The sequence below is a fragment of the Curtobacterium sp. TXMA1 genome (assembly GCF_020162095.1).
In the GTDB taxonomy this organism is placed as follows: Bacteria; Actinomycetota; Actinomycetes; order Actinomycetales; family Microbacteriaceae; genus Curtobacterium.
The window spans coordinates 448,601-909,973 of sequence record NZ_CP083910.1 but is presented as its reverse complement, the minus strand read 5'-3'; the positions used below and the strand labels follow the sequence as shown (position 1 = coordinate 909,973).

408 protein-coding genes, 3 tRNA genes, 4 pseudogenes and 1 riboswitch (2 of these 416 only partly in view) are annotated in these 461,373 nt (G+C 72.0%); of the genes and pseudogenes, 164 read left to right on the top strand and 251 right to left on the bottom strand.

Annotated elements, in window-relative coordinates:
* On the bottom strand, positions 1-928 hold the 5' end (the start) of the coding sequence (locus tag LCG91_RS04365) for a S1C family serine protease (protein ID WP_224442621.1). It extends 1,145 nt beyond the left edge of the window; only the first 928 of its 2,073 coding nucleotides appear in the window; its start codon is at positions 926-928; the stop codon falls past the left edge of the window.
* Between the two features lie 223 nt (positions 929-1,151).
* Between LCG91_RS04365 and LCG91_RS04360 the strand changes: the two genes are divergently transcribed.
* On the top strand, positions 1,152-2,354 hold the full coding sequence (locus LCG91_RS04360) for an aminotransferase class I/II-fold pyridoxal phosphate-dependent enzyme (protein ID WP_224442620.1): 1,203 nt from the start codon (positions 1,152-1,154) through the stop codon (positions 2,352-2,354).
* Positions 2,355-3,204: 850 nt separating this feature from the next.
* On the opposite strand, the gene LCG91_RS04355 is transcribed toward LCG91_RS04360, so the two are convergent.
* From LCG91_RS04355 to LCG91_RS04340, 4 genes are all read right to left on the bottom strand, one after another.
* Positions 3,205-4,017, bottom strand: a complete 813-nt coding sequence (locus LCG91_RS04355) for a carbon-nitrogen hydrolase family protein (RefSeq protein WP_224442619.1) — start codon at positions 4,015-4,017, stop codon at positions 3,205-3,207.
* 96 nt (positions 4,018-4,113) lie between these two features.
* Positions 4,114-4,190: transfer RNA gene (locus LCG91_RS04350), tRNA-Met, on the bottom strand.
* Positions 4,191-4,253: 63 nt separating this feature from the next.
* Positions 4,254-7,265 (bottom strand): UPF0182 family protein, encoded by a 3,012-nt coding sequence (locus tag LCG91_RS04345; protein ID WP_224442618.1) that lies wholly within the window; start codon positions 7,263-7,265, stop codon positions 4,254-4,256.
* A 248-nt stretch (positions 7,266-7,513) separates the two neighbouring features.
* Positions 7,514-8,623 carry a PDZ domain-containing protein gene (locus tag LCG91_RS04340; protein ID WP_058728245.1) on the bottom strand — a complete coding sequence of 370 codons (1,110 nt, stop codon included), beginning with the start codon at positions 8,621-8,623 and terminating at the stop codon, positions 7,514-7,516.
* Positions 8,624-8,749: 126 nt separating this feature from the next.
* Between LCG91_RS04340 and LCG91_RS04335 the strand changes: the two genes are divergently transcribed.
* Positions 8,750-10,186 carry a zinc-dependent metalloprotease gene (locus LCG91_RS04335; protein ID WP_224442617.1) on the top strand — a complete coding sequence of 479 codons (1,437 nt, stop codon included), beginning with the start codon at positions 8,750-8,752 and terminating at the stop codon, positions 10,184-10,186.
* A gap of 60 nt (positions 10,187-10,246) precedes the next feature.
* Positions 10,247-11,104: a TOMM precursor leader peptide-binding protein gene (locus LCG91_RS04330; protein WP_224442616.1), complete on the top strand. Its 858-nt coding sequence runs from the start codon at positions 10,247-10,249 to the stop codon at positions 11,102-11,104.
* Here LCG91_RS04330 and LCG91_RS04325 read toward each other — a convergent pair.
* Together LCG91_RS04325 and nudC are read right to left on the bottom strand one after the other, a co-directional pair.
* The gene (locus LCG91_RS04325; RefSeq protein ID WP_224442615.1) at positions 10,995-12,785 is read right to left on the bottom strand and encodes an ATP-dependent helicase; all 1,791 of its coding nucleotides are present in this window, start codon (positions 12,783-12,785) and stop codon (positions 10,995-10,997) included. The genes LCG91_RS04330 and LCG91_RS04325 overlap by 110 nt on opposite strands.
* 14 nt (positions 12,786-12,799) lie before the next feature.
* Positions 12,800-13,735 (bottom strand): NAD(+) diphosphatase, encoded by a 936-nt coding sequence (gene nudC, locus LCG91_RS04320; protein WP_058728243.1) that lies wholly within the window; start codon positions 13,733-13,735, stop codon positions 12,800-12,802.
* Between the two features lie 119 nt (positions 13,736-13,854).
* Between nudC and LCG91_RS04315 the strand changes: the two genes are divergently transcribed.
* A complete protein-coding gene (locus LCG91_RS04315) occupies positions 13,855-14,853 on the top strand; it encodes a phosphotransferase (RefSeq protein ID WP_058728242.1) in 999 nt (332 codons plus the stop codon).
* A gap of 269 nt (positions 14,854-15,122) precedes the next feature.
* Here LCG91_RS04315 and LCG91_RS04310 read toward each other — a convergent pair whose 3' ends face one another.
* A complete protein-coding gene (locus LCG91_RS04310; protein ID WP_318010450.1) occupies positions 15,123-18,434 on the bottom strand; it encodes an ATP-dependent DNA helicase in 3,312 nt (1,103 codons plus the stop codon).
* Positions 18,431-21,586 carry a UrvD/REP family ATP-dependent DNA helicase gene (locus LCG91_RS04305; protein ID WP_224442614.1) on the bottom strand — a complete coding sequence of 1,052 codons (3,156 nt, stop codon included), beginning with the start codon at positions 21,584-21,586 and terminating at the stop codon, positions 18,431-18,433. The genes LCG91_RS04310 and LCG91_RS04305 overlap by 4 nt, the downstream gene beginning before the upstream one ends.
* A 162-nt stretch (positions 21,587-21,748) precedes the next feature.
* Between LCG91_RS04305 and LCG91_RS04300 the strand changes: the two genes are divergently transcribed.
* Both LCG91_RS04300 and LCG91_RS04295 read left to right on the top strand, forming a co-directional pair.
* Positions 21,749-21,973 (top strand): DUF3107 domain-containing protein, encoded by a 225-nt coding sequence (locus LCG91_RS04300; RefSeq protein ID WP_058749325.1) that lies wholly within the window; start codon positions 21,749-21,751, stop codon positions 21,971-21,973.
* Position 21,974: 1 nt separating this feature from the next.
* Positions 21,975-22,271: a hypothetical protein gene (locus LCG91_RS04295; RefSeq protein WP_224442613.1), complete on the top strand. Its 297-nt coding sequence runs from the start codon at positions 21,975-21,977 to the stop codon at positions 22,269-22,271.
* Between the two features lie 100 nt (positions 22,272-22,371).
* Here the strand turns inward: LCG91_RS04295 and LCG91_RS04290 are convergent, their stop codons facing one another.
* On the bottom strand, positions 22,372-23,088 hold the full coding sequence (locus LCG91_RS04290) for a ferritin-like fold-containing protein (protein WP_224442612.1): 717 nt from the start codon (positions 23,086-23,088) through the stop codon (positions 22,372-22,374).
* Between the two features lie 104 nt (positions 23,089-23,192).
* Here LCG91_RS04290 and LCG91_RS04285 point away from each other — a divergent pair.
* Positions 23,193-24,699 (top strand): annotated as a pseudogene (locus LCG91_RS04285) (DEAD/DEAH box helicase).
* A gap of 171 nt (positions 24,700-24,870) precedes the next feature.
* On the opposite strand, the gene LCG91_RS04280 reads toward LCG91_RS04285, so the two are convergent.
* Complete coding sequence (locus LCG91_RS04280) at positions 24,871-25,752, bottom strand: PHP domain-containing protein (protein WP_224442611.1); 882 nt, start codon at positions 25,750-25,752, stop codon at positions 24,871-24,873.
* Between the two features lie 61 nt (positions 25,753-25,813).
* On the opposite strand from LCG91_RS04280, the gene LCG91_RS04275 reads away from it, so the two are divergent.
* Both LCG91_RS04275 and LCG91_RS04270 read left to right on the top strand, forming a co-directional pair.
* Positions 25,814-27,298 (top strand): aminopeptidase P family protein, encoded by a 1,485-nt coding sequence (locus tag LCG91_RS04275; protein ID WP_224442610.1) that lies wholly within the window; start codon positions 25,814-25,816, stop codon positions 27,296-27,298.
* A gap of 223 nt (positions 27,299-27,521) precedes the next feature.
* Positions 27,522-27,836, top strand: a complete 315-nt coding sequence (locus LCG91_RS04270; protein ID WP_263480174.1) for a GNAT family N-acetyltransferase — start codon at positions 27,522-27,524, stop codon at positions 27,834-27,836.
* Between the two features lie 94 nt (positions 27,837-27,930).
* On the opposite strand, the gene LCG91_RS04265 is transcribed toward LCG91_RS04270, so the two are convergent.
* Positions 27,931-28,872 carry a general stress protein gene (locus tag LCG91_RS04265; RefSeq protein ID WP_224442609.1) on the bottom strand — a complete coding sequence of 314 codons (942 nt, stop codon included), beginning with the start codon at positions 28,870-28,872 and terminating at the stop codon, positions 27,931-27,933.
* A gap of 181 nt (positions 28,873-29,053) precedes the next feature.
* On the opposite strand from LCG91_RS04265, the gene LCG91_RS04260 reads away from it, so the two are divergent.
* The 4 genes from LCG91_RS04260 to LCG91_RS04245 are packed head-to-tail and all read left to right on the top strand — an operon-like array spanning position 29,054 to position 32,977.
* Positions 29,054-30,373 (top strand): magnesium transporter MgtE N-terminal domain-containing protein, encoded by a 1,320-nt coding sequence (locus tag LCG91_RS04260; RefSeq protein WP_137766723.1) that lies wholly within the window; start codon positions 29,054-29,056, stop codon positions 30,371-30,373.
* Positions 30,357-30,923, top strand: coding sequence for a DUF1003 domain-containing protein (locus LCG91_RS04255; protein WP_058728233.1), 567 nt, complete (start codon positions 30,357-30,359; stop codon positions 30,921-30,923). Before LCG91_RS04260 ends, LCG91_RS04255 begins: the two co-directional genes overlap by 17 nt.
* The gene (locus tag LCG91_RS04250) at positions 30,916-32,082 is read left to right on the top strand and encodes a P-loop NTPase (RefSeq protein WP_224442608.1); all 1,167 of its coding nucleotides are present in this window, start codon (positions 30,916-30,918) and stop codon (positions 32,080-32,082) included. The genes LCG91_RS04255 and LCG91_RS04250 overlap by 8 nt, the downstream gene beginning before the upstream one ends.
* Positions 32,083-32,125: 43 nt before the next feature.
* Positions 32,126-32,977: a class I SAM-dependent methyltransferase gene (locus LCG91_RS04245; RefSeq protein WP_224442607.1), complete on the top strand. Its 852-nt coding sequence runs from the start codon at positions 32,126-32,128 to the stop codon at positions 32,975-32,977.
* Between the two features lie 123 nt (positions 32,978-33,100).
* On the opposite strand, the gene LCG91_RS04240 is transcribed toward LCG91_RS04245, so the two are convergent.
* Complete coding sequence (locus LCG91_RS04240; RefSeq protein WP_058728230.1) at positions 33,101-33,481, bottom strand: twin-arginine translocase TatA/TatE family subunit; 381 nt, start codon at positions 33,479-33,481, stop codon at positions 33,101-33,103.
* A 64-nt stretch (positions 33,482-33,545) separates the two neighbouring features.
* Between LCG91_RS04240 and LCG91_RS04235 the strand changes: the two genes are divergently transcribed.
* Complete coding sequence (locus LCG91_RS04235; RefSeq protein ID WP_058728229.1) at positions 33,546-34,178, top strand: O-methyltransferase; 633 nt, start codon at positions 33,546-33,548, stop codon at positions 34,176-34,178.
* A 109-nt stretch (positions 34,179-34,287) separates the two neighbouring features.
* Here LCG91_RS04235 and LCG91_RS04230 read toward each other — a convergent pair whose 3' ends face one another.
* Positions 34,288-34,458 (bottom strand): DUF3117 domain-containing protein, encoded by a 171-nt coding sequence (locus LCG91_RS04230; RefSeq protein WP_017887054.1) that lies wholly within the window; start codon positions 34,456-34,458, stop codon positions 34,288-34,290.
* A gap of 145 nt (positions 34,459-34,603) precedes the next feature.
* Here LCG91_RS04230 and LCG91_RS04225 point away from each other — a divergent pair, with 145 nt between their 5' ends.
* Positions 34,604-35,776, top strand: coding sequence for an AI-2E family transporter (locus tag LCG91_RS04225; protein ID WP_224442606.1), 1,173 nt, complete (start codon positions 34,604-34,606; stop codon positions 35,774-35,776).
* Here LCG91_RS04225 and LCG91_RS04220 read toward each other — a convergent pair.
* Together LCG91_RS04220 and dapE are read right to left on the bottom strand one after the other, a co-directional pair.
* On the bottom strand, positions 35,755-36,990 hold the full coding sequence (locus tag LCG91_RS04220; protein WP_224442605.1) for a hypothetical protein: 1,236 nt from the start codon (positions 36,988-36,990) through the stop codon (positions 35,755-35,757). The genes LCG91_RS04225 and LCG91_RS04220 overlap by 22 nt on opposite strands.
* Positions 36,987-38,069, bottom strand: a complete 1,083-nt coding sequence (gene dapE, locus LCG91_RS04215) for a succinyl-diaminopimelate desuccinylase (RefSeq protein ID WP_224442604.1) — start codon at positions 38,067-38,069, stop codon at positions 36,987-36,989. Before dapE ends, LCG91_RS04220 begins: the two co-directional genes overlap by 4 nt.
* 176 nt (positions 38,070-38,245) lie before the next feature.
* On the opposite strand from dapE, the gene dapD reads away from it, so the two are divergent.
* Entirely contained in the window at positions 38,246-39,214 is a 969-nt protein-coding gene (gene dapD, locus LCG91_RS04210; protein WP_058749306.1) for a 2,3,4,5-tetrahydropyridine-2,6-dicarboxylate N-succinyltransferase, read from the top strand.
* Positions 39,215-39,810: 596 nt separating this feature from the next.
* Here the strand turns inward: dapD and LCG91_RS04205 are convergent.
* The 8 genes from LCG91_RS04205 to typA form a co-directional block, all read right to left on the bottom strand.
* A complete protein-coding gene (locus tag LCG91_RS04205; protein ID WP_224443093.1) occupies positions 39,811-41,073 on the bottom strand; it encodes a citrate synthase in 1,263 nt (420 codons plus the stop codon).
* A 240-nt stretch (positions 41,074-41,313) separates the two neighbouring features.
* Entirely contained in the window at positions 41,314-41,718 is a 405-nt protein-coding gene (locus LCG91_RS04200) for a hypothetical protein (RefSeq protein WP_058749305.1), read from the bottom strand.
* 102 nt (positions 41,719-41,820) lie between these two features.
* Complete coding sequence (dapC, locus tag LCG91_RS04195) at positions 41,821-42,939, bottom strand: succinyldiaminopimelate transaminase (RefSeq protein ID WP_058728224.1); 1,119 nt, start codon at positions 42,937-42,939, stop codon at positions 41,821-41,823.
* Between the two features lie 13 nt (positions 42,940-42,952).
* Positions 42,953-43,270: a ferredoxin gene (fdxA, locus tag LCG91_RS04190; protein ID WP_058728223.1), complete on the bottom strand. Its 318-nt coding sequence runs from the start codon at positions 43,268-43,270 to the stop codon at positions 42,953-42,955.
* A gap of 37 nt (positions 43,271-43,307) precedes the next feature.
* A complete protein-coding gene (locus LCG91_RS04185) occupies positions 43,308-44,585 on the bottom strand; it encodes a PIG-L family deacetylase (protein ID WP_224442603.1) in 1,278 nt (425 codons plus the stop codon).
* 19 nt (positions 44,586-44,604) lie between these two features.
* Positions 44,605-45,144, bottom strand: a complete 540-nt coding sequence (locus tag LCG91_RS04180; RefSeq protein ID WP_058728221.1) for a hypothetical protein — start codon at positions 45,142-45,144, stop codon at positions 44,605-44,607.
* Positions 45,145-45,299: 155 nt separating this feature from the next.
* Positions 45,300-46,493, bottom strand: coding sequence for an amidohydrolase (locus tag LCG91_RS04175; protein WP_224442602.1), 1,194 nt, complete (start codon positions 46,491-46,493; stop codon positions 45,300-45,302).
* A 94-nt stretch (positions 46,494-46,587) separates the two neighbouring features.
* On the bottom strand, positions 46,588-48,510 hold the full coding sequence (gene typA / locus LCG91_RS04170; RefSeq protein WP_058749301.1) for a translational GTPase TypA: 1,923 nt from the start codon (positions 48,508-48,510) through the stop codon (positions 46,588-46,590).
* 125 nt (positions 48,511-48,635) lie between these two features.
* On the opposite strand from typA, the gene LCG91_RS04165 reads away from it, so the two are divergent.
* Positions 48,636-49,385, top strand: coding sequence for a CPBP family intramembrane glutamic endopeptidase (locus LCG91_RS04165; protein ID WP_224442601.1), 750 nt, complete (start codon positions 48,636-48,638; stop codon positions 49,383-49,385).
* Positions 49,382-49,921: a GNAT family N-acetyltransferase gene (locus LCG91_RS04160; RefSeq protein ID WP_224442600.1), complete on the top strand. Its 540-nt coding sequence runs from the start codon at positions 49,382-49,384 to the stop codon at positions 49,919-49,921. The genes LCG91_RS04165 and LCG91_RS04160 overlap by 4 nt, the downstream gene beginning before the upstream one ends.
* A gap of 52 nt (positions 49,922-49,973) precedes the next feature.
* On the opposite strand, the gene LCG91_RS04155 is transcribed toward LCG91_RS04160, so the two are convergent.
* The 3 genes from LCG91_RS04155 to LCG91_RS04145 are packed head-to-tail and all read right to left on the bottom strand — an operon-like array spanning position 49,974 to position 54,122.
* The gene (locus LCG91_RS04155; RefSeq protein ID WP_224442599.1) at positions 49,974-52,112 is read right to left on the bottom strand and encodes an ABC transporter ATP-binding protein; all 2,139 of its coding nucleotides are present in this window, start codon (positions 52,110-52,112) and stop codon (positions 49,974-49,976) included.
* On the bottom strand, positions 52,109-53,137 hold the full coding sequence (locus tag LCG91_RS04150) for an ABC transporter permease (RefSeq protein WP_224442598.1): 1,029 nt from the start codon (positions 53,135-53,137) through the stop codon (positions 52,109-52,111). Before LCG91_RS04150 ends, LCG91_RS04155 begins: the two co-directional genes overlap by 4 nt.
* A gap of 1 nt (position 53,138) precedes the next feature.
* Positions 53,139-54,122 carry an ABC transporter permease gene (locus tag LCG91_RS04145; RefSeq protein ID WP_224442597.1) on the bottom strand — a complete coding sequence of 328 codons (984 nt, stop codon included), beginning with the start codon at positions 54,120-54,122 and terminating at the stop codon, positions 53,139-53,141.
* Between the two features lie 144 nt (positions 54,123-54,266).
* On the opposite strand from LCG91_RS04145, the gene LCG91_RS04140 reads away from it, so the two are divergent.
* Both LCG91_RS04140 and LCG91_RS04135 read left to right on the top strand, forming a co-directional pair.
* Positions 54,267-55,949, top strand: coding sequence for an ABC transporter family substrate-binding protein (locus LCG91_RS04140; protein WP_224442596.1), 1,683 nt, complete (start codon positions 54,267-54,269; stop codon positions 55,947-55,949).
* Positions 55,950-56,230: 281 nt separating this feature from the next.
* Positions 56,231-56,776 carry a PH domain-containing protein gene (locus LCG91_RS04135; RefSeq protein WP_224442595.1) on the top strand — a complete coding sequence of 182 codons (546 nt, stop codon included), beginning with the start codon at positions 56,231-56,233 and terminating at the stop codon, positions 56,774-56,776.
* A 190-nt stretch (positions 56,777-56,966) separates the two neighbouring features.
* Here LCG91_RS04135 and LCG91_RS04130 read toward each other — a convergent pair whose 3' ends face one another.
* From LCG91_RS04130 to gcvT, 8 genes are all read right to left on the bottom strand, one after another.
* Positions 56,967-57,470 carry a PH domain-containing protein gene (locus LCG91_RS04130; protein ID WP_224442594.1) on the bottom strand — a complete coding sequence of 168 codons (504 nt, stop codon included), beginning with the start codon at positions 57,468-57,470 and terminating at the stop codon, positions 56,967-56,969.
* A gap of 62 nt (positions 57,471-57,532) precedes the next feature.
* Positions 57,533-59,275: a dipeptide ABC transporter ATP-binding protein gene (locus tag LCG91_RS04125; protein WP_224442593.1), complete on the bottom strand. Its 1,743-nt coding sequence runs from the start codon at positions 59,273-59,275 to the stop codon at positions 57,533-57,535.
* Complete coding sequence (locus LCG91_RS04120; protein WP_058749296.1) at positions 59,272-60,222, bottom strand: ABC transporter permease; 951 nt, start codon at positions 60,220-60,222, stop codon at positions 59,272-59,274. The genes LCG91_RS04125 and LCG91_RS04120 overlap by 4 nt, the downstream gene beginning before the upstream one ends.
* Complete coding sequence (locus LCG91_RS04115; RefSeq protein WP_137766701.1) at positions 60,212-61,141, bottom strand: ABC transporter permease; 930 nt, start codon at positions 61,139-61,141, stop codon at positions 60,212-60,214. The genes LCG91_RS04120 and LCG91_RS04115 overlap by 11 nt, the downstream gene beginning before the upstream one ends.
* Positions 61,142-61,387: 246 nt before the next feature.
* Positions 61,388-63,016 (bottom strand): ABC transporter substrate-binding protein, encoded by a 1,629-nt coding sequence (locus LCG91_RS04110; protein WP_137766700.1) that lies wholly within the window; start codon positions 63,014-63,016, stop codon positions 61,388-61,390.
* Positions 63,017-63,416: 400 nt separating this feature from the next.
* Positions 63,417-66,350, bottom strand: a complete 2,934-nt coding sequence (gcvP, locus tag LCG91_RS04105) for an aminomethyl-transferring glycine dehydrogenase (protein ID WP_224442592.1) — start codon at positions 66,348-66,350, stop codon at positions 63,417-63,419.
* Positions 66,347-66,724, bottom strand: coding sequence for a glycine cleavage system protein GcvH (gene gcvH, locus LCG91_RS04100; protein WP_224442591.1), 378 nt, complete (start codon positions 66,722-66,724; stop codon positions 66,347-66,349). Before gcvH ends, gcvP begins: the two co-directional genes overlap by 4 nt.
* Before the next feature lie 4 nt (positions 66,725-66,728).
* Positions 66,729-67,844, bottom strand: a complete 1,116-nt coding sequence (gene gcvT / locus LCG91_RS04095) for a glycine cleavage system aminomethyltransferase GcvT (protein ID WP_224442590.1) — start codon at positions 67,842-67,844, stop codon at positions 66,729-66,731.
* Between the two features lie 170 nt (positions 67,845-68,014).
* A riboswitch (glycine riboswitch) is annotated at positions 68,015-68,105 on the bottom strand.
* A gap of 95 nt (positions 68,106-68,200) precedes the next feature.
* Between gcvT and LCG91_RS04090 the strand changes: the two genes are divergently transcribed.
* Genes LCG91_RS04090 through LCG91_RS04075 form a run of 4 tightly spaced genes read left to right on the top strand, consistent with a single transcriptional unit; the run spans position 68,201 to position 70,123 of the window.
* Positions 68,201-68,590 carry a BlaI/MecI/CopY family transcriptional regulator gene (locus LCG91_RS04090; RefSeq protein WP_224442589.1) on the top strand — a complete coding sequence of 130 codons (390 nt, stop codon included), beginning with the start codon at positions 68,201-68,203 and terminating at the stop codon, positions 68,588-68,590.
* 13 nt (positions 68,591-68,603) lie between these two features.
* On the top strand, positions 68,604-69,341 hold the full coding sequence (locus LCG91_RS04085; protein ID WP_058728206.1) for a M56 family metallopeptidase: 738 nt from the start codon (positions 68,604-68,606) through the stop codon (positions 69,339-69,341).
* Positions 69,342-69,389: 48 nt separating this feature from the next.
* Positions 69,390-69,872: an FBP domain-containing protein gene (locus LCG91_RS04080; protein WP_058728205.1), complete on the top strand. Its 483-nt coding sequence runs from the start codon at positions 69,390-69,392 to the stop codon at positions 69,870-69,872.
* Positions 69,869-70,123 (top strand): hypothetical protein, encoded by a 255-nt coding sequence (locus LCG91_RS04075; protein WP_209677668.1) that lies wholly within the window; start codon positions 69,869-69,871, stop codon positions 70,121-70,123. The genes LCG91_RS04080 and LCG91_RS04075 overlap by 4 nt, the downstream gene beginning before the upstream one ends.
* 16 nt (positions 70,124-70,139) lie before the next feature.
* Here the strand turns inward: LCG91_RS04075 and LCG91_RS04070 are convergent, their stop codons facing one another.
* A complete protein-coding gene (locus LCG91_RS04070; protein WP_224442588.1) occupies positions 70,140-71,018 on the bottom strand; it encodes a LysR substrate-binding domain-containing protein in 879 nt (292 codons plus the stop codon).
* A gap of 68 nt (positions 71,019-71,086) precedes the next feature.
* Between LCG91_RS04070 and LCG91_RS04065 the strand changes: the two genes are divergently transcribed.
* The 3 genes from LCG91_RS04065 to LCG91_RS04055 are packed head-to-tail and all read left to right on the top strand — an operon-like array spanning position 71,087 to position 72,318.
* Positions 71,087-71,575, top strand: a complete 489-nt coding sequence (locus tag LCG91_RS04065) for a GNAT family N-acetyltransferase (protein ID WP_224442587.1) — start codon at positions 71,087-71,089, stop codon at positions 71,573-71,575.
* 24 nt (positions 71,576-71,599) lie between these two features.
* Positions 71,600-72,097, top strand: a complete 498-nt coding sequence (locus LCG91_RS04060; protein ID WP_224442586.1) for a GNAT family N-acetyltransferase — start codon at positions 71,600-71,602, stop codon at positions 72,095-72,097.
* A 23-nt stretch (positions 72,098-72,120) separates the two neighbouring features.
* A complete protein-coding gene (locus LCG91_RS04055; RefSeq protein ID WP_153001716.1) occupies positions 72,121-72,318 on the top strand; it encodes a hypothetical protein in 198 nt (65 codons plus the stop codon).
* 154 nt (positions 72,319-72,472) lie between these two features.
* Here LCG91_RS04055 and LCG91_RS04050 read toward each other — a convergent pair whose 3' ends face one another.
* Positions 72,473-73,660 (bottom strand): MalY/PatB family protein, encoded by a 1,188-nt coding sequence (locus tag LCG91_RS04050; protein WP_224442585.1) that lies wholly within the window; start codon positions 73,658-73,660, stop codon positions 72,473-72,475.
* Positions 73,661-73,772: 112 nt separating this feature from the next.
* Here LCG91_RS04050 and LCG91_RS04045 point away from each other — a divergent pair, with 112 nt between their 5' ends.
* The gene (locus LCG91_RS04045) at positions 73,773-74,549 is read left to right on the top strand and encodes an isocitrate lyase/phosphoenolpyruvate mutase family protein (protein ID WP_224442584.1); all 777 of its coding nucleotides are present in this window, start codon (positions 73,773-73,775) and stop codon (positions 74,547-74,549) included.
* Between the two features lie 80 nt (positions 74,550-74,629).
* Here the strand turns inward: LCG91_RS04045 and LCG91_RS04040 are convergent, their stop codons facing one another.
* Both LCG91_RS04040 and LCG91_RS04035 read right to left on the bottom strand, forming a co-directional pair.
* On the bottom strand, positions 74,630-76,519 hold the full coding sequence (locus LCG91_RS04040) for an amidase family protein (RefSeq protein ID WP_224442583.1): 1,890 nt from the start codon (positions 76,517-76,519) through the stop codon (positions 74,630-74,632).
* Positions 76,516-77,298 (bottom strand): cohesin domain-containing protein, encoded by a 783-nt coding sequence (locus tag LCG91_RS04035; RefSeq protein ID WP_224442582.1) that lies wholly within the window; start codon positions 77,296-77,298, stop codon positions 76,516-76,518. The genes LCG91_RS04040 and LCG91_RS04035 overlap by 4 nt, the downstream gene beginning before the upstream one ends.
* 385 nt (positions 77,299-77,683) lie before the next feature.
* Between LCG91_RS04035 and LCG91_RS04030 the strand changes: the two genes are divergently transcribed.
* The gene (locus LCG91_RS04030; RefSeq protein WP_224442581.1) at positions 77,684-77,971 is read left to right on the top strand and encodes a hypothetical protein; all 288 of its coding nucleotides are present in this window, start codon (positions 77,684-77,686) and stop codon (positions 77,969-77,971) included.
* A 125-nt stretch (positions 77,972-78,096) separates the two neighbouring features.
* Here the strand turns inward: LCG91_RS04030 and LCG91_RS04025 are convergent, their stop codons facing one another.
* Positions 78,097-78,444: a hypothetical protein gene (locus LCG91_RS04025; RefSeq protein WP_224442580.1), complete on the bottom strand. Its 348-nt coding sequence runs from the start codon at positions 78,442-78,444 to the stop codon at positions 78,097-78,099.
* Between the two features lie 97 nt (positions 78,445-78,541).
* Positions 78,542-78,895, bottom strand: a complete 354-nt coding sequence (locus tag LCG91_RS04020; RefSeq protein WP_058728120.1) for a hypothetical protein — start codon at positions 78,893-78,895, stop codon at positions 78,542-78,544.
* Between the two features lie 161 nt (positions 78,896-79,056).
* Here LCG91_RS04020 and LCG91_RS04015 point away from each other — a divergent pair, with 161 nt between their 5' ends.
* Positions 79,057-79,692, top strand: a complete 636-nt coding sequence (locus LCG91_RS04015; RefSeq protein WP_224442579.1) for a TetR family transcriptional regulator C-terminal domain-containing protein — start codon at positions 79,057-79,059, stop codon at positions 79,690-79,692.
* Between the two features lie 55 nt (positions 79,693-79,747).
* Here the strand turns inward: LCG91_RS04015 and ychF are convergent, their stop codons facing one another.
* From ychF to LCG91_RS04000, 3 genes are all read right to left on the bottom strand, one after another.
* Positions 79,748-80,821, bottom strand: a complete 1,074-nt coding sequence (gene ychF, locus LCG91_RS04010) for a redox-regulated ATPase YchF (protein ID WP_224442578.1) — start codon at positions 80,819-80,821, stop codon at positions 79,748-79,750.
* A gap of 61 nt (positions 80,822-80,882) precedes the next feature.
* Positions 80,883-81,083 carry a hypothetical protein gene (locus LCG91_RS04005; protein WP_224442577.1) on the bottom strand — a complete coding sequence of 67 codons (201 nt, stop codon included), beginning with the start codon at positions 81,081-81,083 and terminating at the stop codon, positions 80,883-80,885.
* A 24-nt stretch (positions 81,084-81,107) separates the two neighbouring features.
* On the bottom strand, positions 81,108-81,647 hold the full coding sequence (locus tag LCG91_RS04000) for a hypothetical protein (RefSeq protein WP_224442576.1): 540 nt from the start codon (positions 81,645-81,647) through the stop codon (positions 81,108-81,110).
* A gap of 80 nt (positions 81,648-81,727) precedes the next feature.
* Between LCG91_RS04000 and LCG91_RS03995 the strand changes: the two genes are divergently transcribed.
* Both LCG91_RS03995 and LCG91_RS03990 read left to right on the top strand, forming a co-directional pair.
* Entirely contained in the window at positions 81,728-82,363 is a 636-nt protein-coding gene (locus LCG91_RS03995) for an exonuclease domain-containing protein (protein WP_224442575.1), read from the top strand.
* Between the two features lie 99 nt (positions 82,364-82,462).
* Positions 82,463-83,221, top strand: a complete 759-nt coding sequence (locus LCG91_RS03990) for a GntR family transcriptional regulator (protein WP_058748637.1) — start codon at positions 82,463-82,465, stop codon at positions 83,219-83,221.
* A 7-nt stretch (positions 83,222-83,228) separates the two neighbouring features.
* Here the strand turns inward: LCG91_RS03990 and LCG91_RS03985 are convergent, their stop codons facing one another.
* The 11 genes from LCG91_RS03985 to iolC form a co-directional block, all read right to left on the bottom strand.
* Positions 83,229-83,636, bottom strand: coding sequence for a tautomerase family protein (locus tag LCG91_RS03985; protein ID WP_224442574.1), 408 nt, complete (start codon positions 83,634-83,636; stop codon positions 83,229-83,231).
* Positions 83,637-83,760: 124 nt separating this feature from the next.
* Positions 83,761-84,960 carry a Gfo/Idh/MocA family protein gene (locus tag LCG91_RS03980; protein ID WP_224442573.1) on the bottom strand — a complete coding sequence of 400 codons (1,200 nt, stop codon included), beginning with the start codon at positions 84,958-84,960 and terminating at the stop codon, positions 83,761-83,763.
* Positions 84,957-86,084, bottom strand: coding sequence for a transaldolase family protein (locus tag LCG91_RS03975; protein ID WP_224442572.1), 1,128 nt, complete (start codon positions 86,082-86,084; stop codon positions 84,957-84,959). Before LCG91_RS03975 ends, LCG91_RS03980 begins: the two co-directional genes overlap by 4 nt.
* A complete protein-coding gene (locus tag LCG91_RS03970) occupies positions 86,081-86,950 on the bottom strand; it encodes a sugar phosphate isomerase/epimerase family protein (RefSeq protein WP_058748634.1) in 870 nt (289 codons plus the stop codon). Before LCG91_RS03970 ends, LCG91_RS03975 begins: the two co-directional genes overlap by 4 nt.
* Positions 86,951-86,953: 3 nt before the next feature.
* A complete protein-coding gene (locus LCG91_RS03965; RefSeq protein WP_224442571.1) occupies positions 86,954-88,018 on the bottom strand; it encodes a Gfo/Idh/MocA family protein in 1,065 nt (354 codons plus the stop codon).
* A gap of 22 nt (positions 88,019-88,040) precedes the next feature.
* Positions 88,041-88,997: a sugar phosphate isomerase/epimerase family protein gene (locus tag LCG91_RS03960; RefSeq protein WP_224442570.1), complete on the bottom strand. Its 957-nt coding sequence runs from the start codon at positions 88,995-88,997 to the stop codon at positions 88,041-88,043.
* A gap of 31 nt (positions 88,998-89,028) precedes the next feature.
* A complete protein-coding gene (gene iolD, locus LCG91_RS03955; RefSeq protein ID WP_224442569.1) occupies positions 89,029-90,954 on the bottom strand; it encodes a 3D-(3,5/4)-trihydroxycyclohexane-1,2-dione acylhydrolase (decyclizing) in 1,926 nt (641 codons plus the stop codon).
* The gene (iolB, locus tag LCG91_RS03950) at positions 90,951-91,859 is read right to left on the bottom strand and encodes a 5-deoxy-glucuronate isomerase (RefSeq protein ID WP_224442568.1); all 909 of its coding nucleotides are present in this window, start codon (positions 91,857-91,859) and stop codon (positions 90,951-90,953) included. The genes iolD and iolB overlap by 4 nt, the downstream gene beginning before the upstream one ends.
* Before the next feature lie 8 nt (positions 91,860-91,867).
* Positions 91,868-93,421 carry a CoA-acylating methylmalonate-semialdehyde dehydrogenase gene (locus tag LCG91_RS03945; RefSeq protein ID WP_224442567.1) on the bottom strand — a complete coding sequence of 518 codons (1,554 nt, stop codon included), beginning with the start codon at positions 93,419-93,421 and terminating at the stop codon, positions 91,868-91,870.
* On the bottom strand, positions 93,418-94,407 hold the full coding sequence (locus tag LCG91_RS03940; RefSeq protein ID WP_224442566.1) for a class I fructose-bisphosphate aldolase: 990 nt from the start codon (positions 94,405-94,407) through the stop codon (positions 93,418-93,420). Before LCG91_RS03940 ends, LCG91_RS03945 begins: the two co-directional genes overlap by 4 nt.
* On the bottom strand, positions 94,400-95,404 hold the full coding sequence (iolC, locus tag LCG91_RS03935) for a 5-dehydro-2-deoxygluconokinase (RefSeq protein ID WP_224442565.1): 1,005 nt from the start codon (positions 95,402-95,404) through the stop codon (positions 94,400-94,402). Before iolC ends, LCG91_RS03940 begins: the two co-directional genes overlap by 8 nt.
* A 144-nt stretch (positions 95,405-95,548) precedes the next feature.
* Here iolC and LCG91_RS03930 point away from each other — a divergent pair, with 144 nt between their 5' ends.
* Positions 95,549-96,811, top strand: a complete 1,263-nt coding sequence (locus LCG91_RS03930; RefSeq protein ID WP_224442564.1) for a DNA recombination protein RmuC — start codon at positions 95,549-95,551, stop codon at positions 96,809-96,811.
* A gap of 144 nt (positions 96,812-96,955) precedes the next feature.
* Here LCG91_RS03930 and glpX read toward each other — a convergent pair whose 3' ends face one another.
* Complete coding sequence (gene glpX, locus LCG91_RS03925) at positions 96,956-97,945, bottom strand: class II fructose-bisphosphatase (RefSeq protein WP_224442563.1); 990 nt, start codon at positions 97,943-97,945, stop codon at positions 96,956-96,958.
* A 120-nt stretch (positions 97,946-98,065) separates the two neighbouring features.
* Here glpX and fbaA point away from each other — a divergent pair, with 120 nt between their 5' ends.
* Both fbaA and LCG91_RS03915 read left to right on the top strand, forming a co-directional pair.
* Positions 98,066-99,094 carry a class II fructose-bisphosphate aldolase gene (fbaA, locus tag LCG91_RS03920; RefSeq protein WP_058728103.1) on the top strand — a complete coding sequence of 343 codons (1,029 nt, stop codon included), beginning with the start codon at positions 98,066-98,068 and terminating at the stop codon, positions 99,092-99,094.
* A 94-nt stretch (positions 99,095-99,188) separates the two neighbouring features.
* Positions 99,189-100,448, top strand: a complete 1,260-nt coding sequence (locus tag LCG91_RS03915; RefSeq protein WP_224442562.1) for a M18 family aminopeptidase — start codon at positions 99,189-99,191, stop codon at positions 100,446-100,448.
* A 45-nt stretch (positions 100,449-100,493) separates the two neighbouring features.
* Here LCG91_RS03915 and LCG91_RS03910 read toward each other — a convergent pair whose 3' ends face one another.
* Both LCG91_RS03910 and LCG91_RS03905 read right to left on the bottom strand, forming a co-directional pair.
* Complete coding sequence (locus tag LCG91_RS03910; protein ID WP_224442561.1) at positions 100,494-101,192, bottom strand: DUF6264 family protein; 699 nt, start codon at positions 101,190-101,192, stop codon at positions 100,494-100,496.
* A 41-nt stretch (positions 101,193-101,233) separates the two neighbouring features.
* Positions 101,234-102,298, bottom strand: coding sequence for a 4-hydroxy-3-methylbut-2-enyl diphosphate reductase (locus LCG91_RS03905; RefSeq protein WP_082687360.1), 1,065 nt, complete (start codon positions 102,296-102,298; stop codon positions 101,234-101,236).
* 247 nt (positions 102,299-102,545) lie between these two features.
* Between LCG91_RS03905 and xseA the strand changes: the two genes are divergently transcribed.
* The 5 genes from xseA to LCG91_RS03880 all read left to right on the top strand — a co-directional run bounded on the left by xseA (position 102,546) and on the right by LCG91_RS03880 (position 106,994).
* A complete protein-coding gene (xseA, locus tag LCG91_RS03900) occupies positions 102,546-103,787 on the top strand; it encodes an exodeoxyribonuclease VII large subunit (protein ID WP_263480173.1) in 1,242 nt (413 codons plus the stop codon).
* 128 nt (positions 103,788-103,915) lie between these two features.
* Entirely contained in the window at positions 103,916-104,188 is a 273-nt protein-coding gene (locus LCG91_RS03895; RefSeq protein WP_058728099.1) for an exodeoxyribonuclease VII small subunit, read from the top strand.
* Entirely contained in the window at positions 104,185-104,820 is a 636-nt protein-coding gene (locus LCG91_RS03890; RefSeq protein WP_224442560.1) for a DUF4245 domain-containing protein, read from the top strand. Before LCG91_RS03895 ends, LCG91_RS03890 begins: the two co-directional genes overlap by 4 nt.
* 35 nt (positions 104,821-104,855) lie before the next feature.
* Positions 104,856-105,470: a carbonic anhydrase gene (locus tag LCG91_RS03885; protein ID WP_058748621.1), complete on the top strand. Its 615-nt coding sequence runs from the start codon at positions 104,856-104,858 to the stop codon at positions 105,468-105,470.
* Positions 105,471-105,563: 93 nt separating this feature from the next.
* Positions 105,564-106,994: a class II fumarate hydratase gene (locus LCG91_RS03880; RefSeq protein WP_082687359.1), complete on the top strand. Its 1,431-nt coding sequence runs from the start codon at positions 105,564-105,566 to the stop codon at positions 106,992-106,994.
* A 183-nt stretch (positions 106,995-107,177) separates the two neighbouring features.
* On the opposite strand, the gene LCG91_RS03875 is transcribed toward LCG91_RS03880, so the two are convergent.
* The 3 genes from LCG91_RS03875 to LCG91_RS03865 all read right to left on the bottom strand — a co-directional run bounded on the left by LCG91_RS03875 (position 107,178) and on the right by LCG91_RS03865 (position 110,981).
* The gene (locus LCG91_RS03875) at positions 107,178-108,539 is read right to left on the bottom strand and encodes a PhoH family protein (protein ID WP_224442559.1); all 1,362 of its coding nucleotides are present in this window, start codon (positions 108,537-108,539) and stop codon (positions 107,178-107,180) included.
* 403 nt (positions 108,540-108,942) lie between these two features.
* Positions 108,943-110,052, bottom strand: a complete 1,110-nt coding sequence (locus LCG91_RS03870; protein ID WP_224442558.1) for an aminotransferase class V-fold PLP-dependent enzyme — start codon at positions 110,050-110,052, stop codon at positions 108,943-108,945.
* Between the two features lie 143 nt (positions 110,053-110,195).
* Positions 110,196-110,981: an isoprenyl transferase gene (locus LCG91_RS03865; protein WP_224442557.1), complete on the bottom strand. Its 786-nt coding sequence runs from the start codon at positions 110,979-110,981 to the stop codon at positions 110,196-110,198.
* An 86-nt stretch (positions 110,982-111,067) separates the two neighbouring features.
* On the opposite strand from LCG91_RS03865, the gene trhA reads away from it, so the two are divergent.
* Entirely contained in the window at positions 111,068-111,766 is a 699-nt protein-coding gene (gene trhA, locus LCG91_RS03860; RefSeq protein WP_058748619.1) for a PAQR family membrane homeostasis protein TrhA, read from the top strand.
* A 133-nt stretch (positions 111,767-111,899) separates the two neighbouring features.
* Here the strand turns inward: trhA and LCG91_RS03855 are convergent, their stop codons facing one another.
* Both LCG91_RS03855 and mca read right to left on the bottom strand, forming a co-directional pair.
* Positions 111,900-112,193, bottom strand: coding sequence for a hypothetical protein (locus tag LCG91_RS03855; protein ID WP_224442556.1), 294 nt, complete (start codon positions 112,191-112,193; stop codon positions 111,900-111,902).
* Entirely contained in the window at positions 112,190-113,080 is an 891-nt protein-coding gene (gene mca / locus LCG91_RS03850) for a mycothiol conjugate amidase Mca (RefSeq protein WP_224442555.1), read from the bottom strand. Before mca ends, LCG91_RS03855 begins: the two co-directional genes overlap by 4 nt.
* Between mca and LCG91_RS03845 the strand changes: the two genes are divergently transcribed.
* Both LCG91_RS03845 and greA read left to right on the top strand, forming a co-directional pair.
* Positions 112,988-113,647: a DUF4307 domain-containing protein gene (locus LCG91_RS03845; RefSeq protein ID WP_318010449.1), complete on the top strand. Its 660-nt coding sequence runs from the start codon at positions 112,988-112,990 to the stop codon at positions 113,645-113,647. The two genes, mca and LCG91_RS03845, sit on opposite strands and share 93 nt — an antisense overlap.
* A gap of 67 nt (positions 113,648-113,714) precedes the next feature.
* Positions 113,715-114,203 carry a transcription elongation factor GreA gene (greA, locus tag LCG91_RS03840; protein WP_058728093.1) on the top strand — a complete coding sequence of 163 codons (489 nt, stop codon included), beginning with the start codon at positions 113,715-113,717 and terminating at the stop codon, positions 114,201-114,203.
* Positions 114,204-114,359: 156 nt separating this feature from the next.
* On the opposite strand, the gene LCG91_RS03835 is transcribed toward greA, so the two are convergent.
* The 3 genes and pseudogenes from LCG91_RS03835 to LCG91_RS03825 form a co-directional block, all read right to left on the bottom strand.
* On the bottom strand, positions 114,360-114,851 hold the full coding sequence (locus LCG91_RS03835; protein ID WP_224442553.1) for a hypothetical protein: 492 nt from the start codon (positions 114,849-114,851) through the stop codon (positions 114,360-114,362).
* A gap of 165 nt (positions 114,852-115,016) precedes the next feature.
* Positions 115,017-116,260, bottom strand: a pseudogene (ilvA, locus tag LCG91_RS03830) (threonine ammonia-lyase).
* An 80-nt stretch (positions 116,261-116,340) separates the two neighbouring features.
* Positions 116,341-117,579 (bottom strand): AI-2E family transporter, encoded by a 1,239-nt coding sequence (locus LCG91_RS03825; protein ID WP_058728091.1) that lies wholly within the window; start codon positions 117,577-117,579, stop codon positions 116,341-116,343.
* A 93-nt stretch (positions 117,580-117,672) separates the two neighbouring features.
* Here LCG91_RS03825 and LCG91_RS03820 point away from each other — a divergent pair, with 93 nt between their 5' ends.
* The gene (locus LCG91_RS03820) at positions 117,673-118,932 is read left to right on the top strand and encodes a winged helix-turn-helix domain-containing protein (RefSeq protein WP_224442552.1); all 1,260 of its coding nucleotides are present in this window, start codon (positions 117,673-117,675) and stop codon (positions 118,930-118,932) included.
* A gap of 281 nt (positions 118,933-119,213) precedes the next feature.
* Here LCG91_RS03820 and LCG91_RS03815 read toward each other — a convergent pair whose 3' ends face one another.
* Both LCG91_RS03815 and LCG91_RS03810 read right to left on the bottom strand, forming a co-directional pair.
* Positions 119,214-120,113 carry a M48 family metalloprotease gene (locus tag LCG91_RS03815; protein WP_224442551.1) on the bottom strand — a complete coding sequence of 300 codons (900 nt, stop codon included), beginning with the start codon at positions 120,111-120,113 and terminating at the stop codon, positions 119,214-119,216.
* 23 nt (positions 120,114-120,136) lie between these two features.
* Positions 120,137-120,718, bottom strand: a complete 582-nt coding sequence (locus tag LCG91_RS03810; protein WP_058748612.1) for a LemA family protein — start codon at positions 120,716-120,718, stop codon at positions 120,137-120,139.
* Positions 120,719-120,967: 249 nt separating this feature from the next.
* On the opposite strand from LCG91_RS03810, the gene LCG91_RS03805 reads away from it, so the two are divergent.
* Positions 120,968-123,400 carry an Ig-like domain-containing protein gene (locus tag LCG91_RS03805; protein WP_224442550.1) on the top strand — a complete coding sequence of 811 codons (2,433 nt, stop codon included), beginning with the start codon at positions 120,968-120,970 and terminating at the stop codon, positions 123,398-123,400.
* Between the two features lie 268 nt (positions 123,401-123,668).
* On the opposite strand, the gene LCG91_RS03800 is transcribed toward LCG91_RS03805, so the two are convergent.
* From LCG91_RS03800 to LCG91_RS03765, 8 genes are all read right to left on the bottom strand, one after another.
* Complete coding sequence (locus tag LCG91_RS03800) at positions 123,669-124,997, bottom strand: threonine/serine exporter family protein (protein ID WP_224442549.1); 1,329 nt, start codon at positions 124,995-124,997, stop codon at positions 123,669-123,671.
* Positions 124,998-125,101: 104 nt separating this feature from the next.
* Positions 125,102-125,175: transfer RNA gene (locus LCG91_RS03795), tRNA-Leu, on the bottom strand.
* A gap of 79 nt (positions 125,176-125,254) precedes the next feature.
* Positions 125,255-126,730, bottom strand: coding sequence for an NAD(P)/FAD-dependent oxidoreductase (locus tag LCG91_RS03790; protein ID WP_058728086.1), 1,476 nt, complete (start codon positions 126,728-126,730; stop codon positions 125,255-125,257).
* Between the two features lie 47 nt (positions 126,731-126,777).
* Complete coding sequence (locus tag LCG91_RS03785) at positions 126,778-127,326, bottom strand: DUF501 domain-containing protein (protein WP_224442548.1); 549 nt, start codon at positions 127,324-127,326, stop codon at positions 126,778-126,780.
* A 35-nt stretch (positions 127,327-127,361) separates the two neighbouring features.
* A complete protein-coding gene (locus LCG91_RS03780) occupies positions 127,362-127,919 on the bottom strand; it encodes an FtsB family cell division protein (RefSeq protein ID WP_058728085.1) in 558 nt (185 codons plus the stop codon).
* A 386-nt stretch (positions 127,920-128,305) separates the two neighbouring features.
* A complete protein-coding gene (gene eno / locus LCG91_RS03775) occupies positions 128,306-129,589 on the bottom strand; it encodes a phosphopyruvate hydratase (RefSeq protein ID WP_058728084.1) in 1,284 nt (427 codons plus the stop codon).
* Between the two features lie 98 nt (positions 129,590-129,687).
* A complete protein-coding gene (gene hisS / locus LCG91_RS03770; RefSeq protein WP_224442547.1) occupies positions 129,688-130,932 on the bottom strand; it encodes a histidine--tRNA ligase in 1,245 nt (414 codons plus the stop codon).
* Between the two features lie 278 nt (positions 130,933-131,210).
* Entirely contained in the window at positions 131,211-131,897 is a 687-nt protein-coding gene (locus tag LCG91_RS03765) for a MazG family protein (protein WP_224442546.1), read from the bottom strand.
* Between the two features lie 103 nt (positions 131,898-132,000).
* On the opposite strand from LCG91_RS03765, the gene nhaA reads away from it, so the two are divergent.
* Positions 132,001-133,179: a Na+/H+ antiporter NhaA gene (gene nhaA / locus LCG91_RS03760; protein ID WP_224442545.1), complete on the top strand. Its 1,179-nt coding sequence runs from the start codon at positions 132,001-132,003 to the stop codon at positions 133,177-133,179.
* A 256-nt stretch (positions 133,180-133,435) separates the two neighbouring features.
* Here nhaA and mfd read toward each other — a convergent pair whose 3' ends face one another.
* The 16 genes from mfd to LCG91_RS03680 all read right to left on the bottom strand — a co-directional run bounded on the left by mfd (position 133,436) and on the right by LCG91_RS03680 (position 153,388).
* The gene (gene mfd / locus LCG91_RS03755) at positions 133,436-137,047 is read right to left on the bottom strand and encodes a transcription-repair coupling factor (RefSeq protein WP_224442544.1); all 3,612 of its coding nucleotides are present in this window, start codon (positions 137,045-137,047) and stop codon (positions 133,436-133,438) included.
* 62 nt (positions 137,048-137,109) lie between these two features.
* On the bottom strand, positions 137,110-138,693 hold the full coding sequence (locus LCG91_RS03750; protein ID WP_224442543.1) for a PT domain-containing protein: 1,584 nt from the start codon (positions 138,691-138,693) through the stop codon (positions 137,110-137,112).
* Between the two features lie 178 nt (positions 138,694-138,871).
* Positions 138,872-139,456 (bottom strand): aminoacyl-tRNA hydrolase, encoded by a 585-nt coding sequence (pth, locus tag LCG91_RS03745; protein WP_058730119.1) that lies wholly within the window; start codon positions 139,454-139,456, stop codon positions 138,872-138,874.
* A 32-nt stretch (positions 139,457-139,488) separates the two neighbouring features.
* A complete protein-coding gene (locus LCG91_RS03740; RefSeq protein ID WP_058730120.1) occupies positions 139,489-140,121 on the bottom strand; it encodes a 50S ribosomal protein L25/general stress protein Ctc in 633 nt (210 codons plus the stop codon).
* Between the two features lie 337 nt (positions 140,122-140,458).
* Positions 140,459-141,418 (bottom strand): hypothetical protein, encoded by a 960-nt coding sequence (locus tag LCG91_RS03735; protein WP_224442542.1) that lies wholly within the window; start codon positions 141,416-141,418, stop codon positions 140,459-140,461.
* A 10-nt stretch (positions 141,419-141,428) separates the two neighbouring features.
* A complete protein-coding gene (locus tag LCG91_RS03730; RefSeq protein ID WP_224442541.1) occupies positions 141,429-142,085 on the bottom strand; it encodes a response regulator transcription factor in 657 nt (218 codons plus the stop codon).
* Positions 142,082-143,284, bottom strand: a complete 1,203-nt coding sequence (locus LCG91_RS03725) for a sensor histidine kinase (RefSeq protein ID WP_224442540.1) — start codon at positions 143,282-143,284, stop codon at positions 142,082-142,084. Before LCG91_RS03725 ends, LCG91_RS03730 begins: the two co-directional genes overlap by 4 nt.
* A gap of 81 nt (positions 143,285-143,365) precedes the next feature.
* On the bottom strand, positions 143,366-144,268 hold the full coding sequence (locus tag LCG91_RS03720; RefSeq protein WP_224442539.1) for a hypothetical protein: 903 nt from the start codon (positions 144,266-144,268) through the stop codon (positions 143,366-143,368).
* Positions 144,269-144,464: 196 nt separating this feature from the next.
* A complete protein-coding gene (manD, locus tag LCG91_RS03715; protein ID WP_224442538.1) occupies positions 144,465-145,820 on the bottom strand; it encodes a D-mannonate dehydratase ManD in 1,356 nt (451 codons plus the stop codon).
* Positions 145,817-147,097 carry a mannitol dehydrogenase family protein gene (locus tag LCG91_RS03710; protein ID WP_224442537.1) on the bottom strand — a complete coding sequence of 427 codons (1,281 nt, stop codon included), beginning with the start codon at positions 147,095-147,097 and terminating at the stop codon, positions 145,817-145,819. Before LCG91_RS03710 ends, manD begins: the two co-directional genes overlap by 4 nt.
* Positions 147,094-147,966 (bottom strand): sugar phosphate isomerase/epimerase family protein, encoded by an 873-nt coding sequence (locus LCG91_RS03705; RefSeq protein ID WP_224442536.1) that lies wholly within the window; start codon positions 147,964-147,966, stop codon positions 147,094-147,096. The genes LCG91_RS03710 and LCG91_RS03705 overlap by 4 nt, the downstream gene beginning before the upstream one ends.
* Positions 147,963-149,165: a Gfo/Idh/MocA family protein gene (locus LCG91_RS03700; RefSeq protein WP_224442535.1), complete on the bottom strand. Its 1,203-nt coding sequence runs from the start codon at positions 149,163-149,165 to the stop codon at positions 147,963-147,965. Before LCG91_RS03700 ends, LCG91_RS03705 begins: the two co-directional genes overlap by 4 nt.
* Positions 149,162-149,998 carry a sugar phosphate isomerase/epimerase family protein gene (locus tag LCG91_RS03695; RefSeq protein WP_224442534.1) on the bottom strand — a complete coding sequence of 279 codons (837 nt, stop codon included), beginning with the start codon at positions 149,996-149,998 and terminating at the stop codon, positions 149,162-149,164. The genes LCG91_RS03700 and LCG91_RS03695 overlap by 4 nt, the downstream gene beginning before the upstream one ends.
* Before the next feature lie 80 nt (positions 149,999-150,078).
* On the bottom strand, positions 150,079-151,026 hold the full coding sequence (locus LCG91_RS03690; RefSeq protein WP_058728941.1) for a carbohydrate ABC transporter permease: 948 nt from the start codon (positions 151,024-151,026) through the stop codon (positions 150,079-150,081).
* On the bottom strand, positions 151,023-152,036 hold the full coding sequence (locus tag LCG91_RS03685) for a carbohydrate ABC transporter permease (RefSeq protein ID WP_224442533.1): 1,014 nt from the start codon (positions 152,034-152,036) through the stop codon (positions 151,023-151,025). The genes LCG91_RS03690 and LCG91_RS03685 overlap by 4 nt, the downstream gene beginning before the upstream one ends.
* A complete protein-coding gene (locus tag LCG91_RS03680) occupies positions 152,036-153,388 on the bottom strand; it encodes an ABC transporter substrate-binding protein (protein WP_224442532.1) in 1,353 nt (450 codons plus the stop codon). Before LCG91_RS03680 ends, LCG91_RS03685 begins: the two co-directional genes overlap by 1 nt.
* 143 nt (positions 153,389-153,531) lie before the next feature.
* Here LCG91_RS03680 and LCG91_RS03675 point away from each other — a divergent pair, with 143 nt between their 5' ends.
* The 4 genes from LCG91_RS03675 (at position 153,532) to LCG91_RS03660 (ending at position 160,557) form a co-directional block, all read left to right on the top strand.
* Positions 153,532-154,572: a LacI family DNA-binding transcriptional regulator gene (locus LCG91_RS03675; protein ID WP_224442531.1), complete on the top strand. Its 1,041-nt coding sequence runs from the start codon at positions 153,532-153,534 to the stop codon at positions 154,570-154,572.
* Positions 154,573-154,655: 83 nt separating this feature from the next.
* Complete coding sequence (gene uxaC, locus LCG91_RS03670) at positions 154,656-156,095, top strand: glucuronate isomerase (protein WP_224443198.1); 1,440 nt, start codon at positions 154,656-154,658, stop codon at positions 156,093-156,095.
* 277 nt (positions 156,096-156,372) lie between these two features.
* Entirely contained in the window at positions 156,373-159,705 is a 3,333-nt protein-coding gene (locus LCG91_RS03665) for an SdrD B-like domain-containing protein (RefSeq protein WP_224442530.1), read from the top strand.
* A 195-nt stretch (positions 159,706-159,900) separates the two neighbouring features.
* A complete protein-coding gene (locus LCG91_RS03660) occupies positions 159,901-160,557 on the top strand; it encodes a class I SAM-dependent methyltransferase (protein ID WP_224442529.1) in 657 nt (218 codons plus the stop codon).
* On the opposite strand, the gene LCG91_RS03655 is transcribed toward LCG91_RS03660, so the two are convergent.
* Together LCG91_RS03655 and LCG91_RS03650 are read right to left on the bottom strand one after the other, a co-directional pair.
* The gene (locus LCG91_RS03655) at positions 160,558-161,241 is read right to left on the bottom strand and encodes a response regulator (RefSeq protein ID WP_224442528.1); all 684 of its coding nucleotides are present in this window, start codon (positions 161,239-161,241) and stop codon (positions 160,558-160,560) included. It abuts the gene before it with no gap.
* Positions 161,238-162,695 carry a sensor histidine kinase gene (locus tag LCG91_RS03650; RefSeq protein WP_224442527.1) on the bottom strand — a complete coding sequence of 486 codons (1,458 nt, stop codon included), beginning with the start codon at positions 162,693-162,695 and terminating at the stop codon, positions 161,238-161,240. The genes LCG91_RS03655 and LCG91_RS03650 overlap by 4 nt, the downstream gene beginning before the upstream one ends.
* A gap of 215 nt (positions 162,696-162,910) precedes the next feature.
* Between LCG91_RS03650 and LCG91_RS03645 the strand changes: the two genes are divergently transcribed.
* The gene (locus LCG91_RS03645; RefSeq protein WP_058728948.1) at positions 162,911-163,156 is read left to right on the top strand and encodes a hypothetical protein; all 246 of its coding nucleotides are present in this window, start codon (positions 162,911-162,913) and stop codon (positions 163,154-163,156) included.
* Here LCG91_RS03645 and LCG91_RS03640 read toward each other — a convergent pair.
* On the bottom strand, positions 163,143-163,682 hold the full coding sequence (locus LCG91_RS03640; protein WP_224442526.1) for a gluconokinase: 540 nt from the start codon (positions 163,680-163,682) through the stop codon (positions 163,143-163,145). The two genes, LCG91_RS03645 and LCG91_RS03640, sit on opposite strands and share 14 nt — an antisense overlap.
* 113 nt (positions 163,683-163,795) lie before the next feature.
* On the opposite strand from LCG91_RS03640, the gene gndA reads away from it, so the two are divergent.
* Entirely contained in the window at positions 163,796-165,265 is a 1,470-nt protein-coding gene (gene gndA / locus LCG91_RS03635) for an NADP-dependent phosphogluconate dehydrogenase (protein WP_082687415.1), read from the top strand.
* A 115-nt stretch (positions 165,266-165,380) separates the two neighbouring features.
* Here the strand turns inward: gndA and LCG91_RS03630 are convergent, their stop codons facing one another.
* Complete coding sequence (locus LCG91_RS03630) at positions 165,381-166,067, bottom strand: hypothetical protein (protein WP_224442525.1); 687 nt, start codon at positions 166,065-166,067, stop codon at positions 165,381-165,383.
* Positions 166,068-166,234: 167 nt separating this feature from the next.
* Here LCG91_RS03630 and LCG91_RS03625 point away from each other — a divergent pair, with 167 nt between their 5' ends.
* Positions 166,235-167,836 carry a molybdopterin-dependent oxidoreductase gene (locus tag LCG91_RS03625; RefSeq protein ID WP_224442524.1) on the top strand — a complete coding sequence of 534 codons (1,602 nt, stop codon included), beginning with the start codon at positions 166,235-166,237 and terminating at the stop codon, positions 167,834-167,836.
* Here LCG91_RS03625 and LCG91_RS03620 read toward each other — a convergent pair.
* The 11 genes from LCG91_RS03620 to LCG91_RS03570 form a co-directional block, all read right to left on the bottom strand.
* Positions 167,823-168,329, bottom strand: coding sequence for a GNAT family N-acetyltransferase (locus LCG91_RS03620; RefSeq protein ID WP_224442523.1), 507 nt, complete (start codon positions 168,327-168,329; stop codon positions 167,823-167,825). The two genes, LCG91_RS03625 and LCG91_RS03620, sit on opposite strands and share 14 nt — an antisense overlap.
* Positions 168,330-168,355: 26 nt before the next feature.
* On the bottom strand, positions 168,356-169,141 hold the full coding sequence (locus LCG91_RS03615) for a putative protein N(5)-glutamine methyltransferase (protein WP_224442522.1): 786 nt from the start codon (positions 169,139-169,141) through the stop codon (positions 168,356-168,358).
* A 46-nt stretch (positions 169,142-169,187) separates the two neighbouring features.
* Positions 169,188-170,165: a ribose-phosphate diphosphokinase gene (locus LCG91_RS03610; protein ID WP_058728951.1), complete on the bottom strand. Its 978-nt coding sequence runs from the start codon at positions 170,163-170,165 to the stop codon at positions 169,188-169,190.
* Positions 170,166-170,220: 55 nt separating this feature from the next.
* Complete coding sequence (gene glmU / locus LCG91_RS03605; protein WP_224442521.1) at positions 170,221-171,648, bottom strand: bifunctional UDP-N-acetylglucosamine diphosphorylase/glucosamine-1-phosphate N-acetyltransferase GlmU; 1,428 nt, start codon at positions 171,646-171,648, stop codon at positions 170,221-170,223.
* Positions 171,649-171,738: 90 nt separating this feature from the next.
* Complete coding sequence (locus tag LCG91_RS03600) at positions 171,739-173,118, bottom strand: MFS transporter (RefSeq protein WP_224442520.1); 1,380 nt, start codon at positions 173,116-173,118, stop codon at positions 171,739-171,741.
* Between the two features lie 224 nt (positions 173,119-173,342).
* A complete protein-coding gene (locus LCG91_RS03595; RefSeq protein ID WP_224442519.1) occupies positions 173,343-174,389 on the bottom strand; it encodes an NAD(P)-dependent alcohol dehydrogenase in 1,047 nt (348 codons plus the stop codon).
* Positions 174,386-175,624, bottom strand: coding sequence for an ROK family transcriptional regulator (locus LCG91_RS03590; protein WP_224442518.1), 1,239 nt, complete (start codon positions 175,622-175,624; stop codon positions 174,386-174,388). The genes LCG91_RS03595 and LCG91_RS03590 overlap by 4 nt, the downstream gene beginning before the upstream one ends.
* 175 nt (positions 175,625-175,799) lie before the next feature.
* Positions 175,800-176,876 (bottom strand): sugar phosphate isomerase/epimerase family protein, encoded by a 1,077-nt coding sequence (locus tag LCG91_RS03585; RefSeq protein ID WP_224442517.1) that lies wholly within the window; start codon positions 176,874-176,876, stop codon positions 175,800-175,802.
* A 93-nt stretch (positions 176,877-176,969) separates the two neighbouring features.
* Complete coding sequence (locus tag LCG91_RS03580) at positions 176,970-178,082, bottom strand: Gfo/Idh/MocA family protein (protein ID WP_058728955.1); 1,113 nt, start codon at positions 178,080-178,082, stop codon at positions 176,970-176,972.
* Positions 178,067-178,765, bottom strand: a complete 699-nt coding sequence (locus tag LCG91_RS03575; protein ID WP_224442516.1) for a ThuA domain-containing protein — start codon at positions 178,763-178,765, stop codon at positions 178,067-178,069. The genes LCG91_RS03580 and LCG91_RS03575 overlap by 16 nt, the downstream gene beginning before the upstream one ends.
* Positions 178,765-179,958, bottom strand: a complete 1,194-nt coding sequence (locus LCG91_RS03570) for a Gfo/Idh/MocA family protein (RefSeq protein ID WP_224442515.1) — start codon at positions 179,956-179,958, stop codon at positions 178,765-178,767. Before LCG91_RS03570 ends, LCG91_RS03575 begins: the two co-directional genes overlap by 1 nt.
* A 97-nt stretch (positions 179,959-180,055) precedes the next feature.
* Between LCG91_RS03570 and xylA the strand changes: the two genes are divergently transcribed.
* The 5 genes from xylA to LCG91_RS03545 all read left to right on the top strand — a co-directional run bounded on the left by xylA (position 180,056) and on the right by LCG91_RS03545 (position 186,234).
* Positions 180,056-181,249, top strand: a complete 1,194-nt coding sequence (gene xylA / locus LCG91_RS03565) for a xylose isomerase (RefSeq protein WP_224442514.1) — start codon at positions 180,056-180,058, stop codon at positions 181,247-181,249.
* Positions 181,242-182,744, top strand: a complete 1,503-nt coding sequence (locus tag LCG91_RS03560; RefSeq protein ID WP_224442513.1) for a xylulokinase — start codon at positions 181,242-181,244, stop codon at positions 182,742-182,744. Before xylA ends, LCG91_RS03560 begins: the two co-directional genes overlap by 8 nt.
* Before the next feature lie 122 nt (positions 182,745-182,866).
* On the top strand, positions 182,867-183,856 hold the full coding sequence (locus LCG91_RS03555; protein WP_224442512.1) for an acetylxylan esterase: 990 nt from the start codon (positions 182,867-182,869) through the stop codon (positions 183,854-183,856).
* A 54-nt stretch (positions 183,857-183,910) separates the two neighbouring features.
* Positions 183,911-185,143, top strand: coding sequence for an ATP-binding protein (locus tag LCG91_RS03550; RefSeq protein ID WP_058748961.1), 1,233 nt, complete (start codon positions 183,911-183,913; stop codon positions 185,141-185,143).
* 77 nt (positions 185,144-185,220) lie between these two features.
* Positions 185,221-186,234, top strand: coding sequence for a helix-turn-helix domain-containing protein (locus LCG91_RS03545; RefSeq protein ID WP_224442511.1), 1,014 nt, complete (start codon positions 185,221-185,223; stop codon positions 186,232-186,234).
* Here the strand turns inward: LCG91_RS03545 and LCG91_RS03540 are convergent.
* Positions 186,192-186,764 (bottom strand): TetR family transcriptional regulator, encoded by a 573-nt coding sequence (locus LCG91_RS03540; protein WP_224442510.1) that lies wholly within the window; start codon positions 186,762-186,764, stop codon positions 186,192-186,194. The genes LCG91_RS03545 and LCG91_RS03540 overlap by 43 nt on opposite strands.
* Before the next feature lie 117 nt (positions 186,765-186,881).
* A complete protein-coding gene (locus tag LCG91_RS03535; protein ID WP_224442509.1) occupies positions 186,882-187,055 on the bottom strand; it encodes a hypothetical protein in 174 nt (57 codons plus the stop codon).
* Positions 187,056-187,194: 139 nt separating this feature from the next.
* Between LCG91_RS03535 and LCG91_RS03530 the strand changes: the two genes are divergently transcribed.
* From LCG91_RS03530 to katG, 3 genes are all read left to right on the top strand, one after another.
* The gene (locus LCG91_RS03530; protein ID WP_224442508.1) at positions 187,195-187,389 is read left to right on the top strand and encodes a hypothetical protein; all 195 of its coding nucleotides are present in this window, start codon (positions 187,195-187,197) and stop codon (positions 187,387-187,389) included.
* A 30-nt stretch (positions 187,390-187,419) separates the two neighbouring features.
* Entirely contained in the window at positions 187,420-188,091 is a 672-nt protein-coding gene (locus tag LCG91_RS03525; protein ID WP_224442507.1) for a haloacid dehalogenase type II, read from the top strand.
* Between the two features lie 106 nt (positions 188,092-188,197).
* Complete coding sequence (gene katG, locus LCG91_RS03520; protein WP_224442506.1) at positions 188,198-190,609, top strand: catalase/peroxidase HPI; 2,412 nt, start codon at positions 188,198-188,200, stop codon at positions 190,607-190,609.
* Positions 190,610-190,630: 21 nt separating this feature from the next.
* Here the strand turns inward: katG and LCG91_RS03515 are convergent, their stop codons facing one another.
* The 5 genes from LCG91_RS03515 to LCG91_RS03495 all read right to left on the bottom strand — a co-directional run bounded on the left by LCG91_RS03515 (position 190,631) and on the right by LCG91_RS03495 (position 197,747).
* Positions 190,631-191,788, bottom strand: coding sequence for a PP2C family protein-serine/threonine phosphatase (locus tag LCG91_RS03515; RefSeq protein ID WP_224442505.1), 1,158 nt, complete (start codon positions 191,786-191,788; stop codon positions 190,631-190,633).
* Between the two features lie 167 nt (positions 191,789-191,955).
* On the bottom strand, positions 191,956-194,349 hold the full coding sequence (locus LCG91_RS03510) for a glycoside hydrolase family 3 N-terminal domain-containing protein (RefSeq protein WP_224443197.1): 2,394 nt from the start codon (positions 194,347-194,349) through the stop codon (positions 191,956-191,958).
* A 185-nt stretch (positions 194,350-194,534) separates the two neighbouring features.
* Positions 194,535-195,413, bottom strand: coding sequence for a carbohydrate ABC transporter permease (locus LCG91_RS03505; protein ID WP_058748956.1), 879 nt, complete (start codon positions 195,411-195,413; stop codon positions 194,535-194,537).
* The gene (locus tag LCG91_RS03500; protein WP_224442504.1) at positions 195,410-196,438 is read right to left on the bottom strand and encodes a carbohydrate ABC transporter permease; all 1,029 of its coding nucleotides are present in this window, start codon (positions 196,436-196,438) and stop codon (positions 195,410-195,412) included. The genes LCG91_RS03505 and LCG91_RS03500 overlap by 4 nt, the downstream gene beginning before the upstream one ends.
* A gap of 7 nt (positions 196,439-196,445) precedes the next feature.
* The gene (locus LCG91_RS03495; RefSeq protein ID WP_224442503.1) at positions 196,446-197,747 is read right to left on the bottom strand and encodes an ABC transporter substrate-binding protein; all 1,302 of its coding nucleotides are present in this window, start codon (positions 197,745-197,747) and stop codon (positions 196,446-196,448) included.
* Positions 197,748-197,905: 158 nt separating this feature from the next.
* Here LCG91_RS03495 and LCG91_RS03490 point away from each other — a divergent pair, with 158 nt between their 5' ends.
* Positions 197,906-198,934 (top strand): LacI family DNA-binding transcriptional regulator, encoded by a 1,029-nt coding sequence (locus LCG91_RS03490; RefSeq protein ID WP_224442502.1) that lies wholly within the window; start codon positions 197,906-197,908, stop codon positions 198,932-198,934.
* Between the two features lie 461 nt (positions 198,935-199,395).
* Here the strand turns inward: LCG91_RS03490 and LCG91_RS03485 are convergent, their stop codons facing one another.
* Positions 199,396-200,382 (bottom strand): AraC family transcriptional regulator, encoded by a 987-nt coding sequence (locus tag LCG91_RS03485; RefSeq protein ID WP_224442501.1) that lies wholly within the window; start codon positions 200,380-200,382, stop codon positions 199,396-199,398.
* Positions 200,383-200,503: 121 nt separating this feature from the next.
* Here LCG91_RS03485 and LCG91_RS03480 point away from each other — a divergent pair, with 121 nt between their 5' ends.
* A complete protein-coding gene (locus LCG91_RS03480) occupies positions 200,504-200,950 on the top strand; it encodes a MarR family winged helix-turn-helix transcriptional regulator (RefSeq protein ID WP_161968385.1) in 447 nt (148 codons plus the stop codon).
* Between the two features lie 160 nt (positions 200,951-201,110).
* On the top strand, positions 201,111-201,263 hold the full coding sequence (locus LCG91_RS03475; protein ID WP_161968384.1) for a hypothetical protein: 153 nt from the start codon (positions 201,111-201,113) through the stop codon (positions 201,261-201,263).
* 137 nt (positions 201,264-201,400) lie between these two features.
* Here the strand turns inward: LCG91_RS03475 and LCG91_RS03470 are convergent, their stop codons facing one another.
* The 4 genes from LCG91_RS03470 to LCG91_RS03455 form a co-directional block, all read right to left on the bottom strand.
* The gene (locus LCG91_RS03470) at positions 201,401-202,249 is read right to left on the bottom strand and encodes a carbohydrate ABC transporter permease (protein WP_224442500.1); all 849 of its coding nucleotides are present in this window, start codon (positions 202,247-202,249) and stop codon (positions 201,401-201,403) included.
* A complete protein-coding gene (locus tag LCG91_RS03465) occupies positions 202,249-203,220 on the bottom strand; it encodes a carbohydrate ABC transporter permease (protein WP_202596794.1) in 972 nt (323 codons plus the stop codon). Before LCG91_RS03465 ends, LCG91_RS03470 begins: the two co-directional genes overlap by 1 nt.
* A complete protein-coding gene (locus LCG91_RS03460; RefSeq protein WP_224442499.1) occupies positions 203,217-204,536 on the bottom strand; it encodes an ABC transporter substrate-binding protein in 1,320 nt (439 codons plus the stop codon). Before LCG91_RS03460 ends, LCG91_RS03465 begins: the two co-directional genes overlap by 4 nt.
* Positions 204,537-204,788: 252 nt before the next feature.
* Positions 204,789-205,808 carry a LacI family DNA-binding transcriptional regulator gene (locus LCG91_RS03455; RefSeq protein WP_224442498.1) on the bottom strand — a complete coding sequence of 340 codons (1,020 nt, stop codon included), beginning with the start codon at positions 205,806-205,808 and terminating at the stop codon, positions 204,789-204,791.
* A gap of 178 nt (positions 205,809-205,986) precedes the next feature.
* Here LCG91_RS03455 and LCG91_RS03450 point away from each other — a divergent pair, with 178 nt between their 5' ends.
* From LCG91_RS03450 to LCG91_RS03430, 5 genes and pseudogenes are all read left to right on the top strand, one after another.
* Positions 205,987-207,225 carry an ABC transporter substrate-binding protein gene (locus LCG91_RS03450; RefSeq protein ID WP_058748949.1) on the top strand — a complete coding sequence of 413 codons (1,239 nt, stop codon included), beginning with the start codon at positions 205,987-205,989 and terminating at the stop codon, positions 207,223-207,225.
* A 57-nt stretch (positions 207,226-207,282) separates the two neighbouring features.
* Positions 207,283-208,234: pseudogene (locus LCG91_RS16500) on the top strand (carbohydrate ABC transporter permease).
* Complete coding sequence (locus LCG91_RS03440; protein WP_058730050.1) at positions 208,231-209,121, top strand: carbohydrate ABC transporter permease; 891 nt, start codon at positions 208,231-208,233, stop codon at positions 209,119-209,121. Before LCG91_RS16500 ends, LCG91_RS03440 begins: the two are co-directional and overlap by 4 nt.
* A 49-nt stretch (positions 209,122-209,170) precedes the next feature.
* Positions 209,171-210,010, top strand: coding sequence for a ThuA domain-containing protein (locus LCG91_RS03435; RefSeq protein WP_224442496.1), 840 nt, complete (start codon positions 209,171-209,173; stop codon positions 210,008-210,010).
* Entirely contained in the window at positions 210,007-211,128 is a 1,122-nt protein-coding gene (locus LCG91_RS03430; protein WP_224442495.1) for a Gfo/Idh/MocA family protein, read from the top strand. The genes LCG91_RS03435 and LCG91_RS03430 overlap by 4 nt, the downstream gene beginning before the upstream one ends.
* 401 nt (positions 211,129-211,529) lie before the next feature.
* Here LCG91_RS03430 and opgC read toward each other — a convergent pair whose 3' ends face one another.
* The 4 genes from opgC to LCG91_RS03410 form a co-directional block, all read right to left on the bottom strand.
* On the bottom strand, positions 211,530-214,046 hold the full coding sequence (gene opgC / locus LCG91_RS03425; protein WP_224442494.1) for an OpgC domain-containing protein: 2,517 nt from the start codon (positions 214,044-214,046) through the stop codon (positions 211,530-211,532).
* Positions 214,034-214,447, bottom strand: coding sequence for an ATP-binding protein (locus tag LCG91_RS03420; RefSeq protein WP_224442493.1), 414 nt, complete (start codon positions 214,445-214,447; stop codon positions 214,034-214,036). The genes opgC and LCG91_RS03420 overlap by 13 nt, the downstream gene beginning before the upstream one ends.
* Positions 214,444-216,471, bottom strand: a complete 2,028-nt coding sequence (locus LCG91_RS03415; protein WP_224442492.1) for a glycosyltransferase — start codon at positions 216,469-216,471, stop codon at positions 214,444-214,446. The genes LCG91_RS03420 and LCG91_RS03415 overlap by 4 nt, the downstream gene beginning before the upstream one ends.
* A 114-nt stretch (positions 216,472-216,585) precedes the next feature.
* Positions 216,586-217,335 carry a TetR/AcrR family transcriptional regulator gene (locus tag LCG91_RS03410; RefSeq protein WP_224442491.1) on the bottom strand — a complete coding sequence of 250 codons (750 nt, stop codon included), beginning with the start codon at positions 217,333-217,335 and terminating at the stop codon, positions 216,586-216,588.
* Positions 217,336-217,454: 119 nt separating this feature from the next.
* Here LCG91_RS03410 and LCG91_RS03405 point away from each other — a divergent pair, with 119 nt between their 5' ends.
* Complete coding sequence (locus LCG91_RS03405) at positions 217,455-218,384, top strand: NAD-dependent epimerase/dehydratase family protein (RefSeq protein WP_058748942.1); 930 nt, start codon at positions 217,455-217,457, stop codon at positions 218,382-218,384.
* A 218-nt stretch (positions 218,385-218,602) separates the two neighbouring features.
* Here LCG91_RS03405 and LCG91_RS03400 read toward each other — a convergent pair whose 3' ends face one another.
* The gene (locus tag LCG91_RS03400) at positions 218,603-220,465 is read right to left on the bottom strand and encodes a DEAD/DEAH box helicase (protein ID WP_224442490.1); all 1,863 of its coding nucleotides are present in this window, start codon (positions 220,463-220,465) and stop codon (positions 218,603-218,605) included.
* Positions 220,466-220,648: 183 nt separating this feature from the next.
* Here LCG91_RS03400 and LCG91_RS03395 point away from each other — a divergent pair, with 183 nt between their 5' ends.
* The 3 genes from LCG91_RS03395 (at position 220,649) to LCG91_RS03385 (ending at position 224,135) form a co-directional block, all read left to right on the top strand.
* The gene (locus tag LCG91_RS03395) at positions 220,649-222,856 is read left to right on the top strand and encodes an MDR family MFS transporter (protein WP_224442489.1); all 2,208 of its coding nucleotides are present in this window, start codon (positions 220,649-220,651) and stop codon (positions 222,854-222,856) included.
* A gap of 118 nt (positions 222,857-222,974) precedes the next feature.
* Positions 222,975-223,565, top strand: coding sequence for a TetR/AcrR family transcriptional regulator (locus tag LCG91_RS03390; RefSeq protein WP_058730040.1), 591 nt, complete (start codon positions 222,975-222,977; stop codon positions 223,563-223,565).
* A gap of 147 nt (positions 223,566-223,712) precedes the next feature.
* Positions 223,713-224,135 carry a VOC family protein gene (locus LCG91_RS03385; RefSeq protein ID WP_224442488.1) on the top strand — a complete coding sequence of 141 codons (423 nt, stop codon included), beginning with the start codon at positions 223,713-223,715 and terminating at the stop codon, positions 224,133-224,135.
* Between the two features lie 6 nt (positions 224,136-224,141).
* On the opposite strand, the gene LCG91_RS03380 is transcribed toward LCG91_RS03385, so the two are convergent.
* On the bottom strand, positions 224,142-224,426 hold the full coding sequence (locus LCG91_RS03380; RefSeq protein ID WP_058748937.1) for a hypothetical protein: 285 nt from the start codon (positions 224,424-224,426) through the stop codon (positions 224,142-224,144).
* A 65-nt stretch (positions 224,427-224,491) separates the two neighbouring features.
* Between LCG91_RS03380 and LCG91_RS03375 the strand changes: the two genes are divergently transcribed.
* Positions 224,492-224,800 carry a hypothetical protein gene (locus tag LCG91_RS03375; protein WP_224442487.1) on the top strand — a complete coding sequence of 103 codons (309 nt, stop codon included), beginning with the start codon at positions 224,492-224,494 and terminating at the stop codon, positions 224,798-224,800.
* Between the two features lie 54 nt (positions 224,801-224,854).
* Here LCG91_RS03375 and LCG91_RS03370 read toward each other — a convergent pair whose 3' ends face one another.
* Positions 224,855-225,667: a glycoside hydrolase family 16 protein gene (locus LCG91_RS03370; protein ID WP_224442486.1), complete on the bottom strand. Its 813-nt coding sequence runs from the start codon at positions 225,665-225,667 to the stop codon at positions 224,855-224,857.
* 218 nt (positions 225,668-225,885) lie between these two features.
* Between LCG91_RS03370 and LCG91_RS03365 the strand changes: the two genes are divergently transcribed.
* Positions 225,886-226,764: a DUF808 domain-containing protein gene (locus LCG91_RS03365; protein ID WP_058730052.1), complete on the top strand. Its 879-nt coding sequence runs from the start codon at positions 225,886-225,888 to the stop codon at positions 226,762-226,764.
* 41 nt (positions 226,765-226,805) lie between these two features.
* On the opposite strand, the gene LCG91_RS03360 is transcribed toward LCG91_RS03365, so the two are convergent.
* The 4 genes from LCG91_RS03360 to LCG91_RS03345 all read right to left on the bottom strand — a co-directional run bounded on the left by LCG91_RS03360 (position 226,806) and on the right by LCG91_RS03345 (position 235,767).
* Positions 226,806-227,024, bottom strand: coding sequence for a hypothetical protein (locus LCG91_RS03360; protein ID WP_058730035.1), 219 nt, complete (start codon positions 227,022-227,024; stop codon positions 226,806-226,808).
* Positions 227,025-227,124: 100 nt separating this feature from the next.
* Complete coding sequence (locus LCG91_RS03355) at positions 227,125-229,074, bottom strand: potassium transporter Kup (protein WP_058730034.1); 1,950 nt, start codon at positions 229,072-229,074, stop codon at positions 227,125-227,127.
* A gap of 523 nt (positions 229,075-229,597) precedes the next feature.
* Complete coding sequence (gene mtnN, locus LCG91_RS03350) at positions 229,598-230,302, bottom strand: 5'-methylthioadenosine/S-adenosylhomocysteine nucleosidase (protein ID WP_137766575.1); 705 nt, start codon at positions 230,300-230,302, stop codon at positions 229,598-229,600.
* A gap of 35 nt (positions 230,303-230,337) precedes the next feature.
* The gene (locus tag LCG91_RS03345) at positions 230,338-235,767 is read right to left on the bottom strand and encodes a discoidin domain-containing protein (protein ID WP_224442485.1); all 5,430 of its coding nucleotides are present in this window, start codon (positions 235,765-235,767) and stop codon (positions 230,338-230,340) included.
* 205 nt (positions 235,768-235,972) lie between these two features.
* On the opposite strand from LCG91_RS03345, the gene LCG91_RS03340 reads away from it, so the two are divergent.
* Entirely contained in the window at positions 235,973-236,830 is an 858-nt protein-coding gene (locus tag LCG91_RS03340) for a formate/nitrite transporter family protein (protein ID WP_224442484.1), read from the top strand.
* Between the two features lie 70 nt (positions 236,831-236,900).
* Here LCG91_RS03340 and LCG91_RS03335 read toward each other — a convergent pair whose 3' ends face one another.
* The 6 genes from LCG91_RS03335 to LCG91_RS03310 all read right to left on the bottom strand — a co-directional run bounded on the left by LCG91_RS03335 (position 236,901) and on the right by LCG91_RS03310 (position 243,359).
* Positions 236,901-238,436 carry a glycoside hydrolase family 32 protein gene (locus LCG91_RS03335; protein ID WP_224442483.1) on the bottom strand — a complete coding sequence of 512 codons (1,536 nt, stop codon included), beginning with the start codon at positions 238,434-238,436 and terminating at the stop codon, positions 236,901-236,903.
* Positions 238,433-239,377: a carbohydrate ABC transporter permease gene (locus LCG91_RS03330; protein ID WP_082687410.1), complete on the bottom strand. Its 945-nt coding sequence runs from the start codon at positions 239,375-239,377 to the stop codon at positions 238,433-238,435. Before LCG91_RS03330 ends, LCG91_RS03335 begins: the two co-directional genes overlap by 4 nt.
* Positions 239,374-240,366: a carbohydrate ABC transporter permease gene (locus LCG91_RS03325; RefSeq protein ID WP_058748928.1), complete on the bottom strand. Its 993-nt coding sequence runs from the start codon at positions 240,364-240,366 to the stop codon at positions 239,374-239,376. The genes LCG91_RS03330 and LCG91_RS03325 overlap by 4 nt, the downstream gene beginning before the upstream one ends.
* Positions 240,367-240,468: 102 nt before the next feature.
* On the bottom strand, positions 240,469-241,791 hold the full coding sequence (locus LCG91_RS03320) for an ABC transporter substrate-binding protein (RefSeq protein ID WP_224442482.1): 1,323 nt from the start codon (positions 241,789-241,791) through the stop codon (positions 240,469-240,471).
* A gap of 89 nt (positions 241,792-241,880) precedes the next feature.
* Complete coding sequence (locus LCG91_RS03315; protein ID WP_058748926.1) at positions 241,881-242,945, bottom strand: LacI family DNA-binding transcriptional regulator; 1,065 nt, start codon at positions 242,943-242,945, stop codon at positions 241,881-241,883.
* Between the two features lie 111 nt (positions 242,946-243,056).
* Positions 243,057-243,359, bottom strand: coding sequence for a hypothetical protein (locus LCG91_RS03310; protein ID WP_058728480.1), 303 nt, complete (start codon positions 243,357-243,359; stop codon positions 243,057-243,059).
* A gap of 103 nt (positions 243,360-243,462) precedes the next feature.
* Between LCG91_RS03310 and LCG91_RS03305 the strand changes: the two genes are divergently transcribed.
* Positions 243,463-243,972, top strand: a complete 510-nt coding sequence (locus LCG91_RS03305; protein WP_058748924.1) for a BLUF domain-containing protein — start codon at positions 243,463-243,465, stop codon at positions 243,970-243,972.
* Positions 243,973-244,119: 147 nt separating this feature from the next.
* Here LCG91_RS03305 and LCG91_RS03300 read toward each other — a convergent pair whose 3' ends face one another.
* Entirely contained in the window at positions 244,120-244,800 is a 681-nt protein-coding gene (locus LCG91_RS03300) for a response regulator (RefSeq protein WP_224442481.1), read from the bottom strand.
* Entirely contained in the window at positions 244,797-246,497 is a 1,701-nt protein-coding gene (locus tag LCG91_RS03295; protein ID WP_224442480.1) for an ATP-binding protein, read from the bottom strand. The genes LCG91_RS03300 and LCG91_RS03295 overlap by 4 nt, the downstream gene beginning before the upstream one ends.
* Positions 246,498-246,685: 188 nt before the next feature.
* On the opposite strand from LCG91_RS03295, the gene LCG91_RS03290 reads away from it, so the two are divergent.
* The 3 genes from LCG91_RS03290 to LCG91_RS03280 are packed head-to-tail and all read left to right on the top strand — an operon-like array spanning position 246,686 to position 251,565.
* Positions 246,686-248,098 carry a cation:dicarboxylate symporter family transporter gene (locus LCG91_RS03290; RefSeq protein WP_224442479.1) on the top strand — a complete coding sequence of 471 codons (1,413 nt, stop codon included), beginning with the start codon at positions 246,686-246,688 and terminating at the stop codon, positions 248,096-248,098.
* 24 nt (positions 248,099-248,122) lie between these two features.
* Positions 248,123-250,024: a phosphoenolpyruvate carboxykinase (GTP) gene (locus LCG91_RS03285; RefSeq protein WP_224442478.1), complete on the top strand. Its 1,902-nt coding sequence runs from the start codon at positions 248,123-248,125 to the stop codon at positions 250,022-250,024.
* The gene (locus LCG91_RS03280) at positions 250,024-251,565 is read left to right on the top strand and encodes a glyceraldehyde-3-phosphate dehydrogenase (RefSeq protein ID WP_224442477.1); all 1,542 of its coding nucleotides are present in this window, start codon (positions 250,024-250,026) and stop codon (positions 251,563-251,565) included. The genes LCG91_RS03285 and LCG91_RS03280 overlap by 1 nt, the downstream gene beginning before the upstream one ends.
* On the opposite strand, the gene LCG91_RS03275 is transcribed toward LCG91_RS03280, so the two are convergent.
* Positions 251,507-251,890 (bottom strand): hypothetical protein, encoded by a 384-nt coding sequence (locus LCG91_RS03275; protein ID WP_153001678.1) that lies wholly within the window; start codon positions 251,888-251,890, stop codon positions 251,507-251,509. The genes LCG91_RS03280 and LCG91_RS03275 overlap by 59 nt on opposite strands.
* 103 nt (positions 251,891-251,993) lie before the next feature.
* Here LCG91_RS03275 and LCG91_RS03270 point away from each other — a divergent pair, with 103 nt between their 5' ends.
* Positions 251,994-253,022 carry a zinc-binding alcohol dehydrogenase family protein gene (locus LCG91_RS03270; protein WP_224442476.1) on the top strand — a complete coding sequence of 343 codons (1,029 nt, stop codon included), beginning with the start codon at positions 251,994-251,996 and terminating at the stop codon, positions 253,020-253,022.
* Between the two features lie 158 nt (positions 253,023-253,180).
* Here LCG91_RS03270 and LCG91_RS03265 read toward each other — a convergent pair whose 3' ends face one another.
* Entirely contained in the window at positions 253,181-254,044 is an 864-nt protein-coding gene (locus LCG91_RS03265; protein ID WP_224442475.1) for a helix-turn-helix transcriptional regulator, read from the bottom strand.
* Between the two features lie 133 nt (positions 254,045-254,177).
* On the opposite strand from LCG91_RS03265, the gene LCG91_RS03260 reads away from it, so the two are divergent.
* Complete coding sequence (locus tag LCG91_RS03260; RefSeq protein WP_224442474.1) at positions 254,178-254,918, top strand: SDR family oxidoreductase; 741 nt, start codon at positions 254,178-254,180, stop codon at positions 254,916-254,918.
* Positions 254,919-255,033: 115 nt separating this feature from the next.
* Here the strand turns inward: LCG91_RS03260 and LCG91_RS03255 are convergent, their stop codons facing one another.
* A complete protein-coding gene (locus LCG91_RS03255) occupies positions 255,034-255,543 on the bottom strand; it encodes a hypothetical protein (protein ID WP_224442473.1) in 510 nt (169 codons plus the stop codon).
* 162 nt (positions 255,544-255,705) lie between these two features.
* Between LCG91_RS03255 and LCG91_RS03250 the strand changes: the two genes are divergently transcribed.
* Positions 255,706-257,715: an acyl-CoA dehydrogenase family protein gene (locus tag LCG91_RS03250; RefSeq protein ID WP_224442472.1), complete on the top strand. Its 2,010-nt coding sequence runs from the start codon at positions 255,706-255,708 to the stop codon at positions 257,713-257,715.
* Positions 257,715-258,884, top strand: a complete 1,170-nt coding sequence (locus tag LCG91_RS03245; RefSeq protein WP_224442471.1) for an LLM class flavin-dependent oxidoreductase — start codon at positions 257,715-257,717, stop codon at positions 258,882-258,884. Before LCG91_RS03250 ends, LCG91_RS03245 begins: the two co-directional genes overlap by 1 nt.
* A gap of 111 nt (positions 258,885-258,995) precedes the next feature.
* On the opposite strand, the gene LCG91_RS03240 is transcribed toward LCG91_RS03245, so the two are convergent.
* A tRNA-Gln gene (locus LCG91_RS03240) sits at positions 258,996-259,067 on the bottom strand.
* A 94-nt stretch (positions 259,068-259,161) separates the two neighbouring features.
* Here LCG91_RS03240 and LCG91_RS03235 point away from each other — a divergent pair.
* Entirely contained in the window at positions 259,162-259,656 is a 495-nt protein-coding gene (locus LCG91_RS03235) for a MarR family winged helix-turn-helix transcriptional regulator (RefSeq protein WP_058728509.1), read from the top strand.
* Positions 259,657-259,738: 82 nt separating this feature from the next.
* Here the strand turns inward: LCG91_RS03235 and LCG91_RS03230 are convergent, their stop codons facing one another.
* The 6 genes from LCG91_RS03230 to LCG91_RS03205 all read right to left on the bottom strand — a co-directional run bounded on the left by LCG91_RS03230 (position 259,739) and on the right by LCG91_RS03205 (position 265,107).
* Positions 259,739-261,586: an ABC-F family ATP-binding cassette domain-containing protein gene (locus LCG91_RS03230; RefSeq protein WP_224442470.1), complete on the bottom strand. Its 1,848-nt coding sequence runs from the start codon at positions 261,584-261,586 to the stop codon at positions 259,739-259,741.
* Between the two features lie 227 nt (positions 261,587-261,813).
* On the bottom strand, positions 261,814-262,275 hold the full coding sequence (locus tag LCG91_RS03225) for a PLD nuclease N-terminal domain-containing protein (protein ID WP_224442469.1): 462 nt from the start codon (positions 262,273-262,275) through the stop codon (positions 261,814-261,816).
* Positions 262,276-262,398: 123 nt separating this feature from the next.
* The gene (locus tag LCG91_RS03220) at positions 262,399-262,842 is read right to left on the bottom strand and encodes a molybdenum cofactor biosynthesis protein MoaE (RefSeq protein ID WP_058728512.1); all 444 of its coding nucleotides are present in this window, start codon (positions 262,840-262,842) and stop codon (positions 262,399-262,401) included.
* On the bottom strand, positions 262,839-263,351 hold the full coding sequence (locus tag LCG91_RS03215; protein ID WP_058748660.1) for a molybdenum cofactor biosynthesis protein B: 513 nt from the start codon (positions 263,349-263,351) through the stop codon (positions 262,839-262,841). The genes LCG91_RS03220 and LCG91_RS03215 overlap by 4 nt, the downstream gene beginning before the upstream one ends.
* Entirely contained in the window at positions 263,348-263,848 is a 501-nt protein-coding gene (moaC, locus tag LCG91_RS03210; protein ID WP_224442468.1) for a cyclic pyranopterin monophosphate synthase MoaC, read from the bottom strand. The genes LCG91_RS03215 and moaC overlap by 4 nt, the downstream gene beginning before the upstream one ends.
* Positions 263,845-265,107 carry a molybdopterin molybdotransferase MoeA gene (locus LCG91_RS03205; RefSeq protein ID WP_224442467.1) on the bottom strand — a complete coding sequence of 421 codons (1,263 nt, stop codon included), beginning with the start codon at positions 265,105-265,107 and terminating at the stop codon, positions 263,845-263,847. Before LCG91_RS03205 ends, moaC begins: the two co-directional genes overlap by 4 nt.
* A gap of 117 nt (positions 265,108-265,224) precedes the next feature.
* On the opposite strand from LCG91_RS03205, the gene LCG91_RS03200 reads away from it, so the two are divergent.
* The 8 genes from LCG91_RS03200 (at position 265,225) to LCG91_RS03165 (ending at position 274,474) form a co-directional block, all read left to right on the top strand.
* A complete protein-coding gene (locus tag LCG91_RS03200; RefSeq protein ID WP_224442466.1) occupies positions 265,225-266,100 on the top strand; it encodes an MTAP family purine nucleoside phosphorylase in 876 nt (291 codons plus the stop codon).
* Entirely contained in the window at positions 266,097-267,170 is a 1,074-nt protein-coding gene (locus LCG91_RS03195) for an NAD-dependent epimerase/dehydratase family protein (RefSeq protein ID WP_224442465.1), read from the top strand. The genes LCG91_RS03200 and LCG91_RS03195 overlap by 4 nt, the downstream gene beginning before the upstream one ends.
* Before the next feature lie 406 nt (positions 267,171-267,576).
* Complete coding sequence (locus tag LCG91_RS03190) at positions 267,577-268,320, top strand: glycosyltransferase family 2 protein (protein WP_224443196.1); 744 nt, start codon at positions 267,577-267,579, stop codon at positions 268,318-268,320.
* Positions 268,317-268,967 carry a DUF2064 domain-containing protein gene (locus LCG91_RS03185; RefSeq protein WP_058748664.1) on the top strand — a complete coding sequence of 217 codons (651 nt, stop codon included), beginning with the start codon at positions 268,317-268,319 and terminating at the stop codon, positions 268,965-268,967. The genes LCG91_RS03190 and LCG91_RS03185 overlap by 4 nt, the downstream gene beginning before the upstream one ends.
* Positions 268,964-269,626, top strand: a complete 663-nt coding sequence (locus LCG91_RS03180) for a methyltransferase domain-containing protein (protein ID WP_058748665.1) — start codon at positions 268,964-268,966, stop codon at positions 269,624-269,626. The genes LCG91_RS03185 and LCG91_RS03180 overlap by 4 nt, the downstream gene beginning before the upstream one ends.
* A gap of 118 nt (positions 269,627-269,744) precedes the next feature.
* A complete protein-coding gene (locus LCG91_RS03175) occupies positions 269,745-269,990 on the top strand; it encodes a hypothetical protein (RefSeq protein WP_058728519.1) in 246 nt (81 codons plus the stop codon).
* A 194-nt stretch (positions 269,991-270,184) separates the two neighbouring features.
* Entirely contained in the window at positions 270,185-271,804 is a 1,620-nt protein-coding gene (gene pgm, locus LCG91_RS03170; RefSeq protein ID WP_058748666.1) for a phosphoglucomutase (alpha-D-glucose-1,6-bisphosphate-dependent), read from the top strand.
* Positions 271,805-272,059: 255 nt separating this feature from the next.
* Entirely contained in the window at positions 272,060-274,474 is a 2,415-nt protein-coding gene (locus LCG91_RS03165) for an MDR family MFS transporter (protein WP_224442464.1), read from the top strand.
* A 103-nt stretch (positions 274,475-274,577) separates the two neighbouring features.
* On the opposite strand, the gene LCG91_RS03160 is transcribed toward LCG91_RS03165, so the two are convergent.
* On the bottom strand, positions 274,578-275,450 hold the full coding sequence (locus LCG91_RS03160; protein ID WP_224442463.1) for a DNA-methyltransferase: 873 nt from the start codon (positions 275,448-275,450) through the stop codon (positions 274,578-274,580).
* A 62-nt stretch (positions 275,451-275,512) separates the two neighbouring features.
* The gene (locus LCG91_RS03155) at positions 275,513-276,847 is read right to left on the bottom strand and encodes a hypothetical protein (RefSeq protein ID WP_224442462.1); all 1,335 of its coding nucleotides are present in this window, start codon (positions 276,845-276,847) and stop codon (positions 275,513-275,515) included.
* 92 nt (positions 276,848-276,939) lie between these two features.
* Between LCG91_RS03155 and LCG91_RS03150 the strand changes: the two genes are divergently transcribed.
* Complete coding sequence (locus tag LCG91_RS03150) at positions 276,940-277,224, top strand: GNAT family N-acetyltransferase (protein ID WP_058728523.1); 285 nt, start codon at positions 276,940-276,942, stop codon at positions 277,222-277,224.
* An 18-nt stretch (positions 277,225-277,242) separates the two neighbouring features.
* On the opposite strand, the gene LCG91_RS03145 is transcribed toward LCG91_RS03150, so the two are convergent.
* From LCG91_RS03145 to LCG91_RS03135, 3 genes are all read right to left on the bottom strand, one after another.
* Positions 277,243-277,572, bottom strand: coding sequence for a hypothetical protein (locus tag LCG91_RS03145; protein WP_058728524.1), 330 nt, complete (start codon positions 277,570-277,572; stop codon positions 277,243-277,245).
* Between the two features lie 72 nt (positions 277,573-277,644).
* The gene (locus LCG91_RS03140) at positions 277,645-278,694 is read right to left on the bottom strand and encodes a biotin/lipoate A/B protein ligase family protein (protein WP_058728525.1); all 1,050 of its coding nucleotides are present in this window, start codon (positions 278,692-278,694) and stop codon (positions 277,645-277,647) included.
* Positions 278,695-278,777: 83 nt separating this feature from the next.
* Positions 278,778-279,647: an alpha/beta hydrolase gene (locus LCG91_RS03135; RefSeq protein WP_224442461.1), complete on the bottom strand. Its 870-nt coding sequence runs from the start codon at positions 279,645-279,647 to the stop codon at positions 278,778-278,780.
* Between the two features lie 87 nt (positions 279,648-279,734).
* Between LCG91_RS03135 and LCG91_RS03130 the strand changes: the two genes are divergently transcribed.
* The 3 genes from LCG91_RS03130 to LCG91_RS03120 are packed head-to-tail and all read left to right on the top strand — an operon-like array spanning position 279,735 to position 282,117.
* A complete protein-coding gene (locus tag LCG91_RS03130) occupies positions 279,735-280,883 on the top strand; it encodes an inorganic phosphate transporter (RefSeq protein ID WP_224442460.1) in 1,149 nt (382 codons plus the stop codon).
* Positions 280,880-281,149: a hypothetical protein gene (locus tag LCG91_RS03125; protein ID WP_224442459.1), complete on the top strand. Its 270-nt coding sequence runs from the start codon at positions 280,880-280,882 to the stop codon at positions 281,147-281,149. Before LCG91_RS03130 ends, LCG91_RS03125 begins: the two co-directional genes overlap by 4 nt.
* Before the next feature lie 26 nt (positions 281,150-281,175).
* Positions 281,176-282,117 (top strand): acetamidase/formamidase family protein, encoded by a 942-nt coding sequence (locus LCG91_RS03120; protein ID WP_224442458.1) that lies wholly within the window; start codon positions 281,176-281,178, stop codon positions 282,115-282,117.
* Positions 282,118-282,274: 157 nt separating this feature from the next.
* Here LCG91_RS03120 and LCG91_RS03115 read toward each other — a convergent pair whose 3' ends face one another.
* Positions 282,275-283,027, bottom strand: a complete 753-nt coding sequence (locus LCG91_RS03115) for an SDR family NAD(P)-dependent oxidoreductase (protein ID WP_058728530.1) — start codon at positions 283,025-283,027, stop codon at positions 282,275-282,277.
* A gap of 118 nt (positions 283,028-283,145) precedes the next feature.
* Here LCG91_RS03115 and LCG91_RS03110 point away from each other — a divergent pair, with 118 nt between their 5' ends.
* Together LCG91_RS03110 and LCG91_RS03105 are read left to right on the top strand one after the other, a co-directional pair.
* On the top strand, positions 283,146-283,565 hold the full coding sequence (locus LCG91_RS03110; RefSeq protein WP_224442457.1) for a MarR family winged helix-turn-helix transcriptional regulator: 420 nt from the start codon (positions 283,146-283,148) through the stop codon (positions 283,563-283,565).
* Positions 283,562-284,908, top strand: a complete 1,347-nt coding sequence (locus LCG91_RS03105; protein WP_224442456.1) for an MFS transporter — start codon at positions 283,562-283,564, stop codon at positions 284,906-284,908. Before LCG91_RS03110 ends, LCG91_RS03105 begins: the two co-directional genes overlap by 4 nt.
* A gap of 167 nt (positions 284,909-285,075) precedes the next feature.
* On the opposite strand, the gene LCG91_RS03100 is transcribed toward LCG91_RS03105, so the two are convergent.
* On the bottom strand, positions 285,076-285,969 hold the full coding sequence (locus LCG91_RS03100; RefSeq protein ID WP_224442455.1) for an alpha-E domain-containing protein: 894 nt from the start codon (positions 285,967-285,969) through the stop codon (positions 285,076-285,078).
* Between the two features lie 147 nt (positions 285,970-286,116).
* On the opposite strand from LCG91_RS03100, the gene LCG91_RS03095 reads away from it, so the two are divergent.
* The gene (locus tag LCG91_RS03095) at positions 286,117-286,638 is read left to right on the top strand and encodes a MarR family winged helix-turn-helix transcriptional regulator (protein ID WP_058728534.1); all 522 of its coding nucleotides are present in this window, start codon (positions 286,117-286,119) and stop codon (positions 286,636-286,638) included.
* A 9-nt stretch (positions 286,639-286,647) separates the two neighbouring features.
* Positions 286,648-286,920 (top strand): hypothetical protein, encoded by a 273-nt coding sequence (locus tag LCG91_RS03090; RefSeq protein WP_152998998.1) that lies wholly within the window; start codon positions 286,648-286,650, stop codon positions 286,918-286,920.
* 27 nt (positions 286,921-286,947) lie between these two features.
* Here the strand turns inward: LCG91_RS03090 and LCG91_RS03085 are convergent, their stop codons facing one another.
* From LCG91_RS03085 to LCG91_RS03060, 6 genes are all read right to left on the bottom strand, one after another.
* The gene (locus tag LCG91_RS03085; protein WP_202596772.1) at positions 286,948-287,814 is read right to left on the bottom strand and encodes an NAD(P)-dependent oxidoreductase; all 867 of its coding nucleotides are present in this window, start codon (positions 287,812-287,814) and stop codon (positions 286,948-286,950) included.
* A 117-nt stretch (positions 287,815-287,931) separates the two neighbouring features.
* A complete protein-coding gene (locus LCG91_RS03080; protein WP_224442454.1) occupies positions 287,932-288,597 on the bottom strand; it encodes a M23 family metallopeptidase in 666 nt (221 codons plus the stop codon).
* Positions 288,598-289,241: 644 nt separating this feature from the next.
* The gene (locus LCG91_RS03075) at positions 289,242-289,697 is read right to left on the bottom strand and encodes a hypothetical protein (protein ID WP_058728537.1); all 456 of its coding nucleotides are present in this window, start codon (positions 289,695-289,697) and stop codon (positions 289,242-289,244) included.
* 122 nt (positions 289,698-289,819) lie between these two features.
* The gene (locus LCG91_RS03070) at positions 289,820-290,533 is read right to left on the bottom strand and encodes a lysophospholipid acyltransferase family protein (protein WP_224443195.1); all 714 of its coding nucleotides are present in this window, start codon (positions 290,531-290,533) and stop codon (positions 289,820-289,822) included.
* A gap of 140 nt (positions 290,534-290,673) precedes the next feature.
* The gene (gene recQ, locus LCG91_RS03065) at positions 290,674-292,512 is read right to left on the bottom strand and encodes a DNA helicase RecQ (RefSeq protein WP_224442453.1); all 1,839 of its coding nucleotides are present in this window, start codon (positions 292,510-292,512) and stop codon (positions 290,674-290,676) included.
* A 9-nt stretch (positions 292,513-292,521) separates the two neighbouring features.
* Positions 292,522-293,652, bottom strand: a complete 1,131-nt coding sequence (locus tag LCG91_RS03060) for a CPBP family intramembrane glutamic endopeptidase (protein WP_224442452.1) — start codon at positions 293,650-293,652, stop codon at positions 292,522-292,524.
* A 72-nt stretch (positions 293,653-293,724) separates the two neighbouring features.
* On the opposite strand from LCG91_RS03060, the gene LCG91_RS03055 reads away from it, so the two are divergent.
* Positions 293,725-294,753 (top strand): EamA family transporter, encoded by a 1,029-nt coding sequence (locus LCG91_RS03055; protein WP_224442451.1) that lies wholly within the window; start codon positions 293,725-293,727, stop codon positions 294,751-294,753.
* Between the two features lie 58 nt (positions 294,754-294,811).
* On the opposite strand, the gene LCG91_RS03050 is transcribed toward LCG91_RS03055, so the two are convergent.
* Entirely contained in the window at positions 294,812-295,252 is a 441-nt protein-coding gene (locus tag LCG91_RS03050; RefSeq protein WP_224442450.1) for a GNAT family acetyltransferase, read from the bottom strand.
* A 111-nt stretch (positions 295,253-295,363) separates the two neighbouring features.
* Here LCG91_RS03050 and LCG91_RS03045 point away from each other — a divergent pair, with 111 nt between their 5' ends.
* Both LCG91_RS03045 and LCG91_RS03040 read left to right on the top strand, forming a co-directional pair.
* Positions 295,364-296,170 (top strand): class E sortase, encoded by an 807-nt coding sequence (locus tag LCG91_RS03045; protein WP_224442449.1) that lies wholly within the window; start codon positions 295,364-295,366, stop codon positions 296,168-296,170.
* Complete coding sequence (locus tag LCG91_RS03040; RefSeq protein ID WP_158407726.1) at positions 296,167-296,343, top strand: hypothetical protein; 177 nt, start codon at positions 296,167-296,169, stop codon at positions 296,341-296,343. The genes LCG91_RS03045 and LCG91_RS03040 overlap by 4 nt, the downstream gene beginning before the upstream one ends.
* A gap of 67 nt (positions 296,344-296,410) precedes the next feature.
* On the opposite strand, the gene LCG91_RS03035 is transcribed toward LCG91_RS03040, so the two are convergent.
* The 4 genes from LCG91_RS03035 to LCG91_RS03020 form a co-directional block, all read right to left on the bottom strand.
* A complete protein-coding gene (locus LCG91_RS03035; protein WP_224442448.1) occupies positions 296,411-299,428 on the bottom strand; it encodes an AAA family ATPase in 3,018 nt (1,005 codons plus the stop codon).
* A complete protein-coding gene (locus tag LCG91_RS03030; RefSeq protein ID WP_224442447.1) occupies positions 299,428-300,591 on the bottom strand; it encodes an exonuclease SbcCD subunit D in 1,164 nt (387 codons plus the stop codon). The genes LCG91_RS03035 and LCG91_RS03030 overlap by 1 nt, the downstream gene beginning before the upstream one ends.
* A 91-nt stretch (positions 300,592-300,682) precedes the next feature.
* Positions 300,683-301,912, bottom strand: a complete 1,230-nt coding sequence (locus LCG91_RS03025) for a S24/S26 family peptidase (protein WP_224442446.1) — start codon at positions 301,910-301,912, stop codon at positions 300,683-300,685.
* Between the two features lie 43 nt (positions 301,913-301,955).
* Positions 301,956-302,555, bottom strand: a complete 600-nt coding sequence (locus LCG91_RS03020; protein WP_224442445.1) for a CalY family protein — start codon at positions 302,553-302,555, stop codon at positions 301,956-301,958.
* A gap of 259 nt (positions 302,556-302,814) precedes the next feature.
* Here LCG91_RS03020 and LCG91_RS03015 point away from each other — a divergent pair, with 259 nt between their 5' ends.
* Both LCG91_RS03015 and LCG91_RS03010 read left to right on the top strand, forming a co-directional pair.
* On the top strand, positions 302,815-303,369 hold the full coding sequence (locus LCG91_RS03015; protein ID WP_224442444.1) for a MarR family winged helix-turn-helix transcriptional regulator: 555 nt from the start codon (positions 302,815-302,817) through the stop codon (positions 303,367-303,369).
* Between the two features lie 20 nt (positions 303,370-303,389).
* The gene (locus tag LCG91_RS03010) at positions 303,390-303,899 is read left to right on the top strand and encodes a mycothiol transferase (RefSeq protein ID WP_224442443.1); all 510 of its coding nucleotides are present in this window, start codon (positions 303,390-303,392) and stop codon (positions 303,897-303,899) included.
* Positions 303,900-303,978: 79 nt separating this feature from the next.
* On the opposite strand, the gene LCG91_RS03005 is transcribed toward LCG91_RS03010, so the two are convergent.
* Positions 303,979-306,102 carry a DEAD/DEAH box helicase gene (locus LCG91_RS03005; RefSeq protein ID WP_224442442.1) on the bottom strand — a complete coding sequence of 708 codons (2,124 nt, stop codon included), beginning with the start codon at positions 306,100-306,102 and terminating at the stop codon, positions 303,979-303,981.
* Between the two features lie 265 nt (positions 306,103-306,367).
* The gene (locus tag LCG91_RS03000) at positions 306,368-307,249 is read right to left on the bottom strand and encodes a polyphosphate kinase 2 family protein (protein ID WP_411955825.1); all 882 of its coding nucleotides are present in this window, start codon (positions 307,247-307,249) and stop codon (positions 306,368-306,370) included.
* 91 nt (positions 307,250-307,340) lie between these two features.
* On the opposite strand from LCG91_RS03000, the gene LCG91_RS02995 reads away from it, so the two are divergent.
* Both LCG91_RS02995 and LCG91_RS02990 read left to right on the top strand, forming a co-directional pair.
* A complete protein-coding gene (locus tag LCG91_RS02995) occupies positions 307,341-308,414 on the top strand; it encodes an alpha/beta hydrolase (RefSeq protein ID WP_224442440.1) in 1,074 nt (357 codons plus the stop codon).
* 91 nt (positions 308,415-308,505) lie between these two features.
* Positions 308,506-308,760: a hypothetical protein gene (locus LCG91_RS02990; protein ID WP_224442439.1), complete on the top strand. Its 255-nt coding sequence runs from the start codon at positions 308,506-308,508 to the stop codon at positions 308,758-308,760.
* A gap of 109 nt (positions 308,761-308,869) precedes the next feature.
* On the opposite strand, the gene LCG91_RS02985 is transcribed toward LCG91_RS02990, so the two are convergent.
* The gene (locus LCG91_RS02985) at positions 308,870-312,277 is read right to left on the bottom strand and encodes an efflux RND transporter permease subunit (RefSeq protein WP_224442438.1); all 3,408 of its coding nucleotides are present in this window, start codon (positions 312,275-312,277) and stop codon (positions 308,870-308,872) included.
* Positions 312,278-312,349: 72 nt separating this feature from the next.
* Positions 312,350-313,801 (bottom strand): PLP-dependent aminotransferase family protein, encoded by a 1,452-nt coding sequence (locus LCG91_RS02980; protein ID WP_224442437.1) that lies wholly within the window; start codon positions 313,799-313,801, stop codon positions 312,350-312,352.
* 61 nt (positions 313,802-313,862) lie between these two features.
* Here LCG91_RS02980 and LCG91_RS02975 point away from each other — a divergent pair, with 61 nt between their 5' ends.
* Positions 313,863-314,609, top strand: coding sequence for a YczE/YyaS/YitT family protein (locus tag LCG91_RS02975; protein ID WP_224442436.1), 747 nt, complete (start codon positions 313,863-313,865; stop codon positions 314,607-314,609).
* A complete protein-coding gene (locus tag LCG91_RS02970; protein ID WP_224442435.1) occupies positions 314,552-315,421 on the top strand; it encodes a sugar phosphate isomerase/epimerase family protein in 870 nt (289 codons plus the stop codon). Before LCG91_RS02975 ends, LCG91_RS02970 begins: the two co-directional genes overlap by 58 nt.
* Positions 315,422-315,490: 69 nt before the next feature.
* Here the strand turns inward: LCG91_RS02970 and LCG91_RS02965 are convergent, their stop codons facing one another.
* Genes LCG91_RS02965 through LCG91_RS02950 form a run of 4 tightly spaced genes read right to left on the bottom strand, consistent with a single transcriptional unit; the run spans position 315,491 to position 319,879 of the window.
* Positions 315,491-316,522 (bottom strand): Gfo/Idh/MocA family protein, encoded by a 1,032-nt coding sequence (locus LCG91_RS02965; RefSeq protein WP_224442434.1) that lies wholly within the window; start codon positions 316,520-316,522, stop codon positions 315,491-315,493.
* A complete protein-coding gene (locus tag LCG91_RS02960; RefSeq protein WP_058750482.1) occupies positions 316,519-317,535 on the bottom strand; it encodes a Gfo/Idh/MocA family protein in 1,017 nt (338 codons plus the stop codon). The genes LCG91_RS02965 and LCG91_RS02960 overlap by 4 nt, the downstream gene beginning before the upstream one ends.
* Positions 317,536-317,573: 38 nt before the next feature.
* A complete protein-coding gene (locus tag LCG91_RS02955) occupies positions 317,574-318,662 on the bottom strand; it encodes an ROK family protein (RefSeq protein WP_224442433.1) in 1,089 nt (362 codons plus the stop codon).
* Positions 318,659-319,879 (bottom strand): ROK family transcriptional regulator, encoded by a 1,221-nt coding sequence (locus LCG91_RS02950; RefSeq protein WP_224442432.1) that lies wholly within the window; start codon positions 319,877-319,879, stop codon positions 318,659-318,661. Before LCG91_RS02950 ends, LCG91_RS02955 begins: the two co-directional genes overlap by 4 nt.
* 139 nt (positions 319,880-320,018) lie before the next feature.
* Here LCG91_RS02950 and LCG91_RS02945 point away from each other — a divergent pair, with 139 nt between their 5' ends.
* The 10 genes from LCG91_RS02945 (at position 320,019) to LCG91_RS02900 (ending at position 329,506) form a co-directional block, all read left to right on the top strand.
* Positions 320,019-320,975 (top strand): carbohydrate ABC transporter permease, encoded by a 957-nt coding sequence (locus tag LCG91_RS02945; RefSeq protein ID WP_082688224.1) that lies wholly within the window; start codon positions 320,019-320,021, stop codon positions 320,973-320,975.
* Between the two features lie 10 nt (positions 320,976-320,985).
* Positions 320,986-321,888 (top strand): carbohydrate ABC transporter permease, encoded by a 903-nt coding sequence (locus tag LCG91_RS02940; protein ID WP_058727436.1) that lies wholly within the window; start codon positions 320,986-320,988, stop codon positions 321,886-321,888.
* An 85-nt stretch (positions 321,889-321,973) separates the two neighbouring features.
* The gene (locus LCG91_RS02935) at positions 321,974-323,281 is read left to right on the top strand and encodes an ABC transporter substrate-binding protein (protein ID WP_224442431.1); all 1,308 of its coding nucleotides are present in this window, start codon (positions 321,974-321,976) and stop codon (positions 323,279-323,281) included.
* Positions 323,282-323,444: 163 nt separating this feature from the next.
* Entirely contained in the window at positions 323,445-324,314 is an 870-nt protein-coding gene (locus LCG91_RS02930) for a DUF4097 family beta strand repeat-containing protein (protein ID WP_224442430.1), read from the top strand.
* Positions 324,311-324,892 (top strand): PadR family transcriptional regulator, encoded by a 582-nt coding sequence (locus LCG91_RS02925; RefSeq protein WP_224442429.1) that lies wholly within the window; start codon positions 324,311-324,313, stop codon positions 324,890-324,892. Before LCG91_RS02930 ends, LCG91_RS02925 begins: the two co-directional genes overlap by 4 nt.
* A 140-nt stretch (positions 324,893-325,032) precedes the next feature.
* Positions 325,033-327,264, top strand: coding sequence for an APC family permease (locus LCG91_RS02920; protein ID WP_224442428.1), 2,232 nt, complete (start codon positions 325,033-325,035; stop codon positions 327,262-327,264).
* A 13-nt stretch (positions 327,265-327,277) separates the two neighbouring features.
* The gene (locus LCG91_RS02915) at positions 327,278-328,033 is read left to right on the top strand and encodes a hypothetical protein (protein ID WP_152998911.1); all 756 of its coding nucleotides are present in this window, start codon (positions 327,278-327,280) and stop codon (positions 328,031-328,033) included.
* A gap of 200 nt (positions 328,034-328,233) precedes the next feature.
* Positions 328,234-328,500 (top strand): DUF3072 domain-containing protein, encoded by a 267-nt coding sequence (locus LCG91_RS02910; RefSeq protein ID WP_058727430.1) that lies wholly within the window; start codon positions 328,234-328,236, stop codon positions 328,498-328,500.
* 174 nt (positions 328,501-328,674) lie between these two features.
* Positions 328,675-329,115: a DoxX family protein gene (locus tag LCG91_RS02905; protein WP_058727429.1), complete on the top strand. Its 441-nt coding sequence runs from the start codon at positions 328,675-328,677 to the stop codon at positions 329,113-329,115.
* A gap of 169 nt (positions 329,116-329,284) precedes the next feature.
* A complete protein-coding gene (locus tag LCG91_RS02900) occupies positions 329,285-329,506 on the top strand; it encodes a DUF3073 domain-containing protein (RefSeq protein WP_058727428.1) in 222 nt (73 codons plus the stop codon).
* A gap of 418 nt (positions 329,507-329,924) precedes the next feature.
* Here the strand turns inward: LCG91_RS02900 and purM are convergent, their stop codons facing one another.
* Positions 329,925-331,025 (bottom strand): phosphoribosylformylglycinamidine cyclo-ligase, encoded by a 1,101-nt coding sequence (purM, locus tag LCG91_RS02895; RefSeq protein WP_082688223.1) that lies wholly within the window; start codon positions 331,023-331,025, stop codon positions 329,925-329,927.
* A 71-nt stretch (positions 331,026-331,096) separates the two neighbouring features.
* Between purM and purF the strand changes: the two genes are divergently transcribed.
* Entirely contained in the window at positions 331,097-332,554 is a 1,458-nt protein-coding gene (gene purF / locus LCG91_RS02890) for an amidophosphoribosyltransferase (protein WP_058727426.1), read from the top strand.
* 84 nt (positions 332,555-332,638) lie between these two features.
* Here purF and LCG91_RS02885 read toward each other — a convergent pair whose 3' ends face one another.
* Positions 332,639-333,067, bottom strand: coding sequence for a hypothetical protein (locus LCG91_RS02885; RefSeq protein WP_058729164.1), 429 nt, complete (start codon positions 333,065-333,067; stop codon positions 332,639-332,641).
* A gap of 202 nt (positions 333,068-333,269) precedes the next feature.
* On the opposite strand from LCG91_RS02885, the gene LCG91_RS02880 reads away from it, so the two are divergent.
* Positions 333,270-335,861, top strand: coding sequence for a helix-turn-helix transcriptional regulator (locus LCG91_RS02880; RefSeq protein ID WP_224442427.1), 2,592 nt, complete (start codon positions 333,270-333,272; stop codon positions 335,859-335,861).
* Between the two features lie 329 nt (positions 335,862-336,190).
* Here LCG91_RS02880 and LCG91_RS02875 read toward each other — a convergent pair whose 3' ends face one another.
* The gene (locus LCG91_RS02875) at positions 336,191-336,553 is read right to left on the bottom strand and encodes a sterol carrier family protein (RefSeq protein ID WP_058729165.1); all 363 of its coding nucleotides are present in this window, start codon (positions 336,551-336,553) and stop codon (positions 336,191-336,193) included.
* 57 nt (positions 336,554-336,610) lie between these two features.
* Here LCG91_RS02875 and purD point away from each other — a divergent pair, with 57 nt between their 5' ends.
* Complete coding sequence (gene purD / locus LCG91_RS02870) at positions 336,611-337,879, top strand: phosphoribosylamine--glycine ligase (protein ID WP_224442426.1); 1,269 nt, start codon at positions 336,611-336,613, stop codon at positions 337,877-337,879.
* Positions 337,876-338,745: a phosphoribosylaminoimidazolesuccinocarboxamide synthase gene (locus LCG91_RS02865; protein WP_224442425.1), complete on the top strand. Its 870-nt coding sequence runs from the start codon at positions 337,876-337,878 to the stop codon at positions 338,743-338,745. Before purD ends, LCG91_RS02865 begins: the two co-directional genes overlap by 4 nt.
* Positions 338,746-338,873: 128 nt before the next feature.
* Here the strand turns inward: LCG91_RS02865 and LCG91_RS02860 are convergent, their stop codons facing one another.
* The gene (locus LCG91_RS02860) at positions 338,874-340,070 is read right to left on the bottom strand and encodes a SpoIIE family protein phosphatase (protein ID WP_224442424.1); all 1,197 of its coding nucleotides are present in this window, start codon (positions 340,068-340,070) and stop codon (positions 338,874-338,876) included.
* Between the two features lie 91 nt (positions 340,071-340,161).
* Here LCG91_RS02860 and LCG91_RS02855 point away from each other — a divergent pair, with 91 nt between their 5' ends.
* Positions 340,162-340,482, top strand: coding sequence for a hypothetical protein (locus LCG91_RS02855; RefSeq protein WP_224442423.1), 321 nt, complete (start codon positions 340,162-340,164; stop codon positions 340,480-340,482).
* Positions 340,483-340,559: 77 nt separating this feature from the next.
* Here the strand turns inward: LCG91_RS02855 and lepB are convergent, their stop codons facing one another.
* Together lepB and LCG91_RS02845 are read right to left on the bottom strand one after the other, a co-directional pair.
* Positions 340,560-341,189, bottom strand: a complete 630-nt coding sequence (gene lepB, locus LCG91_RS02850; protein ID WP_224442422.1) for a signal peptidase I — start codon at positions 341,187-341,189, stop codon at positions 340,560-340,562.
* Complete coding sequence (locus tag LCG91_RS02845) at positions 341,186-341,710, bottom strand: hypothetical protein (RefSeq protein WP_058729157.1); 525 nt, start codon at positions 341,708-341,710, stop codon at positions 341,186-341,188. Before LCG91_RS02845 ends, lepB begins: the two co-directional genes overlap by 4 nt.
* A 109-nt stretch (positions 341,711-341,819) precedes the next feature.
* Here LCG91_RS02845 and LCG91_RS02840 point away from each other — a divergent pair, with 109 nt between their 5' ends.
* The 3 genes from LCG91_RS02840 to LCG91_RS02830 all read left to right on the top strand — a co-directional run bounded on the left by LCG91_RS02840 (position 341,820) and on the right by LCG91_RS02830 (position 344,291).
* Positions 341,820-342,626 carry an SDR family oxidoreductase gene (locus LCG91_RS02840; RefSeq protein WP_224442421.1) on the top strand — a complete coding sequence of 269 codons (807 nt, stop codon included), beginning with the start codon at positions 341,820-341,822 and terminating at the stop codon, positions 342,624-342,626.
* Between the two features lie 63 nt (positions 342,627-342,689).
* Entirely contained in the window at positions 342,690-343,562 is an 873-nt protein-coding gene (locus LCG91_RS02835) for a VOC family protein (protein ID WP_224442420.1), read from the top strand.
* A gap of 162 nt (positions 343,563-343,724) precedes the next feature.
* Entirely contained in the window at positions 343,725-344,291 is a 567-nt protein-coding gene (locus LCG91_RS02830) for a GNAT family N-acetyltransferase (protein WP_224442419.1), read from the top strand.
* 194 nt (positions 344,292-344,485) lie between these two features.
* On the opposite strand, the gene LCG91_RS02825 is transcribed toward LCG91_RS02830, so the two are convergent.
* Entirely contained in the window at positions 344,486-346,012 is a 1,527-nt protein-coding gene (locus LCG91_RS02825; RefSeq protein ID WP_224442418.1) for a catalase, read from the bottom strand.
* A gap of 115 nt (positions 346,013-346,127) precedes the next feature.
* Positions 346,128-346,571 carry a Fur family transcriptional regulator gene (locus LCG91_RS02820; protein ID WP_058730150.1) on the bottom strand — a complete coding sequence of 148 codons (444 nt, stop codon included), beginning with the start codon at positions 346,569-346,571 and terminating at the stop codon, positions 346,128-346,130.
* A 206-nt stretch (positions 346,572-346,777) separates the two neighbouring features.
* Between LCG91_RS02820 and LCG91_RS02815 the strand changes: the two genes are divergently transcribed.
* Together LCG91_RS02815 and LCG91_RS02810 are read left to right on the top strand one after the other, a co-directional pair.
* A complete protein-coding gene (locus tag LCG91_RS02815) occupies positions 346,778-348,394 on the top strand; it encodes an acyltransferase family protein (RefSeq protein ID WP_224442417.1) in 1,617 nt (538 codons plus the stop codon).
* Positions 348,395-348,586: 192 nt separating this feature from the next.
* Positions 348,587-349,408 carry a cytochrome c oxidase assembly protein gene (locus tag LCG91_RS02810; protein ID WP_224442416.1) on the top strand — a complete coding sequence of 274 codons (822 nt, stop codon included), beginning with the start codon at positions 348,587-348,589 and terminating at the stop codon, positions 349,406-349,408.
* 249 nt (positions 349,409-349,657) lie between these two features.
* Here LCG91_RS02810 and LCG91_RS02805 read toward each other — a convergent pair whose 3' ends face one another.
* The gene (locus LCG91_RS02805; RefSeq protein WP_058750409.1) at positions 349,658-351,205 is read right to left on the bottom strand and encodes a DHA2 family efflux MFS transporter permease subunit; all 1,548 of its coding nucleotides are present in this window, start codon (positions 351,203-351,205) and stop codon (positions 349,658-349,660) included.
* Positions 351,202-351,810 (bottom strand): PadR family transcriptional regulator, encoded by a 609-nt coding sequence (locus LCG91_RS02800; protein WP_224442415.1) that lies wholly within the window; start codon positions 351,808-351,810, stop codon positions 351,202-351,204. The genes LCG91_RS02805 and LCG91_RS02800 overlap by 4 nt, the downstream gene beginning before the upstream one ends.
* 146 nt (positions 351,811-351,956) lie before the next feature.
* On the opposite strand from LCG91_RS02800, the gene purS reads away from it, so the two are divergent.
* The 4 genes from purS to LCG91_RS02780 all read left to right on the top strand — a co-directional run bounded on the left by purS (position 351,957) and on the right by LCG91_RS02780 (position 356,348).
* Positions 351,957-352,208, top strand: a complete 252-nt coding sequence (gene purS, locus LCG91_RS02795; protein ID WP_066652126.1) for a phosphoribosylformylglycinamidine synthase subunit PurS — start codon at positions 351,957-351,959, stop codon at positions 352,206-352,208.
* 5 nt (positions 352,209-352,213) lie between these two features.
* Positions 352,214-352,909, top strand: a complete 696-nt coding sequence (gene purQ / locus LCG91_RS02790) for a phosphoribosylformylglycinamidine synthase subunit PurQ (protein ID WP_137768625.1) — start codon at positions 352,214-352,216, stop codon at positions 352,907-352,909.
* A gap of 38 nt (positions 352,910-352,947) precedes the next feature.
* On the top strand, positions 352,948-355,329 hold the full coding sequence (gene purL / locus LCG91_RS02785) for a phosphoribosylformylglycinamidine synthase subunit PurL (protein WP_224442414.1): 2,382 nt from the start codon (positions 352,948-352,950) through the stop codon (positions 355,327-355,329).
* Between the two features lie 98 nt (positions 355,330-355,427).
* A complete protein-coding gene (locus tag LCG91_RS02780; protein WP_224442413.1) occupies positions 355,428-356,348 on the top strand; it encodes a 2-hydroxyacid dehydrogenase in 921 nt (306 codons plus the stop codon).
* Positions 356,349-356,360: 12 nt separating this feature from the next.
* Here the strand turns inward: LCG91_RS02780 and LCG91_RS02775 are convergent, their stop codons facing one another.
* From LCG91_RS02775 to LCG91_RS02765, 3 genes are read right to left on the bottom strand one after another with little or no spacing between them, the layout of a single operon-like run.
* A complete protein-coding gene (locus tag LCG91_RS02775; RefSeq protein ID WP_318010448.1) occupies positions 356,361-356,861 on the bottom strand; it encodes a GNAT family N-acetyltransferase in 501 nt (166 codons plus the stop codon).
* Positions 356,858-358,054, bottom strand: coding sequence for a lactonase family protein (locus LCG91_RS02770; protein ID WP_224442412.1), 1,197 nt, complete (start codon positions 358,052-358,054; stop codon positions 356,858-356,860). Before LCG91_RS02770 ends, LCG91_RS02775 begins: the two co-directional genes overlap by 4 nt.
* Positions 358,051-358,371 carry a chorismate mutase gene (locus LCG91_RS02765; protein ID WP_058729807.1) on the bottom strand — a complete coding sequence of 107 codons (321 nt, stop codon included), beginning with the start codon at positions 358,369-358,371 and terminating at the stop codon, positions 358,051-358,053. The genes LCG91_RS02770 and LCG91_RS02765 overlap by 4 nt, the downstream gene beginning before the upstream one ends.
* An 87-nt stretch (positions 358,372-358,458) precedes the next feature.
* Between LCG91_RS02765 and LCG91_RS02760 the strand changes: the two genes are divergently transcribed.
* Positions 358,459-358,866, top strand: coding sequence for a DUF1304 domain-containing protein (locus tag LCG91_RS02760; RefSeq protein WP_202596829.1), 408 nt, complete (start codon positions 358,459-358,461; stop codon positions 358,864-358,866).
* 215 nt (positions 358,867-359,081) lie between these two features.
* Here LCG91_RS02760 and LCG91_RS02755 read toward each other — a convergent pair whose 3' ends face one another.
* Positions 359,082-360,098 (bottom strand): iron-siderophore ABC transporter substrate-binding protein, encoded by a 1,017-nt coding sequence (locus tag LCG91_RS02755; RefSeq protein ID WP_224442411.1) that lies wholly within the window; start codon positions 360,096-360,098, stop codon positions 359,082-359,084.
* A 58-nt stretch (positions 360,099-360,156) separates the two neighbouring features.
* Here LCG91_RS02755 and LCG91_RS02750 point away from each other — a divergent pair, with 58 nt between their 5' ends.
* Both LCG91_RS02750 and LCG91_RS02745 read left to right on the top strand, forming a co-directional pair.
* Entirely contained in the window at positions 360,157-361,023 is an 867-nt protein-coding gene (locus tag LCG91_RS02750) for a shikimate dehydrogenase family protein (protein ID WP_224442410.1), read from the top strand.
* A gap of 157 nt (positions 361,024-361,180) precedes the next feature.
* Complete coding sequence (locus LCG91_RS02745; protein ID WP_224442409.1) at positions 361,181-362,560, top strand: LCP family protein; 1,380 nt, start codon at positions 361,181-361,183, stop codon at positions 362,558-362,560.
* A gap of 48 nt (positions 362,561-362,608) precedes the next feature.
* Here the strand turns inward: LCG91_RS02745 and LCG91_RS02740 are convergent, their stop codons facing one another.
* The 5 genes from LCG91_RS02740 to LCG91_RS02720 all read right to left on the bottom strand — a co-directional run bounded on the left by LCG91_RS02740 (position 362,609) and on the right by LCG91_RS02720 (position 367,038).
* A complete protein-coding gene (locus tag LCG91_RS02740) occupies positions 362,609-362,992 on the bottom strand; it encodes a YchJ family protein (protein ID WP_224442408.1) in 384 nt (127 codons plus the stop codon).
* A gap of 92 nt (positions 362,993-363,084) precedes the next feature.
* Positions 363,085-363,525: a hypothetical protein gene (locus tag LCG91_RS02735; RefSeq protein ID WP_224442407.1), complete on the bottom strand. Its 441-nt coding sequence runs from the start codon at positions 363,523-363,525 to the stop codon at positions 363,085-363,087.
* 1,220 nt (positions 363,526-364,745) lie between these two features.
* Positions 364,746-366,026, bottom strand: coding sequence for a hypothetical protein (locus tag LCG91_RS02730; protein WP_224442406.1), 1,281 nt, complete (start codon positions 366,024-366,026; stop codon positions 364,746-364,748).
* Complete coding sequence (locus LCG91_RS02725; protein ID WP_224442405.1) at positions 366,023-366,529, bottom strand: hypothetical protein; 507 nt, start codon at positions 366,527-366,529, stop codon at positions 366,023-366,025. The genes LCG91_RS02730 and LCG91_RS02725 overlap by 4 nt, the downstream gene beginning before the upstream one ends.
* 74 nt (positions 366,530-366,603) lie before the next feature.
* Complete coding sequence (locus LCG91_RS02720; protein ID WP_224442404.1) at positions 366,604-367,038, bottom strand: hypothetical protein; 435 nt, start codon at positions 367,036-367,038, stop codon at positions 366,604-366,606.
* A 300-nt stretch (positions 367,039-367,338) separates the two neighbouring features.
* On the opposite strand from LCG91_RS02720, the gene LCG91_RS02715 reads away from it, so the two are divergent.
* Positions 367,339-368,007, top strand: a complete 669-nt coding sequence (locus tag LCG91_RS02715) for a hypothetical protein (protein WP_224442403.1) — start codon at positions 367,339-367,341, stop codon at positions 368,005-368,007.
* Positions 368,008-368,069: 62 nt separating this feature from the next.
* On the top strand, positions 368,070-368,801 hold the full coding sequence (locus LCG91_RS02710; RefSeq protein WP_058749769.1) for an SOS response-associated peptidase: 732 nt from the start codon (positions 368,070-368,072) through the stop codon (positions 368,799-368,801).
* A 133-nt stretch (positions 368,802-368,934) separates the two neighbouring features.
* On the opposite strand, the gene LCG91_RS02705 is transcribed toward LCG91_RS02710, so the two are convergent.
* Together LCG91_RS02705 and LCG91_RS02700 are read right to left on the bottom strand one after the other, a co-directional pair.
* Positions 368,935-374,283, bottom strand: coding sequence for a beta strand repeat-containing protein (locus LCG91_RS02705; RefSeq protein ID WP_224442402.1), 5,349 nt, complete (start codon positions 374,281-374,283; stop codon positions 368,935-368,937).
* 350 nt (positions 374,284-374,633) lie between these two features.
* Positions 374,634-374,960 carry a hypothetical protein gene (locus LCG91_RS02700; RefSeq protein WP_137766469.1) on the bottom strand — a complete coding sequence of 109 codons (327 nt, stop codon included), beginning with the start codon at positions 374,958-374,960 and terminating at the stop codon, positions 374,634-374,636.
* On the opposite strand from LCG91_RS02700, the gene LCG91_RS02695 reads away from it, so the two are divergent.
* Positions 374,959-375,114: a hypothetical protein gene (locus LCG91_RS02695; RefSeq protein ID WP_224442401.1), complete on the top strand. Its 156-nt coding sequence runs from the start codon at positions 374,959-374,961 to the stop codon at positions 375,112-375,114. The genes LCG91_RS02700 and LCG91_RS02695 overlap by 2 nt on opposite strands.
* Here LCG91_RS02695 and LCG91_RS02690 read toward each other — a convergent pair.
* Positions 375,095-375,421 carry a hypothetical protein gene (locus tag LCG91_RS02690; protein ID WP_137766468.1) on the bottom strand — a complete coding sequence of 109 codons (327 nt, stop codon included), beginning with the start codon at positions 375,419-375,421 and terminating at the stop codon, positions 375,095-375,097. The two genes, LCG91_RS02695 and LCG91_RS02690, sit on opposite strands and share 20 nt — an antisense overlap.
* 271 nt (positions 375,422-375,692) lie before the next feature.
* Here LCG91_RS02690 and LCG91_RS02685 point away from each other — a divergent pair, with 271 nt between their 5' ends.
* The gene (locus tag LCG91_RS02685) at positions 375,693-376,583 is read left to right on the top strand and encodes a VanZ family protein (RefSeq protein WP_224442400.1); all 891 of its coding nucleotides are present in this window, start codon (positions 375,693-375,695) and stop codon (positions 376,581-376,583) included.
* 52 nt (positions 376,584-376,635) lie between these two features.
* Entirely contained in the window at positions 376,636-376,764 is a 129-nt protein-coding gene (locus LCG91_RS16400; protein WP_263480172.1) for a hypothetical protein, read from the top strand.
* A 90-nt stretch (positions 376,765-376,854) separates the two neighbouring features.
* Here the strand turns inward: LCG91_RS16400 and LCG91_RS02680 are convergent, their stop codons facing one another.
* The 12 genes from LCG91_RS02680 to LCG91_RS02625 all read right to left on the bottom strand — a co-directional run bounded on the left by LCG91_RS02680 (position 376,855) and on the right by LCG91_RS02625 (position 390,080).
* Positions 376,855-377,409 (bottom strand): sortase, encoded by a 555-nt coding sequence (locus LCG91_RS02680; RefSeq protein ID WP_224442399.1) that lies wholly within the window; start codon positions 377,407-377,409, stop codon positions 376,855-376,857.
* 431 nt (positions 377,410-377,840) lie between these two features.
* A complete protein-coding gene (locus tag LCG91_RS02675) occupies positions 377,841-379,601 on the bottom strand; it encodes a DUF4012 domain-containing protein (RefSeq protein WP_224442398.1) in 1,761 nt (586 codons plus the stop codon).
* Positions 379,602-379,756: 155 nt separating this feature from the next.
* On the bottom strand, positions 379,757-381,187 hold the full coding sequence (locus tag LCG91_RS02670) for a lipopolysaccharide biosynthesis protein (RefSeq protein ID WP_224442397.1): 1,431 nt from the start codon (positions 381,185-381,187) through the stop codon (positions 379,757-379,759).
* Entirely contained in the window at positions 381,172-382,038 is an 867-nt protein-coding gene (locus tag LCG91_RS02665; RefSeq protein WP_224442396.1) for an O-antigen ligase family protein, read from the bottom strand. The genes LCG91_RS02670 and LCG91_RS02665 overlap by 16 nt, the downstream gene beginning before the upstream one ends.
* Before the next feature lie 62 nt (positions 382,039-382,100).
* Complete coding sequence (locus LCG91_RS02660; RefSeq protein WP_224442395.1) at positions 382,101-382,478, bottom strand: hypothetical protein; 378 nt, start codon at positions 382,476-382,478, stop codon at positions 382,101-382,103.
* Positions 382,475-383,086 carry a glycosyltransferase gene (locus LCG91_RS02655; RefSeq protein WP_224442394.1) on the bottom strand — a complete coding sequence of 204 codons (612 nt, stop codon included), beginning with the start codon at positions 383,084-383,086 and terminating at the stop codon, positions 382,475-382,477. Before LCG91_RS02655 ends, LCG91_RS02660 begins: the two co-directional genes overlap by 4 nt.
* Positions 383,087-383,430: 344 nt before the next feature.
* Entirely contained in the window at positions 383,431-384,354 is a 924-nt protein-coding gene (locus LCG91_RS02650; protein ID WP_224442393.1) for a glycosyltransferase family A protein, read from the bottom strand.
* Positions 384,351-385,085: a WecB/TagA/CpsF family glycosyltransferase gene (locus LCG91_RS02645; protein WP_224442392.1), complete on the bottom strand. Its 735-nt coding sequence runs from the start codon at positions 385,083-385,085 to the stop codon at positions 384,351-384,353. The genes LCG91_RS02650 and LCG91_RS02645 overlap by 4 nt, the downstream gene beginning before the upstream one ends.
* A gap of 4 nt (positions 385,086-385,089) precedes the next feature.
* Positions 385,090-385,740 carry a glycosyltransferase family 4 protein gene (locus tag LCG91_RS02640; RefSeq protein WP_224442391.1) on the bottom strand — a complete coding sequence of 217 codons (651 nt, stop codon included), beginning with the start codon at positions 385,738-385,740 and terminating at the stop codon, positions 385,090-385,092.
* 461 nt (positions 385,741-386,201) lie between these two features.
* Positions 386,202-387,668 carry a sugar transferase gene (locus LCG91_RS02635; RefSeq protein ID WP_224442390.1) on the bottom strand — a complete coding sequence of 489 codons (1,467 nt, stop codon included), beginning with the start codon at positions 387,666-387,668 and terminating at the stop codon, positions 386,202-386,204.
* 13 nt (positions 387,669-387,681) lie between these two features.
* A complete protein-coding gene (locus LCG91_RS02630; protein ID WP_224442389.1) occupies positions 387,682-388,641 on the bottom strand; it encodes a hypothetical protein in 960 nt (319 codons plus the stop codon).
* 14 nt (positions 388,642-388,655) lie between these two features.
* Positions 388,656-390,080 carry a polysaccharide biosynthesis tyrosine autokinase gene (locus LCG91_RS02625; RefSeq protein ID WP_224442388.1) on the bottom strand — a complete coding sequence of 475 codons (1,425 nt, stop codon included), beginning with the start codon at positions 390,078-390,080 and terminating at the stop codon, positions 388,656-388,658.
* Positions 390,081-390,258: 178 nt separating this feature from the next.
* Between LCG91_RS02625 and LCG91_RS02620 the strand changes: the two genes are divergently transcribed.
* Together LCG91_RS02620 and LCG91_RS02615 are read left to right on the top strand one after the other, a co-directional pair.
* A complete protein-coding gene (locus LCG91_RS02620) occupies positions 390,259-390,978 on the top strand; it encodes a CPBP family intramembrane glutamic endopeptidase (protein WP_224442387.1) in 720 nt (239 codons plus the stop codon).
* A gap of 106 nt (positions 390,979-391,084) precedes the next feature.
* Positions 391,085-392,083 (top strand): nuclease-related domain-containing protein, encoded by a 999-nt coding sequence (locus tag LCG91_RS02615; protein ID WP_224442386.1) that lies wholly within the window; start codon positions 391,085-391,087, stop codon positions 392,081-392,083.
* Positions 392,084-392,139: 56 nt separating this feature from the next.
* Here LCG91_RS02615 and LCG91_RS02610 read toward each other — a convergent pair whose 3' ends face one another.
* Together LCG91_RS02610 and LCG91_RS02605 are read right to left on the bottom strand one after the other, a co-directional pair.
* On the bottom strand, positions 392,140-392,697 hold the full coding sequence (locus tag LCG91_RS02610; RefSeq protein ID WP_224442385.1) for a low molecular weight phosphatase family protein: 558 nt from the start codon (positions 392,695-392,697) through the stop codon (positions 392,140-392,142).
* 2 nt (positions 392,698-392,699) lie between these two features.
* A complete protein-coding gene (locus tag LCG91_RS02605) occupies positions 392,700-393,995 on the bottom strand; it encodes an adenylosuccinate synthase (protein ID WP_058729829.1) in 1,296 nt (431 codons plus the stop codon).
* A 184-nt stretch (positions 393,996-394,179) separates the two neighbouring features.
* On the opposite strand from LCG91_RS02605, the gene LCG91_RS02600 reads away from it, so the two are divergent.
* Entirely contained in the window at positions 394,180-394,353 is a 174-nt protein-coding gene (locus LCG91_RS02600) for an Rv0909 family putative TA system antitoxin (RefSeq protein ID WP_058729830.1), read from the top strand.
* Between the two features lie 79 nt (positions 394,354-394,432).
* On the opposite strand, the gene LCG91_RS02595 is transcribed toward LCG91_RS02600, so the two are convergent.
* Positions 394,433-394,603 (bottom strand): hypothetical protein, encoded by a 171-nt coding sequence (locus LCG91_RS02595; protein ID WP_153257418.1) that lies wholly within the window; start codon positions 394,601-394,603, stop codon positions 394,433-394,435.
* Between the two features lie 143 nt (positions 394,604-394,746).
* Positions 394,747-398,409: a S8 family peptidase gene (locus LCG91_RS02590; protein WP_224442384.1), complete on the bottom strand. Its 3,663-nt coding sequence runs from the start codon at positions 398,407-398,409 to the stop codon at positions 394,747-394,749.
* A gap of 159 nt (positions 398,410-398,568) precedes the next feature.
* Between LCG91_RS02590 and LCG91_RS02585 the strand changes: the two genes are divergently transcribed.
* The 4 genes from LCG91_RS02585 (at position 398,569) to LCG91_RS02570 (ending at position 403,323) form a co-directional block, all read left to right on the top strand.
* Positions 398,569-399,255: a TetR/AcrR family transcriptional regulator gene (locus tag LCG91_RS02585; RefSeq protein ID WP_224442383.1), complete on the top strand. Its 687-nt coding sequence runs from the start codon at positions 398,569-398,571 to the stop codon at positions 399,253-399,255.
* On the top strand, positions 399,252-399,968 hold the full coding sequence (locus LCG91_RS02580; protein ID WP_058749758.1) for a hypothetical protein: 717 nt from the start codon (positions 399,252-399,254) through the stop codon (positions 399,966-399,968). The genes LCG91_RS02585 and LCG91_RS02580 overlap by 4 nt, the downstream gene beginning before the upstream one ends.
* Positions 399,965-402,034, top strand: a complete 2,070-nt coding sequence (locus LCG91_RS02575) for a YhgE/Pip family protein (protein ID WP_224442382.1) — start codon at positions 399,965-399,967, stop codon at positions 402,032-402,034. The genes LCG91_RS02580 and LCG91_RS02575 overlap by 4 nt, the downstream gene beginning before the upstream one ends.
* A 269-nt stretch (positions 402,035-402,303) precedes the next feature.
* Complete coding sequence (locus LCG91_RS02570) at positions 402,304-403,323, top strand: LacI family DNA-binding transcriptional regulator (RefSeq protein ID WP_224442381.1); 1,020 nt, start codon at positions 402,304-402,306, stop codon at positions 403,321-403,323.
* 23 nt (positions 403,324-403,346) lie between these two features.
* On the opposite strand, the gene LCG91_RS02565 is transcribed toward LCG91_RS02570, so the two are convergent.
* From LCG91_RS02565 to LCG91_RS02550, 4 genes are read right to left on the bottom strand one after another with little or no spacing between them, the layout of a single operon-like run.
* A complete protein-coding gene (locus LCG91_RS02565) occupies positions 403,347-403,988 on the bottom strand; it encodes a TrmH family RNA methyltransferase (RefSeq protein ID WP_224442380.1) in 642 nt (213 codons plus the stop codon).
* The gene (locus tag LCG91_RS02560; RefSeq protein ID WP_224442379.1) at positions 403,985-404,677 is read right to left on the bottom strand and encodes a hypothetical protein; all 693 of its coding nucleotides are present in this window, start codon (positions 404,675-404,677) and stop codon (positions 403,985-403,987) included. Before LCG91_RS02560 ends, LCG91_RS02565 begins: the two co-directional genes overlap by 4 nt.
* Positions 404,678-404,726: 49 nt before the next feature.
* A complete protein-coding gene (locus tag LCG91_RS02555; RefSeq protein ID WP_224442378.1) occupies positions 404,727-405,593 on the bottom strand; it encodes a DUF3592 domain-containing protein in 867 nt (288 codons plus the stop codon).
* Complete coding sequence (locus LCG91_RS02550; RefSeq protein WP_224442377.1) at positions 405,590-406,351, bottom strand: TetR/AcrR family transcriptional regulator; 762 nt, start codon at positions 406,349-406,351, stop codon at positions 405,590-405,592. Before LCG91_RS02550 ends, LCG91_RS02555 begins: the two co-directional genes overlap by 4 nt.
* Positions 406,352-406,489: 138 nt before the next feature.
* Between LCG91_RS02550 and LCG91_RS02545 the strand changes: the two are divergent.
* Positions 406,490-407,288, top strand: a pseudogene (locus tag LCG91_RS02545) (HAD-IIA family hydrolase).
* A 25-nt stretch (positions 407,289-407,313) separates the two neighbouring features.
* Here the strand turns inward: LCG91_RS02545 and LCG91_RS02540 are convergent.
* From LCG91_RS02540 to LCG91_RS02520, 5 genes are all read right to left on the bottom strand, one after another.
* Positions 407,314-408,771: a phytoene desaturase family protein gene (locus LCG91_RS02540; protein ID WP_224442376.1), complete on the bottom strand. Its 1,458-nt coding sequence runs from the start codon at positions 408,769-408,771 to the stop codon at positions 407,314-407,316.
* A complete protein-coding gene (locus LCG91_RS02535) occupies positions 408,768-409,664 on the bottom strand; it encodes a UbiA family prenyltransferase (protein WP_411955824.1) in 897 nt (298 codons plus the stop codon). Before LCG91_RS02535 ends, LCG91_RS02540 begins: the two co-directional genes overlap by 4 nt.
* A gap of 212 nt (positions 409,665-409,876) precedes the next feature.
* Positions 409,877-410,746: a L,D-transpeptidase gene (locus LCG91_RS02530; RefSeq protein ID WP_224442375.1), complete on the bottom strand. Its 870-nt coding sequence runs from the start codon at positions 410,744-410,746 to the stop codon at positions 409,877-409,879.
* A gap of 250 nt (positions 410,747-410,996) precedes the next feature.
* Positions 410,997-412,799 (bottom strand): phosphatase PAP2 family protein, encoded by a 1,803-nt coding sequence (locus LCG91_RS02525; RefSeq protein WP_224442374.1) that lies wholly within the window; start codon positions 412,797-412,799, stop codon positions 410,997-410,999.
* Positions 412,800-412,970: 171 nt separating this feature from the next.
* A complete protein-coding gene (locus LCG91_RS02520) occupies positions 412,971-413,852 on the bottom strand; it encodes a CPBP family intramembrane glutamic endopeptidase (protein ID WP_224442373.1) in 882 nt (293 codons plus the stop codon).
* Between the two features lie 22 nt (positions 413,853-413,874).
* On the opposite strand from LCG91_RS02520, the gene LCG91_RS02515 reads away from it, so the two are divergent.
* Positions 413,875-414,564 (top strand): metal-dependent transcriptional regulator, encoded by a 690-nt coding sequence (locus LCG91_RS02515; RefSeq protein ID WP_224442372.1) that lies wholly within the window; start codon positions 413,875-413,877, stop codon positions 414,562-414,564.
* 378 nt (positions 414,565-414,942) lie between these two features.
* Here the strand turns inward: LCG91_RS02515 and LCG91_RS02510 are convergent, their stop codons facing one another.
* Positions 414,943-416,229 (bottom strand): sodium:proton exchanger, encoded by a 1,287-nt coding sequence (locus LCG91_RS02510; RefSeq protein ID WP_224442371.1) that lies wholly within the window; start codon positions 416,227-416,229, stop codon positions 414,943-414,945.
* Between the two features lie 348 nt (positions 416,230-416,577).
* Entirely contained in the window at positions 416,578-417,222 is a 645-nt protein-coding gene (locus tag LCG91_RS02505) for a HEAT repeat domain-containing protein (RefSeq protein WP_224442370.1), read from the bottom strand.
* Positions 417,223-417,313: 91 nt separating this feature from the next.
* On the opposite strand from LCG91_RS02505, the gene LCG91_RS02500 reads away from it, so the two are divergent.
* Positions 417,314-418,267 (top strand): aldo/keto reductase, encoded by a 954-nt coding sequence (locus LCG91_RS02500; protein WP_224442369.1) that lies wholly within the window; start codon positions 417,314-417,316, stop codon positions 418,265-418,267.
* A 21-nt stretch (positions 418,268-418,288) separates the two neighbouring features.
* Here LCG91_RS02500 and LCG91_RS02495 read toward each other — a convergent pair whose 3' ends face one another.
* Both LCG91_RS02495 and pyrE read right to left on the bottom strand, forming a co-directional pair.
* On the bottom strand, positions 418,289-420,730 hold the full coding sequence (locus LCG91_RS02495) for a hypothetical protein (protein WP_224442368.1): 2,442 nt from the start codon (positions 420,728-420,730) through the stop codon (positions 418,289-418,291).
* Complete coding sequence (gene pyrE / locus LCG91_RS02490) at positions 420,727-421,278, bottom strand: orotate phosphoribosyltransferase (protein WP_058729844.1); 552 nt, start codon at positions 421,276-421,278, stop codon at positions 420,727-420,729. Before pyrE ends, LCG91_RS02495 begins: the two co-directional genes overlap by 4 nt.
* 76 nt (positions 421,279-421,354) lie before the next feature.
* Here pyrE and LCG91_RS02485 point away from each other — a divergent pair, with 76 nt between their 5' ends.
* From LCG91_RS02485 to LCG91_RS02475, 3 genes are all read left to right on the top strand, one after another.
* On the top strand, positions 421,355-423,043 hold the full coding sequence (locus LCG91_RS02485) for a hypothetical protein (RefSeq protein WP_224442367.1): 1,689 nt from the start codon (positions 421,355-421,357) through the stop codon (positions 423,041-423,043).
* Positions 423,044-423,257: 214 nt separating this feature from the next.
* Positions 423,258-424,607, top strand: a complete 1,350-nt coding sequence (locus LCG91_RS02480; protein ID WP_224442366.1) for a M23 family metallopeptidase — start codon at positions 423,258-423,260, stop codon at positions 424,605-424,607.
* Between the two features lie 280 nt (positions 424,608-424,887).
* Positions 424,888-425,724: an exodeoxyribonuclease III gene (locus LCG91_RS02475; RefSeq protein ID WP_058729612.1), complete on the top strand. Its 837-nt coding sequence runs from the start codon at positions 424,888-424,890 to the stop codon at positions 425,722-425,724.
* Between the two features lie 159 nt (positions 425,725-425,883).
* Here LCG91_RS02475 and LCG91_RS02470 read toward each other — a convergent pair whose 3' ends face one another.
* Positions 425,884-426,807 (bottom strand): AEC family transporter, encoded by a 924-nt coding sequence (locus tag LCG91_RS02470; protein ID WP_058749962.1) that lies wholly within the window; start codon positions 426,805-426,807, stop codon positions 425,884-425,886.
* On the opposite strand from LCG91_RS02470, the gene LCG91_RS02465 reads away from it, so the two are divergent.
* The 4 genes from LCG91_RS02465 (at position 426,776) to LCG91_RS02450 (ending at position 428,929) form a co-directional block, all read left to right on the top strand.
* Positions 426,776-426,940 (top strand): hypothetical protein, encoded by a 165-nt coding sequence (locus tag LCG91_RS02465; protein WP_224442365.1) that lies wholly within the window; start codon positions 426,776-426,778, stop codon positions 426,938-426,940. The genes LCG91_RS02470 and LCG91_RS02465 overlap by 32 nt on opposite strands.
* Before the next feature lie 49 nt (positions 426,941-426,989).
* Positions 426,990-427,583 carry a nitroreductase family protein gene (locus LCG91_RS02460; RefSeq protein WP_058749961.1) on the top strand — a complete coding sequence of 198 codons (594 nt, stop codon included), beginning with the start codon at positions 426,990-426,992 and terminating at the stop codon, positions 427,581-427,583.
* Between the two features lie 156 nt (positions 427,584-427,739).
* Positions 427,740-428,141, top strand: a complete 402-nt coding sequence (locus LCG91_RS02455; RefSeq protein WP_058729640.1) for an acyl-CoA thioesterase — start codon at positions 427,740-427,742, stop codon at positions 428,139-428,141.
* Between the two features lie 29 nt (positions 428,142-428,170).
* A complete protein-coding gene (locus LCG91_RS02450; RefSeq protein WP_058749960.1) occupies positions 428,171-428,929 on the top strand; it encodes an HAD-IIB family hydrolase in 759 nt (252 codons plus the stop codon).
* A 92-nt stretch (positions 428,930-429,021) separates the two neighbouring features.
* On the opposite strand, the gene LCG91_RS02445 is transcribed toward LCG91_RS02450, so the two are convergent.
* A complete protein-coding gene (locus tag LCG91_RS02445) occupies positions 429,022-429,645 on the bottom strand; it encodes a phosphoribosylanthranilate isomerase (protein WP_058729615.1) in 624 nt (207 codons plus the stop codon).
* Positions 429,646-429,727: 82 nt separating this feature from the next.
* Entirely contained in the window at positions 429,728-430,780 is a 1,053-nt protein-coding gene (locus LCG91_RS02440; RefSeq protein WP_224442364.1) for a serine/threonine-protein kinase, read from the bottom strand.
* A gap of 201 nt (positions 430,781-430,981) precedes the next feature.
* Between LCG91_RS02440 and LCG91_RS02435 the strand changes: the two genes are divergently transcribed.
* Positions 430,982-431,185 (top strand): DUF2945 domain-containing protein, encoded by a 204-nt coding sequence (locus tag LCG91_RS02435; RefSeq protein WP_058729617.1) that lies wholly within the window; start codon positions 430,982-430,984, stop codon positions 431,183-431,185.
* A gap of 4 nt (positions 431,186-431,189) precedes the next feature.
* Here LCG91_RS02435 and LCG91_RS02430 read toward each other — a convergent pair whose 3' ends face one another.
* The 17 genes from LCG91_RS02430 to LCG91_RS02355 form a co-directional block, all read right to left on the bottom strand.
* A complete protein-coding gene (locus tag LCG91_RS02430; protein ID WP_224442363.1) occupies positions 431,190-431,975 on the bottom strand; it encodes a DedA family protein in 786 nt (261 codons plus the stop codon).
* Between the two features lie 305 nt (positions 431,976-432,280).
* Positions 432,281-434,425, bottom strand: a complete 2,145-nt coding sequence (locus LCG91_RS02425) for a fructose-specific PTS transporter subunit EIIC (RefSeq protein WP_224442362.1) — start codon at positions 434,423-434,425, stop codon at positions 432,281-432,283.
* A 109-nt stretch (positions 434,426-434,534) separates the two neighbouring features.
* A complete protein-coding gene (locus tag LCG91_RS02420) occupies positions 434,535-435,536 on the bottom strand; it encodes a 1-phosphofructokinase family hexose kinase (protein ID WP_224442361.1) in 1,002 nt (333 codons plus the stop codon).
* Positions 435,533-436,321, bottom strand: a complete 789-nt coding sequence (locus LCG91_RS02415; RefSeq protein WP_224442360.1) for a DeoR/GlpR family DNA-binding transcription regulator — start codon at positions 436,319-436,321, stop codon at positions 435,533-435,535. The genes LCG91_RS02420 and LCG91_RS02415 overlap by 4 nt, the downstream gene beginning before the upstream one ends.
* A 110-nt stretch (positions 436,322-436,431) precedes the next feature.
* A complete protein-coding gene (locus LCG91_RS02410; RefSeq protein WP_058749954.1) occupies positions 436,432-436,986 on the bottom strand; it encodes a DUF2231 domain-containing protein in 555 nt (184 codons plus the stop codon).
* A 121-nt stretch (positions 436,987-437,107) separates the two neighbouring features.
* Positions 437,108-438,295 carry an ABC transporter permease gene (locus LCG91_RS02405; protein ID WP_224442359.1) on the bottom strand — a complete coding sequence of 396 codons (1,188 nt, stop codon included), beginning with the start codon at positions 438,293-438,295 and terminating at the stop codon, positions 437,108-437,110.
* A complete protein-coding gene (locus LCG91_RS02400; RefSeq protein WP_082687604.1) occupies positions 438,292-439,137 on the bottom strand; it encodes an ABC transporter ATP-binding protein in 846 nt (281 codons plus the stop codon). The genes LCG91_RS02405 and LCG91_RS02400 overlap by 4 nt, the downstream gene beginning before the upstream one ends.
* Before the next feature lie 2 nt (positions 439,138-439,139).
* On the bottom strand, positions 439,140-440,216 hold the full coding sequence (locus tag LCG91_RS02395; RefSeq protein WP_224442358.1) for a peptidoglycan-binding protein: 1,077 nt from the start codon (positions 440,214-440,216) through the stop codon (positions 439,140-439,142).
* Between the two features lie 35 nt (positions 440,217-440,251).
* A complete protein-coding gene (locus LCG91_RS02390; RefSeq protein ID WP_224442357.1) occupies positions 440,252-440,755 on the bottom strand; it encodes a hypothetical protein in 504 nt (167 codons plus the stop codon).
* Between the two features lie 179 nt (positions 440,756-440,934).
* On the bottom strand, positions 440,935-441,441 hold the full coding sequence (locus tag LCG91_RS02385; RefSeq protein ID WP_058749951.1) for a hypothetical protein: 507 nt from the start codon (positions 441,439-441,441) through the stop codon (positions 440,935-440,937).
* Positions 441,442-441,517: 76 nt separating this feature from the next.
* A complete protein-coding gene (locus LCG91_RS02380; protein ID WP_224442356.1) occupies positions 441,518-442,681 on the bottom strand; it encodes a sensor histidine kinase in 1,164 nt (387 codons plus the stop codon).
* Positions 442,678-443,331: a response regulator transcription factor gene (locus tag LCG91_RS02375; RefSeq protein WP_224442355.1), complete on the bottom strand. Its 654-nt coding sequence runs from the start codon at positions 443,329-443,331 to the stop codon at positions 442,678-442,680. Before LCG91_RS02375 ends, LCG91_RS02380 begins: the two co-directional genes overlap by 4 nt.
* Positions 443,332-443,353: 22 nt before the next feature.
* Positions 443,354-443,476: a hypothetical protein gene (locus LCG91_RS16395; RefSeq protein WP_263480171.1), complete on the bottom strand. Its 123-nt coding sequence runs from the start codon at positions 443,474-443,476 to the stop codon at positions 443,354-443,356.
* A gap of 169 nt (positions 443,477-443,645) precedes the next feature.
* The gene (locus LCG91_RS02370; RefSeq protein ID WP_224442354.1) at positions 443,646-445,814 is read right to left on the bottom strand and encodes an ATP-dependent Clp protease ATP-binding subunit; all 2,169 of its coding nucleotides are present in this window, start codon (positions 445,812-445,814) and stop codon (positions 443,646-443,648) included.
* Between the two features lie 97 nt (positions 445,815-445,911).
* Positions 445,912-447,306 (bottom strand): MFS transporter, encoded by a 1,395-nt coding sequence (locus LCG91_RS02365; RefSeq protein WP_224442353.1) that lies wholly within the window; start codon positions 447,304-447,306, stop codon positions 445,912-445,914.
* 123 nt (positions 447,307-447,429) lie between these two features.
* Positions 447,430-447,723 (bottom strand): twin-arginine translocase TatA/TatE family subunit, encoded by a 294-nt coding sequence (gene tatA / locus LCG91_RS02360; protein WP_411955823.1) that lies wholly within the window; start codon positions 447,721-447,723, stop codon positions 447,430-447,432.
* Positions 447,724-447,953: 230 nt separating this feature from the next.
* A complete protein-coding gene (locus tag LCG91_RS02355; RefSeq protein ID WP_224442352.1) occupies positions 447,954-450,629 on the bottom strand; it encodes a glycoside hydrolase family 2 protein in 2,676 nt (891 codons plus the stop codon).
* A 271-nt stretch (positions 450,630-450,900) separates the two neighbouring features.
* On the opposite strand from LCG91_RS02355, the gene LCG91_RS02350 reads away from it, so the two are divergent.
* Together LCG91_RS02350 and LCG91_RS02345 are read left to right on the top strand one after the other, a co-directional pair.
* Entirely contained in the window at positions 450,901-451,299 is a 399-nt protein-coding gene (locus LCG91_RS02350; protein WP_058729630.1) for a hypothetical protein, read from the top strand.
* 115 nt (positions 451,300-451,414) lie between these two features.
* Positions 451,415-452,245 carry an aldo/keto reductase gene (locus LCG91_RS02345; RefSeq protein WP_224442351.1) on the top strand — a complete coding sequence of 277 codons (831 nt, stop codon included), beginning with the start codon at positions 451,415-451,417 and terminating at the stop codon, positions 452,243-452,245.
* 92 nt (positions 452,246-452,337) lie between these two features.
* Here LCG91_RS02345 and LCG91_RS02340 read toward each other — a convergent pair whose 3' ends face one another.
* Entirely contained in the window at positions 452,338-453,486 is a 1,149-nt protein-coding gene (locus tag LCG91_RS02340) for a class I SAM-dependent methyltransferase (RefSeq protein WP_224442350.1), read from the bottom strand.
* A 141-nt stretch (positions 453,487-453,627) separates the two neighbouring features.
* Here LCG91_RS02340 and LCG91_RS02335 point away from each other — a divergent pair, with 141 nt between their 5' ends.
* Positions 453,628-454,284, top strand: a complete 657-nt coding sequence (locus tag LCG91_RS02335) for a GntR family transcriptional regulator (protein WP_224442349.1) — start codon at positions 453,628-453,630, stop codon at positions 454,282-454,284.
* 259 nt (positions 454,285-454,543) lie between these two features.
* Here LCG91_RS02335 and LCG91_RS02330 read toward each other — a convergent pair whose 3' ends face one another.
* The 5 genes from LCG91_RS02330 to dnaK all read right to left on the bottom strand — a co-directional run bounded on the left by LCG91_RS02330 (position 454,544) and on the right by dnaK (position 460,678).
* Entirely contained in the window at positions 454,544-456,496 is a 1,953-nt protein-coding gene (locus tag LCG91_RS02330) for a hypothetical protein (protein ID WP_058749942.1), read from the bottom strand.
* Between the two features lie 83 nt (positions 456,497-456,579).
* Positions 456,580-456,990 (bottom strand): heat shock protein transcriptional repressor HspR, encoded by a 411-nt coding sequence (locus LCG91_RS02325; protein WP_224443193.1) that lies wholly within the window; start codon positions 456,988-456,990, stop codon positions 456,580-456,582.
* Positions 456,991-457,112: 122 nt separating this feature from the next.
* Entirely contained in the window at positions 457,113-458,114 is a 1,002-nt protein-coding gene (locus LCG91_RS02320) for a DnaJ C-terminal domain-containing protein (RefSeq protein ID WP_058729635.1), read from the bottom strand.
* Between the two features lie 24 nt (positions 458,115-458,138).
* Entirely contained in the window at positions 458,139-458,810 is a 672-nt protein-coding gene (locus LCG91_RS02315) for a nucleotide exchange factor GrpE (protein WP_224442348.1), read from the bottom strand.
* A gap of 2 nt (positions 458,811-458,812) precedes the next feature.
* Positions 458,813-460,678, bottom strand: a complete 1,866-nt coding sequence (gene dnaK / locus LCG91_RS02310) for a molecular chaperone DnaK (RefSeq protein WP_058729637.1) — start codon at positions 460,676-460,678, stop codon at positions 458,813-458,815.
* A gap of 457 nt (positions 460,679-461,135) precedes the next feature.
* Between dnaK and LCG91_RS02305 the strand changes: the two genes are divergently transcribed.
* Positions 461,136-461,373, top strand: partial view of a hypothetical protein gene (locus LCG91_RS02305; RefSeq protein ID WP_224442347.1) — the 5' end (the start) only. Its footprint extends 2,234 nt past the window's final position; only the first 238 of its 2,472 coding nucleotides appear in the window; the start codon lies at positions 461,136-461,138; its stop codon lies beyond the right edge, outside the window.

The following is a 461,373-nucleotide window of genomic DNA, read 5'->3' as shown; positions in this document are numbered from 1 at the left end:
GGCCCGCGACGATCGGCAGGACGAGCTTGTTGCGGCCGTTCCTGCCGTCGGTGCTCGTGGCGGCGGCTCTGCCGGTCGCTGCGCCGGCGGCAGCGCCGCCGAAGTAGTGGCCGTTGCGCTGGTTCGAGCCGTCGACGTCACCGAAGGCGCTGGCGGACGAGGGCGCCTGAGCGGAGCCGGGGTACGACGCGCTCTGCGGGGCGGCGTACTGCGACGTTCCCTGTGCGTACTCGCCGTAGCGGGGACGGTCGTACTGGCCCTGGCCGTACTGGTTCTGGCTCTGGCCGTACTGGCCCTGTCCGTACTGGTCCTGGCCGTGCTGGCTCTGGCCGTACTGGCTCTGGCCGTACTGGCCCTGTTCCTGGCCGTACTGGCCCTGTTCCGGGCCGTACGGGCTCTGGCCCTGGCCGTACGGGCTCTGGCCCTGGCCGTACGGGCCCTGGCCCTGGCCGTACTGGCCCTGGCCCTGGCCCTGGCCGTACTGGCTCTGCCCGTAGTGGCTCTGGCTCTGGCCGTACTGGCCCTGGCCGTACTCGCCGTGGCTCTGGCCGTACTGGCTCTGGCTGTACTGGCCCTGACCGGAGGCGCTCGTCGCCGCCTGCCCGTGGTGCGCGTTGTCGGAGCCGTAGGGGCTGGACTGATGGTCGGACCCACTGCTGTCACCGTCGATGGTCGGATACGGGGCGGTGTAGCGGTCCGTCGCGGTGTCGGTCCCCGTGGGGATGACGTCGGTCTCGCCGGCGTGAGTGTGGTCGATCACGTCGGTGTGGTCGTGGTCCGCTCGGCGGTCGGCGGGCTGTCCGGAGACGTCCTGCGTCGACGTGCCCTCACCGGAGGTGTCGCGCGAGGCGTCCTCGGCTGCGGCCCGGTGGTCGGTGTCCTGGGGGCGGTTCTCGTCGCCCTGGCCGTGTGGCGTGGTGTCGGTCATGCTGGACGTGCTCCTTTCAAGCTCCTGCAGTCTTCCGCGTCCACCTGTGCGGTGCTCCTGCTGGGGCTGCAAGCGACCTATGGCGATCTTATGCGTGGGCTGTGGGCGTTCTCCCGGTCCCGCGACGGATCGTGACGTGCCGGGGGCGGGCCGCTGCTCCGTCCTACTAGGTTGGGGTCCTCCAGGGCGTCGATCTGCGCCCAGCGCACCGGAGGGACCCACCATGCACCGCACCGGACCCTGGCTCCGCGCAGCCGAGGGGGCGATGCTGCTCGGCTCCGACGGCGTCCCCGCCCCGACGGTCTTCGCCGAGATGAGCGCACTCGCTGCGGCGACCGGAGCGATCAACCTCGGACAGGGGTTCCCCGACCAGGACGGCCCGGTCGAGGTGCTCGACGCCGCGGTCGAGGCCATCCGCCGCGGGGTGAACCAGTACCCGCCCGGCCGTGGGGCGCCCGAGCTCCGGGAGGCGATCGCGGACCACCAGGCCCACTGGTACGGCCTGTCGGTCGACCCGGGCCGCGAGGTCCTCGTCACCGCGGGCGCGACCGAGGCCCTCGCCGCGACGCTGCTCGCGTTCGTCGAACCCGGCGACGAGGTGATCACCTTCGAACCCTTCTACGACGCCTACGGCGCGCTGATCCGCCTCGCCGGGGGCACGCACGTGACGGTCCCCCTCACTGCTCCGGACTTCCTGCCGGACGAGGACACCCTCCGTGCCGCCTTCTCCGACCGCACCCGGATCGTGCTCGTGAACACGCCCCACAACCCCACCGGCCGGGTGCTCCCCCGCGAGGTCCTGGCGGCCGTGCTCGAGCTCGCCGAGCGCCACGACGCCCTCGTCGTCACGGACGAGGTCTACGAACACCTGACCTTCGGCACTCCGCACGTCCCCGTCGCGACCCTGCCCGGCGCCGGGGACCGGACGATCACGATCTCGAGTGCTGGCAAGACCTTCAGCACCACCGGCTGGAAGGTCGGTTGGCTCACGGCTGCCCCCGCGCTCGTCGAGGCCGTGGTCTCGGTCAAGCAGTACCTGACGTTCGTGAACGGTGCCCCCTTCCAGCCCGCGGTCGCGACCGGACTCCGACTGCCCGACGAGGTCTTCCACGGCATCGCCCGCGAGCTCTCCGAGAAGCACGACCTGCTCGCGGCCGGCCTCCGTTCCGCTGGCTTCGACGTGATGCGTCCCGACGGTGGCTACTTCGTCCTGGCGGACACCGCACCGCTCGGGTACGACGACGCCCGCGCCTTCTGCCTCCGCCTCCCCGAGCTCGCCGGCGTGGTGGGCGTCCCGGTGTCGGCGTTCGTCCGGCCCGAGCGAGCGGCGGGCTACCGGTCGCTCGTGCGCTTCGCCTTCTGCAAGCGTCGGGACGTGCTCTCCGAGGCCGCGGCCCGGCTCGCGGCGCTCTCCCTCGCACGCTGACCCCGGCTGCCTCGAGCGGACACGGGTCCGACGCCCCGGGAGCCCGTCCGAGCGCCTGCGACGCTGCGAGGCTGCGAGGCTGCGAGACTGCGACCCATCCGAGCCGCAGCTCCTGCCGTCCCCGCGAGCGGGCCTTTCCCGTGCTGATCAGACGGTCGCCCTGCCCGCTTCCGCCCGCTCCTGCCCGCTCGTCGCTCTTTCGAGGTCCCGCCCTCCTGCCCGGCCCCCGAGCGGGCACGACCTGCTCCCCGCGCCTCCCTCGAGCACCGATTCCACCCGCCCGACGACCGAACGACCAGCCGGACCGAGCAGCACCACCACGAACGGGCGGAACCGACTCGAGAAGGACGATCCACCTGCGCCTTCCGCCCGCCCGACCACACCCCGACCAGCCGGACCGACCAGCACCACCACGAACGGGCGGAACCGACTCGAAAAGGACGATCCACCTGCGCCTTCCGCCCGCCCGACCACACCCCGACCAGCCGGACCGACCAGCACCACCACGAACGGGCGGAACCGACTCGAAAAGGACGATCCACCTGCGCCTTCCGCCCGCCCGACCACACCCCGACCAGCCGGACCGACCAGCACCACCACGAACGGGCGAAACCGGCTCGGGACGGACGAACCCTGCGCCTTCCGCCCGCCCGGCGACACCCCGACCAGCCGGACGGACCAGCACCACCACGAACGGGCGGAACCGGCTCGGGTCGGACGGCCGGCCTGCGTCTTCCGCCCGCTCGCGACAGGGACGGGGACGGGAACGGGGAACGGGGGACGGGAACGGGGACGGTTCCGCGCACGGGGACCGCAGCGCGGGCGGGAACGGCGGCGAGCGCGCGGCGGTTCAGCGCGGGTGGACGTCGAACCGACGGAGCGCGAGCGAGGGGTTGACCGCTCGCACCGCCTCGGTGGTCCCGGTGTCGATCGTCGCGACGACGGTCCCCGCACTCGCCCCGGCAGCGGCGACCGCGACGCCCGACGGGTCGATCACGACGGACCCGCCGATGCCGATCGGTCCGGTCTGTCCGACCCCGACGACCCAGACGGTGTTCTCGATCGCACGGGCCGTCAGCAGCGTGCGCCAGTGGTGTTCCTTCCCGGGACCGCGCACCCACTCCGCCGGCAGCACGACGACGTCCGCTGCGCCGGCCTCCGGTGCGGCGAGTCGCCGGGTGACCTCGGGGAACCGCAGGTCGTAGCAGGTCTCGAGTCCGATGCGCAGCCCGCCGAGCTCGAAGACCGGCAGCTGGTCGGCGTCACCGGACTCGATGCGGTCGGACTCCCTCGAGCCGAACGCGTCGTACAGGTGCACCTTTCGGTAGGTCGCGGCGATCGAGCCGTCGGGCAGCACCGCGACCAGGGTGTTCCGGAACCGCCCGCTCGTCTCCGCGGTCTCGGCGACGCCGACCACGAGTCCGATCGCGTGCTGCCGCGCGATCTCTCGCAGACCGCTGACGAAGGGCCCGTCGAGCGGCTCCGCTGCGGCGACGAAGTCGTCGTCGAGTTCCGCGCTGAAGTACGAGGTGTACTCGGGCGTCACGAGCAGGTCGGCACCGCGCTCAGCGGCGTCCTCGGCAGCCGACTGCACGGTCCGGAGGTTGGCCGCGGTGTCGTCCACGGGTGCGAACTGGGCGGCGGCGACGGTGAGGGTTGCCATGCTCCGAGCGTAGCCACGCATCGACACGGCACGACTCGGCGCACACGAACGACGAAGGCCCCGGTCCGACTGGACCGGGGCCTTCGTTGTGACGCTTGGTTGCGGGGGCAGGATTTGAACCTACGACCTCTGGGTTATGAGCCCAGCGAGCTACCGAACTGCTCCACCCCGCGGCACATCCAATAGCCTACACACCCCCGTGGCGGGGCACAAATCGAGTGCCCCGCCACGGCGTGTCAGTTGCCGTTCTCGGCTTCGGTCGCAGCCTGGATCGCATCCTGCAGGCGCTTGTCCGCCTCGGCCGCGGCGACCAGGTCGTTCTCGGCGTAGGCCTGCTGGCGGTCCTGCAGCGCACTGCGCGCCTCGGCCAGCGCCTGCTCGAGCGCCTGGTTCCCCGACCCGCTCGACGAGCCGGCCGACCCACCGGACGCAGAGCCCGAGTCGCCCGACGACGCCGAACCCGACGAGCCCGAGTCGGACGAGCCCGAGCCCGAGTCGGACGAGCCCGAACCGGAGTCGGACGAACCGGTCGAACCCGACCCGTCCGCGGCACCCTGGTCACCGGCGGCGGCACCGGAGTTGCCGTCGAACAGCTCGTTGAGCGCCTGGTCGAGGGTGTCCTCGAACGCGATCTTGTCGCCGAAGGCCACGAGCACCTTCTGCAGCAGCGGGTACGAACCACTCGAGGTCGACTGGACGTAGACCGGCTGCACGTAGAGGAACCCGCCACCGACCGGCAGCGTGAGCAGGTTGCCCTGCTTCACGGTCGAGTTGCCGCGCTTCAGGATGTTCAGCTCCTGCGACACGGTGGTGTCACCGTTGAAGAGGCTCTGCACCTGCGCCGGGCCGGGGATGTTGTCGGTCTTCGGCATCGTCAGCAGCGTGAGCTTGCCGTAGTTCGCCGCCTTCTCGCCCTTGCCGGCACCGCCCGCGTCGGAGTCGACCGCCAGGTAGCCGGTCAGCACGTTGCGGTTGTTCGCTCCCGCCGACTGCTGCGGGATGTACGTCGTGTACAGCGAGTACGCGGTGTCCTGCCCCGGCACCTTCATCGTCAGGTAGTACGGGTCCTGCAGGTTGCCCTGTGACGGCGTGGTCCTCGTACCGAGCGCGTTCGTCGTCGTCTGCGAGACCGTGTCGGAGTTCGCCTCGGAGTCGGTCGTGCCCGTGGTCGTCTCCTGCGGCGTGTTCCACGCGTCGTCACCCGAGTAGAACGAGTTCGCGTTGGTCACGTGGTACGTACCGAGGATCGCACGCTGCACCTTGAACAGGTCGGTCGGGTAGCGCACGTGGTCGAGCAGCTCGGCACTCATCTGCGACACCGGCTCGGTCGTCGACGGGAAGATCTTCTGCCACGTCTTGAGCACCGGGTCCTGCGTGTCCCACGCGTAGAGCGTCACCTTGCCCGTGTACGCGTCGACGGTCGCCTTGACCGAGTTGCGCATGTAGTTCACCTGGTCGGTGCTGAACGCCGACGAGTCGGTGCCCGCGACCGTGTCCGACAGGCTCTGGCTCTGCGAGTACGGGTACGCGTCGCTGGTCGTGTAGCCGTCGACGATCCACTGGATGCGGTGGTCGACGATCGCCGGGTACGCGTCACTGTCGAGCTTCAGGTACGGGGCGACCTTCTGCACGCGCTGGATCGGGTCGCGGTCGTAGAGGATCTGCGAGTCGCGGTTCACGGCGTCCGACAGGAGGATCTGCTCGGACTGGAACTTCGCGGCGTAGACGAGGCGGTTGAAGAACCCGCCGAGGCTCGGTCCGCCGTTGCCCTGGTACGTCGTCGTGGCGTTGCCGCCGTCGCTGTCGTCCGAGCCGGCGGGGTAGTCGAGCTCGATGTTCTTCGAGCCCTCGGGCGCACCGACGATCGAGTAGGGCGGCGAGGTCTCGCCGAAGTACACGCGCTCCTGGTAGTTGCCGAGCTTCCCGTTGGAGGGGATGCCCGACTCGAGGAACACCGGCTTGCCGTCGCTCGCCCGCTGGTTGCCGTACGCCGCGGTGACGCCGAAGCCGTGGGTGTAGACGAAGGTCCGGTTGTACTGGGTGTTCGCCTGTGAGCTGAGGCCGGCGAGGTCGATGTCGCGGACCGCGATCACCGTGTCCTCGGTCTGGCCGTCGATGTCGTAGCGGTCGACGTCCAGCTGGTCCGGGAACTGGTAGTACTGCCGGTACTGCTGCAGCTGGCTGAAGGTGTCCGAGACGATCTTCGGGTCGATCAGACGGATGTTCGCCGTGGTCTGGGCGTCCTGTGCCAGGGCACCCGAGCTCGCCTCGGTCGTCGCGTCGTAGTTCTGCTCCTCGACCCCGCTCACGCCGTAGGCGTCGCGGGTTGCCTTGATGTTCCGCTCGATGTACGCGGACTCGTACGTGCGCTCGGAGGGCTTCACCTGGATGCGCTGGATGATCCACGGGTAGACGCCACCGATGACGATCGCCGCGACGAGCAGCAGCCCGGTGCCGACGATCGAGATGCGCCAGCGGCCGATGACCGCGGTGACGATGAACAGGACCGCGACGATCGCCGCGATGCCGGCCATGATCTCGCGCCCGGGGATGACGGCGTTGACGTCGGTGTACTGCGCACCCGTGATGAGCGGGTTGTCCTTCGTCAGCGCGGCGTACTGGTCGAGCCACAGGCTCACGGCCTGCAGCGCCACGTAGACGGCCGCGGTGACGGCGAGCTGGATGCGCGCGGCCTTGGAGATGCGGACCTCGCGCCCGCCGAAGCGCAGGGCCCCGTAGAGGTAGGTCGCGGCGAGCGCGGCGATCCCGGCGATGAGCACGACCGCCGACGAGTACGCCACGATCGAGCGCCAGAACGGCAGCTCGAACACGTAGAACCCGATGTCGAGGCCGAACTGCGGGTCCTTCTTGCCGAACGACGTCCGGTTGAAGTACTCGAGCACCATGCTCCAACGGCCCGCGGTCGCGAGCCCGGCGAACAGGCCGAGGACGACCGGGATGCCGATCATCACCGCGCGGCGCAGCGGCTCGATGACCTGCTGGTAGCGGTCGAGCTGCGAGTTGAGCTTCGCGTAGACGGGCCGGAACCGGAAGGCGAGCGCGATGCTCACGTACACCGGGACGGCCATGCCGAGGAACCCGGCCACGAACATGAGCGTGCCCGCGATCCAGCGCGTGGTGAGGACCTGCTGGAAGCCGAGCTGCGCGAACCACGCGTAGTCGGTGTACAGGCTGGCGAAGATGAAGAAGCCGATCACCAGTGCGGCCAGCACGATGATCGTGACCACGATCGGGACCCGCGGCGAACGCCGCCCAGCAGGGCCCGAGGTGGACGAGGTTGTCGTCACTTGATGTGCTCCAGACGTGTCGGACCGGCGGGCCCGGCACGGCGGGCCGTCAGTGCACCGATCCTATTGGTCCGGACCGACAGCGAAACTGTGCGGGGACTCAGGAAGGCGGGCCCTGCCTCCAGACAGCTCAGCCTGGAGGAAGGACCCGCGACGTGCGCGCACGTCGCGACACCGGGTCGGCCGGCTCAGGAGCCGCAGCGCGCCAGTCCGGCGGTGCTCTTCCCCGAAGCGATCGTCTGCAGGTCGGTGACGGCCTGGTCGAGCGTGGCGACCTTGTAGACGTCGAGTCCGTCCGGGACGTGCCCGACGACCTCGTCGCAGTTGTCGGCCGGTGCGAGGAAGACGGTCGCGCCGGCGTCCTTCGCGCCGTAGAGCTTCTGCCGGATCCCACCGATCGGACCGACCTCGCCGTCGGCGGTGATCGTGCCGGTCCCCGCCACGTGCTTCCCACCGTTGAGCTTCCCCGGTGTCAGCTCGTCGATGATCCCGAGTGCGAACATCATGCCGGCCGAGGGGCCGCCGACGTCCTGCAGCGCGATCTTCACCTCGAAGGGGAAGTCGTACCGCTCGGTGACGCCGACGCCGAGGAGCGGGGTGCCCTGCTCCTCGCGCGGGGTGACCTCGACCTGGCGGCTCGTGCCGTCCCGCTCGATCGTCACGGTCGCGGGCGACGAGGTGCCGTGCTTCGCGACGGCAGCGCGCAGGGTGCCGGCATCGACGTTCGTCGTGAGCTGCTCACCGTCGAACGCCGTGATGACGTCGCCCTTCCGGATGGTGCCGTCCGCTGCGGACCCGGGCTGCACGGAGCCGACCTCGAGCCGGGTCGGGAGCTCCTCGCCCTGGTGGATGAGCGCCGCGGCGACCGCCGACTGCTGCGAGGACTGCATGTCCGCGGCGTCCTGCTGGTTCACCTGCTCGGTGGTGGTGCCCTCGGGGTAGATCGCACTCGCCGGGATCACCGCTTCCGAGCGCGAGAACAGCGCACGGATCACGCTCCCCCACGACGGTCGGTTCGTCGCGTCCCCCTGGATGCCGACGGTCAGCATGTCGAGGGCACCGGAGGTCGGGTACGTCTCGGCTCCGTCGATCTGGATGAGTTCGACGTCCTTCGCGTCCTTCCCCTGGCCCTGCCGCTGCGTGCCGATCGTGTTGTAGACCGGTCCCGGTACCTCGATCAGGTACGGGCTGGGCAGGAAGCTGGCCAGGAGCGCGAGCACCACGGCCCCGGTGACGAACGCCCAGCCCACCGTGCGTGAACGGGAGCGGCGGCGGGGCGCGGGGGCGAAGAGGGTCACGGACGTCCTTCCACGGGGCGGTTCGCCCGCGTGTTCGCGGGCTGTTCGCCCTCGGCGCAGCGGTCCTGGTGTCCCCTCGGGAGCATCCCAGGCGCGGCCCCGTGAGCAGCGGTTAGCGTAGTCGTCATGCCTGATCAACCGCAGCCGGGGCCGGACGACGACTTCCAGGAGATGCTGCGCAAGCTGCTCTCCGGAGAGGGACAGATCGACCCGTCGCAGCTCGCGGGCGCCGCCGGACTGCCGAACGACCCGGCGTTCGTGGCGAACCTGATGAGCCAGCTGCAGCGGGCGGCGCAGTCGGGCGGGGACGGCATCGACTTCTCGGTCGCGTCCGAGCGGGCCACTGCGATCGCCCGCGACGGCGGCCACCCGGTGGACCCCGCGACCGCCCAGGCCTCCGACCAGGCCTTCCAGGTCGCCGCGCTGTGGCTGGACGAGGCCACCAGCGTCCCCGAGCTGACGGCGACACCGAGCCTCTACACGCGCGAGCAGTGGGCGAAGGCAACGACCCCGGTGTGGGCGCAGATCGCCGAGCCGGTGGCACTGAGCATCTCGAACGCCCTCACCGAGGCGATCGAGCAGCGCGCACCGGAGCAGCTCAAGGCGATGCTCGGCGACGTCTCGAAGGCGATGCGCGGCGTCGGCGGCGCCCTCTTCGCCATCCAGCTCGGGCAGGTGGTCGGACAACTGTCGAAGGAGGTCGTCTCCGGCGGCGACGTCGGCGTGCCGCTCCTCGACGAGCAGGTCGCGGCGCTGCTGCCGCAGAACGTGGCGGAGTTCGCCGAGGGCCTCGACGTCCCCGAGGACGAGGTCCGCATCTACCTGGCCGTCCGCGAGCTCGCGCACGCCCGGCTGTTCCGCTCCGCGCGGTGGCTGCGACTGCACATCATCTCGTCGATCACCGACTACGCACGGGGCATCCACATCCCGTTCGACCGGGTCGAGGAGCTCGCGTCGGAGATCGACCCGACGAACCAGGAGCAGCTCCGCGACGCGCTCGCGTCCGGCGCGCTCATCCCGCCGCGGACCCCCGAGCAGGAGGCCGCGCTCGGTCGGCTCGAGACCGTGCTCGCGCTCGTCGAGGGCTGGGTCGACACGGTCACCGCAGCCGCGACCGCGCGGTTGCCGAAGTCCGACGCGATCGCCGAGATGGTGCGCCGTCGCCGTGCGGCGGGTGGTCCGGCGGAGTCCGCCTTCGCCACCCTCGTCGGCCTCGAGCTCCGTCCCCGCCGGCTGCGTGAGGCCGCGGCGCTCTGGCAGCGGGTCACCGAGGAGCTCGGCGCCGAGGAGCGCGACGCTCTCTGGTCGCACTTCGACGCCGTACCGACCTCCGAGGACGTCGACGACCCGGACGCCTTCGTGCTGCGGCTGCGCAACCCCGGTCGCTCGGCCGACGACGACGCGTTCGACAAGGCCCTCGAGGACCTGCTCAACGACGCCTCCGGTGACCGTCCGCGCGAGGACGAGCACGGCGGGATCGAGGACGAGGGCGACGGCCCCACGGGCGACGGCCCCGCGGACGACGGCGCGGGTGACGGCTCCCCCGGTGCCGGGCCCCGCTAGTTCTCCACAGATCGCGGTGACCGGTCCCACGCGGCCGGTCGCCTGCGACACGGTGGGTGCATGGGCATCCGCATCGACCCCACGCTCGAGTTCGTCTGGCGTGACCCGGGGACCGTCCAGCTCGGCGTCGACCCTCCACGTGCAGTCGTCCCGGTGCCGACCGTGGCCGAGGAACGCTTCCTCTGCGCGCTGCGGCGGGAGACCAGCCGCGACGCGCTGACCGCCCTCGCCGCGACGACCGGGTGCCGGCCCGAGGTCGCGGCCCGCGTGCTCGGGGATGCCTCCCCAGCGGTCGTCGACGTCCTGCCCGAGCCGCTCGCCCGGGTCGAGGTCCACGGGGACGGGACCCTCGCCGACGTGGTCGCCGACATGCTCTCGGGCGAGGGCGTCACCGTCGCCCGGACCGCCGCACCCCGCGGTGGGCCGATCGTCCTGCCCGATCCGCCGCCGTCGATCGCTGTGGTCGTCGCCGACCACGTCGTCGACCCGGCGCTCCGGTCGGCGTGGGCGCGGCGGGGGACCCCGCACCTGTCGCTCGTCGTCGGCGACGGACGGGTCCGGCTCGGACCCGTGGTCGTCCCGGGCGACGGCCCGTGCCTGCAGTGCATCGAGTACGCCCGCGTGGACGAGGACCCGGCGTGGCCGACGCTCGCCGCGCAGGTCTGGGGCCGCCCCGCCGCGCCGCTGTCGCCGTGGCGTCTCGCCGCGATCGCGTCCGCCGCGGTGCGGGTGCTCGTACAGCGCCTGCCCCTGCGGACGCAGCAGCCCGGGACCGACCAGGTCGTGTTCGACCGGGACGACCTCGCGGTCAGCCTGCGACCGGTGGCACCGCACCCGAGGTGTGCGTGTCGAGCGCTGCCAGGAACCGACTCGGCGCCCGGGCACCCCCGCGCGTGGAACCCTGCCGTGACCACGTGACGGTGACCGAGCGGCGCGCGCGGGTCAGTCCGACGTAGAACAGCCGGCGTTCCTCGTCGACCTCGGCATCGGTCGTGGCGTGCGAGATGGGCAGGAGCCCCTCGGCAGCGCCGACGACGACGACGTGCGGCCACTCGAGGCCCTTCGACGAGTGCAGCGTGGCCAGGGTGACGGCGTCGAGCTCCGGCTCGTGGTGGGTCGCCGCACGGTCGACCAGGTCCTGCGTGAACTGCTGCATGGTCGTCCCGGCGGGCGATGCCTCGGCCAGGCCCATGATCGCCTGCAGCGCCTCCCACTGGTCGCGGACCGCGCCGGTGCCGTCCGGTGGCGTCGGGGTCCAGCCGCTCAGCTGGAGCACGAGCCCGACGCGACGGGTGAGTTCGTCGTCGGTCTGCCGCACGGCCTCGCCGCGCATGTGGTGCACCGCGAGCTTCACCTCGGGCCGGTCGAAGAACCGCGTGCCGCCCTGCACCCGGTACGGGATGGAGGCGCGGCCGAGCGCGGACTCCAGCGCGGCGGACTGCGCTCCGACGCGGTACAGCACCGCGCAGTCGCCGAACGTCGCTCCCGCCGCCACGAGTCCGCCGATGTGCCGGGCCACGGTCTGGGCCTCGTCGCCGTCGTGCACGCAGGCCAGCACCTCCGGCTCGGGGCCCCGGTCGGCGGACTGCGCCACGAGGTCGAGCGCGCCGGGCTGCCCGCGCATCAGGGTGTTCGCGGCGTGCACGACCTCGGGTGTCGAGCGGTAGTTGCGCTCGAGTCGCAGCACGGATCCGCGCGGGAACTCCGAACCGAAGCCCAGCAGGTACCGGCTCGACGCGCCCGCGAACGAGTAGATCGTCTGGCTGGCGTCGCCGACCACGCAGACGTCGTCGCGGCCGCCGAGCCACGCGCGGAGCAGGTCGTGCTGCACCGGTGAGACGTCCTGGTACTCGTCCACGACGAAGAACCGGTACTGCTGCCGGACGTACGAGGCGACCCGCGGTTCGGACTCGACCATGCCGAGCGTCGCGAGCAGGACGTCCTCGAAGTCGAGCTGCCGGCGGTCGTCCTTGAGCTGCTCGTACGCCTTCATCAGGTCGACCACGCGCCGGGGCGGGGTGTCGCGCGGCATCACCCGGTCGGACGCGGCGGCCTCGTACTCGTCGTAGGTGAGCATCTGCACCTTGCGCCACTCGACCTCGGCGGCGAGGTCGCGGAGCACCGGGGTGTCGACGTGGATCCCGACCGTGTCGGCGGCGTGCGCGATGACCCGGCCCTTCGACTCGACGATCCGGGGCGCGTGTCCGCCGACGGTGTCCGGCCAGAAGTAGCTGAGCTGCGCCATGGCCGCGGCGTGGAAGGTGCGCGCCTGGACCGTCCCGGCACCGAGGGCGCGCAGTCGTGACCGGAGCTCGCCGGCTGCACGGGTCGTGAAGGTCAGCGCGAGGACGTGGCTGGGCGAGTACGTGCCCGTCGCGACCCCGTACGCGATCCGGTGGGTGATCGCCCGGGTCTTGCCGGTCCCCGCGCCCGCGAGCACCGCGACGGGGCCGAGCAGCGTCCGGGCGACGGTCTGCTGCTCGGCGTCGAGCGCCGCCAGCAGCTCATCCGGCGACGGCGGCCGCACGGGCGGGGCCCCCGTCCCCGCACCGGGGCCTGTCCCGGCACCGGGGCCCGTCCCGGCGCGCGGGTCGGTCACGGCACGCGGATCGCTCACGGCACGTCCAGCGGCCCGCCGTACCACTCCTCGATGATCGCGCGGGCGATCGACGTGCGGCCGGGCAGCAGCAGGGTGTCACCCGCGCGCTCACGGACCTCGTCGCGCGAGAACCACCGGACGTCGAGGATCTCCACGCCGTCGGGCCGGGCGGTCGAGGGGTCCCCGTCCACCGCTCGGGCACGGAAGCCGAGCATGAGCGAGGCGGGGAACGGCCAGGGCTGCGACCCGAGGTACTCGGGCTCCTCGACCCGGACGCCGGACTCCTCCCAGACCTCACGGCGGACGGCGTCCTCCAGCGACTCCCCCGGCTCGACGAAGCCGGCGAGCAGGGAGTAGCGGTCGGCGTCCCAGGCCGCGTTGGACCCGAGCAGGATGCGGTCGTCGGCGTCCGTGACCCCGACGATGATCGCCGCGTCGGTGCGCGGGAAGAGCTCGTGGCCCTCGGGGTCGCGGCGGACCCACCCACCGCTGACGACCTCGGCCGGGGATCCGGTGCGCGGGGAGAACCCGTGCACGGCGTGCCAGTTCGCCATCGCGACGGCCTCGACCGCGAGGCCCTGGTCGCGGGCGGACAGCTCCGTGCCGAACATGCGGAGGCTGACCCAGGCGTCGTCGTCCGGCTCGATCCCGGCTGCGGCGGAGGCGTCGAGCAGCGCCGCGACGAAGCGGGTGCCCGCCGGGGCGTCCGGCGCGTCCGCGACCGCGCGGCCCAGGTACAGCGTCACCGCGTCCTCCGGCACCGCCGCTGCATCGACGAAGCGCAGCGCGCCGCCGTCCTCGCGCAGGAGCTCGGCACCGCGCACTGGCAACCACCGCACCGACGGGTCGGCGCGCAGGACACGGTCGAGGTCGGGCGTCGTCCGGAACTCCGCGTCGCGGTCGAGTTCGTTGCGGGACAGCGGGAGTCTGGCGGCGAACTCGACGGTCACGGCGGGGTGCTCCTCGATCGGGACGGGCTTCTCGGCGGGACCCTGTGGACGGTGCCCGGGCTTGCACAGGCCAGCGTGGCGTGCGCTCCGGCACCGGACCCGGACCTACCCTGAAGGGCATGGCGGGATCCCAGTTCACTCTAGCCGCGTTGGCGACCACGGCCGTTCCCGGTCTGGTCCTGACCGGCACGCGCACGCTCGGCTCGGCCGCCTCCGGGGACTACGAGTCGGCGGTCCTGCGCGACGCGGACGGCACGCTCAGCGCGATCCGCCGGCCGCGCAACCAGCGGGCCGAGGCCCGGCAGTCCGCCGACCTGGTCGCGATCCGTGCCCTCAGCGCCGGCATCCGCTCGCGACTCCCGTTCGCCGTGGCCGAGTACCGCGGTCAGGCACCGATCGGCTCGACCAGGGCCATCGTCACCACCTACGTCCCCGGCACCCACCCGACGCTGCGCGACCTGGGCGAGCGACCCGAGCTCGCGACCTCCGTCGGCCGGGCGGTCGCCGCCGTGCACCAGCTCCCGACGAGCTTCGTCACCGACGCCGGTCTGCCGTCGCTCACCCCGTTCGAGGTCCTGCGCTCTGCCGTCTCGGTGATGGACCGCGCGGTCGCGACGAAGCTCGTGCCCGCCGCCCTGGTCGAGCGGTGGGAGGGCGCCGCGCGCGACCAGCAGCTCTGGCAGTTCACGCCCACGGTCGTGCACGGCGCGCTCGGCACCGGGGTCGTCCTGGTGGACGGCGACGCCGTCACCGGCATCCTCGACTGGGGCGAGCTCCGGCTCGGGGACCCCGCGAAGGACCTCGCGTGGGTGCTGGCCGGTCGTCGTGACGGCTTCGACACCGTCCTCAGCGCGTACGAGGCGAACGGCGGCGGCCGTGACCGGCAGCTCGCCCAGCGGGCCCGCGTGTACCACGAGCTCGAGACCGCGCAGTGGCTGCTGCACGGTGTGCAGGCGAAGAGCACCGAGGTCGTCGACGACGCGGTCGCGATGATGCACCGTCTGGTCGACGCGGTACAGACGCCGAGTGCCGAACCGCTGCAGTCGGTCTCCCCCGACACGATGGAGATCGGCGAGGTCGAGCAGTTCCTGTCGTCGACCGAGCGTCGACACGGCTGACCCTCCTCCCCGGACGCGGTCCCGGGCGAGCGCCCCCGGACGGACGCGTCACGGTTCCGTCGACCGTCCCGCGCCCGTCGCGACCATCCACCGGTCTGGAGGCGCGGCGCGGCCCCACACCGCGCCTCCCGTCCGTCCGTCACGCTGTCCGCACCGGCGGCGCCTCCCAGCCCCGCGCGTCCGGTGCGTCCGTCACGCCGTCCGCACCGGCGGCGCCTCCCCGCCCCGCGCCTCCCGTCCGTCGCGGCATCCGCACCGAGGGCGCAGGCTCAGCCGAGCGCGTCCTGCCACGCGCGCTCGAGACCGGCACGGTCGAGCAGTGCGGTGGGCCGGACCTCGAGGTCGTCGGCGACGAAGTAGAAGACCGCGTCGACCTCGTCGACCGGTCGCCCGGTGAACTCGGCGTACGCCACCCGGTAGAGCGCGAGCTGCAGCTGCCGCGCAGCCAGGTCGTCCGCGCCGGTGGGAGCCTTGCCGGTCTTCCAGTCGACCACCTCGGCGCGACCGCCGATCTCGTACACGGCATCGAGCTTGCACACCACGCTGTGGCCGAGGAACGGGATGTGGATCTCGCGTTCGACCTCGACCGGGGTCAGGTCGGCCCAGCGTGACCGCGCGAACGTCGCCTGGAACGCCGCCAGTCGCCGCGCGTCGTCGTCGGTGACCGGTGCGTCGGTCGAAGCGTCCACGGCCTCGTCGGCGTCGAGGTCACGTTCGTCGTCCCACAGGTCGAGGGTCTCGAGCGAGCCGCCGCTGCGCGCACGCTGCTCGACCCACTGGTGGAAGAGCGTGCCGAGCCTGGTCGCGCGGTACGGCCGCTCCGGCATGGGTCGGCGCAGGCGTTCGGCGACCGCATCCGGCCTCCCGACGTAGTCCTTGAACCCCGAGGCCGGCACGCGGTGCGGGATCGCGACGCGGTGCCGCGCGGACCGCGCGGCCTGCCGCTCCGCGAGCAGGAGGTCGATGTCCGCTGCGAAGCGCCCGGCCGCGCCGGGGTTCGCGTTCCGCACCCGGTCGGCGGCGGCGAGGACGCGTGCGCCCCGCTGCCCGAACGGCACGTGCGGCCACGTCTGGGTCGCGCCGTCCCCGCCGAGCGGGTTCTCCTCGTGCGCGGTGCCGTCGGGCACGGCGTCCGCGGGGACGACCCCCGCCTCGACCAGGTCGTGCAGGTACCGGCTCGGAGCGGTCGGCTTGACGCCACCGGCCCACGACGACCCGGACACGAGCAGGTCGTGCCGGGCCCGCGTCAGCGCCACGTAGGTCAGCCGGCGTTCCTCGTCCTCGTTGCGGGCCTTCACCTGCTCCTTGTACGCCTCGATCGCGTCGACGACGCCCTTCTGGTCCTCGTGGCCGCGCCAGTCGAGCCGCGGGAGCTCCTCGGCGTCCCCGCGGAACTCGTACGGCAACCGGCCGAAGCCGAGCCACCCCGAGGACCCCTCCTGCGGTCGGGCCGGCAGGGCGCCCTCCACGAGCCGCGGCACGGCGACCGCGTCCCACTCGAGCCCCTTCGAGCCGTGGATCGTCAGGATCTGCACCGTGCCGGCCTCGGGCTCCTCGGACCGCGGACCCATGTCGTCTCGGCGCGCGGCGGCGTCGATCCAGCCGAGGAACGCCCCGAGGTCCGCGCGGTCGTCGGTGGTCACGAAGCCGGCGAGCTCGTCGACGAACGCGTCGAGGAACGCGGCGCTGCCCTGCTCGTGCGCGGCGACCTCGACGTCGAGTCGCATCTCCTGAACCACCAGCGTGACGAAGTCGACGAGGTCACCGGCCGCGCGTGACCGGAGCGCGGCGAGCTGCTGCCCGAGGTCGCGCATCCGCTGTCGGCCGGCGGGACTGATGCCGTCGAGGGCGCCGTGGTCGTCCGGGGCGCTCGCGACGAAGTCGAGGGCGTCGACGATCGACCCGTGCTCCCCGGCGGCGACCGAGGCCCGGAAGGCCGCGGTCAGCTCGTCGTCGAGGCGCTGCTGGGTGTGGTCGCGGCGGAACAGCCAGCGGGCGAGCTCGTGCAGTGCGGCGATGTCCGCCGCCCCGACGCGCCATCGTGCTCCGGCGAGCAGGCGGATGAGGTCGTTGCCCGCTGCCGGGTCGTGCAGGACCCGGAGGCACGCCACCAGGTCGACGATCTCGGGCCGCTGCAGCAGACCACCGGTCCCGAGCACGTGGAACGGCACCCGGTGGGCGCCGAGCGCCGCGGTGAACGCCGACAGGTCCTTCCGCGAACGCAGCAGCAGTGCCATCGAGCCCTCCGGCGCGGCGCTCCGGCGCTCCGCGAACCAGCGGGCGACGGCGTCTGCCTCCTCCGGCAGGGTCTCCGGGAAGACGGCGGTCACCGTGCCCCGATCCGCTCCCGGCCGTGGCGCGAGGCGCTCCACCGCCACCTCGGAGGCCGCCGAGAGCGGGTCGACGACGGCGTTCGCCCCGGCGAGCACGTCCACCGGGTTGCGCCAGCTCGTGGACAGGGCGAAGGTGACCGGCGCCACGGCCGACGCGCCGCTGTCCGTCCGTCCGCCGCTGTCCGTCCGTCCGCCGAAGTCGCGCGGGAAGCGTGCCAGGTTCGCTGCACTCGCGCCCCGGAAGCCGTAGATCGACTGGTGCGGGTCCCCCACGGCCATCACCGGGTGGCCCCGGAAGAGCCGGGCGAGGAACCGCGTCTGCACGACCGACGTGTCCTGGTACTCGTCGAGGAGCACCACGCGGAAGCGGCTCCGCAGGTCGTCGACCACCCGCGGAGCGGACTCGGCCGCGGCGAGCGCGAGGGCGATCTGGTCGGAGAACTCCACGAAACCGCGGTCGACCTTCTGCCGCCGGAACTCCTCGACCAGGTCCACCAGCGGTTCCAGGGCCCCGATCGCGGCCACGGCGTCCGTCACCGCCTTGTAGGGGTTCCCCCTCGCGTTCCCCGGCAGCTCGAGCAGGGCGCCGAAGTCGATCGCGAACCGCCGCAGGTCGGCAGGGTCGACGAGGTGCTCGGACACCGCGCCGGCGAGCGACACGACGGCGGCCGTCACGGTGTCGACGTCGCGGTCGAGTCCCGCGAGCCGGTCGTCCCGCGCGCCGACGACCACGCGCCGGGCGAGCTGCCAGGCGGAGGGCTCGGTCAGCACCTGCGATTCGCCGTCGCGCCCGACGAGCAGGGCGTTCTCGCGGAACACGGCGTTGGCGAAGGCGTTGTAGGTCGAGACCGTCGGCGCCTCGAAGGCATCGCCCGCGGCCAGGAGCCCGACGTCCTCGAGCGCCCGGATGCGGTCGTTGATGCGCACGGACAGCTCGCCCGCGGCCTTGCGGGTGAACGTCAGGCCGAGGACCTCGGCCGGGCGGACGAAGCCGTTGGCGAGCAGCCACACCACCCGCGACGCCATGGTCTCGGTCTTGCCGCTGCCGGCACCGGCGACGACGAGCGCCGGGGTGAGCGGCGACTCGATGACCGCGCGCTGCTGGTCCGTCGGACGGGGGCGGCCGAGGGCGTCGGCGATCGCGTCGGCGTCGTGGGCGGCGGCGGACACGTCGGGGACGACGCGCGCCGCGGACGCGACCTGCACGTCGGACCCCGACTCGGACTGCGTGTCGGTCTCGGTCGTCACCAGGTCACCTCTCCCACGACGTGGATGCGGCACTCGACACCCGTGCGGGCCCGGTCGCAGTGGTCGTCGACGTTCGCCAGGAACGTCCGTCCGGCCATCCCCCGCGCGACCCCGTGCAGCCGCTCGCGGTAGGCCTCGCGCGCCTCGTCGTCGAAGGCGTGCTGCGTCCGTTCGGAGAACGCTCGTCCGGCACGGGGGTTCTGCACGAAGACGAGTCGGGCGTCGGCCATCGGGGCCCCGGCCGGGACACCGTCGACCGCACCGTCCTCGACCGCGAGCTGGTACGCGCCGAGCTGCGGGTGCTCGGGCATGTCGTTCTTCTCGCTCGGCATCGACCGTCCGGTCTTCAGGTCGACGACGCTCACCCGCCCGTCCGGGTCCACCTCGATCCGGTCGATGCTGCCGCGCATCCGGGCAGGACCGGTGACGAGTGCGAACGACGTCTCGGCACCGAGCAGCCGTCGCCCGGCGCTGGCGAACGTGCGCAGGTAGTCGCTGAGCCCCTCGATCATCCGCCGGGTCCTGGCCCGTTCGCGGTCCGCGACCCACGGCGACTCGAAGGTCAGCTCGTCCCACCGGCCCTCCACGTGCTCCCACAGCGACTCGACGTCCACCGCGGTGGCCTGCTCCATCGCCTCGTGCACGATCGTCCCGATGCCCATCGCCGGACTCGGAGCGCCGCCGCCGAACGTCTGCACGAACCAGTGCACCGGGCACTCCTCGAACGTCCCGATGCGCGAGGGCGACACGGCCACCGTCGGGGCGACCGGCTCGCCGCCCTCGTGCTCGGGTGCCGGCGGGGCGTCGAGGTCGACGAGCGGGTCCTCGGTCGTCGGCTCGGCAGTCCCGTACCACTCGTCCGGTGACGCTCCGGCGACGCCGGCCTCGGCGAGCCGCGCGAGGGCGGATGCTGCCTCGTGGTCACCCGTGGTCACCACCCGGCGGCGGAGCGACCCGGCCATCCCCCGGAGCGACAGCGGGTGCACGGTCGGTTGCCGGTCCGGCGGCACCGGGACGAGTCGGACGAAGGGCGACGGGGCCTCGTCGTCGTTGGCGACCGTGCAGATGACGACCTGCGTCGTGGCACGGGAGACAGCGCGGGCGAACAGCCGGAGTTCGTCCGCGATCACCGCTGCCCGGTCGTCGACCGTCCGGTCGTCGACACCGGCCGCGGCGCGGACCAGTCCGTCCGGGTCGAGCAGGCTCCCCCGCACCCGGGTGTTCGGCCAGACGCCGTCCTGCAGCCCGAGCACGACGACCACGTCGCACTCGAGCCCGATGGTGGCCGACGGGGTGAGCACCCGCACGCGGCCGGCCGTGCGGTCGGGGCCGATCGAGTCCTCGGGCAGGTCGGCGCCGAGCAGGTCGTCGACGAACACCCGTGCGGGCGCGTCGGGCGTCCGCTCGACGAAGCGCTTCGCGGCGGTGAAGAGTCCGACGACGGCGTCGAGGTGCCGGTCGGCCTCGGCGGCGCCCACCCCGCCTGCCGCCGACTGTGCACCCCACGTCGTCGCCAGCCCGCTGCGCTCCCAGAGCCCCCAGAGGATCTCCTCGATGCTGGCGTCGGCCGCGGCGTCCGCCCGCGCCTGCACGAGACTGCGCGCGAGCCGGGTGGCGCGACGGGCGAACCCGGCGTCGACGGTGGCGAGCCGCTCGGGCGCACCGAGCGCCTCGACGAGCAGCTCGTCGGCGGTGCGGGTCCCGCCGCCCGCGAGCTCCTCGCGCCGCAGGGCGAGCCGGAGCCGTCGCATCGCCAGGGTGTCCAGTCCGCCGAGGGGTCCGGTCGCGAACGACGTGGCGAGGTCGGCGTCGAGCGGGAGCACCCCGAGGGCGACCGCGGCCGCGTCGAGCAGCGACCGGGCGGCGCTGTCGTCCCGTGGTCGGACCGGAGCGGCGCCCGCCGTCGCGGGAACCTCGGCGACGGACAGCGCCCGGACGAGCTCGGGGATCGCCGCACCGCTGCGGGTGACGACCGCCATCCGGTGCCAGGGGACGCCGTCGAGCAGCCGGTGCTCGCGGAGGCGTCGGGCGACCGCCACGACGAGCGCCGGACGACTGCCGGCCTCGAGGTGCAGCACGGCGTCGCTGCGGGCGTCCGTCGTCGACGCCACCGCGGTCCGCTGCCGCCCGGCTGCGGCGGCTCCGATCCGTGCCGTCACCGCCCCGACGAGCGTCCGGATCGGAGCCGCGTGCCGGTGCACCGTGCCGAGCACGACCTCGTCGACGCGCTCCACCCCGAGCCGGACGGCCAGTCGCCCGAGCACGTCCGGCTCGGCGCCGCGGAACGCCGAGGCCGCGATGTCCGGGTCGCCGAACGCGACGACCTGCACGCCGGACCGGGCGAGCGCCCCGAGCAGGGCGATCTCGCCCTCGACGAGCTCCTGGGTGTCGTCGACCACGAGCAGGCGCAGCGCCGCGATGCTCGCGGGGACCTCGTGGCGCAGCACCGCGGCGGTCGCGAACGCGACCAGCTCGGCGGCGTCGAGACTGCTGCCGCGGAAGGCGGTCACCGACGCCCGGTAGTCGTCCACGAAGTCGCCGACCGCGCGCCACTCGGGGCGTCCCCGCTCATCGGCGAGCTCGCGCATGTCGTCCGGTTCGACCCCGGCGGCGACCGCGCGCATCATGACGTCGCGGAGCGCCGTGCGGAACCCGGCGCGCTCCCGCACCACGGCGGTGATCGGTGCCGGCCACGCGGGGCCGCCGCCGTCGGCCTCGTGCCCCTCGAGCAGGTCGGCGATGATGCGGTCCTGCTCCCCACCGGTCAGGAGCGTCGGTGCCTCCTGCCCCTGCAGCGCCGCGGCGTGCGCGACGACCTGGAAGGCGAGGGAGTTGACGGTCCGGGCGAGCGCCCCCGGGACGACCCGGTCGACCGCCGCGGCCAGGCGGTCGCGGAGCGCGGTCGCCGCGGTGCGGGCCGAGGTCAGCGCGAGCACCGTGGCGTGTCCGTCCGCCGACACTGCGTCCGGACGGGCGAGCCGGTCGGCGACCAGCCGGGTGAGCGTGGTGGTCTTGCCGGTGCCCGGAGCGCCGAGCACCGCGGCGTGCCGACGATCGGGCAGGGCCAGGACGGCGTCCTGCGCCGGGTCGGCGACGAGCGCGCGGGCGACCCCGACGTCCTCGGGGAGGGTCGTCAGCGTGGTCCTGGGCACGCGGACACGCTACCGACCACGGCCGACAGCAGCGGTCGACGCACCGTCGTCGGCGCCGCGTCGCGCCGTGGGCCGACGCCGCACCGACACCGCTGCCACCGCCGCGGTGCGCCTCGGGCGAACGCCCGGTGCCGGCAGGTGCCGCTCGGATACGCTGTGCTCGTGGACATCAAGATCGGCATCATCAACAGCCCGCGCGAGATCGCCTTCGAGACCGCCCAGAGCGCCGAGGAGATCGAGCAGGCCGTGGCCGCGGCCCTCGAGGCGCAGTCGACCCACCTCTCCCTCAAGGACGAGAAGGGCCGGCGCTTCATCGTGCCGGTCGCCTCGCTCGCCTACGTCGAGGTCGGCGCAGAGGAGTCGCGCCGCATCGGCTTCGTCGCCTGACGTGGAGCTGCTCTTCGCCGTGCTCGGCGGCCTCATCGCCGGGGCCGTCGCGCACGTCGTCGTGCCGTGGCGCTCCACCCGCGGGGCGCTGCTGGGCCCGGCCGTCGGTGGCATCGTGGCCGCCGTCCTGTGGGAAGCGCTGACCTGGGCCGGCTGGCCGTACGACGGCGGGTGGATCTGGGTGGTCGCCCTGGTCGGCGCCGGCGTCGTCGCGGTCGTGACCGAGTGGGTCCTGGGGCGCCGTCGTACCGCTGCGGACGAGGACTTCTTCGAGCGGGCGCGCACCGAGCGCGCCTGAGTGCAGAGGACGCGCGCGCCTGACCGACGAGGACAGGGCCGCACCGTGCACGACCGAGCCGCTCAGATCGACCCGGCCGCCGCCCCGGTGCCGCCGGACGTCAGGCGGTCAGCCCGAGGGCGTCCATCCGCCGGGTGTGCGCCGCGATGAGCTCCGTCCACACCGGCTCGAGCTTCTCCTGGTCCTCCCGCGCGTGGACCGCCAGCGCCGACCGTGCCACGAGCAACGTGTCCCCCACGAGTCGACGACCCCACATCGCCAGGCGCGATCCGATGCGCGGGTCCTGCTCGATGTGCGACGCCAGCTCCTGCACGACCGCCGGTTCCTCGCGCGCGTCGAACACCGACCGGAGACGCTGGCGGACGTCGAGCGGCAGCGACCGGAGCATGTTGCCGAACAGGTCGTTGAGGATGCCCGCCGTCACGTACCCGGTGAGCATCGACTCGTACCAGTCGGCACCGCTGGTGCGCAGCAGGAAGCGGTCGATCGCCTCGCGGTGCGGCTCCATCAGCGTCGCCGGCTCGCCGCCGGTCCGCTCGATCTCGGCCACGATCGTGCGGTGCCGTTCGAGTGCCGTCGTCGCGAGCACGCCCGTGACGAGGCGTCCGGACATCGTCGGCGCCGCGGCACCGGCACGCCCCATCGTCTCGTAGAGCGACAGCTGCAGGTACGCGGCCTGCCCGAGGTAGACGTCGAGCTCCGGGCTCACGTCGTCCAGCTGCAGGCGCTCCACGGGCGAGGCGTTCCGCGGGTTGCGCGAGGCCAGCCACGCGGCGGCGAGCTGCGCAGCGCGCTTCCGGTTCCACCACGACACCACGCCCCAAGCATACGGGCCGCGGGCCCTGCTCCCGCCCGGCGGGCGCTGCCGTCGCCGGCCGTCGGTAGACTGTCGTCGACCTCCACCAGGACTAAGGTGCTTCTTTGACTTTCGCAGACCTCACCATCGAGCAGGACATCGTCGACGCGCTCGCGACGAAGGGCATCACCGAGCCCTTCCCGATCCAGCAGCAGACGATCCCGCTCGCCCTCACCGGCCAGGACATCATCGGCCAGGCCAAGACGGGTACCGGCAAGACCTTCGGCTTCGGCCTCCCCCTGATCCAGCGCCTCGGTGCCGCTCCGGAGCCGGGGGGTCAAGGCGCTCGTCGTCGTCCCGACCCGCGAGCTCGCGGTGCAGGTGACCGAGGACCTCGAGCTCGCCACGTCGAACCGGCCGACCACGATCGTGTCGATCTACGGCGGCAAGGCGTACGAGGGCCAGATCGAGCAGCTCAAGGCCGGCGCCCAGATCGTCGTCGGCACGCCGGGTCGCCTCATCGACCTGCAGCGCCAGCGCCTGCTCGACCTGTCCAAGGTGCAGGAGGTCGTGCTCGACGAGGCCGACCGCATGCTCGACCTCGGCTTCCTGTCGGACATCGAGCGCATCTTCCAGGCCGTCCCCGCGGTGCGCCACACGATGCTGTTCTCGGCGACGATGCCGGCTCCGATCGTCGCGCTGGCCCGTCGCTTCATGACCCGCCCGGTGCACATCCGCGCGACGGACCCGGACGAGGGCCTGACGCAGGCGAACATCAAGCACGTCATCTACCGTGCGCACTCGCTCGACAAGGACGAGGTCATCGCCCGCATCCTGCAGGCCGAGGGCCGCGGCAAGACCGTGATCTTCACCCGCACCAAGCGCGCCGCGGCGAAGCTCGTCGAGGAGCTGAAGGACCGCGGCTTCAACGCCGCCGCCGTCCACGGCGACCTCAACCAGGAGCAGCGCGAGCGCGCGATGGCGGCGTTCAAGGCCGGCAAGCGCGACGTGCTCATCGCGACCGACGTCGCCGCCCGTGGCATCGACGTCGACGACGTGACGCACGTCATCAACCACACGATCCCGGACGACCCGGACACCTACCTGCACCGGGCCGGCCGCACCGGCCGTGCCGGCAAGACGGGCATCGCGGTCACCTTCGTGGACTGGGACGACCTGCACAAGTGGACGCTCATCGACAAGGCCCTCGAGTTCGGCATCCCCGAGCCCGTCGAGACCTACTCGTCGTCGCCGCACCTGTTCACCGACCTCGACATCCCCGCAGGGACGAAGGGCCGCCTGCCCGGCGCGTCCTCGCACGCGGCCGAGGCCGGCGCCGCACCGAAGCGTGGCGAGCGCGGCGGTGACCGTCAGGGCGGCGAGCGCAGCGGCTCCCGTTCGCGGTCCCGCACGCGCACCCGGTCGGGAGGCCCGCAGCAGTCCGACACGTCGGCCCCCGCCGAGCAGACCACCGGTACCGACGCCGCGCAGCCGTCCGCCGAGGGCGCGACCGGCGCCGCCTCCACCGACGGCGCCGCGAAGCGCCGTCGCCGTCGCCGTCGTCGCAGCGGCGGCAGCGGCTCCGCCGAGGCGACCGCCTCGGCACCGCAGGGCACCGGCGAGGGCGAGTAGCGCCTCCCGTCCGTTCGGAGGCCCCGTCACGGACGTGACGGGGCCTCCGTCGTCCGCACGCGCGGGAAGGTGGCACCGAGTCTCGGACGCAGCGACGGTCCGCGCGTCCGTCTGCGCGAAGTTCGTCGCGCAGGCTGGGACGCGGGGCGAGCCGCGGGCTCAGCAGCCTGGTCAGGCCAGGCGGGAACCCGGGCCGTGGACCGGGGCGCTGCCGGTGGCCTGGTCGACGATCGCGTCGAACGACGCGCGCGCGGTCCGGTGCTCGCCGAAGCGGTTCGGCTTGCCGGTGCCGTGGTAGTCGCTCGACCCCGTGACGAAGAGGTCGTAGCGCTCCGCCCAGTCGAGCAGGGTGCGCTTGCCGTGCGCGAGGTTCTCGCGGTGGTCGACCTCGAGCCCGCCCAGGCCGGTGTCGACGAGCTCGCGGAGCATCGGCTCGTCGATCACGATCCCGCGTGAGGACGCCGCCGGGTGCGCGATGACCGGCACCCCGCCCGCGCCGCGGATCAGCTCGACCCCGCGGAGGGGCGTCGGCGCCTCGTGCGGCTCGTAGTAGCCGGAGGCCGGGTGCAGGATCCCGCGGAAGGCCGCGCTGCGGTCCGGTTCCAGGCCCCGGGCGACCAGGGCGTCGGCGATGTGCGGGCGGCCGATCGTGGCGCCGTCGCGCGCCTGCGCGAGGACGTCGTCCCAGGTGATCGGGTGGTCGCGGCCGATGCGCTCGACCATGCGCCGTGCGCGCGCGAAGCGGCCGTCGCGGATCCGGGCGGTCTCCGCGACCAGGGCGTCGTCCGTCGGGTCGACCAGGTAGCCGAGGACGTGGACGCTGCGGTGGCCGACCCGGGTGCTCAGCTCGAGCCCGGGGAGCAGCGACATCGGTCGGTCGCGGACGGCGGCGATCGCCTCGTCCCACCCCGCCGTGGTGTCGTGGTCCGTCAGGGCGACGCCGTCGAGGCCGGCAGCGGCGGCCGCGGCGACGAGGTCCGCCGGCCGCTCGGTGCCGTCGGACACGCTCGAGTGGGCGTGCAGGTCGATGAACGGATCGGGCACGTCCTCCATGCTACCGACAGGTGAACGGCCGCTCAGGCCGGAGGGTCAGCTCGGTGCGATGATGGGTGACATGGCCGACACCACTCCCCGTGCGACGAGCAACCGATCCACCACCCCCGGGTCCTCGACCTTCAAGGACCACATCGCGTCGCAGTGGGCGGACCGTGCACGGCCGACCCCCGAGCCCCGCGAGCAGGCGGCCTTCGCCGCCGAGCGCCGCGCGCGGATCTCGGAGCTGCACCCTGGGCGCACGATCGTGGTGCCCGCCGGCCAGGCGAAGGTCCGCTCGAACGACTGCGACTACCCGTTCCGTCCGCACTCGACCTTCGCGCACCTGACGGGCTGGGGCACCGACACGGTCGTCGGCTCCGTGCTCGTGATGACCCCGAACGGATCCGGGCACGACGCCACGCTGTACTTCCGCGCCACCGCCGGCCGCGACTCGGAGGAGTTCTACGCGAACCCCGAGATCGGTGAGTTCTGGGTCGGCCCCCGCCCCTCGCTCGGCGAGGTCGCCGCCGACCTCGGGCTCGCGACGGCCGACCTCGGCGCCTTCGCCGAGGTCGCGGACGGCCTCGACGCGTCGGTCCTGCTCGTCCGTGACGCCGACACCGAGCTCACCCGTGCGATCGACTCCCGCCTCGGCACCACCGTCGGCGGAGCGGAGGCCGCGGACGAGACCCCCGCGACCGACGACCTGCTCTCCCGCGACCTGTCCGAGCTCCGGCTCGTGAAGGACGCCTACGAGGTGAACGAGCTCCGCAAGGCAGTCGAGGCCACGAAGTCCGGCTTCGACGACGTCATCGCCGACTTCGACGCCGTCCTCGCGCACCCCCGCGGCGAGCGCATCGTCGAGGGCACGTTCAACCGGCGTGCGCGGGCCGACGGCAACACGGTGGGCTACGACACCATCGCCGCGTCCGGCCACCACGCCTGCATCCTGCACTGGACCCGCAACGACGGTGCCGTGCAGCCGGGCGACCTGATCCTCATCGACGCCGGCGTCGAGGTCGACTCGTTCTACACCGCCGACATCACCCGGACCCTGCCGGTGAGCGGGACCTTCACCGACGTGCAGCGCATGGTCTACGAGGCCGTGCTCGAGGCCGCGGACGCCGCGTTCGCGATCGTGAAGCCGGGCATCACGTTCCGCGAGGTGCACGCCACCGCGATGGAGGTCATCGCGCGGAAGACCGCCGAGTGGGGCTTCCTGCCCGGCACCGCCGAGGAGTCGCTGCAGCCGGACAACCAGTTCCACCGCCGGTACATGGTGCACGGCACGAGCCACCACCTCGGGCTCGACGTCCACGACTGCGCCAAGGCCCGCCGCGAGATGTACATCGACGGCGTCGTGCAGCCGGGCATGGTGTTCACGATCGAACCCGGCCTGTACTTCCAGCAGGACGACCTGACCGTGCCCGAGGAGTTCCGCGGCATCGGCGTCCGCATCGAGGACGACATCCTGGTCACCGAGGACGGCGCCGAGAACCTGTCCGTCGGCATCCCGCGGACCCCCTCGGAAGTGGAGGGGTGGATCGCCCGCACCGGCCGCTAGCCTGAGGACGTGACGACGACGCCGGAGACCTCCCCCAGCACGACCGCTCCCCAGCCGGACACCCGGACCGGGACGACCGAGCCCCGTGGACTCGTGATCGACGTCGAGCACTTCGACTCCCCCCGACGCGCAGCGGCTCCGTGCCGCGCAACGACTGGAGATCGACCGGGCCTACGGCGGGGACACGGAACCGGGCGAGAAGCCGACGGCGGACTCGATCGCGGTGTTCTTCCTCGCGCGGGACGAGGACGGCACCCCGCTCGGGTGCGGCGGCCTGCGACTGGTGCAGGACGGCATCGCCGAGGTGAAGCGCATGTACGTGCGACCGGAGTCCCGCGGGGCCGGGGTGTCCAGCGCGATCCTCCGTCGGCTCGAGGAGGCTGCGATCGACCTCGGCTCCCCGGCGCTCGTGCTCGAGACCGGCGACGAGCAGAAGCGCGCCATCGGGTTCTACGAGCGTGAGGGTTTCCGGCGGATCGCGCAGTTCGGGCCGTACGTCGGCGCGGCCCGGTCGATCTGCTACTCGAAGGTGCTCTGACGCACCGAGGGGCTCTGGTGCACCGCTGAGGGCCCTGACGCGGAACGCCCGCGCCGACCATCGTCGGCGCGGGCGTTCCGCATCTGTCGGGGTGTCAGCCTCGGTCGCCGTCGCGACGGGCCTCGGGCGCCGACCCGGGACGCTGGTCCGCACCGTCGGCGCCCTGGACGCGCTCCCCGTACTGCGGGGGCTGGCCGGGCCGGGACTGCGGGAGGCGCGGGTCCGACGACGGCGCGGGCTGCTGAGCCGTCTGCGGAGTCTCGCCGTAGCGCGGCCCGTCGTTCGTGCCGTAGCGGGGACCGCTGTTCGTGCCGTACCGGGGACCGGCACCGGGGTCGGACGTTCCCGACTGCGGACCGCCGGCCGACGGACCGGACTGCTGCGGGCCTCCCTGGCGGGACTGCTGCTGCGGCTGGTGCGGCGTGGCGTGCCCGCCGTAGGGCGACCCCTGCTGCGGACCCGGGCGCCAGGGCTCCTGCCCCTGGAACGGACGGGCCTGGGAGCCGGGCGCGCCCGGCTGCGGTGCGTCGTTCCAGTGCGTGGACGGCGTCGCGCCGTGCTGTCCGAGGATCCGCTGCGCCTGACCGGTGAGCTGCGGGTCGACGACGATCTGGTAGTTCGTGGCGAGCACCTGGTGCACGCTCGTGAAGTCGCGCTGCCGCTTGGTGATGGCGAACGACACGATGCCGTACAGCATGCCGAACGCGGCGCCGATGATGGCGGCGGCGATGATGAGGCCACCGGCGGTCGGCGAGAACAGGGTCAGCACGATGCCGAAGAAGATGCCGAGCCAGAGGCCGGACAGGGCGCCGGCGATCGCCGCGCGGCCGTAGGTCATCTTGCCGGTGACCCGCTCGACCGTCTTCAGGTCGTTGCCGACGATCGAGATCTTCGCGACGGGGAAGTCCGCCTCGGCGAGCTTCGCGACGACGCGCTGGGCGTCCGGGTAGCTGTCGTAGGTGCCGAGGACGTCCCCGCGCGGCAGCGTCGGGAAGGCCTGGGCGGTGCGTCCGGCGAACGGGCTCTGGTTGCTCACCCAGCCATCATCCACCGGGCACCTTGCGATCGCACGTGCGCCTCCCGGGAACCTCCGGGGCACCGGCGCGCGAGCCCCCGGGACGACCGGTGCAGAGATCCCCGGCACGACCGGAGCAGTGTCTCAGGGTGGGCCGGGGCCGCACGACCCCGGCCCCTGCGGCAGCGACTACGCTGGACGGGTGAGCGCCACGAAGGTCTTCGTCGCCCGCCTCGCCGGGTGCTCCGTCTTCGACCCCGCGGGCGACCGCGTGGGCCGCGTCCGGGACGTCCTGGTCGTCTACCGTCGCGTCGACCCTCCCCACGTGGTCGGGCTCATCGTCGAGGTGCCCGGCAAGCGCCGCATCTTCCTGAGCATCGGCCGCGTCACGTCGATCGGTGCGGGACAGGTCATCACCACCGGCATCGTCAACATGCGGCGCTTCGAGCAGCGCGGGGGCGAGGTCCGGGTCATCGCGGAGATGCTCGGCCGCAAGGTCCTGCTCACCCGTGACCGCATCCGCGCGACGATCGAGGACGTCGCGATCGAGGACCGCGGCCAGGGCGACTGGGAGGTGTCGCAGCTCTTCCTCCGGAAGCCGAAGACGACCCCGTCGCCGTTCGGCAAGGGCCCGACGACGTTCGCCACGTGGAACGAGGTCACCGAGGACGAGCTCCCCGGCGAGGCCCAGTCCGCTGAGCACGTCATCGCCGCGTACTCCGACCTGCTGCCGGCCGACCTGGCCTCGACGCTGCTCGACCTGCCCGAGGAGCGCCGGTTCGAGGTCGCCGAGGAGCTCCCCGACGACCGGCTCGCCGACGTGCTCGAGGAGATGCCCGACCAGGAGCGCATCGACATCCTCACCCGACTCGAGGACGCCCGCGCCGCCGACGTCCTCGACCAGATGCAGCCCGACGACGCCGCTGACGTGCTCGCGCAGTTCCCCGACGACCGGAGCGAGGCCCTGCTGCAGCTCATGGAGCCGGAGGAGGCGCAGGACGTCCGCATGCTCCTGGAGTACGAGCCGGACACCGCCGGTGGTCTCATGACGACGGAGCCCGTCATCGTGTCGGCCGACGCGACCGTGGCCGAGGGCCTGGCCCTCATCCGCCGGCACGAGCTCGCCCCGGCGCTCGGCGCGAGCGTCTGCGTCGTCCTGCCGCCGTACGAACCGCCGACCGGGCGCTTCCTCGGGCTCGTGCACTTCCAGCGCATGCTCCGCTACCCGCCGAACGAGCGCCTCGGCACGCTCATCGACCAGCAGACCGAACCGGTCCGCGTGGACGCCAGCGCCGCCGAGGTCACCCGGGTCATGGCGACCTACAACCTCGTCTCCGTCCCCGTGGTCGACGACGCCCACCGCCTGGTCGGGGTGGTGACGATCGACGATGTCCTCGACCACGTCCTGCCGGACGACTGGCGAAGTCAGGGCGAGGGGGATGCCCCCTCGCGACTCCGCCAACGCCAGCGCAAGACGCCCGTGACGACGGGAAGGAGGACCACCCGTGGCCCGAACGGATGATGCCCGCCAGGAGCGGCTCGACTCCCCCAAGGGCATGCGCACGCGCGTGCTCCCCACCCGCCGCCGTGGTCGCGGGGACACCTTCGGTCGTGCGACCGAGGGCATCGCCCGCGCGATGGGCACGCCCTGGTTCCTGGTCGGCCTGACGCTCTTCTGCGCAGTGTGGATGGGCTACAACACGCTCGCGCCGAAGCCGTGGCAGTTCGACTCGGCGGCGATCGGCTTCACCGCGCTCACCCTGGTGCTGTCGCTGCAGGCCTCGTACGCGGCGCCGCTCATCCTGCTCGCCCAGAACCGGCAGGACGACCGCGACCGCGTGCAGTTCGAGCAGGACCGGCAGCGGGCCGAGCGCAACCTCGCGGACACCGAGTACCTCGCCCGCGAGGTCGTGGCCCTGCGCCTGGCGATGCGGGAGATGGCGTCGAAGGACTTCATCCGCGCGGAGATCCGCTCGCTGCTCGAGGAGCTCGACCGCCGCGACCAGGAGGAGGCCGCACTGCGCGCCGACGCGCTCGACGACAGCGAGGGAGCGACGAGCGCGCGTGGCTGACGACTCCCCCGCGGCGACCGACGAGCAGCTCGGTGCCGCGGTCCTCGCTGCGCTCGGCCGCGTGGTCGACCCCGAGATCCGCCGCCCCGTCACGGAGCTCGACATGATCCGCGGGGTGGACGTGCAGCCGCAGGGACGGGTGCGCGTCGACCTGCAGCTCACGATCGTCGGGTGCCCCGCCGCCGACACGATCGAGCGCGACGTGCGCTCGGCCGCCGGTTCGGTGGACGGCGTGCAGCACGTCGACGTCGACGTCTCCGTGATGAGCCCGGCGACCCGCGCCGCGCTGACCGAGCGACTCCGCGCCGGCCGACCCCGCGGTGTGCAGTTCACCCCGGACTCGCTCACCCGGGTCATCGCCGTCACCAGCGGCAAGGGCGGCGTCGGCAAGTCGACGGTCACGGTGAACCTGGCGGTCGCCCTGGCCGCGGCCGGACAGCGGGTCGGGATCGTCGACGTCGACGTGCACGGCTTCAGCGTGCCCGGCCTGATGGGTCTGACCGACGAGCACGGTGTGGCACCCCGTCCGACCCGCGTCGACAGCATGATCCTGCCGCCGGTCGCCCACGAGGTGAAGGTCGTCTCGATCGGCATGTTCGTCGACGACGTCTCCACCGCGGTGTCCTGGCGCGGGCCGATGCTGCACCGCACGGTCGCGCAGTTCCTGACCGACGTGTGGTTCGGCGACCTCGACGTGCTCCTGCTCGACCTGCCGCCCGGCACCGGCGACGTCGCGATCTCGGTCGGGCAGCTGCTCCCCCACGCCGAGGTGCTCGTCGTCACGACGCCCCAGGCCGCGGCGGCCGACGTGGCCGAGCGGAGCGGTGTCGTCGCACGGCAGACCGGGCAGCGGGTCATCGGCGTCGTCGAGAACATGGCGGGGCTCGTGCAGCCGGACGGCGGCGTGCTGCACCTGTTCGGCGAGGGCGGCGGCGACGAGACCGCCGCTCGGCTGTCCCGCGGGCAGGACTCCCCCGTGCCGCTGCTCGGCCGCGTGCCGCTCTCGGTGCCGCTGCGCGAAGGGGGTGACACCGGGCTCCCGGTCGTCCTCGGCGCGCCGGACGACCCCGCCGCCCTCGCCCTGCGGTCAGTCGCAGACGCCGTCACCACCATGGGTCGGGGCCTGGCGGGACGGAAGCTCGGGATCAGCCTGTCCTGAGCGCTCCTCGCGCGGGTGCGGGCTCCCCCGCTACCGTGGCCGCATGGACAGCACCGACCACGTCACCGTCGACTGGGACGCCGCCCGCGACACGAACCGCGCGAACTGGGACGACCGGGTGCCCATCCACGAGGGCGCGTACGACGTCGCCGCGCTCGACGACCCGGAGCACCGGTCGGACGTCGTCCGCGATGACCTGCCCGCGCTCCGGCCGTGGCTGCCGTCGGGGACGCTCGAGGGCCTGGACGTCTGCCACCTGCAGTGCCACATCGGCACCGACACGGTCTCGCTCGCGCGTGAGGGGGCCCGCCTGACCGGGGTCGACTTCTCGGCACCGGCGCTCGCGTCCGCAGCAGCTCTGGCCGAGCGCCTCGGCCTCGACGTGACGTGGGTGGAGACCGACGTCCTCGACGCCCGAGCAGCCGTCACGGGTGACTTCGACGTCGTCTACACGAGCATCGGCACGATCTGCTGGCTGGACGACCTCCACCGCTGGGCCGCGCAGGTCGCGGGGCTCCTCCGGCCGGGCGGGGTGTTCTTCATCCGCGACGGCCACCCGGCGCTGTACGCGCTGGACGAGGACGCACCGGAGCTCGTGACGCGCCACCGGTACTTCCCCGACGGGACGGCGCAGCAGTGGGAGGACGCGGGCACGTACGTCGGCGAGGGCACCGTCGCGAACACCCGCACGTACGAGTGGCCGCACCCACTGTCCGAGGTCGTGAACGCGCTGCTCGGCGCAGGCCTGCGCCTGCGCAGACTCGACGAGGGGCGCACGCTGCCGTGGCGCTTCAGCCCCCGCATGGAGGAGGACGGGCACGGCTCGTGGGTCTGGCCCGTCGCCGACCGCGACCGGATGCCGACGACGTTCACGATCGTCGCGACGCGGGACTGACGGACGGGAGGCGCGGTGCCGGCCGGCACCGCGCCTCCAGGCCGTCACCGGGTCACGGAGCGGGCCTCAGGTCGCCTCGTGTGGGTCGGGTCGCCGCGTGTGGATCAGGTCGCCGCGTGTGGGTCAGGTTGCTTCGGTGTCGAAGGGGGCGGGCTCGCCCTCGGCGAGCGGCACCACCGGTGCCGTCGCCCGCACCTTCGACGCGGTGACCTGCGCGGTCTCGACGGCCGCCATGCTGCCGGCGGTCGTGCCGCCGGAATCGAGCAGTGCGTCGCGGATGATGCGGCGGGGGTCGTACTGCCGCGGGTCGAGCTTCTGCCAGTCGACGTCGTCGAACTCGGGGCCCATCTCCTCGCGCATGCGGTCCTTCGCGGTGTCGGCGAAGCGGCGGACCGCCTTGACGAACTCGGCGAGCTTCTGCGCGTACATCGGCAGGCGCTGCGGCCCGAGCAGCAGCACCGCGATGATCCCGATGATCAGGATCTTGTTGAAGTCGATGGACACGGCAACGAGCGTAACCCGTCCCACTGCGCCACACCCGTAGAGTTGTCTCCCGAACGGAGTGTGCGTGTCAGAGAAAGAGTCGAACTGGAAGTTCGCCGAGGACATCGTCTCGGAGCCCGAGGTGATCGCCCGAGCGCGAGAGCACTCCCTCGAACTCGGGGTCGAAGCAATCTCCCCCGCGATCGGCGCCCAGATCGCCGTGGTCGCCGCGGCGTCGCACGCCACGAGCATGATCGAGATCGGCACCGGGCTCGGCGTCTCCGGGCTCTGGCTGCTGCGCGGTGCACCCGATGCGACCCTGACGACGATCGACGTCGAGGTCGACCACCAGCAGTACGCCCGTGACGCCTTCATCGCGGCCGGCACCGCTCCGTCGCGGGTCCGGCTCATCCCGGGTCGGGCGAACCAGGTGCTGCCGCGGATGAACGAGGCCTCGTACGACGTCGTCCTCGTCGACGCCGACCCCGAGCACGTCATCGAGTACGTGGAGCACGGGCTCCGGCTCGCGCGCGTCGGCGGTACGGTGCTCGTGCCGCACGCGCTCTGGCGAGGTCGGGTCGCGGATCCGGTGCGTCGGGACCGCGCGACGACCGACTTCCGGCTGCTGCTCACCGAGGTGTCCACCTCGGGCGCGGTCCGGAGCGCGCTCTCCCCCGCCGGGGACGGGCTGCTGCAGATGACGAAGGTCTCCGCCTGACCCGTCGGACGGCCTGGCAGCCCCGACCTGTCGGCGAAGCCGGCCGCGGGATGCACAGGAGGCCCGGAGCGTACGCGCTCCGGGCCTCCTGTCGTGGTGCGTCGACGGACTAGGCGGAGACGACCTCTGCCAGTGCGTCGTGGAGTTCCTTGGCCTCGGCGTCGTTGACCGAGACCACCAGGCGGCCTCCACCTTCGAGCGGAACCCGCACGATGATGAGTCGACCCTCCTTGACAGCCTCCATCGGCCCGTCACCGGTCCTCGGCTTCATCGCTGCCATCAGATGTCCCCTTTCGTGCAGAAGATGCTCGCCCATTATCCCGTACCGAGGGGGCAACTGCGAAACCGCCCAGGTTGGGGGTGTCGGAATGCGACGTTCTCGCGGCTCGAGGTGGTCACCTTTGCGTATGCCGAACATCCGCTCCATGCTGCGTCCACAGGCCGACCCGGTCGCAGAGGCCGTGCCGACGGGCATGCGCATCGCCGGTGCGTTCTCGTGGCGGTTCCTCGTGACGGTCGCCGCCCTGGCCGTCGTCGTCGCCCTCGTGGTCCTGCTGCAGGACATCGTGGTGCCGTTCCTGGTCGGCCTGCTCGTCTGCGCGCTGCTCGCACCGTTCTCGGCGTTCCTGCAACGGCACCGGTGGCCGAAGTGGCTCTCGGTGCTGACGGCGTGCCTCGCGGTCGTGGTCTTCCTCGGTGTCCTGGCGCTCGTCGTCACGGCACAGATCCGTTACGACCTGCCGACCCTCGAACGTCGACTCTCGAGCAACGTGCAGACCTTCCAGACCCTCCTCGCGTCCGAGCCCTTCGGCATCACCTCGGCGCAGGTCACGAAGTACCTGGCGGAGGCGACGAAGTTCCTGCAGACCCACGTCGCGTCCATCCTGTCCGGCGCGGCCGAGGCGGGCAGCGGCCTGGTGCACGCGCTCGAGGGGCTGTTCATCGTGGTGTTCACGACGATCTTCGTGCTGATCGACGGACGCCGGATCTGGTCGTGGGTGGTCCGCATCTTCCCCCGACGCTCCCGCGGACGGATCGACGCGGCCGGTCAGGCGGGGTGGAAGACCCTCACGAGCTTCATCCGCGTGCAGCTGGTCGTCGCAGTGACCGACGCGCTCGGCATCGTCATCGGCGCACTCGCGCTCGGACTGCCGCTCGCGGTGCCGATCGGCGTGATCGTGTTCTTCGGTGCCTTCGTACCGGTGGTCGGCGCGATCGTCGCAGGCACGGTCGCCGTGGTCATCGCCCTGGTCTTCAACGGGTTGGTGCCGGCGCTCGTCATGCTCGCCGTGGTGGTGGCCGTGCAGCAGCTCGAGAGCCACGTCCTGCACCCGTTCCTGACCGGATCGGCCGTGCGCGTCCACCCGCTCGGCGTCGTGCTCGGCGTCACCGCGGGCACGACGATCGCGGGGGTCGTCGGGGCGTTCTTCGCGGTGCCGTTCATCGCGACCGTGAACGCGATGGTGCACGCCGCGGCCGACTGGCGCCCCGGTGAGGACCCGTCGGACACGCCCTCCGCAGCCGGGTCAGCCGACCGCGAGGTCGATCGGGGCGACGTCGACCACCGCCGCGCCGATCACGGTGGCGTCCAGTCGTAGCCGTCGACCCACCAGCACGTGTACAGCCAGACGAACTGCAGACCGAGGCACACCGCGACCACGAGCGCCCGGTACACCCGTGACCGCGGCAGGGCGACGATGCCGAGCAGCGGTGCGATCGGCAGCAGGATCCGCCAGGTGCTCGACTGCGGGAAGAACACCGCGAGCAGGTAGACCACGTAGGCGACGCCCCACAGGCGGAGTTCGAGGCCGACACGACGCGCTGCCGGGTGGAAGACGAAGACCGTGAAGGCGAGGACCGCGACCGCGAGCAGGATCCCGCCCGCCGGCTGCCCGAACCACCACCCGGCGCCCTGGATCCACGGTGCGAAGGGCACGAGCTCCTTCCACCCGATGTACGACGACCGCCACGCGAGCTCGGTGTCCGTGTAGGCCTTCGGCACCCCGGTCACCGCCCACGCGATCGCCGGCCACGCGAGCCCGACGAGCCCCGACACCGCGCCCACGACGAGCGGCGGCAGCGCGGCGCGCAGGGTCGGCCGCTCCGACTCGCGCACCCAGGACGGTCGGATCGTCCAGGCGGCCAGGAACAGCACCACGAGGAGCGCGAACGCCAGGCCGGTCGGCCGCGTCATGCCGAGCAGCAGCACGACGGGCAGCATCGTCCACCAGCGCCGGTCGACCAGCAGCAGCAGGGCGACGAGCAGCAGGAAGAGACCCATCGCCTCGGCGTACGCGACCTGGAACACGGCGGACACCGGGGCGACGCAGAACAGCACCGTGGCGAAGGTCGCCCGGCCGTCGTCGAGGAAGCGGCCCATCAGCCGCCGGAACACCAGCGCGGCCCCCCAGCCCGCGACCAGGGACACCGTGACGGCGACCGCCTCGAACGACGCGCCCGTGAGCACCATCAGCCCGCGCACGAGGAACGGGTACGCGGGCATGAACGCCCAGGCGTTCTCGGTGACGTGCCCGGCAGCGTCCACCGGCAGGACGGAGGGGTACCCGTTCGATGCGATCACCCGGTACCAGGCGCCGTCCCAGATGGCCGCGAACGACAGGTACGACGGGTGCGCGGCGGTGAACGAGTTCGCGGTCTGCACGCGGGCGAAGGCCAGGAGCATCGCCCCGGTCACGAGCCGTGCCGCGACGTAGACCACCGTGACCCGGAGCCACCAGGGCACGAGTCGGTAGCGGGCCCGCCAGCGCCCGGCGGGCAGCTGCCCCGCGACTGGCGCGGGGCCCGTCGTCACGCCGTCAGCCACCGACGCAGGCCGTCCTCGACCGCGGTGATCTGGTCGACGGGCACCTGCTCGTCGTCGTGGTGCGCGAAGACGGGCTCGCCCGGGCCGTAGTTGACCGCCGGGACGCCGAGCGCCGAGAAGCGGGCGACGTCGGTCCAGCCGTACTTCGGGCGGGGGGCGGGGCCGCCGACCGCTGCGACGAACTGCTGCGCGAGCGGGGCGTCGAGCCCGGGACGCGCTCCTGCGGCGAGGTCGACGATCTGCACGTCGTACCCGTCGAACAGCTCGCGGATGTGCGCGACCGCCTCGTCCGCGCTGCGCGACGGCGCGAAGCGGTAGTTCACGTGCACCATCGCCTCGTCCGGGATGACGTTGCCGGCGATGCCGCCGGAGATGCCCACGGCGTTCAGGCCCTCGCGGTACTCGAGCCCGTCGACCGTGACGGTGCGCGGCTCGTACGCGGCGAGGGTCGCGAGGATCGGAGCCGTCTTGTGGATCGCGTTGTCGCCGATCCAGCTGCGTGCACTGTGGGAGCGCTTGCCGAAGGTCCGGACCTTCGCACGGAGGTTGCCGTTGCAGCCGCCCTCGATCTGCGCGCCCGACGGCTCCCCGAGGATCGCGAAGTCGCCGGCGAGCAGCTCGGGACGGGTCCGCGCCAGGCGGCCGAGGCCGTTGAGGGAGTCGCTGACCTCTTCGTGGTCGTAGAACACCCAGGTGACGTCGACGTTCGGCTCGGTGAGGTCGTGTGCGAGCTTCAGCTGCACCGCGCAGCCGGCCTTCATGTCGACCGTCCCGCGGCCCCAGAGGATCTCGGTGCCGTCGTCCGCGGTGCGGAACTCGGTCGGGAGGTTGCCGTTGAGCGGCACGGTGTCGATGTGCCCGGCGATCACGACCCGGCGGTCGCGGCCGAGCTGCGTCCGCGCGACGATCGCGTCGCCGTCGCGCACCACCTCGAGGTGGGGCAGGGCGGACAACGCCGCCTCGATCGCGTCGGCGAGGGGCCCTTCGTTCCCGGACACCGACTCGATGTCGCAGATGGCACGCGTGATGTCGATGGACGAGGCGGTGAGGTCGAGCTGCTCCGGCATGCGGTCAGCGTACCGGCCGTGTCCCACAGCGATCCGTGCGGCGACCACCTGTGGACGGGAGCCGTCCGTCCACAGGTGGTCGTGCCTCCACACCGGTCGGGTCGCTGGCGGGAGCGTTCTCCACAGACCGTCTCCCTGGACGGGTCGCCGCCCGGCCCGCTCGCTACCCTGGTGGCGTGACCGACGCGACCGCTGCCACCGACCGACCCACGCACGCCTGGGGCCACGGCCTCGCGACCGTCGCCGCGGACGGCACCACGCTCGACACGTGGTACCCGGAGACGCACCTCGGGGAGCGCCCGGCCGACGCGGTGTTCCCGCCCGAGCTCGAGGCGCACGTCGGCGACGACCCGCGGCGCGACGTCCGGGTCGAGGCCGTGACGACCGAGATCGTCGTCGACGACGCACCGGCCAGCACGCCCGACGCCTACCTGCGCCTGCACCTGCTCAGCCACCTGCACGTGCGGCCGAACGAGATCTCGCTCGACGGCGTCTTCGGCCACCTGCCGATCGTCGCCTGGACGAACGCCGGCCCCGTCCACCCCGAGGCCCTGACGCGTCTGCGTCCCGTGCTGCAGCGCGCGGGCATCGCGGTGCACGCGGTCGACAAGTTCCCCCGCCTGCTCGACTACGTGGTCCCGGACCGCGTGCGCATCGGCGACGCGAACCGGGTCCGGCTCGGTGCACACCTCGCCCCCGGCACGACGGTCATGCACGAGGGCTTCGTCAACTTCAACGCCGGCACCCTCGGCGACGCCATGATCGAGGGCCGGGTCTCGCAGGGTGTGGTCGTGGGCAACGGCACCGACATCGGCGGCGGCGCGTCCATCATGGGCACACTGTCCGGCGGCGGGACGCACCGGGTGTCGCTCGGGGAACGCGCGCTGCTGGGCGCGAACGCCGGCCTCGGCATCTCCCTCGGCGACGACTCCGTGGTCGAGGCCGGGCTCTACGTCACGGCGGGCACCAAGGTCGTCCTCGTGGGCGCCGCGCCGAGCCCCGACGGCACGCCGCGCACCGTGAAGGCCGCGGAGCTGTCCGGGGTGCCGAACGTGCTGTTCCGGCGCAACTCGCTGTCCGGCGCGGTCGAGGCCCTGCAGCGTCAGGGTCAGGGCATCCAGCTCAACACGGCGCTGCACGCGTAGCGCGGGGCGGTCCGCTGCGCGTGCGTGTGCGCGCTGCCGCCCGCGCGCTGCCGCCCGCGCACACCAGGAGCGCGCGCAGCACGACCGCTCGCTGCCCGCGCGCTCGAGGCGCGCCCAGCGGCGGGGCGGCTGTGTGCGGCCGCGCCCCGGCACCGCCCGGCAGGCCCGCGGCGTGCCGAGCGTACGCGCGTACTTCGCTCACTCGGCACGACCGGGCGTACATCCGCTCACTCGGCAGGACCGGGCGTACGTCCGCTCACTCGGCAGGACCGGGCGTACCTGGTCGGATCGGGCGTACCTGATCTGCCGGAACGACCAGGAACGCCCGTTCCCATCTGCCATGACGCTCGCGATGGGAAGGAACGGGCGGACTGACGGACGGGAGGCGCGGTGCCAGCCCGCACCGTGCCTCCCGTCCGACGCCGCTCGCGTCGTCCCCGCGATAGCGTCCGCCGTCATCGAGCGGGCACGACACACCGTGCGCACATCGGTGGACGGGCGAGGACCGTCGCCAGGAGCCGCCGAGCGTGACAGAAGAGGCCCGCTCGCGCGATGCGAGCGGGCCCTTCGACGGCACCGACGTGCTGCGTCCGACGTCAGCGAGCGGGCAGGTCCCGCTCCGGGTGCCCCACGTAGAGCTGCTGCGGGCGGCCGATCTTGTTCAGGGGATCGTTGTTCAGCTCGCGCCACTGGGCGATCCAGCCCGGCAGGCGACCGATGGCGAACAGCACGGTGAACATCCGCGGCGGGAAGCCCATCGCGCGGTAGATGATGCCCGTGTAGAAGTCCACGTTCGGGTAGAGCTTCCGGCTGACGAAGTACTCGTCCTCGAGCGCGATCTGCTCGAGCTCCATGGCGATGTCGAGCAGGTCGTCCTGCACGCCGAGCGACTGCAGGACCTCGTGCGCGGACTCCTTCACGAGCTTCGCGCGCGGGTCGTAGTTCTTGTACACACGGTGTCCGAAGCCCATGAGCTTCACGCCGCGTTCCTTGTTCTTCACCCGCTCGACGAAGCGCGACACCGGCTCGCCGGAGTCCTTGATCTGCTGGAGCATCTCGAGCACGGCCTCGTTCGCACCACCGTGCAGTGGACCGTACAGCGCGTTGATGCCCGCCGAGATGGACGCGAACATGTTCGCCTTGGTCGAGCCGACCAGGCGGACCGTCGACGTCGACGCGTTCTGCTCGTGGTCCTCGTGCAGGATGAGGAGTCGTTCGAGCGCCTTGGACAGCACCGGATTCGGCTTGTACGGCTCGGCCATGGTGCCGAAGTTCAACCGGAGGAAGTTGTCGACGAACGACAGCGTGTTGTCCGGGTAGAGGAACGCCTGACCGATCGCCTTCTTGTGCGCGTAGGCGGCGATCACCGGGAGCTTGGCGAGGAGCCGCACGGTCTGCAGCTCGACCTTCTCGGGGTCGTCGACGTCCATGTCGTCCTCGTAGTACGTGGAGAGCGCACTGACGGCGCTGGACAGGACGGACATCGGGTGCGCCGAGTGCGGGAGGGCGTCGAACAGGCGTCGGAGGTCCTCGTGCAGCAGCGTGTGCCGACGGATTCGGGCGTCGAAGCCCTCGAGCTCCTCGGCGGTGGGGAGCTCGCCGTAGATGAGCAGCCACGCGACCTCGAGGTACGTGCAACCCGAGGCGACCTGGTCGATGGGGTACCCGCGGTAGCGCAGGATGCCCTGGTCGCCGTCGATGTACGTGATCGCGCTCTTCGTCGCGCCGGTGTTGACGAAGCCGTAGTCGAGCGTGTTGAGCCCGGTCTGCTTCTTCAGCGAGGAGATGTCGATGGCGGACGCGCCGTCGACGCTCGGCAGGATCGGGAACTCCGCCGTGCCCCCCGGGAACGTCAGCATTGCCGTCTCCGTCGACTCGGCGGCGGCGGGGCTGACGGGGACGGGCGTGGTGGGCGGTGTGGCCGTCTTCTGAGCATCGTTGGCAGTGTCAGTCACGGTGACAGCCTAACTGCGCCGACTGTCGGTCGTGCACCACCGGAAGGCGGAGATCTGGTGGATTCCACGGATTGCGCGGCGGGCGGAACAGCCGCGGGCCCGGTCGTGGACCGCGCCGCGCGACTGCTCCGCCAGCCCGCGTCATCAGCTGAAGTCGTACTGGTACGTCGTGGCGGCAGAGGAGACGCCGTTCACCGACTGTGAGAGTTCGATGTCGTTCGCTGCACGCTCGAAGGTCACGTCGAAGCTGACGCGTCCGCGGCTGTCGGCCTGCTTCGTCTGGGCGACCCCGTTCACCGAGTAGGTGACCTGGGCGCCGGGCGTGGCCTCGACGAGGATGCTCGTCGCGCCGGAGCCGCCGAAGAGCAGGTCGTAGTAGACGTCCTCGAGCTGTTCGTAGCTCGTGGTGTCGCGCGGCGCGTGCGGCGCTGCCGACGTGACCTCGGAGACCGAGGACGTGTCGGCCGGAGCCGCGTTCGCAGCGATCGGGGTGAGTGCCAGGCCGAGGCCGAGTGCGACGGCGGTGGTGATGAGAGCGGGACGCTTCACGGTGTTCCTTCCTGTCGGACCGCGGGGCGCGGTGCGACAGGAAGGAGTTCTAGCGGACCAGTCTGGCGGTATTTCGTATGTCAGGAGAATCCGGGCGGCCGGTCAGGAGGCCGCGAGCCGACGAGTGCTCGCCAGGCGCTGCGCCGCGGCCGCGATCCGGTCGTCGCTCGCCGTGAGTGCCACACGCACGTGCTCAGCGCCGGCCGCCCCGTAGAACGTGCCGGGCGCGACGAGGATGCCACGGTCCGCCAGCCAGCCGACGGTGTCGAGCGCGGGCTCGCCACGGGTCGCCCAGAGGTACAGACCCGCCTGGCTGTGGTCGATCCGGAAGCCGGCTCCCTCGAGTGCCCGTCGGAGCATGTTCCGTCGAGCGCGGTACCGGGACTTCTGCTGCTGCACGTGGGTGTCGTCGGCCAGGGCGACGATCATCGCCTCCTGCACGGGCAGCGGCGGCATCATGCCGGTGTGCTTCCGCACCGCCAGGACGTCGGCCAGGATCCGGGCATCACCTGCCACGAACGCGGCTCGGTAGCCCGCGAGGTTCGACTGCTTCGACAGCGAGTAGACGCTGAGCACGCCGTCGACCCGGTCACCCACGACCCGCGGGTCGAGGATCGAGGGCGTCGGAGCACTGTCGTACGGCGGCTCCCACCCGAGCTCGGCGTAGCACTCGTCACCGACGACGACCGCGCCGAGCTCCCGCGCCCGGGCGACGGCGACGCGCAGCTGCTCGACGGAGAGCACGCGACCGTCCGGGTTGCCCGGCGAGTTCAACCACACGAGCTTCGTGCTCTCCGGCCACGCGGCAGGGTCGTCCGACGCCAGGGCCTCGGCACGCACGAGGGCGGCGCCGAGCTCGTAGGTCGGGTACGCGGCCTCCGGGAACACGACGGTGTCCCCCGGACCGATGCCGAGCCAGAGCGCGAGCCCGGCGATGAACTCCTTCGACCCGATCGTCGGCAGGACCTGCTCCGGGGTCAGCGCGATGCCCTGCCGGCGGCCGTACCAGTCGGCGATCGCCTCACGGAGTGCGGGCGTCCCGGCGACCTGCGGGTAGGCGTGCGCATCGGTCGCCCGGGCTAGGGCCCGTCGGACGACCTCGGGGGTCGGGTCGACGGGCGAGCCGACGCTGAGGTCGACGATGCCGCCCTCGTACGCCGCTGCGCGCTGCTTGAACGGGACGAGCTGGTCCCAGGGGAAGTCGGGGAGGTCGAGCGCCACGGATCGATCCGGGTCAGCCGCGCGGGGGCTCGGCCATGACCACCGGGTGATCCTTGTGGATCACGCCGACCTTGGCGGCGCCGCCGGGCGAGCCGACCTCTTCGAAGAACTCGACGTTGGCCTTGTAGTAGTCGGCCCACTCGTCCGGCAGGTCGTCCTCGTAGTAGATCGCCTCGACCGGGCAGACCGGCTCGCACGCACCGCAGTCGACGCACTCGTCGGGGTGGATGTAGAGCGACCGGTCACCCTCGTAGATGCAGTCGACCGGGCATTCGTCGATGCAGGCGCGGTCCTTGACGTCGACACAGGGCTGGGCGATCACGTAGGTCACGGTGCGGGTGCTCCCTTCGGACTGAGCGTGGTCGAGTCTACTCGCGGCGTCCGGGAGCCCCGGACGCCGCGGGGTCCGAGGACGACGCAGGAGCCGACGCCGTCGCTCCGGCACCGGCCTCGGCCGACGCCGACGCCGACGCCGCTGCCGCGCGGGCACGCAGACCCGACAGGTCCGGCCACGCGAGGGTGAACGCCGCGATCACCGCCGGAGCGAAGGTCCACACGTACCCGGCGAGGTTCGCGAGCACGAGCGGTGACGACGCACCGCCGACGCTCACCAGCACCTGGGTGGCGACGATGATCGCGACGCCGGCCGCGGTGACCATCGCCCGTGAGCGGTACAGGAGCCGCAGGCCGACGACCAGTCCGAGCACGATGAGCGTCGTGAGCACCATGCCGACCGGGAAACCCCCGAGCCGCTGCTGGTGGGTGACGGTCCCGAGGGCGCCCACGACGAGTCCTGCGACCGCGGCGACGACGACCGCCGTCACCTTGCCCTGACGGGTGAGCTCGGCGAAGGTCTGCGGTGCCGGCGGCACCGGGTCGGCGTCGTGTCGGAAGGCCTCGACCGCGGGCGCCTCCTGTCGGACGCCGTGCGGCATCACCCAGGTCAGGCGCTGCGGGTCGGACGGGTCGACGGGATCGACCGTGACCTGCGACCGGTACTGCTCAACGGCTGCGCGCACCTTCGCCCGGACGGGGAGGACGTCGACGGTCAGGTCGACCTCGTCGGAGTCCGCGGGCACGATCATCGAGAACGGGACCTCCTCGGCACGGGCGGCGTACCGGGCGGCGTGGTGCACCCGCACGTGGTCCGGGTGGCCGTACCCACCGTCGTCGGCGTAGCTCACCACGGCGTCCGCACCCGTCGAGCGGATCGCTGCGCGGACGTCGTCGACGACCTCGCCGAGGTCGGCCGCCGTGAGCGAGTCGGCCGGGGCGTCGTCGGCGGCGATGGCCCGTCCGTCGGGTCCCCACTGCATGCCGGAGTCGCTGTACCGACGCTCGGGCAGGTCCGTGGGGCGCGCTCCCCCGCTGCCGAGCCACAGGTGCGCCGGACCCCCGAGGGCGGCCAGCGCGGCGGCGATCTCGGTCTCACGGTGCGCGGCGACCCGGGGTCCGTCGCCGAAGAGCGGCGCGAGGGCCTCGGTGAGCATCTCGCCGCGCTCGCCCCGGGTCGCGGTGAGCACGGTCACCTCGGCGCCGAGCTCGAGCAGGGTGGCGATGGTGCCGCCGGACGACAGCGTCTCGTCGTCGGGGTGGGCGTGCACGAACAGGACGCGCTCGGGACGCGGTGCGGGAGCCTTGGACATCGCGTCCCAGGGTACTTCGCTACCGCGGCGTGACGATGTACGTCGCGGTGACGCCGTCCTTCGACCCGGACACCGTCAGCACCACGCGGTGCGTCTCGCTGCGGAACAGCCCGAAGGCGCTCGACGCGTCCTCGCGCTTCGCGGACTCGGTGTACCCGGCCGCTGCGAGCTGCTCGGCCGCGGCCTGGAAGTCGTCGACCGACGCCACCCGGACCTGCACCACCCACCCGGAGCCGTTCGGGCCGGCCCCGCCGCCGAGGACGGTGCCGTCGACGAGCGGGACGTCAGCGGTCGGGAACCCGTCCGGCACCTTGCCGTCGCTCGTCACCCCGGTGCCCGAGAGCGCCGCGTCGAGGGCGCCGTCGATGCCACCGGCGACCGAGGCCATGCCGTCCTGGATCGCCTTGCCGTCGATCCCCTGCACGGTCTCGCTGACGTTCGAGGCGACCGACGAACCGAGGTCGGTGGCCTGCTGCACCGCGTCGGCGGAGCAGCCGGTCAGGCCCGCCAGGGCGATGCCCGCGGTGACGGCGGCGATGAGGGTCCGGGTCGTGCGCATGCGGACACCCTAGGTGGACTGCCGGGAGGCGCGGCGTGCGTTCCCTGGGAAGTCTCCCGCCCGCCGCGCCCCGCGGAACGCAACGACGGCGACTGCTCGCAGCGCTGTGGCGCTGCGCGCTGCCGCCGGAGTCGCGTTCCGCGGAAGGGGTCGCGTCAGGACAGCCAGGCGCGGGCGGCCGCCGTCAGGGCGTCGACGCCGACGGGGATCGCCGTCTCGGCCAGCGGTGCGTAGAACGGCGAGTGGTTGCTCGGGATCTCCTCGCCGCGGCGGAACAGCTCCGGGTCGGTGATGCCGGTGAACCAGTACACGAGGGGCACGCCCGCCGCGGTCGCGAGCTGCCCGACGTCCTCCGACGCCATCGCCAGCCCGATCTCCAGGTCACGGGCGTCCGGCACGGCACCGCGGAGCGCCTCCAGCACCCGCGACGCGGCGTCGGCGTCGTTCACGGTGACCTCGGCGCCCGGAGCGCGCTCGATCGTCGGGGCGTCGAGGCCGCCCGCTTCGCTCTCGGCACGGACGATACGCTCGATCGACGCGATGATGCGCTCGCGGGTCTCCTCGTTCCGGGCCCGCGTCGAGATCTCGATGACCGCCTGGTCCGGGATGATGTTCGGACGGGTGCCGGCGTGGAAGCTCCCGACGGTGACGACGCCCGCGTCGGAGGGCGAGACCTCGCGCGAGACGACGGTCTGCAGGCGCACGACGGCGCTCGCGGCGGTGACGATCGGGTCGAGCGAGGCCTGCGGCGCCGATCCGTGCGCACCGCGGCCGTTGAAGGTGACGGTCAGGCGGTCGCTCGACGCCATCACGGGTCCTGAGCCGACCGCGACGATGCCGACCGGAGCCGGGGCCGAGTGCTGCCCGAGCACGACGTCCGGCTCCGGGAAGCGCTCGACCAGGCCGTCCTCGAGCATCGCGCGGGCACCGGAGATCACCTCTTCCGCGGGCTGGAACACGGCGACGACCGTGCCGTGCCAGGCCCCACGGTCGTCGACGAGCCGCTCGAGCGTGCCGAGCAGCCACGTCACGTGGATGTCGTGCCCGCAGGCGTGCATCGTCGGGACGTCGGCGCCCTCGTCGTCGCGACCGGTTTGGGTGCTCGCGTACGGCAGCCCGGTGCGCTCCTGCACGGGCAGGCCGTCCATGTCGGCGCGGAGCCAGACGACCGGCCCGTCGCCGTTGGTCAGGACGCCGACGACGCCCGTGCCGCCGACGCCCGTGGTGACCTCGATCCCGCCGATCTCGGCGAGCCGGTCGGCGACGACACCGGCGGTGCGGTGCTCCTGGAAGCCGAGCTCCGGGTGGGCGTGCAGGTCCTGGTACAGGGAGAGGAGGTCGAGGGTCACGCGCTCCACCGTATCCCCAGCGACCGACGGCCCGGCCACCTCGTCGAGGTGACCGGGCCGTCGGACGGAGGCACTGCCTCCAGGCTGTCGCTGCTTACGCGTCCTGGCGCTTCAGGCGGGCGTAGGCGCGCTGGCGGGCCTGCGCGTCGAGCTCGACCTTGCGGATGCGGACGTTGTCGGGGGTGACCTCGACGCACTCGTCCTCGCGCGCGAACTCCAGGCACTCCTCGAGGGAGAGCTGGCGCGACGGCGTCATCGACTCGAAGGAGTCGGCGTTCGCCGAACGCATGTTCGTGAGCTTCTTCTCCTTGGTGATGTTCACGTCCATGTCGTCGGCGCGCGAGTTCTCGCCGATGACCATGCCCTCGTAGACCTCCTCCGTCGGGTTGACGAAGAACGTCATGCGCTCCTGCAGGTTCGTGATGGCGAACGGCGTGACGACACCGGCGCGGTCGGAGACGATCGAGCCGTTGATGCGGGTCTGGATCGGGCCGGCCCACTCGTCGTAGCCGTGCGCGATCGCGTTCGCGATGCCGGTGCCGCGCGTCTCGGTGAGGAACGACGTGCGGAAGCCGATGAGCCCACGCGACGGCACGATGAACTCCATGCGGATCCAGCCGGTGCCGTGGTTCGTCATGTTCTCCATGCGACCCTTGCGCGCGGCCATGAGCTGCGTGATCGCGCCGAGGTGCTCCTCCGGCGTGTCGATCGTCATGTGCTCGTAGGGCTCGAGGAGCTTGCCGTTCTCGTCACGCTTCGTGACGACCTGCGGCTTGCCGACGGTGAGCTCGAAGCCCTCACGGCGCATCTGCTCGACCAGGATGGCGAGCGCCAGCTCACCGCGGCCCTGGACCTCCCAGGTGTCCGGGCGGCCGATGTCCTGCACCTTGAGCGAGACGTTGCCGATGAGCTCGCGGTCCAGGCGGTCCTTCACCATGCGGGCCGTGAGCTTGTGGCCCTTGACCTTGCCGACGAGCGGCGAGGTGTTCGTGCCGATGGTCATCGAGATCGCCGGGTCGTCGACCGTGATGGTCGGCAGCGGACGGACGTCCTCGGGGTCGGACAGCGTCTCACCGATGGTGATCGTGTCGAAGCCGGCGACGGCCACGATGTCACCGGGGCCCGCGGACTCGGCCGGGTAGCGGTCGAGCGCCTTCGTGATGAGCAGCTCGGTGATGCGGGCGTTCGCGACGGTGCCGTCGTGCTTGACCCACGCGACCGTCTGGCCCTTCTTCATCGTGCCGTGGAAGATGCGGAGCAGCGCGAGGCGGCCGAGGAACGGCGAGGCGTCGAGGTTCGTGACGTGCGCCTGCAGCGGGTGCTCGTCGTCGTACTTCGGGGCCGGGACGTGCTGCAGGATCGCCTCGAACAGCGGCTCGAGGTCGTCGTTGTCGGGCAGCGAGCCGTCCTCGGGCTTGTTGCGCGACGCGGCGCCGGCACGACCGGACGCGTAGACGACGGGCACGTCGAGGATCGCGTCGAGGTCGAGGTCGTCGACCTCGTCCGCCAGGTCGGAGGCCAGGCCGAGGAGCAGGTCCTGCGACTCGGAGACGACCTCGTCGATGCGGGAGTCCGGGCGGTCCGTCTTGTTGACGAGCAGGATCACCGGGAGCTTCGCGGCGAGCGCCTTGCGGAGCACGAAGCGGGTCTGGGGCAGCGGGCCCTCGGACGCGTCGACGAGCAGCACGACACCGTCGACCATGGAGAGGCCGCGCTCGACCTCACCACCGAAGTCGGCGTGGCCGGGGGTGTCGATCACGTTGATCGTGATGCGACCACCGGGGTTGAACTCCTCGGCGTGCTTCCCGTTGTAGAGCACCGAGGTGTTCTTCGCGAGGATGGTGATGCCCTTCTCGCGCTCGAGGTCGTTCGAGTCCATCATCCGGTCTTCGCCCTCGAAGTGGGCGTCGAACGAGTTGGTCTGCGTGAGCATCGCGTCGACGAGGGTGGTCTTGCCGTGGTCGACGTGTGCCACGATGGCGACGTTGCGCAGGTCGGACCGGGTGGCGAGCGCCATACAGGACATCCTTCAAGTGTTCGGAGAAGATCGGGCGGCCGGTCGTCGTGGACACGTGGCACCCGCGGGCAGAACGCCCGACACGCCAGTCTACCGGTAGTTCGCAACCCTGAGGAGTACAGCGCATGAGCCGACGGCGGACGTGGATCGAGATCACGATCGTCCTCATGCTCTCGCTGGGCGGCAGCGCGCTGTACTCGGTCCTGCAGATCATCGACGACCTGTCGCAGACGACACCGCTCGGGCAGCAGTCCACCGCGCTGAACACGTCCACCACGACGGTGCAGTACGTGGACCTCGCCCGGCAGCTCCTCGGGATCGCGGTCGACCTCGCCCCGGTGGCGCTGGTCTGCTACCTCCTCTGGAGCGCCCGCCGCCCGCACCTGCACCGCCTCGGCATCGACCGGTTCCGAGTGCGACCGGACCTCGGGGGCGCGGCGCTCATCGCACTCGGCATCGGCATCCCGGGGCTCGCCCTGTACTTCACCGGGCGCGCGCTCGGGTTCACCGTGGCCGTCGACCCCGCGGCGCTGAACACCTACTGGTGGACGATCCCGGTCCTGCTCCTGTCGGCCGTCCGGTCCGGACTGCAGGAGGAGGTCATCGTCGTCGGGTACCTGTACGAGCGGCTCGGTGGGCTCGGGTGGGGTCGCTGGCAGGTGATCCTGTCGACCGCCGTGCTGCGCGGGAGCTACCACCTGTACCAGGGGTTCGGGGCGTTCGTGGGGAACGCGGTGATGGGCGTCGTGTTCGGGTGGATCTACACGAGGTGGGGGCGGCTGCTCCCCCTCGTCATCACGCACTGCCTGCTCGACGGCGTCGTCTTCGTGGGCTACCCCTTCGTCGCCCAGGCGTTCCCGGGGCTGTTCCGGTGAGCGCACCGAGGTGGGGTCGGCTGCCCGGTGGACTGCGCGACCTGACGGCCGCCGACGGCGTCGCCATCGCGGCGGCCTACCGCGACGACGAGATCTGCCGCTGGCTCCCGGTCCCGCGGGGCCTGCCGCCCGAGGCGTACGGAGCCTGGGCCGACGAGGCCGCGGCGCTCCGCGCATCCGGCGACGGCCTCCGTCTCGCCATCGAGTGGGCGGGTGGTCTGGCCGGGTCGATCGAGGTCAGACGTGTCGACCGCCGGGCCCGCAGCTGCGAACTCAGCTACTGGTCGGTGCCCGGTCGGCGCCGCACCGGTGGGACCGCGGCAGCCGTCCGCACCCTGGCGGACCACCTCGTCACGTCGGCGGACTTCCGTCGCGTGGAGCTGCGGATCGCACCGGGCAACGCTGCGTCCCTCGCCCTCGCGCGCCGAGCCGGTTTCGTCCCCGAGGGGACGCTGCGGCGCGCCGGGTTCCTCGGTGACGGGTCGGTGGTCGACCTCACCGTGTGGTCGCGCACCGACCGGGACGTGGGCCGGTGACGGACGGGAGGCGCGGTACCGACCGGCACCGCGCCTCCCGTCCGTCGGCTGGTCACGCGACCAGCTGCGGCACCTGCTCCGGGTAGTGGCACGCCGCACGGTGGTCGCGCTCCGCGCCGGCGCGCGGCGCCTTCTCGGGCACCTCGTCGCGGCACCGCGCCTGCTGCGCCTCGGGCAGCATCGCGTAGAGCGGGCAGCGCGAGCGGAACCGGCAGCCGGTCGGGCGCTCGGTCGGGCTGGGCGGGTCCCCCGGCAGCAGGATCGTCCGCCGTGCGCGCTCCACGACGGGATCCGGCACGGGGACCGCCGACATGAGCGCAGCCGTGTACGGGTGCATCGGGCGCTCGAAGACCTCGTCGACCGCACCCTCCTCGACGGTGCGGCCCAGGTACATCACGCTCACCCGGTCCGCGACGTGCCGGATCACCGACAGGTCGTGCGACACGAACAGGTACGACAACCCGAGTCGTGCCTTGAGGTCGGCGAGCAGGTTGAGCACCCCGGCCTGGATCGACACGTCGAGCGCGGAGACCGGCTCGTCGAGCACGATGAGCTCCGGCTCGGTCGCGAGCGCCCGAGCGATCGAGATGCGCTGCCGCTGCCCGCCGGAGAACTCGTGCGGGTAGCGGTCGGCCTCGGCGGCACGGAGCCCCACGAGCCCGAGGAGCTCCGGCACCCGCTCGGCGATGCGGTCCGACGAGGCGCCGATGGCCCGGAGCGGTTCGGCGACGACGTCGTACACGGACATGCGCGGGTCGAGGCTCGCTGCGGGGTCCTGGAACACCATCGAGATGCGCTGCCGCAGCTGCTTCGACGCCGTGACCGGCTGTCCGAAGAGCTCGACCGTGCCGTGCTCGGGCCGCTCGAGGTCCATCAGCTGGTGCAGGGTCGTCGACTTGCCGGACCCCGACTCCCCGACCAGCCCGAGCGTCTCGCCCGTGCGGATGTCGAGGTCGACGCCGTCCACCGCGTAGACCTCGCCGACCTTGCGCTTGAACACCGATCCCTTGACGAGCGGGAACGTCTTCGTCAGCCCCTCGACCTGGACGACGGCGGGGCGCTGCTCGCGGGCGGCGGGTGTGGTGACCGCGACGCCGGTGTCCGGGATCTCGGGCAGCCGGAAGATCGCGCCGGCGTCGGCGTGGGCCTCGGCGGCCTCCTCGTACCGGTGGCAGGCGACCGCGTGGGGTACCGAGGTGTCGACCGGCCCTTCTCCGGGGACACCGGCCGCCACGTCGACCGCGGCGAGCGGCGGTTCCGACCCACGGCAGACGGCGGCGGCGAGCGGGCACCGGTCGGCGAACGGGCAGGCGTCGGGCAGCCCGATGAGCGACGGCGGCGACCCGGGGATCGGGACCAGCGGCTCGCCGCTCGACTCGTCAAGCCGGGGCAGCGCGCCGATGAGGCCGATCGTGTAGGGCATGCGTGGTCGGGCGAACAGCTCGTCCGCACTCGCGGTCTCGACGATCCGCCCGGCGTACATCACGGCGATGCGGTCGGCGATGCCGGCGATCACCCCGAGGTCGTGGCTGACGAACACCAGGGCGGCACCGGTCTCGCGCTGCGCGGTGCGGAGCACGTCGATGATCTGGGCCTGGATCGTCACGTCCAGTGCCGTGGTCGGTTCGTCCGCCAGGATCACGTCCGGGTCGTTCGCCATGGCCATCGCGATCATCGCGCGCTGCCGCATGCCACCGGAGAACTCGTGCGGGAAGGCGTCCACGCGCTGCGCGGCCTGCGGGATGCCGACGAGCTCGAGCAGCTCGATCGCCCGGGCGCGTGCGTCCTGCTTCGATGCACCCCGGTGCACGCGGACGGTCTCGGCAATCTGCTCACCGATCGTGTACACGGGCGTGAAGGCGGACAGCGGGTCCTGGAAGACCATGGCGACCTTGGCTCCGCGCAGCTTGCTCAGCTGCTTGTCGCTGCGGCCGAGGAGCTCCTGCCCCTCGAGCGCGATCGACCCCGTGACCTTCGTGGTCTCCGGCAGCAGTCCGAGGATCGCCATGCTCGTGACGGACTTGCCCGAACCGGACTCGCCGACGATGCCGAGGACCTCGCCCCGCCGGAGCTCGAGGTCGACCCCCCGGACGGCGTGCACGACGCCGCGCGGGGTCGGGAACCGGACGTCGAGGTCGCGGACGCGGAGCAGCGGTTCGGTCGTGGTGGTCGTCGTGGTGGTGGTGCTCATGCGCCGGCCCCTGCCTGCGTGGTGATGGTCGCGGCGTCGACCGCTGCCTGGTTCTGGTCGCGCTTCCGACCGGTCCGCTTCTGCTTCTTGCCGGTCGCGGACGTCGGGTCGAGCGCGTCGCGCAGCCCGTCGCCGAGCAGATTCGCCGCGATCGCGAAGACCACGAGGGCACCGGCGGCGAAGAAGAACAGCCACGGGCTGGTGAGCGCCGCGTCCTGGTTCTGGGCGATGAGCGTGCCGAGCGAGACGTCCGGTGGCTGCACCCCGAAGCCGAAGTAGCTGAGGCTGGTCTCCGCGAGCACGGCCGCACCGACCTGGATCGTGCCGTCGATGATGAGGAACGACGCCACGTTCGGCAGGATGTGCCGGACGATGATCCGGAAGGGTCCGATGCCCATGTACCGGGCCGCGCGGACGAACTCCCGCTCCTTCACCGACAGCGTCATCGAGCGGACGACCCGGGCGGTCACCATCCAGCCGAACGCCGCGATGAGCACCACCAGGACGATCCAGCCGGAGTCCTGGATGCGCGGGCTGATGATCGCGATGATCAGGAACGACGGCAGCACGAGCAGCATGTCGACGAAGAACATCACGATCCGGTCGACCCAGCCGCCGAAGTAGCCGGCGGCGGCACCGGTCAGGGCTGCGAGGGCGGTGGAGAACAAAGCGACGAGTAGTCCGATGAGCAGGCTCTTCTGCATGGCGCGCGCCGTCTGGGCGAAGACGTCCTGACCAATGCCGTTCGTCCCGAACCAATGCGAGCCGCTCGGCGGCTGCGAAAACGCGGTGTAGTCGATCTGCGAGTAGCCGTACGGGCTGACGAACGGGCCGATGAACGCGAAGGCGAAGAGCAGCACGATCACCACGAGGCCGATCCCGGCCCCCCGGTTCATGAAGACGCGGACGACGGTCTGGACGAAGCGGTTGCGCTGCTTGCCGCCGGGCTTCGGGCTGCCGGGCAGCGGCGTGTCCGACCGGCCGACGGTCGTCCCGTCGACGGGCTCGATGCGGGTGTCGGTCATCTCAGCTCCTCCGCACGCGGGGGTCGAGGGCGGCGGTGAGGACGTCGGCGAGGAACCCGGCGATGAGCACCACGACCGACGCGAAGAGCGTGTACGCGGTCACGGCGTTCACGTCGTTGTTCTGCACGGAGTCGATGAACCACGCGCCGAGGCCGTTCCACCCGAAGATCTTCTCGGTGAACGTGGCGCCGGTGAGGATGCCGAGGAAGCCGTAGGCGAAGAGCGTCGTCATCGGGATGAGCGCCGTGCGGAGCCCGTGCTTGAAGGTGGCCTGTCGCTTCGTCAGGCCCTTCGCCCGGGCTGTCCGCAGGAAGTCCGAACCGAGCACGTCGAGCATCGTCGCCCGCTGGTACCGGCTGTAGATCGCGATGAGCCCGAGCGCGATCGAGATCGTCGGCAGGAGCAGGTGGACCCCACGGTCGACGAACAGGTCCCACGAGCTGCCGGTCAGCCCCGGGGTCGCCTCACCGGTGAAGTTGATGAGCTGCGTGCCGGTGTCCTGGTTGAGCTTCGTCGCCCCGATCTTCAGGAACACCGCGGTCAGGAACACCGGTGTCGAGATGAGCACGATCGAGATGACCGCGCTCACCCGGTCCGAGATCCGGTACTGCCGGATGGCGTTCCAGACGCCGAGCAGCACCCCGAGCAGGATGCCGAGCAGGGAGCCGACGACCAGTAGCCGCAGGCTCACCCCCAGGCGCGGCCAGAACGCATCGTTGACGCTGCGGTCCTGGATGGTCTTGCCCAGGTCGCCCTGCACGGCGTCGCCGAGCCAGTGCCCGTAGCGCACGACGATCGGCGTCTTGTCGTTCACGCCGATGTCGTCGAGCTTCTTGTCGATGGTGGCCGCCGGCGGTGCCGGGTTGCGCTCGGCGTAGACGGATCGGGGGCTGAACGTCGCCGAGGCCAGGAAGTACGTCAGCGAGGTGGCGAGGAACACGAGCACGACGTAGTACACGAGTCGACGCGCCAGGAAGCGGGTCATGCGGAACACCATACGACCCGATTTGTTTCCGGGAGATCACATCCCCGCACTCGGTACGTAACGAATTGGTGTTTGCAACAGAACGGGTCGACTGCCCCCGCCAGGGGGTCGTATGGTGATCCACAACTTCACGAGGGGAAGACCATGAAGCACAGGAAAGTCCTGGCGTTGACGGCGGCACTCGCCGGCTTCGCTCTCGTCGCGACCGGCTGCTCGAGCGGATCCAACGGTGGGTCCGGCGGCGGCTCCGACGACTCGGGCAAGAAGACCCTGCCCACCTCGGCCCAGATCAACGAGCAGCCCGTCTCGGACCTGCAGGACGGTGGCACGCTTCGTCTGCCGATCTCGCAGTGGATCACGCAGTGGAACTACAACCAGGTCGACGGTGCCCTGGTCGACGCCTCCGGGATCGAACAGGCGACGATGCCGTTCATCTACGTGATCGACGGCAAGGGCGCCCCGCAGCTCGACACCGACTACGTGTCGAAGGCCGAGGCCACGAGCGACGACCCGCTCACGATCGAGTACGAGATCAACCCGAAGGCGAAGTGGAACGACGGGTCCCCCATCACGTGGAAGGACTTCGAGAACGAGTGGAAGGCCCTGAACGGGTCGAACAAGGACTACCTGGTCGGTTCGACCACCGGGTACGAGGACATCGCCTCGGTGACGAAGGGCTCGTCCGACCAGGACGTCAAGGTCGTCTTCGACAAGCCGTTCTCCGACTGGAAGTCGCTCTTCAGCCCGCTCTACCCGGCCAGCCAGACCGGCACCCCCGAGCAGTTCAACGAGGCGTACAAGGGCAAGGTCCCGCTGTCGTCCGGCCCGTACAAGGTGTCGAAGCTCGACGAGACAGCCGGCACCGTGACGATCGTCCCCGACGAGAACTGGTGGGGTGAGAAGCCGAAGCTCGACCAGGTCATCTTCCGGTCGCTCGACGGCAACGCCGACGTCGACGCCTACCTCAACAAGGAGATCGACTCGGTCCTGACGACGACCTCGGAGCGCTTCGACCGCGTCAAGGACGCCAAGGACTCGAAGATCTACGCCTCGACCTCGGCGCAGTACACGCACGTCGACTTCTCGTCCAAGGGCATCCTCAAGGACAAGCAGCTCCGCCTGGCGATCCAGCACGCGGTGAACCGTGAGGCGCTGGCGCAGGTCATCGGTGGCACCCTGCCGTACAAGCTCGGCACGCTCGACAACCACATCTTCCTGTCGACCGACGACGGCTACCAGGCGAACACCGACCCGAACGGCACCTTCGACGTCGAGAAGGCGAAGAAGATCCTGGACGACGACGGCTGGAAGACCGACGGCCAGTACCGCAAGAAGGGCGGCGAGACGCTCTCGCTGTCCATCACGATCCCGTCGGGTGCGACCGCGTCGCAGAAGCTCTCCGAGGTCATGCAGCAGCAGCTCAAGGACGTCGGCATCGAGCTCAAGCTCAAGTCCGTCGCGGTCGACGACTTCTTCGAGCAGTACGTCACGCCGGGCAACTACGACATGACGATCTTCGTCTGGGGCGGCACCGGCTTCCACTCGGGCGGCGCGTCGATCTACCAGACCGGCGACACCGGCCAGAACTACGGCCGCATCGGTGACGAGTCGATCGACAAGCTCATCGCGCAGGCCATCGCCGAGCCGGACACCGACAAGGCGAACGCCATCTGGAACAAGGTCGACAAGCAGGTCTGGGCGATCGGGCACTCCATGCCGATCACCGCGAAGCCGGCCCTCGTCGCGCAGAACCCGAAGCTCGCCAACTACGGCGCGTTCGCGGGTGCGCAGAACATCGACTGGACCAAGGTCGGGTTCACGAAGTAGCAGCACGACACCAGGACGGGCCCGGTCGCACCACGCGACCGGGCCCGTCCGCTGTCCGCGCGTCCGTCCGAGCCCGCCGGGGCGCTCTCGTTCCTGAAGATCACGGCCGGGGTGTTGACACCCGAACGGGGTGTGCCGACCATGGACGGACGAGGTCCGCAACGGACCCGCCTCCCCGGGGAACCGGGTCGCCCGGCGGTACGCGCAGGTGTGTCACACCCGCTCCCGGGCGTCCCCGGGGAGGCGCTCTCGACCTGTCCGGCTCGCCTACGATGGCCTGGATGAGCACCGTCGTCGCGCCCCGGATGCGCCTGTTCGCCGTCGTCCTGTGGGCCGTCGCGCTCGTGCTGGTACCCCTCGCGCTGCTGACCGGCGGCAACCCGTGGCTGGTCCCCGTCCCGAGCGTCTTCACCGCGTTCCTCGCCTGGGCCGTCCTGTGGCGGCCGCGCTTCGAGGTGACCGACGAGGCTCTCACGATCATCGACGTCCGTCGCACCAGCACCTACCCCTGGCGCCGCGTGCAGGAGGTCCGGACGAAGTACGGCATCGAGGTCGTCACGACCGAGGGCGTGCGCCGCACCTGGCTCGCCACGCGGCCGACCGCTGCGCTCGGCATCCGTCACGCCGGGGGCGGCGCGACCACGGCTGCGGACGTCCGGCAGGTCGCAGACGTCCTCCGCGCGCACGTCCCGGCGCCCGTGGTGCACGACGGGCCGCCGCCGGCGACGGTCGCAGCGGCGACCATCACCCACCGTGTGCACGGCTGGTCCGTCACGGCGATGATCGTGCTCGGTGTCGCCGCGTCGATGGCGGCAGCACAGCTCTAGACCGGTCCCGCCCCGGACGGGAGGCGCGCGGCGGGACCGCGCCGAGCCTCCCGACCGATGTCTGCTCGGTCCCGAGGCGCGGCGGGACCGCGCCGAACCCCCCGACCGACGTGGGCGCAGTCCGGACGCGCGCGGCGGGACCGCGCCGTGCCTCTTGTCCGCCCCGTCGTGCGGCGGAACCGTCCGTCGGTCAGGCCGCGAACGCGACCGCGGAGACGACCAGCAGGACCGCGACCGCTGCTCCGGACACGACCGCCGGGCGGTCCCACTCGCGGCGGACGGCGATGTCGGCGGGGCTCGACGCACGATGCGAGTGCCAGCGGCGCCGGATCATCCGCAGCTCCTCGGGCTCGTCCGGCACGGAGAGCGCCCCGCGTTGGCCCGGACGGGACCCGCGGATCGACGGCCCGCCTCGGCAGGTGACGGTGTTCCCCTCAGCGGTCTGCACGACGATCTGCCAGCGCAGGCGGACGTCGGCGACGGCCGACCACGGGATGCGGGTCGTGCGCAACGGGTTCACGACCGTGAGGGCGTCGTCGTCGAGCCGGACGACGGGCCGGACCGTGAGCAGCCAGAGCGCCCACACGACCGCGGCGACCGGACCGACCGCCGACCAGACGACGTCCCAGCTCCCCCGCACCGCCGCGTCGACGAGCAGGAAGAGTCCCAGGACGGCGACGAGGCCGGACGCCACCGCCCCTCCGCGACCTGCGCGGAGGACGACGGGACGTCCGGCCTCGGGGTGGTGCAGTGGGATCAGCGCCCGAACTCGAACCCGGCACCCGGGATCGCGGCGAGCAGGTCCTTCGTGTACTGCTCCTTCGGGTCGGCGAAGACCTCGTCGGTCGTCGCCTTCTCGACGATCTGCCCCTTCCGCATGACGCACACGTTGTCCGCGACGAGGCGGACGACCGCGAGGTCGTGCGTGATGAAGAGGTACGTCAGGTCCAGCTCGGTCTGCAGCTCGGTGAGCAGGTCGAGGATCTGGCCCTGGACGAGCACGTCGAGTGCGGAGACCGCCTCGTCGAGCACGATGACCTCGGGCTTGAGCGCCAGCGCACGCGCGACGGCGATGCGCTGCCGCTGCCCACCGGACAGCTCGTTCGGGTAGCGGTTCACCATCGACTTCGGCAGCGCGACCTGGTCGAGCAGCTCGAGCACGCGGGCCCGGCGGCTGGCCTTGTCGCCGACCTTGTGCGTGGCGAGGGGCTCGGCGATCGTGTTCCCGACGTTGTACATCGGGTCCAGCGAGCCGTACGGGTCCTGGAACACCGGCTGCACGCGGCGGCGGAAGTCGAACAGGTCCTTGCCCTTGAGCGCACCGATGTCGATGCCGTCGAACGTCACCGAACCGCCGGTGATCGACTCGAGCTGCAGCACCAGCTTCGCCACGGTCGACTTGCCCGAACCGGACTCGCCGACGAGCGCCGTGGTGGTGCCCTTCGGGATCGCGAACGACACGTCGTCGACGGCCTTCAGCTCGCGCGACTGCAGGTTCTTGCCGCGGAGCTTGTAGACCTTCTGCAGGTTCTTCACGACGATGAGGTCCTGCGCCGGACGGTGCTCGCGCTCCTGGGCGCGGGCGAGCAGCTCGTCGTCCTCGCTGCCGGCGTCGGCGATGTCGACCCGCTGGTGCTGCACCTTCGACTGGATGCGACGGCTCGCGAGCGAGGGCGCCGCGGCGACGAGGCGCTGCGTGTACGGGTGCTGCGGGTTCGCCAGGATCTCCTTGGACGGACCCGACTCGACGACCTGGCCCTTGTACATCACGACGAGCTTCTCGGCGCGCTCAGCGGCGAGGCCGAGGTCGTGCGTGATGAACAGGACCGAGGTGCCGAAGTCGCGGGTCAGCGTCTCGAGGTGGTCGAGGATGATCCGCTGCACGGTGACGTCGAGCGCGGAGGTCGGCTCGTCGGCGATGAGCAGCTGCGGACGGCTCGACAGGCCGATGCCGATGAGCACGCGCTGGCGCATGCCGCCGGAGAACTCGTGCGGGAACTGCTTCAGGCGGGTCGCGGCGTCGCCGAGGCCGGCCTCCTGCAGCACCTCGACCGCGCGGGCGCGGATCGCGTGCTTGCCGGTCGCCATGCCGTTGGCCTTGATCGCCTCTTCCACCTGGAAGCCGATCGACCACAGCGGGTTGAGGTTCGACATCGGGTCCTGCGGGACGTAGCCGATCTCCTTCCCGCGGATGCCGGCCATCTCCTTGTCGGACAGCCCGACGAGCTCGCGCCCGTTGAACTTGATCGACCCGCCGGTGACCTCGCCGGTGCCGGCGAGGAGCTTGATGATCGCCTGGGCGCTGGTCGACTTGCCCGAACCGGACTCGCCGACGATCGCCAGGCGCTCGCCCTGCTCGAGGGTGAAGTCCACGCCGCGGACGGCCTGGACCATGCCGCTCTGGGTGCGGAACCCGACCTGCAGGCCCGAGACCTCGAGCAGCGGGGCGCCGGAACCGGCCGGACGACGGGTGGTGGGATCGGTGAGCGTCTCGGTCATCGACGGGCCCTCGCCTTCGGGTCGAGCGCGTCGCGGACCACGTCGCCGAGGAGCAGGAACGCGAGCACGGTGATGGACAGGGCGGCGGACGGCCAGAAGATCGTCGACGGGTTGGTGCGGATCGACGTCTGCGCCGTGCCGATGTCGAGGCCCCAGCTGAGCGCCGACGGCGGCAGACCGATGCCGAGGAACGACAGGGTGGCCTCGGCGACGATGAACGAGCCGAGCGACACCGTCGCGATGACGATGACGGGGGCGATCGCGTTCGGGATCACGTGGCGCACGAGCGTGGTGAAGCGGCTGACACCGAGCGCCGCCGAGGCGGTGACGTAGTCGGACTGCTTCGCGCTGAGGACGGCACCACGCATGATGCGGGCGATCTGCGGCCACGCGAACGCGGCGAGCACGAGCGCCACCGTGAACGCGTTGCGCGCTGGGATGACCGACATGATCACGATCGCGCCGAGGATGGTCGGGATCGAGAAGAAGATGTCACCGATGCGGGAGACGATCGTGTCGAGCCAGCCGCCGTAGAAGCCGGCGAGGGCGCCGATGACGATGCCGACGAGCGACACCAGGATCGTCGCGACCAGGCCGACGATGACCGAGCTGCGCGCACCCCAGATGACTCGGGCGTACACGTCGTAGCCCTGGCGGTTGTACCCGAGCGGGTGGCCCGGACGGGCGCCCTCGTCACTGAAGTCGAGGTTCGCCGCGCGCGGGTCGACGTGCGTGAACAGGCCGGGGAAGATCGCGACGACGAGCACGAGCAGGATCAGGATCGACGAGATCCAGAAGGTTGGGCGGACGCGCATGGAGTCCCACGCGTCGGTCCAGGTCGAGCGCGTCTTCTCCGTCTCGTCGACCTGGTCGACCGCCTGGAGCGGCGTCTCCTCGATCGGCGCGACGTAGTGCGTCGCGGAGCGGGGTTCGGCGTTACTTGGCATAGCGGATCCTCGGGTCCAGGACGGCGTAGAGCAGGTCGACCAGGAGGTTGGCGAGCATGAAGATGATGACCATCACGGCGACGAACGAGACGACCGTGGGGCCCTCGCCGAGCTTGACGGCGCGGAACACCGTGCCGCCGACACCGTTGATGTTGAAGATGCCCTCGGTCACGACCGCGCCGACCATCAGGTTGCCGATGTCGACACCGAGGTAGGTCACCACGGGGATGAGCGAGTTGCGGAAGATGTGCACCCCGACCACGCGACGACGGGGCAGGCCCTTCGCGGTGGCGGTCCGGACGAAGTCGGCGCTCATGTTCTCGGCGACGCTGGCACGCGTCAGACGGACGATGTACGCGAACGACACGGTCGCGAGCACGATCGCCGGGAGCACGAGCTCCGACCATGGCGCCTGACCCGACACGGTGACACGGAACAGCCCGAGCTGGATGCCGAAGACGTACTGCAGCAGGAAGCCGACGACGAAGGTCGGCACCGAGATGAGCAGGAGCGAGACGACGAGCGCGGTGGTGTCGAACCACTTGCCCTTCTTGAGGCCCGCGATGACACCGACGACGATGCCGGCGACGGCCTCGAACAGCAGCGAGAGGAGCGCCAGGCGCGCGGTGATCGGGAAGGCCGACGCGAGCTGCTGCGACACCGGCAGGCCCGAGTAGGTGACGCCGAGGTCACCCTTGAAGACACCGCCGATCCAGAGCAGGTACTGGACGAGGAACGGCTTGTCCAGGTTGTACTGCTGTCGGAGCTGCTCGATCACCTGCGGCGACGGCTGGCGGTCGCCGAACAGCGCGGCGATCGGGTCGCCGGGCAGCGAGAAGACCATGAAGTAGATGAGGAACGTGGCCCCGAAGAAGACGGGGATGAGTTGCAGGAGGCGCTTGCCGAGGTACCAGAGCATCAGATCGCTCGGTCCTGCGCAGCGGCGCGCGTGTCGTTCTGGTTCATGTCGTGAGGGGTGGACGGCTCGCGGGTCGGCACGGGTGTCCGGTGCGGGCGGCGGCGCCCGCGGTGGTGGGGGTTGTGTTGCCGCCGAGGTACGGGGGCCCGGAGACCGTGTGGTCTCCGGACCCCCGTCCGGTGGCCGCGGAGCAGGATACCTGCTCGCGGTGTGTCCCAGCGGTACTGGACCGCAGTGGGACCGGTGTTACTTGGTGACCTCGATGTCGTAGTACAGCGGAACGGAGTCCCAACCGAACTTGACGTTCTTGACGTTGTCAGCCGACCAGACGCCGGTCACGTTGGAGTACCACAGCGGGATCTCCGGCAGGTCCTTGAACAGGAGTTCCTGGGCCTGGTCGAAGTACTTGTTGCCCTCTTCGACGGTCGCAGCCGAACGGCCCTTGGCGAGCAGGTCGTTGTACTCGGTCGAGTCGTAGCGCGCGTAGTTGCTGGACGAGCCCTCACCCATGGTCGGGCCGAGGAAGTTGTACAGCGACGGGTAGTCGGCCTGCCAACCGGTGCGGCTACCGCCCGTGAGCTTGTCCTGCGTCTGCGTGTCCAGGGCCTCCTGGAACGTCGGCACGGCCTTGCCCTCGGCCTTGATCCCGAGCGTGTTCGAGATCGAGTTGGTGACCGCGGTCACCCATGCCTCGTGGCCACCATCGGCGTTGTACTGGATGGTGAGGGTCTCGTCGTACGGCGAGATCTCGTTGGCCTGGGCCCAGAGCTTCTTGGCCTCGGTCGGGTTGTAGTCGAGGACGTCCGACCCGTCGAGCTTGTCGTTCCAGCCGGAGATCACCGGGGAGGTGAAGTCCTTGGCCGGGGTGCGGGTGCCGTCGAAGATCTTCTCGGTGATCTGCTTGCGGTTCACCGACAGCGACAGGGCCTCGCGACGGAGCTTGCCCTCCTCGCCGCTCCAGTGCTGCAGGTAGTACGGCATGTAGAACGCCTGGAAGATCGCAGCCGGCTGGTTGACGTTCGAGTCCGGGAAGTCCGACTTGTAGGTCTGGAAGGCGCTGTCCGGGATCGCGTCGAGCACGTCGAGGTTGCCACCCTGCACGTCCGCGTAGGCGGTGTCCTGCGAGGTGTAGAACGTGATCGTCAGACCACCGTTCTTCGGCTTGCGCTTGCCGGCGTAGTCCTCGTTGGTGACGAGCTTGATCGACTGGTTGTGCGTCCAGGCGCCCTTGCCGTCGAGCTTGTACGGGCCGTTGCCGATCGGGTTCTCACCGAAGGCCTTGGTGTCCTTGTAGAACTCCGACGGGAGCGGCATGAAGGCCGAGTAGCCGAGCGACAGCGGGAAGTCCGACTGCGCCGACTTCAGCGTCACGGTGAACTCGTCGTCGCTGACGACCTTGAGGCCGGTGAGCTCCGAGTCCGCGTCGGCGTTGTAGCCCTCGATGTTCTCGAAGAAGTAGCTCGCGCCCTGCGCGTTCGACTTCTGGGCAGCCCAGTTCCACGCCTTCGTGAAGGACTCGGCCGTGACCTTCTCACCGTTGGTGAAGGTGTAGCCCGTGTTGAGCTTGATGTCGTAGGTCTTGGAGTCATCGGTGTCGATGCTCTTCGCGACCTCGTCGACCGGCTTGCCGTCGGCGTCGTACGAGACGAGACCCTCAAAGATCGACGTGATGATCTTGCCGCCACCGGTCTCGGTGGAGTTCGAGGGGATGAGCGGGTTCTGGGGCTCGGAGCCGTTCGTGGTGACGATCCCGGACGCGTTCGTCGAGCCCGAGTCACCGCCGTTGCCGCTTCCGTTGCTGGAGCAGCCGGTCAGGGCGATTGCTGTGGCCCCGAGCACGGCGAGGGCAGAGAGCCCAGCGCGCTTCTTGATCAAGGTTCCTCCTGGTGCATGGGACACGCCAGGCACAGAGGTGCTGCCGGGCGTGTTTGTCCTTGCACTGTAGGCAGTGCTCCGACCGCCGACCAAACCCTGCGGCCATCGGTTACAAACCGGAAACCAAGTTGCAGGATCATTGCGGGAGGATGCAAGATTCGGGCGCTCTGACGAGGCCGGAGCGGGTTTGTTGCTTCTGCAACGAAGTTGTTGCACGAGCGCACACCGATGGGCTAGCCGAACAGCTCTCGCTGGGACGTGGAGCGCTCCGACGTCGGCCTGCTCGTCGGCCCCGCACGGACGCCTGACGCACGTGTGCCCTGCCCGGGGCTCCGGACAGGGCACACGCTACGCGCTCAGCGCTCGGATCGCCGCCGTGTGACACGGGCGGCGGGTCGGATCAGGCGAACGCCTCGATCGGCGGGCACGCGCAGACCAGGTTGCGGTCGCCGTACGCCTGGTCGATCCGGCGCACCGGCGGCCAGTACTTCCGCGCACTGATGCCCGGCAGCGGGTAGACGCCCTGCTCACGCGTGTAGGCGTGCTCCCACTCGCCGGAGATCACGGAGGCAGCCGTGTGCGGGGCGTGCACGAGCGGGTTGTCGTCCGCCGGCCACTCCCCCCGCTCGACGGCCGCGGCCTCGGCACGGATGGCGAGCATCGCGTCGACGAACCGGTCGAGCTCGGCGAGGTCCTCGCTCTCGGTCGGCTCGACCATGAGCGTCCCGGCGACCGGGAACGACATGGTCGGCGCGTGGAAGCCGTAGTCGACCAGCCGCTTGGCGACGTCGTCCACGGTGATGCCGGAGGACTCGCGCAGGGGCCGGAGGTCGAGGATGCACTCGTGGGCGACCAGGCCGGACTCCCCGGTGTAGAGGACCGGGAACGCCTCGCGGAGCCGTGCGGCGATGTAGTTCGCTCCGAGCACGGCCGCCTCGGTCGCTCGGGTCAGCCCCTCGAGCCCCATCATCCGCACGTAGGTCCAGGTGATCGGCAGGATGCTCGGGCTGCCGTACGGCGCTGCGCTGACCGGGCCGCCCGCGTGGGCGAGCCGACCGTCGGCGTCGTCCGACGCGGCCGCCGACGACCCGGGCCGCCGGTCTGCCTGCTGCGCCATCGGGTGCGCGGGCAGGAAGGGCGCGAGGTGCGCCTTCGCCGCGACCGGCCCGACACCGGGGCCACCTCCGCCGTGCGGGATGCAGAAGGTCTTGTGCAGGTTGAGGTGCGAGACGTCGCCGCCGAAGTCGCCGAACCGGGCGTGCCCGAGCAGCGCGTTGAGGTTCGCGCCGTCGACGTACACCTGGCCGCCGGCCTCGTGCACCGCATCGCAGACGTCGCGGACGTCGTGCTCGTAGACCCCGTGGGTCGACGGGTACGTGATCATCAGCGCGGCGAGGGTCTCCGCGTGCTGAGCCGTCTTCGCGCGGAGGTCGGCGAGGTCGACGTTGCCGTCCTCGTCGCAGGCCACGACGACGACCTGCATGCCGGCGAGCACGGCCGACGCGGCGTTCGTGCCGTGCGCGCTCGACGGGATCAGGCACACCGTGCGGTCCAGGTCGCCGCGGGACCGGTGGTACCCGCGGATCGCGAGGAGACCCGCGAGCTCGCCCTGGCTGCCGGCGTTCGGCTGCAGCGACACCGTGTCGTACCCGGTGACCTCGGCCAGCCACGACTCGAGGTCGCCGATCATGTCGAGGTACCCCTCGACGTCATCGCGCGGGGCGAACGGGTGCACGTTCGCGAACTCCGGCCAGGTCACCGCTGCCATCTCGGTCGCGGCGTTGAGCTTCATGGTGCAGCTGCCGAGCGGGATCATGCCGCGGTCGAGCGCGTAGTCCTTGTCCGACAGGTGCTTGAGGTACCGCATCATGCGGGTCTCGCTGCGGTGCGCGCTGAACACGGGGTGTGTCAGGTACTCGCTGCTGCGCAGCAGGTCGGACGGGAGGCCCGTGGCCGCGTCGCGCACGGCGCCCTCGGTCGCCGGGACGGTCACGTCCACCGCCCCGAACACGCCGGCGAGCGCCGTCACGTCCTCCGGCGTGGTCGTCTCGTCCACCGACAGCTGCAGGGTGTCGGCGTCGACCAGGTGGAGCAGGCGGTCCGCGTCGCGCGCCGCGTCGACGATCTCCGCCGCACGACCGGGAGCCCGGAGCGTGAGCGTGTCGAACCAGTGCTCGTGCAGGACCTCGAGCCCCGCCGATCGGGCGACGTCGGCGAGCGCCGAGGTCGTCCGTGCCACCCGGTCCGCGATGAAACGCAGGCCCTCCGGTCCGTGGTAGACGGCGTACATCGACGCCATCACGGCGAGCAGGACCTGCGCGGTGCAGATGTTGCTCGTCGCCTTCTCACGACGGATGTGCTGTTCACGGGTCTGCAGGCTCAGGCGGTAGGCCAGCTGTCCGTCGGCGTCGAACGAGACACCGACCAGGCGGCCCGGCAGCTGGCGCTCGAGGCCGGCGCGGACCGCGAGGTACCCGGCGTGCGGGCCGCCGAAGCCGAGCGGGACGCCGAAGCGCTGGCTCGTGCCCACGGCGACGTCGGCACCCAGGTCGCCCGGGCTCGCCAGCAGCGTCATCGCGAGCAGGTCGGCCGCGACCACGGCGATCCCGCCGCCGGCGTGCACGCGCTCGATCGTGGCCGACGGGTCGACCACGCGTCCCGACGCACCGGGGTACTGCAGGATCACGCCGAAGGCGCCCTCGAGGTCGGCGACGCTCGGCCCCGTGACGGCGTCGAACTCCCGCAGCGTGATGCCCACGGCGTCCGCGCGGTGGTCGAGGAGCGCCCGGGTCTGCGGCAGCAGGTCGGCGTCCACGAGGAACGCGTCGCCCTTGACCTTCGACGCACGACGGGCCAGGAGCATGCCCTCGACCACGGCGGTGCCCTCGTCGAGCATCGACGCCCCGGCGGTGGCCATGCCGGTCAGGTCGGACACCATCGTCTGGAAGTTGATGAGCGCCTCGAGCCGGCCCTGCGAGATCTCCGGCTGGTAGGGGGTGTACGCCGTGTACCAGCTCGGGTTCTCGAGCACGTTCCGCTGGATCACCGCGGGCGTGTGGGTGCCGTGGTAGCCGAGGCCGATCATGGCGCGGCGGACGGTGTTCCGCCCGGCCTTCGCCCGGAGCTCGGCGAGCGCCTCGGTCTCGCCGACCGCGGCCGGGATCACCGAGTCGGTGACCGGGGCGGCGTGGATCGACTCCGGGATCGCCGCGCGGACGAGCGCGTCGAGGGACGGCTGCCCGACGGCGTCGAGCATGACCTGCTGGTCGGCGCTCGTCGTGCCGATGTGGCGGTCGGCGAAGGACGTCTGGAGGTTCTGCTGCGCGCCGGTCATGCGAGGGACGCCCGGTACGTGTCGTGGTCCATGAGGTCCTCGGGGAACGAGGTGCCGTCGACCTTGAGCTTGACGAGCCAGCCGGCGCCGAACGGGTCCTGGTTGACGGTGTCGGGGGCGTCGACCACGGCGTCGTTGATCGCGACGACCTCGCCCTCGATCGGGGCGAACAGCTCGCCGACGCTCTTGGTCGACTCGATCTCGCCCATCTGCGCGCCGGCGGTCGTGGTGGTGCCGACGGCGGGGAGCTCGACGTAGACGACGTCACCGAGCTGCTCGGCGGCGTGGTCGGTGATGCCGACGGTCACGGTGTCGCCCTCGACGAGGACCCACTCGTGGTCGGCGGTGTACTGCAGTGCGGTCTGGTCGGTCACGGGATCAGCCTCTCGGAGTGCGGCGGTAGAAGGGGAACGAGGTGACGGTGCTGGGGACGGCGGTGCCGCGGACGTCGATGTGGAGGACCTGTCCCCCGTCGGCCACGGTGGCGAGCGCCGACGGGTCGACGAAGGCCATCGCGACCGGGTGGCCGAGCGTCGGCGACAGCGCGCCGGACGTGACGGTGCCCACCACGGTGCCGTCGAGCACGACGTCGTAGCCGGCGCGCGGGGCACGGCGACCCTCGGTGACGAGTCCGACGAGCACGCGGGCGTCGGGGGCCGGCTGCACACCGGCGTCGCCGACGAACGAGCCTGAGGTCGCGACGACCCGACCGAGCCCGGCCTGGGCGGGCCGGACGTCGGTGGAGAGCTCGTGCCCGTAGAGCGGCATGCCGGCCTCGAGGCGCAGGGTGTCCCGCGCGGCGAGACCGGCGGGGACGACACCCCGGTCGGCACCGGTCTCGAGCAGGGCGTCCCAGATGGACGACGCGACCTCGGTGCCGCTGTAGATCTCGAAGCCGTCCTCGCCGGTGTACCCGGTGCGGGCGACCAGGACCTCGGCGCCGTCGAACAGGGCGTGCAGGACGCGGTAGTAGCGGAGCTCGTCGAGCGGGGTCTCCGGCTGCAGGCGGTCGGCCACGACCAGGGCGTCGAGCGTGCCCGCGGCGGCCGGACCCTGGATCGCGACGAGGGCGGTCGTGTCGGAGTCGTCGGACACCTCGACGTCGTACCCGGCGCTGCGGTCCTGCAGCGCCGAGACCGCGACGGATCGGTTGGCCGCGTTCGCCACCACGAGGAAGACGTCCTCGCCGGTGCGGTACACGACGAGGTCGTCGAGGATCCCGCCGTCCTCGGCCAGCAGCAGCGAGTACTTGGCACGGCCGACGGGCATCGCGCCGAAGGACCCGGCGAGCGCGTGGTCGAGGAACGGCACGGCGTCCGGGCCGACGACGCCGACCTCGGCCATGTGGGACAGGTCGAAGACACCGGCCGCCTGGCGCACCGCGTGGTGCTCGGCGAGGTCGGACGAGTACCGCACGGGCATCCGGTAGCCGGCGAAGTCGGTGAAGGTGGCGCCCGCAGCCTCGTGCGCGGGTTCGAGTGGGGAGGAACGCATGACGGAGTTCTCCTGGCATCGGCAGGACCCGACGGCCGTCGTCGGGTGGGAACTCCCCCTCTGTCATGGGCCTGAGAGTTTCACCGCGGCCCGTGAGGTCCGGCGGCTTTCACCGTGGGCGAGACACCGCGCGGGCCCGGCGGGGACGCGTGTCTGCTTTTCAGAGTGGCCTGTCCGCTGCGGTGTGGGACCTGAGAGATTGACGGGGAGGTTGCTCCTTCGGTGCCGTGCGCGTGCGCTCGGCTCTCCCGCGGCGGGTGTGCGGCCGGTGTTGAGTTGTGCAGGCCCGAGCATACCGACCCCGCGTTTCGGGCATGTGTCGCGGCACCGTCTTCGACGTCTCGTAGAATGCGGGGATGGCAGGACAGCGATCGCGCCCCCGTGGGCAGCTCGAGCAGGCGGTCCTCGAGACCCTGCGCGCCGCGGCCGACCGCGGCATCGTCGACGGGTGCACGGCCCGCCAGGTGCTGGACGCCTTCCCCGAGCCCCGACCCGCACTGACGACGGTGCTGACCGTGCTCGACCGGCTCGGCCGCAAGGGCCAGGTCGAGCGGCAGGAGCACGACGACGCCCCGCTGACCTTCCGCGCCGTGCACAGTCGCGAGCAGCAGACCGCGTCGCTGATGTCGAGCGCGCTCGCCGCCGCGTCGGACCGCGAGGCCGCCCTGCTGCAGTTCACCGGAGCGCTCGCCTCGGACGACCTCGACGTCCTGCGTCGCGCCCTCGACGCCCGAGCCCAGTCCTGAGGAGACCGGTCGCGTGGTCGTCGCCGGAGTCGTCCTCATCGCACTCGCCCTCGTCGTCGTGGTGGTCGCCCCGCGCGTCCTGACCCGGTCCGCCTGGACGATCGACCACCCGCGCACCGCACTGGTGTCGTGGTCCGTCGCGGTCCTGCTCGGTGTCGTCGGCTTCGTCGTCGGCACCACGCTGGTGGTCGTCGCGGACCGGCCGCTCACGGACCCGTTCGGGCTGGGTGAGTCGCCGACGCACGGGTTCGACATCGGCGTGGCGCTGCTCGCCGTGCTCGCCTTCGTGGTCGCCGTGCGGGTCCGTCCCGGCCCGGAGCACGAGGCCGTCCGCGAGGCCATGCGCTCGGGCGCCGCGCCGCACCGGCAGATCGACGGAACGACCGTCGCCCTGGTCGAGGCGGACCACGCGCTCGCCTGCGCGGTCCCCGGCCGGTCCGGCGGGGTGCTCGTCAGCACCGGGCTGGCGGACCTGCTGCGGACCGACGAACTGGAGGCCGTGGTCGCCCACGAACGCGCCCACCTGACCCAGCGCCACGCGGTGGCCGTCGCGGTCGCCGAGTCGATCGAGCGCGCGGTCCCCTGGGTGCCGGGCGCGCGCGCCATGGCGCGGTCGACGCGCGTCCTCGTCGAGTTCGCCGCCGACGACGCGGCGGCCCGTCGCGTCGGACGTGACGCCCTGCGGCGGGCGGTGCTCGTGGCGGACGGGACGAGCGCGCTCGGGGCGGTGCGTGCCTCCCGGCTGGGCTGAACCGGCCGGACGCGCCTGTCGGCGGCGAGGCATAGGCTTGCGGGCACCGTGAAGCCACTGACCGAAGCAGACATCCGTTCGTCGTTCGTGAACGCCACCCCTGACGAGCTCGAGCAGCTCCCGATCCCTGGGCTGCACGAGATGCTGTGGGACGAGCGCGAGTTCCTGGGCTGGCGCGATCCCCAGGCCGCCCGCCGCGGCTACATCGTGTCGTGGATCGACGACCGCCCGGTGGGCATCGTCGTCCGCTCCGCCGGTGGCTCCCTGCGCCCGGGCATCGCTGCGATGTGCTCGTTCTGCCACTCGCCGCAGCCGGCCACGCAGGTCCGGCTGTTCTCGGCCGCCCGCGCCGGTGAGTCCGGTCGCAACGGCAACACCATCGGCTCCTACATCTGCGAGGACCTCGGTTGCTCGATGCTCATCCGCACCGCGCCGCCGCACCTCAACCCGCCGGCGACGATCGCGATGCGCGGCGAGGCGCTGCTGCAGCGCGTGCGGAACTTCACCGAGGACGTCTCGAAGACCGCGTGAGCCGGTTCGACACCGCACGCTGGGCCGTCGTCGAGGAGTCCGGCGACGGCCGGTGGCGGCTGAGCATCCGCGACGAGGCCGACGACGAGCTCGGGGCCCTCGGCCTCGGTGTCGAGGGGGTGTGGGACCCCGACGTCGAGCCGCACGTGGCGTTCGTGCTCGTGCAGCTCGGGCTGACACTGCGCGGCGCCCGACCGTGGCACGAGGACGAGCTCGGCGACCAGCGGGCTCCGGTGCTGCCGCTGGGATGAGCGGCGGATGCTGCGCTCAGGGCTCGGTCGCGGCGATGAAGTTGCGGAGGATCTCGCGGTCGTCGTCGGCTCGGACGGCCCAGACGAGCGCACTGCGGGCGGGGTCGTCCTGCAGGGGCAGCAGCACCACCGTGTCGGGTGCCGCGAGGGTCGCGCTCTTCGGGGCGATCGTCACACCGAGCCCTGCTCCGACCAGGTGCAGCACGGTGGCCCACGTCGTGGCCTCCTGCACGATCTCGGGCCGACGGCCGTCGACGACCACGGGAGCGAGGTTGCGTTCGGTCGCGACCGCACCGGCGACGGCGGGGAAGAACACGAACGGGTCGTCGATGAGCTCGGTCCCCCGGATAGCCGTCCGCTCCGCGAGCCGGTGCCCGTGCGGGACCGCCGCGACGAACCGCTCCCTCCGGAACGGCAGGAAGCGCACGGCCGGGTGTGGGTCGGGGTCGCGCAGGACGGCCAGGTCGAGCTCGCCGCGGGCGATGCGGGCGAGGAGCGACGACGAGTAGCCCTCCGTCAACTCGACGCGGACGAGCGGGTACCGCTGCCGGAAGGCCTGGACGCGCTCGATCGGACCGAGGGGCAGTGCCGAGACCACGAACCCGACGTCAAGTCGCCCCGCCTCTCCGCGTCCGACCCGCACGACCTCGTCGAGGTCACGCTGCGCCTGGTCGAGCAGCGAGCGCGCTCGACCCTGCAGCACCCGCCCGGCTGCGGTCAGTGCGACGCTCCGCGAGGTCCGGACGAACAGGTCCACCCCGAGGTCCCGCTCGGTCCGTCGGATCTGCTGCGAGAGCGCGGGTTGGGCGATCCGCAGTCGCTCGGCGGCCCGCCCGAAGTGCAGCTCGTCGGCGACGGCGAGGAACGCCCGGAGCTGTCGCAGATCGACATCCATGCACGCAGCTTATCGATCCGAACGAACGAGTATTGGACGTGATCGAAGCGCCGTTCCAGGATGGGTCCATGCCGGAAACGACCCCCACGCTCGCCATCGCCGAACTCGAGACCGCCACGGACGCCGTGGCGTTCCGTACCCTCAACGAGGCGTGGATCGAGCGGTACTTCACGCTCGAGGACGAGGACCGCGCGATCCTCGGGGACCCGACCGGCCGGATCGTCGAGCCCGGAGGCGCGGTGTTCGTCGCGCGGCTCGACGACGAGGTCATCGGCTGCATCGGGATCATGCCGGTCGGCGACCGCGTGTTCGAGCTCGTCAAGATGGCGGTCTCACCGGCGCACCAGGGACACGGCACCGGCCGGAAGCTCATCGCCGCCGCGCTCGACCGCGCCCGTGCCCTCGGCGCGCAGCGGGTTGCACTCGAGAGCAACAGTGCCCTGGCGAGCGCGGTGCACCTGTACGAGGCGTTCGGCTTCCGCCACCTGGAGCACGACGAGATCGCGCCGAGCCCGTACGTGCGCGCCGACGTCCACATGGTGCTCGACCTGGTGTGACAACGAGCCGGTAGCGTCGCGGTCGTGCACATCCGCCCGCGCAGCCACGACGACCTGCAGCAGTTGGTCGAGGTGCTGCGGCGCACGCACGACCAGGACGGCTACCCGGCGCACTGGCCGAACGATCCCGCGTCGTGGCTCACACCACCCGGGCACCTGGCCGCCTGGACGGCGTGGTCGCCCGATGCCGGCGTCGTCGGGCACGTCGGGCTCGCCGCTCCCGACGCCGTCGCGCCACCGCTCGTCACCCGGCTCGTCGTCCATCCGGACCACCGCGGGCGCGGGACCGCCGACGCCCTGCTCGCGACCGCCGAGACGGCCGCCGCAGCCGCCGCAGGAGCGAGCGCTGACGCTGTCGGAAGTGCCCCCGTCCTCCGGCTCGACGTGACCGAGGAGACGCCCGGCGCGTGGCGGCTCTACGAACGCCGCGGCTGGCGGCTGACGCACCGCGCCCCCGCGGACTGGGCGAAGCCGGACGGGACCGTGCCGACGATGCGGTGGTACGAGAAGCACCTGGTGTGACCGCAGCCCGGTACGCTCACCGCATGGCGACGTACGAGGTGCAGGCCGTCCGTGAGCGCGGCGTGTGGCAGGTGTTCATCGAGGGGACCCCGATCACCGAGGTCCTGCGGTGGTCGTCCGTCGGTCCGGTCGCGCGGGAGTTCCTCGCCATGGACCGCGACGACGACCTCCGCATCCGCGTCGTCGGGCGCAACCAGTACGTCGACGTCCCGTCCGACTGAGGCCAGCGCCGCGACCAGCTCGTGCGCTCGCTGGTGCGAGACTCGGGCTGACCGACGCCCCTCGCGTCCGCGGGGCCGAGACGGGTCGCTGAGCGCGAGCTTCGCAGCACGCGGCCGGCCCGCGTCTCCAGGCCGACAGCTCGTCACCCGCCGCTCACGCGACGTGCCAGACCAACCCCTCCTGCGCACTCGACGGGTAGGCCGCCGCGATGCGGTGCACCGCCTCGCGCAGGGTCTCCGGCGAACACGCCAGGTTCAGCCGCGCGAACCCACGACCCTGCGCGCCGAACCCCAGCCCGGAGTTGAGCGCGACGTAGGCGTGCTCGCGGAGCGGCACCGCCGGATCGTCCCCCAGACCGATCCCCCGGAAGTCGAGCCACGCCAGGTACCCGGCTCGTGGTCGCGTGTAGACCACGCCGGGCAGGTGCTCGGCGAGCAACGAGCCGAGCAACCGCTCGTTCGCGACGATCCGGGCGACGACGTCGTCGAGCCAGTCCGTGGCGAGCGTGAACGCCGCGAGGTTCGCGTGCAGCCCGAGGATGCTCGTCCGGCAGGCCACTTCCTCCCACAGGGTGTCGAGGAGCGCCTCGGTCCGGTCGTCCCCCGCCACGATCACCGAGCACTTCACCCCCGCGAGGTTCCACCCCTTGCTCGCACTCGTCACGCAGACGCTGCGGGCACCGGTGGCCTCGGCGACCATCGCGAACGGGGTGAAGCGGACGCCGGGGTGCGTCAGCGGTGCGTGGATCTCGTCGCTGATGACGAGCACGTCGTACCGGGCGGCGAGTTCGGCGAGCGCGAGCAGGTCGGCCCGGTCGTGCACGAGCCCCATCGGGTTGTGCGGGTTGCAGAGCAGGAACACCCGGACGCCGTCGGCGAAGGCACGCTCGAGCCCGTCGAGGTCGAGCCGGTAGACGCCCCACTGCTCGGTGAGCGGGACCTCCTCGACCTGACATCGCGCCTCTTCCACGAGCTCGAAGAACGGCGGGTACACCGGCGGGGTGATCGCGACGCGTCCACCGTCCGGCAGCGCGAGCCGCAGCGACTCGACGATCCCCACGCTGACGTCGGTGGCGAGGTGCACCCGCGCCGGGTCGACGGCCCAGCCCCACCGGTCGCGCGCGAACTGCGCGAACGCCGGCGCGAGCGGTCCGGGGCCGTCGAGGTACCCGAGGTCGGACTGCTGCACCCGCTCGACCAGCGCCTGGCGGATCGCCGGAGCGACGTCGTGGTCCATCTCGGCGACGAACAGGGGCAGCACGTCGGGCGCGTAGCGCGTCCACTTGATGCTCGTGCGGACCCCACGGAGCGTGCCGACCGGGTCCTGTTCGTCGTCAGCCATGCGTCCCAGCATGCATCGACCGGGAGGCGCGGTGCGAGTCCGGACGTCATCGCGCGTCGTCTGCCGGTCCGGTCACGGTCGCGCCACACGTCCGCCGCATAGGTTCGGCACCATGAGCACGAGCACCGCCGACAAGGCGACCATCCTCAAGCAGCTGCACGAAGCCCCCGAGATCCTGCGCGTCGTGAACGTGTGGGACGCGATCAGCGCGAAGGTCGTCAGCGACCTGCCGGAGACGAAGGCCATCGCGACGGCCGGGCACTCCATCGCCGCGAGCCACGGCTACGACGACGGTGGGATGCCGCTCGACGTCGCCCTCGCGGGCGCCGCGACCGTCGCCGCCGCCACGGACCTGCCCGTCACGGCGGACCTGGACGACGGGTACGAGGACCCGGCCGAGACGATCCGCCGCGCGATCGCCGCCGGGATCGTCGGCGCCAACGTCGAGGACCGCCTCCGCCCCTTCGACGAGGCCGTGGCCCGGGTCGCCGCGATCACCGCTGCCGTCGAGGCCGAGGGCATCGACTTCCAGCTGAACGCCCGCACCGACGCGATCGCGCGCGGTGGTGACCGTCCGATCGACGAGAGCATCGAGGACGCCATCGCCCGCGGGAAGGCGTTCCTCGACGTCGGAGCGCCGCTCGTCTTCGTGCCGGGTGCGATCCAGCGCGACGTGGTCGAGCGGCTCGTCGACGGGCTCGGCCGCGGCAAGCTCTCGGTGATCGGGCTGCCGGGTGCCCTGTCCGCCGCCGAGTACCAAGAACTCGGCGTCGCGCGCATCTCCTACGGCCCGCTGACGCAGCGCGTGGCGCTTCGCGCGCTGCGCGACCTGGCGACCGACCTGTACGGCGACGGCGTCGTGCCGGAGGACACCCCCGCCCTCAACTGAGCCCGGTGACGGACGGGAGGCCCGTGGCGGTGTCGCCACGGGCCTCCCGTCCGTCTCGTGGTCCGTCAGGACCGTCCGGCTCAGCCGAGCGGACCGTACAGCGCCGGCGCGGTGCGCGCCTTCGTGGCCTGCTCGAAGGAGTACCCGAGCCCGATCAGCGTGCCCTCGTCGAAGGACCGCCCGAGGAACTCGAGGTTGACGCCACCGCCGGTGACCGTGCCGTCGGCAGCGGCCGCCTGGCCCATCGGGACCGTCAGCGCCGGCATGCCGGTGTTCGGGCTGAGCCGCATGTTCGTCGACTGGGTGCCGTACGGCGTGCCCGACGGGTAGACGAGGGCGTCGAGGTCCTGGCCGTCGAGCATCTGCGTCACGAGCGCCTTGCCGGCCGCGAGCTGCGTCGTGTGCGATCCGGTCGGGCCGGCCCACGCCTGGTACTGCGCGTCGGTGATCGCGTTCCGGCTCTCGTAGGTCGACTTCCGGCTCGGCACGTACTGGCCGGAGTCGAGGATGCCCTGCAGCGACCGTGCGGTCACGTCGGGGTCGAGGTGCTTCGCGACGTACTCGTCGAGGTCGTGCTTGAACTCGTTCGTGCTGCCGCTGCCCTCGGAGAGCACCCGGTTGAACGCCGTCGTCGGGGCGATCGGGACGACCGTGGCGCCGGCCGCCGTGAGCTTCGCCACGGACTCGTCGAACAGGCGCTTCGTCGTGGCGTTCGTGCCGACCATGCTCGTGACGTACCCGATCCGTGCGCCCTGCAGCGACGTCGGGTCGAGCGACGAGGTGTACGACGTCGGGACCTTGCCGGACTGTGCGCTCGTCACCGGGTCCGCGGCGTCGACGCCGGTGACGGCGTCGAGTGCGACCGCGGCGTCGGTCACCGACCGGGCGATCGGGCCGCCGGTGTCCTGCGAGAGCGCGAGCGGGATGATGCCGTCACGACTCGTCAGACCGACCGTCGGACGGATGCCGACGAGCTGGTTGTAGGTCGACGGGATGCGGATCGAACCGCCCGTGTCCGTGCCGAACCCGATCCCGGCCAGGTTCGCCGCGATCGCCGCACCGGTGCCGCCGCTGGAGCCTCCGGCGCTCTGCGACGTCACGTACGGGCTCGCGACGAGGAGCGAGGAACCGGCCGGCTGTCCGGTCGAGAACTCGGAGACGAAGCCGTAGGCGAACTCGTCGAGGCTCGCCTTGGCGAGGATGACCGCACCGGCGTCGCGGAGGCCGGCGACCATCGTCGCGTCGGTGTCGGTCTGGTTCGCGCTCCAGCACGAGCAGCCGCCCGTGGTCGGCATGTCCTTCGTGTCGTAGTTGTCCTTCACCGCGATCGGCACGCCGAGCAGCATGCTCGTCATGCCGTGTTCCGCCCGCTCGGTGTCGGCGGCCTTCGCCGCGGTCAGTGCGGCGGCGTTCGTGGTGATGATCGAGTTGAGCGGCCTGCCGTTCGCGGTGGTGTCGACCGTCGTCCGGTCGTAGGCGGCGATCCGGTCGAGGTACTCCTGCGTGATGGCGACGGAGGTCGTGACCCCCGCGTTCATCGCCGCCTGCATGTCGATCGTGGAGGCCTCGACGAGCTCGAACGGGCCGTCGTCGTAGATGATGCGCTGGGACAGCGCTGCGAGGTCGGCGACGGTGATGGTGCCGTCCCCGTCCGTGTCGGCGACGGCGACCGCGTCCCACTCCGGGTCGGTGCCCGTTGCCGGTCGCGATACCCCGAGGTGGTCGCCCAGCTCGGCGAGGTCGTCCTCGGTCACCTGCGCGTCGCCGGTGAGGTCGAGCTCCGTGTAGTACGGCGCGAGCATCGCGGCGGGGCGGGCGTCCACCGAGGGTGCGGCGGCAGCGGTCAGGCTCGGGACGGCGACGATGCCCGCGCCGACGAGGGCGACCAACGAGGCACCGGTGACGGCCGTGCGTCGACGCGCTCCGGTCCGGACAGCGCTGCGGCCTTCACTCTGGTAACGGGCGGTCATGCGGCGTCTCCGTTGCGCTCGCGGCGCGCACGTCGGGCGCGCAGGGTGACGAGGGTGGTGCCGAGTGCGAGCAGCGCCAGCGAGGCGGCAGCCCACGGCGCGACGTCCGCACCGGTCCAGGCGAGCGCTCCGCCGGCGGGACGGCCGGGTGCTCCCCCGGCACCGGCCGGGACCGCCGTCGCGGTGCTGCCGGGGGTCGGGGTGGTGGACGTGCTCGGTGTCGGGTCGGGTGCGTCGGTCGGGTCCGGCGTCGCGGTCGGTGCCGGGGTCGGGACGGCAGCGATGCTGACGGTGGTCGACGCCGGATCGGTCAGGGTCGTCGAGCTGCCGTCGGAGCCGACGAGCACGACGCTCGACACCGTCAGGTCGGTGTCACCGGCAGCCGTCGGCGTCAGCGCCACCGAGGTGGCCAGGTCGCCGCTCAACGCCGGTGAGGTGCCGAGCCGGGAGTGCACGATCGTGATGGTGTCGGCGTCCTGTTCGACGCGGTCGAAGCCGCCGTCGGGGCCGGTGACGCTGCCGTCGACGACCGCGAGGGCGTCCTCGTCGGTGTCGATCGTGATCTCGTAGGCGTAGACGTCGGTCGTCGCGGGGATCGTGACCTCGAGGTCGAACGGTTCGCCGATCGTCGCGCTCGACGGCGCCGCGATGCGGACGGTGGTGGCGGTGGGCGCCGCGGCCGCGGGCGTCGCGGCGAGGACGGTGAGGCCGATGACCCCGGCCACGATCGTCGCAGGGACGACCGCGGCTCGAGGGCACCGCAGGGTTCGGTGCTGCATCCGAGCAGGTCCTTCGGGAAGGGGTGGGAGGGAGGGAGTCTGAGCGGGTACTCAGTGGTCCGCACGCTAACGGCGCACTGTTTCGCGCACCGACGTCGTGCGTTTCCGCGGCGTTACGTGCCGACGACCCTGGACGTCAGGCCGGGAGCGACGTATACTGTTCAGCTGGTGCACTGCAGCGAACCCATCTGACTCGCGCACACCAGCCCGTCTCGACACCGACCCGCCGGGTCGCATTCCACCGAGACCACCGCTCAGTCCGACCGGACGAGCTGCACGTCGAGACACGACGTGCGCGCCCGCAGCCGATGCGTCGCGCCGGACCACGAAGTCCGCCGACCACGGCACGACCGGGCGCCGAACGACCAGGAAGTACCGCACCACCATGACCAGCAACGACCGCATCACCATCACCGGGACCGCACTCGCGGCACCCACCGTCTCCCCCGACCGCATCGCCGAGTTCCCCGTGCGCGACGACCGCTCGCAGCGCGAGTACCTCGTCCGCATCCCGGCCGACGACCTGCGCCTCTTCGTCACACGTGACGCACGCGTGGACGTCGACGGCGAGGCCGGGTGGACCGTCCCCGGCCGCTCCTGGCGGGGCGAGTCGAGCCGGACCATCCTGCTCGCGCGCCGCATCGGCAGGAGCGAGCTCGCCCTGGCCGCCTAGGGGCCCGAACTGGACCGCTCGCTCGGCCCCCTGACCACACGGACGCCGTCGGCTCGATGCCGGCGGCGTTCGTCGCGTCCGGCGCCGGCGGCGCTGGTCGGTGCTGGTCGGTGCTGGTCGGTGCCTCAGGCCCGGTCGTACGAGGACGGCTGTTCGGCACCGCGGAAGCGCACCCCGCCGTCGGCGTTCACCGGGAGCGCCGGACCCGCCCGTCGTGCCGCATCACGGAGCCGACGGATGAAGGCCGGGTCCTCGGGCTCGAGCTCGTCGTCCGGGGCGACCGTCACGCAGAGCTCACTCGCCGGGCCGACCAGCAGGATCGACGTCGACACCGAGCCGTCGTCGCCCACGCTCGGCACCGTGATCGTGTCGGTGCGCGCGTTGGCTCCGAGGACGGCCGCGTAGTCGGCGACCGCGTCCGCGATCAGGTCCCCCGTGAGGATCAGGCTCGCGTCGTAGTGGATGTACTTCACGTGTCCTCCTCGTCTCGTCCTCGACGGTAGGTTCCGCCTGTGCAAGGAGGTTCGGAGTGTGCGTTCCGCGGCCACTCTCAGCGGCCAGAGGACGTCGTCAGACCTGGGGCGGGTCCGTGCGCAGGCGCTTCGCCTCGGGCTCGTCGGAGTGCGACGACGCGGCGTCAGAGAAACGACCGCCACCGACGGCCGTCGTACGACGTGCGAGCTCGTTGACGAGGTCCTCGTCCTCCGGCTCCAGCTCGTCGTCCGGAGCCACCTCGACCATGATCTGCGAGGCCGGGCCGAGCAGCACCTCCGCCGTGGTTCCGTAGCCCTCGGCGTCAGCCGTCGGGATCTCGACGATGTCCGTCGTCCCGTTCTCGCCGAGCGCAGCGGCGTAGGCGAGCACCGCCTCGGCGATCGCATCGCCGGTCATCACTCGGTTCTCTCCGTAGACCACGTACTTCACCAGTTCAGTCAACGCCCCACCTGGACCGTGCGCTCAGCTTGGCCCCCCCCGTCGGGGGACGCGCTGCTCGCCCGCCACGCCGGCCCTGCACGACTGCGCGGATCGGCTCTTCCCAGTTCTGGGGACTGGTCAGGGCAGTGGCGACGTACTGGACTGGACCCATGCGACCGTTCCAACCCCTCGACACGTCAGCGCTGCTGCGGGTCGAGATCGTCGATGCCATGATCCGCGTGCTCCGCGCCAACGCCCTGCACGAGGTCTCGTACGAGCACGTGGCCACCGAGGCCGGACGACCGCTCGACGTCGTGACCGAGGTCTTCCCGACATGGGACGGGCTGCTGCTCGCCACGATCGACCAGTGGAACGACCAGCGGACCTCCGAACTGCTGCCGATCGCCGAGCGAAGTGGCACGATCGTGTTCCTCCGCGCCATCGTCCGGGCGAACGTCGCCGACCCGTCGCTCATGCGGTTCCTGACCTCGATGCTCAACATCGCCGCGACGCCGCACCACCCGCTCGCGCCGATGCTCCACCTGCGCTGGCGCCGCTTCCACGCCTTCGTGCTCGCGGCCCTGCAGCGCGACGTCGAGCTCGGCCGGGAGCCGCGCACGATGGAGCCGGCCCGTGGTGCCGAACAGCTGCTCGCGACCTACGAGGGGCTGCAGCTGCAGTCGATGGTCCGACCGGAGATGGACCTGCTCGAGTCGTTCGACCGCGCAGTCACCCGGCTCCGCGAGGGCTGGTCGCGCGAGTACGTGCCGCCGGTGTGGGACCTCGAGGTGGTCGGCGGCGTCTGACGGACGGCAGCGCCCGCGCAGCCGACGGCTGCACGGGCGCTCCTGGCAACGGCACTCAGTTGTTGAAGCGGAACTCCACCACGTCGCCGTCCTGCATGACGTAGTCCTTGCCCTCGATGCGGGCCTTGCCGTGCGCACGTGCCTCGGCGATCGAGCCGGCCTCCATGAGGTCCTCGAACGAGATGACCTCGGCCTTGATGAAGCCCTTCTCGAAGTCGGTGTGGATGACGCCGGCAGCCTGGGGAGCCTTCCAGCCCTTGCCGATCGTCCACGCCCGTGCTTCCTTCGGCCCGGCGGTCAGGTAGGTCTGCAGCCCGAGGGTGTCGAACCCGATGCGGGCGAGCTGGTCGAGGCCCGACTCCGTCTGCCCGGTCGACTCGAGGAGCTCCGCGGCGTCCTCGGGGTCGAGGTCGATGAGCTCGGACTCGATCTTCGCGTCGAGGAACACGGCCTGCGCGGGAGCGACCAGGGCGGAGAGCTCGGCCTTCCGCGACTCGTCGGTCAGGATCGACTCGTCGACGTTGAAGACGAAGATGAACGGCTTGGCGCTGAGCAGCCCGAGCTCGGCGATCGGCGCCAGGTCGATCGAGGTCGCGGACAGCAGGGTGCCCTGCTCGAGTGCGGCCTTGGCCTCCTTCGCGGTCTCGAGGACGATCGGCTCGGCCTGCTTGAGCTTCACGGTCTTCTCGTACCGCGGCAGGGCCTTCTCGATTGTCTCGAGGTCGGCGAGGATCAGCTCGGTGTTGATCACCTCGAGGTCGTCCTTCGGCGAGACCTTGTTCGCCACGTGCACGACGTCGTCGTCCGCGAAGCCGCGGACGACCTGCGCGATGGCGTCGGCCTCGCGGATGTTCGCGAGGAACTTGTTGCCGAGGCCCTCGCCCTCGCTCGCACCCTTGACGATGCCGGCGATGTCGACGAACGACACCGGCGCCGGGACGGTCTTCTCGGAGTTGAAGAGCGTCGCGAGCTGGTCGAGCCGCGGGTCGGGCAGGTTCACCACGCCGACGTTCGGTTCGATCGTCGCGAACGGGTAGTTCGCGGCGAGGACCTGGTTCTTGGTCAGGGCGTTGAACAGGGTCGACTTGCCGACGTTCGGGAGACCGACGATTCCGATGGTGAGAGCCACGGGAGGACAGCCTACCGGCGGCGGCCCGCCGGGGCCGACCCGCGCCTCCAGGCCGGTGCGGTCAGGACGGCCAGATGCCGAACAGGAAGCGCAGCAACGTGAGCAGCACGCCCTGCGCGATCCCCACGACGATGCAGGCGACTAGCCCCGCCGTCGCGAGCAGCGTCACGCCCAGACCGACCCCGCGACGCACCGTGTGCGGCCTTGCGTCGACGCGGTCAGCGCCCGCCAGCAGCTCGTCCAGGTCCCTCGACTCCCCCATGCGCCGACTGTACGTCGCACCGGTTCACTGCACCAGCGTCGCGATGCGCTCCTCGACCAGCCCCAGGACGCCGGTCTGGAGGCGCTGGGAACGCCGCCAGTCACCGCGCACCTCGAGCGCGTGGTCGGCTCCGTCGACGGTGTGCAGCCCGGCACGTGTGGTCCCGACCGCGGACGGCAGCCACATGTCGTCGGCGGACCCGCCGATCGCGATCGACCCCGCCCCGGTCGCGGCGAGCGCCTCGACCACCGCGGGATGCGACAGGACGGGCGTGAGCCACACACCGTCGATGCCGAGCCGGACCGCCCAGGGCAGGGCGAAGCACCCGAACGACTTCGCGACGACGAGGTCGGGGCGGCGACCGTCGAGTGCGTGTGTGACCTGCCGCTCGACGAAGGCCACGGGGTCCGCCTTCGCCGCGGCGTCGACCAGCCAGGCCGGCGCGACGACCTCGACACCGTGCTGCTCGGCGATCGCGCGCGTCCACCAGAGCAGGGGCGCCTGCTGGCCGTAGCCGGCACCGGGCAGGACGAGGACGAGCGGCTGGGAGGTCGGAGCTGGCACGCCTCGGACGCTACCGCGCAGGGCCGCAACGCCGGGGCCGCGCACGGGTGATGTCGGAACCCCGTGCGAGCATCGAGGGCGTGCCGTTGAACTTCACCGCGATCGACTTCGAGACCGCGAACAGCTCCCCCGCGAGCGCCTGCTCCGTCGGACTCGTCAAGGTCCGCGGCGGCCGCGTGGTCGAGCGGGCCTCCTGGTTCATCCAGCCGCCGGTCGGGCACGACGCCTTCCTCGAGTGGAACACGCGCATCCACGGCATCGTCGCGTCCGACGTCGTCGGGGCCAAGGGCTGGGCCGAGCAGTACCGCGACATCGTGGCGTTCGCCGAGGGGGACGTCCTCGTCGCCCACAACGCCCGGTTCGACATGGGTGTGATCGCCGGCGGGTGCTCGGCGACCGGTACCGAGCTCGCCGAGCACCACTCGCTGTGCTCGCTCCAGGTGGCGCGGAAGACGTACACGCTCGACTCGTACCGCCTGCCGTTGGCTGCGCGCGCGGCCGGGTACGAGGGGTTCCAGCACCACGACGCCGCCGCCGACGCCGAGGCCTGCGCCGCGATCGTCGTGCACGCAGCGGGGCAGCACGGGTGCGACACGGTCGAGGCGCTCGGTGCAGCGACCCGCGTGCACATCGCGCCGGTGCGGCCGCGGACGGAGCAGCCCCGCGCGGCAGCCCAGCCGCGGCTGTCGAACCGTCCGATGATCTTCGCCGACTGACGGCGCGGGCCCGCCCGGGTGCGTGGGAACCCCGGTGGTATTGTCACGACATTGCCGCTCGGGCACCGCTGTCGGTGCCGTCTCCCCCGAAGGACCGCGATGACCAACGAAGGCCAGCTGCCGTCCGACCTGTTCATGGACCTGGACCGGTCGGGGCCGATGCCCCTGTACTTCCAGGTCGCCTCGCGCATCGAGGAGGCGATCCGCTCCGGCGCGATGCCGCCCGGTGCCCGGCTCGAGAACGAGATCGCGCTCGGTGAGCGGCTCGGGCTGTCCCGCCCGACGATCCGTCGAGCGATCCAGGACCTCGTCGACAAGGGCCTGCTCGTCCGTCGTCGCGGCATCGGCACGCAGGTCGTGCACGGCCCGGTGACGCGCAAGGTCGAGCTGACGAGCCTGTACGACGACCTGGCGCAGGGCGCGCAGACACCGGCGACGAAGCTGCTGCGACGCGACGACGTCCCCGCGAGCGACGTCGTCGCCGAGGCCCTCGGGATCGCCCCGGGGACCACCGTCGCGCACATCCGTCGGGTCCGCTTCGCCGAGGACGTGCCGATGGCGATCCTCGAGAACTTCCTGCCGCCCGAGTTCGCCGACATCACCGATGACGACCTGCAGGCGCACGGGCTCTACCAGCTGCTGCGCGGACGTGGCGTGACGATGCGGGTCGCGAAGCAGCGGATCGGGGCGCGGGCGGTCACGGACGACGAGGCCTCGCTGCTCGAGATCGAGGACGGTGACCCGGTGCTGACGATGAGCCGCACCGCGTACGACGCGTCGGGCCGGGCGGTGGAGTACGGCGTGCACTGCTACCGCCCGGACCGCTACTCGTTCGAGGTCACCCTCGTCGACAAGTAGGCGCGGTTCAGCTCGCGGAGGGCACGCCGAGTTCCCCGGTCAGGTACTGGGCGCGGCCGAAGCCGAAGGACCAGTCCTGCGGCCCGTTCTCGACGTAGCCGATGAAGACGTCCTCGGATGCGACGCCGACCTCGGTCAGCCGGTCGTGCACGGCGCGGTAGAGCCCCTGCTTCGCCTCGTCGCTGCGCCCGCCCTGAGTGAAGACCTGGATGACGACGACGCCGTCGGTGCGCTCGAAGCCGAGGCCGGCGTCCTCGGCGATGATCTGCTGCGCCGGGTGCTCGGTGATCACCTGGAACCGGTCGCGCTCGGGGATGCCGTACTCGGCGACGATGGCGGCGTGGATCGCGTCGGCGACGGCGCGCACCTGCTCCGGCGTGCGGCCGGTGGCGAGGTCGATACGGACGAGCGGCATGGTGCCTCCTGGTTCGAAACTTTGTCATTACATCCTAACAAGCGCCGCTCCGGAAGTCTCCCCGTGACGGACGGGAGGCGCGGTGCCAGCCTGCACCGCGCCTCCAGACCGCCTCACGGTGCGTCTACAGCACCGGTGCCGCCGCGTCCGTCGTCAGCCGTCCGTCCACCCGCGCCACGTCGTGCCACGCGCCGTCGACGAGCGACGCCTCCGCCGCCTCCACGATGGACGCGGCCGCGAGCCCGTCGGCGACCGACGGCGCGAGCTGCTCACCGCGCAGCACGCTCGCGACGAACTGGGCCGCCTCGATCGTCTTGAGGTCGTCGTACCCCATCGCGGTCCCGGCACCGGGCTGGAAGCGCGCGAAGTGGCCGTCTCCCGGCGCGACGAGGTGCGTGACGTACCCGTCGACCTCCTGCCCGTCGAGCGCGACCTGCAGCTCGTTCAGCCGCTGGAAGTCCCACCGGACCGACCCCCGCGTGCCGTAGACCTCGAGGGTGTACTCGGCGTGGGGGCCGCGCATCACGCGGCTCGAGTCCATCGTGCCGACCGCGCCGCCCTCGAAGCGGAACAGCAGGGCGGCGTAGTCCTCGTTCTCGACCGGGCCGTGTTCGCCCGTCGCCGCTGCCGACCGGTCGACGATCCCCGCCCCGGGCTTCGGCCGGGTCTCGATGAAGGTCTCCGCGAGCGCCGTCACGCCGGCGATCCTGCCGACCAGGTACTGGGCGAGATCGAGGCCGTGCGACAACAGGTCCCCCAAGACGCCCGAACCCGCCCGCTCGCGCTCGAAGCGCCAGGTGAGCGGGGCGTCCGGGTCGGACGAGTAGTCGGCGAGGAGCGACCCGCGCACGTTCGTGATGCGTCCGAGGCGCCCGCTCCGGACGAGTTCGCGAGCGCGCTGGACCGCCGGGGCGTGCCGGTAGTTGAAGCCGACGCTCGTCACGAGTCCCGCCCGCTCGACGGCCTCGTGGATCGCGCGGGAGTCGCTGGCGTACCGACCCATCGGCTTCTCGATCCAGAACGGCTTGCCGGCCTCGGCAGCCGCGACCGCCATCTCGCGGTGCAGGAAGTTCGGCGAGCAGATCGAGACGACGTCGATCGCGGGGTCGGCGAGGACCTCGTGGAAGTCGGCGACCGCACGCTCGTACCCGAGGCGTCCGACGGCCTGGTCGCGGGCCTCGGGCACCGGGTCGGCCGCGACGACGAGGCGCGGGCGGACGCCGAGCTCCGGGAAGTGGTCGGGCAGTGCGCGGTAGGCGCGGGAGTGCAGCCGCCCCATCCACCCGACCGAGACGAGTCCGACGCCGAGGGTGTCCACGGTCATGCTGCGGGGACGATGACGTCGCGCACCAGGGCGTCGAGCTTCGCGTCGGCGTCGAGGAACTGGCGCAGCGTGGTGACGGTCGCACCGAAGCGGTCGAACTCGTCGATCGTCATGCCGTCGACGTCGTAGCCCCGGGCGAACTCCGGCGTGGCTGCACGGAGGGCGTCGAGGACGTGCGCGGGGACCTCGTCGTCGATCGCGTCCGGGCGGAACGGGTACGCGTTGTCGTTGATGTCCTTCGACCACTGGAACGGTGGCGAGACGACGAGGTCGCCGCCCTGGAACTCCGACCACTGCAGCGGGTTCCGGAACGCGGCGACGAGCACCCGCGAACGGAACCCGCGCTCGCGGAAGACCCGGTACGCCTGCTTCACCGCGGCGACGCCCGCCCACTCCAGGTGCCCGGGGTCGATCATCACGTGGTCGCGCTCGACCACCGTCTTGAGCCAGTCGTCGAAGCGACCGGCCATCAGCGTGACGACGTGCCCGAACTCCTGCTCCGGCAGCCCCTCGGCAGCGCGGCGGTCGAGTGCGCGCTCGATCGCCTCGCCGACCGCGACGACCTGCGGCACGGTGAAGGACACCGTCGCGTTGATCGACACGCCCCGGAAGGCGGCCTCCTCGATCGCCGCGATGCCGACCTTCGTGGCGGGGATCTTCACGATGACGTTCGGCGCGAGCTGCGAGAAGCGGGCGGCCTGTTCGACGAGGGCGTCGGCGTCGCGGTGCAGGCGGGGGTCGGTCTGCATCGAGAGTCGACCGTTGCGGCCGCCCGAGGCCTCGAACGCCGGCAGCAGCTGTGCGGCTGCGGCGACGGAGAGCTCCTCGACCGCCTTCCAGCCGATCCAGGACTCCCCCGCGGTCGGGTGCTCGGCGGCGATCTCGCGGATGCGCGGGACCCACGTCTCCGGATCCTGCTGGATGCACGTGTAGGCGATCACCGGGTTGCACGTGGCCCCGACGGCGCCGTACTCCTGGATCGCGGTGGCGAGCTCCCGCGGGTCGGCGGAGTCGTTCCAGAGCGCCGTGGGCGTCTGCTCCGCCGCTCGCCGGGTGACCGGGCGGGTGTCGGCGCCGGTCGTCGCCGACGTCTCGAGGGCCTCGGTGGTCGGCGCAGTGGTCATCGGGTGAGTCCCTTCCTGATGGCGTCGAGCTGGAAGCGGGACACCTCGTCGGCGTTCTCGTCCTCGGCGAACACGCTCGAGACCGCCACGGTGTCCTCGCGAGCCGTGAAGCCCACGCGGTCGAGTGCTGCCCAGAAGGCGTCGAAGTCGACGTCGGCCTGGCCGACCGGCAGGTGCTGGTGCACGCGTGCCGTGTTGCCCGGTGGGTTGGAGATGTAGCGCAGGCCGTGCGACCGCCGGTGGTCGTAGGCGTCGGCGACGTGGACCAACTGCAGCGAGTCACCGGCGGCGTCGATGATCTCGTCCAGGTTGCCGCCGTAGTGGAACGTGTGGCAGGCGACGTAGACGAAGCCGACCTGCTTCGAGTTGAGGCCGCGGATGACGCGGAGCGCCTCGAGCCCGTCCTCGACGAAGTCGTCGGGGTGCGGGTCGATGAGCACGCGGATGTCCGACGCCTCGATGATCGGCAGGAGTTCCTCCATCGACCGGTAGAACGCGTCCTCGGACTCCTCCGCCCGTTCGGGACGGCCGGAGAACTCGGTGTTGATGGTGTCGACGCCGAGCCGCTTCGTGATCTCGATCACGCGCTTCCACTTCGTCACCGCGGCCTCGCGGGCGTCGCGGTCGGGACCGGACCACCGCAGGACCGGCAGCACGCTGGCGATGCCGACGCCAGCGTCACGGCAGGCCGCGGCGAAGGCGTCGACGAGGTCGTCGTCGGCCTTCGGGTGTCGGTGGAAGGGGATGAAGTCCCGGTGCGGCGTGAGCTGCAGGTGGTCGTACCCGAGGTCGGCGACCTTCCGCGGGAACTCGAGCAGCGACAGGTCGTGGTGGAACGGCGTCGGGTCGAGGGCGATCTTCGGCATGCGTCAGGCTCCGGCGAGCGCGCTCGCGGCGGCGTCCGTCGTCGTTCCGTAGAACGCGGGCTTCGCCGTGGCGTAGGTCACCTGCTCGAGGGCGCCGGACTGCTGCGCTCGCACGGCGACCTCGGCGACCACCGACGCCGTGTAACCGTCCCACGCGCTCGGTCCGTCGATCCCACCGGTGCGGGCAGCGTCGACCCAGCGCTGGACCTCCTCGTCGTACGCGGCGCCGAAGCGCTCGACGAAGGACGGCGTGACGCCCTGGCCCGAGACACCGGCTGACACGACGTTCATCGTCGTCTCGCGCCCGATGTACGCGACGCCCGACTCGAACACCGCGTCGGTCGTCACCTGGTACCCGAACTGCGCGTTGACGTTGATCTCGACGATCGCCATCGTCCCCGACTCGGTGGTGAACAGCACGAACTGCGGCTCGGGCAAGTCGGCCGGCGCGAGCGAGTTCCGGCGGGGCTTCTTCACCTCGACCGCGACGATCGGCTCGCCGGTCAGGAAGGGGATGATGTCGATCTCGTGGATCACCGAGTCGTGGATGAGCATCGACTCGCTGAAGTTCGGTGGCGTCGTCGGGTTGCGGTGCGCGTGGTGCAGGGCGAGCAGCGCCCCGTTCGCGCCGGACTCGCGGAGTGCCCGGAGCTCCTGGTAGCCCTTGTCGAAGCGGCGCATGAAGCCGACCTGGATCCGCGGGCGCTCGGACGACGCCTGTTCGAGTTCGACGATGCGCAGGGAGTCCTCGGCGCTCGTCGTGAGGGGCTTCTCGCACAGCACGGCGAGTCTGCGCTCGATCGCCGGCACGAGGACGGGCTCGTGCAGGAACCCGGGGGTCGCGACGATGACCGCGTCGATCGGCGTCGCGTCGAGGGCGTCCTCGAACGATGCGGCGGTGATGGCGCCAGGAGCCCGCTCGGCCGCGGCCGTGGCGCGTGCCGTGTCCGGGTCGACGACGGCGACGACGTCGGCGCCGGCGATCGTGGACGTGATGCGACGGACGTGGTCGCTGCCCATCGCGCCGGCACCGACGACGGCGACGCGGAGGTTCTCGGTGGTGCTCATGGGGTTCTCCTGGGGTTGCGGGTCAGCGGACGCGAGCGGCAGAGGTCGAGCCGAAGATGTGCTGGAAGGTGCGTTCGGCGATCGGGCCGGGGGTGTCGACCGAGCACCCGTACATGTCCTGCTCGACGATCCCGAAGACGTCCGGGTTGATCCGGGCGACGGCCTCGATGATCGGGGCGAGCTCGGGGGTGCCGTGCGGCGGCTCGGTCATGATCCCCTGCGCCACGGCGGTGGCGAACGGGACGTCGTTCTTCAGCACGTCGAACAGCAGCTCGGTGTCGACCTGCTTGAGGTGCAGGTAGCCGATGCGTTCCGGGTGCTCGGCGATCATGCGGAGGTTGTCGCCGCCGTAGTAGGCGAAGTGCCCGGTGTCCAGGCAGAGGTTCGTGTACTGCGGGTCGGTCACCTCGAGGAACCGCACGGTCTCGCGGAAGGTCCCGACGTGGCTGTCCGCGTGGGTGTGGAACTGCTGGTGGACGCCGTACTCCTCGAGCAGCGCCTTGCCCAGCTGGTCGTGCCCCTTCCCGAGGCGTTCCCACTGCTCGTCGGTCAGGGTGCGGGACTCGAGGACCTCGTTCGTCGCGTCCGACCGCCAGAGGTCCGGGATGGTGACGAGGTGCTCGGCGCCGAGCGCCGACGCGAGCCCGGCCACCGCGACCGCCTGGTCCCACGCCCGCTGGAACTGGTCGTCGCCCTTGTGGAACCCGGTGAACACCGTGCCGGCGGACAGCTTGAGACCGCGGGACGCGAGCTCGTCGGCGAGCTGCGACGGGTCGGTGGGCAGGTAGCCGTAGGGGCCGAGTTCGATCCGCTCGTACCCGGCGGCGGCGGCCTCGTCGAGGAATCGCTGCCACGGCACCTGGCCGGGATCGTCCGGGAACCAGACGCCCCAGGAGTCGGGGGCGGTACCGATGCGGATCGAGGCGGGGGCGGCCGCTGCGTCGGTGGCGGCGGTGGCGGCGGTCTGGGTGTGGGTCATGACGTCGTCGTCCTTCGTGGGGTGGGTTCGTTCAGCCGAGCAGGGGGCGCTGCGACGCGACCTGCTGCTCGTACTCGGCTCGGGCCTGTCGGGTGCTGGGCAGGGTCGAGGTCTGGGCGACCGGGACGTCCCACCAGCCGTCGCCCTCGGGGGCGTAGACGAGCGGGTCCGAGTGCACGTGCACCAGCGTGGTGTGGTCGTTCGCCTTCGCCCGCCGCACCGCCGCGGTCAGGTCCGCGATCGCGTCCGGCCCGGGCTGGACCTCGATCACGTCGACGCCGTACGAGCGCGCGTTCGCCGCCAGGTCGACGGGCAGCACCTCGTCGTTCTCGAACGACCCGGTGTCGTCCCGGTAGCGGTACTTCGTGCCGTAGCGCTCGGATCCGACGGTCTCGGACAGGTGCCCGATCGACGCGTACCCGTTGTTCTGGATCAGCACGACGACGATCTTGATGCCCTCGGCGACGGCCGTGACGAGCTCGGTGTGCAGCATGAGGTAGGAGCCGTCGCCGACCATGACGATCGCGTCGCGGTCCGGCGCGCCACGGCGGACGCCGATGCCGCCGGCGATCTCGTAGCCCATGCACGAGAAGGCGTACTCGACGTGGTACCCGAGCGGATCGCGGACGCGCCAGAGCTTGTGCAGGTCGCCCGGCAGTGAACCGGCCGCCTGGATCACGACGTCCCGCGGGTCGGTCGCCGCCTGCACCGCGCCGATGATCTCGGACTGCCCGGGGACCGCGAGGCCGGACGGCGCGAACGCGGCGTCGACGACCTGGTCCCACTCCTGCTTCCGCTGCGCGATCTCGGCTGCGTAGCCGGCGTCGACGGCGTACGACGACTCGGTCGTGAGCGACGCGGTCAAGGCGACCAGTGCCTCCCGGGCGTCCGCGACCAGCGGCAGCTGCGAACCGTGCTTGTGGGCGTCGAAGGCGGCGACGTTCACGTTGACGAAGGTCACGTCGGGGTCCTGGAACGCGGTTCGCGACGCCGTCGTGAAGTCGCTGTACCGCGTACCGATGCCGATCACGACGTCGGCCTGCGCAGCGATGGCATTCGCTGCCGCGGTGCCCGTCGCACCGACACCGCCGAGGTACTGCGGGTGGTCCCAGAGGAGCGACCCACCGCCGGCCTGCGAGGTCCCGACGGGGATCCCGGTCGCCTCGACGAAGGCCGCGAGCTCGTCCTCGGCCCCCGAGTACAGCACGCCGCCGCCGGCCACGATCATCGGACGCTTCGCCGCACGGATCGCCGACACCGCACGAGCCAGGGGACCGTGCTCCGGCAGCGGACGCCGGACGTGCCACTCGCGCTGCTGGAGGAACGCCACCGGCACGTCGAGCGCCTCGGCCTGCACGTCCTCCGGCAGGGCGATCGTCACGGCGCCGGTCTCGGCCGGGTCCGTCAGCACGCGCATCGCGGCGAGCGCGATCGAGAACAGCTGCTCGGGCCGTTCGACGCGGTCGAAGAAGCGGGACAGCGGCCGGAACGCGTCGGTCACCTGCAGCGAGGTGTCGTGCGGCATCTCGATCTGCTGGAGCACCGGGTCGGTCGTCCGGGTGGCGAACGTGTCCGAGGGCAGCAGGAGTGCGGGCAGCCGGTTCGTCGTGGCGAGCGCCGCCGCGGTGAGCATGTTCGCCGCACCGGGGCCGACCGACGCCGTCGACGCGAAGGTCGCGCGCCGACGGTGCATGCGGGCGAAGCCGACGGCCTCGTGCACCATCGCCTGCTCGTTCCGGGCCTGGTGGTACGGCAGCAGGCCGGGCTGCTCGACGTGCAACTGCTTGATCGCCTGACCGAGGCCGGCGACGTTGCCGTGCCCGAAGATGCCGAAGATCCCCGGGATCGTGCGCTCGCGGACGTCGCCGTCGACGGTCCACTGGTTCGCCAGGAACTCGACGAGCGCCTGTCCGACGGTCATCCGACGGGTCTGCTCCGGGCCGGTGTGCTGGCTCATCGGGAGGACTCCTTCTCGTAGGGCAGGCGTGGGTCGATCGACTCCGAGGTCCACGTCTGACGGACCCACCCGTGGGCGGGGTCGTCGGTGATGTTCCAGACGCGCTCCGGGTCGGGCCCGGCCATCACGTTGAGGTAGTACATGTCGTAGCCGGGGGCAGCGGCGGCGGGACCGTGCCAGCCGTACGGCACGAGGGCGACGTCACCGGTCCGCACCTGGCGGAATTCGTCGATCGGCCGGTCGTCGGACGCGTAGGTCCGGTGCAGTGCGAACGGGTCGGCCTCGGGCGGGGCGGGCACGCCGCGGGCGACGGCGCACTCGTAGTAGTAGATCTCCTCGAGGTCCGACTCCTGCCCGGGCACGAGCGTGTCGTGCTTGTGCGGCGGGTACGACGACCAGTTGCCGGCCGGCGTGATCACCTCGCAGACGATGAAGCCCACCGCGTCGAGCGCGGCCGGGGTCCCGAAGTTGTGCACCTGTCGGCTCGACCGTCCGGCGCCACGCAGTTCGACGGGCACGTCGTCGCGGCCGACGTACACGCTCGGCTTGACCGTCCCGGTGGGCGCCTCGGCGACGGCGACACGGCCGGCACCGGTGATCGTCGCGGCGGTGCCGGAGCCGAGGTAGAGGACGTCCGTCGGCCCCTCGAACACGCTGGCGCGTCCGTCGAGGGTCTGCGTGGTGCCGTCGTACGACACGGTGAAGCTGCCGGCGAGCGGCACGACGAGTCGTTCGACCGCGTCGGCCGGGAGGCGCAGCTCGCCCCCGTCACGGACGGAGCCGGTCCGCAGACCGGTGTGCGTCCACCCCTCGATCCGCCCGTCGACGACGTCCGTCCAGCCCGCCTCGGGGCGGGACCCGGCCGGGACGAACCAGCGGTCGTGCTGCTGCTCTTCGTTCGTCATGCTGCGGGTCAGCCGTTCGACGGGAAGCCGAGGTCGACGCCGCCGTGCGTGGCCGGGTCGAGCCAGCGCGACGTGATCGCCTTCTGCCGGGTGAAGAAGCTGACGCCGTCGGCGCCGTACGCCTTGTGGTCGCCGAACAGCGAGTTCTTCCACCCGCCGAACGAGTAGTACGCCACGGGTACCGGGATCGGGACGTTGATGCCGATCATCCCGACCTGCACGTCGCGCTGGAACCGACGAGCCGCGCCGCCGTCGTTCGTGAAGATCGCGGTGCCGTTGCCGAACGCGCCGGAGTTGATGAGCTCGAGACCCTCGTCGTAGGACTGCACCCGGACCACCGACAGCACCGGGCCGAAGATCTCCTCGGTGTAGACGCGGCTCGTCGTCGGCACCCGGTCGATCAGGGTCGGGCCGAGCCAGAAGCCGTTCTCGTCGCCGTCGGGCCGGACGGTGCGGCCGTCCACCACGACCTCGGCGCCGTCCTGCTCGGCGACCTCGATGTACGAGGCGACCTTGTCGCGGTGCTGCTCGGTGACGAGCGGACCCATGTCGCAGCCGCGGCGTCCGTCACCGATGCGCAGCGTCGCCGCGCGCTCGCGGATCTTCGCGACGAGCTCGTCGGCCACCGGCTCGACGGCGACGACGACCGAGATCGCCATGCAGCGCTCGCCGGCGGAGCCGAAGCCCGCGTTGATCGCGTTGTCCGCGACGAGGTCGAGGTCGGCGTCCGGCAGCACGAGCATGTGGTTCTTCGCCCCGCCGAGGGCCTGCACGCGCTTGCCGTGCTTCGTCCCGGTCTCGTACACGTACTGGGCGATCGGGGTCGAGCCGACGAACGAGATCGACTCGACGTCCGGGCTCGTGAGGAGTCCGTCGACCGCGGCCTTGTCACCGTTCAGCACGGTGAAGACGCCGTCGGGCAGGCCCGCCTCCTGGAACTTCGCGGCCAGCCAGATCGCGGCGGACGGGTCCTTCTCGCTCGGCTTGAGCACGACGGTGTTGCCGGCCGCGATCGCGATCGGCAGGAACCAGAGCGGCACCATCGCCGGGAAGTTGAACGGCGAGATGATTCCCACGACGCCGAGCGGCTGGCGGATCGAGTACACGTCGATGCCGGTCGAGACCTGGTCGGAGAACTCGCCCTTCATCAGCGACGGGATGTTCGTCGCGAGCTCGACGACCTCCTGCCCGCGGGCGATCTCCCCCAGGGCGTCGTCGATGACCTTGCCGTGCTCGCTCGTGATGATCTCGGCGAGCTCGGCCTTGTCGCGGTTCAGGACCTCGCGGAACGCGAAGAGGATCTGCTGCCGCTTGGCGAGCGAGAGGTTGCTCCACGCCGGGAACGCCGCCTTGGCACTCGCGATCGCCCGCTGGATCTCGGCCTCGTCGGCGAGGGCGACCTGCTTCGTGGCGACGCCGAGCGCCGGGTCGTAGACCGGCGCCGTCCGGCCGGAGGCCGACGCGACGTGCTCGCCGTCGATCCAGTGTCCGACCGTCGTCGTGCCGGTGTCGGTGCCGGGGCCGGTCTCGGTGCCGCTGCTGGTCTCGGTGCTGGTGGTCATGCGTTGCTTCCTTCCGGGACGGACGTGTCCAGGGTGGCGGACGGGGCAGGCGAGTCGGGGTGATCGCGAGTCGGTGTGGAGGACTCGTCCCGTGCCTCCCGGCTGTGGACGAGTGCGGACGCGACGTCGACCGCGGTGGCGACGTCACCGTCCTGCGGGTAGAGCAGCGTGCGGCCGACGACGAGTCCGCGGACCCCCGGCAGGGCGAGCGCGTCGGCCCACGTGGCGTACGTCTCGTCGGGGCTGCCCGACGGGTCGCCGCCGAGCAGGAGCGTCGGCAGGGTGGTCGCGGCCATCACCCGCGCCATGTCGTCGACGACCGGGATCTTCAGCCAGCTGTAGGCGCTCGACTCCCCCAGGCCCGCGGCGATCGCCATCGAGGTGATCACGGCGTCGGCGCTCAGGTCGTTGACGACCCGGCCGTCGCGCCACGAGGACATGAACGGTTCGAGCATGACCGGCAGCTGCAGCGCGGCCGCCTCGGTCACGGCGCGCGCGGTCGCCTCGAGCGTCGGGGCGGTGCCGGCGTCGTCGAGCGCGACCCGGACGAGCAGCTTCGCGAAGTCGAGCCCGGCGTCCTTGATCGCCCGGGCGGAGTACGCGGTGTAGCGGTCGTCGAGCTCGAACGAGGCACCGCGCAGGCCGCCGCGGTTCATCGAGCCGACGACGACCTTGCCGTCGAGCGCCCCGAGGAGCGCCAGGTCCTCGAGGACGTCCGGCGTGCCGAGGACCCCGTCGACGCCCGGCCTGCCGAGGGCCGTGACGAGGCGCTCGAGCAGGTCGTAGCGGTCGGCCATCGCCGAGGCGTCGTCGCGGACGGCGAGCGCACCACGGGCGGGGTGGTCGGCGGCCACGATGAACAGCTTGCCGTCGTCGGCGAGCAGCGGGCGGCGGGTCCGGGTCCGCAGGACCTCGGCGACCCGCTCCGGCGACCCGGCGCGCAGGTCCCGCAGCCGGGCGAAGTCGGCGGGGCTGATCTCAGGCATCGATGCCCTCCTTCGTCGTCGCCTGCGCCGGGTTCGTGCGCAGGAACTCGTCGATCTCGTCGCTCGTCGGCATCGCGGTCGAGCACTCGAACCGGGTGGCGACGATGGCGCCGGCCGCGTTCGCGAAGGCGAGGGTGCGGTCGAGGCTCCAGCCCTGCAGCAGGCCGTGCACGAGCGCCCCGCCGAACCCGTCCCCGGAGCCGAGCCCGTTGACGACGTCGATGGTGTGCGGCCGGTACTCGACCGTCTCGTCGCGGGTCTTCGCCAGGACGCCCTTCGGCCCCTGCTTGACGATCGCCACCTCGACACCGCGGTCGAGCAGGGCGTCTGCGGCGCGGACGGGGTCGGTCTCCCCCACCGCGACCTCGCACTCCTCGCGGTTGCCGACGGCGACGGTGGCGTGCTCGAGGGCGACGGCGACCTCGCGCGTCGCCGCTGCGGGGTTCGACCAGAACACGGCCCGGTAGTCGAGGTCGAGCACGGTGTGCGACCTCGTGGCGGCCTTCGATGCGCTCCGTGCCGCGTACGCCGCGTGGTGGGCACTGCGGCTCGGCTCCTCGCTGAGTCCCGTGACGGTGGTCCAGAACACCCGGGTCCGCTCGATCGCGTGGAGCGGCAGGGACTTCGTCGTGATCATCAGGTCCGGCGCCTTCGGGGCCCGGTAGAAGTAGAGCGGGAAGTCGTCCGGCGGGAAGACCTCGCAGAAGGCCACGGGGGTGTTCAGCCCCTCGACCGTCTCGACGAACTCGTTCGCGACGCCGAACTCCGGCAGGGTGCGCGCGATGTACCGGCCGAACGGGTCGTTCCCCGTGCGGGTGACCACCGCTGCGTCGGCGCCGTGCCGGGCCGCGGCGATCGCGACGTTGGTCGCACTGCCCCCGACCGACTTCGAGAAGGTCGTGACGTCCTCGAGCGGGCCGGTCTGCTGCGGGTAGACGTCGACGCTGACGCGTCCCATCGTGATCACGTCGTGGACGTGGGGAGCTTCGTTGGTCATGCGACGCGAGGACCTTCCGTGCGGCTTCATCGGCGGACGAGCACGACTGTACACGGAGTTTGCCCTAATGTCAGTACATGGATCGGCCCCCGGTCGGACTCCGGCCGGGAGGCGCGTGTCGGTGGGACCTGCCACAGTCACGACATGCAGATCCTCGCCCTGGTCATCGGCCTCGTGCTCGGCATCGCCGTCGGTGCCGTCGTCGCGTGGTCGCTCGCCCGTTCGCGCGCCGGCGTCGACGCCGCCGCCGCCCGAGCGACCGCCGACGCGCTGCGTGCACAGCTCGACTCCGTGCGCGCCGACGCCGAGGAACGGCTCGACGCCCAGGACGCGCAGTACCGCCGCCAGGTCGACTCCCTCGAGCGTCGGGCCGCCGAGCTCGAGCACCTCGTGCAGCGCATGCACGGCGCCGACGCGGCACGGACCCAGGGCGAGTCGAAGGTGCTGTCGGCGCTCAGCCCCGTCGCGCAGACGCTCGACCAGATGCGGGCGAAGATCGCCGAGCTCGAGCAGTCGCGGACCGAGCAGTACGGCGCACTGTCCGCCCAGCTGCGGTCCGCCGCCGAGTCCGAGGAACGACTCCGCGCCACGGCCGACACGCTCGCGAGCGCCCTGTCGTCGAACAGCACCCGCGGCGTGTGGGGCGAGACGCAGCTGCGGAACGTGGTCGAGGCCGCCGGGCTCCTCGAGCGCGTCGACTTCGACGTGCAGTCCTCGGTGACGACGGCCGCCGGCACCGCCCGACCGGACATGGTCGTGCACCTGCCCGGGGGCAAGACGATCGCGGTCGACGCGAAGGTCCCCTTCAGCGCCTACCTGCAGGCGGCGGAGATCCCGGCGAGCGCGACCGGGGCCGAGGGTGCCCGGCGCGACCAGCTCATCGCGCAGCACGTCAAGGCGCTCCGCGCGCACGTCGATGCCCTGGCCGCGCGGGAGTACTGGACGGGCTACGACGCCTCGCCCGAGCTGACGATCGCGTTCATCCCGTCCGAGTCGCTGATCTCGAGCGCGCTCGCCGCCGACCCGGGCCTGCTCGACCACGCCTTCCGGAAGCGGATCGCCCTGGCGTCACCGGTCACGCTGTGGTCGGTGCTCAAGACGGTGGCGTTCTCGTGGCAGCAGGACGTCGTCACCGCCGAGGCCCGGGAGCTCTTCCGGGTGTCGCGCGAGCTCTACGGGCGCCTGGCGACCCTCGGCGGACACGTCGACAAGCTCGGCCGGGCGATCCGCGGGTCCGTCGTCGACTACAACCGGTTCGTCGGGTCGCTCGAGCGCCAGGTGCTGCCGAGCGCCCGACGCCTGTCGCTGCTCGACGAGTCGAAGGTGCTCGCCGACCCGGGGACGATCGACGACGAGCCGCGGCTGCTCAGCGCGCCCGAGCTCGTCGGCGCCCTCGACGACGACTGAGCGAGGCGCGGCACACAGCGGCGCGAGGCCGGGCCGTCGAACCACGGATCCGACATCGAACCGATCGGTAGACCTGGTTCGATGTCGAATCCGTGGTTCCGTCCCGCTGTCAGCACCGCGGCGGACGTCAGCACACCGGCTGAATCAGAACCACTTCTCGGCGCGGTGGTCGGCCTGGATACGGCGGATCGTGTTCGAGCGCGAGCGGAGCACGAGCGAGTCGGTGTGGATGACACCACGCGAGCGGCGGACACCGTCCACGAGCACGCCGTCGGTGACACCGGTCGCGACGAAGAACGTGTTGTCGCCCGTCACCAGGTCGTCCTGGTCGAGGACCGCGTCCAGGTCGTGGCCGGCGTCGAGGGCCTTCTGGCGCTCCTCGTCGTCCTTCGGCTGGAGCTTGCCGAGGATCACGCCGCCGAGCGCCTTGATCGCGCACGCGGTGATGATGCCCTCCGGAGTGCCGCCGACGCCGACGCACATGTCGATCTTCGAGCCGGGCAGCGCGGCCGAGATGCCACCGGCGACGTCACCGTCGAGCAGCAGGCGCGTGCCGGCACCCGTGGCACGGATCGCGCGGATCAGCTCGTCGTGGCGCGGGCGGTCGAGGACGGCGATCTGCATGTCCTCGATGTCCTTGTGCTTCGCCTTGGCGAGCGCGCGGATGTTCTCGCCGATCGGCTTCTCGAGGTCGAGGACCCCGCGGCCCTCGGGACCCGCGGCGATCTTGTCCATGTAGAACACGGCCGACGGGTCGTACATCGACCCGCGGTCCGAGACGGCCATCACGGAGATGGCGTTCTGGCGGCCGGCAGCGGTGAGCGAGGTGCCGTCGATCGGGTCGACCGCGATGTCGCAGGCCGGGCCGTGCCCGTTGCCCACGTGCTCACCGTTGAAGAGCATCGGGGCGTCGTCCTTCTCGCCCTCGCCGATGACGACCACGCCGTCGAAGTTCACCGTGCCGAGGAACTTCCGCATGGCGTCGACGGCGGCACCGTCGGCGAGGTTCTTCTCGCCCCGACCGACCCACGGCTGGGCACGGATCGCGGCGGCCTCCGTCGCACGCACGAGCTCGAGCGCCAGGTTGCGGTCGGGCTGGAGGAACAGGGAGCCGGTTTCCGTAGTGGGAGTCACGACCAGAGCCTACCGATCGGGCTCCGGCGCGGCCGAACGGGTGCACGGACGTGCACGCTGTAACCCGTCGAGGAGCCCTGACTAGGCTCGGCGGGGAACCACCAGTCGAAGGAGATCGCAGTGCCCATCGCAACGCCGGAACAGTACGCCGAGATGCTCGAACGAGCGAAGGCCGGCAAGTTCGCCTACCCCGCGGTGAACGTGTCCTCCTCCCAGACGATCAACGCGGTCCTCCAGGGCCTGCAGGAGGCCGGCTCGGACGGCATCCTCCAGGTCACGACCGGTGGCGCCGACTACTTCGCCGGGCACACCGTGAAGAACCGCGCCGCCGGCGCCCTCGCGATGGCCCGCTTCGCGCACGAGGTCGCGAAGAACTACGACGTCACCGTCGCACTGCACACCGACCACTGCCCGAAGGACGCCCTCGACGGCTTCGTCATGCCCCTCATCGCCGCGAGCGAGGAGGAGGTCCGCCAGGGCCGCAACCCGATCTTCCAGTCGCACATGTGGGACGGCTCGGCCGTGCCGCTCGACGAGAACATCGAGATCGCGAAGACGATGATCCAGAAGACGCGCAACATCAACGCGATCCTCGAGGTCGAGATCGGCGTCGTCGGCGGAGAAGAGGACGGCGTCCAGCACGAGGGCACCAACGACGCGCTGTACACGACCCCGAACGACGTCGAGAAGGTCGTCGACGCGCTCGGCCTGGGCGACCAGGGTCGCTGGATCGCGGCCCTGACGTTCGGCAACGTGCACGGCGTCTACAAGCCGGGCAACGTCAAGCTGCGTCCGGAGCTCCTCGGCGAGATCCAGCGGTCCGTCGCCGAGAAGCACGGCACCGGCGAGAACCCGCTCGACCTCGTCTTCCACGGCGGCTCCGGCTCGACCGACGACGAGATCCACGAGGCCGTCCGCAACGGCGTCATCAAGATGAACATCGACACGGACACGCAGTACGCGTTCACCCGCTCGATCGCCGACTCGATGTTCCGGAACTACGAGGGCGTGCTGAAGATCGACGGCGAGGTCGGCAACAAGAAGCAGTACGACCCGCGCGCATGGGGCAAGGTCGCCGAGACCGCCATGGCGGCCCGCGTCGTCGAGGCCGCGAAGGTCCTCGGCTCGGCCGGCAACAGCAAGGGCTGATCGCAGGCCACCAGCCGGGAGGAACGGGGCGCGTCCGACGGACGCGCCCCGTTCCGCGTCCGGTCGCCACCACCGCCCGTGCCACGATGGGCAGGTGACCTCCGACGCCATCGCCTCCTCGTTCGCCCAGTACGTCACCGAGTCGCCCACCGCGTTCCACGCGGCTGCGGTCGCGCGGGACCAGCTCGTCGCGGCGGGGTTCACGGAGCTGTCGGAGCTCGACGCCTGGCCGACCGAGGCGGGAGCGTACGTGGTCGTCCGCGACGGCGCGGTCATCGCGTGGCGTCTGCCCTCGGGTGCCACCCCGACCACCCCGTTCCGCATCCTCGGCGCTCACACGGACTCCCCCGGCTTCCGCATCAAGCCGAACCCGGCCGTGCGTGTCGGCGGGTGGGAGCAGCTCAACGTCGAGGTCTACGGCGGGGCGCTCCTGTCGACGTGGTTCGACCGCGACCTCCGCATCGCCGGGCGCGTGGTCGACGCCGACGGCTCGGTGCGCCTCGTGTCGACCGACGCCGTCGCCCGGATCCCGAACCTCGCGATCCACCTCGACCGCGGGGTGAACGACGGCAAGGAGATCGACCGGCAGCGCCACACCCTGCCGGTCGTCGGCACGGACGGCACCGCCGGCGGCACCGACGTGCTCGCGTGGCTGCGCGGCCGCCTCGGGGAGGACGCGGTGTCGTGGGACCTCTTCCTCGCGGACACGCAGGCGCCGGCACGGATCGGCATCGACCGGGAGTTCCTCGCCTCCGGTCGGATGGACAACCTGACGAGCGTGCACGCAGGGCTCCGCGGGATCATCGATGCACCAGTCGACGGCGACCACGTGCCGGTGTTCGCGGCGTTCGACCACGAGGAGATCGGCTCGTCGACCCCGTCCGGCGCCGGCGGGCCGTTCCTCGAGGACGTCCTCGGCCGCGTGCAGGAGGGGCTCGGCGCCACGCGGTCCGAGGCAGCTCGGGCGTTCCGCGCGTCGTGGCTGCTCTCGAGCGACGCCGGGCACCTGGTGCACCCGAACCAGCCCGAGAAGCACGACCCGACGAACCGCCCGCGTCCGGGCGGCGGCCCGCTCCTGAAGATCAGCGCGAACCAGCGCTACATGACCGAGGCGAAGGGCGAGGCCGTCTGGTCCGCCGCGTGCGACGCCGCCGGGGTGTCCTGGCAGCCGTTCGTCAACGTCAACACGATCCCCGGCGGCTCGACGATCGGCCCGATCGCCGCGACGCGACTCGGCATCCCGACGATCGACATCGGCGTCGGCCTGCTGTCGATGCACTCGGTCCGCGAGCTCGTGCACGTGGACGACCTCGCCGCGCTGCACGGCGCCGTCGCGGCCTTCCTCGCCGGGTAGGCGACGGCGCGGTCTCGCCGAATGGGCGACGGCGCGCTCCGGCGCCTACCCGCCGGACGCCCGACGGATCGCCTCCTGCACGGCGGGGTCCTGGAACACCACGACGAGCATCGGCACGGCACCGAGCGCGCTCGCGACGACCCCGCCGACCAACGGCACCCAGAACGTCCAGCGGCGGGCACGGAGGCGTCGGACCGACCACCAGGCGACCAGGGCGAAGACCACTGCGAGGATCACCACGCGGACGACCGCGGCGGAGGACAGGGCAGCGGGCGAGGACATCTCGCCGAACTGCCCCGCCACGTACTCGCGGGTGACACTCGCGACCATGCCGGTGGACAGCGCGCCGAAGACGGACCAGAGGCCGACGAACAGCAGCCCGACGGTGAGCACGAAGTCGAGCCGCGAGGCGCCGTAGGGGCTCGTCGACGCAGACGTGGGAGCGGCACTCGACCCACGAGGGGACCCGGGTTCGTGCGTCCGTCGGACGTCACGCCCGTCGGGACCCGGCCGGGTCGGATCAGGTGCGCGACGCGTGACGGCGTCCTGCCGCTGCGCGTCGTCCCGACGTCGGTCCTCGGCCGCCTGCCGCTCCTGCTCGACCAGGACCGGGTTCACCCAGCCCTCGGGGGCGTACTCGCCGTACTCGGGTGCCGGTGTGCCGTGGACCCGGCCGTCCCGTCGACCGGTGGCCGACGAGGCGGACGCGGGGCGGGCCTCCCGGCCGAGCGCGGTCTCGTCCACGTGACCCGGCTCGCGGGCCGGTGCCGACGACCAGTCGCCGCTCACGAGCGCCGCCCGCCGAGCGCGCGGGTGGGGTTGCCCGAGGCGTCGGTGCGGAGTTCCTTGGGGAGCGAGAACATCAGGTCCTCGTGCGCCGTCACCACCTCTTCCACCGTGCCGTAGCCGGCGTCCGCGAGCTGCTCGAGGACCTCGGTGACGAGTTCCTCGGGCACCGAGGCGCCGCTGGTCACGCCCACCGTCCGGACGCCGTCGAGCCAGTCCTGGCGGATCTCCTCGGCGTAGTCGACGCGGTGCGCGGCCGCTGCACCGTACTCGAGGGCGACGTCGACGAGTCGCACGCTGTTCGAGGAGTTCGCCGAGCCGACCACGATGACCAGGTCCGCGTCCGGCGCGACCTTCTTCACCGCGACCTGGCGGTTCTGTGTGGCGTAGCAGATGTCGTCCGACGGCGGGTTCTCGATCGACGGGAACCGCTCGCGGAGCAGCCGGACGGTCTCCATCGTCTCGTCGACGCTCAGCGTGGTCTGCGAGAGCCAGACGAGGTTGTCGGGGTCGGGGACCTCGAGCGCGGCGACCTCCTCGGGGCCGTTGACCAGGATCGTGCGCTCGGGGGCGTGGCCCATGGTGCCCTCGACCTCCTCGTGGCCGGCGTGACCGATGAGGATGATCGTGCGGTCCGCCTTCGCGAAGCGGGTCGCCTCGCGGTGGACCTTGGTGACGAGGGGGCAGGTCGCATCGATGGCGTGCAGGTCGCGCTCGGCGGCGCCGGCCACGACGGCGGGCGAGACGCCGTGGGCGCTGAAGACGACGTGCGCGCCGCGCGGGACCTCGGCGACGTCGTCGACGAACACCGCACCGCGCTGCTCGAGCGTGGAGACGACGTGGACGTTGTGCACGATCTGCTTCCGCACGTAGACGGGCTCGCCGTACTGTTCGAGTGCCTTCTCGACCGCGACCACGGCGCGGTCGACGCCCGCGCAGTACCCGCGTGGGGCGGCGAGCAGGACCTTCTTGGTGCCGGCGACCGGCTCGTCCCGCAGGCGACCGCGCGCTGCGTGCACCCTCGGCGGGGCGAGCGGGACCGTGCGGCCGTTGGTGATCGTCACGCCCCCGATGATAGGTGCCGGGCACCCGCGGGGCCTGGGTGCGCCGGCGTCGGGTGCGGAGCCCGGCGGGGGGCAGGACCCGGGCGCAGCGCGGCGGTCCGGAGCGCGGGCGCGGCGCGCCGTCCGGCACGTGCGTGCGGCACCGCCGCAGCTCGGCGGTCCGGAGCGCGGGCGCGGCGCGCCGTCCGGCACTAGCGTGCGGCACCACGGGTCGGCGCTGTCGCCGGCATGCGGCACGATGGTGGGCATGGCGATCGAACAGGGCCCGCCGACGGCCGACAACCCGTGGCCCGTCGCCCTGCTCGGCGCGAAGCTCCGCGACTGGATCGACCGGCTCGGCACCGCCTGGGTCGAGGGTGAGATCACCCAGTGGAACGTCGCCGGCGGCAACGTGTACGGCAAGCTCAAGGACGTCGAGGTCGACGCGACCGTGTCGTTCTCGATCTGGTCGAGCGTGCGGTCGCGGGTGCCGGCTGACCTGGGGCAGGGCGCCCGGGTCGTCGCCGCGGTCAAGCCGAACTACTGGGTCAAGGGCGGCTCGCTGACGATGCAGATCGTCGAGATGAAGCACGTCGGGCTCGGTGACCTGCTCGAACGGCTGGAGCGGCTCCGCCGGACCCTGGCGGAGGAGGGGCTGTTCGACCCCTCCCGCAAGAAGCGTCTGCCGTTCCTGCCCCACCGCATCGGCCTCATCACGGGCAAGGACTCCGACGCCGAGAAGGACGTCAAGCGGAACGCGCAGCTGCGTTGGCCGCAGGTCGAGTTCCGCACCGTGCACACGGCGGTGCAGGGCGAACGCGCCGTCGGCGAGGTCACCGCGGCGATCGTCGAGCTCGACGCCGACCCAGAGGTCGACGTCATCATCGTGGCCCGGGGTGGCGGCGACTTCCAGAACCTGCTCGGCTTCAGCGACGAGGGGCTCGTCCGGACCGCCGCTTCCGCCACCACCCCGATCGTCTCGGCGATCGGGCACGAGGCAGACCGCCCGATCCTCGACGAGGTCGCCGACCTGCGTGCGTCGACCCCGACGGACGCCGCGAAGCGCGTGGTGCCCGACGTGGCCGAGGAACTCGCCAACGTGCGGCAGGCCCGGGCGCGGCTCGGACTCCGGCTCTCGCACACCCTGTCGGTCGAGGCCGACCGGATCGCAGCGCTCCGGTCGCGCCCGGCGCTGGCGTCGACCGCGTGGCTCGTCGACACCCGGGCAGAGGAGGTCGCCCGTGACCTGTCCCGTGCCCGCGAGCTGCTCGACCGACGGCTCGAACGCTCGCACAGCGAGGTCGGGCACCTGACCGGACGGCTCCGCGCGCTCTCGCCGCGGGACACCCTGCGTCGCGGGTACGCGATCGTGCAGCGGACGGACGGCGGTGTCGTGCGCGGCACCGAGGACCTCGACGGCGCGACGCCGGTGCACGTCACGCTCGGTGCCGGCACGGCGACGGGCACGCTGGAGCCGGAGGGGCCCGGACCGGACGGCTCCGGCGCGTAGCCGGTCAGGGCTTCGCCCGTCCTCCTCGGGCTGGGGCGTCGCCGGTCCTCCACGGGCTGGACGTCGCCGGTCCTCCACACCGTCGGGCGCGGTCGGCCGCGTCGGAGGGTGCTCGGTAGGATCGGGGTGTGTCATCCCAGCAGGAACCCGTGCCGTCCGACGTGCAGTCGCTGAGCTACGAGGCAGCGCGCGACGAACTCGTGCGCGTCGTCGGCGAGCTGGAGCAGGGGTCCGCGACACTCGAGCGTTCGCTCGCCCTCTGGGAGCGTGGCGAAGCACTCGCTGCCCGCTGCGAGGAGTGGCTCGTCGGCGCACGTGCCCGCCTGGACGCCGCCCGCGCCGCGTCGACCGGCGAGGGCACGCCGGACGCCCCGACGGACCAGGACGGAGCGGCACGGTGACCGACCCCGACGGACGCCCCATCGTCGCCGAGCTCGGTCGCCCGGAGACCCCCGAGGAGACCTGGGCCCGCAAGGACGCCGCGCGCCGCACCCGTCGCGAGCACCAGACCGCCTTCAACCTCGTCCTCGCGCTCATCGCCTCGCTCGGCATCGTCCTCTTCCTGGTCGCCGTGGTCGTCCGGCCCGACCAGACCGTCGACCGCTCCGTCGACTACCAGCAGGTGGCCGCCGGCGCGGACGTGCCCGGCGTGACGCTCGCGGCACCGGATCTGCCCGACGGCTTCACCTCGAACCGCGCCGACTTCCAGGACAAGACGTCGGACGGCGTCCGGGTCTGGACCGTCGGCCTCGTCACCCCGGACCGCCAGTACATCGGCCTGCAGCAGGGGATCGACGCGAACGCGTCGTGGGTGGCGAACCAGCTCGACCAGAAGCCCGCCACGGGCGACCGCACGATCGACGGCACGAAGTGGACCGTGTACGACCGCCGTGACGAGGGCAAGGACGCCGGCAACCACGCGTACTCGCTCGTCCACACCTTCGGTCGCGACACCATCGTCCTGTCCGGCACCGCCGACGACTCGTCGTTCACGACCGTCGCGAAGGCCGTCACCGAGCAACTCGCGAACTGACCCCACCCGACCGAACCCGAAGCACGAGGAAGACCATGCCCGACCGCGCCGCATCCACCCCGTCCGACGCCCTCCGCCTGCTCGTCGAGGGCAACGCCCGCTTCGCCGCTGACAAGCGCCGCACCGGCCGGATCGACCCGGACCGCCGTGGTGAGCTCACCGGCTCGCAGGCACCCTTCGCGACGGTGCTCGGCTGCTCGGACTCGCGCGTGCCGTTCGAGCACGTCTTCGACGCCGGCATCGGTGACCTGTTCGCGATCCGGAACGCCGGTCAGATCGTCGACGACGTCGTGCTCGGCTCGATCGAGTTCGCGGTCGTCGCCCTCGGCACCCCGCTCGTCGTCGTGCTGCGGCACACGAAGTGCGGTGCCGTGGCCGCTGCCCGTTCCGGCGAGCCCGTGCCCGCGCCGCACCTGCAGGCGCTCGTCGACGCGATCGCACCGAGCGTCGAGCAGGTCCGCGCGACCGACGCCGAGCTCCCGCAGGAGGCCGTCGGCGCCGCGCACCTCGAGGCCACGCTCCGCCAGGTGATCGAGCGTTCCGGTGTCGTCTCCGACGCGATCGCCGAGGGCCGGCTCGCCGTCGTCGGCGCGACCTACGACCTGGGGACCGGAGAGGTCTCCGTCGACACCGTCGTCGGCGAGGCCTGACCGGCACCGACGACGACCGTCCCGACACCGACGGGACACCACGACCGCACCGACGCGACCGCGCCGGCGCACCACAGGAAGGACCACGACGACGTGACCGACACCACCGCGACCACAGCCACGAACGGCGCTCCCGAGGGCGAGTACCGCATCGAGCACGACACGATGGGCGAGGTCCGGGTCCCGGCATCGGCCCTGTACCGTGCCCAGACCCAGCGCGCCGTCGAGAACTTCCCGATCTCGGGCAGCGGCCTCGAGCCGGCGCAGATCGTCGCCCTCGCGCGGATCAAGCGGGCCGCGGCGGTCGTCAACGGGTCCCTGGGGATCGTCGACCCGGCCGTCGCCGACGCCATCGCGCAGGCGGCGGACGCGATCATCGGCGGCGAGCACCACGACCAGTTCCCGGTCGACGTCTACCAGACCGGCAGCGGCACCTCGTCGAACATGAACATGAACGAGGTCCTGGCGACCCTGGCCACCCGCATCGCCGGCACGGACGTCCACCCGAACGACCACGTGAACGCGTCGCAGTCGTCGAACGACGTGTTCCCGACCTCCGTGCACGTCGCCGTGACCGAGGCCCTCATCCGCACGCTCGTCCCCGCACTCGAGCACCTGGCGGAGTCGCTCGAGGCCAAGGCGACGCTCTGGGCCGACGCCGTGAAGTCCGGGCGCACCCACCTGATGGACGCGACCCCGGTCACCCTCGGCCAGGAGTTCGGCGGGTACGCCCGCCAGGTCCGGCTCGGCATCGAGCGCGTGCAGGCCACGCTCCCCCGCGTCGCCGAGGTCCCGCTCGGTGGTACCGCGGTCGGCACCGGGATCAACACACCGAAGGGCTTCCCGCAGCAGGTCATCGCCCGCCTGGCCGAGGACACGGGGCTGCCGATCACCGAGGCGCTCGACCACTTCGAGGCGCAGGGCGCGCGGGATGCCCTGGTCGAGGCGTCTGGTGCCCTCAAGGTCATCGCGGTCAGCCTGACGAAGATCAACAACGACCTGCGCTGGATGGGCTCGGGGCCGAACACGGGCCTCGGCGAACTGCACATCCCGGACCTGCAGCCAGGCTCGTCGATCATGCCCGGCAAGGTGAACCCGGTCATCCCCGAGGCCACGCTCATGGTCGCGGCACGGGTCATCGGCAACGACGCGACCGTCGCCTGGGCCGGCGCGTCGGGAGCCTTCGAGCTCAACGTCGCCATCCCGGTGATGGGCACGGCGCTGCTCGAGTCGATCCGTCTGCTCGCGAACAGCTCGCGGGTGCTGGCCGACAAGACCATCGACGGGCTGCAGGCGAACCTCGAGCGCGCGCGGGCGTTCGCCGAGTCGTCGCCGTCGATCGTCACGCCGCTCAACCGTGTCATCGGCTACGAGGCCGCGGCGAAGGTCGCCAAGTACGCCGTCGCCGAGGGCATCACCGTCCGCGAGGCCGTCGTCGCCCTGGGCCACGTGGAGCGCGGCGAGGTCACCGAGGAGCAGCTGGACAGCGCTCTCGACGTGCTGTCCATGACGCACCCGAACTGACGGACGCCACCCACTGACGGACGGGAGGCGCGGTGCCGGCTGGCACCGCGCCTCCCGTCCGTCGTGCTGGTCGCGTGCGGCGCCGTCCGCGCCGGTCAGTACCGCGAGAGCGACAGACCGCCGCCAACCGTTCGCAGCGATCTGTCGCTTTCGCGGACAGAACAGGACGAGACCGGGCCCGCGCTAGCCCAGGTCGGGCGAGTCGAGCAACTCGGTGACGAGCGCCGCGATCGCGGACCGCTCCGAGCGGGTCAGCGTGACGTGGGCGAACAGCGGGTGCCCCTTGAGCCGCTCGATGACGCTCGCGATGCCGTCGTGCCGACCGACGCGCAGGTTGTCCCGCTGCGCCACGTCGTGCGTCAGGACCACGCGGGAGTTCTGCCCGATCCGGGACAGCATGGTGAGCAGCACGTTCCGCTCGAGGGACTGCGCCTCGTCGACGATCACGAACGCGTCGTGCAGGGAACGCCCGCGGATGTGCGTCAGCGGCAGGACCTCGAGCATGCCGCGCTCGACGACCTCGTCGAGGACGTTGTCGGACACCAGCGCGCCGAGGGTGTCGAAGACCGCCTGCGCCCACGGGTTCATCTTCTCGGCGGCGTCCCCGGGCAGGTAGCCGAGTTCCTGACCGCCGACGGCGTAGAGCGGGCGGAAGACCATGATCTTCTTGTGCTGCTGTCGTTCGAGCACGGCCTCGAGTCCGGCGCAGAGCGCGAGCGCCGACTTGCCGGTACCCGCGGAGCCGCCGAGCGACACGATGCCGATCTCGGGGTCGAGCAGGGCGTCGATCGCGAGCCGCTGCTCGGCGGAGCGGCCGCGCAGACCGAAGACCTCGCGGTCGCCGCGGACGAGCGACACGGCCCCGGCCTCGTGCACGCGTCCGAGGGCCGACCCGCGCTCCGAGTGGATGACGACACCGGTGTTCACCGGGACGCCGTCGAGTCGCGACGACCGGATCTCCTCGTGCTCGTACAGGTCGCTCATCTGCTCGCCGGACACCTGCAGGTCGGTGATGCCCGTGTAGCCCGAGTCGACGGCGAGCTCGGCGCGGTACTCCTCGGCCGCCATGCCGATCGACGAGGCCTTCACCCGCAAGGGCAGGTCCTTCGACACGACGACGACGTCGAGTCCGTCGTTCGCCAGGTTCGACGCGACCGCCAGGATGCGCGAGTCGTTGTCGCCGAGCTGCAGCCCCGACGGCAGGACGGACTGGTTCGAGTGGTTCAGTTCGACGCGGAACGACCCGCCGTCGTCGAGTGCGATGGGGAAGTCGAGTCGCTCGTGCTCGATGCGCAGTTCGTCGAGCAGCCGCACGGCCTGCCGCGCGAAGTACCCGATCTCCGGGTCGTTGCGCTTGGACTCGAGCTCGCTGACGACGACCACGGGCAGCACCACGGCGTGCTCGGCGAAGCGGAACAGGGCCCGCGGATCGCTGAGGAGCACCGAGGTGTCGAGCACGTACGTGCGTTGGGCGACCGATGTGGACGAGTCCGCGGTGGGCCGCTGGGCGGGTTCGCGAGAGACGTTGCGAGAGGTCACGACCACTCCATCCCCGGGCCGCGCTCGGCCCGGTCACTGTCCTCGACGCGGCCGTTGAGCGGTCCCGAAGCACCGTTGCCTGGCCGCTTCGACCGGGCACTGTGCCCGATGGGGCCAAGCTACGACCGGCCCCCGACACGCGCACCGCGACACGCGGTTCCGCAGGTTACGGTCGCGTGAACGCGCACCGCGGCGGCCGGGAGGCGCGGTGCGGGCCCGCCACGCGCCTCCCGTCCGGCCCGGGCCACGCTCGGCCGCACGCCTCCCGCTCCCGCCCGCTCGCTCGGTTCATTCCGCGAAAGCGACAGGCTGCCGCGGACGGTGCGCGGCAGCCTGTCGCCTTCGCGGCACAGACCACGCGGCAGCAGGGCGCAGGCCGCGCGGCAGCGGGGCGCAGGCCACGCGGGGGCTACTGCATGGTGGCGTAGGACAGGCAGGCGTCGCGGAACATGTCGAGCGTCGCGTCCGTGGTGGACGCGAACACCGACACCCGTGCGACCCCGAGCCGCGTCGTTGCGGTGACCCCGTGGTTGTGCAGCGCGGCGGACAGCGCGGTGAGCCGGCCCTGCGGCGGACGCAGCACGACGATGCCGGCACGCTCGCGCGGGTCGCGGCTCGACTCGACCGACAGGCCGAACTCGTCCGCGATGTCGAGCACCCGCTCGACCCGGTCGGCGACCCGCTCCTGCACGGCCCCGACCCCGACGGACACGAGGCGTTCGAGCGACACGGCCATGCGGGCCTGAGCGACCGGGTCGACGCGCGTCATCTGGTAGCCCGCGGCTCCCGGCTTCACCGACGGCACCTCAGTCGGCCACCCGGTCGTGCCGTGCGGGCCGGACAGCGCTGGACGCAGGCGGTTCAGGGCCCGGTCGCTGAACGCGACGAAGCCCGTGCCCCACCCGGCGTGCAGCCACTTCTGCCCGCCGGTGGCGACGACGTCGGCGACCTCGTACGGGGCGTCGACGACGCCGAATCCCTGGATGGCGTCGACGACGAGCAGGCGGTCACCGATGATCTCGCGGATCGCGGCGAGGTCGGCGAGGTACCCGGTCTGCCAGTCGACCAGCGACACGGCGACCGCGGTGACGTCGTCGGTCAGGCGCTCCCGGACGAGTGACGGGGTCATCCAGCCGGCACCGGACTCGACCACGACGGGCTGCACGCGACCACCGGTGGCCGACGCGGCGCTCGCGAGTGCGAGCGGCAGGGACGGGTACTCGTCGGCGGCGACGAGGACCCCACCGGTCAGGCCGAACGCGGTGTGCAGCAGTCCGGGGGTCGTCGCGGTCTGCGAGACGACCTGGTCCTCGCGGCGGCCGACGAGCCGGGCGGCGACGGTGCGCACCCGGGCGTCCTGCTCGTCGAGCGTCTCCATGGCACCGAAGCGCATGCGCTCCTGGATCGTGCCGAGGACGCGCTGCTCCTCGAGCACGGCGGTCTGCACGGGCCCGAAGGCGGCGTGGTCGAGGTAGCCGGACTCCTCGTCGAAGCCCGCCGCGTACTCGGCGATGTTCACAGGCGCAACCTTCCGTGGGACGAAAACCCTGTGAGCCTACTGGGACCGACCCCGCGCGGGCGAACCTGGGCCACTCGACGCACTCGCATCAGCACCCCGATGCGTCCCCGCTCGGGGCGCCGGAGTGTCGGAGCGGGCGACGATCAGCCGCCGAAGCGCCGCGACCGCAGACCGAAGTCGCGGACGGCGCGGAGGAAGTCGACCTCGCGCAGGTCCGGGTAGAAGGCCTCGACGAAGTAGAACTCGCTGTGCGCGCTCTGCCACAGCATGAAGTCCGAGAGCCGTTGCTCCCCCGAGGTCCGGATCACCAGGTCGGGGTCGGGCTGGCCCTGCGTGTACAGGTGGTCCCCGATGAGCTCGGGCGTCAGCACCTCGGCCAGGGTGTCGAGCGTGCCGCCGCCCTCGCCGTGTGCCCGGACGATGCTGCGCATGGCGTCCGCGATCTCCCGTCGGCCGCCGTAGCCCACCGCGAGGTTCACGTGCAGGCCGGTGTGGGCCGCGCTTCGTGCCTCCGCGTCGGCGAGCGCACCGAGCAGCCCCGCGGGCAGCCCCTCGTCGGAACCGACGTGCTGCACCCGCCAGTCGCGGTGTCCGGCGAGCGTCCCGGCGAGGTCGCCGATGATCCCGACGAGCTGCTCGAGCTCCTCGCCCCCGCGGCCGGTCAGGTTGTCGGCGGACAGCAGGTAGAGCGTCACGACCTCGATGCCGAGGTCGTCGCACCAGTCGAGGAACTCCGGGATCTTCGCGGCGCCCGCGCGGTGCCCGTGGGCGGCCGACTCGAGCCCGAGCTGCTTCGCCCAGCGACGGTTGCCGTCCACGATCATGGCGACGTGCTTCGGGATCGCCTGGCCGTCGATCTGCCGGCGGATACGACGCTGGTAGGCACGGTAGAGGACGCCGCGCCCTGCCCATCCCACCCTGCCGGTCACGCCACGACTGTAGTGCACCGCAGCCCCGACCGTGCCGAGCCGTGCACTCCCTGCTCCCGTTCGGCCAGGGGCCCTACTGTCACCCCATGCAGGACGAGACCGCCACGCTCCCCCACGTCCCGTTCACCGAGGAAGCGGCCAGCAACGAGCCGCCGCGCCCCGCCTGGCGCGGGTGGATCCACCTCGGCACGTTCCCGTTCGCCGTCGCCATGGGCGTCGTGCTGATCTGCCTCGCCGACAGCGCGGCGGCGAAGGCCGGCAGCGCCGTGTTCATGGCGACGTCCCTGCTCATGTTCGGGGTGTCCGCGACCTACCACCGCTTCCCGTGGGGCCCGACGGTCAAGAAGATCCTCAAGCGGATCGACCACACGAACATCCTGCTGCTCATCGCCGGCACCTACACGCCGATCGCGATCTGTGCCCTGCCGCACACGCTCATGGTCGTCGTGCTCTGGGTGATGTGGTCGGGTGCCGCGCTCGGCATCGCCTTCCGCGTCCTGTGGATCGGGGCGCCGCGCTGGCTCTACGTGCCGATCTACCTGGTGCTCGGCTGCGCCGCACTCGGCCTGCTCCCGCAGTTCTTCGCCGCGAGCATCCCGATGACGGTCCTCGTGCTCTCCGGCGGTCTGGCGTACGTCCTCGGCGCGCTGGTCTACGGCTTCAAGCGCCCGGATCCCGCGCCCTCCGTGTTCGGCTTCCACGAGGTCTTCCACGCCCTGACCGTCGTCGCGTTCGGCGCGCAGTGGGTCGGCGTGCTCATCGTCGCGCTGCACCCGGTGCGCTGACCGCGACCGCCGCGGACGGCCGGACCCGGACGGTCGGGGTGACCGGACGACGGACGGGAGGCCGTGGCTCACTCGCCACGGGCCTCCCGTCCGTCTGCTGGTGCCGTTCTCGGCGCGGGTGTCGTCGGGGACGTCAGCCGCGTTCGGTGTCGTCGCCCAGGTCGATCCGGCCGTCCTCGTCGGCGCGACGCGCCGGCTCGTCCGTCGTCGCGCTGCCGGCGTCGGACTCGAGCCGCTGGCGGATCTCCGCGCGGTAGCGGGTGCGACGGATGCGTCGGGTCATGTCGACCACGAGCAGGATCGTCACGACCGCGACCACCGCGATCGCCACGAAGCCGGCCACCCCGGGGGTGACGTCGACGTCGGGCACGACGGTCGGGCTCGGGCTGGGGGCGGCGGCAGCGATGGCCGTCAGGATGGTGCTCACGCGGTGGTGTCCTCGTCGTCAGGGAGCCCCGCGAACAGGTCGGACTCCGGCAGGTCGGTGGCCACGCGTGCCTCGACGAGCTGGTAGTCCTCGGTGGGCCACACCGTCGCGAGGAGGTCGTTCGGCCAGGAGAAGAAGAAGCTGTCCGGCGGCACCTGGCTGGCGTGCGCGTGCAGGGCGGCGTCGCGCGCGTCGAAGTACGCGCTGACGTCGACGTGCGTCGTCGCGAGGTCGGGTCGGTCGGAGAAGCGCTCGACCCACTCGCGGAGCTGCTCGATCGCCGGGCTGTCCGGGTCGCGCTCGCGCAGTGCGTCGTAGATCGTGCGGAAGCGGCGGGGGTTCATCGTGCGCTCGTAGTAGAGCTTGCTGACCGCCCACGGCTCCCCCGCGGCCGGGTACTTCGTCGGGTCGGCGGCGTCGCGCCACGCGGCCACGGAGACCTCGTGCGTGCGGATGTGGTCGGGGTGGGGGTAGCCGCCGTTCTCGTCGTAGGTGACGAGCACGTGCGGGCGGAAGCGGCGGACCACGCGGACGAGCGCCTCCGTCGAGTACTCCAGCGGGACGGTCGAGAACGTGCCCGGCCGGACCGACTCGCCCTGCTCGGCGTCCGGCAGCCCGGAGTCGTGGTAGCCGAGCCACACGTGCTCGATGCCGAGCGCCGCCTGCGCCGCGGCCATCTCGGACCGGCGGTAGCCGGCCATGTCGCGGTGCGCACGGCTCGTCGCGGGCTCGCCGAGCTGGTCGTTGAGGATGTCCCCGGCCTCGCCGCCCGTGCACGAGACGACCATCACCTGGTGGCCCTCGGCGACGTACCGGGCGGACGTCCCGGCACCCTTGCTCGACTCGTCGTCGGGGTGGGCGTGGACGGCCAACAGGCGGAACGGCACGAGGATCCTCACGGGAGCGGGTCGAGCGGGGCGCGCACGCGTCGACCGCGGGCGTGGGGGCAGCGCACAGCGGGGCGTGAACTACCCTGGGACCAGGATAATCACCCCGGGAGCCCCCAACTGTCCGAACCGCTGCACCCCACCGTCACCGCTCCGACCGCTGCCCCGGGCACGGCCGCGTCGCTGGACGATCGGTACGGGCGTACGCCGGACCGCCGGCGCCGCAGCAGGCTGTTCGGCATCGTCGCCGCGATCGCCGTCGTGCTGGTCTTCGTGGCCTGGGTGGTGTGGGCCGGGCTCGACCAGGAGTCGCACGGCCTCGACAACACCGAGCTCGGCTACACCGTGGTGTCCGACCACCGCACGGTCGTGCACTCGCAGGTCTCGGCCGACCCGGGCACCGAGGTCCGCTGCGCCGTGCAGGTGCTCGACAAGTCGTACTCGATCGTCGGGTGGAAGGAGGTGACGCTGCCGGCATCCGAGCAGCGCACCCGCTCGATCTCGACCGCGGTGAACACCACGACCCGCGGCGTGACCGGCTTGATCCACGACTGCTGGGTTCCCTAGACTCGACTGATTCGCGGACGAGACCGGCCACACCGGCCGGTCTCGTCCTTTGTCGAAAGGGAGACCGATGAGCAACGACACGCAGACCACCTGGCTGACCCAGGAGGCGCACGACCGTCTCACGGCCGAGCTCGAGCAGCTGTCGGGCCCGGCCCGCAAGGAGATCGCGGACCGCATCGAGGCGGCGCGTGAAGAGGGCGACCTCAAGGAGAACGGCGGCTACCACGCCGCGAAGGACGAGCAGGGCAAGATCGAGGCCCGCATCCGCCAGCTCACCGAGCTGCTCAAGCACGCCACGGTGGGCGAAGCCGACTTCGACGGCACCGTGGAGCCCGGCACCGTCGTCACCGCGGTCATCGCTGGCGACGAGTCGACCTTCCTCGTGGGCAACCGCGAGATCGTGGCCGAGGGCTCGGACCTGACCGTGTACAGCCCGGTCAGCCCGGTCGGTGCCGCGATCCTCGGGCTGCGCGAGGGCGAGGAGACGACCTACACCGCGCCGAACGGCAAGGAGATCAGCGTCGAGGTGACGAAGGTCGAGCGCTACCAGCCGTAGGCGCTGCGCGGCCGTGCGCGCTGCGCTGCTGCGCTGCTGCGCTGCTGCGCTGCTGCGCTGCTGCGCCGGATCGAACCACGCAACCGACGTGGAACCAGGCAACGACCCTGGTTCCACGTCGGTTTCCTGGTTCCACGACGGCCGCCGGGGGCAGCGTCAGCGCGGGACGACGTCGCGGTGCGCGAGCGGCCGGACGCACGGGAAGCACACGAGGTCCCCGACCCGGACATCAGCGGGCAGCAGCACCTCGTGCCCGGCCGTCCCGGTCGTGTTCGTCGCGAGCGTCACCTCGGCCACGGGAGCGACGCTGCGCCGGCCGATCAGTCGCACCTCGGTGAGCACGGCACAGTCGGGCACCGCTGCGTCGAGCTCGACGAAGACCACGCCCCACGGCCGCCGGACACGGGTGACCGTGGCCACGGTGACGCAGACGTCGGCGGGGTGCCAGTCGCGCGGACGGTACCGCGGGGGTGCCTGCTCCGCGGTGTGCACGCACGGGGTCCCGGCCACCGCGGCCAGACGCTGCATCGACACCGCGCGGACCCGCACGTCGTCGACGGTCGCCTCGGTGCGCGCCGGCCAGACGGTCGGGTCGAGCGGGTCGGGCAGCGAGGCGCGGAGTGAGGGCAGGATCGACGTGAGGGTCATGACGGGAGCATCACGCGCCTCCCGGCCGTTCGAGGCGTCGCTCACGCGACCCTGACGCCCGCGCGACCATCCCGTGCGCGCCGCTGACGCCGGACCTCCGTGACCGCGTCCGCGACCGGCGAAGACGGCGTCCTCGACGCACCGACGCGCGCCGGGGTGCCCGGGTCAGTTCTCGAGCAGTTCCGGGCGGAAGCCGACCTCGTGGAGGCGCTGGATGACCTCCTGCGCGTGCTCGGGACCGCGGGCCTCGATCGACAGGTCCAGGGCGACCTCGTTGATGACCAGGCCCTGCCCGTGCCGGGTGTGCAGCACCTCGACGACGTTGGCGCCGGCGTCCGAGATGACCTGCGCGACGCGGGCGAGCTGGCCGGGGCGGTCGGGCAGCATGATCCGGATGCCGATGTAGCGCGACGCGGCGACGAGACCACGGGTGATGATGCGCTCCATCATCAGCGGGTCGATGTTCCCGCCGCTCAGCAGCACGACCGTCCGACCGGTGTCGCGGACGGCGCCGGACATGATCGCGGCGACACCGACGGCGCCGGCAGCCTCGACCACGAGCTTCGCGCGCTCGAGCAGCACGAGCAGGGCGCGGGCGGTGTCGTCGTCGGACACGGTGACGATGTCGTCGACCAGGTCGCGGATGATCGGGAAGTTCAGGTCGCCGGGTCGAGCGACGGCGATGCCGTCCGAGATCGTCGGCTTCGTCGTGATCGTGACCGGCTCGCCGGCGGTGATCGACGACGGGTAGGCCGCGGCGTTCTCCGCCTGCACCCCGATCACCCGGATCGGGCGGCCCAGGCGCTCGGCCATCCCCTTCACCGCGAGGGCGATGCCGGAGATGACCCCGCCGCCGCCGATCGGCACGACCACGGTGTCGACGTCCGGCACCTGGTCGATGATCTCGAGCCCGAGCGTGCCCTGGCCGGCGATGACGTCGGGGTGGTCGAAGGGCGGGATGAACACCGCTCCGGTGTGGGCGGCGAAGTCCTTGGCGGCGCTCAGGGCCTCTTCCACGGAGTGGCCGCGCAGGACCACGTCGGCGCCGTAGTGGCGCGTCGCCTGGAGCTTCGGCAGCGCCACCCCACCGGGGTGAAGATCGTGGCCGGGATGCCGAGCTCGCGGGCCGCCAGGGCGACACCCTGCGCGTGGTTGCCGGCGCTCGCGGCGACGACACCGGCCGCACGCTGCTCGGGGCTGAGCGCGGCCAGACGGTTGTAGGCACCGCGCACCTTGTACGCGCCCGTCCGCTGCAGGTTCTCGCACTTCAGGTGCACCGGCGAGCCGAGCAGTTCGGCGAGGAACTGCGAGGTCTCCATCGGGGTGACGCGTGCGACGCCCGCGATCGTCCGCTGCGCGGCCTCGATGGCCGCCAGCGAGGGGAACGCCGCGGTCTGCTGCTGGGGCACGGAGGTGTCGGTCACGGTCCCATCATCGTCCGTCCCGGCCACAACGGCGAACTCGTGACGATCCGTCGGTGCGTGCCCGCTCAGCCGGCGGTGCCCTTCGTGGCGGTGGGCTGCTCGTCACTGCCCGGTGCCGGCACGCCCTCGGGGTGGCGCTTCCGCCAGCGGCGGCGCTTCTTGGCCTCGACGCTCGCGTGGTGGTCGCGCTGCTTGGCCTCGAGCACGTGGTCGGAGTCGAGGCCCTTCCACCGGCCGCTGGCGATCGTCGTCACCATCGAGTTCACGGTCGCGATGAGCGGCACGGCGAAGAACGCGCCGGCGATGCCCGCGAGTCCGGAGGCCGCAGTGACGCCGAGCACGACGGCGAGCGGGTGCACCTTGACGGCGCTGCCCATGACCAGGGGCTGCAGGATGTGCCCCTCGACCTGCTGCACGACCAGGATCACGCCGAGCATGATGAGCGCCGCGACCCAGCCGTTGAAGATGAGCGCGATGAAGACCGCGAGGAAGCCCGTCACGATGGCGCCGACGACCGGGATGAACGCGCCGAGGAAGACGAACACGGCGATCGGGATGACGAGCGGGAGCTGGAGCGCGGCTGCCCCGATGCCGATGCCCACGGCGTCGACGAAGGCCACGAAGATCTGCACACGGATGAAGCTCGTCAGCGTCGTCCACCCGGCGACCCCGGCGCCGTCGATGGCGGGTCGGGCCTTCTTCGGGAACAGCCGGACCGTCCAGCGCCAGACGTTCTTGCCGTCGATGAGCAGGAAGATCACCGTGAAGATGACCACGAACAGCCCGGTGAGCAGGTGGGTCAGCGAGGATCCCGCGCTCGCGACGCCGGACAGGATCGAGCCGGAGTTGCTCGACAGCCAGTCGGTCGCCTGGTTCAGGTAGTTGTTGAGGTCGGACTGGCTGATGCCGAGCCCGGAGTTGAGCACGAACTCGCGGATCGTGTCGTACTGCGAGAGCGTCCGGTCACGCAGCGAGGGGTAGGCCGCCGCGATCTGGTCGACCACGAGCCAGATGAGCCCACCGACGGCCGCGAGCCCCCCGACCAGGCTGACCACGACGGCGATCCACTTCGGCACGTGGTGGCGCTGCATCCAGTTCGACAGCGGCACGAGCAGGGCCGCTACGACGATCCCGATGAGGAACGGGATGAGGACCTCGCTGAAGAGCGTGACGAGGTAGATGAAGACCGCGACGACGCCGATGACGACGAGCACGCGCCACGACCAGGCGCCTGCGATCCGCATGCCCGTCGGCACGACCTGCTCGACGACGGGATCCGGATGCGTCTTCTTTCCCCAGGCCATGCGGCGAGTGTACCGACGGGTACCGGAGCGTGTTCCAGATGCGGCATACGTCCGTCCGACGTGGGTGTCGGCGCGGATCGGTAGCGTCGTGCCATGGTCAGGTCCACGCTCTCCGCCGCCGAGGCCCGCCGCGTCACCCTGGCGGCCCAGGGCTTCGGCGCTCCCGCCCGTGACGTGGTCGGCACCCGCACGCTGACGAGCACGATCGGCCGGCTCGGGCTCCTGCAGATCGACTCGGTGAACGTCTTCGAGCGGAGCCACTACCTGCCGCTCTTCGCCCGCCTCGGCTCCTACGACAAGACCGTGCTGGACCGACTCACCATGCGCCGCTCCGGCCCGTACGCCGAGTACTGGGCGCACGAGGCCGCGTTCCTGGCGCGCGCCGACCTCCCCCTCTTCCGCTGGCGCATGGACGCGTACCGCGACCGCGACGCCCGACCGAACCGGCTCGCGGGCGTCGAACGCACCGCGGACGTCCGCCGGGAGCTCCGCGCCCTGCTCGCCGCCGAGGGCCCCCTGCCCGCGAGCGCCGTCGAGCACGAGGCGAACGTCCGCCGCGGGCCGTGGTGGGGCTGGAGCGACGTGAAGGCCGGGCTCGAGCAGATGTTCCGCTGGGGCGAGGTGGTCAGCGCCGGCCGCGCCGGGTTCGAGCGCGTGTACGCCCTGCCCGACCAGGTGCTGCCGCCGGGCACGCTCGAGGGCGCTCCGGACCGGCACACCGCCGTCACGGAGCTGGTCCGGCGCGCCGCACGCGCGTCCGGTGTCGGGACCCGTGCGGACCTCGCCGACTACTTCCGTCTGCGCGCAGACGACACGACTGCCGCGATCGCCGAGCTCGAGGAGCGCGGCGAGGTCGTACCGGTCCGGGTGGAGGGGTGGAGCGACCGCGCGTGGATGCACGTCGACGCCCGGGTCCCGCGGCACGTCACGGCCGACGCGGTGCTCAGCCCGTTCGACCCGGTCGTGTGGTTCCGTCGCCGCGCGGAGCGCATGTACGACTTCCACTACCGGATCGAGATCTACACGCCGGCGCCGAAGCGGGTGTTCGGCTACTACGTGCTGCCCGTCCTGCAGGACGACCGCCTGACCGGACGCGTCGACCTGAAGAGCGACCGGCAGCGGGGCGTGCTCCGGGTGCGGACCGCCTGGCAGGAGCCGGGCGAGCGCCTGGACGCGGAGCGCCTCGCCGAGACCCTGCGGCGGGCGGCGGCGTGGCAGGGACTCGACGGTGTCGAGGTCACCGACCGTGGCACCGCGGCCGCAGCGGTCGCCGCGGCGCTCGGGGTCGCGCTCGTCCCGCACGAGGCGGCGGACGACGCCGATGCGGCTCCGGGCGACGACGCGGTCGCCTGAGGTCCGGCCAGGAGGCACGGTGCACCTCCGCCACGCCGGCCCTGCCCGGCCCTGTCCGGCCCGGTGGTCGCGCTGGCGCGCCGTGCTCGCGAGGCGCCGCGACGCAGGCGAGACGCCGCGATCCGCGCGAGACGCCGCGAGATCCGGGGGCGTCTCGCCGCGACGAGGCCGTCCCGCACCGACGTCGGCGTCTCGACGCGACGAGGTCGTTCCTCCGGACGCCGGCGTCTCGCCGCGACGAGGCCGACTCGCACCGACGCCGGCGTCTCGACGCCCGCACGTCAGAAGCGGTCCAGGCTCCCCCGCAGTCGAGCGACCCGGTCCGGCAGCGGCGGGTGGGTGGAGAACAGCCGGTCCATCACACCGGGACGCATCGGGTCGGCGATCCACAAGTGCGCCATCGACGAGTTCTGCGTGCGGGTCGGGCGGCCGTACGCCTGGAGCTTCTCGAGCGCACGGGCGAGTCCCTCGGGGTACCGCGTCGTCATCGCACCCGTGGCGTCCGCGAGGTACTCGCGCTGCCGGGAGACAGCCGCCTGCACCGCTGCGGCGGCGATCGGCGCGACGAGCACCGCCACGATCCCGGCGATGATCAGGATCGGGTTGCCGCCGCCGTTGTTGTCGTTGTTCCGTCCGCGACCGCTCAACCCGCTGAAGATCGAGATGCGCAGGAGCACGTCAGCCAGGAACCCGACCGCGACCACCAGGCCGAACACGATCGTCGAGACGCGGATGTCGTAGTTCTTGACGTGTCCGAGTTCGTGGGCCATGACGCCCTGCAGTTCGCTGTCGTCCATGATCGCCAGCAGCCCGGTCGTCGCCGCGACGATGGCGTGCTCCGGGTCACGGCCCGTGGCGAAGGCGTTGGGCGCGGGGTCCTCGATGACGAACACCCGGGGCATCGGCATGCCGTTCGTGATCGCCAGGTTCTCGACCGTCCGCCAGAGCCGCGGCTCCGTGGTGCGGTCGATCTCGATGCCGCCCGCGATCGCCGTCGCCTGTCGACCAGCCAGGAAGTACTGGAGCAGCGCGTACCCGAGTGCGACGACGAGGACGATCACCCCGACCGAGACGTTGCCCGCGAGGTAGCCGCCCAGGAACCCGAGCGCTCCGACGACGAGCAGGAACACCAGGATGATGACGACGGTGTTGCGCTTGTTCCGCGCGATGGCGCTGTACACGGGTCAGGCCGCCCCCGCCGCGGTCAGAACTGGACGCGCGGCGGTTCGGCGATCGCCGCGGGTTCTGCCGTCTCGAAGAACGACGCCTCGGTGAACCCCTTGCTCTTCGCGAACGTCGAGTTGGGGAAGACGCGGATCTTCGTGTTCAGCTCGCGCACGCCGCCGTTGTAGAAGCGTCGGGCGGCCTGGATCTTGTCCTCGGTGTCGACGAGCTCGGACTGCAGCTGCAGGAAGTTCTGGCTCGACTGCAGCTGCGGGTAGCCCTCGGCGACGGCGAACACGCTCTTCAGGGCCTTCTGCATGTGCCCCTCGGCCACCGAGGCGGTCGAGGCGTCACCGGCACCGAGGGTCTCGGCGCGGGCGCGCGTCACCGACTCGAACACGGCCTTCTCGTGCGCGGCGTACCCCTTCACCGTGTCGACGATGGTGGGGATGAGGTCTGCGCGGCGCTTCAACTGCACCGTGATGTCGCTCCACGCCTCGTCCACGCGCAGCTTCAGCGTGACGAGCGAGTTGTAGGTCACCCAGAGGTAGATCCCGATCACGACGAGCAGGACCACCACCACTCCGACGACGATCAGCGTCGTGACGAGTCCGGTGTCCATCTGGGCGTACTCCTTTGCGCGTCGGGTCCGGCGCGGTGGGACTGCGACCGGTGCGTGGCCGTGGGACGACCGTCCACGAGTGTACCGAGGCGCACCGGGACGACCCGTTCCCGCAGTGTGGTTCACGGGTGATTCCCGAGTGGCGTCCACCCGCCGTCCGGCGACCGCCGTCGCAGGGAGGCTGCGGGCGCACGTCGTGGGACACATCATCCGGGTGGCGGATTGACCCGGGCCGGATCATCACGTGTGATGGAACCGGTGGACACGCTCGGGGACAACGTGCAGCAGGGGACCGTCGGGGACGGCGGTCCCGTCGGTCGACCCCGATCCCGCTCCGGACTGCTGACCGCGGGCCTGGCGATCGCGATGACGGCCGGCGCGTTCCTGCTCGGGCCGTCGCCCGCCTCCGCGACGACGACCTCGACGACCTCGACGACCACCACGACCACCACCACCGCAGCTGCGTCCGAGCACACAGCAGAGCCCCCGAGCATGGGTACCGCGACCACCGCCAGCACCGGCGGCGAGCCGCAGCAGGACGACGACGCGGCCCGGACGGCCTCCCCGACGCCCTTCCCCCAGTTCGGCACGCTGCCACCCGACACCGGGTCCCCATCGCCGTCGCCGACCGAGCGCCCCGCCGTCCGTCCGACCATCGCCGACCCGGGCGACGTCACGACCGCGACCGTCCGGCTCCACGGCAGTGGTACCCCTGGGCACCGGGTACGCGTCGCCGGACCCGCCGTGACCGGCTCGACCGGATGCACGGCGACTGTGTCCACGGACGGGTCGTGGGCGTGCATCGCCACCGTCCGGTCGGGCCCGCAGCAGGTCTTCACGGTGGTCGACGAGACGGACACCGCGCTCGGGTCCTCCCGCGCGCCGGCGTCCGACGTCGTGGTCCCTCCGGTCGTCACCACTGATCGCCCGACGTCGGGCCCCGTGTCCGGCACCGGTCTGCCCGGGGCGACGGTCGCCGTGTCCGTCTCCGGCACGCCGGCCGACCGGACCGCTCGGGTGGACGCCAGCGGCCACTGGACCGTCGCGCTCCCCGGCAGCTCCCGTGACGGCCGCGTCACGGTCTCCGCGGCCCAGACCGCGAGCACCGGCAACGGCTTCCGCTCCGACCTGCGGAGTGCCCCCTCCGCTCCACGCACGGTCGTCGTCGACCGGACCGCGCCGGCAGCGCCGGTCGTCACGGCACCGGGAGCCGACGAGCGCGTCCGCTCCCAACCGTTCACGGTGCGCGGGACCGGCGAGGCCGGCGCGGTCCTGACGGTGTACCTCGACCGCTCACCGGTGTGCCGGACCGACGTGGGTCCGGACGGCCGGTGGTCGTGCACGACGACCGGCACGACCGCAGCCGCCGGGACCCGGACCGTGAGCGCGATGCAACAGGACGCCGCGGGCAACTCGTCGCCGTCGTCGGCCGGCGTCCGGGTGGCACTGTCCGGCTCGACGCCCACCGGGGGCTCGAGCGCGAGTGCCTCCGGCCCGGCGGTCGGACCAACGTCGTCGTCCGCAACGCCGGGCTCGCCCGGAGCACCGGGGGCGACCGCGGGTGGCGGCGGCGATCCGACCGGCACCGACCCGACGGGCACCGCGTCGTCCGGCACCGGCACGGGCGGTGGCACGACCGGGGCGGCAGGCTCCGGCGCCGGCGGCACCACGACGGGCGTCCCGGACTGGTCCGGCCCCGCCGGCGACTGGACCGCCGGCACGGCCTACGACCGCGGTGTCCGGTCCGTCCAGGCGTCGTTCTCGTGGGGCACCGTCCTGCTCGCGACGGGGGTGGCAGCCGGGTTCCTCGTGCTCGTCGCGGTCCCGCTCGCGATGGTCGGCGCCGCCGTCCGCGGTCGTCTCCGCAACCCGTTCACCGCCCTGCTCGGCCGCAACCGCTCGCGGCGGGACCGCCGGCTCGGCGACGAGGTCCTGCCGACGTGGGCAGCGGCGGCCCTCGGCGTCGGGATCGTCGTCGTGACGACGCTCCTCGGCGTCGGCACCTCGCTCGAGGCCCGCTACGTCCGCCTCGCGCTCGGGGTGCTGTTCGGCTCGGCCGTCACGACCGCGGCCGTCGTCCTCGCCACCCGCTGGGCCGCCGGCCGGGACCGCACCGCCGTCGGCTTCCGCGTCTCGCCGTGGCTCGTGCTCGCCGCCGTCGCGGGGTGCGCCCTGACCCGGGTCGCCGACCTCTCCCCCGCCCTGGTCGTCGGCGCCGTACTCGTGCCCGTCGGACGACCGGGCGCCGACACCGCCGCCCTGCGTCTCGGGTCGAGCGTCGCCCGCGGGGTCCGGAGCGCCACCGCCCGCTCGGTCGCGCTGCTCGGGGTCGCCGCCACCGGCTGGGTCCTGCACTCGCTCGTCGGCGGCTCGGGGTTCTGGACGACGCTCACGGCCGAGTTCGCCACCACGCTGTGCGTCGGGGCGGTCGGCGCGCTCGTGGTCACCCTGCTGCCGTTCCCCGGGTCGGCGGGCGCGGCGCTCGTCACCGGGGCACGAGCCCGCTGGGTCGCGCTCACGGCCGGCGCGGTCGCGCTGGCGGCACTCGCCACGGGCGCACCCGCCCCCGCGGTCCCCTCGCCGACGGAGACCGCGGTCGCCGGCGGCCTCTGTGCCCTCGCGGTCGCCTGCTGCTGGGTCTGGGTGCGCAGGTCGCGCGCGGCGGCCGCGCCGCAGCGCTGACGGACGAGGGCCCCGCCGCCCCGACGCGACGCACGGGACACGCGCGGTGCGTCCGTCACGCACCGCCGGGCTCGCCGCCGACCGGACGAGGGCACGTCACCGGACCCGCCACGCACCTCCCGGCTCACGCGTACCGGACGGGAGGCACGTCACCGGACCCGCCACGCGCCTCCCGGCCCGCGCATCCCCGAGACGGCGCGCACGACCGGCCGTCACGCACCTCCCGACCGCACGCCGTCAGGCACCGGCCGCCGGCCGCCGGACCGGCTCAGGCCGCGTGGTGCGGGGCGTTCCGCCGGAACAACCCGGGCAGCAGCCCGCCGATCTTCGTGCCGATGCAGAGGCTGACGAACGTCGCGAGCGGGGTGCCGAGGGCGACCGGGTCGAAGGTGGTGACCGCGACGAGCCCCACGGTGCCCGGCACGAGGAGCAGGAACGCGGGGAAGAACGACACCGTCGCCGGGATCACCGGCACGAGGCGCTCGAGCAGGCGCGTCGCGACGAACAGCAGTGCGGCCGCAGCGCCCGTGGCGACGACGCTCCCCCAGACGGGCGTGGTGCCGCTGACGACCGCGTAGGCGCTCGTCATGACGGCGACGGACACCAGAGTGAGCCGCCAACCGGAGCGGAACACCAGCCCGAGGCCGACGGCCAGACCGACCACCGCGACCCAGGACACCCAGTAGGACGGCACGGCCTCCCACCCGCCGCGGAGGGTGCCGACGCCGGCGACCTCGCCGACGAGCGCCGCGGACGACGGGTCCACCCGCAGCCCGGTCAGCGCGCTGCCCGCGGCGATGCCCGCTGCCATGAACCCGAGCGTGATGAGTCCCTGCACGAGCCGCGAGGCACCGGTCACGATGTCGGCAGCGGTGAGCTCGAGCAGCGCGTTGGTGATGAGCGCGCCGGGCACGAACACCGCCACGGGTGCACAGACGGCGAACAGCGGCACGTGGTCGAACCCGGTCCCGGCGGCGACGAGGCCGACGACGCTCGTCGACATGAAGGCGGCGAGGAACGGGATGATCGCGACGGCCTCACGGAAGCGACGGAGCAGCAGGCTGAGCCCACCGACCAGGGCGCCGACGACGAGCGCGAGCACGATCGCCCACCACGGGCAGCGGAACACGACCGCCAGTCCGACCGAGGTCAGGGCGTTGCCGGCGATCCAGGGCAGCGCCGGCGGCGGGACGGTGCCCGATCGGATGGCGCGCACACGGGCGGGGATCTCGGCGAGGGCGATCGACCCGCGCTCCAGGCCGAGCACCAGGCGGTTCGCGCGTGCTGCCTGCCGGGAGGAGAGCTCGACGCCCTCGGCGTTCACGATCGTGGCGGCGCCGGTGGCGACCTCGCTGACCATGACGAGCGCGGGCAGGACCCCCACGGCGAGCGTGCGGCCGACCCCAGCGGCGTCGCGGGCCTTCTCGAGTGCGGAGCGGACGTCGGTCACGGAGCTGCCGGCGTCGAGCAGCAGCGCCCCGAGGGTGCCGAGCAGCATGCCCGTGGGGACCGTCTCGCCGTCGACGACCTCGACGTGCGCCTCGGGTCGGTTGAGGGCGTTGCGCAGGTTCGCGAGGGCGCTTCCGAGTCCGACCACGGGACGATCGTAGGGGCCACGCGAGGGCTCCGCGAAAGCGACAGTTCGCCCCCGACTGTCGGGCGAACACTGTCGCTCTGGGAGAACGACCGCGCCGCCGTCGGTACCCCCGGTGGGACTCGAACCCACAACTCGGCGATTTTAAGTCGCATGCCTCTACCGATTGGGCCACGGGGGCGGGCCGCAACAGCCTACCGACGCGACGACGGCCGCCGCCCCACGCGAGGGCGACGGCCGTCGGTCGTCTGGTGCCGGTGCTACTTGGCGTCGGCCGGAGCTGCGACCGGCGCAGCGTCCTTCGAGACGTCCTCCGCCGGGGTGGCGTACGCCGGGCCGGCGGCGTCGGCGGGCTTGCCCTCCTCCGGAGCCGGGGCTGCGACGGCCTTCGGCTCCTCGGCAGCAGCGGGCTTCGGCCGCGACGCGAAGGCCTCGAACGCGGCACGCGGGGTCTCGCGGTCGTCGAGCGACGCGATGTCACGGCCCAGGAAGAAGCCGCCCACCCAGTCGCCGATGACGCGCCACTTGCGCTCCCACGACGGCATCGCGAGACCGTGGTAGCCACGGTGCGCGCCCCAGGCCAGGAAGCCCTTCATCGCGAACTTGCCGGACTGGAACACACCGGTACCGAGACCGAGGCCCGCGACGGCGCCGAGGTTCTCGTGCTTGTAGTCGTTCGTCGCCTCGCCGCGGATCACCGCGACCAGGTTCTTCGCGAGCTGCTTCGCCTGGCGCACGGCGTGCTGGGCGTTCGGCACGCAGAAGCCGCCGACACCGCCGCCGGTCAGGTCCGGGACCGCCGCGACGTCACCGCAGGCCCACGCGTCGGCGATCACGCCGTTGTCGTCGACCACGCGGAGGTCGGGCTGCACCCGGATGCGACCGCGCTGCTCGAGCGGGAAGTCGGTGCCCTTGACCATCGGGTTCGCCATGACGCCGGCGGTCCAGATGATGAGGTCGGACTCGATCGTCTGGATCGACTCGTCCTTGGCCTTGAGCTGGCAGACGCCGCCCTCGGCCGAGGCCAGCTGGGTCTCGAGGTGCACCGTGGCACCGCGGGACGCGAGGTTCTCGAGCACCCAGTGCGAGGTCTCGAGCGACACCTCGGGCATGATGCGGCCCATCGCCTCGACCAGGTGGAAGTGCGTGTCGTCGAAGGACAGCTGCGGGAAGCTCTTCAGCAGGTCGGACGCGAAGGAGCGGAGCTCGGCGAAGACCTCGATGCCGGCGAAGCCACCGCCGACCACGACGACGGTGAGCAGGCGGTCACGCTCGGGACCGGCCGGCAGGTTCGCCGCCTTGTGGAAGTTCGTGAGGATCTTGTCGCGGATCGCCGCGGCCTCCTCGATGGTCTTCAGGCCGATGGCCTCGTCCGCGACACCCGGGATCGGGAAGGTGCGCGAGACGGCACCGGCGGTCATCACGATCTGGTCGTAGGACTCCTCCCACGCCTCGCCCTCGGCCGGGGTGATCGTCGCGGTCTTCGTGGCGTGGTCGACCTTCGTGACCTTCGCCGTGACGACGCGCGTCTTCTTCAGGTGACGACGGTGCGAGACGATCGCGTGACGCGGCTCGATCGAACCGGCGGCGACCTCGGGCAGGAACGGCTGGTACGTCATGTACGGGAGCGGGTCCACCATGGTGACCTCGGCTTCACCCTGACGCAGGTGCTTCTCGAGCTTCCAGGCGGTGTAGAAACCGGCGTAGCCGCCGCCGACGACGAGGATCTTGGGCACGGGGGATGATCTCCTTGGAGTGGGGTGGTTGCTTGCCGGGAGGCTGGTCAGACTTCGCCGCCACCCGCCCCGACTCCAGCGTCTGCGATGCCATCATACGCCCGGCACTCACACCGGGAGGGCGACCAGTCCACGCGCTCGAGCGCGAGGTCGCCGATGGGGTTGACGCCGGGTCCGGCAGCGAGGGCGTGGCCGACGAGGGCGTGCAGGCACTTCACACGGGTGGGCATGCCACCGGCGCTGATGCCGTCGATCTCGTCGACGTGCTCGATCGACTCGCGGTCCGCCAGGTAGGACTCGTGGGCCGCGCGGTACTGCGCCTCGACGGTCTCGTCCTCGAGCAGGGCGGCGAGCTCGGGCATGACGTGGTTCGCCTCGAGCGTGCTCACGGCCGCGGTGGCGGCGGGGTGGCACAGGTAGTAGAACGTCGGGAACGGGGTGCCGTTCGCGAGCCGGGGCTTCGTCGACACGACGGTGGGGTTGCCGCACACGCACCGTGCCGCGATCCCGACGACGTCGCGGGCCGGTCGCCCGAGCTGCGCCGAGACGACCTGGATGTCGCGGTCGGACGGCGGGTCGAAGGGAGGGGTCGTCACGGGCACGTGAGCCTACCCGAGTCCCGCCCGCGGGCCTACTTCGTGTCGGCGGTGGCGGCGCCGGTCGGGTCCCCGGTGCCCGAGACGTCGGGAGCGACGAGCTGCTCGGTGGTCTTCTCCGTCAGGCCGGACTGCAGCACGCTGGAGAGCATCGCCTGCACCCAGTCGACCTTCGGCGTCTGCACGGTCGAGCTGACCGGGCTGCCGGAGTCCGTCTCGGCACGGTCGGACCCCTTCGCCTGCTCGGCGCCCATCACGAGGTAGCTCTCCTCGCCCGGGTACACGTAGAGCAGCCGGTCACGGGCCTGCGCCTCGATGTAGGCCGGGTCGTCCCACCGTGCGACGTCCTGCTTCTTCTGGCTGACGTCCGCCTTCTGCGCCGCCACCTCGCGCTGCTGCTGCGCGATCTGCTCCTGCTGCTGGATCAGTGTGCGCAGCGAGGGAGCGAGCACGACGACGAACAGCACGATGATGGCCAGCATGAGCAGGCTGAACCCCGAGAACCGGATCGACCGGTACCAGGGCTGCTCGTGCGCGCCGGACTCCGGCACGGCCACGGGGATGCGGCGGACGCGGGGCTTCTGGCTGGGCACGGCTCGACGATAACCGGCCGGCGTCGGTCGCGTGGCCCGGCACGCGGGCCGGCACGCGTCGCTCGGTACCCTCCCAGCGGACGGGAGGCGCGGCGCACGGCCGCCACGCGCCTCCCGTCCGACGCTCGGTCCGGCCGCACGCCCGCCCCGGCCCCGTGTTCGCCGTCCAGGCGCGGTTCCCGTCGCAGGACTCGCCGCCCGCTGACGTCCTGGTCGCACGACATGCCGTCGGCTCCGGAGTCGAGCGGCAGGTCGTGCGACCGGAACCCGGGCCGGCGGCAGTGACCCGGAACCGGACCCGCCGCCAGCGGGGGCAGCGCCCGGGAACGGCGAGACGCCGTCCTCCCGAAAAGGAGGACGGCGTCTCGGGCCGTGCGGCGTGCGACCTAGAGCGCGGCGGCGCGGGGGAACGCGGTGCGGCCGGCGTAGACGGCGGCGTCGCCCAGTTCCTCCTCGATGCGGAGCAGCTGGTTGTACTTCGCGACGCGGTCCGAACGAGCCGGGGCGCCGGTCTTGATCTGACCACCGTCGACGGCCACCGCGATGTCGGCGATGGTGGTGTCCTCGGTCTCACCCGAGCGGTGCGACAGGATCGCGGTCATGCCGTGGCGGTGTGCCAGGGAGACGGCGTCGAGGGTCTCGGTCAGCGTGCCGATCTGGTTCACCTTGACCAGGATCGAGTTGCCGGCCTGCTCGTCGATGCCCCGCTGGAGACGCTTCGGGTTCGTGACGTACAGGTCGTCGCCGACGAGCTGGAGCTTCGAGCCGAGCTCGGCGGTGAGGTGCTTCCAACCCTCCCAGTCGTCCTCGGCCAGGGCGTCCTCGATGGTGACGAGCGGGTAGTTCGCGACGAGGTCCGAGAAGTACCCGGTGAACTCCTCGCTCGAGAGCTGCTTGCCCTCGAACGCGTACTTTCCGTCGTGGAAGAACTCGGTCGCGGCGACGTCGAGGCCGAGTGCGATGTCCTTGCCGGGGGTGAAGCCGGCCTTCTCGATCGCGGCGAGCAGGAAGTCGAGCGCCGCGCGGTTCGAGGCGAGCTCGGGGGCGAAGCCGCCCTCGTCGCCCAGGCCGGTCGCCAGGCCCTGCTTCTTCAGCTCCCCCTTGAGGGCGTGGTAGGTCTCGACGCCCCAGCGCAGGGCCTCGGAGAAGCTCTCGGCGCCGTAGGGCACCAGGAAGAACTCCTGGATGTCGACGTTGGTGTCGGCGTGCGCGCCACCGTTGACGACGTTCATGAGCGGGACGGGCAGCGTGTGCGCGTTCGGGCCACCGAGGTAGCGGAACAGCGGCAGGTCGGCCGAGTCGGCTGCGGCGCGGGCGACGGCGAGGGACGCGCCGAGGATCGCGTTGGCACCCAGGCGGGACTTGTTCTCGGTGCCGTCGAGCTCGATGAGCGCGGCGTCGACGAGGCGCTGGTCGGTGGCGTCGAAGCCCTCGAGCGCCGGGCCGATCTCGTCGAGGACGGCGTCGACGGCCTTGAGGACGCCCTTGCCGCCGTAGCGGTTCGCGTCGCCGTCGCGGAGCTCGTACGCCTCGAACGCACCGGTGGAGGCACCGGACGGGACGAGCGCGCGCGAGACCACGCCGTCGTCGAGGAGGACCTCGACCTCGACCGTCGGGTTGCCTCGGGAATCGAGGACTTCGCGTGCGCCTACGGCATCGATCTGGGCCACGGGGTACTCCCTACGAGTTCGGTTGTGGTGGACAGCGGGTCGATCCTACCGAGGCGCGGTGGACGCCTCGCCGCGGATGACGTCGGGTGTGGAGGAGTTCACGCCAGCGGGCGGAACTCGACACCTTCCAGGGTCTCGGTGTCGGCGCGCACGCTGGCGAAGGCCGCGAAGCCCTGCTCGGCGAGCCCGGCGAGCAGGTTCTTGGTGTTCTTCGGCCGGCGCTCGAGGCGCACGCGGCGGTGCGACCTGAGGGCCTCGGACTTGAGCGCCGCGAGACGGATCGGGTCGACGTCCTTGTCGTACAGGAGCACGACCGCGTCGGACTCCGCCGACTCGGGCAGCGTGACGAGGTCGACGAGCCGCTCGAACCCGAGCGAGAACCCGACCGCGGGGACGTCCTGCCCGAGGAAGCGTCCGATCATGCCGTCGTAGCGACCGCCGCCGCCCAGGCTGTACCCGAAGTCCGGGTGAGCGACCTCGAAGATCGTCCCGGTGTAGTAGCCCATGCCGCGCACGAGCGTCGGGTCGAAGCGCAGGTCGACGCCGGGAAGGGCCTCGCGCAGCCGGAGCAGGTCGGCGAAGGCCTCGGCGTCGAGCCACGCCGCGCCCTCGACCGAGTCCCAGCCCGCTGCCTCGAGCGCGCGGATGGTGTCCTCGAGGCCGGGCAGGTCGGCACCGATCGTCGACCGGAGCTCGGCGGCCACGCCGTCGGCACCGATCTTGTCGAGCTTGTCGACCGTGATCAGGGCCCGGTCCGCAGAGCCGGGGTCGGTGATCCCCCACGAGGCGAGCAGCGCCAGCAGGATCCGCCGGTCGTTGATGCGGATCGTGGTGTCCGCGATGCCGAGCGCGTCGAGCGCTGCGGTGGTCGCGCGGATGAGCTCGATCTCCGCGAGCTGCCCCGGCTCGCCGAGGATGTCGATGTCGCACTGGACGAACTGCCGGTAACGCCCCTTCTGCGGACGCTCGGCACGCCAGACCGGTGCGATCTGCACGGCGCGGAACACCGACGGCAGCTCGGCACGGTGCGAGGCGTAGAAGCGGGCGAGCGGGACGGTCAGGTCGAAGCGGAGCCCGAGGTCCGCGAGGTCGAGCGGTGCACCCGCCTGCTGCAGGTCCTCGGTCGTGAGCCCGCGGCGCATCACCGCGAACGCGAGCTTCTCGTTGTCGCCACCCAGGCCCGAGTGCAGCCGTGCGGCGTCCTCGACGACGGGGGTCTCGATCTCGTCGAACCCGTGTCGCGCGTAGACGTCGCGGACGACCCCGAGGACGTGCTCGCGACGGGCCTTCTCCGCCGGGAGGAAGTCACGCATGCCACGGGGAGCCGTCACGGTCGTTGCCATGCGCCAATCCTGCCAGAGCGGGCGGCGGCGCTTGCACGCGCTGTGGCCGACTGATACTCTACATTCAGAACCTCGGTCTGGTGGTCTCCTGATCCGATCACCAGATCGTTCGCGGGGACGGTGTGCTGCAACGGCGCCCCGCGGTTCGAGCGGGTGTCCCTGTCGACGCAACTTCCCTGGTGCGTCGCACCCGCTCGCGGGCACCCTCCTTTTTCGGGTTGGGAGGGTGCCCGCTCTCTCACTCGTCTGCCCGATCCGGTCCGGATAGGAGGCACGACTCACTCCCCGACGCGCGCCTCGGTCTCCAGCCGGGTCACCGCAGCCCGCAGGCTCGCCACGACGTCGACGCCCGCCTCCCGCGCCGCCGCGACCTCGGCGAGCATCCCCCCACCCCACCGTTCGTCGACCTCGTGTCCCGACCCGCTCGCACCCGCCGATCCGTCCGCGCCCGCGCTCGCCTGCTCCGGTGCGCGCACGACGGCGGCGACGACCGTCGCGGCGTCCCCACGCTCCTCCAGGCGTTCGAGCAGCTTCACGGCACGCTCCAGCGGCGGCATCGCCCGCGGGACCCCGTCGACCACGCTCGTCCGCGCCGCCTTCTCCGCTGCCTTCGCCGCCCGCCACACGCGGACGACCTCCGCCTCGGTGTCCGCCCGCTCCGCTCCGAACACGTGGGGGTGCCGACGGACCATCTTGTCCCGGGCACCGGCGGCGACGTCCTCGAGGTCGAAGCGTCCCTCCGTCGCAGCGAGACCCGCGTGCAGGACGACCTGGTAGAGCACGTCGCCGAGTTCCTCGCGCAGTTCGTCGTCGTCCCCGGAGTCGATCGCGTCGACGAGCTCGTACGACTCCTCGACGGCGTACCGGGCGAGCGAGGCATGGGTCTGCGCGCGGTTCCACACGCAGCCGCCCTCGGGTGCGAGCAGGCGGTCGACGACTTCGACGAGGTCCGTGACGGCGGTCATGGCGCCATGCTCGCACGCAGGGCACTCCGGTACGATGGCACGTGGTGTGTCGGGAAGTCTGGTCGACGGTCACCCGCCCGTACCCGCACACCGTCGGAGATCCATGTCGGCACTCGTCCGCTCCCCCCGCTTCAGCGCCGTCGCGCTCCTGACCGCCGCCGTGCTCGGCCTGCTCGTGGCGAACTCGCCGCTCGGGCCCGGCCTCGAACGAGCCCTCGACGCGCACACGCCGTGGGGAGCGATCGGCCTCGACCTGTCGGTGTCGCACTGGATCAGCGACGGGCTGCTCGCGGTCTTCTTCCTGCTCGTCGCGATCGAGCTGAAGCAGGAGCTCCTCGACGGCGAGCTCTCGAACCCGAGGACCGCGGTCATCCCGGCGATCGCGGCCGTCGGCGGTGTGCTCGTGCCGGCCGGGATCTTCCTCCTCGTCACCTCCGGCACGCCGTACCAGCACGGCTGGCCCATCCCGACGGCGACCGACATCGCGTTCGCACTCGGCGTCCTCGCGATGTTCGGCCGGGGGCTGCCCTCGACGATCCGCGTGTTCCTCCTCGCGCTCGCGGTGCTCGACGACCTCATCGCGATCGTCATCATCGCCGTCGTCTTCGCGCACAGCACGGACTTCGTCGCACTCGCCGGCGCCGTCGTCGCGCTCGCGGTCTTCGCCGTGCTCGGTCGTCTGCTGCGCCCCGGTCGGACCGGTCAGGCGTGGATCATCGCCGCGATGGTGCTGGTCGGGCTCGTCACGTGGTGGCTCGTGTACCACTCGGGCGTGCACGCCACCATCGCCGGCGTCGCGCTCGGTCTCGTGCTGCCCCGCCGTCCGGGGCACACGCTGCACGAGGACGTCGAGCCGTGGTCGAACGCGATCGTCCTGCCGGTGTTCGCGTTCGCGTCGGCCGCGGTCGTGATCCCGGCCGTCGGCATCGGCGAGCTCTCCCCCACGTTCTGGGCCGTCGTGCTCGCGCTGCCGGTGGGCAAGGTGATCGGCATCACGCTCTTCGGCGCCGTCGCGACGCGCGTCTTCCGTGCACCGGGCCGTTCGACGCTGTCGTTCTGGTCGATCGTGACCGTCGGGGTGCTCGGCGGGATCGGCTTCACCGTCTCACTGCTCATGAACGAGCTGGCGTTCGCTCGGAACGAGGAGATCCTCGACGAGGGCGTCCTCGCCGTGCTCGTCGGCTCGGGCATCGCGATCGTGGCCTCGGCCGTCGTCGTCAGCCTGCGCGCGCGTCGCTACCGTGCGCGGCGCGAGCTCTCCGAGGCCGAGGCGACCGAGTAGCGCGCGACGCGACGGCGCTGCCGTTCCGCGCGACTGCGTCATTGCACGCGTCGATCGACGTGTGCGATGTCGCTCCGTGCGCCTACATCTGTTGCGCACGCATCGAGCGACATCGCACCTGTTGGACGACCGGTGCGATGTCGGACGACAGCGGATCCGTCGTTCCGTAGCGACGCGGACGGAACCGCACCACCGGACCGACGGGAGGCGCGGTGCCAGCCGACACCGCGCCTCCAGACAGTCACGTGGTCGCGCGTCAGCCCGCGGGCGTCTCCGCAGGCGCCTTCGAGGCCCCGTAGACCGCCGTCAGGATGCTCTCCACCCACTGGATGAGCCCGTCGTCGGGCAGCGTCTCGCCGTGCGGCTTCGGCAGCGGGATGCTCGCGGCATCCTGCTGGGGGAACCAGCGCGCGCCGGGGAACATGCGCTTCAGCCGGACCTGGGCCGAGTCGGCGAGCTCCTTGCCCGCGATCCGCAGGTTCGAGCCCATCACGACGACGTCGGACAGACCGACCTGCTGGGCCATGCGGCGGAGGCGCGAGACCTCGACCAGGGTGAGCACCGGCTGCGGGGGCTGGCCGTAGCGGTCGGTCAGCTCGTCGAGCACCATGTCGATCGCCTCGGGCTGCGCCGCCGGGGCCGAGGCCGCCGAGAGCTTCTGGTACGCCTCGAGTCGGAGCCGCTCGGACTCGACGTAGTCCTCCGGGATGTGCGCGTCGACCGGGATCTCGAGCCGGAGCTCCGTCTGCCCCTCGGCCACGTCACCGCGGAACTGGGACACGGCCTCGCCGATCATGCGCAGGTACAGGTCGAACCCGACACCGGCGATGTGGCCGGACTGCTCGCCACCGAGCAGGTTGCCGGCGCCGCGGATCTCGAGGTCCTTCATCGCGACCTGCATGCCGGCGCCGAGCTCGTTGTTCGCGGCGATGGTCTCGAGGCGGTCCTGCGCGGTCTCGGAGAGCGGCTTGTCGGCGTCGTAGAGGAAGTACGCGTACCCGCGCTCCCGACCACGACCGACACGGCCGCGCAGCTGGTGGAGCTGCGACAGTCCGTACTTGTCGGCCTTGTCGATGATGAGCGTGTTCGCGTTCGCGATGTCGAGGCCGGTCTCGACGATGGTCGTCGAGACGAGCACGTCGAACTTGCGCTCCCAGAAGTCGACCATGACCTGCTCGAGGGTGCCCTCGGACATCTGCCCGTGCGCGACCTGGATCCGGGCCTCGGGCACGATCTCGGCGAGGTGCGACGCCACCGACTGGATGTCCTTCACGCGGTTGTGCACGTAGAACACCTGGCCCTCGCGCAGGAGCTCACGCCGGATCGCGGCGGCGACCTGCAGGTCGGACTGCGGCCCGACGAACGTCAGGATCGGGTGGCGGTCCTCCGGCGGGGTCGCGAGCGTGGACATCTCGCGGATGCCCGTGACCGCCATCTCGAGGGAGCGCGGGATCGGCGTCGCGGACATCGCCAGGACGTCGACGTTCGTCTTGAGCTTCTTGAGCTGGTCCTTGTGCTCGACGCCGAAGCGCTGCTCCTCGTCGATGATGACGAGCCCGACGTCCTTGAACTGGATGTTCTGCGACAGGATGCGGTGCGTCCCGATGACGATGTCGACCGTGCCGTCGGCGAGGCCGGCGATGGTCTCCTTCGACTCCTTCTCGGTCTGGAACCGGCTCAGGGCGCGCAGGTGCACGGGGAAGCCGGCGAAGCGCTCCTGGAACGTCTCCATGTGCTGGCGCACGAGCAGTGTCGTCGGGACGAGCACGGCGACCTGCTTGCCGTCCTGGACGGCCTTGAACGCCGCGCGGATCGCCACCTCGGTCTTGCCGTAGCCGACGTCGCCGGAGAGCAGCCGGTCCATCGGGATCGGGCTCTCCATGTCGCGCTTGATCTCGTCGATGGTGGTGAGCTGGTCGGCGGTCTCCGCGAACGGGAAGGCCTCTTCCAGCTCACGCTGCCACGGGGTGTCCGGGCCGAACGCGTGCCCCTTCGACGCCATGCGCGCCGAGTACAGCTTCACCAGGTCGACGGCGATGTCGCGGACGGCCTTGCGGGCCTTCGACTTCGCCGCGGACCAGTCCGAGCCGCCCATCTTCGACAGCGTCGGGTTCTCGCCGCCGACGTAGCGGGACAGCTGGTCGAGCTGGTCGGTGGGCACGAAGAGCTTGTCGCCCGGGTAGTTCCGCTTCGACGGGGCGTACTCGAGCACGAGGTACTCGCGCTGCGTCTTCACGGCGTTGCGACCGCCGGAGCTGACCTCGCGCGAGACGAGCTCGACGAACTTGCCGATGCCGTGGGTGTTGTGCACGACGACGTCGCCCGGCTTGAGCTGCAGCGGGTCGACGACGTTCTTGCGGCGCCCGGCGAGCTTCTTCACGGTGCGTGCGCCCTGCTGCACGCTGCGGCCGTAGAACTCGGCCTCGCTCAGGACGGCGATCCGCGGGTCGGCGATCGCGAAGCCGGCCTCGACGGTGGCGGTCGTGACGATCGTCATCCCCGGCTCCGGCGGGGCGGTGAGGTCGTCGGCCCGAGCGGCGACCCCCGCGTCGGCGAGGACCTGGACCGCGCGCTCGACGAGGCCCTTGCCCTGCGCGGTGACGACCACGGCCCAGCCGTCGGCCACGAGCTGCCCGACGTGCGCCACGGCGCCGTCGGCGCTGCCCGTGAAGCTCGGGATCGACTCGGCCCGGACGCGGATGTACTCGCCGGCCTCGGCGGCCGCCTCGGCGTCGGTGAGGACGCGCTCGCGGTCGCCCTCGTCGAGTCCGGAGTCGAACGGCGTGACGGTCCACCAGGTGCGCTGCCCACGACCGTTCTTCAGCTGCTGCACGGTGAGGAAGTTGCCGGCGTCGAGGTCGATCGGCGCCTGTGCCCCGGCGACCGCAGCGCTCCAGGCCGCCTGCAGGAACTCGGTGTTCGTCTCGGCCAGGCTGTGCGCGCGGCCGGCGACCCGCTCCGGGGAGAGCACGGCGATCGTCGCGGCCTCGGGCAGGTAGCTCGTGATCGGGACGAGGTCCTGCACGAGGGCCGGCGCGAGGGACTCCATGCCCTCGACCGGGATGCCCTCGGCGATCTTCGCGAGCATCTGCGACAGGTTCGGGAACTCGTGCAGCATCTCGCGCGCACGCTGCCGCACGTCGTCGCTCAGCAGGAGTTCGCGCGAGGCCGTCAGCTCGACCGAGCCGAGGTCGTCGTCGGTGGTGCGCTGGTCGGCGACCGAGAAGGCCTTGATCGCCTCGATCTCGTCGCCGAAGAAGTCGACGCGCACCGGGTGGTCGGCCCCCGGCGGGAAGACGTCGAGGATGCCACCGCGCACCGCGAACTCGCCGCGGCGGGTGACGAGGTCGACCCGGGCGTACGCCAGGTCGACGAGCTGCGACGCGATCGCCGCGAGGTCGTTGCCGCGCGAGCCGGTGACCAGTGCGACCGGCGCGAGCGAGGTCAGGTTCCCCGCGATCGGCTGCAGCGCGGCGCGGACGCTCGCCACGACGACGGTCGTGCGGCGGTCGGCCGCGTCGGCGTCCTGCCACGCCGCGAGCTTCCGGAGCGTCGCGATGCGGGTGCCGACCGTCTGGGCACTCGGGCTCAGACGCTCGTGCGGCAGGGTCTCCCACGCGGGGAACTCGAGCACCTCGGCGTCGGGGACGGTGCAGGTGAAGGCACCGCGGACCGCCTCGGCCTCGCGCCCGGTGGCGGTGACGACGAAGAGGCACTGGGGACCGTTGCGCTCGGCGAGCAGGGCACCGAGCAGCGGGACGCGCAGGCCGTCGACGACGGAGAAGTCCGCGTCACGCCCGGCAGCGCGGAGGACGCGATCGAACGCGGAGGCGCGCGAGAGCGCAGGGATGATGCCCGAGATCGTCACTCAGACGATGGTACCGGCGGCGTCCGACACCCGCCCCGGCGTGCGCGGGCGGCGAACACGGGTCAGCTCCGGCGACGACGCGCGTGACGGCCGAGGAGCAGACCGCCCGCGACGAGGGCCGCGGCGGTGACGACCGCGGGCAGGACCGGGCCGGTGCCGGTCCAGGCGAGGGACCCCTGCTGCCCCTCGGCCGGAGCGTCGGACAGCGGTGCGTCGGTCACCGGTGCGTCGGTCAGCGGTCGGCCGGGAGGCGCGGTGTCGTCACCGGGTACCGCCGCCGTCATCGAGGGGGTCGCCTCCGGTCCCGGGGCCGTCGTCGGCGCAGCCGTCGGCTCCATCGTCGACTCGGGCACCGGCAGACCCGTCGGCGCGCTCGTCGGCTCAGCCGTCGGTCCGCTCGTCGGTCCGGCCGTCGGTCCGCTCGTCGCCACGATCGTCGGCTCAGCAGTCGGTCCGCTCGTCGGTCCGGCCGTCGGGTCGCTCGTCGGCATGCTCGTCGGGTCCCTCGTCGGCTCAGCCGTCGGCATGCTCGTGGGCGCGCTCGTCGGCTCCGCCGTCGGTCCGTCCGTCGGCTCAGCCGTCGGCTCGCTCGTCGGCTCGGACGTCGGCTCGACGGTCGGCTCGGACGTCGGTGCGCTCGTCGGCTCGGCCGTCGGTCCGACCGTCGGCTCCGCGGTCGTCGGCGTGGGGCCGGGGACCACCACGGCGCGACCCGACGACGCGGCCGTCACGACGCGCTGCCGGTTGTAGTCCGCCACGACGAGGCTCCGTCCGGGCCCGACCGACACCGCCGTCGGGTTCACCAGCGGCGAGCCGTCCGGTGCGCTCGAGAAGGCTTGCGTCCACGCACCTCCGGCCAGCGCCCAGACCGCTCCGCCCCCGTTGTCCACCACGAAGACGTCACCGTCGTCGACGGCGACTCCCCGGGGCCGGGTCTGCGCATCGCCCGGGAACCCGAGCGATGTCACCGCGCCCGAGGAGCGGTCGACCTGCCACACCTGGTCGGCGCCGGCGTCGGACACCGTGAGCGTCCCGCCGTCGTCGGACAGCGCGACACCGCTCGGGTCCGTCCACGGACCGGACACCGCCGTCCAGGACCCGCTCCCGAGCTCGGTCGTGAACAAGGCGCCGCTGCCGGGGACCGCGGCCCAGACGGTCGAACCGGCGACGGCGAGCTCCGACACCGCACGTCGTGTCGGCGGAGCGGTCCGCGAGAGGACGGTGCCGTCCGCGTCGAGGACGGTGACGGACGGGCGGCCCGCCTCGGCCACGAGGATCCGGCCGTCGCTGGTGGTGGTCACCGCCGACGGGTTCCACATGTCGCCCGGCCCGGTACCGAACGGTGCGACCACGCTCCACCGGCCGTCGACCGCCCGCCGCAGCAGCCCGTTCGCCGAGAAGTCGGCCACGAGCAGCGCACCGTCGGCCTCGTGGTGGACGTCGTTCGGCGCGCCGAAGGTCGAGGCGACCGGAGGCGCGGAGGACTCGGCGGCCGACGGCGTCCAGGTCTCCGTCGCCGCGACGGCACCGTCCTGCGTGAGGAGCGACCCGATGCCCACGGCGATCACCACGATCGCGGCCGGGACGACGGCGACCACCGTCCGGAGCCCGCCCGTCCGTCGTGCTCGGTGCGCTGCTCGTCCCACGGTCGTCCCCCCTCGTCGTCGGGGATGGTCCCCCGTGGCGAACGTACCGATCACCGGGGTACGTGAGAGTCCCCCAGTTCGGGGACCGGACGCCTTCCGGACAGCGACGAGGCGGACGCGGGGCGCGCCTCCAGGCCGAGAGGGGGGTGCGGAGCGCCCGCGCGACGTGCTCGACGGGTCAGGACGGGGCGTGCACGCGCTGCTGCGCGGCGAGGAGGCCGAGCTCCGCGATCGCCTCGACGGCGTCGGCGCCGTCGGCGAGCAGGTTCGGCAGTGTCTTCTTCTCGGTCGGCGAGAAGTCACGGAGCACGTAGTCGGCGGGGTCCTGGCGTCCAGGGGGTCGGCCGATGCCGATCCGCACCCGGGTGAACTCGTTCGTGCCGGTCGCCTTGATGATGTCGCGGAGCCCGTTGTGGCCGCCGTGCCCGCCGCTGCCCTTGAGGCGGACGGTGTCGTACGGCAGGTCGAGCTCGTCGTGCACGACGATCAGGTCCTCCGGGGTCGCGCTGTAGAACCCGAGCACGCTTGAGACCGGGCCACCGGAGGTGTTCATGAAGGATCCCGGCTTCGCCAGGACCAGCTTCGGTCCGCCGGGCACCAGGCGCCCCTCGGCGACCTGGTTCGGCGTCTTGTGCTTCTTGAACGTCGCTCCCATGCGGGCAGCGAGTTCGTCGAGGACCATCTGGCCGACGTTGTGACGGTTCCCCGCGTAGCCGGGCCCGGGGTTCCCGAGCCCGACCACGACGAGGGTCGTTCCTGTCATCAGCGTCGGCCAGACGATCCGCGAGCGGGGTGTTACTCGGAGTCGACCGGGGCGGAGCCGCCCTCGGCACCAGCCTCGGCGCCAGCCTCGGCAGCGGCCTCGTCGGCAGCGTCGTCGTCAGCCGTGCCACGCGGGGTGACGATCTGGACGACGAGCGCCTCGGCGTCGGTCTCGAGCTCGGCGCCCGACGGCAGCTGCAGCTGCGACGCCAGGACCTGAGCGCCGTCCTCGAGGCCCTCGACGTCGACGGTCACGTGCTCCGGGATGTCGGTCGCCTCGACGAGGAGCGAGACCGAAGCGAGGTCCTGGACGTGGATCGTGCCGGAGAAGGACTCGCCCTCGACGACGACGGGGACGTCGACGGTGACCTTCTCGCCACGGCGCACGACGACGAGGTCGATGTGCTCGATGATCTGGCGCACCGGGTCGCGCTGGACGTCCTTGACGAGGGCGAGCTGCGCCGCACCCTCGATGTCGAGGTCGACGACCGCGTTCGCGGTACGGACGAGCAGCATGGTCTCGTGACCCGGGAGGGTGATGTGCTGCGGCTCGGTGCCGTGGCCGTAGACGACCGCGGGGATCTTGTCGGCGGCGCGGAGCTTGCGCGCAGCGCCCTTGCCGAACTTGGTGCGGGTCTCCGCTGCGAGCTTGGTGTAGTCGGCCATGGTGCCTCCTGGTGTCGGGGTCGACGCCGGGGTGCCGGCATCGGGGGGTCTGTGGTGTTGCAACTCGAACGCGTGCACGCGTGAGGAACGCTCCCAGGACTGGGCCGGGTCTCCCTACCGCGTCGATCACGGCCGCGCGCAGCGCGGCCCTCGCCGAAGTCGGTTTGTGAGTCTAGCAGGGGACGTCGGGCGTGTCGCACCGGCCCCAGCGACCCACGTCGGAGGGGGAGGCCCGTGGCGGTACCGCCACGTGCCTCCCGTCCGTCCCTGCTCGCGGTCGCGGGCCGGTCCCCCCAGGACCACCTGCCCACGACCGCGGGTCTGTCGGCGAGGCGCGTCAGTCGACGCCCTCGGGTGCCTCCGGAGCCAGCTGCTCGATCGTCGTCGCGACGCGCTCGGCGACGGCGAGCTGGTCGGGGCGGGCCGCGGCCAGCGCGGCGGCGTCGGTGGCGGTCACGTGGAGGAGCCGGGACCACTGCGCGTCGTAGAGCGCCGCACGGTACCCGGACGTCTCCTGGCAGGACAGGTCCTGCTCGGCGAGGGCGATCTCGGCCTTCGTGACCTCGCCCTCGCGGAAGCTCAGGCCGTGGTCCATCAGCATCGACTGCGACGGCAGGTCGCTCGGCGCAGCGGGCAGGTCGACCAGACCGGCGGTGCCCATGCATCGGTGCCACGCGCCCGTCGTCGCCGTGACCGAGGGGTCTCGCCGGGCGTCGACGGCGGCGAGGAAGGTGAGCCGCTCGGCGACCTCGGTGGCCTGCTCGACACGGCGACCGTCCGTCCCGAGCGCCTCGCGAGCACGACGCCAGCAGGCGTCGACGGCCTTCCCGGGTGCTGCCGCGATCGCCGCCGCGCGGTCGGGCGAGCCGGCCCACGACCGCCGCGCCGCGACGTTCGCGCCGATGGTCGAACTCGCGTGGTAGCCGCGGCGTTCGACCAGGGCGGGCAGCAGCGGCTTCGTCGTCGCGAGCGCCGGTGCGGTGTTGCCACGGACCGCCGGGTCGTCCGCCTCGCTCACGGCCTGCAGTCCCGACACGGTCGCCCACGGCGGAGTCCCGTCGATGCCGAGCCGTTCGAGGCACGGTCCCGCGACGAGCTCCTCGGCGTAGGACGTCTCGTCGGCCGGTGGCTGCACGTACCCGTCGAGCGGCATCGACCACGTGTCGGTGTCCCGCTCAACGGTCGGCCGGACCGCGTGGTCGGCGGGCTCCGGAAGGCTGTGCAGGACCGCTCCCCCGAGGCCCGCGAGGACGAGGACGAAGGCGCCGGACTTCGCGGCGCGCTGGGTGATGCGCATGTTGTTCCCCCTAGGCGCGGACGAGGCCGCGTTCGTGTGCCGTGATGACGACCTGGATCCGGTTCCGGAGTCCGAGCTTCGTCAGCACGGCGCGGACGTGCGTCTTGACCGTGGCCTCACTGAGGAAGACGGTCGCGGCGATCTCCTGGTTGCTGAGGCCCTTCGCGACGAGCAGGAACACCTCGCGCTCGCGGGCGGTGAGGACGTCGAGCACCTCGTCCGGGCGCGGGGTCTCGACGAGCGTCCCGTCGGCGCGGAGCAGCTCGAGGGCCTCGGTCTCGGTCGGCGCCGGGCGGCCCTCGTGCACGTCGCGGATCGTGGCGAGCACGACCTCGGGCAGCGCGTCCTTCGTCAGGAACGCAGCAGCGCCGGCTCGCAGGGCGGCGAGCACGGCCTCGTCACGACGGATCGTGGTCAGGACCACGACCCGCGGTCGGTCGCCGCCACGATCGGCCAGGCGTGCGGTGGTCTCGATGCCGTTCAGCACGGGCATGCGGAGGTCCAGGAGCAGGACGTCGGGTTCCTCGTCGCTGCAGAGTTCGAGCGCTGCGACACCGTCGGCTGCCGTGCCGACGCAGGTCATGTCGTCCTGGGCCTCGACGAGCATCCGCATGCCGGAGGCGAAGAGGTGCTGGTCGTCGACCACGGCGACGCGGATCGTGGTCACCGGGCGTCCTCGGTGGGTACCCAGCCGGTCACGACGAACTCGTCGGGGTCGTCACCCCGACCGGCGCGGAGCCACCCTCCGGCGAGCCGCGCGCGCTCCCGCATGCCCTCGATGCCCGAACCCGCGCCGTCGAGGTGCACCAGGGGTTCGTCGCCCCGCGAGGTGACCACGATGCCGAGCCCGGGTCCGCGCCAGTCGAGCACGACCAGGGCCGAGGCCGTCCGACCCTGGTGCTTCAGGACGTTCGTCAGGCTCTCCTGCACGATGCGGTGCACCGCGCCCCCGGTCGCCGTGCCGACGGTCGTCGGTTCGCCGTGCTGCTCGAACGACGCCTGCATGCCGAGCTCGCACATGTCCTCCACCAGGTCCGGGACGTCCGTGAGGCCGTGCACCGCCGCCGGTCCGGTGCCCTGGATCCGCTCGACCAGCGCGCGCACGTCGCCGAGGGCGCTCCGGCTCACGTCGGCGATGTCGCGCAGGGTCGTGGCAGCGGGTGCACCGGGGCCGGCGATCGCCGCGGCGCCCTGGGCCTGCGAGACGACCACCGCGAGCGAGTGTGCGAGCGAGTCGTGCACGTCGCGGGCGATCCGGGCGCGTTCCTGCTCCGCCCGGAGTTCGGCGGTCGTGACCTCGGTCTCCCGTTCGGCTGCGACGACGCGGGTCCGGGCGAGGGTGGTGCGCCAGGCTGCGCCGATCGCGACACCGACGGCCCATGCGATCCCGCTCGCACCGGCGATCGCCAGCGACAGGAGCACGAGGTCGCTGCGCGTCCCGGAGTGCGTCCCGGTCCAGCTCCCCCACACGTCGGGGTCGGCGACCGTCGGCACCGCCATCGCCCAGGCGGCGGCGACGCTCGCGACACCGAGCACGGGGACGGCGAGCCAGCGGAGCAGCCCCGAGCGACCGGCGCCGACCACGGCGACGACGATCGCGATCGCCAGGTACTCCGGCCACGTCGTGGCCCGCGGCCGGTCGAGCAGGTGCAGTGCCTGCAGGACCGGCACGACCACCACGAGGCCGAGCGCCGTCGCCGGCATCCACTCCGCCAGGCCGATCGCGACGGCGAACGCGGCGACGACGAGCACGTGGCCGGTCAGGTCGGAGCGTCCGGCCTCGGCGACGATCCAGAGCACCAGGTACACGGCGCCGACGACGGGGGGCAGCAGGTGCCGGGCTCGGCGTCGCACGAAGGAGGTCATGTCGGCGAGCGTAGGGCGAGCGCTGACGCGGCTGCGAGCGTCAGCGTCGGCTTTCATCCGAGGGGATGAGCACTGCGGACGTCAGCGACCGACGTCGCGGCGGTGGTGCTGTGCGGCGCGCAGGAGGTCCCGCGCGCGGTCGCTCGCCTCCTCTGCCTGGTCGCGCGCGCGTTCGGCACGTTCGACCTCGGCGCTGGCCTCGGCGAGCTGCCGTTCGAGGTCGGCTCGGCGGCCCTCGGCGGCCTCGAGGTCCTGCTCCGCGGCGTCCAGTGCCGCGTCGGCATCGCGTGACTCGGCGCGCGCTGCGGCCTCCGCGTCACGCGCGGCACGGCGCTCGGCAGCCGGGTCGACGCGAGGCTCGGGCTCCTGCTCCGGCTCCGTCTCCGGCTCCGGCTCCGGCCTGGAGGCACGGCGCCCCTTCCGCGATCGGCGCGCGCTGGTGATCGGGATGGGTTCTGCGTCGGTGCCGGACCACGCGTCCGGCACGGCATCGGGGTCGGCCAGCGCTCCGTCGAGGTCGACGGCGTCGAACCCCGCGCTCTCGAGCGGTCGGACGAGCAGCCCCGACCGGACGGCGGCACCGGCGTGCTGGTCGGCCATGGCGGCCTCGATCGTGGCGCGGACCTGGTCGAGCACCGCTGGCGTCACCGGATGCCCGGCATCGGACGCCAGATCAGCGCCGGCCTGGGCCAGCGCTGCGACGACCTCCGAGCGCTGGCGGCGGAGCCGCTTGATCTCGTCCGGGTCCGCGTCCGCCTGGGCCCGGCGGATCGCCGGTCCGAGCTCGACCGCCTCGTCGACCGACCCGTCGTGCGCGAGCAGGTCGATCACCCAGGCTGCGGGCGCGGGCTTGCGCAGGCCGCCGATCCGGGTCGCGAGGGCGCGGTCGTCCTTGCGGACCGACCGCTGCCGCGCAGTCCGTTCCCGCACGAAGTTCGTGGGCGCGACGATGAGCAGTTCCCTCGCCTCGTCCGCGAACTCCACGGTCCCAGCATGCCCGCCGGCGCATCCCCGCTCTCGCTGGCTCGAACGCGACCGGGCACGACACGCCGCGCGTCGTCCGCCGAGCGGGCAACATCCGTCACGGTCGTGCGCGACCGTGACAGATGTCGCCCGCTCGGCGCTGGGCCGGGCCGGGCCGGGCCGGGGCCGGGGCCGGGACCGGGGCTGGGGGCCGGGACTACCAGTCGTGGACGGTGCCGTCGGCCAGGCGGTTGAACGGCAGGTACGCCTGCTCGTACGGGTACTTCCCCGCCTCGTCGAGGTCGAGCGTCACGCCGAGGCCCGGCTCGTCGCCCGGGTGCAGGTAGCCGTCCGTGAAGGTGAAGGTCTGCCGGAACACCTGGTTCGTCCGGGGTCCGTGCTGCATGTACTCCTGGATGCCGAAGTTGTGGATCGCCATGCCCAGGTGCATCTGCGCCGCGAGGCCGACGGGCGAGATGTCGGTCGGCCCGTGGAACCCGGACTTGATCTGGTACATCGCCGCGTAGTCCATCGTCTTGCGCAGCGGGGTGACGCCGCCCATGTGGGTCACGGCGCCGCGCACGTAGTCGATGAGCTGGTCGCGGATGATGTCCTTGAAGTCCCAGATCGTGTTGAATACCTCACCGATCGCGAGCGGCGTCGTGGTGTGCTGCCGGACGAGCTTGAGCGCCTCCTGGTTCTCGGCGGGGGTGCAGTCCTCGAGCCAGAACAGGTCGTACGGTTCCAGGCTCTTGCCGAGCTTCGCGGCCTGCAGCGGGGTCATCCGGTGGTGGCCGTCGTGCAGCAGCGGCAGCTCCGGGCCGAACTCGTTGCGGACGGCCTCGAACACGGTGGGCACGTGCCGCAGGTAGGCCCGGGTGTCCCAGTCCTCCATCGCCGGGAACGCCCCGCGCTGCGCCGGCTCGAAGTCGTACCGGACGCCGGCGTTGCCCTCGGTCGTCTTGTTCGACGCGATGCCGTAGATGCTCTCGAGCCCGGGCACACCGGTCTGCACGCGGATCGACCGGTACCCCTCGGCCTGGTGCTCGCGGATCGAGTCGAACAGCTCGGGCAACTCCTTGCCGGAGGCGTGCCCGTACGCCATCAGTCCGGTGCGCGACGCCCCACCGAGCAGCTGGTAGAGCGGCATCCCGGCGACCTTGGCCTTGATGTCCCACAGCGCCATGTCGACGGCGGCGATCGCGGCCATGGTCACCGGCCCCCGGCGCCAGTACGACGAGCGGTAGAGGAACTGCCAGGCATCCTCGATGCGGCTGGCATCCCGCCCTGCGAGCAGCGGCACGACGTGCTCGGACAGGTACGCGGCGACGGCGAGCTCGCGGCCGTTGAGCGTGGCGTCGCCGAGGCCAGTGACGCCGTCGACGGTGGTGATCTTCAGGGTCACGAAGTTCCGGTCCGGGCTCGTCACGACGACCTCGGCCCGGTCGATGAGCTGCCCGCGGTCCGCCGACGCCCAGGTGTCCGGACGGCCGGCGGTCGGGTCCGTCGCGGCGCCGCCGTCGGCCGCCCCGGGGACGGGCGCTGCCGGGTTCGTGGTGTCGGTGTCGGTCATGCGTGGACTCCTTCGTCGACGGTGCCGCGTTCGGATCCCGCGGCGGTGCGGATGCGATCGGCGGCCGCGGTGACGGCGGCCACCACGGGGGTGCTGTCGAGGTCGGGCGCGACGACCCCCAGGACGTCGTGCACGTCCGAGTCTGGCCCGGGCGCTCCGGCGTCGTCCACCAGCTCCGGCTGCGTGGTGCAGTGCAGCCACCAGGCGGCGAGCAGGGTCGCTGCTCCCGGACCGACGCCGGCACCCGGGTCGCGCTCGAGTCGCCGACGCAGGACGTCGACGACGCGGACGGGCAGCTTCTGCGAGCCGCCGGACGCGATCTGGCGCAGGGTGTGCCGGATGCGCGGGTTCGCGAACCGCTCGACGAGTGCGGCCCGGGCGGCGGCGACCTCGTCGTCGGGCAGCGGGAGCTCGGCGGCGGCCTCGTCCCAGAGCTGCTCGACGGCGCTCCGGCTCCGGGGGTCGTCCATCGCTGCGGCGACGGTCTCGTGGCCGAGGAGCAGCCCGAGGTAGGCCAGGAGCGAGTGCGAGCCGTTGAGCAGCCAGAGCTTCCGCTGCTCGTACGGGGTGACGTCGGGCACCAGTCGGACGCCGGCGGTCTCCCACGCGGGACGGTCGATGCCGTCGAAGGCGTCCTCGAGCACCCACTCGGCGAAGGGCTCGGTGACGACGGGGATGCGATCCCCCGCCAGGGCACCGGGCAGGGCGGCGAGCTCCTCGACGTCGGCGTCCGTGGTGGCGGGGGTGATCCGGTCGACCATCGACGACGGGAACGCGACCGTCGACGCGATCCACGACCGGAGCGCCGGGTCGTCCGTCGCCTCGAGCACGGCGTCGCGCAGGACCGCGCCGTTGTGCGTCAGGTTGTCGAGCGACACCAGGGCGATCCGGCCGCCGCCGGCGGCCCGTCGGGCGGCGAGCCCGTCGACGAGCCGGGCCGGGACGGCCGAGTCGGCGCGGTAGCCGGCCTCGGTGACCGTCAGCGTGACGACGGTCGTCTCCGGGGACGCGACCAGGTGCCTCCAGGCCGTGTCGTCACTGCCGGGGCGGGCCGCCACGATCGTGTCGACCACCTCGGCGGTGTCGCCGTCGGCCGCGCGGGTCACGAGCGTGTACCGGCAGTCCTGCGCCGACAGGGCCTCGGCCGCCGACGGCGACCGACCGGTGAAGGCCGTGATGCCCCAGGTCTCGCCGTCGACGCGGTGGGTGTACCAGGCGAGGTGGGCGCGCGCGAACGCCCCGATGCCGAGGTGCACGATCCCGGGACGACGGCTCATGCCGTCACCGGGACCAGCGAGCGCAGGTAGGCGAGGTTGTCGGCGGTGCGCTCGGCGAGCGGCAGGTCGGTGGAGAAGTCCTCGATGGTGACCCAGCCGTCGTACCCGTGCTGCCGTAGGGCGTCGAGGTACTCGGACACCGATGCCTGACCGTCACGGAGCGGTGCCCACTCGTTCCGCCAGATCCGGCTGCCGTCGGCGCGGGTCTCGCCGGTGTCGACCCAGCGGGCGTTCTTGACGTGCGCGTGGGCGAGGTAGGGGCCGAGGAGTTCGAACGCGGCCAGGTGGTCCTCCTGCCCCTCGATCACGAGGTTGCCGAGGTCGTGGATGACGCCGACGTGCTCGGGGTCGAGGCCGTCCACGAGCCGGCGTGCGGCGGACGCCGACGGGGTGATCGTCATGTGGTGCAGCTCGACGAGTGCCTTGACGCCGAGGTCGGCCGCACGTCCGGCGGCCCACTCGAGGTCGGCGCGCGTGCGGTCGAAGAGCTCACCGTAGGTGGCTCCCGTCCGCTCGCGCTCGCGCCGGTACCAGGGCATGGTGACGCGCACCTGGCGGGCGTCCAACTCGCTCGTCACGCGGAGCATGGTCTCGACCCCCTCGTGGTCGGACACCGGCTGGTACCCGCCGATGCCGGAGTACTCGAGACCGGCCGCCTCGGTGGTGCGGGCGATCTCGCCGACCCGGGTCGCGATGCCGGTGTACTGCCAGGTCGACCGGTTGCCGGCCCAGAAGCCGGACGAGCCGTCCTCGGTACGGTCGTCGACGATGCGCCACTCGATGCCGTCCCAGCCCTGCTCGGCCAGCATGGACGCCGCCTGCGACGGGGTCCAGTCGGGTGTGGACGCGGTGAACACGGAGAACTTCATCGGGTGACCCCTTCGGTGACGGCGGCGGTGGACGGGGCAGCGACAGCCGGTTCGACGTCGTCGTACTCCCCCTCGATGACGTCGTCGATCCGGACCGGCCGGCCGAGCGTCGCGCTGACGTAGAGGCCGCGGACGGTGGCGAGGGACACGAGGGCGTCGTCGACCGTGACGCCCGGGTCGCGGCCTTCGCGGATCGCGGCGACGACGTCGGTGTACTGGCGGGCGTGTCCCGCGGCGAAGTGGTCGGGCTCCGCCGGGCCGCCGACGACGTGCTCCGGCGGGACGACGTCGTGCTTCTGGTCGACGGCGTCGGCGACTGCGGTGGCGTTGGCCGTGGTCGACGCCGACTCCAGCGTCGTGGCGTCCGGTGCGACGTGGAAGTACGCGAGCCGGTCGTCGTCGACGATCGCCGAGCCGTGGGTGCCGTACACGGCGTAGCGCGCCGAGAGTCCCGGGTACGCCGCGGTCGTGCAGTGGATCACCCCGAGGGCGCCGTTCCGGAACCGGACGGTGGCGACCGCGGTGTCCTCGACCTCGATGCGGTCGTGCGCCAGGAGCCCGACCTGCGCCGAGATCTCCTCCGGACGACCGAGTGCCCAGACGAGCAGGTCGACGGTGTGCACGCCCTGGTTCATCACCGCGCCGCCGCCGTCGAGCACCCAGGTGCCGCGCCAGTCACCCGAGTCGTAGTAGCCCTGCGATCGGTACCAGGCGACGCTGGCGACGCCGGACGTCACCGTGCCGAAGTCGCCGCCGTGCGCGGCTCCCGCGACGGCGACCGACGCCGGGTCGAAACGGTGCTGGCTGATCACGCTCGTGACGAGCCCACGCGATCGGGCGTCCGCGGCGAGCGCCGCGATCTGGCGGGCCCGGGGCATCGTGGTGTCGAGCGGCTTCTCGATGACGACGTGCTTGCCGGCGGCGAGCGCCGCCTCGGCCAGCTGGACGTGCATGCCGGAGGGTGAGCAGATCGCGACGACGTCGATGTCGGTCTGCGCGATGGCGTCCTCGATGGTCGCGGTGGTGATCGGGCGGTCGGCGCCCGCGGCCTCGAGCTCGTCGGCGGCGCCGGTGGCGGCCGCCGGGACGGCGTCGACGAGGGCGACGACCCGCAGGTCCGGGTGCTGCAGCGCGACGCGGGCGTGGTGGCGTCCGATGACGCCGGCGCCGACGACCGCCAACTTCAGTGGGGTGCTCATCGCAGGGTGACTCCGATCTGGTCGGTGAGGGAGCGGAGGGCTCGTCCGGCACGGCCGAACGCCGCGGGGCCGGAGAACCCGCCGAGGGAGGTGACGTCGCTCAGGTGTGGTTCGAGGGAGGCGTAGCCGGAGTACCCGGCATCGCGGAGCGCGGTGAGGGTCTCGAGGAGTTCCCCGTCGCCCTCCCCCGCCGGGACCACCGAGGCGTCCGCGGCGAGGGCGTCCTTGACCTGCAGGTAGTCGACGTACGGTGCGAGCTGCGCCCAACCGTCGGTGAACGGTCGGACGCCGCACTGCACGTAGTTCGCGTTGTCCCAGGCGAGCCGGAGCGCGCTCGACCCGACGCTCTCGACGATGTCGAGCACACGCTCGGGCACGTCGCCGTAGATGTCCTTCTCGTTCTCGTGCAGCAGGGTGACGCCCTCGCGCTCGGCGAGGTCGGCGAGCGCCCGCATCCGGACCATGACGTCGTCGCGCACCTCGTCCGCGGTGCGGCCGTCGAAGTAGAACGAGAAGATCCGGATGTTCGTCGTGCCGAGGGCGTGCGCGGCCGCGATCGCGCGACCGAGCCGTTCGACCTCGTGCTCGACGGGCCGGTCGACGACGACCTTGCCGATCGGCGAGGCGATCGCGGAGACGGTCTGTCCGCGCTCCTCGAACAGGCGGTGCAGCCCGGCGAGCTGGTCGTCGTCGAGGTCGACGACGTTCGTCCCCCACGCGCTCCGCACCTCGATCGCGCTGGCGCCGAGCGCCTGCAGCACCGCGACCTGGACGACCGGGTCGGCGTCGATCTCGTCGCCGAAGCCGGAGAGCTCCCACGTTGGCTGGGTCATCGTGTTCCTTCCTTTTCGGACGGGAGGCGCGTGGCGGGCCGGCACCGCGCCTCCCGTCCGTCGTGTGGTTGCGTTCGTCGTCACTTGACGGAGCCGGCGGTCAGCCCGCCGACCAGGTAGCGCTGGAAGATCAGGTAGAGCGCCACGACGGGGACGGCGCAGACGATCGAGGCAGCCATCATCTGGCCGTAGATCGGGACGGCGCCGCCCTCCTGGGCGGTGCCGAGCACCTGCAGCACCACGGCGACCGTGCGGGTGTTCGGGGTCGTCATGATCGTGCTGAAGAGCACGTCGTTCCAGCCGAGCAGGAAGGCGAAGATCGCCGAGACCACGATGCCGGGCCACGAGAGCGGCAGCACGACGCTCCGCAGGATGCGGGTGCTCGAGGCGCCGTCGATGCGTGCCGCCTCCTCGAGCTCCTTGGGCAGGCCCCGCAGGTAGGTGACCATGACCCACGTCGAGAACGGCAGGGCGAACGTCAGGTAGGTGACGAAGAGGCCCCAGCGGGTCCCGATGACCTGGACGCCCGTCGCACTCGCGATGTTCGCGAAGACGACGAAGACGGGCAGGAGCAGCAGCGTGCCGGGGATCGACTGCAGGGCGAGCAGCCCCCGGAGGATCGTCAGGCGGCCGAGGAACCGGAACCGGACGAGCACGTACGCGGTGGACACGGCGAGGGCGGCACTCGCGACGGCGACGGCGCCGGCGGTGAGCAGCGAGTTCACCAGGCCCTGCCCGAGCGCGACCGTGTCCCAGATGGCGACGTAGTTCGACAGCGTGAACTCGGACGGGAAGTACTCGCCGCGTGCGACCGCGACGTCCGAGTTCACCGAGCCGAACAGGATGTAGAGCACCGGGACGGCGATGAACGCGACGAGCAGCACGATCACGGTCACCAGCAGCCACCGGGGCAGCAGCCGGGTGACGTCGGTGTCGTAGGGACGCTTCGGGCGTTTCGCGCCGCCGGCGGTGATGCTCTCGGTGAGCGTCGCGGTGGGGCGGGTGCGGGTCTGGCTGAAGGCGCTCATGCGCGCGCTCCCTCGATGTCGGCGGCGGCCGGGGCGGCGAGCACGGCGCGGTCGGCGCGCCGCTGCTTCCGGGTGGGGCCCGCGTCGTCGCCGGTGTCGAGCTTGACCGCCCGCAGGTAGACGAAGAGCGGGATCGCGACGATCACCAGCGAGCAGATCGCCATCGCCGCGGACAGGCCGAAGCGGAACGACTGGAAGCTCGCGATGTACGTCAGGACGGGCATCACCTCGACGCTCGACGGGAGCGGGTTCCCGAACAGCACGAACGGCAGCGTGAAGTTGTTGATGTTGTGCAGGATCGAGATGATGATCGCCAGGCTCAGCGGGCCGCGCAGGTACGGGAAGACGATGTACCGGAGCTTCGCCCACCACGTGACACCGTCGAGTGCCGCCGCCTCGTGCACCTCGTTGTCGACCGCCTGCAGCCCGGCGAGCGAGAGCAGGTAGACGAACGGCCAGCTCGTCCACACCATGACGCCCGCGAGCGCCCAGTACGACGCGGAGCCGTTCAGCCAGAGGACGTCGGTGCCGAGCACGGTGTTCACCACGCCCTGCGGCTGGAGCATCGTGCGGAAGAACGTCCCGACGACGAACGCCGGCAGCACGTAGGGCACGAGGTAGATCGACCGGACGAGTCCGCGACCGGGGAACCGGTTCTGCGTCGAGACCGCTGCGGCGACACCGATCGGCACGGTCACCGCGGTGACGAGCACCGACAGGGACACCGAGATCCAGATCGAGTGCAGGAGCGGCGAGTCGGTGAAGGCCTCGGCGAAGTTCGCGAACCCGACGAAGGGGGCGCTGAACCACTGGCGGAGGGTGTACTGGTCGAGGTCGAGCATCGCGATGTACACGCCGACGAGCAGCGGGACGACGATGACGGCGAGCATGAGGACGCCGCCGGGCAGGAGCATCCAGAGCGGACGTTCGCGCTTGTACAGCGGGGTCTTCCCGTGCGGGCGGACCTCGCGCGGGGTCTCCTGGCGGGGCCGGGCCTGGGTGGTGGTCATCACAGCCCTCCGTTCTTCTGGCGGTCGAGCGTTGCCTGGGCGTCCCGCTGCGCCGCTGCGAGGCGCTTCCGGAGCTGGTCGTCGCTGACCTCGCCGCTCTTCAACGACGGGATCGACTGCACGACGACGTCGACGAGCGAGAGCTGCACGTCCGACCACGCGCCGGTGAAGGCGGTGGGCTTCGACAGTTCGCCGGCGCGGACGATGGGGGCGAGGTCGGGGTTCTGCTCGGCGATGCGGTCGGCGGCGACGGTGTTCGTCGGCAGCTGCCCGAACAGCTCGAAGTAGCGTTCCTGCGCCTCGGGCGACGACACCTGCTTCACGAACGCGAACGACAGGTCCTGCTTCGAGCCGTAGTCGGCGACGACGAGGTTGTCCCCGGACAGGATGCTCGCCGCCTCGATGCCGTCGGCGGGGCGCTCGGTCGCACCCGGCGGCACGGTCGGCAGCAGGGCGTACTCGAACTTGCCGTCCACGGCGGAGCCCTTCAGCGAGTTGAGCGACGTCGTCGTCGTCATCGGGAAGAACGCGGCCTTGCCGTCGGCGAACTGCGCGAGGGCCTGCGGGTTGTTCCAGCCGATCGCCGCGGGGTCGACCACGCCGTCCTTCGTCACCCAGTCGAAGTAGGTGCGGTAGGCCTGCTCGACCGCGGGGGCGTCGATCTCGGCCTTCCCGCCGTCGACGATCGTGTTGCCGGCGTTCTGCGCCATGCCCCACACGAACTTCCACGGGTCGAAGCCGTCGGCGTAGGCGATCGCCATGCCGTAGGTGCCGTCACCGGTGGTCTTCCGGGCGTCCTCGGTGAGCTGGTCCCACGTGGTCGGCAGGTCGGTGATCCCGGCGCGTGCGAGGAGTTCGGTGTTCACGGCCATCACGAACGGCCGACTGGCGAACGGGATCCCGATCTGCTTCGACGTGCTCGGTCCGGAGATGCCGAGCGACGCCGGTGCGAACTGGTCCTTGCCGCCGACCGCGTCCCACTGCTCCGCGCCCATCTCGACGAAGGCGCCGGTGGCGTAGGCCGTTGGGGTGAAGGTCGTCCCGATCGCGTACACGTCGGGACCCTGCCCGGAGATGACGCTGGTCTGGATCGCGGTCAGTTCCTCTTGCGGGGTCGAGTAGGTCTCCCACTGGATGTCGGCACCCGTGGTGCGCTCGAACTCGGCGGCGGTCTCCCGCTGCCACTGCGCCCGCTCCTTCGGGTAGGTCGTGTCCGCGCCCATCATCACGCGGAGGGTGTCCGGGTCGTCGCCGCTGCCGTCCACGATCGCGCAGCCCTGCAGCGAGAGGGCGGCGACGGCGACGACGGCGGCACCGACCAGGACGCGGGTCCTGCGTCTTCCTGTGCTCATGCGGGGGTGTCCTCCTCGACATCTCCCCCGGGCGACGGTGCCCGGGACGGCGGCTGCGCTGCCGACGTGCCACCACTGTCCCGTCCGTGGCAACAACCGGCAACCGGTTGCCACTTGTTGCCAACCCGGCCTAGCTTCGCCTCGTGAGCAGCGCAGACACGGACACCTCGCGGCGGGTGACCATCCGGGACATCGCCGACGCCACGGGGGTGGCGCCGTCCACCGTCTCGCGCGCGCTGTCGCTGCCGGACCGCGTCAACCACGCGACGCAGCAGCGGATCCAGCAGGCAGCGCGGGAGCTCGGCTACGTCCCGAACTCGCAGGCCCGGGCACTGACCTCCGGGCGCACCCGGGCGGTCGCCGTCCTGGTGTCCGACATCACGAACCCGTTCTACTTCGACGTCATCCGCGGCACGCAGCACCAGCTCTCCGCCGCCGGGTGGACGCAGCTGCTCGTCGACACCGAGGAGTCCGCCGAGGCCGAGGTCGCCGCGCTCAGCGCCGTCGCCGGCAAGGCCGACGGCGCCGTGCTCACCGCATCCCGCCTGTCCGACGCGCAGATCGCCCGGTTCGCCGAGCGCACGCCGCTCGTCGTCGTGAACCGGCGCCCGCCCGGGGTGCCGTCGGTGCTCATCGACACCCCCGGCGGCGTCGAGCAGGCCGTGCAGCACCTCGTCTCCCTCGGACACCGCGACGTGCTGTACGTCGCCGGGCCGGACAGCTCGTGGTCGAACGAGCGGCGGTGGCGGGCCCTCGTGCGCGTCGCGAAGCGCCTGGGGGTGCGGGTCGCCCGGATCGGTCCGCACGCACCGTTCGTGGACTCGGGAGCAGCGGCCGCCGACGCCGCCGTGCACGCCGGTGCGACGGCCTGCATCGCGTTCAACGACCTCATCGCGATCGGGATGCTCACCCGACTCCGGGAGCGCGGCATCCGGGTGCCGGAGGACATGAGCGTCGTCGGATGCGACGACATCTTCGGTGCCGACTTCTGCAACCCGCCGCTCACCACGATGACCTCGCCGATCGAGCGTGCCGGACGGGTGGCGATCCGGATGCTGCTCGGACGGCTCGACGCCCTGCCCGCTGACGAGGTGCCGGGCGAGCACGCGTCCGGCGCCGTCGCGCTGCCCACCCACCTGACCGTCCGGGGGTCGACGGGACCGGCGCCCGCGCACCCGCGCTGACGCCGACCGCGCCCGTCCGACCCCACGCCGCCCGTCCCGCCTCGCCTCGCCCGTCCCGCCCGTCCCGCCCGAAGGAGCCGATGATGTCCTCCACCAGCACCACCACGCCGCTCGCACCGCACCCCGACCGGCTGTTCCCGGCCGACCCGGGCGCCCGCGCCGTCGCGCGCACGGTGTACGACGCGGTCCGCGACCTGCCGATCATCTCGCCGCACGGGCACGTCGACGCGGCGCTCATCGCGGACGACCAGCCCTTCCCGGACCCCGCCGCGCTGCTGGTGACACCGGACCACTACGTCCTGCGCCTCCTGCACGCGAACGGCGTCGGGCTGCAGGACCTCGGACGCCCCGACCACTCTGGCGCGCACCCGCTCCCCGACGGGCGCGAGGTCTGGCGCCGCCTCGCCGAGCACTGGGACGACTTCGCCGGCACGCCGGTCCGCTACTGGTTCGAGACGGAGCTGTACGACGTCTTCGGCCTGACCGAGCACCCGTCGGCCACCAACGCCGACGAGCAGTACGACCGCATCGCCGCGGCGTTGGCGACGCCGGCACTCCGCCCCCGCGCGTTGTTCGACTCCTTCGGCATCGAGGTCCTCGCCACCACCGACGGTCCCGCCGACGACCTCGCCGCGCACGCGCGGCTCGCCGCCGACCCGTCCTTCACCGGGCGGGTGCTCCCCACGTTCCGCGCCGACGCCGTGTTCGACCCGTCGCGTCCGGACTGGAGGCGCGTGGTCGCGTCGATCGGCGAGGCGTCCGGCATCGACACGGGCACCCACGACGGGCTGCTGGCAGCACTGCGGGACCGGCGCCGGTACTTCATCGAGCACGGTGCGACCGCGACCGACACCGGGGTGCTCGACGCGGGGTCGACGCCGCTGTCCGCGACGGAGCGCGCGCGCATCCACGCGGCGGCGCAGCAGGGGCCGTCGGGTGTCACCGCGGCCGAGGCCGTCGCCTACCGTCACGACATGCTCTTCCGGTGGGCCGAGATGAGCGTCGAGGACGGCCTCGTCATGCAGCTGCACCCGGGGGTGGTCCGGAACCACCACGCGCCCACGCTCGAGCGCTTCGGCCCGGACACCGGACACGACCTGCCCGCGGTCGGCGCGTTCACCGAACCGCTCCGCCCGCTGCTCGAGGCCTTCGGGACCACACCGGGCTTCCACCTCGTGCTCTTCACGGTGGACGAGACGGTGTTCTCGCGGGAGATCGGGCCGCTCGCCGGCTTCTACCCGGCGGTGTACGCGGGAGCCCCGTGGTGGTTCATCGACACCCCGGCGGCGATCGGGCGGTACCGGGCGGCGGTGACGGACTCGGCCGGGTTCACGAAGACCTCCGGGTTCATCGACGACACCAGGGCGTACTGCTCGATCCCGGCCCGGCACGACATGGCCCGTCGGGCCGACGCGGCCTACCTGGCGTCGCTCGTGGTGACGCACCAGCTCGGTGAGGAGGACGCGGTGCACACCGCGCGACGGATCGTGTCGGACATCCCGCGGGCCACGTTCAAGCTGTGATCGGGGTCGTTCGTATGTGACATTCCGAGTGTTGGGCAGTGCGGGCAGCGGTGGCACAGGGTAGGGCGTCCGTCGTCCACCCTCATCCCGACCGAGGAGCACCGTGTCTCGTCGTCCGTCGCCAGAACACCACCCCTCACCGAACCCTCGTCATCCGTCCGCTCGTCGTGGCCCGTCGGTCCGTCGCGACCGATCCCGCCGCGCGGGCGGTGCGCTGGGTGCGGTCGCCCTGGCGGTCCCCGCCGTCCTGCTCGGGCCGACCGGTGCTGTCGCTGCGGTGCCCGCACCGGAGTCGGTGGTCGGCCTGGCCGTCGAGGTCGCTGCCGACGGCCACGGCCCCTTCACCCCCGAGGACGGTCCCGGCGCCGACCGGGGTCCCACGAACGGCGTGGTCCGGACCCGCGACGCCGTGACCTACCGCGTCACCGTGAACGCCGGCGACGGCACCGCGCACCACGAGCGCTTCGTGCTCGACGCCCCGACGGGTACGAGCTGGGCGGGCGTCCCGCTCGCGTGCACCGGCTCCGGGTCCGGGGTCGAGGGCCAGCGGCTCACCTGTGACCTCGGCGACGTCGCGTCCGGGCACGCCGTCGCCGTCCCCGCCGTGCTCGACCTCTCCGGCGACCTGGAGAACGGCGACCGGATCGCCGTGACCGGCACCGCCTCCGCGGACGACGCCGGACCGACCGCACCGGTCACCTCGGCCACGACCGTGGTGTCGGCAGCGCCGCGGTACAACCTCAGCAAGGCCGTGGTCGGCTCGACCCTGCGCACCGACGTCCCCGGCCCGGACGGCAGCCCCGGGGTGCAGCTGATCTACCCGATGACCGTCGACTGGCAGTCCCCCGTCCCCGGACAGGGCCTGCTCGGCTTCGAACGGAGCACGGGGGCCATGCACTTCGCCGACGACCTGTCCCACCTGCTCGGGGACCGTCCCTCGCACGCGGTGCTGTGGAACGGCGGTCGACCCGCCTGCGGCCGGAACGGCGAGGACGGTGTGCGGTTCGGCGGTCTGCCGGGTGGCCGCGGCGGAGGCGACCGCGCCGTGGTCGACTCCGGCACCATCACCTGCACGCAGGCGGAGCCGGGCGGGGACGTCGACGTGACGATCGCCGGCGCCGTGACGGACGCCGCGCGGATGCCCGTGCGGAACATCGGCGGCGGCCCGATCAGCGGCGGCGCGAAGCCGTACGTCGTGAGCGGGTGGATCGCGCTGTGGATGCCCACGCCGTCCGCCCCGACGTCCGTCGAGTCGGTGAACACCTTCACGCCGCTGCAGACGACGTCCGTCGGCGGGACGCCGAACTTCACGGGCGGTACGGAACCGACCACCGACAACAGCGCGCGGCGGAACCTCGTCGAACTCGGACCGGGCACCGCGGGCAAGCGACTCTGGCGACTCGGCAGCGACGGCACGAGCGTGGTCGCGGGATCGGCGAAGGACGGTGACCCGTGGGCCACCGCCGGCGCGCGGCTCCGCAGTGACGTCACCATGTCGAACCCCGGGCTCGCGCCCTTCCGCGACGCGGCCCTGTGCGACACGTTCGACCGTCGCACGCAGCGTCTGACGGCGGTCGACGGGCGAGCACCCGCCTGGGCGAGCGGCTTCGCACACGCCCGAGTGCAGTTCGCCGCGTACGACATGGTGTCACCCGCCGCGGGACAGGTGCGCACGTGCGACGACGACGACGGCCCCTGGTACGACGACCCGGCGGACGTCCCGGGCGGAGCCGCCGCGGTCGGCGCGGTCCGCGTGACCGGTGACCTGGCCGGCGGTGCCTCCGCCGGCCTGTACTCCACCGTGACGACCGAGCGGGCTCCCGACGGGACCCGAGCGCGGGACTTCGGACACGCCCGCTTCGGGGACCACCAGCCCGGGTGGGTGCACGACCAGCAGGACCCCGAGCTCGCCGCCGGCGGGCTGGCCGACAGCGTGGTCCTCACCGAGGACCTGGTCCGCGTCGGCAAGGTGGTCGTCGACCCCGGGCACGATGCCGCGGACACCCCTGACCTGACGAGCGCGGTCGTGCCCGGGAACACCGTCGACTACGCGCTGCGACCGACCCTGACGAACGGCTTCGCCGACGGACGCCCGACCACCGTCACCGTCCGCGACGTCCTGCCGCCGCACACGTCCTACGTCGAGGACAGCGCCTCCGTCACGCCGGAGGTCGACACCGTGCAGGGCGAGGACGGCCAGCAGCACCAGCGCCTGACCTGGACCCTGCACGACGTCGACCCGAACAGCCGCATCGCCCCGATCACCTACTCGGCGCGGGTCGACCGTTCGGCTCCGGGTGGGCGCATCACCAACACCGTGACCGTCGCGTCACCGGCCGACCGGTCCGACGAACGCTGGCGCACCGCCCAGCGCGGACTCGAGGTCGTGACCACCGGCGGTGTCGGGGTCGAGAAGCGCACACCGGCTCCCGTCGTCGTGACCGGCGACCGCCCCGAGTGGGACCTCGACGTCACGAACACCGACGACACCCCGATCAGCGGCCTCGACCTGATCGACGTGCTGCCGCACCGAGGTGACACACGGGGTTCGGACTTCCACGGCAGCGTCGGTCTCGCGGAGCCGGTCGCCACGGACCCCGCCGGGGACGAGGTCGTGCGGTACACCGACGCCGATTCCGCCGATGTCTCCCTGGACGGCGCAGACCCGAGCAACCAGTCCGGCGGAGCGACCCGGTGGTGCACCGAGGACGAGTTCGGGGCGAGCGGCTGCCCGGACGCGCTCGCGCAGGTGACCGCGGTCCGGGTCGAACGGCGGGCGCCGGTCGCGGCCGGTGACACGGTCACGCACCGGCTCACCCTCGCGACGAGTGGAGAGCACGACGGCGACCGCTACGTGAACCGCTTCGGACTCAGGACGGCCGATCTCGCGCTGCCGGTGCAGTCCAACCCCTCGACCGTCCGGGTCGTCGCCGGAGCGATCGGCGACCGGGTCTGGGACGACCGGAACGACGATGGTCTGCAGGACGACGACGAGCCCGGTGTCGGCGGTGTCCCCGTCGCGCTCTCCGGGACGGACGACCGCGGTGACGAGGTCGAGCGCCGGACGACCACCGACGAGCAGGGCGAGTACCGGTTCGACGGGCTGCGTCCAGGCGACTACCGCGTGCGCTTCACGGCGCCCGACGGCACGCACATCACCGAGGAGCACGTCGGTGACGATCCGGCGCTCGACTCCGACGCCGGTCCGGACGGCGAGACCGCGCCGGTCGCGATCGATCGGGTCAGGAGCGCGACCGGTGCGCTCGAGGGGGTGCGCCGGGACACGACCGTCGACGCCGGACTGGTCGCTGCAGGTCCCGGAGACGGGGGCGACGGCGGTGACGACGGCGGGTCGGATCCCGGACCCGGAGGCGACCCGGGCGACCCGGGCAGTGCCGACGACGGTGCCGGCGGAACCTCCGGAAGCGGAGGCGACACGTCGACGGGCGGCGGAGACGCAGCTCCTGCAGCGGCGGACGCTCCGACGGCTGGGCGGCTCGCCTGGACGGGCACGACCGTCGGTGCCGCCGTGGCCCTGGCGCTCGCGCTCCTCGTGCCCGGGCTGACCCTGCTGCTGGGCCGTCGTCGGTCCCGGGCGTCGTCCGACTGACGTCGGTCGGACACCGCGCACGGCGGAGTCGGGTCGCTGCCGGGCGGCCCGACCTCGCCGTCGTGTGCCCGGCCCGGGGTCGAGCGCGGACTCGACAGGTCGGGACCGATGGGGCGGCGCGGCCACGTCGGCGCGGCCACGTCAGTGTGGGCACGTCGGTGCGGTCACGTCGGTGCCCGTCGGTACCGTCGAGCTGTGCAGCACCCATGGACGACCGCGGCAAGCGCAACGAACGCGGCGGGCGCACCGCCCCACGGCGTCGACCACGTCGTGGCCGCCTACGGAGATCGAGCGGACGAGTACGCCGAGGTCCTCGGATCGATGAGCGCCGTCCACGCCGAGGACCGGGCGCTCGTCGAAGCATGGGCGGATGCGACACCCGGGCCGCTGCTCGACGCGGGGTGCGGCCCCGGACACTGGACCGCGCACCTCCACCGTCGCGGTCACCTGGTCACGGGCATCGAGCCCGTCCCACGGTTCGGCGCACTCGCTCGTGCTGCTGCTCCCGAGGTCGACTTCCGACGCGGGACCATGGAGTCGATCGGCCTGCCCGACGGCGCTGTCGGCGGTGTGCTCTCCTGGTACTCGCTCGTGCACCACGAACCGAACGAGGTCCCGGCGGCGCTCGCCGAGGTCCACCGCATCCTCGCCCCGGGCGGATCGCTGCTCGTCGGGTTCTTCGAGGGGCCGACCCTCGAGCCGTTCGACCACGCGGTGACGACGGCGTACCGCTGGCCCGTCGAGCGGATGGTCCCCGTGCTGCAGAACGCCGGCTTCACGGTCGACGCGGTGCACCGACGGACCGACCTCGGTGCGCGTCCCCACGCTGCCGTCGTCGCGCACCGATCCTGATCACGGCTGCCACCCCGGCGTCACGAGACCCGTCTCGTAGGCGAAGACCACGAGCTGGGCGCGGTCCCGGGCGCCGAGCTTGATCATGGCGCGCGAGACGTGGGTCTTGGTGGTCATCGGACTGATGAAGAGCCGCTCGGCGATCTCCGTGTTGGTCAGGCCGAGGGCGACGAGCTGCATCACCTGACGCTCGCGTTCGGTGAGCACGTCGAGCGCGGGGGCCAGTGCCGACGGCTTGGCGTGCGTCGCGTAGGCGGCGACCAGGGACCTGGTCGGCCCCGGCGACAGCAGGGACTCCCCCGCGTGCACCGTGCGGACCGCGCGGAGCAGTTCAGCGGGTTCGGTGTCCTTGACGAGGAACCCGGCCGCACCGCCGCGGATCGCCTCGAACACGTACGAGTCCTCCTCGAAGGTCGTGAGGATCACCACGTGCACGCCGTCGAGGTCCGCATCGGCCGAGATGCGCTGCGTCGCGACCAGTCCGTCCGTCCCCGGCATGCGGATGTCCATCAGCACGACGTCGGGGCGTTCCCGTCGAACGGTCGCGACGGCTTCGTCGCCGTCACCGGCCTCACCCACCACGGTCATGCCGGGTTCGGCGTCGACCAGTGCCCGCAACCCGGCGCGGATGAGCACCTGGTCGTCCACGAGCACGACGCGGATCGGGTCATCGGCGGGGGTCACGGTCGCTCCTCGGTCTCGGCCAGACGGGACGGGGACGCAGCCGCAGCCGCAGCCGCAGCCGACGGCAGTCGAGCGGCGACGCGCCATCCCCCGTCGGGCGTCGGTCCGGCGGACAGGGTGCCGCCGACGGACGTCGCTCGCTCGCGCATCCCGATGACGCCGTTGCCCGACGGACCGAGCAGCGGCGTCGGCCGATCCGCGGTCACAGTGCGCCCCGGGGAGGGGGTGTCCTGCACCGTCAGCTCGAGGACGTCCGGCTCGACTCGCACGGCGATGCGCGCACGGTGCTCGGGAGCGTGCTTCATCACGTTCGTCAGGGACTCCTGCACGATGCGGAACGCTGAGCGGTCGACGGTGCGGTCCAGCTGCGCGAGGTCGCCCTCGACGTCGGCCGTGACGTCCACACCGGCTGCACGTGCCCGTTCGACCAGGTCGGCCAGGCGGTCGAGTCCGGGCACGGGGTTGCGCTCCGGAGCGGCGGGAGGCATCGCCCCGACGACGGATCCTCGGTGGGACGACGCATCCTGCGACGACCCGCTGTCGCGCGACCCGCTGTCGCGCGACTCGCTTCCCGCGTCACGCGACCCGTCCGCATCGGGGTCTCGGGGTCCGTCGACCGACCGCAGGACCCCGAGGATCGTCCGGAGCTCGACCAGGGCCTCGCGGCTGGTGTCGCGGATGTCGGCGAGCGAGCTGCGTGTCTGCTCGGGGAGCTCGGACCCCAGGTGGAGCGCCACGCCCGCCTGCAGGTTGATGAGCGACATGCTGTGCGCGACGGAGTCGTGGAGTTCCCGGGCGATGCGGACGCGCTCGTCACGCGCACGGTCCCGCTCCGCAGCCGCACGTCGGCGACGACGTTCCGCGACGCGCTCGAGTCGGACCCGGACGAGCTCTGCGACGGCCAACGTCACGACGGCCCACGCCACGGCGAGGAACACCGCGTCGAGGTCCCGCGCGGGTGTCCGTCCGAGGAACTCGTCGGCGGTCGGCAGCACGGCGACCGCCACCCCGAGCGCTATCCCCGTGATGGTGCGGCGCCCACGGAGCCACGCGTTCACCGCGGCCATCGTCAGCGCGGCCACGAACGGTCCTCGAGGGCTGACCAGCAGGGCGTAGCCGATCGTCGTCGCGAGGGTGACCAGCAGGACGGCCGTCGGCCACCGCCACCGCCACGGGAGGACGAGCACCCCGGCGACGAGCAGCACGACCGCGAGCGGACCCGGGAACGCCGGGTCCGCGATCGAGGACCCGAGGACGTGGGACGCCCACGGCGGGCCGCCGTGAGGGCCGACGGTGGAACCGTCGGCCGGACCGCTCGGCAAGCGCGCCGCCAGCAACGTCCCCGCGATCTGCACGAGTGCGACCGGCAGCACCCGACCGACCCGGGCGAAGCGGCGGACGCCGTCCCGCTGGTCGTCGGTCGCCTCGGCGGAGGCGGTGGGAGTGCGGTGCATGGTCCGAGCCTAGGGTCGGCCGGACACGACGGCATCGGGCCGTGGCAGGAGCTGTGGACTACTCCCCGGGGAGTAGCCGGGTGTGCAGGAGGGACGGCGCTACGGCTGCGGGAGCAGGCGGGAGTGGGCCCTCGTGGCGGACGCGGGACGAGCCTCCAGGCCGGACGCTTGGAACGTCGCCCGACCGGGCGGCACGATCCGCACAGGAGGCAACCGTGCACACCGCTCTCTCGACCATCGCAGCCGTCGGCCCGTACGGGCACGGCGGCCCGCCCTTCTTCCTGTTCCCGGCGTTCTTCCTGCTCGTGCTCCTGGCCGTCGCCGTCGTGTTCGGCGTCCTGCGCCGCGGCGGCTGGCGCGCGCGGTCCGACGCCAGGGCGGTCCTCGCCGACCGGTTCGCGCGCGGCGACATCGACGCGGACGAGTACCGCTCGCGGCTCGCGGAGCTCAGCCGGAAGTGACCGACAGCGCCGACGTGATCGTCGCCACGGTGTCGTCGACCGATCCCTCGATCGACACGGCGACGGCGGTCTCGTCGGGCTGCGGCCGCTCGAGGGTGGCGAACTGCGAGTCGAGCAGCGACGACGGCATGTACTCGTGGTGCCGGTGCGACTGGCGCTCGGCGATGAGGTCGTACGACCCGTCGAGGAACGCGATGACCAGATCGGGCGCCGAGCTGCGGAGCCGGTCGCGGTAGACCCGCTTCAGCGCGGAGTTCGCCATCACGCACCGGTGCCCGGACGCCTGCACCTCGGCGATGCGCGCCGCGCAGGCGTCCAGCCAGGGCCAGCGGTCCTCGTCGGTCAGCGGCGTGCCCTGCCGCATCTTCTCCTTGTTGGCGGCCGGGTGCAGGTCGTCGGCGTCCACGAACGCGCTCGGCTGGCCCTGCTCGGCGAGGGCGTCCGCGAGCGCCTGGCCGATCGTGGACTTGCCCGAGCCGGAGACACCCATCACGAGCACGGGCGGGAGGACGTCGTGGTCGGTCATCCCTCCACACTACGGGTCGTCCGCTTCCCGTCCCCAGTTGCCGGCACACCCGTGCCGACCCAAGGTGTCGGTCGTACGGTGGGCCGCGACACGTCAGGACGAAGGAGACTCAGGTGGCGGACAACGAACAGCACGACGGCGGCACGGCGAACATCGGTGTCGTCGGTCTGGCGGTGATGGGCTCGAACCTGGCCCGCAACCTCGCGTCGCGCGAGGGCAACACGGTCGCGGTCTACAACCGCACCTACGCACGGACCCAGGAGCTCATGGACGAGCACGGCGACATGGGGTTCATCGCGTCCGAGGACATCGACGGCTTCGTCGCCTCGCTGTCGAAGCCGCGCACCGCGATCATCATGGTGCAGGCCGGCAAGGGCACCGACGCCGTGATCGAGCAGCTCGCCGACCGCTTCGAGGAAGGCGACATCATCGTCGACGGCGGCAACGCGAACTTCCACGACACCATCCGCCGCGAGCACGACCTGCGCGAGAAGGGCCTGAACTTCGTCGGAACCGGCATCTCGGGCGGCGAGGAGGGCGCGCTGAAGGGCCCGTCGATCATGCCCGGCGGCTCGGACGAGGCGTGGGAGACCCTCGGACCGATCCTGAAGTCGATCGCCGCCGTGGCGGAGGGCGAACCGTGCGTGACGCACATCGGCACCGACGGCGCCGGCCACTTCGTCAAGATGGTCCACAACGGCATCGAGTACGCGGACATGCAGCTCATCGCCGAGTCCTACGACCTGCTCCGTCGCGCCGGCGGACACTCGGTCGACGAGCTCGTGCAGATCTACGAGAAGTGGAACGAGGGCGACCTCGAGTCGTACCTGATCGAGATCACGGGCGAGGTCCTCAAGCAGCAGGACGCCGACACCGGCAAGCCGCTCGTCGACGTCATCCGCGACGAGGCCGGCTCCAAGGGCACCGGCGTCTGGACCGTGCAGAACGCGGTCGGCCTCGGGATCCCCGTCTCCGGTATCGGAGAGGCGGTCTTCGCCCGCGCGGTGTCCTCGAAGCCCACGCAGCGCGCCGCCGTGCAGCGCTCGGTCACGAGCCGTCCGGACGTCGTCGACGTGCCCGACACCTTCGAGGACGACGTCCGCGCGGCGCTGTACGCGTCGAAGGTCGTCGCGTACGCGCAGGGCTTCGACCTCATCATCGCCGGGGCGAAGGAGTACGACTGGGACATCAACCTGGGCGACATCGCGAAGATCTGGCGCGGCGGTTGCATCATCCGCGCCCAGTTCCTGAACCGCATCGTCGAGGCGTACGACAAGAACCCCTCGCTCGAGAGCCTGCTGGTCGACCCGTACTTCGCCGACGCCGTCGCCGAGGGCGAGGCAGCCTGGCGCCGCATCGTCGGCATCGCCGCGGCGTCGGGCATCCCCGCCCCGGGGTTCTCGTCCGCGCTCGCGTACTTCGACTCGCTCGCCTCGGACCGCCTGCCGGCGGCGCTCATCCAGGGGCAGCGCGACTTCTTCGGCGCGCACACCTACCAGCGCGTCGACAAGGACGGCACCTTCCACACGCTGTGGTCGGAGGACGGCCGCCGCGAGGTCGAGCAGGAACCCTCCACGCACTGACCCGACCACGCACTGACCCGACCGCGCAGCGGGCCCCGTCGATCGACGGGGCCCGCTGCGTACCCGGCGGTCCGATCCACCGCCCGCGCTCCCGCCGGCGGCCGTCGGCTGCAGGTCAGGCGACGATGCGCTCCCTCGCCAGGTCGGCGACGAGCCGCTCGAGCCGGGGTCCACGTCCGAGCAGTCGACGGGACCCGGGGGACGAGCGGACGAAGAAGGTCGCGACGGCGGCGGTGTCGTCCGGGCGGACGTAGTGCACGGCCACGGCGCTGGCGTTCCGCTCCCCCAGGACGTCCTCGACGCCGATGTGCACCATCCGGCTCCAGCGGATCACGAGCAGCCGGGTCGCCCGGCGCTCCTCGAGCTCCCACAGCGACGCCTCGGTCGCTCCGAACGCCCAGGTCACCCGCTCGCCCAGCGTGGCCTCGGGTCGGGCACGCTGCACGTCCTGCCGCAGCTCCGGTGTCGGCGCTGCCGGGACCAGCCAGACGGTCGGGTCGATGCGGCGGATCGCGAGCGCGAGCGCCTCGTCCGCACGACGACGGCGGATCGCCCGGGCGCGCACGACGGCGAGGACGACGCCGGCCACCCCGACGGTGATCGCGACGAGCTCGGCGATGCCGAAGAACGTCAGGTCGGTCTGCGGCGCGGTCGAGACCACGACGATCCGGCCGACCAGGAGCGCGGTCCAGATGCCGACGATGCTCCAGCGCAGGACCGCGAAGCGCCGTTCGATCGTCCACGCGGTGCGCGACCGCCGCGCACGACCGCGGCGGGGCACGCGGTCTGGTCGGTCCAACACGCTCCCGATCCTCGCACGGGTCCGGTCGGCCGCGCTGTCCGCGAGCGGTGAACGGTCGACGAATCCGGCAGGGTGACGATCCCTGCACAGCTCCGCAGTGGACGCTCGTCGTCCACGAGCACGCGGTTGTCAGCCCCTCCGCGGTGACGTCGACCTACGCTGCACGGGTGAGCACGACAGCGACACCGACCGCCGAGCAGGCACCGACTCCCACACGGGTCCGGCGTCCGGCCCTGCTCGCGGCCGTGTGCGGTGTGATCGCGATCGCCGCGTTCCTGGCGGTCGCCGAGTTCGGCGCGCTGCTGCTCGGCGGGGCGGGCAGTCCGCTCGTGGCCGTCGGCTCCGCCGTGATCGACCTCGCTCCCCCGGCGGCGAAGGACGTGATGGTCGGGCTGTTCGGAACCGGGGACAAGATCGCCCTCTTCGCGCTGATGGCCGTCATCACGGCAGCGATCAGCGCGGGTGCGGGCGTGGTCGAGCGTGCCCGGCCTCCGTTCGGGGCGCTCGTCCTCGCGGCGGGCGCGGTCCTCGCGCTGGTCGCCGTCACCACCCGCTCGGGCAGCGGCACCTGGGACGGCGCCCCGACGGTGCTCGGGATCGCCGCAGCGATCGTCGTGCTCCGCGTGCTCCTGCGTCGACTCCGCCGGTGGGAGGCCGCGGCCGCCGTGCCATCGGCCTCGCCGCGCCCCGCTGCGACCGAACGACGCGCCTTCCTGGTGTGGAGCGCGACGGCTGCCGCTGCGGCGATCGTCGTCGGCGGCGCGTCGCGAGCCGGAACGGCGGCGATGCAGGCTGCGGCGGCCGCACGACGCGCTGTCCGACTCCCCCGCGCCGCGACGACCGCTCCGGCCGTCCCCTCCGGGGCGTCGCTCGATGTCGACGGGATCACGCCCTACGTCACCCCGAACACCGACTTCTACCGCATCGACACGGCGCTCCGGGTCCCGTCGATCGATCCGGCCGACTGGTCGCTCCGCATCCACGGCGCCGTGGACCGCGAGGTCGAGCTGACCTGGGACGAGCTGCTCGCACTGCCCCTGCAGGAGCACATGGCCACGCTCAGCTGCGTGTCGAACGAGGTCGGCGGCGACCTCATCGGCAACGCGCTGTGGCTGGGCTACCCGATCCGGGAACTGCTCGCCCGAGCGGGGGTGCAGGACGGCGCCGACATGGTGCTCTCCCGCAGCATCGACGGGTTCTCCGCGGGGACTCCGCTCGACGTGCTGCAGGACGAGGGCACGGCCGCACTGCTGGCCATCGGGATGAACGGGGAACCGCTCCCCGCCGAGCACGGTTTCCCGGTGCGGATGGTGGTCCCCGGACTCTTCGGCTACGTCTCCGCGACGAAGTGGGTCACCGAACTCGAGGTCACCCGCTTCGCCGACGCCCAGGGGTACTGGACCCCACGCGGCTGGTCGGAACGCGGACCGGTGAAGCTCGAGTCACGGATCGACACCCCTCGGGGCGGTGCCTCGCTGACCGCCGGACAGCCGGTCGCCGTGGCCGGCGTCGCATGGCAGCCGCACACCGGGGTCAAGGCGGTGCAGGTGCGCTTCGATGACGGCGAGTGGCAGGACGCAGAGCTCGCGGACTCCGTCTCGGCAGACACCTGGCGGCAGTGGGTGGTCCGCTGGACGCCGGACGCCGGATCGCACACGATCCGGGTCCGGGCGGTCAGTGCCGACGGCCAGGTGCAGACGAGCGTCGAGCGGCCGCCGGCCCCGAACGGCGCCACCGGGTGGCACACGGTGCAGGTCAGCGCCGGCTGACCGGGTCGCCGCCGTCGCAGCCGCCGTCGCCGCTGCCACCACCGCCGATGCCGCTCGCGCCGCCGTCGCCCTGGACACCGGTCGCCGACGTCGCGACGACCGGGTCGAGGTCCATGCCCGGTCCGTCCTCGTGCCGGCGGACGAAGCCGTGCTGTTCGTAGAAGGAGGCTCGCCCCCGAGCCGCGAAGAGCTGCACGTCCTCGACACCGCGTCGTCGTGCCTCGGCGACGAGCCGAGCGAGGACCTCGCCGCCGACACCCCGCCCGCGAACGCCCTCCGACACGATCATCTCGGTGACGAAGGCGTGCAGGGCGCCGTCGCTGATGAGACGCCCGATCCCGACCAGACGATCTGCCTCGTCCCGCGCGCTGCACACCACCCAGCTGCCGGCCAGGGCCCGGTCGAACCGCTCGAGGTCCCACGCACCCCACCCGGTCTCGTCGTACAGGGCCTGGAACTCCGCTGCGGTCGGTGGTGTGAACGAGTACTGCACGCCGTGACGGTACCGCGGCGCAGGCGTCAGACGGGCAGCTCCGCCACGATGCACGTCCCGTCGACCTCTGCGTCGGACGCGATCGTCACGGTGAAGCCGGCACCCTCGAACACCGCAGCCGACACCGGCGCCTGGTCGGACGACACCTCGATGACGACCGCGCCGCCCGGCCGGAGCCACTCCCCCGCTCCCGCCGCCACCCGTCGGTGCACGTCGAGCCCGTCGGGCCCGCCGTCCAGTGCGACGAGCCGCTCGTGCTCCCGCGCCTCGGCCGGCATCGTCGACAGTGCCCCGGACGGCACGTACGGCGCGTTCACCGCGACGATGTCGACGGCTCCGCGGAGACGCTCCGGCAACGGTGCGAAGAGGTCACCCAGGACGACGATCCCCCGGTCACCGATGTTCTCGGCTGCGACGTCCACCGCGTCGGGGTCGACGTCTGCTGCGACCAGGTCGAGCGCCCCGACGCGGCCGAGCAACGCCACCGAGATCGCGCCGACCCCGCAGCACAGGTCGACGACCCGGTCGTAGCGGTGCAGCCTCCGCGCGGCCTGCTCCACCACGACGGTGGTCCGGGTCCGTGGGACGAACACACCCGGTGCGACCCGGACACGGTGCCCGTCGAAGGCGGCCCAGCCGAGCACGACCTCGAGCGGCTCGCCGCCGAGCCGTCGCTGCACGAGCCCGCGCAGCTTCACGGGGTCGCCGTCACCGGCCTCGAGCAGCAGGTCCGCCTCGTCCTCGGCGAAGACACTGCCCGCCGAACGCAGTCGGGCGGCCAGTGCGGCGCGCGCCGGGTGGACGGGAGGCACGGCTCAGCGCCCCCGACGGGTCACGCTGAGCACGTGGCCGGTCCGGCTACGCGGCACCGTCGAACATCGACGTCACGGAACCGTCGTCGAAGACCTCGTGGATCGCGCGCGCGATGAGCGGCGCGATCGGCAGGACCTCGAGGCGGTCCCACCGCTTGTCCTCGGGCAGCGGCAGCGTGTCGGTGACCACGACGCGGTCGATGAACTCGCTCTGCAGCAGCTCGGTCGCCGGGTCGGAGAACACGGCGTGCGTCGCCGCGACGACGACGCCGGTCGCGCCGTTCGCCTTCAGAGCCTCGGCCGCCTTGGCGATGGTGCGGCCGGTGTCGATGAGGTCGTCGACGAGCAGGCAGACCCGGCCGGACACGTCGCCGACGATCTCGTGCACGGACACCTGGTTCGGCACGAGCGGGTCGCGGCGCTTGTGGATGATCGCCAGCGGAGCGCCGAGCTTCTCGGACCAGATGTCGGCGACGCGCACGCGACCCATGTCGGGCGACACGACGGTCAGGGTCTCCGGGTCGAGGATCTGCTGGAACCGCTCGAGCAGGACGGGCATCGCGAACAGGTGGTCGACCGGGCCGTCGAAGAAGCCCTGGATCTGTGCGGCGTGCAGGTCGACGCTCATGATGCGGTGGGCACCGGCAGCCTTGAACAGGTCGGCGACGAGCCGGGCCGAGATGGGCTCGCGGCCGCGGCCCTTCTTGTCCTGGCGGGCGTAGGGGTAGAAGGGCGCGACGACGGTGATGCGCTTCGCCGACGCACGCTTGAGGGCGTCGACCATGATGAGCTGCTCCATGAGCCACTCGTTGATCGGCGCGGTGTGCGACTGGATGACGAAGGCGTCGCAGCCGCGGACCGACTCGTCGAAGCGGGCGTAGAGCTCACCGTTCGCGAAGGTCCGGGCGTCGGTGGGGACGAGGTCGACCCCGAGTTCCTCGGCGATCTGCGCCGAGAGCTCCGGGTGCGCCCGGCCCGACACGAGGACGAGTCGTTTCTGGCCCGTGGTCTTGATTCCGGACAAGTGCGGTGCTCACTCCCTGACCCGCTCGGGGTCGTCTCGATCGACCCGACCGCCGTCAGATCTGTTCGCCGTGCGCGCGCCGAGCCGCCTCGGCCGCCGGCGAACCGGGTCGGTGTTCCTCGACCCATCCGTCGGTGTTGCGCTGCGGGGCGTAGCTGATCGCCAGCGACCCGGCCGGTACGTCCTTGCGGACGGTCGTACCCGCGCCGGTGTACGCCCCGTCACCAATCCTAACCGGGGCGACGAACACGTTGTGCGAGCCCGTGCGGACGTGCGACCCGACCTCGGTGCGGTGCTTGTGCACGCCGTCGTAGTTCGCCGTGATCGTGTTGGCCCCGATGTTCGAGTCCTCGCCGACCTCGGCGTCGCCGATGTACGACAGGTGCGGGACCTTGCTGCCGCGGCCGATTACCGCGTTCTTCGTCTCGACGAACGTGCCGATCTTGCCCCGCTCGCCCAGGATCGTGCCCGGTCGGAGGTAGGCGAAGGGGCCGACCGTGGCACCGTCGCCGACGACCGCCAGGGTGGCGTCCACGCGGTTCACGACCGCGCCGACGCCGACCTCGGTGTCGCGCAGCGTGGTGTCCGGTCCGACCACCGCGCCCGCTGCGACCGCCGTCGCCCCGACGAGCTGCGTGCCGGGCAGGATCTCCGCGTCGGGCTCGATCGTGACGTCGACGTCGATCCAGGTGGTCGCCGGGTCCTGCACGGTGACGCCCGCGAGCTGGTGTCGACGAACGATGCGGGCGTTGAGCTCACGCGCGGCGTCGGCGAGCTGGGCGCGGTCGTTGATGCCGGCGACGAGCCAGGGGTCGGTCAGCGTCACGACGTCGATGGTCCCACCCCGGGCGGCGACGAGCGACGGGACGTCGGTGACGTACTTCTCGCCCTGCGCGTTGGCCGTGGTCAGCGACGGGAGCACCGCGCGGAGGTGGGTGACGTCGAACGCGTAGATGCCGGCGTTCGCCTCGGTGATGGCCCGCTCGTCCTCGGTGGCGTCCTTGTGCTCGACGACGCGGACGAACGCCCCGTCGGCGTCGCGGACGACCCGGCCGAGTCCGGTGGGGTCGGGGGCGATCGCGCTGACCAGGGTCACGGCGTTGCCCGCGTGTGCGTCCACGAGGCGCCGGAGGGAGGCCGTGTCGAGCAGCGGCACGTCGCCGGAGAGCACCACGACCGAGCCGTCGAAGTCCGCCGGGAGGGCCTGGACGGCGACCTCGACGGCACGCCCGGTGCCGGGCACGTCGTCCTGGTCCACCACGATCGCGTCGGGGGCACGCTCGGCGACCTCGGCCGCGACGCGCTCGCGCTCGTGCCGCACGACGACGGCGACGTGCTCCGGCTCGATCGAGGACGCCGTGCGCAGCACGTGCGCCAGCAGGGGCAGGCCGGCGAGGCGGTGCAGCACCTTCGGAGTGGACGACTTCATGCGCGTGCCCTGCCCGGCGGCGAGGACGACGACGGCGATCCGCTGGTCGGTCATGCCCCCATCCTGGCGCATGCGCCCCGACCGGGCGCTCCGCGAGCACCGGGAGCGCAGACCCGGAGCGGCCCCGGCACCCCGACCGGAGCGCTACGCGCGCGCGGGTTCCCGCTGCACGAACGCCATGAGCACGAGCCCCGCGACGAGCACCACGACCACGCCGATGATCCCGAACCGCGTCGACCCGCCGATCGTCACCGCGATGCCGAACAGCGCCGGCGCCAGGAAGGACGCCGCCCGACCGGTCGTCGCGTAGAGGCCGAACAGCTCGCCCTCGCGACCCGGGGTGGCGAGCCGCGCCAGGTACGCCCTGGACGACGACTGCACGGGCCCGACGAAGATCGCGAGCGTGAGGCCGAGCACCCAGAACCCGGCCGTGGCGTTCCCGATGAGGAACACGCCGATGCCGGTGAGCGCGAGCCCGACGAGCGACACGGTGATGACCGCCCGCGAACCGAAGCGGTCGTCGAGCCGCCCGGAGGCGAAGGTCGCGACGCCGGCCACGACGTTCGCCGCGATCGCGAAGAGGATCACCTGCGACGGGCTGAACCCGAAGACCTGCGCGGCGACGATGCCGCCGAAGGTGAACACCGCGCCGACGCCGTCGCGGAACACCGCGCTCGCGAGCAGGAAGACCAGGACGTTCCGACGCTCGCGCCAGAGCCGGGCGACGTGCCGGACGAGGTCGCGGTAGGCGCCGAGGAGCCCGCCGGTGCGGGAGCGGTCCGGCGCCGCCTCGGGCACGGTCAGGAAGAGCGGGACCGAGCTGACCGCGAGCCACACCGCGGCGATCCCGATCGCGACCCGGACGTCCCACGACCCGTCAGCCACGGTCGACGGCAGCTGCAGGAGTCCGGCGACCCCCTCGGTGCCGAAGTCCTGGATGCAGAGCAGGAGCAGGACGACGAGCAGCACGATCCCGCCGAAGTACCCGGCAGCCCAGCCGACCGCCGAGACCCGCCCGGTCTGCGGTCCGGACGCCACCTGGCCGAGCATCGCGTTGTAGCCGACGGTGGCGACCTCGTACGCGACGGTCCCGATGCCGAGGAGCGCCGCGCCGAGCACCAGGTACGGCTGCTGCGGCGCGACGAACACCATCGCCCCGATCGACAGGGCGACGCCGATCGTGCCGATGAGCACGGACCGACGGCGGTGGCCGGACGAGTCCGCGAGCCTGCCCACCGCGGGTGCGACGAGTGCGACGACGATCCCGGCGAGCGTCAACGCCGTCGAGACGGTCGCCGCGTTGTGCGCGAGCTCCCGCTCGACCGCCTGCGCAGCGGCCGACGACGAGTCCTCGGCGGCGACGAGCCGCGGGTCGACGAACGCACGGCTCGCCAGGTAGGTGCTGAAGACGAACGTGGTGACGACCGCGGTGAACGCCGAGGACCCCCAGTCCCAGAGCGCCCAGGAAACGAGTGCTCTCCGGTCGGTGCGCTGCGGCACTGCCGCCGCCGGTGTCGCGGTCATGGCCGAACCGTAGCGCGTCCGGGTGACGGGGCGGTGGCGCCGTCCCGTCCCGCGCTCGGTGCCCGGTCCGGCAGGGATCGACGTGAACCGCACGTGGTGCCCACGCGACACCGGTACGGACCACGCGACGGACGGGAGGCTCGGCACCCGCCGGCACCGCGCCTCCCGTCCGTCGACCGGTCACCCGACGGCGCGACCAGCGTCGCGCACGTCGGCCCACGGCATCACTCGCCCGCGGGGACCCCGTTCGGGTAGACCACCGACTTGAGCGAGGCCGGGTCGGTGTCGCTCTCGAGGGCCTCGCGGACCTCGTCGAGGCCGAAGCGCCCGGTGACGAGCGCGTCGAGGTCGACCTGGCCGGACGCGACCAGGCCGATCGCGACCGGCCACGTGTTCGTGTAGCGGAAGATGCCGGTGACCGTCACCTCGAGGTTCTGGATGTGCTCGACCGGCAGCACCATCTCGGAGTTGCCGAGCCCGACGAGCACGGCGGCACCCGCAGGCCCGACCGCCTTGATGCCGTCGGACACGGCGCGGGGCGCGCCGCTGGCGTCGATGAACGCGTCGACGGGGACGATGTCCGACGTGACGTCCACCGCGACGGGGTCGACGACCTCGGTCGCACCGAAGGACAGCGCCCGTTCACGGCGCTCGGGGACGAGGTCGCTGACGACCACGCGCGTGGCGCCGAAGGCACGGGCGACCTGGGCGCAGATCACGCCGATCGGACCGGCACCGGCGATGAGGACGCTGGAGCCGGGGACGATGCCGGCCTTGCGCGCGGCGGCGATGCCGACCGACAGCGGCTCGAGCAGCGCGCCGGCCTCGAAGGACACCGTGTCGGGCAGGGTGTGCGCGAACTCGGATTCGATCGTGACGTACTCGGCGAACGCGCCGTCGACCGGGGGCGTCGCGTAGAAGCGCATGTGCGGGCAGAGGTTGTAGCGGCCGGCCAGGCACTGCGCGCAGCGGTGGCAGGGGCGCTGGGGTTCGACGGCGACGCGTTCCCCGACCCGGCCGGGGTCGACGCCCTCGCCGACGGCGGCGATCGTGCCGGAGAGCTCGTGGCCGAGGACGAGGGGCTCCTCGACGACGAAGTCGCCGATGCGGCCGTGCCGGTAGTAGTGCACGTCGGAGCCGCACACGCCGACGGCTGCGACGCGGACGAGGACGTCGCCCGGCTCGACCTCGGGGACGGGGCGGTCCTCGATCGTCAGGTCCTCGGTGCCGAGCAGGACGCTCGCTCGCTGGGTGTCGGAGGTGGTGCTCATGCGGTTCTCGCTTCCTCGACCGCGTCCTCGCGGTCGGTCGTGGTCTGGTCGGTGTCGGTCGTCGTCGGCAGGGCGCCGTCGCGGAGCAGGTCGGCGAACCCCAGCTCGGCGGCACCGCGCACCAGGACGTCCCGCCCGAGCTCCGCGGGCACGATGCGGAGCCGGTCGGTCATCGCCGCCATCGTCTGCGCCCGCACGTCGTCCTCGACGCGGCCCCCGACGTACCCGAGCAGCACGCCGAGGAACCCGCCGAGCACGACCACCTCGGGGTCGACGGTGTGGATGGCGTTCCGGATCGCCGTCGCGAGCGCGGTCACCTGGCGGTCGACGACGCGTTCGACCGCGTCGTGCCCCTCGGCGAGCGCCGCGGCGAGGGCGTCGAGGTCGTCGGGAGCGGTGCCGGTCACGGCGGTCAGGGCACCGCGGGAGGCCTCGGTCTCCAGGCACCCGACGGCACCGCAGTGGCAGCGGATGCCGTTCGCCGCGACGAAGGTGTGCCCGAGCTCGCCCGCGTACCCGTCCGCTCCGCTGAACGGTCGGCCGGCACTGACGATCCCGCCGCCGATGCCGCTCGCGCCGCCGTTCAGGTACACGAGGTCGTCGACGCCGCGCGCGCTGCCGTAGAGCCGCTCGGCCCACGCGCCGAGGTTCGCGTCGTTCGCCGCACGGACCGGCAGCCCGAGACGCTCGGCGAGGGGACCGGCGAAGGGCTCGTCCCGCCACCCGAGGTGCGGGGCGTCGCGGACGAGCCCGTCCTCGACCCGGACGATGCCGGGGACGGCGACGCCGACCCCGACGAGCCGCAGGTCCGGAGCGGCCCGCCCGGTCAGGACACCGAGCAGCCGCGCGACGGCGTCGATCGCCGCGGCCGCGGTCGGGACGCTCGACTGCGGCTCGACGAGCCGGTCGCGCACCGTGCCGTCGAGGGCGACGAGCGCCACCGCGACGGTGTCGATCTCCACCGTGACCGCGGCGGCCACGACGTCGGCGGAGGCCCGGACGACGGCGCTCGGCCGGCCGACCCCGGCGGGACGGTCGGCAGCGGCGGCTCCGGCGGTCGGGAACTCCTCGTGCACGAGGCCCCGTTCGACGAGTTCCCCGACGAGGGCGAGCACCGTCGACCGGTTGAGTCCGGTGCTCCTGGTGAGCTCGGCGCGGGTGACGGGTCCACCCTCGTGCACGATGCGGAGGACGCGCGCGACGTTGCCGGGCGTGGTCGTGGCCGGTCGGGCCATGGGTCCTCCTCGTGGGGTGGTCGTGGTGTGGGGCGTACGGAGTTTCCCAGAACGCTTGCGATGGGAGACGGGAACGGGCGTACCTGGTCGTTCCGGAAGGCCGAGGTCGCCCGTTCCGACCCGGTACGCCCGGAAGCACCCGGTGCCGACGCGCGCGGAGCACGCGCGGGGACGCTCAGCGCGAGCGGGAGAACGCGGCGTCGAAGGCGGCGTCGGGCGGGGCGATCGTGCCGAGTCGGCGGACGAACGCCAGCGCCTCGGGGCCGCCGACGAGCCGGTCCATGCCGGCGTCCTCCCACTCGACGCTCGTCGGGCCGTCGTACCCGATGTGGTTCAGCACGCGGAACACCCGCTCCCACGGCACGTCCCCGTGCCCGGCGGACACGAAGTCCCACCCGCGGCGGGGGTCGCCCCACGGCAGGTGGGACCCGAGTCGACCGTTCCGCCCGTCGAGCTGCTTCACCGACTCCTTGCAGTGCACGTGGTACACCCGGTCGGCGAAGTCGAGCAGGAACGCGGCGGGGTCGAGGTCCTGCCACACGAAGTGCGACGGGTCGAAGTTGAACCCGAACGACGGCCGGTCGGCGAACACCTCCAGCGCCCGCTTCGCCGTCCAGTAGTCGTAGGCGATCTCGGAGGGGTGCACCTCGAGCGCGAAGCGGACGCCGACCTCCTCGAACACGTCGAGGATCGGCGACCAGCGGTCGTGGAAGTCCTGGTACCCGGCCTCGATCATGCTCGCCGGGACCGGTGGGAACCCGGCGACGGTCTTCCAGATCGACGACCCGGAGAAGCCCGTCACGGTGTCGACGCCGAGTGCCCTGGCCGCCCGCGCGGTCCACTGCAGCTCCTCGGCCGCACGCTGCCGCACGCCCTCGGGATCGCCGTCACCCCACACGTGCGGCGCGAGGATGTCCTCGTGCCGCTGGTCGATCGGGTCGTCGCACACGGCCTGGCCGGTCAGGTGGTTGGCGATCGTCCAGACCTGCAGCCCGTTCCGTTCGAGGACGGCCTTCCGGTCCGCCACGTACTCCGGGTCCGTCGCGGCGCGGCGTACGTCCAGGTGGTCACCCCAGCAGGCGATCTCCAGCCCGTCGTAGCCCCACTCGCCCGCCAGGCGTGCGACCTCCTCGAAGGGCAGGTCCGCCCACTGCCCGGTGAACAGGGTCACCGGTCGGTTCGACCGGGCACCACCGTCCGGCCTGGAGGCGCTGCCCACCTCGGTCTCGCCGGTTCCGTCCGTCGTCGTCATCGTCGTCGTCCTTCCTCGCCTGTCGTGTGTCGTCTCGCGTCGTGCTGCTGCCGACTCGTGCTGCTGCCGACTCGTGCTGCTGCCGAGTCTGGCTCACCAGGACCCGGGTGTGGCACCCGCCGGGACGGTGTCGGGCCGCTCGACCCGCGACCGGACCTCGACCACCGTGTGCTCCCGGGCCGCGGTCGACACCGCCTCCATCACCTCGAGCACGTGGAACGCGAGCTCCCCGGACGCCCGGTGCGGACGGTCGGTCGCGATCGCGTGAGCCATGTCGGCGAGCCCGTACCCGCGCCCGGCGTCGGCGTACCCGGCACTCGTCGGCAGGTCCCGCCACTCGCGGGTGTCGGCATCCGCGATCGACACCGTGTCGGAGAACCGGTTCGGGTCGGGGACGCCGAGCGTGCCCGCGGTGCCGTACACCTCGAACAGCGGCGCGCGGGTCGCCCAGACCTCGAACGACACCGTGACCGTGGAGACGACGCCGTCCGCGTGCTCGAGGACGGCGACGACGTGCGTGTCGATGTCCACCCGGAGCGGGGTGCCCGCCGCCGGCCCCGTCGCGATGGTGCGCTCGCGGTCCGACCGGGTCGAGGCACCGCTGACCCGGACGACCGGGCCGAAGAACGACACGAGGCTCGTCAGGTAGTACGGCCCCATGTCGAGCAGCGGGCCGCCGCCCGGCTGGTAGTAGAACGCGGGCGCCGGGTGCCAGAGCTCGTGCCCGGGTGCCGACCACGACACCGCGGCCCCGACCGGGGTGCCGATCGCACCGCTGTCGAGCGCCTGGCGGGCGGTCTGGATCCCGGTGCCGAGCACGGTGTCCGGCGCGCTGCCGACCCGCAGGCCGGACCGCCGGGCGAGGTCGAGCACGGGCTGCGCCTCGGCCGTCGACATCGCGAGCGGCTTCTCGCCGTAGACGTGCTTGCCGGCCTCGAGCGCCCGCGTGGCGATCTCGGCGTGCGCGGCCGGGATCGTCAGGTTGAGCACGACGTCGACGTCGTCCGCGGCGATGAGCTCGTCGACGCTCGTCCCCCGCACGCCCTGGGCCTCGCCCACGGCTCGTGCCCGGTCGACGTCGATGTCCGCGACGGCGGTGAGCTCGAGCCCGGGCAGCGCCGGGAAGTGCTCGAAGTACTGCTGGCTGATGACGCCGACACCGACGACCCCCACCCGCGACGGACGGTCGTTCACCGGGCTGCCCACAGGAGTCCCCTCTCGATGATCGTGCGGAGCGGCTGCGACTCGACGACCTCGAGCCGGTGCCCGGGCGCCGAGACGAACACGCGCCCCTGCCCCCACTGCCGGGTCCAGATCGCGGGCGCGGTGACCGGGCGGTTCCAGGCGTCGAAGTCCCGGGCCTCCTGCGTGGTCGTCGCCAGCACGTCGTTGTACTCGTCGGAGAGCACCCAGTACTGCTCGGTCACGAGGTCGAAGTCCTCGATGCCCCGCGTGATCGGGTGCTCGTGCCCCGCTTCGGTGATGTGCACCGTGTACGGGATGTAGTTGTCGGACTGCTCGCCGGTGCGCTCCGAGGGGTGCTTGCCCGCGTGGTGCGCGAACTGCCCGCCGATCATGTGCAGGTAGTCGGCGGTGTTCCGGAAGGCGTCCGCGATCCCACCGTGCCACCCGGCGAGTCCGGCGCCGCCGAGCACCGCCCGCTGCAGTCCGGCGAACTCGTCGTCCGCGATCGTCGACATCGTGACGATCTGCACGATCAGGTCGACGTCGGCCATGGCGGCCTTGTCGGCGTAGACGGCGGTGCCCTCCTCGACGCGCACGTCGAAGCCGTTGTCACGCAGGAACGGGACGAACAGGTCGGTGGTCTCGACGGGCATGTGCCCGTCCCACCCGCCGCGCACGACGAGGGCCTTCTTGTCCGGAGCCATCAGATCACCGTCCAGGCGCTGCCGTCGGCCGCACTGCGCTCGACCGCGTCGAGGACCCGCTGCACGTGGAGGCCGTCCGCGAACGAGGGCTGCGGGTCGGTGCCCGCGACGATCGCCCGCACGAAGTCGGTGACCTGGTGACTGAAGGTGTGCTCGTACCCGATGAGGTGCCCGGTCGGCCACCACGCGGCCATCCACGGGTGCTCCGGCTCGGTGACGAGGATGCGGCGGAAGCCCTGCTCCCCCGCGGGCGCCGACGACTCGTACAGGCGCAGCTCGTTCATCGACTCGAGGTCGAACTGGATCGCGCCCTCGGACCCGCTGACCTCGAGCGTCAGCCCGTTCTTCCGGCCGGTCGCGTAGCGCGTGGCCTCGAAGGTGCCGATCGCACCGTCGGCAGCGCCGCCGGAGAGCCGACCGAGGAAGAACGCGGCGTCGTCGACGGTGACCTGCCCGCGTTCGCTCGACGCGGTGCCGGAGAGCCCGACGCCCTCGGCCATCAGCGGGCGCTCGTGCACGAAGGTCTCGAGCGTGCCGGACACGGTCGACAGCTGTGCGCCCGTGACGTGCTCGACGAGGTCGATCGCGTGCGCACCGATGTCGCCGAGCGAGCCGGAGCCGGCGAGCGCCTTGTCCAGGCGCCACGTCATCGGACCGTCCTCGTCGGCCAACCAGTCCTGCAGGTAGAGCGCGCGGACCTGGCGGACCGTCCCGATCCTCCCGTCCGCGACCAGCTGCCGGGCGAACGCGATGGCGGGGACGCGGCGGTAGCTGAAGCCGACCATCGCCCGGACGCCGCGCTCGGCGGCGGCCTGCGCGGCGGCGGTCATCGCCTCGGCTTCCTCGACGGTGTTGGCGAGGGGCTTCTCGCACAGGACGTGCTTGCCGGCCTCGAGTGCGGCGATCGCGACCTCGACGTGCGAGGACCCGGGCGACACCACGTCGACGACATCGATGTCCGGATCGGCGACGACATGCCGCCAGTCGGTCGACGCGGCCTGCCAGCCGTACTGCCGTCGCGCCGCCTCGGTGCGCTCGGCGTCACGGCCGACGACCACGGCCATCTCGGGCTCCACGCCGAGGTCGAAGAACCGCGGTGCGGTCCGCCACGCCTGGGAGTGCGCCGCTCCCATGAAGCCGTGCCCGACCATGGCGACGCGCAGTCGTCCCGGTCCGTGTCCGTCCTGTGCCATCCACTCGCTCCTTTGCGATCCGGTGTTGCCAGGATCCACCCTACCGCTTATGTTGGGCGCGGCAACATTTTGTTTCGACGACGAACGGTGATCCACCATGGCAACGACGCCCACCCGCGACGACAAGTTCTCCTTCGGTCTCTGGACCATCGGCTACAACGGCTCCGACCCGTTCGGCGGCCCGACCCGTCCCGCGCTGGACGTGGTCGAGGCGGTCGAGAAGCTCGACGAGCTCGGCGCCTACGGCCTGACCTTCCACGACGACGACCTGTTCGCGTTCGGTTCGACCGACGCCGAGCGCCAGGCGCAGATCGAGCGCCTCAAGGGCGCGCTCGACTCCACCGGGATCATCGTGCCGATGGTCACGACGAACCTGTTCTCGGCGCCCGTCTTCAAGGACGGCGGCTTCACCTCGAACGACCGAGCCGTCCGTCGCTTCGCGCTCCGCAAGGTCCTCCGCAACCTCGACCTCGCCGCAGAGCTCGGCGCGAAGACCTTCGTCATGTGGGGTGGCCGCGAGGGCTCCGAGTACGACTCCGCCAAGGACGTGCAGGCCGCGCTCGAGCGCTACCGCGAGGCCGTCAACCTGCTCGCCCAGTACGTCACCGACAAGGGCTACGACATCCGCTTCGCCATCGAGCCGAAGCCGAACGAGCCCCGCGGCGACATCCTCCTGCCGACCCTCGGCCACGCGATCGCCTTCACCGAGACGCTCGAGCGTCCGGAGCTGTTCGGCATCAACCCCGAGGTCGGCCACGAGCAGATGGCGGGCCTGAACTTCACCGCCGGCATCGCACAGGCGCTCTACCAGGGCAAGCTCTTCCACATCGACCTCAACGGCCAGCGCGGCATCAAGTACGACCAGGACCTCGTCTTCGGCCACGGTGACCTGCAGAACGCCTTCTCGCTCGTCGACCTGCTCGAGCACGGTGCCCCGCAGGGCGGCCCGGCGTACGACGGCCCCCGTCACTTCGACTACAAGCCGAGCCGTACCGAGGACATCACCGGCGTCTGGGACTCGGCGAAGGCGAACATGCGCATGTACCTGCTCCTCAAGGAGCGCGCGCAGGCGTTCCGCGCCGACCCCGAGGTGCAGGAGGCCCTGTCCGCCGCGAAGGTCGACGAGCTGAGCACCCCGACGCTGAACAGCGGCGAGTCGTACGACGACTTCCTCGCCGACCGCTCGGCGTACGAGGACTTCGACGCCGACGCGTACTTCGGCGGCAAGGGCTTCGGCTTCGTGCGCCTGCAGCAGCTCGCGATCGAGCACCTCATGGGCGCTCGTGGCTGAGTCCGCCGACGGGCGCCGTCTCGTCGCGGGCGTCGACTCGTCGACGCAGTCCTGCAAGGTCACCATCCGTGACGCCGACACCGGTGCGGTCGTCCGGGAGGGGCGCGCGTCCCACCCGGACGGCACCTCCGTCGACCCCCGCCACTGGTGGGACGCGCTCGGCACCGCGATCGCGGACGCCGGCGGGTTCGACGACGTCGCCGCCGTCGCGATCGCCGGGCAGCAGCACGGCATGGTCGCGCTCGACGCCGACGGCCACGTGGTCCGCGACGCGCTCCTCTGGAACGACGTCCGCAGCGCCGACGCGGCCGCGCAGCTGGTCGAGGAACTCGGCCGGGAGGCATGGGTCGCCCGCACGGGTCTGGTCCCGGTGGCGTCGTTCACCGGCACCAAGCTGCGGTGGCTCCGCGACGCCGAGACCGAGAACGCGGCGCGGGTCGCGGCCGTCGCGCTCCCCCACGACTGGTTGTCGTGGCGGCTGCGCGGGTACGGCCCGACGGACGAGAGCCCGCTCGGCCCCGACCTCGACGCCCTGGCGACGGACGGCTCGGACGCCAGCGGCACCGGGTACTGGGACCCGGTGCGCCGGGAGTACGACCCCGAGCTGTTTGAGGCCGCACTCGGCAAGCCGATGCGTCCCGCTCGCAGTGCGGACGACACGACCCGAGGGGACGACGACGCGGTCGTGGTCCCCCGGGTCGTGGCCCCGGACGAGGCGATGGGCACCCTCGAGGGCGACGTCGAACTGCCCGGCGGCACCGTCGCCCGTGCGGGACTCGTCGTCGGCCCTGGGCTCGGCGACAACGCCGGGGCCGCACTCGGCCTCGGGCTCGGCCCGGGCGACGTCGCGGTGTCCCTCGGCACCAGCGGGACGGTCTTCGGCGTCACCGACACCGAGGTCGCCGACCCGAGCGGGACCGTGGCGGGCTTCGCCGACGGGACCGGTTCGCGCCTCCCGATCGTCACCACGCTCAACGCGGCCCGCGTGCTCGAGGTGATCGGCGGACTCCTCTCCGTCGACCACGGCGAGCTCGGCGAGCTCGCACTGCAGGCGCCGGCGGGGGCGGACGGGCTCGTGCTCGTGCCGTACTTCGTCGGTGAGCGCACCCCGAACCGGCCGGACGCGACCGCATCGCTGGTCGGCATGACCCCCGCGACGACGGACCGGGCACACCTCGCCCGCGCCGCCGTCGAGGGCATGCTCTGCGCGCTGGCCGACGGGCTCGCCGCGGTCGAGGACACCGGCGTGCACGTGTCGCGGCTGCTGCTCATCGGCGGGGCAGCGCGGAACGAGGCCGTCCGCGCCGTCGCCGCGCAGGTGTTCGGTCGTGACGTGTCGATCCCGGAGCCCGGCGAGTACGTCGCCTCGGGCGCCGCACGACAGGCCGCGTGGGTGCTGACCGGGAGCCTGCCGTCGTGGGAGGTCTCCGCGACGGTCGTGCCCGCGGACCCGCACCCCGAGGTGCTCGAGCAGTACCGCGCCGCCGCACGCTGACCCGACGGTCGCGCAGCAGCCGCGTACCTGGTGGAATCGGGCGTACCTGGTCGGGAGTTCCGACCAGGTACGCCCGTTCCGACCGGGTACGCCCGGAACGACCCACCACCACTGAGGACCCCATGCCGCTCACCGACCTGCCCCTGGACCAGCTCCGCGCCTACCGCCCCTCCGTGCGGCAGCCGGACGACCTCGACGCGTTCTGGGCGGACACGATCGCCGGGGCCCGGGCGGCCGGCAGTGGGACCGAGCCCGTGCTCGTCCCCGCGACGACCCCGGTCACCGCGCTCGACGTGCAGGACCTGACGTTCCCGGGCTTCGCCGGCGACCCGGTCCGTGCATGGGTCTCGCGTCCGGCCGGCGCGACGGGCGACCTGCCCGCCGTCGTCGAGTTCATCGGGTACGGCGGCGGTCGGGGTCTCCCGGGCGAGCGGGTGTCGTGGGCCCTCGCCGGGTACGTGCACGTGGTGATGGACACCCGCGGGCAGGGCAGCGGCTGGGGCTCCGGCGGCGACACCCCGGACCCGCACGGCTCCGGCCCGAACGGCGGCGGCTGGATGGCGAGCGGCATCGCCTCGCCCGCCGAGCACTACTACCGACGCGTCTACACGGACGCCGTCCGGCTCGTCGACGCGGTCCGCACGCTGCCCGGTGTCGACCGGGACCGCATCGCGCTGACCGGCGGCAGCCAGGGCGGGGGCATCGCGATCGCCGCAGCCGCCCTGGTCGAGGCGCACACCGCTTCGCTCGTCGCCGTGATGCCCGACGTCGCGTTCCTTTCCGACTGGGAGCACGGCACCGACGTCGCCGTGGGCGGCCCCTACCTCGAGCTCGCCCAGTACCTCGCCGTGCACCGGGACGCGGTCGACACCGTGTGGGACACCACGGCGTACTTCGACGGTGTGAACCTGGCCGCGCGGATCACGGCTCCCGCGCTCTTCTCCGTCGCGCTGATGGACGACGTGGTGCCCCCGCGCACGACCTTCGCGGCGTACAACGCGCTCGCGTCGGCGGACAAGCACATCGAGGTCTACCCCTACAACGGCCACGAGGGCGGCGGCCACCGGCACTGGGAGCGGCAGGCGGCATTCCTGGCCGATCGGCTCGCCTAGGGCCAGATCTTGTTAAGTTTATCGGCGCACCTGCGGACTTGATAAAGTTAACAGGTGCGCTCCCCGGTCACGAATCCGTTCCAGCCCGGCTCCGACATCGTCCCTGATGTCTGGGCCGGGCGGGTCGAACAGCTCTCCGACTGGCGTGACGTCGTCCGTCCACGTCGGCGTGCCGGTCTCTACGAGACCGGTCGAACGATCCTCGGCGAGCCGGGGACGGGCAAGTCCAGTCTCGTCCGTCGGATCGCCCGTCACGCCATCGATTCCGGTGACTGGGTCACGCCGCAGCTCCGGATGCCCGCGGGAGCCGATCCGCTCCGCATCGTTGCTGCGGCGCTCCTCCGTCTCGCGGACTCCGCCGGACTCCGGTCCTCGGCGCGGCAGGGCCTGCTCGACCTCTTCACGCGGGTCGAGCAGCTCGCCGTCTCGGGGTTCTCGGTCACCGTCCGCCAGGGTCAGGGCCCGGAGGCGTTCACCAGTCTCTTCGAGCTGCTCGTGGAGATCGGGCAGGCAGCGATCGAGCAGGACAAGGTCGTCCTCGTCCACATCGACGAGGTGCAGAACATCTCGGACGAGGCGGCCCTCTCACAGCTGCTCATCGCTCTCGGCGACGCCCTCGCCCACCAGGTCGACGTCGTCGCTCCCGGTGGGGTGGTGATCGAACGTTTCCTCCCGATCGCCGTCTACCTGACCGGGCTGCCCGACTTCGAGGACATGGCCGGGGCGCGCAAGGGTGCCACCTTCGCGCGACGCTTCCGCACCGTCACCCTCACCTCGATCGACGAGCCCGACCTCGCCCAGGCGCTCCAGCCCTTCGTGATCGACGGGTGGACGACCCCGGCCGCAGACGGATCGACCGAGGTGGTCCACATGACCCCGGACGCGGTCCGCGCCCTGATCGCGCTGTGCTGCGGTGAACCGTTCCTCTTCCAGCTCGCGGGCCAGCGGGCGTGGAACGCGAGCACCTCCCCGGTGATCACGGACGACGACGTCCGGAGCGGCTGGCAGGGTGCAGAGGGCGAGGCCTCCGCTCACGTCGAGCGCATCCTCAACCGGTTGCCGTCGCGTGAGCGGGAGTTCGTGGAGGCGATGGCCGCACTCGATCCCTCGGAACGGACCCTGACCACCATCGCCGAACGGATGGGCCTCCCGTCGGCCGCGAACGTCGGCCCGTTCTCGCAGCGGTTGGACACCGTGCGGGGCATCATCGTCCGCGGCAAGCCCTACTCGTTCCGCAACCGGGCCGTCGAGGCCTACCTGTCCACGGACTGGCCGCACGTGCGCTGAGCCGCGACGGCGGACGGAACGCCGCGACGCGCACTGCACCACGGGTTCCCGGCGGCGAGGCGCAGACTGGGTCGCGCATGCGTACCGATCTCCGAACCCCCACCGCCACTGCGACCGAGCACCACGGCACCGTGGTCGACGACGCCGTGGAACTGTTCGAGGGCGTCTACAGCAGTCACGACATCAACATCGGACGGGCGGTGTCCGAGGGGTTCTCCTACCGCTACCGCGCGGTCGGCGACGACCGGGTCACCACTGCGACGTCGGCGGTCGCCGCGCACCGGTGGGGCACGATCAACCCCGGACGCCAGTACACCCTGGCCTGGGCCACCGGACCCGGCATGGTGCTCGACGCCGACCGCCGCGACCCGATCACGATGCAGCCGAACGTCCCCGTCACCTACCCGGCGGGGCGCCCCTTCGTGTTCGACGCCGCGCCGGCGGTCCAGCACGTGGTCCGCTTCGACGCCGACTTCCTCGAGTCGGTCTCGGCCGCGCTCCGCGGTGACCTCCCCGGCCCGCTCGACCTCCGGACGACCGCCGCCCAGGACGCGCTGCCCGCGCTGCGCCGCACGATCGCCGGTGCCGCCGCGACGCTGTGGGACCCGGCCGCCCCGCCGTCCGTCCGCGACACGCAGCACCGGAGGATCGCCGAAGCCGTCCTCGCGGCCTTCGACCAGACCCCGCCGTCGGGAGTCGCGGCAGCCGGGCACGGAGCGGTCCGGGCCGCCCAGGAGTGGATCGCCGCGAACGCCCACCGCCCGCTGACGACCGCCGACGTCTGCCGTGTGACCGGCCTCAGCGCCCGGGGCCTGCAGGCGGCCTTCCACCGGGCGGGTGCGACGAGCCCGATGCAGTTCCTGCGTGACGTCCGCCTCCACCGCATCCGCACCACACTCGAGGCCGCGGACCCGACGACCACCACGGTCGCCGAGGTCGCGAGGGCCTGGGGCTTCGCCCACCTCGGCCGCTTCGCGGGCACCTACGCCGGTGCCTTCGGCGAGCGCCCCTCGGCCACCCTGCAGCGACGCGTGACGCCGCGGACGGATCAGCCCCCGAGCAGCGCTCCGACGGCGTCCACCACGACCTGACGGCGACGTTGCGGCACCACCGCGGCGACCGACGCGGCGGCCTCCAGCGGGAGCGTCGGCCAGACCCGGGCGAGCTGGACGACGAGTCCGTACAGCACCGCGGGACGGAAGCGTCGCGGGAGCACGCCGGCGCGCTGGGCTCGCTCGACCTCGGCGACCGCGTCGGCGTACTGCTCCGCGAGCGCCTCGACCGGCACGTCCGGCCGCTCGAGCCGGTGCCACGTCGCGAGGCGTTCCACCCACGGACGTTCGACCAGGACGTCGTGCAGGCGGCCGGCCCACGCGGCCAGGTCGGCGGTGTCGAGCGGCGCGGCGTCGTGCACGGCCGTCAGCTCGCTCGTCAGCAGCGCGTCGAAGAGCCCGTCCTTGCCGCCGAAGTAGTGGAAGACCTGCGCCTTGTTGCTGCCGGCCTCGGCGGCGAGGCGCTCGACCCGCGCCCCGGCCAGTCCGTGGGCGGCGAACTCGTCGCGGGCGGCGGCGAGCAGGGTCGCGCGCATCGCGTCGGCAGCGGGGGGCGTGAAGCGGGCCATGCCGGACACGGTACCGACCCACGTTGCGGTCCCGACGACGACGCGGCGATCCCGGGACGGACGGGAGGCCCGTGGCGGCGTCGCCACGGGCCTCCCGTCCGTTCGTGCTCGGGTGGGCTACTCCGCCGTCTCGTCGTCCTCTTCGGGGTTGAAGTGCGAGTCGTCCCCGGCGAAGCCGGCGGCGACGCCCTCGGGGTGCGCGGGGATGGTGCCGTCCTCGCCGAGGCCGTCGGGCTTCTCGGTGCCCTCGGGGTCGTTGACGGTGTCGCGCGGGTCGTGTGCGTCGGACATGGCGTGCTCCTTCACGGTGTGAGGAGGGCCACGCTACCCACGCTCCCCCGGCCGTTCCCGGGACGGCGTCGGATCCCGGACCTCCCGGTGCGGTCCCCGGCCGTGTAGCCTCACGACCACCGGGACCAGGAGGGGCGTCATGGGGGAACAGGACCGCGACCGACCGTGGGGCGACGACGCGTTCGAGCACCCGCGGAAGCGCGGCTGGTTCGCGACGGCCGTGAGCATCGTGACGCGCTCCGTCACCGCCGTGGGCGCGGCGCGGAACTGCGGGCAGACACCGCGGCAGTTGCCGCTCGACCCGCCGCCGGGCCGGTACGACCACCGCCCCTGACGTTCGCGGGGCCGGGGCGTAGCCTGACGCGTGCCTGCAACCGTGTTCTTCGACGTCAACGAGACCCTGTCCGACACCGCTCCGGTCCTGCCCGTGCTGCACGAGCTGGGTGCGCACGGCACCACGCCGTCGAGCTGGCTCGCGGCCACGCTCCGCGACGGCTTCGCGCTGAGCACGACCACCGGGGCGCGCCCGTTCCCCGAGGTCGCCCGGCAGACGTTGACCGAGCTGCTCGCCGCTGAGCCGGACCTCGACGGACCGGTCGATGCCGCCGTCGGACGGGTGATGTCGGTCTTCGGGGACCTCCCCGTCCACGAGGACGTCGTCGGCGGCGTGCGTCGACTCGTCGCTGCGGACCACCGGCTGGTCGCCCTGTCGAACGGCACGGCGGACTACGCCGGGTCGCTGCTGCGCCGCGCCGGCATCGCCGACGCCTTCCACGCGGTCCTGTCGGTGGACGCGGTCGGGGCGTGGAAGCCGGACCGTCGGACCTACGAACACGCCGCGTCCGTGACGGGCACCGCTCCCGCCGACGCCGTCCTCGTCGCGGTGCACCCGTGGGACCTGCACGGGGCCCGGGCCGCGGGCTTCCGGACGGTCCACGTCGACCGGTCGAGGACGCCGTGGCCCCGGGTCTTCGACGCTCCGGACGCCACGGTCCGTTCGCTCGCCGACCTGGCCACGGTCCTGCACGTCCTCTGATCGGGGGACCGCCGGGTTGCGCACGGCTCCCGTCGTCCTCCCAGCCGAGGGGCGAACCGTGGCGATCGGCCCCGCGTTCCGCGGACACGATCGAACAGGAGCAGCGTTGAGCGACGACAGCACGACCGGCACGGACGACACCGGCCAGCAGCACGACGGCCACCACGACACCGCGACCCCGCAGGGGGCCTCCTTCCACGGCAGCCACGCCCGTGACGCCGACGGCACGGACACCTGCAGCTTCCACATGGCCGGCTCGCTGCCCGCCGGCGGCGACCACCTCGGCGGCACGTTCGGCCAGGCGCCGTCGTCGCTCGAGGGTTGGTACCCGCAGCGGCTCCGCGTCGAGCTGCTGCACCGCAACGGGGTCGACGCCGACCCGCTCGGTGCGGACTTCGACTACGCGGCGGCCTTCGCCACGATCGACCTCGAGGAGCTCAAGCGCGACATCAAGCAGCTGCTCACGACCTCGGTCGACTGGTGGCCCGCCGACTACGGCAACTACGGCCCGCAGATGATCCGCATGGCCTGGCACGCCGCCGGCACCTACCGGATCGCGGACGGCCGCGGCGGCGCGGGCACCGCGATGCAGCGCTTCGCCCCGATCAGCAGCTGGTGGGACAACGGCAACACCGACAAGTCGCGCCGCCTGCTCCAGCCGATCAAGCACAAGTACGGTGCCGCGCTGTCGTGGGCCGACCTCATGGTCCTCACCGGCAACTGCTCGCTCGAGCTGATGGGCCTGCCGACGTACGGCTTCGGCGGCGGTCGCCTCGACGCCTGGGAGCCGGACGAGGGCACCTGGTGGGGTCCAGAGGTCTGGGACCCGCACCACGTCGAGAGCTACGACGACATGGTGCAGCGCGACGAGCGGTGGCACGGCGAGAACGGCGACGCCGACTACGACCTGCAGAGCCCCCTCGCCGCATCGCACCAGGCGCTCATCTACGTCAACCCCGAGGGCCCGTACGCGAACGGCGACCCGATGGGCTCGGCGCGGGACATCCGCATCACCTTCAGCCGGATGGCGATGAACGACGAGGAGACCGTCGCCCTGATCGCCGGTGGCCACGCGTTCGGCAAGAGCCACGGACAGGTACCGGCAGCCCAGATCGGCCCGCCCCCGGAGATCGCCCCGATCGAGGCGATGGGGCTCGGCTGGCACAACCCGCAGGGTGCCGGCAACGGCAAGGACACCATGACGAACGGCATCGAGGGCAGCTGGACCCAGGACCCGACCCGCTGGGACAACAGCTACCTGGAGAACCTGTTCGGCCACGAGTGGGAGCAGACGAAGAGCCCCGCCGGCGCCCTGCAGTGGACACCGGCGGACCCCGACGCCCCGCGCACCCCGGACGCCCACGTGCCCGGCGAGACGCACGCGCTCATGATGATGACCTCGGACATCGCGCTGAAGGTCGACCCGGCCTACCGCGAGGTGTGCGAGCGCTTCCTCGCCGACTTCGACCTGTTCACGACGGCGTTCTCGAAGGCCTGGTACAAGCTGACGCACCGCGACATGGGGCCGAAGCACCGCTACCTCGGCCCGGAGACGACGATCTCGGACGACCTGCTCTGGCAGGACCCGCTGCCCGACGCGGTCGGCGAGCCCCTGACGGACGCGGACGTCGACGCGCTCCGGCAGGCGATCCGCGCGACCGGCACGCCGGTGTCCGACCTGGTCGTCACCGCGTACTCGGCCGCCTCGACCTACCGCGACAGCGACAAGCGCGGCGGTGCGAACGGCGGGCGGATCGCGCTCGCTCCGCAGAAGGACTGGCCGATCAACCAGCGCACCGTCCCCGTCGTCGAGACGCTGCGCGGCGTCAAGGCGACGTTCGAGCAGGGCGGGAAGCACGTCTCCCTCGCCGACCTCGTGGTCCTGGCGGGCTGCGTCGGGGTCGAGGACGCCGCGCGCGCCGCCGGCGTCGAGGTCACGGTGCCGTTCACCCCGGGCCGCGTCGACGCCTCGCAGGAGCAGACCGACATCGAGATGTTCGAGTGGCTCCGGCCCATCGCCGACGGGTTCCGGAACCACGTGTCCGAGCGCTTCGCGGACTTCGCCCCCGGTGTCGCGCCGGAGGCCGTGTTCCTGGACCGTGCGAACCTCATGACGCTGACCGCGCCGGAGTGGACCGTGCTCACCGGCGGGCTGCGGGTGCTCGGCGCGAACTGGGACGGCTCGTCCACGGGTGTCCTGACCGAGCGGGTCGGTGCGCTGACGACGGACTTCTTCGTCAACCTGACGGACACCGACCTGGTGTGGAAGAAGACCGACGACACCGAGACGACCTTCACCGGGACCGTGCAGGCCACCGGCGAGGAGCGCTGGACGGCGTCGCGGAACGACCTGGTGTTCGGCTCGAACGCGCAGCTCCGCTCGATCGTCGACGTCTACGCCGGCAGCGACGGACAGGAGCGCTTCGTGCGGGACTTCGTCGCCGCGTGGGACAAGGTCATGATGCTCGACCGCTACGACGTGAAGGGGCACCGCCGGTACGGCCCGATGGCCGCCTGACCAGGGCGGCTCCGCGCGCGGTCAGGCGCGGCCGAGGACGACGACCGTGACGTCGTCCTCGGCCCGCTCGGCCGCGCGGAGTCGCACCGTCTCGAGGAACGCGTCGATGCCGGACGCCGCGCGCAGGGTGCGCGCCAGGTCGAGGAGCGTGTCGATCGTGCCGTCGCCCAGGTCGAGTGCGCCGTCGCTCACGACCACGAGGGCGTCGCCGGGCGCCAGGACCGTGCTCGACGCGTGCCGTGGGGTCCCCTCGGGGTGCAGCCCGAGCGGCAGGCCGCGCGACCGGAGCACCCTCGGCGCCCCGTCCGCCGGGACGTGCACCGCCAGACCATGGCCCGCGTCCACCACCTCGACGACCCCGCTGACCGGGTCGAGCCGGGCGTGGAACAGGGTGGCGAAGGCGCTCGCGCGGCCGAGGTCCTCGGCGAGGGCGGGTTCGACGGCGGCGACCGCGGCGACGGGCGCGACGGTCCGGTGCTGGCGGAGGGCTGCGCGGATGCCCGCCGCGAGCAGCGCGGCCGGCTGTTCCTTGCCCATGACGTCGGCGAGGGTCAGCACGAGGTCGCCGTCGACCACGGACCAGTCGTGCAGGTCGCCGCTGAGGTCCCCGTAGGGCACCGTGACCGCCGCGATGCGGTACCCCGCGGGCGCGACGGTGCTCGGCGCGAGTGCGGTGGCGACCTCGAGCAGACGGTCGTGGTGCAGCCCCTGCCCGAGGGCGCGCTCCGCCCAGTGCCCGAGGTCGATGAGCGCTGCGGTGTCCTGGGGGGAGAACGCCCGTGGTCGGGTGTCCATCAGGCAGAGGGTCCCGACGGGCTCCCCGCCGGCGATGGTGAGCGGCACGCCCGCGTAGAACCGGATGCCGCGCCGCGTGACACCCGGCAGGTCGGCGGTCCGGGGGTCGGCCGTGGTGTCCGGGACGATCGTCGGCTCCACCTGCTGCACCGTCAGCTGGCAGAAGGACCACCCCACCGGCCCGGAGACGATCTCGTCGGGCACGTTCGGGGTGAGGGTGTGCAGCAGGTCGTCGTCGAGCACGTTGACGTAGGACAGCGGCACGTCGAAGACCTCGCGCGCGACCCGGACGATGCGCTCGAACCGCTCCGACGGTGCCGCGTCGACGACGTCGAGCGCCGCCACGAGCGCACTGCGCACGCGTGCCTGGTCGTCGGTGCTCACGGGTGTCGTCCTCCTCCTGGTCCACCGGGGCCGCGGTGCGTGGTGGCACACCGTGGGACGCGGTCCCCGTGGAAGACTCGTTCCACCGTACCGGCCCGACGTCGGCGGGCATGCGGGTGCCGCCGCGGAGGACCCTGATCCGGACACTCCGCGGCGGCGCCCGCCGCTCAGACGGTCGTCCAGGTGACGACCCTCCGGTCGGCCGGCGTGACCTCGTGCACCGTACCCGTAACCCGCACGACCGCGCGGTCCGTCGCGGACCGGGGGAACTCGTGCCGGACCGGCCCGTCGCCCGACGCGACGATCCCGCCGGTCTCGAGCGGGCCTCCCGGCAGGGACGCCCCCGCATCGGACGCGACCCACACCTCGACGTCACCCGGCTCGACCACCTTCCGCATCGCGCGGTCGGTGAACGCGAACCGAGCCAGCGGCACGTCGAACCGGACCGTCACGGACTCCCCCGCCGCCACGGCGACCCGCGCGTACCCGAGCAGCTGCGCGACCGGTCGGGTGACGGACGCGTGCGGGTCGTGCCCGTAGAGCTGGACGACCTCGACGCCGTCCCGGTCACCGGTGTTCCGGACGGTGACCGACGCCGTGAGCGCCCCCTCCGTGGTCGCGGTCCCGTCCACGGTCAGGTCCTCGTACGCGAAGGACGTCCACGTCAGGCCGAAGCCGAACGGTCGGACCGGGGTGGAGTCCGTCGCCGTGACGTCGGACGGACCACCGAGGCGCGGGTGCAGGTACGAGTACGGCTGCGCCCCGGCGGACCGCGGCAGCGAGACCGGCAGTCGGCCCGTCGGTGCGGCCGCACCGGTGAGCAGGTCGGCGATCGCGGTGCCGCCCTCCTCGCCCGGGAAGAACGCCTGCACGAGGGCCGCGGGCTTCGGGCCGTCGCCGTCGAGCGCCCAACCGATCGCGTACGGACGACCGGTGAGCAGCACGACGACGGTCGGGGTGCCGGTGGCCACGACGGCCTCGACGAGCTCGCGCTGCACGCCGGGCAGGTCGAGGGACTCGGAGTCGTTGCCCTCGCCGACGGTGCCACGGCCGAACAGGCCGGCCTGGTCGCCGACCACGACGACGGCGACGGCCGACTCCTGCGCGGCAGCGACGGCCTCGGCGAAGCCGGAGCGGTCGTCGCCCTCGACCTCGGCACCGCGGGCGTACCGGACGGCGTCAGGGCCGAGCGACTCCTGCAGCGCCTCGAGCACGGTCGGGATGGCGAAGCCGAGGTCCAGACCCGGGTGGGTGGCGAGCACGTGGTTCGCGAACGAGTAGCAGCCCTGCAGGGCCTCGGCGCGGTGGGCGTTCGGGCCGATCACCGCGACCGGGCCCTGCAGGACGGCGCCCGGGGGAACGGGGGCGGACGCACCAGCAGCGCCGTCGACACCGCCAGCAGCACCGCCGCCGGCAGCGGCGAGCGGCAGCACGCCGTCGTTGGACAGCAGCACCAGCGACTCGGCGGCCAGCCGCTTCGCGAGCGCACGGTGCTCCGGAGAGTCGAGGTCGATGCCCGTCGGCGGCTCGTCCTCGAAGGCGTCCGGGTCGAGCAGGCCGAGCCGCTCCTTCTGTCGGAGCACCCGGAGCACGGCACGGTCCACGAGTGCCTCGTCGACGAGCCCGCTGCGGACCCGCTCGACGAGCGGCGCCAGGTAGGCGTCGCCGGTCGGCAGCTCGACGTCGATCCCGGCCGCGAGCGCGGTCGCGGCCGCCTCGCCGCGGTCGCGGGCGACGCCGTGCATCACCTCGAGGAACGCGACGGAGAAGTAGTCCGCCACGACCGTGCCGTCGAACCCGAGCCGGTCGCGCAGCAGGTCGGTCAGCAGCGCGGGGTCCGCCGCGACGGGCACGCCGTCGATCTCGGCGTACGAGTTCATGACGCTCCGGGCACCGCCGTCGACGAGCGCCATCTCGAACGGCGGCAGGAAGACGTCGGCGACCTCGCGCGGTCCGGCGTGGACCGGCGCGTGGTTGCGTCCGGCACGCGAGGCCGAGTAGCCGAGGAAGTGCTTGAGCGTCGCGTCGACGCCGGCGCTCTGCACGCCGCGCACGTAGGCGGTGCCGACGGTGCCGACGAGGTACGGGTCCTCGCCGATGCACTCGTCGACCCGGCCCCAGCGGGGGTCGCGGACGACGTCGAGCACGGGTGCGAGGCCCTGGTGCACGCCGAGCTCCCGCATCGAGCGGCCGATCACGGCGCCGACCTGCTCGACGAGTTCGGGGTCGAAGGACGCCCCCCACGCCAGCGGCGTCGGGAACGTCGCCGCCTTCCACGCCGCGAGGCCGGTCAGGCACTCCTCGTGCACGAGCGCCGGGATGCCGAGCCGCGTCTCGCGCTTCAGCCGGCGCTGCTCCGCCCACAGCCAGGCGGCACGCTCGTCGGGCTCGACGGGCCGGGTGCCGTAGACGCGGGTGTACTGGCCGAGGCCGTGCCGCGTGACGTCGGCGAGCGTCGTCCCCTGCTGAGCCGCGGCCATCTCGCCCTGCATCGGGGCGACGACGCCGTTCTGGTCGAGCCAGTACCCGACCAGCTGCGCGGTCTTCTCCTCGAGGGTCATCGCGGCCAGCAGCGCAGTGACGCGGTCCGGTGCGGTCCCGTCCGTGACGTGCCCCGGGTCGGACGGGAGGCCCGTTGCGGCGCCGCCTGGCGCCTCCCGTCCGTCATGACCGGCGGACGGGACCGGTGCTGCGGACGCGCCGCGCGCCTCCTGGCCGTCGGTGGTGACGGCGTGGTCGAGCGTGGTCACCCCTTCACCGCCCCGGTCAGGCCGCCGACGATGCGCTTTTGGAAGATCGCGAAGAACACGAGGGCGGGGATCATCGACAGCGACGTGAACGCGAGCACCCGCGCGGTGTCCACGGAGTACTGCGACGAGAACGCCTGCACGCCGAGCGGCAGCGTGTAGGCCGACGCGTCGTTGAGGATGAAGAGCGGGAGGATGTAGCTGTTCCAGCTGCCGATGAACGCGAGGATGCCGACGGTGACGACACCGGGCAGCGACAGCGGCACGACCATGCGGAAGAAGAAGCCGAGCCGGCTCGCGCCGTCGATCGCCGCGGCCTCCTCGAGCTCGTCGGGGATGGCCCGGAGGAACGGCACCAGGATGATGACGGTCGTGGGCAGGGCGAACGCGATCTGCGGCAGGATCACACCGGCCAGGCTGTTCGTGAGCCCGAGGTCCTTGACGAGCAGGTACAGCGGCGTGATGGCGACCGTGATCGGGAACATCAGACCGGCGGCGAACAGCGAGTAGAGCGCACCCTGGCCGCGGAACCGGTAGCGGGCGAGCACGAAGCTCACCATGAGTCCGAGCACGACGACGCCGACGGTGGTGGTCACGCCCGCGATCACGGAGTTGCCGAGCTGCTGCCAGAAGACGCCGCTCGTCAGGACCGAGACGTAGTTGCCGATCTGCCACGGGTTCGGCAGGCCCGCCGGGCTCGCGGTGATCTGCGAGTTCGTACGGAAGCCGCCGAGGATGATGTACGCCACCGGCGCGACGCAGACCGCGATGAAGACCAGCGCGATGAAGTAGGTGCCGAGGTTGCGTTCCTTGCGGACCGGTCCGCGGTCACGGGACCGGCGCCGGTTCGGCGCGACGATGGAGGCGGTGGCGGTCATCGGTCGCCCTTCTCGGTGAGTGCGCCGGCGGTGTCGCGACGCAGGACGAACCGCTGGTAGACGAGGGCGACGACCAGCGAGATGAGGAAGATGACGACGGCGACGGCGTTGCCGTACCCGTAGTTGCCGGAGAGTCGACCGTTGGCGACCATGTACGTCGCCATCGTCGAGGTGCCGGCGGTCGCCGCGATGTACTGACCCCAGATGATGTAGACGAGGTCGAACAGCTGGAGCGAGCCGATGATGGACAGGAACGCCCAGATCCGGATGGTCGGACCGAGCAGCGGCAGCGTGATGCGCCGCTGGATCTGCCAGTAGCTCGCGCCGTCGAGCTGCGCGGCCTCGAACAGCTCCTCCGGGATGCTCTGCAGACCGGCGAGGAACAGGATCACCGCGAAGCCGATGTACTTCCACGAGATGATCGCCAGGAGCGTCCAGATCGCGATGTCGGGGTTCGACAGCCAGTCGTTGCGCAGCCCCCCGAGCCCGACCGCCTGCAGCAGGTCGTTCACGGCGCCGCTCGACTGGAGCATGAGGCTCCAGCCCGTGCCGACGATGACCTCGGAGATCACGTACGGCACGAAGATGAGGACGCGGATCAGGCCGCGCCCGCGGATGCGCTGGTTGAGCAGCAGCGCGAGGACGATCGCGATCGGCCCCTGCACGACGAGCGACCCGACGACGATGAACAGGTTGTGCCAGAGCACGCCCCGGAAGTCCGGGTCGGTGAAGATGATCGTGTAGTTCTGCAGACCGACGAAGTCGGTCGGGGTGCCGTACCCCTGCCACTTGTAGAAGCCGTAGTACGCGGCCAGCACGACGGGCAGGATGACGAACCCGACGAACATGATCGTGGCGGGGCCGGCGAGGACGGCGATCTCGACCCGGGTGCGGACGTCGTTGCCCTTGCGGGCCCGACGGGCCGGGGCCGACGGCGAACCGTCGGCCCCGCCCGTGCGACGCGACGCCCCGGACCGCGCTGCCCCGGACTGGTCCGTGGAGCGACTGGTGACGGAGGTGGTCATCGGTTCGTCAGCCCTTCGCTGCTGCCTGGTTGACGGTCGAGACGATGTCCGACACCGACCCCTTGCCGGCGAGCAGGTTGACGACGCTCGTGTTGAGGGCGTTGCCGACGTTCTGGCCGTAGACCGTGTCGAGGTAGTTCGAGACGAACGGCGCCTTGTTGTACGCCTCGAGGACGCTCTTCAGGTAGGGCTCCGTGACGACCGACTGGGCCGACTTGTTCGCGGGGATCGCGTTGAAGGCCTTGTAGTAGGCCTCCTGCACGGGCTTCTCGGTCATGTAGTTGAGGAAGTCGGTGCACGCCTTCTTCGGGGCCTTCGCCGAGCAGGAGTACCCGTCGACGGCGCCCATCATCGATCCCGGTGCGCCCTTGCCGCCGGAGACCTCCGGGAAGGGGAAGAAGCCGAGGTCGGACAGCGGCTTGCCGTCCGGGGTCAGCGAGGAGATCACGCCCGGGTCCCACGCGCCCATGAGTTCCATGGCCGCCTTGTGGTTCGCGACGAGGCCGGCCGAGCTGCCGGCGCCCTGCTGCGCGGCGGTGGTCAGGTAGCCGTCGTTGAAGGGCTTCGTGTCGAAGAACGCCTTGGTGTCCTCGCCCGCCTGCTTCCAGCACGAGTTGTCGAACTTGAGGTCCTGCGCGGTCTTGTTGAGCACGCTCTCGGGGCAGGCGCGGAGCGCGAAGTTGTAGTACCAGTGCGCGGCCGGCCAGGCGTCCTTCGCGCCGACGGCGACCGGCTGGATGCCGGCGTCCTTGAGCTTCTGGATGTCGGCGTTGAGCTCCTCCATCGTGGTGGGCGTGCCCTCGATCCCGGCCTGCTCGAACAGGTCCTGGCTGTACCAGATGCCCTCGGGGTTGACGTCGACCGGCATGGCCCACGTCTTGCCGTCCTGCTGGTAGCCCTTGAACGACCCCTCGCTGATCTCGGACTTCGCGGTCGAGCCGATCGAGTCGGAGATGTCGAGCAGCTGGCCGGCGTTGACCATCGCGGCCATCTTGCCGCCACCGCGCTGCAGGAAGACGTCCGGCGCGGAGCCCGAGTTGAGCGCGGTCTGGAGCTTGCCGTCCAGGTCCTCGTTCTGGATCGCCTGGACCTTGATGGTGACGTTCGGGTTCTTCGCCTCGAAGTCCTTGACCGTCTGGTCCCAGAACGCCTTGCCGGGGCCGGTGGTCGAGTTGTGCCAGAAGGTCATCGTGACCTTCCCGCCGTCGCTCGAAGGGTCGGCGTTGCCGCCGGCTGAGCAGCCCGCCGCGGTCAGGGCGGTCGCCCCGATCAGCGCGATGGCCGCCGCGGCACGGATCTTCCTCGTCATCGTGGAACTCCTCGGTGTCGTCGTTGACGTGCGCGGCAGTCGATGCCGCTGCGGAGAGCGTGCCAGGTGCTCCGCAGCCTTGTCAATCGTTATCGATAACGTTTTCTAACCGTCGTGCGCCGGCTGGCGGAACACGGCTCCGGCGGTACGGTGAGCACATGCAGACCGCCGTCGACCCCGTGCCCGGACCAGGGCGGGTCACGATCGCGGACGTCGCTCGCGCCGCGGGCGTCTCGATCCCGACCGTGTCGAAGGTGGTCAACAACCGCGACGGCGTCGCACCGGCGACCATGCTGCGCGTGCAGGAGGTCGTCGAGCGGCTCGGCTACGAGACCTCACTCGTCGCCAGGAGCCTGCGGAGCACACGGACGAACGTGATCGGGATCCTGGTCACCGAGTTCGAGCCGTTCTCGACCGAGCTGCTGCGCGGCATCTCCGCCGCGACGACGGGCACCGGGTACGAGCTGCTCGCCTACGCGGGCCTGCTCACCGGGTCGAGCCGACCGGGGTGGGAGCGGCGGTCGCTCTCCCGCCTCTCCGGCACGCTCATCGACGGTGCGATCGTCGTCACCCCGTCCGAGGCGATGTCCGCCGCGTCGATCCCCGTCGTGGCGATCGACCCGCACACCGGGCCGGAGGGCCACGCCACCGTCGACACCGACAACGTCGCCGGGGCGCGGGACGCCGTGGAGCACCTGCTCGGTCTCGGGCACACGCGCATCGCCCACGTGCAGGGCCGTGGGGACCTGGCGTCGTCGCAGCTCCGCGAGACCGGGTACCGGGACGCCCTCGCCGCCGCAGGCATCGCGGTCGACGAACGGCTCGTGCGGGCCGGTGACTACCAGGAGGAACGCTCGGCGGCCGTGGCGCACGACCTCCTGACGCTGCCGGACCGGCCGACGGCGGTGTTCGCGGCGAACGACTCGTCCGCCATCGGCGTGCTGCACGCCGCCGAGGCACTGGGCCTCCGGGTCCCCGAGGACCTGTCGGTGGTCGGGTTCGACGACGTCCCGCAGGCGTCGACGACCACCCCGCCGCTCACCACCGTGGCCCAGCCGCTCGCCGACCTCGGCGCGAGCGCGGTCACGATGCTCCTCGCGATGCTCCGCGGCGAGCCCACGAGCGACCACGTCCGGCTGCGCTCGACGCTGCGCGTCCGCAGCAGCACGGCGCCGGCGCGCGCCTGACGTCCGCCGCGCGTCGCACTCGCGCCCCCGCCCACGACGCCGCCAGCGCGGCGCCGCACGACGAGCGGGCCACATCTGTCACGCTCGGCGCCACTGGAAGCCGATCGCACCCGCTCGGCGAACGGCTGCGGCGTGTCGCGCGCGCTCGGGTGTCGTGACGGGTCTGCGGACGGGAGGCGCGCGGTCACCCCGCACCGCGCCTCCCGTCCGGCGGCAGACGCCTGCTGCAGGGCGGCGCGAGTCGTCCGCGGAAGCGACAGAGCGCCGCCGACGGGAGACGGAGGCGTGTCGCTCTCGCGGCACCGAGCTGTGCGGCCGCCGCGCCCGCGGCGCCCGCGGCAGGAATGAACCACGTTCCCGACGTCGAACCAGCCGAGCCGCCTGGTTCGACGTCGGGAACCTGGTTCGACGCAGGACAGTGCCGCCGCGCGCCGCGTCGCCGCGCGGCCGCGCGCGGCGCGTCAGCGTCGCAGCGTCTGCTTCGGGTACTCGCCGAACCGCTCCGCGTACGACGCCGAGAACCGCCCGAGGTGCGCGAACCCCCACCGCCGCGCGATGTCCCCCACGGCACCGGCCTGCGGCCCTGCCTCGAGCAACTCCTCGTGCACGCGGTCGAGCCGCACCTGGCGCAGGTAGGTCAGCGGGGAGACGTCGAACACCCGCCGGAAGGACTCCTGGACGGACCGGACGCTGAGCCCGGCAGCCTCGGACAGGTCGACGATCGACACGGGCTCGGCAGCGTGCGCGTGGATGTACTCCACGGCGGCACGGAGCCGAGCGTTCCGCGGCTGTTCGAGCACGTCCGGCAGGCTGTCGCTCTGCGGCGGGAACATGTCGAGGAAGACCTCGGCGGCGGTCATCTTGGCGTCCTGCCAGACGTCGGAGTCCGGCCCGCCCGTGCGGAGCGCGCGGGAGAGCGCCGTCAGGGCACCCTGCCACCGGTGCCCGAGCGACTCGTCGGCACCGCGTCGCGGGTCGAAGCGCAGCGGTCGATCAGCGACCTCCGCCCGCATCGCGGCCACCCGCCGGACGAACTCGCGGTCGAAGTGCACGAGCCGCTGGTCGTAGTCCGCGGTCACGAAGCTGTACTCGTCGTCCGCGGGGAACATCACCGGCACGTCCAGGAGCATCGGCCAGCGCTCCCCGCGCATCTCGAGCTCACCCGTGCCCGAGCTGATCCACGTGACGACGTAGTCCGCGGAGCCCGCGGGCATCCACCCTCGGATCTCGCCGTGCATCTGCGATCGACGGATGGTGACCTCGCTGTCACCGATCGCCGTGTACCGGTAGTCGAACCGCCCGCGGGAGGGCACGGCGCTCCACCGCTCCCCCGCGTAGATGCCGCCGAGGTCGCGGACGGCGGCGTCCGGCCGCGTCCCGGAGACCTCGAACCGCACCGGGGCGATCGTCTCCTCGGCGCCGAACGCCTCGATCAGGGGATCAGCCACGACGATCCCGTCCGTTGCCACCTGTCCACATGGCGCATGCTTCCTCGTTATACGGATACGGTCTTGGGGTGGGTGCGGCGTAGTGTCGCGCTCGACCGACCCGCACGGAGGGGGCGACCACGTGAGTGAGATCGACCTGACCGCCGCCTTGACCCGGCTCGAAGCCGCCATGGGCGCGCTGCGCGGTCGGCTGCGCGAACGGCTCTCCGTGTCCGGCTCGGACCTGACGGTCCTGCAGTTCGTCGCGCGGGCCGCTGCCGCTGACCGCACGGTCCGGGTGAAGGACCTCGTGGCGCACCTCGGACTCACCAGCCCGGCGGTGACCGGGACGGTCGACCGACTCGAGCGCGCGGGGCACCTGTGCCGCGTCCCGAACCCGGAGGACGGCCGCAGCCGGTACATCGAACTGACCCCGGAGACCCAGCGGGCCTACGCCGCCGCGATGGACAGCACGAACGAGCACCTGCACGAGCTCCTGTCCTCCTTCTCCGAGCGAGAGACCACGCGGTACGTCCGCGTGATCGACCGTGTGGTCGAGGCGCTCGAGTACGGCGCTCCGACCCCCTGACGGCAGGCTACGGGCGGCTGGGGACGCCGCTCGAACGTTTGTCCAACAAGCGCAGTTAGGTAACTTCCCTACCTACATCGGCGGACGTGGGACAGCGTGCCACGTACCGTCACCCCTGGGTACCCCCGCACGGGGGTGGATCAGGGAAACGGGAGGGACCATGGGTTCGTACGAGTCCGAGCCGGGCATCGACCCGGTGCGCATCGAGACGTTCCGTCGGATGCGGAAGCGCTGGAAGTACGGCGAACTGCAGGACGTGAACGGCCTGTACGCCGACTTCTTCACGGACACCGCCCGCGACCGACGTCGCTGACGGCACGACACCTGGCCGGGCCGCCACGGGCGGGAACCGCACCGGTGACGGACGGGAGGCCCGTGGCGGGTTCGCCACGGGCCTCCCGTCCGTCCGTGGCATCGGTGACCACTCCGTGGTCACCGATGCCACGGACGTCACCCCTTCACCGCGCCGCTGGTGAGCCCCGAGACGATCGACCGGCGGAACACCAGCACGAGGATGACGATCGGGATCGTCGCCGCCACGCTCGCCGCGAAGATCTGCGCGAACGGCACCGTGAACTGCGTGCCGAACAGGGCGATGCCGACGGGGATGGTCCGGAACGAGTTCTCGCTGTTGAACGTCAGCGCCATGAGGAACTCGCTCCACGAGGCCGTGAAGGTGAAGACGCCGACCGTGAACAACCCGGGCTTCGCCATCGGCAGGATCACCGACAGGACGGTGCGCCAGGCACCGGCGCCGTCGATCTCGGAGGCCTCCTCGATGGTCGAGGGGATCCCCTGCAGGTAGTTGCGCATGATCCAGATGGCGAACGGCAGGTTGAACGCGACGTACGGCACGATCAGGCCCGGGTACGAGTTGAGCAGCCCGAGGTTGCGCTCGAGCAGGTACAGCGGCGTCAGGACCGCGATCGCCGGGAACACCGACAGCATGAGCAGCGACGTCATGATCGCCGTCCGGCCCCTGATCCACCTGCCCGCCAGCGCGTACCCGGCGAGGAACGACAGCGCGAGCACGATCACCGTGGTGGACACCGCGACCACGACGCTGTTCACCATGTACTGCCCGAGGGCGTTGTCGCGGAACGCCACGACGAAGTTGTCGAACGTCAGCGACTGCGGGAACGCGGTCGGCGGCGACTGCGCGATCTCCGACGACGGCTTGAGCGACGTGGAGACGAGCCAGTAGAGCGGCAGCGCGGTGAGCACGGCGATGACGACACCGCTGACGTTCACGGTGTTGACCCACTTCCGCCAGCCCTTGCGGACACGTTGACGGGGCATCAGGCATCCCCTCCCTTCGCCTGGTTCCGGAACGCCCGCAGGAAGAGCAGGCACCCGACGGCCACGATGACCGCGGTGCTCGTCGCGATCGCGGCGCCCGGTCCGATGTTGATGTCCTGGAAGAGCACCTTGTAGCCCATGATCGCGAGCGACTGGGTGGCGGTGCCCGGCCCGCCGTTCGTCAGCACGAACGGCAGGTCGAAGACGCCGAACGCCTGCAGGATGCGGAAGAGCACCGCGATCGTCAGCGTCGGGGTGAGCTGCGGGAGCACCACGCGCCAGAACGTCTGCCACGTGCTCGCGCCGTCGAGCTCGGCCGCCTCGTAGTGGTCTTCGGATATCTGCACGAGTCCGGCCAGCAGGATGATCGCGACGAACGGTGTCGTCTTCCAGATGTCCGCGACCATCAGGCCGGTGATCGCCGGGACGGGTTCACCGAGGATCACCGGGGCGTCGCCGAACAGGCCGAAGAACCAGGTCGCGACGCCGTACGTCGAGTCGTAGATGTACTTCCACAGTTGTGCGTTGACGATCGTGACGAGCGACCACGGCACGAGGAGCAGCGCGAGCATCCACCCGCGGGTGACGCCGAGCCGTTCGAGCACCAGGGCGACGAGCATGCCGAGCACGAGCTCGACGAACACCGTGACGACCGTGTAGAGCACCGTGAAGCCGAGCGCCCGGTACCAGTCGGCGCTCTGCAGCAGCGCCGCGTAGTTGCCGAGGCCGAAGCCCTGGATCGAGAAGCCGTCGTAGCCGATCTCGACGTCCGCGAAGCTCAGGACGATCGAGTACACGACCGGGAAGATCGTGACCGCTGCGACGACCAGGAGCGCCGGGGCCGCGAAGCCCCACGCGCCACGGGCCCGCACGCGCTCCATCCGCGACCGGGCGCTCGTCGGGCGGTACCCGTCGGGCTTCCCCGTGCCCGGCACACGCGTCGCCGGGCGCGCGGCGGTGCCGGCGCTCACAGCGCGTCCCCGGTCAGGGCGAGCGAGATCGCCGAGGCCATCGAGCGGGTACCGCCGTCGACCGAGGCCTGGCCGCCGAGGATGCTGTTGCCGTTCTGGTAGACGCCCTGCGAGACCTTCGGGTAGTAGGCCGTCGAGGTCGGTCGCGGCACGAGCGTGATGCCCGCCGCGGTGTCGTAGGTCGGCCGGTTCTGCCGCTTCGCGTCGTCGCTGACCAGGCTCGCGCTGCGGGCCGGCAGGACGCCGCCCTCGCGGGTGAGGAACTGCTGCGCCGTCTCGCTCGACATCCACGCCGCGAAGGTCAGCGCCGCGGCGGGCTGCTGGGTGTGCGGGTTGATGTAGTTCCCCCACCCGCCGATCGTCGAGTGGTGCTCGTCCGTGCCGTCGAACGTGGGGCGGGCCGCGAGCCCGACCTTGCCCGCGACGGCCGAGTCCGGGCCGTTCGCGATGCCCCAGGCGTACGACCAGTTGCGCAGGAACGCGGCACGACCGCCCGCGAAGGCGTCGTTGGTGTCCTGCTCCTGGTACGTCAGGGTCGCGCGGGGTGCGGCGCCGTCGGTGATGAGCGAGCGCATGAACTCGAACGCGCGCTTGGTCTCCGAGCTCGTCGTCGCAGGCGCCGTCAGGTCGTCGTTGAGCAGCGACCCGCCGGCGTCCGCGACGAACTCGGTCACGTTGCAGGTCAGGCCCTCGTACACGTCGCCCTGGAACGCGAGCCCGTAGTCCACGTCGCCCGTGTCCACGAGCTTCTCCGCGGTGTCCTTGACCTCCTCCCACGAGCGCGGGACCTGGAACCCGTGCTTGTCGAGCAGGTCCTGCCGGTACAGGAAGAACGACTCGTCGATGTAGAGCGGGAACATGTAGTAGGTCCCGTCGACGCTCGCGGCCAGGCGGAGGCCCTCCGGGAACTGCTCGAAGAAGTCCTCGCCGACGAGCTGGTTCACCGGGGTCGCGAGCTTGTTCTTCGCGAACTGCCCGGGCCACGCGACGTCGCCGAGGTACACGTCCGGCGTCGGACTCCCGGCGGCGATCTGCGTCGTCAGGCTGGTGCGGTTCGTGTCGGTGTCGCTCGGGGCACTGACGATCCGCACGCGGATGTTCGGGTGCTCCTTCTGGAACTCGGCGATGAGCCGGCGGCGCAGGTCACCGCCGTCCTTCGATGCGACCTGCCCCGCCCACCAGCTGATCGTGACGTCGCCCTCGGGCGGGTCGGTGGGCCACTCCTCGACGGTGGTGCGCTCCGGCCGGGTGGAGCAGCCGGCGAGCAGCAGCACCCCCGCGCCCCCGAGCAGGAAGAGCCTGCGGTCGATTGCCATCCGTCCTCCTCGACGAAGGGTGCGTGCGCACCCGGCGATCACGTTGCCCCACAGAACCAAGCGCTCCTGAGCGACCGCACAGGGAACGTGAGTACGCGTCGGACGGGAGGCGCGGTCCGGGCCCGCCACGGCCCTCCCGTCCAGTGGATGGCAGGGCACACGAGACGCACAATGCGCGACCGTTCTCGCGGCTCGCGCCCCGAGGGGTGTCGCTGGGCGCGAGACCCGCGGTGGGTGGCGCGTCAGCGCGGGTCAGCGCGTGGGCGCGGCGGCCACCGATTCGGCGGGGCGGAGCACGCAGGGCAACAGGAAGTGCGGGAGCTCGGTCGACGTGCCGTCGAGGCGGTCGATCAGCGCGTCCGCGGCACGGACGCCGAGCTCGCGACCGGGCGCGATCATCGTCGACAGCCGAGGGTGGTGCTGGTCCCCCGCTGCGGCGGAGGACGCGATGCTCAGCACCGAGACGTCGTCCGGCACGCGTCGACCCGCGGCGTACAGACCGACCAGCAGGCCCGCAGACGAGTCGTCCTTCATGACGAGCACCGCGGTGACGTCGGGGTCCGCCTCGAGCAGGCGCCGAGCCGCGTCGCGGCCACCCTCGCTGCCGGGGCCGGCGTACACGACGGTGCCCGCGCAGCCACGCTCGACCACCGAGCGGCGGAAGGTGTCCTCGACCCGCAGGTGCGGCGCGTACCCGGCCATCGGTGTGTCCTCGAGGTTCTCGAGCACGAGCCCGAACCGCCGGTGCCCGAGGCCCTGCAGGTGGTCGAGGCCGTCCTCGATCGTGGTCTCGAAGTCGATGTCGACGTACGGCAGCTCGGCGGCGTCGCGCGTCCGGCCGATCAGGGTGAACGGGACCCCGAGCTCCGACAGCTTGACGACGCGCGGGTCGTCCATCCGCACCTCCATGAGCACGACGCCGTCGACGAGGCCGCCGGAGACCAGGTCGTCGAGGTCGTCGCCTGCCGGGTCGACCGGCCAGAGCACCAGGTGGTACCCACGCTCGGAGGCCCGCTCGGCGGCGTTCATGAAGAACTCCGACGTGGTCGGGCTGAACCGGTTGCCCGTGGTCGGGAACAGCAGCGCGACGATCCGGGTCCGTCGACTCGCGAGCGCCCGCGCCACGACGTTGCCGCGGAACTTCAGCTCGCGCATCGCCGCGGTGACCTTCGCCGTGGTCGCCGGCGTGACGTACTTCGTGCCGTTCACCACGAACGACACCGTCGCGATGGAGACGCCGGCACGGTCGGCGACCTGCTGCATCGTGGCCATCGGAGCCTCCTGATCGATCGGTACCGCCTGAGCATAGTCCCGCAGCGAAAGCAGAAAAGCGCTTTACAGGTAAAGCGCTTTCCTGCTAGCTTCTCGCCCCAGGACCACCGCGACGACGACGTCAGTGGAGTCGACGCACCGTGTCCTTCCCCGCATCCGCGAAGAGAAGAGCAGTGCAATGAAGCCTGGTTTCCGCTCCACGTCCCGCCGGGGCCGCGCCCTCGTCGGCGCCGCCGCGATCGTCGCGACGGTCCCCCTCGTCCTGACCGGGTGCTCCGGCGCCGGCAACGCGTCGTCGTCCGGCGGCGGTGGGAAGACCCTCACGATCGAGGACTACTACGACGCGAACTACGACCCCGTGTACCAGCAGTGCGCGAAGGACGTCGGCGTCGAGGTGAAGATCAACCACGTCGCCGGTGCCGGCCTCATCTCGAAGGTCCTGCAGCAGGCGTCGTCGCGCACCCTGCCCGACGTCCTCATGCTCGACAACCCCGACGTGCAGCAGATCGCCGCCTCGGGCGCACTGTCCGACCTCGCCGACTACGGCCTCGACGCGGACGACGACGTCCCCGGCGTCAAGGGCGCGAACACCTACGAGGGCAAGCTCTACGGGCTGCAGCCGAACACGAACTCCATCGCGCTGTACTACAACAAGAAGCTGCTCGCGGACGCCGGCGTCCAGCCACCCAAGACGTGGGACGAGCTCAAGGAAGCGGCGAAGAAGCTCACGAACGGGTCGACCTACGGCTTCGCGATGAGCAACATCAACACCTACGAGGGCACCTGGCAGTTCCTGCCCTTCTTCTGGTCGAACGGCGGCGACGAGAAGGACATCGCGACGCCCGAGGCCGCACAGGCGCTGCAGCTCGTGCAGGACCTGCAGGACGACGGCTCCATGTCGAAGAGCTCGATCAACTGGGCCCAGGCCGACGTCAACAACCAGTTCATCGCCGGCAAGGCCGCGATGATGATCAACGGTCCGTGGCAGCTGCCCGCCCTGAAGAAGGCGAAGGACCTGGAGTTCGACAGCGTCCCGATCCCGACCCGCACCGGCTCCGAGACCGTCGCGCCGCTCGGTGGCGAGGCGTTCACCGTCCCGCAGACGGGCAACGAGGACACCATGCAGCTCGCCGGCAAGTTCGTCGGCTGCCTGAACAGCGACAAGATGCAGGCCGTCCTCGCCGGGGTCAGCGGCAACGTGCCGACCAACCTCGAGGTCGGCAAGCAGTGGGCCGCCGACCACGCCGACGTCGCGTCCTTCGTCACCACGGTGCAGACGGCCCGCGCCCGCACCGGCGAGCTCGGACCGGACTGGCCCAAGGCCGCCACGAAGATCTACACCGCCGTCCAGCTCGCGCTGACCGGCAAGGCCGACCCCGAGCAGGCGCTCGAGCAGGCGCAGTCGCAGAACCAGTAGCGGATCCGGGGAGCCGGTCGCGCGACCGGCTCCCCGCCCCCGACGGAAGGACCTGACATGAGCGCCTCCACACAGATCCGGTCCCGGGCGACGACGCCCGCGGCCCCCGCCCGCCCCGGACAGCGCCGCGCGCGCCTCCGGTCGTCGATCACCCGCTGGCTGTTCGTCGTGCCGGCCGCGGTGTTCGTCGCCGTCTTCTTCGGCTACCCCGTGGTGAAGAACGTCCTGATGTCGTTCCAGGACTACACGACGAAGACCTTCTTCACCGGCGAGGCCCCCTGGGTGGGTCTCGCCAACTACGTGTCGGTGTTCACGAGCGCCGTCTTCACCACGAGCGTCGTCAACACCGCGCTGTTCACCGCGGGCTCGATCGTCCTGCAGTTCGTGCTGGGCCTCGGCCTCGCGCTGTTCTTCCGGCGGCACTTCCCGCTGTCGGGCTTCCTGCGCGGCCTGCTCCTCCTGCCGTGGCTGCTCCCCCCTCATCGCCTCGAGCGCGGTGTGGAAGTGGCTGCTCGACCAGGACAGCGGCGCCCTCAACCAGCTGCTCGGCGTCGTCGGCATCGGCCCGGTCCCGTGGCTGGTGAGCCCGAGCCTCGCGCTCATCGCGGTCATCGGCGTGAACGTCTGGCTCGGCATCCCCTTCAACACGACCATCCTGTACAGCGGGCTGCAGTCGGTCCCACCGGAGCTCTACGAAGCGGGTGCCCTCGACGGCGCGACCGGCTTCAAGGCCTTCTGGTACATCACCTGGCCGAGCATCCGTTCGGTCGTCAGCGTGGTCATCGTGCTCGGGGTGGTCTACACGTTGAAGGTCGTCGACATCATCCTCGGCCTGACCGGCGGCGGACCCGCGAACTCGACGCAGACCCTCGCCACGAACGCCTACCACCAGTCGTTCATCAACTTCCAGTTCGGCATCGGAGCCGCGGTGAGCAACGTGCTCATCGTCGTCTCGTTCGTGTTCGCGATGGTCTACATCGCCATCTCCCGGAAGGCGGTCGACGAATGAGCGTCGGACTCGCGAACCAGACCGTCACCGTCACCCGTGCGATCACGACGAAGCGGAGCGCACGAGCACCCCGGCCTCGCCGGACCGCCGGGGGTCTGCCGTTCACCATCCTCGGGATCGTCTTCCTGGCGATCATGGTCTTCCCCGTCTACTGGATGGTGAACACCAGCCTGCAGGCCACCTCGGGCGCCGCCACCGCCACGTGGTTCCCGTGGAACCCGACGTTCGCCGGGTACCGCACCGCCTTCGCCCAGCAGGGGCAGAACTTCGTGTCGAGCATGATCATCGGGCTCGGCACCGTGGTCCTGACGCTGGCGATCGCCACCCCGGCCGCGTACGGTCTGGCGCGGTTCCGGATGCGCGGCACGAAGGTGTTCCTGCTCGTGCTGCTCATCACCCAGATGATCCCCGGCATCGTCATCGCGAACGCGCTCTACACGCTGTTCAACAACGTCGGCCTGCTCAACAGCTACGTCGGGCTGATCCTGGCCGACAGCGCCGTGCAGGTGCCGTTCGCGATCCTGCTCATGCGGGCGTTCATGGAGTCGATCCCGCCGAGCCTGGTCGAGGCCGCGCTCGTCGACGGCGCGAACGACCTGCGCGCGTTCATCTCGATCGTGCTCCCGATCAGCCGCAACGCGATCGTCACCGCGGCACTGTTCACGTTCCTCGGCGCGTGGGGCGACTTCCTCATCGCCCTCACGCTCACCTCGACCGACGCGGTCCGCCCGATCACGCTCGGCATCTACAACTACATCGGCTCGAACGTCACCGACTGGGGGCCCGTGATGGCCACGTCGGTCCTCGCGTCACTGCCCGCGGCCGTGCTCCTCATCGTCGCCCAGCGCTACATCTCCGCCGGTGCCCTCGGCGGCGCGGTCAAGTGACCACCGTCCACGCCGAGCACCCCGCCACCCCTCCAGGAAGGCCCACACCATGACCACCACCCCGCTACGCATCACCGTCTGGGGCGAGAACGTCCACGAGCAGGTCGAGCAGCACGTCGCCGAGCGCTACCCCGACGGCATGCACGGCGCGATCGCCGACGGCATCCGCGAGAACCTGCCCGACGCCGTCGTCCGCACCGCCACCATGCAGGAGCCCGAGCACGGGCTGTCCGAGGCCGTGCTCGCCGAGACCGACGTCCTGACCTGGTGGGGGCACGCCGCCCACGCCGACGTCGACGACGCCGTGGTCGACCGCGTCCACAAGCACGTGCTGTCCGGCATGGGCCTGGTCGTCCTGCACTCCGGCCACTGGTCGAAGATCTTCGGCAAGCTCATGGGCACCACCTGCACCCTGCGCTGGCGGAGCGAGCACGACCAGGAGCTCGTCTGGACGGTCAACCCGCAGCACCCCATCACGCGGGGCGTGCCGAACCCGATCGTCATCCCCGAACAGGAGATGTACGGCGAGTACTTCGACGTGCCGACGCCCGACGAGCTCATCTTCATCTCCGGGTTCACCGGTGGCGAGGTCTTCCGCAGCGGCATGACCTACCGCCGCGGCCTCGGGAAGATCTTCTACTTCTCGCCCGGCGACCAGGACTTCCCCGTGTACCACCACCCGGACGTACGACGCGTCGTCGCGAACGGGGCCGAGTGGGCGCGACCGGAGCGCGAGCGTGAACTCCCGACCCTGCGCCGCTACGACCTCGGCGAGTACTTCGAGGGGCAGCACTACCGCGGCCCGTTCGATGACGCCCCCGAGGACGGGGCGACGACCGACGCCCCCGAGGACGAGGCGACCGCCGCGACCGCCGAGGCCCGCGCATGACCGAGCACGCCCCGCTGCGGGTCGTGCAGGTCGGCGCCGGCGGGATGGGCCGCGCCTGGCTCGGCACCGTCGCCGCCGACCCGGACGTCGAACTCGTCGGCGTCGTCGACCTCGACCTCGACGCCGCACATGCCGGGGCCGAGCTCGCCGGCGCCCCGACCGTCCCCGTCGGCCGTGACCTGCCCGCGCTCCTGGCGGAGACCGGTGCCGAGGCCGTGCTCGACATCACGGTGCCGGTCTCCCACCACCCGGTCACGATGGACGCCCTGCACGCCGGGCTGCCCGTCCTCGGTGAGAAGCCCGCGGCGCAGACCGTCGCCGAGGCCCTCTCCCTGGCCGCAGCCGCCGAGGCCACCGGGCAGCTGTTCATGGTGTCGCAGTCGCGTCGGTACAACGACCAGCTCGTCGCCTTCCGGCAGCACGTGCGCGCGCTCGGCGGGGTCGGCAGCCTGAACACCCGCTTCGCGAAGGCCCCGCACTTCGGCGGCTTCCGCGAGGAGATGGACGACGTGCTGCTCCTCGACATGGCGATCCACGCGTTCGACTCCGCCCGGTACGTGCTCGAGCGTGAACCCGTGTCGGTGTACTGCGAGTCGTGGAACCCGTCGTGGTCCTGGTACCGGGGGGACGCGAACGCCGCCGCGGTCTTCACCTTCGAGGACGACGTCCGCTACGTCTACGACGGCTCGTGGTGCGCACCGGGCGACGAGACGTCGTGGAACGGCGACTGGCGGGCGACCGGTGCGTCGGGCTCGGCGGCGTGGGACGGCGACCACGACCCGTCGAGCGTGATCGACGACGCCCCCGGCACGCCGGCAGGTGCGCCGGGTGTCGGTACCGAGATCGCCGGGGCGCTCGCGTCCTTCGTCCGGGCGGTCCGTACCGGGACGACGCCCGACGGCGAGGTCCACGGCAACGTGATGAGCCTGGTCATGGTCGACGCGGCGATCGCCTCGGCGCGCTCGGGACAGCGGGTCGTGGTCGACGACGTGCTCGAGCAGGCGCACGCGACGGCGCTCGAGGTCGAGCGGGACGACGCGGTCCGCGAGCGGCTCGCCGCGTGGGGGTCGGTCCGGCAGGCGCTCGCCTCCGCGCCGGACCGGACGCCAGCGGGCTGACGCGAGCACGCGTCGGATCGCGGCGCGGGCCCGGACGGGATCGGGCGTACCGGGCAGAACCGCGCGTACCGGGCGGGATCGGACGTACTCGGTGGGATCGGGCGTACTCGGTGGGATCGGGCGTACCGAACAGAACCGCGCTTACCAGGTCGTTCGTTCCGACCAGGTATGCGCGATTCCGCTTTCCACTCCATGCGTGATGGGAAGGATCGGGCACGCGACGCAGCACCCGCCGGCCCCGCAGCCGCTGTGCATCACCCCGCGCTGACCCGACCGGCCGCACGCCCGGACGCCCGGACGCATCCGGGAAAGCGACAGGATCGCGCGAACGGTTCGCGGGATCCTGTCGCTGTCGGGGAACGGACGACCGGGGCCGCAGCCGCGCGCACGGTGAGCGGCGGTCAGCGCGGGATGACCGAGAACATGAACCGCTTCCGGATCATGTACGAGACGAGCAGGATCAGGACGGTGTGCGCCGCGAAGCCGATCCACCCGTTGAACCAGTCGACGCCCGGGATGGACGCGATGGCCAGCGCGAAGAACACCTGCCAGACGAAGACGTAGAGGCTCGCCTGGCCGATCGGGATCCACAGCCACCCGATGACGGCGTTGATCGGCTTCCAGAACACGGTGAGGATCGCGTACGACACGATCGCGAAGAACGCGATGTCGACCAGACGTCCCCACTGGAGGTCGACGCGCTGGTAGGCCGTGTTGTACAGGTCGTCGTACATCGACGCCGGGAAGGGCGCCGGGGTGAAGCCGAAGTGGTCCCCGGCCCAGACGTAGACCAGGAACAACGCGTAGCCGGTGACGCCGATGCCGATCAGCACCTTGCCGAGCCGGCCGGTCAGCGCGCCGATGACCTGCCGCCGGTAGTAGCCGAGGACGAGCCCGTGCGTGAAGACGACCTGCCAGGTGAGCAGCGGGAACACCGACTCGAACTGCGAGTTCAGCGGCCGGAGCTCGGGCACCAGGGCCTGGAGCACGTACAGCCCCCAGCTCACGACGAGCAGCGCCCACCAGAAGCCCCGCTTGATCACCCACATGCAGAGCGGGATGAACAGGCTGAGCACCACGAAGAGGCCCATGATGTTGAACGGCCACGGCCCCATCTCGAGCAGCAGGAACTGCCGGATCGCGAACCAGGGCGGCGGGTACGCCAGGAGCTGCATCGCATTCGGGTACAGGTCGTAGACGCGGCCCTCGGCCCCGACGCCCCCGGTGCCGGTCCCCCGGTCGGTGAAGGTCGTGATCGCGTCCGTGTTCAGGAACGGCACGAAGCTCAGCGCGAAGACGACCAGGATCACCGCCAGGGTGACGAGGTACTGCTTCCGTGCTCGCTTCCACGCGCCGACCGCAGCGACCCACTCGCCGAACTTCTTGATCGCGAAGGGGTAGGTCATGCCGAGGACCATGCCGGACAGGAACACGAACATCTCCGCGCCGGTGATCGCACCCGTCGCGTGCAGCGTGATGTACGAGTACGGCCCACCGATCTCGATGTGCGTGATCACGACGGCCAGGATGATGAAGCCGCGGAACAGGTCGAGGCGCAGGTCGCGCCCGGGCTTGCCGTCGTCGGGGTAGCGCCAGCTCGGCAGCAACCGCCCGACGAGTCCGCTGAGCAGGAACGCTGCCGCGAGACCGAACGCGCACCAGACGATCCACGCCATCTGGTCGCCGCCGGTCTCGTACTGCTGGCTGATCGCCGCCGCGCCCTCCTGCTGCGTGACGCGTTCGGTCACGGGCCCGAAGACGAAGTCCCCTGCCTGTTCGAGGTCCGTCCGGAAGGACCCGGCGATCCCGGGATCGGCCGTGTCCCGCCAGTCGGCGACACGGTTGCCGGCCTCGGGCTCGCGACGGTTCGTCTCGAGGAACGTCACGCCGCGGACCTCGGGGTGGTCCTGCACCGCGGCGATGACCTGCCGCCACCACGCCTGCTTCACCGACAGCTCGGCGGCACCACGCAGCGAGTGGTCGTACAGGGCGCCGGTGTCGAGCAGCATCGGGCGGTCCTCGCCCTGCGCGAAGCGCTCGGTGAAGGTGCCCTCGGTCTGCGGCTGCTCGTAGCCCCAGGTCTCGTCGAAGCGTGCGGCGACCTCGCCGTCCTGCGGGACCTCGTTGCTCGTCAGCGGGACGTCGCGACCGGCGGCCTCGGTCGCCTTGCCCTTGCCGAAGGAGAACATCGACAACCCGACCCAGTCGACGCTCGCAGCGCCCGGCCAGTACGGGCCGTAGGGGTCGTCGGCCGCGGTGAGTCGACCGTCGCCGTTCGTGTCGAGCTTGGCGACGTCGGTGTCCGACAGGTCCTGCAGCCGTCCGGCGGACTCGCCGAACGGGTAGCCGGCGCCGTACGAGGGCGACCAGACCATCGCCGCCGCGGAGTCGCCGGCGTGCACGGCCGCGGCGAGCGTCCGGAACGCCGACACGTACGCGGTCGGCTGCTGCCCCCACCGCACCCACGTACCGTTCATCTGCGGCGCGAAGCGCACGAGCAGCTGGGTGTCGTACTGCCGGTGGACCTCCTCGAACAGCCGGTTCGCCGCGGTGGCGTCGGCCTTCGTGAGGGAGCGCAGCGAGCGCGAGGGCTCCAGGCTCACGGCGAGCACCGCACCCTGCGTCGCGGCGGCCCGGGTCGCGCGGAGGAACTCGTCCCGCGCGCTGCGGTCGAAGGGGTACTCGATCTCGACGCCGTAGACCGACGGTGTCGCGCCGAGTCGGCCCTCGTAGCCGTCCGGGGCGTCGCTCCCCCAGTCGAGGTCGGGGCCGAACCAGACGCGCCCGTCGGACGGCGTCTCGCCCGCGCGGCTCGGGGCGGAGACGGCCGACGCCGGCAGCGCACCACCGAGCAGCAGCGTCCCCACGACGACGAGGAACGCGACGGCCTTCGCCAGCGCGCCCCTCACCGGTTGCACGCCAGGGTCCAGACGTTCCGTCCACCGGTGTGCTCGTGCTCGAGGCGGTCGAGCGCGGCGAGCGCGAGCGCGAGACCGCGACCGCTCTCCTCGTCGGGGTCGGCCATCGTCACCGCGGACAGGTCGACGTCCGCAGGGCGTCCGTTGTCAGCGAGCACCGCGACGAGTTCGCGGTCGGTCGCCGAGAGCGTGACCGAGTACCCGCGCCCCGCCTCGACGTCGGTGCGGCGCGTGTGTTCGACGATGTTCGCGGCGATCTCGGCCAGGGCGGTCTCGAGCGAGAAGCGGAGCCGGACGTCGTCGATTGCCAGTGAGTCCCACCAGGCGCCGAAGCGGTCCTGCACGACGTCGAGCGACTCCGTGACGGCCGGGACCTCGAAGGTCAGGTGGTGGTCGGTCACAGGGGGCCTCCTGCCGTCGAGGACACGTGCTCGGACTGCGCCGTCCCCGCCTCGGGTCCGCGGTAGAGCACCGCGCGGACGACGATGCTGAAGATGAAGAGGTCGAACACCACCCACGCGGTGTTCACGAGCGGCGCAATGCCGTCGGCCTGTCCGGTCGCGTAGCGGATCGCGATCAGCACGAGGGCGGCGACGAGCGCTCCCATCGCGTACAGCTGCGGCTTGACGAGGTCCCACCGCGGTCGCTGGTCCGACTCCTCGCGCACCTTCGGCGTCACCCGGAAGCCGAGGGGCTTGCCACGGAAGACGTTCTCGAACGCGCTCGTGACGGACTCGATCCAGACCGGGAAGAGCGCGAGCGAGTACTGCTGGCCGCGCCACGTCGGTCTGCCCGCCGCCACCACCCAGAACAGCAGTTGGTTGAGCACGAGGAACGGGATGAGCCGCACGAAGAAGTCCACGCTGTAGGCCTGCACCGGCACCACGCCGAACGACAGGCAGAGCACCGGTGCCGCGATGTAGACGATCGCCGCGAAGCCCGACAGGTAGCTCCACATCGTGGAGAAGTACATGAGGCGCTGGCCCCACGACAGGCCCTTCTGCACCAGGGGGTTCTCGCGGAAGAACACCTGCATGGTGCCCTGCGCCCAACGGAGACGCTGCACGAGCATGGTCGGCAGGTCCTCGGGCGCCAGGCCCTTCGCCAGGATCTCGTCGTGGTAGGCCGACCGCCAGCCGAGCCCGTGCAGGCGCATCGCGGTGGCCATGTCCTCGGTCACGGAGATCGTGGCGAGCGGCATGATCGGCTGCGCCTCGTCGTCGCGGTTGACGTCGAGCGCGCGGGCCAGCACCGCGATCGACTCGATGGCGGCCACGGGCGAGGCCTCGCGGCGGCCCAGCACGTCGAGGGCCGCGTCGTCGAGCCCCGCGAACGTGTCCGCCTCGGTCGACATCGCGGCGAGCTCCTGCAGGTCGCGACGCACCGACTCGAGGTCGGCGGCCGCGAACCGGTACGCGATCGCGTCGATACCGCGCTGGAAGTCGTAGGTGACGTCGCCGAGCGGTTCACCGCGGTCGATCTGGTCACGGGCCCGGTCGACGACCTGCTCGGCACCGTCGAGCGCGTCGAGCACCCGCGGGTCGGTCTCGGTCTCGCGGGCGCGTGCGAGCAGCTTCCGCGAGGTCTTGATCGTCCGCTCGACCGACTCCTCGACCTCGCGCACGTACCGGGTCACGCCGAGCTGCATGAGCGCCTCGCGCCGCAGGATCGCGTTCGAGCCGCAGAAGAACGCGGCGTTCCAGCCGTCCTTCGACTGCTGGATCGGACCGTAGAACAGGGGCGCCTGGCTGCCGAGCAGGTCGGCCTCCGGCACGTTCTCGAACCACTGCGGCGTCTGGACGAGCGCCATCCGCTCGTCCTTGAAGTAGCCGAGGGTGCGGTCGAGGATCGACGGCTCGGGGACCTGGTCGGCGTCGAGGATGAGCAGGAACTCGCCCTGGGTGGCGAGCAGCGCGTTGTTGAGGTTGCCGGCCTTTGCGTGGCGCGGCCGGTCGACCCAGTCGGCGCCGCGTGTGATGACCCCGATGCCGAGCGACTCGGCGGCGGCGCGCATCTCCGGCCGGTTGCCGTCGTCGAGGATCCAGGTCTGGTGCGGGTGCGTGATCGCCTTCGCGGCCCGGGCGGTGCGGACGACCAGGTCCACCGGCTCGTTGTAGGTCGTGATGAAGACGTCGACGGTGACGTCACCGGCGGGCTTCGTCGGCGGTTCCCCGCGCTCGCGGAGCCGCCACGCCCCGAAGGCGAACAGGAGCGAGTCGATCACGCTGTAGGTCTCGGCGAGGATCAGCGGCACCGCGATCCACCACGAGTGCCAGTTCACCGACGCGGCCCACCGCCAGACGATGTAGTTCACGCCGGCGATCGACGCGAGCAGCGCGACGGTGCGCACGGTCACGAGCCGCCTGGTCGCGGTGCCGGTGGTGAGTCGGCGACGGTCCTGACGGCTGACGTCGAGCGCGGTCATCGGCGTCCTTCCTGCTGCAGCCGGCCAGCGCTGGGTGAGTGCGCCGTACCGCCCTGTCTACCGCAGGCGGCCGTCGCTGTCAGCCAGACGCCCCGATCGGGGGATGAGAACGGCTCAGCGGGGGTCCGCCAGCCCCAGGTCGTGCGCCAGGCGGACGACGACCTCGTCGAAGTAGGCCTGCGGATCGGTCACCGAGCCGACCGCGTGGCCGAAGAGCTCGAACGACAGGACGCCGAACACCGTCGTCCAGGCCATCAGGGTCCGCAGGACGACCTCGGGCGACGGGTCGTCGTGGAAGCCGCGCGCCCGCGTGTAGGCGACCGCGTCGGCGACGGAACCGGGCGCCCCGGGTCGTGCGCCGATCGACGGGCCGGCACCGAGCCTCCAGTCCGGCGGCAGCTCCGACCCGGCGACGTCCGCCCACGCGTCGGTGACCACGCGGACGAGCACGTGTGTGGTGCGCGAGGCGGGCTCGATCGTGTCCTGCGGCGCGACGTAGCCCGGGACGGGCGAGCCGTACAGGAGCGCGAAGTCGCCGGGGTGGCCGATCGCCCACTGCCGGACGGCGCGGCAGGCGGCGACCCACCGGCCGACGTGGTCGGCACGGTCGACCGGCGCCTCGGCCGCCTCGACCGCGGCACCGAGCTCGTCGTAGTCGAGCACGAGCAGAGCGGTCAGCAGGTCGTCGCGGCTCGGGAAGTACCGGTACACGGCAGAGGACACCAGGCCGACGTCCCGCGCGACGGCCCGCAGGCTCAGCTGCGCCGGCCCCTCCTCGGTGAGGCGGGCGCGCGCAGCCGTGAGGATGCTCGCGTGCACGGCCTCCCGTGCCAGGGACCGCGCGGTCCTCGCCTGCTCCGCCATGTCTCCAGCGTGCCACGGGAGAGCACCGACCACAAACGAGAGCACTGCTCTTGCAATGGTCGCGGCAAGGCCGCATGATGACTTCCGAGAGCAGTGCTCTCCCGAACTCAGGAGGAACCATGTCCCGTCACCACGTCGTCGTCGGAGCCGGCCCGGTCGGCCGCCACACCGCGGCGCTGCTGTCCGAGCGCGGCGACGAGGTCGTCGTCGTCACCCGCTCCGGACGCGACACCGGACTGCCCGGCGTCCGGCACGTCGCACTCGACGCCGCCGACGCGGACGCGCTGACCACCGTCACGGACGGCGCCGCCGCACTCCACAACTGCGCCAACCCGGGCGACTACACGCAGTGGGAGCGGGTGTGGCCGCCGCTGGCGTCCTCGCTCCTCACCACCGCCGAGCGGACGGGCGCCGTGTACGCGATCACCGGGAACCTGTACCCGTACGGCCCGGTCGACGGTCCGATGCACGCCGACCTGCCCGACGCCGCGACCGACCACAAGGGCGTCCTGCGGGCGCGGATGTGGGCCGATGCCCTGGCGGCGCACGAGGCCGGTCGCGTCCGCACTGTGGAGGTCCGCGGCGCCGACTACGTGGGCCCGGGCACCGGGGACAACGGGCACGTCACCCGCGTGCTGCCGACCGCGATGCGCGGGAAGCCCGTCACCGTGATCGGGCGGTCCGACCAGCCGCACTCGTACACCGACGTCGGCGACGTCGCGCGGCTCCTCGTCGCCGCCGCGGACGACGAGCGGGCGCACGGCCGGACCTGGATCGTGCCGACCAACGCGCCGCGGACCCAGGAGCAGGTCCTGACCGACGTGCTCCGGACGGCCGGTCGACCTGCCGTCCGGGTGCGCTCGCTGCCGATCGGTCTGCTCCGCACCGTCGGCACGGTGGTCCCCTTCATGCGTGAGGTCGCGCAGCTCGGGTACCAGTGGTCGGCGCCCTACGTCGTCGACGACGCCGCGACGCGGGCGCACTTCGGGTTCGGTCCGACGCCGTGGGACGAGGTCTGCCGGCGCACGGTCGACGGACTGGCTGCCTGAGCAGGCCGGACGGGAGGCGCGACCCGCCCCCGGCAGGTCGGCGCACGCCCACCCGTGGCCGGCCGCAGGACCGAGCCGGTCACGCGGTCGCGTCACGGAGCCACCGGGTCGACCTCCTCCGCAACCGTGCGTGGCGCGGTTCGCGCGCCGCGCGGCCGTCAGTGGCGCGGCGCGCGCCGGGCGGCCGTCAGTGGCGCGGCTTGCGCGCCGGGCGGCCGTCAGTGGCGCGGCTTGCGCGCCGGGCGGTCGTCGTCGTAGCGAGGACGGTCGTCGCGCCGGTCGTCACGGCGCGGACGGTCGTCGTCGCGACGCGGACCACGGTCGTCTCGACGAGGGCCACGCGGACCACGGTCGTCGCGGTCGTACCGGCGGGCACCACCGCGGCGGTCCGGCTTGATCTCGATGAGCTTCCCGCTGATCCGGGTGTCCGACAGACGGTCGAGCACGCCGGGGTCCATGCTCTCGGGCAGCTCGACGATCGAGAAGTCCGGTCGGATCTGGATCGCGCCGAAGTCGTCGCGGCGCAGTCCGCCCTCGTTCGCGAGCGCGCCGACGATCTGGCGCGGCTCGACCCGGTGCCGTCGACCGACCTCGATGCGGTACGCGGTCATCGGCTGCGAACGGCGCGGCCCGCGGTCCTCGCGGCCACCACGGTCGTCGTCCCGGTCACGGCGCTCACCACGACGACCGTCGCGGTCGACCTGGTTGCGGAGCTGGTCCTCGTTCGGGTCGAGCAGCAGCGGCGAGTCGCCCTGTGCCACCACCGCGAGCGCAGCCGAGACGTCCTCTGCCGGGACGTCGTGGTTGCGGACGTAGTGCGCGATGACGTCGCGGAACTTCTCGATGCGGTCCTGCTGCTCGAGCGCCGCGGTGATCGCGTCGTCGAAGCGGCTCAGGCGCGTCTCGTTGACGTCCTCGATCGTCGGGAGCTGCATCTGCGTGAGCGGCTGCTTGGTGTGGCGCTCGATGGCCGAGAGCAGCCGGCGCTCGCGCGGGGTGACGAAGCTGATCGAGTCGCCCTTGCGACCCGCGCGACCGGTGCGGCCGATGCGGTGGACGTAGGACTCGATGTCGACGGGGATGTCGAAGTTCACGACGTGGGTGATGCGGTCGACGTCGAGACCACGAGCGGCGACGTCGGTGGCGACGAGGATGTCGAGCTTGCCGGACTTGAGCTGGTTGACCGTGCGCTCGCGCTGCGCCTGGGCGACGTCACCGCTGATGGCCGCGGCTGCGTACCCGCGGGCACGCAGCTTCTCGGCCAGGGTCTCGGTCTCGCTCTTGGTGCGGACGAAGATGATCATGCCCTCGAAGTCCTCGACCTCGAGGATGCGGGTGAGCGCGTCGACCTTCTGCGGGTACGACACCATCAGGTACCGCTGCGTGATGTTCGCAGCGGTCTTCGTCTTGGTCTTGACCGTGATCTCGGACGGGTCGGTCAGGTACTGCTGCGAGATGCGACGGATCTGCGCGGGCATCGTCGCCGAGAACAGTGCGACCTGCTTGTCGTCGGGCGTCTCGGCGAGGATCGTCTCGACGTCCTCGGCGAAGCCCATCTTGAGCATCTCGTCGGCCTCGTCGAGCACGAGGTACTTCAGCTCGGACAGGTCGAGCGTGCCCTTGGCGATGTGGTCCATGATGCGACCGGGCGTGCCGACGACGACGTCGACGCCGCGGCGCAGCGCGGACAGCTGGACGCCGTACGCCTGGCCGCCGTAGACGGGCAGGACGTGCACGTGCTTCATGTGCGACGCGAACTGCTCGAACGCCTCGCACACCTGCAGCGCGAGCTCGCGGGTGGGCGACAGCACGAGCGCCTGCGGCACCTTGCTGCCCGACTCCATGCGGGACAGGATCGGCAGCGCGAACGCCGCGGTCTTGCCGGTACCGGTCTGCGCGAGGCCGACGACGTCGCGCCCCTCGAGCAGCGTCGGGATCGTCGCTTCCTGGATGGCGGAGGGGGTCTCGTAGCCGATGTCCTTGACGGCCTTGAGCACCGGGTCGCTCAGGCCGAGGTCGGCGAAGGTCACCACGGGCCCCTCGTCGGTGGTCTCGGTGGTGGTGGCGGTGTCCGTGCTCATGCGGAAACGGTACCTCGGACAGCGGACGTCCGCTGACGCAGACAGGTGCGCAGTGGACGGACGGGAGGCGCCTGGCGGGGCCGCCACGCGCCTCCCGTCCGACCCGTATTTAGTTGCAATCCGGAACCATCAGATGTATCGTTGCGCGGTCTGCAAAGTTACACAGTACGAAAAAGGAGTTCGATGACCGCCACCGCACCCGTCTCGGTGCAGCCCGGCCGCCACGGCGCCGGGGCCGACGCGGCACCCGGAGTGTCCGGAGCACCCGGCCAGCAGCCGCTCATGACGCACCGCCAGATCCTCCTGGTGATCTACGGCCTGATGGCGGGCATGTTCCTGTCGTCCCTCGGCCAGACGGTGTTCGGCACGGCGATCCGCACCATCGGCGACGACCTGCACGGTCTCGACCAGCAGGCGTGGGTGACCACCGCCTACCTGATCACGTCGACCATCGCGACGCCGATCTACGGCAAGCTCTCCGACATCTTCGGCCGTCGACCGCTCTACATCTTCGGCATCGTCGTGTTCATCCTCGGCGCCGTGCTGTCCTCGATGTCCACCTCGATGCTCATGCTCGCGGCCTTCCGCGCCGTGCAGGGCATCGGCGCCGGCGCACTCATGTCGCTGCCGCTGGCGATCATGGGCGACATCCTCGCTCCCCGCGAGCGCGCGAAGTACCAGGGGTACTTCCTCGCGGTCTTCGGCATCTCCTCGGTCATCGGCCCGCTCATCGGCGGTCTGCTCGCCGGCTCGTCCGAGATCCTCTGGATCACCGGCTGGCGCTGGGTGCTCCTCATCAACGTCCCGATCGGCGTCGCCGCGCTGATCATGGTGATCGTCTTCCTGCACCTGCCGAAGGTGCACGGCACGGGCGACAAGCCGAAGGTCGACTGGTGGGGCGCCGCCGCGGTCATCGTCACCCTCGTGCCGCTGCTGCTCGTCGCCGAGCAGGGCCGCACCTGGGGCTGGGGCTCCCCCGCCGCGATCGCGAGCTACGTGATCGGCGCGCTCGGGCTCGTCGCACTGCTGCTCGTCGAGTCGAAGATGGGCGACGCGGCGATCATCCCGCTGAAGCTCTTCCGCTCGGGCACGTTCTCGATGGCGACCGTCATCGGCTTCCTGGTCGGCTTCGCGATGTTCGGCGCCATGCTGACCATCCCGCTGTACCTGCAGATCGTCGTCGGCCTGACCCCGACCGAGTCCGGCTTCGCCACGCTGCCGCTCGTCGGTGGCCTGATGATCGCGTCGATCACCTCGGGTCAGATCGTCGCCCGGGTCGGCCGCTACCGGATCTTCCCGGTCATCGGCACCTTCCTGGTGTCGGCCGGCTACGTCGTCCTGACCTTCATGACGATCGACAAGCCGCTCTGGTTCCTCATGATCGGCATGTTCCTCATCGGGCTCGGGCTCGGCTCGGTCATGCAGTCCCTGACCCTGGCCTCCCAGGGCTCGGTCGAGGCCCGGGACATGGGCGTCGCCACGTCGTCGGCCACGTTCTTCCGGCAGATCGGCGGCACGCTCGGCACGGCCGTCCTGCTGTCGGTCCTGTTCTCGGTGATGCCGAACAACATCCTGAGCGCCACCGCGAACCAGGCCGACCTGAAGCCGGCGCTGTCCGCGGCACTCGACCCGTCCGTCGCGAGCAAGCCGGCGAACCAGGGCGCGATCGAGAAGATCTGGGCGCCGATCACCACCCCGCTCCAGCAGACCGTGCAGTCGCAGCTCGACGACGCGTCGGCACAGGCGAAGCAGGCGGCCGACCAGGCCGTCACGCAGCAGGTCACCGCAGCCGTGCAGCAGCAGGTCGCCGCGGGCACCGTGCCCGCAGCAGCCGCGCAGGGCGTCATCGACCAGCAGGTCGCGTCGGCCACCCCGGGCGCCGAGTCCGCTGCCCTCGAAGCAGTGGCGGAGCAGGCCCACGCGAGTGTGCAGGACGGCACCGTGTCCGTCGACTGGTCGAACGCCTCGCAGCGGTCGTACTGGGTGGACGAGCTCACGCCGGCGCTCGCGAAGAAGATCGACGACGGTGCCAGCTCGGACTCCGCGGCGACCAGCACGAACGACACCTCGTTCCTCACCGGCGCCGACAGCCGCCTCACCCGGCCGTTCATGGCGGGCTTCAACGCCTCGTCCGTGACGATCTACTGGGTCGGACTCGGCGTGATCCTGCTCGCCTTCGTGCTCACGTGGTTCTTCCGGGTGCCGCCGCTCCGCCAGCGCTCGGCGCTGCAGGAGCAGCACGATGCCGCCAACGGGTCGTCGTCCGGCGACGAGGACGGTTCCGCGCCCTCGGCCGAGGCCGACCTCGAGGCCCGTGCCGGACTCGCCGCAGCCGAGGCCGGATCGTTCACCGGGCCGATGACCGGCTCCACGCCGACCCAGCGTCGGTGACCCCCGGCCGCCCGCACCCCGCGCCGGGGTGCGGGCGGCCTCCCCGCGTCGGGCCCGTCCGGCGCAGACGACCCGGCCCCGGTGGACACGGCGGCCGCCCAGCACCCCAGGAGTGCACGTGAGCACCACAGCAGCACCGGAGCCGGCCACCGCGCCGTGCACGCTGCGCGAGCGGAAGAAGCAGCAGACCCGGCAGGCGCTCCACGACGCCGCCCTCACGCTCGTGTCCGAGCACGGCCTCGACGGCGTCACCGTCGAGCAGATATGCAGCGACGCCGACGTCTCTCCGCGGACGTTCTTCAACTACTTCACGTCGAAGGCGCACGCCGCGCTCGGCCTCGACACCGTCGAGGTGCCGGAGTGGGCGGCGACGCGCTTCGCCGAGGCGGACGGTCGGCTCGTCGACGACCTGTGCGTCCTGATCGCCGCGACCGTCCCGCTGTCCCAGGACCGCCGCCGGATGAAGGAGCTCCTCGTCCTCCGTCCGGAGATGGCGCCGATGGTCATGCAGTGGATGGCCGAGTCGCGGCAGTCACTCCTGGCCACGGTGTCGGCGCGCACCGACGAGCAGACCGCGCGAACGGCCGTCGGGCTCGTGCTGTCGGCACTGTCCGAGGTCGCACACCGGGACACCGTCGGCGACAGCGACGAGCTCGCGGCGAAGCTCCGGTCCGTCGTCGCCGAGATGGGCGCGATCGCCGCCGGCTGAGACGGGCCCCTCGATCCGAGACGCCGCGGAGGGCTCCAGACGCAGCCGCGCGCTCGAGCCGCCGACGCTTCCGACGGCGTCTCGGTCGTCCGGAGGTGTCTCGACGTTCGAGGGACATCTCGGCCGGTCCGGCGGTAGCGTCGGCGCATGGACGGCACCGCCCCCACCCCGTACCTCTTGCTCCCCGGCACCGCTCGCACGGCGCTCGCCCGCTGGCAGCAGGTCTTCGGTGGCGCGGTCCGGATCGCCTCGTACGAGGACGCCGGCCGCGAGGACGGTCCACCGGAGGCCGTGGCGCACGGCGAACTCGACGGCCCCGTCCGGCTCTTCGCCGCCGACGCCGGGCCCGACGACGCCCCGTTCACAGCCTCCGGCCTGCTGCTCGCGCTGCTCGGGACCGCCGCCCCCGAGGCGCTCCGCCGCTGGTTCACCGACCTGGCGACGGACGGGACGGTCGTCGACGACCTGCAGGAACGGCCGTGGGGCGACTGGGACGGCACGGTGCGCGACGCGTTCGGCCTCACCTGGCTGATCGGCTTCGAACGCTCCGCGATCGACCCGCAGGGCTGAGCCGGCTCAGCCCGCCGCGGGCCCGTCGGAACCGAGTGGCAGCAGCGGTGCCCAGAAGGCATCTGCCCCGTCGGCGACCACGGCGTCGGACTCGAAGCGGAAGCCGTACTCCCGCACGAAGTCGAGCGCTGCGGCCTGCTCGTCCTCGGCGTCGTCGGACGCCGCGTCGAACAGGTACACGCCGTGCCCCATCCGCACACCGGAGTCGCTGATCACGGTCAGGTCCCACCGACCCTCCTCCGCACGCTCGATGCGGACGACGGCGGCCTGTGCAGCGGTGAAGTCAGCCATGCAGCGGAGCCTACGGACCACCACCGGAGCGCGTTCAGGGTGGCGCGCGCCGTTACCCTGACCGCATGGACACCCCGCAGCCGTCCGGCACGACGAAGCGCCGGATCACCCTCGACCTCGACCGTCCGCTGCTGACGTGGGGCGCCCGACCGACGGTGACGATCGACGGCGTCGGTCACCCCGCCCAGTGGGGCACCGGCACCTGGGCGGTCGCCGACGACGGCTCCACCCGGATCGGGGTCTCCTGCTTCAACCGCCTGTGGCGCTTCGGCGCCGCCAGCAGCACGGTCGGCGACGCGGACGGGTTCGCCTACCGCAGTGGGCTGCTGCCACTCGGAGCGGGTCGGCTGACCACCCGACGCACCACGGACTGAGCCGGGAGGCCCGCTGCCGGTGCGCTGATCCGCTCACCGGTACCGCGCCTCCCGTCAGTCGTAGATCGCGATCCAGTCGACGCTCACGTGCCCGGAGGCGGTCGCCAGCACCCGCGTGCCCGTGTCGGTCTCGGCCTGCAGCGTGACCCGCATCGGCTGCGTCGGCACGGCCTTCGTCGTCGACGCGACGAGCACGTCGTCCCAGTAGAAGCGGACGACGTCGTCGTCCCACTCCGTCGTGGCGACGTGCCAGCTGCTCGTGTCGGTCGGCGCGAAGGTCTCGCGCTCCGGCTGGAACGTCATGGCGCCGTTCCGCAGGCTGCCCGGGATCGCCGACGCCGGACGGGGCTTCGCGCCGAGCGTGGCCTCCGGCCAGTCGATCTCCCCCTGGTCCCAGTCGTCGCTCGACGGCCAGAGGATCACGCTGAACTTGTAGCCCGGGGTCGCCGTCGTCTTGTAGCGGATCGACACCCGGCCGGTACGGTGCGGTGCGTACCCATCGGGCATCACCGCCGCCGAGAGCGGCTGCCCGCGGTCGGACCGGAGCCAGAAGTCGAGCACGCCGTCGTGCACGCTCAACACCTTCGACGGCACGTACCGCCCCTGCCCGCTCGTGTCGGAGAACCCGTCGTACAGACCGATGCGCGGGTACTTCATCCGGAAGGTGCCGGCGGGCGCGGACCGGAAGAAGTCCTGCACGGCGGTCTGCTTCCACGTCCGTCCGTTCGACACGACGTCGCCCGACGGCGCGAGGGTCGTGCCGCTCGACGTGTCCGCAGCGGACGCGGGGACGGGGGTCGAGACACCGGCGACCGCGCCGGCCGCGAGCACGGCGACGGTGAGGGCCGCGACGATCGGGGACTGCATGGGGCGCTCCTGCCTGGGGACGACGACGTGGGTGGCGTCGACGCACCGTGGTGGTGGTGCTCGGTGTGCCCAGCTGTGTCGGCTCGGGAAGGGCTGCCGTCAGTGAACCCACCCCGAGCTGTCAGGGAAGGCGCGGCGATGTCCCCCGATCACACGGGCAGAACGGTCTGTCCCTGACCGGTCCGGGCTCCGGGGACCGCTCCAGTAGGGTGAGCGGCATGTCAGTCGGGTTGCTCGCCGTGGTGGACGACATCCTCTCCGCGGCCCTCAAGGCCAGCGCGAAGACCGCGGGGGTCGTGATCGACGACGCGGCGGTCACGCCGCAGTACGTCCAGGGGCTGCAACCGGCCCGCGAGCTCCCGGTGGTCGGACGCATCGCGCTCGGCAGCCTGTTCAACAAGTTCGTCATCATCATCCCGCTGGCGCTGCTGCTGTCGGCGTTCGCCCCGTGGGTGCTCCCGTGGTTGCTCGTCATCGGTGGGACGTACCTGTGCTTCGAAGGGGCCGAGAAGGTCACCGAGTGGTTCGGGGTGCACCACGAAACCGCCGGCGACGCGCAGCCCACCACGGAGCCGAAGCTCGTCTTCGGCGCGGTCCGCACGGACCTCATCCTGAGCACCGAGATCATGCTCATCGCCCTGTCGAGCCTGGACGCCGGGCTCGCCTTCTGGCCGAAGGTCGGCGCCCTCGCGCTCATCGGGCTCGGGATGACGGCCCTGGTCTACGGCGCCGTCGCACTGCTGGTGAAGGTCGACGACATCGGTCTGCAGATGATGAAGAACGACTCGCGACGGACCCGCCGTGCGGGAGCGCGGATCGTGCGCGCGATGCCGACGGTCTTCCGCGTCATCAGCATCGTGGGGACGGTCGCGATGCTCTGGGTCGGTGGGCACCTGGTGATCGCGAACCTGGCCGAGACGTTCTGGGCCGGACCGGAGCACCTGCTGCACGCGATCGAGCACGCGGTCGAGGCCGCCGGCCCGGTCGTCACGTGGATCGTCGACACCGCCGTGTCGGCCGTGTTCGGGCTCGTGCTCGGCATGGTCGTCGTCGGCGTCGTCCTCGGCATCGGCCGGCTGCGCGGTCGCACCCACTGATCGCCGGGCCGAGGCTCGTCCGTCCCCGGACGGCGGTGGACTCAGGCGTCCGGATCGGTGGTCGTCGCCCAGAGGTACCAGGCCTCGAGCTGCGCCTGAGCGCTGCCGAGCGCGCTGTGGGAGCCGCGGACCGTGCCGTCCTGCGAGACGAGTTCGTACTGTCGGTCGTGCGTGATCCGCGCGACCGGGCGACCGTCCGCCCAGGCCGACCAGGAGTCGTCGCCGTCCTGCTGCCAGATGAGGTCGTTCCGGTGTGCCATGGGGGGCGGCTTCCGCTCGGTGCCGCAGGAGCCCGGTTGGCGGAACGACCCGTCGGACGCTACGCCGTCCACCTGGACGGTGGGTCGAGCGCGACCAGGGTCAGAGCTCGACGTCGCTGCCCATCGTCACCGTGCGCTGGGCCGGCAGGCCGAACCGGGCCGCGGGATCGGCCGCGTTGTGCGCCAGGCCGACGAAGAGCTTCTTGCGCCACCGCGCCATGCCCCGGTTGCCCGGCTGCGGCCGGAGGGCGCCGCGCGAGATGAAGTACGACGCCTTCGCGATCTCGTCCGGGTCGATGTCGAGCACCTCGGCCAGACAGGCGGCGTGCAGGGCGCGCGGCAGGTCCTGGTCGTCGGAGAACCCGAACTTCACGGTGATGTGGTCGATGCCGTCGTCCTCGTAGCCGAGGTCGTCGCGGAAGAACGCCTTCGCATGCGGCACGTGCGGCACGTTCGCGGTGAGCACCGAGACGATGAGCACGGTCCGGTGCACCACGTGGTTGTGCTCGACGTTCGCCCGGAGCGCCAGCGGGGTCGTCTCCTTGTTCGGGTGCGGGAAGATCGCGATCCCCTCGACCCGCGGGATGTGCTTCGTGTTGATGCGCTCGATGAAGTCGGCGAGCGACCCCTCGCGTTCCTTGCGTTCCTCCTGCACGAGCTGCCGTCCACGGCGCCACGTGGTCATCAGCGTGATCACCGCGAGGGCGATGAGCAGCGGGACCCAGCCGCCGTGCACGATCTTCGACAGGTTGCCGGCGAGGAAGGTCAGCTCGAGGCCGCCGAAGACCACGGCGGCCAGCACGAGCTTCCACGTCGCCCAGTGCCAGAGCGGCTTGACGACCAGGAGCAGCAGCAGCGTGTCCACGACCAGCGCGCCGGTGACCGACACCCCGTACGCCGTCGCCAGGCTCGCGGACGACCGGAAGGCGAGCATGATCGCCAGCACGCCGATGAAGAGCAGCAGGTTGACCGCCGGCAGGTAGATCTGGCCGCCCTCCTCACGTGAGGTCTGGCGGATCGTGAGCGGCGGCAGCAACCCGAGCTGGATCGCCTGGCGCGTGAGCGAGAACGCGCCGGAGATGACGGCCTGGCTCGCGATCACCGTGGCCATCGTCGCGAGCACCACGACCGGGATCTGCAGGGCGTCCGGGAAGAGCAGGAAGAACGGGTCCTTCGCCGCCGACGGGTCCTCGAGCACGAGCGACGCCTGCCCGAGGTAGTTGAGCACGAGCGCCGGGAACACGACGAAGAACCAGGCGCGCAGGATCGCCGGACGACCGAAGTGGCCCATGTCCGCGTACAGCGCCTCGGCCCCGGTGATGACGAGCACGACGGCGCCCATCGCCACGAAGGTGATGTACGGGTGGGCGACGAGGAAGGCGATGGCCCACGTCGGCGACAGCCCCTGCAGGACACCGGGGTGCGCCACGATGTGCGGTACGCCGGCGACGGCGATGACGACGAACCAGAGCAGCATCACCGGCCCGAACAGGTTGCCGACCTTGCCGGTGCCGAACCGCTGCACCAGGAACAGCAGCACCAGGATGACCGCCGCGATCGGCACGATGAGGTGGTCGAGCGACGGTGCTGCGGTCGACAACCCCTCGACCGCGGAGAGGACGGACACGGCCGGCGTGATCACGGAGTCGCCGTAGAACAGCGAGACGCCGATGATGCCGATGACCAGGAAGACCGTCGCTCCCCCGCGGCGCTTCGCGTACAGGCGCCGGGCCAGGGCGGCGAGGGCCATCACCCCGCCCTCGCCGTCGTTGTCGGCGCGCATGAGCACGAGCACGTACTTGATCGACACGACGATCGTGACGCTCCAGAACATGATCGAGATGACGCCGTACACGTCCTCCTGGTTCGCCTTGACGATGCCGCCGTCGATGGTGAACACCGTGCGGAGGGCGTAGAGGGGGCTCGTGCCGATGTCCCCGAACACGACGCCCAGCGCGGCGAGCGCCAGGGCGGCGACGCCCTTGGCGGGTCCGTGGGCGCCGTCGTCGGCCGCGTCGGTCGTCGGCGACTGGGAGCGGGTCTCGGTCACGCTCGTCTCTTCCGTCGGGGTCGTCCGGGCGACGACCGCGGATCATCCTTGCACCGCTCGCGGTCCGGCGTTCTCGGCGGACACCCATCCGTGCACGACTGTGCGGAGACCGGCTGGTGTGCAGGACTCGTACCCCGTCCCCTCGACGCGTACAGGAACCGCGTCCTACCGTTCGGGGCGACGCGAGCGCGGACGTCCCGCGCACGGAAGGAGTGCACCATGAACCTCGACGGGTTCGAGCCGGCCCAGCTGATCGTCTTCGTGATCGCGGTCGTCCTGGTGTTCGGCGGCCTGCTGGCCAGCCGCAGGCGTCGCTGAGCCGAGCCGGTCACCGGCTGCACGTGCCCGCGAGTGCGCCGAGCAGGCCACCAGCTGCGCCGGTCTGCGAGTGCGCCGAGCCGGTCACCAGCTGCGCCGGTCCGCGGGACCGGCGCGGCGGAACGGGGCGGGCGACCGGCGGACGGGAGGCGCGGGGCCGACGGGTGCCACGCCTCCCGTCCGCCGGTCGGCACCGACCGTCGCCTCAGGCCGCCAGGTCGAGCAGCACGTCGTGCGCCACGCGCGCGGCGCGCGCCGATGCGTCGTCGAGGTGTTCGCGGAACTCGTCGCCGTCGGGCGCGCACAGGTCGCTGATGCCCCGGATCGACAGGAACGGCATGTCGTGCACGTGCGCGAACTGTGCGATCGCGGCCGACTCCATGTCCACCGCCGCGACCGCCGGGAAGACCTCGCGCAGGGTGCGGGCGCGGCCCTCGGTCACGAAGACCTCGCTCGACCCGATCGTCGCGGATCGGATGCGGTACGGGGTCTGCGCGGCCGCGGCGCGGGCGAGCATCCGCGAGTCGGGTGCGTACTGCGGCGGCATCCCCGGGACCTGCCCGAGCGCGTAGCCGAAGGCCGTCGCGTCCGCGTTGATGTTGACGTAGTGCTCACCGACGACGACGTCGCCGATCTCGACGCCGCGCATCAGGCCCCCGGCGGTCCCGACACTGAGCACGGGGACGGCACCGAAGTCGTGGTAGCAGTGCGCGACGGCCGCCGTGGCGTTCGTGAACCCGATGCCGCTGCGTCGCAGGGCGACCACCGAGCCGTCCACGTCGAGCAGGTGGTGTTCGTCGTGCCCGCCGACCGGGCCGTCGTCGATGACCACGCCCCCGAGCAGGGCGGCGACGGCGGACAGTTCCTCGGTCATCGCGGCGATGACGACGGCGACGGGCGTTGCTTGCACCGATCGATCCTCGCACGCGCGTGGGCCCGCCGCCGTCACCGGACCTCGACGGCGTACGTCGAGTAGCCGTACGGCGTCGCCCGGTCGACACCCTGCAGACGGAGCTGTCGCCAGCTGCCGGACAGCGGGACCCGGTCGGTGCCGCCGTCGCCGTCCGTGACCGTCGCGATCGTCGTCCACGCGCCGGTCGTCCCGTCCCGCCCCTCGATGCGGTACGCGCGGCCGTACGCAGCCTCCCACCGGATCGTCGCCTCGTGCACCTCGTGCCGCGCACCGAGGTCGACGTCGAGCCGGGCGTCGTCCCGGTGCTCGCTCGCCCACCGCGTGCCCGGGTCCCCGTCGACGGCGTTGCGCGCCGGGACCCCCGCCGACTCGTCGCCGGACGACGACACCGCGGCGCGGCGGGCGAGGTCCGGCGTCGGTGCACCCTCGGTGGAGAACACCCGGAACGACCACACGGAGACGCCGTACTGCGTGGTGCGCGTGTCGGCGACCAGGCGCACGAAGCGCGCGCGGACGCCGTCGAGGACGTGCGTCTCGGTCCCGCCCCTGCCGTCGGTCGTCGTCGCGACCGTGCGCCACGGGTCCGATGCCCGGTCGCGCACCTCGACGTGGTCGGACGCGGCCGCTGCCGCCTCCCAGACGACCTCGGCGCGGTCGAGCGGCAGCACCGAACCGAGGTCGACGGCGAGCCACTCCCCGTCGCGGGCGGTGCTCGACCAGCGGGTCGTGTCGTCGTCGTCGACCGCCGCGTCGCCGGACAGGTCGCCGCGCTCGTCCGACGAGGTCGTCACCGGCTTGCCGACGGCGACGTCGCGGGACACGGCCGGTGCCCCGCCCTGGTCGAGCGTCCTGAGGACGGCCTGCCCGGTCGCGGCACCGCGCGCGGCACGGACGGTGGTGGTGACGCCGCCGCGGTCCGGCACGGTCACGGCGCCCGAGGCACTCACCGTCGTGCCCTCGTCGGCGGTCCAAGCGGGCTGGGCACCACCGGTCAGCAGCCCGCCGTACCCGTCCGCGTCGAACCCGTACGCCGCGAGCCGGATGGACGAGCCGGGCAGCACCGTGGCGCTGCGCGGGGCGACCACCACGTCGCGGACGTCCACGTCGGACGCGGTCGGCGTCCCGGTCACCTGCACGTCCCACACCGAGTAGCCGTACTGGGTGAGCCGGTCGGTCAGGTGCAGCCGGACGAAGCGGGCCGTCGCACCGACCGGCACGGTGTCGACCGAGGCGTCCGTGTTCGTCACGCTGCGGACGTCCCGCCAGGGGCCGTCGTCCGTGTCGGACACCTGCACGACGTACCGTGCCGCAGCCGCGTTCTCCCACGTGACCCGGACGGAGTCGACGTCCCGCGCGGAACCGAGGTCGAGCGTCAGGTCCACCGTGTCGACGCCGTGCGCGCTCTCCCAACGGGTGGCGGGGTCCCCGTCGACGGCCTTCGCCGCGGTGTTGCCCCCGTCCGTCGAGCTCGCCACGGCCGAGGTCCCCACGACGACCGGTACCGACGCGATCGACGAGACGACGGCGCTGCCCTCGACCCCGCCCGCCGTTGCCACGACGTACCCGGAGCCGGGCGCGGACGTGGTGAGGGTGCCGTCGGCGGTGATCGTCCCGGGTCCGGTGGTGCTCCAGGCGACGTCGCCGGGCAGCGGGGCGGGGTCGCCGTACTGGTCGTGCCCGGTCGCCGAGAAGGTCGTCTGCTCGCCGACCACGACGCGCGTGACGTCGGGCGTCACCGTGATGCCGGTGAGCACCGGCGCCGGTGCGACGCGGAAGTCGTACGAGTCGGAGACCGTGCCGACGGTCGCGGTGACGGACACCTCGTCCGCCGCCGCTCCCGCGTGCAGGGTGCCGTCCTGGTCGATGGTCCCCGCGCTGGTCGACCACCGCACGTCGTCGAGCGGCATCGTCGCGCCGTACTGGTCGTAGCCGGTCGCGGTGAACGCGGTCGTGCTGCCCGGGGTGAGCGTGCGCGGGTCGCCCTCGGTCCCGACGACGACCTTCGCCAGCCGGGCGTCGAGGTGCGACGTGATCTGCGTCCGGGCGGGCACCGCGATCTGCCCGATGACCCGTTGGCCCTCGAACACGTCGTACGTGCGCTGGACGTCGTCGATGTTGTCGATCACGTAGGAGTACGTGCCGTCGGCGGCGCGGAACACCTGGCTCAGCGGGTTCGTCGTGTGGCGGTCGGTGGCCTCGTGGCCGACGGTGCGGTTCGACATCGCCTGGTGGTAGACCATCCCGGCCATCGACCGACCGGTCACGGCCGGGTCCTGCGCCTCCCACAGTGCCGCGTGGACGTCGGCGTACGTGTCCGGGTCGTACTGCGCGAGGAACCCGAGGACGACGTTGCCGAGCGCGTCACCCATCTCGCTGAACACCGCGGCCGCGTGCGCGGTGTCCGTCCCCGGGCGGTGGTCGGTGAGGTCGACGCCGTACAGCCGGTCGATCGTGGCGGGGTCCGCGCGGTAGTCGGTGACCAGGAACGGCAGGAGCGGCGACGGTGTCGGCCAGTCCCCCGGCTGCCGGTCTGCCGTGGGGCCGTCGAGCTGCGCGGGCACGAGTGCCGCCGGCAGGGTCTCGGGTGTCCAGTACCGGGACGGGAACACGACGGAGCCGTCGTCGTCGACCGAGACGTACAGCGTGTCCGTCGACCGGTCGTACAGGGGGTTGGACGCGGTCTTCGCCGTCACGTAGCCGGGGTGGTTCCGCTCGACCGCGCGGACCGCGTCCTGCAGCTCGCCGATGGCGGCGACCCGGTCCCGCGTGATCACGACGTCTCCGTAGGTGCCGACGCCCCACCACTTCTTCGTGAGCATCTGCACGTGCCCGGCGTTGCCGTTCACGACGCCGTCCTGCCCGACGACCTCGCCCCTGGCGGCCATCATCTGCCGCATGATCGCCTTCGAGAAGTCCGGGTCCCACCCGAAGTACGTGAACCACGGCGCGGTCGGCATCCACTGGATCCCGTAGATCCACGCGGGGTCGCCGGAGAAGTACGTCGCCTCGGCCTGACCGGAGTCGAACAGGATGCCCGCCTGGCCGGCGTCGTAGGCCTCGGGGAACGCACCGTTCCCGTCGTACGAGGCCGACGCCGGGTTGCCGTGGGCGTTCTGGTAGTAGTCGCGCACGGCTGCGCGCTCGGTGACGTACTGCACCGCGCCCGCTGCCTGCATGTCGCGGTCGCCCAGCACGGTGCCGAGCAGGAACAGCCCGGCCTCGGACTGGATCGCCTCGGACGACGACTCCTGGTTGTTGCCGCCGGGCGACGACACCCCGCCGGCGTTGGAGTGGCCGGTCCACACACCGAAGGTGCGGAAGTGCGGGAAGCGTTCGTCGTCCCGGTCCCAGTTCGCGTACTGCTTCGCGACCAGGGTCGCCATGTCGCCGTACCGCTGGGCCCACTCCGGGTCGGCCCGTCCGAGCAGTGCGGTCGCGAGCGTGAAGTAGCCGTAGTGGAAGTGGTTGTCGTTGAACTGTGCGGACCCGTACGAGTCGCCGAAGCCGATCAGGGCTTTCCACGTCGGGTACATCGCGAAGAAGTGCTCCCGCTCGCCCTGGCTGTACGTGTACCAGTCGGTGAGCGCGCGCTCGAGGGTCGCCCGCATCCGGTCGGCGTCCTCGGTGTCCCCGATCTGGTCCGCCACGCTCATGTACGCGCCGAGCTGCTGCAGGTCCTTGCCGCCCCAGTAGGTGTCGCCGCCGTAGGTCGTCTTCTCGGCGTACTCCGACAGGTACTGCCGCATGACGTCCTCGCGGTACGGGTCGTCGCCCGTGCTCGTCGGCTCGGCACCGATCGGGGTCAGCCCGCTGAAGGCGTACCGGAGCGTCCACCCGTCGTGCCCGACGGTCGTCTTCATCGTGCCGCGCGGTGTCGCGTAGGTCGCACCGGTGAAGTCGAGGTCGTGCGTCGCTTCCGAGTACTGGTGCTGCAACCACCCCTGGACGGTGTCGTGGTCCGTGCCCTGCAGCACGTCGGTCTGCAGCGACCACCGCTGCTCGACCTGTCCGGCCGCGGGGTCGTACGAGTAGTCCATCCGGGTGTCCCGCGGCACGGCGAAGGCCGTGCGGTGCAGGTCGTCCAGCGTCAGCCCCCGCTCCGGCACGGCGCTGAGGACGAGGAAGGGCGTTCCCGCGGACGCCTCGAGCACGTTGCCCGACCGGGTGAAGGTCGTCCCGGTGGGTGCGTGCACGCCGAACACGTGCCCGTCCTGCCGGATCTCGAACCGGTCCGTCGTGATCGTTCCCGCCAGTTCGGCACCGGCACCGTCGGTGAGCACGGCACCGCCCTGCAGCGTGATCCGCGGGGTCATCCCGTGGAACTCGAACCACTCGTACGGCGACCCCTGTACGCTCGTCACGTCCATGTACTGGCCACCCGAGCCCGCCTGCGGCATCCGCCAGCTGACGTTCCAATCGCCCCAGCGCAGGGCGTCGGCTCGATCGGCGGAGAACGCCGTGGTGAACCGCTGCGCGATGCCGTCCGGGGCGTCGGTGAGCAGCACCTGGTCGACCAGGACGTGCGCCCACCCGGCGCGGAGCGAGTCGACGACCCGGAGCTGCGCTGTCGCACCGCGGTACGCACTGACGTCCCACGACGTCCAGCGCAGCTCCTCGCTGTCCGCACCGGTGGCCTCCTCGACGACCTCGCCGTCGACGAGGAGCTGCACCGCCTCGGCACCGGGGTGCCGACCCCCGCCGACCAGGAACGCCAGGGTGGACCGGTCGACGGTGAACCCGGGCGAGGTGAGCGTGCCGGTCGCGCCGTCGCCGTCGCGGTCGGTGAACGAGTCGACGAACCCACGGCCGAGCCACCCGGACACCGCGCTCTGTCCGGACGCCGTCCCGGAGGCGGTCCCGCCGAAGGCGTCGCCGGTGGTGGTCCACCCGTCGGGCAGTCCGTCCTCGAAGTCGGCGAGCACGCGGTCCGACGCGTCCGGCGTCGGGTCGACCGTGCCTCCGACCGTGACCGGGGCGTCGAGCCGCATCGCGGTGCCGTCGGCGTTCCAGGCAGTCGGGTACGTGAGCTTCGTCCCCTTCGCGCTGTTCGAGGACACGAACGGGTACGCCCACATGTCGCCGGAGTACCTGCTGACGAGCAGGTCGGTCCACCACTGGTTCGTGGGGACGGGCTTCCCCTGCTGCGACGGGTCGATGTACAGGTGCTGGTCGACGGTCTTCCGCACGTCGGCGATGGACGCGATCTCGGCCGGGGGCGTCGGCGCGTACGACCCGTCCCCGACCCGAACGCCGTCGACGCTCGGCGCGGCCGCGTCGGCAGCGGTCGCCGCGAGCCGCTCCGCCGGCGGGTGCGCAGGATCGGCGGTTCCCGACCCGGCGGCCGAGGTGGCCGCGGGGTCCGGCGGCGGGGTGGCCGCGGACGCGGCATCCACGGTGACGACGGGCGCGAGCGAGAGCGCGCCGAGCAGGAGCGTGACGACGACGGTGCGGACCAGGTGCACGGAGGGGTCCCTTCCGGGGGGCGGAGGTTCGGCGGCGGTGCGTGCGTCGGGTCGCACGGGCCACTGTCGGCAGCCTCGACCCCGACGTCAGCAGAAGTGAGGATCCGTCCCGGAAGCGTGGTCATGCGTGACCTCCGTCCGCGTGCGCCGAGCCCCGACGCGCACCCTGCCGCCGCCCAGGTCCGGCGGGGCTACCGTCGGACCGGTGACGGACGAACGACGCCGCGAGGTCGGCGACAGCGACGCCCCGGTCGAGGACGAGATCGAGGAGTCCTTCGACGCGGTGGTCGACGAGGGCGCCGAGCGGCTGCAGCGCACGACCCGGGTCGTCCTGGCGACGGGGTTCGCGGGCGGCCTGGAGATCGGCCTCGGCGTGATGGGCTACCTCGCCGTGCTGCACGAGACCGACAGCCACCTGCTCGCGGGCATCGCCTTCAGCATCGGCCTCGTGGCGCTGTACCTGGCGCACAGCGAGCTCTTCACGGAGAACTTCCTGATGCCGATCGTGGCGCTCGTCGCCCGCGAGGGCACGGTCCGGCAGCTCCTCCGGCTCTGGCTCGGCACGCTGGTCAGCAACCTCGCCGGCGGCTGGGTCGTGATGTGGCTCGTCGTGCAGGCGTTCCCGCAGTGGCACACCGTGCTCGAGGAGTCCGCCCGGCACTACGTCGACGCGCCCTTCGGGCTGCAGACCGCGGTGCTCGCCGTGCTCGGCGGCAGCACCATCACCCTGGTGACGCGGATGCAGCAGGGCACGGACTCGGACCCGGCGAAGCTCGTCGCGGCGGTCGCCGGCGGCTTCCTGCTGGCCGGCCTGCAGCTCTTCCACTCGATCCTGGACTCGCTGCTGGTCTTCGGCGCGATCCAGGCCGGCGCGGCGATCACCTACGGCCAGTGGGCCGCCTGGTTCGGCTACGTCCTCCTGTTCAACGTCCTGGGCGGGGTCGTGCTGGTGACGTCGCTGCGGATCATACGGTCGGCGGACCTGCTGCGCGGGCGGCGGCGCGACGCGCCGGACGCACCGGACCGCGGGACCGGCGAGCAGGAGCGGGGCACCGCGCGCTGACCGGCACGGACGGCGGACGGGAGGCTCGTGGCGGCGTCGCCACGGGCCTCCCGTCCGTCGTCGGATCGCCTCAGTCGGCCGTCGATCCGGCCGGCTGGTCCACCGACACCGCACCGTCGGGTCCGACCGACGCGGTGACCGTGACCGCGTGCGGACCGGGGTCCACCAGCAGGCGGCGCCTGCCGTCGGTCGCCGACCCGGCGAGCAGCGCCGTCATCGAGCCGGTACCGCCACCGGACGAGACCTCGACCGACGACTCGTCGAACCACAGGGTGAGCGCCACGCGGTCGCCGTCGGGTCGGACCGTCACGGCGACGTGCCGCTCGAACGCCGCGGGGAGCCCGTCGGCGGCGGGCCGGTCGAGTCGGAGCGAGGCGTCCGCGGCGTCGTACCGGAGCCCGAGCCGTCGGCGGCCGTCGGCGTCGTCGACGTCCAGCCGCACCTCGCCCGCCGCCTCGCGCAACGTGATCGCGACCTCGACGCGGACCACACCGGGGAGCTCGTGCGTGCTGGCCGGGTCGTCCTCCTGGCGCAGCAGCTCCTCCGCTCCGCCCGCCGGTCCCACGATCCGCTGCACCAGTTCGAGGCGTCCGTCCCGCTCGGTCAGGCCGAGGACCCGCGCGGCGGTCATCGCGCCGCGCCACGGCCGGGTCGGCAGCTCCTTCGCGTAGTCCCAGTTGTCCATCCAGGCGACGAGGGTCCGGTCCGGTCCCTCGGTGCCCGAGAAGGTGACGCCGGCGTACGCATCCGGACCGTGGTCGAGCCACCGGTACGTCGCGAGCTCCTCGGTGGACTGCTGCCGCCACGAGCCGTCCGGCAGCCGGGTCTCGGCCGGCAGCGGCTCGTCGGGGACGAACCGCTCGCCGTCGAACTGCCCGAGCACGACGTGGGTGCCGGACCCACCCGCGACCCCGCCGGGGTTGAGGCTGATCAGCAGCACCCAGACCACGCGGTCCGGGTCGCCGTCGACGGTCAGCGGGAACAGGTCCGGGCACTCCCACACCCCGCCGACCGGACCGGCGGGGCCGTAGGTCGACACGAGCGTCCATGAGCGCAGGTCGGTCGAGCGGTGCACGAGCACCTGGCGGTCCTGGGCCTCGACCGCGACCATGATCCAGCAGGGGCCGTCGGCGCCCTCGTACCGGAACACCTTCGGGTCGCGGAAGTCGGCGGACCCACGGCGCAGCACCGGGTTGCCCGGGTGCTTCCGCCACCGGTACCCACCGTCCGTGCTGGACGCCAGGGCCTGCGACTGCTCGGTCTCCGCCGCCTGCGTCCAGATCGCGACCAGGGGCGGGTGCTCCGCCGATCCGAGCCCGCTCGTGTTCTCCGCGTCGAGGACGACGGAGCCCGAGAAGACCTGGCCGTCCTCGTCGGCCTCGAGTGCGACCTCGTGCTCGGTCCAGGTCAGCAGGTCGGTGCTCGACGCGTGCCCCCAGCCGACCGTGCCGTGGTCGATGCCGTTCGGGTTGTGCTGGAAGTACAGGTGCCACCGGCCGTCGTGGCGGACGAGCCCGTTCGGGTCGTTCATCCAGTTCCGGGCGGGGGTGAAGTGCACCCGGGGGCGCCGGAGCACCGTGGTCTCCGTCTCCGCCACCGTGCTCACTTGACCGACCCGGCGGTCAGGCCGCGGACGAAGAACCGCTGGAGCGACAGGAACACCACGAGGGGCACGATCAGCACGATGAACGACCCGGCGGCGACCAGGTTCCAGCCCGATCCGTACTGTCCGAGCAGGCCGAGCAGGCCCTGCTGCAGCACCGGGTTCGTGTTGCCGATGAAGATGTACGCGACGAGGTAGTCGTTCCACACCCAGAGGAACTGGAAGATCGCGAACGACGCCAGCGCCGGCAGGGACATCGGGACCGCGAGCCGCCAGAAGATCTGGAAGTGCGACGCACCGTCGACGCGGGCGGCCTCGATCAGCGCGACCGGCAGCGTCGACATGTAGTTCCGCAGGATGTAGATGCACAGCGGCAGCGCGAACGCCGAGTGCACGATCCAGGCCGCGGGGAAGGTCCCGGTGATCTGCAGCCCGGTCGCCTGCGTGATCGACTTGTAGAGCTGCAGGACCGGGATGAGCGAGATCTGCACCGGCACCACGAGCAGGCCGACGATGACCGCGAAGTAGAACTCCTTGAACCGGAACTGCAGGAACGTGAACGCGTAGGCCGCGAACGCCGAGATCATCAGCGGCAGGATCGTGGCCGGCACCGCGACCGCGACGCTGTTCAGGAACTCGGCCGCCAGGCTCTGCCCGGTGCCGGAGGTCGCCCCGGTCAGGGCGTTCGAGTAGTTGTCGAGGGTCCACTCGGTGCCGAACAGGTTGCCGAAGACGGTCCACCACCCGGTGCTCTGGGCGGCGGTCGTGGTGCGGAAGCTCGTGATGAGCAGACCGATCGCGGGCACCATCCAGAGCACGGCGATGATGCCCATCACGATGCTGAGCAGGACGCGGGGACGCTGCACGGCGCTGGTCTTCGTGACCCGCTCGCGCTTCGTCGCGACGAGCTTCGGGGCACCGGCCACCGGGACGATCTCGGTCATCGGAGGGCCTCCTGTTCACGGTAGGTGCGCACCTGGTACACGATGACCGGCACCACGGCGAGGATGAGGATGACGACCACGGCGGACGCCTTCCCGGGGTTGTTGAAGGCGAAGAACTGCGAGTAGAACTCGACGCCGAGCACGTTCGTGTCGAACTGCCCGTTGGTCATCGCGAAGACGATGTCGAAGATCTTCATCACCGTGATGAGCACCGTGATGCCGACGGCGATGATGGTCGTGCGGATCTGGGGTGCGATCACGCGGAAGAACGCCTGGCGCTCGCTCGCACCGTCGATGCGTGCCGCCTCGATCGTCTCCTCGGGCACGGCCTTGATCGCTGCGGACAGCAGGACCATCGCGTAGCCGGCGTTGAGCCAGATCACGACCGCCATGAGCAGGAAGCTGTTCATCCGCAGGAAGTCGTTCTGCAGCCACGGGATCGGGTTCTGGTGCGTGATCGCGGTCCAGATGCCGTTGAGCAGGCCGACCTGCGGCTGGCCCGGAGCGTTGTACGCGTACACGAACGACCACATCGACGCGGCGGCGATGAAGCTCACCGACATCGGCAGGAAGATCAGGGACTTGAAGGTCTTCTCGCGCTTCGGGCCGAGGCGGTCCGCCAGGGTGGCCACGAGCAGGCCGATCACGACCACGACCGCCGGGACGACGATGATCCAGAGCAGGTTGTTGAGCAGGGTCGACAGGAACGACGGCGTCGAGAAGAGCGACACGTAGTTGTCGAGTCCGCCGAAGGACGTCAACCCGTACTGGTCGGTCTTCTGCAGGCTCTGGATGACGGTCTGCACCGTCGGGACGACCAGGAAGACGAGCAGGAGGAGCAGGACCGGGCCGATGAACACGTAGGGCAGCAGGCGACCGTGCCACTTGCCGTGCGTCTTCGAGACCAGGAAGTTGAGCCCGAGGTAGATCAGGAACGAGACGGCCAGTCCGCCGATGACGGAGACGAGGACGCTGAGGACTTGCTGCACGAGGGGTCACCTCACTTCGTTGTCGGGGTGTGCTGTCGCGGCGTGCAGGCGCCGAGGGCCGTGGCGGTGCCCGGTGGGCACCGCCACGGCGAGGTGGGGGTGTTACTGGGACGGCCAGGAGTCGTCGATGGCCTTGAGGGTCTGGTCGAGGGACTGCTGTCCCGCCGTCCAGGCCGTCAGGTTCGTCCACTCGGTACCGGCACCGACGGCGCCGGGCATCTGGTCGGAGGCGTCGAATCCGAAGACCTTCGAGTCCTTCACGGCCTGCTGGGCGACCTTCTGGAACGGGCTGGTGTACTCCGAGGCCGGGAAGTCGTTGTGCGGCGAGAGCGCGGCGGACCAGTTCTTGGCGTAGCCGTTCGTGCCGAACTCCTTGCCGACCAGGTAGTCCACGACCTTCTTGGTGTCGTCGTCCGTCTTGAACGCGGCGACCAGGTCACCACCGCCGAGCGTGCCGGACGTCGCGGCGCCCTCCGGGGTCGGGAGCGGGAAGGCGTTCACGTTCGTCGTGTCGCCCTTCGCGATCTGCTGCTGGATCGTCTCCGGGAAGTTGCCCGTGATGAACGTGCCCTGGCGCATCATGTAGCACTGGCCGGCCGACTTGCCGCCGTCGACGAACAGGTTGTTGCCCGCAGCGCCGAAGTCGGTCGAGGCCATGGCCTTGCCGCCGCCGTTGACCGCGCCGTCGGCGAAGATCATCGACTCGACCTTGCCCGCGGCCTTCTTGACCAGTGGGGAGTCGAACTTCACCTTGTGGGTGATCCAGTCGTCGTACTTCTCGAGGCCGCCGTAGCGGAGCACGTACTCCTCGAGCCAGTCCGTCATCGGCCAGCCGTTCGAGCCCTGCGACGCGATGCCGACGCACCACGGGTAGCCGGAGCCGTCCTGGATGATCTTGTCCTGCAGCGCCATGAGCTCGGCGTCCGTCTTCGGGACCTCGTACCCCTTCGCCTTGAAGGCCGCCGGGTCGTACCAGACGAGCGACTTCACGTTGATGTTGTAGGGCAGGCCGTAGGTCTTGCCGTTCACCTTCGCGATGTCGGCGAGACCGTTCGCCTCGTCCGCCGTGACGCTCTTGACGTCGATCAGGTCGTCGAGCGGCTGGATGCCCTGGCTGATGAGCGACTTCAGCACACCGGGCTGGGGGAAGATCGCGATGTCGGGGGCCTGGCCGCCCTTCACCTGGGTGACGATCGACGTCTGGAAGCTGTCGCTGCCCGAGTACTTGACCGTGATGCCCTGGCTCTTGGCCCACGTGTCCAGGTCCTTCTGGAACGCCGTGGCCTGTGCACCGGTGAACCCACCGGAGATCGTGACTGTGCCGTCCGACGACGACCCGGATCCGCCGGCGCTGCAGCCGGTCAGCGTCAAGCCGGTCCCGACCGCGAGCGCGGCGGCGACGGCGATGCCCTTACGAAGCCTCATTACTTCGACCTTTCACTCGCACAAACCCAAATCGTTTTGTGTCGAGGAAGAGCATCACACAGGGCGCAACCGCTCGCCACGGGCGGAGGTCACGAACGAGTAACGGTTGCCGATCCGATCGAGTCGCGGACGACGAGCTCGCCGCGGAGCCGCTCGACCCCGGCACGCGGTGCCTGCGGCGCGGGCAGCGCCCCGGTCTGCTCGAGCGCGCGACGGACGGCGGCGCGCCCCATCTGCTCGTGCGGGAGCGCCACGGTGGTCAGGCCCGGGCGCAGGGCTGCGGCGACGAGCTGCAGGTCGTCGATGCCGACGACCGACAGGTCCCGGCCGATGCGCATCCCGCGCTCCTCGGCGACCTGGTAGACCCCCATCGCCATCTGGTCGTTGAAGGCGAACACCGCGGTCGGGCGCTCGGCGTCGTGCCGGTCGGCCGCTCCCGGCGACACCGGCCCGAACAGCTCCGTCGCCGCCCGGTGACCGGCCGCGGCGTCCGCGACCTCACCGCCCGCGCGGACGACCACGGGGGTGCCGCCGGCCGCGACCAGGGTTCGCTCGTACCCCTCGACGCGGCCCGTCACGGCGGGACCGGCACCCTCGACCGTCAGGTGCGCGATCCGGCGGTGGCCGGCGTCGAGCAACGCCCGGACCGCCGTCGCGGCGATGTCCTGCTCGTCGGGCACCACGGACGGTACCGGGGCCGCCGGGTCGAAGGCGTCGAGCAGCACGGTCCGGGCCGGGTCGAGCGACCGCGGCAGGCGGATGACCCGGTTCGACGCCGAGGCGAACACCACCGCGTCGACCTGGCGCTGGATCAGGGCGTCGATGCGCGGGTCGTCGAACGCCCCCGCCGCGATGTCGACGATCATCAGGACGTGGTCGTGCGCGGCGGCCTCGGCCTGTGCCCCGACGATGATCTTGCCGGCGTACGGGGTCGATGCGATCTCCTCGGACACGAAGCCCAGCACCGCGCGACGGTCGGTACGCATGGCGCGGGCGATGGGGTTCGGGGCGTACCCGAGCCGCTCCACCGCCTCCTCGACCCGCAGGCGCGTCCGGGCGCTCACGGTGCCCTTGCCGCTCAGGGCGTGCGACACCGTCGTGATCGACACCCCGGCCTCTGCCGCCACGTCGCGGATGCTCGTCGATCGCGCCACGTGGTCTCCTGCCCTCTGCCGGTCCGGCTCGACGGCCCTGCCGGGAACCACCCGCGGACCGCACGTGCTGAGCCTAGTCACGCAGTCGGCGGACGCGGGGCCCTCGACGGGCTACCGCTGCGCAGGCGCTCCCACGGCGAGCGCCGACGCCAGGGTCGCGATGAGGCCGAGGCGGGCGAAGTACGGCCGCGCCCCCACGGGGAGCAGCGCGATCAGGGCGAAGGCGTTCGCTGCCGTGTCCGCGAGCCGGTCCTGCTCGGTCGCCGACAGCGGCACCCCGGCGGCGACGAGGGTCGCCCAGCCGACGATCTCCGCGCTCGGCAGCTCGGGGTCGCAGGCGCTGGCACGGTCCACGCCGTCGGGCAGCGGGGTGACGCGGTGTGCCTGCAGGACCGCCTCGAGCTCTTCTCGCATCGGTCCACCGTAGAGAGTCGCTCGGCCCGGGTCACAGGGAACCGGGGGACGGCTCGGCCCCGTCGCCGGGTGGGTTCTCGGCTCGCCCGGGTTGAGTGGACCGGTGCAGTCCTCATCCGAACCGACGCAGAACCCGGCCGACGGCACCCTGCTGTCCCTCGTCTACGCCAGCCGCGCGGTCGTCGGGTTCGGGCTCGACGACCTCGACGAGCTGCTGGAGCACGCCCGCACCGCGAACGCCCGCGTCGGGGTGACCGGTCTGCTGCTCTTCCGTGACCACCGGTTCCTGCAGCTGCTCGAGGGGCCCACGGCGGCGGTGCGCGAGAAGATGGCGTTCATCGCCGAGGACCCTCGGCACGACCAGGTCACCGTGCTGCTCGAGGAGCACGTCCCCGCACGGCAGTTCCCCGACTGGTCGATGGGCTACGCCGCTGAGACGACCCTGCAGCGCGCTGCGGTGCCCGGGCACCGCACCACCTTCGACGACCTCGACTTCCTGCCGGACGACCACGGTGGGGCGCCGGACCTGGGGGCGGTGCGGGAGCTGCTGCAGTGGTTCCGGCAGGACCGCGACGGCAGCGGGGCGGACGCCGGCACGGCCCGCGCGCGCTGACTCCACCCACGCGACACGACGCCGGACGGGAGGCACGGCACCGGCCCGCACCGCGCCTCCCGTCCGGCGGAACGCACGTCCGCGGTGTGTCCCGACGTCCCGCGCCGCGCCTCCCGTCCGCCCCGTGACGGTTCCGCAGCGCACCGCTCACCGCAACCAGCGGTACTCGTACTCCGGACGGCCCTGCCCGCGGTGGCGGACGTCCTTGCCGACCTGCCCGGCGGCGGCCAGGTGCTCGAGGTACCGCCGCGCGGTCACCCGCGACAACCCGGTGGCTTCGGCGACCTCGGAGGCCGACCCGCCGTCCGGCCGCTCGAGCAGTACGTCGCGGACCAGCCCGAGCGTCTCGGGCGCGATGCCCTTCTCGTGGTCGGTCGGCGCGACCGGGCGCAGCGTCCGGAGCCGCTGGTCGATGTCGGCCTGCGTGAGCGCCCGACGGTCCTCGAACCCGCGCCGGAACTCGCGGTACGACGTCATCCGGTCGGCGAACGACCGGAAGCTGAACGGCTTGACGAGGTACTGCACGACCCCGAGGGCGATCGCGTTCCGCACCGCGCGGACGTCGTGTGCGGCGGTGACGGCGATGACGTCGACGGCGGAACCGGCACTGCGCAGGGCGCGGACCAGCTGCAGGCCGTGGGCGTCCGGCAGGTTGAGGTCGAGCAGCACGAGGTCCGGTCGCTCCGTCGCGACCGTCGCGAGCATCTCCCGACCGGTGCCCACGGTGCCGACCACCGTGAAGCCGTCGAGGCGCGCGACGTACGCCGCGTGCGCCTCTGCGGTCAGGGGCTCGTCCTCGACGACGAGGACCCGGATGGGCGCGGTCACGACGGCACGTTCCCCGCGGTCAGGTCCACTGTGAAGGTGCTGCCGTCCGGCCCGGTCGTCACGTCCACGGTGCCGCCGGTGCGGGTGAGGGTGGAGCGGACGAGGTCGAGGCCGATGCCCCGCCCCTCCGGCCCGGCCGGCTTCGTCGACCAGCCGCGCTGGTAGACGGCGCCGACGTCGGCGATGCCGGGTCCGTCGTCGCGGACGACGAGCCGGACGTGTCCATCGATCTCGGCGACCGTTACGTCGACGCGGCCCCGGTCCCGGTCCCGGCCCGGTCCGGTGGCCGATCGGGCTCCAGCGACGGCGTCGACGGCGTTGTCGACGAGGTTCCCGACCACGGTGATGACGTCGCCGGGCGCGGCCGGGACGGCACGGAACAGGCCGCGCGTGTCGGCGACGAGGTCGACGCCGCGCTCGGCGGCCTGTGCGCGCTTGGCGGCGAGGAGGGCGTCGAGCACCTCGGGAGCAGTCCGGGCGGGGCCGTCGGGGCGGTCGTCAGTGCGGTCGTCGGGGCGGTCGTCCGCACCGGGTCCGTCGGTCTCCGTGCGCCCGACCGCACGGTGGCGCTCGACCTCGCTGTGCCGGTCGATCTCGTCGGACGCGAACCGGATCGCCTCGTCGACCCGGCCGAGCTCCATGAGCGCGACCACCGCGTGCAGTCGGTTGGCGAACTCGTGCGTCTGCGAGCGGAGCGCATCGGTGAGCGTCCGGGTGGCCGCGAGTTCCCCGGACAGGTGCAGCAGGTCCGTCTGGTCGCGGATCGTCGCCACGGTGCCGATGGGCTTCGTCGACCCACGCGGGAACGCCATCTCCTGGTTCACGACGAGCACCCGGTCGCTCGTGGCGTACGTCTCGTCGACGGCCCGGTCGCCCGACGCGAGCAGGGTGCGCAGGGCGTCCGGCACGTCGAGCGCCGCGAGCGGGACCGGCTCCTGGTGCTCCCCCGGCACGGGCAGGTGGAGCAGTTCCGCGGCGCGGTCGTTGTGCAGCACCACGGCGCCGGACCGGTCGACCACCACGAGTCCCTCGTGCACCGAGTGGAGCACGCCCTCGTAGGACGCGAAGACGCGGGCGAGCTCCTCCGGCCCCCGCCCGGCGGTGACGCGACCGAGGTACCGGCTCAGCAGCCACGAGAAGAGCGCGGCCACCGCGACGACCGCCAGGGCGAGCAGGACGACCGAGGTGAGCCGGGGCACCAGGGCGGTCGAGATGTTCGCCACGGTGACACCCGCGGCGACGAGTCCGACCACGCGCCCGTCGGCGTCGGTGATCGGTGTCACGGCCCGCACCGAGGGGCCGAGCGTCCCGGAGAACGTCTCGGTGAAGGTCCGTCCCTCGAGCGCCGGCTGCACCGTGCCGCGGAACGGCCGGCCGATCTCCGACCGGTCGGGGTGGGTCCACCGGGTGCGGTCGGGCGCCATGATCGTGATGAAGTCCGTGTGGGTGCGCCGCATCAGGTCGAGGGCGTACGGCTCGAGGCGCTCCGAGGGGTCGGCGGTGTCGACCTGGTCGAGCACGAACGGGTTGCGGGCGATGGACACCGCGACCGCGGTGGACTTCTCGGCCGCGTCCGCCTCGAGGTCGGCCCGCGCGGACGCCCAGCTCCAGGCACCGCCGACGGCGACCCCGACCACGACGAACAGCAGCTGCAGCGCGAAGAGGCGCGCGGCGATGCTCCACCGACGGGGTACCACTGTGCTGCCTCCTCGCTCCGTTGCGGGACGACCATCCTCGCGCACGAGAGCCCCTCCGCGCAGCACGCCGTGAACGTTGTGAACACAAGTCGATCCCGTGGGCCGGTCCGAGCGAGGGTGTGTGGCGTTCCCCCGAGGACGAGCCGACCGGAGCGACGCCGCCCCGGTCCTGACGACAAGGAAGTCTCATGGCATCGACGCACCCGACCACCGCCCGCCCCCGGCGCCGCGGTCTGGATCGCTCGCACTGGCTCTACATCGCGGTCATCGTGGCCGTGCTCGCCGGCATCGTGGTCGGCCTCACGGTCCCCGACTTCGCCGTCGGACTCAAGCCGATCGGCGACGGCTTCATCGCCCTGATCAAGATGATGATCGCCCCGGTCATCTTCTGCACGATCGTGCTCGGCGTCGGCTCCATCGCCAAGGCGGCGACGGTCGGCAAGGTCGGCGGCCTGGCGCTCGGCTACTTCATCGCCATGTCGACCTTCGCCCTGGCGATCGGCCTCGTGGTCGGCAACCTGATCCACCCGGGCGACCACCTCGACATGTCGAAGGCCACGTACGAGCTGCCGGCCGGCACCGAGGAGAACGCGTCGTCCACCTCCGGGTTCCTGCTCGGCATCATCCCCGCGACCCTCGTGTCGTCCCTGACCAGCGGCAGCATCCTGCAGACGCTGTTCGTCGCGCTGCTCGTCGGCTTCGCGCTGCAGGCCATGGGCGAGAAGGGCGCGCCGATCCTCACCGGCATCCGGCACCTGCAGGCCCTGGTCTTCCGCATCCTCGCGATGGTGATGTGGGTCGCCCCGGTCGGCGCCTTCGGTGCCATCGCCGCGGTCGTCGGCGCCACCGGCGTCGCAGCACTCGTCGCCCTGGGGACGCTGATGGTCGCCTTCTACATCACCTGCATCGTGTTCGTCGTCGGTGTCCTCGGGGTCCTGCTCCGGGTCGTGACCGGCGTCAACATCTTCAAGCTCATGAAGTACCTCGGCCGCGAGTACCTGCTCATCGTGTCGACCTCCTCGAGCGAGGTCAGCCTGCCGCGCCTCATCGCCAAGATGGAGCACCTCGGCGTCTCGAAGCCCGTCGTCGGCGTCACCGTGCCGACCGGCTACTCCTTTAACCTCGACGGCACCGCGATCTACCTGACCATGTCGTCGCTCTTCATCGCGAACGCCCTCGGCACCCCGCTGAACGTCCCGGAGCAGATCTCGCTCCTGGTCTTCATGATCATCGCCTCGAAGGGTGCCGCCGGGGTCACCGGCGCCGGGCTCGCCACCCTGGCCGGCGGCCTGCAGGCGCACCGTCCGGACCTGGTGAACGGCGTCGGCCTGATCGTCGGCATCGACCGGTTCATGTCCGAGGCCCGCGCGCTGACGAACTTCACCGGCAACGCCGTCGCCACCGTGCTGGTCGGGACGTGGACGAAGCAGATCGACAAGCAGCAGGTCGAGCGGGTGCTCTCCGGTGCGGCTCCGTTCGACGAGCGGACGATGTCCGCCGACGACCACGGCCACTCCGGGGCCCAGCAGCCCGAGCGGATCTCGACCGAGGCAGTCCGCACCATCGTCGAGCCGGAGCACTCGACCACCACCCGCCGGTAGTCCCCCGACACGAGGAGATCGACGATGATCACGAACCCCAACCACACGAGCCCCGCCCCGCACACCGTGCCCGGCTCACCCCGCGTCGCACTGGAGGCGTGGGTCGCCCGGATCGCGTCCCTCACCCGCCCCGACCGCGTCGTCTGGTGCGACGGTTCGGCCGACGAGACCGCCCGCCTGACCCGGCAGCTCGTCGACGAGGGCAAGCTGGTCGCCCTCGACCAGGAGCGCCGACCGAACAGCTTCCTCGCCCGCTCGGACCCCGACGACGTCGCCCGGGTCGAGGGACGGACCTTCACCTGCTCCCGCACACCCGAGGACGCCGGCCCGACGAACCACTGGCGGGAGCCGTCCGCGATGCGCGACGAGCTCGAGGAGCGCTTCGCCGGGAGCATGCGCGGCCGGACGATGTACGTCGTGCCGTTCTCGATGGGGCCGGTCGGCGGGCCGATCTCGCAGCTCGGCGTCGAGGTCACGGACTCGGCGTACGTCGTCCTGAGCATGGGCAAGACGACCCGTCTCGGGCACGAGGTGCTCCGGGCGATCGACACCGGCGTGCCGTGGGTCGCGACCGTGCACAGCGTCGGGATGCCCCTGCGCGACGACGCCGGCGCCGAGCAGCCGGACGTCGCCTGGCCGTGCAACCCGACGAAGTACATCGTGCAGTTCCCGGAGACCCGCGAGGTCTGGTCGTACGGCTCCGGCTACGGCGGCAACGCCCTGCTCGCAAAGAAGTGCTTCGCGCTCCGGATCGCCTCGGTGATGGGCCGCGACGAGGGGTGGCTCGCCGAGCACATGCTGCTCGTCCGGCTGACCTCGCCCGAGGGCCGCGCCTTCCACGTCGCCGCCGCGTTCCCCTCCGCGTGCGGCAAGACGAACCTCGCCATGCTCCAGCCGGAGTTGCCGGGCTGGTCCGTCGAGACCATCGGCGACGACATCGCCTGGCTCCGCCCGGGTGCGGACGGGCGGCTGCACGCGATCAACCCCGAGGCGGGCCTGTTCGGCGTCGCGCCCGGCACCGGCCCCGACACGAACCCCGTCGCGGTCGAGACCATCGCGGCGGACACGATCTTCACGAACGTCGCGCTGACCGACGACGGCGACGTCTGGTGGGAGGGGCTCACGCCCGAGCCGCCCGCGCACCTGGTCGACTGGACCGGCGCCGACTGGACGCCCGACAGCCCGACGCCCGCGGCGCACCCGAACGCCCGCTTCACCGTGGCGCTCGACCGCGTCCCGACGCTCGCCGTCGGGTGGGAGCACAGCGTCCCCGTCGACGCTGTCGTGTTCGGCGGTCGCCGCTCGACGAACGTGCCGCTCGTGGCACAGGCACCGACCTGGGCCGAGGGCGTGTTCATGGGCGCGACGGTGTCGTCCGAGCAGACCGCCGCGGCCGAGGGCACGGTCGGGGAGCTCCGCCGCGACCCCTTCGCGATGCTGCCGTTCTGCGGGTACGACATGGCGGACCACTGGTCGCACTGGCTCGAGACCGGTGCACGCCTCGGTGACGGAGCACCGGCGGTGTTCCAGGTCAACTGGTTCCGCAAGGACGCGGACGGCGGCTTCCTGTGGCCGGGCTTCCGCGAGAACGCCCGCGTGCTCGAGTGGATCGCCCGCCGGGTCGAGGGCAGTGTGCCGGCGGTGGAGAGCCCGGTCGGCCTGCTCCCCGACCTCGACGACCTGGACGTGCGCGGCCTGGACCTGCCCGAAGCGCGGCTCGACGCGCTCTTCGCCGTCGAGCCCGGGCCGTGGCTCGAGGAGTGCGACCTGACCGAGGAGTTCCTCGCCGGGTTCGGCGACCGCACGCCCCCGGTGTTCACCGCGATCCTCGACGAGCGCCGCGCAGCCCTGCACGCCGAGGCACACGAGTCCGCACCCGAGTCCGCGCCCGCGCCCGCGTCCGCGTCCGTCCGGCAGGCGGCCTGATGCCCGCCGGCGTCCCGACCACGACCGGGGTGTCCACCGCCGCCGAGCGCGCGGACCTGCAGCGCGCGTGGGAGGAGAAGCTCGCGGCCGCCGAGGCGATGGTGCCGCTCATCGGACGGCTCTACCGGCGGGACGACGTCGTGCCGTCCGTGCACGGCCGTCCCCTGGTCGGGCAGTCCCCGATCGGGATCGTCAAGGCGCACCGCTCGAGCCGCCGGGTCGACGAGACGGAACTGCCGGTCGCGACGAGCCTGGCGATCCTGACCGAGCTCGACACGATGGCACTGTCGTCGGTGTCGGTGGACCTCGGCGACCTCGCCGCCCGCCACCGACGTGACCGTCTCGGCAGCAGCCTGCGCGAGTTCCTGGCCGACGAGTTCTTCCTGCACCGGGGCACGGCGGACGGACCGCACCGCGACGTTCCGCGCGACGTCGTCCTCTACGGGTTCGGGCGGATCGGTCGGATGCTCGCCCGGATCCTGCTCGAACGCGCCGGGGAGCACGCCCCGCTCGCCCTGCGCGCCGTCGTCGTCCGGCGCCGGGGGCCCGACGACCTGGTCAAGCGCGCGAGCCTGCTCCGTCGGGACTCGATCCACGGCCCCTTCGCCGGCACCGTCACGGTCGACACCGAGCGCGACACGATCACGGCGAACGGCACCCTGGTGCAGTTCATCTCGGCCGACTCCCCCGGCGCTGTGGACTACCGCGCGCACGGCATCGAGGACGCGATCGTCGTCGACACCACCGGTCGCTGGCGTGACGCCGAGGGGCTCGGGCAGCACCTGCTCGCCCCCGGAGCGGCCCGCGTGCTGCTCACCGCGCCCGCGAAGGGCGACGTGCCGAACGTGGTGCACGGCATCAACCACGACGGCATCGGCGACGACACGGTCGTGAGCGCCGCCTCGTGCACCACCAACGCGATCGTCCCCGTGCTCAAGGTCGTGGCCGACGCCTACGGCATCGTCCACGGGCACGTCGAGACCGTGCACTCCGCCACGAACGACCAGAACCTGGTCGACAACTACCACCCCGCCGACCGGCGCGGTCGGGCGGCGGGCCTGAACATGGTGATCACCGCGACAGGTGCCGCGAAGGCCGCCGAGAAGGCCCTGCCCGGACTCCGCGGCCGGCTCACCGGGAACGCCGTCCGCGTCCCCACGCCGAACGTCTCGCTCGCGGTCCTCCACCTGACGCTCGGTCGCCCGGTCGGACGCGACGAGCTGAACGGGGTGCTGCGGGAGTCCTCGCTCACCTCGGTGCTCCGGCGGCAGATCGACTACGTCGAGTCACCCGAGATCGTCTCGACGGACCTGCTCGGCAGCCGACGAGCGGGGATCGTGGACGGGCTCGCGACCATCGCGGACGGCTCCGAGCACGTGGTGCTGTACGTCTGGTACGACAACGAGTCCGGGTACAGCCGGCAGGTCCACCGGGTCCTGCAGGAGATGGCCCGGGCCGCCGACCGGTGCGACCCGGACCACCTCAGCCCCTGTGCATCGCCCAGAACGCGTCGATCCGCTCCCGGTCGCGCCACCAGGTGACGTCGACCTCGCGGGTCAACGCGTCGATGAGGCCGCCCTCCTCCCCGGGCACACGGCTGTCCACGACGAAGCGGTCCATGACGAACCGGCCGGCGCCGTCGAGGATCGGGGCGTCGCCGTCGCAGGTCTCCAGGAGGTAGCAGTCGAAGGCTCCGGTGTCCGTCCAGATCGGTCGAGCGGCCACGGAGGAACCCGCGGCCGACCCTGATCCGATCATCCCGACGATGCCTCGGCGGTCCCACTCCGCGAGCCCGGGCACCGCGGGGTGGAGCTCGATCTCCTCCGGCGGTGGAGCCGCCCGCAGCCGTTCCCACCAGCGTCGCACGGACGCATCGTGCCACGGACGGGCTCGCGCGTCCACCGGTTGCGTCGCCGGGCTGCCCAGGGGCCCGTGCGGGTGACCACGTGCCCGGGTGCACAGTGGTCGGGTGACCACCACGAACGAGATCCGCGCGGTCGCGCAGACCGCAGCCCGCCCCGTCGACGACGCGAACAGCCTCGTGTCCACCACGATCCCCGAACCGGTACCCGGCCCGCACGACCTGCTCGTCGAGGTCCGCGCGGTCTCGGTCAACCCGGTCGACGTCAAGCTCCGCGGTGGCTCCAAGCCGGACGGCGGACTCCGGGTGCTCGGTTTCGACGCCTCCGGCACGGTCCGCGCCGTCGGTGGGGCGGTCACGCTCTTCGCCCCGGGGGACGAGGTCTCCTACGCGGGTGCGATCGATCGACCGGGCAGCAACGCCGAGCTCCAGCTCGTCGACGAACGCATCGTCGGGCGGAAGCCGTCGACCCTGTCGCACACCGAGGCCGCCGCACTCCCGCTCACCGCGATCACGGCGTGGGAGAGCCTGTTCGACAAGCTCCGGATCACGCCGGACGCAATCGGGACGCTGCTCGTCGTCGGCGGTGCGGGCGGTGTCGGATCGATCGCGATCCAGCTCGTCCGGGCCCTGCTGCCGGGCGTCCGGGTGGTCGCCACCGCGTCCCGCCCGGAGAGCGAGGCGTGGGTGCGCGGCCTCGGTGCCCACGAGGTCGTCGACCACCACGGGGACCTCGCCGCGCAGGTCCTCGCACTCGCCCCGGACGGCATCGAGTGGATCCTGACGACGAACTCCTCCGGTCAGCTCCCGGTGTACGAGCGCATCCTCCGCACGTTCGGACAGATCGTGGCGATCGACGACCCCGAGCAGGTCGACGTCGTCGCGTTGAAGTCGAAGGCGCTCACGTGGCACTGGGAGTTCATGTTCGCCCGGTCCCTGCACGGCGCCGCGGACCTGCAGGAGCAGCACCGGATCCTCGACCGGGTCGCGGACCTCGTCGACGAGGGGCGCGTCCGCGGGACCGCCACGACCGTCCTGCGGCCGATCACGGCCGAGACCGTGCGCGAAGCTCATCGCCTGGTCGAGAGCGGACGGGTCATCGGCAAGGTCGTCGTGACGGACGAGCCGGAGGGCTGAACCGCGCGGTCCGCGCTCCTGAGGGCGTCCCAGGGGCCGGACGCGACTGCCGATCGCTCGGGACCGAGCCCCGTCGGTCGGTCAGGAGGCACGGACCACCGTGCGCCGACCGGCGGCGGTGATCCGGGCCTCCCGTCCGACGCCTCGGTGCCGGTCGGTCAGCCGGCCTGCATTCCGCGCTGGGCGATGCGATGCGCCCCCTCGCCGTCCGACCGCTCGAGTGCGCCGAGCAGGCGGAGCTTCTCGGCGTCGGCCGACCCCTCGTCCGCGTAGTAGAGCACCAGGACGACGTCGTCGACGGTGACCTTCTCGCGGTGCAGGTGCAGCGTCCCGACCTCGGGGTGCCGGACCACGGTCGTGTTGCCGGCGAGCGGTCGGACGTCCTGCCGCGCCCAGACCTCGCGGAACCTGGCGCTCACCAGCGACAGTTCGCCGACGAGCTCGATCGCCCGGTCGTCGTCGACGTCGGTGCCCAGGGTGTGCCGGAACGCTGCGACCATGTCGACCACCGCGCGGTCCCAGTCCTGCTGGAACGCGCGCTCCTCGGGGTCGAGCAGGAGCGACCGCAGCCGGTTGTGACCGGGGGTCATCCGCGGTGACAGTGCCGTCGCCAGGGCGTTGGCCGCGAGGACGTCGAGCGTGCGGTTCTCGACGAAGGCGGGCACGTCCACCGCGGCGAGCAGGTGGTGCAGGCGGTCCGGCATCCGATCGGTCCGACGGGTGCGGCGCCGCCGGGGCCGGGGTGCCGCGAGGTCGGCGAGGTACTCGCGCTCGACGTCGTCGAGGTCGAGCACCCGAGCGAGCGCCTCGACGACCTGCTGCGAGGGGTTGCGGTCCCGGCCTCGCTCGAGACGCAGGTAGTAGTCGGCGCTGATGCCGGCGAGGAGTGCGACCTCCTCGCGCCGGAGCCCGGCGACCCGGCGGCGCGGCCCCGACGGGAGCCCGACCTGTTCCGGCGTCACGACCGCCCGCCTGGCCGCCAGGTACCGACCGAGCCGGTTGTCGTCTGCGCGTTCCTCCACGGAGCACACGGTATCCGGGCACGTCCTGCGGAGCGGGGGCCCTGTCACTCCCCCGGAAGACCGCGGCCTGTCGGACCTGCCGAGCGCGGAGCGACCATCGGTGCACCACCACCGAACCGGGAGGACGACCCACATGGACATCAGCAACCGCACCGTCTTCATCGCCGGAGGCACCTCGGGGATCGGCGCCGGTCTCGCCCGCCGATTCCGCGACGCCGGTTCGACGGTCGTCGTCGGCGGACGGCGCGCCGCCGACCTCGACGACGTCCAGTCGGTCACCGTCGACGTGACGGACGCCGTGTCCGTCCTCGCGGCCCGCGACGAGGTCCTCGCAGCACACCCCGACCTCGACCTCGTCGTCACGATGTCCGGTGTCATGCTCACCGAGGACCTGCGGGACCCCGCGCACGTCGCGCAGGCCGAACAGTCCGTCGCCGTGAACCTGCTCGGCACCATCCGCGTGGTCGACGCGTTCATGCCGCACCTGCTCGCGCGGGGGCACGGCGACGTCCTCACCGTGACGTCCGGGATCGGCTTCACCCCGTTCCCGCTGATGCCGACGTACGGCGCGACGAAGGCGGCGGTGCACTCGTACACCGAGTCGCTCCGCGCGCACCTCGCGGGCACCGGTGTCGGCGTCAGCGAACTCGTCCCGCCGGCCGTCGCGACCGCGGGTCAGGAGCGGCTCAACCCGAACGCGCTGCCCCTCGAGGCGTTCCTCGACGAGGTGGTCGGCCTGCTCTCGCAGGACCCGACGCCGCACGAGGTCGTGGTCGAGCGGGCCCGGCCCCTCCGCTGGTCCGAGCGGGACGGCACGTACGACGAGATGCTCGCGCAGCGGTCGCAGGCACTGGCCTCGCTGCCGGGCCGCTGAACGGTCGGTCGGGCCCCCAGGGATCGTCGCCCGAGCGCCTCACACGCTCGGGCACGGCCGTCCCCGAGCACTGCCTCCGTCGCCGGGAGTCACGCGACGACGGTCGACCCGGGCGTCAACGCCCGGTGCGACCGCGGATCGGCTCGGCCGACTCGATCTCGGACCACAGCAGGGTGGCGGCGTGCCGCAACCGGTGGAGGCCGTTGTGCTCCAGCGTCGCCGACGCTCCCAGCGTGTCGAACACCCGGTCCAGTGCGCGCTCCGTGATCGCGCGGACGCCGAACTGCAGGTCCTCGGCCGCCTCGCGGTCCAGGGCGCCGGACAGCAGCTGTTCGGCCGCGGCCACCGCAGCCACCGCGAGACCGGACGTCTCGCGGAGGACCTCGACGAACTGCGGGTCGTCAGCGGCGAGGAGCGTGTTGCCGTCGTGCTGGACGCGCGTCCGACCGACGGTCAGGCGCGTCGCCGTCCGGACGAGTGAATCGATCAGGGCCGCTCCCAGCAGGACGCGCACGGCTTCGGGGCCGAGGCCGGCACGGTCGGCCGCTGCCTCCGCACGCGCACGGAGCGACGGGGGCCACGGGTCGGCATCCGGTGCCGTACCGTCGACGAGCCAATCGGGCACAGCTGCTCCCCCTCCACGGGTCCACGACTCCGGCTCGGCACGCGTCAGCCGCCCGCGGTGGACGGTCCGAGCGTACGGGTTCCCCGTGATCCGGACCGAACGCTCCCGCAACACTTCTCAACCCGGATCGGGACGCAGCTCCCGAGTCGGTACGGTCAGCGCATGGGTCATCAGCTCCTCGGTCCGACGTTCGCGACGTTCCTCGAGGAGGTCCGGGCTGCTGCGGCGCACACGGACCGCACCGGCAGGCTCCCGCGCCGCTTCCACGACCAGCTCCGCCGCCTCGGCTTCGGCCGGATGCGGCTCAGCAGCGCCGACGGCGGGCTCGGTGCCAGCGTGATCGAACTCGTGGAGACCATCACGGACATCGCCGCTGCCGACCCGAACCTCGCACAGAGCTGGCGGACGCACGTGCTCGCGACCGAACGGCACCTCAAGGAGGCCGACGGCCCGACCCGTCGTCAGTGGCTCGGCCGGATCGCCTCCGGCGCGATGATCGGCGGCGGGTGGACGGAGGCGGACGGCAGTACCGGCGCGAAGTTCACCACGCGGTTGCACGACGGTGACGGCACGCTGCGGCTGACCGGGACCAAGTACTACTCGACGGGGAGCGCACACGCGGACTGGCTCGAGTACAGCGCCGTCGACGACGAGGACTCCCTGGTCATCGTCGGCGTCGACGCAGGTGCCGACGGCGTGGTGGTGCGGGACGACTGGACGGGCTTCGGCCAGCGTGCGACCGGCAGCGGTACCACCGAGCTGCACGGCGTCCCCGTCGACCCGGCAGACGTGGCACCCTTCGCGACGCAGCACCGTGGCGCCGCGGGCTGGCAGCAACTGGTGCTCCTCGCCGTCCTCACCGGGATCACACGTGACGTCGCACGCACCGCCGCGGAGCTCATCGACGAGAGCGGACGCCGCCACGGGCCGCCGGACGTCCGTGTCCTCGAGCGCTTCGGACGACTCGAAGCCCTCGTCCTCGGGACCGATGCCACGCTCCTCCGCGCAGCGACGGACACGGACGCTGCCCACCGGGCGCTCGTCTCCGGACCCGGGCCAGTGGCCGACCGCACCGCCGACGCCGCGGAGGTCCAGACCTTCCGCGCCCAGGTGCTCATCGTCCCGGCAGCGGTCGAGGCCGGTGGACTGCTGACGCAGATCGCCGCGCTGCTCCCCGAGCCGCTCGAGGACCTGCAGCAGCGGTGGGCCCTCGACCGCCACTGGCGCAATGCCCGGACGATCGCACAGCACAACCCCGTGCTGCACCGCTCGCGCATGATCGCGGACCGGCTCCTCTACGACATCGGCACGGAGGTCGACGTCCGGAGCCGCGACACCGTCCGGGCCGAGGCCGTCCGGCGCGACGCCGAGGCCAGGACGCTGCCCGCCCTGCGCATCGGTGGGGACCTCGCCGACGCCCTCGCCGCCGATCGCTCCCTCCGGCTGCGGCTCGCCGGCCTCCTCGCCGAGCGGTCACCGGTGCTCCTGGTGCTCGAGGACGATCCCTCGGCCGGCGACCCCACCGTCGCCGCAGCATCCCTGCTCGGCGACCTCCCGCGAGCCTGGTTCGCCGTGACGACACGTGCCCGTGCGCTCGGTCACCCGTACGACCTGGCTCGACGCATCGCGACGCTCGACCAGCTGTCCGGCGGCCGGATCGCCTGGGTCCTCCGTGGAGGACCGGACAGCGACGTGACCGAACTGGTCACGGTCGTGCAGCAGCTCTGGCGGAGCTGGCCCCGGGAGACCCTCGCCCTCGACGGCAGCGCACCCGCGTTCGCGGAGACCGCGGCGATCACCCGGATCAACAGCACCGGCGCGTACCGGATCGCGGGACCGCTGAACGTGCCGAGCAGTCCGCAGGGACTCCCGGTGACCGTGACGTCCGGCGGCGCGAGCGTCCGTGCGACCGGCACCTGCCGGGTCGACCTGGTCGAGCGGGCCGACGACCTGGTGCTCGCGGGCAGCACCGACGATGCAGTACCCGCGGTGCGCATGGACGCCCTCGTGCACCACGACCTCGAGACCCTCGCCGCCGCCCTGCAGGACCGCACCGCGGCGCACGACGACCGAGTCGGCACGCTCCGCCGACGTCTCGGGGTGCCGGCACCGGTCCTCGATCCCCTCGACGGTGCGGCACCGCGTTTCGACGACGCTCCGGAGGCTTCCTGATGTCCGCCGACCACCTGACCGTCAACATCAACGTGCTCGGCGTCGGCCAGCGCCCGGCCGCATGGCGCTCGGACGACATCACCCCCGACGCCGTGGTCGACCTCGGGCACTGGCAGGCGGTCGCCCGCGAGGCAGAGCGGGGCCTGGTCGACGCCGTCTTCCTGGCGGACCGCCCCGCGATCACCGACCCACGCAGCCGTCCGGTCCAGTACCTCGACCCGAGCATCCTGGTCCCCGCGATGGCCGCCGTGACCGACCACCTCGGGTTCATCGCCACCGCGTCGACGACGCTCAACGAACCCGCCGAGCTCGCCCGACGACTCGGCAGCATCCACCGCGCCTCCGGTCGACGGTTCGGCTGGAACGCCGTGACGACCTGGGACGTGGAGGCGGTCCGGAACCACGGCATCGACGAACTGCCGCCACGGGAACAGCGCTACGCCCGTGCCGAGTCGTTCGTCGCGGAGGTCCTCGCGCACTGGGGCGACGATCGACCCGCCGTCGTGCAGGCCGGCGGCTCCGGCCCCGGCGTGGAGCTGGCCGGCCGGTTCGCGGACGCGGTCTACTCCGTCGCACAGGACCCGGACGCGTCGGCCCAGCACCGCCTGGCCGTCCGCGAGGTCGCCGTCGCGTCCGGACGCCCAGCGGACGCGGTCCGTGTCCTCCCGGGGCTCGCGATCGTGATCGGGAGCACGGAGCAGGAGGCCCGCGACCGCTTCGACCACTGGGAGCACCTCGCCCCGGCGACCTACAGCCTGGCCGAGCTCGGCAAGGCCCTCGGCGCGGACCTGCTCGACGCCGACCTCGACGCCCCGGTCCCGCCGGACGTCGTGGACGCGGCGCGTCAGGGCGGCGCGGGGTGGTCCGACGCCTACCGGCGCACGCTCCTCGACCGCATCGCGCGCGGCAACCCGACGGTCCGCGAGCTCCTGCGCGACTTCGGCGGCTACGGCCAACGGTTCATCGCGGGAACGCCCGAGCAGATCGTCGACTCGATGGAGGCGTGGTTCCGCGCGGGAGCGGCCGATGGCTTCAACGTGATGCTCGACCTGTTCCCGTCCGGCCTGACCGACTTCGTCGACCACGTGGTCCCGGAACTGCAGCGGCGCGGTCTGTACCGCACCGCCTACGACGACGCTACGCTCCGGGACCGACTCGCGCGGCCCTGACCGATCGCGGCGTCGGGCGCTTCCGTCGTCCAGGTCCGGCGTGACGGCTGGGGGGATCACCGTCGGGTCGAGGACGTCGCCGTCGACCCGTGGTCCAGGAGTCCGCCCCTGCTCCGCCTCCAGGATTCGAACCCGGACCTAACGGCACCAAAGGCCGTCGTGCTGCCGTTACACCAAGGCGGAACACACCGTGCGGGGTGGAGCCCGTCCGGTGCCCGTCCATCCTCCCACGGCCCGGACACTGGCCGCGCGCGGCGGCTTCGGCCAAGATGGAGGGATGCCGCAGCAGGACGAGGTCGACCGGATCGTCGCGGCGTGGGGTCGGGAGCGCGGCGACCTCGACTTCGGCCCGCTCGAGGTCCTGTCCCGCGTCGACCGGCTCGCCCGGCACCTCGACCGCGCACGACGGGCGGCCTTCGACGCGAGCGACGTCGAGCCGTGGGAGTTCGACGTGCTGTCGGCGCTCCGGCGGGCGGGCGAGCCGTACGAGCTCAGCCCGAAGTCGTTGCTGCAGCAGACCCTGGTGTCGAGCGGCACGATGACGAACCGGGTCGACCGGCTCGCGGCGCGGGGGCTGGTGAGCCGGCGCACCGATCCCAGGGACGGCCGCGGCATCCTCGTGTCCCTCACGACCAGCGGCCGCGCGGCCGTGGACACGGCGATCGCGGACCTGCTCCGGGCCGAGCGCGGGATCCTGTCCGAGCTGGCCGACGACGAGCAGGCGCTGCTGTCCGGGCTGCTCCGGCGACTCATCCTCGGCCTCGGCGACTGAGCCCCGCCGCCGAGTACTGCGCGACGAGCGCCGCCGCCGCGCGCCGCGGGACGAGCGCCGCGGACGGAAGCCGACCGCCGGGCTACACCCCGAGCAGCTCCGCCACCTCGAGCCACCGCTCCTCGAGCTGCTCGACCTCGGCGTCGATCGCTCCGAGCTTCGTCTGCAGCGCCCCGAGCCCCGCGTAGTCGGACTGGTCGTGCGCCGCGAACGCGTCGAGGAGCTGCTGCCGGTCCTGCCCCGCCTTCGCGATCTTCCGGTCGAGCGCCGACATCTCCTTCTCCGCCGCGCGCCGGTCCGCGCCGGTCAGACCGGGTGCGGCAGGGGTGGAGGAACCAGCCGCAGCACCGCCGGTGCCGCCTGCCGGAGCCGTGTCGGGCCTCCCGGCCGAGGCGGCGGCAGCCGCAGCTGCCGTCTGCGGGACGGATCCGGACGCACGCAGCCGCATGTACTCGTCGACCCCGCCGGGCAGGTGCCGCAGGTGCCCACCGAGGACCGCGTACTGCTGGTCGGTGACGCGCTCGAGCAGGTACCGGTCGTGGGAGACGACGAGCAGGGTGCCCGGCCACGTGTCGAGCAGGTCCTCCATGGCGGCGAGCATGTCGGTGTCGAGGTCGTTCGTCGGCTCGTCGAGGATGAGCACGTTCGGCTCGTCGAGCAGGATGAGCATGAGCTGCAGCCGCCGCTTCTGCCCACCGGACAGGTCCTTCACCGGCGTGGACAGCTGCTCCGAGGTGAAACCGAGGCGCTCGAGCAGCTGTGACGGCGTCATCTCCTTGCCGTCGGCGACGTAGCTCGTCTTCTTGCGGGCGACGACCTCACGGACACGGTCGTCGGCGAACTGCTGCAGGTCGGCGAGCTGCTGGTCGAGCACCGCGACCTGCACGGTCTTGCCGGTCTTCACACGGCCCGCGCTGGGCTGCAGCTTTCCGGAGACCAGGTTGAGGAGCGTCGACTTGCCGGCGCCGTTCGGCCCGAGGATGCCGGTGCGCTCCCCCGGCGCGATCCGCCACTCGACGTCGCGCAGGATCACGTCGTCGCCGAACGAGACGCCGACGTCGAGCAGGTCGACGACGTCCTTGCCGAGCCGGGCGGTCGCCATCTGCGACAGCGCGACGCTGTCGCGGATCGGCGGCACGTCGTCGATCAGCGCGTTCGCTGCGTCGATGCGGAACTTCGGCTTGCTCGTCCGCGCCGGCGCGCCGCGGCGGAGCCACGCGAGCTCCTTGCGGGCGAGGTTCTGGCGGCGCTGCTCGCTCGCCGCGGCCTGCCGGTCGCGCTCGACGCGCTGCAGGATGTACGCCGCGTAGCCGCCCTCGAAGGGCTCGACGACACCGTCGTGCACCTCCCACGTGTCGGTCGACACCGCGTCGAGGAACCACCGGTCGTGCGTCACGACGACCATGCCGCCCTGGTTCGACGACCAGCGGCGGTTGATGTGGTCGGCGAGCCACTGGATGCCCTCGACGTCGAGGTGGTTCGTCGGCTCGTCGAGGAACAGCACGTCCCAGTCGCCGACGAGCAGCTTCGCGAGCGCGATGCGCCGCCGCTGCCCGCCGGACAGGTCGTCGACCGTGGCGTCCCACGGGATGTCCGACACGAGCCCGCCGATGATGTCGCGGATCTTCGGGTCGCCGGCCCACTCGTGCTCGGCGAGCTCACCGACGACGATGCTGCCGACGGTCGCCCCGGCGGGCAGGACGTCGCGCTGGTCGAGGTAGCCGACGGTCAGGCCACGGCGGTGGGTGACGCGACCGACGTCCGGCTCGAGGCGCTGGGCCAGCAGGGCGAGCAGGGTCGACTTGCCGTCACCGTTGCGGCCGACGACGCCGATGCGGTCGCCCTCGTCGAGGCCGAGGGTGACGCTGTCGAAGACGACACGGGTGGGGAACTCGAGATGCACGTTCTCGGCGCCGAGGAGATGAGCCACCCGTCAAGGGTAGGCGGCGCGGGCGGGTGTGCGCGCCGCGGGGCGGCGGCGCGGGCGGCGCGCGGCGCGGGCGGCGCGCGGCGCGGGCGGCGCGCGGCGCGGGCCGGAGGTGTCGAACCAGGGATCCGACATCCAACCAGGGCGGACGGCTGGTTCGATGTCGGGAACGTGGTTCGACCCAGCGAGAGCGCGGCGACGCCGCGGACCGATCGGCCTGGAGGCGCGGCTCAGCTCCCCGGGGTCGGCTCGCCCTCGCCGGCGGCCTCCTTGGCACGGCGGAGGCGCGCCCCCTCGCTCGCAGGCTCGCTCGGCGCTGGGGTCGCGGCGTCGCTGGCGCGCCGCTCTGAGCTCCACCGCGCCCAGTACTCGATCTCGCGTTCGAGCGCGGCGAGCTCCTGCTCGGTGCCGTTCACACGCTTGTCCCCGTGGGCGGCGCGGGCGTGACCGATGCTCGCGTAGCGGTCCTCGTGGCGGTCCGGTTCGATGTAGCGGCCGTGGTTCCGGTCGTTCGCGCTCCAGTCGTGCCCGACGGCGAACCACACGATGCTGCCGACCAGGGGCAGGAAGATGCAGATCAGGATCCACGCGAACTTCGGGAGTCCACGGACCTGGTCCTCACCCCGGGTGATGATGTCGATCAGGGCGAAGACGAGCAGCACGATCCCCGCGCCGTACAGCAGAACGCTCATGTCCCGGAGTCTATGAACGCGCCGAGTGCCGGGCCATGCCCTGAACGGGTGGCGGGGTCACGATCGGGCGTCGGTCTCCTGCGCGGTTCCACAGGTGTCCACCGGGCGAGCGTGCCCACCGGGTCACAGGGCGGCGACCCACTCGTCGGTGCCGTCGGTGAACTCCTGGCGCTTCCAGATCGGCGTCCGCTCCTTGACCAGGTCGATCAGCGCGGCACAGGCGGCGAAGGCCTCGGCCCGGTGCGGCGACGACACGGCTGCGGCGAGCGCCACGTCGCCGATGCCGAGCGCGCCGACCCGGTGCAGCACGGCGATCCGGACCTCGGGGTGGTCGGCCGCGATCGACCGGGCGACCTCGGCGATGACGTCACCGGCGCTCGGGTGCCGTTCGTAGTCGAGCGCGGTGACGCCCTTGCCCTCGTCGTGGTCGCGCACGACCCCGGCGAAGGTGACGACGGCGCCGTCACGGTCGGTGGTGACGGCCGCGGAGACCTCGTCGACGGTGACCACCCGGTCCACGACGTCGGCGACGACGACCCGCCCATCGGTCCCCTGCTCCCCGCTCACGAGGCGCTCCTGGGGGCGTGTCCCGCGCCGTGCAGCTGCGCGAGCACGTGATCGAGCACCCCGTCGAGCACCGCGAGTCCGTCGGCGACGCCGCCGCGCGACCCCGGCAGGGTCACCACGACCGCCCGGCCGCCGGCGATGCCCGCGACCCCGCGGGTCAGCAGCGCGGTCGGCCCCGCACCGGCGAGCCCGCGACGACGGATCTCCTCGACGATGCCCGGTAGTTCGAGGTCGATCAGGGGGGCGACAGCCTCGGGCGTGCGGTCGGTCGGTGTGACGCCGGTGCCGCCCGTGGTGACGACCACCTTCGCGTCGGCGAGCAGCTCGGCGGAGACGGTGTCGGCGATGGGGCCGCCGTCGGGCACGATCGTCGGTTCGGCGACGGTGAACCCGCGCTCGCGCAGCCACGCCGCGATGACCGGCCCGGTGCGGTCCAGCGCCGCGTCTGCCGAGGCCTGCGTGGAGACGACCACCACACCGGCTCGACCCCTGGTGGGTTCGGACGTCATCGGTTGCTCCAGTCCCCCGAGCGGCCGCCGTGCTTCTCGAGCACCCGGACGTCGGTGATCACGGCCGTCCGGTCGACGGCCTTCACCATGTCGTACACGGTCAGGGCCGCCACGCTCGCACCGGTCAGCGCTTCCATCTCGACGCCCGTGCGCGAGGTCGTCCGGACCGAGACCTCGACCCGGACCCGGTCGCCGTCACCGGTGATGTCGACCTCGACGCCGGCGATCGGCAGCGGGTGGCAGAGCGGCACCAGGTCCGAGGTCTTCTTGACCGCCATGATCGCCGCGATGCGGGCGGTGCCGATCACCTCGCCCTTGGGCAACGACCCGTCGAGGATCCGCTCGACGACGTCGGAGCGGGTCACGAGCGTCGCGGTGGCCGTGGCGGACCGGGCCGTCACGGCCTTGTCGGACACGTCGACCATGTGCGCGGTGCCGTCCGAGCGGACGTGCGAGAGCTCGGCGTCGCGCGCGCCGTCCGGGTGGTCGTCGGTCATCGGAGGCTCCAGACGGTCAGCGGGTCCCCCGGCGCGACGGTGTCGGTGCCGAGGGGGACGTGGACGAGGTGTGTCGCGGCGGCGAGGTGGCCGAGCAGGTGCGAGCTCGGTCCGCCGACGAAGTGCACGCGCCCGTCGGCGACGCGGCCGCGGCGGACCTGGTGTTTGCCGACCGGTGAGTCCGCCGACTCGGCGGCCGGCAGTTCGGCGGTCGGGCGGTCCGGCGCTCCGACCGCGGCGGCGAGCACCGGGCGCAGGAACACCTCGAACGACACGAGCGCGGACACGGGGTTGCCGGGGAACGCGACGACCGGCACCCGCCGACCGGCGAGCTCGACGCGTCCGAGGGCCTGGGGTCCGCCGGGCTGCATCGCGACCGGAGTGACGACGAGGCCACGCGGCTCGAGCACCTGGCGCACGACCTCGTACGCTCCGGCACTGATCCCACCGGTGGTCAGGACGAGGTCCGCCCAGTCACCCACCGCCGACTCGAGGCCCGGCAGGAACGTCTCGGCCGCATCGCTCAGCCGGACACCGCGGGCCACGGCACCGACCTCGGCCAGGGCCGCACGCAGCGCCACACCGTTCGCGTCCCGGATGACCGCACCCGCGCCGTCGAGGCCGTCGTCCCGAGCGCCGCCGTCGTCCCGAGCACCACCGTCGGCGAGCTCACTGCCCGTCGACACGACGAGCACCCGGACCGGGCGCACCACGGAGACGTCGCCGACGCCCGCCGACGCCAGGGCACCGAGGAGCGCGGGGGTCACCGGATCACCGGCGCGGGCGAGCTCCGAGCCGAGGGCGACGTCGCTGCCCACCCGCCGGACGAACGTGCCGGCGGTCGTGCCGTCCGGGACGGCGAGCGCATCGAGCTCGAGCGCCGCGGGGAACGCGCCCGGCGGGGTCGCCTCGACCGGCACGACGGCGTCCGCGCCGTCGGGGAGGCGCGCCCCGGTCATGATCGGCGCGGCGGTGCCCGGCTCGAGCGGCGCCGGCACGGCACCGGCCGGGATCGGGTCGACCACGCGGACGACGTCCCCGGCCTCCGTCGACCGCACGGCGAACCCGTCCATCTGGCTGTTGTCGAACACCGGCAGCGGCACGGGGGCGGTCACCCCGCGGGCGAGCACGCGGTACCCGCGGCCCGCGCCGGCACCGTCGGCCAGGGCGTCGAGCGCGACGGTCTCCGTACCCCGCTCGGCGAGCACGGGCGCGAGGAGCGCGGCGACCTCGTCGCGGTGCTGACCGATCGTGCGCACGTGTGCCTCCGAACATCGTGGGGTCGCCCCGTTCCCGGTCGGAGCCGGAGGGGCGTCAGTAGCGTATCCAGGGCGCACCACGCGCCGAGGACATCCGGAGGACCTGTGGAGGACCACGTGACCACGACCGCACCTGTGGACGGAACGACGGCTCGCATCGGGGTGATCGGGGGCTCCGGCCTCTACCGCCTGTTCGAGGAGGGCACCGCCGACGAGATCACCGTGGACACGCCCTACGGCCCGACGTCGAGCCCGATCACGGTCGGCACGATGGCCGGCAAGCGCGTCGCGTTCCTCACCCGGCACGGCCGCGAGCACTCGGTCGCGCCGCACCTGATCAACCACCGCGCGAACGTGTGGGCGCTCCGGTCCCTCGGCGTCCGGGCGATCGTGTCCTCGAGCGCGGTCGGCGGCCTGCACCCGGACTACGCACCCGGCACGTTCGTCGTCACCGACCAGCTCATCGACCGCACCTGGGGCCGGAAGGACACGTTCTTCGAGGACCAGGTGCAGCACCTGTCCTTCGCCGACCCGTTCGACCCGGTGCTCCGCCGCGCCGCGATCGACGCCGTCGCCGCACTCGACGTGCCGTTCAGGCCGACCGGCACGTGCGTCGTCATCCAGGGTCCGCGCTTCTCGACCCGCGCTGAGTCGATCTGGATGCGCGAGGCCGGCGGCCACACGATCAACATGACGATGACGCCCGAGGTGCCGCTCGCGGCCGAGCTCGGCATCGGCACGGTCAACCTGTCCTTCGTCACCGACGCCGACGCCGGCCTGGCACCCGCAGCGGACGAGACGGCGACCGACGGCAGCGCGGCGGATGCCGACGCCCCCGTCACCCACGGCGCCGTCATGGAGCGCCTCGCCCGCGCGAACGAGGTCATCGTCCGCGCCATCGGCGACGTGGTCGGCGCACTGCCCGACGACTACACCCCGCGCGAGCTCGTCCCCGCCGCCGCCAGCGCGAGCATCCTCGGGGTGACCGCGTGAGCCGCCTGCTCGTCACCGGCGGCGCGGGCTTCATCGGCTCCGCGATCGTCCGCCTCGCCCTCGCCGAGGGCCACGAGGTCCGCATCCTCGACTCGCTGCGCGACGACGTGCACGGCGACCCCGCCGAGGTCCTCCGCGCCCACGAGCAGCAGGGCCTGTCCTTCGTGCACGGCGACGTCCGTGACCGCGTCGCGCTCGAGGCGGCGCTCGACGGCATCGACGTCGTCTGCCACCAGGCGGCGAAGGTCGGCCTGGGCGTCGACTTCCAGGACGCGCCGGACTACGTCTCGTCGAACGACGCCGGGACCGCGCACGTCCTCGCGGGCATGGACCGGCACGGCATCGGTCGCCTCGTCGTCGCGAGCTCGATGGTCGTCTACGGCGAGGGCGCGTACGAGACCGCCGACGGCGAGCCGATGCGACCGCCGGCCCGACGACGCGAGGACCTCGACGCCGGCCGCTTCGACCCGATCGGCCCCGACGGCCGGCCCCTCGTGCCCGGCCTGATCGACGAATCGGCGGCCCTCGACCCCCGCAACGTGTACGCGCAGACGAAGGTCGCGCAGGAGCACCTCGCCTCGTCGTGGGCCCGCGCGACCGGTGGCACCGCGATCGCCCTGCGCTACCACAACGTGTACGGCCCCGGCATGCCGTCGAACACCCCCTACGCCGGGGTCGCGTCGCTGTTCCGTTCGGCACTCGCCCGCGGCGAGGCACCCCGCGTGTTCGAGGACGGCCGGCAGCGTCGCGACTTCGTGCACGTGGACGACGTCGCCGGGGCGAACGCGGCGTCGATCGCCTCGACCGCCGAGCTGCCGGCGGAGACCTTCCGCGCGTACAACGTGGGCTCCGCGGTCGTGCACACCATCGGCGACATGGCGTCGGCGATCGCCGGTCCCGACGGCCCGCAGCCGGTCGTCACCGGGGAGTACCGGCTCGGCGACGTCCGGCACGTCACGGCGTCGTCCGACCGGATCCGGTCGGAGCTGGGCTGGCAGGCGCAGGTCGACTTCGAGCAGGGGATGCGCGACTTCGCGACGGCACCCCTCCGCGCGGCCGTGCAGCGCTGACGCTGCGTCAGGCGGACGCCACCACCTGAGATTCGTCTCAGCGGACACGGCTCGCGCCCGACGGCGCGAGCCGTGTCCGTCCGGGCGAGACTCGCCCCCAGCGGCGAGCACCGTGGCGAGCACCAGCCCGCGCGGTGCCCGCGCACCACGCACCGGGACCCCACCACCCACCCGCGCGGGCGGCCCGCCGACCGCACCCGTGCCTCCCGGCCGTCCCCCGATCGCGGGTCACGCCGTCCGTTCCCCGCGCCCGACACGCTCGGGGGACAGGAATCCTGTACCCCGGGACGTGTCATCGTGTTACGTCGTGAGCATGGACCGAACCCCACCCGCCGGCGACCAGCCCGACGAGGACGCGACGCGCGCGACCGGAGACCGGCCCAGTCGCCAGGGCGATCCGCACCGAATGAACCACATGACCGTCGACGTGATCCTGCCCTGCCTGGACGAGGCGGACGCGCTCCCGCGCGTCATCGGCCGCCTGCCCGAGGGGTACCGAGCCATCGTCGTCGACAACGGCTCGACCGACGGATCGGCGGACGTCGCCCGCGCCCACGGCGCGACCGTCGTCACCGAACCGGTCAAGGGCTTCGGCTCGGCGTGCGCCGCCGGCGTCGCCGCCGCGACCGCCGAGTACGTCGCCTTCTGCGACGCCGACGCCTCGATGGACCCCGCCGAACTGCCCGACCTCGTCGCCCGCGTGGCCGACGGGCAGACCGACCTCGCCCTCGGGCGCCGCGTCCCCACCACCCGCGGCGCCTGGGCACCGCACGCCCGCTTCGCCAACCGCGTCCTCGCCGTCCTGATGCGCCGCGCCACCGGCTACCGCCTCCGCGACCTCGGCCCGATGCGCGTCATGCGCCGCGCCGACCTGGTCACCCTCGACCTGCAGGACCGCCGCAGCGGCTACCCGCTCGAGATGGTCCTGGCCGCGCACGCGGCCGGGTGGCGGGTCGACGAGTCCGACATCGGCTACGCCCAGCGCGTCGGCGACAGCAAGGTCACCGGCACGCTCCGCGGCACGGTCAACGCCGTCCGCGACATGTCCCGCCTGCTGCGCGAGTACGGACGGGAGGCACGACCCCGCGTGGTCGCACCCGGTCCGGCCCGCGACGTGGCCGGGTCCACCACGGAAGGAGCACGCTCATGACGGACGTCACGGTGGTCGTCGTGGCCAAGGAGTGCCTGCCCGGCAAGGTCAAGACCCGGCTCACGCCGGCCCTGACCCCCGAGGGCGCCGCACGGGTCGCCTCGGCGGCGCTGGCCGACACGATCGAGACGGTGCGCGCCCTGCCCGCCTCGCGTCGCGTGCTGCTCTACGACGGCGTCGTGCTGCCCGAGGGCACCGACGACTTCGAGGTCCTGCACCAGGTCGGCGGCGGCCTCGACGAGCGGCTCGGGGCGATGTTCGACGCGATGACCGGACCGACGCTGCTCGTCGGCATGGACACCCCGCAGGCCACGCCGGAGCACCTCGTGCCCGTGTTCGAGGACCCGGAGCGCGACGCGTGGTTCGGCCCCGCGGACGACGGCGGCTTCTGGTCGCTGTACCTCCGCGAGCCCGACGGGGCCCTGCTCCGCGGCGTCCCGATGTCCCAGGACGACACCGGCGCCGTGCAGCTCGCCCGCCTGACGGACGCCGGCCTCTCGGTCGGCACGCTCCCGGCGCTGCTCGACGTCGACACGGTGGCGGACGCGGAGCAGGTCGCCGCCCTCGCGCCGACCTCGCGGTTCGCCACGGCCTTCGCTGCCGAGCGCGACACGACCCTGACCACGACGACCGGAGGTGCCCGATGACGATGCACGACACCGTCACGTTCGGTGCCGGCGGCGGCGAGCCGTACGCCCGCGCCCTGCAGACCGACGGCCACCTGCGCCTGACCGACCCGGACCGCCCCGACGTCGAGGTCACGATGGACGTCGGCCGCTGGAGCGCCGCGGCCGACCGCGTCGACCGCTCACTGCTCGAGGGCGCCGACGGCCCCGTCATCGACATCGGGTGCGGTCCCGGCCGCATGCTCGTCGCCGCCCGGGCGTTGGGCATCCCCTCGCTCGGCGTGGACGTCTCCGCCGAGGCCGTCGCCATCGCCCGACGCTCCGGCGGCACCGCGGTGCAGGGGTCGGTGTTCGACACCATCCCCGACGAGGGCCGCTGGGACACCGCACTCGTGATCGACGGCAACATCGGCATCGGCGGCGACCCCGTCGCGCTCCTGGCCCGCTGCGGCGAGATCGTCCGCGACGGCGGCCGCGTGGTCGTCGAGACCCACGTCGACCGCACCGCCGACCGGGCGTTCACCGCGCACGTGGTCGACGTGGACGGCAACCGGAGCGAGGGCTTCCCGTGGGCCGAGGTCGGCGTCGACGCACTGCTCCGGCACGCGACCGCGGCCGGGCTGCAGGCGCGGCAGAGCTGGACCACCGACGGACGGACGTTCTGCGAGCTCGTGGCGTGATCCACCTCGTTGTCTTGCATTGTGCAAGACAACGAGGTACCGTCGTGCGTACAGCCGACGGCGCCCTGGTCGTCGGTCCGGCGACTCCGGGACCTCGGCACGACGACGAGGAGCACCCGTGCAGAACCGACAGAACCCCCTCGGCGGCGCCTACGTCTCCGGCCTCGAGCAGCGCGACGAGCTCGGCGCCTACGCGGTCGAGGCCGCCTGGCGCCCGGTCGGCAGCTACACCGGCACCGGCATCGGCCGCGTCCTGGGCCGCTTCGTGGACACGCAGTTCCGGCGCCCCGGCACGGTGACGGCCGCGAACCGCACCGTCACCGGATCGCTGCGCACGACGACCGGCTCGTTCCGGGCCGCCTGAGCGCAGCAGCCGACACCGACCGCGAGCGGTCGTCCGTCCCGGGACGTCCCCCACATCCCCGGCCGGGCGGCCGCTCGTGCCACGTCCGGGTGGCCTCCGAGCGATGCGTACGGGCCGCCGCCGCGCGGACGGGGCCCCGTGCGCCCACGTGACACGTTGGGGCAGCCGGAGCGTGCTGGTGCCAGGATGGGCGCATGAACGACCGCGCCGGCACCCCCGCGACCGCAGACGACCTCGTCGACCTCGACGCCCTCCTGGCGGCCTACCACGAGCGTGTCCCCGACGTGTCGATCCCCGAGCAGAAGGTGGTCTTCGGCACCTCCGGCCACCGCGGATCCTCGCTCGACACCGCGTTCAACGACACGCACATCGCCGCCATCACGCAGGCGATCGTCGAGTACCGCGCCGAGCAGGGCACCACCGGGCCGCTCTTCATCGGCCGTGACACCCACGCACTCTCCGCCCCCGCAGAGCAGACGGCACTGCAGGTCCTCGCGGCGAACGGCGTCCGCGTGCTCGCCGACGCCGAGGACGGCTTCGTGCCGACGCCGGCGCTGAGCCACGCCATCATCACGTACAACCGCGCCGAGCACGGCGACACCGCCGACGGCATCGTGATCACGCCGAGCCACAACCCCCCGCGTGACGGCGGCTTCAAGTACAACCCCCCGCACGGCGGCCCGGCCGACAGCGACGCGACGTCCTGGATCGCCGACCGCGCGAACGCGATCATCGCCGGTGGGAACGCCGACGTCCGCCGCCAGGACGAGACCGCTGCCGAGGGGTACGACTACCTCGGCACGTACGTCGCCGACCTCGAGCACATCATCGACATCGACGCGATCAAGCGCGCGGGCGTGAAGATCGGCGCCGACCCGCTGGGTGGTGCGTCGCTGCCGTACTGGGAGCGCATCCGCGACCACTACGGCCTCGACCTCACCGTGGTGAACCCCGAGGTCGACCCGACCTGGGCGTTCATGACCCTCGACTGGGACGGCAAGATCCGCATGGACCCGTCGAGCCCGTCCGCCATGGCCTCGGTGCTGGCCCACAAGGACGACTTCGACGTCCTGACCGGCAACGACGCCGACTCGGACCGCCACGGCATCGTCACGCCCGACGGCGGCCTGATGAACCCGAACCACTACCTCGCGGTCGCGATCGAGTACCTGTACGCGCACCGTCCCGAGTGGCGCGACGACGCCGCGATCGGCAAGACCCTCGTGTCGTCGAGCATCATCGACCGCGTCGCGGAGTCGCTCGGCCGCCGCCTGTGGGAGGTCCCGGTCGGCTTCAAGTGGTTCGTCCCGGGCCTGATCGACGGCTCCGTGGCGTTCGGCGGCGAGGAGTCCGCCGGCGCCTCGTTCCTCCGCAAGGACGGCACGGCATGGACGACCGACAAGGACGGCATCATCCTGGCGCTCCTGGCGTCGGAGATCACCGCCGTGACCGGCAAGACCCCGTCGCAGCTCTACACCGAGCTCACGGAGCGCTTCGGCGCGCCGGTCTACCAGCGCGTCGACGCCGCTGCGAGCAAGGAGCAGAAGGCCCGGCTGTCGAAGCTCGACGGCGACGCGATCACCGCCGACACGCTGGCCGGCGACCCGATCACCGCGAAGCTCTCGAAGGCACCGGGCAACGACGCGGCCGTCGGCGGCGTCAAGGTCGTGACGGACAAGGCCTGGTTCGCCGCGCGTCCGTCGGGCACCGAGGACGTCTACAAGATCTACGCGGAGAGCTTCGTGGGCCAGGAGCACCTGGAGCAGGTGCAGCGCGAGGCGAAGGAGATCGTGGACGCCGCGCTCGGCGCGTAGCCACCGACGACCGACCAGGGGCGCCACCGGATCCGTCCGGTGACGCCCCTCGTCGTGTCCCCCGTCCCGCAGCAGCAGCCTCGCGCCGATCCGGCTCTCCTGCACATCCCCCGGAGGACCCTGCCGATGTCCACAGGAACGAGGCGGATGGGAACAATCCGTTTGCGCTGGTTGTATTTTTGCAGTGCGCGCAACAACGCTCCCCCACGCCCGGGTGCGAGTGACGCGCGAGCACCAGTACGCACGGGAGACCTGATGACCCAGACGGCGACCGCACCCGCGGCCCCCACCACGTCCTCGAACGCGGTGATGAACCACCGGCAGATCCTGCTCGTCATCTACGGGCTGATGGCCGGCATGTTCCTCGGCGCGCTCGACCAGACCATCGTCGGCACCGCCATCCGCACGATCGGCGACGACCTGCACGGACTCGACCAGCAGGCCTGGGTGACCACCGCATACCTGATCGCGTCCACGATCACGACGCCGATCTACGGCAAGCTCTCCGACATCTTCGGCCGACGCCCGCTGTTCCTCACGGCGATCGGCATCTTCATCCTCGGGTCGCTCGCCGCGTCGTTCTCGACCTCGATGCTCATGCTCGCCGGGTTCCGTGCGCTGCAGGGCCTCGGCGCCGGCGGTCTGATGTCGCTGCCCCTAGCGATCATGGGCGACATGCTCGCCCCGCGCGAGCGCGCCAAGTACCAGGGCTACTTCCTGGCCGTGTTCGGCATCTCCTCGGTCATCGGCCCGCTCGTCGGCGGTCTGTTCGCCGGTGCGTCCCAGATCCTGTTCGTCAGCGGGTGGCGCTGGGTCTTCCTGGTCAACGTGCCCGTCGGCATCGTCGCGCTGATCATGGTGACGACGTTCCTGCACCTGCCGAAGTTCGGCGACCGCGGCACGCCCCGCATCGACTGGTGGGGCGCCTCCCTGGTCATCGTGACCCTCGTGCCGCTGCTCCTCATCGCCGAGCAGGGCCGCGAGTGGGGCTGGGACTCCCCCGGCGCGATCGCCTGCTACGCGATCGGTGCGCTGGGCCTGATCGCCTTCGTGATCGTCGAGCGCTCCATGGGCGACGACGCGATCCTGCCGCTCAAGCTCTTCGGCTCGCGGGTCTTCTCGATGGCCGCGGTGCTGTCCGTGCTCGTCGGCTTCGGCATGTTCGGCGCGATGCTGACGATCCCGCTCTACCTGCAGATCGTCAAGGGCGTCACGCCGACCGAGTCCGGCTTCGCGATGCTGCCCATGGTGCTCGGCCTGATGATCTCCTCGATCGCGTCCGGCCAGATCATCTCGCGCACCGGCCGCTACGGCGTCTTCCCGGTCACCGGCACGGCGTTCACCGCGATCGGCTTCACGCTGCTGACCTTCCTCACCGCGGACAGCCCCCTCTGGTTCCTCATGCTCGGCATGTTCGGCATCGGACTCGGCCTCGGCCAGCTCATGCAGACGCTGACCCTCGCGGCGCAGAACTCGGTCTCGCCGCGGGACATCGGCGTGGCCACGAGTGCGGCGACGTTCTTCCGCCAGATCGGCGGCACCATGGGCACCGCGGTGCTCCTGTCGGTCCTGTTCACGCTCATGCCGACGAACATCACCGGCGCGATGCAGAACGAGACCACGCTGAAGTCGGCGCTGAACGCCGCGCTCACCCCCTCGGTCGCGAGCGCGTCCGAGAACAAGGGCGTGATGGACCAGATCTGGTCCAAGATCGTCGACCCGGTGCAGCAGAACGTGCAGCAGGGTCTCGACCAGGGTGCCTCCGCCGCGAAGCAGGCCGCCGACCAGGCCGTGACGCAGCAGGTCACCGCCCAGGTGCAGCAGCAGGTCGCCGCCGGTGCGATCCCCGCCTCGTCGGCCGACTCGGTCATCGCCGAGCAGGTCGCCGCGAACAAGTCGGCCGCCGAGCAGCAGGCGCTCGAGACCGCGGCGTCGAAGGCGAACGCCGAGGTCGTCGACGGCACGCTGCAGGTCGACTACAGCAACGCCGACCAGCGGAAGGCCGTGGTCGACGAGGTCGCCCCGAAGCTGATCGACCAGCTGAAGAGCGGCGACACGGCAGCGAGTTCGTCCGCCGGCTCGGCCACGAGCGACACGTCGTTCCTGAACGGCGCGGACCAGCGGCTCACCCGTCCGTTCCTGGTCGGGTTCAGCCAGTCAGCCGTCGTCGTCTACTTCGTCGGCCTCGGCGTGATCCTGCTCGCCTTCGTCCTGACCTGGTTCTTCCGGGTCCCGCCGCTCCGCAAGGTGTCGGCGCTGCAGGAGCAGGCGAACGCCGCGAAGGGCGACTCCGACCGCCTGACGGCGGACGCGCAGCAGGCGGCGGCGAACACCGGGTCGCTGGTCACCCCGGACACGGGCTCGATGCAGGCGGTCCCGACCTCGCCGGACGTCACGGTGCAGCAGCCGCAGGACCGGTCTGGAGGCTCCACCTCCTCCGCCACGCGGCCCGCCTCCGACACGGGTGCCGCCGACCGCACCGGTCACCACCCCGAGGACGGCACGCGCGCTCCGCTCGCCGACGCGAGCACGCACGGCGCGCACGCCGCAGCGGCACCGGTGGACGAGCCTCCGGCGACGACGTCGACCGTCCGGACGCACCCGGCGCACGCGGCGTCGGACGGGGCGCCTGCGCCGGCCGAGCACCACGGGCGGCACTCGGCGGAGTAGTCCGCCGGAGCCGCTGTGAGGCGACATCGACGCCGTCGTACGACGTCGACGATGTCGCCTTCGTCGTCCCGGCCCTGACGAGCCCGGACGGTGTCGCCTCCGCTCAGCCCTGCCGGTCCGGTCCCGACTCGACCATCGCGTGCGGCAACCGCCGCCGCATCACGTCGACCGCCACCGGGTTGTCGTCCACGAGCACGAACCGCCGGCCCAGGTCGCGCGCGACCGCGCCGAGGGTGCCGCTCCCCGCGAAGAAGTCGAGCACCCAGTCGCCCTCGCGCGACGACGCCTGCACCATGCGGCGGAGCACCCCCTCGGGCTTCTGCGTCGGGTACCCGGTCTTCTCGCTGCCGGTCGGCGAGACGATCGTGTGCCACCACACGTCGGTCGGCAGCTTCCCGCGCTCCCGCTTCTCCGGTGTGACGAGTCCCGGCGCCATGTACGGCTCGCGGTCCACCGTCTCGGAGTCGAACCAGTAGCGCTCCGGGTCCTTCACGTAGACCAGGATCGTGTCGTGCTTGGTCGGCCAGCGCGAGCGGGACTTCGCGCCGAAGTCGTACGCCCAGATGATCTCGTTGAGGAACGCGTCGCGGCCGAAGAGCGCGTCGAGCAGGACCTTGGCGTAGTGCGCCTCGCGGTAGTCGAGGTGCAGGTACAGCGTCCCCTCGTCGGTGAGCAGGCGCCAGGCCTCGAGCAGTCGGGGCTCGAGGAAGGCCCAGTAGTCCTCGAAGCGGTCGTCGAAGCGCATCAGGTCGCCCCGGATCCGCTCGTAGGTCCGACCGCGGAAGCCCGTGATCGTCCCAGCGTCCCCGGCGGTCCGGCGTTCGGCTGTCACCGCGTGCCGGCGCTGCTTCCGGCCGGTGTTGAACGGCGGGTCCAGGTAGACGACGGTGAACGACGCGTCGGGCAGCGTCGGCAGCACGTCGAGGTTGTCGCCCAGCACGACGAGGTCCGGGCTCCGGTCGTCGAGGCTGCGCACCGCCCCATCCTCCCGCAGCGCCCCGTGCTCCCGCGACGCGGCCTGCCGTCGGACCACGGCACTCAGGACGACTGCGTCGACCCGGTGTCCTCGGTCGCCCGGCAGGTGACGCCGCCCGCGACGACGTCCGACGCGTCACGGGTGCCGCCGACGAACACGTCGGTCGCCTTCCCGGCCCGCAGGGCGGTGACCACCGCGAGGTCGTGCGGCGCGTGCACGGTCCCGATCGCCGCGGCGACCCGGAACTGCACGGCCGCAGCGGCGCAGTCGGCCGGTGCCGTCACGGCGAAGGCGACGCAGTGCGCCTCGTCGCACCCTTCGACCGCGTCGGTGTCGACGCGGTCCTCGGCCCGCTGCGTCGCGGTCACGCGGTCCGTGTCCGTCCCTCCGTCGGTGACACAGGAGACGTCCCCGACGTCGGAGACCGCTTCGTCGTGGTTCTCGACCAGGACGAGCGGCACGTCCGCCGTGAGCGTGACCGTCCGCTCCTCGACCCGGCTCGGTTCCTCGTCGTCCTCGCTCGCGAAGAACCCGACCGTGACGACCGCGGTGCAGCTCTCATCGGTGTCGATCTCGTACGCATCGCAGTTCGCGTCCCCCGGCGTCGCGCCGCAGGTGCCCTCCCACTCGTCGTCGCCGGCCAGCCACGTCACGTTCGTGTGGCCGTCGTCCGAGGACCACTCCGGCACCTGGGCGTCGTCGGGCCCGCCGAACCCCGGGTCCGCGGAACCGAAGGCCGCGGCGGCGGCGTCCTCCACAGCGGGGACGAGGGGCAGGAGCGACATCGAGGTCCCGGCCACGAGCAGCACCGCCGCGACCCCGGCGGTGACGGACAGCAGCACACGCTGCGCCCGGCGTACGACCCGGGAGGGCGGGCCCTCGACGAAGGGCCGGGCGGACGGTACGGACCACGCCTCGGCCGACCAGGCGGCGAGGGCTGCCGCCTGGCCCGGGTCGGCGTGGGCCGCGGCACCAGGACCGGACAGTGCCTCCGCGCGACGGGCGGCGGACCGGTTGCGCACCCGGCCGGCCGCTGCTGCGACCGCGTCGTCGTGCCGGGAGACGCCGACCACCCAGAGCGCGACACCCGCGATGAGGGGTGCCAGCGCCAGGACGGCCGGTCCGTCGGCGGCCCAGAGGACGCCGAGGACGAGGAAGGAGGCGAGCGTCGCGGCGGCACCGACCACCATCGCCACGGTCGCGCCACGGGCCGCCGAACGACGCAGCTCGCGCGTCGGCACCCAGAACACCCACCCGGCGGGTGCCGGCGGCAGGTCGTCAGCCGGGGTCCACCCGGCAGCGGGCTCGGCACCCTCGTACAGGTCGACCCAGTCGGTGGACGGCGTCGGCCATCCCGGCGGGGTGCGGAAGCGGAGCGAGGGCGTCGAGTCGGGCACGGAGAGAGAGTAGTGCCCGCAGCGACGCCGCACGGCCCCTTGTTCGGGGCAGCCCCGGACGCCGGTCAGGCCCGCGGCGTACCGTCGCCGCCATGGCATCACCCGAGGTCCGCAACGACACCGACGCGCAGCAGTACTCCCTGGTCGAGGACGGCGAGGTCATCGGCTTCGCGGCGTACGAGGTCGACGGCGACGAGATCCGCTTCACCCACACCGAGGTCGACCCCGCGCACCGCGGTGGCGGCCACGCGTCGATCCTCGTCCAGCACGCGCTCGACGACGTCCGCGAGGGGTCGCTCCGAGTCGTCCCGATCTGCACCTACGTGAAGGCCTGGATCGAGCGGCACCCGGACTACCAGGAGCTCACGACGCGCTAGCGGCGCGGGCGCCGCAGCTCAGTAGGTCCGGTCGAGCGTGCCGGGACGTGCCTCGTGCCGGCCGGCGTGCCCGACCGACGGCACCCGGATGAGCACGTTCCCGCTCAGCAGGTCGTGGTCGTCGTCGGCGGGCGTCGGGGCCTCCTTCGGGAGGCGCGACTGCCGCTCGTACTCGGCCTGCGTCTCGTGACGGGTCGGGGCGAACACCTCGTCCATCATCGCGCCGACACCACCGGATCCGCCGCTGCGTGTGGCCTTGTTCGACAGGTCGATCCACCCCACGCGATCGGCGACCCACATCACGACGGCCGCCGCGGCCACCGCCCCCAGGAGGATCAACCAGTTCACGGTCCCGACGCTACGTCAGTCGACCGGCCAGGACCTCCGCCGCGCGGATGATCCTGTCGATCCGACGGCCGATCAGGGGACCCGCTCGAGCCACTCCCGCGTCGCGAACTTCGTCTCGACGAGTTCCCGGGCCCGCGCACGCTCGGCGTCGGTCACGTGCCCCTCGTGCGCCCCGTAGAGCTTCGTGAACGTGCCGATCAACCGATCGATGACCTCGGCGCGGGTGAGGCCGGTCTGCGAGCGCAGCGGGTCGACGCGCTTGGCGGCCGAGGTCGTCCCCTTGTCGCTCATCTTCTCGCGCCCGATGCGGAGGACCTCGACCATCTTCTGGCCGTCCATGTCGTAGCTCATCGTGGCGTGGTGGAGCAGCGCCCCGGTGCCGAGCCGCTTCTGCGCGGCGCCGCCGATCTTGCCCTTCGTCGACGAGATGTCGTTGAGCGGCTGGTAGTACGCCTCGATGCCGAGGGACTTCAGCGCCTCGATCACCCACTCGTCCAGGTAGGCGTACGAGTCCGCGAAGGTCATCCCCTGCACGAGGTCGGTCGGGACGTACAGCGAGTACGAGATGATCGCGCCGGCGTCCATGAACATCGCGCCGCCACCCGAGATGCGGCGGACGACCTCGACCCCGTACTTCGCGGCTCCGGCCGGGTCGACCTCGTTCTTCAGGGACTGGAACGACCCGATCACGACGGCGGGCTGGTCCCACTCCCAGATGCGCAGGGTCGGACCGCGGCGGCCGGCACCGACCTCCTCGGTCAGGACCTGGTCGAGCGCGAGGTGCTCGTTCGGGCTGATCGGCCCCTCGTGGACGATCTCCCAGTCGTACTCCTGCCACGTCGACGCCCGCGAGAGCGCGCGACGGACGGCGACGCCGACCGACTCCGGGGTGAACCCGAGCAGCACCGCGCCCTCGGGCAGCGCGGCGCGGACCGCGGCGGCGATGCCGGCCGCGTCGGTCGTCGCGGGCAGGCCGTTGACGGCCTCGTCGATCAGCGGCAGTGCGTCGTCCGGTTCGAGGAAGAAGTCACCCGCCAGCCGGAACTCCTGGATGCCGCCGTCGACGACCTCGAGGTCGACGACGACCAGCTTGCCTCCGGGGACCTTGTACTCACCGTGCACGGGACGAGCCTACGCCCGTCACCTGTCGGCCTGGAGGCCCGTGGCGGCCCCGCCCCGCGCCTCCAGGCCGCTCCATCGTCGCGTCAGCGACCGACGTGGCGGTCGAGCCATGCGACCAGGTCGGCGACCACCTCGTCGCGGTTCGTCTCGTTGTAGACCTCGTGCCGTGCGCCCTCGTAGACGTGGACCTGCACGTCCGACAGCCGGCCGCGACGGCGGTACGCCTGGGCGAGCCGATCGACCGACCGGGGCCCGCCGAGGGTGTCGTCGGACCCGACCTGCAACAGCACCGGCAGGTCGTGCGGGATGCGGCGACGCGGCACCCCGAGCAGGCGCACCGCGTCCGCGACGCCGAAGAGCTTGATGACGTCCGCCTCGACCGCGAGCGGGTCGGCCGCGATGGCCTCGATGACCGCCCGGTCGCGCGTGATCCACTCGTACTTCGTCGGACCGGAGCCCGCGTGCCGGGCGTTCAGGTCGCCGCTGTTCATCCAGCCGGGCAGCCGGTACGCCGTGGCGGACAGCACCACCCCGTCGTACCGCTCGGACGACGTGTTCACGATCCGCTGCGCCATGAGCGAGCCCCACGAGTGCCCGAGCAGCACGAGGGGCAGCCCCGGGTCCTGCTCGCGGGCGAAGACGCTCATCTGCTCGACGGCGGCGATCGCGGCGCGGAGCCCGCCGGGCCCGAGACGCCCGAGCCGGGCGTGGTCGCCGTCCCACTGCGCGAGACCCGTCCGCCCGTGACCGCGGTGGTCGTTCGCGTGCACGGTGTAGCCGGCGCGGACCAGGTCCTGCGCGAGCGGCTCGTACCGGAGCCCGTGCTCCCCGACGCCGTGCGCGATCTGCACGATGCCCTTCGGCCGCCCGGCCCGCCACGTCGAGTAGACGATCTCGACGCCGTGCGCGTCGGTGAACGAGGAGTCCCCTCGGGCTGCGGAGAAGGTCGGCACCTCTGCATCCTGACAGACGGACGACCCCGCGGACCTGTTCACCCGGCGTTCATGCAGCGGGTCCGGGGCGGGCCTAGCGTCGCCGCCATGGACGTCCTCGTCACCGTCGTGCTGGTGATCGTGGTGGCCCTCGTGTTCGACTTCACGAACGGCTTCCACGACACCGCGAACGCCATGGCCACCTCGGTCGCCACCGGGGCCCTGAAGCCCCGGACCGCCGTGCTCATCTCCGCCGTCCTCAACGTGGTCGGCGCGTTCCTGTCCACCGAGGTCGCCAAGACGGTCTCGCAGGGCATCATCCGCGAGGGTCAGGACGGCATCCAGATCAGCCCGACCATGATCTTCGCAGGACTCGTCGGCGCGGTGCTCTGGAACCTCGCCACCTGGTACTTCGGCCTGCCGTCGTCGTCGACACACGCACTGTTCGGCGGCCTCATCGGGGCGTCGATCATCGGCGCCGGTCTGCACTCGGTCGACTGGACCACCGTCGTGTCGAAGGTGGTGCTGCCCGCGCTGCTCTCGCCCGTGATCGCCGGCGTCATCGCCCTCGTCGCGACCTACCTGGCGTACACGCTCACGCGGAACGCGACCACGCACGGCGCTGCGACGGGCTTCCGGCACGGCCAGACGATCTCGGCGTCGCTCGTGTCGCTCGCCCACGGCACCAACGACGCGCAGAAGACGATGGGCGTCATCACGCTGACGCTCATCGCGGCGGACTACCAGGCCGCGGGGACCGGACCGGAGCTCTGGGTGATCCTGGCCTGCGGTCTCGCGATCGGCCTCGGCACCTACACGGGCGGTTGGCGCATCATGCGGACCGTCGGCAAGAAGATCTCCGACGTGCAGTCGCCGCAGGGGTTCGCGGCGGAGACGAGCTCGGCGGCGACGATCCTCGTGTCCTCGCACCTCGGCTTCGCGCTCTCGACCACCCACGTCACCAGCGGGTCGGTGATCGGTTCGGGCCTCGGCAAGAAGCTCGCCGACGTGCACTGGTCCGTGGTCGGTCGGATCGTGGTGGCGTGGGTGATCACGCTGCCCGCGGCCGCGGTCGTCGGCGCCCTCGCGACCCTCGTGGCCTCGACGAGCACGGTCGGCCTGGTGGTCGTCGCGGTGCTCGCCCTGGTCGGTGGCCTCGGCTTCTTCCTCCTCGCGCGGCGGAAGCCGATCACGAAGGACACCGTCAACGACGAGCAGCCGGCCACCGAGCCGGCCTCGGTCCAGGAGGTACCGTGAGCATCGACCTCAGCAGCATCGGCATCGTCGCCGGCGTCGGGTTCGTCGCCGCGGTCGGCATCGTGCTCGTCTACACGCTCGGCCTCCGGTTGCTCGGGACCGGGCAGCCGCAGGACGCCGCCGGCGAGCGCACCGCCCACCGCGACGAGACCCCGCGGTCCGGCCACACCCCGCCGGTCGCACTGGCCGGGGCGATCGTGTGCTTCGCGGTCTGCGCGGCGGCGGTGCTCTACGGGATCTGGCTGACCATCCCGCAGTTCCACTGAGGCGGAGCGGCTGGGAGGATCGTCCGGTGACCTCCCACCGCCTCGATGCCTCGCTCGACACCGCCGTCGACGTCCTGACCGCCGAGCGCGCCCCCGTGCTCCGCGTGCAGGACGGCGACACCGTCACCGTCCGGACGCTGAGCGCCGCCGGGTACACCGAGCGGCTCGCCGCACCGGGGGCCGACGCGCCGACGCTCCTCGACGGCCGCCGCGGGCACTGCCTGGTCGGACCGATCGCGGTCGAGGGGGCGCGCCCGGGCCAGGTGCTCGCCGTGCGCTTCGACGCGCTCGTGCCCGATGGCTGGGGCTACACCGGGTCCGGCGGGGTCGACACCCCCGTCAACCGGGCGCTCGGGCTCGCCGACCCGGCATCCCGCGGACCGCTGCTCTGGGACGTCGACGCGGCTGCGGGCACGGCGCGGAACCAGCTCGGGCTCGGCGTCCGGACGGCGCCGTTCCTCGGCGTCGTCGGGCTCCCGCCGGAACCCACCGGGGAGCACTCGACGATCCCGCCGCGGCCGCTCGGCGGGGGCAACATCGACTGCCGTGAGCTGGTCGTCGGCTCGACGTTGTACCTGCCCGTCACCGTGCCGGACGCGATGCTCTCGGTCGGGGACGGCCACGCGGCGCAGGGCGACGGCGAGGTCTCGGGTACCGCGGTCGAGTGCGGGATGACGACCACGATGACGCTCTCGTTGCTCGACGGCGCTCCCGTCGAGGGCATCCACGCCGAGACCCCGGCGGGACGGATCACGTTCGGGTTCGATGCCGACCTGAACACCGCGATGACGACGGCGCTCGACCGGATGGTGGACTGGATCGCCGGGCTGCACGGGATCACCCGCGGCCAGGCGCTGGCGATGGCGAGCGTCGCGGTGAGCATGCGCGTGACCCAGGTCGCGAACCGTACGTGGGGCGTGCACGCGCTGCTCCCCCACGACGCGATCCTCGGTCCCGACGCGACCTGAGCGCACGACGCGAGCCGCGCCTCCCGTTCGCCCGTTCCCTCCCGTCGCACGTGCGACGCCGGGTCGGAACGGGCGTACCTGGTCAGTTCTCCCGACCAGGTACGCCCGTTCCGACCAGGTACGGCCGGAGGGACCAGGAGAGGCGAGGCAGTCCCGGTCAGTGCGCGGAGTACCCGCCGTCGACCAGGTGGTAGCTGCCGCTGATGAACGAGGCCTTGTCGCTCAGCAGGAACAGCACGAGCGCCGCGACCTCGGCGTCGGTGCCGAGCCGCTTCGCCGCGTGCTCGCCCTCGAGCGCCGCGAGCTCCTCGGCCGAGAGGGACGAGCGGACCAGCGGGGTGTCGATGAAGCCCGGACCGACCGCGTTCGTGCGGACGCCCTGCGCCGTGTACTCGAGCGCGGCGACCTTCGTCAGCCCGACGAGCGCGTGCTTCGACGCGACGTACGCGGCGTTGTGCGCGATCCCGACCGAGCCGAGCACCGACGCCATGTTCACGATCGCGCCGCCACCGGCTGCCAGGATCGCCGGGATCTCGTGTCGGAGCCCGTAGAAGACGCCGTCGAGGTCGACCGCGCGGACCCGGTCCCACGCCTCGACGTCGTACTCGCCGATGGGCTGCGGAGCGGCGCCGATGCCGGCGTTGTTCACGGCGAGGTGGAGCGCGCCGTACGTGTCCACCGCGTGCTGGACCATCCGCTCGTTGTCCTCGGCCACCGCGGAGTTCGCCTCGAACGCACTCGCCGTGCCGCCCGCGGCCTCGATCTCGGTGACGACGCGCTGTGCGGCTTCGGCCTTGATGTCGGTGACGACGACCTCCGCACCCGCCGCGGCGAGCTCCTTCGCGATCGCGGCCCCGATGCCGCTGCCACCGCCGGTGACGACGGCGACCCTGCCCTCGAACTCGGACATGTCCTCCTGCTTCCTCGACGTTCCGTCGATCGTGTACTGAGCAACACCTGTTGCACAACGAGCGTACACCCGGAGGCGTCCAGTTCGTTCGCTGAACTAATGAGGTAGGCTAACGGTCATGCCCGACACCTCCCTCGCCACCGACCTGCGCGTCGCGGTGGCCCGGCTGTCGCGGACCCTCCGCGCGCAGAAGGTCGACGCGAGCATGACCGACGGACAGTTCTCGGCCCTCGCCCGGCTGCACCGCGAGGGCGCAATGACCCTCGCCGAGCTCAGCCGCCAGGACGGCGTCACTCCGCCGAGCATGACGAAGTCGATCGCCGTGCTCGTCGACCGCGGGCTCGTGTCGAAGGTCGACCACGGCGACGACCGGCGCAAGGTCCTGCTCGCCGCGACCCCGGCCGGGGCGGCCTTCGTGGAGGAGACCCGACGGCGCCGCGACGACTGGCTCTCCCCGCGCCTCGGCGCCCTGACCGAGGCCGAGCGGCACACCCTGGCCGAGGCCACCGAGATCATGAGGAGGCTGGCCCAGCAGTGACCGCCGTCTTCCGCTCCCTGTCCGCCCGCAACTACCGCATCTGGTTCGCCGGTGCCCTGGTCTCCAACATCGGGACCTGGATGCAGCGCACCGCCCAGGACTGGATCGTCCTGACGAAGCTGTCCGACAACGACGCGATCGCCGTCGGCATCACGATGGCGCTGCAGTTCGGCCCGCAGCTGCTCCTGCTCCCCCTGACCGGCCTCGCCGCAGACCGCTTCGACCGGCGCCGGATGCTCATGCTGACCCAGGGACTGATGGGCGGGCTCGGACTCGGTCTCGGCATCATGGTCCTCACCGACACGGCGACGCTCTGGTCGCTGTACGGCTTCGCCCTGGCGCTCGGCATCGTCGCCGCGTTCGACACCCCGGTCCGACAGGCCTTCGTCTCCGACGTCGTGCAGGGCGAACACGTGTCGAACGCCGTCGCCCTGAACTCCGCGTCGTTCAACGCCGCGCGCCTGATCGGCCCGGCGGTCGCGGGCGTGCTCATCGCCGCGATCGGGTCCGGGTGGGTGTTCGTCATCAACGCCGGCTCGTTCCTGGCCGTCCTCGTGGCGCTCCGCTTCGTCGATCCGACGCAGCTCGCCGAACGGGTGCGACCGAAGCGCGGCAAGGGGCAGATCATCGCCGGCTTCACGTACGTGCGGACCCGGCCGGACATCATCGTGGTGCTCTGCATGATCTTCGTCGTCGGGACCTTCGGCGTGAACTTCCCGATCTTCACCTCGACGATGGCACGGGTCGAGTTCGGCAAGGGTGCCGGCGAGTTCGGCCTGCTCAACTCCGTCATGGCGATCGGCTCGGTCGCGGGCGCGCTCCTCTCGGCACGACGGGACCGCCCGCGGATGCGCACGCTCGTGATCGCCTCGGCCGGGTTCGGACTGGCGTGCACGGCAGCCGCGGTCGCGCCGACCTACTGGACCTTCGCGGTCGTGCTGGTCTTCGTCGGCCTGGCCTCGCTGACCTTCATGACCACGGCCAACGCGCTGGTGCAGACCACGACGAAGCCCGCGATGCGCGGTCGGGTGATGGCCCTCTACATGGCGATCTTCGCCGGCGGCACCCCGATCGGCGCCCCGATCGTCGGCGCCGTCGCCGACGCGTGGGGACCGCGTTGGGCGATCGTCGTCGGCGCCGCATCCGGGTTCGTCGCGCTCGCGATCGCCCTGGTGTGGCTCGTCCGCTGGGAGCACCTGCGCCTGCGGTACGACGCGGAGGCGCGGCTGCACCTCGCGGTCACGCACGCGGTGCCGGTGGTCGGGACGCGGGCGTCCCACGCCGCGGTGCGGCGCGACCTGGAGCGCGACGAGGCGGTGGCGGACCGGTCCAGCTCGGTCTGACCGGCCGGGAGGCACGGCTCACCCCCGCCACGCTCCCACCGCGACCACGTGCCGGCCGGGAGGCACGGCTCACCCGCGCCACGCACGCCCGACGCGACCGCGTGCCGGCAGGGTGGGACGGGGCGGCGTCGCCACGGGCCTCCCGTCCGACCCGACGGCGCCACCGCTCAGTGCGTCGGGGCCGGGACCGCGAAGACGCGTTCCTCGAGCGCCGCGACGACGACGTCCACGGCGGCGGCGAGCCCCTCGGCCGCGACACGGATCCCGGCCGGATCGCCGACGTCCACCCGCCCGAGTGCCGACCGCGCGACCCGGAACGCCGCGACCTGGTCGTCCACGCACGCCGGCGCGACGTCGGACAGGCAGTCGTCCGCCCGAGCCGCGAGGAACGCGAGCGACCGCGGACTGTGCGACTCGTGGAGCAGGAACCCGGCGGCCTCCTGCGGATCGACGCCGTTGTGGTCGCGCCCTCGTCGGAAGGCCTCGCCCGCCCCGCAGGCCCGCAGCGCGGTGGTCCACGACGCCGCCGAGCCGGCGTCCACGAGCGGGGACGCGAGCAGCCGCGCCGTCAGCCCGCACCGCAGCAGGGACCTGCCCAGGGTGAAGAACTCCCACACCTCGTCGCGGCTGACGTCACCCTCGACGACACCGACCGCCAGTGCGCTGCGCTCCCGCACCCAGCCGAGGAACTCGTGCGTTCGGTCGACGGCCACCTTGCGGGGCATGCGCGAACGGGTGACGTCGAGGCAGTCCCAGAGCTCCGTCGACACGACCTCCCGAGCGCGGCGGGCGTGATCGCGCGCGACGCCGACGGCGTGGGCGACCGATGCCGGTTCGTGCCGGTCGAGCGCGAGCGACTCGACGACGGCCGCCCGGTCTCGACGACGCCCGGACGAGCGTGCGCCCACGACGCGGTGCAGCGCGGAGCCGACCACCGATTCGTCATCGACCACACCGGCGTCGGGTCGGACGACGTAGACGTCGAGCATCCGCGCGACGACGTCTGCCCGTTCGACCGCGCTCCCGACGTGGAACACGCTCCCCGCGAGTCGGCTCAGCACGTCGGCTCCTGCATGCGGCGAAGCTACCGACCGGGCGTTGCGACAGTGTTTCGGAGCCGCGTCACGGGTGTTGCGACCACATCCGTCAGGCGCGCTCCCAGCAGACGCTCGCTAGACAATCTAACTAGAGCGTCTAGCATTGTCCGTATGACGACCGAGGTGACGAACACCACCACGGGCTTCTGGTACGGGACCGGTTCCAGGGTCGACGCGGTGGACGTACTGAACGCGCTCCGCAGGTACCGGAGCGCAGAGAGTGCCGCGCAGCGACGCGCGCGCGAAGCACTGGGCATCGGGGAGAACGCCCTGCTCGCGCTGCGGATCCTCCTGGACGCCGAGTCCGAGGGGCGCTCCGTGAACGCGAAGGAGCTCGCCGACCGACTCGAGATCACGCCGGCGTCGACCTCGGCACTCGTCGACCGGCTGGTCCGCAGCGGCCACGTCGAGCGGCACGCCGACCCCCACGACCGCCGCGGGGTGATCCTGACGGCGTCGGGCGGATCGATGCGGCAGGTGCTGCAGGTGATCGACCAGCTCGACACGCGCGCGATCGAGGTCGCCGAGCACCTCCCGCAACAGGACATGGGCGTCGTCGTCGCGTTCCTCGAGGAGATGGCACGGGTCGTGGACCACGAGGACGACGAGACCGTGACGGAGCGCTCCGCGTAGCCTCGCCGCATGCGAAGCACTCCGGACGACCCCGTGGGTGTCCCACCGCGCGGTCCGGGCGATCCACAGCCGACCGGAGCGGCCGGCCGCCACCCGCGCGACCCGGAGGACGACATGCCACTGGCGGAGCTCGACGCTCGCGCTCGGGCGGACGCCGCACTCCGACGCATCCGGGACGGCGCCGACCCCGCACGGGAGGCCTTCGACCTGGCGAACACGATGAACGACGAGGCGGTGGGGCGGCTGCGCGGCGCGGTCCTGCGGTGGTTCCGTCGCGACTGAGCCGTCGATCTGCGGCCCGGTGTCCGGTCAGTCGGTCGACGTCCGCTCGTCAGTGAAGGCCGTGCCGACCGCTGCGATGTCGTCCCCGCCGTGGCCGGCGGCACTCGCCCTGCCGTAGACCCCGTCGAGTGCGTCGAGCAGGGTCGTCGACACGCCCGCGGACCGAGCAGCCTCGCCGATCAGGCCGATGTCCTTCCGCAGGCCGTCGAGGGCGAACTGCGGCGCGAGGTCCCCGCCGATCATCGCGGCGCCCTTGGTGTGCGCGTAGGGCGAGTCGCTCGCGGTGCCGTCGATCGCGTCGAGGAACAGTTGCGGGTCGAGGCCGAGGGCTCGGGCGATCGCGAGCGACTGCCCCGTGGCGGCGGTGATCGACGCGATCCAGGCGTTGGCGGCGAGCTTCAACGCCGTCCCGTCGCCGACCCGCTCCCCCGCGCGGACGGTCTTCGCGCCGACGGCGTCGAGCACCGGGTCCACGCGGTCGAGTACGTCCGAGGGGCCCGCGGCGAGCATCGTGAGCTTCCCCTGCTCGGCGGGGGCCTTCGTCCCGAGCATCATCGCCTCGACGAGGGTGATGCCGTACTTCTCGGCGAGCTGCACCACGGTCTCGGTGCCGGCGACGCCGACGGTCGACGACTGCACCCACACCGCGTCCGCGGGAGCATCGCCCGCGGCGGCCTCGAGGACGTCGACCACCGCGTCGGTGTCGAAGAGGGTCAGCAGGACGACCTCGGCGTCGGTGACCGCGGCGGCCGCATCCGTCGCCACCGTCGCCCCGTCGTCGCCCAGCGGACGGGCCTTGTCGGCGCTGCGGTTCCAGACGGTCACCTGGTGCCCTTCGCGCAGCAGGGACCTCGCGACCCCTGCACCCATCGTCCCCGTACCCAGCACCGTCACGCGCACCAGTGTCTCCGTCCTGCGTCCGGCACCCTGCCGACGACGATCTCGACGCTACGCCTGCGTGGGGACGACGGGCCGTGCCTGGTCCGCCGGCTGATCGGTCAGGACGACGGATCAGAGCAGCCCGCGGGCAGCGAGCCAGGGCGCCGGGTCGACCGGGATCCCGCCGATGATCACCTCGAAGTGCAGGTGCGGCCCGGTCGAGATGCCGGTGCTGCCCACGGCGCCGACCTGCTCGCCAGCCGACAGCGTCTGCCCGGGCAGGACGTCGATGCGCGACAGGTGCCCGTACCGGGTCTGCGTGCCGTCCGGGTGCGCGAGGAGCACCTGGTTGCCGTACCCGCCGAGGGGTCCGGCGGAGACCACCCGTCCGGGCATCACGGCGACCACCGGTGTGCCGGCAGCCGCGGCGAAGTCGAGGCCGTGGTGGTTCGTCGAACAGGCACCACACCCGGCGACCTGGCGTCCACCGAAGCCTCCGGCCGTCGGGATCGTGCCCGCGACCGGGCGGACCGCACCCGCGCCGGTCGTGATCTGCACACCGCCGGGTCGGGCACCGCCCGCGCGGGTCTGCCGCACGTCGAAGCCGTCGCGGGTCACGGTGACCGAGACCCCGGACGCGACGCGGTAGTGCTGCTCCGGTAGGGGCGCGACGTGGCTCGCGGGAGTGGGCGCAGCCGTCCGTGCGGCTCCGAGACCGAGCCCGGTCGGGTCGTCGAGTGCCGCGGCCGGTGTCGCCCCGGAGACGACCAGGCAGGCGGCGAGGGCGGAGGCGGTCACCGGGAGGAGGCGCGTGGTCGATCCGGCCCGTGCCACCGGGAGCACTGCGGGCCGCCGTGTCCGAGCGGCGACGACGGACCGACGAGGGCCGAGGACGTGCGGACTGCACGGCTCGTGCGGGTCGTGCGCTCCGCGCCTCCGTCGGCTCGACGTGAAGACCGGACGGCGGTCGAGGGGGCGCAGGCCGCCGCGGCGGAGGCCCGTCAGGCGCGGTCCGCCGGAGGTGAACGTCGCCCTGCGGCGCTCGCGGAGCTCTCGGCGACGCGGCAGTGGCGTTCCTGATCGGCTGGGATCGGTGGTGGACACCGGGGCGGCGGCAGGGGGGACCGCCGCCCCGGTGGTCTGGTGGCCGACGCGGGCGGACCGTGCGACGGCGTCGTTCGCCGCCCGGCGCGCCGCCCCGCGAGGGCGGATCGACGGCGTCGATGTCGGCCGTGTCGGTGCCGGCTGAGTCGGTGCCGGCTGTGCCGGTGCCGGCTGTGCCGGTGCCGGCTGTGCCGGTGCCGGCCGGGTCGCGGCCGATCGTCTCGGCGGCACGGCGAGGGCGCTGTCGGTCGTGGTCATCGTGTCGGTGATCGTGTCGGTCGTGTCGGAGGGGTTCGGTCGCTCGGTGGCCGTCGGAGTGCGGCGCGGTGTCGCGCGATTCAGCCGCGGACCACGCCGTCGCGGGTGATCCGATCGAGTTCGCCCACGACGGCATCGACCACCGCTCGGGTGATCGCGTCCGTCACCGCCTCGACCAGGGCGAGCTGGTCGGACGCCACGGCGACCTCGTCCGGGAGCGCGGAACCGACCCGCTGCGGGATCTCGTCGATGGCGGCGACCAGGGCAGCCGGCACGAGGGCGGAACGCATCGGGGACACGGGGGCCGTCAGCGGCGAGGTCGGCGCGGGGACGACCCGGGTCCGTGCAGCGGTCACCGAGACGGCTGCTGCGGGAGTCGGCGTTGTCACCCGGGGCTGCGACGACTGCGCCACCGCCAGGGGCTGGTCCGCGCTCCGGAGCGGCGTCTGCGCCGCGGATCGGACCCCTGCCGAGGCTGCCGCGTCGCCGTGCTGCGCGCGCTGCGAGATCGAGTCGAAGAGGGGCGTGGAGGACATGCTGCTTGCCTTCCGGTCAGTGGTGGATCGAAGCCGTCCTGGGCGGTCCGGCTGGGCTGGTGCCTCGGGCACGAGCAAGATTCAACCACTGATATGCAGAATGTGCAATAGCGCGTCGGGGCTCAGTCCGGTTCGACGGCCTGGGTCGGGTCGTCACGCCGGAGCACCTGCTTCACCCGCTCGACGATCGTCGACGGCGGGTTGTTGTAGGCGTTCGCGGGCTCCTGACCACTGAGCGCCTGGATCGCCTCCATCACGGCATCCGTCGCGTGTCGCCGGGCCCGTCCGGACGAGGCCTCGCCGAAGTGGGACAGGTCCATCGGCGCCCCGAACTCGATGGTGACGCGCGCCAGCCTCGGCAGCCGTGACCCGACGGGCTGCACGTCCTCCGTGCCGGTGAGCGCGACCGGCACGACCGGTGCCCCGCTCGTCAACGCCAGCCAGGCCACGCCGGTCCGACCCCTGTAGAGCCGGCCGTCGAGGGACCGGGTGCCCTCCGGGTAGATCGCGAACGCCTCGCCGGCCTGCAGTCGCTCGAGCCCGAGGTCGAGGGCGTGCTGCGCCGCCGCTCCGGCCCCGCGCTCGACGCCGATCGCGCCGATGCCGCCGAAGAAGGCCCGTGAGACCGCGCCGCGGAACCCGGTGCCGGTGAAGTACTCCTGCTTCGCCAGGAACGACACCTTGCGCGGCGCCATCAGCGTGATCGCCGGGGAGTCGATGAACGAGCGGTGGTTGCTCGCGAGGATGACCGGCCCGTGCCTGGGGACGTTCTTCCGTCCGACGATGCGCGGGCGCCAGACGAGACGCGCGAGCGGGGTCACCACCGCACGGCTCATCGCGGTGGCGAACTTCGTCGTACCGGGCACCGGGCCTCCTCGTCGTGGGAGGTTCCGAGTGTAGTGAGCACCCTCACGACCACATTCCGACTGCGGAATGCGTCTGCGGTGACTGCCGCGGGTGCCTGCTGCGGGAGCGCTCAGCCGTGCGCTGCGACGACGTCGAGCACGGCTCGTCCGTAGCGCTCGAGCTTCGCCCCACCGATGCCGGAGATCTCGCTCAGGGCGTCCTCGTCCGCGGGCTTCACCGCGGCGATCCCGCGCAGCGTCGCGTCGTTGAACACCACGTACGCCGGGACCCCCTGCTCGCGGGCCTGTGCCGCGCGCCACGCACGCAGCGCCTCGAACAGCCCCATCGCCTCCTGCGGCACGTCCGTGACCGCCTGGCGTCGGGCTCGCGAGGTCCGCGGGGCCTTCACCGGGTCGCGGCGCATCAGCACCCGCGTCCGGCCGCTCAGCACCTCGGCGCTCGTCGGGCTGAGGACCACCGTGCCGAAGCCGTCCCCGGACACCGCGGCGTAGCCCTGCGCCAGCAGCTGCCGGGCGACGGCACGCCACTCCCCCTCGCCCAGGTCGTTGCCGATGCCGAAGGTGGCGAGCGAGTCGTGTCGGAGCTCCTGCACGCGCGGCGACTGCTTGCCGACCAGGATGTCCACGAGGTGCGCGACACCGTACCGCTGACCGCGCTCACGCTCGAGGCGCACCACCGTCGACAGGAACTTCTGCGCGGGCACCGTGCCGTCCCACGGCTCGGGCGGCGCGATGCAGGTGTCGCAGTTGCCGCACGCCGTCGACTCCTGCCCGAAGTACGCGAGCAACCGGACCCGGCGGCACTCGATCGTCTCGCAGAGCGCGAGCATGGCGTCGAGGTGGGCGCTGAGCTGTCGCCGGTGCGCCGCGTCGCCCTCGGACTGGTCGATCATCCGGCGCTGCTGCACGACGTCGTTCAGCCCGTAGGCGAGCCAGGCCGTCGACGGTAGTCCGTCGCGGCCCGCGCGGCCGGTCTCCTGGTAGTACCCCTCGACCGACTTCGGCAGGTCGAGGTGCGCCACGAACCGGACGTCGGGCTTGTCGATGCCCATGCCGAACGCGATCGTGGCGACCATGACCACGCCGTCCTCGCGCAGGAAGGTCGATTGATTGCGCTCGCGGACCTTCGCGTCGAGCCCGGCGTGGTACGGCAGCGCCGGGATGCCCTGGTCGGCGAGCGCCGCCGCGGTCCGCTCGACGGAGTTCCGCGACAGGCAGTAGACGATGCCGGCGTCCCCGCTGTGCTCGGTCTTGATGAAGGTCAGGAGCTGCTGCATCGCGCCGGTCTTCGGCTCGATGCGGTACTGGATGTTCGGCCGGTCGAAGTCGGCCACGAAGTGCGCGGCGTCGTCGAGCCCGAGTCGGCCGGAGATCTCGCGGTGGGTCTGCGGGGTCGCGGTCGCGGTGAGGGCGATGCGCGGCACCGTCGGCCACCGCTCGTGCAGCACGCTCAGCTCGAGGTAGTCCGGCCGGAAGTCGTGCCCCCACTGGGCGACGCAGTGTGCCTCGTCGATGGCGAAGAGGGCGATGCGCGCGCGGTCGAGCAGGGAGCGCGTGGACTCGAGCCGCAGCCGCTCGGGCGCGAGGTAGAGCATGTCGACCTCGCCGGAGACGACCGCCCGCTCGACCCGGGAACGCTCGTCGGGGCCCTGCGTGGAGTTGAGGAAGGCGGCGCGCACCCCGTTCGCGGCGAGGGCGTCGACCTGGTCCTGCATGAGGGCGATGAGGGGCGACACGACCACCCCGACGCCGTCGCGGACGAGCGCGGGCACCTGGTAGCAGAGCGACTTGCCGCCGCCGGTCGGCATGAGCACGAGGGCGTCGCCGCCCGACACCACCTGGTCGATGATCGCGGCCTGCTGCCCGCGGAAGGCGTCGTAGCCCCACACGCGGTGCAGGACGTCGAGCGCGGCAGCCCGCGACGGCGAGGTCGTGGTCGTCGTGCTCATGCACCCAGCCTACGAGCGCGGGGCGACACCCACCGTCTCGTCCACAGGCGCAGCGTCGGACGGACCGACCACGGTCGTCCTCCGGTCCGTCTCGGGACCGCGAGCCGGCGCGACGGCCCAGCCCGTTCCTCCCGGCCGGGTCCACTGCCGACCCTCGGCCCACACCGGGGTCGGACCACGGAAGCAAGGTGCCTCCTGCCCCGGGAAGCGACGATCGAGCTTCCGCCACCGCGCGAGGAGCTCGATCAGCCCCCAGAAGACGAGCGACGTCGCGAACGAGAAGACGAAGCTCTCCGGCGTGCTGTTCGAGGAGTCGAGGTCGATCTTCGACCACCCGGGCGCCTGCAGCACGAAGATCATGATGTTGTTGAACGCGTGTTGCAGGACGGTGGCCTCCATGCCGCCGGTGCGCAGGACGATGATCGCGGCGATCAGGCCGAACGAGCCGACGTCGAGGATGCCCCACACGTTGTAGCCGTTCGCGATGTGCCCCGCGGCGAACACCACGGTCGAGACCGCGACGGCGACGACGACGCCCACGACCCGGACCGGGATCCACGACGCGATCGTCTGGACGAGGAACCCGCGGAAGACGTACTCCTCGGCGGCGCCCTGGAACGGTACGAGCACCAGGACCATCACGATCGTGAACGTCAGGGTGGCGGGCGAGACGGTCGACTGCCCGATCGCGTCGTGGTCCCAGCCGAAGCCGCCGTCGAACGAGAACATCCCCCACGTCTGCAGCAGGAACATCGGGATCGCGATGACGATCGTGGGGAGCAGGCACCACAGTGTCCAGCGCCAGCGCACCCGGAAGCGCGTCGACGACAGGATGCCCGCCGGGCCGATCCGCGCGATCTTCACCGCGAGCAGGACACCGGGCAGCAGCACCACGAGGGACAGCAGGGTCAGCGACAGGATGAGCGGGTCGGTGGGGTCGAGCGCACCGCTCGTCAGGTCGTCCTGGAAGCTCGTCAACCCCGCGGCACCCTGGGTCGCACCGATCGGCACGAAGTACGCGACCCCGAGGACGACCTGGGTGGCGATGTAGTACCCGACCAGGAACGCGAGCGCGACGAGCGGCCGCCACCAGCGCCAACGGGCATCGACGCGGGGCAGGCGGTGGTAGGGAACGCTCACCCGCGCAGGTTACCGGCCCGGGCAGGATGGGAGCCGTGCTCTGGCGTCCTGCTCGGCCTGACCGGCGCGGTCGTGTACGGGGCGGCCGACTTCCTCGGTGGCCTGGCCGCCCGCCGGGTCCGGGCCGTCACCGTGGCGGCCGCCGCGGCCGCGGCCGGGCTGCTCCCGCTGGTGCTCGGCGTGCCGATCGTCGGAGCGGCCTTCTCGGGCGAGGCCGTCGCCGCGGGCGTCTCGGGGTCGCTGGCGGTGCTGCTGCTGTACCGCGCGCTGGCCGTCGGTCCGATGAGCGTGCTCTCCCCGCTGACCGCGGTGTTCGCCGCGGTCACCCCGGTCGCGGTCGCACTGCTCGGCGGGACCGTGCTGTCGCTCGCCGCGTCGGTCGCGCTCGTGGTGGCGGTGGTCGCGGTCGTGCTGGTCGCGTCGGTGCGGGACACCTCGGGTGCGCGGGTGACCGCGGTCGGGGTCGTGACGGCTGCGGTGGCGGGGTGCGGGTTCGGCGGCATCGTGCTCGCGTACGACGCGGCGCCGGCGGACGCGGGGGTCGCGACACTCCTGGTCGGTCGGGTGGTGCAGACGGTGCTGCTCGGGACGGTGGCGGTCGTGGTGGCGGTGCGGCCGGGACCTGGCCGGACGGGAGGCGCGGACCACGTCGCCCCGTCGGCGTCCGCCCTGCGGTCTGCCGCGGGCGGTGTCCGTGGGCAGCGGCGGCAGGGCACGTCGCGGTGCTCGGGCCCGTCGCGATGGTCGCGCTGGCCCCGCTGGCTGGGCTGGCCGCGCTGGCCGCGCTGGCCGCGCTGGCCGCGCTGGCCGCGCTGGCCGCGCTGGCCGCGCTGGCCGCGCTGGCCGCGCTGGCCGCGGCGGACCGTGGTCGCCGTCGCGGCCTGCGGGGTGCTCGACGCGCTGGCGAACGCGTGCATCCAGGCGGCGCTGCACGTCGGCTCCGGCGGCGCCGTGCTCCCGGTGGTGAGCGTCCTCGACGCCCTCTACCCGATCGGCACGGTGGTGCTCGCAGGCGTCGTGCTCCGCGAACGGCTCACCGCAGTGCAGTGGGCCGGGATCGTGCTCGCCTTCGTCGCCTCGGTCGGGTTGGCGCTGGCGTAGCGGAGGGTGACGCGCCCGCAGCCCGGCGGCACCCGGCGGCGTCCGGCGTCGACCCGGCTCAGTCGTCGGCGATGAGGCGCTTGCCGAGCGAGACCGCGCGGTCCGGGGCGTACCCGAGCGAGGCGTAGAACCCGAGCACCTGCTCGTTGCCCTCGCGCACCTGCACGTTGACCTTCGGGCACCCGCGCTCGGTGAGGAGTCGTTCGAACTCCGACATGAACGCTCGTCCGAGCCCGGAGCCCTGCAGGTCGGGGCGCACCGCCAGGTAGTTCACCCAGCCGCGGTGCCCGTCGTAGCCCGCCATGCCGACGCCGACGACCGCCGTCCCGTCCACGCCGTCGGGCTGTTCGGCGACGAGGAAGAGCTCCGGCTGCTCGGCGACCTTCCGCGCGATGTCCCGCCGCGGGTCGTTCCACGGCCGCAGCAGTCCGCAGGCGTCCCAGAGGGCCACGACCGCCTCCGTGTCGTCAGGGAGGAACGGGCGGAACACCGGGGTCATCCCGCCACGCTAGCGGGACACGTGTGCATCCACAGGTACGAGGACTCGTCACCTGCCCGTCGCCGTGGTCTGATAGACCTGTCCGACCACCCCATCCGGATCAGGAGCACCGTGACCGCACACGACACCGCCCCGACCCGCCGCGCGGCGCGCGAGGACGAGGCCACGCGGCCGCCACGGCGCACCAGGCCCCGCCAGACCGTCGGTGGCGCGCTCGTGTCCCTGCTGGCGGAGCTGCTGATCATCGCCGGCGCCGGTACCGGTCTCTACGTGGCGTGGACCGCGTGGTGGACCGACGTCGTCGCCGTGAACGAGCAGACGAAGCTCGTCGACGACCTCGGACAGCGCGCGGCACCGAAGGTCGAGGGCTCCGAGCACCGCGGCGAGGCCCCCGTCCTCCCCGAACCGCCGGACGTCACGAGCGTCTTCGGCACGATGCAGATCCCCCGCTTCGGTGCGGACTACCTCCGACCGATCGGCGAGGGCACGGACCGCGAGCGCGTGCTCAACACGATCGGCCTCGGGCACTACCAGGACACCGCGATGCCGGGCGCCGAGGGCAACTTCGCCGTCGCCGGGCACCGTGTGACGTACGGCAAGCCGCTCAACCAGATCGCGGAGCTGAAGACCGGCGATGCGATCGTCGTCCGCGTGACGGACGAGGAGAAGGACTTCGACGTCTGGTACGTCTACAAGGTCACCGACTCGCAGATCGTCACGCCGGACAAGATCGAGACGATCGCGCCGGTGCCGAACCAGCCCGGTGTGACCCCCTCGGCGGAGGACCGCTGGCTCACCCTGACCGCGTGCCACCCGATGTGGTCCGCGAAGGAGCGCTACATCACGCACGCCAAGCTCGACTACTGGATGCCCGTCTCGGAGGGCACCCCCAAGGAACTCTCGGAGACGCCGCAGTGATCTTCCCGTTCGTCTGGCGGATCCTGCCCGGACCCGCCGCCCTGAAGGTCCTCGAGCTGCTCGTGCTGCTCGCCGTGATCGTCTATGCACTGTTCACCTGGGTGTTCCCGTGGATCGCGGCCGACATCCTGCCGCCGCCCGACGGCACGGTGGACGCACCGCCGTCCCCCTGACCGCGGTCCGCACGGGACGAGGGGGCACGAACGACGCCGGTGGTCGACCCGCGGTCCGCACGGACCGTCAGACGGTGGTCGTGACCCGCGAGCCGCCCTCCGCGGTGCGCCGAACGGCGATCCGCTCGGGGATGCGCTGCTTGAGCTCCTCGACGTGACTGACGATCCCGACCTGACGTCCGCCGGCGGTGAGACGGGCGAGCTGGCCGATGACGTCGTCGAGCGTCTCGGGATCGAGGGTGCCGAAGCCCTCGTCGACGAACAGGGTGCCGAGCGAGACGCCGCCGGCCTCGGCCTGCACGACGTCGGCGAGCCCGAGCGCCAGGCAGAGCGACACCGTGAAGGTCTCGCCGCCGGACAGGCTCCCCGGGGCTCGCCGGGTGTCGGTGGTGTGGTCGTGGACCGCGAGCGCGAGGCCGGTCCGGCGCGCCCGTGAGCCGGCTTCACGCTCGTCCGACGTCTCGAGGGTGAACCGCCCGCCGAGCATCCCCCGCAGCCGGTCGTTCGCGGCCGCGACGACGTCCTCGAAGCGCCGCATGAGCACGTACGTTCCGAGGGTGATGCCGCTCGGGTTCACCGCGGTGGCGCCGTTGGCGACGTCGGCCAGGCGCACGATCGCACGGCTCCGGGCGGACGTGTCGTCGCGGGCCCGGACGGCGCGGTCGACCTCGACGGCACAGCCGGCCGCAGCCTCGGCCCGATCGGACGCCGAGACCGCCGAGCGCACGGCGTCGTCGGCCCGCTCGGCCGCGGCGACGTGCGCTGCACGTGCGGCCTCCAGGTCGAGCGCGGCGTCCGGCCCGGCGTCGAGGTCGTCGGCCGCGGCGACCACCGCGGGTTCCGCGAGGCCCGCGTCGACGACGGCGCGCTCGCGGTCGGCCGCGACGACCTCGGCCTGCAGTGCGGTCGTCCGGTCGGGTGGGAGCAGCGCGGCCCGCGCCGCGTCGACGGTGTCGAAGCCCTGTTCGGCCAGCGCGCGGGCGACCTCGGCGGTCCGCTCGACCACGGTCTGCGCGGCCGTCGCCGCCTGCGACTCGGCAGCGGTGACCTCGACGGCCCGGGTGGCGAGGTCGTCGAGCTGCCGCACCGTCTGCGCGAGGGAGCGGTCGTCCGGTGTCGCGGATCCGTCGGCCGCCACCCAGGGGCTGCCCGCGAGCGACGCTGCGCGGAGCCGCGCCTCCGACACGGTGGCGGCGTCGTGGTCGAGCCGCTCCCCCTCGGCCGCGCTCGTCCCGACGAGGACGGCGTGCTCGGCCTGCACGGTGGTGTGCTCGCGTTCGAGGGCCCGGGTCTCGTCGTCGTGCGCCAGGCGGCGCTGTTCGACCTCGGCGACACGGATGGCCGCCGCGCGGGCGGCCTCGACGCGCGCGACGGCGACGGCGACCTGCTCCGCCAGGACGTCGGCGTCCGCGTCGCCGACCGCGGCGCGCAGGCGTTCGAGGTCCGCCCGTTCGACCGCGAGGACGGCCGATGCCTCGGCGAGGGCACCGTCGGCGGCACGCGTGGCGTCGGCGGCGGCGTCCACGGCTGCTGCATCGGGGTGGTCGTCCTGCGGGACGGCGACGTCCGGGTGCTCGGTCGCGCCGCAGACCGGGCAGGGATCGCCCGGGACGAGCGCTGCGCCGAGTTCGCCGGCGAGCCCGGCGATGCGTCGTGCCCGCAGGGCCTGCTCGGCACGCAGCAGCTCCTCGGCACGGATCCGGCGGTCCGCCACCGTCCGTTCCGCCCGACGCACGGCATCGGTCGCGGCGTCTCGAGCATCGAGGTCCGCGCGCACGCGACGGAGGCGCTCGACCTCGGCGCGGGCGGCCTCGCCGTCGCCCGCGGCGGCGGCGGCGGTCCGGGCTTCCTCGACGAGGGCAGCCCGTCCGGCGGGACGCGCTCCGAGCACGCGGTCGAGCTCCGCCACCCGCTCGACGAGCAGCGCGGCCCGAGCGGCGGCGTCGGAGTGCTCCCGGCGGCGTTCGTCGAGCGTGGCCTCGACCGCGACGAGGTGTCGGACCGACGCGGCACAGGCGGCCAGGTCGGCGTGCCGTGCAGCGACGTCGACATCGATGGGGACCCCGAGGCGCGTGCGGAGGTCGAGCGCACGGCGGTGGTGCTCGTCCGCACGGACCCTGGCGGCGTCGAGACCGTCGGCCGGCGTCGTGACCCGGGCGGCCCGGTCGGCGAGGGCGAGCCGGTCGCGAGCGGTCTCCACCCGGGCTGCACCGTCGTCGAGGGCGCGGCGGCGTTCGAGGAGCGCCGCGCGCCGCGACCGTGCCCCGAGCCGCGCGGCCACGTCGTGCTCGTGCAGCCGCGCACGGTCCGCCGCTGCCACCGCCTCGGCACGACGCGCTGCGGTGTCCTCGGCCCGGACCCGGAGCGCGTCGAGGGTCCCCGCCACGGAGGCCTCGGTCGCTTCCGGCTCACCGGCCGCCTGGGCGAACCGGTTGAGCGCGTCCCGGACCCGGGCGTCGGCGGACTCGACCTCGGCCTGGACCTCGCGACGGCGCGCGGCGAGCTCGTCGGCGGTCCGGTCGTAGACCTGGGTGCCGAAGAGCGACTGCAGGAGCTTCCGGCGGTCCTCCCCCGGCGCGCGGAGGAACCGGGCGAACTCGCCCTGCGGCAGCACGACCGTCTGCAGGAACTGCGCACGGTCGAGCCCGACGACCCGCGTGACCTCGAGCCCGATCTCCGGGATGCGCGAGGACACCGGCTCGCCCACGGCGTCCGCCGGGCTCGCGAGCCGGAAGAGCTGTGCGGACGCCTGCTGCCGGACCGTGCCGGCACCACGCTGCTTCGGTCGGTCGTACTGCGGCGTCCGACGGACCCGGAACACGCCGGCCCCGGTCTCGAACACGAGCTCCACGAAGGGTTCGACACCGGGGTCCGCGTGCTGGCTGTGCAGACGGTCGTGCGTCGAGCCCTCGCCCGCGAGGCCGCCGTAGAGCGCGAAGACCACGGCGTCGATGATGGTCGACTTGCCGGATCCGGTCGGCCCCTCGAGCAGGAACACCCCGGAGGCGGCGAGCGCCGCGAAGTCGATCGAGACGAGCTCGGGGTACGGCCCGATCGCTCGGAGTTCGAGTCGGTGCAGGTACATCAACGCCCCCGGTCGTCGTGCATCGCCAGGACGGCCGCCTCGTACGCCTCGGTCAGGACCGCGCGGTCGTCCTCGCTCGGCGCCGCGCCCGTGGCGAACGCGACGAAGTCGGCGGCGACCTCGACCGGGTCGGACGCCGCGGTCACCGCGCGGGCGGTCTGCCGTTCCTGGCGGTCGGCCGGCTCGTGGGTGATCGCCAGGGCGTGCGGGAAGTGGTCCTTCACGCGGGCGTACATCCGCTCCGGGTGGACGGTGTCGGTCACCGCGACCCGGACCCACGCGTCGGCGTCGCTGCGGTGCTCGCCGGCCTCGATCGCCGCGAGGGTGGTGCGGACGTCGACCAGGCGACGCGGCACCGGGGCGGGCACGAGCTCGACCGAGACCGCGCCGTCGGCGTCGAGCTCGACCAGGGTGACGCTCTTGCGCTGGTGCCGCTCCCCGAAGGAGAACGCCAGCGGTGAGCCCGCGTAGCGGATGCGGTCGCCGGTGCCCACGCGCTGCGGCCCGTGCAGGTGCCCGAGCGCGACGTAGTCGATGCCGTCGAAGACCGACGCCGCGACCTGGTCGACCCCACCGACGCGGATGTCCTGCTCGCTGTCGCTCGGTGCGGCGCCGCCGACGAAGGCGTGCGCGACGACGACGCTGCGGGTGCCGGGGCGCGTCGCGAGGTCGGCACGGATGCGTCCGGTCGCCGCCCCGACCACCGCCTGGTGCGAGCGGGCGAGGGGTTCGTCGGGCACCTCGGCCAGGGCGTAGCGCGTCAGGTCGGGGGGCAGGAACGGGATGCCGTAGACGGCGACCGGGCCGTCGTCGTCGGTCAGGAGCACCGGTGCGCCGATGCCCGCGGGCTCCGCCAGGATCCGGACGCGGTCGTGCATCACCCCCGCGCCGAAGCCGAGTCGCGCGGCGGAGTCGTGGTTGCCCGGCGTCAACACCACCGTCGCCGTCTCGGCCAGGCGTTCGAGCGTCCGGGAGAGCAGCCGGACGGCGTCGACCGGCGGGATGGCTCGGTCGTAGACGTCGCCGGCGATCACGACCAGGTCGACCGAACGCTCACGGACCGTGTCGACGAGGAAGTCCGCGAAGACCGACTGGTGTCCGAGCAGGTCCGCACCGAGCAGCGTGCGGCCGAGGTGCCAGTCGCCGGTGTGGAGGATCCGCATGCCGTCACGGTAGCGGCGGCCGGGGACATCACCGGCGACCCCGTGCCGCCCTGTGGAGGACCGGGGGCCACGGCGTTCCCGTGCAGGGACGTCAGCGCACGCAGGTCGTGCCGGACCCGAGCCCGGCGATCGACGTGTACTGGATCGCCACCGGTGCGCTCTGCACCGAGGTCCAGCTGCCCGGTGCAGCGGCGTTCGTCTGCACCCGCACGGTGCGCTGCGTCCCGAGGCCGAGCAGACCGCCCAGCGCGACGGTCGCGCTCCGCGCCTTCCCGTCGGCCGTGGTCGCGAGCACGGCTCCCGTGTCGTCGGTCAGGGTGAAGGACCTCGGCTCGTCGCCCGGGTACGCCCAACCGATCACGACCGAACCGCTCGCGTTCGTGCACGACAGCGACGTCACGACCGGCACCGTGGCGGCCGCGAACTGGGCGGCCGTGCTCGTGGTCCGACCGAACGGAGCCGCCTCCGCCTGCGCGGCGGGCAGCACCACACCCACCCCGACGACGACGGCGACGACGGCGAGGACCCCGGGCGTCCCGCCTCGCCGGACCCGCCGGTCCCGCTGGACGGCGGCGCCGGGCACGGAGCGGCCGCGCACGTCGACGTGGCGCGCGACGGGACGGGGCGACCGGTGGTGCGGACCTGCCGCGGTGTCGACCGCACGAGACGGGGCGGGGGTGAGCAGTGCCTCCCGGCGGTCGCCCGCACGTCCGCGACCGCCCGCGGCACCGCCACCGCCCGCGGCTGGACCGTCTCCGCGGTGCCGGGGGCCGCGCCTTCGGAAGGGAGCGTCGAGCGTGCAGAGCAGCAGCACGGCGACGAGTGCGAGCGCGACGGTCCCGACCTCGACCCAGCGACCCTCGCGGATCCAGAGCACCGGGGTGGCGACGGACGGCACCCGCAGGACGGCGACCCCGTGCACGGCGGACCGCTCGGTCGGCGTCGAGTCCGTCTGCGGGTTGGCGTCGCCCTTCGTGACGACGGTGCCGTCCGGACCGGGCTCGACGAACCGGTGCATCCGCAGGTGCCCCGGCTGGTCGGGGTCGTCGGCGAGCAGGACCTGGCCGGGACGGATCTCCGCCGGCGTGACCGGGCGCGACACGACGACGTCCCCGGGCACGAGCCGCGGGGCCATCGAGCCGGTCATCACCGTGGTCGGGTGCCACCCGATCAGCGCGGGGGCGGCCGCCCACAGCGCGAGCCCGAGGAGCGTGGCCACGACCGCCCTGGCCGCCGTGGCGACGACGACACGCCCCCAGCCGACGGCGACGTGCAGCACGTCGTGCGGGGTGTGACCACCGTGCACTGCGATGCTGACCATGACTGCCTTCGACCGGGGGCGTGCGTTCGGACGGGACGTCCTGCTAGTTGTTCTGGGCCTCCCAGGTGAGGCCGATCGACGCGGTGGTGCCCTGCGCCGTGTTCGGGGTGTTCGCGGACACCGTGTAGGTCACCCGGTAGACGCGGGTCTCGCTGGCGGCACCGGTCGTGGTCCAGGCGCCGAGGCCCGACGCGAAGTTCGTCGCCTGCGTGCCGAGGTTCGGCAGGGTGTTCTCGAAGAGGGTCCCGCCCGTCGCCGCCGGGGTGAAGCCCGAGCACGACGAGAACCCGCCGCCGGTGCCCTGCTCGATCTTGATCGTGGTGTTCTGCGCGAGCACGGACGAGGTGGACGGCGAGGTGGTGTAGAGCTTCACGGTGGACGGCAGCGAGCCGGTCGACGTGACGGTGATGCACTTGCTGTCGGTCGAGCCGGGCTTGAGGTTCGTGGCGGTGAAGAGCGCGGTGTTCGCGTCGTCGTCCGTCAGTGCGACGGTACCGGCCGTCCAGTTGCTGGTGGGGTTGGTGGTGGTGGCCGAGAACGCCGAGTACGAGGCGGTCGACACCACGACGCCCGAGGCGACGAGGGCTGCGGGCACGGCGATCCAGGCGGCGAGACGAGCGGCGCGAGGGGACACACGGGACATGGTTGTCCTCCAGAGGGGAGAGATCCTGATCGGTGGCGGCTCCGGACCCGCGGTGGTTGGTCGCGCTACGGTGCCTGTTTGGTACGACGATCAAGCTACTTGCTCGACGTGATGATGACAAGTGAAGAAATACCCCCTCTGTTGGGGGTAGCTTGACGGTCGAGACACCTGTTGCCTGGGACCGAGCACGAGGACCCCTGACCCGGGTCCGCGCACCACCCCTGACCGGCCCACGGTCACCCACCCGAGAAGAGCACCCGTGACGGACACCTCCCCCGCACTGCCGCAGCTGACCCCGTCGCCGCTGACCCTGCCGCCCGCACCCGTCTCCCCCGACGTCGAGGTGACGGCTCCGGTCGAGGACGTCGTCGACCCCGGCGTGGCCCGGCTGCTCGAGACCTTCCGCGCGCTGCAGGTGCAGCACGGACGGGTGCTCGCACACGAGAGCGCGACGCGGGGCCTCGGGACCACGGACCTGCGCCTGCTGCTGCACCTCGCCGCCGCGGAGCCGGCGGGCACCACGCCGAAGCAGGCCGGCGAGCAGCTCGAGCTGAGCACCGGTGCCACGACGTCACTGCTCGACCGGCTCGAGCGCCACGGGCACCTGGAGCGCCGCCCGAACCCCGACGACCGCCGGAGCATCCTCGTGCACCTGACGCCGTCGGGCACGGCGGTCGCGCGTGAGGTCGCGGCCACCTGGGCCGCGGCGTTCCGCGACGCCGTGGCACCGGCCGAACGAGCGGGTGTCGCCCTCGCGCTCGAGGGCGTCGGCGACGCCCTCGAACGACGTCACCGGGCGGCCACCGCGGGCTGAGCCCGCGTAGCGTCGGCCGCATGACCCCAGCGGAACTCCTCACCGAAGCGTTCGCCCGCGTGCCCGAGACCGTCGAGCGCGCTGTCGACGGCCTGTCGACCGAGCAGCTCGCGACCCGACCGGCCGCCGGCGCGAACACCCTCGCCTGGCTCGCGTGGCACACCGCCCGCGGACAGGACGCACAGGTCGCGGACCTCGCCGGCACCGAGCAGGTCTGGACCGCCGACGGCTGGGTCGAGCGGTTCGGCCTGCCGTTCCCCGCCGACGCGCTCGGCTACGGGATGTCGAGCGAGGACGTGGGACGGGTGCGCGCCTCCGCCGAGCTGCTGACCGCCTACCTGCGGGCCGTGCACGAACGCACCGTCGCGTACCTCGGCACGCTCGCCCCGGAGGACCTCGACGAGGTGGTCGACGACGCGTGGGACCCGCCCGTCACCCGGGGCGCCCGACTCGTCAGCATCCTCGACGACTGCACGCAGCACGCCGGCCAGGCCGGCTACGTGCGCGGGCTGCTCTTCTTCTCGCGCTGACACACCCGGCGGGGCGGTGACGGACGGGAGGCCCGGTGCCAGCTGGCACCGGGCCTCCCGTCGCGTCGTGTGGTCGCGTCTAGCGCGCGGCGAGCTCCGCGACGATGCCGTCACCGGGGGCGGCGTCGACGAGGTCGGCCTCGATCTCGGCGTTCTCGAGGATGCCCTCGATCTTGCGGCGACGACCACGCGGCACGAGCGTGACGACCGTGCCCTCCTTGCCGGCACGACCCGTGCGACCCGAGCGGTGCAGGTACGCCTTGTAGTCGTCCGGGGCGTCGGCCTGCACGACGAGCGACACGTCGTCGACGTGGATGCCGCGGGCGGCGACGTCGGTCGCGACGAGGACGTTCACCCGGCCGCTCGTGAGCAGCTGCAGGTTGCGCGTGCGGCGGGACTGGTTGAGGTCACCGTGGAGCGAGGTCGCGCGGATGCCGGCGTCCTCGAACTGGTCGGCCAGACGCTCGGCGTAGGCGCGGGTGCGGGCGAAGACGATCGTCTTGCCGTCGCCGGCGACGAGCTCCTCGAGCACCTGGTCCTTCTGGCGCTGCTCGACGACCAGCACGCGGTGGTCGATGGTCGAGGATGCCTGGTCCTCACCGGCGACCTCGTGGACGCTCGGCTCGTGCAGGAACTCGGACACGAGCGACGCGACCTGGGCGTCGAGCGTGGCGCTGAACAGGAGCTTCTGCGCCCGGTCGCCCTGCGGGGTGACCTCGGCGGTGGCGGAGAGGATCTCGCGGACCGGCTCGAGGAACCCGAGGTCGCACATGTGGTCGGCCTCGTCGAGCACGGAGACGACGACCTCGCTGAGGTCGAGCTTCCCCTTGTTCATGAGGTCCTGCACGCGGCCCGGTGTGCCGACGATGATGTCGACGCCGCGCTCGAGGGCACCCTCCTGGCGGCCGTAGGGCACGCCGCCGTAGATCTGCGTCGTGAAGAGACCGACGGAGCGGGCGATCGGCTGCACGGTGCGGTCGATCTGCAGGGCGAGCTCGCGGGTCGGGGCGAGGATCAGCGCGCGCGGGGCACGGCCCATCTTGCGCTTCGTGCCGCCGCCGTGCTCCATGAGCTTCTCGACGAGGGGCGCACCGAACGCGATGGTCTTGCCGGAACCGGTGCGACCACGGCCGAGGACGTCCTTGCCGGACAGCACGTCGGGGATCGTCGCGGCCTGGATCGGGAACGGGCTCGTGGCACCCATCTCGGCCAGGGTGCGGGAGATGTTGCCGCCGATGCCGAGGTCGGCGAAGGTCACGCCCTCGACGTCGGCCGCGACGGTCGCCTCGGCCTGGAGCTTCTCGAGCTTGACGTCGTCCGCGGGGACGTAGGCCGGACGCGCGTCGTCACGGTCACGGCGGGGAGCGCGGTCGTCGTCGAAGGAGCGGCGCTGCGGGCGGTCGTCACGGTCGAACGAGCGGCGCTGCGGGCGGTCGTCGCGGTCGAAGCGGCGGGCACCACGGTCGTCGTCGCGACGCGGGGCGCGGTCGTCGCGGTCGAACCGGCGGGCACCACGGTCGTCGTCCCGGCGCGGGGCGCGGTCGTCACGGTCGAACCGGCGCGGGGCACGGTCGTCGCGGTCGAACGAGCGACGCTGCGGGCGGTCGTCCCGGTCGAAGCGACGAGCACCACGATCGTCGTCACGACGCGGGGCACGGTCGTCACGGTCGAACCGACGCGGGGCGCGGTCGTCACGGTCGAAGCGACGAGCACCACGATCGTCGTCACGACGCGGGGCACGGTCGTCGCGGTCGAACCGACGCGGCGCACGGTCGTCGTCACGGCGCGGAGCACGGTCGTCGCGGTCGAACGAGCGACGCTGCGGGCGGTCGTCCCGGTCGAAGCGACGGGCACCACGGTCGTCGTCGCGGCGCGGAGCACGGTCGTCACGGTCGAACCGACGCGGTGCGCGGTCGTCACGGTCGAAGCCACGTCCACCGCGGTCGCGGTCGTACCCGCGTCCGCCGCGGTCGTCACGGCGCTGGCCGCCGTCGCGCGGCTCCCAGTTCGGACGCGCGGGGCGCTCGCCCTGTGCGGAACGCCCACGGCGCTCCTCGGCGTCCCAGCGCTGCTTCTGACGCGGCTGCGACGGATCGGCGGCGCGGTAGCCGCGGTGCTTGCTGCTGCGCGCGGCGGGGGTGCCGTTCGCGTGGCGGACTCGGTCGTCGGCACGCTGACGCGCGCCCTTGTCGTACGGGGCCATTGCTACTTTCCGGGGTGCAGACGTCCGCGCGCCCGGCAGCGACATCGGCGGGGGCTCTGAGGCGGAGAGGGGGTTCTTCCCGTCGTGGTCCGACGTGAATCCAGCCCTCGAGCGAACACACACCCAAACGAATCCCGCGGTCGTGATGCCGCGGTGCCGAAGGCCGACCGACAGAGTCTACGCGACACGGACGCGCCTGGCCAGCCCCGCGGCCGGGCCGTGCGACGGGGCGGAGGGGTGTCGCGCCTCCAGGCCGGAGCGGCCGTCAGGACTCGGCGAGCCGCCGACGTTGCTCGGCCACGTCGAAGTCTGCGGTGGGCCAGGTGAGCTGCATGTCCTCGAGCGCGCGGAGCAGGAGCTGCTGGACGGCGAGCCGGGCGTACCACTTGCGGTTCGCGGGGACGACGTACCAGGGCGCCCGGGCCGTCGAGGTGCGGTCGAACACCGTCTGGTACGCCTGCTGGTACTCGTCCCAGAGCAGGCGCTCGTCGATGTCGCCGGGGTTGAACTTCCAGTGCTTGTCGGGGCGGTCCAGGCGGTCGCCGAGCCGTTCGCGCTGCTCGTCCTTCGAGATGTGCAGCATGACCTTGACGATCGTGGTGCCCTGCTCGACCAGACGGTCCTCGAAGTCGACGATCGCGCCGTACCGGCGTTCGATCTCCTCGGGCGGGGCGAAGGCGCGCACCTTCTGGATCAGGACGTCCTCGTAGTGGGACCGGTCGAACACGCCGAGCTGCCCGGCCGCGGGGAGCTGCCGTTCGATGCGCCAGAGGAAGTCGTGCTCGCGCTCCTCGGCGGTCGGGGCCCCGAAACCCGCGTGGTGGACGCCGTTCGGATCGACCGCGCCGACCACGTGCGAGACGATGCCGCCCTTGCCCGCGGTGTCCATCGCCTGCAGCACGAGGAGCACGCGACGCTGGTCACCGGCGGTGCTCGCGGCGAACAGGCGCTCCTGCAGCGCGGCGAGGCGGTCGGCCCCTGCGGCGAGCGACTCGAGCCCGTCGATCTTGCGGCCGGGGAAGCCCGGCGTGCCGTCGGGGTCGACGCGGTCGAGGCGGAAGCCCTCCTCGACGCGGAGCAGCGGTTCGGGGTCGGTGTTCCAGGCCTTGCGACGGCTCACGGGTCCTCCTGCGGGTGTCCTGCCCATCCTGGCACCCGGCGGTACCGGACGCGGGGAGGAGGTCGGTCGTCCGGACGGCGGACGCGGTGTCGAGCGGGCGGGGTTAGCGTGGACGGCGATGAGGTCCGGCCGCCGCACGCTGCTCGCGCTCCTCGCCGCGGTCGTGGCGACGGGTGCCCTCGGGTCGTGCAGCGGTGCGCCGGCCGGCGACCGGGACGACGTCGTGACCGCCGACCCCGTGATCTACCCGCTGTCGCTGCGCTACCCCGGCATCGAGGTCGTGGCCGACGTGCCGTACGGGCGGGAGCCGCTGCAGCGCCTCGACGTGTGCCTGCCGCCGGACAGCGCGCCGGACACCACGGCGACCCCGACGGCGACCCCGCGCCCGTCGCCGTCCGTGTCGCCGTCGCCGTCGGGGTCGGACGTCGCGACCGAGGGACCGGCCGACGGTGGTGCAGGTCGGGACGCCCGGGCCGACCGTCCTCGCGACGGCCGACCCGCGGTGATGCTCGTCCACGGCGGGAGCTGGTCGCACGGCGACAAGGCCACGGCGGCGTACCGGGCGGTGTGTCAGTACCTGGCGTCCGAGGGGTTCGTCACCGTGAACATCGACTACCGCCTGGCGCCGACGGACCCCTTCCCGGCTGGCCTCGACGATGCCCGACGGGCGCTCGACTGGGTGTTCCGACCCACGACGCTGCAGACGTACGACATCGACCCGGACCGCGTGGGCCTCTTCGGCGGCAGCGCGGGCGGCAACCTCGTCGCGATGCTCGCGGTGACCGACCACGAGTCGGCTGCGTGGGCGGCCGGGGACCGCATCCGGGCGGTCGTCGACCTGAGCGGCCCGACCGACCTCACGACGCGGTCGACCGAGCCGGACGGGGTGTCCGCCTCGTTCCAGCGCAAGCAGTTGCTGTACCTCGGCTGCCGGAGCCACGAGGACTGCCCCGCCGCACAGGCCGCCTCGCCCGGTCACCACGTCACCGACGAGACCGCCCCGTTCTTCGTCGGACACTCCACCGCCGAGTTCATCCCGCTGTGGGAGTCGCAGGAGTTCGTCGCCACGCTCCGCGAGCACGACGTCCCGGTGACGTTCGTCGCGGTGGAGGGGACGGCCCACTCGATCGCCCAGCTCGACCGGGCGATGAGCGAGCGGGTGGTGGCGTTCCTCCGCGATCGGCTCCGGTGACGGAGGACGGGACACGGTCGGGCCGTGCCCCGTGCGGGTGGCACCCGGACTCGGGTGTGCGGGGGCCGAGCAGCGACCGCAGACTCGGAGTGTGACCGACACCACGACCCGCACCGCGCGCCCCGACACCGAGTGGCCCGCCCGGACGTCCGTCCGGACCTACGCGGAGCTGCTCCTCGGGCTGTCGTTCACCGCTGCCGTGGCCTTCGGCGGCTACTCGGCGGTCACCGGTCACATGGCGATCGCCGCGCAGGGCGCCGCGATCGTGTTCCTCGTCACCCTGACGTGCGTGCTCGTGTCGTGGTTCCGCCAGGTCGAGGCCGAGGAGTCCGGCAGCCGCGACTGACGGCAGCCGACGAGCGGGTCGCCGCCCGCAGCCGCCGGTCGTCGCGACCTGCCCGTCCCGGACGAGCGGCGCGCCCCGGCAACGGCGAGAGGCCGCGGCCGGGAACAGCTCAGTGCTCCGTCGCGGCCTCCCGCTCCGCCTTCCGGTCGGCCCGCCGCTCGCGGAACCCCTCGACCACCGAGTACAGCGCCGGCAGCACCACGAGGGTCAGCAGCGTCGAGGACACCAGACCACCGATCACGACCAGCGCGAGCGGCTGCGAGATGAAGCCCGACTTGCCGGTCAGCCCGATCGCCATCGGCAGCAGCGCGAAGATCGTCGCGAGCGCCGTCATCAGGATCGGTCGGAGTCGACGGGTCGCGCCCTCGATCAACGCCTCCCGGACGCGGAGCCCGCGGCGGCGGTACTGGTTGACCAGGTCGATGAGCACGATGGCGTTCGTGACGACGATGCCGACGAGCATCAGCAGGCCGATGAGCGAGGCGACCCCGAGCGGGATGCCCGTCACGATCTGCAGGAGCAGCGCTCCGGTGGCGGCGAACGGCACCGACAGCAGCAGCAGGATCGGCTGGAGCAGGCTCCGGAAGGTCGCGACCATGATCACGTACACGATCAGGATCGCGACGAGCACGGCGAGCAGCAGCTGGCTGAACGCGGACGACTGGCTCGACGCGACACCGCCGATCGTCGCCGACGCGCCCTTCGGCAGGTCGAGGGCGTCGACGGCCTGCGTCACGTTCTGCACGGCCTGCCCGAGGTTCGTCGAGTCCGGCGTCACGGTGATCGTCGCGGTGCGCACGGCGTTCGACGTGGTGATCGTGGTCGGCCCGTCGGACTGCTCGACCGTCGCGACGTCGGTCAGCGGGACCTCGCCGCTCGCAGTCGGGATCGACAGTGCCTTCAGCGCGTCGATCGTGGTCGGCGGTTGCGGGTCGGCGATGTACACGTCGAGGGTGGCGTCGTCGATCTCGACGCTGCCGGTGTCCCGCGGCGAGACCGCGGCGGCGACGATCCCGCCGACCTGGGTCTCGGTGAGCCCGCGCTCGGCGGCCTTCGTCCGGTCGACCTGCACCGCCAGGTACGGCTCGGCTGCCGACAGGTTGCTGGTCGCCGAGGTGGTCCCGTCGACGTCGCGCATCGTCGACAGGACCTGCTTCGCCGCCGTCTCGAGCTCGGACTGGGTCGGTGCGGTGACGTCGACCTCGATGTCGCTCGACCCGCCGAAGCCACCGCCCGCGCTCGACAGGCTGACCTCGCCCACGCCGTCGATCCGCTCGATGCGGTCGCGGGCCGTGGACTGGATCGTCGTCTGGTCGGCGCCGGCGTCGGTCGTGACGTTGTACTGCACGGACGCCGAGGCACCCCCGCCGAACGCGGCCTGGATGGACTGGCCACTCGACCCGATCGTGGTCTGCACGGTCTCGACGCCGGAGACGTCCTGCAGCACCCGCTCGACCTTCCGTGCGGCGTCCGACTGCTCGTCGAGGCTGGTGCCGGGCTCGAGGTCCTGCGTCACGGTGAAGGTGTTCTGCCCCGAGTCGCCGAGGTAGTTCGTCTTGACGAAGGGCACGGCAGCCGCGGTGCCGCCGAGGACGACCAGGGCGAGCACGAGGACGAGCGCCGGACGGCCGACCGCCCAGCGGAGGACGGGCAGGTACCCGCGACGCAGCCGGTCGGACGTGCCGGCGTCGTGCAGGTCGTCGGCCGACGCCAGCGCCCCGGTCGACGACGACGCAGCCGGACCGGACGGCACGGCCGACGCAGACGAGGACGAGGACGACGCAGTCGGCGTCGAGCCCGTGGTCGGCGTCGCCGCGTGCCGGTGGGTCCTCGGTGCCCGGAGCCACCAGTATGCGAGCACCGGCACGATCGTCAGCGACACGAAGAGCGACGCGAGCAACGCCATCGTGACCGTCAGCGCGAAGGGCCGGAACAGCTCGCCGACGAGCTCCGCGACGAACGCGACAGGCAGGAAGACCGCCACGGTCGTGAGCGTCGAGGCGGTGACGGCCCCGGCGACCTCGCGCACGGCGTCGAGCACGGCCCGCCCACGGTCGACGCCGGGTTGCAGGTGCCGCTTGATGTTCTCGATGACGACGATCGAGTCGTCGACCACACGGCCGATGGCGATGGTCAGCGCGGCGAGGGTGATGATGTTGAGGGTGTACCCGGCGGCCTGCATGCCGATCGCGGCGAGCAGCACCGACGTCGGGATCGAGATCGCGGTCACGAGCGTCGAGCGCCAGGAGAGCAGGAACACCAGGATGACGACGACCGCGAACCCGAGGCCGAGCAGCCCCTCCTCCGCGAGTGAGTCGATCGACTGCTGGATGTAGGGCGCCTGGTCGAACACGACGGTGAACTGCGGGTCGCCGGTGACCTTGGCCTCGATGCCGGGCAGGGCGTCCTTCACGGTCTCGGAGACGTCGACCGTGTTCGCCTCCTGCGTCTTCGTGATCGCGATGGTGAGCGCGGTCTTGCCGTCGACGCGGCTGATCGAGGTGCGCGGCGACTCCTCGATCTGCACGGTCGCGACGTCACCGAGCGAGGTCGGCGTGGAGGCGGTGCTCGCGCCCGTCCCGCCCGTCGCGGTCGTCGCGGTACCGCTCGCACCGGTCCGGCCCTGACCTGCGGCCGTCCCGCCCGCGGTGCCGTCGCCGGACCCCGTGGCACCGGTCGCCGTGCCGGTGCTGCCCGGCGCCCCCGAGGCGCTGCCGGAGTCGGTCGCGGACCCGCCCGTGGACGAGCCACCGGCCGACGATCCCGACGAGCCCGATCCGCTCGACGCCGTCAGGGGCAGCCCGCGGATGTCGTCGAGCGACGCGATGCGCTGCCCGGTCTGCACCGAGAGCGTCGTGCCGTCCTGGGTGATCGTGCCGCCGGGGATGAGCGTGCCGTTGTCGTCGAGGGCGTTCGAGATCGACTGCGTCGTGAGGCCGCGCGCCGCGAGCTCGTCCTCGTTCGGGGTGATCACGATGCGTCGACCAGGGTTGCCGAAGACGTCGGCCTGGCGCACGCCGTCGAGCTTCTCGAGGTCGGGCACCGCCGTGGCGTTCAGGCGGTCGACGAGCTGCTCCTGGTTGCCCGAGGCCGTGACGGCGAGCTGTAGCACGGGCAGGTCGTCGAAGGACCCGGTGACGATCTGGGTCTGCACGGTGTCCGGCAGCGACAGTGCGTTCACCGCGGTCTGGATCTTGTCCTCGGCGCTGGCCAGGTTCGACCCGTAGTCGAACGACGCCGACACGACGCTCTGGCCGGTCGAGGACGTCGCACTCGTCGACTCGAGGTTCGGCACGACCTGGATCGCCTGCTCGATCTTCGTCGACACGTCGTTCGACACGACCTCCGGCGTGGCACCGGGGTAGGCGCTGACGATCGCCACCTGGGGGAACTGGACGCTCGGGATGAGCTCCTGCTTGAGGTTCGTCAGCGCGACGCCGCCGAACACCGCGACGACGATCGTGACGAGCGCGATGAGGGCCCGGTTGCGGAGGCTGAAGACCGAGAGGAGGTGCACGACGCCGATCCTCGCAGTTCCACCTGCGAACCAGACCGTCGGACGTGGATCCGTGGACGGACGTGCGACCGGTCAGACCACCGCGGCGAGCGATCCCCGGGTGCCCGAACCCTCGCCGCCGATCCGCGACCACGCGCGCCCGAGCACGTCGACCAGGCGCTCCCGGTCCGCCGCTCCCATGGTGTACGGCACGCGGAGGAACCGCTCGAAGCCACCGTCGGGTCCGAACACCCCGCCGGAGGCGAGCACCACCCCCTCGGCACGCGCGGCCAGGACGAGTGCGCTCGACACCGGGCGACCGAGCCCGACCCACGTCGTCAGCCCACCTGCCGGGGACGGCACGTCCCACTCGGGCACCCGCGCGCGCAGGCCGGCCACGAGCTCGTCGCGACCGGTGCGCAGGAAGGTGCGCCGTGCCTCCAGGACGGCCGCCGTCCGCGGGAGGAGCTCGCGCGCGACGAGCTGGTCGAGGACCGGCGTGCCGAGGTCGCCCGTCGGACGGGCGAGCAGCAGGCGCTGCAGGAGCTCGGGGGCCGCCCGGACCCAACCGATGCGCAGCCCGCCCCAGAAGACCTTGGCGGCCGACCCGATCATGACGACCGAGGCGCCCGACGGCTCGGCCACGGCGAGCGGGGGCGCGGGGTCGCCGTCGATGCGGAGCTCACCCATCGTCTCGTCGGCGACGACCGTCGTACCGGTGGTCGCCGCGACCTCGAGGAGCACCCGTCGGGTGTCGGCCGTCATGGTCGCCCCCGTCGGGTTGTGGAGCTCGGGCATGACGTACGCGACCGCCGGAGCCGTCCGGCGCAGGGTCGTCTCGAGCGCAGCCGCGTCCCAGCCGGTGCGGGCGTCGACGGGCACGCCGACGAGCCGCGCGCCGGCCTCGCGGAAGGCCTCGTGCGCGTGCGGGTAGGTCGGTGACTCGACGAGCACGGTGTCGCCGCGACGGACGAGCACGCGCGCGAGCAGCGCGATCGCGTGCTGGGCCCCGATCGTGACGACGACCTGCGAGGGGTCGGTGGGCAGCCCCCGCTCGGTGTAGCGCGCGGCGATCGCGGCGCGGAGCCCGGGGTCGCCGACGGTGTCGTAGCCGATGCCGGCGAGGGCGGCGGGGACGTACCGGACGGCGCGCTCGACGGCCTCGGCGACCTCGGGCGCGGCGTGCAGCGCGGCCTTGCGCAGGTCGAGCAGGTCCCCGGGCACCACGCCGCCGAGCCGCTCCGGGTCCGGCCGGCCGGCCAGGTCCCGCGGCAGGTGCACGACGCTGCCGGACCCGCGCAGCGACACGACGAAGCCGTCCTCCCGCAGCCGGGCGTACGCGTTGGCGACGGTCGTCCGCGACACCCCCAGGGCCTCGGCGAGCCCCCGCTCCGCCGGCAGGCGCACACCGAGCGGGACCCGTCCGTCGATGACGAGCACGCGGACGGCGTCGGACAGCGCCTCGTACGCGGGGGCGTCGGTGCCGTCGCGCCAGTCGGCGAGCAGCAGGGCGGCGGCACGGGCGCTGAGGGAGACCGGGGGCACGGAGCCACGCTAACCCGATTGGCTCTCGACCACCAGGCCAATCGACCGGCACGATCGTGCCGTGTCCCGTCCCACCGCACTCGTGTTCCGCTTCGCCCAACTCGCCGTCGGGCTCTTCCTCTACGGCGCATCGACCGCCCTGCAGGTCCGCGCCGTGGTCGGCGTCGGGTCGTGGACGGTGCTCACCCAGGGCCTGGAGAACGTGCTGCCGTGGTCGTTCGGCGTCATCACGGTCGTGTCGAGCGTCGTCATCCTGCTGCTCTGGATCCCGCTCCGCCAGAAGCCGGGCATCGGCACGTTGTGCAACGTGCTGGCGATCGGACCGTCCGCCGACCTGGTGCTCTGGCTCGTACCGGAGCCGGACGGCCTGGTCCCCCGCGTCCTGCTGTTCGCCGCGGGGCTCGCGCTGCTCGCGGTCGCGACGGCCTGCTACATCGGCGCCGGGCTCGGCACCGGGGCCCGGGACGGCCTGATGGTCGGCGTGCACGAGCGGTTCGGCTGGCCGCTCTGGCTCGCGCGCACCGTCATCGAGGTCACCGTCGTCCTGGTCGGGTGGCTGCTCGGCGGCGACGTCGGGGTCGGCACCGTGGTCGCGGCGTTCGCGATCGGGCCGATGGTGCAGCCGCTCATGCCGCTGTTCCGCCGCCTGCCGTGGTCCCCGACGCGGACGGACGACGGGACGACCCGCTCCGTCCACGGATCCGGAACGACCCCTGGTGGCGACGAGACCGCTGCCGCTAGGGTCGCGCCATGCGACTCGGAGTCTCGTCCTACAGCTACGCCCGCTCGCTCCAGCGCGGTGCGCTGACGATCTTCGACGTCGTCGACCGCGTCGCGGACGCCGGCGGCCAGCACCTCGAGATCGCGGCGGGCGGGTTCGGAGACGACCTGCCCCGGCAACCCGAGCTCGTCGACCGGCTGCGTGCGCACGCCGCCGCCCGCGGGATCGGGCTCGCGAATCACGTGATCGGTGCGGACTTCTCGGACCCGGCGACCGTCGACGCCGAGGTCGCCCGCGTGCACGAGCACCTCGACGTCGCGCACCGGCTCGGCATCACGCACCTGCGCCACGACGTCGTCCCGTGGGCCTGGCGGGACGCCGACCACGCGGAGTTCGAGCGGGTGCTCGCGCAGGTCGTGCCGGTCTGCCGCGCGGTCGCCGAGCACGCCGCGACGCTGGGCATCACGACGATGGTCGAGAACCACGGCTTCGCCTTCAACGACAGCGAGCGGATCCTGCGGCTCGTGCACGAGGTCGACCACCCGGGCTTCCGCGCCCTGCTCGACGTCGGCAACTTCGTGTGCCTCGACGACGACCCGCTCCGCGCGGTGCAGCGGGTGCTGCCGGTCGCGGCGGTCGTGCACCTCAAGGACTTCCTGGTGCGCGAGACCCCGCCCGCGGCGGACGGCTGGCTCACCACGCTGGCCGGTCGCGCGGTGCTCGGCACGGTCGTCGGGCACGGTGACCTGCCGCTCGGCCGGATCGTGGAGCGGATCGTCGCGAGCGGGTTCGACGGGCCCGTGTCGATCGAGTTCGAGGGGCTCGAGGACGACGTGGACGCCGTCGAGCGCGGCCTCGCGAACGCACGCCGCCTGTGGGCGGCGGCCGGCGGTTCCTGAGTCGGCCACTCGACGGTCTGGAGGCGCGTGGCGGGCCCGCCACGCGCCTCCAGACCGTCCTCGGTCGGGTCAGACGGACCGGACCCGCACCGTCTCGCCGGTCGCGGCCGACTCCTGCGCCGCCAGCACGATCGCCAGGGTGCGCAGTCCCACGGCCACGTCGGGCTGGGGCTGCTGGCCGGAGCGGACCGCACCGACGAAGGTGTCGAGCATCGCCGCGTCGAAGTCCGGTCCGTACGGCAGGACGACCGAGCGCCCGGTCGCGGCGTCGAGGCCCCGCACGCTCGGCCGGAAGAAGTCGACGTCGACCGATCCCTCGGTCCCGACGACGGTGAGCGCGAGCCCGCCCCACGTCGGCGAGGTGTCCGGACGGCTCCACGAGCAGTCGATCGCCGCGATCGTGCCGTCCGCGTAGGTGATCGTGACCAGGCCCGCGGTCTCGGCCTGCGCGCGCGAGGCGTGCAGCACGCGGTTCGTCACGGCGGTGACGGTCTCGGCCGGCGTGCCGTCCAGCAGCTCGTCGAGTAGGTCGGCGATGTGCACCACGTGGTCGACGATCGCGCCGCCGCCGGACAGCTCCGGCTCGGTGAACCACGAGCGGGTGAGCGGCAGCATGCCGTTGTTCGCCCCGCGGACCGAGAAGACCTCGCCGAGGCGGCCGGACCGCTTCGTCGCGGCGAGCCGGGTGAACGTGCTCGCGAACCGGACCGGGAAGGCGACCATGAGCAGCACGCCAGCGGCCTCGGCGGCGGCGCGCATGGCGAGCCCGTCCTCCCACGTCGTGGCGAGGGGCTTCTCGCAGAGCACGTGTGTCCCCGCGGCGGCGGCCTGTTCGACGAGGGCCCGGTGCCGGGCGTTCTCGCTCGTGACCACGACGGCGTCGACCCCGCTCGCCAGGAGTTCCTCGACGGTGTCGACGTACGCGACCCCGAGGGCGTCGGCGAGCTCGCGACCGCGCAGGTCGACCAACTCGGTGCCCGTCGAGGTACCGTCCGGGTCGGTGCCGACGACCTCGACGTCGGGCATCGCCTGCAGCGCCGACAGGTAGGACAGCGCGTGCGTGTGCGCGAAGGACAGGACACCGATGCGCAGGGCGCTCATGCCGTCGCCCCCTCGTGCGGCCCGGTGGCCGGGACGGGCTCGAGGTCGACGGGCTGCCCCGTCGCGACCGACCGCAGCGCGGCGTTGACGATGCGGACCGCGGTGGCACCGTCCTCGGCGGAGACGCGGGGCACGGCGCCGCCCCGGAAGGCACCGAGGTACTCGCGGATCTCGAGGAAGTACGGGTCCTCGGCGGGGTCGAGCTCCGGCAGGTCCCCGCCGACGCCCGCCTCGTCGAGGAGCTCGGCGGTGTAGTTCCGCTCGGAGCGGGAGTCGTGCGACAGGCTGCCGAGCGTGCCGGTGGCCGAGAACTCGGTGACGAACGGCAGGTGCGCCGGCCCCCAGATGCCGGCGACGTGGCTGATCGCCCCGGACGCGTGGGTGAGCAGCACGTGCGCCGCCTCGACGGGGTGGTCGACGGTGCCCTTCCGGACGTGCACGGCGCTGACCCGGACGACGTCGCCAGCGATCCAGCGGGCGATGTCCAGGTCGTGGATCATCTGGTCCATGATGATGCCGCCCGACAGCTCGGGGTCGGCGAACCAGGCGGACCGGGTCGGGAACGCGCCGGAGCGGACGAACCGCAGGACGGCCAGTTCGCCGAGCTGCCCGGCCTCGACCGCGGCCTTCAGCCGGACGTACTCCGGGAAGTAGCGGACCACGTGCGCGGGGTAGAGCTGGCGCCCGGCCTCGTGCGCGAGCCGGACCAGGTCGTCGGCGTCCGCGTCGGTTCGGGCGAGCGGCTTCTCGCTGATGACGTCCTTGCCGGCGGCGAGCGCGGCGCGCACGACCTCGGCGTGGGCGTACGTGGGGACGACGACGTCCACCACGTCGACACGGGCGAGGAGTTCGTCGAGCGAGTCGACCACCTCGCCGCCGTGTGCCGCGACGAGGTCCTCGGCGCCGACCTCGGAGTAGACGACGACGTCCCCGATGCGGAGCAGGTTCGGCAGGTGCGCGTGGGCGATCACCCCCGCGCCGACGAGTCCGATCCGGAGTCGCTGAGCGGTCATGGGGTCCTCCTGGTTCGTGGGTGGAGCGGTGTCCGTGGTCATGGGGTCGGGTCCTGTCCGGCGGCCGGCGTCGTCGCGGCGGGCGGCGCCGTCGCGGCGGCCGGCGTCGTCGGTGCGGGGCTCGATCCCGCGGCGGTGCGGGCGAGCAGGGCGGCTCCCGCCAGGCCGGCGCCGGAGCCCGCGAGGGACTGCTCGATGCGGGGCGCAGGCCGCCAGCCGAGTCGGGCGTCCACCGCGGTGCGCAGCGGGGCGAGCAGGCGCTCCCCGGACTCGCCGAGTCCACCGCCGACGACGACCACGGCCGGGTCGAGCACGGCGGACAGGATCGCGATGCCGGCGGCGAGCGCGTCGACCGCGTCGTCCCACACCGCCGCGGCGACCGGGTCGGTGTCGACGGCGGCGACGATCTCGTCGGTCGCCCCGTCGATGGTGCCGCCGCCCTCGCGGTAGCGGCGCCGGATGTGCCGTGCGGAGGCGTACACCTCGACGCAGCCGCGCTGCCCGCACGTGCACTGCTCGCCGCCCGGTCGGACGCAGACGTGCCCGACCTCGCCGGCACCGCCCGCCGCGCCGACCACCAGGCGACCGTCGACCACCAGGCTGGCGGAGACCCCGGTGCCGATCGGGATGAAGACCATCTCGGTGACGTCCCGACCCGCCGCGGTGCGGGCGGCGATCTCGGCGGTCGCGGCGGCGCGGGCGTCGTGCGCGACGGCGACGGGGACGCCGTACCGGTCGCGCAGGAGCGCGGCGAGCGGCAGGTCGTGCCAGTCGAGGTTCACGGCGACGAGCACGGTCCCGGTCTCGGCGTCGACGACCCCCGGCGTGCAGAGGCCGATGGCGGCGAGCGGGTTCCCCGCGGCCGTGGCGGCCGCGGCGAGGCGGTCGACCACGGCGGTGACGGCGGCGAGCGCGGGGCCACCGACGGCGTCGGCGTGGTCGACCGGCCCGAGGGTGGGCACGACCACGCGGTCGAGGACGACCTCGCCGACCCGCACCATCCCCTTGACGGTCGTCCCGCCGACGTCGACGGCCACGATCGCCCCGGACTGCTCCGGGCTGCCGGATCGCGCTGCGCTCGTCGAGCGCGGCGATGGGCTCGTCGGGCGACGCGCCGGGCTCGTCATGCGCTGCGCTCCGCCGCCGCTCGGGCGAGCTCGTCGATCCGCGCCGGTGCCAGGACCTCGTCGATCGCGAGCACCGTCGCACCACGGATGCCGGCGTCCCGCGGCGAGGCGCTCGCCCGGACGTCGAGGGCGTCCGCGACCATCGGCAGGCACGACCGGTACAGCTCGCCGCGGATCGTCGCGACCAGCACGGAGGACGCCGACATCGCGCCCGCGAACACGACCTCGCTCGGGTTGCAGAAGTTCACGATGCCGGAGAGCACCCGGCCGATGTGCTCCCCCGCCCGGCGGAGCTCGTCGAGGACGACCGCGTCGCCCTGCGCGGCGAGCGCGAGCACGTCGCTCGTCCCGCTCACCTGACGTCCGGCCGCGCGCAGCCGGGCGACGATCGCGCCACCGGACGCCACCGACTCGAGACAGTCCGGCACGCCGCAGGTGCAGCCGATCGCGGCCTCGCCGTCGACGGGCGTGTGGCTGATCTCGCCGGCGGCGCCGCTCACCCCGCGGTGCAGTCGCCCGTCGAGCAGCACACCCGAACCGATGCGGGTGCCGAGCTTCACCGCGACGAGGGTGCCCGTGCGGTCCGGGCCCGGACGTTCGGCCAGGGCGATGAGGTTCGCGTCGTTCTCCACGAGCACCGGGGCGTCGGTGTGCTCGGCGAAGAGCTCGGGCAGCACGGCGCCGTGCCACGACGGCTCGAAGGACGGTGTCGCGATGCTGCCGCCCGGGTACGACACGGGTGCGGGCACGCTGATCGCCGCGCCGCGGAACCGGGTCGTGTCCAGGCCGCTGTCGCGAGCGAGCTCGACGAACCGGTCCCACAGCGCGGCGACCGAGGCGCGTGGCCCCGCGGCGACCGGCACCGTCGCTGCACCGTGTTCGAGCGCGTCGGTGTCGGCGACGATCCGACCGGCCAGGTCGGTGAGCACGATGCGCACGTGGTGGGCGCCGAGGTCGGCCGCGGCGACGAAGCCGGCGTCCGCGACGAGTTCGAGGCGGCGAGCGCGTCGACCACCGCGGGAGCCCTCGGCGCCGCTCTCGCGGACGAGTCCGAGCGCGGTCAGCGCATCGACCCGGGCGGACGCGGTGGAGGGGGCGAGCCCGGTGCTCCTGGCGATGCTCGAGCGCGAGGTCGTGTCCGAGACGCGGATCAGTCGGAGGACGTCCCCGACGGACCCCGGACTCCGGTCCATGTCCTGGAAGTGCTGCTCGTGCATGCCGTCACTGTAGCGAGGAAACGGTCGGTTGCCGAACGAAGTCGTTGCAGATTCGACTATTTACTTTTGGTGATCGAACGGTAATCTGCTCGAAACAGCCGATTCCTAGCGTTCAACGACGAGCCAAGAGGAGGTCCGCATGACGAGTGCGGTTCAGAACCCGACCAGGGTGCGCGTTCCCGGTCGACGGTCGTCCACCGCGGACGCGAGCCGGATGGAACGACGCGAGGGCAGGGCGGGCTACGTGCTCATCGCCCCGACGACGGTGCTGCTGGCGCTGTTCTACCTGTACCCGCTGGCGCAGACGGTCTACTACTCGTTCACGGACTGGAACCCCGCGTCCGGCGAGACGAACGGCTTCGTGGGCCTGTCGAACTTCACCGGGTTGTTCCAGGACGGCGAGTTCCTGCGGGCCGCCGGCAACACCGCGCTGTACGTGGTGGTCGTGGTGCCGATCACGATGGCGCTCGGGCTGTTCTTCGCGGCACTGCTCGCCCAGCCGTTCCGTGGTCGTGGGGTCTACCGCGCACTGCTCTTCGTGCCGTACATCGCCCCGATCGTCGGCAGCGCGCTGATCTTCAGCTTCATCCTGTCGCCGCTCGGCGGCCTGGTGAACGGTGTGGTGACCGCACTCGGCGCTCCCCCGATCGGCTTCCTGACCTCGGAGCCGTGGGCGCTGGTCTCGGTGATCGTGTTCTCGATCTGGCAGGGGGTCGGCTACACGATGATCATCTACTCGGCCGCGCTCACGAACATCCCGGCCTCCTACATGGAGGCCGCGACGCTCGACGGCGCCGGACCGATCCGCCGCTTCTTCAGGATCTCGCTCCCCCTGGTCGCGCCGACCACGGGCTTCCTCGCCATCACCGGGGTGATCGGTGCCCTGCAGGTCTTCACGCAGGTCTACGTCCTGACCCAGGGCGGCCCGATCAACTCGAGCGAGACGATCCTCTACTACATCTACAACCAGGGCTTCGTGTTCTTCCACGGCGGCTCGGCCAGTGCCGCCGCCGTCCTCCTGCTCATCGTCGGCATCCTCGTCGCGGTCGTCCAGCTGCGGGTCATCAACCGCCGCGACCCCATCGAGCTGAACTAGGACCGCCACCGTGACCCAGATCGCCTCCCGCGCCCTCCCGTCGGACGCGCGCCGCGCCTCCCGTCCGCACCGCAGCCGCCCGTTCGGCGTGCTGTTCCGCAAGCACTCGCCCGCCGTCCTGCGGCACGTCATCCTGCTCGTCGCGGTCGTGCTGTTCTTCGGCCCGTTCCTCTGGATGCTGCTGACGAGCTTCAAGTCCTCGGAGGAGGCGCTCGCCTTCCCGCCGACCTTCCTGCCGCGGCAGTGGGAGCTGTCGAACTACACCGACATCTTCACCGTCGCCCCCTTCGGGCTGTACTTCTTCAACTCGACGGTGGTGGCCATCGCGACGACGGCCGGGCAGATCGTGACGAGCCTGGCCGCGGGCTTCGCGTTCTCGCGACTGAAGTTCAAGGGCAAGAACATCGTGTTCGTCGTCCTGCTCGCGGCGCTCCTCGTGCCGTTCGAGGTCGTGTTCACGCCGCTCATCACCCTGCTGTCGTCGCTGCACTGGCTGAACAGCTACCAGGGCCTCATCGTCCCGAACATCCCGTCGATCCTCGGCACCTTCCTGTTCCGACAGTTCTTCACCTCGTTCCCGAGCGAGATCGAGGACGCCAGCCGGGTCGACGGCGCCGGGGTGTGGCGGCGGATGTGGTCCGTCGTGACGCCGATGGCGACCCCGATGATCGGGTCCTTCGCGGTCCTGTCGTTCGTCTACAACTGGAACAACTTCTTCTTCCAGTTCCTCGTGGCGTCGCGGACCGAGTTCTTCACCGTCTCCGTCGGCCTCACGCAGCTGCAGTCGGCGAACGCGAGCCAGAGCTTCAACCTGCTGATGGCCGGCTCGACGCTGGCGATCCTGCCGGTCTTCATCGTCTTCATCATCTTCCAGAAGCAGATCGTGTCGGCCATGGCCGGCGGACTCCGCTGATCCCGTTCCCCCCTTCCGCACCATCCCTCGCTCCACTCCTCCTCATCACCCTTCGCTCCACCCGAAGTCCGAGAAAGGACGACTCATGCGCAAGCGACTGCTCGGTGCCACGGCCCTCGCCGTGGGCGCCGCACTGGCCCTGTCCGGGTGTTCCGGCGGCTCCGTCACCGGCAACTCCGGCGGCAGCGGCGGCAAGACCACGATCACGGTCTGGCACAACTACACGGGGCCCCAGGCCACCGAGGTGAAGAAGCTCATCGACGAGTACAACTCCTCGCAGGACACGATCGACGTCCAGCCGCAGTACGCGGCTTCGTCCGACCAGTTCGACGCGAAGCTCATCAACGCGCTGAAGAACGACACCGGCCCCGACATGGTGCTCGGCGACAGCACGCCGCAGCAGACCGGCGAGGTCATCCAGACCGGCAAGGTCCTGCCGCTCGAGGACTACCTGTCCAGCGGTGACGTCACGAAGGACAGCTTCACCGAGGGCATGCTCTCGACCGGCGAGTTCGACGGCAAGCAGTACACGCTGCCGACCGACATCGGCGACTACGCCGTCGTCTACAACAGGGAGATGTTCAAGGAGGCCGGGATCACCGACACCCCGAAGACGTGGGCGGAGTTCCAGGACGACGCGAAGAAGCTCACGAAGGGCACGACCCAGTACGGCGCCTACCTGCCGATCGGCACCGGTGAGTGGCCGGTCTTCACGTGGCAGTCGATGCTCTGGGGCGCCGGCGGCGAGTTCCTCAACGAGGACAACACGAAGGTCGAGTTCAACAGCGACGCGGGCGTGAAGGCGCTCACGGCGTGGACGGACATGCTGCAGGACGGCTCGGCCTACCCGCAGTCGCTCCTCACCACCTCGACGAACGGCGCCGTCCCCGCGCTCACGTCGAAGAAGGCCGCGATGGCGATCACCGGTGCGTACGACCTGTCGACCATCGACAGCACGCTCGGCAAGGACAACGTCGGCGTCTTCGCGCTGCCCGGCATCGAGCAGCCCGCGATGAACCTCGGCACGAACAACTCCTACATCATCAAGACGACGTCGGCGAAGCAGGACGCCTCGTGGAAGTTCCTGCAGTGGTGGCTCAGCCCGGACACCCAGGCGAAGTGGGACATCGCGACCGGCCTGCTCCCCGCGAACCAGGCCACGGCGGACAACGCCACGTGGAAGAAGTACCTGGAGGAGAACCCGCGCCTGAAGGCCTTCGCCGACGAGCTCGAGTACGCGAAGGCCCGCCCGTCGATCACCGCGTACGGCGAGGTGAGCGCCGCCCTGTCGACGCAGCTGCAGTCCGCGATGCTGCTGAAGACCAGCCCGAAGGAGGCCCTCGACGCAGCGGCGGAGAAGGCCCAGGCGGCACTGGACGACGCCGCGAAGTAGGCCCCGACCTCAGGACGGCCCCGCTCCCGACCGGGAGCGGGGCCGTTCCGCGTCCCGACCCGGTACCGACCGGCCGTTCCGCGACCCGAACCGGTGACAACTCGCGGAACGCGATGTATCGTGACTTCACAGACGCGATACAACGCGAGTTCGAGGAGGCAACATGGCCCAGGAGAAGTGGCTCGTCGAGGAGCCCAAGGTGATCGACACCGGCATCGTCCGCGCCCTGCGCGTCGGACTCGCCGGCGGACAGGTCGACGTGGTGGCCCACGACGAGCCGACCGCCCGGGTCGAGGTACACGGCGTGTCCGGCAAGCCGCTCAAGATCGAACTGGACGGCGACACGCTCACCATCGACCACCCGCAGATCCGGTGGGACGACCCGCTCGGGTTCCTCAAGTCGTTCCGCGGCCGCGCCACCGCCGACGTCAGCGTGCTCGTCCCCCGCGACGCCCGGGTCACGATCGGCGTGGTCTCGGCCGGGGTCCTGCTCTCCGGCACGAACCGCGGTGCGTCGCTGAACACCGTTTCGGGCGACGTCGTCGTCGACGGGCTCGCGGGCGACCTCGCCGTGCACGCCGTGTCCGGCTCGACGACGGTCCGGGACCTCGACGGCGCGCTGACCCTCCGCACCGTGTCCGGCGACGTCGTCGCGACGGGAGCGATCCCCCGCTTCACGGCCGACGGGGTGAACGCCGACGTGGTGCTCGACCTGCAGGGCACCCCCGACGCCGCACGCATCAACACCGTGTCCGGCTCGGTGAGCGTCCGGCTCGAGGACGGCGTCCCGTACCGCTGCACCGTCAGCACGGCGTCCGGCACGCTGCAGTTCGACGACTCCGAGATCCGCGGGGTGCGCGGCTCCTACGTCAAGCAGGGCGGGGAGCTGTCCGGGCAGTGGCTCGACCTCAAGGTCAACTCGGTCTCCGGCGACATCGCGGTCCTGCACGCGCCGCCCGTGGCCGCGACGAACGGAGCGCCCACCCCGACCGCCCCGACCACCAACGACGACGAGACGGTGGTGCCCGAATGAGCCCGGTGTTCGCGCATGGCCACCTGCGCCTGTCGCTGCTCGCCATGCTCGCCGGCCGCCCGATGCACGGCTACGAGCTCATCCAGGCCCTCGGCGAGCGCTTCGGCGGCGCGTACGTCCCGAGCGCCGGGACCGTGTACCCGCGGCTCGCCAAGCTCGAGTCCGAGGGGCTCGTCACGAAGACCGTCGACGGCCGCAAGACCGTCTACGCCATCACCGACGCCGGTCGTGCCGAGCTCGACGCCCGCGCCGAGGAGCTCGCCGCCGTCGAGTCCGGGGTCGCCGACTCGGTGCGGTCCCTCGCCGACGGCGTCCGCGCCTCGGTCGGCGAGGCCATGCGCTCCCTCCGCGCCGACCTCGCCGCGAGCGCCCAGGCCCCGCGCGGACAGACCGCCGACGAGCCCGTCGACGTCCCGACGGAGGGCGCCCGCGCCCTGCGCGAGGTGGAGATGGCGATCGCGGCGTTCCGCCAGCAGGTCCGGGCGGACCTGCGTCGCCGGGCGACGCGCGGGACGCTCACCGAGGACACGGTGACGCGCCTGCGGGACGGCCTGGAGGCCCTGCGCCGCTCCGTCTGACGGCCGCCGGCGGACGGGTGGTGGCGATCCGCGCCTCCCGTCCGCTGCTCCGTCGGCGCACGCTGACCGCGCGCCCGTCGCGCGGGCCGTACTGCCTGTCCGTTCCCACAGTGTTGACTCGTGCGCGCAACTGAGTAGGTTTGCCGCTCGTGACGAACGAGATCCGGTCGCTGAAGGCGCGACTGATCGGGGATCCCCTGCCCTCCGAGAAGCTCGAGGGACAGCTCCTCCCGAAGCACCTGGCGCTGCCGATCTTCGCGAGCGACCCGCTGTCGAGCGTGGCGTACGCACCGCAGGAGCTCCTCATGATCCTGCTGCTCGGCGGGATGGCGTTCCTGACCTTCGCGCCGTGGGTGGCCGCCGTGGTGGTGCTGCTGCTCGTCGTGGTCGTCGCGTCCTACCGACAGCTCGTCAAGGCGTACCCGTCCGGCGGCGGCGACTACGAGGTCGCGCACCGGAACCTCGGCGAGAAGGCCGGCCTCGTCGTGGCGAGCGCCCTGCTCGTCGACTACGTGATGACCGTCGCCGTGTCGGTGGCGTCCGGCGTGGACAACATCATCTCGGCGCTGCCCGGCCTCGATCCGTTCCGCATCGAGATCGCGGTCGCCTTCGTGGTGCTGCTCGCCGGGGTGAACCTGCGCGGCGTCCGCGAGTCGAGCAAGGCGTTCGCGGTGCCGACCTACCTGTTCGTCGGCTCGGTGTTCGTCATGGTCGTCACCGGCCTGGTCCGCACCGCGGTCGGGAACGCCCCCGTCGCCGAGTCCGCCGCGTACACGATCGACAACGTCGAGCACACGACCCAGGCGGCCTTCGTGCTGCTGCTCCTGCGGGCGTTCGCGTCCGGCTGCTCCGCCCTGACCGGCGTCGAGGCGATCGCGAACGGTGTGCAGGCCTTCCGCCGGCCGAAGGTCCGGAACGCCCAGACGACGCTGGTGCTCATGGGCTCGATCGCGATCGTGCTGTTCGTCGGGCTCATCACGCTCGCACTCGTCTCCCGCGTGCACTACGCCGAGCAGGCCTGCGACCTGCAGGGCTTCACCGCGTGCGCGACCACACCGCAGCGCTCGCTCATCGCGCAGATCGCCGCCGCGACCTTCGGCGACGGCAGCGTCCTGTTCTTCGTCGTGCAGGCGACGACGGCGGCGGTGCTGCTCCTCGCGGCGAACACCGCCTTCAACGGCTTCCCGCTGCTCGGCTCGATCCTGGCGCGGGACTCCTACGCACCGAAGGCCCTGTCGACCCGCGGCGACCGGCTCATCTACTCGAACGGCGTCATCGTGCTCGCGCTCGTCGCGGTCGCGCTGCTCGTGGTCTACCGGGCGAACGTCACGAGCCTCATCCAGCTGTACATCATCGGCGTGTTCGTGTCGTTCACGCTCGGGCAGAGCGGCATGGTGCGGCACTGGGCGCGGCTGCTCCGGGCGGACCGCGACGGCACCGCCGACGAGCCCGTCGACCGGGGCCAGGTCTGGCGTTCGCTGACCATCAACTCGATCGGCGCGACCTTCACCTTCGTCGTGCTCGTCATCGTCACCATCACGAAGTTCACGCACGGCGCCTGGCTCGTGTTCGTGATCATGCCGGTGCTCTTCGTCCTCATGCTCGGCGTGAACCGGTACTACCGCGACGTCTCGCACGAGATCGAGGCCGACGTCGACACCCAGTTCGGCGCGACCGGCGACCACGCGATCGTCCTCGTCAACACGCTGCAGAAGCCGGTGCTCAAGGCGATCGACTACGCCATCGCCGCGCAGCACGCCGGACTCGAGGCGGTGCACGTCGCGATCGACGACGCCGAGGCCCGACGACTGCAGCAGCAGTGGGCCGAGCACGGCATCGAGGTCCCGCTCACGGTCGTACCGAGTCCCTACCGCGACATCTCGATGCCTCTCATCCGCTACATCAAGGCGCACCGGGCCGAGCACGGGTCGGAGGTCGTCACCGTCTACACGCCGGTCTTCGTCGTCGGGCACTGGTGGGAGACGCTCCTGCACAACCACCGCGGCCGCCGCATCCGCAAGAAGCTGCTGCTCGTGCACGGGGTGACCGTGGCCCTGGTGCCGTGGCTGCTCGACTCGTCCGAGCTGCTGTACGGCCGTCGCTCGCGGCCGCTGCCGGGCCAGGAGCGCCGCGGCGAGCCGATCCGTCCGGCGCTCCGCCGCTCGCCCGAGGGCGTGTTCCACCACGAGGCGCAGGAGGACCGGGTGCTCCGTTCGGTGCAGCGGAACAGCCTGCAGCCCGTGCTGCGCGACGGGGCACGGCGCGCGAGGCGTCCCGCCGGGCCCGCCGAGGGCGTCGACCAGACCGAGTGCACGGGCGAGATGCGCCTCCTCGTCCCCGCACCTGCACGCCGTGACGGCGGCCGGTCGTAGCATCGTCGGCGACATGACGATCTCCGACCTGCGCACCTTCGCGACGTTCGACGGCCACGGCGGCAAGGTCTCGAAGCGCGTCGAGGTGCTCGACCACGAACCGCCGGCGGCCGGCCCGTACGCCGGACTCGTCGCCGTGCGCGGGGAGCACCCGCTCGGCGCCCTCGACGAACGACCCGCCGACGATGGCGCCGACCTCGCCCGCGGGGTCGCCAGCATCGGCTGGGTGGACCCCGCCACACTCCGCGACTGGTACCGGCCCGACCGCGTCGTGGTCACCCGGCTCGAGGCGCGCCGGTCCGGGCTCGAACCCGGCCTGTACGCCGACTCGCGTGGCCGCGGTCGCGTCCGGATCGACGGCCTGGAGGCTCGGCTCGCCCCCGACGGTCGGCCCGCCTTCCGCGCACTGGCCGGCCCGGTCGACGCCCCGGTCGTCGACGTCCCCCTGCCCACCGACCAGGCGGTCCGGCTGGTCGCGGTGCGCGCGGTCGAGGACGGGCTCGAGGTCGTGACCACGCCCGTGTCGCCGTTCCTCTCCCCCGGCCGGTACGCCGCGTACGACGCGGACGTGGTCGGGCTCCCGCCGCGCGCGTCCACCGGGCAGGTGTCGGTGCGGGCGGCGGTGCTGCTCGACGGGTCGTTGCACGAGGTCGTCCGGATCGACGAGCAGGCGGCGACGATCTGGATCCGTCAGGGCGACGCCGAGGTGCCGATCGCGACGAGCGGCGTCGGGCCGGACCTGGTGCGGTACACGGCGACGCCCGCCTGAGCGTCTCCGTCCACCCCTCCGCGCTGTCGCCGCGGGGTGCCGCCACTGCGGGCTGCCGCGTCGGCGGGGCGTCGTCTCGGCGGGGCGTCGTCTTGCGGGGCGTCGTCCCGGCGGGGCGTCGTCCCGGTTCCTCGGCCCGGGTCCTCCGGGGGACGCCGTCGCTGCGTGTCGTGTCCGCCGTCGCGCGTAGGTTCGGCGCCATGACCGACGCAGCAGACCAGACCCCCGACGAGTCGCACCAGGGCGAGACCCTGGGCGGCGAGCGTCCCGACCCCTCGACGACCGCGAGCAAGGACCCCGAGCAGTGGGTGACCGGCGACGAGCCGATGACGGGCCCGCAGCGCAGCTACCTCGACACCCTTGCCCGTGAGGCCGGCGAGGAGCTCCCCGCGGACCTCACCAAGGCCGAGGCGTCCGAGCACATCGACCGCCTGCAGCAGCAGACCGGGCGCGGCGCGGACTCCTGACCCACCGCCTCCCGCTCGCCCGACGCCGGTCCGCAATGCTGCGGACCGGCGTCGGTCGTTCCTGAGCGCCGGTCCCCGCTTCGGTGGACCGTCGTCTGGACGCCCCCTGGCGGAGTCCGGTCAATCCGCCGAGGCAACCGGGTCGATGACATGTCACCGCATAGCGTCTGCGCCATGCGAACGACATCGACCTCCATCGGCCTGACCGCGCTCCGCATCGTCCTCGGCGTGGTGTTCATCGCCCACGGCGCCCAGAAGTTCGCCCAGGGCATCCCCGGCGTCGCCCAGGGCTTCGCCGGGATGGGTGTCCCGCTCGCCGAGGTCGCCGCCCCCGTCGTGGCCGGACTCGAACTCGTCGGCGGTGTCCTGCTCGTGCTCGGCGTCGCCACGCGCGTCGTCGGCCTGCTGCTCGCCGTCGACATGGTCGTGGCGGGCCTGCTCGCCCACGCCACAGCGGGCTTCTTCGCCCAGGACGGCGGCTTCGAGTACGTGCTGGTACTCGCCGTCGCGTCCCTCGCCGTCGCGCTCACCGGACCCGGGCGGTTCTCGGTCGACGCCCTCGTGCTGCGGTCCGCACGCCGGAAGCGCGGCGTCCGCGAACCACTCCCGGCCTGAGTCGTGATCAGGTCTTCGGCCGACCCGCGGGGGACGCCGACGGGCAGGTGGGGAACGGGGTACATGGTAGAGTGATCGGCAGATTTCAAACCACGAACCGTTCGGTTCCCCGGGTGGCAACCACGCACCCGCCAGGACCGGACCAGAGCCGATCACGAGGGGGTCACGCATGGGGCGCGGCCGTCAGAAGGCAAAGCACACCAAGGTCGCCCGGGAGCTGAAGTACTTCAGTCCGGACACGAACTACGGTGCGCTCGAACGCGAGCTCTCCGCCGGGCAACACTCGGACGAAGACTCCTACGTCGACCGCTGGGCTGACCAGTACGGTGAGGAACCGGGCGACGACGAGGACGAGTTCGAACCCCAGCAGGACCAGAACAAGTCCGCCTGACCTGAACCGTCGACGCCGCGCACCCTCCGGGGTCGCGCGGCGTCGTCGTGTGCGCGGGCGCGCTGCTCGGCCGGCCGTTCCGGCCCGCGCATCGGGCATCCCGGGCTTTCTGGTCGCACGACTTGCCGCTCAACTCCGAAGTGAGCGGCAGTTCCTGCGACCCGAACGACCGCGCGCGGCATGTCCTGCGACCGGAACGGTCACGCCGAGGACGGAGGGCGAGGTCGACGGCCCGCATGGGTCCGCTCGACCCGGCAGCCCCGTCGGACGCTGCCGAGTCCCCCGGTCGCACGACGTGCCGCTCAACTCCGAAGTGAGCGGCATGTCTTGCAACCCGAACGACCGCGCGCGGCACGTCGCGCGACCGGGAGGGTCATGCCGCCGGCGCCGCGGCAGCCGGACCAGGCCGCGGCAGCGCTCAGCCGGCGTAGGAACCGACGAGCCGCACGGCTCCGCCGTCGACGCCCTTGGCGCCCTGCTCGAACCCGGCCAGGTCCCGCGCCGAGGTCGACACCGTGCCGACCGTCCACGCGGGCAGCCCCGCAGCACGCAGGTCCTCGAGCACCGCCGACGCCGAGGCCGCATCGATCACGGCGAACATCCCGATGCCGAGGTTCCACGTGCCCTCGGTGTCCTCGACCGGCGTTCCCGCCATGTCCGCGAGCACCCGGAACACCGCCGGGGGCGTCCACGTCGAGCGGTCGACCTCGACCCAGGTGCCGACGGGCAGCACCCGCGCCAGGTTCGCCGCGATGCCACCACCGGTGACGTGGGAGAGCGAGTGGACGACACCGGGTCGGGCGTCGAGCAGGTCGAGCAGCGGCGCGGTGTAGAGCCGGGTGGGCTCGAGCAGCGCTTCGCCGACGGAGACCCCGGCGCCGAACTCCGGCAGCTGGTCGGCGTAGCCGACACCCTTGCCGGACAGGATGTGCCGGACGAGCGAGTACCCGTTCGAGTGCAGACCCGAGGACTCGATCGCCACGACGACGTCCCCGTCCTGCACCAGGTGCGCGCCGAGCTGCCGGTCGGCCTCGACGACACCGGTCGCGGCGCCGGCCACGTCGTAGTCGTCCGGCCCGAGCAGCCCCGGGTGCTCCGCGGTCTCGCCGCCGACGAGCGCGGTGCCCGTCGCCGAGCAGCCGCGGGCGATCCCGGCGACGATGTCGGCGATGCGGTTCGGCACGACACGGCCGCAGGCGATGTAGTCCGTCATGAAGAGCGGCTTCGCGCCGACCACGACGATGTCGTCGACGACCATGCCGACGAGGTCCTGGCCGATGGTGTCGTGCTTGTCGATCGCCTGCGCGATGGCGACCTTGGTGCCGACGCCGTCGGTCGAGGTCGCGAGCAGCGGGCGGTCGTAGTCCTTGAGGAACGAGACGTCGTAGAGCCCGGCGAAGCCCCCGACACCACCGAGCACCGAGGCGTTGTGCGTCGCCGAGACGGCGGACTTCATGAGCTCGACGGCCAGGTCACCGGCGGCGGTGTCGACGCCGGCGGCAGCGTACGGGTTCGGCATGCGTGGTCCTCCGCGGAGCATGGCAGACTTGTTCGGTACCACCCGATCCTACGGTCTGGAGCACACCGCGAATGTGCGGCATCGTCGGCCTCGTTGCGCAGGGGCCCGTCAACCAATCCATCTACGACGCCCTGCTGCTCCTGCAGCACCGGGGCCAGGACTCGACGGGCATCGCCACGGTCGAGGGTCGCGTCCACCACATGCACAAGACGCGTGGACACGTCCGAGAAGCCTTCCGCACCCGTGACATGCGTGCCCTGCTCGGCACGATGGGCCTCGGGCACGTCCGGTACGCCACGAAGGGTGCCGCGAGCAACGAGGAAGAGGCCCAGCCGTTCTACGTGAACGCGCCCTACGGCATCGTGCTCGTCCACAACGGCAACCTGACGAACACCCGCGAGCTCACCCGCGAGCTGTTCGACATCGACCGCCGCCACCTCAACACCACGAGCGACACCGAGCTGCTGGTGAACGTCCTGGCGCACGAGCTCCAGGGCCAGGTCCGCGGCAGCGAGCTCGACGCCGGCCAGGTGTTCGACGCCGTCGAGCGCGTGCACGAGCGCGTCGAGGGCTCGTACGCCACGATCGCCACGATCGCCGGGCATGGCCTGCTGGCGTTCCGCGACCCGTACGGCATCCGGCCGCTGATCCTCGGGCACAAGTTCGACGAGGCCGGGCAGCCGGAGTGGGTCGTCGCGAGCGAGTCCCTGGTGCTCGAGTCGGGCGGCTACGAGATCGTCCGCGACATCGCCCCGGGCGAGGCCGTCTTCATCGAGATGAACGGCCAGATGCACGCCCGGCAGTGCGCGAAGGACCCGCGCCTGGTGCCGTGCTCGTTCGAGTACGTCTACCTCGCACGACCGGACTCGGTGATGAACGGCATCTCCGTGTACGACGCCCGTCTCCGCCTCGGCAACCGCCTGGCCGACACGATCGCGCAGTACGCCCCGACCGGCGACATCGACGTGGTCATGCCGATCCCGGACTCGAGCCGGCCGGCCGCCATGCAGGTCGCGCAGAAGCTCGGCATCGACTACCGCGAGGGCTTCTTCAAGAACCGCTACGTCGGCCGCACGTTCATCATGCCGGGGCAGGCCGAGCGCAAGCGTTCGGTGCGCCAGAAGCTCAACGCGATGTCGTCCGAGTTCAAGGGCAAGAACATCCTGATCGTCGACGACTCGATCGTCCGCGGCACCACGAGCCGCGAGATCGTCGAGATGGCCCGCGCCGCCGGTGCGAACGAGGTCACGTTCACCAGCGCCGCTCCCCCGGTGCGCTACCCGCACGTGTACGGCATCAACATGCCGACGCGCGCCGAGCTCATCGCGCACGACCGGAAGATCCCGGAGATCAACCGCGTGCTCGGCAGCGACCACCTCATCTACCAGGAGGTGGCGGACATGCGCGACGCGATCATCGAGGGCTCGGACGTCACCGACCTCGAGATGAGCTGCTTCACCGGCGAGTACGTCACCGGCACGGTGACCCCGGAGTACCTGTCGTGGGTGGAGGCGAACCAGCTCAGCTGAGTCGCGTCGCGACGCGACACGATCGGACGGGAGGCCCGGTACCAGCTGGTACCGGGCCTCCCGTCCGTCGTGTGGTGGCGACCGTCAGCGGTCGGTGCGCTCGACGGGTCCGGTCACGTCGCCGTGGTCCTCGACCTCGCCGTCCACGGTCTCCTCGGCCGGCTCGACCTCGACGCGCTCCGCCGTCAGGCGGGCGGCGCGGCGGGCGAACACCCGGTCGAGCACGATCGCGACGACGGCCCCCGCGAAGGCGCCGATCGTGACGCCCCAGAGCGAGAAGTAGCCGACGAGCGTGCCGAAGCTCGCGTCCTGCTGGTCGCCGCGGTCGATGTCCATGGTGAGCGTCACGACGAGCAGCGTCGCGAGGAAGCCGAGCACCGCACCGCCGACGATGAACACGCCGAACTTCGGCGCGCGTCGGATGGTGACCTCGTCCGGCGAGCTGACGGCGCTCGGAGCCGGTGTCGCGGCCGGCGCTGCCGGGCGGTCTTCGGGTCGGTCGGTGTCGCTCACCAGACCATTGTCCCCCACTGTGGGAGGTGCCGTGGCCTGTTGCGCGTCGGCCGATCCGGGGCATGATGTCCCTACCGGTCGGTATCCACGGAACGCAACACATCGGACGCCGACCGCCCGGTCGAGGACGATGTCGGAGCCCGGGAACCGGATCCGGTTGCCGGGGGGAGCAGGCGGACGACCAGGATCGGGAGGTGACGGGGTGCACGAGCAGTCCATCCGTGGGCGTCGCCGACCCCGCACGCCCGCACGCGTGCCGTGGCCGATCGTGCAGCGCCGCGAGGAGGACCGCGCGGTCTCCGTCGTCGCCGAGCACCGCTGGAGCGTCGCCATCGTCGGCGCACCGGGGCTGGGCAAGACCTCGACCGCCGCCCGGGTCACCGACCGCGTCGCCCGCCGCGACACCACCGGCCGCACCGTCGTCGTGCCGATCACCGCGGTCGCAGCAGGCCGCTCGATGCCGTTCGGCGCCGTCGCGGACCGCTTCGGGGAGCTGCCGGCCGCCCTCGCCGAGCTGGTGGACGACGCTGCCGCCGCCCAGCGGCTGCGCGAGACCGACGACCTGGCCGACCGCGACGTCGTGCTGCGCGTCGACGACGCCGACCACCTCGACGCCATCTCGGCGCGCTACGTCGCCTGGCTCGTCCGCGACCAGGGCGCCCGACTCGTGCTGACCTGCCGCGACTTCACCGCGCTGTCGGACCCGCTCCGCGCGCTGTGGCAGGACGACCTGCTCGAGCGCATCGACCTCGCACCGCTCGACCTGCACGAGACCGGCGAGGTCGTCGCGCAGGCGCTCGGCGCGCAGCTCGAGACCGCGTCGACGGAGCGTGTGCACCGCGCGACGGCCGGGAACCCGCTCTACCTGCGCGAGGTGGTCCGGGCAGCGCTCACCTCGGGTGCGCTCGACCAGACCGCGACGGGGTGGTACTGGCGCGGCCGGATCACGGCGTCGAACAGCCTGGCGGACATGTACCGCACCGAGCTCGGCACGCTGCCCGAGGACCTGCGCGACGTCGTCGACATCGTCGCGCTCGCCGACCCGATCCCGCTCGCCCGCCTGCTCGGTCTGGTGTCCGGCGGCGACGTCGACCGGGTCGTCGCGCTCGGACTGGTCGCCGTCGACTCCGCCGAGGACGGCACGAGCATCGTGCGGCCGTCGCACCCGCTCGTGGGCGAGGTCGTCCGCGGCCTCGTCCCGGTCGCCCGGCGCACCGCGCTGTTCGCCCGGGCCAACGCCTTCCGGACCACGCGGCCCGAGGGTGCACCTCCCGCCGCCCGGCTCCGCGCCGCGCTCTGGTCGCTCGAGTGCGGCGTGCTGCCCCCGGTCGGCCAGCTGCTCGACGCCACCCAGGTCGCCGTCCGGCTGCAGGAGCACGAGAGCGCCGTCGCCCTGGCCTCCGCCGCGCTCCGCACCGCGCTCTCGGCCACCGAGCGGGTGACCGCCCACTGCCTGCGGTCGCTCGCGCACTCGTACAGCATCGGGCGCGAGGCCGGCCGTGTCGACGCCGAGGCCGCGTGGGACCTCGCCCGGAAGCGTGCCGGTGAGATCGACGACGCCGTCGTGGTCGAGGCGTGCGAGACCCTCGCGAACATCCGGCAGTTCCACGACGACGACGTCGACGCCGCGGTGGCGCTCTCGGAGGAGCTGCTGCCGCTGGTCGGCCCGGAGACGGCCGAGCACGTGCGGCTGCTCCGGCTCGCGCACCTGGGTTGGGGCGGACGGTTCGCCGAGGTCCGCGCGGAGATCGAGCGGTCCCGCATCCTGCAGCAGCCGACGGTGCCGGTGTCGTTCCTCTGCGTCGCGCCGTGCGTGACGATGGCCCTCGCCACCGAGGGTCGGCTCGAGGAGGCCGCCGCGTTCGCCCGTCGTGCGATCGCCACCGCGGTCGAGCACATCGAGGTCGCGCCCTGGGGTGTCGGCGAGAACGTCTCCGTGCTCCACCAGGTCCAGGTCTGGCGCGGGGACATGGCCGACCTGGTCACGGAGATCCCGGTCCGGCGCGGCAGCCCGTTCCTGAAGTACGACTTCACGCTCGAGCTCATCGGGCTCGGCAACCACGCGATCGGGCAGCGCCGGTGGGACGACGCGATCGCCGCGTTCTCCGCCGCGTGCGAACGCTACGACGTGGCCGACCACGGCGGCTTCGCGGCGTACCCCTGGGCGCGCCTGGCCATGGCGTACGCCTACGCCGGCGACACGGAGCGCGCTGCCGAGGCCCTCGAGCGCGCGCGCACGACGCCGGGCCGCGCGATGCGGATCACCGGCGAGCAGGTCGCGGTCTCGATCGCGTGGACCGAGACCGTGCTCGGCAACCCGGCGGGTCTGCGGCACGCCGACGAGATCATCGAGCGCAGCACCCGCGAGGGCTCGTGGTTGCACGTGATGTACGCGGTGACGCAGCACTACACGCACGACATGACGACCGGACGGGACACCGCCGCGTCGCTCTCGCGGATGCGGGAGGCCGCGGCTCGTGTCGACGGTCCGCTCGCCGGCGCGATCGTCGAGTACGCCGACGCCGTGCTCGCGGACGATCGGTCACGGATCGTCGCGGCGCAGGGGGTCCTCGCGTCGCACGGCATGGCGGTGTCGGCGGGACGCGTCCGTGCGCCGCTGACGAACCGGGAGTACGAGGTCGCCGAGCTCGTGGCGCAGGGCCTCAGCAACCGACGGATCGCGGAGACGCTGAGCCTGAGCGTCCGGACGGTCGACGCGCACGTGTCGCGGATCTTCGCGAAGTGGGACGTGCACGCGCGGTCGGAGCTGGCGGAGCTGCTCGGCGCTCGCTGACCGGCGTCGACGGACCGGCGTCTGCGGACAGGTGTCCACGGACCGACGACGACTGGCCAGGCCCACTGGAGGCCGCAGAACGTGACGGCGGATCACGAAAGGTCCCTGATGAGACCACGATCGTTGCGGTTTGCAGCACGACTCGCCGCACCGGTTGACAACGAACGCAGTATGTCGCGTACCTTTGACCCTGTCGCCGGGTTCGGACCCGTTCGGGTCGGGTCCGAATCCCGGCGACTTCCATGCTACGGGGGCGGACCCACCGATCACATCGGTAGGACCTACCTAAGTCGGTGAGCCAGGCTGCACGATCGCGCCGGCCCGGGGCGTCAGGCCGCGGTGCGGACCGGCAGGAACGCCGTCAGGTCGGCACGCGACCCGGATGCACTGACGCGTGCCGCTGCGAGGGCCTCGTCCCACCGCAGCTCCCCCTGCGCCAGCGCCAACCACGTCACGGCGTCGGTCTCCACCACGTTTGGCGGAGTCCCGCGGGTGTGCCGCGGCCCGGGCACCGCCTGCACCGCGGCGAACGGCGGGACACGGACCTCGACGCTGTTGCCGGGGACGTCGTCGGCCAGCCGCTGCAGGGTCCACCGCACCGCCGTCGCGACGTCCGACCGGACCGTCGACCCCGCGCGCACGGCGGCGAGCGCTGCGCGTCCCTCGGCGTCCTCGATCCTCTTCGGCGGCATGTCCACAGGCTAGCCCTCGCATCGCGGGCGGCGTGTCGCGCTCGGTAGGCTTGCCGGGTGCGAATCCTCGTCCTCGGTTCCGGTGCCCGCGAGCACGCGATCATCACGGCCCTCCTGGCGGAGCGCGCCGGACACGTCATCACGGCGGCCCCCGGCAACGCCGGCATCGCGGCCGACGTCGAGACCGTGTCACTCGACCCCACGAACGGCGAACTGGTCGCCGAGTACGCGATCGAGAACGGCGTCGAGCTCGTCGTCGTCGGGCCGGAGGCACCCCTCATCGCCGGCGTCGCCGACCCGCTGCGGACGCGGGGCATCCCGGTGTTCGGGCCGAGCAGGGCCGCCGCGCAGCTCGAGGGCTCGAAGGCCTTCGCCAAGCGCATCATGTCCGAGGCCGGGGTGCCGACCGGGCGCCCGGTGTACGCCGGCACCGCGGCCGAGGCCGTCGCCGCGATCGACGAGCTCGGCGCCCCGTACGTGGTCAAGGCCGACGGACTCGCCGCGGGCAAGGGCGTCCTGGTGACCGAGGACCGCCAGGCGGCGATCGACCACGCCACCTACTGGCTGCAGCACGGCCGCGTCGTGGTCGAGGAGTTCCTCGACGGCGAAGAGGTCTCGCTGTTCTTCCTCAGCGACGGGCACGACGTCCGCGCGCTCAGCCCCGCGCAGGACCACAAGCGCCTGGGCGACGGCGACACAGGTCCGAACACCGGCGGGATGGGCGCGTACTCCCCGCTGCCGTGGCTCACCGACCGGTGGGAGTCCGAGCAGGCCTTCGTCGCCGAGGTCACCGAGCTCGTCGCGCTCCCCACCGTCCGTCGACTCGAGCACGAGGGCACGCCCTTCATCGGCCTGCTCTACTGCGGACTCATCGTGACCGAGCAGGGCGTGCGCGTGATCGAGTTCAACGCACGCTTCGGCGACCCGGAGACCCAGGTGGTGCTCCCCCGTCTGACCACGCCCCTCAGCGGCCTGCTGACCGCGGCGGCGACGGGCCAGCTCGGGTCGGCGCCGCAGCCGACGTTCAGCGACGACGTCGCAGTGACGGTGGTGCTCGCGAGCGAGGGCTACCCGGAGAACCCACACACCGGCCGGGTGATCACGGGCATCGACACCGCCGGGGCGCGCGAGGGCGTGTCCGTCGCGCACGCGGCGACCGCGGTGCTCGACGACGACCTGGTGGCGACCGGTGGCCGCGTGCTGAGCGTCGTCGCGACCGGCGCCGACTTCGCCCAGGCCCGGGAGCGCGCCTACGCCGGGGTCGGCGACATCGCGCTTGAGGGCGCGCAGTACCGCACCGACATCGCCGCGAAGGTCGCCCGGTGACCGCCCCGCAGGAGCTGCCCGGCTGGCGGCACGTCTCGTCGGGCAAGGTCCGCGAGCTCTACGTCCCCGCGGGTGTCGCCGACGTCGCGAGCGCGTCCGAGCTGCTGCTCGTCGCCTCGGACCGGGTCAGTGCCTACGACTTCGCGCTCGAACCGCCGATCCCCGGCAAGGGCGAACTGCTGACGCGGCTGTCGCGGTTCTGGTTCGACCGGATCGCCGACGTCCCGAACCACCTCGTCGCGCCCGGCACCGGCGGGACCCCGGTGCCCGAGTCCGTCGCGGCCCGCTCGATGCACGTGCTGCCGCTCGCCATGTTCCCGGTCGAGTGCGTCGTCCGCGGGTACCTGGTCGGCAGCGGCTGGGCCGAGTACCGCGAGACGCAGAGCGTGTGCGGCGTCCCGCTGCCCGCCGGGCTGTCCGAGGGTGACCGACTGCCCGAGCCGATCTACACGCCGGCGTACAAGGCGCCGCAGGGCGAGCACGACGAGAACATCTCGTTCGAGCAGACCGTCGAGCTCGTCGGGCGCGAGGACGCCGAGGCCCTCCGCGAGCTCTCGCTGCGCGTCTACGGCGAGGCAGCGGCGATCGCGCTCGAGCACGACGTCGTGATCGCCGACACGAAGTTCGAGTTCGGGCGGGACACGGACGGCACGATCCGGATCGCCGACGAGGTCCTGACCAGCGACTCCAGCCGCTACTGGGACGCCCGCTCCGGCAACCGGACGGACTCGTTCGACAAGCAGATCGTCCGCGACTGGCTCAGCGCGAACTGGGACCGGCAGGGCACGCCGCCGGTGCTACCGCAGGAGATCGTCGACCGGACGGCCGCACGCTACGCGGAGCTCATCGAGCGCCTCGGCGCCTGACCCGCGCGACCTGCGCAGCGGGGCGCGACGCGACCGCGTGACGGACGGGAGGCGCGTGGCGAGACCGCCACGAGCCTCCCGTCCGGCGCCCGTCGCGTCCGCAGCCGTCGCGTCCGGCAGCAGGAGCCTCAGTCGCGCGCGAGCACGACGACCGTCAGGTCGTCACCGGGATCGTGCTCGAGCGCGCGGGCGCGCACCCGGGCGAGGAACGGCTCGATCTCGGGCTCCTCACGCCACATGGCACCGAGCCGCGACAGTGAGGTCAGGGTCGAGTCCCAGAGCTCGAGCGCCCCGTCGCTGACGATCACGAGGACGTCGCCGGGCTCGAGCTCGAGCGACCCCGAGGAGCGGGCGAACCCCGCGGGGTGCAGCCCGATCGGCAGGTCGCTCGACAGGAGGGTCCGCTCGCGACCGTCGGCTCGCATCTGCAGCACGAGCCCGTGGCCGGCGTCGACGAAGTCCATCCGACCGCTGCCCGTGTCGAGTCGACCGTTGAACATCGTCGCGAACGACTCGGCGCGGCCGAGGTCCGGCCCCACCTGCTCGTCCAGCGCGGCGACGACCTGCTCCGGGTCCGCCGACGGGCGGGCGAGGAGCGCACCGCGGATCGTCGCCGCCAACAGCCCGGCGGACATGCCCTTGCCCATGACGTCGGAGACGGTCAGGTGCAGGGCCTCGCCGGCCAGGTGCCACTCGTGCAGGTCGCCGGAGACGACGCCGTGCGGGACGGACATGCCACCGATCCGGTACCCGGGCACCGCGACGGGTGCGGGCTGCAGGCCGGCGAGCACACCGCGCAGCCGGTCCTCGTCGGCACCGGCGGCGAGCTCGCGCTCCGCCCAGACGCCGAGTTCCTCGAGGAGTGCCAGGTCGTCCGGTTCGAGCGTGCGGGGCTGCGGGTCGACGAGGCAGAGCGTGCCGACCTTGACGGAGTCGTCGCCGACGCGGAGCGGGACACCCGCGTAGAAGCGGACGTTGGGGTCCTCGACGACCATCGGCATGTCCGCGTAGCGGTCGTCGGCGCGGGCGTCCGGCACCACCACCGGGCCGGCCTGGTCGAGCGTGCGGCCGCAGAAGGTGTCCTGCAGCGGGATGGTCGGGCCGAACACGGCGTCGCTCTGCTGCGACTTGATGGTGAGGACCTCGGCGCCGGCGAGGTTGAGGAACGAGCCGGAGACGCCGAAGGCCTCGCGGGCGATGCGGGTGATGCGCTCGAAGCGCTCCTCGGGTCCGCTGTCCACGACGTCGAGCGCGGCGACGAGGGCCGCGCGTCGCACGGCTGCTGGCGCTGATCGGGCGGAGGTCGGTGAGGTCTCCTGGTGCATGCAGTCAACGGTACTGGTCTCCCCCAGGAGCGCCCGTCCCCCGAACGGTGGACGTCGGGCCGTGCCACCGGGGGCGCGTACCCTCGGCACGGTGATCCGTCGTGTCCCGCTCGTGCTCGTCCTCGGCGCTGCCGCCGCACTCTCGCTGACGGGGTGCGGTGCCCACGACTCGACCGGGCAGATCTCGGTCACCGTGTCGTCGAACGCGGCCGACCGCCCCTACGAGGTCAAGGTCTTCGCCTCGACGGGCAAGCTCTCCGAGCACCAGCGGGTGTTCCCGGGTGGGACCGCGGACTTCGCCGGGGTCCCGCTCGGCGACGTCACCGTGCGGGCGGGCGACCTGTGCCCGGCGAAGGCGACGGTGTCGGACGACGACGTGACGCGGGTGACGCTCAGCACGACCGGCTGCTGACCACGCACGCCCAGCACGACCGGCTGCTGACCGACCAGCCCCACGGCGGCCCAGCACGACCGGCTGCGCCCCGGGGCTCACCGCGGGTCGGGCACCGCGTCCCACTCGTCGCCGTACCGCCCGAGCACACCCCACCGCGTCACCGGCCACGTCACGACGAACGCCCGCCCGACCACGTCGGCCGTCGGCACCGTCCCGTGGATCCGCGAGTCCGCCGACTCGTACCGGTTGTCGCCCATCACCCAGATCCGACCGGCGGGCACCGTGACGTCGAAGTCCTCCGCCGAGACCCGGTCCACGTCGGCGGGCCGCACAACGTACGGCTCGTCCACGGCGTGCCCGTTCACCGAGAGCCTCCCCTGCGCGTCGCAGCACGACACGTGGTCGCCCGGCAGCCCGATCACCCGCTTGATGAGGTCGTCGCCCTGCTCCGCCGTCAGCCACCCGCCCGGGTCGCGGAACACCACCACGTCACCGCGCCGGAGCGGCACGACGCCCGGCACGAGCTCGTTCACCAGGACGTTGTCCCCGATGAGCAGCGTGCGCTCCATCGACCCCGAGGGGATCGAGAACGCCCGCACCAGGTAGGCCTTGACCAGGAAGGACGCGAGCAGCGCGACGACCACGATGACCGCCAGGTCGCGCAGGAACCGCCACCCGGACCTCGAGGGGCGTCCGGCGCGGGACTCGTCCGTCGGCTCGCTCAATGCGTCAACACCACCTTCACCAGGCCGATCACGAAGGCCAGGGCGGCCAGCACGATGCCGCCCCAGAGCCCGAGGAACGAGGGCCGCCGCCCGCTGAAGCGCTGCAGGAACACCCCGACCAGCCCGATGCGGACGACCAGGATGACGATCGCCGCGGTCTGCGCCCACTGCGCCGGCAGCCAGTCGGCCCACGCCACGGCGTAGAGCACCGCCGGGATGAGGCCCGAGGTCGCGATCGGGTTCGCGTCGCGCATGATCGCACCGAAGGTCTCCCGGTGCTCGTCGTCGTCCCCGGTGTCACCGATGGTGTGCGCGACGAGGTGCGACAGCACGTGCGCCAGGTACGTCAGCACCGCCGTCGCGAGGACCGTGAGGACCGCGGCCCCGTGCTCGATCTGCTCCGGCCCCACCGCGATCGCGACGGCGAGCACGGTGATGTTGCCGTAGATGTACGAGGACATGCGGTCGCGCAGGCGGTCGACGGGGAAGGTCGACAGGTCGGGTCGGCGGGAGCGCGGCATCCTCCCATCCTGGCCCTGTGCCGCCGTGCCGCGCCGACGGGACACCGGGTGCGATGCCATCCTGGTCGGGTCGGCGCACGGACGCGCCGTCGGACGGGAGGCACGACCCATGACCCACGGACATCCCACCAGCGGGCCGGCCACCACCCGACCCCTCGCCCTGGTGACCGGCGTCGGTCGCCGCGCCGGGATCGGTGCCGCGATCGCCTCGCGGCTGGCCGCCGACGGCTGGGACCTCGCGCTGTCCTGGTGGGGACCCTACGACGAGCGCGTGCACGGTGCGGCCGACCCCGACGGGGTGGACGCGGTGGTCGCGAAGGCCGAGCGTGCAGGGGCGAAGGTGACGCGCCTCCCGGTCGACCTGGCCGACCCGGAGCAGGCGGCCGCGCTCGTCGGCCGCGCCGAGGCCGAGGCGGGCGCGCCGGTGACCGCCGTCGTGATGTCGCACTGCGAGTCGGTGGACTCGGACTTCGCGACCACCACGGTCGAGTCGTTCGACCGGCACCTCGCGGTGAACGTGCGCGCGCCGTTCCTGATCGTGCAGGCGTACGCACGGCGGCTGCGCGAGGGAGTCGCCGCACCGGAGGACCGTCGGCGCGTCGTCGCGCTCACGAGCGACCACGTCGGCTTCAACCTGCCGTACGGCACGAGCAAGGGCGCCCTCGACCGGCTGATCGTCGGGGCCGCGATCGAGCTCGGGGACGTCCGGGTGAGCGCGAACCTCGTCAACCCGGGGCCGAACGACACCGGGTGGATGACCGACGAGATCCGCGAGGCGGCCGTCGCCCAGACGCCGCTCGGCCGACCGTCGATGCCGACCGACACCGCGGCGCTCGTCGGGTTCCTGCTCGGACCGGACGGCGGGTGGGTGAACGGGCAGCTCCTCAAGACGGACGGCGGCTTCAGCGCGAAGTGACGTCCGACGGGCGCGCTGGCGCATTTGGTTGACGCGTCAACCATTCGGGCGCACACTGGGGGCATGCACACGCAGGACCTGCTCGCAGCCGACACCGGGATGGGCGCCGTCACGCTCCGGGTCGCCGACCTCGACACGATGGTCACCTACTACCGGGACGGCGTCGGGCTCTCGGTGCTCACGATCGCGGGCGGCACCGCCGTGCTCGGTCGCGGGACGACGCCGATCGTGATCCTCGAGCACGCTCCCGCGATGCGGCACGCCGCCCCGCACGAGGCCGGCCTCTTCCACACCGCGATCCTCTTCGACACGCAGGCCGACCTGGCGGCGGCGCTGTACTCCGTCGCGACGAAGTACCCGCGGACCTTCACGGGCAGCGCCGACCACCTGGTGAGCAACGCGTTCTACTTCACCGACCCCGAGGGCAACGGCGTCGAGCTGTACTGGGACCGCGACCGCACGGAGTGGTCGTGGACGCACGGCATGGTCGACATGGCGACCATCTACGTCGATCCGAACGCCTTCGTCCAGGAGCACCTGACCCAGGACGCCCTGGAGGCCGCGGCGTCCCGCCCCGGTCGTGTCGGGCACGTGCACCTGTCCGTCGGGGACGTCGCCACCGCGAAGGCGTTCTACGTCGACCGGCTCGGCTTCGCCACGACCGCGGCGATGGGCGACCAGGCGCTGTTCGTCAGCGCGGGCGGGTACCACCACCACATGGCGATGAACACGTGGAACTCCCGCGGCGCCGGGCGTCGGCAGCAGGCCCTCGGGCTCGGGCTCGTGCGGATCGAGGTGCCGGGGGCGGACGACCTCGGGGCGCTCGTGTCCCGGATGCACGACACCGGAGTGCAGACCGCGGACGACGGCCGGACCGTGGCGTTCGAGGACCCGTGGGCGAACCGCATCGAGGTGACGGCGCCCGGTCGCGGGTGATCACACCAGGCGCAGCTTCGTTCCACGCCGGGCGCGCGCCGGGTCAGTTCCGCGCGAGTCACTTCCGCGGAAGCGACAGTCTGCTGCCGACCGTCCGCGGCGATCTGTCGCTTTCGCGGTGAGGACTGCCGTGCGCGCAGGCGCACCCGGCAGGATGGGACCGTGAGCGAAGACATCCGGTGGGAGGTGGTCGAGGAGAGCGCACTGACGCTCCCCGACCACGAGGCGATCGCAGCGATGCTCGGGCAGGCGTTCCCGAGCTGGTCGCACTGGTACGTGGGCGGCCGTGACTACGCCGGCATGCAGCCCGAGCGCCGGGTGGTCGGCTGGGGTGCGGACGGCACGGTCCTCGCACACGTCGGGATCCGCCGGATGTTCATCACGGTCGGCGGGCAGGACGTCCTGGTCGGCGACACCGGCATCGTCGCCGTGTCGCCGAGACTGCAGGGCAGCGGCGTCGGCCGGGAGCTCCTCGTGCGCACCCGGGCGGTCCTCGAGGGACTCCGCGTGCCGTACGGCTTCCTCGGCGCCGGCGAGGACCGCATCCCCTTCTACGCCCACATGGGCTGGCACGAGGTCGACGGGGTGGTCGGCACGTTCTCGGCCTTCACGGCCGACGGCGTCGGCGTGAACGAGACGGAGCAGGGCGGCTGGATGGTCCTGCCGGTCGAGGCGCAGCTGGAGGACTGGCCGACGGGCGAGATCATGCTGAACGGCCAGCAGGTCTAGGCACGAGGACCGGGCCCCGCCACCAGCCGGCGAGACCATGCTGAACGGCCAGCAGGTCTCGACACGAGGACCGGGCCCCGCCGCCACCAGCCGGCGAGACCATGCTGAACGGCCAGCAGGTCTCGACCCAGCACGACGACGGACGGGAGGCACGGTGCCAGCTGGCACCGTGCCTCCCGTCTGCGTCTGGCTGGCTACGCCTCGACCGCGACCTTCTCCGGGTCCTCGTTCGAACCCGGCGCGCTCGGCGCGACCGCGGCGCGCACGCGCGCACCCAGGTCGGCGTCGACGCTCGTCCAGTACGCGAAGACGCGCTCGCGCAGGTCGTCGCGCGTCACCTTCGAGACGTGCCCGGCAATGTTGCCGACCAGGCGCTCACGGGCGGCGTCGTCGAGGACCTCGCGGTAGAGGGTGCCCGCCTGGCCGAAGTCGTCGTCCTCGGGGTGCAGCGTCGCGGCCGAGCGCTGCAGCGCGCCGTCGGACTCCCAACCGGGGACGTCGTCCGTGGCGGACGGGTCGGCGTGCGCGCCGCCCTGGGTGTTCGGCGCGTACACCGGCACCTCGGCCTTCTGAAAGTCGAAGCGCATGGCACCGTCCTTCGAGTACGAGTGGACCTCGTTCTTCGGGGCGTTCACCGGGAGCTGCGCGTGGTTGGTGCCGACGCGGTACCGCTGGGCGTCCGCGTAGCTGAAGATGCGCGCGAGGAGCATCTTGTCGGGGCTGGCCGCGATGCCGGGCACGAAGTTCGACGGCGCGAACGCGGCCTGCTCGATCTGCGCGAAGTAGTTCTCCGGGTTGCGGTTGAGCTCCATCGTGCCGACCTCGATGAGCGGGTAGTCCGCGTGCGGCCACACCTTCGTCAGGTCGAACGGGTTGAAGCGGTAGCTCTCGGCGTCCGCGTACGGCATGACCTGCACCTTGAGGACCCACTTCGGGAAGTCCTGGCGCTCGATGGCCTCGTAGAGGTCACGGATGTGGAAGTCGGCGTCCTCACCGGCGATGCGGTCGGCGTCCTCCTGCGTCAGGGTCTTGTGGCCCTGCTGCGTCTCGAAGTGGTACTTCACCCAGAAGCGCTCGCCCTCGGCGTTGATCCACTGGTAGGTGTGCGAGCTGAAGCCGTCCATGTGCCGCCAGCTCGACGGCAGACCACGGTCACCCATGAGCCACGTCACCTGGTGCGCGGACTCGGGCGACAGGGTCCAGAAGTCCCACTGCATGTCGTGGTTGCGGAGGTGGCTGCCCGGCAGGCGCTTCTGCGAGCGGATGAAGTCCGGGAACTTGATGCCGTCGCGGATGAAGAACACCGGGGTGTTGTTGCCGACGAGGTCGTAGTTGCCCTCCTCGGTGTAGAACTTCAGCGCGAAGCCGCGGGGGTCGCGCCAGGTGTCCGGGGAGCCCTGCTCGCCGGCGACGCTCGAGAAGCGGGCGAGCATCTCGGTCTGCTTGCCCGGCTGCAGGAACGCGGCGCGGGTGTACTGCGACACGTCGTGCGTGACGGTGAAGGTGCCGAACGCACCGCCGCCCTTGGCGTGGACGACGCGCTCCGGGACGCGCTCGCGGTTGAACTGGGCGAGCTTCTCGACCAGGTAGTGGTCGTGCAGGGCGAGGGGGCCGTCGGCGCCGACACCCATCGAGTGCTGGTCGCTCGAGACGGGGGCGCCGGAGTTGGTCGTCGTGGTGGGGGTGCCGGCGGGGCCGGTGGGCGTGTTCTGGTCGGACACGGTTCCTCCTCAGGTGGAACGGTTGGTTCGGTCAGGGTGGTTCGGGTTGCTCGTGGGGCGCGCCACGTGGGTGCGGGCGTGCCGGGCGGTGGTCCGTCGGGACGGGGCCGCCGGATCAGGCCGTCGCGACCTCGGTGTCGTCGCGTTCCGCGGCCGCGCAGCGCTCGCAGATGCCCCAGTAGGTGACCTCGGCGGTGGTGACGGCGAAGCCGTGGGTCTCCGACGGGGTCAAGCACGGGGCGTGGCCGATCGCGCAGTCGACGTCCTCGACCGCGCCGCACATCGTGCAGACGATGTGGTGGTGGTTGTCGCCGGTGCGCCGCTCGTACCGCGCAGGGCTGCCGGCGGGCTCGATGCGGCGCACGAGACCCGCACCGGTCAGGGCACCGAGGACCCCGTAGACGGCCTGGTGGCTCGTCGTGGGCAGCTCGGCTGAGACCGCGGTGAGGATGTCGTCCGCGGTTGCGTGCGGCATCGCCCCAGAGGCACGCAGGACCGCCAGCCGCGGCGTCGTCACCCGCAGACCGGCGGACCGGAGCAGGTCGGCGTCGGCGTCCATCGATCTCTTTCTCTTGCATCGGTCAAGACAAGCTCCACCGTACATGTTCTACGGGCCCTTGCCCAGGGCGGGTGCGCTGCGCGTGTCGTGGTGCAGCGCGCACCGTCCTGGTCGCGCATTCCCCTGGCGGCATACGATGTGTCACGATCCGGTCGCGATCCGCTGGGACGACGCTGATCTCCGCGGTCCGGCGCTAGCGTCGCGGCATGTCCACGAAGCAGGGGCCTTCGTCGCGGATCGACTCCGCGCTGGCCGACAGCGCTCAGGACGTCCGGGGGATCATCGCGCAGCGGGACCTGGTCGTCGACCTCATCCGGACGGCGTGCGTCGTCCTCGTCGTCGTCGTGCACGTCACGATGGTCGGGGTGGCGGTGTCGCCCGACGGCATCGGCGTCACGAGCCCGTTGCAGGAGTCGGCCTGGTACGTCCCCGCGACGTGGGTGGGCCAGGTCATGCCGCTGTTCTTCGCCGTCGGCGGGTTCGCGAGCGCGGTCGGATGGCGGAGCACGCTCGCCCGGGGCGGCGGCGCCCGTGACTTCGTGGCGACACGGCTCGTGCGGCTCTTCCGTCCGTCGATCCCGCTGTTCGCGGTGCTCACGATCGGCCTCGGCATCGCGACGGCACTCGGGACGCCCGCTGACCTGCTCGCCGAGGTCGCCTTCGGCATCGGCTCGCCGCTCTGGTTCCTCGCCGCGTACGGCATCACCCAGTGCTGCGTCCCCGTGATGGCACGCCTGCACGAGCGGGCACCGTTCCGCACGCTCGGTGTCCTGCTGCTCCTGGCGGTGGCGGTCGACGCACTCCGGTTCGCCACCGGGACGGCCGAGGTCGGGCTGCTCAACCTCGGCCCGGTGTGGCTGTTCGCGCAGCAGCTCGGGTTCCTCTGGGCGGACGGCTGGTTCGCTCGCCGCTCGAGGGCACTGCTGGCGGTGGTCGCGCTGGCGGGCTACGCGCTCCTCGTGCCCCTGACGTCGGTCGGGCTCTGGGCGCCGGACATGCTGCAGGACCTCAACCCGCCGATGCTCCCGTTGGCGCTGCTCGCGGTGTCACAGGTCTGCCTCGTGCAGCTCGTGCACCGACCCCTCACCCGGCTGATGCAGACCCGACCGGCGCAGGCGACGGTGTTCGTGCTCGGACGGGACGGCATGGCGATCTACCTCTGGCACCTGCCGCTGTACATCGCGCTGAACGGCGTCGCCCTGCTGCTCGCCGTCCCGTTCCCCGACCCGGGGTCGACGACGTGGTGGGCGACGCGGCCGATCGCGGTCGTCGTCGTGCTGGCGGCCGCGATCGGGGTCGCCAGGGCGCTGCGCCGCTGGGACCGGCCGCTCCCCCGGCTGTCCGACGGTGTCGACCGCCCGGGGTGGCCCCTCGTGGCCGTCGCCGCGGTCTGCACGATCGGCCCCGCGTTCGTCGTGATGCAGTGGCACCTGTCGTTCGGTGTCGCGCTCCTCGGTGCGGTCGCCGTGCCGATCGGCGTGTGGTTGCTCGGCCGGACCAGGTCCGGTGGGGCGGCTCCGGGCGCTCCGGTCGGTCCGGTCGGTCCGGTCGGTCGGGGCGCTCCGATCGACCCGGGCGCTCCGGCCGGTCCGGGCGCTCTGGCCGGTCCGGGCGCTCCGGCCGGTCCGGGCGCTCCGGCCGGTCCGGGCGGGGGCGCTCCGGTCGGTCCGGTCGGTCGGGGCGCTCCGATCGACCCGGGCGCTCCGGCCGGTCCGGGCGCTCTGGCCGGTCCGGGCGCTCCGGCCGGTCCGGGCGCTCCGGCCGGTCCGGGCGCTCCGGCCGGTACGGGCGCTCCGGTCGCAGGGCGGTCCGTCGACAGCTGAGTCGATCCTCACCGCGGCCGTCGACGAGCGGGGTCGTCGCGGGGGCGAGCGGGCGGAGGATGACGGAGCCGGGCGATCCCGTCCGGCCGGCCCGTCCCGCTGGTCCGGCTCGTCCGGCCCGTCTCCTGGAGGCTCACCACGCCCGAACCCGCCGAGTTCTGGAGCACCTGGCACGTCGATCCCCTGGCCGCGGTGCTGCTGGCGGTCGCCGTGGTGACCTACGGCTGGTGGCTCGTCGGGGCCCGACGCCGAGGGGCCCGGTGGTCCGCCTGGCGCTCCCTGTCGTTCCTGGTCGCCCTGGTGCTCTTCGCCGTGCTGCAGTTCGGCATCGTCGGCCGGTACGACCAGGAACTCCGCTGGGCCTTCACGCTCCGACTCGCACTGCTCTTCTTCGCGGTCCCGACCTTCGCCGCCCTGGCTGCTCCGGTGTCGCTGCTCCGGCTCGGCGGCCCCGCGCGGTGGTCCGCCGCTGCCGACCGGGTGATGCACTCGCGTCCGGTCCGGGTGCTCGGCAACGCGATCGTCGCCCCCGTCGTCGGACTCGTGCTGTTCGCGGTGCTGCTCACCCCGCTGTCCTCGGGCATCCGCGAGTCGGGCGTCTGGGCGGCGCTCATCACGGTGTTCGTCCCGGCGCTCGGGTTCACCGTGCTCGGGCCGCTGTCCGAACCCGGGGTGCTGCGGAGTTCGACCTTCGTGACGGTCGAGTTCCTGCTCGCCTTCGTGGAGCTGCTGCTCGACGCGGTGCCCGGCATCGTGCTCCGGGTGTCGAACCACGTGCTCGACGGGTCACTCGTGCACGCCGTCGGGCAGCCGTGGTTCCCGTCCCCGCTGCGCGACCAGCACCTGGCGGGCGACCTGCTCTGGTTCATCGCCGAGGTCGCCGACGTCCCGGTGCTCGTGATGCTCTTCGTACGGTGGCAGCGGACGGACCGCCGCGAGGCCCGCTCGGTCGACGCCCTGTCCGACGAGGAGATGGCCGAGCTGACCCGGGCGCACCTGCAGCGCCGGGGGTGACGCGGGCCGCGGCGCGGGGCGCGGCGGGTGTGGCGGACGGGTGTGGCGGGCGCCCGGCCCACGTCCTGCGATACGACACTCGTCGATCGACACGCGCGATGTCGATCCATGCACTCGAATTCGGTACGCCCGCATCGTGCGACGTTGCACGCGTCGATCGACACGTGCAACGTCGCGAACCGGCCGCCCCGCGAGCGCGAACCGGTCGCTGGGCGAGCCCCCGGCATCAGCGACCCGAGTCCCCCGGCGTCAGCGCGCCGCGGCCTCCGGCTCCGCAGCGTCCGGCTGCGTCTCGACCGCCCCGGTCTGCTTCCACGCCGTCGTCTGCTTCGGCTTCGCCAGGAACAGCGCCGCGACGATGGCCGCCACGAGCACCACGGCCGGCAACAGGAGCGACTGCCCCATCGACGTGGCGAACGGCTGCTGCAGGAACTCGGGCAGTGCCCCGACCTGCTGCTCCGCACCGCCGCCCGAGCCCGTGCCCGCACCGGACGGGAAGTTCGCCGTGATGCGCGCCTCGATCAGCGCCGCGATACCGGCCGAACCGAGCACCGCACCGATCTGCCGCGTGGTGTTGTAGACGCCCGACCCGGCACCCGCGAGCGCCGGCGGCAGGTTGCGCGTCGCCGACACCGAGAGCGGACCCCACATGCAGGCGTTCGCGAGCCCGAGCAGTGCACTCGGCAGCAGCGTCCAGCCCCAGCCGGCGCCCGACCAGAGCAGGGCGCCGAACCAGAACAGCCCGCCGGAGAAGCACGCCAGGCCGAACGAGCCGACCCAGCGCGGGTTCCACTTGTTGAGGTTCTTGCCCACGAGCGGTGCGAGCGCGGCGGACAGGACGGCCTGCGGCACGAGCAGCAGCGCGGCCTGGGTCGGCGAGAAGCGCAGGACGTCCTGCGCCCAGAGCATGATCGGCAGCGCGAAGGAGGAGATCGCGACACCGACCGCCGTGATGGCGATGTTCGCGAGCGTGAAGTTACGGTCCTTGAACAGGCCGAGCGGCAGCAGCGGCTCGCCCTTCTGCACGCCCTGCCAGACGACGAACGCGGCGAGCACGACGATGCCGGTGATGATCAGCGACCACACCGAGACCGGGCCCGTGATGGTGCCCCAGTCGTAGGTCTCGCCCTCCTGGATGCCGAACACGAGCAGGAACATGCCGACGGCGCTGAGCACGATGCCCAGGTAGTCGAAGCGGTGTCCGTGCCGCTCGAAGCGGGGGACGAAGCGCTGCGCGAGCACGAACGCGACGACACCGACGGGGACGTTCACGAAGAAGATCCACTCCCAGCCGAAGCCGTCGACGAGCAGCCCGCCGACGATCGGCCCGACGAGCGAGGCGACACCGGCGACGGCACCCCAGAGACCCATCGCAGCGCCGCGGTTCTGCGGCGGGAAGATGCGCGTGATGACCGCCATCGTCTGCGGGGTCATCATCGCGGCACCGAGGCCCTGCACGACGCGGGCGACGATGAGCACCTCGATCGACCCGGCCAGGCCGCACCACAGGCTCGCGAGGGTGAACACCACGAGCCCCGTCTGGTACAGCACCTTCGGGCCGAAGCGGTCACCGAGGCGTCCGGTGATGAGCAGCGGCACCGCGTAGGCGAGCAGGTAGGCGCTGGTGACCCAGATCACGGCGTTGATGTCGGCGTCGAGCGCCTGCGCGATCGTGGGTGTCGCGACCGACACGATGGTCGAGTCGACGAGGATCATGAAGAAGCCGACGACGAGTGCCCACAGCGCGGGCCACGGCTTCTTCCCGTGCTGCAGGTCGGCGGACGTGGTGGAGGTCATCGAGTGGTGTCCTGGTCCTTCTGTGGTGCTGGGTCGGGGACGGCGGGGCCGTCCCAGGGGATGTCGCCGCTCGCGATCCGGTCGGCGGTGGCGGTCAGCCACTCGATCTGCGCGGTGAGCATGCCACGGACGTACGACACGTCGAGCCAGTAGCGCTCGGCGAGCTGCTTGGCCTGGAGGCCCGTGGCGGCTTCGTCGTACCCCGCGCGTTCCGCACGGAGCGCCTCAGCGCGGGCGCGCAACGCGGTCACCGCGTCGGTCGCGGTCAGGTTGTCGACGTGGGAGACCGCGAGCTGGAACTCGGGGTACTCGTCGGCGGGCTCGGCGATCATGCGGCGGAGCCCGGCGTCGAGCTCCGCACGGCCGTGGTCGGTGATGGCGTAGGTGGTGCGCTCGGGACGGTTGCCCTCGCGCGCGGTCCCGAGGGCCTCGGCGTACCCGAGGTCCACGAGCCGTCCGATCTGGTGGTACAGCGTGCTCGGCCGGACCTTGACGTTCTGGTCCTCGTGCCGGTGGAGCATCGTCTGGAACATCTCGTACGGGTGCATCGGCGCCTCGGCGAGCAGGCCGAGCGCGGCGAACGCGAGGGGCGTGAGCGACGCCATCCGTGCCTCCAGACCATGTTCGCGTGCGATTATTCGACTTGGAACATACGCCTTCGACGACTTCTCCACAAGCGGCCCGGCGCGCCGTGCGCGGCCCGTAGACTGGTGCCGTCCCACCCAACCCACCCAAGCGCTGGAGTGAACACGTGCCAACCATCGTCGTCGAGGTCATGCCCAAGGCAGAGATCCTCGACCCCCAGGGCAAGGCGGTGGGCAACGCCCTCGCCCGTCTCGGCAAGGCCGACCTGACCGACGTCCGCATCGGCAAGCGCTTCGAGATCGCCGTCGACGGCCCGGTCGACGACGCGAAGCTGGCCGAGGTCCGCGACATCGCGGCGGACGTCTTCTCGAACGCCGTGATCGAGGACGTCGTCTCCGTCACCGTGCAGGACGCGTGACGCGGATGCGCATCGGCGTCATCACGTTCCCGGGCTCGCTCGACGACCGCGACGCCCAGCGTGCGGTCCGCCTGGCCGGAGCCGACCCCGTCGCGCTCTGGCACGGCGACCACGACCTCCAGGGGGTCGACGCGATCGTGCTCCCCGGCGGGTTCTCGTACGGCGACTACCTGCGTGCCGGCGCCATCGCGGCGAAGGCCCCGATCATGGCCGAGGTCATCGACGCCGCCGGCAAGGGCATGCCCGTGCTCGGCATCTGCAACGGCTTCCAGATGCTCGCCGAAGCCCGTCTCGTGCCCGGCGCGCACACCCGCAACGCGCACCAGCAGTTCATCCGGCGCGACCAGAAGCTGCGGGTCGAGACCACCGGCACGGCGTGGACCTCCGGGTTCAGCGCCGGGCAGGAGATCACGATCCCGCTGAAGAACGCGGACGGCCGGTTCGTCGCCGACGCCGACGAGATCAAGCGCATCGAGGACAACGGCCAGGTCGTGTTCCGCTACGTCGGCGTGAACCCGAACGGGTCGATCGACGACATCGCCGGCGTCTCCAACGAGCGCGGCAACGTCGTGGGGCTCATGCCGCACCCCGAGCACGCGACGGAGCCCGGGTTCGGCCCGGACACCCCCGCGGCGATGGCCTCCGGCACGGACGGCCTCACCTTCTTCACCTCCGTGATCGAGTCGACGCTCGTCAAGTGACGACGACGCCGACTCCAGTGACAGGGAACGACACCACCGTGACGAACAACGTCCGCCCGAAGCCCGACACCGTCCAGGACGCCGCAGCCACCCCCGACAAGGAGCAGCCGTACGAGGCGCTCGGGCTCAAGGCCGACGAGTACGCGAAGATCCGCGAGATCCTCGGCCGCCGCCCCACCTCGGGCGAACTCGCCATGTACTCCGTCATGTGGTCGGAGCACTGCTCGTACAAGTCGAGCAAGAACTACCTCCGGCAGTTCGGCAAGAAGGTCACGCCGGAGATGACGAAGAACCTGATGGTCGGCATGGGCGAGAACGCCGGTGTCGTCGACGTGGGCAACGGCTGGGCGGTGACCTTCAAGGTCGAGTCGCACAACCACCCGTCGTACGTCGAGCCGTACCAGGGCGCCGCGACCGGCGTCGGCGGCATCGTCCGCGACATCATCTCGATGGGTGCACGCCCGGTCGCCGTGATGGACCAGCTCCGCTTCGGCGCGATCGACCACGAGGACACGGCGCGCGTCGTGCACGGCGTCGTCGGCGGCATCTCGTTCTACGGCAACTGCCTCGGCCTGCCGAACATCGGCGGCGAGACCTACTTCGACCCGGTGTACCAGGGCAACCCGCTCGTCAACGCGCTCGCGGTCGGCGTCCTGCGGCACGAGGACCTGCACCTGGCGAACGCATCCGGCGCCGGCAACAAGGTCGTGCTCTTCGGCGCCCGCACCGGCGGTGACGGCATCGGCGGTGCCTCGATCCTGGCGTCGGACACCTTCACCGAGGGCGGCCCGACCAAGCGGCCGGCGGTCCAGGTCGGCGACCCCTTCGCCGAGAAGGTCCTCATCGAGTGCTGCCTCGAGCTCTTCCAGAAGGAGCTGGTCGAGGGCATCCAGGACCTCGGTGCCGCGGGCATCTCCTGCGCCACGAGCGAGCTGGCGTCGAACGGCGACGGTGGCATGCACATCTCGCTCGACGACGTCCTGCTGCGCGACCCGACGCTCACGGCAGAGGAGATCCTCATGTCCGAGAGCCAGGAGCGCATGATGGCGGTCGTCCGCCCCGAGAAGCTCGACGAGTTCCTCGCGGTCGTCGGCAAGTGGGAGGTCGAGACCAGCGTCCTGGGCGAGGTCACCGGCACCGGCCGGCTCGTCATCGACTGGCAGGGCCAGGAGATCGTGAACGTCGACCCGCGCACGGTCGCCGTCGACGGCCCGGTGTACGACCGCCCGGTCGCCTACCCGTCCTGGATCGATGCACTGCAGGCCGACACCGCCGCCTCGCTCGAGCGTCCGGCCGACGGCCCGGCGCTCAAGGCGCAGTTCCTGCAGCTCCTCGGGTCGCCGAACCTGGCGTCGAAGAACTGGGTCACGAACCAGTACGACACCTACGTGCTCGGCAACACCGCGCTGTCCTTCCCCGACGACGGCGGCATGATCCGCGTCGACGAGGAGACCGGCCTCGGCGTCACCGTCGCGACCGACGCGAACGGCCGCTACTGCCAGCTCGACCCGAAGCAGGGCGCGCGCCTGGCGCTAGCCGAGGCGTACCGGAACGTCGCCGTCACCGGCGCCGTCCCCGCAGCGGTCACCGACTGCCTGAACTTCGGCTCGCCGGAGAACCCCGAGGTCATGTGGCAGTTCTCCGAGGCCGTCGAGGGCCTGGCGGACGGCTGCATGGAGCTCGGCATCCCGGTCACCGGCGGCAACGTGTCGTTCTACAACCAGACGGGCACCACCCCGATCCACCCGACACCCGTCGTCGGCGTGCTCGGCATCATCGAGGACGTCGCCCTGCGCGTGCCCTCGGGCTGGCAGGACGACGGTCACAACGTCTACCTGCTCGGTACGACGAGCCTCGAGCTCGACGGCTCGGCGTGGGCCGGCACCGTGCACGGGCACCTCGGCGGTCGTCCGCCGGCGGTGGACCTCGCGCAGGAGAAGGCCCTGGCCGAGCTCCTGCAGGCGGCCTCCGGCGAGCAGCTCCTGACGAGCGCCCACGACCTGGCGGACGGCGGCCTCGGCCAGTCCCTCGCCGAGTCGGTGCTGCGCTTCGGCATCGGCGTGCGCGTGGTGCTCGACGAGCTCGAGGAGCGTGACGGCGTCGACACGGCGACCGCGCTGTTCTCCGAGTCGACGGGTCGTGTCATCGTCACCGTCCGCCGCGAGGACGACGTGCGGTTCCGCGGGCTCTGCGAGGGCCGGGGCTTCCCGGTGCTGCGCATCGGTGTGACGGACGCCTCGTCCAGCTCGCTCGAGGTGCAGGGCGCGTTCGAGGCGTCGATCGACGAGCTGCGCGGGACGCACGACGCGACGCTGCCGGCACGGTTCGGTGACGTCATCGTCGAGGACGTCACCGAGGGCTACGTCGGGCGCGGGCCGCTCGACGACCACGGCTCGTTCTCGCCGCGCACCGACAGCTGACCGCCCGCCAGCAGACGGCCGACAGCACCCGCCGACGGCGGTCAGCGCGAGCTGACCGCCGTCGGTCCGTCACGACACCTCAGGAGCACCCCGCGCGCATGCCGATCGTCACCCTGCCCTTCGCGGAGCTCGTCGACCGGTTCGGTCCGGTTCCGGACGGCGTCGAGCTCGACGTCTGGGACGTCGAAGGCCCCTACGACCGACCTGACGACGTGGCGATCACCCTGCTGCCGTTCTACTTCGCGGGTCGTCACCGGTGGCAGTTCGTGCACGACCTCCCGAACCTCCGGCTCCTGCAGCTCCCGAGTGCCGGCTACGAGCACGCGCTGCCGCACGCTCCGGCGCACGCCCAGGTCGCGAACGGCCGGGGCATCCACGACGACGAAACCGCCGAGCTCGCGGTCGGGCTGGCGCTGACCTCGCTCCGTGAGATCCACACCTTCCAGGCCGATCGCACGGCCGGGGTGTGGGACGTCCGCACCACCCGCTCGCTCGCCGATCGTCGGGTGACGGTCGTCGGGTACGGCGCGATCGGGGCCGCGATCGCCACCCGGTTCGAGGCGATGCGGTGCGACGTCACCGTCGTGGCACGCACGGCACGGGAGCAGGACGGTCGGCACGTGCACGCCTTCGAGGAGCTCCGGGACCTCGCTGGCCGGACCGACGTCCTCGTGCTCATCACCCCGCTCACCGACGAGACCGAGCACCTGGTCGACGCCGACCTGCTCGCCGCACTGCCCGACGGCGCCCTCGTGGTGAACGTCGCGCGGGGACGGGTCGTCGACACCGATGCCCTCGTGTCGGAGCTCGAGCGCGGCCGACTGTCGGCAGCGCTCGACGTGACCGATCCGGAGCCGCTCCCCGCCGGGCACCCGCTCTGGACGACCCCGAACACCGTGCTGACGCCGCACGTCGGTGGCAACACGGACCTCAGCGTGCCGCGGACCCTCGAGCTCGTGCGGCGGCAGGTGTCCGCACTGGCTGCCGGTCACCCGTTCGCCAACGTCGTTCACGGCTGACGCCCGGCTCCGTCAGCGCAGCGGCAGCGCCATCCCCAGGCTCGGCGCGACGTCCTCGAACCCGAGCGACCGGTAGAGCCGCTGCCCGGGCGGATCCCCCACGAGCGTGACGTACGCCCCCTCGGGCGCACGTGACCGGATGTCCGCCACGAGCCACTCGACGACGGCCCTGCCGAGCCCCCGGCGCTGGTGGTCCGGATCGGTCGCGATGTCGGCGATGTGGAAGTACCACCCGCCGTCGCCGATCGTGCGGCCCATCGCGACGGGCACGTCCCGGTCGTCGACCACGTGCACCGCTGACCAGCTGCCGGCGATCGCACCCGCGCCCTGCTCGGCGTTCTTCGGCGACAGGCCGGAGTCCCGCCGTAGGCGCAGGTAGTCGTCGAGCGGCGGCGGGCCGACCACCAGGCGGTACCCGTCGGCGAGCACCGCGGACGCACCCGCCGCAGCGCCGACCCCGGCCCCGCCGCCGACCCCGGCCCCGGTCCCGGCCCCGCTGCCGACTCCGGTCACGACCGCGCGCCCTCCGGCACCGGCACGATGCACGCGGGCGACCCGACGGCGATCTGCGCCACGGCCTCGCCCGGCACACCGTCCTCTCCCACGGGCAGCACGGCGATCGCATCGGACATCTGGTTCGCCACCAGCAGGTACCCGGGCACCTGCGCGAAGTGCCGCGGCCAGACACCGCCGCACGAGGTCGACCCGACGGCCGTCAGGCCGTCGTCCGCGGTGTCGAGCACGACGATCAGGTCTCGACCGCGGACGGCCACGACGACGCGTCCGGCCTGGTCGACCTCGACGTGGCTGAGGAGCGACTCCCCGACCTCGCCGTCGAACACCGGCGCCGAGGCGATCGGCCGCAGTGTCCCCGACTCGTCGCGGCGCAGGCGGTACACGCGCCCGTCCAGCTCCCCCGCGACGACGAGGTCGGCGCCGCCCCCGACACCCGCCCCGGCGCCGCCCCCGGCACCCGCCTCGGCCGCGCCGCCGGCACCGGCACCGGCACCGGCACCGAGCCAGGCCATGTGCCGCGGCCCGACCCCGGGCCCGAGGTGGTGTACGCGGACGAGGTCGATCGCCGGCTCCGCCGTCACCCGGAACTCGTGGAGCGCATCGCCGCCGAGGTCCGCCACGAGCACGGTGCCGTCGGGCGACGCGATCGACTGGTGCGCGTGCGGCCCCTCCTGCCGGTCCTCGACGGGACCCTCGACGTCGGGCAGCACGCCGGTGACGACGGCCGACTCGGGGACGACGACCCGGTCCGCGCTGCCGTGCGCACCGACGACGCCGTCGCTCGCGGTGACCGATGCGGCGTACGACTCCGCGGCCTCGAGCGACACCGCGGTCACGGTGCCGGAGACGTAGTTCGTGACGACGAGCGAACCGGAGGGGTCGACCCGCACGTGGCAGGGGGCGTCACCTCCGGCGTCCGCGTCCCACCGGTGCTCGAGCGAGCCGCCGGCGTACCGGAAGGCCGAGACGCTGCCGTCGGCCGTCTCGGACACCGCGTAGACCCGGTCGCCGGACAGCGCGAGGAACGACGGGTCGTCCATCACGGCGACGGTGGCGGCGGTCGATCCGTGCACGACCGAGATGCCGGTCGCGTTCCCGCCGCCCGTCGCGGTGTACGACCCGACGAGCAGGTGCAGGTCGGCGAGGTCGGCCGGGAACCCGTCGGCCGCCGCTGCCGCGCCCCCGCTCACCGCTCGCCGCCGGCGATGCGCTCGTGGTGGTGGATGACCTCGGCGACGATGAAGTTCAGGAACTTCTCCGCGAACGCCGGATCGAGGTGCGACTCGGCGGCGAGCTGTCGGAGCCGCGCGACCTGCACCTGCTCACGACCCGGGTCGGCGGCCGGCATGCCCGCGCCGGCCTTCAGGTACCCGACCCGCTGGGTGTACTTGAAGCGCTCGGCGAGCATGTGGATCACGGCGGCGTCGATGTTGTCGATGCTCTGCCGGATGCTCGCCAGCTCGGCGACCGCATCGTCGTGGACGGGCGTGGACTCGTCGGCACTCATGGCCAGAGCCTACCGGCGGTGCCCCGTCGCGAGGGCTCCGTGACGGGCGGACACGAGCACGGCTCCGGGGCTGCGAGAATGGAGGCCATGTCGGTCCTGCTCGTGATCTCGGGCGTGTGTGCGGTCCTCGCGGGCCTCGTGCACGTGTACATCTTCTTCCTCGAGTCCGTTGCGTGGACGAGTCCTCGCGTGCGCCGCACGTTCGGCATCGCCTCGGAGTCCGAGGCGCAGGCCACCCGCTCCCTCGCCTTCAACCAGGGCTTCTACAACCTGTTCCTCGCCATCGGCGCGATCCTCGGTGTCGTCCTGGTCGTCGCGGGCAACGGCGCCACCGGCTGGACCCTCGTGGTGTTCTCGACGGCGAGCATGCTCGGTGCCGCGGTCGTCCTCGCCGGCACCGGCCGCCGCTACCTCAACTCGGCCTTCGTGCAGGGCTCGCTGCCGCTGATCACCCTGCTCTTCGCCTTCATCGGCTCCACCTTCACCGCCGCGTAGCCGTCCGCCGGCGCCGGACGCGCGGAACGGCACCCGACGCGCGGAACGGCACCCGACGCGCGGAACGGGACCCGACGCCGGACGGGAGGCACGGTGCCGGCCCGCACCGCGCCTCCCGTCCGACGGCCGGTCACCCGTACCCCCGTGCGAACGCAGCAGACGCCGGGTCGCGACCCGCGACCCGGCGTCTGCCGGACTCCCCCTGTGGTCGTCGGTCAGCCGACCTTCTTCGCGAACTCGTCCGGCAGGCGGTCGAGCGCCCACTCGATCGCGGCGGTCGTCCCGAGCGAGAACGCGGCGGACACGTCCGGGTCGTCGACGACGATCGAGTGGCCCTCCTGCACCGACGGCACCTTCTGGAACAGCGGGTCGGACTCGGCCTTCGACGCCTCGACGTAGATCGGCAGGATGACCGTCAGGTCGGCGTTGAGCAGGTCGAGGTTCTCCTCGGACAGGCTCACCGAGAAGGCGTCGCCGGCCTGCTGGTCGATGGCCTTCGGGATGGTGAAGCCGAGCTCCTGCATGAAGGTGGAGCGGCTGTCCTTCGAGGCGTACGCGCCGAAGCCGTCCGCCGTGTAGGCGCCGACGACGGCCGTCTTGCCGTCGAACTCGGGGTGCGCCTTCCGCGCCGCGGCGTACGCGTCGTCGAGGTCGGTCAGCAGCTTCTTGCCCTCGGACTCCTTGCCGAGCGCACGCGACACCAGGTCGACCTGCTGCTCGGTGGTGGTGAGGTAGTTCTCGCCACCCTTCGGGATCGCCACGGTCGGCGCGATGGCGGAGAGCTTGGCGTAGCGGTCCTTGTCGCCCGAGCTCTTCGTGTCGAGGATCAGGTCCGGCTTGAGCTTGAGGATCTGCTCGTAGCTGGGCTCGAGCGTCTGGATGATCGTCGGCTTCTTCGTGTACGCGTCCTTGAGCCAGGGCCCGACACCGTCGCCACCGAAGGCGAGCCAGTCGCTCGCGCCGACGGGCTGCACGCCGAGCTCGAGCGCGGTCTCCGCGTCGCCCCAGCCGAGGGCGACGACGCGCTTCGGCTGCGAGGGGATCTCGGTCGTGCCGAGCGCGGTCTGGATCGAGACGGGGAACGCGCCGCCCGAGCTCGAGGCGTCGTCGGACGCGGCGGGCGACGAGGAGCCGGAGGTGCATCCGGCGAGGACGAGGGACGCGGCGACGACGGCGCCGGCAGCCGCGAGCACGCGGCGGACGCGGCGCGCTGAGGGGGAGGTTCGGATCACGCAGGTAAGGCTATCCTAAGAACCGCACCCGCGGACGCGGAACGGCTAGGCTCCGGACGTGGAGTTCACCGACCCCGACCGGACCCGGCTGGCCGTGCTGGGCTCCCCCATCGCGCACTCGCTCTCCCCCACGCTGCACGCGGCGGCCTACGACGTGCTCGGGTTGCCGTTCACGTACGGGAGGCACGAGGTCGCCTCCGGTGGGCTCGACGCCTTCGTCGCGGGGCTCGGTCCCGACTGGCGCGGGCTCAGCCTGACCATGCCGCTCAAGCGGGACGTGCTGCCGATGCTCGACCGCACCACCCCGCTCGTCGACGAGCTCGGGGTGGCGAACACCGTCGCGTTCCGGCAGGAGGGCGACCGGGTCGTCCTGGCCGGCGCGAACACCGACGTCGAGGGCATCGTGCGTCCGGTCGAGGCGCTCGGACACCTGCCGGGCGAGGCCACCATCGTGGGCGGTGGGGCGACCGCGGCGAGCGCCCTCGCGGCTGCGGTGCGACTCGGGGCCGTCGACGTGCGGCTGTTCCTCCGGGACACCGCGAAGGCCGGGCCCCTGGTGGAGCTCGCGGTGCGACTCGGGGTGACGCTCGAGGTGCTGCCGATCGACTCGCTGCCCGGCACTCGGCACGGGTTCCTCGTGTCGACCCTGCCCGGTGGCGCTGCGGACGCACTCGAGCTCGTGCCCTCGGGGCCGGACGCGGTGCTGTTCGACGTGGCCTACGAGCCGTGGCCGACCGCGGCTGCCGGACGGTGGGGTGCCGCCGGAGGCCGGGTGCTCAACGGGCTCGACATGCTGACGGAGCAGGCGATCGGGCAGATCCGGTTCTTCGTGAGCGGCGACGAGTCCGAGCTACTGCCGGACGAGGCCGAGGTGCGGCGGGCGATGCGGCGTTCGGTCGGGCTGCCGGACGCGATCACGGGCTGAGCGCTCCTGGACCCGCCCCTGAGCGAGTCCGCACCTCGCCGGCCCCGCACCACACCGATCTCCCCGAGGGATGTGGCCACGATGACGGTCACCGACACCCCGCCCCTGGACGTCGGCGCGACGACGCCGCGCTGACGGCCGACCGACCGGAGATCTCGTGCACGATCACTCGAACACCGCGGCCCGCTCGGCCCGCGCCGCCCACCGCCGCGGCCCGAGTCGCGCGCAGGTCCTCCGCCGCCGTGCGTTCACCGTCGTCACCGCGGTCGCCGCCCTCGCGCTGGTCGGCGGCGGCGTCGCGGTCGCGCGGACGGTCGTCGACCTGGACACCGGTATCCACCGATCGGACATCCACCTGCCGGTCGCCGGCGCATCAGCGGGCAGCAGCGCGGTGCCGCAGGCTCAGGGGGAATCGAACATCCTGGTGATGGGGCTCGACAGCCGTCGGGACGAGGACGGCAACGTGCTCCCGGCCGCGACCTACCAGGCACTGCACGCCGGGGACGGCTCGGACGGCGGGTACAACACGAACGTCCTCATGCTCATCCACATCCCCGCGGGCGGTGGACCCGCGATCGGCATCTCGATCCCGCGCGACGACTGGACGACGCTCCCCGGCGCTCCGGACGGCAACGCCACGGGGAAGATCAAGCAGGCGTACGGCTACGAGCTCGACCAGACGCTGCGGCACATCGTGAACACCGAACCGGGGGTGTCGCACGACGACGCCTACCAGCAGGCCCGGTCGGCCGCGCGGCAGGAGGAGATCACGACGGTGTCGCAGTTCCTCGGCGGTGTCCCGATCAACCACTTCATCGAGGTCACCATGGCGGCGTTCTACGACATCGCTCAGGCCGTGCAACCGATCCAGGTCTGCCTGAACGAGACGACCTCGGACACGTACTCCGGTGCGGACTTCCACCAGGGGCTGCAGTCGCTCGACGCATCGCAGGCGCTGTCGTTCGTCCGGCAGCGGCGCGACACGAGCGGTTCGGGCGTCGAGCTGACCGATCTCGACCGGGAGCGCCGCGAGCAGGCGTTCATCGTCGCGCTCGCGTACAAGCTCCGGCACGAGGACGTGCTGACGAACTTCCCGCTCGTGCAGCACCTGATCGACACCGCGAAGCAGGACATCGCGCTCGACTCCGGGTTCGACCTGCTGTCCTTCGCCGGGGACGCGCAGCGGTTCGCCGGCGGCGGCATCACGTTCCAGACGCTCCCGATCGTCCGGTACGGGGTCGAGGACGGTCAGGACGTGAACATCGTCGACCTCGCGCAGATCCGGTCGACCACGGCAGCGCTGATTGCTGCGTCCGACCACCCGGGCACGACCGCCTCGGCGACGCCGACCACGGGCGGGCCTGCTGGTGGCGGGACGACGACCGGTGGGACGGGCGCCAGCGGGACAAGCGCTGGGAAGGCGCCCACCGGCGGGACGAGCGCCGGTGCGTCGACCGCGGACGGTACGACCCCCTCCACGACCACGACGAGTGCCGCGCAGCCCCTCGCCTCCGGCGGGATCCCCTGCGTCAACTGACCGGGAACGAATGGTCAGACGACCACGCCGTCGACGGTGAACCTGTGGTCAGGCGACGACGCCGTCGAGGTAGAACCACCGCCCCTGCTCGCGCACGAACTCGCTGGTCTCCTCGAGAGTCCCGCGGTCGTCGTCGGTGCGCCACCACGCGCGGAAGGCGACCTGCCCTGCGGAGTCGAACGGGCCTCCCGACCGGGTCGACACGATGTCCAGCCGTGTCCAACGCTGCGCCGGGTCGAGCGTCAGCTCATCCGGCCGGGTGCGTGGATGCCACGTGAGGAGCAGGTACTCCGGCAGGCCGAGGGCGAATGCGCTGAACCGAGAGCGCATCAGCCGCTCGGCGGTCGGGGCGGCGGCGCCGGCGTGCAGGGGCCCGCAGCACTCGCCGTAGGGGTTGCCGCTCAGGCAGGGGCAGCGCTGTTCGTCGTCCACCCGGGCACGGTAGCAGCGTCGGACCGCGCGGCCAGGACGCGAGGTCCGGGCCTCCACGGGGCTCTTCGAGCCAGGACGTCGACACTCACGTCTCAGTGGCGACGTCGTTTGCCCGGCGGGCTCCCGTGCTCACCGGACAGCAGCGTGATCTCGGGCTGCGCCGCGAGCACCGCGTCCTGGATCCGCCGCGCCACCTTCCGCGAGCAGATCGTCTCGGGGTACTCCCGCTCCCCGTCGCCGATCGTCAGGACGAGCATCCGGCAGTACCGGTACAACGGGTCCAGCGGACTCTGTGACCCACGGTTGAGGCTGCCGCTGTACCCGTCGATCTCCAGGCACCGGACCCGCTCGAGTCGGATCCGCTTGTTCCACCACCACGAGCGGATCCAGATCTCCTCCGGTCCGACGAACACACCCATCGTCGAAGCACGGACGAGCATCAGGACGAACGGCGAGGCGAAAGCCACCTGCTCCCAGTGCAGACCGAATCCGGCGATGCTCGCAGCGATACCCGGCGCGAAGACCACAGCCAACGAGACCGCTACCCACGCTGGCCCGCTGCGGGAACCACGTACCCGGGTGAGCCGCATCCGACTCACCATGCCCGATCCCCTGTTGCTGTGCGACGCAGTCCCGCGCCAGCGCAACGGCGCCGTCCTGGCCACATCTGTTCCGGACCGGGATCCGCCCCGACGTTCAGGACGTTCTGCGTGTGCCGGTACCGTCCGCTTCCGGTATCGGGGGAAGAACCGTCGAGGCGCCTCGGCACGGCCGCAGCGTCGGGATCCAGCGTGCTCCGACATCCCGGTCGGCGTGAACGAACCGCTCCGGCGATTGAGCGTGTGCGGCTTCGACTTCCTGCTCTGACGGGTCATCCGAGCTGATCCGCGTTCCTCCGAGCACGCGCCCGACGCAGCGCCTCGAGCACCTCCTTGCGACTCCGGAGCACCGGATCGTGCGCCTCACGGAGAACCAACCCACTCTTCGCATCGATGACGCGCACTGCACGCGCGTTGTACGGCCCAGTCGAGTATCCACGAGACTCCTCGAGCGCTGCCAGGCTGAAGGACCGCAAATAGAACCATGTCGTTGCACATCCGCCGGGAACGATCGCGATGAAGATCGATGTGTTCGCTGACACCCAGAGCACGACTCGGAGGTCTTCTGGTATCGCAGTGTTGCGGGAACACAACCACAGTGTCGTTGCCAGAGCGACGAACAACACCATGCCACCGGCCGTCATCGCGCAGCGCTCAGACTGGCGAGACGCAGATGGCCTGACGACATCGCGCATGACTTTCCCGTTCCCGTATCCTCTCGACGGTGCGAGAAGGACACCCCGCATCAGCAGAGCGTGTCGGCCGCCGTCGACGCGACCAACGCTGCAGACGCGATGACCGCGAGCAGGCGAGCCCTCACAACGTTCACGTCTGAAGGGCATTGAACACCAAGAGAGCGGTGACGGCCACGAGCGTCAGACTGTGACCAATTGCCCTCCGAACTCTTTGCGCCTTCGAGCGCGGCGCTTGATGATGTCACCTTCGGACGCCGCACGCCACGCGTCGGCGCTGTTCATCTCAACCTCCTGATCCGACGGTCCTGGCGAGCGATGTTCGTGACACGCTTCGAACCCGCCACGCCTGGACGCATCGTCATCTCCCGCTCAGCAGCACGGTCCCGAACACGTGGCCCAAGAACGCGCTGACGAGAAGAGCCTGGGAACGCGCTGCGACGCTGTGGCAGCGGACTCCCATCAACGTGCAGAGTCTCCCTTCGGAGCCAAGCTGTCGGCGACGGACCGGCAGAGCTTCTCGACGCTCTCGTACCCGGTCGGCACGTTGAAGACCGCGCCGCTCTTGATCACCGGGGCCACGAGCGTCACATCCGGCAGCGCGAGCTCGAGCGCAGCAACGCGGTTGCCCCCGTACCGCATGGAAGTGGCACGCATGATCGTTCCTCTGGACACCACCGTGGCGACACAGACGGGCTTCGATCCCCGCTTCCACAGGGTCACATTGCCCGGCTCGAAGACGAACGTCGCCGTGTACGCGCGCCGCAACGCATCTTCGAGACGCAGTTCGCGCCTTGCCGCTGGCGTCACGATCACGTTCACCAAGGCGGCCCGAGGGTGGGCGATGCACAGCCGAGCTTCACGTCGGCGGCGAGGGATGGTCGTCAAGAGACCGAAGATCACCAGCGCAGTCGGCGCTCCGATCGCGATCGAGAGATCGATGACCGCATCGCTCGAGCCGTCGGCGAGGCCTGCAAGCGACTTGAAGACGAACACCGCCAGACCGAACGGCACAGCAAGAAGTCCCGCGCCGTAGGGCGCAAGATCGCCCGGCCGTTGCGTGTCGTCGCTCATCCCACCGCTCCTCACTGGACCTGTCCTGACCAGGCTCTTCCTGACTGCACGGCGAGAGTCGCCTCGATGCTTCGCGCCGGTGCCCCGAACGAGCAGTCTCTCGGCTTCCATCGCGGTGCGAGGCACCTCCAGCGCGTACGCAACGAACACGATCAAGAAGGGTACGGAGATGATGGCCGCGTTCACGACGGCACCCTCGTCCAGCCATCGTTGATCCGCGTAGCTGGACTGCGGGAGGGCGAGCGCACTGAGCCGCAGCGGCGGGAGGCAGTAGATCGCCGACGCGGGAAGGGTCACGACCAGCGGCAGCGTGATCCGTGCGCGCACCGGGGCGCGTCTCAACAGCCGGGCGACCTGCGTCGCGCGATGAGCAAGCAGGGCGGTGCTGAGCAGGACCCAAGAGACCGCACCCCAGACCCAGGACGAGAAGTCGTACTGCATCACGCCGTCCGCCGACCCCCAGAGTTCGACGTTCCTCAGCGAGTCATTGAGGGAGATCACGGTGCCGACACGGGAGAACAGCGGCGGGAGCGGAAAGCCCAGTCCGGCCAGGACCAGAACGGGCAGACCGCAGACGAGGAGGACGCGGGTCAGTAGCAGCCCCGGCGCCGTCTTCGACAGGCGATGGACGCCTTCCGGCCGTCCGGGTCCGGCTTGCAGACCGTTCACTGGTCTCGCCGCTTCGCCCGCTTGCCCCTGACGCTCCCGTGCTCTCCTGAGGTCAGACGGATCCACGGAGCGACAGCCAGCAGCGCCTCCTGCACCCGATCCGCCGTCCGTCTCGAGAACAAGGCCGCCGGGAACTCCTTCTCCTTGCCGTTGATCCGCAACACCAGCATCCTGCCGTACCGGTAGAACGGGTCGATGTCGCTCTGCAGATTGCCGTTCAGACCGCCGCTGTAGCCATCGATCTCGAGGCGCTCGATCGACTCGAGCGGGAAGTCCCGGGCGTGGTACCAGCCGTGGACCCGCAGCGTCCGATCGCTGATCAACACACCCATGAAGAACGCCCGCACGAGCCACAGCAACAGGGCGCTCGCGAAACCGAGCGCCATCCAGGGGAAGGGACGCAGATCGGGCGCCACCGGCACTGCGAGCGCTGCATCGAAGAACACGTTGAAGACGAGCGCGAACCAGATGGATGCGCGGCGGGTGCCCTTGATGCGCCGCAACTTCCGCGACGAGGGTGGCCGAACGTCGCTCGTTGGTCGGCTTCCGCTGCTCTGCGACGAGGCACTCGTGGCGATCACGAGTCACCCGACAGGACGTTGCGGAAGTGCCTGAGGAGGATCGCGTCGCGGTACGTGGCGTCAGTGATGCCCCTCAGGCCCCACGTGGAGACGTAGCCAGCCACATCCCCTTCCGGCAACCCTTCCGGCTCCATGTCGACGGGGAACCCTGCTCTCGAGTCGGAGTCAGCGATTGCCACGACGACGTGGTCCGTCGGTTCTTCGAGGGGGATGAGCGCGGTGTACCCGGGCGCGTACCGACCGCTGGTGGTCACGAACAGTCGCACCTCGTCGGAAGGTCTGAGATCCGCCGACTCGTCAGCGACGTGCAGTGAGCGCTCCCATGACGTCCTCGTCGTACATGCCCGCACGAAGCGACGAGTGTCGGGTCTCGTGAGCATCAGCACGACGACGGCCACCGCCACGATCGCAGCCGCGAAGACGACACTCATCTGTTCCCTCACTGCGTACGGGGCGCCCGCGTCGCGGGGAACACCCGATGTCTGGCAGCGCTTCGATGCACGATGATAGGTCGCCGCGGGAACCCGGTCGACGCCCCCCGAAGGGAGGGACCCACTGGTGCTCGATCAGGGTCCCGTGCCTCGTTGATTCAGCGATGCTGTGGTCTTGGGAACGATCCGGTCCGACGAGCTCTGCTCAGGACCGCAGCTGCCGGGCCAGCTCGCTGGGAGGGTTCGAGGCTGCCACGACGCGCGCACCCGCCCGGCAGCATCGGCGGGTAGAAGGAACACGTGTACCGGCTCGGATGGCAGGTGTTGCGCGGGAGCCTCTGGGAGGTCGTCGACCGCGGTCGTGCTCGCCGTGCCCTCTGGATCGCCGGCGGGATCACCGCGATCGCACTCGTGGTGTTCGTCGCGACGGATCTCGCCCACGGGTGGGCCGGACCCGGCGTCATCCGGCCGATCGCGGCGATCACCTTCGCCACGCTCGGTGTCCTCGCGATCGCGTACTCGTGCTTCCCGACGGCTCGCGAGGTCGGCTCGGAGCTCAGGATCAACGGCCGGCAGGTCCGACCCGACGCGACGATGTCGGTGCGGTGGTCGGTGCAGCCCTACCTCGAGCGGCGCGCACGGCCGATCGCCTCCGAGGACCGCGACGACGTCCTGAACGACGTGCCCCTCCTGCAGCGGGGGCTGGTGCGACGGCTCTCGCGGCTCGGTCCACTCCTGGTGGGCACGGCTTCCGGCGGGCTCGCGGCGATCGCCTCCGGACAGGTCGAGGTCTTCGTCGTCCTCTGGCCCTTCGTGTACCTCTTCACGCTGCCGGACATGGTCCGTCAGCTCGGCATCGCCGAACGCGCCCGCCTCGCGGCGCTCGACACGGCGCCACCAACGCCGAAGCACCGTCCGCTCTGGCGTCGGCACCCTCTCGGTTCGAAGGTCCGCCTGCCGGGCGAGTGACCGCCGAACCGAGCAAGACCGGCACCGGCACCACTGTCGGCAGCGCCGGGCACACTGGGCGCATGTGTGGAAGGTTCGTCGTCTCCGACACCACGGCCGATCTGCTGCCCGAGCTCGTGGGTGAGCTCGCCGCGCGCACCGAGCACGTCGACCAGGAGACGGGCGAGGTGCACGCCGGCCTCGCCCCGAGCTGGAACGTCGCGCCGACCGATCCCGTGTACGCCGTCCGGCAGCGGCACGGGCAGCGCGAGCTCCCCCAGATCAGCTGGGGCTTCGTCCCGAGCTGGGCGAAGGACTTCCGGAAGCAGCGGCCGAAGCCGATCAACGCCCGCATCGAGACGGTGGCGACGAGCGGCATGTTCAAGCGGGCGTTCGCGACGAACCGCTGCATCGTCCCCGCCCTGGGCTACTACGAGTGGGTCGTCCGCGAGGACGGCAAGGAACCCCACTTCGTCCACGAACCCGGCGGCGCGCTGGCGATGGCGGGCATCGTGAGCGCCTGGCCGGACCCGACGAAGCCCGAGGACGACCCGGAGAAGTGGCGCCTGTCGCTCGCGATCATCACCCGCGACGCGCACGTCGCCCCCGGTGAGGTCCACGACCGGATGCCCGCGTTCCTCACCCCGGACGGGTACGGCGACTGGCTCGACGGAGACCTCGGCTCCGACGACCTGCTCGCGCTGCTCGACCACGAGTCGCTCGCGGTCGCAGCCGGGCTCGAGCAGTACGAGGTCTCGCGCGCGGTGAACAGCGTGCGCAACGACGGCCCGCAGCTCATCGAACCTCTCCGCTGAGGCAGACACGACCCGAGGACACGGCGACCCGACGTCGGGTCGCGACCACGGACGACGGACGGGAGGCCCGGATCACGTGCGCCTGTCGGCTGACGTGGTCCGGGCCTCCCGTCCGGTTCGTGTGGTGCTGTCGTCAGGACCCGCTGCGGCGGCGCGTCCCCGTCACGACCGTGGCGCCGTCACCCCGGCGGCGGACCACCAGGAACACCCCGGCCAGCACCATCGCGATGGCTGCGAGACCGAGCCCGACGAGCCCGGTGGTGCCGGTGAAGGCGAGCTTCGCGATGTGCGCCGCGGCCGCGAGGCCGGTCGGGTAGGACACCTCGATGGTCGCGCGGACCAGCTGCGCGGCGCTGTCGAGCACCGTGTAGTCGATCGAGGTGCGCGCTGCCCAGCCGTGCTCGGGGGTGAACACGACCGTCCCGTCCTGGACCTGCCAGGTGCCCATGCCCTGCACGACGACCCGGTCGGTCGGCGCACCGCTGGCGGGGTCGACCAGGTGCAGCGTCGACGGCACGAAGTGCGCTCCGCCGCTGGCGTGGTCGTTGTCGATCGGACGGATGGTGACCGGGTGGTCCACCGCACCGACGGCGGAGTCGTCCGTGGCGCTGGCGGCTGCGACGACCGTCATGACCGCGGTCGCCGTCGTCGTCTGGCCGGACGCGTCGGTCACCGTGTAGGTGAACCGGTCGGTGCCGGTGAACCCGGTCGTGGGTGTGTAGACGTACGAACCGTCGGGGCGGACCGTGACGGTGCCGTGCGCGGGCTTCCGGTCGAGGGCGGCGGTCAGGCCGGTCCCCCGGTCGTTGCCGAGCAGGCCGTGCTGGGCGTCGCGGGCGATCGCGGTGCCGGTGACCGTGCTGGCGCTGTCGTCGGCGGCGGCGATCCCGACCGTGATGGTGACGAGGGCTTCCGCGTGCTGGCCCTCGACGTCGACCACCTCGTAGGTGACGCTGTCCACGCCGGAGAACCCGGCCTCGGGCGTGTAGACGAACGTGCCGTCGGCGGCGATCGTCACGGTGCCGTGCTGCGCGCGGCCGACCGAGGCGACGCGGAGTGCGGAGCCGTGGTCGTTGCCGAGCACGCCCGGACCGCGCACCGTGACCGGCGTGCCGGCGGTGGTGCGTGCCGCGTCGGCGCCCGCGGTCGGGGTGACCGTGATCGTGACGAGGCCGGTGGACGTCTGCCCCTCGGTGTCGGTCGCCGTGTAGGTGAAGGTGTCGGTGCCGGAGAAGTCGTCCGCCGGCGTGTAGACGTACGAGCCGTCCTTCGACAGGTCGACCGTGCCGTGCTGCGGCTTCCGGTCGAGCGTCGCCGTCAGTCCGGCCCCGGAGTCGTCGGCGAGCACGCCGCGGTCGGCGGGGACGGTCAGCGTGCCGTTCGTCGTCGTGGTGCCCTGGTCGGGGGTCGCGACCGCGCCGACCAGGACCGTCACCGTGGCGGTCGCGGTCTGCCCGGAGGCGTCGGTGACCGTGTACGTGAAGGTGTCGGTGCCCGACCAGCCCGTGGTGGGCGTGTAGACGAGCGTGCCGTCGGCCGCCGTCGTGACGGTGCCGTGGCGCGGTTCGGTGGCGCCCGTGACCGTCAGACCGGAGCCCGTGTCGTTCCCGGTGAGCGTCGCCGGCGAGATCGCGAGCGAGGTGTTCGCGGGCGTCTGCAGGACGTCGTCGGCTGCGGTCGGGGTGACCGTGACCGTGACCGTCGCCGTGGCGGTCGAACCGGTGCCGTCCGTCACCGTGTAGGTGAAGGTGTCGGTGCCGGACCAGCCCGCTGCGGGTGTGTAGGTCACGCCGGTGCCGGTGGTGCGGACGGTCCCGTTCGCGGCGGTGCCGACCACCGTGACGCGGAGCGCGGTGCCCTTGTCGTTCCGCAGGACGGGGACGTCGACCGGGGTGTCCGCCGTGGTGGTCACGGCGTCGTCGACGGCCTTCGGCGCGACGGTGATCGTGACGGTGCCGGTCGTGGTGTTCCCGGAGCCGTCGGTGATCGTCACGTCGAAGGTGTCCGTGCCGGAGTACCCCGGCTCGGGCGTGTACGTGTACGAGCCGTCCTTGCCGACCTCGACCGTGCCGTGGCCCGGGTCGGTGTTGTCGGTGACCGCGAGGTCCGTACCGGTCGCCCCGGCGAGCACGCCCTTGTCAGCGGGCACCACGAGGGTGCCGTCGGCGGTGGCGTCGGCGTCGTTCGCGACGACCACGGGCGTGATCGTCACCGTGACGGTGCCCTCGGCCGTGTTCCCGTTCGCGCCGGTGACCCCGTACGGGAACGTCGCCGTGCCCGAGGTGCCCGGAGCCGGGGTGTACGTGATCGTGCCGTCGGCGTTCAGGACGACGGTGCCGGCGCTCGGCTGTCCGACCGACGTGACGGTGAGCCCGGAGCCGTGGTCGTTGCGGGTCAGGTCACCCGAGGTCACCGTGACGGGCTGGTCGGCCGCGGTGCGGATCCGGTCGTCCTCGGTGCGGGGCGTGACCGTGATCGTCACGAGTCCGGTGCTCTTCTGACCCGACGAGTCCGTCGCCGTGTAGGTGAAGCGGTCCGAGCCCGACCAGTCGGCGGTCGGCGTGTAGGTGTACGAGCCGTCGGCGGCCAGGTCGACCGTGCCGTGCAGCGGCTTCTCGTCGAGCGTCGCGGTGAGGCCGGTGCCCTGGTCGTTCGCCAGCACGCCCTTCGCCGCGCCGACGGTCAGCGTGGTGGACGCCGGGACGGTCGCGGTGTCGGCGGTCGCCTGCGGTCCGACGATGACGACGACCCACGAGGACGCGGTCCCACCGGAGGCGTCACGCACGTCGTACCAGAAGGTGCCGGTGCCCGAGAAGCCGTCGGCCGGGGTGTACACGGCGTTGCCGTCCGCGTCGAGCACGACGGTGCCGTCGGTCGCCCGGCTCACACCGGTGACGGTCAGGCCGGCGCCGGAGTCGTTGCCGAGCAGGGTCGACGCCGGGACGGTGACCGGGGTGCCGGCGGTCGTCGACGCGTCGTCGGGGCGGGCGATCGGTGCGATGGTGATCGTGACCGTCGCCTGGGTCGAGCTGCGCCCGGCCTTGTCGACGACCTGGTAGGTCAGGGTGTCGGTGCCGGACCAGTCGGTGGCCGGGCGGTACTCGATGCGGCCCTGGTCGTCGACCGCTGCGGTGCCCTGTGCGGGCTGCGTCGCGATCTGGGTGCTGAGCCCGGTGCCGAGGTCGTTGCGCTGCACGTCGACGGTGACCGGGGTGTTCGCTGCGGTCGACGCGGTGTCGTCCTTCGCGGTCGGCGGCACGACGACGGTCACCGTGGCGGTCGCGACGGTGCCGGCGGCATCGGTGACCGTGTACTGGAAGGTGTCCGTGCCGGAGAACCCGGTGGCGGGGACGTAGGAGTAGGTCCCGTCGGGGTTCAGCGTGAGTGCACCGTGGGCCGGCTGCGTGTTGCCGGTGACCGTCAGGCCGGTGCCGCGGTCGTTGCCGAGCAGGCCGTCCTGCGGCGTGGTGGTGGTGAGGATGTCACCGGCGCGCGTGGTCAGGGTGTCGTCGTTCGCGGCGGGCCGCACGAGGACGGTCACGGTGACGGTGTCGGACTTCCCGTTGCCGTCGGTGACCGTGTAGTCGAACGAGTCGTTGCCCGAGTAGCCGTCGGCCGGGGTGTACGTGTACGAACCGTCCGACCCGACGGTGACCGTGCCGTGCGCGGGCTGGGTCGATCCGGTGACGGTCAGGTCGGTGCCCTGGTCGTTGCCGAGCAGGCCGGGAGCGCCGACCGTGGTCGGACCGCCCGCGGTCACGGTGATGGAGTCGGCGGTCGCGGCGGGCGTGACGGTCACGGTGACGGTCGCGGTCGTGGTGGCGCCGTTGCCGTCGGTCGCGGTGTAGGTGAAGGAGTCGGTGCCCGAGAAGCCGGGCGCCGGGGTGTACCGGTAGGAGCCGTCCGTCCCGAGCTCGAGGGTGCCGTGCGTCGGGTCGGTGTGGCTCGTGATGGTCAGGTCGCTGCCGCCGTCGTTGGCCAGGAGGCCGTTGGCGGCGTCCGCGGACGCGGTCCCGCCGGCGCGCACCGAGAAGGCGTCGTCGGCGCCCTTCGGCGTGACCGTCACGGTGACGGTGCTCGTCGCGGTCTGCCCGGAGGAATCCTTCGCCGTGTAGGTGAAGGAGTCGGTGCCGGAGAAGCCCGCGGCAGGTGTGTAGGTGTACGAGCCGTCGGGACGGACCGTCGCCGATCCGTGGGCGGGCTGCGTGTTCGACACGACGCTCAGGCCGGTGCCGGTGTCGTTCGCGAGCACGCCGTCGGCGGCACTCTTCGTCACGGCAGTGCCCGCGGTGGTGGTCGCGGTGTCGGCGGTGGTGGCGACGTGCGTGGCCTTCACGGTGTTGGCGAAGGTGACGACGACGTCGGTGCCGTCAGCGCTCGTGGCCGCGGGGAAGTCGAAGGCGGCCGTGTTGCCGTCGCCCTGGGCGATCACCGCACCCGAGTTGATGTTCTCCGCGCGCCAGGTCGTCGCGTAGTTCGCGAGGTCGGTCGTGCCGGCTGCCTTCTGCGTCGCCGTGTACCGGTTCTTCGGCGTGGTCAGGACCGCGCCGGCCTTCTGCGACTGCACGCCGTCGGTGGAGTCCGCCGTGGTCGCCGTGTTGCCGGTGCTGACGCCGCCGCCGGTGACCTCGAGGGCGAACTGGTCACCCGACGCCCAGCGGTGGTCGACGCTCGACTGCGCGGAGAGCGTGTTGGCGTAGTTGCACGTGGCGAGGTCGCTCGGGCTGTAGCCGCCAGCGATGGTGACCGGGTCACCGACCTGCTTGCCGGAACCCGGGTCGATCTTGTAGACGGTCGACCCGACCGAAGCGAAGAGGTAGCCGTCAGCGGAGAAGCCGATGCCCGGGCTGCCCGCGGTGCTGGCGTCGATGGGCAGCGTCGCGACGAGCGTGCTGGTGAGTGCCGTGGTGCCCGCCGTGGTCGGGACAGTGTCCCCGTCCACGCGGCGGATCTGGTTGCCGGTCACCACGAAGAGCAGACCGCGGGTGCTGAACGCCATGTCGCCGTTCTTGCCCGTCAGCAGGTTGCCGATGGTGCCGACCTGGCCGATCTTCGTGCCGGTCTTCGTGTCGTAGGCGCCGAGGTAGGCGGGGTTGGCGCCGCTCGCGTAGTAGTAGATCCCCGTCGCGGGGTTGATCGCGCCGCGGAGCAGCTGGTGGTTGCCGCCCGGGTCCGCGTTGGTGACGTCGGGGTTCCGGACGCCGTTGACCGCGTCGTACGAGGTGATCGTGTTGCCGTTGTTCACCGCGGCGTAGGCGGCGACACCGTTGCGGGCGACCGCGAGGGCGTTGTCGGCCGGGTCCATGCGGACGACGTTCGTCACGGCACCGGTGGTCGCGTCGATCGCGGCGAGCTGGTTCTGCGCGGTGTTGATGGCGTACAGGGTGTTCTGGTCGCACGACAGCGCCGTCGCGGCGGCGGCCGGGTCGGCGACGACGGCCTGCGTCACGCCGACGGCGCCGAGCAGGGCGACGCCGAGCATGGCGACGGTGCGGAAACCGGGTCGTGGGCGCGCGTGAGCGCGTCCGGGCACACGGGTGCCCTGGTGCACAGGCAGCATGAGTCACTTTCGGGTCGAGACGATGCCGACGCCGAGCTGTCGTGACGGTCCGTGCAGCAGGACGGTCGCTGGCGTCGACCCGATCCTGACAGGACTCTGAGGAACGAGGGGGGCAACAGTGGTCCCCAGTGTGGGGGACCCTCCTCGAACTGGGGGTACGCCGCCGAGCGCTCCGGACGGTGCTCGCGCGGGGTGCGCAATGACGGGAGGCCCGGATCACCTCCGCCGTGTGGCGGAGGTGATCCGGGCCTCCTGGTCGGATCGTGGTGCGGTCAGAGCGTGCGGCGCACGTCCGGCAGCAGGTCGTGCAGGCGCTCGGCCAGCCGGTCCTGTGCCTCGTGCAGCGAGCGGAAGTCGCCGACGTACTGCCCGAAGGTGTCGGACACGAAGAAGTGCGCGCCCTGCTGGTCGATCACACCGCCGTAGTAGCCGCCGTAGTTCGCCGCCCAGAGCCCCGTGTCGGCCTCGGACCAGACGACGTGCGCCCGGGCCGGTGCGTCGGGGGACACGACGCCGGCAGCGATGCCGGTGATGACCTCGATGGTCGCCGTGTCCACGGTCACCTCGGCCTGGTGGCTGTTGGCGACGCTGGTGCTCATGGTGGTGCTCCTCGTGCTGCTGTGGTGCTGGACGGTGCTGGTGGTTCGGGTCGAGCTGATCGTTCGGGTCGTGCTGATCGTGCTGGCCTGGCTGGTGGCGCCGACCGCGGTCGGCGCCGGATGGTCGTCGGGCACTACGCGACCGGACGGATGACGGACGGCAGCATCACGTGGAGCTGGTCCGCGAGCTTGGCCTGGGCCTCTTCGAGGGTGGCGAAGTCGCCGACCACGAGGCCGAAGGTGTCCGAGGCGACGTAGCGGCCGTCGCGCTTGTCGACGCTGCCGCCGAAGTAGCCGCCGTAGTTGGCGATCCACTCGCCGTCGTCCTCCTGCGTCCAGGTGGTCTTGGCGCGGGCGGCGCGGCCCGAGTGCTCCGCCTCGGCCTCGAGGATCGCGATGACGTCGACCGTCTCGGTGTCGAGGGTGACCTCGCGGTTGTCGGTGGTGACCGTGGTGCTCATGTCGCTCTCCTTCGCGATCCGGGGTACATCTGCTGACGGGACAACCGTACGAGAACGTCCCCCGGTCACGCCAGCGATGCCCGCCCTTTCACGGGTTCCGTGCATGCGCATCGGGGGACAGCCCCGGATTTCCGGGCCAGGGGGACACGAGAACGGGGTACAGGGGGACGATCGGGGTACTCGTTTCGTGGATGAACTGCTTCGGCGGCTTTCTCGAGTCACCCTCGCGTCTCGTCCGGCCGGGAGGCGCGGCCCACTACCGTCGATCCCGATGGACACCGCGACGAGGACCACGATCGTGCGCAGCGGGATGGTCGCTGCGGTCGTGCTCGTGGGCGCGGTCCTGCTGGTGCCCGGTCTCGCCGACCGCGTGCGGTCCGCCTTGCTCCACGTCGTGGGCGCGCTGCGCGCGCTCGGGCACGGCACCCTGACGCTCGGTGACGGGTTCGTGACGGCGATCGGGGTGACCCTGGTGACCGCCCTGCTGCCGGTGCTGCTGGCGGGGGCGAGCAGGGCATCCCGGCCGGAGGGGGTGCGTCGACGCGCCCTGGTGAGTGCGGTCGTCGTGCTGGTGGCCGCCGGGGTCCTGGCGGCGCAGTCGCCGATGCCGGGCGGGCGGTTCCGGTCGCTCGCGCTCGCGGGACTCGTCGGGGTCGCGATCGGGTCGCTCACCGACGCGGCCTGGCACGCGCGCCACCGGGCCGCGCACGCGTCGGGACGCACTCGGCGGGTGGCGTGGACGCTCGCGGCCGTCTACGCGCTCGTGGTGGTGCTCGTGGCCACCGCGGGCTCCCCCGTCGACGGCGGGATCCACCCGTGGCTGGTGCGGGCGATCGCGGCTGGTCATCGACTCGGTGCGCCGAGGTGGCTCGGGTACGACGCGGTCGAGTTCACGGCGAACGTGGTCTTCTTCGTGCCGTTCGGGTTCTTCGTGCTGCTGCTGTTCGGGGGGCGCGCGTGGTGGGTCGGCATGCTCGGCGGGTTCCTGGCGAGCTGCGCGATCGAGACGGTGCAGGCGTTGTTCCTGCCGGCGCGGTTCGCGTCGGTGGACGACGTGCTGGCGAACACGTCGGGGGCGGTGCTGGGGGTGCTGGTGGGGATCGTGGTGCTCGGTCGCGCCCGGGTGAGTGCGGCTCAGGGACAATCAGACGCCGCTGCATGAAGATCTGACGACGTACCAACCGTTCCATCCCATCTGCACCTACGGTCAGCACATGGACCCGAACCCGAATCGGAAGCAACCCCGCCCGTACCAGCGGCCCTCGATGTTCCCGTGGTGGCTGTGGATCGTCGCGCCGCTCGCTGTGATCGCCGTCGTGGCGATCGCTCTCCTCGTCACCTGATCCGCTCGACCCGACTCCTGATCCTCCACTGACGACAGCACGAGGCCCCCGGCACCGAAGTGCCGGGGGCCTCGTTCAGTCGAGCTGCGCTCAGGCGGCGTCGTGCTGACGACGGACCGACTTGCGGACGACCAGGAGGCCACCACCGAGGACGATGGCGCCGCCGGCAGCCCAGAGGCCGAGCGTCGAGATGGTGCCACCGGTGAAGGCGAGCTGGCCGGGGGTGCCGGTGTTGCCGTTGGCGGCGACCGAGGTCGCGCCGGCCGGGGCGATCGTGAAGGCCGCGTAGCCGGTCACACCGGAGGTCGCGCCCGTCGCGGTCAGGTTGTACGTGCCCGAGCCGCCGGCCGGGAACGTGACGCGCACGGTGAGCGAGCCGTCAGCGTTCGCGGTGTAGTCCTTCGACGTGGTCGCGGTCGGCAGGGCGCCGAGCGTGACGTTGCCGGCACCGGTGACCTGGACGCGCACGGCCTCGCTGGGCTGGAACGCACCGGGCGTGAAGGCGACGGTCGCGGTGCCACCGGCAACGTAGTTGCCCGAGACCGAGACGTCGGAGTCCGGCGTGTAGCCGGCAGCGTTGGCAGCGGTCGGGACCGCGATGAAAGCTGCGCCCGCGAGCAGGGCAGCGGCGATGAGCTTCTTCATAGAAGTGTTTCCCCTAGTGATCTGATCCGTCAGACCCTGACACCCAGAGCCCGTACACCGCTCGCAAGGCACGTGATGCAGCCAGTTGCGATGGCGAAGTTCCCTCAATCTAGCGGGAATCCTCAGGTTGTTGCCACCCGATCCGAAAGTTTCGCGAGATGTAACGCGGGGTGACGCCCCTTGCGTGGCTCGATGGGCTCGCAGCTCAACGCACCCGCGCCCTTGCTCGGCGACCGAAAGCCCAGTTCACGGCCGCTTGCCATCCGGGCGCAACGCTGGTCTCCGAGAACACCTCCGTGCGCCGTGCAACCTGGCCACCGTGCTCAGGAATCCCAGGCACCCCCCACTCTGGGGGCAGTCGACGATGCGTTTCCCGGAGCAACACGCCGGACGCTGCCGCCGCCGAGAGCGGCGCAGTCCTATGGTTCGCGCTAGCCCTGCGGCACCGGCGTAGCGCAGTCGAAACGCAGCGGCAGGACCTTCGTCTGCTCGACACCCGGGGTGGACAGCACCTCGGTACCGGCCTTGGCGTTCTCGGCCTGCCCGAGGAAGGCGACCCGGAACGTCGCGCTCTCGCCCGGCGCCAGGACGGTCCGCAGCTGCGCGACCGGATGGCCGTCGTCGGTCGCCGTCTGCACGCCGACCGCCTTGCCGTCCTGCGAGGCGCCGAGGAAGATCGCGCCCTTCGGCGCGTAGACCGCGATGAGGGTCTTGATCTTCCCGGGTTCGGTGCCGAACGCGCCGCCGCCGGTCACGTACTCCGGCAGGCTCGTCGCAGCGTCCGCCGGCGCGGTGTTCGTGATCGTGACCTCGACCGCGGAGGTCGGCAGGCCGTCCTGCCGGCAGACGGACGACCCGACCGAGATCGTCTTCTGCAGGTAGTAGTCCATCTTCGAACCGGTGCCGTCGTTGAGGTAGACGCCGAACTGCCGGGTCTCCTCGTCCGCGGTCGGCAGTGCGCCGGAGACGGCCGTGCCGTCGATGAGCTGCTCCTCGGACGCGTCGGCGCTCCAGAGCCGGAGCCGTCCCTCCCCCGCGGACTGCGCGAGCGCCGCGATGAACTGCTTGGCGTCGAACCCGCCGCTCGAGACCTTCTCGAACACTGCGCTGGCGGCCGAGGCGAAGAACGCGTCCTGCATCTTCGGGTCGGAGTACTTCGCGTACGCCTCGCTCAGGAGCAGCTTGACGGCGTTGTCCGACGTGAGTGTGTCGCCGGTCGCGAGCTGTACGGGGCCGGTGGCCTTGAGCAGGTAGCCGAGCGTCACGGGGTCGATAGCGATGACGCCGTTGACCTGCTGCCCGGTCTCGCGCTGCCACATCGCCTGGGCGAGCTTGCCGGAGAGGTCGAAGCGCGGTGTCAACGTGACGTCTTGCATGTACCGCCCGGTGATGTCGCCGAACAGCCCCTTCGTGCCGTCATCGAGCGGCAGCACCGACTCGGGGTACGGGCCGAACGACTGTCCGGATCGCTGGTCACCGAAGGAGACGGAGCCGTCGTTGACGTTGAGGAGCGCCACAGCGCCCGGGATCCCGCCACCGGCGCGCAGCTCGGCGTTGTTCTGGAACAGCAACAGGTACTGGCGGTTGCCGTCGGCGCCGAGCATCGCCGGGGCGAGCTGCACGACGCGGTTCGCGGTGTCGACCTGGCCGTGCACGGACGTCAGTGCGTTCCGCAGCTGGTTCACCGCGGACGTCACCGGCGACAACGTGTTCACGGTGTCGATTGCATCGGCATCCTTGACGGCCTTGTCGATCGTCGCGGTCGCCTCGGCGACCGGTGCCTGCGCCTGCACGAGGGGCTGCAGGTCGATCTTGCCGTCCTTCGGCGCGAACGAGCCCGTGCCGAGCTTGCCGACGACGCCGGCGATTGGGCTGACCGCGCCCTGCGACACGTCGTCAACGACGCCGGCGATCTGGCGGACCGCACGCAGGTTGGTGCCGAAGAACGGGACGTGCTCCGAAGCGCGCCAGATCGGATCGCCCGTCAGCGAACGGGCCGCGCCGGCTTCGTCCTCCAGGTGCGCGGCCGTCTTCTCCGCGCTCGCGGTGTCGCCACCGGTCAGCTGCGTGCGGAGCGTCTGGACGTCGGCAACGGCGTTCTCCAGGTGGCCCTTTGCGAGCACACCGCGCACCCCCACCCAGGCGACAGCGAGGATGACGAGCAGGACGATGGCCAAGACGATCCACAGCACGGTCCGGGCCCTGTTCCCCCGGCGTACAGCAGTGCGTCGCGACTCGGGAAGGTCGGACATAGCCTCATCTTACGGTCCGTGCCTCCAACCTGCCCCTCCGCTCGCACTCTCCCACCCGCCCGACGCAGCACTGATCAGCGGCGAAGTTCTGCCAGTCAGCGGCGGAGTTCTGCCAGCGCCGCGACGATAGTCCGCCGGATCGTCGGCACACATAGCAGAATCACCATCATTGCGCCGACAGAGGTCAGTCCTGCAAGAAGGATGACGATCGAGGACCATCCGCGCTGGAGACCGAACCATGAGGAGAGGAGCAATAACACCGAGACGGTGCCCGCCAACGCGACCGGTGTGAGACACGGTCTGAGGAATTCTGAGCGACGGAGATTGAGGCGCGGGACCGCCAACACGATCGCGACGGTCCATATGATTGCCTGGCCGCTCAAAACCACGAACGCCACGGCAACATTGCCGATGCTTGCAGCTAAGAAGGCCCCCACAATAATGACCAGACGGCCCGGAAGTTCCGACCAGAACAAAGCACCGACACGGGCACGAATGATCGCCGCCCAATAGACCGGGTAAGCGAGTATCTGGAATACACTCGCCCCTGCCAGAACTTGTAGAGGGACGGCCGCCGCCAACCAAGGAGAACCGAGCAACGACTCCACTAAGAACCTGGCTTCCACAATGACAAATGCCAGGCCTGGCAGAGCGATCATGTAGAGCGACGCCTGGACGCGCTTGAAGGACGCACTCAACTGTGCCTCGGAGGTGATCCGCGCCAGCCCCGGAACGACAGCCCGAGTCAACGGAGCGGCAAATTGCTGCACGGGAAGCACGCTCAGCTGGAACGCTCGGTTGTAAAAACCAACTTCCGCAGCCGATTGGGCGAAACCCAAAGCGATTGTGTCAGAGTTCGAGCTGAAGTAATTGGCTACCTGAGTGCCGAAGGTAGCCGAACCGAATCTGAGATGAGATCGCACGCCTGTTCCACGCCGCGGAAGCGCCGGAAACCAACGCGTCAAGAGGACGACAACAACTAGGGCGCACGATGACGCGCACACCTGTTGCCACGCCAGCGACCAGACGCCTGCGCCACTGAATGCCAGAACAATTGCGGTTACCACACCCGATAATTGCGAACCAATTTCGAGCAAGGCCAACGCGACAAACCGACCTGAGCGGTTGAGCCGCACCTTATTCTGCACTGCAAAACCGTTGAGGACGAAGGTTAGTGAGACAAACATTAAAAGCGGGGCCACTACGTCTTTTCCAAAAGCTTCCGCGATGAATGGCGCCGCGACCACACAGATAAGCGCGACGAGCGAACCCAAAAGTCCGTTTGCCCAACCAAGGGCCGACTGCGCCTCATCAGAAAGAACCTTTGTGCGCAAAGCCGAAAGCGATAGTCCGAAATCCCCGATAACTGACGCAATACCGCTCACACTCAATACGAGGGCCATCATTCCGAAAGCTTCAGGCGCCAGCAAGCGCGCGAGCAGGATCACTGATAGAAACTGCAACCCATACTTTGCCCACTGCCCGAAAACAAGAACCAGGCTTCCTCTCCTCAAGAGAGAGCCCACTTCACGTCACGGCTCTTCGCGCCCGCCGCACCACTCCGGTGCTCTCTCCCGATCAACAAGACTCCGAGAACGGGCAGGAGCAGACCGATCAGGCCGACATTCGTAAAGATAGGCACCGTGAATGCCGCCGCAACAGCAGTCACAAAACACATAGCAATAATCTTCCGCTCACCTTGCGACATCCATCCGAACATCAATGCAATGGTGAACAATACGCCCGTAAACGCGGCGAGTTGCAGAAGCCCACCCTCCACCAGCTCAAGCAGATACTGCGACTCCGCGGACCTCCACGTCACGAAGTAAGGAAAGATCGGCCATGTGCCGAGCTCAATGTAGAATCCCTGCCCCCACCCCACCAATGGCCTTTCCGCGATCAATGGAAGAGTCTGATTCTGCCAAATTTCCCAACGATAAGCGATGCTTTCGGGAATCAATCCGCTACTTTGAGCATAAGCCCCCGGGTTAGAGCCGAATTGTTGCCGGAGCCGTGCGAGCAACGGTGCCGCCAGCAACGGTGCGGCAAGCAGACCGCCTAGCGCGATGGGAACCAGCCGGTGCCGAAGCCGACTCGACTGGACAAAGGTAAGAATGACCAGAAGGGTCGCTCCGATCAAAATCGCCAGAGTGAGAGTCGAGACGATACCAGCGAGAATGACGACCAAACTCAACACAGCTGTGCGGCGAGAGCGCGCATGCTTCTCGCTTAGAAGGACGCACATGACGGCGAGAGCCACTAGAAGATATGCACCAAGACCAGTCCAGTGGCCGACCGTGCTCGTCGCCCGGGCTAATCCACCAGCGCGGGCCACGACACCAGACGTGCCCGTCAGAAGTCCGACGACCGGCTGCATCGTCGATGCGAAAATGAGCTGCGCAATGCCGATTAGAGCGACGAACGGCGCAGGTCGGACGATCAGGAGAGCGCCTCCAGTCTGTCCATCCCTCCCGCAATCACCAGTCGCAGACAGAGATAACTCAAAAAGTAGATGATGAGCTGCACGGTGGTGTCGTACCGGAACCCGTGGCCGAGGTCTTGGCTGTTAACGAGTTCCAAGCACAGACGCAGCACGATATAAACCGCAAAGACAATGTCGAAGGGTAGGATGCGCAACCCGCCGAGAAGATGAGCATGTCCCAAACCCAGCATCAGGCATCCTGCGATAGATATTGCAGCAGCAAGACCTATCGGTCCGAGATGATATTGCACGCCGGGGATAGCAGCTCCGAGCCCGATCAGAAAAATCGCTCCGCGTTCATATCGGCGCCCGCGGTTCGAATCTGCGTCGCTCAAGACGTCGCTCGCTTCGCAACGGCCCGATAAATACGGGCATGCGCGCGGCCAGAGTATCGCCAGGTTCGTTCCTGGTTCCAGTGAACCTGCGACAACGCTGGCACTCGAGGCAACTCGTCGACTTCAAAATCGATCAGACGGATCCAGTCGGAGCCGAATTCGATCTCTAGCGCCTCCGCGACGGTCGAACGTTGCACCACGACGGGTCTGTTCAGCGAGAGCGCCAGAAGAACTACACCCGAGTTATACAGCTCAGGATAAGGAACAACGACCGCTGCACTGCTCTGGATTCTACGAACAAGATCCGCGTCATTCAATCGCATCGCATGGATCGTCACTGCGGAGCTCGCCGACGCTTTTCTCTCGAGAGACGCCAAGTAGTTGTTGTCCTTCGATTCGCCTGCAATCAGAAGCTCCGCTCCTCGGGACCGAAGTGCGGCGTCAACTGCGCGCTCGATGCCCTTGTACGGCTTGAGCACGCCAAAAACGAGATAACCGTCGGTTCGTTCTAGCGATGGAACAGACTGCGTCAGGCCTTTCAGCCACGGCAAGTAGTTCGCGTGAGGGATGAGAATGCCGGGTTCGGAACTTCCTTCGCTCTGCGTCAAGAGAATCCGCTGCGATGAGGCCGGAAGCGATCTAAGGACGATTCGTCGCGCTCGACTCAGCCCGTCATGCGGACGCAGATTGTGTTTCGTTCGAATAACCGGCGTGTGAGATAGTCTAAGTCGCACCGACCATAGGAGCGCCAGCAGGACCGCTGCTAGCCTCTTTAAGCCTCGCCCGGAGACAAGATACTCGGGCCAATGGAGGTGAACTACTCCGTACCGCCCGAGGAGTGCACGTGTCCAAGAGAAACCCTTGACTTCGACGCCTGAAGGCATCGCGCCAGCAAGCATAGAGATGTATGGATTCTGATTCCAATGACGTTCACGAACATCGATTAGAACCTTCAGCGCAGCCATCGCACGCGACCTCTCAGTGCACGAACCGCAGCCTCCACAATTCCTACGGTAGCACCCCAATGTGGCACAGCACGCATATGGAGCATAACGAAACGGATGCTCGTCTTCATGGAGCCGCTCAAGATGCCTACACGGAGCACATGAACTGCAAGGAAGTCTGCGGTTGCCCTTTTCGACATTTTGGAGCGATGCTTCTCTAGAAAAGCTACAGACTCTGACCAATCAAGCCGTGCCGACACAGATTCCGGCGTATTCTGCTGCGTGATTACGCGACATTCGGTCTGGTGAACCCGGAGGCCCGCTCTCTCCTCCGCTTGGATCAGATAATCCCAGTCTTGATGCTTACGAAGGTTGGCGTCCCAGGCGATTGTTTCAGCAAGCGACCGAGATAGCAGCAAACCGCTACTTTGTAGGCCTGAATAGCCATATCTAAGCGAGCGACGACTCGCGAGATAGCTAGCCAAGTTATCTCCACCATCAAAGGGCGGCCTTCGCGGGATCACACGACCTACAACCTCGGCCTCGCCACCGGGCTGCATGACGCTCATCTGCTCTTGCCCGATCAAAGCGAAACTAGCTGTGATCAGGACCGCGCCGGGGCTCGGTTCATGAACAAAAGAGCGGACCGCTGCAAATCGGCCGGCGAGCCAGATGTCGTCATCATCTAGGAAAGCTATCCAAGGGGCAGTTGATCGGCTTACGCCTAACTGGCGACAGACGGAACCCCCTTCCCCGCCCTTGGAGAGAATCAGCTCAGCGGCAGTGCCACGCAGCATAGTCCTCACCGCTTCTTCGTCACCGGGCCGGTCGAGCACAACGAGCACCCGAGCTACCTCGTGTTGCCGTCTTGCACTCTCCGCCGCCGCCTTGAGCGATGCCCGGCCAATAGTCGGTATCACGACATCGATCATCGCCGGACCTCCCTCTTCAAAGCTAGTAGCGCAAACAGCTTGAAGGGTTCGATAAGGTATCGATTCGCTAGTCGCTTCGGATCTCGCGAAAGCCGGAAAATCCACTCCAGTCCCACGCGACCCATCCAGCGCGGCGCCAACGCTTGAACTCCCGCAAAATAGTCAAACGCCCCGCCGACATTGGCTACTATAGAATCTTTGAGTATTGCCTTATTGCTTAATATCCACTCTTCCTGAAGCGGCATCCCCATTCCGACCAGGACCAAATTCGAATTCCGAATCAAGTCGCGTTGGTCCTCCCGCAAGTCCCATGCGTCTGAATATCCGTCTATCGACGTCCACGTGACTCCTGGGTAGTCGTGCGCAATACGCTGTGAGGTGGCAATTGCCGCTTTGGGAGTACCACCCACCGCGGTAACGCGCATCCCAGTGGAGCGTGGATCCTTGAGAAGTTTGGTAATCCAATCAGTACTACCGATACGGAAGTGCGGGCTAAGAAGATGGCCCCGCATCCAGCAGAAAGCGAGAATTGGCCAACCATCAATCAGACAAAGGTGAGCCTCGTCACTGAAGGCTTTGAACGAGCGGGCAGTCAAGTACATATACATGCCATGTAAGTTGAGATTAGCTATCCAAAAGCCGCTCGTCGTCCCTTCCAGGACGATGTCGCAGACCTCTCCCGCTCGCAGCGGATTCACTGTCATCCCGCCTGGCAGCTCGATTGTCCTCATTTTGTCAAGCATTCGTTATCCTCCGAAGGATGCGTCCCGCGATCTCATCCCAATCGAATGCTGAGGCCCGCGCAAGTGCCCGCGCACTCATAAGCGAAAATTCCCGATCGTCAGCCATGAGCTCGATAAGCGCCGTCGCAAGAGCGTCTACGTCCTCAGCGGCGACAACGCGACCTTCCAGCCGGTCGCGTACGGTGTTCGGCAGCTCCCCCACGGAGGACACAACGCACGGTAATCCACGCGAGAGTGCCTCAACCGCCACGAGCCCGAATGATTCCTGACGCGCGGGCAGGCAAAAGATGTCGTGGTCGTCATAAATCGCAGACAGCTCTAGTCGATCTCGGACTAGCCCGCGAGAATCGAGCCACTCGGGCTCGCTTCCAAGAGCGAATTCGCCTGTTCCAACTACCGTGAGAGTAGCATCCGGAATAATCTTGACCACTTCCGACATAGCGGAGAGAAGAATATCCAGGCCTTTCCGGAGCGGTTCGCGTCCGACGAATAAAACGCGTCGGGGTCTCCCCGAACGAACGACAGCGCTCTCCGCGCTTAGTTGATTCAGCCCATTACCGACATAAACGATCTTATCCAGGGCTATCCCGTACCGCTCGACCAGACTGCCCTCAGCCGCCCGCGACGCAACAAAGATGTTCACTGCATGCTGGTAATAAGCACGCTCCCGCCGCACTCGCGCAAGATGCTGCCGTTGACTAACAGTCCATTTCGGCGCCACACCTTGTAACATATCGGTTGTAGCATCGATGAAGGCGCTATAAGGAACGGCCGAAGGAGCGAACCAGCTTCGGATGTGTAGCACATGATCCGTGGGCTCTGAGCGCCGAAGCGTCAAGTCTCTTATAGCGCTCCGTATTCGCATAGCCGCGAAGCCGTGCACATATACGCGGTCCCAAGCCGTCCGACTTGGCCGGGCGGTGATTGCCCTCAACATCCAGCGGAGTAGACGGGGCGGGAAACAATTCACGGCGAGCACACTTGCTCGCCTGCTGACGGCTCGTGCTAGGAAGTACGGAACGCCTGACACGTCCTCCGGCGTAGTAAAACTACCGTTAGCGATCAAGGCGACGCGAATCGGCCGCTCAGGAACTAATTCAGCCACTAGTAAGCTCCCGAAGATCGAGCTACCGCCCGCACAGTGCGAGACAGGATACTGAGGTCCGTCACCATGGACCAGTTCTCCACGTAGTACAGATCGAGCCGCACCGAGTCCTCCCACGACAGGTCCGAACGTCCGCTCACCTGCCAGAGGCCAGTGAGCCCGGGCTTCACCAGGAAGCGACGGTGCACGTGCGAGTCGTACCGCTCGACCTCGCGGGCGAGCGGTGGACGCGGGCCCACGAGGGACATGTCTCCCACGAGGACGTTGAACAGCTGCGGCACCTCATCCAGGCTGTAGCGCCGCATGAATGCACCGATGCGGGTCACACGCGGGTCGTTCTTCATCTTGAAGAGGACGGCGTTGCCTTCGGCGCGGTCGAGCGTGCTGAGTTCCTGCAGACGGGCCTCAGCGTCGACGACCATGGAGCGGAACTTGATCATGCGGAAGGTCGAACCGTTCAGGCCGACTCGCTCTTGCCGGAAGAACACGGGTCCGGGCGACGACGTTTTGACGAGCAGCGCGAGGACGAGCAACACCGGGGACAGGACGATCAGGAGCGCGGCTGATCCGATCAGGTCGAAGGCCCGCTTGGTGTAGAGCTTCCGGCCGGAGTAGGTCGGCGTCTCAACGTGGATGAGTGGCAGACCCTGAACCGGTCTGGTGTGAATGCGCGGGCCACCGATGTCCGTCAGGCTCGGCGCGACGACCAGGTGCTGCCGACCCGGCTCGAGCGACCAGCTGAGCTGGCGGACGCGCTCGGGCGGCAGGTCGTCCGAGCTGGTGATGACGACGGTGTCGGCGCCGGTCAGCTGCAGCGCGGACGCGACGTCGTCGATGCCGCCGAAACTTTCGATCGTGGAACCGTCCAGGACTCCACGAGTCCCGTTCGACACCGCTGCGCCGACGACGCAGTAGCCGGCTTCCGGAGTGCGGGCGAGTTCGCGGGCGATGTGTAGCACGCTCGCGGTCGAACCGACGAGCAGGACGCGAGCCGAGTACCCGCCGTGCTTACGTTCGGCGACGAGCCACTGCCGCCACATCCAGCGCGAGAGCAGCAGGACGAGGATCCCGACCGGGAACGCGATCAGGACGTAGCCGCGGGCCAGGTCGACGTGCAGCAGGAACGCCGCGATCGCCAGCAGCCCGAAGACCCGGACGCTCGAGTCCGCGACCAGGCGGTACTCCGCGCTGCCGGTCCCGATGACGCGGGCGCCGCGGGTGTCGTACAGGGCGAGGGCTGTCATCCAGACCACGATGACGACGACCGAGATCGCGAAGTAGCTCAGTCGCAGGTCCGCGGTGTTCGCAGCGAGGTTCGAACTGAAGCCGAGCCACGCGATCTGCACACCGAACACGACCCAGACCAGCGCGAGCAGGTCCGTGACGAGCACGCGCCGCGAGTACGTGCGGCTCCACTCCTGCGTCCCCGCAGGAGGAGCCGCCGCCCGGACTCGCTCGGCAGTCACGGTCTGCCCCGGCTCACCACGTCTTGCCCCCGTCCGCGGACACTGCGACCGATTCGCCCGCCCACATCCACACGGACTGCCCCGCCCGGTCGAGCGCGATCGTCCCGGTGGTCGACACGTCGTTGCACCCCACGGGGGTCGTCCGCGTCGACGGTGTAACGCCGATGGCGGTCATGGTCTCGACCTGCACGCCCTCGCACGCCGATGCACCGACCCGGGCGAGCGTGTACGAGCTGCCGTCGACCGCGACGCCACGGACGCCGCCGAGCGGTACGTCGACCCATGCGGCGGTGCCGGTCCGCCACTCGATCTGTCCGTCGCAGACGACGATCGCCGTGCGCGTGCCCTGGAACGCGTCGAGCGGCTCCGGGCACGGGTTCGCGACGGTCGTGGTGCCGAGGCGGACGCCGTCCGGCGTGATCCCAGCGCCCGAGGCGCCGGCTGCCGCCGCCTTCCAGGTCACGCCGTCGTCGACGGAGGTTCGCTCGGTCGCCTCGCAGTCGTCGCCGACGGCCTCGAGCAACGAGAGTCCGTCCGTCGTCGCGCGCATCCCCCACAGGGCGCGGACGTCGTCGCCCAGAGCGACAGGCGTCCACGTGGTCCCTCCGTCGACCGTGTGCTCCAGCACCACCTGTGCGACGGAACACGACGCACTGGAGGCTCGCCATGCCTCCCGTCCGTCCACCGCGGACAGCAGACGGCGAGCCGGCCCCTCGGACGCACCCTGCGCGGACGCGTCCGGTGCCGGGGTGGCCGACGCCGACGGCGTCGGTGTCGGTGTCGCATCGGAGGACCTGCCGAAGGTCGGGACCGGTCGGGGTGAGCCGACCGCTTCCGGCGTCGTCCGTGCCAGCGCCATCGCGACGAGCACGACGTCGACGACCACCAGGAGCACCACCACGGCGGCGACGCCGATCAGGGTGTTCCGCTTCAGATCACTGCCGAGGCCTCGGGCCCCCCGGCCTGCACGCATGTCGTCCCCCGGTCTCAGCGGTCGGCCCGGCGCAGCGTGCCGAGCTTCCCACGCGCCTGCTTCGGCGCCTTCGTGTCGGGCTGGGTGGGCTCTGCCTCGTCCAGCCCGTAGCCGTACCCGTAGCCGTAGCGGCCGTAGCCGTAGGCGCCCGGTCCCCGCACCGGCATCATCGTGATGACGAAGCCCGCGATCGGCGCGCCGACGTTCTCGAGCGAGGCGACGGCGGCGGCGAGCTGGCCCTTGTGGGTCTTGCCGGACGCGACCGCGAGGATGGCGCCGGACGCCTTCTTCGACAGGATCGCTGCGTCCGTGACGGGCAGCAGCGGCGGTGCGTCGAACAGCACGTAGTCGAACTGCTGCTCGAGCGTCTCGATCAGGTCCTGCATGGCCTTCGACCCGAGCAGCTCGGACGGGTTCGGCGGGATCTGCCCGGCGGGCAGCACGACCAGGTTGCCACGGCCCCAGGGCTGTGCGACGTCCTCCAGGGTCGCGCGGCCGATGAGCACGTCGGTCAGACCGGCGGAACCGTCGACCTCCATGTACTCGCCGACGCGGGGGCGACGGAGATCGGCGTCGATCAGGATCACCTTGAAACCGGCGCTGTCGAGCGCGATGGCCAGGTTCGCCACGGTGGTGCTCTTGCCCTCGGACTGCATCGACGACGTCATCACGAACGTGCGCGAGCCGGTACCGAGGTCGAGGAACTGCAGGTTCGTGCGGAGCGTGCGGAAGGACTCGGCGCGCGGGCTGCGCGGGTCGGCCTGCACGATGAGCGGACGCTCGGAGGCCTTGCTGTCGAACGCGATGCCGCCGACGACCGGCTTGTCGCTGATCTTCTCGACGTCGGTCTCGACGCGGACGCGGTTGTCGAGCGTCTCGCGCAGCACGGCGATGCCGACGCCGAGCGCCAGGCCGACGAGCAGACCGAGGGCGATGTTCACGGGGACGTTCGGGCTGACTGGGCTGAGCGGCACGTCGGCCTGCTTCACACGGGTGAGCTTGACGGTGCTCGTGCCGTTCGCGTCGGTGGCCTCGATGTCCTGCACGACGTTGGTCAGGCTCGACGACACCGCGTTGGCGATCTCGGTCGCCTGCACCGGGTTCGTGTCGTTCACGGTGATGGAGATGAGCGTGGTGCTCGTCGGCGCCGTCGCCGAGACCATCTTCGACAGCTGGTCGGCGTTCATGTCGAGGCCGAGCGACGAGATGACCGGCAGGAGCACGATCGGCGTCTGCACGAGGTTCGAGTAGGTGAGCACCCGCTGCTGCGTGAAGGTGTTGCCCTGCGCCAGGTCGCTCGCACTACCCGACGTCTCCGTCGACACGAACACCTGTGCAGAGGCGGAGTACACCGGCTTCTTCAGGAGGGAGAAGCCGGCTGCGGCCGCCACCCCCACCAGGGCGAGCACCACGATGAGCACCCACCCCTTGCGGAGCACAGGTGATGTAGTCGCGCAGTTCCACGCGGCCGTCCTTCCCCGATCCTCGCCGTTCCCGTGGTCCCGCACAGGCTCTGCGAGGGTTCTCCCAGCAGTCGGCTTGTAAATAGTGCCACACCAATGAGCCTCACTCGGCTGTTCTTGCCGATCTGCCTCGGTCGTCCTCTACGCTCGGCGCATGACCTCCGAGCCGGAAGTGGCCACGAACCAGCCCTCGACCGCCCGGCAACGTGACCTCGTCGCCCTGCTCATCGCCCTCGTCGTGGCGGTCGTGCTCGCCCGGATCGTGAGCACCCTGACGCTGCGCGGGGCGGTCCCCGGGCCGGTGCTCCAGGTCCTGCTCGGCGACGTCGCGGTGTGGGTGCCGCTCGTGTTCGGCATCGTCTGGGTCGTCCGGCGGACGGGCCGCGACCTGTTCGGGCGCTTCCGGATCGACCTCGGCGACCTCGTGGTCGCGCTCGGGATCGTCATCCTGACGCGGGTGTTCGACGCCGTGCTCGCGCTGTCGTTCACCGGCACGAGCGGTCTGCAGCCCGCGCCGTCGCTCGGGGCCCCGGACATCGGGCTGCTGCTCGTGTCGGCGGTCGGCATCGTGCTCGTCAGCCCCGTGCTCGAGGAACTCTTCTTCCGCGGGCTCTTCCAGCGTCTGCTCGCCGTGGAGCTCACGCCCCGGACGCGCTGGCTCGCCGTCCTGGTGACGGCGTTCCTGTTCGCGCTGTCCCACCTGTTCCTCGGCTCGGCGACGACGTCGCTCGGCGGGGTGCAGGTGTTCCTGACGACGTTCGTGCTCGGGCTCCTCACCGGCACCCTGGTCGCGATGACGAACCGCATCGGGGGCGCGATCGTGGCGCACGTGCTGTTCAACGCCGTGGCGGTCGTCGCGACCTGGCCGCGCTGACCAGTTCGCTCTGACCGGTCCGCGCAGCGTGAGCGCTGCACGGCGTCCTGCCGGACTCGCCGCAGCCGGAGGCCTCTCGCGCGCCCAGCCGTGGTGAGGTGGACGCATGACCAGCGACCTCGTGCCGTGGATGGTCGCCGGGGGGCTCGCGATCGTCGTGGTCGTCCTGGTGATCGTCCTGCGGCGGAACCAGTCCTCCGGCCGTGCCGCCCTGTCCGACGCCGAGGTCAGACTCGACCACCGCACCGGCACCCTCGAGCGGGAGCACCGCGAGCGGACCGCCGCTGCTGACGCCGAGCACGCGCGTCAGCTCGCCGGTGCCGAAACCGCGCGCCAGCAGGCCCTCGCCGAGGCCGAGGCCGGCCGCACCTTGGCCCGGACGGGCATGCGGTGGGAGGAGGCCTCGCAGCGCACGATCCTCGAGGTCTGCAAGGCCGCCGGGATCAACGGTGCCCTGCTGACGAACGTCGTGTTCGTGCCGGTCGCCCAGGGCGAGCGGGACCGCGACCGCAGCTACGCCGCCCAGCTCGACCACGTGCTCGTGTTCGAGTCCGGGCACGTGCTGGTCATCGAGAACAAGCGCTGGAACGGCATCGTGTTCGACGGCCGCAAGCCGAGCGCCGTGCACCACGCCTTCCGGAACCTGCTCGACGAGTCGTCGCTGACCGGGTCGTTCGCGATCCAGGTGCGCAGCCGTCGGGTGCTCGACTCCGCCGACGACGTCGAGCACTGGTGGCAGGTCCGCGTGCAGTCCGGCGGGAACGCCCCGACGCGCCAGGTCCGACAGCAGGCCCGGCGTCTGCAGCGCTTCCTGGCGGACGAGGACGGCAACGGGCCGCAGTGGGTGGACTCGTGCGTGTTCTACTCCGGGGACGCCGCCGCGTACGTCAACCCGGAGGACCGCAGCACGAGCACGACACCGACCGGGCGCTCGGCGACGACGGCCGTCGTGACGAACGACAACGAGCTGCGCGGGCTGGTCACCGACCTGGCGCGCAAGCACGCCGTGCCGAACCGTGCCCGCACCGACGCCGTCGTGCGGCAGCTGGCCGGCCAGGGCGCGCACACGATCACGGTCGGGACGTACCGTCTGCCGGAAGCGTGAGCTGAGACGACGAAACCCCCGCCACGACGGCGGGGGGGGTTCGACGTGCAACACCGTCAGCGCAGTGCGCGCAGGGCGTCCGCGATCGGGGCCAGCGCCGCGTCGATCTCGTCGGCGACCCGCACGTGGGTCTCCTCCGACCGGCGGTACGGGTCGTCCACGTCGTCGTCCGCCGGGTCGGCGGGCGGCGGTACGGTCCCCCGCAGCCGTGCGACCCGGTCCACCAGGTCCTGCGCGGTCTCGATGCCGGTCAGGTCGCCCGGCTCGAGCCCGTCGAGCACCCGCGCGAACTGCTTGATCGTGAACGCTCGCTTCGCCGCCCGCGGCGCGAGCGACACCACAGCCGCGCGGTGCGAGCGCTCGGCGGTGAGCACGAGGTCGACCGACGCCGCGATCTGCTCGGTCAGGTAGCGCGACCGGTGCGTCGTCGGGTCACCGCCGAGACGGACCGACTGCGCCGCAGCCGTCTCGTCCATCAGGGCACCGTCGTCGGCGATGGTGCCGGCCGACTCGACCGTGAACGCCGGGGCGTCCGGGCCGAGCCGGGCCTCGAGCACCTGGGCGCCGAGGGGCGAGCGACAGATGTTGCCGCTGCAGACGAACAGGATCCGCATGCTCAGGACGCCGCGCCGAGCAGGTCGTGGCGGACGACGATCGCGTCACGGCCCGGGCCGACACCGATCGCCGAGATCCGCGCGCCGGACATCGCCTCGATCGCCAGCACGTAGTCCTGCGCGGTCTTCGGCAGGTCCTCGAACGAGCGGGCGCCGGTGATGTCCTCGGTCCAGCCGGGGAACTCCTCGTAGATCGGCTTTGCGTGGTGGAAGTCGGACTGGTTCACCGGGACCTCGTCCACACGCTCACCGTCGACCTCGTACGCCACGCAGACCGGGATCGTCTCGAGGCCGGTCAGCACGTCGAGCTTCGTCAGCACGAAGTCGGTCACGCCGTTGATCCGCGCCGTGTACCGGGCGATCGGGGCGTCGTACCAGCCACAGCGACGCGGACGACCGGTCGTGGTGCCGAACTCGAATCCGTTCGCGCGGAGGAACTCCCCCGACTCGTCGAACAGCTCGGTCGGGAACGGGCCGGCGCCGACGCGCGTCGTGTACGCCTTGACGATGCCGATGATGCGTTCGAGCTTGCCCGGGCCGATCCCCGAGCCGGTCGCGGCACCGCCGGCGGTCGCCGACGACGACGTCACGAACGGGTAAGTGCCGTGGTCGACGTCGAGCATCGTGGCCTGGCCGGCCTCGAACAGGACGGTGTCGCCCCGCTCGAGCGCCCGGTGGATCTCGAGTGCGGTGTCGGCGACCATGGGGCGCAGGCGCTCGGCGAAGGACAGCAGCGACTCGACGACCTCGTCCGCGTCGATCGCGCGGCGGTTGAAGACCTTGACCAGCAGGTGGTTCTTCTGGTCGAGGGCCGCCTCGACCTTCTGCCGCAGGATGTTCTCGTCGAAGATGTCCTGGATGCGGATGCCGACGCGGTTGATCTTGTCGGCGTAGGTCGGGCCGATGCCGCGGCCGGTGGTGCCGATCTGGCGCTTGCCGAGGAACCGCTCGGTCACCTTGTCGATCGTGCGGTGGTAGTGCGTGATGACGTGCGCGTTGGCGGACACCAGGAGCTTCGAGACGTCGACGCCGCGGGCGCGGAGCGCGTCGAGCTCCTGGAACAGGACCTCGAGGTCGACGACGACGCCGTTGCCGATGATCGGGGTCACGCCGGGCGTCAGGATGCCGGACGGCAGCAGGTGGAGCGCGTACTTCTCGCCGCCGACGACGACGGTGTGGCCGGCGTTGTTGCCGCCGTTGAACTTCACGACGTAGTCGATGCGCGAGCCGAGGAGGTCGGTTGCCTTCCCCTTGCCCTCGTCACCCCACTGGGCACCGATGATGACTGCTGCGGGCATGGAGGTTCTCCTCACGTTGGCGGAGGACCGCACCGGCGGGCTGGGCCGATGGTCCACCCGAGTCTATCGACTGTCCACCTGCACGCCACCCGCCTGTGGACAACCGGCTCCGCACCTGTGAACCCGCCCGGCTCACCCGGCGCACCCTCGTCCGTGTCAGATCCGACGAGCAAGGGAGCACCACATGAGTGACCTCGGTGACAAGGCCAAGGACTTCGCGAACAGCGACAAGGGCGAGCAGGCGACGGACGCCGGTCTCGGCAAGGCCGCGGACGCGGCAGACAAGGCCACCGGCGGTGGCCACGGCGACCAGATCGACAAGGCCGAGCAGGCCGCCGACGACAAGATCGGGCAGTAGCCCGGACAGACGAACGGACGGGAGGCGCGGTGCCAGCCGGCACCGCGCCTCCCGTCCGTCAGTTGGTGACGTTCCGCGATCAGGCGCGGAAGAAGTCCTGGTACGACGGGTCGCCGACCGGCTGGGCGTGACCCGGCTGCGCGAGTCGTTCCTCGACCATGGCCTGGAGTGCGTCGGGCGGGGTCAGCCCACGGCGCCGCCACTCCATCGGGTTGGCCCGGAGCTGCATCAGGGAGGTGTGGGATCGCATGACATCACTCTCGCACCGATTGCCTAGTTCGCCTAACTACATGTCCCTTTGCCGCACTCGTGGCCCCGACCGAGGCTGCAGGCCTTGACATCCGGAGACGACGAACGCCCCGCCACCGATCGGTGGCGGGGCGTCCGTGTCGATCACTTCTTGCGGGGTTCCACCTTCGCGGTCTGGCCCGAGGTCGCCGTCCCGTCCTGGTAGCCCGTCGCCTTCGCCGTCACCGTCACGGAGAAGCGGTGGCCCGCGTCCGCCGTGCCGAGCGCGTAGCGCTGACCGGTCGCTCCCTTGACCGCGACACCGTCACGGAGCCACTGGTACGAGTACGACACCTTCTTGCCGTCCCACGAGCCGGGGTTCGCCTTGAGCGTCTTGCCGACCTTCGGGGTGCCCGAGATCGTGACGGCGCTGCCCTCGCGGAGGGTGAGCGTCGGCGCAGTCTGCGCCGCCTGCAGCACGTCCGCCTGGTCGCCCACCGCGTTGCCGAGGTGGAGCAGCAGGACCCGGGCGTTCGTGGCGTCCGCCTGGCGCGTGACCTGCAGCGAGCCCTTGTCCGCGAAGAGGACACCGGAGGTGCCGCCCTGCGCGAAGGCGAGCGCCGGCTTCGACGGGTCGAACGTGGCCGAGTCGGTCTCGTCGACGACGTAGGAGCCGCTGGTGGCCAGGGCCGGGGCGTACGCCGACTCGGTCAGGACTGAGTAGTCGAACGCACCGGTCGCACCGATCGCCGATGCCGACACCGTCAGCACCTTGACGGCGCTGTCGAACGTGTTGACGTCCTGCCCCGCGGTGCCGCCGTTGAGCGGCTGCGAGTCGACCGTCTTGCCCGTCGCCAGGTCCACCGTGGTGGCGAACGTCGCGTCGACCGTGGCCGACTTGGCGTCGTACACCAGGTAGTCCGGCGTGCCGTCGCGGTTCGTGTCGATGAGGACCTCGACGTTGGTCACCGCACCGGGGTTCGCGTCGGCGCCGGCGGTCTGGACGCCGAAGGCGAGCGTGCCCGACGCCGTGTCGACGTTCGCGCCGTAGGCCCGGATGTCCGCGGCCTGCAGGGACTGCTGCGCCGAACCGGCGGGCAGGGGCTCCTGCGGGTCGGTCCCGCCCAGGACGAACGGTGCGACGACCGAGTGGTACCCGGTGACGGCGTCGCCCTGGTCGACCGAGCGGCCGGTGAGCGCGAGCTCCGCGGTCGTGGTCGAGCCCGAGAACGCGATGTCCTTGCCGTGCACGGCGCTGACCGGCTTCGGCGCGACGTACGCGCCGAGGCGCATCGGGTTGAGCGACTTGTCGGTGGGCGTGAAGGACACCACGCCGGACTCGGCGGCGACGAACTCACGCTGGTAGCCGGACTGCACCGACTCCTGCGTGGGGTCGATGACGCGACGCAGCTGCGTCGGGTCGGCGATCGTGAACGTCAGCTTGACGGTCGCGGTGCCGTGCGCCGGAGCGGTGACCCGCTTCGTGCTCAGCGAGAACGCGACGCCCGGCTGGTCCACCTGGGCCTGGTACGCCACGTCGTACGTGTGCGGGCGGCCGTCGGTGTTCTGGATCTGCAGGGTGCGCAACTCGCTGGTCTTCCCGCTGACCTCGACGACACCGTACGAGGCGGTGACGAGCTGGTCGTTCTCGACGCTGCGCACCGTGGTGCCGGCGGTGACCGCCTGCAGCGCATCGACGCGGCCGGTGCCCTGGCGGAGCAGCGTGGCGTTGCGGTCACCCTGCTTCACGTCGTGCGTCGCGGTGTTCATCACGGCGGCCTTCACCTGCGGTGCCGTCCACGACGGGTGCGACTGGAAGGTCAGCGCGACGATGCCGGCCACGTGCGGGGTCGCCATCGAGGTGCCGCTCATCGACATGCGGCCGTTGCCGGTGCCGTTGGCCGCGGAGATCACGTTGACCCCGGGGCCGGCGACGTCCGGCTTGACGATGTCGTCGAACGAACCGTGCACGCCACGGCTGGTGAACGGCGCGAGCGTGTTCACGTTCGCCTGGTCGGTCGCCAGCTGGTAGCCCTTGAGCTCCTGTGCGAACTGCACGTGCAGGGTCCCGGCCTGCGCGGCGGCCTGGAGGCTCGTCACGCTGTCCGAGGTCAGCTCGGCACCCGGGATGGTGGTGTTCCCCGCGATGCCGGAGTCGAAGCTCGTCACCGTGCCGGCGAGCAGGACGCCGACGCCGCCGGCGGCCTGGACGTTGTTGAAGCGCACACCGGAGCCGCACTCGAGCGCCCCGTCGGTCCACTTCAGCCAGGCGACCTTGCCCTTGAGCTTCGCGGCCTCGTCGGCGCTGAACGCCTGGCAGCCGTCAATGTTCGTGGTCGGCACGACGACGTCGCCCTCGACCGGCAGGCTGCCCTGGTAGTTCTGCGAGTACTGCGCGCGGTAGGTGCCCGCGACGTCGGACGGCGCGGTGGCCTTGACGGCGTCGAACAACGACTGGCCGGTGGCGCTCGCGGCGACGGTCAGTGCGCCCTCGGCGTTGCCCGGCGAGCCACCGATGTCGGTGAAGTCGTCGGCGTTGCCCGAGGCGATGACGGGCAGGACGCCGCGGGCGGTGAGCGCGTCGATCTTCGCGTTGTCGGGGTCGTCCGGTGCGCCGTAGTCGGAGCCGAGCGACAGGTTCAGGACGTTGATGTCCTTGCCCTCGGTCAGCGCCTGGCCGACCCAGTCGAGCGCGGCACCGGTCAGGTCGGTCGACCCGCCGTCGTCACCGAAGACCTTGAGGGCGTAGAGGCCGGCCTCGGGCGCGGTGCCCGGACCGATCCACATGTCCTGGACGGACTGGTTCGTGAGCTTCGTGTAGTCGCCGCGGAACGTCTTCTTGTCCGCGGTCAGGCCGTAGCCCGCTGCGGTGCCGGACACGTGCGTACCGTGGTCGCCGCCCTTGCCGTCGATCGGGTTCGCGTCCGGCTTCGGGGTCGGGTCGTAGCCCGCGCTCGAGGAGTCCGCGTTGTAGGTGGGACCGGCGAAGTCGTAGCCGCCGAGGAACTTCTTCCCGTCGTACCAGCTCGGGTCCGGCGCGTTCGTGCTCGCCAGGGCCTGCTGGTACGCCGCCGTGGTGCCCGGGCCGCCGAAGTCGGCCTGGGTGTAGTCGAGGCCGGTGTCGAGGACGGCGATGTTCACGCCCTTGCCCGTGCGCCCGGTCTGCTGCCACGCGTCGAGCGAGCGCGTGTAGATGTCGCTGGCCGCGTTCTTCGGGCTGACGCCGTCCGCGCCCGGCTGCACCAGGTCGGGGTCGACGCCGCTCGGGGCCTTCGACGCGTCGCCCGGGGTCGGGTCGACGATCTTCTTCGGGGTGAGCGGGATGATGCTCTCGACGTCCGAGCGGGCCGCGACGTCGCGCAGGGCATCGACGTCGGCGACGACCGCGACGCCGGGGACCGTGTACTCGGTCGAGTACAGCTCGGTGGCCTCCGCGTCCGAGCGCTTGACGGCGGAACGGACGGCATCGACGGTCGACGTGATCGCCTTGACCCGCTCCTTCGCGGCGGACGACGGGGTCTTCGACTTCGTCAGGTCGCCGCCCTTCGCCTGCGCGTCGACCTCGAGCGCACCCTGGCCGGTCGTGCGCACGAACGCGGCGACCGTCTTCTGGGGCTTGGCGTCGCGGAGCGGCGCGGCGAGCTTGAGGTCGGCGGCGGAGAGACCGGTCGGCGCGGCGTTCGCAGCTCCGCCGACGGCGAGACCGCCGCAGGACAGGGCGACGGCGGCGATACCGGCGGTCAGGAGGCGCGCGACGCGTGACCGCGTGCGACGCTCGGTGATGGGTGGTTGCTCGGGTACTGCACGGTTCGGTGTTGCACGTGTCACAGGGCGCACTCCTCGGGCTCTGTCCGTGGTGGGAATTCCTGTGAAGTTATGCGTTCGTTCACAGGTGGAACAGTCCGCACTTTGGGGGACTGGCCCTCGTTCGGGGGTACGTCACCTGCTAACTTGCACAGTGGTGTGCATGTTATTACGCTTGGTGTCGTGACCAGGACGACCAGGGGCGGGACCACCGCCGACCAGCCCGGGCGCGCTCCCCGACGGGACGCCGCCGAGAACCGCGCTGCCCTGATCGAGGCGGCGAAGCGCGTCCTGCAGCAGGACCCGGACGCCGGCCTCGAGACCATCGCGACCGCCGCCGGGCTCTCGCGCCGTGCGGTCTACGGACACTTCCCCTCCCGCGACGACCTGGTGCGCGAGGTCGTGACCGCCGGTGCCGCACGGATCGCCGCCGCGATGCCCGACTCGTCAGCACTCGGAGCGCTCCCGCCGGCCGCACGGCTCGCCGCCCTCGCGGTCGCGCTGTGGTCCGAGGTGTCGCACGTCCGCCCGATGGCCCGCGTGGCCGTCCGCAGCCCCTTCGCGGAGGCGGTGGCCGAGGTCTTCGCCCCGCTGCGCGCACAGGTCCGGCAGGCGTGCGCGCTCGGCATCGAGGACGGCTCGATGCGCGACGACGTCGACGCCGAGTCGCTGGCACGGCTCGTCGAGGCCGCGTGCATCGCCGTCCTCGACGAGGCCACCCGGACCGGCACGAGCGACGAGGCCGGGCGGCGCACCGTGGTGCTCTCCGCGCTCGGCACCGCCGGCATCGACTGGCGCACGGCGCTGCTGTCCGAACCGGCCGCCTCCCCCGTACCCGCACCGCAGACCGAGCAGGAGACCCGCGCATGACGCTCGAACTCGACCACGTCGGCATCGGCGACGAGCCCGGCGCCGCGCTGCCCGTCGTCTCCGCCGTCGCGGCCCCCGGGCGTCCGGGTGTCGTCGCCGTCGAGACCGAGCAGGCGCCCGTGCTCGCGTCGCTCGTCGCCGGTGGGCGGATGCGGCCCGACTCCGGCCGGGTGCTGCTCGACGGGCACGAGGACGCCGCTGCGGTCCGTGCGGCGTTCGCGCTCGTGGACACCCCCGGGGTCGCCGAGCCGTTCCCCGTCATGACGCTCCGGAAGATCGTGCGCGAGGAGCTGGCGTTCGCCGGGCAGCGGCCCTCGCGCGAGCACGTGGACACCGTGCTCGACGAGCTCGGGATGCGGGACTACGCCGACACGCACGTGCAGCGGGTCCCGACCGGCGTGCGGGTGCGGCTGCTCGTGGAGCTCGCGCTGCTGCGGGACGGGGTCACGGGCATCGTGCTCACCGCGCCCGAGCGGCACGGGGGCGCCGTGGCCGACTGGTTCGCGGTGGTGCGCGACGTCGCCCGCCGTGGCGTCACGGTCGTGCTCGTGACCTCGAAGGCCGCCGCCGACACCGTCGAGCAGCTGCTCGACACGATCCACACCGAGGGTCCCGACGACGCGACCCGGACCGACGGGGGCGAGCCGAGCCTCCAGTCCGGCCCCTCCGACCCTGCAACTCCCGCAACCGTCCCGACGGAGGCACCCGCGTGACCATCCCCTCGCTCATCCGCGCCGAGCTGGCGCGTCTCACCGCCACGCCGCTCGCCAGGCTGGCGTTCGTCGCCCTCATGGTGGTGCCGCTGCTGTACGGCGGCGCGTACCTGTGGGCGAACCGCGACCCGTACGCCAAGCTCGACCAGATCCCGGCCGCGATCGTCGACCAGGACGCCGGCGCGACGCTCGACGGCGACCGGGTCGACTACGGCAAGGACGTCGCGAAGGAGGCCATCGACGGCGGCGACTTCAAGTGGACCGAGACGACCGCGGCCGACGCGCGCTCCGGCGTGCGGAACGGCACCTACGACTTCGTCGTGACGATCCCGCACGACTTCTCCGAGCACCTGGTGTCGGCGCAGGGCGACGACCCGCAGCGGGCCGAACTCGTCATGACGACCGCGGACACGAACTCGTACCTGGCGTCGACCATCGCGGAGCAGGCGGGCAAGACCATGCGCACGGCCGTCGCCGAGCGGGTCGGCAAGCAGGCCGCGAAGACGCTGCTCGTCGGGCTCGCCGACGTGCGGGACAGCCTGGGCGACGCCGTCGACGGCGCCGGGCAGCTGGCGTCGGGGGCGACCACGGCGGCGGACGGTGCGGCGTCGCTCGCGACCGGCACCCAGCAGCTGTCGGACGGCGCCTCGCAGCTGGCGTCCGGCACCGCCTCGCTGCCGTCGCAGACCGCGCAGCTGAACGACGGCGCGCAGCAGGTCGCGTCGGGCGCCTCGACCCTGGCGTCCGGACTGCAGTCGGCCCAGCAGCAGACCGCGTCGCTGCCGTCGCAGACCGCGCAGCTGAACGACGGCGCGCAGCGGGTCGCGGCGGGCAACGCCGCGCTCGCGGACGAGGTCGACTCGGTCAGCGCCGACGTCGACGCGGTGCAGCCGATCGACGCGACCGCGGTGCTCGCCCAGATCACGGCGAACCTGCCCGAGGGCGCCACGCTGACGCAGGCGCAGCAGGACGCCATCACCAAGGCCGTCGGCGACGTGAACGGTGCCGGCGCCTCGGCCAAGCAGACCTACGCGTCGACGAAGTCCGCGGTCGACCAGCTCCGCGACGGGTCGGCGCAGGTCGCTGCCGGCACGTCCGCGCTCGCTGCGGCGTCCCCGCAGCTGGCGGACGGCATCGCGTCGGCGTCGAGCGGTGCCTCGCAGCTGGCGTCGGGCTCGTCGCAGGTCGCCGCGGGCACGTCGAAGCTCGCCGCTGCCGCGCCCACGCTGTCCTCCGGCGCCGCCTCGCTCGCCGACGGCGCGGCCTCGGCGGCGTCGGGCGCCGCTTCGCTGTCCACCGGGTTGCAGTCGCTCGAGGACGGCTCGAAGGAGCTCGCGTCGAAGCTCGACCAGGGCCGCACGAAGATCCCGGCGTCCACGGCGTCGCAGCGCAACTCGCAGGCGTCCGTCATCTCAGACCCCGTCAAGGTCGGCGACGACAACGTGGCCGCGGCGTCGAACTACGGCGCCGGCCTCGCGCCGTTCTTCATCTCGCTCGCCGCGTGGATCGGCATGTACGCGCTGTTCCTCATCCTCAAGCCGATCTCGAAGCGGGCGATCACCGCCGTGAAGAAGCCGCTGCGCGTGGTGCTCGGCGGCTGGCTGACGCCGGCGATCCTCGGGCTCGTGCAGATGGCGGCGCTGTTCCTGATCGTGCGGTTCGCGCTCGACCTCGACGTGGTGCACGCCGGACCGACGGTGGCGATCATGGTGCTCGCGTCGGCGACCTTCGCGGCGATCATCATGGCGCTCAACGTGCTGCTCGGATCGGTCGGGCAGTTCCTCGGCCTGGTGCTCATGCTCGTGCAGCTCGTCACCGCTGGCGGGACCTTCCCGTGGCAGACGCTGCCGGGGCCGTTGGCGGCGCTCCACTTCGCGCTCCCGATGACGTACTCGGTCGACGCGATCCGGCAGACGATGTACGGCGGGTCGTTCGCGGCGGTGTGGTCCGACGCGGGGGTGCTCGCGTGCTGGTTGCTCGGCGCGCTGCTCGTGTCGTACGTCGTCACCGCGCGGCAGACCCGCTCGCGGACGCTGCGCGACCTGCGGCCGAGCCTGATCGGGTAGCGCCCGGGCGCGTGCCCGGTCGGGCCCCGGCCCGGGCGGGCCCCGGTCGGGCCCCGGTCGGGCCCCGGCCCGGGCCCCGGCCCGAGCGGGCTGCACAACGGAAAGCACGTCGCACCACGTGTACGCGTGGCGCGACGTGCTTTCCGTTGTGCACGAGCACGTCGCGCCACGCGCCGCCACCCCGCCGCGACCCGCCCCGCCATGTCCTGACAACCGCGAGCGGCGGGGCGGCTACGATCGAGGGACACCACTACCGGTCGAGGGAGATCATGGGAGACGGCAGGTCCGCCACCGCAGACGGCAAACCGGCGACCATCTACGACGTCGCGGCACGCGCAGGGGTCTCGAAGTCCCTCGTCTCGCTCGTGCTCCAGCGCTCCCCCAAGGTCAGCGACCAGCGCCGCGAGGCCGTCCTCCGCGCCATCCAGGAACTCGACTACCGGCCGAGCACTGCCGCCGTCTCGCTCGCCGGGACCCGCAGCCGCACGATCGGCGTCGTGCTCGACGACTTCCGCAACCAGTGGTTCGTCGACCTGCTCACCGGCCTGCGCGAGGCCCTGCAGGACCAGGGACACCGGCTCGTGGTCGCCGACCGCTTCCTCAACACCGGGCTCGACGCGTCACCGGTCGAGGGCTTCCTGTCGATGCGCGTCGAGGGCATTGTCATCGCCGGCGAGCCCGACACCGACCTCGCGATCCCGGCGAGCATGCCGGTCGTGGTCGCCGGCGGTCGGGCGGTGCTCCCCCGCGCCGACACCGTCGCGAACGACGACCGCGCCGGAGGCCGGATGGCGGCCGAGCACCTGCTCGCCCTCGGGCACACGCGCATCGGCTTCGTCGGCGGACGCTCGGCAGCGTCCGCCGAGCGGCTCACCGGCCTGGAGGCGCGGGTCACCACCGCCCCGTCGCCCGCCTCGCTCGTCACCCACGTCATGCCCGTGGAGCCCACCGAGGAGGCCGGCGCCGAGGCGGTCGGGCACCTGCTCGACACCCACCCCGACGTGACGGCGGTGTTCGCGGCGAACGACGTGATGGCGCTCGGCGCGATGTCCGGGCTCGTCGCGCGGGGGCTGCGGGTCCCCGAGGACGTGTCGGTGATGGGCTACGACGACACCCCGCTCGCCGCGTCGTCCTACGTCGGCCTGACGAGCATCGACGACCGCAGCGTGGAGATCGGCCGCGGCGCCGGGGAGCGTCTGCTCGCCCGCATCGCCGACCCGGACGCCCCCGCACAGGAGACCCTCGTCGAGCCCCGCCTCGTCGCCCGCCGCACGACCGCCGCCCGCTGACCGCCGCCAGCCCGCCGAGCGCGTCAGTCGGTGGGCAGTTCCGCGTGCTGCACGACCCAGGCGTGCATGACGATCGCCGCAGCGGCCGAGGCGTTGATGCTCCGGGTCGATCCGAACTGCGTGATCTCGAGGTGCGCGTCAGCGCCGGCGACCGCCTCGTCGGTGAGCCCCGGCCCCTCCTGCCCGAACAGGAAGACGCAGCGCTCCGGGATCGCCGCGGTCTCGATGCGCTCGGCGCCCGGGGTGTTGTCGATCGCGACGACCGGCCGGCCCTCGTCGTGCATCGCGGCCGTGAACGCGGCGACGTCCGGGTGGTACCGCACGTGCTGGTAGCGGTCGGTGACCATCGCCCCGCGCTTGTTCCACCGCCGACGCCCGATGATGTGCACGGTGCCGGCGAGGAACGCGTTGGCACTCCGCACGATCGAACCGATGTTCAGGTCGTGCTGCCAGTTCTCGATCGCGACGTCGAAGGCGTGCCGCCGGGTGTCGAGCTCGGCGACGATCGCGTCCATCGACCAGTACCGGAAGCGGTCGACGACGTTCCGGGTGTCCCCCGTCGCCAGCAGCTCGGGGTCGAGCCGCGGGTCGTCCGGCCACGGCTCGGGGTGCGGTCCGATGCCGTTGGTCGTGGCCTCGTGCGACGGTTCGGGCTGTGCGGTCACGGTGCCCAGGGTAGGGCCGCCCCGTCGAACGGCGCCGACGAGGTCATGTCGGCGGCAGCGAGCAGGACCACCGCGGCCGCCACGGCGACGAACAGCAGCGCCGCCCGGACCCAGCGGCCGCGGAGCACCGACGCGACGAGCACGAGTGCCCCGACCCCCGCGACCGAGAGGAGCACGCCCGCGGCCGTCACCTGTGCCACGTCGTGTGCGGACGGGTCGCCGAGGAACGCCCGCACGAGCGTCACGACGATGCCGATCGCGATCGCCGGGCCGGCGAGCACGGACGACACGACCAGCGCCCCTTTCTCGAGCCCGCCGGCGAGCGGACCGAGTCGGTGCCGACGCTGCTCGGCGCGCGGCGGGAGCAGTGCGTCGAGCTCCGGTGGCAGGACCGGCAGCGCGAGGTACGACCGGAGCTCCGCCGCCGTCCGCGCACGGGCCGCGACGCGCTGGAGCAGCCGCCGTTCCCGGTCGTCGAGGAGCCCTGGTTCGGCGGCGCCCCACCGCGCGGCCTGGTCGGGGTGGCCGGCGGCCCGGTACGTCTGCACGAGGGCCCGACGCCAGGCGGGCTCGGAGGGGTCCCGCCGGGCCATCGTCGTCAGCGTCTCCCAGGCGGCGCGACGGTCACCGGCGGCGAACACGGCGAGCGCCCGCTCGACCCGCGCGTCGACACCCGGACGTCCTGTCACGGGTCCAGCGTAGGGTGCCGGCCCCGCGCCTCCCGTCCGACCACCGGTGTCAGATCGTGCCGGGGCGCAGGAATTCCTCGGGCTCGTCGCCCCTGCCGGTCGTCGTGAAGATGCGCTTGCGGTCACCGGGGCGGGCCGGGTCGTAGAGCACCGTCACCGCCTCGCCGGGCACCGGTGCCGTGCCGTGCGTGAAGCCCTCGGTGCGTTCGACCCAGCGCCGGACGCCGTGCAGGTCCACGAACGAGAACGTCCACCGCAGCAGGGTCCGGGACGCGTCGGGCGTGGTGCCGCCGCTGACGGCGGTGACCTCGCCCGTGGTGCGACGGCCGTCGGCCAGCACGTCCGTGAGCCGGGCGCGACGAGCACCGGCGCCGATCCGGGTCGTCCCGCCGGCGACGAGCGCGAGGACCGCCACGACGGTGAACAGGCCGGGGAGCCACCACACGGACGCGTACCAGATCCACGTCCCGGCGCCCCAGGTCTCGTCGTGACCGAACGTCGGGTCGACGGCCACGCCGACGCGGTCGGGCGCGGGCCACTGCGTGGTGGTCGCCCACCAGGTGCAGGCGGTGGCGCCGACGAGCCACAGCGGCAGCGGTCCGGGGCCGACCATGTCGGTGGTGCGTCCGGACCAGCGGTGGTTCCACCTCGTGTGGACGCCGACGGCCACCAGGGTGGCGACGACGGCCACGGGAGCCGCCCACAGGTGGGGGTCCGGGTCGGGGCTGTCGGAGAAGACGCTGTTCACCATCGCCGTCCGGACGCGCAGGACGAACCCGGAGACCGCGAGTCCACCGACGGCGCCCGCGGCGACGACGAGGACGGCGCCGACGACGGTCATCGTCAGGGCGGTGGTCGATCCGCGGTACCGGGCCTCGCGCTCGCGGCGGACCTGCTGCGGGTCGACCGTGCTCACGACGTGGTGGTGCCGTGCGCGGCGGCGTCTCCGCCGTGGGTGCCGTGCGCGGCGACGTCTCCGCGGCGGGGTCCGTGCGCGGCGACGCGGGCCTCGATGCCGGCGGTGATGATCTCGAGGCCGAGTGTGAAGCGGTCGTCGTAGGAGTGCTCGCCGAGGATCTCGCCGACGACCCGGTGCCGCTCGGGGCGGCCTGCGTCGGAGTCGCCGCGGCCGACCTGCACGCCGGCGTGCCCGACGACGAAGTCGTAGACGACGAAGAACGCGTACATGGCCTCGCGCTGCGGCAGGCCGGCCTGCTGCAGGGCGCCGACGACCTTGGCCACGACGGCGTCGGACTCGGTGGAGGCGAGCGGGGCACGCTGGCTGTGGGACTCGAGCACCAGGGGATGGGTGCGCATGAGGTCGCGGAAGGTGCAGGCGAAGACGTGCAGGACCGAGCGCCAGTCGTCCGGCCAGACGAAGGTCGCGGTGAACTCGTCGACGGTGCGGCGGACGAGCTCGGCGTGCAGGTCGTCGAGGCCGCCGATCGTCCGGTGCACGGTCATCGGCGCGACGCCGAGGCGGGCACCGAGTGCGCGGAAGGACAGGCGGTCGAGCCCCTCCTCGTTCGCGATGGCGGTTGCGGCGTCGACCACCTGCTCGCGGCTCAGGACGTTCGGGCGTCCGCGGCGGCGCCGGGGTGCGGAGTCGGCGGCGGTGCTGCCGGCGGCGGCGGCGCGCGGCTGGGCGGTCGGGTTGCCGGGGTCGACGAGCACGGGGAGGCCTCCTTGATCCGGTACGTGTCCCGAAAATCGTAGCCCAAAGCCGAACTGCGCTCGGTGTCCGGTCGGCCAGTTCTCCACAGCCGGGTGACCATCGGGTTCGGCGCGCAGTGGTGCCAGTACGCTGACGCCATGGCGACCCGCGACGAAGTCGAGTGCTGGCTGACCGACATGGACGGCGTGCTCGTCCACGAGAACCAGGCACTGCCGGGGGGCTCCCGAGCTCATCCAGCAGTGGTTGGACGAGGGGACCGAGTTCCTCGTCCTGACGAACAACTCGATCTTCACGCCCCGTGACCTCAGCGCCCGGCTGCGGTGGTCGGGGCTCGAGGTGCCCGAGGAACGCATCTGGACGTCAGCTCTGGCCACGGCGGACTTCTGCCGCTCGCAGATGCCCGGGGGCTCGGCGTTCGTGATCGGCGAGGCCGGCATGACGACGGCGCTGCACGAGGCCGGGTTCATCATGACCGAGACCGCGCCGGACTACGTCGTCGTCGGTGAGACCCGCAACTACTCGTTCGAGGCGATCACGAAGGCCGTCCGGCTCATCCGTGACGGCGCACGGTTCATCGTGACGAACCCGGACGCGACCGGGCCGAGCGCCGAAGGGGTCCTGCCGGCGACCGGGGCGATCGCCGCGATGATCGAGAAGGCCACCGGCAAGCAGCCGTACGTCGTCGGCAAGCCGAACCCAATGATGTTCCGCTCGGCGATGAACCGGATCGGGGCGCACTCCGAGAACACCGGCATGATCGGCGACCGGATGGACACCGACGTGCAGGCCGGCATCGAGGCAGGGCTCCACACCGTCCTCGTGATGACGGGCATCAGCGACCAGGCGGAGATCGACCGCTACCCGTTCCGCCCGAGCGAGGTCATCGCGGGCGTGCACGAGCTCGTCCGCGCCGAGCCGATCGAGGTCGAGCTGTAGCGGAGCAGCCGGACCGGGACCGCGCTCAGGCCGGGTTCGACCGGAGCAGTCGCTGCGTCGCGATCATCGTTCCACCGAGCACCGCCGGGATCCCGCCACCGGGGTGCACCGATGCGCCCACCCGCCACAGCCAGGGCCGCCACCGGTCGTGGTAGGTCGGCCGGTGGAACGGGCCGCTCTGCCACGGCGGTCGCGCGGCCCCGTAGAGCGCCCCGTGCGGTTCGCCCCCGGTGCCGTAGTACGCCGGGTCGAGGACCACGTGGTCGTCGAGCAGGTCCGTGACCGGCCGGTCGAGGCCGAGCGCCGTCGACACGCGCTCGACCTCGCGCCGCACGAAGGGGTGGTCGACCGTGTAGTGCGCGCCGTCCGCGGGTGCGGTGAGCAGCACCCCCACGGTGCCGTGCGGGTTCGGGGAGAGCTCACCCGCGCGGTAGTGGTTGACGAACACCATGGTGTCCGCCGGCTCGTCGCCCGCCTCGAGGCTCCGGTGCAGTGCGTCCGGCTTCGTCGGCAGCACCACGCTGTGCGTCGCCAGGCCCTCCGGGAGCTCCTCGCAGAGCACGCCGTACAGGGCGACGGCGCTGCAGGACAGCGCGCGGGAACGCGAGCGGGACAGCGCCCCGGAGAGCGGCCCGGACAGTGACGACCCCGGGGACGGACCGGCCAGCGCGGCCAGCCGGTCGGCGTCGAGCGCACTGACCACTAGGTCGGCGACGTGGCGTCCACCCTCGGTGGTGACGCCGCCGCGGTCGATGTGGGTGACGGCCTCGCCGGTGCGGACGTCGACCCCCGCTGCCTCGGCCAGTCGCTGCAGGGCGAGCACGACCTCGTACACGCCACCCTCCGGCACCCAGGCACCGGTCTCCGCCATGATCGCCGGCATGCTCGCGTACAGCGCCGGGGTGCGCGCCGGGGACACCCCCGCGTTCAGCGTGTGGATGGCGATGATCTCGCGCAGCCCGTCCGGGAGCCAGGGCAACCCGTCGAGGTACGCGCGCGTGGTGAGCCGCGAGCCGTAGACCGACAGCAGTCGGCGGACGGCCGGCAAGGCAGCCCGGTCGAGCGGGTCGGCGAGCAGCAGCCGGGTGACGTCGTCGGCGAGCGGCGCGTGCAGGTCGGCGAACCGTCGCCATGCCGGGTACCAGGGGTGGTCGGGTGCGACCGGCAGCGCGGTCTCCTCACCCCGGTGGAAGTACCGCCCCACCTCGGGCATGCGCACCAGGTCGAGGTGCCCGTCCTCGAGCACACGACCGCTGCCGCCCGGGCCGTCCCCGAGCCGCCGCAGCAGCTCGTCCCAGACCGCGGGGAAGGTGACGAGCGACGGGCCCGTGTCGATCCGGTCCTCGCCGAGCTGGATGCGCCGACTCTTGCCGCCGAGCCGGTCCGAGGCCTCGAGCAGGGTCACCCGGTGCCCCGCTTGGGCGAGCAGGGCGGCTGCGGCGAGACCACCGATCCCGCCTCCGACGACGACGATGCGACTCACCGGGAACCTCCGAGCACGATGGACACCAGGAGCAGCACCCCGGCGAAGGACCCCGCGATGTACGGGAAGGCGACCGACAGGCGGTACAGGCGGTGGCCGGTCTCCGGCGTCGGGTCGCGCAGCAAGCGCACGACGAGGACACCGGCGATGAGCAGGTTGACGGCGGCGACCGGCAGGCTGACCAGGGCGAACAACACCGTCGACACGAGCCACCACGCCCCGCTCCACAGGGCGGTGCCCCTGGGCCCGAGCCGGACCGCGGTCGTGGTGATGCCCGCGTCGCGGTCCTCGACGATGTCCTGGACGGCGTCGAAGGCGTGCTTGGCGACGCTCCAGGCCATCAGGCCGACGGCGGCGGGCCACACCGGCTGGTCGCCGAGTGCGAACGGCACGATGACCAGCGGCAGCGCGTAGGCGGCGTTGCTGAGCGAGTCGAACCACGGCCGGGCCTTGAACCGCAGCGGTGGCGCCGAGTAGCAGACGAAGACCACGGCGTAGAGCAGGATCGCGGCGGTCGCGAGCGGCGGCAGCGTGACCGCGAAGGCGACGAGGAACGGCACGTTGGTCACGGCGACGGCCCAGAGGATGAGCCGCACCTCCGACTGCCGGATCCGCGCCCCCTCGATGGAGCCCTTGCGCGGGTTCGTCGCGTCGGTGTCCTGGTCGAAGACGTCGTTCACGCCGTAGATGAGCAGGTTGAACGGCAGGGTCAGCCAGATCAGGACCGGCAGCGCCCGCACGTCGAACAGCGCACCGGTGAGCCAGACGGCGACGAGCCCCGAGCCGATCGTGTTGATCCACAGGACCGGCCGCGAGATGTGGACCAGCCGGCGCACGGACGCACCGGCCCCGGACAGCACGGTGCGGGGCATCGGTCCGGTCCCGTCGGTCACCGGCCCGAGCGTACCCGCCGCCCCCCGACCGACGGCCCGCGGTGCGCACCAGGACGCGGCTCACGGCGCAGGGCTCACGGCTCGAGTGGTCCGCGAAAGCGACAGAACGCGCGCAACCGTTCGCGGCGGTCTGTCGCTCTCGCGGAAGAATCGAGGCACACCGGCGCCGACACGGCACCGGGCCGGGACCGGCGCCGGGACCGGCGCGGCCGCTACTCCACCGTCACGAGCGTCCCGAGCGGCAGCGCGTCGATCGCGGCGACCCCGTCGGCGGACAGCCGGACGCACCCGTGCGACACCGCCCCCGAAGCCGCCGCGTTCCAGTGCAGCCCGATGAGCCCGCCGTCCGACCCGCCGTACGGCTCGTCGTCCGCACTCGAGTGCAGCGACGTCAGCTGGATCGGGTGGTCGCCCGTCCCCTGCGAGGGGTCGACGTACCGCTGCTCCAGGTAGCCCGTCACCCCGGTCGGCGTCGGGGTGTCCGTCGTGCCGACCCCGGCGGGGAAGCTCCGGGACACCTGTCCGGTCGACGACACGATCGACACGGTCTGGTCCGTCGTCGAGATCACCACGTGCGACGTCGGTGTCGCCTGCTGCTCGAGCGTCGCCGCGGGCACCCACGCGGCGGTCTGCGCGGCGGCGTGCCCGCCCGCCGTCGAGGGCAGCGCCTGCCGTGCCGGCGTGAGGACGAGCTCCCACGCCCCCTCGCGCCGCAGGCCCACCACCGTGGTCGGCTGGCCGAGGAAGTCCGTGGCCGCGAAGCGTGCGACGGGGTGCTGCCGGTCGCTCCCGAACAGCGGGGCGTCGGCGCGGAGGCGGAAGACCTCGGCGGAGGACACGGTCCGGTCGACGGGCAGCAGGCCGCCGACCACGGCCGAGTAGCGGGCTTCGGGCAGTGCGGCGAGCGCCGCTGCGTCGACCGCGGGCACGGCCGGTGCAGTACTCGCGGTCGAAGTGGGGCGGTGGGTCGTCGCCGGGACGGCCTCGCCGCCGGTGGCGCCGGTCAGCGCGGGCACCGCGATCGCGGCGGCGGCGACCACGACGGCGGCGCCGACGGTGGTCCAGGTCTTGCGGTGCGGCACGGGGATCTCCGGTGGTGCGAGAGGTGGGAAGCGGGACGACGGACGGGAGGAGCGGGGCGGGCCGGCCACGCGCCTCCCGCCCGGTCGATGCGGACGGGAGGAGCGGGTCGGGCCGGCCACGTGCCTCCCGTCCGGTGGATGCGGACGGGAGGAGCGGGGCGGACCGGCCACGTGCCTCCCGTCCGGTGGATGCGGACGGGAGGAGCGGGCCGGGCCTGCCACGTGCCTCCCGTCCGTCGGTGGGCGGGTGTCAGCCGCTGACGACCGGCAGGTGTACGCCGGCGGGGACCGTGCCGGTGGTGCCGGCGCTGCCGGTCCCCGTGCCCGTCCCACCGGTCGAGCCACCCGCGCTCGGCGCCGCCGTCACGTCGATCGCGAGCGGCGTCACGAGCACCGAGTCGCCGGACGCGTCGACCAGGTCGAGCGTGTGCGCGCCGACCGTGGTGTCCGCGGGGATCGTCACCGAGCCGGTCGCGGTGCCGTCGGCACCGACCGTGAGCGTGCCGACCTCGACCGGGTCGGACCGCAGGACGACCTGCAGGGTGGCGCCGGCGGGCAGTCCGGTGCCGGCGAGGGCGATCGCCTTGCCGGCCTGCACGGAAGTGCCCTCGGGGGCGGTCAGCACACCGGAGACGACGCGGGCCTGGCCACCGGTCGAGACGACCGTCGCGGTGCCGTCCGCGCTCACGGCGACGGTCGCGCTCGTCGCGGCCGCCAGGTCGAGACGCTCCCACGAGCCGTTCGCGGTGCCGGACTGGTCGAGCGGGTAGCCCGAGGCGATCTCGGTCTGCGCGAGCACCTGCGTGCGCTGCGCGTCGGTCAGGGTCGGGAAGGTCGACAGCAGCAGGTTCGACGCGCCGGTCGGGACCGACGGGGCGAGCCCTGCGGTGCCGGTCTTCGCGAAGCCGTAGGTCATGCGCTCGCGGTAGACCTGCACGGCCGAGGCACGGTCGGTGACGACCTGCGCGGTGCCGCCGGGCATCGCCTGGCCGCCGTAGGGGTCGTCGGTGTACGGCTTCTCCGCCGCGATGCACTCCGCCAGGGTCCCGCCGCACTGCGCCTCGAGGTACTTCGTCAGCTCGGCACGGGCCGGCTCGAGGACCTCGGTGCGGTACTGCGTGTCGGACCAGCGGGCGGCCAGGGCGGCCTCGCCGTCGATGCGTCCACCCATGATGTCGAGCGGGTAGTGCACGCCGAGGACGATGCGGTCGTTGCCGGCCTCGGAGGCGCGGGCGAGGATCTCCGGCGCGAGCTCGGGCACGAGCGTGGCGAGGGTGATGCCCGCCTGGTAGGCCGTGGTGGTGTGCCCGGACGGGTACGAGCCGCCGGTGCAGATGCCCTTCTGGCCGTAGCCGGCGTCGAGCACGACGTCGTTCGGCGAGAACTCGTGCGTGGTGTCGGTCGTGGCCGGCACGCGCGTGATCGTGAGGTTGCCTTTCGCGTCCGCCCAGGCCTTGCCGGTGCGGTTCGCGGCGAGCGACGAGGCGTTCACGGTCGCCGGGTTGCAGCTCGCGGTGTCGTCGCCCGCGGGCAGCGTCGCCTGGGGGTCCGACGGCAGGTACGGCCGCGGGTAGCTGTAGTGCGCCTTAGCGTCACCGGTGCCGACGTAGGCACCGCTCGTGCCGTTCGACGAGTTGATGAGGGCGTTCACGAGCGGGAGGTCGCCGTCGTTGCGTCCCTGCACGAACAACTTGCTCAGCACGTCGCCGAGGCCCTGCGACACCGTGAACGACTGGTCGTACGCGGTGCCGGCGGCGTTGTTGTACTCGGCGTCCTGCAGCGCCCGGAACTGCTGAGCCTTCGTGGCGTGCTGGTTGATCCACGAGGTGAGCTGGTCGTTCGTCGCCAGGGTCGCCGGGTCGTTCACGGTGCCGTGCAGGTCGTTCTTCCCGCTCGACGTCCAGTACTGGTCGTAGCCGTTCAGCAGCGACACGAGGTCGGGCTTGGTGGAGTCGCTCGGGTACGTCGCGGCCTGGGCGGCGAGCGGCGACCCGACGACGAGTGCCGTCGCGACGGCGGCGACGGTCACTCCGCGGAGGGCGGATCTGCGCATGTGGTGGTGGTCGCCCGGAGGCGACGCCCCTTCCTGTTGTACCGGTGTGGAAACAGGGTGAACCTAGGGACGGGTGGTTGCCGGACGGCGAACGGCCCCCCACCCGGGGGTGAACCGCGCCCGAGGCTGTGCGCATTCGCAGCGCCCGGCGTCCGCCGGAGGGCGGTCGCGTCAGACGGCGGACGGGAGGCGCGGCTCGTCCACCTGCACCGCGAGCGCCCCCATGGGCGGGACCGTCCGCCACCGGCGCCCGAGGCGACGGCCCCGGTCGTCCCGCCACGCGACCACGCCGCCGGCGGCCACCCCGAGGGCGAGCACCGCGAAGGCGAACAGCCCGATGACCCCGGCGGGCACCATCCGCACCAGGTCCCCGGTCGGCACGGTCGCCGACACCGCGATCGACCCGAAGTCCCAGCAGGCGTGCAGCAGCACGGGCGCGAGCAGGCTGCCGGTCACCCGCCGAGCCAGGTACAGCGTCGACCCGAACGACGCCGCGAACACGACCTGCACCACGGTCACCCCGACCCCGGCACCGGCGAGGACGTTGAGGAAGTGCAGCAGCCCGAACAGCACGCAGGACCCGATCCACCCACCGAACTCGGGCAACCGCCGCCGGAGTCCGACGAGCAGGACGCCGCGGGTGAGCAGCTCCTCGAACACCCCGACGAAGAGCACCCCGACCGCGAGCAGCACGAAGTACCCGACCGGCTGCGCGTCCCACTCGACGAGCGGTAGCCGCGCGAGGCAGACCGCGGCGATCAGGGCCGGCGCGGTGAGCGTCCAGCGGAGCGTGGTCCGGCGCCGGTCGACGGTCGCGATCGGCCACCAGCCCAGGGCGGTGACGTAGGCGCAGAGCACGAGCACCGCGATGCCCTCGGGCAGCACGAGCGCCCCGACGACGCTCTCGACCGTCTGCCCGAGCGTGCCGTAGTCGTCGCTCGGCCGCGAGCGCCAGGCGCTGACGGCCGCGAAGGCGACGAGCGGCGCGAGACCGAGCAGGAGCGACGCGGGCACCGGCCAGCGGCGACGCCGGACGGGTGCCGTCGTGGTCACCCGTCGTCCGTACCATTGACGCATGCGCCTGCCCTCCCTCTCCACCATGGCAGAGGACTACGTGAAGCTCGTGTGGAAGGCCGGCGAGCGTGGCGGCGAGGGACTCGCGACGCGGGACATCGCGGCGGCGCTCGGGGTCTCGGCCTCGACGGTGTCGGGCAACCTCCGGAAGCTCGACCGCGACGGCCTCATCGAGCACACCCCCTACTACGGGGTCGTGCTCACCCCGCTCGGGCAGCAGGTCGCCGTGGCGATGGTCCGACGCCACCGGCTCATCGAGACCTACCTGGTGCAGCGGCTGGGCTACTCGTGGGACGAGGTCCACACCGAGGCCGAGGCCCTCGAGCACGCGGTGTCGGAGACGTTCCTCGACCGGGTGGACGCCGACCTGGGCCACCCGACGCACGACCCGCACGGCGACCCGATCCCCGCGGCGGACGGCACCGTGCCGTCGTCCCCGGGGACACTGCTCGGGTCGATCGAGCCCGGCGCGTGCGGGATCGTCGACCGGGTGTCCGACGACGACCCGGCCCTGCTCCGGTACTTCGACGAGCTCGGGGTCGCGCTCGGGACGCACCTGCGGGTCGAGCGCGTGCGGGACTACGCGGGCGTGATCGCGGTCGCGCGCCGGTCCCCCGACGGCGAGGAGTCCCTCGTCGACCTCCCCGCCGCAGCCGCCTCGGCCATCTGGCTCGCTCCCGACGCCGACTGACGGCCGTTCGGCGGCGCCGGCCCCGCACCCGCCGGCGGTCGCGCCAGCACTGTTCTGGTCGCAGGACGTGCCGCTCACCTCCGCCACGGACGGCACGTCGTGCAACCTGAACGCCCGCCGACGGCACGTCGTGCGACCGGGACCGGCGAGCCGGTGGCGCCGACCGCGCACCCACCGGACGGGAGGACCGGCGCCAGCCCGCCCCGCGCCTCCAGACCCAGGGACCCGGTCGCACGACGTGCCGCTCACCTCCGCCACGGACGGCACGTCGTGCGACCGGAACGCCCGCCGACGGCACGTCGTGCGACCAGAGCGCTCGGCGCGCGGAACGCCCGTCCCGCGGCCCGCCCGCCGCGCGGCCCGCCGGTCCCGCCGCCGCTAGGCGCCGGTCGCAACCGCCCGCCGGAACGGGGCCCGCAGCGTCGGCAGGATCGACGCCCGGTTCACCCACAGCACCACGAGCGCCGCGACCACGTGCACGCCGCTCAACACCCACCGCCCGCTGGTGTCCGTCACGACGAACTGCACCGCGAACAGCGCCACGAGGGCGATCGCCGACCACCGGTGGAAGCGCAGCGCGATGATGATCGCCACGCCCAGCACGGTCTGCGACGCGGTGAGGACGAACTCCTCGACCTGCCGTCCGTCGAGCGGCAGCCCGCCCGAGGTCCCACCACCGAGCACGTGCGCGATCGGCAACGAGCCGACGAGCAGCGACCACTGGTTGACCTTCGACGCGATGAGCGTCCCGATCGCCGCACCACCCATCCCCCGCAGCGCGAAGAGCGCGGCGACGATGAACTCGGGCGCCTCGGTCGCCAGCGGCGCGAGCCACTGCACGAGGAAGTAGCTGTCGACGCCGAGGGCGCTGCCCGATGCGACGAGGGCCTCGGCGAACGGCTCCGCGGACGACAGGATGACGGCGGCGGCCACGACGAACAGGGCCACGATCGTCCACCGGCGCGCACGCTGTGGCATCGAGGCGATGTTCCCCGCCATGCCGACCATCTCCTCGTCGTCGCCGTCGTCCGGCGCCTGCGAGGCACGCCACAGGTACGCCACGAAGGCGGCGAGCAGCACGAACCCGAACCACAGCGGGATCGAGCCCATCAGCGGGATGAGGAACGCGACGACCGCCAGCAGCGCCAGGAACCCGATGTCGAGCCGCGAGGACTGCTCGAGCTGCAGCACCCTCGTGGCCGACCTCGGCAGGGTCCCGGCACGGACGTACCGGCGGGCGACGAGCAGCGAGATCACCACGACGAGGGGCCAGCCGAACCCGAGCAGCAGCCGGTTCGACCCGGTCATGTTCGCGGCGGCGAACTGCTCGTACGACGGGTCGTACCCGGAGCGGAACGCGTAGTACAGGTCGACGGCGTACTCGGGCAGCACGGCGATGAGGGCGAGGATCGCGATCGCGAGCGCGCCGGAGATGTCCTTCTGGGCGGCCTCGGCGGCCCAGGCGAGCAGGAACGAGGCGGCGACGACCGCGCCGCCGAAGACGAGCAGGTCGACGACGGGGTTCGGGGCGAAGCCGGTGACGCGGAAGACGACGGCGGGCAGGGCGATCACGATGCAGATCGCGATGCGCCCCCAGGCGCTGCGGCTCATGCGGGCGGTCGGTGCGCCGGCCTCGGCGGCGCGGACGGGTGCGGTGTCGATCACGGGGTGGTCCCTTGGTCGGGCCGCACCGATCGCGCAGGGGTGGGGAGCGCTTCGGCACGGCAGGACGGCCGAAGGTCTCGCTCGCCCGCCGGGTGGGACCGGCAGGTGGTGCACCGGGCCGATCATCCTGATGGCCAGTGTGTCGATGCACGCGCTGGGAGCTACTCCCCTTCGACACCCACCTTGGCGCGCTCCGATCGGCGCGCGCAAGCCGATCGGACCTGTTCGTCGACCCGAATCCGGGTCTTCCGCAGCCCGCCCCGGAACGGCGGGACCGGCGCGCACGGACCACGTGACGGACGGGAGGCTCGTGGCGGCGCGGCCACGGGCCTCCCGTCCGTCACCCGGTCACCCCGATGCGCGCTTGCCGCGTCCGAGCGCCATCTCACGTCGTGCGCGCTCGAGCGCGAGGGCCGACCCGGCGTCGGGGTCGGCGAGCAGGCGCTCGGTCTCGGCGACGTGCTCGCGCACGGCTGCACCGCGACGCTCCGCGGCGTCCGTCAGGACGGGGGCGACGACGTCCTCACCGAGCGTGACGAGCGCCCGACTGAGCGCGAGCCGGGTCTCCCGGTCGCCCTGGCCGAGCTCGCGGGCCAGCCGTCGGGCGAGGGCGGGTCCCTCGTCGCCGGGTGCGAGCAGGACGGCCGCACGCCAGGCCGTCCGACGCACGCCGGGATCGTCGTCGCCGAGCCGCTCGGCGACCTCGGGGTACACGGACGCGTCACGGATCTTCGACAGGGTGTGGAGCGCCTGCGACCGTGCCTGTGCCTCGGGGCGGTGCAGCTCGTCGAGCAGCCGGGGCACGACGGTCTCCGCGGGCAGCCGGACGAGTGCCCAGGTCAGGGCCTCGCGCACCTGCAGGTCGGGCTCGACGGCGCAGCGCCCGACGAGCACCTCGAGGTCCTCGACCCGTGCGTCGGTACCGGCGGCCATCACGGCGCGGAGCCGGACGGACGAGCGGGGGTCGGTGAGGTCGTCGGCGAGGGTGGTCATGCCCTCATGCAACACCGGGAACCCGCTGGCGACGTGCACGGAACCGGGGCATAGCGTGGACGGGACCCGTACCGCACCGGAAGGAATCCCCATGCCCCGCATCGGAACCAGCGACCTGCACGTGTTCCCCCTCGCCCTCGGCGGCAACGTCTTCGGCTGGACCGCCGACGAGCAGACCTCGCACCGGGTGCTCGACGCGTACACCGCGGCCGGCGGCGACTTCGTCGACACGGCGGACGTCTACTCGGCGTGGGCGCCGGGCAACGAGGGCGGTGAGTCCGAGCGGGTCATCGGCTCGTGGCTCCGCGCATCGGGCAAGCGTGACGACGTCGTGATCGCGACGAAGGTCTCGCAGCACCCGCAGTACAGCGGTCTGTCGGCGTCGAACGTCGCAGCAGCCGCCCGCGCGAGCCTCGAGCGGCTCGGCACCGACCGCATCGACCTGTACTACGCGCACTTCGACGACCAGGACACCCCGCTCGAGGAGACCGTGCGCGCGTTCGACCAGCTCGTGCAGGAGGGCCTGGTCCGGTACACCGCGATCTCGAACTACTCGCGCTCGCGTGCCGAGGAGTGGATCCGCATCGCGAAGGAGAACGGGCTGGCGCTACCGGTCGCGATCCAGCCGCACTACAACCTCGTCACCCGTGAGCCCTACGAGTCGGAGATCGCCCCGCTCGCGGCGTCCGAGGGTCTCGGGGTCGTGCCCTACTTCGCACTGGCGGCGGGCTTCCTGACCGGCAAGTACCGGACGAAGGACGACTTCGCCGGCAAGGACCGCGAAGGGCAGGTGTCGGGCTACTTCTCCGACGAGGGCCTGGCGGTCGTCGATGCCCTCGACACGATCGCGAAGGCGCACGGGGCCGAGATGGCCTCGGTCGCGCTGGCGTGGCTGCAGGCCCAGCCGGACGTCGTCGCGCCGATCGCGAGCGCACGGAACACCGAGCAGCTGCCGGCGCTGCTGGCGTCCGCCGACCTGGAGCTCAGCGCCGAGGAGCTCCGCAGCCTGGACGACGCGTCCGCGAAGGTCCCCGCCGCGTCCTGACCACTCGTCGCCCCGGGCGGGTCAGTCGCCGTCCGGGGCGAGCGAGCCCGTCAGCGGCTGGCCGGACGACCGCGTGGCGAAGCACGAGATGAAGGTGTTGCCGCGGTCCCACGTCTCCTGGTCCGGCGCGTACGACCCCTGCACCTGGACGTCGCCGTACGTCGCCGCCGCCGACGTGTCGATCGCCTGCGAGGTCTGGCACACCTGGGACGCCTGCGCCGCGAGGTCCTCCGGGCCGGGCCACGCCCCTGCCTCGACCTGGATCCGGGCGGTCAGCTGGGCCGCGTGCGCGGTCGAGCAGGCGACGACGGTGTAGGACTGCGCCCACGCATCGGTGAACGGCGACAGGCACTCGCCACCCGCGAGCTCGTTCCACGCGTGCTCGCCCGGTGCCGCCTGGGTCGTGGCGAACTGCAGGGGCTGGGCGGGTGCCGCGGCGGCTTCGGTGGACTGCTCCGCCGAGGGCTCATCCGACGGGGCCGCCGACGCCGCAGCGGACGTCGCCGTGGCGGCGGGAGCGCTCTCCTCGCTGATCGAGTTCCCGAGGATCCAGCGGGTGAGCCCGAAGACCGCCACGAGCAGCACCACGATGAGCACCACGGCGCCGATGACGAGCAGCTGCTTGCCGCGCTTCCCCTCGCCCGCGAGCCGGCCGAAGCCCTCGTTGATGAAGTTGTCCCGGCCGCCGCCGTCACCGGCGGACGGAGCACCCGCGGACGCGGCCCCGGACGGCGCATCGCGACCGGGGGTCCGGGCGGCGGCGGGAGCTGCCACCGCGGGCATCATGCGCGTGCCCGAGTCCTCGGGGTCGTAGCCGGTGTCGCCGAGCTGTCCGACGGCCTCGGTGCCGAACAGGTCCTTGATGACGCTCGTGTCGCTCGTCTCGCGGCCGTCCCACTCGGCCTGGTCGAGGTCGTCCGGAGCCGCGGCGCGCAGGCGCTCGACCGGCCGGTCGTCGCGGCCGTCGCGGCCGTCACCGTGCGCATCGTGGCGCTGGTCGTCGTCGGCGCCGGTCAGCCCACGGAGGTCCTGGCCCACCGACGGCGGCAGGTGCGCCGGGTACGCCGCAGCGGTGTCCGACGATGCCGGTTCGACCAGCGGCGGGGCGGCCGTCGGGGGCACCGTGGCGTCGGGTTCCGCCCACCACGGGGTGGCGGTCGCGGCGACCGGCGCCGGGAGGCCCGGGTCGGCGCCGCCCTGCTCGTCGTGACGGTCGTCGTCGGGCGCGGTGGGCAGCGCCGTCGTGCGGGCGGCGTCGTCGTCCTCCCGACCGTCGTCGTCGTCGCGCCGCTCGGCCTCGTGGTCGCGCTGCCCGACCGGGACGGCCGGCAGCGCCGTCGTCCGCGCGTCACCGTCGACGTCGTCGTCTTCCTCCGAGGCCTCGACCGCAGCCGCGCCACCAGCGGGAGCCGGGTCCTGGCCCGGAGCCGGCACCGGCTCGGACGCGGGCACCGGCCCGGACGTGGGCACCGGCGCCGCGAGCAGCCCGCTCGGCAGTCCGCCGGCCGGGGTGTCGACCTCGCCCGACACGACGTCGTCGTCCGCCTCGTCCGCGAGCGACCACGACCCGGCGCCGAACGCCGTCGTGTCGAACCGGTCGGTCGTCAGCGTCGTCGGGACCTCGCCGGTCTCGTCGTCCCGGATCGCCCAGTCGAACGGACGCTCGGTCGCACCGGTCGACGCGGCGTCCTCCGCTCCCTGCAGGCGCAGCAGCTCGGTGAAGCTCGGCGGCTCGTTCGTCGGCGCGGCCGGTGTCGGCGGCAGGACGTTCCCGACCCCGAGGGGCTGCGCGACGGGACCGGTCGGCGTCGGCGCGGGAGCCGGAGGCTGCGAGCCGGTGGCGCGACCGAGCCAGTCGACGTCGCTGCGCCCCTGGCCGAACGGGTCCGCGCGCCGACGTTCCTCGTCGACGGCCCGGTTCCCGGCCGCACGCTCGTCACGGTGCTGCACCGCCGAAGGCAGCGAGATCGCGGACGGGTGCGCGACGGTGCTCGCCGGCGGCACCGGCGCCGCCGGCGGGATCCGCTCGCCCAGCGTCGCGCGCTCGTGCTCGACCGTCGCCTGTGGGTTCTCCGACGGCTCGCGGAGCTCCTCGTCCATCCGGATCGCCTGCGTCGCTCCGGCGTCCTCGTCCGGCTCCGACCGGACCACGCCCGCCGGCTGCGACGGCGCACCGGCCGTCGGCTCGGACGACTCGGGCAGCGACGCACCGGCCGTCGGCTCGAACGGCTCGGGCAGCGGCGCACCGGTCTCGCGCGCGGCCCGCTCGGCCTCGCGCCGTTCGCGGCGCGACGGCCACTCGTCGGCCGCACGCGGCGCACCGAAGATGTCGGCGGCACTGCGGAGACCGCGGAACGGAGCGTCCGTGGCGGACGCGCGCTGAGCCTCCCGGTCGTCCGCCCCGTCTGTCGGGCCGGACGTACCGTCGGGATCGCGCGCGTCGTCCGGACGCTCCCCGGTCACGCGCTCAGCCCCAGGTCGGCCAGCCCGATCGCCGCGAAGTAGGGGTAGCCGGCCGCTTCGATGCGCTCCTTCGCGCCGGTGTCGCGGTCGACGACGACGGCCACGGCGGCGATGATCGCGCCCTCGCGCTCGAGCGCCTCGGCGGCCTTGAGCGGCGAGCCGCCCGTGGTGGAGGTGTCCTCGAGCACGACGACGCGCTTGCCGCGGACGTCGGGTCCCTCGACCTGACGGCCCCGGCCGTGGTCCTTGGGCTCCTTGCGCACGACGAACGCGTCGTAGGCGAGCCCGCGCGCCGCGGCCTGGTGCAGCACGGCGCTGGCGATCGGGTCGGCGCCCATCGTGAGGCCTCCCACAGCGTCGACGTCGGGCACCTGCTGCAGCAGGTCCGTCATGACCTGCCCGATCAGCGGAGCGACCCGGTGGTCGAGGCTCACCTTGCGCAGGTCGATGTAGTACGACGCCTGCTTGCCGCTGGTGAGCGTGAAGTCGCCGTGGAACACCGCGTCTGCGGAGATGTGCTGGATCAGCTGGTCGCGCGTGTCGGTCACAGCCCACAAGGGTAGTCGCTCGGCCCCGGAACGCCATCGCCAGGCGGCGTCACGGCTCGCTCGGTACGCTCCGCTCATGTCCCCCGTCGCGCCCGGCCCCTCCGGCCGCGCCGCGGCACCGGAGCCGGTCGCGATCGCCTCCCCCGGTCCGCCGTCGCGCCGCCGGTGGGCAGCCGTCGGCCGGGAGGCACTGGGCGCCGCCGTCGCGCTCGCCCTGTCCGTCATCGCCCTCGGCCACGTCATGGCGACCGACCGCGTCGCCCTGCTCTGGTACGACGGCGACTCCGTCCTGCTGCCGCTCGTCGAGCGCTCACTCCGCCTCGGGCAGCCGTTCGAGTGGGCGATGTCGCCGGCACTGTTCTTCTTCCCGGAGCTGCCCGTCTACCTGCTCTGCTCCCTCGTCACGGCGACCCCGCAGCAGGCCCTGGCGCTCAACGGCGTGCTCGTCCTGCTCGCCGTGTACGCGCTGGTGCGGGCGGCGGCGAACGAGCTCATGCCCGCCGCACGCCGGTCCGCACGGATCACGGTGTCCGCGCTGGCGCTCGGCTTCGTGACCGCGATCGTGTTGACGGAGTACACGGCGACGGCGACGTCGCTGGAGCTCGGTTCCCTGCTGCTGACGACGACGTACTACTACGGCGCACTGCTCGCGATGCTCGGGACCGCGGTCCTGGTGCTCCGTGCGGTGCGGACCGGTCGGGCCTCGGTGACCGTCCTCGTCGTGACGGGGCTCGTCGCGGCGTGCACCACGGCCTCGAACCCGCTCTACGTGCCGTGGTCGGCGGGGCCGGTCGTCGTGACCCTCGTGCTGCTCTCGGTCGCCCGCCGCATCCCGTGGCGACCGACGGTGTGGATGTCGGGCGTCCTCGTCGCGGGATCGGTCGTCGGGTACCTGCTCCGGATCCCGCTCGCGCCGTTCGTGTCGCTCGACCCGTCGACGTACGTGCACCCGGAGCAGGCCGGTCGGACGCTGGCGTTCTTCGCGGCCCTGACCGACGACCGCGCGGGATCGGCCCGCGGCGACGCCGAGCTGCTGCTGCTCTTCGCCGGCGTGGTGCTCGCGGTCGGCGGGACCGTGTGGGCCTGGCGGGTCCGGACCGCGCGGACCGTGCTCGTCGCGACGGTGCTCCCGCTGGTGACGGTGGTGGCGGTGTCCGTCGGGGTCGTGGTCGCCGGGTCGCAGACGCCGCGGTACCTCGAGCCGATCGTGACGGTGCCGCTCCTGGCGCTCGTCGCCGTCGCGGAGCTCGTGCGCTCCGCCGTCCGCCGGACCCGGGTGCACCGCCCGCGGCGCGGCGTGCAGCTCGCGGTGGCGGTCGCGGCAGCGGTGGTCCTGGTCGGCGGCGTGACCGTGGCCCCGGGCACGGTCGGTGCGGTCGCGGCGGCCCGGTACGCGCCGTCGTCGTGCCTGGACCGCTGGGCGGACGGGCGGCAGGTCACCGGCGTCGGGCAGTTCTGGACGGTCCGGCCCCTGGCGGCGTACGCGTCGGACGACGTCGAGCTCCTGCAGGTCCGGGACGACTTCCAGACCTACCCGTGGCTCGTCGACCTCGGTGCCTACCGCGACGCGGAACCGACGTTCGTGGTCATCGGCGCGAACGACGTCTGGACCACCGCGGTCGAGGACTCCCTCGGCGCCCCGGCCAGCATCACGCACTGCACCGGCTTCGACGTCTACGACTACGCGGGCACCGTCGGCGCGTCCGTCCTGCAGCGCGACGTGGTGGGCAGCGCGGACGCGATCCGCCGTGAGCGGGGCTTCTGAGGGTCGGTCGCGGTTCACCGGGGCGCCGCCGGTGCGGTCGCCGCTCGCGGGAGCGCCGCCGGTGCGGTCGCCGCTCGCGGGAGCGCTGCCGGCACGGACACGAGGTTCCGGGCTCCTGCGGCGGTGTCGCGGGGGACGCGATGCCGTCGGGAGTTCTCCACAGGCGGCGCGGCGGCGTGTCGCGTCGGCTGTACGGATGTATAGGCTCGACCCCGTGACTCGCTCCACCAGCCACCGCCTCCCGCGTCCTGCCCTCCGTCTCCGCATCGCCGCCACCGGCCTGGCCCTCGCCGGCCTGCTCGCGACGGTGCTCGTCGACGCGCCGAGCGCGAGCGCTGCGAAGTACCCCTCGTGGGACGAGGTGCTCGCGGCCCGGGGCCAGGAGTCCGCGAAGCAGGAGCAGATCACGCAGATCCGCGGCATCATCTCCGGGCTGTCGGACCAGGTCCAGGCTGCCGAGGCCGAGGCGAAGCGCCTCGGTGACGAGTTCTTCGCGGCGCAGGGCAAGGCGCAGGACGCGGCGGAGACCGAGCAGAAGCTCCGTGCCGAAGCCGACGAGCACGCCCAGATCGCCGAGCAGAGCGCCTCGCAGGCGGGGCAGTTCGCGGCGCAGATGGCGCGTCACGGCGGTGCGGACGTCACGGCGTCGGTGCTGGCCGAGGGCGAGGGAGCCCGCGACCTGCTGTACGACCTCGGTGCGCTGAGCAAGCTGTCCGAGCAGGCCGAACGGGTCGAGGCTGCGGCGAGCGCCGACGCCTCGGTCGCCCGGTCGCTCACCGCGCAGGCCGACCGCGCGTCGAAGGCGCTCGAGGAGCGCGCTGCCGAGGCCGAGCGGACGATGCAGGCAGCACAAGCCGCCGCCGACAAGGTCCAGGCCGCGTACGACGAGCAGCAGGAGAACAAGGCGCGGCTCGACGCCCAGCTCGCGACGCTGACCTCGGGCCGTGTCCGCACCGAGGCCGAGTTCGCCGAGGGTGAGAAGGTCCGCAAGGCGGAGGAGGAGAAGGCCCGGCAGGAGGCCGAGGCGGCACGGCAGCGCGAGATCCAGCGGCAGGCCGCGGCCGCCGCAGCTGCGGGCAGCGGTGGTGGTGGCGGCGGTGCGCCTGCTCCGGCAGCTGGCGGCGGCGGTGGCGGCGGGGTCGGTTCCGGCTCCGGCACCGGCTGGGTGCGCCCCGGCGGCGGTTACGTCATCAGCCCGTACGGGTACCGCGTGCACCCGATCACCGGTCGTGTCACGAAGCACGACGGCCTCGACCTGACGAGCGGCTGCTCGACGGCGATCGTCGCGGCCTCGGCGGGCACGGTCGAGTACGTCGGCTGGTACGGCGGGTACGGCAACTACGTCCGGATCAACCACGGCGGCGGTGTCGCGACGGCGTACGGGCACATCGTGAACGGCGGCTTCCGCGTCACCAAGGGCCAGCGGGTCTCGGCCGGGCAGCTCATCGCCCTGGTCGGCTCGACGGGAAACTCGACCGGGTGCCACCTGCACTACGAGGTCCACATCAACGGCGCGACGACCGACCCGGCGCCGTTCATGGCGGCACGAGGCGTCCGCTTCTAGTCCGGAGCGCTGGCGGCGGACGGCGCACGCGACAGGCGGCGGGCTGCGCACGGTCCGCCTCGCGGGTCGACATCGCACAGCACTCCAGACGTCGCACAGCGCTTCCGACGTCGCACGCGTCGATCGACGCGTGCGATGTCGCATCCTCGGCACGGCACGGCTCCGCTCGGCACAGCTCGGCTCGGCTCGGCTCCGCTCGGCACAGCTCGGCTGGGCGCGGCGCCGGCGCCGGCGCCGTCGCGCGAGCAGCGTGCCAGCCGCCACCGGTAGGTTCGATCCCATGCGCGTGGCGACCTGGAACGTGAACTCCGTCCGCACCCGAGTGGGCCGGATCGTGGACTGGCTGGTGCGCGAGGACGTCGACGTCCTCGGCATGCAGGAGATCAAGTGCAAGCCGGAGCAGTTCCCGGTCGAGGCGTTCGAGGCGGCCGGCTACCAGGTCGAGGCGCACGGCCTGAACCAGTGGAACGGCGTCGCCTTCGCCAGTCGCCTGCCGATGGAGGACGTCACCCGCGACTTCCCGGGCCAGCCCGGGTTCCTCAAGGGGCACGAGGGCCCCGACCTGCCGGTCGAGGCGCGGGCGATGGGCGTCACGGTCGACGGTGTCCGGCTCTGGAGCCTCTACGTCCCGAACGGCCGCGAGCTCGGCGACCCGCACTACACGTACAAGCTCGACTGGCTCGCGCAGCTGGCCGACCGCACGGCCGAGTGGCTCGACGCCGAGCCGGACACCCCGCTCGCGCTGATGGGTGACTGGAACGTCGCACCGCTCGACCAGGACGTGTGGGACGTCCGGGTGTTCGAGGGTGCCACGCACGTCAGCGAGCCGGAGCGCGCGGCGTTCCGGGAGTTCGAGGCACGCGGACTGCAGGACGTCGTCCGTCCCCTGGTGCCCGAGGGCTACACGTACTGGGACTACAAGTCGCTCCGCTTCCCCCGCAACGAGGGCATGCGCATCGACTTCGTCCTCGGCTCGCAGGCGTTCGCAGACGTCACCGTCGGCGCGACGATCCACCGCGACGAGCGGAAGGGCGACGCCCCGAGCGACCACGTCCCCGTGTCGGTCGACCTCGACCTGGAGACCTCGCTCGACGACGACCGCCCGATGATCTTCTGACGCCGCCGCCCCGAACGGGCACGACATGCCGCGCGTCGGTCATCGGCCGGGCGCGATCGGTCGCCCGGAGCCGTCGAGCGTGACAGATCTGGCCCGCTCGGCAGCGCCGGCGGGCGGCCCGCTCGGCAGCCCCGGCGTCGACCGCCGCTTCCGGCGGCGCTACGGGTGCAGGAGCGCGGCGATGACGACCAAGACGGGCACGGCGCCGATCGTCGAGACCAGCACGACGTCGCGCGCGACCGGGACGGCGGCCTGGTAGCGCTGCGCGTAGTTGAACACGTTCTGCGCCGCCGGCAGCGCACCGAGGGTGGTGAGGACGAAGACGTCCTGGTCGCCGAGCCCGAAGACGAAGCGCGCGACGACGAACGCCACGGCGGGCATCACGAGCAGCTTCAGCGCCGAGGCGACGAGCACGTCCGGCCGCGTCGCGCGGTCGCGCAGCGGTGTCGCCCCGTGCAGGCTCATGCCGAAGGACAGCAGCACGACCGGCACCGCCGCGGCACCGACGAGCGAGAACGGTTCGAGCACGGGCGCCGGGATCTCGAGCCGCAGCGCGGAGCACACGAGCCCGGCGAGCGAGGCGATGATGATCGGGTTCCGGAAGGGTCCGGCGACACGGGAGCGCCACCCACCTCCCCCGGCGGTGGCCGCGTCGAGGACGGTCAGGGCGAGCGGGGCGAGGACCACGAGCTGCAGCAGGATGACCGGTACGACCGCGGTGGCCTGGCCGAGGACGTAGACCGCGACCGGCAGGCCGATGTTGTTCGCGTTGACGTAGCCGGAGGCCAGTGCCCCGACCGTGGTCGTCGCGACCGACCGCCGGAGCACCAGGCGGAACAGCACGACGGCGACGAGTGCGACCGTGACGGCGCTGACGAGCGACACCCAGAGCATCGGGGACAGCAGCGTCTCGATGTGCGCCGTGGCGATGGTGTGGAAGAGCAGGCACGGCATGAGCACGAAGAACGCGAGCCGGCTCATCACGAACTGCGCGTGCGGGCCGAGCAGGCGGACGCGACCGACCACGTACCCGGCGGCGATGATCGCGCCGATGATCGCGAACCCCGTCAACACGCCACCCATCACGACCATCCTCGCAGCCCGGAGCCCAGCACGGCGACCAGCACGGCAACACGTGCAGCCGAGCAGCCGAGCAGCCGAGCAGCACGAGCAGCACGAGCAGCACGAGCAGCACGAGCAGGACGCCCGCATGTGACGTTACTCAGCCGGGAAATGCGTACGCATCGACTACCGTTGCAGCCACCATGACCTCGACGCCCGACACGCTCACCCGTTCGACCGACTCCAGCCAGCCGCTCGTGCCGCTGCTCGAGGAGCGCTGGAGCCCGCGCTCCTACGACGACACCGCGACCATGACCGACGCCCAGCTCGACGCCGTCCTCGAGGCCGCTCGTTGGGCCTCGTCGGCGATGAACCACCAGCCGCGCCGCTTCGTCGCCGGCCGCCGGGGCACCGACACCTTCGCGAAGATCAACGACAACCTGCTCGGCTTCAACGCCGCCTGGGCCTTCCGCGCCAGCGCCCTGGTGGTCGGGATCCTCGAGACCACGACCGAGGACGGCGAGGCGCGCCCGTTCGCGCAGTACGACCTCGGTCAGTCCCTCACCGCGCTGACCGTCCAGGCGCACGCCGAGGGCCTCCACGTGCACCAGATGGCCGGGATCGACGCCGACGGCCTGCGCGCGGCGTTCGACCTGCCCGAGCGCTTCGTGCCGTACACCGTGACCGCGATCGGCACGGTCGCGGACCCGTCGCAGCTCGACGAGAAGGCCGCCGAGCGCGAGGTCGCCCCGCGCACCCGCCTGCCCCTCGACGAGGTCGTCCTCGTCAAGGAGTAGCCGACACCCGCGCAAGCACACGACGGCCGGACCCCCACGGGCCCGGCCGTCGTAGCATGTACGGACATGGATCAGCACCAGCAGCACCAGCCAGACCAGCCCCACCCTGACCAGCAGCACCCGGACCAGCCGCACCTCGACGTCGCGACGCCCGAGATGAACTTCTACACGCGCAAGTGGGTCCGCCCCGAGGACCTCAACGCGAACGGCACGCTGTTCGGCGGCAGCCTGCTCCGTTGGATCGACGAAGAAGCAGCCGTCTACGCGATCATCCAGCTCGGCAACGGCAAGGTCGTCACCAAGTACATGTCCGAGATCGTCTTCGTGTCCTCCGCGCGCGAGGGCGACATCGTCGAGATCGGCCTGGTCGCGACCCGGTTCGGCCGGACCTCGCTCACGATGCGCGCAGAGGCCCGCAACCTCTTCACCCACCGCAGCATCCTGACCATCGACGAGGTCGTCTTCGTGAACCTCGACGAGGACGGCAACCCCGCGCCGCACGGCTACACCGACATCACGTACGCCCGCGACCGCGTCCCCGCCGCCCACCGCGCCTGACGCAGGTCCCAGCTGACAGAATCGGGGGCATGACCACGCCCCGCCTCGTCGCCTTCGACCTCGACGACACCCTCGCGCCGTCGAAGTCCCCGCTCGACCCGCGCATGCTCGAGACGTTCGCGTCCCTGCTCGCCACCGTGCCCGTCGCGGTCATCTCGGGCGGCAACTTCCAGCAGTTCGAGCAGCAGCTCGTGCTCCCGCTCCGCGAGCGCGAGGGCCTCGTCCTCGACGACCTGCACCTGCTGCCGACCTGCGGCACGGCGTACTACCGCTGGTCGGGGTCTGACTGGGCCCTGCAGTACGCCGAGGACCTGACCGACGACGAGAAGGCCCGCGCCCTCGCGGCGGTCGAGGCGCAGGCGAAGGCCGCCGGCTACTGGGAGTCGGAGACCTGGGGCGAGATCCTCGAGGACCGCGGGTCGCAGATCACGTTCTCGGCCCTCGGCCAGTCCGCCCCGGTGGACGTCAAGAAGCGCTGGGACCCGACCGGTGAGAAGAAGGACGACCTGCGCCGCCGGGTGCAGGCGGAGCTGCCCGACCTCGAGGTCCGTTCCGGCGGCTCGACGAGCGTCGACATCACCCGGAAGGGCATCGACAAGGCGTACGGCATGCGGCGCCTCGCCGAGCTGACCGGCATCGCGCTCGACGACATGCTGTTCGTCGGCGACCGCCTCGACCCCGAGGGCAACGACTACCCGGTGAAGGCGCTCGGCGTCCCCTGCCACGCGGTGGAGGGCTGGGAGGACACGGACGCGTTCCTCACGGAGCTCATCCCCACCCTGCGCTGACGCGCCCACGAACGGACGGAAGGCCCGTGGCGGATCCGCCACGGGCCTCCCGTCCGTCGTGTGGTGACGTCGCGCCCGTCACGGCACGTCCGTCAGGGGATGCTGCGGACCGCCTCGACGAAGGAGCGGATCTTCGCGGCGTCCTTGACGCCGCGCGCCGACTCGACACCGCTGGAGACGTCGACACCGTCCGGGTCGAGCGCCTGCACGGCGGCGACGACGTTGGCGGGCGTCAGACCGCCGGCCAGGATCCAGGCCTCGTCCACCCGACCGGCCAGCGTCGCCGGGTCGACGAGGGTGCCACTGCCGGGTACCGCGGCGTCGAGCAGCAGCAGGTCGTGGTCGAAGGCGGCGCGCTGTTCAGCGGTCTCGCGCAGGTAGTCGGCGGCGGCGACGGCGCGGATGGTGAAGAACCCGGCGTCACGGGCACGGGCGAAGTCACTGACGGACTCGCGGCCGTGCAGCTGCAGGGTGGTGAGCCCGACCTCGGAGGCGATGCCGACCACCTCGTCGATCTGCTGGTCGCGGAAGACCCCGACGGCGTCGATGCCCTCGGGCACCCGTTCGACGAGCTCCTTCGCGAGGTCCGCCGTCACCGTGCGGGGGCTGCCGGCGGCGAAGACGAACCCGACCGCGTCGGCACCGGCATCCACGGCGGCGTCCACGGTCTCCGGCGTCGAGAGCCCGCAGATCTTGATCCATCGCTGGTCGGTCATGCCCCCATCCTGCCAGGGACCGTCGTCCGGCGACGCCGTGTCGCGCACCGGCGGACGGCGCTGCAGCGACGCGTGAGCCCGGTCAGTGCAGGGTGCCCGCGACGTACGCGGCGGCACACGCGGCGAGCACACCGAACGTGGCGAACGAGCCGACGAGCACGTTGCGACGCTGCCAGCGACGGACCGCCGTGAAGGTCCCGCGCTTGGCGTGCTTGTGCGCCGCACGGTGCAGCTTGTGGTCGCGCTTGTGCTTCGTGCGCTCCGGCCCGAGCGGGACCGGACCGGTGATCTGCGTCGACCCACCGCGCAGCGCGTTCGCGACCGCGACGGCCGTCGGACGCTTCGCCGGGTCGCGGTGCGTCATCTTGGCGAGCAGGTCCCTCCACTCGGCACCGACCTCCGCGGGGACCTGAGGGTCGTTCCGGAGCCGTGCGAGGGCCGCCTCGATCAGGGTGCCGGAGTACTCCTGCTTGCCGGTGAGCGACTCGAGCAGCACCAGGCCGAGCGAGTACACGTCGGTGGCGAAGCCGATCGCCTCACCCGCGACCTGCTCGGGGCTGAGGTAGGCCGCGGTGCCGATGATCGTGCCGTCGTTCGTCAGGCGGGAGCCGTCGACGAAGTGCGCGACGCCGAAGTCGGTGAGCTTGACCGAGCGGGCGAAGCCCGATGCACCCTCGTCGTTGATCAGGATGTTCGCGGGCTTGACGTCGCGGTGCACGATGCCACGTGAGTGCACGTACGCCAGGGCGTCGGCGAGCTGTGCGCCGAGGTCGGCGACCTCGTAGTTGTGCAGCGCCCCGCCCGCGAGCCGCCGGAGCAGCGTCGTGTCGGCGATGAGCTCCATCACGATGAAGCGGTGCGGGCCGTCCTCGAACTCGTGGGTCCCGGCGTCGTAGAGCGGCACGAGTCCCGGGTGCGAGAGCATGCTGAGCAGGCGGATCTCGCGCTCCTGGCGGACGCGGTCGGCGGTCGTCATCGCGTCCGGCGTCGCGAACAGCTTCACGGCGACGAGCCGGTAGGTGTGCTCGTCGCGGGCCTCGTACACGGAGCCCATGCCACCGGTACCGATGAGCCGGACGAGCCGGTAGCGGCCGGAGAGGACCGTGTCGGCTCGTGCGCTGTCGACCAGGGTCATGCTGCACGTCGTTCCGTCTGGAGCCGTCGGGGACCGCGGCACACGCCGGCGAACTGACTCACGATCAACGGTACGCGTCCCACCTCGATCCCGCAGGGGCGTTACGACATCGTGATGGGGGACAGATGCCCGTGGATCCGCGGATCTGCGGGGGTAGCGTCCGGGGTCACGCAACCGTACTGACTACGCAAGGAGGACATCGTGGCACTGTCGAAGGGCGACGAGGTGCACTGGAACACCTCGCAGGGCAAGACGACCGGCAAGCTCGTCGAGAAGAAGACGAAGGACTTCACGTTCGACGGTCAGGACTTCAAGCCGACGGACGACGACCCGTACTGGATCATCGAGTCCGAGAAGTCCGGCAACAAGGCCGCCCACAAGGAGTCGGCCCTCACGAAGAAGTGACCCGTCAGTCGTTCGCGGACGTCGCACGACGGCGTCCGCGGACGGCACCGGTCGACTCCGTGTCCTGCGCCACCGCGCGCTGCTCCGACCGCTCGGCGCGGACACGGCGGATGCGCCGGACCACGAAGGTGACGACCACGACTGCGATCGCGACGTAGAGCACCCGGTCGATCCACTCGGTGTACTGCTCGACCTTGTCGTACTGCGTGCCGAACGCGGCACCGAGCAGCACGAGCGCGCTGTTCCAGATGCCGCTCGCGACGATCGTGAAGACCGAGAACGGCACCAGGTGCATCCGGTCCGCACCGGCCGGCAGCGAGATCAGGCTGCGCACGATCGGCACGAAGCGGCCGAAGAAGACCGCGCTCTTGCCGTGCCGGTGGAACCACGCGGCTGCCTTGCGGAAGTCGTCCTCGTCGACGAGCGGCAGCCGCCCCAGCAGCCGCACGGTCCGCTCGAACCCGATGACGGCGCCGAGCCAGTAGAGCACGAGCGCGCCGAGGTACGACCCGAGCGTCGCCAGCACCAGCACGAGCACGAGGTTCATCTGCCCGGCCCCGGCCAGGAAGCCCGCGAGCGGCAGGATGACCTCGGACGGGATCGGCGGGAACACCGTCTCGACGAAGAGCATCAGTGCGACGCCCCACTCCCCCAGCGCGTCGATGAGCTGCAGCACGAAGCCCGACAGGCCGCCGAGGTCCTCGGTGCCCTCCGGGCGGGAACCCGCGGCGGAGGCGGTCGCACTCGCGGGCAGGGACGGGATCGGCGGCGGCGTGAGGGCGGTCGTCATCCCCCGAGTGTCCCTGAGTGTCCTGACAGATCGCGGTGCACCCGCCTCCACCAGACGCCGGCGTCGGGCCGAGACGCCCCGTCGCGCCGGATGCTCGCACCGCTCTGAGACGCCGGCGTCGGGCCGAGACGCCGGCGTCGGCCCCGGACGCCTCGACCCGGCCGAGACGCCCCCCACATCCTGCGGCGTCTCACGACGCGACATCCCGGCCACGGCCCCGGCGCGGCGCGGCCCGACACGCCGACGGACGGGAGGCCCGGTGCCGTCTGGCACCGGGCCTCCCGTCCGTCGTGTGGTGACGACCGCTACACGGCGGCCGGCGCGCGCTGGCCGACCGTCTCGCCGGCCACCGCTGCCTGCTCGGCGGCGACGGACTCGGCGGCGGGCGACTTGCGCACCCACTTCTTCAGGCCGACCAGGACCAGCGCCGAGACGACGGTGCCGGCCAGGATCGCGACGATGAACATCACGATGTCCCCGATGGCGAAGAAGACGAAGATGCCGCCGTGCGGTGCACGCGAGGTCACACCGGCCGCCATCGAGATCGCGCCCGTGACCGCAGCACCGACCATCGAGGCGGGGATGACGCGCAGCGGGTCGGCTGCCGCGAACGGGATCGCGCCCTCGGAGATGAACGACGCACCGAGCAGCCAGGCGGCCTTGCCGTTCTCGCGCTCCGGCTTCGTGAAGCCCTTGCGGTAGAGGACCGTCGACGCGAGCGCCAGGGCGAGCGGCGGGACCATGCCGGCGGCCATCACGGCGGCCATGATCTCGAACGGCACGACGTTCGTCGCGGTGCCGGCACCGAGCCCGGCGACGGCGAACGAGTACGCGACCTTGTTGACCGGGCCACCGAGGTCGAACGCCATCATCAGGCCGAGGATGACACCGAGCAGGATCGCCGAGGCGCCGTTGAGCGAGTTCAGCCAGTTGGTGAGCTGCGTCATGAGCCAGGCGATCGGACCGCCGAGCACGAGGAGCATGAGGCCCGAGGCGATGATCGACGCGAAGAGCGGGATGATCACGACCGGCATGAGGCCGCGGAGCCAGCGCCAGGTCGGGATGCGGCCGATCCAGTACGCGGCGGCACCGGCGATGAGACCACCGACGAGCCCGCCGAGGAAGCCGGCGTTCATGAAGACGGCGATCGACCCGGCGACGAAGCCCGGTGCGATGCCCGGACGGTCGGCGATCGCGTAGGCGATGTACCCGGCGAGGGCTGCGACGAGGAACCCGAGGGACACCCCGCCGATCTGGAACGCGGCGGCACCGAGGTAGTAGCCGAGGCCCTCCGGCGGCAGGTTGAGCAGCGTGTAGTTCGTCAGCGTGTACACGGCGTTGTTCTGCCCGGAGTCGCCGTGCGGGAGCGCGATGGCGTAGCCGGAGAGCAGGAAGCCGAGGGCGATGAGGAGACCGCCGCCCGCGACGAACGGGATCATGTAGCTGACGCCGGTGAGGAGCCAGCGCTTGAGCGCCTGGCCGAAGTGCTCGTCGGGCTTCGTCGTCTCGGACGCACTGGCCGCGCCGCCCTGCACGCGTGCGGCGTGCGGGTCGTCGGCGGCGCGGATCGCCTCGGCGATCATCGCGTCGGGCTCGTCGACGCCGCGCTTGACCGGGCCGGAGACCAGCGGCTTGCCGGCGAAGCGGCCGCGGTCGCGGACGTCCACGTCGACGGCGAAGACGACGGCGTCGGCTCGGGCGATCAGGGCGGGGTCGAGCGGCTCGACCTGCGAGGAGCCCTGCGTCTCGACGTGCATCTCGGCACCGGCGCGCTCAGCGGCGGCGACGAGGGCGTCGGCGGCCATGTAGGTGTGTGCGATGCCGGTCGGGCAGGCGGTGACGCCGACGATGACCTTGCGTGCACCGGCGCTGCCGGGGGCGGCACCGGCTCCGGCAGCGGTCGCGGCGGCAGCACCGGTCGCGCCGGCCGTCGTGGTCGGACGGGAGGCACTGCTCGCGGTCCCGACACCGGCTGCGGCGACCTCGCCGCCCACCTCGCGCTGCACCAGGTCGACGACCTCCTGCGGGGTCGAGGCGGCGCGGAGCGCGGCGGTGAAGTCGTCGCGGATGAGTGCCCGGGCCAGGGTCGACAGCACCGTGAGGTGGTCCTTGTCGGCACCCTCGGGCACGGCGATCATGAAGACGACGTCGGCGTCGCCGTCCGGGGCACCGAACGGCACCTTCCGCGCCAGGCGCGAGAACGCCAGGGTCGGGCTCGACACCGAGGCCGAGCGGGCGTGCGGGATCGCGATGCCGCCGGGCACACCGGTGCCGACGCTCGCCTCGCGCTTGATGGCGTCCTCGGCCAGGGTGGCGCCGTCGGCCGCGCGGCCGGTGGCGGCGACGCGGTCGGCGAGCACGCGGATGACGTCGGACGACGTCGCGCCGAGGTCCTCGTCGAGGCCGACGAGCTCTGCGCTGATGAGGCGCTGCGTCGTGTCTGCGGACATGGGGGTTGCTCCTTTGCAGTGGCGCCGTGGCGCGGGCAGTGCTGGTTCCAGGGGGTACGGCGGGGTGGTGCTGCGGGGTGGTGCTGCTGGGTGGTGCTGCTGGGCCGGGTCAGGCGACCGGTGCGGGGACCTGCGTCGTGTGCAGGGTCCGGACGGTCACGCTGCCGGGGTCGGTGTGGTCGAGGGCGGGGACGTCGCTGCCGGGCAGCGCCGCTGCGGCGGCTCCGGTGGCGACGGCCTGGGCGAGACGCTCGGGTGCGGAGGCCCCGGCGACCTCGGCGAGCAGGTAGCCCGCGAGGGACGAGTCACCGGCACCGACCGTCGACCGCGCGACGATCCGGGGGGCGGCGGCGACGTGGCTGCCCTCGCCGGAGACGAGCACGGCGCCCGCGCTGCCCAGGGTGAGCAGGACGGTGTCGACGTGCTTCTCGCGCAGACGGTGGGCGGCGGCGACGGCGGCCTCGGGGTCGCGCTCGTACTCCTCCGGGTCGCCGCCGACGACCTCGGCGAGCTCCTCGGCGTTCGGCTTGACCAGGTCGATCCGCTCGCCGGACTGCAGCAGCGCGGTGAACGGCAGGCCGGACGAGTCGACGGCGATGCGGACGGCATCCCCGTGCCTGTCGCGGACGGCGCGGACGAGCACGGCGAGCGCGTCGTCGGGCAGCCCGGGCGGCAGGGACCCGGCGAGGACGACCCAGCTGGCGGCCGGTCCGGTCGGGGTGGGGCCCGCCGCGTCGGCGACGAGGGCGGCGAGGTCGTCGAGTCGACCCGCGAGCGACGGCCCCGGCTCGTTGAGCTTCGTCGTCGTGCCGGTCGGCTCGGTGACGGTGACGTTCGACCGCAGCGGAGCGCCGATCGGCAGCGCGACGGTCGGGATGCCCCGGGTCGCCAGGCCGAGCAGGACGGGGTCGAGCTCGTCGCCGGGCAGCACGGCGAGGGTGTCCCCACCGCTCGCGACCACGACCCGCGAGACGTTGACGCCCTTGCCGCCGGGCTCGGCCGTGGTGCGGACGGCCCGCTGCACGGCGCCGCGCTGGAGTTCGCCGCCGAGCTCGATCGTGCGGTCGAGGGACGGGTTGGGCGTCACGGTGACGATGCGGGTGCTGTTCATGCGACCACGACCTCCACGTCGGCGTCGGTGAGCGCACCGGCGAGGTCGGCCGGCGGCTCCTGGTCGGTGACGAGGGTGTCGACCTCGTCGAGTCGGGCGAAGCGCATGAGCGCCTCGACCCCGTGCTTGGCGGCGTCGGCGAGCACCACGCTGCGGCGGGCCGCGAGCACGTAGGCGCCCTTCACGGCGGCCTCGTACTCGTCGGGCGTGCTCAGGCCGAAGCCCGCGGACAGGCCGTTCGTGCCGACGAAGGCGATGTCGGGGCGGAGGGCGCCGATCTGCTGCACGGTGGCCGTGCCGACCGCGGCGCTCGTGACCCCGCGCACCCGGCCGCCGAGCAGGTGCAGCTCGACGTGCTCGCTGTGCTGCAGGGTGGCGGCGATCGGCACCGAGTTCGTGACGACGGTCAGGGTCGCGCCCGGGGTCGCCGGCTCCCAGCGGACGAGCTCGGCGGCGACGGCGGCGCAGGTGGTGCCGGCGTCGAGGGCGATCGAGCCGGTGAAGGTCGCGGGCACCAGGTGCATCGCGGCGCGGGCGATCGCGGTCTTCGCGGAGCCGTGCTGCCCCTCGCGCTCGGCGACGCTCAGCTCGACGACGCTCGAACGGCCCGCGGGGACGGCTCCCCCGTGCACGCGGCGCAGGACTCCGGCGGTCTCGAGGGCGTCGAGGTCGCGGCGGACGGTCTCGGTGGTGACGTCGAGGTGCTCGGCGAGGTCGGCGACGGACACCCGCCCGGTCGACTGCAGCGCGGCGGCGATGGCATCCTGCCGCTCCGTTGCGTACATGCCCGAACTCCTTCGTTCCCGTTGGTTTCAGGAACTGTACGTCCGAAAGTCACACGAACGCAACCGTTCTGTCGTGAAACCAACACGAACGAAGGACGAGCGGGACGATCTCAGTCGTCGAACGGCACCCGGTCGCTCGATCCGACGCCCGCGCGCTGCCGGTACGACAGGTGCCCGCCGAGGTACCCGCCGACGCTCACGACGGTGAGCCCGACGAAGCCGAGGGCCTTGCCCGCGGCCGTGTTGCCCTTCCGGCGCTGCCACCACGACAGCCCGAAGAACGTGATGCCGACCCAGTTGACGGCCTGGTGCACCCACCCGGTGCGACGCTGCTCGAGCGAGAGCTCGGCCCAGTCCACGTACCCCGCGGTGGACGCCGCCGTCGCCGACACCAGACCGACGCCGGTCAGGGTCGTCGCGGCCCGGGCGTTGCCCTTCCCGCCGATCGTGTCGAGGACCGCGGCGGAGATCCACGCGCCGAGCGGCACCTGGACCATGAGCGGGTGCAGCGGGTGGCCGAACGGTACGCCGTGCAGCAGTTGCCGCAGGGCGCGTGGCTTCGCGACCGCGCGGACGACACGCGTGTCGACGTCGACGGCCTTGTCGAGGACGCTCGCGCGCTCGATGGAATCGGTGAGGCGACGCAGGATCGGCAGCTCTGGCATGCCCTGGACGGTAGGCCGGGAGGCCCGGTGCCGGTTCCAGGGACCGGCACCGGGCCTCCCGGCGGTGCGTCTGGTGGACCGACCGCCCCTGTCGGGCGGCGGCGGTCCGGACCCGCTCGCCTCAGACGGAGGCGAGCGCGGAGGTCGGTGGGATGCGTGCCGCGCGTGCCGCCGGGTAGATCCCGGAGACCCCACCGATCACGACGGTCGCGCCGAGGCCGCCGGCGACCGCCCAGAGCGGGACCGCGAGCGGAGCGCCGTTCGCGGCCGCGAAGGCGGCGGTCACCCCCACGCCGATCACCACCCCGGCGACACCGCCGAGGAACGACAGCAGCAGCGACTCCACCAGGAACTGGTCGCGGATGTTGCGACGACGGGCACCGAGCGCCCGTCGGACACCCACCTCGGCCCGCCGCTCGAGGACGGTGATCACCATGGTGTTCGCGACGCCGATGCCGCCGACCAGCAACGCCACACCGCCGATCCCGACGAGGAGCCCGGTGAAGGAGTCGTCCGTCGCGTTCTTCGCGGCGAGCGCGTCCGACGGGTTCGTCACGCCGACGTCCCTCGGGGCGTCCGGTCGGATCGCCCGGGCGAGGACGTCGCGGCTCGCATCGACCCGCTCGGGGTCAACGCGCGTGTACACGGCTGTCGGGTGGCCGTCGAAGCCGAGCTGCGCAGCGAGCCCGAGCGGGACGAAGACCTGGTTGTCGAGATCGGGCGCCAGTGCCATCGGTGCGAGCACCCCGACCACCTGCACCCAGCGCCCGCCCGTCCACACGCGGCTGTCCGGCTCGACGGGGCCGATCCCCAGCGCCTCGGCGGCCTGCGAGCCGATGACGACCTGGTCCACGGCGCCGGGACGGGTGTCGATCCACCGACCAGAGGCGACGTGCCCGCCCAGCACCGCGGGGACGTCCCCCCAGGCTGCCATCGTGCCGATGCCCTTCGTCTCCAGTGGTGGGACGAACGGGTTCCGGTAGACGGGACTCTTCTTCACGGTGCCGACACCCGCTGCCGCTGACACCACGTCCTGACGCAGCGCCGATTCGACCGCCGTCTCCGGCAGCGGCGGTGTCTGGGCGAGCCCCTGGGTCTTCGTCGCGGTCAGGACGTTCGTGCCCAGTGCATCGAGCACCTGGTCGAGCTTCGCCTTGCTCGTCGACGAGATGCCGACGACGGCGATCATCGCGGCGATGCCGATCGCGATGCCGAGCGCCGACAGCACGACCCGGGTCGGCCGGGTGCGGAGGCCGAACAGCCCGAGCCGGAGCAGGTCGCCGGCGCGCACAGCGTTCCGGCGGCTCACTGCGCGACCTCTGCGTCGACGTCGGACAGGTCGGTCCCGAAGGCACCGATCAGGCCGGTGCCGGCGCGGCGGATGGTGTCCGCGAGCGTCCGCGCGTCGAGCGCACCGGAACCGTCGCGGGAGTCCTCCTGCACCAGCCCGTCGCGCATCCTGACCTGCCGCGGCATCGCCGCTGCGAGCTCGAGGTCGTGCGTGATCACGAGGACGGTCGTGCCACCCCGGTGCAGTTCGTCGAGCAACTCGAGGATCGCTGCTCCCGAGGCGGTGTCGAGGGCGCCGGTCGGCTCGTCGGCGAGCAGGATCGTCGGGTCACCGACGATCGCACGCGCGATGGCGACGCGCTGCTTCTCGCCGCCCGACAGCTCGTTCGGTCGGTGGTCCACGCGGTGTCCGAGACCCACCCGTTCGAGCGCTGCGACTGCTCGACGCTGTCGGTCCGGTCGCGCGACGCCCGTGTACAGGAGGCCGTCGGCGACGTTCTCGGCCGCGGTCGCGCCGGCTTGCAGGTGGAAGTGCTGGAAGACGAACCCGATGTGGTCGGCGCGCAGTTCCGACAGCGCGTCGTCGGTCATCGTGCTGACGTCCTGTCCGGCGACGACCAGTGTCCCGGACGTGGGTCGGTCGAGCGTGCCGATGATGTTCAGCATCGTCGACTTGCCGGAGCCGGACGGGCCGACCACCGCGACCAGCTCTCCGGCGTCGACCGTGATCGTCACACCGCGCAGGGCTCCGACGTCGCCGTACGTCTTCACCACGTCGCGCAGCACGAGGACGGACTCGTCGGACGAGGTCGGTGCAGCGGGTCCGACCGGAGCGACGCACGAGTCGCGGGAAGCGCGCATGCTCACGACGGCACCACGACCTGGTCGCCCTCACGCAGGGCACCGGTCACGGCGATCCGCCCGTCGGCGACGAAGCCGACGTCGACCGGCACCCGATCGGTGGTCCCGCCTCGGACGACGTCGACGGCGTACTCGTCCTGGCCAGCAGCCACGATCGCAGCGACCGGCACCGACAGGACGTCGCGCTCGGTCCGGCCGACCGTGTCGACCTGTGCGGTCGCTGCTGCCGGCAGCTCCCGGTCGCCGGACTCGAGCGCGATCGTCGCCGACACCTTCGGCGCTCCGCCCTCGGTGTCCTCGACCGGCGCGCTGTCGATCACCTTCCCGGGGAAGGGATCACCGGTGCCGTTGACCCGGACGTCCACGGCGGTGCCGACGGCGAACCGGTCGGCGTCCTGCTGTCCCACGGTCACGACGACGACCCGCCGCGTGCTGGTCACCCGCAGGACGTCCCCCTCCGCCGGCAGTCCGAGCTGCCCCTCGACGGAGGCGATGCGGACGTCGCCGTCGACGAAGACCACGTCGTCGACACCGATCGTGCCCGTGACCTCACGGTGCCGGTCGCGCTGCCACTGCCGGACGGCCGCGAGCGTCCGCCGGCCGAACACGTCGTCCTCCACCACGCCGTAGCCGAGGGCGGCGAGGTTGTGGTTGAGCTGCGCGACGTCCTGGCCGCGGTCCCCGGACTCGAGCGTGCGCCAGAGCGGGACGGCGCCGTGCATCGCGAGCACCGGCCGCTCGTCGACGGCGTAGAGCGGTTCGTCGCGGTGGACGACCTGGCCGGGCTTCGGCAGCCAGGTGACGGTACCCGCAGCCGCACCGGGGATGCCGACGGGGGCGCCGTAGCCGAGCGTGCCCGCGTAGGTCCACGTCTCGGTCAGGTCTCCGCGGGTGACGGGCGAGGTGTGCCGGCCCGTGGTCGCCTGGTCGGTCGCCGAGGCGGACGCCGCGGTCGGGCCGCTGGCGAGCAGCGCCCAGGATGCGCCGGCGGCTCCGAGCACGGCGACCAGGCAGACGGCGGCGACGACGGTGCGGCGACCCGCTCGGCGGGAGTGCACTCGTGGTGTGGAGGAGGTCATGGTGTCCTTCGCGGTTCGGTCTGTCGGTCTGCGGATCAGTTCGCGCTGCGGGTGTCGGGAGCGAACTCCTGCATGCAGGCCTGCACCGCCGAGTCGAACCGCGGTTCCTGGGCGCGGGCGTAGTTCCCGAAGTCGAGCGACCCTTCCTGCTGCTCAGGGAAGTCCGGGTAGCCGTTCTCGCGGATGCACGACGCCACCGCGTCGTACTGCCGCGCCCACTCCTGCTTCTGGGCGTCGTCCGCCCCGTGGACACCGAGCTGCTCACGGCAGGTGTCGGACCGCTTGCCGAAGGCCTCCTCGTCGACGCCCGAGGGCATCGAGAAGGCGCCCGAGGTGATCTGTTCGTCGGATGCGTCCTGCACCTCGAAGCCGCCCTCGCGCATGCAGGCAGCCCAGCGGGCTCCGACCCCCTCTGCCGCCGCGGTGGTGTGGTCGGCGGTCGGATCGGACGGGGAACAGGCCGTGAGGCCGAGCGGGAGGACCGCGATCAGGGCGATCGCGGTCAGGAGGGACTTCGTGCGGATGGTCGTCTCGGTCATGCACCCAGGGAACGACACGGGGTGTTTCGACGAGCGGTCGGGCATCGTTGCACCGACGAAACGAGACGAGCCCCGGCCGCCAGGGCCCGGCGGACCGGCGGACCTGCGGGAGAGCACGGCAGGACGCACACGACGACGCCTCCGTCAGCTGTCCGAGGGAGGCGTCGTCGCTCCTGCGGTCACTCGCCGCCGGTCGTCCCCGGTTCGGCACCCGCGGCCTCCGCGCAGTCCGCCCAGACGCGGTCGTACGCGGCCGAGTCGGCCGGCTCGAACGCCGCCTGGGCCTCGGGGTCGTCCGGGAAGTCCGGGAAGCCCGCGTCGCGCACACACCGGACGAACCCGGGCCCGAGGTCGAGGGGCTCCGCCGACTCCTCCGCCGCTCCGGCCCCGTCGTGGGCTGCGGCGCTCGTGGCGTCGCACGCGTCGGAGGCCCGCGCGAATGCTTCGGGATCGGCGCCGTCCGGGATCGCCAACCGACCCGCCACCAGGTCGTCGTCGGACACGTCGAACCCCGCATCGCGCAGACAGGCGCCGTACGCCAGCGCGCGCTGTGCTGCGCTGTCGGCGGACGGACTGCTCGTGGAGGACCCGTCCGGTGCCGACGAGCACGCGGAGAGGGTGCAGCCGGCGAGGAGGGCCAGGGCGACGGGCGCGAGGACACGGAACGGGACGGTTCGCTGGTTCATGCGACCAGCGCAGCGCAGGTGGCGTTTCGGCATCGCGTGCTCGACGGAGACACCGACGAAACAAGGGCCCGGTTAGCTAATCGGTCATCCGGACCCTGACGACGAGCCCACCCTCGGCTCTGGTGACGACCGCCAGTGTCCATCCGTGAGCACGGGTGATCGCGGTCACGATGCTGAGTCCGAGACCACTGTGCCGCCCCGGAGCCGCTCCTCGCCCGCGGCGGAACGGTTCCAGCAGGTGTGCGACCTCGTCCGGGTCGACGGGCGGACCGGAGTTCTCCACCTCGAGTCCGTCGTCGCGGACGCGGACGACGACCGCACCGCCGGTCTGGTTGTACTCGATCGCGTTGTCCACGAGGTTGGTGAGGAGCTGCCGGGTCAGGACGGGCTCCGCCGTCACCGCGACGAGCCCGGACGTCGTGTCGATCGTCTCGGTCAGCCGCACCGTGCACCGCTGCGCGTGGTCCTCGGCGTGCAGCACCACCTCGTGCACCAGTGCGGCGAGGTCGATGCGCTCGGTCCGCCCGTCGAGACCACGGTCCGCCTCTGCCAGGACGAGCAGGCTCTCGACGAGGTGCTCCGAGCGCCGGTTCTGCTCGAGCAGCTCCTCACGCACGCACACCAGCTCCGCCGGGCCCGCCCCGTCGTGCAGTCCGACCTGGAGCGCCGTGCGCTGCACGGCGAGGGGCGTCCGGAGCTCGTGCGACGCCTGCGCCACGAAGCGCCGCTGACTCTCGAACGCCGTCTCGAGGCGGTCCAGCAGGTCGTCGATGCTCCGAGCGAGGCGTCGGAGTTCGTCGTCCGGCCCGTCGAGACCGATGCGTTCGTGCAGGGTCGACGCGGACAGGCGTTCGGCGGCGGCGGCGATCCGGTCCACCGGGAGCAGGACCCGTCGGCTGACGAACCAGCCGACGAGCCCGGCCAGGACGCCGGCTGCGACGACACCGGCGGCGGCCCAATGCCACTGGGTCTGAGCGGCCACCCGGACGACCGCGGCCGCGGAACCCTCGAGCGACCTTGACGCCCCCGACGGCTCCGACCCCGGTCTGGGCTCGGGTCCGCCTGCATCGCCGAACCCCGCCGCGTCCGAGCGCTGGAGTGCCACCGCCGGTCCGTAGGCACCGGACAGCGTCAGCGTCGATCCCCACGTGACGAGGAGCACCACGGCGGCGGTCAGCACCATCGAGGCGACCGCGAACGTCAGGGTCGTCCGCGCCCGGATGGACCAGGGTCGGGTCACAGCGCGTAGCCCTTGCCCGGCACCGTGCGGATCGGGTCCGGAGCGCCGAGCTTCTTGCGGAGCTTCGACATCGTCACCCGGACGGCTGCGGTGAACGGGTCGATGTTCATGTCCCAGACCTTCTCGAGCAGCTCCTCGGCGGAGACGATCCGCCCGTCCGCGCGGAGCAGCACCTCGAGCACCCCGAGCTCCTTCGTGGTCAGGTCGAGCGGGCGACCGTCCCGCGTGGCGATGCGGCGGTTCGAGTCGAGGAGCAGGCCGCTCCGCTCGAGCACCGGCGCGACGGCGGCGGTGCTGCGTCGACCGAGCGCACGGACCCGGGCGACGAGCTCGGGGAACTCGAACGGCTTCGGCAGGTAGTCGTCGGCGCCGAGCTCGAGCCCGTGGACGCGGTCCGTCAGGGCAGTCGCAGCGGTCAGCATGAGGATCCGCGTGCACCCCGACCGGGTGGTCTGCCGCCGGGCGACCTCGTCCCCGTGCATGCCGGGGAGGTCGCGGTCGAGCACGACGACGTCGTAGTCGTTCACGGCGAGCAGCTCGTCGGCGTGGTCCCCGCGGTACGCCACGTCGACGGCCATGTCCTGCCGCGTGAGTCCACGAGCGATCAGGTCGGCCAGGGCTGTCTCGTCGTCTACCACCAGTACGCGCACGAGTACATGACACATGACATTTCTAGGCATCGGCTGGGTGTACGTCCACGGTGCCGCGACGCTCGTCCAGGTGGACGACGAAGGCGCGGCTCTGCGGGCCGGGGACGACGATGAGGGGAACGGTGTCGATCGAGAGCGTGTCCATGCGGCGAGCCTGTCGGTCCGCCTGTTTCCAGGGCGTTACTCGGACCGCGACGACGACGGAAGGGACGCGACGGCCTGGAGGCCCGGTGCGGATCTCGTGGACCGGCACCGGGCCTCCAGGCCGTCACCGCTGTGCGGTCGGTCCCGTCACGACCGGACCGACCGTCCGCCTACTCCTCGACGATCTCGGCCAGCTCGAAGGGCTCGACGACGAGCGTCTCGCCGTCGTCCGCGACGTCCACACGGACCGTGTCGCCGTCGCGGACGTCGCCGGCCAGGATGGCCCGCGCCAGCTGGTCGTCGATCTGCCGCTGCATGAGCCGGCGGAGCGGCCGCGCGCCGTACACCGGGTCGTACCCGCGCTCCGCGAGCCATCCACGGGCCGACGGTGTGACCGCGAGCTCGAGCCGACGGTCGGACAGGCGCCGGGCGAGCCGGTCGACGTAGAGCGACACGATCTGGCCGAGGTCCTCGTGCGTCAGCGCCTGGAACACGACGATGTCGTCGAGTCGGTTGACGAACTCGGGGCGGAACGACTGCTGGACGAGCTCACGGACGGCCTCCTCGCGCTGGGTGGCGCTGAGCGACGCGTCGGTCAGGAACTGCGAGCCGAGGTTCGACGTCAGGATCACGATGGTGTTCCGGAAGTCGACCGTGCGGCCCTGCCCGTCGGTCAGGCGCCCGTCGTCGAGCACCTGGAGCAGCACGTCGAAGACCTCGGGGTGCGCCTTCTCGATCTCGTCGAGCAGCACCACCGAGTACGGCCGACGCCGGACGGTCTCGGTGAGCTGCCCGCCGGCCTCGTACCCGACGTACCCGGGCGGGGCGCCGATGAGCCGCGCGACCGAGTGCTTCTCGCCGTACTCGCTCATGTCGATGCGGACGAGGGCCTTCTCGTCGTCGAACAGGAACTCCGCGAGCGCCTTGGCCAGCTCGGTCTTGCCGACCCCGGTGGGACCGAGGAACAGGAAGGAGCCGGTCGGTCGGTCCGGGTCGGAGATGCCCGCGCGGGTGCGACGGACGGCCTCGGACACGGTGCCGACGGCACTGCGCTGCCCGATGATCCGGCGGCCGAGCTCCGTCTCGAGGTGCAGGAGCTTCTCGGTCTCGCCCTGCAGCAGGCGACCCATCGGGATGCCCGTCCACTGCGCGATCACGGCGGCGATGTCCTCGTCGGTGACGCTGTCGTTCACCATGCGCTCAGCACTCTCGGCCTGCTCGGCGGCGGCGAGCTCGGCCTCGATGCGGGGCTTCTCGCCGTACTCGAGCCGCGAGACCGTCTCGTAGTCGGCCTCGCGCTGCGCCCGCTGACTGCGCATGTTCAGGTCGTCGAGCTGCTGCTTCAGCTCACCGATGCGGTTCAGGGTCGCGCGCTCGGCCTGCCAGCGCCGCTGCAGTTCGTCGAGGCGTTCCTGGCGTCCGGCGAGCTCGGCGCGAAGGGTCTCGAGCCGGGCCTTCGAGGCGTCGTCCTTCTCCTGCTTCAGCGCGAACTCCTCGACGCGCAGCCGGTCGACGGAGCGCTTGAGCTCGTCGATCTCGACCGGCGACGAGTCGATCTCCATGCGCAGGCGCGACGCCGCCTCGTCGATCAGGTCGATCGCCTTGTCCGGCAGCTGGCGGCCGGAGATGTACCGGTTCGACAGGCTCGCCGCTGCGACGAGCGCGGAGTCGTTGATCGTCACCTTGTGGTGCGCCTCGTAGCGCTCCTTGAGCCCGCGGAGGATCGCCACGGCGTCCTCGACGCTCGGCTCCCCGACGTAGACCTGCTGGAAGCGCCGCTCGAGGGCGGCGTCCTTCTCGATGTACTGGCGGTACTCGTCGAGCGTCGTCGCGCCGATGAGCCGGAGCTCGCCGCGGGCCAGCATCGGCTTGAGCATGTTCGACGCCGCCACCGAGCCCTCGCCACCGCCGGCGCCCATCAGGGTGTGCAGCTCGTCGATGAACGTGATGACCTGCCCGTCGGAGTCGTTGATCTCCTTGAGCACCGCCTTGAGCCGCTCCTCGAACTCGCCGCGGTACTTCGCGCCGGCGATGAGGGCGGAGATGTCGAGCGACACGAGCCGCTTGTCCTTGAGGGAGTCGGCGACGTCACCGGCGACGATGCGCTGCGCGAGCCCCTCGACGACGGCGGTCTTGCCGACGCCGGGCTCGCCGATGAGCACCGGGTTGTTCTTGGTGCGTCGCGTCAGCACCTGCGAGACGCGGCGGATCTCGGCGTCACGCCCGATGACCGGGTCGAGCTTGCCGCTCCGGGCGATCGCGGTGAGGTCGACGCCGTACTGCTCGAGGGCGGTCTTCTGCCGTTCCTGCGAGTCGGGGGCGCCCTGGAGGTTCGCCATGCGGTCCGTCCTTTCCGTTGCGGTGGTCGTGGGTGTCGTACTGCGCGCACGTCGCGTCCTGCTCGCGCGTCTCGTACTTGAGTCTACTTGGCTCAACTCACGTTCGCGTCGGGGCATTCCGGATCCCGACGGCGCTGACGAGCGCCCCCGCCAGGAGCAGGAACGCCATCACGGCCATCGCCCGGTGGAAGCCGACGACGCTCACCCCGCCACCGAGCACGACCCCGGCGAGCGCCACGACCACGAGACCGGCGACCCGGGCGACGGCGTTGTTGACCGCCGACCCCACGCCGGCCTCACGCTCCGGCACCGACCCGAGCACGGCGCTCGTCAGCGGGGCCACCATCGTCGCGATCCCCACGCCGACGAGCACCAACCCGGGCAGCACCGTCCACCAGTAGCCCGTCGGGTCGTCACCGGCGCCGAGCATCACGAGCGCCCCGGCCGCGGCGATCGCGGGACCTGCGGCCATGAACCACCGCGGGCCGTGGCGCCCGGCGAGCGCGCCGACCGTGGTGGACAGTGCGAGGAGCAGGATCGTCGGCGGCAGGCTCGCGACACCGGCGAGCCAGGCGGGGAACGACCAGACCTCCTGCAGGAAGAGCGTCACGACGAAACCGACCATCCCGAGCGCCCCGTAGATCGACAGGGTCGCGAGGTTCCCGACCGCGAAGTTCCGCGCCCGGAAGAGCTCGAGCGGCACGAGCGGCGCTCCCCCGGCCCTGGCGACCCGTCGTTCCCACGGCACGAACGCCACGAGCGCGGCTGCTCCGGCGACGAGCGCGACGACGACCACGGGGGCGCCCCACCCGAGTCGCTCCTGCTCGATGAGCCCGAGCACCACCCCGCCCACACCGACGACCGCCAGGACGGCGCCGACGACGTCGATCCGCGGTCGCTGCACCGGAGGCACGTCGCCCGTGATGCGCAGGACCAGCGGGATCGTGACCGCGATCGGCACCGCGGTCAGCACGAAGATCCACCGCCAGCCGATGCCGTCGACCACGAGCCCGCCGACGACCGGACCGACGATGACCGCGGCACTCGACCAAGCCGTCCAGGTGCCGATCGCCCTCGCCTGCGCAGCCCCGCGGTACGCGGCGACGATGAGCGCGAGCGAGCTCGGCGTGACGAGTGCGCCGCCGATGCCCTGCACCGCGCGCGCCACGACGAGCACCTCGCCCGACGGTGCGATCGCGCACGCGACCGAGGCCACCCCGAACACGACCAACCCCCACGTGACGATCCGCACCCGTCCGAACACGTCCGACAGCGAGCCGGCGACGAGGATGAGCGACCCGAGGGTCACGAGGTAGGCGTCGACGACCCACTGCTGCACGACCAGCCCGCCCCCGAGCTCGTGCCGGATCGCCGGGAGCGCGACGTTCACCACGCTCGAGTCGAGCCCGACGACGAAGGACGCCAGGATCGCCACGACGAGCACCACCCGGCGGTCGTCACGGAGCGGCGCGGTGGCGCGTTCGGCGGTCATGCCCCCATCGTGCTCTGCCCGTGGTCGCCCGGGAACGTGGAAGCCCCCGCGACCGACGGGTCGCGGGGGCTTCGCCGACAGGACGGGGCTGGGTGTCCTGGTCTGGTTCCCGGTGCGGGAGGTCTAGTTGCGAGGCTCCGTGGAGTGCGCGTTCGGCTGGACCGAGGGGCCCGGGTTCACGACGGGGCCAGCGGTGTCAGCCTGCGGCGCCGTGTACTGCGCCGGACCGGGCTGCGAGGCGTCCTGCACCGTGCCGTCCTTCGCCGGCTTCTTGTCGTCGCCCATCTCCTTCTTGAAGATGTTGATCGACTGCCCGAGGCCCTTGGCGAGCGCCGGGAGCTTGGTCGCACCGAACAGCAGGATGATGATCCCGAGGATGATCAGCAGGTGGACGCCACCGAGGTTTCCGAGCATCATGTCTCCTTGTCCTGGAACAGTTCGCCGTGTTGCGTGTCTCCGTCGACCCGCACGGCGGAAGTCCGTCGTCCCGCCATCGTAACCCGCCCCGACGACGAAGCACAGGCCGGGGACCGGACGGACACCGGACGCACAGGCAGCACCCCCGGAAGCCGCTGCGTCCCGGGGGTGCGCCGATCCGACCGAGGGTCAAGGCACGGCCGCGCTGTGCATACAGCACAACCAGTATGTCACATTTCACCCAGGAGCACGCGGTCGAGACTCCAGGTCACGGGCTCCCGATCGATCCGGGCGACCGCTGCCGCGTCGAGCCCCCGCAGCCGGAACCCCACCCGCTCCCCGGGCAGCAGGGTCATGAAGCCGCGGTCCACCGTGCCCGTCGGCGCGAGGCGGTCCGGCTGGAACAGCAGGTCGCGCACGAGTGAGTCCGCCTCGACGACCAGGTCGTGGCCGTCCCCGTCGGGTGCTGGCGTCACCGAGGTCCGGTACCGCGCCGGCTGCCAGCGCATCTCGCGGTCCGGCGACGGGGTCCACACCGCACGGTGCCAGTCCATGTCGGCGACGACCAACTCGTTCGTCGGGTCGTCGACGACGCCGACCGACTCCGGCAGCGCCACGACGGCGACCCCGGAGGCCGACAGCTGCACGGGCAGCGTGACCTCGGCGAGGATCGCCCCCGACAGCGCGATCCGCCGCACCCGGACGACGCTGTCCAGACCGGAGCGCGATGACCGGACGGCGACCTGGATCGGCGCGTGGCCGAAGGCCCCCGGCGAGACACCGAGCGAGAGCGTGTCCGCCAGCTCGGCCGTCTCACCGTCGTCGGTCGATCGGTCGGGGTGATCCGTGCCTCCCGGCCGGTCCTCGTCCGCTTCCGGACCGGCGGCCGGTGCACGGGCGGCGACCGGACGGATCGTCAGCAGCACGTCGTCGTACAGCCGGCGCAGCTCGTGCGCGAGCGGCTTCAGTCGCCCCGCGGAGTCGATCGCGGACCACGAGGACACCGGCCACAGGTCGTTGAGCTGCCAGACCACGACCCCGGTGTTCCGCGGCCAGTGCGTGCGCCAGTGCTCGACGCCCGTCGCGATCGCACGGGTCTGCTGCAGCTGCGTCAGGTAGTGCCAGCGGTCGAGCTCCTCCGGGTCCACGGCACCGAAGCGCGGCGCGATGCCCCGCGCGAGCTTCCCCATGCCGTCGTCGGCCTTCTGGTGGTGGACGACACCGGGCGAGTCGACGCGCATCGGCTCGTCGGCGACCGCGTCGCGCAACGTGCGCCAGGCGGGCGGGGCCTGCCAGCCGAACTCGGAGACGAACCGCGGCACGGAGTCGCGGTAGTGGTCGTCGGACAGCCGGTTCCAGACGTCCCACGAGTGGTGCGTCTCGTGGTCGACGTGGTTCGCCGGCAGGCTCTCCGAACCCGACCACGGCGAGGCGACCGTGTAGAAGCGCGACGGGTCGACCGCGTCCACGATCGTCGGCAGCAGGTCGAGGTAGTAGTCGAGCCCCCAGCCGCGGTCACCGAGTTCCTCGGCCCAGCCGTCGGCGTCGTGCAGCCAGATGTTCTCGTTGTTGCCGTTCCACACGACCAGCGACGGGTGTCCGGCGAGGCGGGCGACGTTGTCCCGGGCCTCGGCGATGACCTCGCTGCGGATCGGCTCGACCTCGGGGTAGGCGGAGCAGGCGAACGGGAAGTCCTGCCAGACGAGCAGGCCGAGCTCGTCGCACACCTCGTAGAAGTCGTGCGACTCGTACACGCCGCCACCCCAGACGCGCACGAGGTTCACGTGCAGGTCGGCCGCGGCGCGCAGCCGGTCCTCGATGCGCGCGCGGCCCACGCGGGACACGATGACGTCGTCCGGGATCCAGTTGACGCCCCGGACGTCGACCACGGTGCCGTTCACCACGACCGTGAAGGGCTTGCCGATCTCGTCCTCGGCGGTGTCGATGCGGGTCGACCGGAAGCCGGTGCGGCTCGTGCGGCGGTCGAGGACCTCGCCGTCGACCGTCTGCAGCTCGACCGTGACGTCGTACTGCACCTGCTCGCCGTACCCGCGCGGCCACCAGCGGCGGACGTCGGGCACGCGCACCGTGACGACCGTCTCGTCGCTCTGCGGGGTCAGCTGCGCACGGGAGCGCTGCCGGGTCGTGCCGCCGTCGACGGTCGGCCCGCTGACCGTCACGACGAGCACGAGGTCGTCGTCCTCGCCGTCCTGGTCGAGGTCGTTCATGCCCGATCGCTCGACCGTGATGTGTGCGTCGAGCACGCCCTCGCCGGCCTCGACGTCGACGAGCGGTCGGACCTCGGCGAGCCGTGCGGTGGACCAGCGCTCGATCGCGACCGGGCGCCACGGCCCGCTCGTGACCGCCGTCAGTCCCCAGTCCCAGCCGAAGTTCGACGCCATCTTGCGCACGTACGGGAACGGCTCGTCGTACGGTCCGGGCATCGACCCGGCACGGGCGGCGACCCGGCCGGCCTCGCGGTACGGCGACTCGAACAGCAGCTCGAGTTCGCGCTCGCCGGACGTCCCGGGCACGTCGTTGAGGTCGAAGCGGTAGCGGCGGTGCATGTTCCGGGTGGTTCCGATGACGACGCCGTCCAGGCTGAGCTCGGCGACCGTGTCGAGCCCTTCGCACACCAGGTCGACGCGCTCGAACCCGCGCGGGGCGACGTCGACGGTGCGGCGGTACGACCAGTCCGCGCGGCCGACCCAGGCGGCGGCGGTCTCGTTGCGGTCGTACCGCGGGTCGGCGACGATCCCCTCGCGCTCGAGGTCGGTGTGCACCTGCCCGGGGACGGTCGCCCTCATGGTGCGTCCCACGATGCCGTCCGGTGCGCCGACCGGCGGCTCGTCGCCCGCGATCGCCACGGTCCAGTCGTCGCGGAGTTCCTCGCGCTCGAGGGTCATGCGGGTCCTTTGCTGGGCGGACGGGTTCGGTGCGGACGAGCGGCGCGGGCGTCGGCAGGGACCGGCGTCCGGACGCCGGCTCGCGGTCGTGCCCGTGGCCGCGGACGGCCTGGAGGCGCGGCACCGGTTGCTCGGCATCGTCGCGTCCGCGCGCGCGGACGATCGCTCGCCGTGCGCGGGGTGCTCGGCGATGCTAGTACGCGGACCTTGCCACGCGCCTCCGCCCGGCGGCGGATCCGCGCTCGACCGTGGCGCATGGCAGGGTGGAGGCGTGATCACCGTCGACACCGCCAAGGCCCTCCGCGACGCCGGACTCCGCTGGCACCCCGCGACCGGGGACCGCTTCGTCATCGACAAGCCAGGCGTCGACGACGACGTGTACACCGTGTCCGAGATGACCGTCGAGCGGCACGACTACCCGTCCGGCACCGTGCTCGGCTTCAACGGCACGACGGAGTGGGCCCTCGACTCGGTGTCCGCGACCGAGGCCCTCTGGCTCCCGCGCGAGGACCAGCTGCGCGAGCTGCTCGGGCCGGCGTTCGTGTCGCTCGCGGCGGGGTACACCGTCACCGCGACGATCGGCGGCGAGCAGCGGGAGTTCACCGGCGCGGACGCCGCCGAGACCTACGGAGCGGCGCTGCTGGCGTACGTCACGGCCGCCCTGGCGTAGCGACCGGTACCAGCGGGACCGCCCTGCGATCCGCTTCGCGCACTCCGTACCCGCTGACCCGCCCGGCTGGACGTTGCCGGAATGCCGCCTGGGACACGTTTGGTTGCATGGCGACATGACCGTTCCGAACATCACCCTGAACGACGGCAAGACCATCCCGCAGCTCGGCTTCGGTGTCTTCCAGATCGACCCTTCGGACACGAAGGAGGCCACCCTCACCGCGCTCGAGGTCGGTTACCGCCACATCGACACCGCCGAGATGTACGGCAACGAGAAGGAGGTCGGCGAGGCAATCGAGGCGTCCGGCATCCCGCGCGAGGAGATCTTCGTCACCTCGAAGCTCAACAACGGGTTCCACGACCCCGAGACCGCGCTCGAGAACGGCAAGAAGTCGGCCGACCTGCTCGGCGGCTACACCGACCTGTTCCTCATCCACTGGCCGCTGCCCACCGTCTCGGACTTCGTCCCGACGTGGAAGGCGATGGAGGAGCTCTACCGCAGCGGCACCGCCCGCTCGATCGGCGTGAGCAACTTCCAGGCACACCACCTCAACCGCCTCGCCGCCGAGACCACGATCACCCCGGCCGTGAACCAGATCGAGGTGCACCCGTACCTCGTGCAGGAGGAGCTCCGCGCGTACGACCGCGAGCACGGCATCGCGACCGAGGCCTGGTCGCCGATCGCGCAGGGCCTCGTGCTCGACGACGAGACCATCACCCGCATCGCCGACGCCACGGGCAAGACCCCGGCGCAGGTCGTCCTCCGCTGGCACATCCAGCGCGGCGACATCGTGTTCCCGAAGTCGGTCACCCGCTCGCGCGTCGAGGAGAACTTCGCGATCTTCGACTTCGAGCTGTCCAACGACGACATGACCGCGATCACCTCGCTCGACAAGGGCCACCGCACCGGTCCGGACCCGGACACCTTCGACTACGTCCCGGCCTGACCGGCCCGGATCGCGTCCCGACGCGACCACCTGACGGACGGGAGGCCCGTGGCTGCGCAGCCACGGGCCTCCCGTCCGTCTGCCACCCGGTCTCAGGACGTGACGCGGGACGCGGTCACGGTGAAGCGGGACGTCCGCACCACCTGCCGCGTCGGACCGACGGTCCGCTCGAGGTCGGCGCGGTAGCGCAGGTGTCCGTTCCAGACGCACCAGAGCTCGCCGTCCTGCTGCAGGATGCGGGCCGCGTTCCGGAACATCGCGGCCGCCGCGTCGGTGCTGACGCTGGTGCCGTCGTGGAACGGCGGGTTGCAGAGCACGAGCTTCGCCGAGCCGCTGTCGAGCTCGTCCCCCGCGTCGGTCCGAGCGGTGACCACCCGGTCGCCGACGCCGTTGCGGTCGGCGGTCACGCGGGTCGACGCGACGGCGACGGTCGAGACGTCGGTCGCGACGACCCGGATCGACGGCCGACGGCGCGCGAGCACGGTCGCGATGGTGCCGTTGCCGCACCCGAGGTCGACCGCCTGGCGTGCCGACGGGACCGCGTCGTCGACCACGTCGAGGAGCACCCGCGTGCCGAGGTCGAGCGACGTCCCGGCGAAGACGCCGCCGTGCGCTGCGATCGTGATGCCGAGCTCGTCGTTGTGCACGGTGCGCGGCCAGGGCGCGGTCACGTCAGCACGGGCGGCAGCGGCGTGCAGCGGGTCCTGCGCGATGAGCAGCCGCGACTTGGCGCGGCCGCGTGACGCGGTGACCTCGCCGAAGTACCGGCGCAGGACGTCGTTCTGCGACAGGGTCATGTGCTTCACGCGACCGCCGCAGACCACGACGACGTCCGGAGCGGCCCACCGGGCAATCGCTCGCGCGACCTCGTCGAGCCGGTCGTTCGACTTCGGCAGCCGGAGGAGCACGAGCCGCACGTCGCGGAAGGCGTCCTCGAGGGTCGCCGGGTGGTGGAAGCCCCGCCGACCGAAGGTGCCGGCGTTCGCGGTCAGGGCACGCTCCCCCACCAGGGAGTCCTGCACCACGCGGATGTCGCTCGAGCCGTGCAGCGCGAGGAGCCCGAGCGTCAGGACGCCGTACCGGTCGTCGACCACGGCGACCTCACCCGGCTGTCGGAGCGCGTCACCGTGCAGGAACGGCGCCTCGTCGAGCATGAAGCGGTCCGTGCCGTCGATCGCGACGATGTCCGGCTGGTCACCGTCGGAGCGGCGCCGGAAGTGGTCTGCGAAGTCGAACGGCACCGGCCAAGGCTACCCACCTCGCCCTCCGGGGACGTCGCGACCGGACAAGCCGGGTATATCACCGGTCTGCTCTGGTATCCCGGGGCCCTACAGTCGGATGCACCGCCCGGTCGGGGTGGGACGACGATGCGAGAGGGGCCGATGTTCGCTTCGCCAGACGCCGGGGTGCGGCCCCGGCTCCGAGACCAGGCCAGGGAGCGGCTCCGCGCCGAGATCATGGGTGGGGTGCTCGCCCCGGGCACCTTGCTCGACGACGACGAGCTCGCGGAACGCCTGCGGTGCTCCCGCACCCCGGTCCGCGAAGCACTCTCCGACCTCGGACACCTCGGGCTCGTCGAGTTCCGCCCGAACCGCTACACCCGCGTGACCGTCCCCCGACGCGAGGAACTGGTGCCGACCCTGCAGGCGCTCGGGCAGCTGTTCGGCGGTGTCGTCCGGACGACGATCCCCGAGTTCGACGATCGCCGACGAGCCCTGCTCTTCCGCCGGCTCGGGCTCCTGCTCGACTGCATGGCGGAGACCCGCTGGGAGTGGGGCGCCGACGCCGTGACGCCGGTGTACCGATCGTTCGTCGCGGAGTGCGACAACCCGTTGCTCGCGGCGACGCTGAGCGGTGCCCTCGACGGCCTGACCTACCGGCTGCGCCACGACGACGTCCGGACCGCACTGCCGTGGGAGCACATCCGCAACGGCCTCGTGGCCCTGCGCATCGCGGTGGACAGCCGCGACGGGCGCCTGGCGGAGCGGGCGTCGTGCCGGATCCACCTGCTGCCGGACCCGGACCGGAAGGGCCGCTGAGGTGTGCGCCGACTGCGTGCGTGCGGCGATCGAGCACGTGCGCGCCGCACGCCCCGAGCACCGTCGTCCGATCGACCCGGAGCTCGAGCTGCGCAGCGGACCGCAGTGCGCGAGCATGACCGCACGTGCTGCGGAGCGCCGCGGATCCCCCGCGCTCTGACCCCCCTCCGAGGACGCCGCCAGCACGGGTACGGCCGTCGACGGGGACGAGCCCACGGACCTCGTCGGACCGCGGGCTCGTCCCGGCATCGGCGTCCGGTCAGCTGCCGGAGAGCGACACCGTCGACCTCGTGGTGTTCGCACCCCGCCCGGTGGCGGTCGCCTCGATCACCTGGTCCCGGATCGGCAGCGCCGGCGTCGACACCGCCCAGCGACCGTCCGTCCCCGCGGTCACCGACCCGAGGTCACTGCCGGCGACACCCTGCTCAGCAAGCCGCACCACCGCGCCGGGGGCGGCCATCCCGCTGATCCGGACCTCCGGGAACACCGGCGAGATGATGAACCCGTTCCCCGGCGAGGTGATCCGGACCGCCTGCCCGTAGTCGACAGGGACGTCGATCACCTGTGGCGGCTGCCCGGCCACGGTCTGCGTCGCCTTCAGTGACCACACCCCGCCGCGGTCCGGCGCCGTCAGCCGCACCGACCACGTCCCGTCCGGGGCCACGGTGGCCGAGCCGACCTCCGTGACGCCGTCCCGGAGCACGACGTGCGCGCCGGGGACTCCGTGACCTGACACCGTGGCTCGCTCCGTGACGTCGTCGGCGAACGACGGGGAACCGTCGAACGTCGGTGCGTCGACGGGTACCTCCACCGATGTGCGTCCGACCGAGGCCTGACCGGCGAACGCCTCGACCTCGACCTGGTTCACCCCGGTCGTCAACCCGTCGACGTCGCACGTCCAGGTCCCGCCGGACGGCTGGACCGTCCGGCTCGTGGCCGTGCCGTCGCGGTCCCAGGTCAGGGTGACGCGCGTCGCGAGGCCGGGGGCGGTCCCCGCGATCGTGGCGGTCCGCGTGGCAGCGTCGACTCGATCGACCCGCGCGGTGAGCGGCTGGTCCGCCACGGTCGTGTCCGTCGTGGCGGTCGTGTCGAACGTGCCTCCGGTGAACGACCCGGACAGGCGCCCGGTCATGGTCCCGCTGGTCGAGCCGACGTCGACCGGGGTCTCGACCCGGAGCCCGAAGCGGAACTTCTGGTCCTTCGCCACGTCCCAGTTCCGCTGGCCGAGGTCGAACGAGTACGTGTGCCCGTCGCTCGAGCGCGACCCGTGCACCAGGCTGTTGCCTCCGAAGGAGTACCACGACGAACCGGAGCGGTACTCCCCGCGCTGACTGTCCTGACCCGGCGCGAACGTCGTCCCCGCCGGGGCGGTGAACTCGATGCGACCCGACGGCGTCGTGAACGCACGCTTCGGGGTGTAGGTGCTGTACACGGTCGTCGTCTTCCCGCGCTCGAGCGTCGCCGATCCGCGGTCGCCCGTGATCTGATCGGGCTGGACGGGGTCGACGATCGTCACGGACACGGTCTTCTGGTCCTTGTAGGAGCCGTCGACGTACTGCTGGAACGTCCGGCTGTTCCCACCGACGGACAGCCCGGTCAGGCGGTACGACCAGTTCCCGGACTGGTCCGCGGTCGCCACCGGGGAGCCACTGATGCGGATCGACGCCCCGGGTGTCGCCGTCCCGGTCACGCGTGCTGTCCGAGCAGCATCGTCCTTGCTCGCTACCGACGCGGTCAACGCGCGCGGTGCGTACGGGCGAGTCACCTGTCCGAGGTCGACGCGTGCGTTCGGGCTGTACCACCAGGCGATCCAGTCCCTCGCCACGGAGAAGAGGTAGCCGACGTGTCGCGTCTCGCCCTCCCTCCAGGAACTGGGCCAGCTGATGCGGTAGCCGTTGCGGGTGTTGATCACCGGGCTGTGCGATGCATCACTTCCCGAGGCGATCGCCGACCTGCACTCGTACAGCCCGACACCCGAGCAGTTCGGTGTCCCGAAGACGACGTAGCCGTCGGCGTCCGTCTCGACCCGGACGTCCCGGGGCGTCCCGGGGAACGCGAGCTGGCGCGTCTGCGCGTCGTCCCCGACCTGGCGGAGGGTTGCCCCGCCGTCGCCCTGCTCAGCCGCAGACGCTCGGGGTGGAGGTCCGATCAGCAGGGCACTGAACACGAGGGCCGCGGCCGCAGCCGCGAGGACAGGGGATCGGGAGCGCATGGCATCCTCCTTCGATCGTCGTGCGACTCGGACGAGTCGAACTCAACCTAGGGAAGATCGATGCGTTCGGTATGTGGAATATATCAGCGCTTGGGGCGGTACAGCACGACCGCGGTGTTCCGCTGCGGTCGCATCCCCGCGCGCAGCGACACCGCGGCGCCCGTGGTCGTCGCCGCGAACACCCGCGCTCCCGGTCGGCTGATCAGCTGGTCGGCCAACGCACGCTCGAGTTCGCGCACACGCTCGCGCAGCGCCCGGTTCTCGTTCTCGAGCTCGAGCACCCGGCGGATGCCCTCGAGCGACACGCCTTCACTCCCGAGCCGCGCGATCTCGCGCAGCTGCGCGACGTCGCGCATCGAGTAGCGGCGGGAACCGCCGCGGGTGCGGCCCGGCACGACCAGACCGAGCCGGTCGTACTGCCGCAGCGTCTGCGGGTGCATCTCGGCGAGTTCGGCCGCCACCGCGATCGCGAAGACGGGCGACTCCTCGTCCATGTCGGTCATGTCACGTCCCTTCCGTCGTCCGCTCGTCCTGGAACAGTCTGGAGGCCCGGCGCGGCTTCCTGACGGAGCCGCACCGGGCCTCCAGGCCGGTTGTGGTGCTGGTGCTGGTGCAGCTAGCCGCGCGCCTTCGCGAGCAGGTCCTCGCGGGGGTCCTCGTCGGGCAGGGCGGCGCGGAGCGCCTCGACGGCCTCGCGCTGCTTGTCCGACAGGTGCGACGGCACCGCGACCTGGACGGTCGCGAGCAGGTCGCCCGTGCCGTTCTTCGTCGTGACACCACGGCCCTTGACGCGCAGGACGCGACCGGACGGGGTGCCCGGCGCGACCTTGAGCTTGACGGGCTCGCCGCCGAGGGTGGGGACCTGGATCGTCGCGCCGAGCGCTGCCTCGACGAACGTCACGGGGACGTCCACGCGGAGGTGCTGCCCGTCGCGCTCGAACACCGGGTGCTTGCGGACGCTGACGGTGACCACCAGGTCACCGGCCTCGCCGCCGTCCGGGCTCGGCTCCCCACGGCCACGCAGGCGGATCTTCTGCCCGTCGGCGACGCCCGCGGGGATGCGGACGTTCACCGGACGGCCGTTGCCCTGCGACAACTTGACGGTGTCACCGGCGATCGCGGTGGTGAAGTCGAGGGTCGTCGACGCCGTGACGTCGCGGCCCTTCGTCGGTCCACCGAACCCGCGGAAGCCGCCGGACGACTGGCCGAAGCCCTGGCCGCCGCCGAACATCCCACCGAGGATGTCCTCGAAGCCGCCGGCACCGCCGCGTCCGCCCTGGCCGAAGCGGACACGTTGTCCGCCCTGCTGGCCGAACATCCCACCGAAGACGTCCTCGAACCCGCCGCCCTGGCCCGGGCCGCCCGCGGTGAAGCGGGCGCCCGAGCCCATCGCGCGGACCTGGTCGTACTCGGCGCGCTGCTCCTTGTCCGAGAGCACCGAGTACGCCTCGCTGATCTCCTTGAAGCGGGCCTCGGCGGCGGCGTCACCCGGGTTGGAGTCCGGGTGGAACTGCCGCGCGAGCTTCCGGTAGGTCTTCTTCAGCTCAGCGTCGCTCGCCGTCTTGTCGACGCCGAGGACCTTGTAGAAGTCCTTGTCGAACCAGTCCTGACTGGCCATGAATCCCTACCTCCTTCCCGTGCCTCAGGCGGGGACCGCGACGGCGACCTTGGCCGCGCGGATGACGCGCTCGCCGAGCTTGTAGCCCGGCTCGACGACGTCCGCCACGGTCTGGCCGGTCGCGCCCGGCGTCGGGAGCTGCACGATCGCCTCGTGCACGTTCGGGTCGAAGGGCTCGCCCTTCTCGCCGATCTGCTCCAGCTTGAACTTGCCGAAGCCACCGCGGATCTTCTGCGCGATGACCTGCATCGGGCCCTCGGCGAGGTCCCCGTGCGCCTCGGCGCGGCTGAGGTCGTCGAGTGCGGGCAGCAGGGCCCGGACGACCTCGGCGATGACGGCGTCGCGGTTGGCCTCGCGGTCGCGCTCGACGCGCTTCCGGAAGTTCACCAGCTCGGCCTGCGCGCGGAGCATGTCGGCACGCATGTCGGCGACGAGGTCGCGGTCGGCCTGGCTCAGCTTGTCCTCTTCGATGCCGCGGGCGGCGTCGTCGAGCAGGGCCTGGTCCTCCGGGGAGAGGTCGCTGGCCTCGTCGGCGCCCGCCTGGTCAGCGCTCGGGCCGGCGGCGGGGCCGTCCGTGGGGAGCTCCACGTCCGGCCCCTCCGCCTCGATGAGGTCCTCGGGCTCCTGTGCGTTGGTGGCGTCGCCCTCGACCTGGGGGTCGCCCTCGTTCGGCACGTTGTCCTTGGGGTCCGTCATCGTTACTTCTTGTCCTTGTCGTCCTCGTCGTCCACGACCTCGGCGTCGACGATGTCCTCGTCGTCCGCCTGCTGGCCCTGGTCGCCGGTCGACTGCTCGCCACCGGCCGCCGGGGCATCCTGCTGGGCGTAGATCGCCTGACCGAGCTTGCCCTGCGACTCGTTGAGCTTGTCGAACGCGGTCTTCACGGCCTCGTCGTCGTCACCCGCGAGGGCCGACTTGAGCGAGTCGACGTCCGCCTGCACCTCGGACTTGACGTCCGCGGGGAGCTTCTCGTCGTTCTCCTTGATGAGCTTCTCGATCGAGTAGACGAGCTGCTCGGCCTGGTTGCGACGCTCGTTCGCCTCACGACGGGCCTTGTCCTCCGCCGCGTGCTCCTCGGCCTCGCGGACCATGCGCTCGATGTCCTCCTTCGGCAGCGACGAGCCGCCGGAGATGACCATCGACTGCTCCTTGCCGGTGCCCTTGTCCTTCGCGGACACGTGCACGATGCCGTTCGCGTCGATGTCGAACGTGACCTCGACCTGCGGGACGCCACGAGGAGCCGGAGCGATGCCGGTGAGCTCGAAGGTGCCGAGCGGCTTGTTGTCGCGGGTGAACTCGCGCTCGCCCTGGAAGACCTGGATCGCGACCGACGGCTGGTTGTCGTCGGCGGTGGTGAAGGTCTCGCTCCGCTTGGTCGGGATCGCGGTGTTGCGGTCGATGAGCTTCGTCATCAGGCCGCCCTTGGTCTCGATGCCGAGGGACAGCGGCGTGACGTCGATGAGCAGGACGTCCTTGCGCTCGCCCTTCAGGACACCGGCCTGCAGCGCGGCGCCGACGGCGACGACCTCGTCCGGGTTGACGCCCTGGTTCGGCTGCTTGCCGCCGGTCAGGCTCTTGACGACCTCGGCCACGGCGGGCATGCGGGTCGAACCGCCGACGAGCACCACGTGCGCGATGTCGTTGACCGACACACCCGCCTCCTTGATGACGTCGTTGAACGGCTTCTTCGTGCGGTCGAGCAGGTCGGAGGTCATCTGCTCGAACTGCGCGCGCGAGATGGTCTCGTCGAGGTTGAGCGGGCCCTCGCTCGTGAGCGTGAGGTAGGGCAGCTGGATGTTGGCGCTGAGCTGGCTCGACAGCTCCTTCTTCGCCTGCTCCGCGGCCTCCTTGAGGCGCTGCTTCGCGATCTTGTCGGTCGAGAGGTCGACGCCGTGGTCGGCCTTGAACTTCTTGATCAGGTGGTCGACGATGCGCTGGTCCCAGTCGTCGCCGCCCAGGCGGTTGTCGCCGGCAGTCGCGCGGACCTGGATCGTGGAGAAGTCATCGTCCTTGCCCACCTCGAGCAGGGAGACGTCGAACGTGCCGCCACCGAGGTCGAAGACCAGGATGAGCTCGTCCTCCTTGCCCTTGTCGAGGCCGTAGGCCAGGGCGGCCGCGGTCGGCTCGTTGATGATGCGGAGGACGTTGAGGCCGGCGATCTCACCGGCGTCCTTCGTGGCCTGGCGCTCGGCGTCGTTGAAGTACGCCGGGACGGTGATGACCGCGTCGGTGACGTCCTCGCCGAGGTACTGCTCGGCGTCGCGCTTGAGCTTGCCGAGGGTACGGGCCGAGATCTCCTGCGGGGTGTAGCTCTTGCCGTCGATGTCGACCTTCCAGTCGGTACCGATGTGGCGCTTGACGCTCGCGATGGTGCGGTCGACGTTCGTCACCGCCTGACGCTTCGCGGTCTCGCCGACCAGGACCTCGCCGTCCTTCGTGAAGGCGACGATCGACGGGGTGGTCCGGAGGCCCTCGGCGTTCGCGATGACGGTGGGCTCGCCACCCTCGAGAACGCTGACGACCGAGTTCGTGGTGCCGAGGTCGATGCCTACTGCACGTCCCATGTGTTGGTGCTCCTTCGGTTGGGGTGCTGTCTTGCTGAAGCCTACGCGGAGTTGCGTCCGCTGCACTCAAGTTTACTCAGGGACCGGCGGGAGTCAAGCGCACAGGGGGGAAGTTGCGTCGAGGTGGCGCAAGTCGCCGTAGTCATCGCACTCGGCGGGTTTCCAGCATGTGCATGTGATATTTATTACTCCTTGTGTGAGACGCCGCTGCTCCCAGCGGCCCGATCCCGAAAGACACCTCATTCACATGAAGTCATTCCTTCGAGCTGCGGCCGCGACCGGCGTCGCCGCAGCCACCCTCGCCGCGGGGCTGAGCTTCGGCCCGGTCGCGACTGCGTCCTCCGCGGGCGTCGGCGATTCGACAACACCCGGTGGAGCCGCTGAGCAGTCGCAGAGTGAGCGGGAAGCGTCCACCTCACGCGCGTCGACGAACGCCACCTGGACGGGCTTCCCGAGCGTGACCGGCCTCCGGGTCAAGTCGACTACCACCTCGGGCGCGACCTTCGAGTTCAACTACCCCGCAGCCAACCCGAAGTGCAACGGCTACTCGTCCACCTGGTACTCGTTCGAGTACGGCATGGGTTTCGATCCAGACATCTACACGTATTCACACCGAGACGCGGTCGACGCGAACAGTGCCGGGTACATTGCGCCGACGATCTCGTGGCCGAGTGACTGGCCGGAAGGCGCAACCA

Bases quoted from the DNA above. Each gene is read 5' to 3' on its own strand.
- LCG91_RS04360 (WP_224442620.1), top strand. From the start codon at position 1,152: ATGCACCGCACCGGACCCTGGCTCCGCGCAGCCGAGGGGGCGATGCTG.
- LCG91_RS04355 (WP_224442619.1), bottom strand. From the start codon at position 4,017: ATGGCAACCCTCACCGTCGCCGCCGCCCAGTTCGCACCCGTGGACGAC.
- LCG91_RS04335 (WP_224442617.1), top strand. From the start codon at position 8,750: ATGCCTGATCAACCGCAGCCGGGGCCGGACGACGACTTCCAGGAGATG.
- LCG91_RS04330 (WP_224442616.1), top strand. From the start codon at position 10,247: ATGGGCATCCGCATCGACCCCACGCTCGAGTTCGTCTGGCGTGACCCG.
- LCG91_RS04315 (WP_058728242.1), top strand. From the start codon at position 13,855: ATGGCGGGATCCCAGTTCACTCTAGCCGCGTTGGCGACCACGGCCGTT.
- LCG91_RS04280 (WP_224442611.1), bottom strand. From the start codon at position 25,752: ATGGAGGACGTGCCCGATCCGTTCATCGACCTGCACGCCCACTCGAGC.
- LCG91_RS04275 (WP_224442610.1), top strand. From the start codon at position 25,814: ATGGCCGACACCACTCCCCGTGCGACGAGCAACCGATCCACCACCCCC.
- LCG91_RS04245 (WP_224442607.1), top strand. From the start codon at position 32,126: ATGGACAGCACCGACCACGTCACCGTCGACTGGGACGCCGCCCGCGAC.
- LCG91_RS04230 (WP_017887054.1), bottom strand. From the start codon at position 34,458: ATGGCAGCGATGAAGCCGAGGACCGGTGACGGGCCGATGGAGGCTGTC.
- LCG91_RS04225 (WP_224442606.1), top strand. From the start codon at position 34,604: ATGCTGCGTCCACAGGCCGACCCGGTCGCAGAGGCCGTGCCGACGGGC.
- dapE (WP_224442604.1), bottom strand. From the start codon at position 38,069: ATGCCGGAGCAGCTCGACCTCACCGCCTCGTCCATCGACATCACGCGT.
- LCG91_RS04205 (WP_224443093.1), bottom strand. From the start codon at position 41,073: ATGCTGACGTTCCCGGGGGGCACGGCGGAGTTCCCGATCCTGCCGAGC.
- LCG91_RS04185 (WP_224442603.1), bottom strand. From the start codon at position 44,585: ATGTCCAAGGCTCCCGCACCGCGTCCCGAGCGCGTCCTGTTCGTGCAC.
- LCG91_RS04180 (WP_058728221.1), bottom strand. From the start codon at position 45,144: ATGCGCACGACCCGGACCCTCATCGCCGCCGTCACCGCGGGCATCGCC.
- typA (WP_058749301.1), bottom strand. From the start codon at position 48,510: ATGGCGCTCGCCACCCGGTCCGACCTGCGCAACGTCGCCATCGTGGCA.
- LCG91_RS04165 (WP_224442601.1), top strand. From the start codon at position 48,636: ATGAGCCGACGGCGGACGTGGATCGAGATCACGATCGTCCTCATGCTC.
- LCG91_RS04155 (WP_224442599.1), bottom strand. From the start codon at position 52,112: ATGAGCACCACCACCACGACGACCACCACGACCGAACCGCTGCTCCGC.
- LCG91_RS04150 (WP_224442598.1), bottom strand. From the start codon at position 53,137: ATGACCGACACCCGCATCGAGCCCGTCGACGGGACGACCGTCGGCCGG.
- LCG91_RS04145 (WP_224442597.1), bottom strand. From the start codon at position 54,122: ATGACCCGCTTCCTGGCGCGTCGACTCGTGTACTACGTCGTGCTCGTG.
- LCG91_RS04140 (WP_224442596.1), top strand. From the start codon at position 54,267: ATGAAGCACAGGAAAGTCCTGGCGTTGACGGCGGCACTCGCCGGCTTC.
- LCG91_RS04135 (WP_224442595.1), top strand. From the start codon at position 56,231: ATGAGCACCGTCGTCGCGCCCCGGATGCGCCTGTTCGCCGTCGTCCTG.
- LCG91_RS04125 (WP_224442593.1), bottom strand. From the start codon at position 59,275: ATGACCGAGACGCTCACCGATCCCACCACCCGTCGTCCGGCCGGTTCC.
- LCG91_RS04120 (WP_058749296.1), bottom strand. From the start codon at position 60,222: ATGCCAAGTAACGCCGAACCCCGCTCCGCGACGCACTACGTCGCGCCG.
- LCG91_RS04115 (WP_137766701.1), bottom strand. From the start codon at position 61,141: ATGCTCTGGTACCTCGGCAAGCGCCTCCTGCAACTCATCCCCGTCTTC.
- gcvP (WP_224442592.1), bottom strand. From the start codon at position 66,350: ATGACCGGCGCGCAGCAGAACCTCCAGACGTCCTTCGCCGACCGCCAC.
- gcvT (WP_224442590.1), bottom strand. From the start codon at position 67,844: ATGCGTTCCTCCCCACTCGAACCCGCGCACGAGGCTGCGGGCGCCACC.
- LCG91_RS04090 (WP_224442589.1), top strand. From the start codon at position 68,201: ATGGCAGGACAGCGATCGCGCCCCCGTGGGCAGCTCGAGCAGGCGGTC.
- LCG91_RS04070 (WP_224442588.1), bottom strand. From the start codon at position 71,018: ATGGATGTCGATCTGCGACAGCTCCGGGCGTTCCTCGCCGTCGCCGAC.
- LCG91_RS04065 (WP_224442587.1), top strand. From the start codon at position 71,087: ATGCCGGAAACGACCCCCACGCTCGCCATCGCCGAACTCGAGACCGCC.
- LCG91_RS04055 (WP_153001716.1), top strand. From the start codon at position 72,121: ATGGCGACGTACGAGGTGCAGGCCGTCCGTGAGCGCGGCGTGTGGCAG.
- LCG91_RS04050 (WP_224442585.1), bottom strand. From the start codon at position 73,660: ATGGCTGACGACGAACAGGACCCGGTCGGCACGCTCCGTGGGGTCCGC.
- LCG91_RS04045 (WP_224442584.1), top strand. From the start codon at position 73,773: ATGAGCACGAGCACCGCCGACAAGGCGACCATCCTCAAGCAGCTGCAC.
- LCG91_RS04040 (WP_224442583.1), bottom strand. From the start codon at position 76,519: ATGACCGCCCGTTACCAGAGTGAAGGCCGCAGCGCTGTCCGGACCGGA.
- LCG91_RS04035 (WP_224442582.1), bottom strand. From the start codon at position 77,298: ATGCAGCACCGAACCCTGCGGTGCCCTCGAGCCGCGGTCGTCCCTGCG.
- LCG91_RS04030 (WP_224442581.1), top strand. From the start codon at position 77,684: ATGACCAGCAACGACCGCATCACCATCACCGGGACCGCACTCGCGGCA.
- LCG91_RS04015 (WP_224442579.1), top strand. From the start codon at position 79,057: ATGCGACCGTTCCAACCCCTCGACACGTCAGCGCTGCTGCGGGTCGAG.
- LCG91_RS04005 (WP_224442577.1), bottom strand. From the start codon at position 81,083: ATGGGGGAGTCGAGGGACCTGGACGAGCTGCTGGCGGGCGCTGACCGC.
- LCG91_RS03990 (WP_058748637.1), top strand. From the start codon at position 82,463: ATGACCAACGAAGGCCAGCTGCCGTCCGACCTGTTCATGGACCTGGAC.
- LCG91_RS03985 (WP_224442574.1), bottom strand. From the start codon at position 83,636: ATGCCGCTCGTCCGTATCGACCTCGCCACCGGCCGCACGCCGGAGCAG.
- LCG91_RS03980 (WP_224442573.1), bottom strand. From the start codon at position 84,960: ATGACCGTGGACACCCTCGGCGTCGGACTCGTCTCGGTCGGGTGGATG.
- LCG91_RS03975 (WP_224442572.1), bottom strand. From the start codon at position 86,084: ATGACCACTGCGCCGACCACCGAGGCCCTCGAGACGTCGGCGACGACC.
- LCG91_RS03970 (WP_058748634.1), bottom strand. From the start codon at position 86,950: ATGCCGAAGATCGCCCTCGACCCGACGCCGTTCCACCACGACCTGTCG.
- LCG91_RS03965 (WP_224442571.1), bottom strand. From the start codon at position 88,018: ATGAGCACCACCGAGAACCTCCGCGTCGCCGTCGTCGGTGCCGGCGCG.
- LCG91_RS03960 (WP_224442570.1), bottom strand. From the start codon at position 88,997: ATGACCCACACCCAGACCGCCGCCACCGCCGCCACCGACGCAGCGGCC.
- iolD (WP_224442569.1), bottom strand. From the start codon at position 90,954: ATGAGCCAGCACACCGGCCCGGAGCAGACCCGTCGGATGACCGTCGGA.
- iolB (WP_224442568.1), bottom strand. From the start codon at position 91,859: ATGACGAACGAAGAGCAGCAGCACGACCGCTGGTTCGTCCCGGCCGGG.
- LCG91_RS03945 (WP_224442567.1), bottom strand. From the start codon at position 93,421: ATGACCACCAGCACCGAGACCAGCAGCGGCACCGAGACCGGCCCCGGC.
- LCG91_RS03940 (WP_224442566.1), bottom strand. From the start codon at position 94,407: ATGCCTGAGATCAGCCCCGCCGACTTCGCCCGGCTGCGGGACCTGCGC.
- iolC (WP_224442565.1), bottom strand. From the start codon at position 95,404: ATGACCAACGAAGCTCCCCACGTCCACGACGTGATCACGATGGGACGC.
- LCG91_RS03930 (WP_224442564.1), top strand. From the start codon at position 95,549: ATGCAGATCCTCGCCCTGGTCATCGGCCTCGTGCTCGGCATCGCCGTC.
- xseA (WP_263480173.1), top strand. From the start codon at position 102,546: ATGGCGATCGAACAGGGCCCGCCGACGGCCGACAACCCGTGGCCCGTC.
- LCG91_RS03885 (WP_058748621.1), top strand. From the start codon at position 104,856: ATGCCCGACCGCGCCGCATCCACCCCGTCCGACGCCCTCCGCCTGCTC.
- trhA (WP_058748619.1), top strand. From the start codon at position 111,068: ATGCAGGACGAGACCGCCACGCTCCCCCACGTCCCGTTCACCGAGGAA.
- greA (WP_058728093.1), top strand. From the start codon at position 113,715: ATGAGCAACGACACGCAGACCACCTGGCTGACCCAGGAGGCGCACGAC.
- LCG91_RS03835 (WP_224442553.1), bottom strand. From the start codon at position 114,851: ATGACCCTCACGTCGATCCTGCCCTCACTCCGCGCCTCGCTGCCCGAC.
- LCG91_RS03825 (WP_058728091.1), bottom strand. From the start codon at position 117,579: ATGGCCTGGGGAAAGAAGACGCATCCGGATCCCGTCGTCGAGCAGGTC.
- LCG91_RS03820 (WP_224442552.1), top strand. From the start codon at position 117,673: ATGGTCAGGTCCACGCTCTCCGCCGCCGAGGCCCGCCGCGTCACCCTG.
- LCG91_RS03810 (WP_058748612.1), bottom strand. From the start codon at position 120,718: ATGGACACCGGACTCGTCACGACGCTGATCGTCGTCGGAGTGGTGGTG.
- LCG91_RS03805 (WP_224442550.1), top strand. From the start codon at position 120,968: ATGGAACCGGTGGACACGCTCGGGGACAACGTGCAGCAGGGGACCGTC.
- hisS (WP_224442547.1), bottom strand. From the start codon at position 130,932: ATGGCAACGACCGTGACGGCTCCCCGTGGCATGCGTGACTTCCTCCCG.
- LCG91_RS03765 (WP_224442546.1), bottom strand. From the start codon at position 131,897: ATGACCGCCGTCACGGACCTCGTCGAAGTCGTCGACCGCCTGCTCGCA.
- nhaA (WP_224442545.1), top strand. From the start codon at position 132,001: ATGTCGGCACTCGTCCGCTCCCCCCGCTTCAGCGCCGTCGCGCTCCTG.
- pth (WP_058730119.1), bottom strand. From the start codon at position 139,456: ATGACAGGAACGACCCTCGTCGTGGTCGGGCTCGGGAACCCCGGGCCC.
- LCG91_RS03740 (WP_058730120.1), bottom strand. From the start codon at position 140,121: ATGGCCGACTACACCAAGCTCGCAGCGGAGACCCGCACCAAGTTCGGC.
- LCG91_RS03735 (WP_224442542.1), bottom strand. From the start codon at position 141,418: ATGCGCATCACCCAGCGCGCCGCGAAGTCCGGCGCCTTCGTCCTCGTC.
- LCG91_RS03725 (WP_224442540.1), bottom strand. From the start codon at position 143,284: ATGACCTCCTTCGTGCGACGCCGAGCCCGGCACCTGCTGCCCCCCGTC.
- manD (WP_224442538.1), bottom strand. From the start codon at position 145,820: ATGACCGACACCGACACCACGAACCCGGCAGCGCCCGTCCCCGGGGCG.
- LCG91_RS03710 (WP_224442537.1), bottom strand. From the start codon at position 147,097: ATGAGCCGTCGTCCCGGGATCGTGCACCTCGGCATCGGGGCGTTCGCG.
- LCG91_RS03705 (WP_224442536.1), bottom strand. From the start codon at position 147,966: ATGAAGTTCTCCGTGTTCACCGCGTCCACACCCGACTGGACCCCGTCG.
- LCG91_RS03700 (WP_224442535.1), bottom strand. From the start codon at position 149,165: ATGAGCACCCCACTGAAGTTGGCGGTCGTCGGCGCCGGCGTCATCGGA.
- LCG91_RS03695 (WP_224442534.1), bottom strand. From the start codon at position 149,998: ATGACCCAGCCAACGTGGGAGCTCTCCGGCTTCGGCGACGAGATCGAC.
- LCG91_RS03690 (WP_058728941.1), bottom strand. From the start codon at position 151,026: ATGAGCGCCTTCAGCCAGACCCGCACCCGCCCCACCGCGACGCTCACC.
- LCG91_RS03685 (WP_224442533.1), bottom strand. From the start codon at position 152,036: ATGACCACCACCCAGGCCCGGCCCCGCCAGGAGACCCCGCGCGAGGTC.
- LCG91_RS03680 (WP_224442532.1), bottom strand. From the start codon at position 153,388: ATGAGCACAGGAAGACGCAGGACCCGCGTCCTGGTCGGTGCCGCCGTC.
- uxaC (WP_224443198.1), top strand. From the start codon at position 154,656: ATGTCCTCCACCAGCACCACCACGCCGCTCGCACCGCACCCCGACCGG.
- LCG91_RS03650 (WP_224442527.1), bottom strand. From the start codon at position 162,695: ATGCACCGCACTCCCACCGCCTCCGCCGAGGCGACCGACGACCAGCGG.
- LCG91_RS03640 (WP_224442526.1), bottom strand. From the start codon at position 163,682: ATGACCGACCACGACGTCCTCCCGCCCGTGCTCGTGATGGGTGTCTCC.
- glmU (WP_224442521.1), bottom strand. From the start codon at position 171,648: ATGACCGACCAGCGGATCGCCGTCGTCGTCCTCGCCGCCGGGCAGGGC.
- LCG91_RS03600 (WP_224442520.1), bottom strand. From the start codon at position 173,118: ATGACCGCGACACCGGCGGCGGCAGTGCCGCAGCGCACCGACCGGAGA.
- LCG91_RS03595 (WP_224442519.1), bottom strand. From the start codon at position 174,389: ATGAGCACCACCTCCGACACCCAGCGAGCGAGCGTCCTGCTCGGCACC.
- LCG91_RS03590 (WP_224442518.1), bottom strand. From the start codon at position 175,624: ATGGCCCGACCGGCCACGACCACGCCCGGCAACGTCGCGCGCGTCCTC.
- LCG91_RS03585 (WP_224442517.1), bottom strand. From the start codon at position 176,876: ATGACGACGACGGACGGAACCGGCGAGACCGAGGTGGGCAGCGCCTCC.
- LCG91_RS03575 (WP_224442516.1), bottom strand. From the start codon at position 178,765: ATGGCTCCGGACAAGAAGGCCCTCGTCGTGCGCGGCGGGTGGGACGGG.
- LCG91_RS03570 (WP_224442515.1), bottom strand. From the start codon at position 179,958: ATGGCACAGGACGGACACGGACCGGGACGACTGCGCGTCGCCATGGTC.
- xylA (WP_224442514.1), top strand. From the start codon at position 180,056: ATGGCAACGACGCCCACCCGCGACGACAAGTTCTCCTTCGGTCTCTGG.
- LCG91_RS03555 (WP_224442512.1), top strand. From the start codon at position 182,867: ATGCCGCTCACCGACCTGCCCCTGGACCAGCTCCGCGCCTACCGCCCC.
- LCG91_RS03545 (WP_224442511.1), top strand. From the start codon at position 185,221: ATGCGTACCGATCTCCGAACCCCCACCGCCACTGCGACCGAGCACCAC.
- LCG91_RS03540 (WP_224442510.1), bottom strand. From the start codon at position 186,764: ATGGCCCGCTTCACGCCCCCCGCTGCCGACGCGATGCGCGCGACCCTG.
- LCG91_RS03535 (WP_224442509.1), bottom strand. From the start codon at position 187,055: ATGTCCGACGCACACGACCCGCGCGACACCGTCAACGACCCCGAGGGC.
- LCG91_RS03530 (WP_224442508.1), top strand. From the start codon at position 187,195: ATGGGGGAACAGGACCGCGACCGACCGTGGGGCGACGACGCGTTCGAG.
- LCG91_RS03510 (WP_224443197.1), bottom strand. From the start codon at position 194,349: ATGACCCTCGAGGAGAAGACCGCGCAGCTGGTCGGGTACTGGCTCGAC.
- LCG91_RS03505 (WP_058748956.1), bottom strand. From the start codon at position 195,413: ATGACCGCCACCGCCTCCATCGTCGCGCCGAACCGGCGCCGGTCCCGT.
- LCG91_RS03500 (WP_224442504.1), bottom strand. From the start codon at position 196,438: ATGACCACCTCCGTCACCAGTCGCTCCACGGACCAGTCCGGGGCAGCG.
- LCG91_RS03495 (WP_224442503.1), bottom strand. From the start codon at position 197,747: ATGACGAGGAAGATCCGTGCCGCGGCGGCCATCGCGCTGATCGGGGCG.
- LCG91_RS03490 (WP_224442502.1), top strand. From the start codon at position 197,906: ATGCAGACCGCCGTCGACCCCGTGCCCGGACCAGGGCGGGTCACGATC.
- LCG91_RS03475 (WP_161968384.1), top strand. From the start codon at position 201,111: ATGGGTTCGTACGAGTCCGAGCCGGGCATCGACCCGGTGCGCATCGAG.
- LCG91_RS03470 (WP_224442500.1), bottom strand. From the start codon at position 202,249: ATGCCCCGTCAACGTGTCCGCAAGGGCTGGCGGAAGTGGGTCAACACC.
- LCG91_RS03460 (WP_224442499.1), bottom strand. From the start codon at position 204,536: ATGGCAATCGACCGCAGGCTCTTCCTGCTCGGGGGCGCGGGGGTGCTG.
- LCG91_RS03455 (WP_224442498.1), bottom strand. From the start codon at position 205,808: ATGGCCACGATGCAGCAGGTCGCCGACCGTGCCGGCGTCTCCATCGCG.
- LCG91_RS03450 (WP_058748949.1), top strand. From the start codon at position 205,987: ATGAAGCCTGGTTTCCGCTCCACGTCCCGCCGGGGCCGCGCCCTCGTC.
- LCG91_RS03440 (WP_058730050.1), top strand. From the start codon at position 208,231: ATGAGCGTCGGACTCGCGAACCAGACCGTCACCGTCACCCGTGCGATC.
- LCG91_RS03435 (WP_224442496.1), top strand. From the start codon at position 209,171: ATGACCACCACCCCGCTACGCATCACCGTCTGGGGCGAGAACGTCCAC.
- LCG91_RS03430 (WP_224442495.1), top strand. From the start codon at position 210,007: ATGACCGAGCACGCCCCGCTGCGGGTCGTGCAGGTCGGCGCCGGCGGG.
- LCG91_RS03415 (WP_224442492.1), bottom strand. From the start codon at position 216,471: ATGACCGCGCTCGACGTCAGCCGTCAGGACCGTCGCCGACTCACCACC.
- LCG91_RS03410 (WP_224442491.1), bottom strand. From the start codon at position 217,335: ATGGCGGAGCAGGCGAGGACCGCGCGGTCCCTGGCACGGGAGGCCGTG.
- LCG91_RS03405 (WP_058748942.1), top strand. From the start codon at position 217,455: ATGTCCCGTCACCACGTCGTCGTCGGAGCCGGCCCGGTCGGCCGCCAC.
- LCG91_RS03400 (WP_224442490.1), bottom strand. From the start codon at position 220,465: ATGAGCACGGACACCGCCACCACCACCGAGACCACCGACGAGGGGCCC.
- LCG91_RS03395 (WP_224442489.1), top strand. From the start codon at position 220,649: ATGACCGCCACCGCACCCGTCTCGGTGCAGCCCGGCCGCCACGGCGCC.
- LCG91_RS03385 (WP_224442488.1), top strand. From the start codon at position 223,713: ATGGACGGCACCGCCCCCACCCCGTACCTCTTGCTCCCCGGCACCGCT.
- LCG91_RS03380 (WP_058748937.1), bottom strand. From the start codon at position 224,426: ATGGCTGACTTCACCGCTGCACAGGCCGCCGTCGTCCGCATCGAGCGT.
- LCG91_RS03375 (WP_224442487.1), top strand. From the start codon at position 224,492: ATGGACACCCCGCAGCCGTCCGGCACGACGAAGCGCCGGATCACCCTC.
- LCG91_RS03370 (WP_224442486.1), bottom strand. From the start codon at position 225,667: ATGCAGTCCCCGATCGTCGCGGCCCTCACCGTCGCCGTGCTCGCGGCC.
- LCG91_RS03365 (WP_058730052.1), top strand. From the start codon at position 225,886: ATGTCAGTCGGGTTGCTCGCCGTGGTGGACGACATCCTCTCCGCGGCC.
- LCG91_RS03360 (WP_058730035.1), bottom strand. From the start codon at position 227,024: ATGGCACACCGGAACGACCTCATCTGGCAGCAGGACGGCGACGACTCC.
- LCG91_RS03330 (WP_082687410.1), bottom strand. From the start codon at position 239,377: ATGACCGAGATCGTCCCGGTGGCCGGTGCCCCGAAGCTCGTCGCGACG.
- LCG91_RS03320 (WP_224442482.1), bottom strand. From the start codon at position 241,791: ATGAGGCTTCGTAAGGGCATCGCCGTCGCCGCCGCGCTCGCGGTCGGG.
- LCG91_RS03310 (WP_058728480.1), bottom strand. From the start codon at position 243,359: ATGCGAGAAGAGCTCGAGGCGGTCCTGCAGGCACACCGCGTCACCCCG.
- LCG91_RS03290 (WP_224442479.1), top strand. From the start codon at position 246,686: ATGGCATCGACGCACCCGACCACCGCCCGCCCCCGGCGCCGCGGTCTG.
- LCG91_RS03285 (WP_224442478.1), top strand. From the start codon at position 248,123: ATGATCACGAACCCCAACCACACGAGCCCCGCCCCGCACACCGTGCCC.
- LCG91_RS03280 (WP_224442477.1), top strand. From the start codon at position 250,024: ATGCCCGCCGGCGTCCCGACCACGACCGGGGTGTCCACCGCCGCCGAG.
- LCG91_RS03260 (WP_224442474.1), top strand. From the start codon at position 254,178: ATGGACATCAGCAACCGCACCGTCTTCATCGCCGGAGGCACCTCGGGG.
- LCG91_RS03250 (WP_224442472.1), top strand. From the start codon at position 255,706: ATGGGTCATCAGCTCCTCGGTCCGACGTTCGCGACGTTCCTCGAGGAG.
- LCG91_RS03245 (WP_224442471.1), top strand. From the start codon at position 257,715: ATGTCCGCCGACCACCTGACCGTCAACATCAACGTGCTCGGCGTCGGC.
- LCG91_RS03235 (WP_058728509.1), top strand. From the start codon at position 259,162: ATGCCGCAGCAGGACGAGGTCGACCGGATCGTCGCGGCGTGGGGTCGG.
- LCG91_RS03225 (WP_224442469.1), bottom strand. From the start codon at position 262,275: ATGAGCGTTCTGCTGTACGGCGCGGGGATCGTGCTGCTCGTCTTCGCC.
- LCG91_RS03215 (WP_058748660.1), bottom strand. From the start codon at position 263,351: ATGACGTCCGAACCCACCAGGGGTCGAGCCGGTGTGGTGGTCGTCTCC.
- moaC (WP_224442468.1), bottom strand. From the start codon at position 263,848: ATGACCGACGACCACCCGGACGGCGCGCGCGACGCCGAGCTCTCGCAC.
- LCG91_RS03190 (WP_224443196.1), top strand. From the start codon at position 267,577: ATGAACCACATGACCGTCGACGTGATCCTGCCCTGCCTGGACGAGGCG.
- LCG91_RS03185 (WP_058748664.1), top strand. From the start codon at position 268,317: ATGACGGACGTCACGGTGGTCGTCGTGGCCAAGGAGTGCCTGCCCGGC.
- LCG91_RS03180 (WP_058748665.1), top strand. From the start codon at position 268,964: ATGACGATGCACGACACCGTCACGTTCGGTGCCGGCGGCGGCGAGCCG.
- pgm (WP_058748666.1), top strand. From the start codon at position 270,185: ATGAACGACCGCGCCGGCACCCCCGCGACCGCAGACGACCTCGTCGAC.
- LCG91_RS03165 (WP_224442464.1), top strand. From the start codon at position 272,060: ATGACCCAGACGGCGACCGCACCCGCGGCCCCCACCACGTCCTCGAAC.
- LCG91_RS03150 (WP_058728523.1), top strand. From the start codon at position 276,940: ATGGCATCACCCGAGGTCCGCAACGACACCGACGCGCAGCAGTACTCC.
- LCG91_RS03130 (WP_224442460.1), top strand. From the start codon at position 279,735: ATGGACGTCCTCGTCACCGTCGTGCTGGTGATCGTGGTGGCCCTCGTG.
- LCG91_RS03115 (WP_058728530.1), bottom strand. From the start codon at position 283,027: ATGTCCGAGTTCGAGGGCAGGGTCGCCGTCGTCACCGGCGGTGGCAGC.
- LCG91_RS03110 (WP_224442457.1), top strand. From the start codon at position 283,146: ATGCCCGACACCTCCCTCGCCACCGACCTGCGCGTCGCGGTGGCCCGG.
- LCG91_RS03095 (WP_058728534.1), top strand. From the start codon at position 286,117: ATGACGACCGAGGTGACGAACACCACCACGGGCTTCTGGTACGGGACC.
- LCG91_RS03090 (WP_152998998.1), top strand. From the start codon at position 286,648: ATGCGAAGCACTCCGGACGACCCCGTGGGTGTCCCACCGCGCGGTCCG.
- LCG91_RS03075 (WP_058728537.1), bottom strand. From the start codon at position 289,697: ATGTCCTCCACGCCCCTCTTCGACTCGATCTCGCAGCGCGCGCAGCAC.
- LCG91_RS03070 (WP_224443195.1), bottom strand. From the start codon at position 290,533: ATGAGCCGTGCGGTGGTGACCCCGCTCGCGCGTCTCGTCTGGCGCCCG.
- recQ (WP_224442453.1), bottom strand. From the start codon at position 292,512: ATGAGCACGACGACCACGACCTCGCCGTCGCGGGCTGCCGCGCTCGAC.
- LCG91_RS03050 (WP_224442450.1), bottom strand. From the start codon at position 295,252: ATGACCCCGGTGTTCCGCCCGTTCCTCCCTGACGACACGGAGGCGGTC.
- LCG91_RS03035 (WP_224442448.1), bottom strand. From the start codon at position 299,428: ATGTACCTGCACCGACTCGAACTCCGAGCGATCGGGCCGTACCCCGAG.
- LCG91_RS03030 (WP_224442447.1), bottom strand. From the start codon at position 300,591: ATGCGGATCCTCCACACCGGCGACTGGCACCTCGGCCGCACGCTGCTC.
- LCG91_RS03025 (WP_224442446.1), bottom strand. From the start codon at position 301,912: ATGGTCAGCATCGCAGTGCACGGTGGTCACACCCCGCACGACGTGCTG.
- LCG91_RS03020 (WP_224442445.1), bottom strand. From the start codon at position 302,555: ATGTCCCGTGTGTCCCCTCGCGCCGCTCGTCTCGCCGCCTGGATCGCC.
- LCG91_RS03010 (WP_224442443.1), top strand. From the start codon at position 303,390: ATGACCCCAGCGGAACTCCTCACCGAAGCGTTCGCCCGCGTGCCCGAG.
- LCG91_RS03005 (WP_224442442.1), bottom strand. From the start codon at position 306,102: ATGGCCCCGTACGACAAGGGCGCGCGTCAGCGTGCCGACGACCGAGTC.
- LCG91_RS03000 (WP_411955825.1), bottom strand. From the start codon at position 307,249: ATGGGCAGGACACCCGCAGGAGGACCCGTGAGCCGTCGCAAGGCCTGG.
- LCG91_RS02995 (WP_224442440.1), top strand. From the start codon at position 307,341: ATGAGGTCCGGCCGCCGCACGCTGCTCGCGCTCCTCGCCGCGGTCGTG.
- LCG91_RS02970 (WP_224442435.1), top strand. From the start codon at position 314,552: ATGCGACTCGGAGTCTCGTCCTACAGCTACGCCCGCTCGCTCCAGCGC.
- LCG91_RS02965 (WP_224442434.1), bottom strand. From the start codon at position 316,522: ATGAGCGCCCTGCGCATCGGTGTCCTGTCCTTCGCGCACACGCACGCG.
- LCG91_RS02960 (WP_058750482.1), bottom strand. From the start codon at position 317,535: ATGACCGCTCAGCGACTCCGGATCGGACTCGTCGGCGCGGGGGTGATC.
- LCG91_RS02955 (WP_224442433.1), bottom strand. From the start codon at position 318,662: ATGACGAGCCCGGCGCGTCGCCCGACGAGCCCATCGCCGCGCTCGACG.
- LCG91_RS02950 (WP_224442432.1), bottom strand. From the start codon at position 319,879: ATGCACGAGCAGCACTTCCAGGACATGGACCGGAGTCCGGGGTCCGTC.
- LCG91_RS02945 (WP_082688224.1), top strand. From the start codon at position 320,019: ATGACGAGTGCGGTTCAGAACCCGACCAGGGTGCGCGTTCCCGGTCGA.
- LCG91_RS02935 (WP_224442431.1), top strand. From the start codon at position 321,974: ATGCGCAAGCGACTGCTCGGTGCCACGGCCCTCGCCGTGGGCGCCGCA.
- LCG91_RS02930 (WP_224442430.1), top strand. From the start codon at position 323,445: ATGGCCCAGGAGAAGTGGCTCGTCGAGGAGCCCAAGGTGATCGACACC.
- LCG91_RS02925 (WP_224442429.1), top strand. From the start codon at position 324,311: ATGAGCCCGGTGTTCGCGCATGGCCACCTGCGCCTGTCGCTGCTCGCC.
- LCG91_RS02915 (WP_152998911.1), top strand. From the start codon at position 327,278: ATGACGATCTCCGACCTGCGCACCTTCGCGACGTTCGACGGCCACGGC.
- LCG91_RS02910 (WP_058727430.1), top strand. From the start codon at position 328,234: ATGACCGACGCAGCAGACCAGACCCCCGACGAGTCGCACCAGGGCGAG.
- LCG91_RS02905 (WP_058727429.1), top strand. From the start codon at position 328,675: ATGCGAACGACATCGACCTCCATCGGCCTGACCGCGCTCCGCATCGTC.
- LCG91_RS02900 (WP_058727428.1), top strand. From the start codon at position 329,285: ATGGGGCGCGGCCGTCAGAAGGCAAAGCACACCAAGGTCGCCCGGGAG.
- purM (WP_082688223.1), bottom strand. From the start codon at position 331,025: ATGCCGAACCCGTACGCTGCCGCCGGCGTCGACACCGCCGCCGGTGAC.
- purF (WP_058727426.1), top strand. From the start codon at position 331,097: ATGTGCGGCATCGTCGGCCTCGTTGCGCAGGGGCCCGTCAACCAATCC.
- LCG91_RS02875 (WP_058729165.1), bottom strand. From the start codon at position 336,553: ATGCCGCCGAAGAGGATCGAGGACGCCGAGGGACGCGCAGCGCTCGCC.
- LCG91_RS02860 (WP_224442424.1), bottom strand. From the start codon at position 340,070: ATGCACCAGGAGACCTCACCGACCTCCGCCCGATCAGCGCCAGCAGCC.
- LCG91_RS02845 (WP_058729157.1), bottom strand. From the start codon at position 341,710: ATGCCGCGCTCCCGCCGACCCGACCTGTCGACCTTCCCCGTCGACCGC.
- LCG91_RS02840 (WP_224442421.1), top strand. From the start codon at position 341,820: ATGACCCACGGACATCCCACCAGCGGGCCGGCCACCACCCGACCCCTC.
- LCG91_RS02835 (WP_224442420.1), top strand. From the start codon at position 342,690: ATGCACACGCAGGACCTGCTCGCAGCCGACACCGGGATGGGCGCCGTC.
- LCG91_RS02820 (WP_058730150.1), bottom strand. From the start codon at position 346,571: ATGGACGCCGACGCCGACCTGCTCCGGTCCGCCGGTCTGCGGGTGACG.
- LCG91_RS02815 (WP_224442417.1), top strand. From the start codon at position 346,778: ATGTCCACGAAGCAGGGGCCTTCGTCGCGGATCGACTCCGCGCTGGCC.
- LCG91_RS02805 (WP_058750409.1), bottom strand. From the start codon at position 351,205: ATGACCTCCACCACGTCCGCCGACCTGCAGCACGGGAAGAAGCCGTGG.
- LCG91_RS02800 (WP_224442415.1), bottom strand. From the start codon at position 351,810: ATGGCGTCGCTCACGCCCCTCGCGTTCGCCGCGCTCGGCCTGCTCGCC.
- purQ (WP_137768625.1), top strand. From the start codon at position 352,214: ATGCGCATCGGCGTCATCACGTTCCCGGGCTCGCTCGACGACCGCGAC.
- LCG91_RS02780 (WP_224442413.1), top strand. From the start codon at position 355,428: ATGCCGATCGTCACCCTGCCCTTCGCGGAGCTCGTCGACCGGTTCGGT.
- LCG91_RS02765 (WP_058729807.1), bottom strand. From the start codon at position 358,371: ATGAGTGCCGACGAGTCCACGCCCGTCCACGACGATGCGGTCGCCGAG.
- LCG91_RS02760 (WP_202596829.1), top strand. From the start codon at position 358,459: ATGTCGGTCCTGCTCGTGATCTCGGGCGTGTGTGCGGTCCTCGCGGGC.
- LCG91_RS02720 (WP_224442404.1), bottom strand. From the start codon at position 367,038: ATGAGTGTCGTCTTCGCGGCTGCGATCGTGGCGGTGGCCGTCGTCGTG.
- LCG91_RS02710 (WP_058749769.1), top strand. From the start codon at position 368,070: ATGTGTGGAAGGTTCGTCGTCTCCGACACCACGGCCGATCTGCTGCCC.
- LCG91_RS02705 (WP_224442402.1), bottom strand. From the start codon at position 374,283: ATGCTCGGCGTCGCCCTGCTCGGCGCCGTCGGCGTGACGCAGGCCGTC.
- LCG91_RS02695 (WP_224442401.1), top strand. From the start codon at position 374,959: ATGGTGGTGCTCCTCGTGCTGCTGTGGTGCTGGACGGTGCTGGTGGTT.
- LCG91_RS02700 (WP_137766469.1), bottom strand. From the start codon at position 374,960: ATGAGCACCAGCGTCGCCAACAGCCACCAGGCCGAGGTGACCGTGGAC.
- LCG91_RS02690 (WP_137766468.1), bottom strand. From the start codon at position 375,421: ATGAGCACCACGGTCACCACCGACAACCGCGAGGTCACCCTCGACACC.
- LCG91_RS02685 (WP_224442400.1), top strand. From the start codon at position 375,693: ATGGACACCGCGACGAGGACCACGATCGTGCGCAGCGGGATGGTCGCT.
- LCG91_RS16400 (WP_263480172.1), top strand. From the start codon at position 376,636: ATGGACCCGAACCCGAATCGGAAGCAACCCCGCCCGTACCAGCGGCCC.
- LCG91_RS02680 (WP_224442399.1), bottom strand. From the start codon at position 377,409: ATGAAGAAGCTCATCGCCGCTGCCCTGCTCGCGGGCGCAGCTTTCATC.
- LCG91_RS02665 (WP_224442396.1), bottom strand. From the start codon at position 382,038: ATGCAGCCGGTCGTCGGACTTCTGACGGGCACGTCTGGTGTCGTGGCC.
- LCG91_RS02650 (WP_224442393.1), bottom strand. From the start codon at position 384,354: ATGATCGATGTCGTGATACCGACTATTGGCCGGGCATCGCTCAAGGCG.
- LCG91_RS02645 (WP_224442392.1), bottom strand. From the start codon at position 385,085: ATGAGGACAATCGAGCTGCCAGGCGGGATGACAGTGAATCCGCTGCGA.
- LCG91_RS02630 (WP_224442389.1), bottom strand. From the start codon at position 388,641: ATGCGTGCAGGCCGGGGGGCCCGAGGCCTCGGCAGTGATCTGAAGCGG.
- LCG91_RS02620 (WP_224442387.1), top strand. From the start codon at position 390,259: ATGACCTCCGAGCCGGAAGTGGCCACGAACCAGCCCTCGACCGCCCGG.
- LCG91_RS02615 (WP_224442386.1), top strand. From the start codon at position 391,085: ATGACCAGCGACCTCGTGCCGTGGATGGTCGCCGGGGGGCTCGCGATC.
- LCG91_RS02610 (WP_224442385.1), bottom strand. From the start codon at position 392,697: ATGCGGATCCTGTTCGTCTGCAGCGGCAACATCTGTCGCTCGCCCCTC.
- LCG91_RS02605 (WP_058729829.1), bottom strand. From the start codon at position 393,995: ATGCCCGCAGCAGTCATCATCGGTGCCCAGTGGGGTGACGAGGGCAAG.
- LCG91_RS02600 (WP_058729830.1), top strand. From the start codon at position 394,180: ATGAGTGACCTCGGTGACAAGGCCAAGGACTTCGCGAACAGCGACAAG.
- LCG91_RS02595 (WP_153257418.1), bottom strand. From the start codon at position 394,603: ATGCGATCCCACACCTCCCTGATGCAGCTCCGGGCCAACCCGATGGAG.
- LCG91_RS02580 (WP_058749758.1), top strand. From the start codon at position 399,252: ATGACGCTCGAACTCGACCACGTCGGCATCGGCGACGAGCCCGGCGCC.
- LCG91_RS02570 (WP_224442381.1), top strand. From the start codon at position 402,304: ATGGGAGACGGCAGGTCCGCCACCGCAGACGGCAAACCGGCGACCATC.
- LCG91_RS02525 (WP_224442374.1), bottom strand. From the start codon at position 412,799: ATGCGCAGATCCGCCCTCCGCGGAGTGACCGTCGCCGCCGTCGCGACG.
- LCG91_RS02515 (WP_224442372.1), top strand. From the start codon at position 413,875: ATGCGCCTGCCCTCCCTCTCCACCATGGCAGAGGACTACGTGAAGCTC.
- LCG91_RS02505 (WP_224442370.1), bottom strand. From the start codon at position 417,222: ATGACCACCCTCGCCGACGACCTCACCGACCCCCGCTCGTCCGTCCGG.
- LCG91_RS02500 (WP_224442369.1), top strand. From the start codon at position 417,314: ATGCCCCGCATCGGAACCAGCGACCTGCACGTGTTCCCCCTCGCCCTC.
- LCG91_RS02485 (WP_224442367.1), top strand. From the start codon at position 421,355: ATGTCCCCCGTCGCGCCCGGCCCCTCCGGCCGCGCCGCGGCACCGGAG.
- LCG91_RS02475 (WP_058729612.1), top strand. From the start codon at position 424,888: ATGCGCGTGGCGACCTGGAACGTGAACTCCGTCCGCACCCGAGTGGGC.
- LCG91_RS02465 (WP_224442365.1), top strand. From the start codon at position 426,776: ATGATCGCGAACCCCGTCAACACGCCACCCATCACGACCATCCTCGCA.
- LCG91_RS02470 (WP_058749962.1), bottom strand. From the start codon at position 426,807: ATGGGTGGCGTGTTGACGGGGTTCGCGATCATCGGCGCGATCATCGCC.
- LCG91_RS02460 (WP_058749961.1), top strand. From the start codon at position 426,990: ATGACCTCGACGCCCGACACGCTCACCCGTTCGACCGACTCCAGCCAG.
- LCG91_RS02455 (WP_058729640.1), top strand. From the start codon at position 427,740: ATGAACTTCTACACGCGCAAGTGGGTCCGCCCCGAGGACCTCAACGCG.
- LCG91_RS02450 (WP_058749960.1), top strand. From the start codon at position 428,171: ATGACCACGCCCCGCCTCGTCGCCTTCGACCTCGACGACACCCTCGCG.
- LCG91_RS02445 (WP_058729615.1), bottom strand. From the start codon at position 429,645: ATGACCGACCAGCGATGGATCAAGATCTGCGGGCTCTCGACGCCGGAG.
- LCG91_RS02440 (WP_224442364.1), bottom strand. From the start codon at position 430,780: ATGACCCTGGTCGACAGCGCACGAGCCGACACGGTCCTCTCCGGCCGC.
- LCG91_RS02430 (WP_224442363.1), bottom strand. From the start codon at position 431,975: ATGACGACCGCCCTCACGCCGCCGCCGATCCCGTCCCTGCCCGCGAGT.
- LCG91_RS02425 (WP_224442362.1), bottom strand. From the start codon at position 434,425: ATGTCCGCAGACACGACGCAGCGCCTCATCAGCGCAGAGCTCGTCGGC.
- LCG91_RS02420 (WP_224442361.1), bottom strand. From the start codon at position 435,536: ATGAACAGCACCCGCATCGTCACCGTGACGCCCAACCCGTCCCTCGAC.
- LCG91_RS02415 (WP_224442360.1), bottom strand. From the start codon at position 436,321: ATGTACGCAACGGAGCGGCAGGATGCCATCGCCGCCGCGCTGCAGTCG.
- LCG91_RS02410 (WP_058749954.1), bottom strand. From the start codon at position 436,986: ATGCCAGAGCTGCCGATCCTGCGTCGCCTCACCGATTCCATCGAGCGC.
- LCG91_RS02400 (WP_082687604.1), bottom strand. From the start codon at position 439,137: ATGCGCGCTTCCCGCGACTCGTGCGTCGCTCCGGTCGGACCCGCTGCA.
- LCG91_RS02395 (WP_224442358.1), bottom strand. From the start codon at position 440,216: ATGACCTCCTCCACACCACGAGTGCACTCCCGCCGAGCGGGTCGCCGC.
- LCG91_RS02390 (WP_224442357.1), bottom strand. From the start codon at position 440,755: ATGACCGAGACGACCATCCGCACGAAGTCCCTCCTGACCGCGATCGCC.
- LCG91_RS02385 (WP_058749951.1), bottom strand. From the start codon at position 441,441: ATGAACCAGCGAACCGTCCCGTTCCGTGTCCTCGCGCCCGTCGCCCTG.
- LCG91_RS16395 (WP_263480171.1), bottom strand. From the start codon at position 443,476: ATGGACACGCTCTCGATCGACACCGTTCCCCTCATCGTCGTCCCCGGC.
- LCG91_RS02370 (WP_224442354.1), bottom strand. From the start codon at position 445,814: ATGGCGAACCTCCAGGGCGCCCCCGACTCGCAGGAACGGCAGAAGACC.
- LCG91_RS02365 (WP_224442353.1), bottom strand. From the start codon at position 447,306: ATGACCGCCGAACGCGCCACCGCGCCGCTCCGTGACGACCGCCGGGTG.
- tatA (WP_411955823.1), bottom strand. From the start codon at position 447,723: ATGATGCTCGGAAACCTCGGTGGCGTCCACCTGCTGATCATCCTCGGG.
- LCG91_RS02355 (WP_224442352.1), bottom strand. From the start codon at position 450,629: ATGACCCTCGAGCGCGAGGAACTCCGCGACGACTGGACCGTGGCGATC.
- LCG91_RS02345 (WP_224442351.1), top strand. From the start codon at position 451,415: ATGACCGTTCCGAACATCACCCTGAACGACGGCAAGACCATCCCGCAG.
- LCG91_RS02335 (WP_224442349.1), top strand. From the start codon at position 453,628: ATGTTCGCTTCGCCAGACGCCGGGGTGCGGCCCCGGCTCCGAGACCAG.
- LCG91_RS02330 (WP_058749942.1), bottom strand. From the start codon at position 456,496: ATGCGCTCCCGATCCCCTGTCCTCGCGGCTGCGGCCGCGGCCCTCGTG.
- LCG91_RS02325 (WP_224443193.1), bottom strand. From the start codon at position 456,990: ATGGACGAGGAGTCGCCCGTCTTCGCGATCGCGGTGGCGGCCGAACTC.
- LCG91_RS02320 (WP_058729635.1), bottom strand. From the start codon at position 458,114: ATGGCCAGTCAGGACTGGTTCGACAAGGACTTCTACAAGGTCCTCGGC.
- LCG91_RS02315 (WP_224442348.1), bottom strand. From the start codon at position 458,810: ATGACGGACCCCAAGGACAACGTGCCGAACGAGGGCGACCCCCAGGTC.
- dnaK (WP_058729637.1), bottom strand. From the start codon at position 460,678: ATGGGACGTGCAGTAGGCATCGACCTCGGCACCACGAACTCGGTCGTC.